This is a genomic window from Vibrio tubiashii (genome assembly GCF_028551255.1).
In the GTDB taxonomy this organism is placed as follows: Bacteria; Pseudomonadota; Gammaproteobacteria; order Enterobacterales; family Vibrionaceae; genus Vibrio; species Vibrio tubiashii_B.
On sequence record NZ_CP117030.1, the window covers coordinates 916888 to 1378260 of the forward strand.

The window sequence follows — 461373 nt, forward strand, 5'->3', positions numbered from 1 at the left end:
AGAACTCAGTGAAAAAACTAATTGCAGTTTGTGCTGCAGCAGCGTCATTAGTATGTAATATCGCTTTCGCAGAAACCAAAAAAGTTGTTAATGTAACTTACGTACCTACCCCGTTTAACTTGCAGCTTATGGTTATGCGCGACCAAGGGATCTTAGATCAAGAGTTAGCAAAACATGGTGCAACTGTTGAGTGGCACAAGATCAGTTCAGGGGTTCATCAAGCGAAAGCCATGGCTTCGGGCTCTGTTGACATCGCTTCTGTGATGAATACAAACTCTTTCCTGATGGCAAACCGAGAAGGAAACAGCCTGAAGGTGATTGGTACTGTCGCAAGACCAAGCAAAATCTTTTCTCTGGTAGCCTCGCCTAAGTTTGAAGGGGATATCAAAGATCTAGCCGGTAAAAAAGTGGCAGGTGTTAAAGGAACAGTAGTACAACAGATGCTAGTCGCACAACTTGCTGCCAATGACATGACTCAGTCGGACGTAAAATTCATCAATATGGCAACGCCGAAAGCATTTAATGCTTTAATGGCAGGTAGCATCGACGCTGGTCTTCTTACTTCAAGCTATATTCTTAAAGCTCAAGATGGTGGTGCTCGTGTGCTCGCCACAGCGGATGGTTACATCAACCCAATTTTAATCAGTGCTACAACGGATAAGTTCGCCTCTGAAAACCCTCAGTTAGTTGAAGCCTTCCTTGAAGCTCAACGCAAAGCGATGAATTACATTAAAACTAATTATCAGCAAGCAATCGCAATTGGTGCGACAGAACACGGCGTATCCAATGAACAGGCAGAAAAACTGACGGATTGGTCTGCTCTTGCCGGTCACTTTGGTCAAGACGACATGCAAGCTCTGAAAAATGATACCCAGTTTTTAATAGAGAACGGCTTAATGCGTGATGGGCTCGATGTGGAAAGCTTAGTAGCGCCAACATCGGCAACCTACCTATAAATTGTTTCCTAAACTAAAAAAGGTCGTGTTAATCACGACCTTTTCTATACATTCTCTACCTAGTGACGCAATATATGCCAAGCCTCACACAAAACTCTAAATCTATCACTATCACCATTGTCTCGATCAGGGTGCCATTTTAATGCGAGTTTACGCCATGTTTTGCGTATCTCAGTTTGGCTCGCATCTTGCGGCAACTCAAACAAGCTAAGCGCCTTGGCGCGGTCCATCTCTTTGCCATTGGTACTTCCGACAAACTCACGGTAACGAGTCCAGAACTCATTGAGAAGACGTTTTACTTCACCCTCTTCTGCTTCATAGTTCTTCCAATGGATGTAGTAGTCCCTAAGAGGATCGTGGTGATCAACTTCATGTCCAGGCACTTGATGAGATGGCATTAAAATAATGTTCATCGCCTCTACCTGTAACCACTTATCGGGATAGAGTGTTTCTTGTAGCTGGTACAAAGCGTTCATGATAAGAAAGTTGCGCTTGAATAGATCTTTTTCTGGCGAATCGTCAAGCAGTGGGATAAAACCGAGTTCTCCGAGATGAGAAGCTAGTGTATGTACTTTCCATCCGCTCGGCTTTTTCCGAAGTACTTCAAGAATTGGCCAAAGCAAAGGGTTTTCCATGTATTGCTGAAATTGCGCAGTGAGCTCTTGTCGTTCTTGCATAAACACTCTTATCTCCTTCCCCTTCAATAAAAGACATAAAGCCTTCTTTGTCGAGTTTCTAGCTTGATAAATGTCGCCTGCGCCATAAAAAAAGAGCCGCATTCGCGACCCTTTCTTTACTGAGTGTTTTATTAAATAACACCAAGCTCACGCAGGCGTTCCATCAGGTAACTGTCTGCAGTGTGACGCTCCGAAAGCACCACTTCAGGTTTTGGGTGCAAGAATAATGGCAACGAGATACGAGACTGTTCTTGACGCTCACCAGTCGGGTTAATCACTCGGTGCGTCGTCGACGGGAAGTAACCGCCTGATGCTTCTTGCAACATATCACCGATATTGATGATCAGGTTACCAAAGTCACATGGTACGTCTAACCAGTCGCCTTCTTTACTTAGAACTTGCAGGCCAGGTTCGTTTGCAGCTGGTAGAACAGTAAGTAAGTTAATATCTTCGTGCGCTGCGGCGCGGATAGCACCTGGCTCTTCATCACCTGTCATTGGTGGGTAGTGAAGAATACGTAGTAAGGTTTTGTCGCTACCATTGATCATTTCTGACAATGCAACAGAGAACTTCTCTTGTACTTCTACAGGCGCATGCGCCTCTACCCAACCTAATAGCTCTTCAGCAAATGCGTTAGCACGGTTGTAGTAATCCATGATTTGCTCTTTAAGCTCTTCAGGCATTTGTCCCCAAGGGTAAACGTGGAAGTACTCTTTGATATCTTTTACTGTGTGGCCCTTCGCCACTTCAGAAACACTCGGTGGGAAGTAGCCGTCTTGCGTTTCAACATTAAAATGAAATTCATTTTTACGCTCAGACATAAAGAACTGGTACCAATTCTCGTAAATTGACTCAACGAGCTCTTTTGGAATTGGGTGGTTCTTTAAAACACCGAAGCCTGTTTCACGTAGTGACGTAACAAACAGTTCGGCAGCATTTTCCGCTTGATAATCGACAGTTTCCAGTTTCATGACTTTTACTTTCTAATAGTTATGTATGTGAGCAAACGATTGTAGTTGTGACAATTTAGTAAAGCAAACGATAAGCTATGAGTGACATTCATTTGAGTAGAGAGTGTGCAAAAAGGCTAAGTTTCAACATATTTTGTGACTACGAGCAGATTTTAGTCGCCAAATAAAAATAATTGAACGGTGTTTTATTAAATGTCATTATAGGTCTATTCTAGCCAAAGGAGAGATTCTATGAATCGAGGTTATTCAAAGACACTGATTGGACTTTCTATTGCCTATAGCTGCGTCTTTATATTTTCAGCTATAGAGCCAATGTCACGCGCGGTTTGGTTAGCGGAGATCATTCCAGCAGCATTAATTTTCGTCACCATATGGGTAGCATCGCGCCGCTATACATTTTCAAACACCGCTTATGTATTGATGTTTGTTTGGCTATGCCTACACACTGTTGGCGCGAAGTATACTTTTGCCGAGGTCCCTTTCGACTGGTTTAATCAACTTATTGGTTCTGAGCGCAACAACTTCGATCGCGTAGCGCACTTCTCGATAGGGCTTTATGCCTACCCGGTTGCAGAGTACCTTGTTAGAAAGAAAAAGCTTGGACTTGGCATAGCAACAAGCTACGCGCTGTTTGCCATAATGGCCTTAGCAGCAGGATATGAGATCATCGAATGGTGGTATGCGGCGCTTGCCGGTGGTGACGAGGGCATAGCATTCTTAGGCTCACAAGGTGATATTTGGGATGCTCAAAAAGATATGTTGATGGATACGCTTGGCGCAATCTGTTCTCTGATATTACTGACTGTTCAGCATCGAGTATTTTCTTCTATCCATGCTAAATAAGGATTAAACCCTTCAACGAACGGAACTTGAACAATCTGAGGCACTTCGTAATCATGCTCTGATACGATAACTTGCTCAAGTTCCGCATAACACGCTTTTTTCGTTTTCATGATCAGCAAGGTTTCTTTGTCACTACATAGAGAGCCATTCCAAACATAATGACTTTCAATTGGCATAGTTTGGATACACGCTGCAAGTTGTTTGCCAAGCACCGCACTAATAATACTCTGACTGTTTTCCTGACTGTTTGTTGTCGTCAGAACGATACAAAACTGGCCGCTCATTGCTTTCCCTTACTTTTGGTTGATGATTGGGTAGTCGTCGTTGATTAGCTCTTTTATAAAGCTTGACCCACTTCCTGTATAAGTGATCCATACCTTTCGCTTGGCTCGTGTCATAGCAACATAGAAAAGACGTCTTTCTTCAGCATATGGGAACTGATCGTCAGCTTGAGTTAATGCCCCATCAATATGCAGAGCTTTCACTCTGGCCGGAAACTGACCTTCATCTACATTGAGTACAATTACGAAGTCTGCTTCTTTGCCTTTACTGGCATGACAAGTCATAAATTGAATGTTAAGCAAGCCGAAACGTTTTTGCCAATCGGCTAATAGTTCAGGCTTGTGGTAGTGATTTCGACCTAGCAAAAGTACACTCTGGGTCGCTTTGGCGTTTCGATTGAGCTGATCAAGCACCTTTTCAACGTTGGCGATAGGCATCAGTGTCACTGCTTTCGATTTTTGCTCTTTATGACTGTTCAACTGCTTTTCTAATTGAGCAGGGTTTTGTTGCACAAATCGATTAGCTACTTCACCAATCTGGTTATTGAATCGGTAAGTCGTATCTAAGTGATGAACGGTCGAGTGAGGGAATCGCTCTGCAAACCCTGTCGTAAGATCCACGTCTGAGCCTGCAAACTGGTAGATTGATTGCCAATCATCACCTACCGCAAATAAAACGCAGCCTTGTTCTTGTTGACAAAGCGCTTCAATCAAGGCAAGACGTTGTGGTGAGATGTCCTGATATTCGTCAACCATAATGTAACGCCAAGGTGCCTTAAACTTGCCTTTTGTAACGTATTGCGTCGCTCGGGTAATCATCAGATTAAAGTCGATATGACCTTGCTCTTTAAGCTGTTGCTGCCAAGCTTGGAAACAAGGCCAAACTAAGGCAAGCTCACTGTTCAAGCGCGTATATTCAGGATGCTCAACCAGCATCTGCTGAATTTCTTTTTTGCTTGCACCTGTGGCTGAAAGCTGCATTAGCTGCTTTTCCAACCATGCAATCAGTTTTGGGTTTTCAACATGACTGCCTAACTCATCGTCCCCTGCCAAATAAGCAATAGGCCATTTAGATAGATGTTTTTGCCAACGCTTAAAGTTAGTTGGGGTCATCCAATGCTTTTTCAGCCAGTCAATACACCAGTTTTGTCGCTGATTATCATCCAGTGCTAAAGGCGAAATAGTCACGCCCTGCGACTCAACTTGGTTAAGTATCTGTAAGCCCAATTGATGGAATGTATTAACTTTTATGCCTTCTGCACTCAAACCGATTTTGTCATTCAAACGCTGATTCATTTCTTCAGCGGCATCTCGACCAAAGGCCAGCATTAGAATCTCTTCCGAACGGGCTAAATGACTTTGAAGTAGGTAGGCAACACGGGCAGTCAGCACGCTTGTCTTGCCAGAACCCGCCCCAGCTAAGACAAGGTTGTTATCATCATTAAGTAAGACGGCTCTCTTCTGCGAGTAATTTAGGGGGGAAGATTCTATCTGAGAGAAAAGTACCTGCCAGTTCTCAAGCTCTGTCTCCATCCACTGCTCGTTTCGCGTGCTTAACTCAGCATCAGAGCGAGTAATCCAAGGTTCAATACATGCCATTCGACTTGGCATGCGCAGCATCGCGTCGTCTAGCGTAATCTCCATTTGTTCGAGATCATTTGTTAATTGGTCTTGCCACTTTTCAACCATCGAGTGGGTCAAAAACGAAGGTTGGATCTGAAAGCGTTGTACGCTCTCCTCCCACTGAGGCAAGTATTTGATCAGCTGCTGACATTGATTCTTATGCCAGTGTTGATAGGCAGCAACCGCGTATCTGGCAAACTCACGACATTTACTTAAAGGAAGCCCTTGCACTAACCAAGCTCTCTGCTGCCCGTCATGCTGATGAGCAAAAAACATCAAACCACCCCAAATGAGGCCATTCTTAACTTGTACTCGCCCACTCCAAACATTGAACGGGATATGCTCTTCGCTTGATTCCGAACTGAGTATGAGTGAATCTGACGTAATTTCGATGTGGTGGTATTCGTGTTGAACAAAAAACTGTGCAGTCTTGTTAGCGGTTAGCTGCATTCTTTTTAGCCTATAATCTGTCTTATCAGCATCATAACTTAATTACCTATCCTTTTTTATAAGTTTCCGGCAAATTTTCTCGTTAAGGTCTTTGTTTTAAACAGTAATTTGATCAATTTAATAGGGTCAACCCGTTTGTTGTTCAAAAGATCTGCAAACTCTCTGGTATCTTTATTTAGATCAGGTCGTTACCATATAAGCCATGCTAATTTAGCTCCACTTGCGAATACAAAGTTATCTGATAGTGAATTTATATAGTCAGCTCCGCCACTACTGGGCAAACAAAACGTTTAACTATAGCCTTCTTATTCTCGTTACCCTTTTAGGCGTGGTGATACCGACATGGTACTTACAACTCAATACGCTTATCGTTCCTTTAATTCTAGGGATTATCGCTGCTGCACTTGCAGAGAGTGACGACAGTTTCACAGGAAGACTAAAGTCCCAGTCGTTAACTTTGATCTGTTTTGCTATTGCTGCACTTTCTATCGAGATGTTGTTTGCCACACCTTGGCTATTCGCAATCGGATTGTTTATTTCGACGTTCGGTTTCATCATGCTTGGCGCTATCGGCCCGAGATACGCCAGTATCGCTTTTGGATCTTTGCTCATTGCGATCTATACCATGTTGGGCGCACATGAAAGTACCAATGTCTGGTTTCAACCTCTTATGCTTCTTACCGGTGCAGCTTGGTACTATTTCGTTTCGATGGTATGGCATGCACTGTGGCCTATGCAGCCTGTTCAGCAGAGTTTGGCAAACGTGTTTTTGCAGCTAGCCAACTATCTCGATTCAAAGAGTCAGCTGTTCTATCCCGTCTCAAACCTTAAGCCGCAACCTCATCGAATTGAAGAAGCAAGACTCAATGCCGCGACGGTGAATGCTCTTAACTCTTGCAAAGCAACGTTTTTAACTCGCTCTAAGCGAGGACATGTAGATGGAGCTAGCGACCGATTTTTGAATACTTATTTTCTTGCTCAAGATATTCATGAGCGAATCAGTTCGACTCACTATCGCTATCAAGAGCTTGCAGAACATTTTGAGCGTTTTGATGTTCTGTTTCGGTTTAAACACTTACTACAAAACCAAGCAACATCGTGCCGCGAGATTGCTGAGGCGATAAGACTCGGTAAAGAGTACCAGCATAACGATGACTCAGTTTATGCGCTTGATGAGCTGCAAAACTCACTGACTTATCTTCAAGACCAACAAAATCCGAAATGGCGTTCACTACTAGCGCAGCTCGGTTACCTGTTTAACAACTTAGCAACCGTTGAAAAGCAGCTAAGTAATGTCAATAACCCAGATACCAACAAACTTGAAGAAGACGTTTTAGACGATACAGAGGCGCACACCTTAAAGGTGATGTGGCAGCGAGTAAAATCTAACTTCACTAAAGACTCTATGCTGTTTAGGCATGCAGTGAGAATGTCAATTGCACTGACCCTTGGTTATGGCATTATCCAATTGTTTGGTATTGAGCGCGGTTACTGGATTCTACTGACAACATTGTTTGTTTGTCAGCCCAACTACAGTGCCACAAGGCAAAAACTGATTGCGCGCGTGCTGGGGACGTTCGCAGGTATTGTTATCGGTGTACCGCTCTTAACCCTCTTCCCCTCGCAAGAGAGCCAATTACTGCTTGTCGTCGTATCAGGGGTCGCCTTCTTCGCATTTAGACTGGCAAACTATGGCTATGCGACTGGCTTTATCACCGTATTAGTACTGTTCTGTTTTAACCAGTTGGGGCAAGGCTTTGATGTTATTCTTCCGCGTATTGCTGATACCTTAGTCGGTTGTATTCTCGCGGTTGCGGCAGTGACCTTTATTCTCCCTGATTGGCAGTCAAAACGGCTGCACAAAGTGATGGCCGACGCTATAGGGGCTAATCAACACTACCTTGGTCAGATTATTGGCCAATATCGAGTGGGTAAAAAAGACAGTTTGAGTTACCGAGTGTCAAGACGGAACGCTCATAACCAAGATGCGAACTTAACAACAGCAATTAGTAATATGCTTGCCGAGCCCGGTCGTTATGTTTCCGCCATTGATGAAAGCTACCGTTTCTTGACATTAAACCACGCCCTTCTGAGTTATATCTCTGCCTTGGGCGCACACAGAACACGTATCGCTGACGAGGAGACTCATAAGTTGATCCTTGATGCTCATAGAGTGATCCACCAGCACTTAAATGTGTTGTTTACTCAATTAAACGAGCACTGCGATAGCTGTGATACCGCAGACATTGACGATCCAGTGCTAGAGCAGCGCCTTGCCGAGTGGCGTGAAGAGGATGACAGTTCTGTACGTATGGTTTTGCAACAATTGCATTTGGTTTATCGGATGCTGCCAGAATTGCACTCCCTAGCCAGCAAGTTTGCAGTGCGTGTTGCGCATAAGTCGACTGAATAATAGCCAAACGTGATATTTTAATTACACAAGTTTCCGTCGCTGCTTACTTACTCTTAACATGCCCTGACATTGTTCGGACAAAAAACCGACAGTGTCAAAATAAACTTATCTGTAAGGTTATTCGTACGAGAGTAAGGCGATGAAAGGAGACATCTCTTACCTGTATAAATCTGATACATCAACGATTAGCAGGTGCAACAACATGACTCCACAACAGTTTGAAGCAATGAGAGCTCAGCTCAAATCACTCACTCCTCAGCAACTAAGAATGCTAAGAGGTGAAATCAACAATAAACTCGATTCTGACGATAGAGTCGTCGTGAATGATGAAGAGTTAAAAATGATATCGAGCCTATTTTCATAGCACAACTTGCTCAAAATGCAATCACGCCTTAAGCTTAAGTTAAGGAGGTGTTTATGCCTGTTTCTTCTGTTCAATCTGGTTATCAAATCATTGACATGTCATCTAAGATGGCCGAAGACGCTGCGCATGAAATACAACGTAATCAGCAACTCCAACCTATGCCTAAAGACAATACCTACGACTTCAACCAGGTAGAGTTTAAAGTTACCCCTCCACCATCAAATATTGATTCTCTGACCAAACTGAACAGCGCTGAGCAGTACAGCAAAATTGGTACGAATGTCATTCAAAGAGATCAGGAAATGATTGGGACACTGTTAGATATTCATGTTTAGCGACGAAATTGTAGCAATCCGTTAAGCAACCATTGTGTTCCCTACTCCATACGCTAGAATGCACGCAAATTTATCGCTTTAAGTCGAAATGCCGAAACTAAATCTTTCTCGCCAAGATAAAACTCTTTTCACTCAACCCGAATCTGACGGACCTACATTAGAACAAAAACTCAGTCCGCACTTTGAACGCTCTTCGTTAAGGCTAACACCAAGCCCCTATATATCTGAGAAGGCTATTGCTAAACGCTGGTCTAAACTAGCCCATTTAACGCAACAAGAGCTGCTACTCGACGGGCAGACCCTAGCCCATGCTGAGTTATACAATAAGAACATTGAACACTTTATTGGCACTGTGAAGCTGCCAGTCGGTGTCGCTGGGCCTTTGCGAGTTAATGGCCTTCACGCTAATGATGATTATCTTGTTCCACTTGCGACAACCGAAGCTGCGCTAGTGGCTTCATACAATCGCGGTGCCCAATTGATTACTCAAGCGGGTGGTGCAAGTGCGATGTTAATCAATGAAGGGGTAACGCGCACTCCCGTGTTTGTGTTTGACTCGTTAGTCGATGCAGGTCAATTTGTGGCTTGGGTTGTAACTCAGTACGAGCATTTTAAGCATCTTGCTGAGTCGACGACATCACACGGGAAGTTGCACGATATTAACGTCAATATCGAAGGTAACCATGTCTACCTAGTGTTTGAGTACCATACCGGTGATGCTTCGGGTCAAAATATGGTGACGATCGCAACCAATGAAGTTTACCACTACATATTGGACCACTCGCCGATTGAGCCAAGAGAAGCGTTCCTCGATGGCAACTTGTCTGGTGATAAAAAGCCAAACTCTCATACCTTGCGCCATGTTCGCGGAAAGAAGGTGACGGCAGAGATTCACCTCGACAAAGCTCTGGTTGAGAAATACCTCCATACCACCCCAGAAAAAATGACACGTTTTGGCCAAGTCACCACAACGGGCTCAGCCCTTAGCGGCGGTATTGGTGTCAACGCACACTACGCAAATGCCTTGGCGGCGTTCTATATTGCCTGCGGTCAAGACGCGGCTTGTGTCGCAGAGTCCGCAGTGGGTATCACTCGTATGGAAGTCAATCAAGAGGGTGGTCTGTACGCTTCCGTCACTTTGCCTAACTTGATGGTTGGCACGGTTGGTGGGGGAACAGGATTGCCCACACAGAAAGCTTGTTTAGATATTATGGGGTTACACGGTAACGGAAAAGCTAAAGCGTTAGCGGAAGTGGCTGCAGTTTTATGCTTGGCTGGTGAACTCTCAATCGTCGGTGCATTTTGCGCGGGTCATTTCTCACGCGCTCATCAGAAGCTAGCTCGTTAGCCAACAGTGATTGAGGGCGTTCCTTGTATAAGTAGCGCCCTATTTTGTTATTCCACCAATGAATAATGATGTTCTTTAAAGTAGATGAAGGCTTTGTTTAATGCCGCCTCTTTGATTGGTTTAACAATCACATAATTGGCTCCTGCACGTAAGAACTCATTTTTAGTCTCTTGCATACCATCTGCGGTACAAGCATAAATTGGGACATTTAAACCTAAGTCATTACGAATAATTTCGGTCGCTTCAATACCACCTAAATTAGGCAGTTGGTTATCCATTAATACTAGAGCGATTGATGTATCTGTCTTAAGCAGATCAATGGCATTGATGCCATCTTCTACCCAAGTCACTTTCATCCCATACTTTTCACAGAAAGCTTTAGCAATGAAGGCATTGGTGTGATTGTCTTCCACCAAAAGTACGTGAAGAGTTTCACTAAATAAAGTCGCTGGATCAGCCTCAAGCCCTGCTCCACTCACCACTTTTTCAGTACCTATTTGCAGGGGCACACTGACAGTGAAACGGGTCCCTTTACGTACTTCGCTATTGACGCTTATCTCGCCTTCCATCAGATTAACTAGACTGTGGACAATCGCCAGCCCTAAACCACTACCGCCATATTCACGCGTAGTAGTAGCTTCAGCCTGTACAAAAGGTTCAAAAATATCATTAAGGCGTTTCTGCTCAATACCAATACCGGTATCTTCGATATCAATCGAGAATAGACAGCCACCATTTCGGCGCTCCCGATTTAGAACGACTCGAACGCTGCCCTCATGGGTAAACTTAACAGCGTTGCTAACAAGATTGAAAATTATCTGATTTAAGCGCACTTGGTCACTATACACCCATAAATCATCTTCAATATTACTCTCTACAACAAACTCAACTTCTTTGCTATCACAGAGTGGTTTGAATATTTTATCAACCGTACTGGTTAGCTCTATAAGCCTAAAAGCGCTCTTTTCAATATGAAACTTGCCTTGCTCTATTTTTGAGAAATCAAGAATGTCATTCAGCACTGCTAATAAATGTTCACCGCTGTTGCACAAAATATCCATATGTTCGATATCTTGTTCGTTTTCCATTTTGCCTTTTAGCAACTGAGATACGCCGAGTATCCCATTTAGCGGCGTTCTTAACTCATGACTCATTCGTGCTAGAAAGTCAGCGCGAGCTCGTGCCGACTCTTCAGCCTGCTCACGTGCTGCTTCACTTTGACGTTCCGCTTCAATAAAGCTGGTAATGTCTTGCCCCTGCGCCATGATATGAGTGATGCGATTGTCGCTAGAGATAGGCGATAAGTTCCAACGAAATGTCTTATTCGCGATGGTGGTGTTAATGCCTGTTAGTGTCGCCCCTTGAGCGCACATTCGGATATGGGGTTTTAAGCTGTCAATAAGCTGTTGCTGAGCTTGTCCTCGACGAAATGACCTTTCAGCTGCGGGATTAAATCGATTGAGATCTCCATTCGCATCCCACAAGGTAATCGGTGACAAGGAAAAATTAAACAGCTCGGTAAATTGTTTTTCTTGTTCATGCAATCGCTTGAAAGAGCGCTCAAACGAGTTTCCAATTTGGTCAAATTCTTCAATGCTAGATCCGACAAACTGGCTGACTTTCTGCTCTTGAATAGTTGCATCGGTATAGTTCATCAAACTTTGTAATTCATTTGAAACCCTTTTCCCCAACCAAACGCGTGTATAAACTGCAATGCAAATCACTAGCATTGCAGTAATCGTGATCCAAATGTAATGACTGCGCACAAAAGTCATCACATGCTCGTTGCTTTGCACTGTGTAAACGGAAAGAAACGTAGGAACATTGTTCACAGTTAGATCCGTTCTAGATACCATATAACGACTTGCATTAAGTGATTTTGAAGCCTGTTCCAGCCATTCAATGTGTTTTATGCTTTGGTTCTTTGTACTTGTCGCAATGACCTCTGAACCGACAGCCAACAAAATCTCGTCGGCATTGCCGCTTTTCGCAATCGCGTTCACCAATGAAAAGTTGTTATTCAGTACAATCCCGATGTAAAGATGACCGACAACCTCACCTGAATTGATATCGACAATTGCGGTGCGGCGCATACCTAGATAACGTACACCGAGAGATGATGGCGTCTGTGAAATATGCCAATCTGGCCCCGTCATCATCTCTGCGCTTAGATGTGCAATTTGGGTTGGAGAAATACCATAAAACTGATAATTGCCATCATCCCAAATCATCTTGTTTCCGCTTCTTATGTAACGAAAATCTGGAGCAACATCTGGTGAGAGCTGATCAATGCTATTGAAAAAGCGATCTAGAGAGCGAGTATCTTCTTCCTGAGTTCCCTCTACCAGTAGTTTGTTGCGACTATAGCTATCTTGTGTAATCTCTAAAGATTTGATTCTAAGATTAAAGATCTCTTGAACAAGGCTTTTGGTCTGTTGTTTAGTTCGAGCCACTTCTTGCTCAACAACATCGCGATTTACCTGATAGTTCTGAAGCACTATCACCACGATCAACACACCAATACAAAGAAAAATTGAATTGGTCAGTATAGTCGCTAGCTGGCGCTTTCTGCCTTGTTCTTTAGTGAGTCGCATTATTGATCAGAATACCTAAAAGCACGTTGCTTAAGCTTCTCGATACGAGCCGAACTGTCTTTATTTGTTACTAGTTCAAAATCGCCTGAGTACACGTGAGGTACACTACGTCCTTCAAGATCCCATTTGATCGCTTCTGCCATCGCAATACCCGTATCATCATTCATGCGCATAGCGGTGACATTTAAAGCCCCCTCACCTATCGCTTTTAGTTCGGCTGTGCCTCCACCCCAACCATTAAGCAAAACATCTTGTCGACCTAACTCCGCTAGTGCATCTGCAGCGCCGAGCGCGACATCCGTTGAACAAGCGTAAATAAACTGAATATCTGGATCTCGGTTAAGTGCAATCTTGGCCGTTTCATAGCCTGAATCTCGTGTTGCCTTTGTGTAAAACGAGGAAGATAGTTTATACGTGTCGTGGTGACTCATCTCTTCGATAAAAGTATCGCCTCGCGCATCACTAACATAACCCTCAGAGAAATAGAGAACAGAATAGCGGCTATCTTTAGGGACAATATTCTTGTAATACCCCTCTATAACGCGTGTGCCTTTGATATGGTCAAATCCCACGTACATAAAAGGTTGTTGTTCATCCCATGCCCTTACCGGCGTCGTGATGTTTTGCAGAATCAATTTGGTGTCCGTCGAACTCAATACATGCTCGATGAACTTACGATGCCGCGTGGTATCAAGAGTGAAAATAAGGTAATCAGCCTTATTTTGAACGGCCTCTAATAGAGACAAGCTTTGCTGCCTAACATCGACACTAGGACGCGTAAACACCTGATTAATTTCGTAGTCCACCCCAAGCTTTTCTAGACGCATCTCGAACGCCTTTATATTACGACTCCAATAGTCTGAGACCTGCTGGCCTGGATAGACCACAGATATAGAGACAGGAGAAGTTTGTTGCGCCACAAGAGGGGTTGGGTACTTTCTAACCGTTTGACTGAGCTGTTCAGTCAGTTCTTTCTGTGTTGGGTGTGCTTCTAGATACTCGTCATACTGCCAGTAACCGTTCAGGACCTGCGTGGTATGAGCCGAAGCTGAAAATGAGCACAATACCAGTATTGGCAATATTGCTTTTTTAGACATTTAGTTCTCTCTTTATCTAGCCAATCAGAACATATATTTATTATATTAGCTTTTTATATAACTTCGTTTAATTAGTAAGCCGAGATTGCTTTTATAATATGCAACTTATTAATTTTTCTCGGCTTTTCTAATTATGCCTAATCCTAATTAGAACGTAAAAGACAAATTCCCAGATAAGCCAAATTGGTTATCTCCCGCATAGCTACCTGCTAGATCGACACTCACCAAATCTCCTGGGCTTATCCCTACCCCTAAGGTAAACGAGTTGTCTAAAGTATCCTCGATATCCATTTCGTAGCCGGCTCTTAACTGCGCCCAGCCAAATGCATTACCTTCAATACCTAAACGAAGAAATTGCGTGTCGTCAGCAAGTTCAGTGAAACGTTTTTGCTTGGTTAAGTCCCAGTCGATGGTCGTCGTAAAATACTCCATGGCGTAAGCACCAGATACGGTGACTTGCGGGTTTAACTTATAAGTACTGACTCCTGCTATATCCAAGGTATCGATTTCTTTGGAAAACAGGTCTTTAACAGCAAAGCCTAAGCGGTAGTTATCAACGAACCAAATTGCTCCCAGATCGAGGTTAAAGGTATTTTTATTGGTTTCACTTTTATCATAGTCACTGACATCAAAATCCTCGACCGATATGTTTTGCTTGTAAGTTCGCAACTGCTGATACTTAGGACTAATGCCGACCGAAACATCTTGCCCTTGAAAAGAGAAGCGTTTTGCTAATGCAATACCAAACTCGGTGTAACCAAAGGCAATCATATCCACATTCGAGGCTTCATAGCGTGTTTTTACGTTAGCGGGGGCATCACCGTTATTCGGAGCGATTTTCGGTGCTGCAATGACTTCAGCATAGCCTCGTGAGAATATGTTGGCAGATACCACGTTAATTGGAAAGGCAATAGCGAGTGCAGCACCACCCGTCACGGCTAAAGGCTTGTTGTCTGAGAGTTGTGTCAGGTAACTATTAAGCTGCGCAGCTTGCGCTGGGTCCGTGCTACCACCGCTTTCAAACGACTTGATGGTATCTTGCAGGCTGTCGATGGTATCGATATTTTCGTCCGTGTCCCTTAAGTTTGCTCCTATTGCGGGAACAAGAAGCCCAAAGTCATCTTCATCTCGGTGAACAGAAACTAGCGCGGGATTATAAAAAGGGGCAAGAACGTAGTCCGCACTTGTTACGCCAGTATTACCCATCCCGTTACCGCGACCATCTGGAACGACGGTTGCCGCATAGGTTCCACTGACTACAACTAACGAACTAACCACTACTGATAATTTGATTAATTGATTCATATCCGTATCAACCTTTTTTATTACTCATAATCAAGGTTAATACAAAATCAGAACTTTGTAGGCTTAGTAATCAATTAGTCTCATATTAATCGACAACAAAATCTTGCTGATGAGCAATAAGTTGCTCTTTTTTGTGTTTCGGTAGGCGTTTGATCTGATATTCAAGCTTAGAAGCGCTACTGCGATCATCACCTGCAGGCTTAAACCACTCTAGCTTTAGCGGGCCTTTACCTTTGAGTGCTTTGGCACCTGTCCCCTGCTGGTGCTGCTTAAAGCGGCGTTGAACATCAGTAGTAATGCCGCAGTAGAGTGCATTGTTGCGCATTCGAATCAGGTAAACGTACCAATTCGAACACGCATTGAGGTCATTTGACTCTTGTACTGACATTACTCAGTGAGTTGCTCAACAAGTGAACGTAACTCAGACAGTTCCGCCTTAAGGCTTGCCACTTCTTGTTCCAGTTCATCAAGTCGACTACTGCTATTGCCTGCAGGCGCCGGTGCTGCGCTCGCTAATGCTTCGATGTCAACTTCACCGCTGAATAGATGCATATAACGCGATTCACGTTTACCTGCTTCACGAGGTAACTTAACCACTAGCGCCCCTTCTTCTCGCGACGCCATTTCTTCTAGCACTGACTCTAGCTCTTTAACATCAGAGAACTCAGCTAATCGATTAGTGCGCGTACGAAGCTCGCCTGGAGTTTGTGCTCCACGTAGAAGTAAACAACAAACGATGCCTTTTTCTTGTTTGCTTAGCTTAAGATCACCAAACTCAGTGTTGCAGAAACGATGCTGGAACTTATTCGCACGACTGTTAAAGCCGCTTTCATCACTAACAAGTCTACGAGCAATTAACGCATCGACCGCATCTTGCACTTCCGCGTCACTGAGAGACATCACAGGCTCACGGTTACTTTTTTGATTACATGCCGTCGTTAAGCTGTTAAGTGTCAGGGGGTAGTAGTCAGGCGTAGTGACTTCTTTCTCGATAAGACAGCCAATGACACGTGCCTCTATTGGGGATAGCTCGATATTCATGTTATTTCCTTATTCTTTCTTTTCAAACACTGCACTAGTGTTCGGCGAGGATGGGAACCTTTTTAATATTTCCGCTCTCATCGATCATCACTATTTTGCTTCGATTCAGCTCTACTTCGGTCACTTCTTGTCGAGTGCGCTCTTTTTTATAAGCACTCACTAGCTTGCTTGCTCGCGGAGTTTGCTCTTCAGACTCACACTTCGGGATAATGATCTGCGACATTCGCATTTTTGGATTTCACATAAGCTTCTCATGCTTGAATCATATCTCGAAGTTTCATTACTCTCAATTAGATGCAAACAGATTGGCGATAAAACCGTCAACGTACTGTAATGATTGATCTTAGGACTGTTCTCCTGCGGTTTGTTGTGATTTAATCCTTGTTAGTTATTCGAAAATTAGGAAAGGGACCTATGAGTGGTGTATTTGAAATCGTGTCTCAAGCACGTCGTAAGAATAAGCTAAAGCGTGAGCTTATTGATAATGAAAAGAAAGTACGTGACAACCGTAAGCGTGTTGACCTACTAGAAAACCTGCTTGATTACATTAAAGCGGACATGAGCAACGAAGAAATCGTTGGCATTATTAAAAACATGAAAGCTGACTATGAAGATCGTGTCGATGACCACATCATCAAGAGCGCAGAAATTTCTAAAGAGCGCCGCGACATTAGCCGCCGTATTCGCGAGCTAACTGAAGAAGACAAAGTGATTCAAGGTAAGAAGAAGTAAATTCTATTACTCCTCAATATCAAAGCCTACACCTCTGTGTAGGCTTTATTTTTTCCGAATAATAGTTCGGCTGTTAACCAACATAATTGGTTATTATATTTCTGTAGGCAACGTAAAACGTTTGCGTAATCGCTAACCTTCTCCGTTCCTATTTTTGGGGCTTTCATCACACATTTAGCCCTGTTATATTTCACACCAGTTAATCATTTAGACCATTCGAGGCACGGAGCTTCCTCACTTATCTCAAGAAGAGAAGAATTGGTACCGACGAGCGTCGGCAAATTTATAGAGGGTCAAATTATGGATATGGTTGAAATTTTAGGTTACGCAGCGTCAATCATGGTTGCGATTTCACTAACAATGAAAGACATCGTTCGACTACGAGTATTAAACTTCATTGGTTGTGCACTATTCACTGCGTATGGTCTGATGATTGATGCATGGCCTGTTGTTGTGACTAACGGTTTCATTGCGTGCGTTAACGTCTACTTCCTGGCAAAAATGCAAAGTGAAAAAAAAAGCGAGCAAGTTAAAAGCGCCGCTTAAGTAATAACCGAAATTTTGAAACGCCCCAAATTAGCGAGCTAGTTTGGGGCGTTTTTATTACATCGATTTAAGAAAGTAGAGACTGAGTCGCTTCTGCTTCATCCAAGTACCTCAATCTTATCCGTGTAAAATCTTCAATGTTGTCTGTCAGTGCATCGACAAGGACAGGATCAAACAACCTACCTTTATTAGCCTGTATGTAGATCAGCACATCATCCAGTTCCCAAGCAGGTTTGTATGCTCGACGACTGAGCAGCGCATCGAAGACATCCGCAAGAGTGACAATTCGCGCTTCCAAAGGGATAGCCTCACTTTCTAGTGCATCTGGTAAACCTTCCCCATTGTAGTGCTCATGGTGGTGTCTAACGATATTCTTGATAAAACGAATCTCAGCATTAGAAATAGTTTCTTGCTCACAATGAGCCACAACGTCATCGATTATCTCTTCACCAAATAGAGTGTGATTATTCATAATCGCTCTTTCTTCGGCAGTATAGATCTTGTCACTGTATAAGATCTCATCTGGAATCATATACTTACCAATATCGTGAAACGGTGCGTATAGCCGAATGCGATGGATAAATTGATGCGTTATCTCCTCCATGGTCTTGGAGAGAATTCTTGCCAGCAATTCGCTATACATGCCCATCCGAATTAGATGCTCTTTCGTTTCAGGATCCCGCGCATGGCCAATTTTTAACGCAAGTTTTAAGCTCGACTGAAAGTGCCGTTGACTCTCGAAAAGCTGAACAAAGAGGCTCGAAGTCACTTGAGATAGGAATGTAAAATCACGTGCAATATCTTGGCGTGAGAAAAAAGCGTCTTCACTTGCATTAATGAAGATGAACCCGATCGTTTTGCCCTTGAACGATATTGGAAATGTATAACTGCTGCGATGGCCCAATCGAATCAGCTCTTGAATGCGCTCTGTTTGAAGCATCGAAGATAGTTGGTCGATGACCCGAACGGTTGCCTTTAATGCCACGCTAGTTAACGAAGAACCTTCGGTCAGTCTATGTTCGGTAAAATCGTAGCTCCCACTATCTGAAAAACGATCTTTGACGTAGTAATTAGAGACTTTGCTCTCTCCTATTAGAGCAATAGAGAACCGAGATAGCGAAGAATAAGCCTCTGAAGCGTGTACATAGATCGAGTCGAGCTTTGATGTAATCGTTGTGTTTTCACTGGCAATTTGGCTGATTAAAGAGAAATTAACCATGTAATTTCACATCCTTAGTATTCTAATTTTTTTGGAAACAATATCTCATAGTTGAGATAAACGTTATCAAATAGTTAACATTACGATAACCAGTAAAATCAGAAACTTAGAATTTCATCATAAAATTTGTGGTTTTTATAGACTCACTTTCATTTTACATTCGCCGCTTTGACTAACATTGCTTTATCAACATCGTATTGACCCTTAAAGACAAAAACGCCACGATGATTAAGTCGTGGCGTTTAAGGCATTGAAATGGGTTCAGTTTAGTTATTCGCGACAATAAACAGCACTTCTACTCGGCGATTACACGCTTTACCTGTTTTGGTTTTATTCGTACAAGCCGGGACGTATTCACCATATCCGCGTGTAAAGATTGAGTCCATCGCGACATTGTTACTCACCAATTGCTGTTTAACGGCTGTTGCTCGCTTGATCGAGAGTTTGTCGTTGAACGTTGGCGCTCCGGTGCTGTCTGCGTGGCCATCAATAACGATATCTATTCCTGGCTGAGTAGATAGGTAACTCCCCATCATATTCAACCAGTATTTGGAGTCCGGAGAGACATGGGAAGAACCGGTGTTGAACTTGATGGTATCTTTCAACTTGACCATAACATGGTTGCCCGGAATCAACTCATAATCAACGCCATTACTGACAAGGAAGTTCTGAAGATCGCTATAGCTTTGTGTACGTTGTTGCCCCATCGGCCCTTTGACACCTGAAGAGGCCAAGACTGGCGCAGCTCCCCACTCTGGATAACGCACTTCAAAGTCTGACGTAGGCGCGGTATCCAGAAGGTCTCCTCCTAGCATAGTCATATCGTCTGGCAAGCTGCCACACCCTGAGAGAGCTAGAATTAAAGGAAAGATTAAGTACTTCATTGATTCACCGTGAGTTCCATGCCGTTACATAATCTATATCGGCAATCTCGCTGTTACTTTAGCCACTGCGGTAACTTTTTTTCTTTTTATGGTCATTATAGTGAAATTCGTACACGCAATAATCAAAGTTCACGATTAGAAATAGTTTTACCCCTCAAAGCACTGTCACTTTTGTTTCTCTTCTGGATAGGAACAAGTAGAATCAACGAACAAATCATTCACGAGTCAACGCAACAAAATCACCAATCACGTTGTCTCGCGACTAATAGAGAAAACAATATGAAAAAAATTGCGTCGCTTTTAATGATCGCCGCTTCAGCTTTAATGGTTGGTTGCTCTGAAAACTCTCAACCTGTTGAAGGAAAACAGTACGAGCAACTGCCTGCCAATCTTTCAACTTTCCGACTTCCTCAAGTCACTGAAGTGTTCTCTTTGAACTGCGGCCACTGCCGTCATATGGAAAACGAAATACCTGAAATTGAAAAGCTCACCGGGCAAAGCATTGGTAAAGTTCATGTGACGTTCAATGAGAGCGCTCAAATTGGTGCGATGATCTATTACGCTGCCGAAATGCAACTAGGTAAAAAACCAGACCACGACATGATGACCGAGATGTTTGCTGCCACTCAGATGGGAGATGGTGCAACACTTCCAGAAAAGAAAGCGGCTCTAGACCTCGTTTTCCACAGTCGCGACCTCGTTAGCCCTTACGACTTTAACGAAGAACAACAAAAACAACTGTTCGCAGCAATGCAAATCGCGGATGATATTACAACCAAAGGTCAAATCAATGCGGTACCGACCTTTATCGTCAACGGTAAATATCAGATTATTACCAGTGGTCATCAAGATGCAGCGGGTATTGCTGAAACCATCAATTTCTTACTTACTCAACCTTAATTCAACGGATAGGATTTATGTCTAAATTTGTCTTCCCGATTATCATTTTCGTACTAGCGGGATTCTTCATTTATCGTACATACACAAACCACAAAGCTAGCGAGACAAACTTCGCAGCAGGCCAAGCTTTCTTGCTTGAAAATGAGAAGAAAGAAGGCGTGGTCATGACTGAAAGTGGCCTTCAGTATGAAGTGCTACATAAAGGCGAAGGCAGCGAGCGCCCTACCGCATCGAGCACAGTGAAAGTTCACTACCATGGCACATTATTGGACGGAACCGTATTTGATAGCTCAGTAGAGCGTGGAGAGCCGATTAGCTTTAAGCTAAGCCAAGTAATCAAAGGCTGGCAAGAAGGTCTTACTTACATGTCTGTAGGTGATAAGTTCCGACTTTACATCCCTAGCCCACTGGCTTATGGCAAGAACGGTACTGGGCCGATTCCACCAGCGGCTACGCTTATCTTTGATGTCGAGCTATTGGAAATCAAATAACCCAAATCTTAAAGTCTTATACCTCTAAAACAAAAAAGCCAATCAAGGTTCGACTTGATTGGCTTTGTTCTTTTTAGTCAAAGACTAAACCCGTTGTTCTTCCAGCAAGTGGCGCTTAATAAAATCAACATCTGCCTTATAAAAATCATCCAGAGGAATCTCATCTGGTGACATCCAATGGAATTTTTGTTGTCGCTCTGTATCTAACGCTAGAGGCTCTTGTTGTTCATTGGCATTGAATATCGCGTAATAGATACGACCACCAAAGTCGTTAATAGCACTAAACGTCGCTGAGTGCTTCACGCTTTTCATTTGGGTCTCTTCGTATAGCTCTCGTACGGCGGCATCGGTACCTGATTCATTGTCATTAACCGCTCCACCAGGAAACTCGAATACCATACCTTTTGTTGCTCGATAGCGCTCTTGAACCAGTACTTTGCCATTTTTGCGTACGATAGCCATCGACAGGTGTTTCATATCTGACTCCTTTCTAATTATATTTACGTCACATCCTCAACTTGTAGTATGTAGGGGGAATGGTTGGGGATGTTCAATGTCCGACTACTTTCGCAAAAATAGTAACTCAATAGCATAGAATTCACAGACGCAAACGATAAAAACATGATCTAGCAATAAAAAAACCAGCACATTATTCGTGTGCTGGCTTCAGAAGTGGTGATTTACCTAGGCTATTTATATTTGTCTTGAATGTATTTCTGGCTAACATCGACAACCGCAACATCTTTGAAAAAGCTACGCCCAAGTAGCAATGGGAAGGTAAGATGCGTTCTATCCGCCAAAGTAAAATCGGTCTTGTCTTTTAAGTCACCTAATTGAACCCAAGCTTCTACCACAGCACGTTTATGTGCGTCTTCCGAACTAGACTGTCGAATCTTAACCCAACGTTTAACAGGCAGGGCAACTTCCTTACTCTTAACGCCATCGTGTTCAATTTTAAACTTAACCCAGTCTTTACCGTCGCGTTCAAATGGAACGATATCTACAGCACTGATAGAAGATGTGGTTGCGCCTGTATCGACACGCGCTTTGAAGCTTTCTTCTAAGCCAGGTATATAAACCCACTCTTCAGCGCCTAAGAATAGCTTCCCGTCTTGGGCTTTCTTAGGTTGTTCTTTAACGACAGGAGGTTGTGGTTTTTCTTCAGGCTTAGCCGGTTTTTCAACCTCTTCTTTTGGCTCTTCAACCTTAGGCTTTTCGACCTCTTCCTTAGGTTGCTCGACAGGAGGCTTCTGCTCTGGCTCGACGGGCTGTTGTCCTGTGGTTGAACACGCCATCAAACCGCCACTTAAAATAAATGGAATCAGTGTTTTCCACGTTTTATTCATTTGTTCACCTAACTCGACAAAACAGAAGTGCTTAAAATGGGGCTTAACGAGCCCCATTACACTTAAGATACTTTAATTATCGCTTCGGCTACGTAAGGAATGTCCTTTTCAGTCAGGCCAGCGATATTGATTCGACCATCGCCTACCCCATAAATGCCATATTCTTCACGGAGTTGCGTCATCTGGTCTTGGCTAAAGCCTAGCACAGTAAACATACCTTTGTGACTTTCTATAAAGTCGAATTGTGAAGTATTGTGGCTATTTCTCAATTCATTACACAACGTCTGACGAAGATTAAGTAGACGCAGCTGCATTTCACTTAACTCTTGCTTCCAAACTTGGGTCAGTTGCTGATTTTGCAAAATGGTCTTAACCAATGCTGCACCGTGATCAGGTGGCATAGTGTAAGTTGCGCGTGCAAGCGTCAGTAACTTACCTTTTGCGTTGTTCACGTCGCCTTGTGATTTACCAACCACAATTGCAGCGCCAGTCCGTTCGCGGTAGAGACCAAAGTTTTTAGAACAAGACGTCGTGATCAGCATTTCTTCGACGTTGTCCGCCATAAAGCGTAGACCTTTGGCGTCTTCTTCGAGTCCATCGCCAAAGCCTTGATACGCGATATCAACAAACGGGATGAAACCATTTTTCTGAGATAGCTCTGTGATCGCTTGCCAAGCAGCAAAATCGATATCAGCACCTGTCGGGTTGTGACAACAACCGTGGAGCAAGACAACATCTTCTGGCCCTGCTTGAGCAAGATCTGACATCATTTTGTCGACATCAACTTGCTTAGTTTCAGGGCTAAAGTAGCTGTAATGTTTTACTTTTAAGCCAGCGGCTTCCATAACCGGACGGTGATTGACATAACTTGGATTAGAGATCCAGACTGTGGTATTAGGCTGAGCCACTTTCATTAAGTCACCCAGCATGCGTAGCGCACCACTTGCACCCGGTGTTTGAATTGCAGCCACGCGATCCATGGCAGAAGTGCCATCAAGCAGCAGATTAACCATCGATTGGTTAAACTCTTCGCAGCCTGCTAGGCCAACATAAGATTTGGTTTTTTGCTCAGCGACAACGATATCTTGAGCTTGAGAAATTGCTCTCATCACTGGTGTTTCGCCAGCGCTGTTTTTGTATACCCCAATGCCAAGATCCACTTTTTCAGCACGTGGATCATTGCGGTATGCAACAGATAAAGAAAGAATAGGATCCAATGTAGGAGTCGGTAAATGAGAGAACATGAAAGTCACAACCCTTTGAAATTCAAGTAACGAACTTCAACTTACCATCTAATCGATAGATCTAGAAATAAAATTTCTTCCTGTCAGAGCAAAACAGGATAAAAAACCAATTAGATTAACAATTATTTAACTTTTACATTTCCAACAGAGAGATCGACTGGCTGATTTTCAATATTACAGCTTAAAACTATGAATAACTTGGTTAGAGCTCCCGCGCCACTCTAAGTTTAAGTCTCGTTTGTCTTGTTCATATTTGCCATCAATTAACGTATCAATGTAGTGAGTAATTTCCCTTTGCTCGTCACTTAACTCTGCCAACGTATAACCTGTCCAGACCCAAATATCTTTATCCGGGCATTCTTGTCTTACGCGTTTAACCAATTTTAAGATGTGCGGTACGTTTGCAGGATGAAGCGGATCGCCACCAGATAGGGACAAACCTCTGCGCTTGATTCGCGTATCGTTGAGATCCGCTATGATTTGGTCTTCTGCCTCTTGGGTAAACAAAACACCAGAATCTAATCGTTGCGTCGATTGGTTATAACACCCTCGGCACTGGTGAACGCAACCTGATACAAACAGTGTACATCGGGTACCCGGTCCGTTAACGACGTCGATTGGATAATACTGGTGGTAGTTCATGATATCGCTCTTTAAATAAAATGAGCCCTAACATCTAGGGCTCTACTACAGGTAATTTCTTGTGAAAAATTACAGGTGCTTAACGCGTCGTTTCACTTCTTCTTGCTTGCCGAAGTTGAACGGTCTTGCATCTGGACTGCCTAGGTAGCCACAAACGCGTCGAGTAACTGAAACTTTGGTCGAATCGTGATTACCACAGCTTGGGCAGGTGAACCCTTTGCTCGTACAATCAAACTCGCCGTTATAACCACACTCATAACACTCGTCGATCGGTGTATTGGTGCCGTAGTACGGAACGCGGCTGTAGCTGTAATCCCAAACGTTTTCTAGCGCTTCAATGTTACGCTGCATATTTGGAAACTCACCGTAACAGATAAAACCACCGCTTGAGATGTACGGATACGGCATTTCAAAATCGATCTTATCGTATGGGTTAACCTTCTTCTCAACGTCAAGGTGGAAGCTGTTTGTGTAATAACCCTTGTCTGTGACCCCTTTGATAACACCAAACTCTTTAGTATCAATTCGGCAGAATCGGCTACACAAGTTTTCACTTGGCGTTCCGTATAGGCTATAGCCGTAACCTGATTCCTCCGCCCATTGATTCACTTTGTCTTTAAGATACTTAACCACATCGATCGCTTTCTGACGCAATGCGGAATCATCGTAAACGTGCGTCTCATCGCCAAACAGAGCATTAATGGTTTCATGGATACCAATGTAACCGAGTGAGATTGAAGCACGACCATTCTTAAAGATATTCGCAATTGGCTCATCCGCTTTTAGGCGAACGCCACAAGCGCCTTCCATATAAAGAATTGGAGCAACACGCGCTTTAACGTTTTCAAGGCGAGAAATGCGCGTCTCTAGTGCGCGGCGAGCGAGGTCTAAACGCTCATCGAGTAACTTATAGAACTGCTTTTCGTCGCGGTTTGCTGCAATTGCAATCCTTGGTAGATTTAAACTCACGACACCTAGGTTGTTACGACCTTCGTGGACAAGCTCGCCATTTTCTTCGTATGTGCCCAAGAAACTACGACAACCCATCGGCGTTTTAAATGACCCGGTGATTTCAACCACTTTGTCGTAGTTAAGAATATCTGGGTACATACGCTTAGAAGCACATTCAAGCGCCAGTTGCTTAATGTCGTAGTTCGGATCTTCTGACTTGTGGTTCAAACCGTCCTTGATGCCAAATACCAGTTTTGGGAACACCGCTGTTTTGCGGTTTTTACCTAGACCGGCAATGCGGTTCTTCAGGATCGATTGTTGAATAAGTCGTGAAGCCCAGCTTGTACCAAGGCCAAAACCAAATGTGACAAATGGGGTTTGACCGTTTGCTGTGTGAAGTGTGTTTACTTCGTATTCTAGAGACTGGAATGCATCATAACACTCTTTCTCAGTGCGAGCCGTTGCAAAGGCTTCAGGGTTAGGAATATCCCACTCTTTAGCAATCTCTAGATGCTTGTGATAGCTCGTCATCACGTATGGCTCAAGAACTTCATCAATACGGTTGATCGTCGTACCACCGTAAATATGACTCGCAACTTGGGCAATAATCTGCGCAGTTACTGCTGTCGCTGTCGAGATTGATTTTGGCGTATCAATCTCGGCATTACCCATTTTAAAACCGTGAGTAAGCATGCCTTTAAGATCAATCAGCATACAGTTAAACATTGGGAAGAACGGCGCGTAGTCTAAATCGTGGTAGTGAATATCACCCATTTCATGAGCTTGAACGATATCACGCGGTAAAATGTGGGTCTTCGCGTAGTGCTTCGCAACAATGCCTGCCAATAAATCGCGCTGAGTAGGAATAACCTTTCCGTCTTTGTTGGCGTTTTCGTTAATTAAGTCAACATTGCTTTCTTCAATTAAGCCTTCAATCTCGCGAGTCAACGCACTTTGCTTCTCGCGCGCAATATCACGATCATGTCGGTATTCAATATAAGCGCGAGCAAGAGACTTGTAAGGCCCTTGCATTAACTCATTTTCTACTCGGGTTTGGATGTCATTGATGTGTACTTCATCGTGATCTTTTAGCTGAAGCTCCACCGCAAGTGCTACATTCAATGCATAAATTGCGATTTCTTTATCAACGTGCTCTGCTGCTGATTCCACTGCAGCTTGAATACGATCCCTGCTAAACGGAGCTCTTGAGCCATCACGCTTGATTACGATAGGTTTCACCTTTTCTCCTTACCCCAGCATACTCACAGACTTATCCACAAACACACTATATAGGGCGATTTATTTTTTGACTGACACTATATGTTGTGGCGTATTTAACGAGATGACACAGGAGAAAGTATTGATTTTGATCAATAAAATTAGACCCTCGCTCAAGATCAAATCGATCTTAGTGGCACTGATCTCAGTTGCAAAGAAAATGATGAAAATTAGAAAAATGCAACAAATCCTACTTGCATTTTTGGGATGTCTTGTAGCATAAAGGCTGCAATATATTTCATTGAGTTAAGCCTATGCTACCCCCTAAAAAGTGGTCACTTTTTGTTTTTCTGTTATGTTTGCTCTCTTTTTACTCTAGTGCCAACGACTCCATTTATACGACTTGGAATATTGAGTGGTTGAGCGACACACCTTCTGAGCAGTTTTCTTCATCACAGCGAAACGAAGATGACTACCTCGCTTTGAGCCGTCATTTTGATTCTATTGCCCCTAAAGTCCTCGCCTTTCAAGAGGTCAACGACCCTGTCGCGTTAAAGCGCGTTATTGGCTCTGACTATCAAATGTTTTTTTCGCAAAGAAGCTTACCGAGTAATAGAAAGCATCAGTTTGACGAGATTAATCAATACACAGGATTTGCGGTACAGAAAGGAATAAACGTTTCTAATCGCGAAGATTTCCGTCTCGATAGCAATAGCAACAGTAAACTAAGATTTGCGACTTATATTGTGCTAAACCCAAACAGTGCTAATTCAGTCCATGCTTTGTCTGTCCATTTGAAAGCACGTTGCTCTGGTGCCTACCGCAATAGTCGCGATTGTAAAACGCTAAAAGAACAAGGCAAAAACCTAAATCTTTGGATTAAAGAGCGAGAATCGAATGGTGAGTCTTACGTTATATTGGGCGATTTTAACCATAACCTCAGTTACCAAGGCGACTGGCTATGGAAAGAAATGACCCAAGGCACCTCTGCTCGCCTCGCATCAAAACAGACCAAGGCTGAGTGCAAAGTTAAATCGCGTAACAACCCAAAAAGGACGCACCAATTCCGGTCATTGATTGATCATATCGTTGTTAGCGAAGCACTCACGACAGCAAAGCCTGAGCAAAACGTTTTTCCAGTGTCAGACGTCCTCGATTATACACTGAGCGATCACTGCCCATTGAGCATGCAAGTACATTAGGGCTGTTTATCTTTCGTGGTTAAATATCGCTCGGATTGAGTACCACGATATCGCCCGCCTCAAGACCTTTGCGTACACGGAAATCTTCACCTAGTTGAACTAACCGTGTATGCACCTCACCACCTTGAACGACTTTGACATAATCCAGTTGCCCTACCTGATAGATGGCCTCTAACGGCACACGTACGACTTGCTGTGTGCCTAGCTCGACTGACACTCGCGCAAAGTTACCTGGGTATACTTTTTTCTCGGTTTCAAACGCTAATTTAATGAGATAGCTACGAGAGCCAGCGTCTGCTGACGGTGTAATTTCACTCACAGTAGAATCTATGATGATGCCATTAGTGGGTAAATCTAATGCCAGTGTTTTACCCAGTTCAATATGAGGCATGACAGATTCTGCAATATCTGCCTCTACGACAAGTGATTGCGGGTTATACATAGATAACAAGGCGGATCCCGGTGTCGCAGTATCCCCTTGATGCGCCGTTTTCTGAGTAATGATGCCATCAAAAGGAGCAGTAATAACACTATAGCCAAAAGTGGTTTCTGCCTCAGTAACGGCCGCTTTAGCTTGCATTAACGCTGCTTGAGAGGTTTGCAGATGATTCTCCGCTTGGTCATATTGGGACTGAGGCACAAGCTTTCTGCTTAGGAGTTCCTTAACGCGTTGATACTCTTTTCTCGCATTGTTTAACGTTGATTGGGCAGAGACAAGCGCTTGCTCTGTCTGTTCTACCTTAGCATCGAGATCTCCGCTCTCTAGGCGTATCAGAATATCCCCCTGCTTTACCTGATCACCAACACTCACAATAACTTCGGCGACGGTGGCGGTTAACCTTGAGGCAACCGTCGCTTTTTGTTCAGCAACTACACGCCCTGAAAACTCTCTTTTTATCGTTTCTTCACTTGCGACAAGCTTAGCGGTATCAAAGCTTGGAGCGCTCATCATACGAACTTGGCGTTCTACAGGAAGTTTTGGTGTAAACACTCCCGCCATATATAAAAACAAAACAGCTAAACCGCTAAACAGTAATCCACCAAGCAGCCATGTTTTCTTATTCATTGTCGTCTCTCCTGCTTTCTCGGTGTTTTAATTCTTTGTTATGTATCAGCATTCCATTCCCTTCAACTCGCTCATACGCGAGGTTATAAACGACTGGAATCACAATTAAAGTGAAGATGGTTGAGGCTGCGATCCCGAATATGATCGCCCACGCTAAGCCGTTAAAAATTGGGTCTAGCGTGATAATGACGTTCCCTAACAGGGTTGTTCCGGCAGTGAGCAGTATCGGCCTCATTCTTACGGCACCCGACTGTATTAATGCCTTGTGTAGTGACTCCCCACTGGCAAGAGATTGCTGAATAAACTCAATCAAAACCAGTGAGTTGCGCACTACAATACCCGCGAGAGCAATCATACCAATCATGGCGGTCGCAGTGAACAGCGCAGGGTTTGGATAACCGTTAATCTCTTGACTCATACTGTTAAGCAGCCAAAATCCGGGCATGATGCCAATAACGGTTAAGGGAATTGCCAACATGATGATCCCAGCAACCGCAGGTAGGCTTGTTTGAATCAGCATAACAATAAACACACCAAATAGCGCCGCGCCATAGGCAATACCTAAGTCTCGAAACACATCGACGGTAATTTTCCATTCACCTTCGCCGCTCCAGACTACGTCGATATCTTCGTTAACCTGCCAAGGCTTACCTGAACCGTTGTTTAGGTAACTACGTTCGTTCCATTCAACCCAGTTGTTTTCAATCGGTCTATTTTGGTCGGCTATGACATCTGCAATGATTTCACCGGGCACTCGACCCGCTGTTTCTGCATAAACATAAACAACAGGTTTAAGGTTCTTATGATAGATCGGCGTATGTACAACGCGTTTTTCAAACCGCCCTATCTCTCCTAACTGTACTAATGGTTGTGGCGCGTCAACCAGCGAGCCATTGTTGAGGGTCTTCACTACCCCTGCCTGCCCTCTAACATAAAGGCGCAACAGACTATCAAGATCATCCCTTTGGTCCCGAGGCAAACGAATTTCTACAGCTAGTGGGTTAACCTCTCTATTGGAACCCAACTGACCGATGACATAGCCGTTATTTGCCGCCGCAATGGTCTCGTTAACTTCTTGTATCGACACACCAGACAAGGCGGCTTTTTCTTGATCGACGATAAATTGCCAAGCTTCTAGATGCTCATCAATGCTGGTATCAACTTCTGTGACAAAAGGCTCTATAGAAAGGCGCTCAGCAACACGCTGTGCCTCCACCATTAGCTCTTGGTAAGAGGTATGATCCTTGCCATAGACTTCCGCGGTAATTGTTGCGATAACCGGGGGCCCGGGGGGAACTTCGACAAGCTGAATTGATGCATCAAAACGATGAGCAATCTGTTCTAAATCACTGCGAAGTCGAGTCACTATTTCATGTGACTGCATAGAACGTTGGTCTTTTTCTGCCAAAACAATCCGTAGCTCGCCCTGATACGGTTGGTTACGCATAAAGTAATGCCTCACCATACCGTTAAAGTCCATTGGTGAAGCAATACCTGCAAAGCCAGATACCGACTCTACTTCAGGTACAGTCACCAAATAGTCAGAAAAAACGCGCAGCGTATTAGAGGTATCAACAAAGCTTGAGGATTCAGGCATGTTTAACACCAACTGAAATTCATTTTTGTTGTCGTAGGGTAAAAGCTTCAGTGGTACAAGTCGCATTGCAGGTAAAAGTGCCGCAGCAATAAACAAGCCCGCGACAATAGTCAGAAAAAGCCAAGCTTTTTTACGGCTTTTAAGCAGCGGTGTCAGTAAACGTGCATAACCCTGATAGAGCGTTGATGACTCGAAATCATACTGACCTGACGAAGCTGATCCTTTGAGGATCTTTTTAGCAAGCCAAGGCGTGACGAAAAACGCCACTAACGTACTCACTACAACGCTCACAGGCACATTAAAAGCCAATGGTGCCATATAAGGCCCCATCATCCCTGTAATGAAAAACATTGGCGTAAATACAATGACGATAGCAACCGTCGACATTATCAACGCGCTACGTATTTCTCCCATCGCAAGTACAATTGCCTTTGATCGAGGTAGATTTTTGCGTTTCAAATATCGTTCGATATTGTCGATGCTGGCTATTGGGTCATCCACAATCAAACCCAAAGCCAGAATCAGCGCAAACAAGGTGACTCGATTGATCGTGTAACCAAACAGTAAGTCGAGCCCTAATGCCGCCCCGTAACTCAATGGAATCGCAATCCCAACAACCAGTGCACTGCGCCAGTTTAAAAACAAGCCGACAAACACAACAACCGTCAGTACTGAAATGGCTAAACTTGAGACTAGATTGGAAACCTTGTCATCCGCTGTTTTACCGTAATTTCGGATGATGTCGACTTTGACAGAAGGCGGAAACTGATTTTGTTGCAACGCATAGAGCTTCTCAACCGTTTGATTCGCCACATCTACCGCATTCGCGCCTTTTTGCTTAGCGACTGAAATGAACACCGCTGGATGTTCCACTTGGTGTTTTGCATCGATATACCAAGTGTCGTTAGAAGGCTCCGCTGCACGCTCAATTACCTTTGCGACATCACGAAAAAACACCGGTTTGTTATTGACGACGGCGACAACCAGATCACCAACCTCCTGAGCACTGGTAAGCAGTCGACCCGACTCTATCAGATACCGATTGCCGTCAACCTGAATCGATCCCGCTTGCTGCTTATTGTGGCTAACGTCAAAAGCAAAGTTTAAATCCCTTAAGGTGATTCCAAAGCTTTCCATCGCAACAGAATCTAACTCGACACTGATGAGCTTAGATTCCCCACCAATCACTTGAACGCCATTTGTTGATGGTATTGATTTGATGCCCAAAGTTGCTTGGTCAGCGATACGCTTGAGATCGTGCCTATCTACCTGTTTAGGATCGGTGGAATAAAGCGCCGCGACTACGATAGGCACATCATCTATTTCGACAGGCTTTACCAACCAGCGAGTGACGGAAGGAGGAATATGATCTTGATTGGAGTAAAGTTTGTTATATAGCTTAACCAACGCATCTTCACGAGGTTCGCCGACATAGAATCGAACAATAACCTGTGCGGCGCCATCTGATGAAGAAGAGTAAACGTACTCAACGCCATCAATTTGGCTGAGCAATTTTTCGAGTGGTTCAGTCACCTGTCTTTCAACTTGTTGTGCACTTAAACCTGGCGCTTCAATCAACACATCCGCCATTGGCACGACAATTTGAGGATCTTCTTCTTTAGGCGTCAGCCACAGGGACACCGCACCAACTGCTAACAGAAAAACAATGATAATAGGCGGAAAGAAGCTGTTCATTATCGAATGAACGACACCATCCTTGGTCGAACTTCTATTCATTCTGTTCTCCTAACGCACTAATTCACTTTAATCGGTGAGACGGACTTTTCAGTTGATGAATCTAACGCCTTAATGAATAGCGAACCTAGAAGCATCGAGCTGAAAAATAACAATATATCACTATTACCAAGCGCCAAACTTGTCACCGCAGGTCCAGGGCAAATACCGGCTATCCCCCAACCTAATCCGAACAGGGCTGCGCCAATAACCAGTCTGACGTCAAGGTTAGTTTGAGTTGGGATTGAAAGAAGCGAACCATCCATCGCCTTTGAGGTTTTCTTGATGTGTAGCCAATAAAAAGGCATAAACACTAACAAAGCCCCACCCATGACAAAAGCAAGACTCGCGTCCCATTCACCCATTACATCAAGGAAACCGACCACTTTCTGTGGTTGGATCATACCTGACATCGTCATTCCTACACCAAACAATAGTCCGCTAAATAACGGAGCTAAACGTAATACAGTCGATTTCATCTGTCACTTACCCAAGTATATGAAGTCGCACGTAAACCGTGATAGCGGCTACACACATAAAAATAGAAGTGGCGATGATTGAGCGTTTCGACAATCGGCCGATGCCACATATCCCGTGTCCACTTGTACAACCATTGGCAAGACGAGTTCCTGCTCCAACAAGCAGACCAGCTAATACAATCCCCATCATTGGGGTATTGCTTGTATCTGGCGCATCAATCCCAGTGAACAAAACAGTGAGCACTCCACCAGCAATCAAGCCTATAGCGAAGAGCAATCTCCACCAATAATCGCCCTCTTTGGGGCTAACTAAGCCATTGATTACGCCACTAATCCCAGCGATCTTGCCGTTTATCAACAGCAGCATTGCCGAAGAAGTACCGAGTAACATTCCCCCAACTAGAGAATCCCAAGGAATATTCATGTCTTCAATCACCTTAAAACTACTTACCACAAAATACGTAATGCAACGTTTGAATTAGGGTCTCAACTCGTGGATCAGACAATGAGTAGAAAACCTGCTGAGACTCTTTACGCGCTTTGATTAAATTGTGTTTTCTCAACACAGTTAGATGCTGGGAAAAAGCAGACTGGCTAAGAGAAGAACTCGATTGTAGCTCCCCAACTCCTACCTCTCCCTGAGTCAATTGACACAACACCATCAGTCTTTCCGGATGAGCCATCACTTTGAGTAATTCGGAGGCTTCTACTGCATTGCTCTGCATCTCTTTTAAATCAGAAATTTCAACGTTCATACAATCACCCAAGTATCTAAACTATATTAGATGATACTTATAAACTTAATTTAGTCAATGCTAATTTAGTTTTTTAATATTTAGACAAATTAACATTAGACATTGCTAATTTATAACTCTATAGTAAATCCCAACAACGCATGTATGAAACGGATACTTTGTTATGACATTAGAAAATGCAATTCGAGTCCTTGCTGGTGGAATGGTCATTTTATCAGTCGGCCTGACAATGACAGTCAGTTCAAACTTTGTTTGGTTGACACTTTTCGTCGGAGCAAATTTGATTCAGAGTGCGTTCACAGGATTCTGCCCTGCGGTTGTTGTACTAAAGAAGCTCGGGTTTAAGTAACAGAGGTTGATATGACTAAGATTTTAATTGTTGGTGGTGTAGCTGGTGGCGCGTCCGCTGCTGCTCGTGCACGCCGTTTGAGTGAAGATGCCGAAATTATCATGTTTGAACGTGGTCCATTCGTTTCGTTCGCAAATTGTGGCCTTCCTTACCATATTGGGGGAGACATCCAAGAGCGAAGCAAGTTACTTCTACAAACTCCCGAAAGCTTCTTAGCGCGCTTTAATGTCGACGTGCGTGTAATGAATGAAGTGGTCTCTATTGAGCGCAGCAGTAAAACAGTTACTGTACGAAATCTAATCGATAACAGCGAATATACAGAAAGCTACGACTTTTTATTGCTTAGCCCGGGCGCAGGCCCTGTCGTTCCACCAATTCCGGGGATCGATAACCCACTCACTTATTCGCTGCGTAACATTCCTGATATGGATCGCATCATTCATACCATCCAAATGAACAAGCCTGAACATGCAACCGTGGTTGGCGGAGGCTTTATTGGTCTTGAAATGATGGAAGCTTTTCATCAGTTAGGAATCAAAACCACCTTAATCGAAATGGCCGACCAAGTGATGACGCCTGTCGATCGCGAAATGGCAGGCTTTGCCCATGCTGAAATTAGGCAAAAAGGCATCGACTTGAAACTAGGGGTTGCCCTTGAAGCGGTTGAGTACGTTGCGAACGAACATATCGCCTCACTTGAGTCAGGGGAAGATTCGGCACATCAGCACATCGAAGGCGAGCTAAACCTAACACTAAACAATGGTGAAACCTTAACCACAGATATTTTGATCATGGCAATTGGTGTACGCCCGGAAACCAAGCTAGCTCAGGAAGCAGGACTTCAAATTGGTGAGCTTGGTGGTATCTACACCAATGAGATGATGCAAACTAGCGATCCGAGTATTTACGCGGTTGGTGACGCAGTCGAAGAGAAAGACTTTGTCACTGGTTCACAAACTTTAGTACCGCTTGCAGGCCCAGCCAACCGCCAAGGTCGTATGGCCGCAGACAACATGCTAGGACGCCAAGAAACCTATCAAGGTACCCAAGGCACTGCTATCTGTAAGATCTTTGATCTCGCAGTGGCATCTACGGGTAAAAACGAAAAGCAACTTAAGCGTGAAGGCATTGACTACGAAAAAGTCTACGTTCACACAGCAAGCCATGCGAGCTACTACCCTGGCGCTGAAATTGTAACGTTCAAGATGTTGTTCGATCCTAAAACGGGCAAGATCTTTGGTGCGCAAGCCATCGGTAAAGATGGCGTTGATAAACGTATTGATGTTATGGCGGTTGCACAGCGAGCAGGCATGACAGTAGAACAGCTTCAACACCTTGAACTGACTTATGCGCCACCTTACGGCAGTGCCAAAGATGTGATTAACCAAGCTGCATTTGTTGCCACAAACATCATCCAAGGTGACTCGACCCCAATACATTTTGATCAAATAGATTCGCTTTGCGATAACCAAGTGCTACTTGATGTTCGCAATCCTGCAGAATTAGAGAATGTCGGGTTTATCGAAGGCGCAATTAACATTCCTGTCGATCAACTACGTCAACGTATGACTGAGCTACCGAAAGACAAAGAAATCGTCATTTATTGCCAAGTTGGGTTACGTGGCAACGTTGCTTACCGCCAATTGGTGAATAATGGATACAAAGCGCGAAATCTCATTGGTGGTTACCGCACTTACAAATTTGCTCAAGCCTAGCCATAACTTGCAGACATCTAATTAATTCAAATTTGGGGAGCTTCGCTCCCCTTTTGTTTTTGCTGCAGGCGAGATCACTACTACCTTGGTCTAGTCGTAGACTAAAATTGATCCAGATCATTTTACCATAATTTTAGTAAGGTTATGTTGTTATTGTGTTAACGGAGAATTAACAAGGAAGTATCAAATGGAATTAAAAAAAGACCCTCGCTGCTATACTGACGTTTGCATTAACGGCAAATGGTTTCATCACGACCACTGCACAACAAGTGCTTACATGCTCAAAGGTGGCGCTTCATGTGCGGTTGAATTAGAAAGAATGCCAGAAACCGAGTCTGAACTGATAGAGCTGATCTCTTCACAGTTTTAAATTCGCAACCGAAACGTTATCGCTCCCACTTTTTTAACAACCCAACTTTAAGCCGATAACTGTTATCAGACTGTCATCAAATCAACATCCTAACTAAATATATCCTTCATAGAATTCTCTAACTTTTTCATGGAGGATATATTTTGTTAACTCGCTCTCTACCAACAACTTCACTCGCTATCAGCGCAATTATTGTCAGCGGTTGTGCAACTCAACAACCCAACGATGTTTCTGTTCAATGCTCGCCTACGCAATCTATCGAACGTTCTGAAGGTTCTTTGTCTGGCTTAACCCTTGTTGGGTCTTATGTATCTAACAGCCCGTTTGATTCGTCGGCCGCTGAGATCGTCACCTTTGATACTTGTACAGATCAACTGTTTGTCGTTAATGCTCAGTCTAAACGTGTGGACGTGCTTTCACTCAATGGAAACAACCAGCCTTCTCTAAAGACTGAACTTGATTTGAATGTCGCCGCTTCTCACGCCAACATTCGCATTGGCGCTGCGAATAGCGTGGCGGCCTATGAAGGGTTACTTGCGGTCGCGATAGAAAACGCAGTTAAACAAGAAAATGGTCTTGTGGCTTTGTATCGAGCAGACAGTCTAGAGCTCATCACCACATTTGAAACGGGCGCACTACCCGATATGGTTGCTTTTTCAAAAGACGGCCAATACATCGCGACCGCTAATGAAGGTGAGCCAAACTCCGATTATACGATTGACCCAGAAGGCAGCATCACGCTTATAGATTTAAGCCAAGGGATTGGTGAAGCTAAATCGTTCCAGATAGGCTTTAGAGACTTCAATCAAGGTCAATCTCGTCATCATGAACTTGATAGTGACGTCAGAGTATCCGCCCCTAATGCTAGCGTCGCGCAAGATCTTGAACCAGAATACCTAAGCTTTTCTGATGATGGTTATCTGTACGTGGCTCTACAAGAAAACAACGCACTTGCCAAAATTGATCTCAGCACCAAACGAATCGAGCGAATCAAAGGTCTAGGTGAAAAACATTGGGCAGACAATAAGCTCGATGCGTCTAACAAAGATAAAGTCATAGGAAATTTTCAATCCTATCCAATGCTTACCGGGTTGTATATGCCTGACTCGATAGACAGCTATCAGGTTGATGGTAATACTTACGTGATCAGCGCCAACGAGGGAGATGGACGGGAATACGGTTTTAAAACGACTCAGAAAACTTGTGAGAACCAGGGTTATAAATGGGACGGAGATGACTACTCCGGCAGCGACAAATATGGCTCCGAGGTGGACTTTTGTATCGCCTACTCTGATGAAGTCAGAGGTGCTAAGCTGAAAGTGCCGTCATCGCACCCATTATCATCTGCACTGAAAGACAAAAAACAGCTCGGCAGATTAAAAGTGATTAAACCAGAGGGTCAGCTGAGTGATGATTCGCACATACAATCTTTTGGTACTCGCTCTTTTTCTATCTGGGATGAAAATGGTCAGCTTGTGTTTGACAGTGGCGATCAGTTTGCCGATATCGTCTATGCCACTCAGCCTGAGCATTTAAATAGTAGTAACGACAGCAATAGCAGTGCCGATAGCCGAAGTGATGATAAAGGTGTCGAGCCTGAAGCCATTGAAGTAGCAGAGATCAATGGACGTCAAATTGCGTTTATCGGTTTGGAACGCCAAGGCGGAATCATGGTTTATGACGTGACCAACCCACATTCACCGATGTTTCTTCATTACAAGAACAACCGTGATTTTTCAAAACCTGTCTGTACTGAGGTTGATGACGGTGATTGTGTTAATGGAAGCTACAACCCTGAGGCTGGTGATTTAGGACCAGAGTCAATTCATTACTTCACTCGTAATGGTCAGCATTTACTCGCTGTGGGCAATGAGGTTAGTGGCACGACTACCGTTTATCGCCTTGAATTTTAATTAGGGTGATATTCTCCTACACGTAAAGATGGAACTCAATTAGCGCGGCTGTTACCAGCCGCGCTTTTTTATTAGAGCTTAGGAACAGGGACAACTTCTACACTGAAGTTTTTAATACCATATTGCTCCAACTCTTCATCTGTTAACGAATACTCTGCAGAACGCTTCGTTCTACTTCCTAGAGGAATCGTCTTACCAAATCTCACATCAGAACCAAAAGACGCATCAGCAAAAAACTCGCCGGTAATTTGCGTCTGTACTGGTCTGAGAACCTGACCAAGTAAACTTTTCACATTGTCTGCGCCATACTCTCTTAGCAACCAAGGCCAATCCCATTCATTGGAAGTTGCCGGAATATTGCGATGCTCATATTGGTACTTGAGGCTTTTATCGTTGCCTCCGTTACGGCCAATGACCCAGTTAGCAGTATAGGTTGGACGATCATCAGGATGGTGACTCAGAGCATTTCCAGACCAACGCATAAAACCCGTTAATGCCAGTTCATAGCTTAACTCAGCGTTAAACGTGTACGGGTAACTGATTGAAGAGCGGAAAACCTCCATAAAAACTTCTTGCTTAGTATTTGGCGCAACGTTAACAACAATCGTATTGGAGATCCCTTTAGACTCCGAGTCGCCGTTGGTCGTCGCCCAGCTTTGATTGGCGCCAATTTCAATCGACAACTCAGTTTCACCCACAAGAGGCCACTTAAACTTGTTCTTGGTTGAGACTTTTTGACTTAAGCCATAAGTGTCTGTTTTGGACCAATTTGTCGATTTCTCGTATTTAAACGTCACTCGATATTGTTGTTCTAGGTCAGACTCATTGGTCACAACCTCTGAACGACGACCGATCAGTTCTTTATCTGATTGAGTAATTTGACCAGCATTGAACGTTTCCGGATCAATGTCATACTCAAAACCAGATATATCCATTTTTAAACGTTCGTTGCATCGGTAGCCTTCACAAGAGCCTGAATTATCCGCATCAATATCGTAATTTCCTAATCCATCAGTGGACGTGATCATATCATCGCCGACGTATTTACTGCCTGTACCACCTGCCCAACCAAAGCCAAGATAATGGGCCAGCAGAGCGAGCGGTTGGTAAAATTCTTTCTTATTGACTAGATACCATTCTGTATGAGCTTCATCATTTTCAGGCAATACAAGCGCGGCGTAATCCGGGATACTGTGGTCTGGTGGTGTATTATAAGTACACCATGTTGTACCTGCTAACCTGTCTTGCTTGATAGTTCCATTGTACCCTGACCCCATCAAGACATAGCCATTAGCAATATTTGTAATTTGCCAAGGGCCCATTTGCCCAACCAAATCCGATTTAATTGGCATGACTTCTTCAGAGGTAATAGGTCTAAAGCCAACCTCACAACTCTGCCCTTGTAGTTTTATATCCAAAATATCTACTGCTGCATATACATTAGATTGCATCATAGAAACAATAATTGAGCTAGCAACCAACGATGTTGTAAAAATCTTATTATTCACGTTATTTTCCTGTTATTTAATGGAATGAAATGCGAAAAAACCATTGATTTCGCAACTATTTTTACTCCCTTTAACAGTTCGCAATAAAGCCATAATTATTATTAACGGGCAAAACGTCACATTGACATATTTAAATACTCTTGAGCTATTGTTGTTTATTTTTCAATCTGATACTTTCAAAATATCAATTAAATAGATTAGCTTTTGTTAATTTAAACATCACTTAAATTGCACTTTCTAAATTAGAACTAATAAAAGTAACACATATAATTTAGTGAATTCTTAATAATAAATAATTTGATCTTAGTTCACCTTTATAAACATTCATAAAACCAATTCTTTGACTCAACACATTCTCATATGAGATACAGGTCAGAGGAGTTAATACTCTATTAATCCACAATTATGAGAACGTTTTATGAAGAATGCACTTTTATTGGCTAGTTCATTGCTTGCTGTTCCCGCGTTTTCCGCGGAGCAACCTACAACACCAGAAGCCGTCACAGCGGCATACGCTGCGTCCGTTCAAAGCAATCAAACATACACTTACGTTAGATGCTGGTACCGCCCTGCTCAAACTCATGACGACCCAGCAACAACATGGGAGTGGGCTTTAAATGAAAATGGCGACTACCTAAAAGTACACGGGTATTGGTGGTCGTCAGTGTCATTTAAAAACATGTTCTACACCAATACTCCTCAATCTGAAATTAAACAACGCTGCCAAGAAACACTCAATGTAAACCATGATACTGCAGACATGCTTTACTACGCGTCGGACAACCGCTTTTCTTACAACCATTCTATATGGACAAATGACACAACATCGAACAGTAAGATAAATCGCTTAGTCGCGTTTGGTGATAGCCTTTCTGACACTGGTAATCTATTTAATGGATCGCAGTGGGTATTCCCCAACGCAAACTCTTGGTACTTAGGACACTTCTCAAATGGTTTTGTATGGACAGAGTATTTAGCTGAAGCTAAAGATGTTCCTCTGTATAACTGGGCTGTCGGTGGCGCTGCGGGTACAAATCAATACGTGGCATTAACCGGCATTTATGATCAGGTCACTTCATACCTAACTTACATGAAGATGGCCAAGAATTATGACCCTAAAAACACCTTATTTACGCTTGAGTTTGGTTTAAATGACTTCATGAATTACGACCGCGAAGTCTCTGATGTCAAAGCCGATCTAAGCAGCGCTCTTATTAGGCTTCGCGATGCGGGAGCGCAACACCTAATCCTGCTGACATTGCCAGACGCCACCAAAGCGCCACAATTCAAGTACTCGACGCAGCAAGAAATTGACAAAGTTCGTGCAAAAATCGTGGCATTTAATGCTTTTATCAAAGAACAGGCAGATTTATACAAAAATAAAGGCATGAATGTGGTGCTCTACGATGCAAACACCTTATTCAACGCAATGACTAATAAACCTGAAGAACATGGTTTCGCTAATGCCAAGGATGCTTGTTTAAATATCAATCGCAGCTCGGCTCTCGATTATTTATACAGCCATAGCTTCACTAACGATTGTGCTTATCACGGTTCGGATAAATATGTTTTTTGGGGCGTGACTCACCCGACGACGGCTGCGCATAAATACATCGCAGACAACATCATTACACAAGAACTAAACAAGTTTCCATTCTAATAAAAAAGGTAGAGATTAGTTTCTCTGCCTTTGTTTTTAAGCCTATTTATTTACGCGATTGCCTTATTAGCTCGATAGGTGTTGAGGCCAAAGATAGCAATGACCGCGAGGACAAAAGGTAATACGTATACATTCATCGTTTGCCACCCAACCGTTGACTCTAACCAGCCAGACATTAAAGCGGTTACGGTTACACAGCTGAACACAAAGAACTCGTTGAAGGCTTGCGCTTTCGATTTGTTCTGGGGCTTGTATGATTGACTGAATAACCCGGTTGCTGCAATGAACATAAAGTTCCAACCCACACCTAAAAGAATCAAGGCCAAGCTAAAGTGCCATATTGATTGCCCGTGAATATTGATGGCAATACACAAAACAAACAGTAAACCACCTGCAAGAATCATTGCTCTTGCGCCAAATCGCTCTATCAGGTTACCGGTGAAAAAGGCAGGGACAAACATCCCCAGCACATGCCACTCAATCACCCCCGCCGCTTTGTTAAAATCAAAACCACAACCTATCATGGCAAGAGGTGTCGCCGTCATCAAAATGTTCATCACCGCATACGCAACCATCGCTGCCAACACTGAGATCATAAAGTTCGGCGCTTTCATAATCTCGCTAAGCGGTTCAGACACAACCTGCTGATGCCGCTCAATCGGCGCAGGAAAACGAATAGTTTGCAGTAAACAAAGCGCAATAATATTAAGGACGATTAGGGACATGAACGCACCAACGTAGAGTCCATCAGTAGACCACTGCTGCGAATAGACTGCTAGGTTTGGCCCTAGCATAGCAGCCAACACGCCACCTGCCATCGAAATAGAAATCGCCCTGTGTCTTGCACTCTCGTCACAGACTTCGATTGCCGCAAAACGATACAAGGTCCCGAACCCGATACCAATCCCCAATAAAAATGTTCCAACACAAAACATTGAAAAGTTTTGCTGCGACAATGCGTAAGTCGCTATCGAAGCACCTGTAATGCCGACCAGATTACCTATACTGAATCCTTTCTTCCTCCCCAGTTTCCCCATGATGAGAGAGGCGGGAATGGTCGCACTCATTAGACCTAGAAACTGTAATGCAACGGGTAAGGTAATTAAGCTAGAACTAGGCGCTAACGTTTTGCCAACTAGCCCAATCACTGAGATCAGCAGAATGTTTCCGGTCATCAGCAGAGCTTGGCATAATGACAACAGCCAAACGTTCCGGTTCATTTCAGCGCCTCTTCGACTGCTGCATTAACGTGAATTGCGACAGTGTCAAACAAAGCAACCTCAGTATCGCTTTGCTCTACAAGTAATCCAATCTCAGTGCAGCCTAAGATCACCCCTTGTGCTCCCGATGCGGCTAGGTCATCAATAATAGTGAGATAATCATCTTTCGATCGCCTATTGATCTCTCCTAAGCAAAGCTCGTTATAAATGATGTCGTGAACAAGCTTCCTCTGTACGCCATTAGGAACAACGACCTCGATGCCAAACTTATCTGTCAGTCTTTGCTTGTAAAATGCTTGCTCCATCGTAAATGCAGTGCCAAGTAGACCTACTTTAGTGATGCCGCGCTTCTGTAGCTCAACGCCTGTCGCATCGGCGATATGAAGCAAAGGGATTGATACAGACTCTTCAACTTGCTCGGCCACTTTATGCATGGTGTTAGTCGCGATGAGAATGAAATCAGCCCCTGCCTTTTCAATAGATTGCGCGGCTTGGCAAAGAATGCTTGCGTTGGCTTGCCAGTCTCCGCTTCGTTGTAACGCCTCTACCTCGGCAAAATCGACACTGTTTAAAATGATCTTCGCTGAATGCAGCCCACCTTTAGCACGTTTAACACCTTCGTTTAATTGCTGGTAGTAAGTCGCGGTTGACTCCCAACTCATACCGCCAATTATGCCAATTGTTTTCATTCCTTTCCCCTCGACTGACTTAATACCAATCACACTAATTATCTGCTCATTCTTGCCGAACATCTAAGTAATGCGATTGGTATGATTGATTTAATTAAACAGATAACGAAAAGTATTACAAACAAAAAAGCCCCTAGCTTTGGATAGCTAAGGGCTTTCGCTTATTAGAGACTGTCTAGTTTGTTTCTTTGATTGGCAAGACCTGCTTGACGTAATTGCCAGGCGCAGGACCCAAGACAGGGAACTGTTCACTACCTACTTTGAACGGTTCAACTTGCTCATCAGGATTAAAGCCAAGCAACCATTGATCCCAATGTGTCCACCACGAGCCTTCAGTATGCTCTGCGTTTGCTAACCATTCATCGGCATTGTCATCCAAAGAATCATTGGTCCAGAAACCATACTTGCCTTTTGCAGGATGATTGACGATCCCTGCGATATGACCAGATTCACCAAGCACGAATGTCTTGTTGCCACCGACGTTAAGTGCGCCACGATAGGTTCCTTGCCACAGTGCGATATGATCTTCCTTGGTTGAGATAAAGTAACTCGGTACTTTGATCTTATTCAGGTCGATCCAAACTCCACCTATTTTCACGCCCTTGTCTTCTACCAACTTATTGTTTAAGTAGAGTTCACGTAACATGAAGTTGTGAGTGTCTGCAGCTACGTTGGTACTATCACTGTTCCAATACAGCAGATCGAAATCGACTGGACTGTTACCTTTTAGATAGTTATCAACGTAGTAGTTCCAATAGAGGCTATTTTCACGCAGAAGACTGAAGGTCACACTTAGAGAGCGGCCATCCATATATCCTTTGGCACTATTCTGAGCTTCAATTGCATTAATGATTGTGTCGTTGATATACGCGCCAACTTCTCCAGGCTGAGAAAAATCTAATAGCGTAGTGAAGAAGGAGGCACTCTTAATGCGCTTTTTCATTCTCTTCGCCGCGTAGTAGGCAATCGTAGACGCCAGCACTGTACCACCAATGCAGTAACCCGCTGCGTTGATTTGATCTTGCCCTGTGATGTCTTCAATCGCCGATACAGCTTTTGCGACGCCATCAGTGACATAGTCACCAAATTCAACGTTACGCTGCTCTTTGCCAGGGTTACGCCATGACATCATAAATACGGCGTGTCCCTGCTCAAGTAGCCAGCGAACCATTGAGTTTTTCTCACGTAAATCAAGAATATAGTATTTGTTGATAAACGGAGGCACGATCAATAGAGGTGTTGCGTTAACTTTTTCCGTCATTGGACGGTATTGAATCAACTCAAACAGCTCATTTTGGAAGACAACGTCACCTTGCGTGTTGGCAATATCCTCTCCGATTCTAAATGCGTTGTTGTTGGTCATTCGAATCTTAAGGATATCGGCACTCGACTCTACGTCTTCTTTCAGCTGCTCTAAACCAGCGAGTAGGTTTTCGCCATTTTGCTCTAACGTTAGCTTAAGCAGCTCTGGGTTAGTGGCGATATAGTTACTTGGAGACATAGCATTGATCGCCTGACGGGAGAAGAAGCTGATACGTTCTTTGCTTTTCTCATCCAGACCCTCGATGCTTTCTATCGTCTCTAGGTAGGTTTTACTAAATAGAAGATAAGACTGCTTGATGAAGTTGAAGAAGATGTCGTTTTGCCACTCTTCGTGTGCAAAGCGTTTATCACCTTTTTCTGCTTTAACAATTTCTTCTGTATTGGCAGTTAGTGCAACGTTTTGCCAAATTTGTAACTGCTGCTGCCACCAGTCTGCTTGAATTTTTAGCAATGCAGCGGGTTGATTTGCGGCACTTTCGAAGAGCTTGGTTGTATCTTCTAAGTTAACCTCTTGCATTGCTTTATTGAGGGGAGAGTTCGCGGCTGCCCTGCTGAGTTCTAGATCTTCCCACCATTTTTGATTGGTTTCTTGGAGCTTAACAAGGTAGTCCGAAAAGAAGTGTTGTAACATATTGCTACTCCTAAGATCGGAAAAATGCCGCCTTTCGGCGGCAGAGAAGTCAGTGTTATGCTGGAGTCACTGTCTTAAGATTTTCCGATGTCATTTGCTCAACATCATCTTTGAACTCTTTCGCGATAGATTGCAGCTTGTTGCTGTCGTCCATCATCTGTTGAGATAGCTTAGTCAGCACATTTAGCTGCTGGCTATTGAACGCAGTTAATGACGTGACGTCTTTCACTTCACTTGCCGCTTTCATTTGCGTTAGACCCATTTCGCTGTAAGTGCGGATAGCATTTAGTTGAAGCTCAGTAAGCACTTCGACGTTCTTCGTCACAAGCTTGTTGAACTTTACGTATGGTTCTAGGCCTTTTTCAGTTTGATCTGTAAATGTTTTGAAGAAATCTGTGTACATGAGTATCACTCCTAAGTTAAGTCCGTTTAATTGGGTTAGTTAATTGATTTGATTACAACTGCAGTGCCCATACCGCCACCTACACACAGTGAAGCGACACCATATTGACCTTGCCCACGATTTAATTCATGGATTAATGAAACAAGAATGCGGTTACCCGATGCGCCAAGTGGATGGCCTAACGCTATTGCCCCACCATTTGGGTTTGCTTTATCGAGAATGGATGAAACAGACACCTGATGTTTGTCTGCTAACTGATGAATTACGCCAAGAGCCTGCGCAGCAAATGCCTCATTCAACTCATAGACATCAATATCGTCGGTTTTAAGCTCAGCTTTTGCTAACGCTTTAGTGACCGCCTCAACAGGACCAAGCCCCATGATTTCCGGCGCTAAGCCCGACTGAGCGTAGCTGACGATTTCAGCAATTGGAGTTAATCCATGCTGTTTAACCGCCGACTCACTCGCAACGATAATTGCACTCGCACCGTCGTTAATGCCTGACGCATTACCCGCTGTCACAGTACCTTCACGGTCAAAAGCTGGGCGAAGTTTCGCTAATCCGCTTAATGTTGCTTCTGGCTTTGGATGTTCATCCGTATCAAAGACAACCGTTTCACGACGTTTTTTCACATCGACGGCAACAATCTCATCTCTGAACTTTCCAGCTTCAATTGCCGAAACCGCTTTTAACTGACTCGCTAAAGCATATTCATCTTGCTGCTCGCGAGAGAGACCAACTTGTTTTGCGACATTTTCCGCCGTTACACCCATATGGTATTGGTTGTAAACGTCGGTTAAGCCGTCATTAATCAGCAAGTCTGTCAGGTTCATATTGCCCATTTTATGGCCGTCACGAATACCTGAAGGTACAGTGAATGGAATCTGAGACATCACTTCGACGCCCGCGGCAACAACCACTTGAGCGTCACCAGAGCGGATATGGCTGACTGCATCCATAACGGTTTTCATTCCGCTACCACACACCATATTCAGCGAATACGCCGGAACTTCGTTTGGTATACCAGCGTAAATTGCCGCTTGGCGGCCAACGCCCATACCTTGACCAGCCCCAACTACATTGCCCACTATCACTTCATCGATAGAATCAACATTCACGCCACTTTCAGTGACGGCAGCTTTGATAGCAATTGAAGCCAAATTACCTGCTGAAATATCTTTCAGCGAACCGCCAAAAGCGCCGATCGGGGTACGTTTAGCACCAACAATAAATACTTTTTCCATGACCCGTTCTCCTTAATGCATGTGTAAGCCGCCATTTACAGAGAGTGTTTCCCCTGTAATGTAGGCGCCAGCTTCACTTGCTAAGAAAGAAACGGATTTAGCCACTTCCTCTGGAGTCGCTAAGCGACGCATTGGAATCTGAGCTTTGATGGACTCAAGTACTTCTGGTTTCATCTCTTCTACCATTGGTGTACCTGTGTAGCCAGGAGCAACAACATTGACTGTCACACCAGAGCGTGCACCTTCCGCTGCAAGCGCTTTGGAGAAACCAATCATGCCCGCTTTAGCAGCCGAGTAATTTGTTTGTCCGAATTGACCTTTGATACCGTTAACTGAAGAGATATTGATAACTCGACCATTGCCCTTCTCACACATGGCAGAGAACAGCGGCTGAGTAACATTGAACACACTATTTAGGTTCGTTTCGATAACGTCTTTCCATGCGGTAGCTGTCATCTTTTTAAACGTGCCATCTCGCGTGATTCCAGCATTGTTGATAACGACATCAACCGTACCTTCTTCCACCAGCAGGCTCGCTAAACGCTCTGCACATTGCTCAGTATCAGTTACATCAAGTTCGAACAAGCGTACTTGATCTTCAGTGAAACCTTTTTCGTTAAACCATTCTTGAGCACATTGCTTTTTACCCGTGAAATGAGTGGCGATGACACGGTAACCATCGTTCACCAGTTGAGTAGTAATAGCAGAACCAATTCCGCCTTTAGATCCAGTGATCAAAGCGATTTTCTTCATTAAGAGACTCCATTCTTAACAGCAATAAATAACCAAACGATCTTCTTTTATTGGTGCTTGCCATTAAGCACCAACCAACGTCATTAATAAAATTTATAAGACTTTTCTTGTGTCTTTTAATTATCAAAACTAATCGGTATTTATTACAGTTCAAATACTTTTCGAATTTAAGTGCATAAAGTTGAACGATGTCTCATATAGAATGTAATGTTATATATATGTTAATCAAAGCTAAGCGGTTGTTTTAAAAAGTATTATCACTATGGATAGGTAAATCAATAAACTATAAGCCCTTCTTTTTACTCACATTAACCTAATTTTCACCCGTTTCATCAATCTTCATCACTCATTGAATGATTACTATTGGCGGTCATTATCTGTTCGATAATATGACAATATTGTTACTAACCGACATTGACTTTTGGTTAATTAAAACGGCATTTAAAATAATAATAATATCAATCAAATCATTTAAATCACTGAATGGAATGATATTTCATATAGATAATTTAATTATACTTTAGTATCAATCAAACAACTTCCTTTAGCATGAAATTAAATGACAATTACAATAATAACAGCTTTAAAAAACGCACAAAAAAGCCCGGATAATAATCCGGGCTGGCTTAATAGCGAATCGTTATTCAGTCCATGAATTATCCGGCAGTGGATTGTTTGATTCGATAGAAGATGGCGAACAAAACAGGTACAACGATCAACGTTAATACAGTAGCAAAGCCTAAACCGGCCATGATAGTTATCGCCATAGAGCCAAAAAATGCATCAAATACTAGAGGTATCATACCCAAAATAGTGGTCAATGCTGCCATACTTACAGGACGTACACGTGAAATCGCACTATCAAACACGGCTTGATATGGTTCTTTACCAGAGCTGAGTTCAATGTTGATTTGGTCGAGTAATACAATGCCATTTTTAAGGATCATGCCACTTAAGCTCAGTAGACCTAAGAAGGCAGTGAAGCTAAACGGCATATCTGTCGCAAGTAAACCAATAGACACACCTATGATTGATAGCGGAACGGTGAACCAAATAACCAACGGCTTTCTAAACGAATTAAATAGCAGCATGGTAATAATGAACATCAATAGGTAGCCCATCGGCAATGAACCGAACAGCGCCTCTTGAGCGTCTTTAGACGACTCATATTCACCACCCCAGCTAATTGAGTAGCCTTCTGGAAGCGCCAATGCTTCTACTTGAGGTCGCACTCGACTAAACAAACTTGCTGGTGTTTCATGACCCAAGACATCGTGGTCAGCCAATACTGTCAACGTACGTTTTCTGTCTCGACGTTGAATAAGTGGCTCTTGCCAATCAAGCGCAACCCCATCAATAACTTGCTCTACTGGGATATAGCTTTGTAGAGTCGGGCTCCATATCTTGACGTTTGCTAATGACTCAAAGTCCACACGCTCTTGCTCAGGTAAGCGAGCGATGATTGGTAGCATGTGTGTACCGTCACGAAGCAAACCAATCGGTGTGCCGCCAAAGGCCATTTGTAGCGTATTGGATAAGTCCTCTTTAGAGATACCTAAACGACGTGCTTTTGATTCATTAAACTGAGGTACCAATTCTTTCGTACGTTCACGCCAGTCGTGTCGAACATTTCGAGCGCCGGGATCTTGCAAAAGCACATCTTCGACTTGTAGCGCGATGTCTCGTAGCACTTGAGGATCTGGACCTGTAATCCTAGCTTCAATCTTAGAAGCCGGTGAAGGACCGAATTCCATTAACTTAAACTGGAAAGTCGGTTGATTGAATGTCACTGAAAGGTTTTTATCTAACTCTTCCAATAGCTCAAACATGGTTTCACGATCATGCGTACGAACTTGTAGCTGAGTATACGCCTCGTAACTCTTCTCCGGTTGGTAAGTTAACGCAAAACGTTGTAAACCTTGACCTGTTGTTGTAGATACAAACTCAACATTTTCTTGCTCGCGAATGTACTTCTCAACTTTCTTGGTTTCTTCAATCGTCTCGCGAATATCCGTCCCTTCTGGCATCCACATGTCGACATAGAACATCGGCGTGTTTGATGGTGGGAAGAACTGTTGCTTGACCATACCGAAGCCTGCCACCGCGACCACTAGCAAACCCACCATACTTACTACGGTTAACCAACGGAAACGAAGTGCGAATTTTAAGCTAGCGCCAAAAACGGTAAACAGGATGCCTTTGTAAGGATCGACCTCTTCTGTTGCGTCACCCTTCTCCTCTTCTTTGAGCAGTAGATCGGCTAAGAATGGCGTCAAAGTCAGTGCTGTAATCCAGCTTAAAAACAGTGAATAGCATAGCACCCAGAATAGTGAGCCCATGAATTCGCCCGTCGCATCTTCTGAAAGGCCAATAGGTGCGAACGCGGTTATAGCAATGACGGTTGCACCAAGCAAAGGCCACTGCGTTTGTTTAACAATATCTACCGCAGCCTGAACCTTCGTTTTACCGCGTTTCAGACCAACTAAGATGCCCTCTACAACAACAATCGCATTATCAACTAGCATACCTAATGCGATGATGAGTGCGCCCAATGAAATACGATGAAGCTCGACATCATTTTGTTTCATTAGGATAAAGGTGCCCATTACAGTGAGCAGTAGAACCGCACCAATGATGATGCCGCTACGTAACCCCATCGCAAATAACAAGACAATGATAACGATCGCAACCGCTTGGCCTAAGCTAACAATGAAGTCATCAACTGACTTTTCCACTTCAGCAGACTGATTGTAAAAGTAGTTAATCTCAACACCCGCAGGACGGATATTTTCTAATGCATCTAGCTCGGTTTCTAAGGCTTTACCTACCTCGACGACGTTGACGCCCGCACCAAAGGAGATCGCAAGGTTAATGGCAGGCTTACCGTTAAATGTCACAACGTTTGAAGGCTTTTCTTGGATGCCACGACTAATCGTTGCAACGTCTTTAAGGCGAATCAAATTGCCGGTATCACGACCGTGAATGATGAGCTCTTCTAACTCCTGCTCTGAACTCATGGTTCCGTTTGGTCGGATCGTTAATGTCTGACCATTAACCATCACTTCACCCGCTGATTGAACACTGTTCTGCTGGCTCAAGAGGCCGACAACGGTATTCATGTCCAGATTAAGCGCTGCCAAACGTTCAAGTGAGACTTCAACAAATAGCTGCTCTTGTTGATCTCCGGCTATGGCTACTTTACCAACCCCATCGACAAGTTCTAACTCTCGGCTTAGATAGTCAGCGTAACGCTTAAGCTCAATGTAATCATAGCCATCCCCCGTCAGCATGATCATGATGCCGTATACATCACCAAAATCATCAATGATTTGTACCGAATTTACGCCACTAGGAAGATTCGGCCTTAGATCGTTGATTTTACGACGCATTTCATCCCATATCTGCGGTAACTCGTCCGGGCCGTATTCCATCTCCATACTTACCATGATTTGAGACATGCCGTTAGAAGATGTAGATGTGATCTTATCGATGTAAGGAAGCTTGCGGATCTCTTTCTCCAATGGATAGGTTAGCTCTTCCTCCACTTCCTGTGACGTTGCCCCAGGGTAAGTCGAAATAATCATCGCATCTTTGATCGTGAATGCAGGGTCTTCTAGTCTCCCTAAATCCATGAAAGATGTATAACCGCCAATTGCCAGTATGATTAGGAACAACCAGCTAATAACTTTATTTTTTATCGAGTACTCAGCAATGCTCACAGCTCAGCTCCCTTGATTTTCATACCGTCGCGTAATTTTCTTAAGTTCGATTTAATCAGTACGTCGCCTTTTTCGATGCCAGTCCCTACCAAGGCGCCACTGCCCGTGATCTGGTCAACCGTCACTGGATAACGATGTGCTTCGCCTTGTTCAAGCTTCCAAACATAAAAGTCTTGGCTTTGTCTGCCAGCATCAATAGCCGTCATTGGTACTTGATATGCTTTATAGGTGTTCAAACCCGCTTTGACTAAATCAACCGACACCTTGGCACTGGTACCAGGCAAAATCGGTGGCTCCGTTTGTGCCATTCGCAACCACAGTTCATAGGTTTGGCTTTGAGGGTGAAGTTCACTGGTGTGCTCATAATACGCAATTGGGTAACTGCCATTGTGACCAGCAAAAGACGCCATTGGCTTATAGTCCTGTGCGTTAGTTGCCGGGTTAAGCATTGCCAACACCGAGTCAGACACTTCTATCTTTACGTATACTTTATTGTCTTGATAGATGGCGATGACTTGCTCACCAGGAGAAACGTTCTCAAATTTCTTCTTATCAACAGAAGAGACCACGCCGTCAAAAGGCGCACGCAAACGCATGTATTTCATTGCCGCTTTTGCGGAACCTAGATTCGCTTCTGCGAGTTGGAAGTTTGCTGTTAACTCATCGAGTTCTGCCCGTGAGATCATCTTGTTTGTACGCAGTTCTTGACCACGTTTTACCTGCTTCAGAGCAAGTTCATACTTTGCTTGAGCGTCGTTTAGTTTTTGCTTCGTTTTCGCATCATCAAGCATTGCTATCGTCTGGCCTTTAGTGACATTGTCACCTTCTTTAACCAAAATAGAGGCAATTTCCCCATCTAAGCGAAACGCGAGCGGCGTTAACTCAGCAGGCATTACCTGTCCGTTGAAATTGCGATATTGGCTTTCTGATGCGGCGGCAACGCTAAATGTGTCTACCATTAACGGATTTGCTTCACGGTGTGTCGAGTCGGGTGTACAAGCCGATAGCAAGCCGACTGAGATTGCCGCTAGCGCAAAAGTTTTGATACGCATGTTAAATACCACCTTCTTTCGTCCATGCTTTCACTTGCTGACCCGGTGAAAGGTTTTCGACGCCTGCTTGAACGATCAGATCGCCACTGTTAATTCCACTAATAATGTTTCCATAGCTATCTAGCTCTACGTCAACCAAAGATAGCGTTTGAGTGCTCGCATCAAAACGATATAGCTGCCCTTGTTCTTGCTGCTTTGACACCCAAGCTGCTTGTGCAATTTTGAAGGAGTCCGACGCTCGGTTGTTAAGAAGTTTGACCTGCCCTGTCATTCCCGGCAAAAGATTGAGCTGCTCAGGGCGCTTAAACGTCAAGCTCGCTTTGTAGCTATTCGTATCAGGGTCTGGTTGGGTCGAGATCTCTTTGAATTGCGCTGGCATCGAAATTTGCTTGTGACTATCCATCACAACTTGAAATTTCGAATCGGCGATATGGTCCAAGCCATATGTCTCTGCATAGCTTACTGGCACCGTCAGCACAACATCTAGAACGCTATTGTCGATAAGGTTAAGAACAGGCTGATTTGCACCGACAACTTGGTGCTCTTTACTAAAGGTAATGGAAACAACGCCATCAAAAGGCGCAACAATTTGTGTGTAATCGAGATCCGTTTTTGCTTGCTCTAATGCTGCCTGCGCTGCCTTAAATTGAGTTTCATTTTGGTCAAACGTATCGACACTAATTAGCTTTTTGTCATGCAGTTGAGCTGCGCGCTCAAAGGCAGTTTTGGCTAAGTTGTATTCGGCAAGACGCGCGTCAAACGCCAGTTGGTAGTCCGTAGGGTCTAGTTTTGCTAACACTTGTCCCTTTTTCACTACCGTTCCCATACGTACTTCTACGCTTTCTATCTCACCAGCTACTTGGAAAGACAAGGCTGCACGGTCTGTCGCGTCTATGGTCGCGATAAACGTGTCGTAGTGGTTAAGTGATAAGTCTGGCACTTCCACCAGCTTTACGGGTTTCACCACTGGTTCGTTGATTTCAGAGTTCGCTTTGTTACAGCCAGCAACCGCTATTGCGATGGCTCCGACAACTAAGAGCTTTGTTACTTGTTTTATTTTTTCTGATGATGTGTTCATGATTGAGCATCTTTGTTTATTACACACCTGTGCAGTATATAAAGAATATGCCCAAGATCAATATTTATTTTCCACTCGTGCAATATAATAATTAAACGATCTATACTGTTTATGTGTTCTTTGATGAAATGAAGCGAAATTTCTGGTAGAAAGAAAGCGTTCCACGAGATTGACGAGAATTATGACTGAAAGAAAGCAAGGCCGAAGAAGTGCTCAAGATGCGGAAAAAACTAAATGCGAGATAATGCGTGTCGCAACTGAGCTGTTCTGTGAGTTAGGTTATGAGCGTGTATCACTAAGAAACATCAGCGAGAAAGCAGGCGTCTCCCATAGTTTGATCCGCCACCACTTCGGCAGCAAAGAGCAAATTTGGTACGCGATCAGTGATGGCTTACACCTATACATGGAAAAGTACATTAGAACGATCATTCAACATATGCCCGCGGATGTCAGTTCAAACGTCAAGCTATACAACTTTTCTGTTCGACTATTGGCACATATGCTCGAATTCAAACAGCCAATGCAGCTTATCGCCGATGCAGTCAGACAAGAAGACGCGCTCTTTGACTACTTCATTGATAATTCTGGCGAAATTGAACAACTTGTTTTTCAGTTAGCTGAACAGTACAACGAGCAGCATCCAGAAGCTCAAATCAAGATATGGGAAATTAAGTGGCAAATGATCATGTATGCACATGGTGCCGCCAGCTTAACGCCATTTATGAAAGAAACTTGGGCCGATGAAACTGATTCTTTAGAGGTTTGCTTATTGAAGCATTGGGAGATGTACAACACCATGATGGCTTGTCGCTTCCAAGTACCTGATGAATATATCTTGCGCCCGACCAAAGTATCTGAACTGGTGTATGAAATCGAATGTGACTTGAAAGGCATGTCTGAAGAACTTTCGTAGCTTTTTGTTATACAAACTAGCGCACATCAGCACCAAACCAATGGCTCAGCAACTAACAATATCTGTGTTTAATCAATCTGTTTTATATTGAATTGTTTGATTGGAAATTGATACTAATCAATTCCAATCGAACTCGCTTGTCGTATGTTCTGTACAAAAATTCACTTAAGTGAAACTAATAATGATGAGCATGCAAACAATACTTCAATCACATTGGACATGATCCACACGGCGATAAATAAAGTTGAAATCGCTAGCAAAATCGATCTAAACACTTTAAAAGATTTTATCAGCGAAAATACCACGAGTGCGGTGACTTCTTTCACCGAAATGAGCCAATGCGATAGCTTGGATGATAAGTTCAAACTGGTGACGACTAGCTTCCCTCAGTTTATCGATCATTCCCAGCATCTTATCGAAACTTCAATTCTTCTCAGTTCATAAGCTAATAGGAACTCGATAGCCTGGCGTCAAACCTCGACAACCTATCCTCTCTACTTAAGCTCTTGAAGCATCATTTCCGGAGTGAGGATTTTGGTGAGTAGATGAGATACATCGGGATCAGATATCGGCTCTAGTGCATACACAGGCTTTCCTAGCCCTAAGGCATAGCCAATATCTAGAGCCACACTTTTTCCTACATAGCCTTCAAAATTAAGGATGTAGATCATATCTGACTGCTTGATTCGTTCTAAGCATCCATCAATGCCGCCCGACTGTTGCGGCTCTGATATTAGTACTTCAACACCCTCTCGCATTAGCTGAGAGCGAATGGCCTGCATTCGGGCTAAATTTTTGAAGCTTCCCGCGACGTAAACTGTTTTACTCATTCTAATTCCTGAATGTTAGTGGTTAAGCTCTAAATAGACTCTTCTCTAAGAATCGTTACATACTGGCTTGGTTATAGCAGTTTCTCCATACCGAGAAGTGTCCAGGACTCACCTTCAAACATTCTCACATCAGACTGTTCCGAAGTAACATGAAACCCTAACGATACATAACTATTTCTAGCGGCATGGTTTTGCTCAAACACAACTAAACTTAACTTAGATGCATTATATTTTTCTTGAGCTAACTCAATAAGTTGAGTCAACATAGTCTTAGATATACCTTGCCCTCTAAAGCCGAAGCAAATATAGACTCGACATATTCTAAAATGAGATTTTGAAACTCGAAATAGCTCCACATAACCCGCATTTACCCCATTGACCTCGAAGACAAAAGGGAGCACTTCAGAAGACAGGCAATGATCGGAGATTTGTTCAAGAGTTAAAGGGAACTCAAACTTGGGTCCACCCCACAAGTAATTCAGCTCACTTGAGTCTATCCACTCAATCAATAACGGATAATCTTGCTGTGTAAAAGACCTTAACTTCCCCATATTGCAACGTGCTCCCAAGATTCAATAGAAAATACCAAATATAACGCGTCAATCATTAAGTATTTATATCGATATCATGGACTCAGCGCAAAGGTTTTGGCTCTTGGCTAAATCAAGGGCTTTACTAGTTGGCGCTTCCGTTTCATAGGTTGTTTGTCAGCCAATTTGCCAAAAGATAACTGAGACAAAAACTCCAACAATAAAGCTTGGTGTGTGAAAGCGTTGATCTCTTGTTTGGTAATACGCTTTGGCTAAGTCTTCTTGATAAGATTTAATGGCGAGTTGTTTAATGTAATTGTTCTGCATGTTCGCTCTCCTTGTTGATACAGTATTAGAGAGCTTAAAACCTCAAGCTTAGTTGAGGTCAAGGCGAGAGTTCAAAAATTGGTGAAAAGACAAGCGCATATCAATACGCTTGTCTTGTTGCTATTTACAAAATGTTTCGATGTATAGCGCTTCAACTTTATCTCTCGCCCATTGCGTTCTGCGTAAAAACTTCAAAGAAGATTTAATCGACGGATTACTGTAGAAACAGTTAATTTGAATTCGCTCATCCAAACCTTCCCATCCGTAGTGTTCTTGCAATCGTACAAGGATCTTTTCTAGGGTTAATCCATGCAACGGGTTGTTTGGTTGTTCTTGGCTCATCTTGGGTTTTCCTAAGATATTAAGTCAGCGCGCAAGTTTAGCAGATCAAGACCTGAAAGTTTTTGTTTTGTTGGATGAGCCTTTTTATCCCTCTCGAATAGAGAGAGTTTCGCAAATGCGCTAAATCGATACAAGATGATTTAATGGAGCCCAAGCAACTTGCTCACTAGCATCTAACTTTCGACACCATATCCAACCATTGAGCTCATAAATCTTCACCACTCGCTCGCCAAGTTTTAGGCTGTGCTCAACGGCAGTATAGTCCTCTAAGACTGTTACTGCTCCCGCATCAATGTCCAATATCTGCTTCGGGACCCAACCTTGTTTGTTATTACCTCGGCAAAGTACCCAATTTGCCCAATCTCCTTTAGGGTCAGACTCTTCAACGAAGTCTAATACTTCCCCCACGACTACCTGAATAGGAGAATCCGGCGCATCTTGATAATCTTTTACAACCTTATATTCCATGACGTTTCCTTTTTCCATTTAGGGAGTCTCTCCCCACAACCTATGCATTGCTCTTTAGTTACATGGCTTAAATTTTTTCGTCATTCCTTGGCAAGAGGGTGCCACGAGCCTATATCCAAGTTTTTCATAAAACGCAGGCTCATCTGCTATCATTGAGACGTATGAGCCCTCAAGCGCTACTGAAGAGAGATACTTATCAATATATTCCATCACTTGTTTTCCTAAGCCCATCCCTTGATAGTTAGGATTAACTGCGACATCGACTACCTCGAAATTACATGCGCCATCACCGACGACTCGGCCCATCGCAATTAAAGAACCCTCTTTTCGAATTGATATCGCATATAGACTGTTTGGCAATGCTATTTGCGCGGCTTTTAGCGATTTAGCAGACAAGCCTGCGGCGACGCGCAGTTCGCAAAATTCTGCTGCACTAGGTGTTACTTCTTCGTACTTGAATGTCATTAGGAACCTCTCTTTCACTACTGCTCTATACTATACAAGTTAACTGTATATATAAACAGTAAAGATTATTAAGAGAGACTAAAATGACTAAAGAGCCCAGCGGAAGAATGGACGTTTACCTTCCATTCGTTCTATTTCTGCACCAAGCCTTGCGTAGAATTTATGTGCTTTGGTGTTGTATGGGCTCGCAGTCCATGAGATGTGAGACGCCAAGGACTTTTCACCCTCGATTTTAAGAGAATGCATCAGAGCTGCGCCATATCCCTTTGAGCGAGAACTTCCGACGATGAGCAAGTCATCAAGCCAAACTGATGGCTCACCGCTAAAAGACGAATAACGATAGTGATACAGTGCAAAACCCAACACTTCTTCATCAACCTCTAATAGCAGGGCATAAGCAAAAGGGGACTCGCCAAATAACGTACGCTGGATTTTCTCTATGGTCGTTGAAATTTGCCCGTCAAATCCTTTCATGCTGCGGTCGAACTCAGATTTAAGCACAATGAGCTCAAGCAGTTTACCTGCATCTTGTTTTAATGCTTTCCTTACTTTCACATTACTCTCCCACTACAACACAATGCACATCAACAAACTGAATGCACCAGATAGAAAAAGCAACATGCTAATGCCAACATCAAAATTTGACTGACTGTCATTAGCTTTAGGTTCATCGGCTATTGACGCTGCCATTCTTGTTGCTGGGTTAGGGCTATGTCTTAAATAAGGCTCTTTGCCCGGCCTCGCAATCAGAAAGAGGCCACTCAGGCTCCATTGGATCAGCAGAGCATAGAAAAAGTAATCGCTGACAAAGTTCAGTTCGGGAACCGAAAATAGCAGCTCACTGACATGCAGTGCAAAAGAGGCTAGCCCATTAACCACGAGCACAAAAATTAAGATTCTTAGCACGCTTCCTCCTCCTATCAGTACGATTCAAATGGCGTAAGGTCTATACCTTCAATTGTGCAAACCTCCCTAATGGTGGGGTTTGCGCACAAACGCTTTAAGTAGGCGGCTAGATTGGCAAAACTAAGTGGAGACTTTTCAATTGGCAATGACCACTCAGCTAGCATGAATAAGAAGTAGTCACACGCTGTTAGCGTATCGCCCAACAAGTACTCATTCTTTGCGAGCTGATCATTGATAATTGAAAGCGCGTCGGCAATTCTTTCATCCTGAGCGATAACAAGGTTTGGAATAGTCGTTTCATCATTAGTGTGACGATGCGGGTAATAACGAACCATGAGTTCAGCTTGCAGGGTATTGTTTAGAAATGCGAGCCACTGGAAAAACAGCGGTCGACTAGGATCGCCAATTGCTTGCATGAGGCTTGATTCCGGGTGAAGCTCACAGATATGAATACAGATAGCAGGACTTTCGAATATCGCTTGCTCATTCACAACCAATGTCGGGATTCGCCCTGCAGGATTGAGTCGTAGATAATCCGCTGATTTTTGAGAGTTTGATTTTTTGTCGACTAACAATAGCTCATAGTCTGCATTTAAGTGATGAAGCAAAAAATGAGGCGCTAAACTCGCATTATTTGGATAATAGTAAAGCGTGAACAACATAAACTCCTTGTTTCAGAATTAGCGCATTAACTCGCATTAATCTTTTGGTTACACAGTTTGTTATACAATATTTCTTCGCCTGATTGCTGTCTCATACTAACTTTCTCGATACAACCAAACGCCCCAGTTGACAAAATACATGCACATGCTTTGTGACGAAACCAATCGTCAATTCGCTCTATGTATTTCTAAAGATACTCTTCAATTACAGACATACAGTGCTGTACGGTACTTTCTTTTTCACCTACTGGTGCAACGTAATGGATCGCTGATTCAACGTTTGCCCTACCCGATAGCTTGCCAATAACCCACGCAGCTAAATATTTAGAAGACAAACATCCACCAGCTGTCGCAATATTGCCATGTGCATAAAAAGGTTGCTCTAAAACCGTCACGCCTGATTCAATCACCCAAGGCTTTGTCGTGAGGTCCGTACAAGCGGGGATTTGATGCAACAAGCCAAGAACAGACATCAGTAAAGTTCCTGAACATTGGCCACCAATTATCTGCGTTCGTGGGTCAAGCTTTAGCCTTGATAAAATGTCCTGATCCTGCGCAATGTTACGAGTTTGAGCGCCACTCCCAAACAACACGACATCAGCACTATTTGCAAATTCTAGAGATTGCTGTGACTGAACTGTCACCCCATTCATCGAGGTGACCGATTTTGAGGGGCTAGTGATCTGAACATTCCAACCAGCGTCCTTCATTCGATTCAAAATGCTCGAAGCGATGAAGGAATCTAACTCATTAAATCCTTCAAATGTTAATACCGCAATGTTCATATACCCTCTACTAGCTTCCTGCTAATTAACAACCTGCAAACTCTCACTCCAAAAGCTCGCCATAGACACCAAGTTAAAGTGACAAGGTTTATCCGTCAGTCACAAGGCAGTGTTATAACTCTAGCGTTCACTAATGGCGACTTTACCTGCTAGCCCGATAAGCAGGCACCCCGAGACTCCTTCGAGTACACGAGAATATCGCTGAGAATTGGGGCGACTGAACACCCAACTACCCACTGATGCGTATAAAAGGTTACACAGTGTCGCTAATACGCTAAACAATAAACCGAGCACTAACAATTGTAGCGACACTGAGCTGCTAGATGTTTCGATAAACTGAGGTAAAAATGAGAGGAAAAACAGCGCTACCTTCGGATTGAGAACACTAACAATTACCCCTTGTGAGAAAACACTTTTATCTTTTTCAATATCTGTATTAGTAATGATTTTGCTTTCACCACGCCACATAGAGCGTAGTGACTGAATACCTAAATATACTAAGTAAGCCGCACCCAGCCATTTTATCGCGCTAAAGGCAACCGCAGAGCTAAGGATAATTGCAGACAAGCCTAAACACGCTGCCAGTGTGTGAATAAAGTAACCGACACCAAGTCCCAGTGCCGCCTTCAACCCACTTATCAACTTGCCCTTCATTGTATTCGATACAATGTAAATAACGTCGGGCCCGGGGATCATATTGATCGCTAAACAAGCGACGACAAATAATAGTAACGAATTTAAATCCATTTGCTGTACTCCATTCGTTTGTGGTGCCTACTTAGGGAAACCTAACATTTGTTCTGCTTGTAAACCGGCTTTATGCCAATTTGTCTGCTCAGAACAGAATATCTGTGCATCTAACTCTTTTGATGGTTCTTCATTTAATGAGCCAGCAGGAACAATTAAAAACTTCCCACTTTGACTCAGATACGGCAAACCGGAACCACACTCGATGCAAAACGCTTTCGAAAACGATCGAGTAGGATGGTCAAAACGTTTTATTTTGTCTTCCCCTTTCGTCCACTGAATATTCGAAGGAGAGGTAAACAAGTTCGAAGCATGAGCCGAACCGGTAAGCTTTCTACACTGTTCACAATGACAGAAATAAAACTTACCAAAGTCGTCCTTCACTTTAAAAGCAACACTTTCACAGCAGCAACCACCGGTAATTTTTTTGTGCATACCACACCTCCATGTTTGGCTTTCACTCAATCACTTATGTCGTCAGACTATTTTAAGTACCATGTTATTCACTAAGTTGATTTGAAACAACCACTACTGACGCGAAGCCAAATTTCAATAGGTAGATCATCGGATACGGTAATTACAGCGCGATGGTTATCGAGCAAAATCGACTAACTCGTCACCAGCCAAACGGTAAATGCTCCACCCGTCTAAAGGTCTAGCTCCAATCGACTTATAAAAATCTATTGCAGGTTCATTCCAATCCAAAACGCACCACTCAAAGCGACCACAGTTTGCCTCCAGAGCTAGATTGGCTAAGTATTTGAGAATTTCCTTTCCTCCACCTATCCCTCGATATTCTGGAGAGACATACAAGTCTTCCAAATAAAGACCGTTCTTACCTAGCCAAGTAGAATAATTGAAAAAGTAAACCGCGAAGCCAATTGGCTCGCCCTTGAACTCACAAATAATGGCATGAGCCGTAGATTGTGGAGAAAACAAGCTAGCTTCGATATCCGAGACAGTGGCCTTGACCTCACTCTCCATTTTTTCATACGTCGCCAAGTCTGTTATGAATCGATGTATGGTTTCTACATCGCCTTTGTTTGCTGGCCTAATCTCGATATTGTCCACATTCCCTCCTTGGAAGTATTCGTTATTTAAAAGTCCTGACAACGACAGAGCCTGCTATGTAATCATGTATAGCTCGTCTTTTCTCGTTAAATAGCATGGAAATGGTTTCTAAAAGAACCCAACCCAACATCATGAGGCCGATAAACATAAACAATAGGCCTTGTTCCAAACTCTCATAAGTCTGCCCGTAAAAAACGATTTGAGCGTATGCGTATATCGTGACTGGAAACAAGATAATAGGGACAATATCACGTAGGCACGATTGCTTAATGGTTAAATTACGGCTTTCAGATACATCTAGCACTTTCACCTTGGCCACCATCTTACCAATAGTTTGACCATATTTTGCATGCATAAAGACATAGTATGTAATGCCTAATATTGAACTACCTACTCCCCATACGAAAATACCTGCTGAGCCAACCACTCCAGAAAGCACATAGTCATCAATCCATTGCAATGGTAAGAAAACTAACCCATCTATAAAAATGGCGAATAAGCGCCTCCAAAAGTTAGAATATTTACTGGTATACATAATTACTCCTTAAAGATCAGCCCGTTGTTTGAGGCTAAAATGTACACCAGTTAAAAAAGGCCTAAGTATGGTAAAGAGTGATTTGCGAAGCAGAATATAAATACAAATGCATACTGCTGTAAACTCATTGAGAGCGAGACAATCAAACTCCGCGTTTAGGCGCGCCGAAGTATCAGCCTGAATTAAATGCTTCACCGCTGAATCTATAGTGAAGTAGAAGTGCTACAGGTTAGAAGCACGTCTCGAAGACATACTATGTACGAATTAGCGACATAGGGACAAAGCGAATTCCATTCACCTCGCCTTCATCTCCACTAACTGTAAAACCATTATGACAGTAAAAGCCCATCGCATTAATCGAAGAGCGCAGCGATACCTCTTTAGATTCAGTTGAAGCCAGCAAATGATTGAGCATATCTCGGCCCAAACCTGAGCCTTGTGCTTGCTTGGAGACAAACAGGTGAGTCAGATAGTTTCCATCACGTAAAGCGGCGAAACCGAGCAACTGGTCATCGTATACAGCTTTAATCGCTAAGAAGTTTTCACCACCAAACACGGTATGTAAATCGGGAATGACTCGTTCGATAAACTGTTTTTTACCTTGTTCGCTAAACAAAGGAAGAATGTCTATAGTCGACACTTCTGAAACAAGGCTTAACACCTTATCTAAGTCATCAATTGATGCTTTCTGAATATCCATATTCTTTCCAAGTAAATTAAGCCAACCAACATACACACTAAACCTGCTTCATCGAAAAATTACAGCGCAGTCTAATTCTGCTCTAAACGCTTTGTGATACTGGTGCGCTAAAGGTACAATCGCACGCTAGCCAATATGGACACGCAATGATGCTATTTAACAACGATATCGACGAAATGATCAGCTATTTAGAACGTTTCTGCAAAGAACCGCATATAAAAGCACTTGATGACGTTTCTGATGAGCAGATCAACTTGCTGCTCGACTTCTTAGCATTGGCCCACAAGTTGAAATGTGATGTTTACGCGACGAGAAACCTAAGCTGTTCACACTTTATCGGTCTTGGCACATTCGCTTTAACACAAGATCGAACACCTCAAGGAAACCTGTTTCTGAAAGTTGAGCAAAACCAGATCTACCTGACATTCGAACTCGATAACTGCAATGAAGATAACCTGTTAACACCGATTCGAGTGATTGACGCCCTAACCTATCTTGCTGAAAACACGGGCCACGCACTGCTACCAGAAGATTATTGCGAATGAAGAAACCGAACGCCCTGCTAAACAGCTAGCAACACTTAGCTAATACCGTAAACTCTATACCACCGAACAACCACAAGTGCCGAGTATTAGAAGTCCGATTTACTGAAAATCGTTATAATCCTATTTTCGAATATACGGCTGTGCTACTTAACTGGCCTGACGGCAGCTTTCGATCATTGCGCAATATGCCCTCAAAAATATACCCACATCGCTCTGCAACTGCTCGACTCCTAACATTTTCCTCTGCCGCCTTAATTTCAATTCTATTGGCTTTGAGTTCTAAAAATGCGTAATTCTCTAGTGCTTTAACCGCTTCCACCATAAAACCATGCCCCACACACGAGCTACGTAACCAATACCCAATTTCAAAATAAGGGACGTCTTTATCTCGAATGATTAGACCAATTGCACCTACAAAGTTGTTGGTATTTTTATCTAAGAGTGAATAACGCAGTTCACCTTCAAAATTTTCAAAGTTACTAATTGCTTGCTTTGTATTCTCTATTGATTCCGATTCAGTCAATGCATATTTAACCCAAGGTAAATACTCTCCGAGTTCATTTTGACTTTCTACTATTGCTTCTAGCATTAAAGGCTGAAGCTCCATTGAAGGAGGAACTAACCTTAATCTCTCCGTTTCCATATATACCTACATCCGATATAAGCTTAAACACCGTATTAAGGTGCACAACACTAACACGTAATATAACCATACTAACAACGTCTTAAACACAAAACTCAACGATGGAACGAGAAACGCCGCGCGTTACCAATTACTCTTAAACAGTTTGTTGTGTGAATTTTTCTACGCGCCTAAAAGAGGTAAATGTTTTCTCTGCTGATAGGTTAAAGCTAACTCTAAACATGACTTAATTGCTGCTTCTGGTATCGGCTTCGCTAAAGATAGAACTATCGCTCTGTTTCCCTGAAACACCAGCTCTTCACCGTACAATTCCCTGAATGTATAGATGAGCTTAGTCTGGCAATTAAAGAACACGTAATAATTGTTGGGAGATTTGAGCTTCCAGTCCATTCTTAGCGGACTGCCTGTTTTTACACTGTAGCTTGGTTCACCCCACTTAAGAGTTTCATCGACTTCACCAAGTTCCAACTCAGAAGCAATTTTAAAGACTAGATTTCGTAGCTCCGTTAACCTAACACGAGCATTCTCAGGGTATTCATAAAAGCGCTCTTTGACTGCATTATTCATTGGAACCTCCTAATCACATATCGCCCAATTAAGTTGTGAGCAACGCTGCCACATGACCTAAAGACTTCACCGTAATCACTTAAGCTCAACTTAAACCAAAACCATCACGCGTTGATAGCCCCTCTTGAGCAGTTTGTTATAAGCATTTTTCACCCAACATAACATCGGTAATATACTGCTCATGGCTGCTGAGATATTTGATGTCTGACAGGTAAGCCAAATGATGCCCATTTTTAATGTTTTCGATGAAAGCCTTATTACCGTTATTTGCTTCGTTGTGCATATGGTCTACCAAAGCTTGAACTCGGTCTGTCATTGCTTTCACTAAATCCTGACGATCGTTTTCTAGCAAACCATAAGCATCGCAAAACTGCTTGGCGCGCATAGACTGAGATTTTAAGTCACCCATTGCATCATATTCATGTGTTTTGAATGGAGCCCAGGTGTACACCGCATAAGCAATATCCCAAACTCTCGGTGCTGGATGTGCGGTATCAAAGTCAATAATGCCCACAGTTTCTGAGCCAATAAGCGAAACATTATAGGGCGCATAATCTCCGTGACAGATAACCTCTATAGGCTCTCGACTGGGAAGCATCCACTTTAGAGATTCGTTCGAATGTTTTGATAAAAACGAACTAGATGCATCATGGTAAAACCGAAGAAGTCTAGCAGCAGATGACAGCGCTTCATTCGTAGCAATATTACCTTTCAGCGGATAATTGAAAACATCTCCTTCGACATAAGACAAAATTTCATTACCATTATCATCGAAGCCATAAGGCTTAGGTGCTGCATTAAAGCCACTTTCGGCAATATGTGACAACAAACGATGTACAGTTGAAGTCCACTTACCACGTGGTCGATAAATTTTATTTTCAGAACGGAAAATCTGACCTTCGCGCCCACCTTGAAGTTCTTGCATTAATATCCTTATGTGTAATTTTGGTTGTGCTTATAACGCCTGCTTAAGCGGCTGCCAATGCACTAAACCCAAACAGGCCACCGTAATCACCAAACTCAAACCGAACTAAAAATGCCATAGGTTGACAGTCTGACCTCAAGCACTTGTTAGCATTCGGTATCGAGCTACGTCAAAGCCGTACATCACTTGCCTATCAACAAACTCAAAACCAAACTGTTCATAAAAATTCCGCAGACGCTCCCTACCACCATGACAGTCACACCGTAGCCATTCACAGTTCAGTTTTTCTGCGAGCGACCGGATTTCAGATAGAGCTAATGAACCCAGTCCCTTAGAGCTAGAAGAATTGGTAATTGCTAGCTTGTGAAAGAACATGCTATTTGAATCTGTTGGCAAATCTTTCCAAAAGTCATCGAGCCCAAAGGATATAAACACACACCCTACAAACACACCATTATGTTGAAAAAAATACAAACCATCTAAAGAGTATGACTTTTTGAGTGAAGATACCTGTACTTGCTCGTTAGTCCACAATGGTACATTACGAGCGTTACAACGTTCGACAACTTCAAGTAAAATGTTCGAGGCTAACTCCCAGTGAGCTTCTTCTGAAGCTTTGCACAATTCCATTTGTCCTCCATGTAGAATGCTAGCAGCTCTTAGCCAGAACAATTCTGCAATTGCTGATATCAAACTGCAACCATATCTCAAATATCTGAAAACTAACAGTTGCTTAGCTTGAGCGTTGTGAATTCTTATCCGCAAAATCAAGAATATCTCTATACATCCTGCCTTACTTTGCCAAACTAAAAATTATGTATAAATAAACAGGTGTTCATTATGAACAAATCGCCGTTCTTGGCGTACATTCGTGACTTTATGCTGGGTAGAAATTACGCCCTTCGCACCGTTAAAGCATATGTTTACCAATATATAATCTTTCATGGTAAACAACACCCAAAAGAACTGGGCACTAGAACGCATCTCGCATGCACTCTATAAATATTTTCATCGCGGGTGTGACACATTTACCGGCATGGTAGCCGCATAAAGGCTTAATCATTTGAGCAGATTGAGTAAATTCAAGCTCTTGTAAACTCCCCTCTTTCAGCTCCTTTTCAACGGTAAAGCGTGGAAGGTAAGATATACCAATATTACTCTCAACGCAGTTCTTAATGGTGTTGATGCTGCTTAGCTCGATCATGTTGTCGATTGTTATGCTTCGCTCTTGAATAACACTTTCGAACGTATGACGAAACAGACACATAGAACCATTACTGATAAATCCGAGATCAATATGTTGTTCCCGTTGCTGGAAATCGATTTCTTGAAGAAGCGTGGAGCCGACCAAAACCAAGGGCTCATCGTCAAACTCATGTAATTCAAGGGCGTCGTCATTACCTACGCTATAGAAAATACCTAAATCTGCTTTGTCAGCAATCAGTGCATCTCGAATGTTATAACAGTTCTGTGACTTCAAAGAGAGCCGAACTTTAGGTGCTTTGATTCTAAACGCTTTCAGTATATCAGCCATTTTATAGGCTAGAAGAGTTTCAGCGACCAGTACTCTTAACTCTCCACTTGGTTCTGAGTTCTCATGCCGTGCCGTTTTCTCAATGTTTTCCATTACCCTTATCAGTTCATTCACGTAAGGAAGAACATTCTTTCCCGCTTGAGTGAGTACCATTCTGCGGCCAATTTTCTCAAACAACTGCAAGGAGAGATCTTGTTCTAGTTGTTTAATTTGGAAAGTGACCGTCGACTGAGTGCAGTAAAGCTTCTGCGAAGCTTTAAGAAACGAGCCTTCTTCTACAATCGTTTTGAGCGTAATAAATCGTTTTAAGTTCATGCCGACACTTCCAAAATTACATCGAGTTTTTTGAAGTCTTGATTCAAATATATTTAATTTTTCAATCAATAAAGGGGAAGTATAGTTTAAAAAAACAGGAGAGATACAGATGACACCCATTTTAGGCGCTTTTTTAACTTATGCTCTGGTTACTTCAATAACGCCAGGCCCAAACAATATTCTATCGATGAGTGTCGCAACTAGCCGCGGGTTCAAACAATCGACCAAGACGATTTTGGGAATGTTCTGTGGCTATATAATCTTGATGTTACTTTGCGGGCTCTTTACCTATCATATGGTTGGTTTACTACCCGTTATTACCCCTTTGCTAACTTGGGTCGGTGCTGTTTACATCGTTTGGTTAGCTTGGGGGATTGCAACAAGTGATACGGCGACTAAATCTCAGCATGCTGATGGGATTAGTTTCTTAAAAGGCTTCGGTTTGCAGTTTGTTAACGTCAAAATTTTTCTTTATGGCATTACTTCCATCTCGACCTTTGTGCTGCCATACACTCAAGACATTAAATGGATAGTAGGTACAAGCTTGGTGCTCGCAATCATCGCACTAGCAAGCAATCTATGCTGGGCTGTTGCTGGAAAGCTATTGCAATCTCAACTCCAAACATATGGCAAAGCGATTAACTATTCGCTTTCAGCCATGCTTTTATACTGTGCTGCCCAACTATTCGCATAGTCAGTTAACACTCTAAAGCGGAACATTTAATTGAAAGTAAAAAAAAAAGCGAGCCACTTGGGCTCGCTCTTGTCTAATGGTTTGGATGTATTACAGAAGTTCTACTGACTGCTGCGCAATAACAAACTCTTCATTAGTTGGGATAACCATTGCCACTGCGCCAAGCAGTTCCGAAGTCGCGATAACGCCTGCGTTACCAAAGCGAGCCTCTTCGTTGCCTTTAACATCTTCAACAAAACCTAGCAGTTTTAGATTGTTTAGAATTTCACGGCGAATGTCTAATGAGTTCTCACCAATGCCACCTGTGAAGATAACTGCATCTAGGCTGTTTAGTGGAATCATGTAAGAACCGATGTATTTCGCAACACGGTAGGTAAACACTTCGAAGGCTAACTTAGCGCCTTCGTGACCTTCTGCCATCGCTTCAAGAATACCGCGAGCATCAGAGGTTAGGCCAGAAACACCCAAGAAACCTGATTTCTTGTTTAGAGTTTCAAAGACTTTCTCAGTCGTCCAACCTTTCTTGATTAGAAACTCGATAACACCTGGGTCTAAGTCGCCAGAGCGAGTGCCCATCATTAGACCAGCAAGAGGAGTAAAGCCCATTGACGTGTCAACCGATTCACCGTTTGCAATCGCACAAACAGAAGCACCATTACCAAGGTGAACAGAGATGAAGTTAGACTCTTCAACCTTCTTGTCTAGCATCTTCGCTGCTTCACGGCTAACAAAGTAGTGGCTAGTGCCGTGGAAACCGTATCGGCGGATACCATATTCTTTATACAGCTCGTTAGAGATTGCACCAGTAAACGCCTTTTGCGGCATAGTTTGGTGGAACGCAGTATCGAATACAGCGAACTGAGGAAGGCTTGGGAAAGCTTGCATAGAAGCCTTAATACCTTTTGCGCCTGCTGGGTTGTGGAGCGGTGCCAGATCAGACAGATTCTCAATTTCTGTAAGTACTTCGTCATTAATACGAACTGTAGAAGTAAACTTCTCCCCGCCATGAACGATACGGTGACCCACGGCAACTAAATCTTTAGTGAAACCAAGAGTATCCATTAACGCAACGATTCGGTTAATAGCGTGCTGGTGGTGGTTATCAGGCGCATCAATCACCTCTTCAGTTTTTTCGCCGTTGTATTTCCAGCTAATGACTGCTTCTGGCAGACCAAAGCATTCGCCTAAGCCACTGACGATTGCGTCACCAGACTTAGAGTCAATTACAGCAAATTTTAATGAAGAGCTACCAGAGTTAATGACCAGCACAAACGAGTTCGACATGGATTTGTTCCTGTTTCAGACTGTGAACTGAAGCGTTACGCTTCTATATTGTTGTTGTGCTCATTATTCAATATTTTTTGAATCTTTCAACTTTTATTGGTCTTTTTAAACAAATCAAACAAACTTTTGTTGATCTATCGCAATAGTGGATTTATTTCACACTAAAAAATTAATGTTAATTTTATTACTAACCAGAACGCACTACACTTTAGTTACGCCTGAGCTTATGCAATCAGTGCGTCAATGGCATAAACATCACTTAGCAACCACTCGGTGAGAGGTAGTTTTGTTTACATTAGCAATCAGTTTGGTACTTATTGGCCTGTGCCTGCTTCTAGCGGGCTTAAAAACTGCGACTCAGATATGTAAGCAGACCAAACATGCTGGCTGGCGCTGGCTATACTGCTTGATTGTGAGCTTTGTCGTTGGCTATTCATTTGTGCTGATGTCTCTACTAGCAGAAAAATCAATCAGCCCAATTTTGCTCGGATTAAGCGCGATTCTCTTCTGTGGCAGCATTTTCGTTTATACCGTCGTTTCCTACAGTTTCACCACCATAGTTCAACTTAAAACATTAGTCAGACAAGAAAAGTACAATGCATTGCATGATCCTTTAACCAATTTGCCGAACCGTAAACACTGTATAGAAACAATCGAGCTATTAATTGAGCACGATAAGCCCTTTGACCTAATGCTGCTTGATGTCGTCAACTTTAAACAGGTCAATGACGGCATGGGACATTTTTGTGGCGATCAACTGCTAGTACAAATCGGACAACGTATTAGCTCACTATTAGAGAAAGGTGATTTTATTGCCCGAATCGGCGGTGATGAATTCATCGTTATTGCTCCACTTCGCCCTGAGTTAGACATAAAACATGCAGCTAAAAGAATTAATCAAGAGCTTCACTTGCCTTTCTCTGTTGACGGTTTTGAACTCACCACCAGCGCGAGCATAGGCATTAGTCAGTTTCCGTTGCATGGCTCTGATGCAGAGCAAATGATCAACGCGTCAGACATCGCAATGTATTGGGCGAAAAAAGCGGGAAGACCTTTTGCGATTTACGACGACACTATGAGCCAAGGTGCCAGACGAAAACTCGAAATTTCCCGCAACATAGATAAAGCCCTCGAAGAGAATGAGTTTCAAATCTACTACCAACCTATCTTGTGCAGCGTCCATGGCATTGTCAGCGGCTATGAAGCCTTGATTCGCTGGATCACTAAAGATGGAACGACCATTAGCCCGATCGATTTCATCCCCATCGCCGAGCACAGTAACAAAATCACGTCGATTACTGCTTGGGTACTTGATCAAGTTACACAAGATATCAAAACGTTTGAAACCCAAGGTATCCACTATCCTATACACGTCAATCTATCAGCCAAGGATTTAATGGGCTCCAAGTTAGAAGCGAAACTGCTAGAGCTAATCGAAAAAAATAGCAAGATTACTGATTGTATCGTTCTAGAAATCACCGAGAGCACCGCGATTAATCGCCTGCGAAGCCCTGAAAAGCTTCTAGAGAATATACGAAAGCTCGGTTTTAAGATCAGCCTAGATGATTTTGGGACGGGATATTCATCGCTTTCTTTACTCAGAGACTTACCTGTTGACCAAATTAAGATCGACCGTTCGTTTTTGTACAAACTAGAGAAAAACGAGCGAAACGGCTCTATCGTCGCCAATGCCATATCGCTTGCGCATGGTCTTGGCTACACCGTAGTAGCGGAGGGTGTTGAAGATAAAACTGTGCTCGATATTCTTAAGAGCCAAGGATGTGACTACATACAAGGCTTTTACTACAGCCCACCATTGGAAATTCATAGCGCCATTAATTGGACTTTATTACATAACCCGCCAATCATTTCAGAGCTTGCCAAAGTAAACTAAAAAAGCTGCCCCGAAGGACAGCAAAATGTTCAAAGTTCAAATGGATCAAATAAAATAAAGCGTTAAATTAGAACTGGTATGCGGCTGACAGCTTGAAGTTACGGCCGGGCTCATAGTCATCCGCGATAATGCCTCGTGCATCACCTGTTTTAGAGGCATGTGATACATAAGCTTCGTCAAAGATGTTGTCGATTCCGAACGTAACCGATAGATCTTCGACATTTGAAGGAATCCACTGAGCATAAAGGTTATGTACGTTGTAACCCTCCTTCACCGCTTTTCCTTCGAGGACATTGTTTTCTTCGAGCACCACAATTGATGTCCAACCGAACAAGACGTCAATAGAGTCTGCTTGGTAATCTAGAGTTAGCGCAATGCTATCACCGATATCCATGCTTCTATCATTGGCATCGAGTACCGGCCCGCCATTAGTCACATCTTTGTTGTCAGAGCGTGAGTAAGACAATTTAGAATTAAACGCTTCGTATCCGTACGTGGCACTGAGTTCGAACCCAGTAAACTCAACATCCCCTTTGTTGTAAATCAGGTAGCCTTGAGTAGATCGTTGATAATCTTCTGCAATGTAATCGTCTATTTGAGTTTTAAAGGCAGTTAAACTCGCTCCAAAGAAATGGCTGTTTACTTGCTTATTAAAGCGAACGCCGCCCTGCGTATTTTGACCTGTTTCGGCTTTAATATCGCTTGCTAGCTGCGTTGTTGGTTGATACTTAATAAAGGTTTCAAGCAGTTCTGGGCCTTTAAACAAGCTTCTTGTGCTCGCGAACAGAGTCCAATCATTGGTTACGTCCCATTCGGTCGCAAGTGACCAAGTCACATCATCAAAATTCGAAGTGCCCGTTGCGGCTTTGCGCTTGTAATCATCGTAGCGAACACCCGCAGTCACTGACCAAAAATCGGTAATGTACATTTGGTTTTCAGCGAAGAAGGCATTATTGATTGCAGATTCGTCGGCAAATACGACGCCGCCGTATATACTCTTACTGGTTTTGTCTATGTAGTCTAAACCATAAGTCACGGTACTATCTAAAAGGCCAATTTGGTAATCGCTTTGGAACTTCGCATTGACACCAACATTTTTATTTTCGGCACGGTTTACCGATAAACGGTCTACTGGCCAGCGACTCGTCACACCCGACTCATCACGAACGATCTCAGTTTGGCTGGAATAAAGTGTCACCTTACCTTTATGAACATCACCTTTTAGCTCATAAGATAAAGTCACCGTATCACGATCATAATCGGTTGGGATCGTTTCCTTGCCAGAACGCTCATTGTTTGCCGAGCCTGACCAATCAGGGCGTGGGCTGTAATCACCGCTATCACGGTAGAGGTCGTAGGCAAGCTCAAATCGGTGAAGATCTGAAGGCTCATAGCCTAACTTACCTAGAATATTGTATGTATCACCTTTGACACCAAATGTCTTATTCCCGTTACCGTCTTTGAAGTTGTCACGTGACACCCAGTTGCCATACAGCATGGAATCAAACTTCTCACCCAGCAGACCATAGAATGTCGCAGAGCCTTGTTGGCTGGCGTTGCTTGCGTAACCGCCATACACGCGCGTACCAAACTTCTCGTCTCCGCGTAATAGGTCTTTGGCGTCTTTAGTTTCGAAGTAAACCGAACCACCAAGACCATTTTGCGTCACCGAGTTGTTACCGACTTGAATTTCTGCCGTCTTGAGAATATCTGGGTTTAACGTCAGGTTGCCAATGTGGTGGAACATATTGGCGTGTTGAGAAGCCCCATCTAAGCGAATATCTAAGTCTGTTTCGCCAAGACCACGAATGTTGATTCGTTGGTTAACTGAGTGAGTACCGCCCACATCGACACCAGGTACATCACGCAGAAGATCCGACATATGATCCGCTTGCTTAAGTGACATATCACCGGCACCAAGTGATTCTGAGCTACTCGAAACCTTAGTACCCCATACGACAACATCTTCAAGGTGAGTGACCTCTTGCGCGAGCGCGCCGCTACTAAGCGCTGTACACACAGCAAGCGTGATTAAAGAGAGGTTTTGGGGGCGATTAGTTACCCTATTCATGCGACTATCCCTAAATGTAAATGATAATAATTCGCACGTATGATATGGTTGTTATCGATTAACTAAAAGATTAATAGCTTATGCAAAACTGCATACCGCTTATGAGGAACTGCCATATGCCAACCGCTGAACTCAATACACATAGATTACGTAAAGTAGCCATTACTCAAAAAGTAGAAGAGTCAGAAAAGCAGCTCATCGTCGGTGAGACTAAACATGGTCAAGCCCCTCTTGTTGAAGGGCAGTTTCTTTCCTACAACGTTGCCCAACGCGTCAATATGCATGGATGTAGAAGTCTTGAGTTACAAGACTCGAACGTTGTTTCTATGGCGCCTTCCTCGGTGATCATAACCGTCCTGCTTGAAGGCAAGCTGAGATTTAGCTACGACGACTTAGAGTTTAAGCTGGACTCTAGTCAATGCGGAAAAGTCACCTTGGTTAATCTCAATCAACCTACAAACTTCCGTCGGCAGATCACTAAAAATAATTGCGTGACCAAACTCAATATCATGATGAACCATGATTGGATCCAAGCGCGCACTAATGGCAACTGTCAGGTAAGCCAGTTCATCGCCAACCATAAAAACTTCCTTCAATTTGATGTTACCCCCGAGATAGAAAGTTTAGTGACACGTGCAATGAGTCTTTATCAAGCCAACTCATTCGAGGAAAAGATCGCACTAGAATCGATTGCATTTCAACTTATCGAATCAGTGTTTGGCAAGTTGGCAACGGAGAATTTCAACTCTAAGGAGACAGACAAAAGTGTCGGAATACCTTCGCCAGTTGAAGATATTGTCTGTTATATCGAATCGCACTTGGGCGATCCATTATCGGTTGACCTCGTCGCTGAGCATTTCTCCATGAGTAGCTCTAATCTGCAACGCAAATTTAAACAGCAACTTGGCGTGACTGTCAGTGGCTTTATTCGCAGACGTCGACTTGATGTGGCAAAACAACATTTGGAGCGTGGCTTAGTGACAATTACCGAAGCAGCCTATGAAGCAGGCTATAATCACCCCGCGAATTTTACCAATGCGTTTAAGAAAGAGTACGGCATTCCACCTATTTCGATTGCGACTCAAAAAGAGAATTCCGCTCAGATTCAATCAACCCAACAAAGACATCAGATATCAAATATTTACACTAGTTATAAGTAATAAACCGTACTTATAAAAAAACCTAATGTAACAAATTATTACAGCCATAAGTCATTGTAATCACAATGCATTATTTCTCTTTTAACATTTTATTTTGTTTTGTGACCGTTTTGTGAACTTTCGTTTTAAAGTCTGCTCATCGTATAAACACGAGCAATGAAAGCCGAATTAAGGCTTAATAATATGGACTTTATCATGAAAAAAACGATTCTAGCGGTTGCTATCGCATCTGTTTCTGCTTCTTCTTTTGCTGTTGAACTTTACAACAACGACGGCACAACTTTTTCTATCGGCGGCCACGTTTCTGTAAACGTAAACGACTCTGAAAAAGGTGATGCTGACGTAGGTACTAACTCGCCACGTATCAACTTTAACGCGACTCAAGAGCTAGGTAATGGCTTCACTGCTGACGCTAAAGGTGAATGGGCACTGAACTACCTAAACGGTGGTGAGAATTCATTTACTACTCGTCTAGGTTACGTTGGTCTTTCACACGACTCATACGGCCGCGCTGTAGTAGGTACTCAGTGGGCACCTTACTACGATGTAGCAGGCGTTGCTGATATGCCTATCGCTTTCGCTAACGACTTTATCTATGACAACCACGGTGCGCTAGGTACAGGTCGTGCAGATAAAATGGTGAGCTACCGCAACGGTTTTGATTTTGACCAAGCTGGTGAACTATCTTTCGCTCTAGGTTGGCAAGGTACTAACGATGACTTAACTCGTGATGATAGCAACACTGTAACTGGTGGCTTCAAGTATGATGATCGCGTACAAGCAGCTCTAACTTATGCTATCGCGGGTGCTCAATTGGGCTACACATACAACACGGGCGATTTTGTTGAAGGAACTTCAACGAAGAAAGAGAAAGCAAAATCTCACCTAGTATCTGCTAAGTACGGTACCTACGGTAAAGGCGTTTATGTTGCTGGTGTATACGCATCTAACGAAAACATGAACAACAGCGGTACTACTCTACTTGAAGAGAGCACAGCATACGAAGGTCTAGTATCTTACGCGTTCGAAAACAGCCTAAACCTAATCATGAACTACGAGAAGGTTGAAGGTAAAGAAACTAAGTCTTCAGAAAAAGACACTGCACGTGAAGAGCTTGCTCTACAAGCTGAGTACAACTTTACGCCTAAGTTTATCACTTACACGGCTTACCAGTTCGATCTAAACGACAAGAACAACCGTGAAACAGATAACAAGTGGCTAATCGGTGCTCGTTACTACCTATAAGCCCTAACAAGCTGTCCAAACTGCTGACCAATTTCAGCGCAGCCCACCTCTTGTAGGTGGGCTTTTTTACGTCTAGCGCTTTCAACTTGGGAATAAAAGTAGTAAAAAGATCGCACCTATTTGAAGTATTGCATTCGATTTTGTTTTAAGGTTTGGCTATGAATATTGGTGTTGTCTCTAAACTGACGGGATTATCAAGCAAATCAATCCGCCTCTATGAAGATAAAGGGTTGATCACTGCCCCACTGCGCAGTGAATCTGGTTACCGGGAGTATTCCCAACAACACGTCAATCAACTGAACCTGATCTCTCGCGCCAAGAATGCCGGGTTTTCTCTGGTCGAGTGCAAAGAGTTTGTCCATTTAGCCTCTAATCCAAACCGTAAGAGCAGTGAAGTCAAAGCGAAAGCAAAAGAGAAGCTCAAAGAGGTTGAGCTAAAAATTCGAGAATTAAAAGAGATTGAAAAACAGCTCAAGAGTTGGGTTTCTGCCTGCCCTGGTGACTCTGGCAGTGACTGCCCAATTATCGAAGACTTAACGAAAAATGAGTAATCTCTCTCGCATCCTAATAGCAAAAGACCTCCGATTTGGAGGTCTTTCAGTTGTGGACTAAGCCTTAATAATAAGTGCACATACGTTTACCATCCACTTCAATAATATTGAATGGCGTTTCGTAAATGCTTTCTAAAATGTCAGACTGAATCACCTCTTCAACACTGCCCTGCGCCACTACCTTACCCTTCTTGAGCGCGATGATTTTGTCTGAATAACAGGCTGCAAAGTTAATGTCATGAATCACAACCACAACCGTTTTCTTCATCTCATGAGCAAGTCTTCCAACATTGCGCATGATCTGCAAAGAATGTTTAATGTCGAGATTGTTCAGTGGCTCATCCAAAAACACGTAATCGGTGTCCTGCGCCATAACCATGGCAATAAAAGAGAGCTGCCTTTGACCGCCACTTAACTCATCGAGATATTTGTGTTGAATCTCGACCAAATCAAGATACTCAATCGCCTTATCGATGACCGTCTGGTCTTCATCGGTCAGCTTACCTTGTGAATAGGGAAATCGACCAAAGGCGATCATCTCTCTAACGGTAAAGCGCATGGTGATGTTATTGGCTTGGCGCAGTACCGCCAATCTTTTCGCCAGCTCTTTCGTATCCCACTGGCTCAGCTCTTTGCAATCAATCAGTACTTCGCCTTGATCCTTACTAACTAAGCGGCTCGCCATAGATAGTAAGGTACTTTTTCCTGCCCCATTAGGGCCAATAATAGAGGTGACTTTACCTTTTTCGAACTCTGCGCTCGCGCTATCCACCACTTTGGTTTGACCAAACACTTTGGTCAGGCTTTTCATTGAAATCATAATAGACCTACACGATTTTGTTGCGCAGCAACATGGTTAAGAAGTAAATACCGCCAATGAAGTTGATCACCACACTGATCGTGGTTGAGAAACCAAATAGGTTTTCAACTATCCACTGACCACTCAGTAATGAGGCAACTGAAAGTAACGAGACGCCCACCAGCAGAACTTGGTGCTGGAAGGACTTAAACAATTCGCGCGCTAGGTTGGTGACCAGTAAGCCAAAGAACATGATTGGGCCAATCAAGGCAGTCGAAATCGCGATCAGTGCAGCACTTAATACAAGGACTTGCAGCGTCACTTTTTTCACGTCGACACCCAGGCTTGTTGCGTTGTCTTTGTCTAGCCAAAACACATCCAAAACACGGTGTAATCGGTATAAAGCAGCACTGATCGCCAGTAACAATGGAGCGCAGTAGTAAACGAGCTCTACCTTAACGTTGTTAAAGCTGGCAAACATATTCGCTTGAACAGACGCGAAGTCATTTGGATCCATCAGCATTACAAAAAAGGACGAAATGCTACCAAACAGCTGCCCTAGGATGACCCCAAGCAGGAGCAATACCATCAGGTTTTGTCGCTCACCTCTAAAATAGAAACTAAATAGCAAGAGCGAAAAGCCAAGCATCACCACAACAGACAAACTGAAGTTGAAGTATGCGTTCAAGGCAAAGCTGCTCATGCCTCCAAAAATTACCACTACCAAAACTTGAGTAAACATGTATAGGGAGTCAAAGCCCATAATACTTGGTGTAAGGATGCGGTTGTGAGTAATCGTCTGGAACACTAATGCTGATTGACCAATCGCGATACCCGCAATGACCATAGCCAGCACTTTAGGTACTCGACGCGACAGGAAATACTGATAATTGTCGGCATTCAGGCCAATACCAATAAACAGAAAGCAAAATACGAGTGCAATGATCGCCAGCCCGATAAGTTTGGTTCTATCAAGCATGCTTTTGCCCCTTAAGAATAAAGAAGATAAACACCGCTCCGCCAAGAATACTGATAATGGTAGAAATAGGGATCTCGTAAGGGAAAATAATCAGGCGTCCTGCCAAGTCGCAACAAAGAACAATTAGCGCCCCGAGAATGGCAGTTAGAGGGATGTTTTTACGTAAGTTGTCACCAAAGAATCGGCTCACAAGGTTAGGTACTATCAAGCCTAAAAATGGCAGCATACCGACAATCATCACTACAGTCGCAGACATCACTGACACCAGTAATACACCAATCACTAACACCTGCTGATAGTTCAAACCGAGGTTGGTCGCAAAGTCTTTACCTAGCCCTACCGCAGAGATCCTTGCAGCATACAGATAACTGAAAATGGCGACTGGAATCGCGATGTAGAGTAACTCGTAGTCACCCTGTAACAAGTTAGCGAAGTTCGCCACTGTCCAGCTAGAGAGGTTTTGTAGCGCATCGTATTTATAGGCGATGAATGTTGCTAAAGAATCTACGACGTTACCAAAGATGATCCCCACTAAAGGAACAAAAATGGCGTTTTTAAATTGGATGCGATTAATAAACTGAACAAACAACAATGTACCTGCCATAGATACACCGAAAATCAGCCACAACTGGGCGCCATTACCGAATAGTACTAGGCTCAATACATAACCTAACATGGCACATTCGATGGTGCCTGAGGTCGACGGTGACGCAAATCGGTTTTGGCTAATTTGCTGCATAATCAGACCAGCGATACTTAAACCTGCACCCGCCAGCAACACGGCAACAAGACGAGGGATTCGACTTGTCCAGAATAGATGCCAGCTATTTAGATCACCGGCAATTAAAGAAGCGAGATTTAGCTGCCCCACTCCAACAAACAGTGACGCGATACTCAATACTATCAACGCCAACAACAACTTTTTCACTTGCTTTTCTCTTTAGCACAAAAGCCTCAAGCACAAAAATGCTTGAGGCCAGTTTTTATAATTCTTATGTTCTGTTAGTTGACTGCTGATGCTGATTTAACATCTTCAATCATCTGCTCTGTCGCACGCATACCTGCGATAGATAGGTACCAAGCGTTGATGTCTAAGTAAGCTAACTTCTTGTTTTGGTAAGCGTCAGTTGCTTTAACCAAATCGTTTTCGAAATCACGCTTCACTGTGCTGCCTTTACCTTTGTTGATCAGAATATCTTTGTCGATAACCAGCAAGGTTGATGGGTTCTTTTCACGAATGAACTCATAAGAGACAAGGTCACCGTGACGGCTCTCTTTGATCCCTTTTACCGTTTCTTTGAAGCCAAAGTCTTTGTAGATAGCGGAGAAACGAGATTGCGCGCCAAACGCCGTAATGTTACCACCCGCACTCATTACCGTTAGAGCGTCAACATCGTTCTTGTCATTAGAAGCACTGATTGATTTGAATTCTTTGTCTAGCTGCTCGATCTTAGACTCAACAAAATCTTGTTTCTCGAAGACTTCACCAAGATTACGCCATTGCTCTTGAGTGCTCTCCCAGTAACCTTTTTTTGAATCCGCAGCAAACACGATCGTTGGGGCGATCTCTGCAAGTTCTTTGTACTTCGCTGCGCCGCGAGAACCGACAATGATTAGGTCAGGTTTTTGAGTATAGATGGTTTCAAAGTCTGGCTCGTGCAGGCTGCCCGCTGAAATGAATTTGTAATCGCGATATTCAGCCAAGTAATCAGGAAACATGCTGACCGTTGACACTGCGACAGGCTCAATTCCAAATGCTTTAACGGTGTCTAGCGCGCCCAAACCAATAACCACAACCCTTTCAGGGTTCGACTCTAATTTTGTGGTACCTTGTGCATGCTCAATTTCGACCATTTTCGCGTTAGCACCAAATGCTAACAATCCTGTGGCTAATGCCAGTGCAGACAACTTCATTGTTTGACTCCATAATTACTAATGCAATCCATTATCATTTAGATTTGTATCAATGTCATCTGCAATTTACGTTATTTACACTTTTGAGAATTATGTAATAAATGAGAGAGTTAGAGAACAGATGTAAAATAAAGGAGCTCTGTTAGCTCCTTTAAAATGAATAGATTTTAGAAAAAATCGATAGTCGAACGACCATTGCCCTTCTTCTTGGCAGGATTAGATTCTTTGCTTTTCGGTTGCGATGACTTATCTTTTGCTGGCTTTCGATTTTTAGAATTCGCCGGCTTGCTCGGTTTATCTACCTTCTCAGCTTTTACTTCAGGCTCTGTCACTGGCGCATCGCACACCACAACGTAGTATTCTTGGTTAAATTCAAAAAAATCACCATCGTAAAGCTTACGACGTTTACGCGTTTCCAATTCGCCATTCACGGCGACATAACCTTCAGCAATAAGGTGCTTCGCCTCACCTCCACCACCAACGAGGTTGGCTATTTTGAATACCTTATACAACTCTATTGGCTGTGACGAGACTTCGATTCCAATCGCTTCGATTTCGATCTCTTCACCCTGTTCGTAATCTTGGTCCATACGATGCCTTATGGTCTTTCTTAAACAAAAAAGAGAGTCTAATCTCAATATCTCTATAAATAAACTAAAGTTATTAATAAGTATAAGATACAAATAAGGTTCAACGTCGTGAAATGGTCTTTGCTGCCGTTATTGATACCGCTAAGTAGTGCCGCTATGGCTTATCATCCTCCCACAAACGTTGTTATCTACGGTGACGATGCTTATCCCCCTTACAGCTACATAGAAAATGGTCAAGCAAAAGGCATTTACACAGAGATACTCCAAGCAGTATTTGAAGAGATGCCCAAATATCGCGTTAAAATCACCTTAGTCCCATGGAAACGCGGGCTTAAGCTACTAGAGGTAGGAGAAGGGTTTGCACTTTACCCTCCTTATTACTACATCGATAAGCGCCCTTATATCTCCCCCTACTCAATTCCGATCTTGAATGAAGAGGTCGTGGTTTACTGCCAGCCAGATAGTGTAAAGAATCGACGGCTAGAACACTGGCCTGCTGATTATTTTGGGCTAACAGTCGGTATCAATGAAGCCTTTGCTCTTGGAGGAACAGAATTCTGGGAAGCTGTTAAGAAAGGAAAGATCTTCTTAAAAGAAGCCAAAGGTAATCGAGCCAACCTCCTTAACTTGTATAAAAACCGTATTGACTGCTACATCAATGATCGGCTCTCCATTCTTTGGGAAATCAAACTATTGACTAAAGAAGGCGCGGTTAAACCAAACTGGCAGTTAACATTAGGTAATTCAATAAGCGGCGAACAGGGCTACTTAGGCTTTACCAACAAATCACCTGATAAATACCCTTACAAAGGAGATTTTGTTAAGCAATTTAATCGAACTTTAGACCAACTTCAGATAGATGGAACCGTTGAGAAGATCATGTCCAAGTACATACAAAATAACAACTAGCTGACGTGGCTTACACTCCCCTGACACACTTTCCACACTGGAAAATTTGCCTTTCCCCCTTTTCCTTTGAGAATCCCTTACATTGCACATCTCAATACAACGCATAGGACGCATTAGTCCCAAATAAACCAATAAGAGAAAGTAGTGATGACCAGAGATACCAATGTTCTAGTACTAGATAGCCAGCCGATAATGCGCGAAGCCATTTCTCAATTTGTCTATGATGGATTAATGCACTCTTGCGTGTACCAAGCTTCAACAGTGGTATGCGGGATTAACATATTAAAGAAGTACGGCATTGATTTAGTATTATTGGATGTAGAGCTAGAAGGCTCAGATGGATTTGAGTTTTTAAGACGTGCTCGCGCCTATGGCTATAAAGGCCAAGTGCTATTTATTTCAAACAACGATCACCCAATGTACTCAGAAACGGCACGTAAACTCGGCGCAAACGGATACATCACCAAGCGTGAAGACACTCCCGTCATCCGTGAAGCCATTGCTCGTGTTGCAAGTGGTTACTCGGTATATAAACGTAAAACCTTTGAAAAGTGCCAGCGTTACACCACGCTTTCAAATCGCGAGACGGTTGTGTTCAACTACTTGGTAAAAGGCTACAGCAACAAGAAGATCTCAGAAATATTGTCGTTAAGCTCAAAGACCATTAGTACTTATAAATCGCGAATCCTCGAAAAATACAAAGTGGATTCCATTGTTGAACTGATGAACCTCCAACAACATGTCTATGTAGATGTTTCTGAGGCTAGAACAAATGCTGCTTAAGTTTCTGTACCAATAGCTTATGCAATGGGTTGTCATGATTGACCAATTTATAGTTAGCAACTGTTGATAAAGGTTGTTTTAATTGCAAGTGTTCAGGCAACACGGTGACATTGTAGTCAGTGCGTTGTTTAAGGTGGCTCGCTGCTGGCAACAGTGTCGCACAGTCAAGCTCATTTAAGGTTTCGAACAGACAAGTCATATTATCTACGGTCGCCACTTTGTTGATCTTGATACCATTCGACTCTAGTGTCCGCTTGATAACTGCTTTCTTATCTTGCCAACCTTTCATTTCCATTAATACATAAGGCATCGATAGCTTTTCTTCTAGTGTGCGATCTTGGTACTTATCCGAGCACACTATTGCCCCTTTGTATCTTCCCAAGTGATGCTGGTAGATGGTTTTAACCTGTTCATCGTTAAAGTACTGAACACCAATATCAATACCATCTTCGTGAATCTTTTCAACTGAAGAGTCAGACCAAGTGGTGATTTGGATTTCTGCTTTGGGAAACGTCTCTAGCAAGTCCAAAAGCAAGGGTTTACCAATTAAATATTGCGCCAAACTTGGTAGTGCGATGACGATCGGCTTATCGTAAGTGATTGGATTAAAGTCGGCAGGCTGCACCGCCTCATCAATCAAATTGAGGCCTTTGGAGATTTTAGGTAATAGATTCAGAGTATATTCCGTCGGCTCAAACTCGAAAGCACCACGGACAAAAAGCTGGTCATCGAGTTGTTCTCTCAGCTTGGCTAAATACTTACTCACAGCGCTTTCTGTTTTACCTAACTCTTTAGCAACTGGCTTTAATTGGCGATGCTTCTCTAACAAAGGGAGTACCTTGAGTAGATTGAGATCCAACTGTGACTTCATAACAATTCCGTGAGTTGACTTTTCTGGCAGTAAATACGCTCTATCTTGGCAACGTATTCGTCATACAAAGTGAATAAAATATTATAATCATATGTTTACTAGAAAAACATCACACAAAGTTGTCAGAAAATGCGCCAAATTTCACCTTTGCTCATAGGGATACCCTGTTATCGTGGTCTGTTTATCAAGTGATATATCAACAACTTTGGTCACTCTGTGAGCTACAGTTAATATTTTTTATGCAACTGACAAATAATGCAATTGATATGCTAGAGATCAAAACTCAATTCCTGTATTACTAACAGAATAAGTGATTAATAAAATTAGAAATATCACACAACAACGATAAACCACAGAGTTATCAGGTATATAGATTTTCAATGGATCATTCAATTGGCAACGTCGTGTCTCCACCAAAACTGTCTCTAGTATCCGGGACGGATGATGAACTGGTAGATAAAATTGAATCCGCAGTGCTAGGGCTTACCGGCGCTGAACTTGACGATCTTATGGATAATCATTTCCGTCATATGATTGATGTGCTTAACGATGGCATCTTCTATATGTCGGGAAATGAGTATGTTTGCTTCTACAATCCCTCTTTTTACTCACGTTTTGGCATCGACTCCGGACATACCGATCTAAAGAGCTGGACTGACCTTGTGCACCCACAAGACCAAATCGCATTCGGAGCAAAAGTAGATGAGCATATTCAGCAAGATGGTGCTCGCGTTGTCACTCAATATCGCATTCGTTGTACCAACGGCCGATACATTTGGCTTGAGGGCACAGCCGTAACAAAGACGGTCAATGGCCAAAGATTTATGATTGGCTGCCATCGTGATATCTCCGATAGAAAGCTGATGGAGTCTTATGTTCAGCAAACATCGTTAACTGATGGCTCTTCTGGATTAGCTAACGAGCAGAAGTTAGCGATGGATCTCGATAACCTTAAGGTGCTGAACGAAGAAGCGCACCATCTCATGTACATCCAACCCGGTGTTACGCGTTCGTATCAGTCATTATATGGCGCTCAAATGATGCGTAATTTACTCTCGCGCCTCACAAAAGTACTCGGAGACTTTCCCGAGCACTTCGTTGACATGTACCGTATTCAGTCTCACGACTTCGCCATCATTGTTCGCGGTGAGTTCGATGAACTCGCTCTAAACAAGCTCGCTCGTCGCATAACCAAGGTCTATAAAGACGCGATTCGGACGCTCGACTTCCTGTTTGCCAACGATATCAGTATCGGTATTTACCCAAACATCTCTGAACATTGTCGCACCGACGAAATTGTACGTGTCGCTGCTCAAACCTGTCAGTTTGCTGCAGCGCATTCCGAACACTCTGTGCGAATTTATGCAGGAAAAACCAAAACTCAAATCGATCGACACTTCTATATTGACCAAGAGCTTGGCAATGCCATACGTAACGGCCACCTGTCGGTTAAGTTTCAACCTATTGTCTGTTGCAAATCAGATAAGGTCGCGAGTTTTGAGAGCCTAGTTCGATGGCGTAGTGATACATTAGGAGAGATTTACCCAGATGAATTCATCTCAGTGGCAGAGAAGAAAGGCCTGATAAGCGAATTAGGCTACTTTGTGTTTGAAAAAGCGTGTTGCTTTATCAACAAGTACCAACAAACGCACACTGAAGAGATTAAAGTGAATGTTAACGTTTCGGTACTGCAATTACTCAGTCAACAGTTTCCTGACAACGTTAAGCAGATTACCGAAGAGTTTGGGGTCAATGCGAACTCAATTGTGCTCGAACTCACTGAGACCATCATACTAGATGACAACAAAGACGCGATTTCGCAGCTAATGCGACTTAAGCAGTTCGGCTTTCAGCTCTCTTTGGATGACTTTGGCGCCGGTTACAGCTCCTTAAACAGTTTTTTTGATTTGCCGCTGTCACAAATTAAGATTGATAAGTCGATTGCTTGGCGTTCGTTAGAAAACCCGGTCACGTTCGAATATCTCTCATTTATCACCAATTTGTGTAACGCCTACAATATCGATATTGTCATTGAAGGGATCGAAGACGCCGCAATGCAACGTGTCTTCACTGATATGGGAGCCGCCTACCTCCAAGGCTATTGGTTCTCTAAGCCACTTTCCCTTGCTAGCGCTAGCCACTATACCAAGATATAACCCCGTCTCACATCCGAGACTTATTCATCGAATTCCTCATTCCATTTGACTAATTAACTTTAGTTGTAGAGAATTCACACAAATTTATAAACCAGTTCATATACCTCGCCAAAATTACGGCTACAGGTAACGGTGTTTGGTGAAGCCTAGCTTCTCAATCAAGGATAGATAAAGCACTGATAACGTAACTAAAATCGTTATTACTGGACACGGAACTAACTGTTGTTTCTGCCTCTGGAGTAAAAAAGTGTCTTATTCAGTACGTAGCTTGATTGGTGCAGCTCTCTCTGCAACGCTAATTTTTTCGCCTGTCGTTTCAGCTTCAACTAACTCAGCCTTATGGTTCGAGCATACTGATATTCAGATGCCAACCAATACCATGGTTGCTGAGCTAAACAATGGTTTACGCTTTGTTATCCTACCGACCACTCGTCGCTCTGATGAAGTCTCGCTACGTATCCTGATTGGCTCAGGCACCGCTCAGCAAACTAATGATCAGGATTCAACAGCCAAGCTAGCCGCACGTTCTACCGTAGAAAGCAGTGACTGGAAGGCCACGACTGAACTCGAACAAACCGTATTTAGCCTAGATCTTTTGCACGCGGATGCGAGTGCGATAGAGGCAAACTTAGCCGCTATGCAGAAAAGCCTAGCGACCAATGCAAACGGCAACGAGTTCAAGCAAAAATTCTATGTCCCACAAAACGTGACAGTTATTGTTACTGGTGGGGTTAACACCAGACAGACAACCAAGCTAATCCAACGCCAGTTTTCTGGATGGGCAAAGGGCACATCTAAGCAAACCGATGAAGCAAGCAAGATTACTCTGAATGCTTATCTCAAGCCAAGCGTAACAAACGACACTGGCTTGTCAGTAAGCACGCTTAAAATACTCCAAGACGAGCAAGACAGTAAGCTGCAGCGCAAAGAGATCTTGTTAACTACCTTGGCCAACAAAATGCTAGAACATCGCATTCAAAACGCTCTAGAACAGCAGAATTCTCAAGCAAAAGTCTCTGTCGAAAACGAGGTTCTTTTTGATCACCGCCTGCTTTCACAAATTCGTATTACGGAGATGTCAGCCGATGAAAAGTCGACAACAGAAAGCGTAGTGAAATCTGAAATTGAGCGTGCGATTGCAGCTGGATTCACTCAAGTTGAATACGAAATGGTCGTTAGTGAGCTGCGCGAGCAACTAAAAAGCAAAACTCGCTTGGGTAACGACCACTATGCCGCAGACCAAGCCGACCGCCTAGTTGAAGCGATCAGCTTAGGTAATGTCTACACAGAGCCATCATACGATCTTGATTTGCTCAACTTCCACGTCGCTCACCTAAATGAGTACGATGTAAGTAAAGAATTTGAGAAGACTTGGTCAGCGGACAGCAGCGTTACTTTATAAGCCAGTTGTACCAAGCCAAATAAATATCATATTGAAACCAGTAGTGTACCCCACTACTGGTTTTTATGTGATTACAAAGAGGAAAGATTAACTAGATGCCGCGTATAAGGCTGTTGCGGGCGACTAAACAACTCCTGAGTCTCACCTTGTTCGATGATTTCCCCTTGCTTCATTACGATTGTGTAATGGCACAACGAGCGCACTACATTCAAATCATGACTGATAAACAAATAGGTAAGTTGATACTTTTCTTGGAGTGATTTCAGCAGATCGAGCACTTGCGCTTGCACCGTCCTGTCCAAAGAAGAGGTTGGCTCATCTAACAGAATAAACTCTGGTTTAAGGATTAACGCCCGCGCGATTGCAATACGCTGCCTTTGTCCGCCAGAAAACTCATTTGGGTAGCGATGTCTTGTCTCTGGGTCTAGGTCGACCTCTGCCATAACATCGCAGATTCGTTGGTCTATTTCATCTTCGCTCAGCGTCTGATGTACCCGCAACCCTTCACCAATCACTTGCGCTACCGACATGCGAGGATTCAACGCAGAGAAGGGATCTTGAAACACTACCTGCATCTTGCTTCGATAAGGCAACATACCCTTTCTATCTAAACCTTGAAGCTCGTTGTCTTGATAAGCGATAGAGCCTTCCGATTTGACCAAACGCAGTATTGCCATTCCCGTGGTTGATTTACCCGAACCACTCTCGCCCACCAGACCTATCGAGTGCCCTTTCTTTAACTCAAAGTTCATATTAGTGACGGCTTTAATATGCGATACCACTCGTTTGAAGATACCACCAGTAATTGGGAACCAAACACGTAAGTTACTCACATCAAGTAAAGAGGAAGCTTGCTCACTGATTTTGACAGGCAAGCCCCTTGGGTCTGAGTTAATCAGCTTTTGTGTGTACTCATGGACGGGGGAATTGAATATCTGTTCACAGCTGCCAGTTTCAACCAAACTACCGTTTTGCATCACGGATACACGATCAGCAATTCGTTTTACAATACTCAAGTCATGAGTAATAAACAGCATTGCCATGCCCATTTCTTGTTGTAGCTGCTTTAATAGATCGAGTATCTGAGCCTGTACTGAGACATCCAATGCTGTCGTCGGTTCGTCTGCGATTAACAACTCGGGTTCGTTAATCAGTGCCATGGCAATCATTACCCTTTGCCTCTCTCCCCCAGACAGTTCATGCGGATATGCCATAACTTTGTGTTCAGGGTTACGAATGCCCACCTTACCCAACCACTCAACAGCAAGTGCTTCTGCAGCTCGTTGGCGCATCCCTCTATGGATAGCTAATGTTTCAACCAGTTGTTTGCCTATCTTGTGCAGCGGATTAAGCGAAACCATTGGCTCTTGAAAAATCATGCCGATTCTTCCGCCGCGGATCCCTCTCAACTGGCGCTCTGAACATTCTAGAATATTGATGCCATCAAACTCAATGTTGCCTGAAAGGTAGTGAGAAGAGCCTTGTGGGAGCAGCTTAAGAATCGAGTTGGCTGTTACCGATTTACCAGAGCCACTTTCACCCACTAAGGCAAGCGTCTCACCTTTTTTAATCGAAAGTGATACCTCGTTAGTCACCTGTTCGACTTGCCTCTTACGACCAAACCCGACAGATAAGCCATTAATTGTAAGTACAGTTTCAGACATCGCTATCTTCCTTGGTGGTGAGGGTCAAAGGCATCACGGACTGCTTCACCGATAAACACCAACAAAGTTAACATCACAGAGAGAACAAGGAATGCCGAAAAACCAAGCCATGGCGCTTGCAAGTTGGCTTTACCTTGCGCGAGTAACTCACCCAATGAAGGCGAGCCTGCGGGTAAACCAAAACCTAAGAAGTCTAGGGAAGTTAGTGTTGTTACCGAACCTGAAAGGATAAAAGGCATCATGGTCAGAGACGCAACCATAGCATTGGGCAACATGTGACGCAGCATAATGCGCTTATCTGCCACACCCATCGCCTGCGCGGCACGCACATAATCAAAGTTACGACAGCGTAAGAACTCGGCGCGCACTATCCCAACCAAGCTCATCCAGCTAAATGCCACCATAATCCCGAGCAACCACCAGAAATTGGGCTCGACAAAACTGGATAATATGATGAGCAAGAAAAGTGTCGGCATACCCGACCACACTTCGATAAAGCGTTGACCAAACAAATCTAACCAGCCACCGTAATAACCTTGAGTAGCGCCGACTGCCACACCTATGACACTCGAAACTATGGTTAAAACAAAGCCAAACAGGACCGAAATACGAAAGCCGTAGATGACCCGCGCCAATACGTCTCGGCCTTTGTCATCAGTCCCTAGCCAATTGACATTGTCCGGAGGTGAAGGCACAGCACCGCCGATATTGAAGTTAATGGTATCGTAGCTAAATCGAATTAACGGCCAGACGATGTAACCCTTTTCTTCGATTAACTCGATCACATAAGGATCGGTATAGTCTGCCTCGGTTTCAAACTCACCGCCAAACTCAGTTTCCGCATACTGAGTAGCAATCGGGAAATACCACTGGCTATCAAACTCCACCAGCAACGGTTTGTCATTAGCGATAAGCTCAGCAAACAAGCTAACGATGAACAACAGCCCGAAAATCCACATAGACCAAAAGCCACGCTTGTTGGCTTTAAACCTGAGCCAACGCGCTTCATTAAGAGGATTAGTTCGCTTTTTTTTCAACAACATTAACGCGCCTCAAAATCAATTCGTGGATCTACCCAGGTATAGGTAAGGTCTGAAATTATGCTCAAAATCAGGCCAAGAAGCGTCATGATATAGAGTGAGCTGAACACGACTGGATAGTCGCGTTGTATGGTTGACTCAAAGCCGAGCAGGCCGATCCCTTCTAAAGAGAACATCACCTCAATCAACATTGAGCCAGTGAAGAAGATGCTGATAAACGCAGCTGGAAAGCCTGCGATAATAATCAACATCGCATTGCGGAAAACGTGCTTGTAAAGAATGTCTCGCTCATCAAGTCCTTTTGCTCGCGCGGTAACCACGTATTGCTTGTTGATCTCATCAAGGAAGGAGTTTTTCGTCAGCATACTTAATGTCGCAAAACCGCCTATAACCATGGCGAGGATCGGCAAGGCTAAATGCCAAAAGTAATCGATGATTTGCTGATACCAGTTGAGCTGTTCGAAATTACTTGAGACCAAACCACGCAGCGGGAACCAACTAAAATAGTTACCGCTGGCAAACACAATAATCAGGATGATGGCAAACAAAAAGCCTGGAATCGCATATCCGACGATGACGACTGCGCTAGACCAAATATCAAATCGACTGCCATGATGAATCGCTTTCAAAATCCCCAGTGGAATTGAAATCAGATAGATGATCAACGTACTCCATAAACCAAGGGAGATAGAGACTGGCAATCGCTCAACAATTAGATCAATCACGCTACCGCCCTTGAACAAGCTATCGCCGAAGTTGAAAGTCACATAGTTTTTCAACATATCGAAATAGCGTTCATGGATAGGTTTATCAAAGCCGAACTGCTTTTTAATTTCTTCGACAACTTCTGGGTCTAAGCCTCGCGAGCCTTTATAGCCCGTAGAAGAGGCCTCCTCCACGACAGCCGTGTCAGCTGAGTTACCTCCCCCAGTGAAGCGGCTCATCAAACCAGACTCTAACCCCTCCATTTGCGCAATGGCTTGTTCAACTGGCCCACCCGGAGCCACCTGAATAATGAAGAAGTTAATGGTGATAATCGCCCACAAAGTGGGTATGACTAACAGCAGTCGTCGAAAAATATATGCAGCCATCAATGCCTCAATTAACGTCGTTTTTCTGGAAGCTTGGCAGCTTTCTCTTTAGATACCCACCAAGTATCGACACCTAAGTCATACTCTGGTCGAATATCTGGTCGCTCAAACTTGTCCCATGTCGCGACGCGGTAGTTGCTGTAATGCCACTGAGGAACCATGTAGAAGTTCCACTGAAGCACCCTGTCGAACGCACGCCCTAACGCGAGTAACTTATCAGGGTTCTGCTGATTATCGGCAATCTCTTGAGTCAGGTAATCGACTGCTGGGTCAATGACGCCCGCAGTGTTGTAGGTCGAGTCAATGAACTTTGAGTTCCAAACAATCATTAAGCTAGAGCTAGGATAAGCGTTGGCAAAGAAACGTGAAGAGACCATATCAAAATCGCGATCACGCAGGCGCTTGATGTACTGAGTACGATCCACCGTGCGAAGCTTCATATCAATCCCCATTAACTTAAGATTCTTCTGAAATGGGATCGCGTAAGTTTCTACATTCGGATTAAAGATAAGTAGCTCAAAGCTCATCGCTTCACCGGTTTTGGTGTTGGTCATTACTTTGTTTTTCAGCTCCCATCCAGCCTCTTTAAACAGCTTAAACGCTGTGCGCATTTGGCTACGAATGCGACCCGAGCCATCTGTTTTAGGTGGTTGGTACTCTTCGGTAAATACACGGGGAGGGATCTTATCCTTTATCGGCTCCAATACCGCTTTTTCAGCGTCTGAAGGCAATCCTACTGACTCATAATTTGTGTTCTGAAAGTAACTGCGTGTACGGCTGTTTTCGTTGTAGAAAAGGTTCTTATTCATCCATTCAAAATCGAGTGCGTAGGTAATAGCTTCTCGAACTTTAGGATCTTTAAATACCTCGGTTTGAATATTGAACACAAAACCATTAGCTTGCTGAGGCTGTGAATGGGGGATGACTTCTTTTTTGATGTACCCCTTATCAAAGTTCGAGCCTGTGTATGAGTTCTCCCAGAATTTCGGTTCGCTCTCAATACGGATATCAAACTCACCCGCTTTAAAAGCCTCAAGCATAACCGTGTCATCGCGGTAGTAGTCATATTGAACCTGTTCAAAGTTATTACGACCCACATTCACCGGAAGGTCTTTGGCCCAATAGTCTTTGTCTAATGTATAGGTCACGCTCTGCCCTGGCTTGTAGTCGGTGACCTTATAAGCGCTGCTGCCTACTGGTGGCTCATTGAGGGGTTCAGAGAATTTTTTGTCTTGCCAGAAATGCTTAGGAAGCACACGAGTGGACTGAGCGAAACTAAACAGTTTCTCTCTATCTGGCTCAGACATCTCTATACGTACAACATGATCAGACTTGGCGGTGACAGATTTAATGGCTTTGTAGTAAGAGCGGTACTGAGGTACACCCTCGGTCATGAATTTTTCGAAGGTAAAGGCGACATCATGAGCCGTAATAGGCTCACCATCTTGAAATCGTGCTTTAGGATTAATGTCGAGCTCTAACCACATGAAATCATCTGAATAGCGCGCCTTACTCGCAATCAGCGGATAGTAGGCATCAATCTCATCGCTAGGAGAATACATCAGTGTATCGTAAAGCTGACCGCTTCCTGCTGCTGCCACTCCGCGCGACGCATATCGATTGAAGTTATCGTAAGTCCCCATTTGACCATATGTCACTTTGCCGTATTTGGGCGCATCAGGGTTGACGTAATCGAAGTGAGCAAAATTTTCTGGGTATTTTGCGTTTCCAAACCCAACCAGAGTCGTCGTTTCTATAACGTCGGCGTAAGCCCCAAAGCTTGTACTCGCGGCAATCAATCCACTAAGTACAAAGCGAGACAGCATCTTCATATGCTCTTCCTTCCATGGTCATCCAAGTTAATCTAATAACTATAGTATTAATTAGTATTAATAATTCAACTACTTGGATAAGTATAGGTAGGGAAAGTTCTTTCTGTGAAGCAAAAAAATTCGCCCTCACTAAGTTAGAGGGCGATTTCAATCAGAGCGAATTATGATTTATCTTCAAAGCGTTTAGCTAGTTGATGGAACTCGTCCACCTGCTCTTTAAGCTCATTAGAGTGTTCTTTTACAGCACGAGTTGCCGCGAGATTTTGCTCTGAGGTTGAGGCAATAGATTGAATATGCAAATTCACTTCACTCGACAGTTCACGCTGCTTATTTGCTGAGCTTTCAACCGACTGCATTAAATGATTCATCGACGTCATGAGTTCTTCCACCTCAGACAATTTCTCAGCACTCACACTCGCTACATCGCTACACGCGTTGGTTTGCTCTTGGTTAGCTAAGATATCTTTTTGCCAACTTTCAATAGTGCCCAACATGGCATCAATGCTGTCCTTAATTTGAACGGTCGCATTGGATGTGCGCCCAGAAAGTGCGCGAACTTCATCCGCAACCACAGCAAAGCCTCGGCCTTGTTCACCCGCTCGCGCCGCTTCAATTGCTGCATTAAGGGCCAACAGGTTGGTTTGCTCGGCGATGCCACCGATTTCTTCCATCATCTTACTGACGTTTTGAGCTTGCTCACTCAACTGGTAGGTTGTCTGTGTCGCCTTTTCTGCCTGTACACTTAAGTTAGTTAGGTTGTGATGCGTTTGATTGATGCTCTGTTTTGCACCGGCACAGGTTTTCAACGTCACATCGACTATCTGATGAGCATCTTGCGTGCTCGATGAAACTTCATTGGCGGTCAGCTCAACTTCCTCTGTCGCTTCACGCACTTGCAGAATATCCTTGGTCTGTTGGTCGAGAGCTTCTGTTACTTGATAAGAAGTCGCACTTAAATTGTCGGCAAGATCTTGAAGTGGTTTAGCCGAATCACTCATCCGCCCGAGTACTGTACGGATTCGCGCAGACGACAGCTTGAGGTGGAAGTCGGCGACAGAAAACTTCTTACTTCCCGAAAAGACTAAACGGCTAACGCTGTCATATTCAGTTTGGAGCTTACTAAGTTGTTTTGGCGTATCGATCAGCTCCTGTCTAAACAACGCTAAGATCACCGCGACTGGCGCCAGACTCAGCAGAAAACTCGGTACCCCTTGCAAGCCCATCACGCTAGAGGCTAATGGCGCGCCTAGAGCACCAAGAAGCACCGCATAACGAACCGTGTCACTGATCTTAAGTGACCACGCTCTGCCCGACTTTTCAGCTTTCAGAAGCCCCTTGTAAGCTTTATCTGCGATATCGACCCATTCGCGCTTAGGTTTGACACGTACCGACTGATAACCAACGATTTCGTTATCTTGATAGATGGGAGTGACATACGCATCAACCCAATAGTAACCATTTGACTTAGTACGATTCTTTACGATGCCACGCCACGCCTTTCCTTGCTTTAGGTTTCGCCACATATCAGCGAAAGCAGCCTTCGGCATGTCGCCGTGTCTAACGATATTGTGGTGCTGACCTAACAATTCTTGTTGAGAGTATTCAGCAACACGAGCAAAGGCTTCGTTACTGTAGGTGATCACACCTTTTAGATCGGTGGTAGAAACAAGTTGATCTTGGCTTTCTAATAGCGTTTCACGTGCGGAAGATGGTTGGGCTGACATCAATCTAGTACTTTTGTATTAATTATGTAGCACGGAAATATAAGCAATAAGATAAATTATGACAAAATATAAATTTAACCAAACTGCAAAATTTTGAACTATTTCACTAGTCGATGTACCGACAAGTAGATTTTTGTCCGAACACATATTTAAGTGGTAGCCGTTAGTCAGTTACCACTCAAATCGTTGATCTAGGCTTCTTCAGCTTTTAGAGGCAAATCGGCTGGTAAGTAGGTACCTAGATAAGACTTGGCAACTCGTCTCGCTTCATCTGCGTATTCAGCGGTAATGTCACCGTGTTTCATCTGCGAAACAATAAACACCGTATCGACAAGCTCAACCCAAATAAAGAACACTTCATCTCGCATCGCAAAGTCTGGAACGTCGAAGTAGTGATTGAACATTTCCAAAAGGGCTTTTGCGATTAAACTGTCATTGGAGCGGTCTTTTTGTTTGATAATTGGCGATGTTTTGCCTGAAATAAACAGTTGGCGAGCTGCAGCTTCGCTACGATAGAACTGCATCGCGCGCTCGATTAATATATCGACTATATCGTGCCATTTAGTGACAAGGTCACGTTCAGGTTTTGCACTGAGCAGGCCCAATAGCTCGACGCCATAGTAGCTTGCTAGTTCAGCGTAGAGATCATCGCAGTTTGCATAAAAGTGATACGACGAACTTTTAGGTACACCTGCCGTAGCAGCAATATCAGCGAAAGTCACTTCACTAATGTCGCGCTCGTTAAGAAGTTGCCTTGCGGCTGCGCGCAATTTTTCTCTGCGGATTATGCCTCGATTTTGCATGCGGTACCTTTTCCGTAAATGCCCTCTAACTTGCTATTCTAATTCATTTTTTCTTACATTTAATTTAGAAAGCAGCAAGTCAAATGAAGACACTTACGTTAAGACAAATTCACTCTATTTGCAAAAAGGGCTCAGCCAATTGAGAAGGTTGCCGCGCAATGCCCTATCTCACGTTTAGGATCAAAATGAACAACTTCCTGCGCAGCGCCCACCTCGGCGATAACATCGTGTCAGACTTTCTTAGCGGATAAAAGTCGGTACGGGAACTTTCTGAGCAACAAAAAGAGTTACTGCCGTGGTTCCTCTTAATTCGCGGTATCGTCTATCTTGGTTGGGCTCAAACGCGCAGCGAAACTGATGTCGCTAAAGAGCTGTTCCCACCGGTAGTTGAAGCCGTTACTGAACTTGCAACTATGCTGTTGCCAACAAGTGAAGAAGTCGCGCAAGCGTAAATTGAAAAGTGTTAATAGAAAAAGCGAGCTAATATTAGCTCGCTTAGTCTTCTAGATAGTCTCTAATTTGACTTTACCCTTTACTCTCCCTCAATTCCCCTTACAATTGTGCCAAGTTTGAATTTCAAGGTTAGTTCTATGTCTATCCAATGGTTTCCGGGCCATATGCACAAGGCTCAAAAAGAGATTGCTGAAGCGATCCCTCAAATTGATGTGATTATTGAGGTGCTTGACGCTCGTATCCCTTTTAGTAGCGAAAACCCTATGATTGCTGAGTTAAAGGGTGATAAGCCAGTTGTAAAAGTGCTTAATAAACGCGATCTTGCCGATCCTGAATTGACTCAACTTTGGATTGACCATTTTGAGAAAGAACACAACGTAAAAGCAATTGCTATTACCACCTCTCAGCCACAAGAAGTGCAGAAGATCATGGAGTTGGTTCGCAAACTTGCACCGCACCGTGAAGAAATTGGTAAAAACATTCGCACCATGATCATGGGTATCCCAAATGTGGGTAAATCGACCATTATCAACTCTTTGGCTGGTCGTACTATCGCTGTCACTGGTAACCAACCAGCGGTAACGCGTCGTCAGCAACGCATTAACTTGCAAAATGGTATCGTGCTTTCTGACACACCGGGAATACTGTGGCCGAAAGTTGAAAATCCACACAGTGGGTTCCGCCTTGCTGCCACTGGCGCAGTAAAAGATACCGCGATGGAATATGATGAAGTCGCTTTCTATACGGTTGAGTACCTAGCGAAAGCTTACCCACAACGCTTGCAAGCACGTTATGAGATTGAAGAGCTGCCAGAAAGTGATATCGAGCTAATGGAAGAGATTGGTCGCAGACGCGGTGCATTGCGTTCAGGTGGCCGAGTAGACTTGCATAAGTGTTCGGAAATTCTTCTCCACGAGTTACGTAACGGAATACTTGGACAAATCACGCTTGAGCTACCTGAGATGATTACTCAAGAGCTTATCGAAGTTGAACTAGAAGCAGCGCGAAAAGCAGAAGAGAAAGCGAAGAAGAAAGAAGAACGTCGCAAGCGGTACCTTAAAAACAAACGCTAATTTGACTAAGGGCAGTGATTACACTGCCCTTTTTTGTGGCCTATTGTTATAGTGTAACAAAAAGAGCAAGAGAGTATTTTTGATGAGCATACCAACTAATATCATCACTGGTTTCCTAGGCACGGGTAAAACAACCGCTATCCTTAATCTTCTTAAAGAAAAACCTGAAGGCGAACGCTGGGCAGTGCTCGTCAACGAGTTTGGTGAAATTGGCATCGATGGTGCTATGTTGACCGATCAAGGTGCTCTAATTAAAGAAGTACCTGGCGGCTGCATGTGCTGCGCGGCGGGTGTCCCTATGTCGGTCGCGATTACTGCGCTTTTAAGAACAAACCCAGACAGATTGATTGTTGAGCCAACGGGTTTGGGGCACGCACATAAAGTATTAGCGACACTAACCTCTAGTCAGTTTTCAGACTATATCGATTTAAGAGCGACGATCGGTCTAGTCGACCCTAGAAATCTAACCAAAGAGAAGTACCTGCAAAATCAAAACTTCACTGACCAGCTGGCGATCTCAGATATTGTCATTGGTAACAAAGTCGATCAGTGTCATGTCAGCGATGTTGATGCATTCAATGATTGGGTAACCGATCAAACGCCACCAAAAGTGTTCAGCCAGTTAGTAAAACAGGGCAATTTTCCGATCGAACTATTAGATTCTCCACGCCGTGAGCATTCTGTCGCAACCGAAGTCGCCACGCATCACCATGAGCACGCAGAGTTAGAAACTCAGTTCGCTCTAGCGCCCGATCAAACTTATGTGCGCAAAGAAAACAAAGGCCAAGGTTACTTTAGCTGTGGATGGATTTTTGGTGCGGAAGTGGTTTTCAACTTTGACGAGCTGTTTTCTGTGCTTTCTGATCTCACCGCTGAACGGGTTAAAGGGGTGTTAAATACCACAAATGGTTGTTTTGCTTTCAATGTTAGCAATGGCGTTGTATCGGTCAACGAGATGTCTCTAGAAGGGTTTGAGAGCCGTTTAGAAGTGATCGACAACCAACTACTGCCTTGGGACCAACTGGAAGGTGTTTTAAAACAAATCTCCAATCTCGAACAATAACTCACCCTCCAAACGACAAGAGGCGCACCATTAAGTGCGCCCTATCCCTCGTTACTCAATCGTGAGTTTGCGAATCAGGAGGTCATTATGTTGCGACCTGATAAAAAACGAGGCTTTCAATTTTACGGTTGAATCCATCCAAATTGTAGGTAAGGCGACATTTCCTCCATGCGGGTCGATTCAATTTGCCTTACCTTTTAACTATGGTTCAAATCAGTGATTATGCAAGGTCGTAGCCCCCATGCTTATGCTGATATTGTGATTTTCATCCAGTAATTATCCTCGCAGAATATCAACCTGTCCTTTCATCTCATATTTGAAAATCAATATTCCATTCTTATTGCTATAGTTAGCATTTCTCAGCGGTATAATTCTTACTACACCTATCGATATGCCGATTCAACGGGAGTCCCACTTTCATGACCAAGAGAGAAAAATTTAAGCAATCCTTACTCGCCAAAGTACCCAAGGATGCGGTAAATCAATTTCTCTCAAAGGATAAAACGCCTATATCTGTCTTGGCGCTTTCTTTGGTGGTTGGCATTCTTGCCGGACTGGTCGGCACCTATTTTGAAATCGCGGTTCACTTTGTTTCTGAAACTCGTACGGATTGGTTAAAAAACGAAATCGGTGGCGTGTTACCTCTTTGGTTAGCGGCATTTCTCATTAGTGCCGCTCTTGCTTTCATTGGCTATTACCTCGTTCATCGCTTTGCGCCCGAAGCCGCAGGCTCTGGTATACCAGAGATAGAAGGTGCGATGGATGGAATCCGCCCAGTTCGTTGGTGGCGCGTCATTCCGGTTAAATTCTTTGGTGGTATGGGCGCACTTGGCTCGGGTATGGTTTTAGGTCGCGAAGGACCGACAGTACAAATGGGCGGCGCTATTGGGCGCATGGTGACTGATATCTTCAAAGTTAAAGATGATGATACTCGCCACTCGCTGCTTGCATCAGGTGCTGCAGGCGGTTTAGCAGCAGCATTCAATGCTCCGCTGGCAGGCATCATGTTTGTTGTCGAAGAGATGCGCCCTCAGTTTCGCTACTCCTTGATCTCTATTCGAGCAGTAATCATTTCGGCTATCTCCGCCAACATTGTCTTTCGCTACATTAACGGTCAACACGCGGTGATCACCATGCCGCAGTATGAAGCGCCCGAGCTTCCTACTCTGTGGCTGTTTCTTCTTTTAGGTGCCCTATTTGGGATATTTGGTGTCGTCTTCAACCAGCTCGTCACTCTATCTCAAGATCTGTTTGTGAAACTTCATCGCAACGACAGAAAACGTTACTTGATCACTGGATCTTTAATCGGTGGCTGCTTTGGAATCATGTTGCTCTATTTCCCTTCCGTTACCGGTGGCGGGATCGGTCTCATCCCAACGATTACCAACGGGGGCTATAGCGCGCAAATACTTCTCCTGCTATTTGTTGCTCGTATTGCTACCACACTTATCTGTTTTGGTTCTGGTGCTCCGGGCGGTATCTTTGCTCCGATGTTGGCTTTAGGCACTTTATTCGGTTATGCGTTTGGCTTGATTGCACAGGGTCTTTTACCGGATCTCAATATTACTCCCGGCATGTTTGCCATTGCTGGAATGGGGGCTTTGTTTGCGGCTACTGTTCGCGCTCCGATAACCGGAATCTTGTTAGTTATAGAGATGACCAATAACTATTACCTTATACTTCCTCTCATCATTACCAGTTTAGGCGCGGTGATTTTTGCACAACTGCTTGGTGGACAGCCAATCTATAGTCAACTGCTTCATCGAACCCTAAAAAATGAGAAGTTGAGACAGAAAGATCTCCCATCAGATACCGAATGAGATTTGCGTCGCAACCGTTTGGCTTGCTATGATCGCGGCAATTAACCCCGCATCAGTAAAAGATATCGGCAATTTCCTAAATCTAGGATTGCCGAAAGCCGTATAAGGAAAACGTCGTTGAACTGGAGACGCTTTACTCAATTTCAGAGTGTCCCGCCTTCACAGGCCTCATTAGCATTAGGTGTTATCGGACTCGGCCATGCATGGGCACTCTATGTCCCAGAAGTTGGCGAGGTCATTAGACCTTATCTCGCTGGCTTAGGCGCAATTCTGCTGTTTCCCGTGCTAGTTAAATATCTAACTAGTTACAGCACCTTTATGAACGACATCCGCCACCCACTGAGCGGTAGCCTAATGGCACCAATGAGCATGGCACTGCTGATCCTATGCGACTATTTAGCCGTAATTTCACCGATTATTGCCTACCCATTATGGTTTGCCGCATTGCTCTTGCACCTAACCATGATGCTCTTATTCTTCACATTTCAGTTGAAGAACTTCAAGATGAGCAACATTGTACCAAGTTGGTTTCTTTATCCAGTTGGCGTCATTAGCAGCTCTCTCGCAGGTACTCAATTTGGTCACACGGTATTCTCTGAGACCTTGGTGAGTATTTGCATCACCATCTATTTCTTTATGCTGCCATTGGTACTTTATAGACTGGTATTTGAGGGAATGTTACCTAAAAGAGCTAAGCCCACACTGGCAATCATGGCTGCACCAATAAACCTCACGTTAGCCACCTATTTGGTCAACTTTGAGCAGCCAGATCCTATCTTAACTGGCGCTCTAGCAGGTATTGCCATCACCATGACATTGCTTATTTACCTTTGCTATATAAGATTGATGAGGCTGCAATTTCAACCATCAATCGCTGCAGTGACCTTCCCGTCAGTTATCAGCGCTATTGCCATGCATCGCCTCACGTCATTTTTTGCCGAAAATCACCCGCATTGGCATTGGTTACATAACTTTGGACTGATTGAGTTATCGGTAGCAACAGGTTTAGTCGCTTGGGTTGCTGCAGGGTATTTAAAAATGTATTGGCCGGAAGTTTTTACTTCGGAGATAAAACAAACTCGTAATAATTAAAGTGTGAGAGACAAGTAATTAACGAATTATTTATTAAGATAAATCCCCGTCAGGGTAATTATTCTTAGTCAATATACCATTGATTATAATTTTATCTGTTAGTATACGCAAGAAAATCACATTTTATATTAGATTTATTATTCAACCATATTTATACATAGTTAGTCAGCTGGCGCTTACGACTAATAACTTAAGGCTATGTATTATGAATATGTTAACAACGCGATCTCGCCTGCCCGAGTTTATCGACAGACGAATCAACTACTATGTTTCTGACCTAATAAATAAAAAAGATAATGGTAGAAACCTAGTTTTAGGTAAGAAGCCGCACCCAGGTGATATCATTTTGCAAAGCAATGACTACCTTGCCCTAACCCATCACCCTAAAATCATAGACGCTCAAGTTAATTCATTGCTCTCCAAGAAAGACACGGCATTTATGTCTAATGTGTTTTTGCACAGTGATGGACTAGATAAAACGGTTGAGCACAATCTTGCAGAATACACTGGGTTTCAAACTTGTACCATTGCCCCATCGGGTTGGATTGCCAACATCGGCCTACTTCAAACCATCTGTGATTCACAAACCAATGTGTACATCGACTTCTTTGCCCATATGTCACTTTGGGAAGGGGCTCGCATTGCAGGTGCCAATATCCACCCCTTTATGCATAACAATGCCAAGCACCTTAGACGTTTAATCAAACGTAATGGTCCAGGTGTGGTTTTAATCGACTCCATATACAGTACGATTGGCACCATTGCACCGCTTCAGGAAATGGTCGCTTTAGCCAAAGAGCTAGATTGTGCGATAGTGGTCGATGAGTCCCACTCGGTCGGTGTTTACGGCCCTAAAGGTGCCGGATTGCTTCAAGAGCTCGGCCTCACTGATCAAGTCGACTTCATGACAGCCAGCCTAGCAAAAACATTTGCTTATCGCGCTGGTGCAGTATGGTGTAATAACTTAACTGGTCAAGTAGTCCCATACGTTTCATTTCCTTCCATCTTCAGCTCAGCCATGATGTCGTTCGAGCTAGATAGAATCGATGCCACATTAAGTGTCATTAAGGAAAGTGATCAATCCCGCAGGCGTCTTATGGAGTGTTCAGAGCAAGTCCGTGAAGGTCTAGCGAATATTGGCTATAACATTCGTAGTGAATCTCAGATAATTAGCTTAGAAACCGCTGAAAAAACCAATACACGTAAGGTAAGAGATTTTTTTGAAGACCACGGCGTATTCGGTTCTGTTTTCTGTACACCAGCCACGCCAGATAATAAAAACATCTTACGTTTATCTTTAAATAGCGCTTTATCTAATAGTGATATTGATAAGATTTTATCGGTAGCAAAGAAAGCCTACCAAAATAACGAACTTTATTTCGTATAAATATAAAAACGCCCCTTCTACATAGGGGCGCTATTATTTAAACACACCGTTTTGATTAGATATAATCCGCGACTTTATCAAGTAATTTAACTTTATCGACAGGCTTAATTAAGTATCCATTCATGCCTACTTGTTCAATTTTGGATAAAGTTTCTTTTCGATTATCACCAGTGTGGCCTAATATCGGTACGTTGGCATAGACTTCCTCTGACTCGCGAATCACCGTGGTTGTCTCTAAACCATTAAGCATTGGCATTTCTAGGTCCATCAATATCAAATCAACCTGTTCACTGCTCAGAACACTCAACACTTCATTGCCATCTCCGGCCTGAGAAACTTGGTAACCCTGCTTGTTGAGCAAGATAGTGGTTAACTGCCTCATCGATTCATTGTCATCGGCAATCAAGATACGCTTACCAACCACGGCAGGTGCTTTTTTCGGAATGAGGTTTCGATTAGGCTCAACGTTGCCAAACATAAGCGCATCGACCGACTGAGTGACATCAAGCAGAAATTGCGCTTTCTCTTTTGGATAGAATGTAAGGAAACGGCTGAATCGATTGTGATACTGGCCATCTTGAGCGAAAAGCATCACGATTTTTGCTTCAGTAAAGTGGAGCTTAGACTCCAACATTAGATACTCTTGCTCATTACATGTCTCTAGATCGAGTAGTATCAAATCGTACTCAAATTCGAACTCTTCCTTCCCCCGAGCCTGCTCAAAATCGACCACATCACACAGCGCACCTGTGTAGAAGGTAAACTCATTCAATTTACGCTTTACCGCTACATCACCACCAACATAAAGCATTGATTTGGTTCTTAGAATTTCTTGTTTTATTGAGGACACTTTTGGGGACTCATATCGAGGAAATTTAAGGGTAAAGCGTGTCCACTCTCCAAGTACCGACTCACATTTTATTCTGCCGCCAAATGCTTGCATGACACGTTTACAAAAAGGTAACCCAAGCCCGTAGCTTGAGGATTTTCCTGAGGTATAGAAATCTTGAAAGACAAACTCTAACTTATCTTTCTCTATCCCTACTCCGTTATCTTCAAAGTAGAGATAGTTGAACTCATCATCGCTCCTAATCGAAATCGCAATCTTAAACTCTTCACCATTCTGGTAATAGAGTGAGTTCTTTAGCAAGTTGTACAGCGCATACTTCAATAACGTATCGCTACCAAAGTAGTCAAAATCACTTTCGACATGTAAATTCACCACTTCTTTAGCGTGATCGCTCGGATAAGAGAAACTTGCCAGTGATTCTCTTGTAATCTGCTCTACAGAATAAGATCGAAACGTTGAGTGTGATACTCGACTCTGGTCAATGGAGGTAAGCAATAAATCTATCGCTTCGTTACCATTGCGTATGACTTCATCCGCTCCTGAAAGCACCTCTTTCATGCGCTCAATATCATGCTTGTCGATCTCTGCCTTGTCTCCTTTAATCGTCTTGATTGAAGGTAAAGACGAGTCGAGTACGTCTACCGATGCTTTAAGCGCGCTTAACGGATTACGCATTTCATGAGCGATACCTGCGCCAAATGATTTGGCAATTGAGACTTTCGATTCATGCTCCACTTGGTTGCGGAAATAGAACAAATTACCGAACACATAGGTAAACAAGAAAATCGGAATGTAAGGCCAAATGACGACCACTTCAGTCTCAACTTTGGCAGGCGCGTGCTCTAGCCCATAGCTAAACAAGTAGGCCGCTACAATGGCAACCATTGCCTGCAGCAACATAATACGAGTCTCATGGACTAATAACACATGAAGAAAGATCGAAGACATGAAGGACATTGCCCATACTGTCGACCATTCATTCATAAACATCATAAACGAGAAAAAGAACGGTAGGCAGATGGTGATTGTCACCAAGTAGTAATAAGGCAAATACCGTTTCAGTAGAGGAGGCGTATATTTTCTTAACGCCAGCCCTAACAGCAGCATGGCGCAAAAAAACCTCAAGGGCCCATTTTCATAGGGCTGCGGGTACATGTAAGACCAAATGTAGAAGTATGCAGGAAAGCCGAAGAAGCCCATCCACCCGACTAACTCAAGGTTGGGATCTGCGTACTGATAAATCTTCTTTACTACATTCATGCATTACAACCGCTACGCGCAACTTCCTTATCGCCTAGAGCACCAATAAAGCACCTTAAGCCCCCATTAAAAGAATATATCTGCTAGGCAAAAAAGAGTTGCCTGCCAACTGTCATCAATTCGATGCTCTTAACATAATTCATTGTTATAGATTGAGCATACGCAACATAGTGAACTATGTAAATTTTAGCCTGCTCTACGCATGCATACCAACTAATTGAATACGGCTACCCAATCTGGACGCTTCGACATCAATTCTTAAAGGCATTTGCTCTTTAAGTTCAGTAACATGAGATATTAAGCCAATCATACGCCCTGCTTGTTGCAAATCGATCAGTGTTTGAATCGCTAAATCCAACGACTCTGGGTCCAAGCTACCAAACCCTTCATCGATAAACAGAGTATCAAGCTTAATGCCGCCACTGTATGACTGAACCACATCAGATAAGCCCAGCGCTAGAGCAAGTGCCGCCATGAACGACTCTCCACCAGATAAGGTGGCAACATCACGCGTTTTTCCGGTGTAGCCATCTTCGACACTCAAATCGAGCCCGCGACCTGCCGCACCTTTGAAGCCTTCTGTCTTACGGACCAGTTGATAACGCCCTTTGCTCATCATATTTAAACGTTGAGAGGCTTGAATCAGTACATCATCAAGCAGCACGCCGAGAACAAATCTGTGTAGACTGACTCTACTGCCCGTTTTGCCACTTGCTACGTCATAAAGCGTGCCGTAGACCTTGTACTCTGCTTCTAAGCGCTGATTTTTATCATGCAGGCTATTGATATCTTTTTGCACCTTTTCAAGGCGCTCTGTCACTGAATGTACTCTATCTAACAAACCTCGACATTCGCGGTATTTTATCTCTGCGCCATCCAATTCAGTTTGTTTTTTATCAATATCTGGCTTTTCAATGTCATTTAACTGCTCATTGAGGTCTTTAACAGACTGTTCTAACTGAGTAGCAGTCTGAACATATTCATTTATTTGCGCTTGCCATTGATCATATTGTTGCGGCTCTATGCGAGCTTCAAGAAACTGCTGTTGCGAATCTAATACAGAGAGTTCTAGCTGACACTGCCACTCTTTGTCCGCTTGTTGACTGTGTACTTTTCCATCTTCGAGCAACTGAGTCGTTGAGCTTCTTTCCGTTTCAATAGCAACAAGCGCTAATTTCGCCTGTTTCGCCGATTGTTGAGCCTTTTCTAACGCCTGACTGAGCTGTGTAATGTTCGCTTTTTGACCGAGGTATTGGCGCTCGACCACATCAACTGAGATGTATTGTGGATCAATAACTGAGGATACTTTTTCAAGTTGCTGGTTTTGAACACTTATCGCTGAGTCATTTGCAGAAATTAACGATTTCAGTTCATTGATTTTTGCTTCACCATTGGTGCAGCGTTGAGTCAGCTCTTGAACGGTCTTTTCCATCTTATCAAGATCAATCGCCGCTAATACGTCTAACCTCGCCTTCTGCTGGGCTATCTCTTGCTGTAGTTGCTCAACGCTCATAGCAGCGCCTTCACCTAACTCGCACTGTAACTCTTTAATGTGCTTGTCTTGAGCCACTATTGTCGCTTGCTGTTGTTCCAGTGCCGTCGTTTGTCGGTTTAATTCTTCAATCGCACTGCGTTCTTGCTGTCGTGCGGCTTGCACCGACTCTTTAGAAACAGGCTCACCTTGAAACATGGCAGGTGAAGGGTGCTCTTGGCTACCACACACAGGGCACGGCGAGCCTTTTTCCAGCTTTTGAGCCAAGAATGCAGCTTGCGAGTTGTGCCAACTCAATTCTTGTTCAATGGCGTATTTTTGCTTCTCAGCAACATCTTTTTTCGCCTTCTCGACTTGTTCTGTAAGTGGTACAAGCATTTTCTGTAGTCGAGCAAGTTCGGCGGTTTGGGCGGCAAGCTTATTAAGATCATCAAGCAGACGCTGATTGCTTAATAGACCGGCTTCTAAGCTTGATTTCTCAGTCAGATCTTTGCGCGCTTGTTCAAGTCCGCTGGCACCTGATTCGGCCTCTTTCTGCAGTTGCTGCCTAAGCTCATTGTATTGGATAAGCTTTTTATCATAATCAATTCGAATGGTATTTAACGCGCCAATGCTTTTCTCTAGTTCCGCTTTCTCAATCAGTTTTGCTTTAACCTGATCCAGTTTAAACAAGGCTTCAGTGAGCATAGGGACTTGTTGTGCGTTCTCATCGGCACTTTTAAGTAGCTGTTCTTCGTGATGGGAAGCCTTTTCTGCTGCTAGATGTTGCGCTTGTAGAGCCTCTAGCTTGGTTTGTAGATCTACTACCTGTTTCACGCTTGACTGCATGTTAGCGTAGGCCACTTCTAGATGGCTCGCGCTCTTAGCCAGCTTTAGCTTAGACTCCAGCTCGCTAATCTGCGCCTTGTTCTCTAGATGAGATTGCTGAGTCGCCACTGTCGAAGCGCGTTTGTTAAATAACTCATTGAGCGATTTAGCTTTGTTTAGCTCACTCTTTACGAGATTGAGAGCCTCTAACTCCTTCGCCTCAACGCTTTTCGCTTGTTCGAGTTCACTATGAGAATAAATTAATCGCTCTTGCAATTCCTGCTCGGTAGACACTTCAGCCACTTGCAAGGCACCGCGGATTTGATTGTCGAATTCATCTTTAGCCTTGCTAATCGCACTGGCTTTATCTTTCAACGCAAATTCAATTTTCTTATACACGTCAGTCTGGAATAACTGACCAAAAATCGCTTCACGTTCTTTTGATGAAGCGAGCAGCAGCTCCCTGAACTTGCCCTGAGGCAACACCATAACCTGTCGGAACTGGGTTTCATTTAATCCAAGTAAGTTAGCAACCTCATTTTTAACCTGAGCCGTTTTACTTGTAATTAGGACTTCATCATCGGTAATTTCATACAAGGAGGCAGTATGTTTGCGCGTTGTCAGACCTTCACCACGTGCTTTCGGTGCTTCTTGCTCAGGCGCGCGAGTAACTCGATACTGTTTGCCGTTTAAGGAAAATTCCAGAGTCACTTCTGTCAATAAATTTGTTGCAGCTTGGTCGCAGCGCATTTGATTGCCCTGACGCTCATTGCCCGTTGTTTCGCCATACAAGGCGAAGCAAATCGCATCGAGTATTGACGTTTTTCCGGAGCCCGTTGGCCCATTGATAAGAAAAAGTGGATTAGAGCCTAACTGGGTAAAATCGATTTGTTCTGTTTTAGCAAAAGGGCCAAAAGCCTGCATTGTTAATTTAATTGGTTTCATGATCTGGCCTATTGCTCACTAAGTTGCTTGATGATGTCTGTGATGGCTTTGTCTTGCTCTTCACTGAGCTGGCTATCTTGTGCTTCAGCAAAGAAATCGCGAAACATATCAACTTCACTGCGCGCTAACTTGGCCGCTGCCATTTGCTGTTCAACGCCCACCAGCATGCCTGGCTTTTCAAGATGCAACACATTTGGGTAGACAGCTCTTAGCTTCTCCATAGGGTTTAAGATTGCGTGCCTATCCATTAATCGAACCAGTAAATAGTCGTGGCTGTTAGGGTCGGTTTTACCTTGGGCAATGATTTCATCCAACTCCCCTTCGATTATGCGCATTTCGTGGGGGGCACTGAGGTCAATATGGGTTGCTGACTTAAAACCCGATTCATCAAGCTCAACTAGTGTCATGCCTTTCTTTTGGTGCTGCTCTGAAAAACTGTATTTCATTAACGAGCCTGAGTAACGGATGTACTCTTCACCTTTCTTCTGCGGCTGATGAAGATGCCCAAGGGCAACATAATCAAACGGAGTAAAGTGTTCGTGGCTCACGCGGTCCGAGCCACCAATAGACAGTGGCCTTTCTGACTCTGACTCAATCGCGCCATCAACAAAGCAGTGAGAAATCAGCACATTGGTCGCATTAGGGTCAAGCGTGGCAATAATCTCATCACACAGCAGCTTATGCGCATCATCGTGGGTAGATACAGGCTGCTTAAAGTGGTGGCGCACAAGCTCCGGGTCATTGTAAGGCATGCCATAAAAGCGCACTGTACCCATATCTGTTTTCAGCTCAACCGGTGTCAGCATATCTTGAAAGTTAGCGATGATATGAAGCCCTGACTCTGCCATTTGCTGAGAGCCAAAGCCTAAGCGCTCTGCTCCGTCATGATTGCCTGGGATTAAAATTATCGGCAGCTTTAATTCGCCGCACACTCGACTTACAAACTGATTCATCAATTCAATGGCTGCGGTGGGAGGAACCGAGCGATCGTAGACATCTCCCGCGATAACCAGAGCATCAACTGGGTTGGATTGAATGTATTCAATGATCTGTTCGAGAACGACTTTTTGATCATCTAAAAGAGAAACATTGTGAAATTGACGACCGAGGTGCCAGTCAGAAGTGTGGAGGAATTTCATGTAAGCCCAGTGTATTTCTAGGGTCTGTTGACCTTTTGCGGTTAAATTTTGTTCGAGATAAAAAGTCGCACCGAGTGTGCGACTTTTGTACTTAAATTATCGAGTTATGGACGATTCTTACAATGTTCAACGGCATCTTTTACAAGCTCCAACGCCGATAGTTCACATTCTGGAAGCTGGGCATCGCTCTTACCTAGCGGCGTGACTCGCTCGCCCCATTTTAGGTGGCAAGCCCCCCAAGTTAATCCAGCACCGAATGCAGCAAGTAGCAAGTTATCACCCGGCTTAACGAAGCCCTGCTCTAACGATTCACATAGCGCAATTGGCACAGTAGCAGCCGAAGTATTGCCATACTTTTGAATGTTCACAAAAGCCTTATCTTGGCTGATGCCTGAGAGATCGCACAAGGTTTGAATAATACGGATGTTCGCTTGATGTGGAATCACGACATCAACATCATCAGTAGAAAGCTCACTACGCGCCAATACATTTTGAGCCGCAGCTCCCATACCTTTTACTGCGCGCTTGAAGATCTCTTTACCAACAAAGTTGAAATCCCAATGACCATTATCAGCGGCAAACCTGTCCATGCAGGTACCAAACTTGGGTACTGCCAAAATATCTCGCCCTGCAGAATCACAGCCAAGTTGCGCGTTTTGTAGGCCAACCTGCTCTTCTGTTCTGGTTAAGACAACCGCACCAGCGCCGTCACCAAACAAGACTGCGGTATCACGCATTGTCCAGTCGATGAAGAAAGACAGGCGTTCAGCACCAATCACAATTGCGTTTCTGTAATTGCCAGCTTGTATTAGGCGAGTTGCAGTTTCTAAGCCATAGACAAAGCCTGTACAGGCTGCATTTAAATCAAACGCAGCCGCCGCTGCAATCCCTAAATTTTGCGCGACTTTTGAAGCGGCATTTGGAATCAGTGAGTCGGGTGAACAAGTGGCAAGAATAATTAAGTCAATCTCATCTGCACTTTTACCAGCACAAGCAAGTGCATGTTGCGCTGCGACCGTCGCCATATCAGATGTGTTTACATGGCTAATGCGTCGATTTTCAATTCCGGTACGAGTGCGGATCCACTCATCAGAAGTATCTAGAAAAGTACTTAGGTCTTCATTGGAAAGCGTTGCGGGAGGTAGGCATTTTCCCCAACCAGTAATTTCTGCATAGAAATTTTTCATTTAGAGCCTTTAATTTAGTTATTTGTATCTCTTGGTATAAACAGAGTATAACTAGCAGCGACAGTCACTGTCATCTCCAACTACCCAAATGACTTCAAGATAGAGGTTATTGGCAAATATAAAACAATAGAAAATGAGAGAGATATCATGTCTACCTTCAACACGCGTTGCCCATCTTGCTCAGGCGTTAATCGTGTGCCATCAGAACGCATTTCTGAAGCACCAACTTGTGGAAGATGTAAAAGCCTTCTTTTAGACGGAGCTCCTGTAGAAGGAACTGAGAGCAATTTTGAGTCAATACTAAACAGTGATACACCTGTTGTGGTCGATTTCTGGGCCCCGTGGTGTAATCCATGCGTTGGGTTTGCGCCAGTATTTTCTGACGTTGCAGCAGAGAGGACAAAAGATGTTCGATTTGTAAAAATTGATACCGAAAGCCAGCAAAACCTCGCGGCTAAATATCAAATTAGAAGCATTCCTACCGTTATGGTCTTCAAAAATGGCAAAAGAGTCGATGTAATAAATGGCGCACTTCCCAAAGGCCAGTTTGATCAATGGCTTAATCAAGCTCTAGCCAAATAAAGGCCTTCATACTTATCTAGTTTAAAGTGGGAAAATGTGTACATTTACTCGCTTTTTACTTTGATTTATTCATCCAATATGACGATAAATATTCTTTATCGTCATGGTCAAAAGTTTTCGTTTTACCTTTCATCTGTTTCACTCCATAGTCGCGCCGAAATTTGTTCAGTTTTACGACAACTAAAGAGGCCACGACATTGGAAAATACCCTTCAACCTGCTCCAAAAGCTCGCATTTCTGTACCGGTTATTGCGCTTGCTCTTTATGCGGTCGCGTCGGGATATTTGATGAGCTTAATTCCTTTGATGCTTTCTGAGTATAACTTAGATTCATCGTTGGCTAGTTGGCTCGCCAGTGTTTTCTACGCGGGGCTATTGATTGGCGCAGCTGGCATCGAACCTTTGGTTAAAAAAGTGGGCCACCGTAATGCCTTTGTATGGTGTTTAGTGGCGTTTATTACCACCATTATGGTTTTACCAATGGTCGCTCATGCCACAGTTTGGCTTGTTGCTCGTTTTATCGCGGGTGTTGCTGTCGCAGGCGTGTTTGTTATTGTTGAGTCTTGGCTACTACACGGCGACGAAAGCGCACGAGCGAAAAGACTGGGCCTTTATATGGGTTCTCTTTACGGTGGTAGCGCAATTGGTCAGCTAGGTATTGGCACTATCGGCGTCTCTGGTGGTGTACCATTTATCGCTATCGTTACCTTATTGCTACTCGCGGTTGTGGTACTTGTATTTGGTGACAGCGACCAACCGGAAAGTGAGCATAGCACACCACTGTCACTAAAGCAGATCAGCAAGTTGAATCATGCCGCGATCATTGGTTGTGTGGTTTCTGGTCTCACTCTCGGTGCAATTTACGGATTGATGCCAGTTGAGCTGCAAAATCGTGGCATTGAACATAGCGATATTGGTGGCCTAATGGCGGTCGTCATTCTAGGTGGTATGGCTGTACAACCAATTGTACCTTGGTTGTCTAAATTCCTTGGGCGCACCCTACTTATGGCTCTGTTCTGTCTACTAGGCGTAGCAGCAATTACGTTCACCTCAATGGTCACTGGGCTACAAGCATTGGGAATGGGACTATTTTTATTAGGTACGGCGACTTTCGCTCTATACCCAGTCGCGATTAACCTTGGTTGCGACAAACTTGATGCTAACTACATAGTGTCTGCCACTCAGGTGATGTTGTTTAGCTACAGTATTGGCTCTGTCGCTGGACCAGTGGCAGCGGACTGGTTTATGGCAGGCTCTCAAGGTTTAATGGGCTATCTATTTGCGGCACTTCTTGCGACTTGTATCTACATGCTAATCGCGAGCATCAAGACCAAGCATCAAGCGGTTGCTGGGGAATAACAGCCAACTCGTGTTAAGGGACGCTTATTGCGTCCCTTTTTCTTCGAGCTTTCTCTGATGTCTGTTTGACGCGCCAGCTTCGGGCTTTTCAGGAACGGGTTTGCGTTCATGAAGTAGATGGCGAATAGCCAAAATCGGATGCGGCAGCAACATTCTTGGTCCGGAATATCTCATGACTTGGCGCATCTGCTCTTTCTGTTCGGCTTTGTAACAATGAATCGGGCATTGATTACAGGTGGGCTTACTCTGCCCGTAGGGACAACGATCTAATTTAGTTTCAGCATATTCAAGCAAGCTTTGGCAATCATTGCACAGCCCATTCTTGGTGTCATGGTGCGCGCGGCAATAAATAAACATCATTGCACGAACCGTTTTGAATTCGGTCAGCAGTTCACCACGAAGAATATTTGAAACAGCCATAGTTACTCTCGGCACAGACTCAGTTGGTACAACAGTAAGTCTACTGTATCACTCAACGTATCTTGAACTTTGACGTAGGTAAAACCAAGTTTAGATAGTAGAGCTCGACTTCCCTTATTGTCAGAAGTGGTAATCGCGACCAAATCTTCAATTTTATTGTTTTCACACGCGTAGTTGATGACCGCCTTTCCTGCTTCATACCCGAAGCCTTTGCCGTATGAGCTTGGCATAAACCCATAACCGATGTCGTAAGCGTCAAGTTCGGGCCTTTTGATTAAGCCACATACCCCAATCTTTTCACCACTCTCTGTGACTTCCACTAGCAATAGACAAACACCAAACTCTCTATGCATGCCCAGTATTTTTTCTTCAATGTACACTCTGGCGTCGCTTTCACTGCGGATGTTCTTGTCACCAATAAACTGCAAGAAGTCTTCGCTGTTGTAGAGTTCATGAATAAATGGGGCATCGTTAAGCTCAACCATTCTCAGCGTCAAACGCTCAGATTGCAGTGCACGCATGGCAAAATTTCCGTCTATTTTTGTCCGAGGCTTGAGCTTACCACCTACAATTAACGTAGAACATGTGTAACAAGCACATTTTTATAGGCCATCATCGGAGGATTGTCGTTATGCGTGCTGCACTGCTATTCACCATTGCGCTACTCAACTCAACCATGAGCTGGGCCTACCCTTCTTATTCCGCTGAATGGTCACACCGCAGCGTGATCTACTTTGCCCCTACCAATGACGAGCACGTAAAACAGTTTCTGTTGGAAACACTGATTAACGAATGTGAGCTTCAAGACAGAGACCTTATCACTCTAGTGGTCACTGAAGACGGCTTTAGTATGCCTAAATGGGTTAAGCATGAGTTTAACCTCAAGGCATTGTTCAATATGTATGATGTTAAGCCTGGCTCTCACACCGCAGTGTTAATCGGTAAAGATGGTGGAGAAAAGCTACGTTGGGGAAAACAAACAGACTGGGAGCATGTGAAACAAACCATCGACGTAATGCCGATGCGACGCTATGAAATGGCGCAGAAAGTCAGCCCTTGTTCTGCATGAAAAAGACTCTCTCCGCAACCTCTTATTCTAAAACCTTACGGTTTAATTATGAAAATTAATTAACAGAATATAAAATTTGACACAATTTGTTACGCCACATAAGATTCACGCCCTCAATAGGTGCTTATATAAAATTACAATCGCACTGATCACACATTCATAACTAAGATGTAAATAATGAATTTTAAACTCTCTATTGCTGCTCTTGCACTTCTAAGCGGCTCTTTCGCCGTGTCTGCACAAAACAACTGGTATGTTGGTTTTGATGCTCATTCAAGTAAACTAGACCTAGACTCTGAAGTTTCAGCATTCTCGACAATTAGCTCGGGCGCGAAGAACGCCGATGATAGCGGCGCAGGTCTTTCAATCATGCTTGGACGTAAGGTGAACGAATGGCTGGCTATCGAAGCAAACTTAAGCCACGATTACATCGACCTTCTAGACTATTCAAATTATTACGATATTGGCGGCGGTGCTCAAGGTTACGAATACCAGCTCCATGACGCTAGAATCTATTCGTTCGATCTTGGAGCTAAGATGAGCTATGCCACAGGCTTCGATCTGAACTTATACGCGAAACCCGGGATTGGATACACGCGTACGGAACTAGAACTGAATGGTGGCTCATCACATCCAGACATCAAAGGCGACAAAGATGTGACCAACAATAAAGTTCATTTCAACCTAGAACTCGGTGCTGAATACTTTTTCACAGACTCTTTTTCAGCCAACCTTGCTTACGAGCGTAAGTTTAATGCCGTCGATTTTTCAATCGAAGGATACAAATTTGGAGATATGGACCAAGACCGTATTAAAGGTGGCGTTCGCTACTACTTCTAACGCCTAAAATTGTTGATTGCACGGATAGACCTCGAAATTAGTGAGGTCTATCTAGGCGCGCTCAAATTTCAGATACAAAAAAACCAGCCTAAGCTGGTTACTTTCTCTTAAGAGAATGGAGGCGCGTCCCGGAGTCGAACCGAGGTCCACGGATTTGCAATCCGCTGCATAGCCACTCTGCCAACGCGCCTCAAATTGTGCTTTTTACCTAACTGGCTTTAGCCAGAAAAGTAGATGGTGCCCCGGGCCGGACTTGAACCGGCACAGCGCGAACGCCGAGGGATTTTAAATCCCTTGTGTCTACCAATTCCACCACCAGGGCAACGCTAAAAGCGATGGTACACCATCATTCCCACAAACAATGTCGCGAGAACGAGGTGTACTTTAACGGAATAAATTTTCCGGTCAATCAATTAATTTCTATTTTTGTTCAAATGGTTAAAAAGAACACCGCATCGACCAACATACCGTCAATACGGCGGTTTTATCAGCGCGATGGTTCTATTAAAGTGATAATGTTACAACGCCCTGCTCTACTTCTACCGGGTAAACCGTTAATTTTATTGTTGGCTCTTCCACACACACGCCAGTAATGAGATTGAAGTGCTGCTTGTAAAGTGGAGAAGCAACACATAATTCACCATTAATATCCCCGACTATCCCTCGGCAAAGCACATAGGCTTTACCAATTGGATCCCAGTTCTGGATAGCGAAAACACCTTGATTGGGAATGTAGAACACTGCAACTTGTTCACCGTCTATCAGAGCGCCTCGACCTTGGTAAGGTGAAAGATCCGATAGTCTGCATATTTCTAGTTTCTCAGTGACTTCCATTAGACTTCCTCCTTCACTGGAATGCGTTGCCCGCGTACTCTTTGATAAGGAAGAACTTGGCTAGCTTCTTCTGCATTAATAAACGGTTTGAACTTAACCAGTTTGTCACTGTTTTCGAGCGTGCTCTTCCATTCACATTGGTAGGTATCAACAACATGTTGCATCTGAGCTTCAAGCGAATCAGCAATACTCAGTGAGTCTTCAATCACCACTTGTTTTAAGTAGTCTAAGCCACCTTCTAGATTTTCCATCCATACCGAGGTTCTTTGTAAACGATCCGCCGTTCGAACGTAGAACATCAAGACACGATCAATTAACGCGACCAGTTCTGCTTTAGACAGGTCAGAGGCAATTAGGTCAGCATGTCTTGGCCTCATGCCTCCGTTACCACACACATAAAGATTCCAGCCGTTCTCAGTGGCGATGACGCCAATATCTTTACTTTGTGCTTCAGCACATTCACGGGTACACCCGGATACTGCGAACTTGATTTTGTGCGGTGCGCGCAGCCCCTTGTAACGATTTTCCAATTCGATTGCTAAGCCAACCGAGTCATCGACGCCATAGCGACACCAAGTCGAACCAACGCAGGATTTAACCGTTCTGAGTGACTTACCATACGCGTGGCCGGTTTCAAATCCCGCATCAATTAGCGCTTGCCAGATATCCGGTAGCTGTTCGACTTGCGCACCAAACAAATCAACACGCTGACCACCCGTTATCTTGGTGTATAGGTCATACTTCTTCGCCACTTCACCTAATGCGATCAACTTGTCGGGCGTGATTTCTCCCCCCGCCACTCTAGGAACAACCGAGTAAGAACCATCTTTTTGCAGGTTTGCCATAAAGGCATCGTTAGAATCTTGCAGCGAGCTGTGCTGGGGCTCCATGATGTGCTCATTCCATAACGAAGCAAACACTGATGCAGCGGTGGGTTTACAAAGATCGCAGCCGTGACCTTTACCGTGCTTCTCTATCAATGTATCAAAGTCTTTAATCTCTTCGACTTGGCAAATATGGAATAGCTCTTGGCGCGACAACTCAAAATGCTCACAGATATGATTGTTCACTTCGACACCCATCGCAGTCAGCTGAGCATCTAAGACACTTTTCACCATGTTGCTACAACCGCCACAACCTGTGCCTGCCTTGGTTTCAGCCTTGAGGGTGTCAAGATCATGAGCGCCAGCTTGTATTGCATTAACCAGATCACCTTTACTCACGTTGTGACACGAACAAATAATAGCGGTATCTGCCATTTCGCCATTAAGCATTCCCGTATCAAAAAGTAGGTTTGCCGCATGGTCAGGAAGGGTCGTTTCATTTAAATAGCATTGCAGTAAAGCGTCATAGTCTGAGTTATCCCCAACAAGAATGGCGCCTAGTAGCTTGGTTCCGCTCTCATCAACCACGAGTTTTTTATACACACCAGCAACCGCATCTTGCAGTACCATCTCCTGCGCGCCATCCGTCGCTTTATGCGCATCACCAATCGAAGCGACATCGACACCGAGTAGCTTCAACTTGGTGCTCATATCTGCACCGGTGAAGCCTGCGTTTTCACGACCAACGAGCTTATCGGCTACAACGCGAGCCATGGTATAACCCGGAGCCACCAATCCAAATATCTTCTCTTGCCAAAGCGCACATTCTCCAATAGCAAAAATGCTCTCATCACTGGTTCGGCATTGATCATCAATGACAATGCCGCCGCGCTCACCAATATTGATACCCGCCTGCCTAGCCAGTGCGTCTTGCGGTCTAATACCAGCTGAGAAGACAATGACGTCTACTTCGAGAGGGTCTGCGTCTTTAAACACCATCCGATGTTTTGCGCCTTCACCATCACAGATTTTTTCAGTTGCTGTGGAGGTATGAACCGTTAGACCTAGCTCTTCGATCTTCTCTTTCAGAACTAAGCCCGCACCATCATCAAGTTGAACAGGCATCAAACGCGGCGCGAATTCCACGACGTGAGTTTCCACCCCCAGCAGTTTCAAGGCGTTTGCAGCTTCTAAGCCGAGTAATCCACCACCAATGACAGCACCGGTTTTCGCGCCCTGACACGCTGTTTTTATTTCAGAAAGATCATCTAACGTTCGGTAAACGAAAATACTGTCTCTATCGTGACCTTCAATAAGCGGCACGAATGGATAAGAACCTGTTGCGAGCACGAGCTGATCGTATCCAATGACACTGTCCTCATCTAAAACTAAGCGCTTATTGTCCCGTTCGATTTTGGTTACTTGGCTACCTAGCATTAGCTCGATGCCATGTTTGCTGTACCACTCTTCACTGCTTAACATCAGATCTTGATGGCTGTTACCAGAGAAAAGCGATGAGAGTTGAACTCGGTCATAGGCGATAAAACGCTCTTCACCAATCACCGTAATACGCATTTCAAGGTGAGCACCTCGTTCAACAAGCTGAGCAACAAGGTGATGCCCAACCATACCGTTACCGACGATTACTACATGTTCCATTGTCTGACTCCTTTATGCCGTCTTAGCGGGTACTTCGAGCTCTTTCTGCTCGGTACTTTTAGGTTGAGTACTGGGTTTAGACTGCTTTTCATACAAGAAACGCAGCACTGACTGACGGTATTTCTGATACTGCGGGTCATCGGCAAGCGCAACACGGTTACGTGGGCGGGGCAAATCAATCTCCAACACCTCGCCAATGGTTGCAGCAGGGCCATTAGTCATCATCACAATCTTGTCTGAAAGCAGTACCGCTTCATCCACATCATGGGTAATCATAATGACGGTATTGTTCAGCTCGGCTTGGATTTTCATCAGAGAGTCTTGCAGATGAGCGCGTGTTAGTGCATCAAGCGCGCCAAAGGGTTCATCCATCAAAAGGACTTTTGGTTGAAGGGCAAGCGCGCGGGCAATACCGACTCGCTGCTTCATACCACCAGAGATTTCATCAGGCTTTTTATCCGCAGCGTGAGACATTTGAATCAAGTCGAGATAATGTTCGACCTGCTCTTTGATCCACTGTTTAGAGCTTTGTTCAGAAGTGGTGGTTTGAGACAACTGGCTTTGTGCAATCTGCTTTACTGCCAGCTCTACATTTTGATAAACCGTTAACCAAGGCAACAACGAATGATTCTGAAACACGACAGCGCGCTCTGGCCCTGGCCCACTGACCTCACGGCCATCAACAATCACTCCGCCATCCGTAGGCAGGTGAAGACCCGCCACTAGATTAAGTACTGTCGATTTTCCGCAACCTGAGTGTCCAATCAGCGAAATAAACTCGCCTTTATTAATCTGAAGATTGACGTTTTTTAGGGCGATAAATTCGCCATTCGGAGTTGGGAATCTCATCCCCAACTGAGTTAAATCGAGTAGTGCTTTAGACATAGGAAACTCCTTTTATCGCAATGCCTGTTGCTTATTCCAAGACAACCACTTCTGTAGTTGCAACATGCCTCGGTCTAGCAGTAAACCAATGAAACCAATCGTGATGACTGCCACCATAATGCGCCCCAATGAAGCCGAGCTGCCATTCTGGAATTCATCCCAAACAAACTTTCCTAGTCCCGGGTTTTGCGCCAACATCTCTGCGGCAATGAGTACCATCCATGCGATACCGAGCGATAAGCGCAATCCGGTAAAGATCATCGGAATCGCGGACGGAAGCACGATGACTCTGATATGTTGCCACCAAGATAACTGCAGCACTTTGCTGACGTTGATAAGATCTTTATCCACGCTAGTGACGCCAACGGCCGTGTTAATCAGCGTTGGCCACAAACTACACAGGGCAACTGTCAGCAACGAGTTAACAAAAGATTTAGCGAACATTGGGTCATCACTGACATAAGTTGCGCTCACCACCATGGTGACTATCGGTAGCCACGCCAGTGGAGAGACTGGCTTAAGCAACTGAATAATGGGGTTAAATGCCTGATAAACACCTTGGTTTAAGCCAAGGACAATACCTAGTGGTATAGCAATCAACGTGGCCAATAAAAATCCACTGGCGACCGTTATTAGGCTAGTCACTATTTGATCAAAGAATGTGGGCTTCCCCGTGTAAGGTCTAATCTTGACCTTAGCATCAGGATTTTTTGCTAGCTTTGCAGCATTACGTTTTTCTTGTCGCTCGATAAAGGCGACTTCTTTTTTTCTTTCATCCCAGTGCTCTACCACTAAGTTGCTGAATTGCTGGTAGGTTTGAGCCGGGCCCGGAAGTGTTCCTAGTGAAGTTTCTACCTGACGTGCACTGAAATGCCACATCATCAAGAACATCAAGATTCCAATCACAGGTAACAAAAAAGCTTTGCTCTTGTTCGCCACCAACTGCTTACTCGGAATAAGTGAGATTACATTGCTCGACATAACAACTCCTATACATCCTTGTTATTGTTTTGTTGGAGGGGACTCGCCCCTCCTCCATTTGTTTTAAACTTTGTCTTTGCCTTTAAGACCGATTGAGAACTTCTCTAGATACGCGTTAGGCGAACGGCCGTCGTAGACGATGTTGTCGATAAAATGTGTTTGTGGAGCGCGGAAACCATCTTCGGTGGCAAAATCTGGGAAGTCTTTGCTTGTGAGTACCCCGTCTTCAATCAGCGCTTGTGCAGCTTGCTGGTAGATATCTGGGCGATAAACCTCTTTCGCGACATCCATATACCAATCATCAGATTTTTCTTCAGGAATTTGTCCCCAGCGACGCATTTGGGTCAGATACCAAATCGCATCACTGTAATAAGGGTAAGTGGCGTTGTGACGGAAGAATACGTTGAAGTCTGGCACCTCTCGGACATTGCCTTTTTCGTACTCAAAAGTCCCTGTCATCGAGTTCGCTATCACTTCGAAATCTGCGCCAACATATTCGCTTTTTGCTAACAGTTTGACTGCTTCAACTCGGTTGGCGTTGTTGTTCTCGTCCAACCAATGAGCAGCTCGGATAAGCGCTTTCACCACACGAATGTGCGTATTGGGGTATTTTTCTGCCCACGATTTGGAGACACCAAACACTTTTTCTGGGTTGTTTTTCCAGATCTCATAGTCAGTCACAACCGGCGCGCCAATACCTTTAAATACTGCCTGTTGATTCCAAGGTTCACCAACGCAGTAACCTTCTATCGTTCCCGCTTCCATCGTCGCAGGCATTTGTGGTGGTGGAGTTACACTAAGCAGCACGTCTGCGTTGAGTTGCCCACTGTTATCACCTGACTTGGGCGCGTAGTAACCTGGGTGTATACCACCCGCAGCAAGCCAATAACGCAGTTCATAATTGTGAGTAGAGACAGGAAACACCATTCCCATGTTGAACGGTTTACCTTCATCAAGATAACTCTCGACAACAGGTTTAAGTGCGTCTGCCTTAATTGGGTGAACTAACTTTCCATCTGCCTCGGTCGGAATATTGGGTTTCATCTGCTGCCATGTTTTGTTTGAAACCGTAATCGCATTACCGTTGAGATCCATACTGAATGCGGTAATCACTTCCGCTTGGGTGCCAATGCCAATTGTCGCGCCTAACGGTTGACCTGACAGCATGTGGGCACCATCAAGCTCACCGTCAATCACTCTATCGAGCAAGACTTTCCAGTTCGCTTGCGCTTCTAACGTGACGTACAAGCCTTCGTCTTCAAAATAGCCTTTCTCATAGGCAACAGCGAGTGGCGCCATATCGGTAAGTTTGATAAAGCCAAATTTAAGGTCTTCGAGTTCTGGCTCACCCAGCTCGGCTAAGGTGCTAGGTACATAAAAGGTGGTGGTTAACGCTGCACCCACCAACGTACGTTTGATTGCTGACTTCCATTTCATAACTTTTCTCCAATAAAAAAGGCGCTACGCCTCCGAAGAGTCGTAGCGCCATTGCATCCTTGTCGATTACCGCCGTTGATAATGTAAGGTTACGATTGAACAGATTGTTTCTAATCTAAGTATTCCAAGTTGCGTGCCAACTTATTTAACACTTTATATTCAAATACTTATCCTTTTCCCTTTTCAATATTGCCTTTACCTTGCTTAGTAATAGTGCACTTCGCACCAATGCGGAATTTTTCTTATAACCCCAAAGTGGTAGTTGGGCTATTTTAGCGCCTCTAAAGTTTGCAGTAGATTTTTCGCCACTTGCGCCAAGGTTTGACTCGATTGCATCGCTGATTTTCTCATCGCTTTGTAAGCCGCATCTTCATCGACTTGGTGCATTTTCATCAGTAGCCCTTTTGCTCGCTCAATGATCTTTCTTTCTTCTAATCGCAGCTCAAGCTGTTCGATTTCATCTTCAAGAGCAACCACTGAACGGCGAATCTGGCACGCATTGGCTATCCACGGAATCAAACAAAACTCGGTATCTGCCGGAACAAGGACATAATCCATTCTTTCCGGTAAACGACTGATATCATTAGAGTCGAGTTGCTTCAGCACCACCAAGAGTGGATGCTTTCTAACACGGCATTCTTCAATAACCACGCGCAGTTCAGCACTCGGTTGCAACCAGCCCACAACGACATAAGCGTTGGGTTCTCGGTCCAACATTTGTTCAAACTGATTAAGCTGACAACTGATGATGTTGTCAAATTCTTGAGCGAGCAGCGTCGATAATCGTGCCAATTCTTCAACACGATCACTGCAAATGATGAGCGGATTTTTGGAGAGATTTTTGTGCATGAACATTCCTTGTTTTGCTCTCTATCTAATACAGACATAACAAGGAATGTGCCAATTGTTCTATTTACTGATTATCACAGTAACCAGACCAGAGTAGATAGGCCTTTTCAAATGACTTTTCTAGATCGTTTGACTCAGCAAACAGTGTCGCCGCCATTGTCGAAACCACTGTATTAGCCATCATATTAAGATCATTTTCTGTCGTACCAAACAGGCACTTTTTAGGTAAAGGAATGTCAGTCAGCATACGTTCAGTCCAATAATGCGATTCAACGCCTGTCGGTGTGCTCACCCAAACGGTTTGGCTGACTTTAGGGTTATATTCTGATTCGCCAGATTGTCCTTTAAAAGAGACCACGGCGTGTCGGGTTAATCCTATCTCGCTTTCGACTTCAGCATGCAGCTGTTGGAAGCCTGGATGGAAGCTACCGCGTAACCCCAGTTTTGCGCCTCCCGGGTTTAAAGCTCTGACGACCGTGTTGATCGGTGTACGCAATCCATAGCGATTCTTCCAGCCAATCATAGTTTCAGCTTGTGGAGCAAAATGCTTAAGAGGTAGATAAGCGATACGTTTAGTCTCTAGTAGTTGTTTCGCCTCTTGCGGTGACTGGGCAACCTCAATACCAAAGGCTTCAAGGTAATCTTCAGCATGTAATCGTCCAGCGGGCCTATCGTGATAACCATGTAACAGCACTTTGTAGCCACTGTCTGCAAGTATCTTAGCTGCTAACAGGTGCCAAGGTTGCCCTGCACTTTTGCGTTTACCCGCATAACACGGCCAGTCAATATCAGCGCCCAAGCTAGGGACACGAGACTGAAACGCTTTTACGAAACCTGCAATTTCCTGTTTGGTTTCATTTTGTACTCGAATCAACATCAGTAGCATCGCCATCTGGTCGTCACCGCATTGACCATCAAGATACTCGTCCATGATTTGGTATGCTTGATCAAAGGTAAGCGGCTTGCGTCCTCGCTCTCCTCGTCCAACCGTTCGGATACATTCTAAAATTGAGCTCATACTTCCTCTTGTGAGATCACTGACTCTATGGTCATGTTTAGTTCTTCTCGCAGTTTGACGACTTCGCCTAAGATAATCAATGCTGGGCTGACCCCTTTTAACTCTTTCGCTTTAGCAGTTAACGAGTCTAGAGACGACACATGTACCTTTTGCTGACGGCTACAACCGTGAGTAATGATGGCAAGCGGAAAGTCTGCATTGAGACCTTGCGCGATCAGTCCTTGCTGAATCTCTTGCGCTTTCTCCAGCCCCATATAAAAAACCAAAGTCTGTCCTGCCCTAACAAGCTCAGACCAAGCAGGTAACGCTCCTGTCACCACCTGCCCTGTCACAAAGGTAACGCTTCTGGCGATTTCTCTATGAGTTAAAGGGATATAAGACGACGCCGCGCAACCTATCGCGGCTGTGATACCTGGAATTACCTCAAACTCAATTTTGTGCTTTGCGAGTAGCAATCCTTCTTCACCACCGCGACCAAATATGAAGGGGTCACCGCCCTTTAGCCTAACGACACGTTTACCTAATTTCGCCAGTTCGACTAGAATTTGGCTGATTTCTTCTTGCTTTAAGCTCGGTTGACCGCAGCGCTTACCCACGTAAATTTGTTGGCATTTAGCCGCAGCAAAATCCAAAATTTCCCTATTCACCAGACGATCAAATACAATCACATCTGCCTGTTGAATCGCTTTCAGCGCTTTTACTGTCAACAGCTCTGGGTCATTGGGGCCTGCACCAACCAGTTGCACCTGTCCGCGTTTGACACCTTCTGAATCACAGCCACTACCAGTGAGATTGGGCTGTTTTACATATTGATGAGCAATGAAACCTGCACCGCGTAGCCCTAATTGCGAACCCTCTTTGACTCTCTTGTCTAATTTCATAGCACGCTCCTATTTCGCAATCAGTATTGTTTGTTCGTGGCTTGCGACAAGACGCTCAACTTGAGGTAAGCATGAGCCGCAGTTTGTTCCACACTTGAGTTTAGTTTTCAGTTGATTAACGCTTGTGCAATCTCCACTCTCCAACTCGCGGAGAATCTGCTTATCGCTCACTCTAAAACAACTACAGATCAACTCACTGGCTTCTTGCTGGCTAGAGACAGACAGCAATGCTGAAAAAGTTAGAGGCTTACCGATTAAACCTGCAAGATTTGGCACATCTACCTCAATAGGGAGCTGAGAGATCATGAGTAGAGATCGAATGATTTTGTCTTCACCCACTTCGTCATAACAAACTGTTAGCCAGCCACCAGCAAGCTCTAAAACGACTTTGCGTTTGTGCGGAGTTTCACCTAGCTCTGTCGCAAATGACTTGTCATAACGTTGGCTATCTGCAAAACGCCAGACGCCAACTCGCTCTTCAGATTGAAATGATTGGTAAACGAAATCGTGCTCAACAAATCGCTCACCGAGGTAAAGGCCATAAGTTTGTGCTTTTACCGGGAACAACTCCACTGGTTGGGATTTAAATGCTGGTTGTCCAGAAGAAGGATCAGCAATGCGGCTTACCACAGCATTAACCTGACTTTCGCCTCCATAATCTCCTGCCCAGTGCATCGACATAAACAGTTGTCTTTTTCCTAACCCGTCATCAATTGCTACTCTCGCAATAATCTTTCTCTCTGTCTCTGAGCTAGCTAAGGCGACCAACTGGCCTGATTTAACGTCCATGTAAGCTGCAGAACGACTGCTCATATACACCCTTGGTTCAGGTTCAGTCGCCGCAAGATGGGAAATGTAGCCAGTACGAGTCATGGTATGCCACTGATCTCTTTGTCTGCCAGTATTTAACCACCATGATTGGTCCTGCTGTTTTGGTGGCAGTGCAGGGATGACAAACCTCGCTTTACGATCAGCAAAGCTAAATTGGCCGTTGTGTAAAGGTCTTTCTCCTCCCCACTGAATAGGTTGCCAGTTTAAGTACTCTTCATCAGTGATATTCGCGAACTCGGACAGATCAAGTAGCAATGAGCTCTGTGTATTCAATCCAGTCATGGCTGCGTATTCTCTAAACACGTCAGCCTCACGAGCAAAATCGAAGGCATTCTCTCGACCTTGTAACTCACACAGCCTTGCGCCCACATCACTGATCGCTTGCCAATCTGGCTTAGCTGCACCTTTAGCGAACATAAACTGCCTTTGGCGAGTGAGCATACGTTCTGAGTTGGTCACCATACCTTGCTTTTCCCCCCAACCTGAGGCTGGGAGCAACAAATCCGCATACTTGGCGATATCAGAATCAGCGGTCACATCCGATACGATAACGAGGGGACATTTTTCGAGTGCACGTTTTACAAATGCGTTGTCAGGCATTGAAACAACTGGGTTAGTCGCCATGATCCAAATCACTTGAATATCGCCACGCTCAACGGCTTCAAACATCTCAATCGCTTTTAGACCCGGTTGCTGAGCAAGGGTATCTGTGTTCCAAAACTCACTGACAAGCTTTATGGACTCAGGGTCAAACCCTCTATGGATTGCTAGCTGATTCGCTAGCCCACCGACTTCTCTCCCTCCCATGGCGTTCGGCTGACCAGTAATAGAAAACGGCCCCGCCCCCTGAATGCCAATCTTACCCGTCGCGAGGTGAGCATTAATAATGGTGTTGGCCTTGTCTGCACCGTATTGGGATTGGTTTACTCCTTGGCAAAACAGAGTGATGGTTTTTCTGGTCGTGGCGAACCAGCGATAGAAGGTTTTTAGTTGCTCTTGGCTCAGCTCTAGTTGCTCACACAGCGCTTCTATACCGAATTCTTTGCTCATGACGAGATCAACTAACGCGCCGAATCCAGAAGTATGGGACTCAATATAGGACTCGTCTAGAGAGCCACTTTCAACACAGTAACGCAGCAGTCCATTAAACAGCGCAATATCACCGTCATTAGGGATAGATAGATGTAAGTCGGATTGCTGGGCCGTCACTGTTTCGCGCGGATCAATCACCACTAGCCTCAATTCAGGGTTACGTTCTCGAGCCTGTTGAATGCGTCTGAACAAAACGGGGTGTGTCCATGCGGTATTCGCTCCGCATATCACAATTAGCTCCGCATCATCTATGTCGTCATAGTTAACAGGGACGACATCTTCTCCAAACGCACGGTTGTGAGCCACAACGGCAGAAGACATACATAGCCGTGAATTGGTGTCGATGTTCGCGCTGCCTACCACGCCCTTCATAAACTTATTGGCTACGTAATAGTCTTCAGTAAGTAACTGACCTGAAACATACATTGCCGTGGAATCTGCGCCATGGTTTTGAATCGCTTCACTATAAGCAGTCGCGATCACCTCCGTTGCTCGCTCCCAACTTATCTCTTTGCCATCCAACTTTGGATACAGCAATCGCGAAGGCATGTCTAAGCTCTGAGCTAACGCGGAACCTTTAACACATAAAGCCCCTTGATTTGCGGGGTGCGCCTTATCCCCTTCTATGCCCAGTTGATTCACTTCCACACCGCATCCCACTCCACAATATGGGCAGGCCGTTTTTGTACATTCCCTTGTCATCACTTACTCCTTGAAACAAAAAACCTCCTCCACCTTAAAAGTGGAGGAGGCTTCTTCGCCTGTGACGTTGTTATATGTATTTGTTGCCCTTGTATATCAGGCTAAATAGCTGCAGCAAATAAAGTGCCAGATCGTTTTCTTCATATATTCAATGAGTTACTAACATAGCAAAGCACAAGTTGCACCAAGCCTGTGCATTAGAGGCTAATTTTGCATCTTGTTGCTCTTCCCTAGCGTGAGCAAAACACCAAGCAATACCGTTTTCTAGTTAGAAATCTCTCCACGAATTTCGTATAGTCACATTCACCTGGTTGATATCTGAAAGACAGGTGATATTCATGGAAGAATACCAAAAGCAGATCGCAGAGCTGAAAGCTCAAGTTGAATCACTACAAAAGGATAAAGATCGACTACAAGAAAAACTCAACTTGGCATTGGATGGTACGGGGCTTTGTTTATGGGAGCAGCATGTACCTTCTGGAACCCTGACAATCTTTAATATGGAATGGGGGAAGATGCTTGGGTACCAGTCTAACGAGCTGACGGCCACCGTCGAGACTTGGAAAAGTAAACTACACCCTGAAGATTACGATTTGGCTGTGGGCGCATTTGAGGACCATTTAGCAGGCAAAACCGATCTCTATGAAGTCGTTCATAGAATGATTCACAAGGATGGTAGTGACAGTTGGGTCTCAGACAGAGGAAGAGTCGTCGAGTTTGACTCGAATGGCAAACCACTGCGAATGATGGGGACACACGTCGATATCACCCAAGAGAAACGTTATGAACAACAGCTCGCTAAGCTCGCCAATAGTGACCCTCTGACTGGGCTACTAAACAGAAGCGCCTTTGAACAATCTTACTTAACTCATACCCAACTCAGCAGCTCTAACTACTCTGCGCTTATCTTTATTGATATCGACAACTTTAAATCCGTCAATGATCAACTGGGTCACCAAGCTGGGGATCGGTTGTTAATACAAATCGCAGGGAGTTTAGAACGTAACGCTATTCCGGGTTCGATCGTAGCAAGGCTGGGTGGAGACGAGTTTGTTATGTTAAGTCACATCCACAATCAAAATCAGATTCAGGAGTTTTGCGATACCCTACTTGCTCATGTCACACCAGAAATTCAGCCGGACTCCCCATATGCCAAAATCGGTTTTAGTATTGGTGTCTGTCTGTTCTCGGGAACTCAATATCGTTTTGATGAAATTTACGAGAAAGCGGACTCTGCGATGTATAGAGTCAAGAAAGGCGGAAAAAATGGCGTTGCGTATGTGGATTTGTGTGAAAGCTAAGTAACAGGCATAAAAAAACCAGCCTAAGCTGGTTACTTTCTCTTAAGAGAATGGAGGCGCGTCCCGGAGTCGAACCGAGGTCCACGGATTTGCAATCCGCTGCATAGCCACTCTGCCAACGCGCCTCAAATTTTGCTTTTTTACCTAACCGGCTCTAGCCAGAAAAGTAGATGGTGCCCCGGGCCGGACTTGAACCGGCACAGCGCGAACGCCGAGGGATTTTAAATCCCTTGTGTCTACCAATTCCACCACCAGGGCAACGCAATGATGCGATGGTAACACCACCTGTTCTAACGACCTATGCCGTGAGAACGAGGTGTACTTTAACGGATTGAGATTCAAGGTCAACAAGAAATTTATTCATTTTGATTCAACTGGTTAAAAAGACAACTTAACGTTTGCCAGTTAAGCAATTCGATCAAAACTTCAACGCCACTTCAAATAGAAAGAGCCACTTAGAATGTGGCTCTTACGATATTCATCGCTTAAGCACAGCAATTACAGTTACGTTTATAACGGTCCATTTTACCGATACCTGGGTTAAAGGTATTGGTAGGATCTAACTGGTGATAAAACTTTTGCAACGAATTTTCTGCCTCATACAAGTGCCCAACGTTATGCTCTGCGGGGTATTTTGCTCCTCGGCTGTTTAGATGCTCCAACATCAGCTTTTTCATTCGCTTGGTGTCAGTGCCTTTCTTGAAAATATAGTCTTGGTGGAACACGTAACACATAAAGTGTCCATAATAGAGCGACTTAACCAAGTTTTGGCTCACTTCCTCCGGCAAGGTTTCTAACCACTCTTCGTCATTTCGTCTTAATGCAATATCGAGCGCAACGATATCTTCAACCTCGTTTCGGTGGATCGTTTCATAACGAATAGCCGCCCCTGCTGCTGCAAAGCGATGCAAATAGGCTTTCTTCCCTTCATCCGGAGTACATTCAAAGAAGTCACTGTCAGGCTCTACCGCCCACACTTCTTGCAGATACTTTTGCGCTTCTGCGATACCACCATCACTCATTTTAAGCACAAGGTGATGCTCGTACTTGTCACGGTACTCCAACATGCGTTGTGGCAAGTGTTGAGGGAACAACTTGCTCGCGTAATACAAAATCGTATCTGGGAGATATTTACTGACTAAAGGCACGCGCTCTAAGAAGTTTTCCACTTTCGCTTTCAATGAAAACATCTTAGGTAAATTATCTGTACCCAACTTATCAATCGATAAGAACACATCTTTGCCGTACTTCTCTGCCATGTTAAAGATATCACGGTGAAGATACTCCCCCATTTCTGGCAGGTTTTCGAACTGAGTCAGGAAGTCTTTTCTTAGTTTGGTCAGTTTATTCGGATCATTGGTACCCAAATAGAAGATTTGTTCTTTTTGCGGGATTGGGTAGCTGTCCACGCGCACTGCAAATACACCTAATTTGCCAGCACAGCCGCTTGCCTCAAACAAACGACGTTCATCTGCATTGAAACGCGAAGGAATATCTGAAGTTACATCACGAACGCGCTCATCATATTCTTTGTCTGATGCCATACGCTCGTCATGAATGACATTAGCAGGGTCAAAGTTTCCATCTTGGAGGTTTTGCAAAATTTCTTCTGGTGTCGGCCCAAGGCCATCGATCCCAAGGTGATTGACAAGGTGAAGTTGTCCCTTTTTATCGACCTGAGCAAAAATGGCTAGCTCAGTGTAAGCAGGGCCGCGTTTTACTAATGCGCCACCGGAGTTGTTTGCAATGCCGCCAACGACTGTCGCCCCCAGAGAAGAAGAACCAATCACTGAATGTGGCGCTCGATTGACTGCTCTTAACTCTTTTTCTAGAGAATGAAGACTAGCGCCTGGAAGACAGATTGCTTGTTTGCCACCGTCAATGAGGTAGATTTGCTTCATTTTGGTAATGTTGATGACGACGACATCGCGGTCATAATCATTACCGCTTGGTGCAGAACCTTCGGTCAGTCCCGTTTTCGCAGCCTGCATAATAATAATGCAATTGTTCTCAACGCATTGTTCAATAATCTTCCATTGTTCAACAAGTGTATTGGGAAAAACAACGGCTAGAGCAGTACCGCTTCCGGAGCGAAAACCGCTGCGGTAGTACTTGTTTTTAACTTGATCGGTAAGGACGTTCTCTTCTCCTACGATCGCGGTAAATGCGTCAATCAGCTGCTTCTGTTTCATATCCGTATCTCTAATTATTGTGCCCGATCAATATAAGCAGTCCAATTCTTTACGTCCATGACCGTAAGTGAACCCTGTGACAGCCACAATAACTCTAATGTTTATTTTTTAAATAATTTCAAATAGTTAATATTTTTAAAAGACAAATATCAACAAAGAAAAATATCGTTTCCATAAAGAAACAATACAAAATTAAAATGTTAACAAACAGATTCAGATTGAGAATCGAGTAAATCAGACTCTGCGTATAAACCCTCTGTTTTAAAAGAATTTATGCACAGAAAAATGCCTACAATACCTAGACACAGCCAGCAACAAATCGAACTAAAAACATCACAAGAGTGTTGGATTATTGTGACAAGCCAAGACTCTCAACAAAGAAGCACCTAATAGAAACTCAAGTCGTAAGTTTGAAAAAGTGTTCTAGGCTAGATTTCGTTAAGCAAAAGGGCTCTTTCGACTAAAATTGATAGCTGCGCTCTTGAAAGCACTGATACAAATGCTCAATGAAAAGCTTAATTTTTTCAGGCTGTTGGCGAGTATATGGGTAGACCGCATAGATACCGAGGCACTTTGCCGTCTCCTCTTTGAACAGTTGAATCAACCGACCTTGCTGTAAATCTTCATAAACCAACACACGAGGTACGTAAATGATTCCCTGCCCCAACAAAGCAACGTTACGTAGGGCTGAAGAGTTATTAGTACACAGATTGCCATCCACTTTGACTTGATAGACATCGTCACCGTTTTTAAACGCCCACTCTCTCGCTCCCGTCTCCTGATAGGCATAAGCTAAACAATTGTGTTTTGTGAGTTCTTTTGGCGTTTTAGGCTTACCATTTTTCGCTATGTACTTGGGTGAGGCGCAAACAATCCAATTGGCATCGACCAACTTGCGCGCGATGAGGCTTGAATCAGGAAGAACCCCTGTGCGAATGGCTAAATCAAAACGCTCATTGACGATATCCACAAAACGATTATCCAGCTCCATATCAATGTTGATATCTGGGTATTCTTGGTTAAATTCAGCGATAACAGTAGGTAAGATCAACTCACCGGATATGATAGGAACGGTAATCTTAATGTTGCCGGATAAGCTCTTACCTAAGCCAACAATCGATTCCTCAGCCATTGCTACAGCTTGATAAACACTTCTCGCATGTTCAAAAAAGGCTTGCCCAGACTCTGTCAGTTTGAGGGTTCGAGTCGTTCGGTAAAGGAGTTGAACGCCGATATCTTGCTCAAGTTTAGCGATACGCTTACTGACAACCGACTTGGTCAATTCCATGTGTCTTGCAGCTGCACTAAATGAGCCCAGCTCAACCAAATGGTAGAAAATAATATAGTCGTCGGTATTTCTCATGCGTCTTCACTACTAACCTGGAGAGAAGAATATTGTAAGGAGAATGGAGACAGAATGCAGTTCCTAGAGTCACACTTGTGCGCTGTGTCAGCCTCATCTAGAAAGGTTTACTTGCTCCAGAGACAAAAAAACCAGCTTTCGCTGGTCTAGTATTGATGCTTTAACATCTGAGCTTTCACATTCGGATATTGCTGTTGCCGTACCCGAGAAAAGAATGGAGGCGCGTCCCGGAGTCGAACCGAGGTCCACGGATTTGCAATCCGCTGCATAGCCACTCTGCCAACGCGCCCTTCTTTCCAACGCTTTAGTTACCCACCGCTGCGTTCGATGCATACTCTACGGATTGAGCTTAGAGAGTCAAACAAAAATCGAATTAATCCGTTTGTTTGCTGAGTTTTAAAGCAACATGATGCGAGTTCGAGCAATCAAGGTGAATTTTCCTGCACCCTCGTTCCACCAGCAGTTCATTAACTAATGCCCAACTCAACTCTATCGGCCTTTGGAAGCTTCTTTGCCACCAGTTCGTATGAGCGCTCGCAAAGATCTTGTACAAGCCCATCTTCGACATCACCAGGGTAGTAAACCGTTACCCAATGGCGCTTGTTGGTGTGATAGCCGGGAGTAATATCGTTAAACTGAGAGGTGAGGACTTCTCCATCTTCAGGAACGACTTTCACCGTCACGTACTCACGCCCTTCACGCTCGGCAAGTATCGCAAACATCTTGCCTTTCACTTTATATACTAAAGCATCGGGACCAAACGGATAACCTGACTCTGCACATTTAAAACTGTCTAAATACTTAGCCAAATCTGAATTGTTCATATCAAACGCTCCAATTAAAAAGGAGCACTAGGCTCCTTTATCTGCTATTTAGAAATAAGTGCATCACCTTCAAATCTGATGCCTTGCCAGCCAAACTGAATAAAATTACGGATGTTGGCGTGATCTTGACCATCAGGATTGCCTAAGACATCTTCTCGATAAAACTTGCCAAAACATGCCAGTGTTGATGAAGGGTCTAATTGGTTTAGAAGGCCAAACGCAAAGATTTTGCATGAGCCATTATTCTGGTTTGCATCGTTTAAGGTCTCTCCGTTAACAAACGCGGTTGGCGTGAACTCATAGTTTGCTTCAATGACCGCCATAGTATCTTCAAATTGCACCGATTCAGGCGATTGAGAAAGGTTGTCGAGAAATTGCTTCAGATCCATGTGATATATACTCCATAAAATTTGGATCGAGTCTAAGACATAGATTGAAATAAAAAAAGCTCTTTCGCGATGAAAGAGCTTTTGCTGCGAGGACACTATTAATATTTAAATTGCGACACTTCCGCATTCAATCGATCAGCTTCGCTAGACAAACCTTGAAGCACATCATCGACATCTTGCACTTGAACCGATACCGCTGAAGAGGCATCTGCAATAGAAGTAATACTGCCACTTATCTCGTCAGTTACAGCCTTTTGTTCCTCAGTAGCAGCTGCGATTTGTACGTTCATCTCATTTAGGTCATTAAGCATAGTCACAATTTGCTCGAGCATCTCAGTGTTTTTATCACAGGTGGTGACACCCTCAGACACCGTGTTATTTGCGCTCTCTATACTCTGAGACACACTTTGAGTTTCGCGCTGAAGTGATTCAATTTTTTCACGAATTTCTTCAGTAGAAGACTGCGTTCGACCCGCAAGAGAGCGAACTTCATCCGCAACGACCGCAAAGCCACGACCTTGCTCACCGGCCCTTGCCGCCTCTATCGCAGCATTCAGCGCTAGTAGATTGGTTTGCTCTGCGATACCTTGAATAACATCGAGCACTTCGGCAATCGAGTTAGTTTCAGTATGCAGCCTTTGGATCGCATCGACTGCGGTTTTCATCTCTGCGTCTAAACGAGAGATTTCACTGCCTAAGTTCTGACCAACCTGAACACCTTCACTGCCGGTATCATTGGCATTTTTAACAAACTCTGCTGCTCGCGTCGCGAATTGTGCTACCTCGGCAATCGAAGCGCTCATCTCATTCACCGCAGTCGCTACCGACTCAGTTCTATGATTTTGGTCAGCAACCGATTCACGGGTACTGTTCATGTTGCCCGCCATGCTCTGGGTATTGCTGTTAAGGTTATTGGTGGTTTGTGCAAACTGACCAATGATATCTTGTAGATGAGCAAACAACGAATTGAGTGAGATAGCTAAATCGGTCATTTCATCTTTACCAGACTCCTCTAGACGTTGGGTCAGATCATTGTTTTTGCCAATCCACTGTACTTTCTCACTAGCAAGCTTGATCGGTTTAGCAATGCTGTTACCGAGTAGATAAGAAATAAACATCGCTACCGCAACCACTACGACAATACTACTGATTACAGTCATGAACAGAGAGCTAATTAAAGTCTCTAGATCTTCCAAAGCCTCCTCTTTGTCAATGTCAGTCACAATACCCCAAGTTAACCCTGCGACATTGACCGGAGAGTAAGCAGAAAGCACTTCTACGCCACGATAATCGGTGACAATGTCAGATCCACTTTGGCCTCTGAGGGCCGCCTTTGAGGTTGCAGTTGCGACAGGTTGACGGCCAATCGCTGAAGACTTGCCTTCAATTTGGGCCAACACTGACTGAGAAACACCCGCTTCCTTCAATGCCGCGAAATAGCTGTCAGGGTTTTCCATTAAGAATCGGGATTCGCTACGGAGTAATCCATCTTGTCCAACTAAGTAAGTCTCGCCACTTTCCCCTAAGCCTGCAAAACTCCAATTGCTGTTGAAAGTCATGATTCGATTGATTTCATCAACAGGCATTTGGAAGATCAACACACCCAATGTTTGGTTCGCATTTTTTACTGGAGTGGCAATAAAAGAAGCGGCTGCTTCGTAAGAGGGGTAATAAGGATAAAAATCTTCTAAGTGATATTGATTAGCTGACAAATTCATTGCGTTTTTAAATGCTTTGGCAATACCACTATTCGCATAAGGGCCAGAATTTAAATTAGTTGCATAGTCTAGCTCTTTAAATACTGAATAAACGATATTACCTTCAACATCGACTAAGAAAATATCGTAATAACCAAACTCTTCTAAGAATCCTTTGATACTTGGATGATACGTAGCATGGACAGAATCATATTCGGTACCCAAAGAGTCACTCATTAAATTGTGTTTTTCACCAAGAGGGTTAGGGTTTGTACCGATATAACGAGCTTGAAGCGCTTTACTAAGGGGGGATAATGCATTGAGCTTTTGCATTTCATTGGCCGATGCTCCGCCATTTGCCCCTTTATAGGTCGCGCCAAAATTTGCTTGGTAATAAGATTGTAACCGCCCGATGTCGCTTTGAGAGACTTGCTCTATTGGGTATGACTTGAACGCCTCACTAAAAGCTCCCATCGCATCTTTGACCCCAACAGAATTGGCGGTCGTTACGACTTGACCACTTATGTGTTTGAAATAACTTTCAATTTCATTTTTCTTAATTTCACGAACGGAAATCAATTGACTGGTTGCCCGTTCAAATAACGCTTGTTCAGAAAGTCCTGAAGAACGCCATCCGACAATGACACCGGTTGCGACAACCGCCAAGGTGCACAATAGCGTTGAAGCCAACACTATCTTCGTTGCAATTTTCATAACGACAACCCCTCACAGATATTCCGTATCTGCCTGTTTATTTAGAGGAAACTCGCCAACCAACGCTTTAGTAATACATTTCTTCCAGATGAAGTATCTCTAATAAGCCGAGTTATTATTTGTATATGCATGCTGTTCTATAAGTGTAAGCACAAAATTTAAACTTTTCGATTAGTTGTCGAAAATATTCTAAATCTAACTATTTAGAGGCATATTTTTACACTTGTTGCATATACATAAATAACCCTACATTCTTATCCCACCATCAACCTCAATTATACGACCGTTTATATAGTCGTTTTCGAAGATAAATTTAACCGTATTTGCTATCTCTGCAGTTTCTCCCATTCGCCCAACAGGAATCATAGACTCTAATCGGGCGATCGCTTCCGGTTTCATTTGCGCCGCCATCGGGGTCTCTATCACGCCCGGCGCTATCGCCGCAGCCCGAATGCCAAACCTTGCAAGCTCTTTCGCCCATGTTGTCGCTAGAGTCGCCACTGCTGCTTTTGAAGCGGCATAATTAGTTTGGCCTATGTTTCCCGCGCGAGCGACACTGGATATATTGATAATCACGCCCTTGCGCTCAGTTTTAATCATATTTAACGCTGCTTCTCGCCCGCAGAGAAACGTCCCGTTAAGGTTTACGTTTATCACGGAGTTAAACTGTTCGAGTGACATCTTTGAGATTTCGCCATCTTTGACTTTCACTAGCAGACCATCTCGTAAAATACCCGCATTGTTGACTAAGCCATCTATATGACCAAAGTCAGTGACAATGTCACTAAACACCTGCTCTACTTCATCTTCATTGGTCACATCGGCTCGATAAGTCAACGCCTTAACACCAAGCATATGACATTGTTCTTGAGTGTGCCTCAAAGCTTGTTCATTTACATCGATAAGGGCCATTTCAGCGCCAGCGTGCGCTAACGTCACAGCCATCATTTGCCCCAAACCTTGCCCTGCGCCAGTGATTGCAATCACGCTTTCTTTTAACTCCATAGCAAGCTCCTTTTACTTATCGTTGTTCGATTGATAGAACTCAAACAAGCTAGAGAAATCGAGCTCAGCATTACCATTCATGTTATGAAATGCATACAAGTTTCGCGCTAATGAGCCCATAGGAACGGAGGATTGACTCTTAGAGGCGGCTTCTAATCCTAGGCCAAGATCTTTTAGCATCAGCTTGCTCATAAAACCCGGTTGGTACTGATTTGATGCCGGTGCATTTTCCATTACTCCTGGGCACGGATTGTAAAGTTCCAATGCCCAGTTTCGACCAGAGCTCTGTAGCATGATGTTTGATAGCACTTTAGGGTCTAGCCCATTATCAATACCTAAGTTGAGCGCTTCACAAGTCCCTGACATTAAAATACCGAGCATCAAGTTATTGCATATTTTGCCCATTTGACCGCTACCAGTTTGACCGGCATGGAAGGTATTTTTTCCCATATGTTGCAGCACTTTCTCTGCTTTGTGGAACGCCTCATCACTTCCGCCAACAATAAAGGTCAGCGTACCTGCTTTTGCTCCCGCAACCCCACCGGATACCGGCGCATCAGTAAAAAACACACCCTTTTCATCCGCCGCTTGCCCGACTAAACGCGCCGACTCTGGGTCAATGGTTGATGAGTCAATGATTAACGTTCCTGGCTTTATATGACTGAGTAGACCTTCTTTACCCTGACCATCCAAGTACACAGATTTAACGTGCTCTCCTGCTGGCAGCATGCTGATGACCACATCAGCTTGATCAACCGCACTCTCAAGTGAACCACATACTTTCGCGCCAACCTCTGCAAGCGGCCTCGTTAGACTGTCGACTAAGTCATACACCTGAACATTAAAACCTGCGTTGACTAGATTGGTTGCCATAGGTGCACCCATGTTGCCTAGCCCAATAAATGCGATAGTTTCCATGACGTTTCTCCGATTTTTCTTTTATCAACCTAGTAATGCCCTAACTGCGACAGTGGGTGTTTTTCCTCTGACCAAAGAGAAGTAAACAAACTGTCGATCACCTTGTCTTCAACTTCAGCCACATTTTTATAGCGCCATTTAGGATTACCATCTTTATCGATTAATCGCGCACGAACGCCTTCTCTAAACTCTCCGAGTAGAGCACTGCGAACAGACAGGTTAAGTTCAAGACGGAAACAGTCGGCAAGTGATAACTGGCTGTACTGGGTCATTTGGCGATAGCAAATATGCGCAGTGACCGAACTACCATTTGCTAGATTCGCCTTAGCGGTCTCTAACCACTTTTCGCCAATCGACAATGCTTGAATGTTGTCGACCACCTGCAAAGCACTATCTGCATGGCAAGCGGATTGAATATGATTGAGATAAGGCAAGATCTGCGCTTCAGGTTTATGCTCATTGACCTCAGCTTCGAACGATTCGAGCATTTCAGTCACCACCTCATAGGCATCATCGACGCAATCCCAATCGGCGATTTGTAGCTGCTGAAGAAGTACAGACTTGTGGTCAGGTAACGCCATATGGTCAGCTAAGTGAAGCGAGACTGCATCCGTAGCGGTCACCATCATTCCGGTCAGTCCGAGAAACAAGCCAACACCGCTATCGAGGCGATTTAAAAACCAGGTTGCGCCCACATCAGGATATAGGCCAATACTAATTTCGGGCATGGCAAGGCGAGAATCTGGAGTCACTACCTTATGGCTAGAACCCATGTAAAGCCCCATACCACCGCCCATTACGATTCCCTGCCCCCATGCAATAATAGGTTTACAGTAAGTATGAATAAGATAATCGCACTGATACTCGACAGTAAAAAAGTGCGAACAAAAGTCTTGAATCTGCTCTTCGGTCGAGCCGCTCATCACATTGTACATGGTGCGAACATCACCACCTGCACAAAACGCTTTCTCTCCAGCGCCTTCAAGCAACACACATACAATGGCATCATCCTCGTGCCAAATGTCCAATTGGTGCTTTAAGCTTGCCAACATATCGATTGATAGCGCATTTAAAGAGGGGGCGTTGTCTAAGGTGGCAACGGCGATTTTATGCTCACTGTCACTACAGGGCAGCTCCGCAAAATGGACTAAATCACTCATATAGCTTCCTCCTGAACCTATTTGTTTTTCCATTCTGGGCGACGTTTTTCTAGGAAGGCATTTACGCCCTCAGTCTGATCTTCGGTATCAAATAGGTGAATAAATAGCTCTCGCTCTTTGACTAATCCGTAAGAAATAGGATTCGAGCGCGTAGTCTGAATCAGTGTCTTGCAAGCAGAGACGGCAGGTGGAGATTGGTTGGCCACCATTTCTGCTAGTTGAATTGCAGCTTCAAGTGCTTGCCCCTGCTCCACGACCTCTTCAACCAAACGGATATCAAACGCTTTATCGGCACTCACTTGTTCACCGCACAAAATGATTCGCTTCGCCCAGCCTTCTCCAACCAATCCAGTTAAGTTTTGTGTTCCGCCAGCACAAGGCAACAAGCCCACTTTCGCTTCAGGCAAAGCTAACTTAGCTTGTTTCTCTGCGATGCGAATATCGCAGGCGAGCGCAACTTCTAGCCCACCTCCCATCGCATAACCATTTATGGCGGCAATGGAAACGCCACGAAAAGCACTCAAGGTCTCAAAGGCTTCCCCAAAGGCGCGCGCCATATCCGCGGCTACACTTGTGTCTCCGGAGGCAAAAAGATTCAGATCAGCTCCCGCAGAGAAAAACTTCTCTCCTTGGCCGGTAATAACCAGAGCATAGACATCCATATTGTTGTTAAGCTCAATCACCAAGTGTTTAAGCTGATTCAAGCTCTGTTTTGTCCAAGTGTTGGCAGGCGGGTTATTCATCGTCAATACAACGACATGGTTATGTATCTTGTGTTCGATAGGATTAACTGATTGCTGTGACATAATCTCTTTCCTTAGAGTATTTCTGAGCCTTCGCTAAGAAGACGTCTTGCAACAATAACGCGCATGATCTCGTTAGTGCCTTCCAAAATCTGATGAACTCTTACATCCCTGAAATGGCGCTCTAATGGGTACTCTTTGATATAACCATAGCCTCCATAGAGCTGAAGTGCCTGATCACAAACCTTAAAGCCCACATCAGTGGCAAAACGTTTCGCCATGGCGCAGTATGTCGTTGCTTCGGGATCACCACTATCGAGTTTGCTTGCCGCTAATCGCACCAATTGACGAGCAGCGACTAACTCAGTCGCCATGTCCGCGAGCTTAAATTGCAGTGCCTGAAAACTGCCGATCGTTTTGCCGAACTGCTTACGCTCATTGACATATTGGATTGCCTGATTGAGCGCTTGTTGGGCAGTGCCAACAGAACAAGTTGCGATGTTTATTCGCCCGCCATCAAGCCCTTTCATAGCAAAGACAAAGCCTTGTCCTTCCTCACCCAGTAAGTAGTCCCTCGGAATAACAACGTTCTCAAACGTAATGCTACGCGTTGGTTGAGAGTTCCAGCCCATTTTGGGTTCTTTTCGCCCATAGCCAATACCTTCGATATTGGCAGGCACCACAAAGGCAGATACACCTTTTGCGCCTTCACTCCCTGTTCTCGCCATCACCACCAACACGTCGGTTTCACCCGCGCCAGATATGAATACTTTGGCTCCGTTGATGACATAGCCATCTTCAGTGAGTTTGGCGGTTGTGGTCAGAGAGGCGGCATCTGATCCAGCGTTTGGCTCCGTTAAGCAGTAGGAGCCTAGCCATTCACCTGTTATTAGCTTGGGACATATATCTTGTTTTACTTTGTCGCTGGCAAAGCTTCCCACCATCCAAGTCACCATGTTATGGATAGTCATAAACGCCGTGGTCGATGTACAGCCCATAGCAAGCTGCTCAAAAATGATCGAAGCATCTAATCGGCTCAGACCTAAGCCGCCTTGCTCTTCAGGGGTGTAAAGACTAAGAAAACCAAGCTCCCCGGCTTCTCTCAGCACCTCTTTAGGGAAGATTTGCTGCTCGTCCCACTCTGCTGCATTGGGCGCTAACTTTTCTCTTGCAAACTGCATTGCGGTGTCGGTAAACGCTCTTTGATCTTCATTGAGTTCGAAGTCCATACCTCCCCCTTTATCGAAGCTGAATCGTCATATTCGGCCCAGATGGAATATCATCATCAAACCAACGCGCTGTAACTGTTTTGGTTTCCGTGTAGAAGCGCACTGCTTGCTTACCATAGGCGTGAAGATCGCCATAGAAGCTGCCTCGCCAGCCGGTAAATGAGAAAAAAGGCAACGGCACTGGAATCGGCACGTTGATCCCGACTTGGCCCACCAGAATCTCATGTTGGTATTTTCTCGCAGCGGCGCCGTTGGCAGTAAATATTGATGTGCCATTACCATATGGGTTGTTGTTTATCAGCTCGATTGCCTCTTCCAACGTCTCAACTTCTAAACACACCAACACAGGGCCGAATATCTCTTGTTGATAGATGGACATATCAGTCGTCACGCCGCTAAACAGCGTTGGAGCGAGCCAGTTTCCATCAGGTAAACCTTCAACCGTACAATTCGTCCCATCCAGTTCGCATTTAGCACCTTGTGCCTTACCTTCCTCAATGAGGCTCATAACACGTTGCTTCGCTTGCTGACTAATAAGGGGGCCATATCCTGCTTGTTCGTCATTCCAAGCGCCAGGTTTAACCTTCGCCATTTCAGAGGCAAGGTCACCGATCCACTCTTTAGAACTGCCCACGAAAACCGCGACAGAAATCGCCATACAGCGCTGCCCTGCCGCCCCCACCGAGGAGCCGACTAAGTTGTTGATGACTTGAGCTTTGTTTGCATCTGGCATCACAACCATATGATTTTTAGCCCCCGCAAACGCTTGAACACGTTTATTGTTAGCCGTGCCCGTATGATAAATGTACTGAGCGACGTTTACCGAGCCAACAAACGAGACGGCCTTGATGACTGGGTGTTCAAGCAGATAGTCCACCTGCTCTTTACCACCATGAATAATCTGTAGAACGCCTTTTGGTGCGCCCGCTTGTTCAAATAATTGAGCCAAACGCATCGCCGTCAAAGGAACTTGTTCGGATGGCTTAAGAACAAAGGTGTTTCCCGCTGCAATGGCGAGCGGAAACATCCACAATGGAATCATTGCAGGAAAGTTAAAAGGCGTGATACCACAACACACACCTAGAGGCTGAATCAGTGAATAGGAGTCAATGTCAGTCGCGACGTTCTCAACCGTTTCTCCCATCATATTGCTGGCGATATTTCCGGCCTGTTCAACAACCTCAATCCCTCGCCAGACATCCCCTTTGGCATCAACCGTGGTTTTACCTGTCTCTTTCGATAAAATTTCAGCAATTTCATCATGGTGCTCTTTCAACAAATGCTGATATCTCAGCATGACCCTAGCACGCTCCGACACCGCCACATTCTTCCATTGATGAAAGACGGTTTCAGCGTTAACAATCGCGCGCTCCATTTCATCTTCGGTAGCGCATGGAAGCTTTGCAATTACTTCGTTGGTTGCTGGGTTAGTCACGTCGATCCACCGACTAGATTGAGATTGGCAAAACTCACCCCCGACGAACAAAGAGACTGTCTGTGTCATTGTGTTTTCCTTTCCGTATTTTTGCTCTTAAACTGGAATCTCGATGGCAATTGCTGTTGCTTCACCACCACCAATACAAATTGCCGCGACCCCTTTCATAGGCTTACGCCTAGTAGCATCCCCATCAATGCCATACGCCTGAAGCTGTCTGAGGCTATAAATCAGAGTCGTCAAAATTCTCGCCCCGCTCGCCCCAATCGGATGCCCCAATGCACACGCTCCGCCTTTAATGTTGACTTTGCTACTATCAAGTTGAAGCTCCTTAACCGCGATCTGAGTAACGACAGCAAAGGCTTCATTGATTTCCCACAAATCGACGTCTTCAGTCTCCCAATCTAAGGCCGAGAGTAATTGTTCGATCGCGTAGACAGGCGCAACCGTAAACTCCGAAGGTTTACGTGCGTGTGTGGAATGCGCTTTGATGATCGCGAGAGGTTTCATTTCAAGACGACTTGCCTTTTCAGACTCCATCAAGATCAAAGCAGCAGCGCCGTCAGATATCGCACTAGAGTTGGCTGCGGTGATTGAACCCTCTTTAGCAAAGACGGGCTTCAGCTTGGGAATTTTATTAGAGTCGATAGAACGTGGCTGCTCGTCATAGCTTAGTGTCTCACCGCTTTTGAGCGTAAGCGGAACTAGCTCATCACCAAACATGTTCTGTTTATCCGCTGCAAGAGCTCGATGAACAGATTGCGTTGCCCATTCATCCATTTGCTCACGTGTGAACGCCAGTTGATCGGCAATTTGTTGGCCGTAAACACCCATAAGTTCGCCCTCATAGGCATCTTGCAGTCCATCTAAGAACATGTGGTCATAAGTGGTTTTATGCCCCATTCGCATGCCGCTACGAGATTCTTTCATTAGGTAAGGGGCGTTTGTCATGCTCTCCATACCACCAGCAACCGCGCATTGAATCGAGCCCAATTTGATTAGATCATGTGCCAGCATCACCGACTTCATTCCAGAGCCACATACTTTGTTTACTGTGGTACAGGGGGTACTTTGCTCAAGACCACCGCCCAAAGCCGCTTGTCTGGTAGGCGCTTGACCACACCCGGCAGGCAGCACGCAACCCATATAGACTTCATCCACTTCGTAAGGTGATAATTCAACCTGTTCAAGCGCACCTTTTATCGCCAGTGCGCCTAGCTGTGGCGAAGAGTAATCAGCCAATAAACCTTGAAACTTTCCCATGGGAGTCCGTTTCGCTGACACTATCCAAATTTCTTTTTGCTCCATTGCGCCGCCCTCTCTGACGTAGCTCTGTTACTCATTGGTGAGTGTTTGTCTTGATGACCAATCTAATTACCGCTCTATCTCTCTATTAAATCGGCCTAACTTAATTTCTTGACGTTTACGTAAGCATAGCACTAACATTTACGTAAACGTAAAGAAACAAAACAAACTAATTTGCAAACTATTTGATTCAACCTTTTTAGAATCAGCCATCAAGCCAAGAATTTAGATAACTAGGAATAGAGTCTCAGTGGAAAAATATAAGATTAGCGATCTCGCCAAAGAATTCGACATCACGACACGTAGCATCCGTTTTTACGAAGATGAGGGACTCATCCAGCCCGAGCGTAAAGGCAGTATGCGCATCTACAACAGGCGAGATAGAACCCGACTGAAGTTAATTCTGCGCGGTAAGCGGCTAGGGTTTTCTCTGGCAGAAATACGTGAACTATTTGAACTTTACGATACTCATCAAGGTGATACTCAGTTAACTGAAATGCTGAAAATCATTGATGAAAAAGAAGCGGTGCTGATGCGCCAACTCGATGACATTAACAATATGCTGAGTGATCTCAACCTTGCTCGCGAACGATGTGAACAGGCATTAGAGGCGAGTCAAACCAGCTAGATAAGCACAAACGTCTTCGAGCTTTTTGAAACAGTAGTTTTGGAAATGATAATTATGGAAACGGTGATTTTGGAATCGATAAGCTAAAAACCGTTCGCTTGGAGGCGTTATGCTATCACAATACATCCCTCTTAATTTTGGGTTAGATGAATCCATCAATCTTCTACGTGAACATGTGTGTGGATTCGCCCAACAACACATAGCGCCTCTCGCAGCAGAGATAGATCGCTCCAATAGTTTCCCTAATCAGCTGTGGCCCGAGCTAGGTAGTATGGGTTTACTGGGTGTGACCGTCAGCGAACAGTACGGTGGCGCAGAAATGGGCTACCTTGCTCATGTCATTGCGATGGAAGAGATCAGTCGCGCCTCTGCTTCTGTCGCTCTGAGTTATGGGGCTCACTCAAACTTATGCGTTAACCAGATATTTCGTAATGGCAACGAGGCTCAACGTACTCAATACCTGCCTAAGCTTATCGAAGGGACTCATATCGGTGCTCTGGCAATGAGTGAACCCAATGCTGGCTCAGACGTGGTGAGCATGCAGCTTAAAGCCGAGTTAAAAGGCGACCACTATCTACTTAATGGCTCAAAAATGTGGATTACAAACGGCCCTGATGCAGATGTTTTGGTGGTTTACGCTAAGACCGAACCTAACAAAGGCTCACATGGCATCACAGCGTTCATTGTCGAGAAAACCTTTCACGGATTCAGCCACGCACAAAAGCTCGATAAGCTAGGCATGCGTGGCTCAAATACCTGCGAGCTAGTATTTGAAAACTGCCAAGTGCCCTTAGAAAACGTTTTGGGCGAAGTTAATCATGGCGTGAAAGTGTTAATGAGCGGGCTTGACTACGAAAGGGTTGTGCTTGCCGCAGGACCCCTTGGGATCATGCAAGCCTGTTTAGATCTTGTCATACCTTATATCCACGACCGTAAACAGTTCGGTCAATCGATCGGTGAGTTCCAACTGGTTCAAGCTAAAGTCGCAGACATGTACACGCGAACCAATGCAGCGCGCGCCTACTTATATGCCGTCGCTGGAGCCTGCGATAGAGGCCATGCAAGCCGAAAAGATGCCGCCGGTGTAATCCTCTATTGTGCTGAACTCGCTACCCAAATCGCCCTCGATGCCATTCAACTTCTAGGCGGAAATGGCTATATCAATGAGTTCCCAGCAGGGCGCCTACTGAGAGACGCAAAACTGTATGAGATTGGAGCTGGCACGTCTGAGATCCGCCGTATGCTCATTGGTCGCGAACTATTCGAAGAAACTCGTTAATGAGGTCACCATGCCAGCGATAAAAACCAAAATTAAAAAAGATGCCCAGCTCTATGCGGACAACTTCGCCGCAATGGAATCGCTTGTAACAAAGCTGCAAACTGATATCGACACAATCAAGCTTGGCGGCGGGGAAAAAGCGCTCGAACATCAACGCCGAAAAGGTAAACTTCCCGTTCGTGAACGTATCACAATGTTACTTGATGAAAACAGTCAGTTTCTGGAAGTTGGTCAGTTCGCTGCCTGGCAAGTCTATGACGACAACGTACCATGCGCCGGGGTTGTGGCGGGTGTAGGACAAATCAATGGTCACCAATGCATGGTGATCGCCAACGATCCTTCGGTAAAAGGAGGAACCTACTACCCCCTAACGGTTAAAAAGCACCTCAGAGCACAAGAAATTGCCAAGCGCTGCAAACTGCCTTGTGTCTATCTCGTCGACTCTGGAGGAGCCAACTTACCTCATCAGGCAGAAGTCTTCGCCGATAAAGAACATTTTGGACGAATTTTCTTTAATCAAGCGCGCATGTCAGCACAAGGTATCCCGCAGATTGCTGTGGTACTAGGTCTTTGTACCGCTGGCGGCGCTTATATTCCCGCGATGTCCGATGTTGCAATCATGGTGAAACAACAAGGCACTATCTTTTTAGCAGGCCCACCACTTGTCAAAGCCGCCACAGGTGAAGTGGTCACCGAAGAAGAGTTAGGGGGAGCAGATGTACACTGCCGGAAATCTGGGGTTGCCGACTACTATGCCGAAAATGAGCATCACGCAATGCTGCTAGCGCGAGAGGCTGTTTCAAACGCCAACCTACCCTGTGAATTGAGCCAATCGCTTAATGATTTTGCTCCGCCTCGTTATGCTGCAGAAGAGATTTACGGTGTAGTTAACGACAATTTGCGATTGTCTTTTGATGTCAGAGAGATCATCGCCCGAGTCGTTGATGGCTCTGAGTTTGACGAGTTTAAAGCGCTATTTGGCACCACTTTGGTATGTGGCTTCGCCAAGATAGAAGGTCAGTTAATCGGCATTGTGGCTAACAATGGCATCCTGTTTTCTGAGTCAGCGCAAAAAGGGGCGCACTTTATCGAGCTGTGCGCCAAACGAAAGATACCGCTACTATTTTTACAAAACATCACTGGTTTTATGGTCGGTAAAAGAGTGGAAGAAGGGGGCATCGCCAAAAATGGTGCCAAACTCGTTATGGCAGTCGCATGTGCGGATGTTCCAAAGTTCACCATCATAATTGGCGGTTCCTATGGTGCAGGTAACTACGGAATGTGTGGCCGAGCTTATGAACCCACAATGATGTGGATGTGGCCTAATGCTCGTATCTCTGTCATGGGAGGCGAGCAAGCCGCTGGGGTACTCACCCAAGTAAAAGGCCAGGTTATGCAAAGACAAGGGAAAGAGTGGCAAGCGCAAGAAGAACAAGCCTTCCGCGAAGAGATCCTTGATTTGTATGAAACCCAAGGACACCCCTACTACGCCAGCGCTAGGCTGTGGGACGATGGCATTATCGACCCGAAAGAGACCCGCAATGTTTTAGCCCATGCACTGCGTATTGCTCTCAATGCGCCCGTTGAAGATAGCCAATTTGGAATATTTAGGATGTGACGACATGAGCCGCAACAGCCGTATAACCAAAAAAAGTGATGTTCTAGTACATCTAGTGGAAAACGGTATTGCTCACTTGGCACTTAATCGCCCAAGTAGCGCAAATGCCTTCAACGCTGAGCTTATTTCGCAGTTAATCGCTCACTTAGATGCCTTATCGTCAGACACTCGTGTCCGAGCGCTGATCCTTTCAGGCAATGGCAAACATTTCTCTGCAGGTGCTGACATAGAATGGATGCGTTCAATGGCGGCAAAGAGTCAGCAAGAAAATCAACTTGATGCTTTTCAGCTGGCCACTTTGCTCGATAAGTTAGATCGTTTCCCTCACCCAAGTGTGGCAGTGGTTCAGGGGAGCGCATTTGGTGGGGCACTTGGCCTAGTCTGCTGCTGTGACATGGTTATTGCGCATGAGAGCGCACTGTTTTGTTTAAGCGAAGTGAAGTTGGGGCTTGTCCCAGCAACCATAGGCCCCTACGTGATTCGCACCATTGGCGTTAGAAATGCTCGCCGCTATATGCTTTCCGCGGAAAAAATCGATGCTTACACCGCTCAGTCACTCAATATCGTTCATCAGCTATCAAATTCTGACCAACTAAAAGAGCAAGCATGCGAATGGATTGCACCGCTACTAAAACACAGCCCTCAAGCTTTGGTCGAAGCCAAAAAACTCTGCCATCATTGCTATCAGGCGCCAATTGATGAGTCGATGAAAAGCTGCACCAGCGAGCTGATTGCCAATATTCGCGTCTCACCCCAAGGGCAAGAAGGTTTGTCAGCCTTTCTCGAAAAACGCGCTCCTAAATGGAATTCGGAGTAAAGCAATGAGCCAACACATTAAGCTTCCCAAATCCGTGAATATCGTTGAGGTCGGCCCCCGAGACGGATTGCAGAATGAAGCTACACTCCCGCTTAATGTTAAGGTCGCGTTGATTGATCAACTCTCTCAAACTGGCCTTACTCATATTGAATCCGGCGCTTTTGTTTCCGAATCTAAAATACCGCAAATGGCCAACTCCCGTGAGGTGTTCGCGACTATCAATCGCCAACACCCTATTATTTATTCGGCCTTAACGCCCAATGTTCGTGGTTTAGAATCAGCCCTTGAGTGTGGTGTGGATCAGGTTGCGGTATTCACTGCGGCATCAGAAGGTTTTTGCCAACGTAATATTAACTGCTCGATTTCGCAGAGTTTAGAGCGATTTGAAGACGTTATAGAGTTGGCATCAAAGCATAATCTGCCCGTTCGAGGTTACCTATCTTGTATCATTGATTGCCCTTACGACGGGGCAACCGTTCCCAAACAAGTCGCGGATATTGCTCAGGAAATGTTGGATATGGGCTGCTATGAAGTTTCCCTTGGCGATACGGTAGGCACAGGCACTCCTTTAAAAGTCGCCCATGTCCTAGAGGCGGTGTTCTCGACCACCTCTCCTTCGCATGTCGCTGCTCATTTTCATGATACTTATGGACAGGCGCTGGCCAACTTATACCAAGCACTGCTCATGGGCGTATCAACCATTGATTCAAGCGTCGCAGGATTAGGTGGATGTCCCTATGCGAAAGGGGCAGCGGGCAATGTCGCCACAGAAGATGTACTTTATCTTTGCCAAGGGTTAGGTATCTCCACTGGGGTAAATTTAGCTAAAGTGACCCAAACGGCATGGATGATTTGTCAGCAGCTAAATAAACAACCGACATCAAAAGTCTCGCTAGCGGCTCACCCCGTTTCATTTCAATAATTCTGTGCCGAACCTCCAATTTTCCGGTCTGCTTTCTAAAAAGCACGTGAATTCATTGAGATAACTGTGTTAATTATCGTTAAATTACTTGAACCAAAGTCACAGTATTAATTTAGTTTCGCTTTTGCAATCTAAGTGGCGCTTTGTAACAGGCTATCGAATTACAACAATGAACATATTAGTGTGTGACGACTCGGTTATTGCCCGAAAATCAATCATCGGCAGAATTGCTCCCTCAACCAATATCACCATTCATCAGGCTGAGCACGGCAAAGAAGCGCTCGAAGTTATGTTAGCTCACAATATTGATCTGCTTTTCTTAGACCTCACCATGCCCGTGATGGATGGTTTTGAGGTACTAGCTTCAATGCCTGTGAGCCCGTACCCTACTCAAGTGGTAGTGGTTTCAGGTGACATTCAGTCAGAGGCCAAATCTCGATGTATGGATTTAGGTGCCCAGCACTTTATCGAGAAGCCTTTTGTCACCTCCGATTTAATCGCACTATTTGACCACTATCGATTACCTTTAAGAAATACCGACGTCAGACCAAACCAGCAAAGTAGCAAACCCATCGATTTAATGGCGGCGATTCGTGAAATGAGTAACGTTGCGCTAGGGGCGAGTGCTTCATTAATTGCTCAGCAAATGGGTCGTTTTATCGAGATGCCCCTACCTAACGTGGCTTCATTACATCAGTCCGAACTGACTATGACGGTTCAAGATATCGTTAACAATTCTGAATCTCGTGCTGTCTCACAACGATTCGTTGGCAACGGTATTAATGGTGAAGCTTTAGTCTGCCTGCATGGCTCTGGATTTGAGCTGCTCGCTCGCTCAGACGATGACGCCCTTAGCAGCTCAGTCAATGAGGTGATTCTCGATCTATCCAATTTGTTGGTCTCATCATTTCTCAACTCTTTCAGTAAACAACTAGACATTGCAATTTCGCTGCGCCAACCGATCGTTTTAGAAAAAGAGCTGTTGCAAGTTTCACTGGGTTGCGACCAATTTCTGAAAGACTATGAGCAGGATATTTTTACCATAGAGTTCGTTTACAAAGCGGAGAATCTAGATATCGCCTGCGACATCATTTTCTTGATGGATTATGAATCTTTGAATGCAATTGAAGACATTTTGGAGAGTGTATTGTGAACTCCACAGATATCGGCGACTTACATTGGGTAATGCAAATCCTTGGCGATTTAGATGCAGGGCTGATCGTCATTGATCGAGAATACAAGGTCTGTGTCTGGAACACCTTTATGCAATCTTATAGCGGAATCAGTGCCGAAAAGATTCTCGGTAAAACCCTTTTTGACGCGGTCGATGACTTGCCTGAACTCTGGCTTCGCAGCAAAGTCAGTACGGCATTTACGTTGAATAGCCGCGGCTTCTCTTGCTGGGAAGATCGCCCATTTCTGTTCAAATTCAAAAACTTCAGTCCAATATCTAACGGCCTGAAGGAGATGCGCCAGAACATCACCTTCTCTCCTCTCACCTCTGTTAACGGTGAGGTGTCACATGTAAGTATCATCATCAATGATGTCAGTGACATAGCAAAAAACAAAATTCACCTTACTGATTCCAATCAAAAGCTGTCTGACCTGAGCAGAACTGATGGTCTCACTAAGCTATTTAACCGAGCGCATTGGGAAAGTTGCTTACAAAAAGAGTTCGAACATTGCCAAGTGACGGGAGCGAGTTCATCTCTGGTTATATTTGATATCGACCACTTCAAGCGAGTAAATGACACCTACGGGCACACAGTCGGTGATGAAGTCATTCGCCACACTGCGAGTGAACTGAGAAAAGCCTCTCGCGGCTCTGATGTCTGTGGTAGATATGGCGGTGAAGAGTTCACTGTACTGCTACCGGGAACCTGCGCCGCTCAAGCTCTCTATTTTACTGAACGACTACGTAAACGTATTGAGCAAGCGAGCGTTGACTGTGAGCATCATTCAGTGAAATACACCATCAGCCTCGGCATATGCGAATTATCGCCTTACCAAACTAGCCATTTGACTTGGTTAGAGCATGCCGATAAATCACTCTATTTCTCGAAACAATCGGGAAGAAACCGCTCAACCGTGTTTGACCCAGCATTAATAAGGTAAATCGAAGAGATTTTGGAGCGTACTGCGGGAATCGAACCCGCATCATCAGCTTGGAAGGCTGAGGTAATAGCCATTATACGAAGTACGCATCGAGATGAGATAGCCTAAAAAGGCTTGGAGCGTGCAGCGGGAATCGAACCCGCATCATCAGCTTGGAAGGCTGAGGTAATAGCCATTATACGATGCACGCATCATCGTGAAGACAAATTCAATATGCCACAGATAACTGAAAAGAAAAGTGTTTTCTTTCAATATTCAGGTTAAGTGGTGAAGTTAGCATCACTTTAGTGTTTGGTTGATGTTTTTACGCTCACTCAAGCCTAACTGAACACTTTGGCGGTCACGCGATCTTTGCCATTGGTTTTAGATTGGTACATCAGGTGGTCGGCATCAGATAGTGATGGGTTTAAGTCTGTGCTCGGGTAGTAAGCACAGCCTAAGCTGACCGAGACTTTGCGTTCGCTATCTTCCAGCAGTTTAACCTTACGCACAGCGGCACATACTTGCTCAGCAACGACAACTGACGCTTCGTAAGTCTCGCCACAAAGAAAAATAGCAAACTCCTCTCCTCCGATCCGGCCAATCAAATGGTGTTCAGGTAGAATGTTACTCGCCGCATGTGCGACGCTTTTGATAATAATGTCTCCGCTTTGATGACCATAGCTATCGTTAATCTGTTTAAAGTCGTCGATATCAAAAATCATCACGCTCATCGATCCCCCTTCTTTCAGCCTTTGTTGAAACTCATTAACAAAATGACGCCGATTACTGAGCTCTGTGAGTTGGTCCGTTTCTGAGAGCGTTTTAAGCTCTAAGTTGGCCTGCTCTAGGGCATTGGTTCTGACTTTCACCGTAAGTTTGAGAGCGATGATATAGCTCAAGGTAACAATGCCAATAACCAAGGCTGCGACTGGGACAAGATAGTCGGGATAGACGGTACTGACATACATCCAGCGGTTAAAGATCTGCTGCTTCTCATCATTGCCGAATTCATTGATGCCACGTGTTATTTGCTGTTGTAGCGCGGTGTTCCCTTCACTCACCGCTGCGCGTAAGTTCCCGGAATAAAGGTGCCTTACACCAATAAAACGCTGAGGTTCATCACTGCTAAACAGATAAAAATTAGCCACTTGCAAATCGGCAACAAAGGCATCGAGCTCTCCACTAAATGCCGCTTCTATCATCAATTGGTTATTAGAATAGCTAATTAGATTCAAATTGGGGAAATGGCGCCTTGTGAATTCCTCTTCATAACCACCAGCCACAACGCCAACCAAATGTTGATGTTCACCGAGCATAAAAGCATCAAGGTTAGTGCCTATCAACGCCTGACCAATGTACATCTGGGTGTCAATCGAGAGAATTTCGGGGGCATAGTCCAAATAACTGTCACGTTGCTCAGACCATAATAAACCGGCATGAATATCCGCTTGCCCATCTCGAACCGCATCGAGAGATGCTTGCCAATCAAGTAACAGAAATTCTATTTCGACGTTATTCTTGCGTCCATACTCTCGCCAGTAGTCAACGAGAATACCGTCAGGATCGCCCTTATGGTTGATAAATGAGAAAGGTTTCCATGCCTTAGAATTAGCAATAACGAGCTTGTCGAGTGGCTCAGCATTTGCCGAAATACAAGCTAGAACAGCCAATAGGCTAAGTAAGATTCGAAGCACTGTTGTCCCTAAAAAAGTAAGCTCAATAAATCGATTATTGAGCTTTATGTTATTGATATATTAGGTATAGATGATCCTTCGATTTGATGGTCTCTCTCTGGTTGAAGAATGAGAGATCACTCGATAAGTTTTCAACACTGATTAAGAAATCTGAAAACGGCTCATTTCCCCGTTCAATTCATCAACTTGCCCTCGAACTTGATTCGAGATTTCAGAAGAGAATTGCGATATATCAGCGACCCCTTCAACGGATTCAATCACCTTATTCATCAGCAATTGGATTTCATCAGTTGCTTGAGACTGCTGCTGCGCCGAGCTCAATAGATCTTGCATCTGTTGGTTCAGTTCTTCGATCTGTTGTGTCGTCGAGCTTAACGTGCCGTATGCTTGCTCCGTATGGTTAGCCCCCTCTTCTGCGAGAGACTTACTCTTATCAATTTCACCAACAACAGCCGCCGTTGACGATTGGATTGCATTCACTATGTTATTGATTTCAGTTGTGGATTCGGTTGTTCGAGTAGCAAGTAGGCGCACTTCATCTGCCACCACAGCAAAACCTCGTCCATATTCGCCTGCTCGCGCTGCCTCTATCGCGGCATTAAGAGCAAGCAAGTTTGTCTGTTCAGCAAGTCCTTCAATCACTTCGGTCACTCGGCCTATAGCTTCGCTCTCTTTGCTCAACGCGTCGACCTGTTCACTGGCTTTTTCAATCGTGGCATGCAGTAAGCCCACCGTGGTCTTGTTGAGGTCGAGTGCTTGAGAGCCCAGTTCTATCTGTGCCCGAGACTCAGATAGTTTGCTCGCTGATTGCTCGGCCTGTGTGGCAGTATCAGTTGCAGAATGGCTGACATCCGTCACTTGATGCCCTACTAGCTCCATCGTAGATTTCTGGCTTTCGACCTGATGTACCGTTTTCGCGTTAGCATCAAGTAAGGCGTTCATACTGTCGCTTACCGTTGAAGCCTTATTGCTCACACCCTTAACAATGGCGGCCAGTTCATCATTCATCTTGTTAATTGAGCGAGTTAAACTTGCCAACTCATCACTACCTTCAATTGGCAAAGCAGATTGTGAAACGTCACCATTGGCGATCGATTGTGCGCGTTTAGAAATCGTCTTAACTCGGCGACCAATGCTCTTACCCATAAAGTGCGCCGTTGTTGCAGCGACAATCACCACAATAGCAATTGAAGCCACCAATAGTGAGATTACGCTCGTCACTGAATTAAAGATTCCCTGACCGCTTTGATCTGCAACGGACTGCTGCTGATTAATGATTGAGTCAAGATTAGAGTCTAATGCAGTCACCGCTGGCACTAATTCATTGGCCATTTTTTGGTTAGCGATATTCCAATCACTTGAGCGGCGTAATTCAACCACCTGATCAGCTAAAGGGAAATAGAGCTGTTGCATCTCTTTGAACAGATCCCATAACCCTTGGTCACTACTCGATAACAAGGCAACTTTAGAATCAATCTCTTTGACTGACTTAGCATGCGCCTTGAGAAAATCTTGGTATTTATCTAAATGTTCCTGCTTTCCATAAAGGAGAAAGTCACGCATAGAAGATAATGCATTAGCTAAAGAGGTATAACTGTCGGCGTAGAGCCTAAACAATCGCTTACGCTCCCCCCCTTCTTTGTTACCCGCTTCATCATTAATTAGACCCTGAAGCTGATCGAGTGCGACTTCAGCAATCGGTGCGGCTTCGTTAATAAATAGTGAGTGAGCCGGAAGGTTTTCATCGGTATGGCTAAGTTCAGCAATATCATTGAGTGACTGAGCAACCAAGGTCCACTGGGAAAGGATTTGTTGATAATTTTCTTCAGTGAGTAGAGGCTCTAGCTTAGGCAATGATTCATCCACTACCAGAAGCGACTGATCGAGTTTCGCTTTTTCAGCTTCCCCTGTTGCTTCATCACCTCCTAACAACATGTAGGCTCTCAGGGACGAGACGGTAGCGTGGATGGATTGTTGAATAGAACGTCCTGCATCAACAGTTGGCAGATCTCGGTTTAATAGCGATGCGGTATGGGTTTCAACGGTGATTAAGCTGCGATAAATAAAGAACGCGGAAACGATAAAAAGTACTGCAAGCGACAGAAAACTCAGCTGTAACTTCCCTGATATCGTGAGTTTCATCCTTTAACTCCTATAGTTTGTTCAATCCTTACTATAGCGTTTTGGATATTATTGTTAAATATATGTATCAGTAAAATTATAAACTTTCGTATTATTCCCCTGACGAAAAATGTAAAAATCCCCGGCTGGCGGGGATTTAATCTGTTGTAACTACGAAGTTTATAGCGACGTTTTAGATATGCGCAGAAGCAACGTAGTCTGTTAGCTCAATGTTTGAAACCGTTGTGACATACTGATTGTCTAAATAGAACGCGACACCTTTAGCTAATCTTTCACCACGAAGCGTTTGTTTTGAGCCATTAGCGTACGTGACATCCATTTGCAGAGTGTCGGCATCGATCTGGTTCATTGTCGCATGATCAATTTCTGAGTTGCTCGCTAAAGGCACTTCTTTTAGAGAGTTGTCCAACTTGTCGTTTACTTTGATGTAATTCTTGGTTGGAGTGTCAACAACTGCTGGTGATTTACCCGATACTGGATTTTTCCCAGTCCAGAATTCAATTGAGTTGATAACAAATAAGTCAGCCGCACCTGCAATACCATAAACAGGAGAAAGTAGGATGAACATCCCAGCACGACCGTAGCGATTATCTACCACTTCTAAGTTGAATTTTGAAACGATACCAGTTGTCGCCATTTGACCCATACAGCCTGTTAAAGAAGAAAGACCAAGAGCCGTTACGATTGCAATTTTTAATGCGTTAGATTTCATGATTACCACCACTTATATTTGGATGGCGCGCATCGTACTCCTGATTTCATTAAATGCAATCTAGATAGGTGGAGATTTTACACAAAGCTAACCGTGTTAAGTTTCTGTTTTATATAGGGTATCACCTACACCCCTACCATTTGTTGTGGCTTCAATTTATTACAACACTAAGGGTTGTTTGCCTTATAAGATTTGTCCTACTTGCATAACAAGCATCAGTTGCAAGTTTGAGTGAGTTTGCCTTTCACTCACGCGCAAACCAAAAGACAATGTTTCTAAACACATTACACACAAGAGGCCTGTTCCGTAAGTTTTAGCAAGATACTTTCTCGTCGCAGTTCGAGTATGTCTTCAATCAGCTTTTCTTTCGCGCTCAATCCAAAGTGTTCTGCGTAATTTTTGATGGTAGCCACTTCACTTTTATTTAAGTTGTAAACGTGTCGCTTTAAGTAGGCTTCCGCTTCACTTTTTATATAGCCATGACTTTGTAGTTCACTGATGATCACTTCATCTAATTCGTGCGTTCTCTTTGCCATTTTCTTCTGAGTTCTTTTACCTACGTAACCCATCTAATCGTCTGAATAACATCGATTAGAATTTCTGCTGGCGTAAGTTACCTCTCTAATATGACAGCGAAGTGACGGAATACGCGCGACGTCTTTGCCTTTACAAACTGAAATTAACCTTACTTATTTATCAAATAACAACAAACCATTCACCTCATGAATTTTAATGCACAAACCGCGCATATTCACCATTTTCATCTAAAATCACCACATAATCCGTCATGTTTTACTGGTCAATTAGTAATCATACAGTTTTATATATTTATAGATAACGCCAAATATCCGACTAATTCGCTAAGATATTAATTGTCTATTTCACCTATATTTCATCAAAAACCAGTGAATAAGTTCAAAATGGTCGCATAAAGTTAGTAAAAATCAGAATTGTTTGCTGGATCATATTTTCCGCCAAAGATGTTGCTTAGGTATTTATAAAGTGAATAATAGCAAACGTTACATAAATGTAACAAAACACAACATCATATAAATATTATTCATATAAACACCTATTTACAGGCAGGAAAAGCATGACAAAGCGTATTTCGCTAGCCGTATTGGCGAGTCTATTTGCAGGTAGCGCTGCAGCATCCAGTTTGGATGACAAAATCAACGAAGTCGTTGCACCTATCGTTAACCCTTTTGTAGGAATGATCTTTTCGACTATTCCGTTCCCTTTTACTGACGTACAGGTGCCGTGGATTGTTCTTTGGTTAGTTGTTGCAGCTAGCTTTTTTACTTTCTACTTAGGCTTCATTAACGTTCGCGGCTTTAAGCACGCGGTTCAACTTGTATCAGGCAAGTTCTCTGATCCTAAAGCAAAAGAAGAGGGTGAGGTTTCTCACTTCCAAGCTCTAACCACTGCACTTTCAGGTACCGTTGGTTTGGGTAACATCGCTGGTGTGGCCGTTGCGGTTTCAATCGGTGGTGCTGGTGCGACATTCTGGATGATTCTTGCTGGCCTACTCGGTATGTCCAGTAAGTTTGTAGAGTGTGCACTGGGTGTGAAGTATCGTAACACCAACCCAGACGGCTCTGTTTCTGGTGGTCCTATGTACTACCTAAGCAAAGGTCTGGCTAAACGCGGTAACGCAGCATTTGGCCGTACCCTAGCGGTTCTGTTCTCGGTATTTGCAATCGGTGGTTCTCTTGGTGGCGGTAACATGTTCCAAGCTAACCAAGCGTTCAAGCAGGTTGTCGGCGTAACTGGTGGCGATGCGTCATTCTTCGCAGACAAAGGTTGGCTATTCGGTCTAATCCTAGCGGTGATCGTGGGTATCGTTATCATCGGTGGTATTAAATCTATCGCTAAGGTAACGGAGAAAGTGGTTCCGTTCATGGCGACGATTTATGTCGGTGCTGCTCTTATCATTATCCTAATGAACTTCGACCGCATTGATGATGCATTTAGCGCTATCTTTAACGGTGCGTTCACCGGTGAAGGTATTGCGGGTGGTGTGATCGGTGTGCTTATCCAAGGCTTCAAACGTGCAGCGTTCTCGAACGAGGCGGGTGTTGGTTCGGCAGCAATTGCTCACTCAGCAGTAAAAACCAAAGAGCCAATGTCTGAAGGTTTCGTATCTCTACTAGAACCGTTCATTGATACCGTGGTTATCTGTACGATGACTGCCCTAGTTATCATCATTACTGGTTACCTAGACACGGATACCGGCCTTGCTGGTGTAGAGCTAACGTCTGCTGCATTCGGTAGCGCAATTAGCTGGTTCCCATATATCCTTGCAATTGCTGTGGTACTGTTCGCTTTCTCTACCATGATCTCTTGGTCATACTACGGCCTGAAAGCTTGGACTTACCTATTCGGTGAGAGCAAAACAGCCGAGCTTATCTTTAAAGTGAAATTCTGTATCTTTGTTGTCATTGGTGCAGCAATGAACTTAGGCCCAGTTATCGACTTCTCTGACGCGATGATCTTTGCAATGGCTCTTGTGAACATTGTAGGTCTATACATCCTAGTTCCGGAAGTGAAGCGCGACCTAGCAGACTACCTAGAACGCTTTAACGCAGGCAAGGTCTACAAGGTACAGCAAAAACAAAACTTGGCTGAACAACCAGACTAGTTCGAAATGTAAATAACGATGAATAACAGCAGGCTTCGGTCTGCTGTTTTTTCATTTTAGAGACACTCATTTACACATTTTTCTATTTCTGAATTTGCAAACCAATATTCCACCAAGTATTTCAACCTAAGTATAATTGTCTAGTTTTTCACCACGCCGCTGTTTAAAACTGGCATTTTTCTCCACCTAGCTCCCGACTGTAAGCTCAGCTTTACTCTTCAAACAAACACCCAACAAGCAAAATTTAACATTTTGGTTACACTTATCTTTAAGTGCAATTCTCGAAATTGATCTCTGGTTTAACTCAAGTTTGCAGCTTAATAAAGCGCAACGAATCGAAAACTCAGTAGGTTGTTTTAGTTATTGCCAACAAGTTGTATGAAATTTAAGTATCTATCTTGGCTCTTCATGACCGAAACATGGTCGCTGAGTCATACATCGTTTCTCTTTGGTGCGATCCATCTCTGCGAAACAAAAAGGAGATAGTAATGAATGTTCAGACACTACCCATGCTGCGCTTTATTGACCACGAAGGTGTATCAATAAACCAGTTGCCAGCTTGGGCAGACTTAACGACGTTAACCGCCTTTTATAAGGATATGGTTCTCACCCGTACCTATGACAACAAAGCGGTTGCCCTACAACGAACGGGCAAACTCGGTACCTACCCTTCTCACTTAGGTTCGGAAGCTTATGGCGTTGCCATTGGCCATGCCATGCATCCAAGCGATGTGTTTATTCCCTATTACCGTGATATGCCCGCAATGTGGGTCCGTGGTATCCCGATGGAGAAAAACCTCCAATATTGGGGAGGTGATGAGAGAGGAAGCGACTTTCACGTAACGCCAGCCAATGGTGAGGCTCCAGAACATTGTCGAGACTTACCCTTCTGTGTGCCCATTGCTACTCAGTGTACACACGCGGTCGGTGTCGCTGCTGCGCTAAAAATCGAGAACCAACACCACGCTGCTTTAGTCACCTGTGGTGATGGCGCGACATCAAAAGGGGATTTCCTAGAAAGTATCAACTGTGCCGGTACTTGGAATTTACCACTGGTATTTGTGGTGAATAACAACCAGTGGGCAATTTCTGTCCCAAGAACTCTTCAATCCGCTGCTGAGTTTTTATCTGACAAAGCAAAAGGCGCTGGCATTCATGGCGTGACCGTCGATGGCAACGATGTGGTTGCGGTCTATGACACCGTACTTGCCGCATTAGATAGAGCAAGAAAAGGTAAAGGGCCTACCCTAATTGAGGCGGTGAGCTATCGACTCAGTGACCATACAACCGCTGATGACGCAAGCCGCTATCGTAGTGATGATGAGCTTAATCAAGCTTGGCAGTTCGAACCAATTAAACGGTTGAAAGCCTTCTTAATCAATCAAGGTGCTTGGAGTGACGCCCAAGAAGAGACCTGGTTGTTAGCGTGTAAAGAGCAAGTCGAGATTGCCGTCGACCACTACATGAACCTTCCACCACAGGCTCCGGAAAGTGCATTTGATTATCTTTATGAACACGCACCTGCTGAGTTAAACCAGCAGCGAGATTTATTGATCAACAAAGCAATGCGCATGCAAGGAGGCAAACATGGCTGAGTTGACGTTAGTAGAAGCAGTCAACCTTGCACTGCATCATGAGATGAACAAAGACCAAAGCGTGATTGTTCTTGGTGAGGATGTTGGCGATAACGGTGGAGTATTCCGTGCTACCGTTGGGCTAAAAGAGAAGTTTGGCTTAAGACGAGTTATCGACTCCCCGCTCGCAGAAGCGCTCATTGGCGGTGTCGCTGTCGGGATGGCGAGCCAAGGTTTACGGCCCGTCGCTGAGTTTCAGTTTCAAGGATTCGTATTCCCTGCCTTGGAGCACTTGATGTGCCATGCCGCGAGAATGCGCAACCGCACACGCGGACGATTAACTTGCCCTGCAGTTTTCAGAGCTCCTTTCGGTGGGGGCATTCACGCACCAGAGCATCACTCTGAAAGCGTCGAAGCTTTATTTGCCCATACAGCTGGCTTTAAAGTGGTGATCCCATCTTCGCCGCAACGAGCTTATGGATTGCTTCTCGCTTCTATTCGTAGCAACGATCCTGTCATGTTTTTCGAACCCAAACGTATCTACCGCACCGTTAAGTCTGAGGTTGTTGATAGCGGAGAAGCTCTTCCACTCGATACTTGCTTTACCTTACGCAAAGGGCGAGACATTACCTTAGTGACTTGGGGCGCGTGCGTCGTTGAATCATTGCAAGCAGCGCAAACGCTCTCGACTCAAGGAATTGAAGCTGAAGTCATTGATCTAGCGTCAATAAAACCCATCGACATGGACACCATCCTAAGATCATTAGAGAAAACGGGTAGGTTGTTGGTCGTTCACGAAGCAAGTCGCACGTGTGGCGTAGGCGCTGAAATTCTCGCTCGAACTGCCGAACACGCCATGTGTTTACTCAAAGCGCCACCACGGAGAGTCACAGGAATGGATACCATCATGCCTTATTACCGCAATGAAGATTACTTCATGATTCAAGAGCAAGATATCGTGCTAGCTGCGCGAGAATTGGTGGAGGGTTGGAAATGAAAAGCTTCTTATTACCTGACCTAGGCGAAGGATTAGCCGAGTCTGAAATCGTTGAATGGCACATTAAAGTCGGTGACTCTGTCGAGCTCGATCAAGTTGTGTTAACCGTAGAAACCGCCAAAGCTGTGGTCGAAGTCCCTGCTCCCTACTCTGGTGTTGTCGTCAGTCGCCATGGCGAGGCAGGCGATGTGATCAATATTGGCGCTCTACTCCTAGAAATAGAAGAGCAACCTGAATTGGTCGGCTCGACGGTGAGTCAGGCAAAACAACAAGATGCCGCAACTGTGGTTGGTAACGTCTCGCAAGCGGCTCATCATGTCGATGTGGATGATTTTTGGATTGGTAGCACACATAACCCTTCCGCCGATGAACTCATCACAGCACTTCCCTCAGCTCGTCTGCTAGCCAAAAAGCTGGGTGTAGAACTCAAGACAGTCAAAGGGACTGGCCCTAACGGCATGATCAACGATAGCGATATTTATAACGAGGCTCGTAAACAAAGCCCAGGGACTGAAGTGCTCAAAGGTGCGCGCAGAACCATGGTGTCAACTATGTCGGAGTCTCATCATCATGTTGCTGCGGTGACCATATCCGAGGAAGCAAACTTAGGCGACTGGCTAGCAAATGAAGATATCTCTGGCCGACTGATTAAAGCGGTCGTCTATGCCTGCCAAGAAGAACCAGCACTCAATGCATGGTTTGATGCAGAAACCATGACGCGCTGCGTACACAGTAGAGTCAATATTGGTATTGCCGTTGACAGTAGTCATGGGCTTTATGTGCCAGTTCTTAAACACGCAGATGAATTTGAAGGCAATCAAGTTCGTCAGTGGCTCGATGAAACCGTCAAGGGGATCAGAGAGCGTAAGATTGGTCGAGAAAGCCTCCAAAATGCGACGATAACCTTGTCTAACTTTGGCGCAATTGCGGGCATATTTGCCACTCCGGTCGTATCTCCGCCACAAGTAGCCATCGTGGGTGCGGGGCGCATTATCGACCGTGTTGTGATGAAAGATGACAAGCCGGTTTCGGTTAAAGTCATGCCTCTATCGATCACGTTTGACCACCGAGCTTGTACAGGTGGCGAAGCGGCGAGGTTTACTAAGAAGCTGGTCGAACATTTGCAGAAGCCCAAAGGTTAACTTGGGTCTGTTAGCTATAAAATTAAAGGGAGCACGCCTTGTGCTCCCTTTTCGCTTTCATATTAGAGTTTAAAGTTACCCACCAGCGTGTCAAGCTGCCCAGAGAGCTGTTTTAAATGACTACTGCTAGAGTTGAGTTGCTGAGCCACATTCGCTGTCTCTTCAGTGAGCAAGTTAATGTCTTCAACATTGCGGTTAATCTCTCCAACCACGCTAGACTGCTCTTCTGTCGCTGTCGCCACTTGGATATTCTGATCGCTAATATGCGAGATATGCGCACTGATCTGTTTTAGCGACGAGTTAGCTTCGGCTGCTTTATCCACCACAATTGCGCTTTGGTCTCGCCCATTACTCATCGCACTAACCGCTTTGGTCGACTCTTCTTGGAGGCGATTTATCACACCTTGAATTTCTTCGGTTGAATCAGCAGATAGGCTGGCTAGCTTACGCACTTCATCAGCAACAACGGCAAACCCTCTTCCTTGCTCGCCTGCTCGCGCTGCTTCAATGGCCGCATTGAGTGCCAGTAAGTTGGTTTGCTCAGATATACCTCGAATGGTATCCAAAATTGAACTGATGTCTTCAACTTGCACGGCTAACGACTCAACAACGTCTGTTGCTTGCTCTAGATCTTGTCTTAAGCTATCAATTTGCGTTGAGGCACCATCAACCACTTCACCACCACTTTGGGCCTGTTCGGTCGCTTGTTTCGCGACTTGCGCGGCTTGCGATGCATTTGAGGCGACTTCTTCTACGGTCGCACCTAGCTGATGAATCGCCGTCGCAACCTGAGTCGTTCTGTCACGCTGTGAGGTACAATGCCCTTGTGTCAGTGCTGCGTGGTCTGACACTTGTTGAGCCGTTGTGGCGAGCTCTTGGGAATTCATCGCCACATTTTGAATAGACTCATGCACACGGCTTATGAAGTCATTAAAGCTCCCAGCGATACCAGCTAGTTCATCTTTGCCCTTCAAATCAATACGTGTATCCAATGACATCTCTTGCGCTGCCGTAGACATAGATGACTGAAGGTAAGCAACACGTTTTTTTAGACTGGATATGATAATGACCGAGAAAGCACCCGAAATTAGAACGCCCAATCCGATAATCAAGAACAATCGATTCTGACCAGACTCGTAACTTGCGTTGCTAACTTTGAACTGAGTTTCGGCCTGAACCAAAAGAGCATCTAGGATCCTATTAGCATGCTTACGTAATACACCATAAGTTTTCGCGTACTTCGATTTGTAGATTTGACGCGCGGTCTCCATATCGCCATTCTCAAACGCAGCCAACATAGGGTTTAACTCTTGACTCACCATGCGTTCAAACTCTTTGAGTAGCGCTTCCACTTCAGCTTTCTGTTCAGGAATCACCTGCGCTTCAACCGCATACTGAATGGCTTGACGCATTTCAGGGATATCTTCTAAGCGCGTTTCTTTAACGCGAGTCAACACACCCTTCTCATCACGCAGCGAGCTATCTTGAAGTAGCATCATGTCGATTCCGACGCGCATACGCGGAATTCGAGAAGCAACCTCTGCCATGGCGCGCATCGGGGAAGAGGTATTGGAATAGAGCTTTTCAGACTGATTTTGAATCCCTTGCATACTGTTAAGGCTAGCAATTCCCACTAACCCTAATGCCAAACATGGCAAAATGACCGCCAAAATTAGGCGGGTTTGTAGAGTGAATCTCTCGGCAAACATCGTACTTCCTTTTTAACTTGCTTATTGTTATTTTTGCAACTTATTAAGAAGATGTTATCGATAGATTAAAAGCGGTAACAGTAATCTTTATGTTTTAAAGTACCGCTTATATTCTTTATGCACTTTATGAACTAAACAATTAAGTTATCAGTGTTTTACCTGTATTATCCGCACGCCGGAACACTAAACTGATTCAATTAGCTCTGGAAGAATCTCAAACAGATCTCCCACTAGCCCGTAATCTGCTATCTCGAAAATAGCGGCATCGGGGTCACTGTTAATCGCGACAATGACTTTCGAATCCTTCATACCTGCTAAGTGCTGAATTGCCCCAGATATTCCCACCGCGATATACAAGTTTGGTGCAACAATCTTACCCGTTTGCCCTACCTGTAGATCGTTAGTAACGAATCCTGCATCAACCGCCGCTCGTGAAGCGCCAATTGCACCACCGAGTTTATCGGCCAACTTTTCAACTAAGGCGAAATTCTCTTTACTGCCCAACCCTCGGCCACCAGAGATCACCACGTTTGCGCTAGACAATTCAGGTCGGTCACACTGCGCGCTTTCTCGGCTTACCAATTGAGTACCTTGGCTAGCGATATGAGTATCAAGGGTTACTAGTTGAGCTGAACCACCATCATCCAATGGCATTTTATCGAAAGCCGTTGAGCGTATCGTCATCACTTTTATCACGTCTTCTGAGCGTACTCTGGCTAATGCGTTACCCGCATAGATAGGACGTACTACCGTATCAACGCTTTCTATTGCCATCACGTCTGACAGCATTTCAACATCGAGCAGCGCGGCCACTCTTGGTAAGACGTCTTTACCGAAAGTATTGGCTGGCGCTAATACGTGGCTGTATTCAACGCCTACTTGCTTGACGACTTCAGCAAGGTTCTCTGCAAGCATATCTTCGTAGCATGCGTTATCAGCGACAAGGACGCGTTCTAGCAAGGACGACTGCTTAATCAACTGGGCAACATTGTCACAGTGACAGCCCACAACCAGAGCATCGACCGAACCGCTCCCTGCTGAATCAATGATCGATTTTGCCGCCGATAACGTGGATAAAAAATCTGCGCTCGGGGTCTGGTTATCGTGCTGTGCTAACACTAAGACTTTGATTTCACTCATTGCTATCCCCTATTCAATCACTTTCGCTTCATTTTTAAGTTTGTCGACAAGCTCAGTAACACTAGCGACCATAACGCCTGCTTTTCGCTTCGGTGGTGCAAAGACTTGCAGCGTCTGCTGCGAAGATTTAATCTCGATTCCAAGAGACTCCGCCTCGACGACATCTAATGGTTTTTTCTTCGCTTTCATAATATTAGGCAGTGACGCATATCTCGGCTCATTTAATCTCAGGTCGGTACTTACAACAGCAGGTAACGATATTTGTAGTGTCTCTAAGCCACCATCAATCTCTCGCGTCACAATCGCTTTATCACTTTCAATCTGTATGTTCGACGCGAATGTTGCCTGAGGACAGGTCATAAGCGCGGCCAACATTTGCGCGACCTGATTGTTGTCATTATCGATCGATTGCTTACCCAACAGTATCAGTTGTGCCTCCTCTTGCAGCGCAATAGCTTTAAGTAGTTTGGCGACGACAAGTGGTTGGCACGTTTTTTCGGTATCAAGGTGAATCGCTCTATCTGCCCCAAGAGCCAGCGCGCTTCTGAGCTGCTCCTGACACACAGCCGAACCAATTGAAACCACGACGACTTCACTCGCAGCACCACTTTCTTTAAGTCGAATCGCTTCTTCAACGGCTATTTCGCAAAATGGATTAATGGTCATTTTTACGTTGTCTGTCTCAACACCAGACTCGTCGGCCTTTATCCTAACTTTTGTATACGGGTCAATTACACGCTTAATCGCTACCAATACTTTCATTACTCTCTCCAAGAACAATGTATGTAGTTTGAGCTTAGTAAAGTTTACGTTTACGTCAACTGTAACTATATTTAATGCAATCAACATTTTTAAAATGGAAGGTTGAACACAATGGAAAGAGAAAGCATGGATTTTGATGTAGTGATTGTCGGCGCGGGCCCTGCCGGGCTTTCAGCTGCATGTCGGCTTGCACAACTATCTCAGCAACAAGAGAAACCTCTTTCTATTTGCGTGGTAGAAAAAGGCCCCGAAGTTGGAGCGCACATACTCTCTGGGGCGGCGTTTGAAACATCGGCTCTCGATGAACTCTTCCCAGACTGGCGTGAACTAGGTGCACCAGTGACTACCCCCGTCTCGCAAGATGAGTTTCTGTATCTCACCACCGCGCAAAATCATGTCCAGATACCCGAGTTATTCACTCCACTCGCGATGAGAAACAGTAACCAGAATTACGTGATTAGCTTAAGTAAGCTGTGCCGCTGGTTAGCAGAGCAAGCTGAAAGCCTAGGCGTTGAGGTCTTTCCCGGCTTTCCCGCAAAAGAAGTCTGCTTTGACGACAATGGCGCCGTGACAGGCATTATCACTGTCGACATGGGCTTAGATAAAAATGGAGAGCAGAAAAACACCTTCCAAGCGGGCATACAACTCAACGCCAAACAAACCATCTTTGCTGAAGGCGCGCGAGGTAGTCTAGGGAAAAGCCTAATCAAACATTTCAACCTTGACCGTGATTGTCAGCCACAACACTACGCCTTGGGTATTAAAGAAGTTTGGACACTGCCTGAAGGTGATGAAAGATACAGTCCCGGTTTAGTGGTTCATTCTACTGGCTGGCCTTTGAGTGAGTCTGACTCGACGGGCGGAGGCTTTTTGTATCATCTTGAGGATAACCTGATTGCGGTAGGCTTGATCACTGACCTCAACTACCACAATCCTTACCTGAGCCCTTTTGATGAGTTCCAAAGGCTTAAACACCACCCACGTTTTGTCCACTTTCTGCAAGGAGCCGAAAGAATCGCTTATGGTGCTCGCGCCATTGCCAAAGGCGGCTTGCTCTCGCTTCCTAAGCAGCAATTTGCTGGTGGACTTTTAATTGGTTGCGACGCTGGCACGCTCAACTCGGCCAAAATCAAAGGTTGTCACACCGCAATGAAATCTGGGCTTCTGGCAGCACAAGCCGCATTTGACGCCATTGAAAAAGACCAAATGGAAGCGGATTACCAAGCGTTGTTCCTAGATTCTTGGCTATACCAAGAGCTCAACCAAACCCGTAATTTCCCCGGCACGATTCATAAATATGGCTCCCTATTAGGAGGGGCGCTGTCACTGTTGGAACAAAATGTCTGGCATAAACTAACCAACGGACAATCCAGTTGGGATATTAGCGACCAACAAGCTGACTATGTAGCGATGCATGAGTTATCTCGCTGTAAGCCTATCCACTACGCTAAACCTGATGGCGTTTTGAGTTTCGACAAAACCTCTTCCGTTTTCCTTTCGTCTACCTTTCATGAAGAGAACCAACCTTGCCACTTACTGCTCGCCGATCAGCAGCTGCCTGTGACTCATCATACAACCTTATTTGACGAACCCAGTCAGCGCTATTGCCCTGCTGGGGTGTATGAAATCATTGAAGTAGAAGGTCAGCGTAAGCTACAGATAAACGCAGCGAACTGTTTACACTGCAAAACCTGCGACATAAAAGATCCTTCGCAGAACATCACCTGGGTTCCCCCAGAAGGTGGCGGGCCTAACTACACCACTATGTAGCCAATCCAAAGTCATGCTTCACCTTTTGGTGAAACATTGAAATACGGCTGACGACATTTTTAAGGTTCTGTTGCTCTAACAGCGTTAAGTCATCGACCGTTAACATGTCATTGATTTGCCTTAAATCGCTGTATTCTATGATTTGATTCATAAAGCGGAGATGCCAGATATGATCGAAGATATACACCATTTCTCTATAGGTTTTGGCATCAATTTCTTGCGCAGCATGGAGCCCTTTTAACCTTTCAACCGTGTTACTTTCTCGGATGTCATGTTTGAGGGCGTAGAGACGACAAAAGATCTCCATTGGCCGTAGGCAATCTTTAAGGTTGATGGCTTCACGCCCTTCATGTTGCTCTGTAACCAGCATATTTTCATCGTTGAGAGGAATAGAATGCGCAAGGCAGTTTTGTGCGTATATGCTAAGAAACTCTGGTTGATTCGATAGTAGCTTCTGAATATGAGACTGAATCCCATCCGCTAATCGGGTATCACCATAGGTTGAGCGGATATCAAAGAATACGTTCAGTTCCAATATGCCGTCAGGAGTCGCTTGCTGAACCCACTGGTCAAAATTGCTTTGCCACTCCTTCTCGCTCAAACACCATTGATGGTTAGAGGCCATTATCAAGCCGTCGCAATAGCTGTAACCAGCCTGATTGAGCATGGCACAAACCTTTTCTGCTAAGTGAAGAAAATAGCGACGAGTGGCCTTTAGATCTTGCTCATCGGGGGTCTCGAATACAATCGCATTGTCCTGATCGGAAAATAGAGTCATGTCATGGCGAGCGTTGCTGCCAAACGATAAAAAAGAGAAAGGTACAGGCGGCTCCCCTATTTCTTGAATGGTCAGTTCGATAAAGCGACCAATCGCCGCATCGTAGGTACTGCCAATCAGCCTTCTTAAGTGATCGGGACGCGCACCTGCGGCAATCATCTCGCGAATCAAATCGGTCAATCGGTTGAGAGATTCAATAACATGGCTATGACTTTCTCCATGCTCAATGTCTAAAACGATACTTGCACTGGTTTTTTGATAGTCCGTACTTGGATTTACTGAACCAAAGCTCGCGCCATACACTTTGCGAACGATAGGACGAAAAGAGATAACATGGCCTAACTTCTCTGATAGGAAGATTCGAGAGGTACTTAAAATAATGTCTATCTCGCGACCGCTCTTTGTGACGATCTGAGCTTCAAACTCCGCAGGCTCTGTTTGGTGGCTAAATAACTCTAGTAAATGTTCTATGACGTTTTTGTTATGTGCCGCACTAGAGAATAGTTCCTGCCAAATCGTTTGAGACTTGAGTTCAGTATCTGTGTAGCCAAGTAGTTGATGAAGGCGAGAGTTAGAGAAAATAATCTTGCCATCTGCTTCTAAAATATATCCTTCATTGGAAGACTCAACCAATGCCTTATAGCGGTTCTTAGCCTCATTTAGAGCATGTTCAGCGCGTTTCTTTCTTCTCTCAATCACTTTTGATTGGGCGATAACGTAGAACAAAATCAGCGCCAAACCTAGAGTAATCAATACAAACACTCGATAAAGGGTGCTTTCTAGCTTATCAATCTCTTGCTGCACGTCCTGTAAATACACACCAGTCCCAACAACCCACTGCCACTCTTCTACCCCTTCAACATAAGTCATCTTTGGAGCAGTAATTGTCGCGTCGTCTTTCCATTGCCAAAGGTATTCTAAATACCCTTCATGAGAGCTCTTAACTAGATTGACTAACTCTACAAAAATTGGAAAGCGTGAATCATCATTCTCATAATAGTGAGTTAAATCTTTGTTGGTTAGATCATGGCGATAAGGATGCATGATCATTCTTGGATGCATATCAGTGATAAAGAAATAATCTTTATTTTCAGCGCCATACCTCATCGACTTAATGTCCATCGCCGCTTTAGACTGGGCTTCTTCCCGACTTAGCTTGCCGCTTCGCTCTAGTTTGATGTATCGGTCGACCACACTGACTGCCGTGGAAGTGAGCTCCTTGAGCATCAGCTGTTTCTGGTTGACCATGGAGTTTTCCACCAAGGGCAAGATCACATAGATAATCGCAGTCACAAACAAAATGATGGCAGTGATTGTCGGTAAAACAATACGTAAGCTAAATCGGCTTAATGTCGATTGATGATCAGTTTGCTGGGCACTTACCCCCGTGAAGTAATCTTCAAGCTCTCGCTCATCGAGTACATCACCAAGCTCATCTTGATGATTGACATCATGGTACTTGGCAGTGAATGAGCCATTCTCAAAGTCAGCTTTAGAAGGCAAATAACCGTGGTAATCGTCACGCACATGAGTTTCAAAAACATCTTTAATCTGCTGGCTTGTATATTTATCGCCAAACTCCTGAATGGCTTCAGAGAGCGCTTCTTTGCAATGGCGAAATCGTCGATGAGAATAAGGGTCGAACTCCAGCTCTCTGGCCATGGTTTCATGGTGACCTTCGCCATTGAAATCAAAAAAGCCGTCTATCCAACGATGAATATCTTCAGCACGTAGTCCATATAAGCGCTCTGTTCGATTCGCGTGTTCAGAAATTTTCATCGGATTTTAGTCATTTCCTTGCATATTGATAAATAAATCAAAAATGTGCGATACGTAGCATTTTTATTAAAACTCAATCAGCGTAACTATATCTTCGAAAATTTACTTAATCGAAATCAATAATTATCAAATACCCCTTTCTTAGTATGAGGCCAATGTTTTGACTCGATTTTTGACAAGGTGCCCAAGAGTTATCTTGTCGTCATCAACGAAGTGAGTTCATGTTTTTCCCACCTTTTCAAATAGATAAGGTTCTTGGTAGCGTCTGGGATGTCGTCTCGTACTGATCGAAGGTCAGTATACCAAGTGTAAGTGGAGAGCTAATTGACATGGTTCAACTTCGTCTCATAACAAAGGAAGACGAAATGTCTAACACTAGTAAAACCTTTTACAGGGATATGCGTAAAAAGGCGCATGAATTTGAGAGCCGAGAAGAGTTTCTCAACCATGATCTAAAGATCATGAGTTTTCGCCGCTGGGGTATTCACTTACCCTCACGTGATTACAGTATTGAAATAGAAGACTGGGTTCCAGCCCTAGCTGCGACCATAGGTAAAGTGGTAATGGTGACGGCAATGGTCGCTGCTTTTGCCGCTCAGTTTGGTTTATCACCTGAATTTGTTGCAGAAAACGTTCGTTACGAACTGCTCATTGCAGGTGCTCTGTTTGTTATCCTTTTTTCAGCCATTTTAAATCCAAACGCTAACCTAGCCGGGACTCATGGGCCAATGATCCCGTTGATACCGCTTATCGCTGCTGCGGGCGGGCATCCATTAGCGCTTGGCTTAATGGTCTGTGCCTTTGGTTTGATCCTTGCCTTTACTAAAGGGGGTTCCAAGCTCATGACCTTAACAGGGGTCGGTGTGCGAGGAGGCTTATTGATTTACCTAGGCGCGGTCGGTTTGATTGGTCAAATCAACAAAACTGAAGCTTGGGCTGCAAGTAGCGATCAGGGCTACATATCTTTTGCCGTTATCGGTGTGACTGTGATGGTTTATGCTTATCTCGCCAAAATCAATAAACGTTGGTTAGCCATCCCTCTATGTTCAGCGCTTGCAGGTATCGTAGCGTACGTTATGGGTGCTGATTTCTCGTTTACAACAGAACCTGGCCTCCCACACTTTAGTCCATTCTACTGGTGGGGCGAAGACACAGGTTGGCAATTAGGTTGGCCTAATCTAGAACACTTTATCGCGGTAACACCTTTTGCGCTGCTTGCCGTCGCTATGTGGTCACCTGACTACCTAGGCCACCGCGTATTCCAAGAGCTAAACTACCCGAAAGAGGCCAAAGGCGTCTTAATGGACGTTGACGATACTATGGTTGGCGCGTCAGTTCGCCAAGGTGTCGGCGCACTTTTAGGTGGTGGTAACTTAGCCTCATCGTGGGGGACTTACATGATTCCTGCGGCGATTGCTAAGCGCCCTATCCCGGGTGGTGCTTTGTTGACTGGCTTAATGTGTATCGCTGCGTCGGTTATCGGCTACCCGATGGACTTAGCGATGTGGGAGCCTGTTCTGCGCGTTGCACTTATTGTTGGTGTTTTCCTACCGCTACTTGAAGCGGGCATGCAGATGATTCACAAACATAAAGATTCACTCAGCGCTGGTATCTGTATCTTTGCTTGCGCGTTTGTGAACCCGGTCTTTGGCTGGGCGACAACCATGCTACTCGATAACATGGGGCTAATTGGCGACCACGAGCGTGCGAAGTCTTTATCACCAAAAGATAAGTACCTTATTCCGGGTCTAGCATTTATCATTTGCGTTGGCTCGCTCGCTTTTGTCGGTCAACTACCGGGTATCCCAGCTCTAATCGGTAATTAAGCTTAATTTTAGGTTTTGGGCAAAGTGCAATTATTCCGTACTTTGTCCTTTCCTTCCCGCTTAGGTGCCCCCTCTACTCTCTCCTCTCCTGAATGAACATCGAAAATGTGATAGAATCCGCATCTTGGGGATTACGCTAACTGCCGAAGTTGTTCTTTTTAAATGCAATTTTTGTCATCGTTTTGGTGATTAGAGCAAGCTAATCAAGTAGTAAAAAGATATGGAGTTGGTCTTTCTGCTCACGGACATGAGTAGATAAAATCATAATTTATGGATTATAAATCGAAAAAGTACAGTATTGATTCAACCGACTATCAAGTCGGCCAAGATAACATTAACAAATGGGGTATGGACGTTCACAACACAGTATTTACTGTCTCTGTTGGTCTATCTATCCTTTTCATCGTCACCTTGCTCGCACTTTCGCCAGCAGACGCTAAAGCCGCCATTGATTCCGTAAAAGGGGCGGTACTTTCAAACTTTGACTTCCTTTTCATGTGGGGAGCCAACCTGCTACTTCTATTCTCAGTTGTCATTGCGTTCTCACCTTTAGGTAAGATTCGTTTGGGCGGTGATAAAGCAACCGCCGATTATTCGACCTTGTCTTGGATTGCGATGCTGTTTGCAGCCGGCATGGGAATCGGACTTATTTTCTGGGGTGTGGCTGAACCTACCGCTTTCTATACCAACTGGTTTGGTACACCACTGAATGTTGACGCCTACACACCTGAAGGCCGCGAACTTGCGCTCGGTGCAACCGTATTCCACTGGGGTCTTCATGCTTGGGCAATATACGGTATGGCGGCACTGTGCCTAGCATACTTCGTTTATAACAAGGGCCTACCACTTTCGATGCGTTCAGTCTTTTACCCACTTTTAGGTGATAAAGTTTGGGGCAAGATTGGAGATGTAATCGACGTGATGACTGTTCTAGTCACCTTGTTTGGCCTTGCAACGTCACTAGGCTTAGGTGGCTCGCAAGCAGCGAGCGGGATCAGCCATGTGTTTGGTTTTGAAAACAGCTTATACCTTCAGCAATCAATCATTGTGTTGATCATGGGATTAGCGATCATTTCAGTATTACGCGGAATGGATGGCGGCGTGAAACTGCTAAGTAATCTGAACATGATCATTGCCTTTGTTTTCCTTGGGTTTATCGCGGTACTTAACTTCACTACGGTTCTGGATTCAACCTACACAGCGGTTGTTGGTTACGTGAAGAACATTATCCCACTCAGCCAGACTAGTGGTCGTGAAGACACAACATGGTTACATGGCTGGACTGTATTCTACTGGGCTTGGTGGGTTGCTTACGCGCCATTCTTCGGCATGTTCGTTGCGCGTATTTCTAAAGGACGCACAGTACGCGAGTTTCTTGTCTGCGTGATGATTATTCCTACCCTAGTAACAACAGCTTGGATGTCTGTATTTGGCGGCGTGGCGATTGATCAGATTATCAACCACGTTGGTCTACTTGGTATTGAACAAGGTATTTCAGATGTATCGTTAAGCTTGTTCTACATGCTTGATGCGTACTCATTGGGCAACGTGCTGTCGGTTCTCGCCGTCGCGCTGATTGTCGTCTTCTTTGTTACCACGCTAGACTCAGGCTCAATCGTAATCGATAGCATGACTGCGGGTGGTAAACTAGAAGTTCCACTAAAACAGAAAGTGGTGTGGGCACTTATTGCAGGTTCAATCGCTATGGTAATGCTGTGGATTGGCGGTACTCAATCCATTCAAGCACTGCAATCTATCACCATTATTGCTGCACTTCCGTTTACCATTATTTTAATTCTGGGTTGTATAAGCTTAATCAAAGGGCTTTTAACTGAAGTTGAGCAACCAAATTCCGCTATCAAAGCGAAAAGCTAAGTCTCAAGCTCTCCCGTAAATCGGGAGAGCCTTTTCATATCTCTAACCCGCTTCCTTTCACTCTCTTTCCAAATGGTTTCACACCAAAACATATTATTAAATTGTGAACATCAGTATCGATTGATTACACATATTTAACTTCTCAAAATTAATTACTTAATCTGTTAAAAAAGAGATTCCAATCACACTAAATTTGGTTATAATTCGCGCCCATTGCGCTTTATGTTGATAAACGCAAACTTAATTTGAGTAATTGAACTGTTAACCGATCCTCTTTCGAGGAAAAACGAGAAGAAAAATGAGCAAGATTGATAAAGCTATGCGCATCCTGCTAGCGGGATTCTGTATCAACCTTTGTCTTGGCATCCTGTATGCTTGGAGTGTATTCAACAAGGCATTAGTGACCGAGTCAGGTTGGAGCGCAGCTGAAGCTTCAGCGCCTTACGCAACAGCAACGATCACTTTCTCTATCTGTCTTCTGGTTGCTGGTATCCTGCAAGACCGTATGGGCCCTCGCTTGATCCTTATCCTAGGTACTGTGCTAACAGGTCTAGGTATGATCGCATCTGGCTTCGTTGATTCACCACTTATGCTGAACATCACTTTTGGTGTTATTACTGGTGCAGGTATCGGTTTTGGCTATGCATGTCTTTCTCCTTCTGCAATGAAGTGGTTCCACGCGTCTAAGAAAGGTATGGTTAACGGCATTATCGCGGCAGGCTTTGGTCTAGCGGCTATCTACTTAGCGCCGGTGACTTCTGCACTAATTACAAGCATGGGTATCCAAACCAGCTTTATGATTCTTGGTGTTGGTGTCCTTGCTATCGCTGTACCTTTAGCTGCAACCATCAGCAACCCACCAGCAGATTACACGCCTGCTGAACCAAAAGTAAAAGAAGGCCAAGCTCCAAAAGTGGTTAAGAAGTCTGACGACCTAACTTGGAAAGCTATGCTTAAAACGCCTCAGTTTTACTCGCTATGGATCATGTACGCGTTCGCAGCTTCTGTTGGTCTTATGATCATCGGTAACATCACGACTATAGCAAGTGTTCAGGCAAACCTACCAAACGCGGTTTACCTAGCGTCTATCCTAGCGGTATTTAACTCAGGCGGTCGTGTTGCTGCTGGTATGCTAGCTGATAAAATCGGTGGCGTTCGTACTCTACTTCTAGCGTTCGTTCTTCAGGGCATCAACATGGTTCTGTTTGCAACCTTCAACTCTGAGTTCACGCTAATCATTGGTACAGCTATTGCTGCAGTAGGTTACGGTACTCTTCTAGCAGTATTCCCTACCCTAACCGCTGAGTTCTACGGCCTGAAGAACTACGGTACTAACTACGGTGTACTTTACACAGCATGGGGTATTGGTGGTGCAATCGGTGCAGCAGTTGTTGGCTTCTCAATGACTAACGGTGAAGGCTATGGTCTTGCGTACACTATTTCAGCAGTGATGATGGCAGTTTGTATCGTACTTGCTTTCATTACTCGCCCGCTATCTGAAGCGAAAGTAGCTGAGCTTAAAAACGCTTAATAGATTGAATTACTAGCGAAAAGGCTTAACCTTAGGGTTAAGCCTTTTTTGTATCTAGCCGTTATGCCTGATCCTATCGAACTTGCCCCTGACTATTATCTTCATAATTTCACCAAGCTAATTACTCATGCTTTAGACTGGTATCCTGATCTGCTAACTGAAAGTGAACTCAACTGGCTACGCAGTTTCAAGCAGCTAGACAAAAACTCTCAATGTTTGCTTGTTCGACTACTATCTCGCAAAGGTGAGTGGTTTCGCTCTGATAGATTAAACTACCCTGAAATCGGCGATATCACACCTTGTCTAGAGTCTCTGCAACTCGGCGACTTCATTACCATTAACCATGATATTTGTGCTTTAACGCTTGCCTCTGAGTTACTAACAAAGCCCGAGCTGTGCTCATTGTTTACCTTCTCGAATAAGACAGCTCGCAAGGAGGTGTTGTTAAACCAGATCGTTCAGGGACCATTTACCCGTTTTGATGACATTAACTTTGTAGTAATCAGACTTAAGCAATCTGAGGTTATTGATGTCTTACTCGCCCTGTTTTTCGCTAACACACACCAAGATCTGAGTCAGTTTGTTCTTGATGATTTAGGTCTGCATCAATTTGAAAACTATCAGCTTAGCGATGAGCGCCGATTCTTTTCCTCACGGACTGAGCTTAACCAGTTACTACACCTTTCCGATTTACATGACCGTTATATAGACTCCGATAGGAAAGACGCATCTAGCTTATTGGCTCTGCTGGGCGAAATAGAGCACCCATTCAGTCATAACTATATAGAACGTAAGCGTCAGCACTTGATCAACGATATGTCGAGAGATCTAGAGCGGCTAGGAAAACTAGAAGAGTGCCTAGAATGGTTTGCGAAAACTTCCCTTCCACCATCGCGCGAGCGTCAAGCGCGAGTCCACGATAAACTCGATAATATTGATGAAATGAGTGACGTTGTCACTGAAATATTACTCCAGCCTGTGGATGTGGCAGAGTTAGAAACTGCGCACAAGCTTGAACAAAGGCTTAAACGCAAACAAGGGCTTCGAGTCCCAAGAGAGAAAAAGCCAGATATTCACGAATACCACTTAGATTTAGATCTTTCTCAGCAGCGAGTAGAACTCGCAGTAAAATCGCATTTTGAGCAGCTTGGTTATCAGGTGTTCTATGCCGAGAACCTCTTGCTCAATGGCTTGTTTGGCTTGGCATTCTGGGATGTGGTATTCGCTCCGATAGAAGGTGCTTTTATTAACCGCTATCAACATCGCCCGTTGGATTTGTATCACGCCGATTTTGCCATCAAGCGTCAAGCTTTGATTGACCATGTGATCCACACTCTAGAGCGTGATGGACTAAACGCTCTTGTCACCACTTACCACCAGAAATATGGCTTGGCGAACCCATTTATCCACTGGGCTGGCTTTGATCTAGAACTGCTAGAGGCTTGCATCAAGCACATTCCAAACCATATGGCGCTGTGCCTGTTTAAAGTGATGCTAAAAGATCCCAAACTCTACCGTAGTGGCATGCCTGATCTCATTCTCTTCAAACAAGGTCAGTTTGAATGGGTTGAAGTCAAAGGTCCCGGAGATAAGCTGCAAGATAATCAATGGCGTTGGTTTAAGCACTTTATTGAACTTAAGGTTCCATTTGCTGCATGCTACGTGTCGCAAGAATAACGAACACTTATACAATCTCAGCTTCTTGTTAATGATTAGTATGCAATAGGATTGCATCTACCCCTTCTTTTATTGATAATAATTAGCATTATCAATAAAAGGAGTTTGTTATGTTTGATGGCAGCGTTAACTCGTCTTCATTTGACAGTAGCGAGATAACTCATACAACGAGTGCCAGCGCCCCCTCGATTCTGCTAGTGGAAGACGATGAACTTCTTAACAAGCAACTCACTGCCCTTCTGAAAAGTCGCTCTTATAGTGTGACTAATCTTATGTGTGGCGCTAAAGCACTGTCAGCATTGAGTCAAAGTCAGTTCGACCTTATCATTCTTGACGTTAACCTTCCTGAGGTTGATGGGTTTGGTCTGCTTAATTATATTCGAGCGCATTCCAATACCCCCGTTATCATGCTCACGGCTTTTGGTGCCGAGGAACATCGTATTCGTGGCCTGCAATTTGGCGCAGATGACTATATCAGCAAGCCGTGTAATTTCACTGAAGTGAGCTTACGCATCGATGCTATTTTGCGTCGCTCAGGTTACAACTCTTCTCCTAGCTCTAACCGCTACCTTGAACATCATGAGCTCAAACTCGATCGCCACGAATATGAAGTAAGCGTACAAGATGCAAACAAAGTGACGCTGACACCAATCCAATTCAAACTACTGTGGACTCTCGTACAAAATCACGGAGTGGTTCAAAGTAAACCCTACCTATATCAAATGGTTCTAGAGCGTGAGTTCAGCCCTTATGATCGCAGCCTAGATATGCATTTAAGCCGAGTTCGCAAAACCTTAACGGCAATGGGTATGCCGCACGATCGCATTCAAACTGTCCACGGAAAAGGCTACTTAGTAAGATGAAAAAACTACTATTTTGGCGATTGTTTATTGTTCTCGCTCTTGGCGGTGTCATGTTCTTTTCATTGCTGCATAGCGCTGCCATTCTTTCGAATGAAAAGATGAGCTACATTGATAAATCTCACCAGCAAGAGATCCTCGATTGGGGTGCGCATGTCCAAGACTTGTTGTCACAAGGGAAACACGACGAGCTCAACTCATGGCTAGAACAACTATCCATTAAAGAAAATACATGGGCGACGGTGCTTCGCTCTCAAGTTGACGTGGTAGCAGGTAATCCACTTAACCAACGTTTTTGGTCAGGCTATGGTATCGGACGCAATGTTGAATGGAAGATCCACCTTTACTTCCCTGAAAACCCAATCATGGAAGTCGGACTAGACCCATTTAACTATCATTTTCTGGTCATCCTTCCAGATAGAATGAGACCGGGGACTTATATGTCACACGCATTTTGGTTCTTCCGTTTCATACTTCCATTCACGGCCTTGCTCGCGCTGACTATCTATATTTATCGCTACATCATGAGGCCCTTACGTCACTTCCACAAAGCGACGTCTGAATTTAGCCAAGGCAACTACGATGCCCGTATCGCTGACCGCTTTAAGCTTGGTAATGATGAGCTCAGCCAGATAGCAAAAACCTTCGATATGATGGCAGAGCGCACCTCTAATGTTATTGAGCACAATCGTAATTTGATCGCGGAAATGTCCCATGAAATCCGTACGCCGTTGGCACGTGTCGAAATGGCAACGGATTGTGTTGAGAATCAAATTGACACAAGTGAGATGGTGAAAAGGATCCGCTCAGAAACCAAAGCAATGCGGCAACTGGCTGAAGATACTCTCACTTTAGCTTGGCTAGAAAACGAACGACCGGAGTTAACCAATGAAACCTTCGATGTGATCGAACTCATCGAGGCAATTGTTGAAGATGCTCAGTTTGAATACCCAAACAAGCAGATCTGCTTACAGTTGCCAGAGCAAGTTGAGCTGCAGCATTCAAATCAACGTGCATTAGCTCAAGCTATTGAAAACATCATCCGCAATGGCCTGAGATACACTCCAGAAGGCGAAAGCCTTAACATCATTGGCAGTGCGACAAGCGAGCACTTCAAGCTGATTATCTCTGATAGTGGCCCGGGACTAGACCCTATGTTAACTAGCAAAATCTTCCGGCCTTTCTTTAAAGCAGACAATGACATGGGTTCGCGTAAAGGCTTCGGTGTTGGTTTAGCTCTCGCTAAGCGACATATAGAAGCAGTCAAAGGCTCGATCGAAGCAAGGAACAAACCTTCTCCGGGACTTGATATGGTGATTGTACTACCCAGCTAATCTCGTTTACTTGGGTAGAGTTAATTCCTCTACCCGCCTCATCAACTAGTAAGCCGAGCTCATTTGTAACAGTTGTAAAACTCATTTACTCACTCAATCAATAACCGCAAAATCCTTCTCGATAATAATTCTCATTACCAGTGGAGGTTACGGTCAGATGGATACCGTATTCAAGTTAAGCCCTATCGCACTATTACTCGCTACAAACTTTGCTGTAGCCGATGACACAATAGAGACCATAGAAGTCTTAGGTCAGAAAACCCTAGGCGTTGATGCAACAATCACAGCAGATGATTTAGCAAAGCAACAAGCCCAAGACCTCAACGATATCTTCCGTAAAGACGCAGAAGTTAAAGTCGGCGGATCTTCCGGAATCTCACAAAAGATCTATGTTCGTGGTCTAGAAGATACCATGCTCAATATCTCTATTGATGGTGCCGAGCAGTCAGGCAATCTTTTCCACCACCAAGGTCGCCTTTCTGTCGAACCCGAGTTACTTAAGCAAGTTGATGTGAGTGCGGGTGCTGGGCGTGCGACAAATGGCCCGGGTGCGTTAGGTGGTGCGATTCAGTTTAAAACCAAGGACGCCCATGACCTACTCTCTTCTGGCGACACATTTGGCGCTCAAGTAAAAGGGGGCTACTACACGAACAACAAAGGTTATAAAGGGTCAGCAAGCCTGTATGGTGAGGTTTCAGAAAACCTAGGGCTTCTGGCTTCGTTTGGCTACCAAGATACAGATAATATCGTTGATGGTCACGGTGAAGAGCAGCCTTATACCAAGTCAGAACAAAAAGTCGCTTTACTGAAGTTATCTGGCAACATCAACAGTCATCACTATATCTCACTCGCCTATGACTATCGTGATGACGACAGTACGCGCTTAAACCGTCCCCACTTCCAGCCAAGTATTAAAAACGAACCTCTTAAACAGGAAGCGGACAGACAGACTATCACCGCCAATCACGTCTATACAGAGGGTGATCTCATCAAGATCGACACAACGGTGTACACCACGGAAAACCGTATTGCTCACATAGACCACCCAAGATGGGGAACCAGTGAGGGAACAATTAACACCTTCGGCGGCAAAGTCTTCAACACCGCAACATGGGCAAACAACTCCCTAATTGTCGGTGCTGATTACAAGCAAGATAAGAACAAGTTAAAAGGCTCAACCAATACCTACACGGAAAAAGGCACTGTGTACGGCTTATTCCTTCAAGATGATTGGAATGTAACCGAATCACTGTTGCTATCTGCTGGTGCAAGATACGACTGGTATGAACTCGATGACAACCTAGATCAGAACTTCGAATCGAGCGATTTCAGCCCGAACGTTTCTGCGAATTACCGCTTCGACAATGGCCTAAGCGTCTTTGCTGGCTATGCTGAAGCCTTCCGAGGACAGCAAGTTAAAGAAAACTTCATATTGGGCTCTAACGAAAACTCTCCGGCACGTGGCCCAGAGCGAGCGAAAAACATTGAATATGGTGTCAAGTTTGCCAACGATATGTTCAGAGCGGGTGTGACTGTCTTCGACACCACTATCGATGATGTTGTCGCGTTCGATTACAGCGTGCGTAAGTATGTTAATGCAGGCAAACTCGAAACCTCAGGGGTAACCGCAAACGTCGGGCTAACACTAGAGAGCTTTTTTGCCACGTTAAGCTACAACCAATCAAAGCCAGAGCTTAATGGAAAACCTTTGAGTGACGATAACATGACCTTGGGTACGTCTGTTGGCGATACTTGGCTGTTAGATCTTAACTACCTTTGGAATGAAAACCTTGAGTTTGGCTGGCATGTCACCTTGGTAGAAAAGCTCACCGATGTCGCCGATCCTAAGGTAAACCCAGAGAAGCCGGGTTACGATGTCCACGACCTATACGCTCAATGGCGTCCACTCAGCGACGAGGAACTCATTCTCACCGTATCGGTTAAAAACGTGTTTGATAAGTACTACCTCGATCATGGTTCTTACCACGAATACATCGGAAGCCCTGTGGCAAAAGGTTACGCCAATGCAGGTCGTGACTTCCGCTTTAATGTTAGCTACGCATTTTAGGAGCTTGGAATGGATTCGATAAAACAATTACTCGCGATCATCGGCTTCGCTATCTTTAGCCCTTTGGTGGGTGCTGAAACGATCACGGTTGAACACCCAATGGGTCAAACAACGCTTGAGTCTAACCCTCAAAGGGTTATCGTTTTAGGCATGGATACCTTAGATGTACTTGATAGTTTAAACATCGAGCCCGTTGGCGTGGTAAAAGCGCCAATGCCGCAGTATCTACATAAGTATCAAAGCAGTAAATACCCTGCTGTCGGTTCTTTGTTTGAACCGGACTTTGAGACGATTTACACCCTGAAACCAGACTTAATCATTGCCAGTAACCGCAGCTCAGAGTCTTACTCAGAACTGACAAAAATTGCACCAACCGTGGTGTTTATGGCTGACCCTGGTAACTACTGGGCAACCACACAAGAAGCATGGCGCATGCTGGGTAAGATCTTTGAAAAGAGTGACCAAGTAGAAAAAGTTATCGCGGAAAAGCAACAGCAGATTGATGCTATTAAAGCGAAGACAACCCCGGCACATCAAATCATGTTAGTCATGACCAATGGGGGCAAGTTGACCGTGTTCGGCGCGCAATCTCGCTACAGTGCTTTGTATAAGCTTTTCGGTTTTTCAGAAGTTACCGTTAATGAGGAAAATAAAACTCACGGTGATTTGATTAGCTACGAGTTTATTGCAAACGCCAATCCACCCTACTTGCTAATCCTCGATAGAGATCAAGCCATTGGACGTGATTCTGGTGAAGCCTTTAAAAAGCTCAATAACCCTTTGGTAGCGCAAACGGGAGCCGCTAAGAATGGCCACATCCACTATCTTAACCCGCATGCTTGGTACATCTCAGCCAGCGGTATTCAGGCGACACAATTTATGATTGATGACGTAAACGCCGTGTTGAATTAATCCATCACTAAAGAGCCAGCCAGTATCCACTGCTGGCTCTTTACTCAGCAAACTCAGAGAAGAACATCACTTGATTTCGCCCTTTTGACTTAGCTTTAAATAGCGCTCGATCCGCTTCGTCAAACAAAGCGGTGTGAGGCAAGTTGATTCGTCCGTCCCACAAAGCGCCACCAATACTCACAGTAACAAAGTCACAATCGGCATGAGCATGAGGTATTTCTAGTTTCTCAACCTCATTGCGCAATGCTTCGGCAACTTTTTTAGCCTCTTCAATCGTGGTGTTACGCAGAATAAAAGCAAACTCTTCTCCCCCTATTCGTGCGAATACATCTCTTTTGCGACTGGTAATTCGGCTCAATGCCTGACAAATATTTTGTAAGCAGTAGTCACCAAGTTGATGCCCATAGTGGTCGTTATACTGCTTGAAATAATCAATATCCAAAATCAGCAAAGCAAAATCTTCGTCACTCTCATGACTCTGGCTCATGGTATTTTCCATCGCCTGTTCATAAACTCTGCGGTTCGCTATCCCTGTTAGTGGGTCTAGGCTCGCCATGCGCAACAACTCTTGCTCTTTTTTACGAAAATGCTTGTTGGTGCTATCCAGCAAATAGTTATAGGTCATAGAAAGATTGGAATAACTTGAGCCGTGGTCAACTTCAAGGTGCTTCTCTTCATCATGGTTTTTGACGACACGATCAAACTGTTCCATCAAATCGATCAGCTCATCCTTCATACCATGTTCGCCAAAGTTAAGCCCTATGGTTTCGGTTTGAGCCGACACGCGGAGAGGATGAAAATGGTTGATGAGCTTAAGTAGTGGATAGCTCACCCCAACCACCCAGACAGCAGTAGATGCGATACCCGTCAGTTGGATTAATAGCTGATCAATTCGACTACCAGCATTGAGCTGCTCTATTGGCGCAAACAGCGCGACTGCAAGAGTGCCCCACACTCCGCCACCCAAGTGAACCGGGACGGCTGACACCACGTCATCAAGTCTTAGCTTCTCTAATAAGCTTACCAGTATCACACTAATACATCCGCCAACTGCGCCAATAGCAACGGCACCTGCTAAGTTAGCAATATTGGCACTGGCAGAGATAGAGACAAGGCCAGCTAAAAGCCCATTTAATATGTAACGCGTACCTCGCATGGAATGTATATTCCACGACAACAGCAAAGCACTAAAGCCACCGGTACAGGCTGATATCGCCGTATTGGAAAATATCTTGGCTAGATTTTGATCGGGGTGAATTACGCTGCCGCCATTGAACCCGAACCAACCAATGAAAAGTAGAAAGGTGCCAAGTGCAGAAAGGGGTAAGTTTTGGCTGTACATTTCTCTTGGCTTGCCATCTTCGGCAAAGCGACCTAAGCGCGCACCGACAACAACAATAGCGACCAGAGCAATCCATCCACCAACAGAATGAACCACTGTAGAGCCCGCAAAATCAATGAAACCGCGCTCGGCGAGCCAACCCATTCCTGTCGACTTAATGTGGGTGCCATTCCAAATCCAATGACCGACGACAGGAAACAACAAGGTCGCGGTAATTAATGAGCTGATTAGGTAACCTGAGAACCGCATCCGTTCGGCCACCGCGCCGGAGAGAATGGTTGCAGCGGTACCACAAAACATCATTTGAAATAGAAAGAAGGCAAGAAGCAGTGGCACGGTTTGCTCTGACAAGACAAACAAGTCCGTTCCGATCCATCCGTTCCAGCTTTCCCCATACATAAAGCCAAAGCCGATTAACCAATAAAACAGGCCGCTGACACAGAAGTCGGCAACATTTTTCAGCGAGACATTGATGTTGTTTTTGTTACGAACCAGACCACTTTCAAAGCAAGTAAAACCCGGCTGCATCAGAAGAACTAATGCAGTACACAACAGAATCCAGGTAATGCTTATCGTCTCGCTTTCGATCATAACTATGCCCAAAAAGCTGGTCGGTTATACCTTTAGTATTATCCGAGCATAGTTAAGTGACCGAGTATTCTCCACTTTTCAGTCGTGGATTCATCAGTAACCGATGAGAAAGGAGCAAAAGAAACGGATTTCTCCATAAGGTAGAGATTAAGTACCCTAGTCGATTGTTTAAGACTTGGGACAACTCACCTACATGTCACTAATCAGCGATCTCGTACACAGTTTCACCGGTTTGCTTTAAGTGGGCAATCACCCCTTTACGAGTGAGTTTGTTTTCCGCCAGAAAGGCCGCCAACTCTTCTGTGATTCGACCGATTGTTCGAACCTCAAAGCACTGATCACCTTTGCGAATTTTATAAGCTCCCAGTTTTTTCTCACTCTGTTCAATTTTATCAAACAGATACTCTTTACTGATTCCAGCATCTTTGAGTAACTGATAAGCTACTTCCAGTACAGCTTCACTATTAACCTCAATCAACTCATCACAGGCGGTATTAAACTCTTTTCTCACCTGTTCAATCGTTTCATTGTCAGAGTTTTCAAGTAACATTTTAAAGTGCTTACTTTTATATGAAACTATACTTGGCATTTCAGGTATACGACCATCTTCCTTGGCGATTATATCAATAGAATTAGGGGAAAGATTATCAACACTCACAATTACTCAACTCACAAAACTAAATTGTATTACATTAAACATTTTTAAATACTTTCAGTCAATACTATTGAAATTTGAATTCATTTATCGGTATTGCGGTGCGAGTCGTTGTTGATTTAATCAGGAGCGAAATACGACAGCCCGTAACCTAAAACTAATCATTTTCTTTGTCATTTTTGTCAATTGGGCAAAAGTATTATTTGCCATTATTGAAGCCATCTGCTGCAATTAGTCCATTGAATAATCAGTACAAGTATCCAGATGAATTTACGTACATTTTTGATGATGGCAGTGGTATTAACGTTCGCTGGCTGTGCCACTTATGCTGGGCTAAATTACGACCAGTTATTTGGCGAGCCTAACGTGCAGGAGCGCCGCACTGATGTGAATAGCGCAGAAAGTGATTTCTTCCTTACCGAAGTTAAGCCCATTATCGATAAACGCTGTGTTGTCTGCCACGCTTGTTACGACGCCCCATGTCAACTCAAGATGTCCTCTGTTGAAGGAATCGATCGCGGTTCAAGTAAAGAACTCATCTATCAAGGGACTCGCCTAACAGCAGCCACACCTCATCGACTATTTGAAGATGCTCAAACTACTCAAGAATGGCGCGATCTTGGTTTTAGCCCAGTCCTCAATGAACGCGTACAAAATCCAACCGCCAACTTAGAAGCCGGACTGATTGCTCGCATGCTGATACAAAAAGAGGCTCACCCGCTACCAGATCAAACTCAACTCGAAGGGTTCGATTTTTCAATTGACCGCTCTCAAGTTTGTCCGACGATTGAAGAGTATGACCAGTACTTACAGGACTACCCGACTTGGGGTATGCCTTATGGGATGCCAAACCTCGCTTCCAACGAATACTCCACGCTGATCAGTTGGCTACAAGATGGTGCGATAATGAATCAGCCGCTGCCTTTAACGCCAGAGCAAGCACAGCTAGTGATCGAATACGAAACATTGCTCAACAAAAGTTCTCGTAAGGTTCAGCTTGCTGCTCGTTACATCTACGAACATCTGTTTTTGTCGCACTTATACTTTTCCGACTTAAACGAACAGCAGCCACGCTTTTTTACCTTAGTGCGCTCAGCGACTCCACCAGGCCAACCAGTGAAGCGCATTGCGACTCGTCGACCGTATGATGAGCCGGGCGTTTCTCGCGTTTATTACCGCTTGATTCCAGAGCAAGGCACCATTGTTGATAAAACTCACATGCCATTTGCCTTGAATGAAGAGCGAATCAATGATTGGAAAGAGTGGTTTATCGACGCGGATTATGATGTTGCGAAGCTACCTGGCTATACCCCAGATATCGCCGCAAACCCTATGACAGCATTTATTGATATTCCAGTTAAAGCGCGCTTCAAGTTTATGCTCGACAATTCCCAGAACACGATTAATGCCTTCATCAAAGGACCAGTGTGTCGTGGGCAATTGGCGCTAAATGTTATCAATGACCGCTTCTGGGTGTTCTTCCTCGACCCAGACAAAGCAGATATTCCTGAAGTGAACGAGTTTTATCGCACGCAAGCAGACAACTTAAAACTGCCTGGTGAACTTGAAAGCAATACCTTACCCGTGACGAACTGGGTATCTTATTCAAGGCAGCAAGCGCGTTATTTACAAGCAAAGTCTGACTTTATCAATCAGTGGTTTGAAGGCGGTAAACATCTAACCACCGATGTCATTTGGACGGGAGAAGGAACCAATCAGAATGCAGCCCTTACGGTATTCAGGCACTTTGATAGTGCTTCTGTTGTTCAGGGCTTAGTCGGCACTCCCCCAAAAACAGCTTGGGTACTAGATTATGCTCTCATCGAACGTATCCACTATTTACTAGTGGCTGGGTTCGATGTTTACGGTAACTTCGGCCATCAGTTAATGACGCGAATGTTTATGGATTTCTTACGCCTAGAAGGCGAAAGTAACTTCGTTGCCCTCCTTCCTAGAGAGATGCGCCATAAAGAACACTCAAGCTGGTACAAAGACCAAAGTACTCAGCTTAGTGACTTCTTACAACGTAACGTTAAGCCGTTTGATCAACCGACACAAGTGCCGTATCAGACAGACGATCCAAAAGCTGAGCTCTATGATATTTTGCAGACTCAACTTGCTCCAGTACTGACTAACCGCTTCAAAATCGAGCAAACGGGAATGAAACTGGAAAATGAGCAATTGCTACGCAGTATCGATAATATCAAAGGCAAAGGGCTTATCTATCTGCCTCAGATAATGATGTTAATGATTGAGTCTGATAGCGGTAAAGATCAGCTCTACACCTTGCTGCACAATAATGCTCATACCAACATTTCCAGTCTATTTGATGAAGAAAGTAACCGCGATCCGGCCAATGATGATCTTACTTTGGTTCGTGGAGTGATCGGCAGCTACCCTGCTGCGTATCTATCACTTAAAGAACAGCAAGTGCCAAAACTGGTCGAAATGTTGAAAAATATTTCGAGCGAAGAAGATTACGTTAAGCTGTTGGATACCTTTGCAATTCGTCGTAGTTCTGACCAATTCTGGCCGTTTAGCGACAGAATTCACGCATGGTACCAAGAGGATCAACCTATCGAATTTGGCCTGCTTGACTACAATAGATTTGAGAATAGGTAGAACCGTTCAACTGCGCATGACACGCTCAGGGAGGTGACTATGGGTATCAATGACAGCATTAGAGCTTTAGAACAACAAATTTATGTTGCCTGCTCAGAAGGTGACTACGACACCGTACAGATGCTTGAACATCAGCTTGATAGCCTTAGAAACAAGGCTGAACATCCGTTTGATGATGATCCTTATGCTCCTGAAGGGAAAATAATCCCTGAAGATGACTGGTACTAACGAAAACGCCCCATCGTAATTTACATGGGGCTTTCTTTTGCCCATCGCCCATGGCACACGTATAATCCACTCTCCTACAATCAGAGCTTTACAAAGCAAATTTAATCGCTATTATTTGCACGCAAACGATTGCCTCACTTTTTATGTGTCTATTTTGAGGGTTTTATGCTGTCTGATATTGAGATCTGTCGCGAGACAAAACTACACCCAATTTCTCAAGTTGCTGAGCGTGCCGGTTTGCATGCCAACGAATTCCATAGCCAAGGAAAGCACAAGGCTAAAGTAAGTTTGCACAGTCTCAAACGTCTGCAGGAAAACTCAACTGGCAAGCTTATTCTGGTTACCGCGATTACGCCAACGCCACTTGGCGAAGGTAAAACAGTGACGACGATTGGCCTGTCTCAGGGCGTTGCCAAACTCAAACGTTCAGTCATGGCATGTATACGCCAACCTTCAATGGGCCCTGTATTTGGTGTCAAAGGTGGCGCGGCGGGCGGCGGTTACTCTCAGGTGGCTCCAATGGAAGAGCTAAACCTGCACCTTACAGGTGATATTCATGCGGTTACCGCAGCGCACAACTTAGCCGCAGCGGCCATAGATGCGCGTATCTATCACGAGCAACGTCAAGGCTATAAAGACTTTGAACAGCGCAGTGGTTTGACTGCCCTCAAAATCGACCCTCAGCGCGTTGTCTGGAAGCGTGTCATGGACCACAACGACCGAGCACTTCGTATGGTTACTGTCGGTCAGAATGAAGCCAACAAAACGATTAATGGCTTCGAACGCCAAGATGGATTTGATATTTCAGCCGCTTCCGAGCTGATGGCGATTCTTGCTCTAGCTTCTGATTTAAAAGACCTTCGCGCTCGCATTAGCCGTATAGTTGTTGCTTACGACATCGAAGGCAAACCTATCACCACGGAAGATTTGCAGGTCGCGGGTGCCATGGCAGTCAGCATGAAAGAAGCGATTGAGCCAACCTTGATGCAAACCTTAGAAGGCGTTCCAACGCTTATTCACGCAGGTCCGTTTGCCAATATTGCTCACGGTAACTCATCGATAATCGCTGACAACATCGCGACAAAACTGTGTGATTACACTGTGACTGAGGGCGGGTTTGGTTCAGATATGGGGTTTGAGAAAGCGTGTAATATCAAAGCTCAAATGTCTGGTAAATCACCTGATTGTGCGGTGATAGTGGCTACAATGCGTGGCCTCAAAGCGAACTCCGGGCACTACGACCTAAAACCAGGTCAAGCGATACCTGATTCGCTATTTGAAAATGACGAGAGCGCCCTCATTGCAGGCTTCGAAAACCTAAAATGGCATATTAACAACGTCAACAAGTACGGTGTGCCTGCGGTCGTTGCGATCAACCGCTTCCCGCAAGATAGTGACCAAGAACTTCAAGCGCTAAAAGCTATGATTGAAGCGTTACCAAATGATGTCGAAGTCGCTATCAGTGAAGGCTTTGCCAAAGGAGGTGACGGCACAGTAGAGTTAGCAGAGAAAGTCATCGCACAATGTGACAAAACTGCCCACTTCAAACCTCTGTACCAATTTAGCCAGACAACCGAAGAAAAACTGATGGCTGTTGCTGAAGCCGGTTATGGCGCTTGTGGGGTTACATTGAGCTACCAAGCAAGAAAACAACTTGATGAGTTAAAACAACACGGCTTTGATGACTTAGCGGTTTGCCTTGCGAAAACGCCGCTATCTATTTCTACCAATGGCAGCATCAAAGGCGCGCCTTCTGGCTTTGATGTTCCAATCCGCGAACTGAGACTGTGTGCGGGTGCGGGCTTTGTTTATGCGCTTTGTGGCAATGTAATGACAATGCCGGGCTTACCAGAGAAGCCTGCGTTTATGAATCTCGATCTCGATGACGAAGGCAATATTATTGGCTTAAGCTAACCGCGATTGACCAACGAATTCTCGAAGAGGCTAAGTGATTAAAACTTAGCCTCTTTTCTTTAGCGCAATCTCGACAAGTCATGCAGTCCACCACAAGATCATGTACCATTGAAACATTACTCGAACAGACCGGATGTTTTCATGGAAGCAGAGTTATTGGAAATTAAAAATTTCCTATCCCAACACCCACCTTTTGACGAACTCGAAGACGATGTACTCAACTATGTCACCAAACACGTTGAGATTTCTTACTACCGTGAAGATACGCCTATCATCCACTTCGGCGATGAAATCCACGATCTCTATATGGTACGAAGTGGTGTGGTTGAAGTTTATCGACGCAAAGGCGAGCTCTACAATCGTCTTGATGAAGGGTCCTTGTTTGGTCAGATGGGTCTACTGACAAACAACAAAGTGCGTTTCCCTGCCAAAGCGATAAAAGATACTCTGCTCTACTGTATTCCTGAGGCAGTCTTCCAAGAACTCTATGACGAGCATGAAACCTTCGCTGATTTCGTTGAGGTAGAAGATACCGCGCGTTTGCGTCAAACCGTCTCTAATAGCAGTGAACAAAACGACCTGACGACATCCAAAGTAAGAACCCTGCTTACCAGTGAAGCGCCAACCATTCCAATGTCTGAAACGATTCAGAACGCGGCAATCAAAATGGCGGAAGAAAACGTATCTTCACTACTCATCATCGACCCAGATATTGCACAAGATGACGAAGGTGATAACAACCCGCTGGTTGGCATCATTACCGACCGAGACTTATGTACTCGCGTACTCGCTCAGGGGCTAGATCCAAGTGATGACGTGTCAACGGTGATGACCACAGAGGTGATTTCACTCGACCACAACGCTTATGTGTATGAAGCCATGCTGACGATGCTGCGTTATAACGTTCATCACCTTCCTGTGCTAAAGGATAAGCAGCCGATTGGTATCATCGAGGCCACAGATATTGTCCGCTACGAATCTCAAAACTCTCTGTTACTGGTGAGTACCATCTTCCAGCAACAATCAATTGAAGAACTTTCTACCCTCTCTGAGCAGGTAAAAGACAGCTTCGTGCGTTTGGTGAATGAAGACGCCAACTCACATATGGTGGGAAGCGCGATGTCAGTAATTGGGCGAAGCTTTAAGCAGCGAATCATTGAACTCGCTGAAGAAGAGCTTGGTGAACCACCGGTACCATACTGCTTTGTTGCACTCGGCTCGATGGGTCGAGACGAACAACTGCTGGTCACTGACCAAGACAATGCCATCATTCTTGATAACACCTTTGTCAAAGAGCAACACGACAGTTACTTTGCTCAGCTAGCAAAAATTGTCTGTGACGGCTTAGACAAATGCGGTTACACCTACTGTACTGGCGACATTATGGCAACCAATCCCGATTGGCGCATGACTCGTTCCGAGTGGGAGGAGTGTTTTGCCGATTGGATTGATGATCCAAACCCTAAAGCCCTACTTAACGCCTCGATATTCTTTGACCTTGATGGCGTCTATGGCCGCCTAAAATGGGCTGAACACCTCAACGGGTTTATTGTGCGCCGTTCACGTAAGAATAATCGCTTCCTTGCCTGTTTAGCCCGCAATGCAATGAACCGCACTCCTCCGCTCGGCTTCTTTAAAGACTTCGTGATGGAGAAAGATGGCCAGCATAAGAACTCCATCAACCTCAAACGTCGTGGTACAGCGCCATTGGCGGATTTGATTCGTGTACATGCGCTTGCCGTCGGCTCTCGCTCTAAGAACTCTTTTGAGCGACTAGATGATATTCACGAGGCGGGTATTCTGCCTAAAGGCAAAGCTCGTGACTTGAGTGATGCACTTGAGTTTATCTCTATGGTGCGGATTCGCCACCAAGCCCTAGACGTTGAAAACAAGATTGATCCTGATAACAACATCGAGCCGGAAAATTTGTCAGATTTTGAGCGCCGTAATTTGAAAGACGCATTCCAAATCCTGAGTAACGCGCAAAACTTCTTAAAGTTCCGTTACCAAGCGAGCAACAACTTTAAGTGAGGTGGCTATGCTGAAAAAAATGATGACTCCACCCTCTATTGATTGGCAAACCAAGTTCAGCCGTAAGTTGGAGGTCGCCCAGAACGATGCTTTAAAGCAATATTATCAAGCGGGAGTCCCTGCCCCTTCGACTCCGCTTGAAGAGGTCACCTTTCTTGCTATGGACTTTGAAACCACCGGGCTTGATTCCGACGAGGATGACATCATTACCATAGGTACTGTGCCATTTAATCTCAATCGCATTTTTATCAATCAAGCGCAGCACTGGACCGTAAAACCTCGCAAGCAGTTAGCAGAAGAGTCAGTCGTCATACACGGGATTACCCACACCGATGTGTTAGACGCACCAGATCTGATTGGCGTTTATGAAGAGATACTTGCCCAGATGGCAGGTAAGATCATGGTGGTTCATTACCAGCGAATTGAGCGTGAGTTTTTTGATAAAGCGCTTAATGCACGCATCAAAGAAGGCATTGAGTTTCCAGTTGTCGATACCATGCACATCGAAACTCAGTTGCAGCAAAAAGCCAGTGGCGGGATTTTAAATAAGATACGAGGGAGAAAGCCTGAATCGGTAAGACTTGGAGCTAGTCGCTCTCGGTATGGTCTACCCCTCTACACGCCACACCATGCATTGACCGATGCGGTGGCGACAGCTGAACTTCTGCAAGCGCAAATTGCCCATAACTACGATAGAAGCCTGCCTATCAGCCAACTATGGATTTAGTCTATTCCTAGCTCGGATTAAAAAAGGGACGATGTTCGTCCCTTTTTTCATTTGATTGCTGTGCTTATCGCTTCTCGGTACGCATACCCATTAGCAAGCTGACACACATCAATAGCAATACGAAGGTAAATGGCAAGGCTGTTGAAATAGCCCCCGCTTGAAGCGCTTGAACCGCCTCAGAACCACCAATCCATAGTAGAGCTACCGCAATCGCACCTTCCATGAAGGCCCAGAATACACGCTGAATCACAGGTGCATCCACCTTACCACCAGCGGTAATACTATCGATCACCAACGAACCTGAATCCGATGAAGTAATAAAGAATACCAGAACAAGGATTACAGCAATGATAGATAGGATCGAACCAAAAGGAAGTACATCGAACATTTGGAACATAGCCAGTGATACATCTGTTAGGCCTTCAGAGCCTAACTCACCCACACCGTTAATCACTTGGTCAATTGCCATACCACCAAACGTCGACATCCAAAGTAGTGTCACTGCAGTTGGAACTAGCAATACTGCCGTGATAAATTCACGTACTGTACGACCTTTAGATACACGTGCGATAAACATGCCCACGAATGGTGACCAAGAAATCCACCAAGCCCAGTAGAATACTGTCCAGCCTTGGAACCAAGCTTCATCTTCACGGCCGTGAGGGTTACTTAATGGTACTAAGTTTTCCAAGTAAGCCATTAGTGTCGTACCAATGTTACCGACAACTATTGCGTAGCCAATCAGCGCAACCAAAATCAGCAGTAGGAAGGCAACAATCATGTTGATGTTACTGATGACCTTTACACCACCATCAATACCGCGAAGTACTGAAACAACCGCAAGCAAAGTCACCACTGTGATAACGACGATTTGTAGCCCTAGACCAGACTCAATTCCAAACACATGGTGAATACCACTTGCCGCTTGTTGAGCACCTAAACCTAGCGATGTTGCCAAGCCAAACAAGGTAGCCAATACAGCTAGAATATCAACAATATGGCCTGCCCAGCCCCAAGCGCGATCGCCCAGAATTGGATAGAAAATTGAACGAATAGAAAGTGGTAAACCTTTATTGTAAGCGAAGAAAGCTAGCGATAATGCCACAACACCATAAATAGCCCATGGGTGTAGACCCCAGTGGTACATTGTCGCACCTAGTGCGAGTTTCGCCGCTTCCGGTGTATTCGCTTCAACGCCAAGCGGGGTTTCATACCAGCCAGTAAAGTAAGCTACAGGTTCTGCAACACTCCAGAACATCAAGCCGATCCCCATACCAGCAGCAAACAGCATTGAAAGCCAAGAAAGGTAAGAGTAGTCAGCCGTTGCGTCAGTTCCACCTAGGCGAATCTTACCTAGTGGCGAAACAATCAAGGCTAAGCAGAAAATAACGAAGATGTTACCTGACCAGATAAACAGCCAGTCAAAGCCGCCGATTATCTGCCACTTAATTCCATCCAGAGTCGCTTTAGCAGACTCAGCATCCATAACCAGAACAGCAATTAAAAATACTGCAATCAGACCTGCACTCCATCCAAACACTGGATTGTGCACGTCGAATCCCCATTTCTGTACATTATCTTGTCCGATCGTATAGTCGGTACTGTCGATACTGTACTTATCTATGCCTTTAGTCATCATTCCTCTCTAGCATCTGATCCTTAATGTGTATCAGTATTCACACTCAAATCATTAGAGTTAAAATTGATTTTTATAACAATACAACCTGATACAGCTCTCAATATTGTACGCTTCTTGTCGTATTGTGCCAGTAATAAGCTGTTTTTTAGCCACAATTCAAGAAAATGGCGACTTGAACGATGGGATAATAACCAATTTAGGTTACACTCAAAATTCAATACTGTTTGAACACTAAATAAGTACACTAAACCTTAAACGACAGAGGGCAAAAACAGTGTGAAAAATTGTGATAATTGAGACTTTTTTTCGTCGATTTTTTCAGGTATTTTTCGCCTACTTTTTTCTACCAACTCTCGACCAACCAAGGAAACGCATTGGAAAAGCACGAAGAAGTTCTGGTCTCGATTCGCCAAATCATCCGAGCGATCGATCTACACTCAAAAAAACTCAGTAAAGAGTCTGGTCTTACTGGCCCTCAACTTATCCTGATGCGTTCGATTAAAGAGCTTGGTGAAGTGACCATTCGCCAACTTTCGGACCACACCAACATGAGCCAAGCGACGGCAACCACCATACTCGATCGCTTAGAGCGCAATGGGCTTGTGCAACGTGTGCGCAGTGTGAAAGACAAACGTAAAGTGCACGCTCATCTGACTGAGAAAGGTCAAGCGCTGTTGCTTGAAGCGCCAACCCCGCTACAGCAAAGCTTTATTACCAAGTTCCAGCGTTTAGAAGAGTGGGAACAGTCGCTTATGCTCTCTTCGGTTCAACGTATCTCTTCAATGATGAATGCAGAAGATATTGATGTAGCCCCAGTCCTTGAGTTAGGTAGCATTACTAAGCCTGAATAACCACCCAGAAATTTGCTTTCATCCTGCTTTGAGCATACGTTTATTGAAACAACAATAATAAACTCTAACTAGCAGTCAGAGAGGATGTAATGGGTAAGAGTGATACATTACATAAGCAACATGACGAGGCGATACTCGACTTAACGCAACAAAAACAGTTGCTAAAAGTTATCGCCACAATAACGCTACTCGTGTTCGTACCACTCGGCATTAAGAACATAATCATCGGTGAGTTGATGCTAGGTATTGTGCTGCTCGCCTTTGAAATATCGCTACTACTCGAAGTCACTGCCATTGTTTACAATAAGCAGACTTTTTTTAGTTATTACCTACCGCTTTCACTACTCATCATCTCGGCAATCCTAACCGTTGCCATTTTCGGTACATTGGGGACCTATTGGCTTTACCCAGTCGTTATCGGCATCATTTTTCTTCTGCCGAAGCGCGAAGCCATCATTTCTAACGCGATTATCATCATTGCTTCCGGTTACGCGGCAACACTCCATGTTGATTATGGGATTACCGCTCGGTACGTCATTTCTTTGATCGTAACTGCCATCTTGGTTCATGTCGTCGTTGGAGCAGTACGAAAACTGCAAGCTGACATGCACAACTTGCTCGTTCGTGACCCTATGACTGGTGCATTTAACCGACACGAACTCAGTAGTTCCCTTGAAGACGCGATTGAACACTACTCCACCTCCACCATAGCCATCGTGGATGTTGATCGATTCAAGTACATCAATGACCGTTATGGTCATGATGTGGGAGACAGGGTGCTAATGCTGATTGTCAAAACTTTCAATCGCTATATGGGGCCGTCAGATAAGCTTTTCCGCTTAGGTGGAGACGAGTTTCTTCTTATCTTGCATGGTAAGGATCGGCTGCTTACTGAAGAGATCATGAACTATATCGCCAAAGAAATCAGGCATACTGTCCATGCTAACTCTACGGGGATAACCATCAGCGTTGGCGTCGCTGAATCCGAACCTTTTACTGAAACACGCGAATGGATGAAACGCGCTGACCTAGCTTTATACGAAGCTAAACGTTTAGGGCGTGACAAGGTCTCATACTATACGCCCTCTATGTCAGCGCAATTTGAACAACGGGAAATTGAAATATCTGGGCGTGCTAACCTCCGCTAAAGATTGGCAGCTCACTCCCCCCTTTGACTTGGCGAATCGCCAGATGAGTATGAATGTCTTTAACGTTTTCTAAACGCTGCAACTTACGAGTGAAAGATTCATACCCTGCTAAATCATGACTGACTACTTCTAAAAGATAGTCATACGCTCCTGAGACTACATGGCAACTTATCACTTCATCCATCTCTTGTACCGCTTGCTCAAAATCATCAATACTCGACGCTTGGTGGTTGTTTAAGCTCACCTCAACAAACACCGTCATACCTACACCGATAAGATCTTTGTTTAGGCTTGCACGATAATTAGCAATGATTCCAGACTCTTCAAGTCGCTTAATTCTTCTCGCGCAAGGTGATGCAGACAAACCAACCTTATCTGCAATATCTGCCGTAGACTGACGAGCGTCTTGCTGAAGCAAACGTAAGATCTGCTTATCAATTCGATCCATAACCTTTGCGCCTCTTTCTAGCCAATTTTCCAAGATATTTGACTGATTCAGCCAATATTACTCAATATTGTAATGAATATTGCCAGATTTAACCTCCCGTTACGTCTCATAATATTCACAAGTTTAATTTTGGTCACATATGGATATGCTTTCTGGATATTTGGCAATGATTGCCACGCTATTACTTTGGTCTGGTTTCTTCCTATCACTGAGAAGTGGAGCGCACTCAGAACTGCTCACAGCAGATATCGCGCTCACGCGCTTTATCATTCCCTGTGTTGTGTTGCTCCCCCTCGTTTACAAAGCCAGAGAAGCAATCGTTGCGGTTCCTAAACGCTATCTGCTCGGTATGTTCATTGGTAGCGGCTTACCGTATCTGCTTGTCGCCGGAACAGGGATGCAATTCGCTCCGGTCTCAGATGGCAGCGCTCTTATCCCTGGTACACTCCCTCTTTTTGTTTCCGGTATAGCAGTGTTGCTTTTTAAGCAGCCACTCAGTTCTCACCGACTTTTTGGATTAGCCCTTGTGGTTGGTGGCATCGTCACCTTTCTGATGCAAAGTGTCGGCAATGCTCATTCTGATTTACTGCAAGGTCAGATGCTGTTTCTTATCGGCAGCGCTATGTGGGCAATTTTCACTATTTGTGCCCGCGTATCCAACCTAAACCCTTTAGCGGCTTCTGGACTTATCTCTCTAATGTCCATGATCGTTCTGTGCGGCCTTATTTTTACTGGTGTGCTCGACAGTTACCTTTACCAACACAACCCTACTGAGTGGCCATGGAGAGAGCTAGGTGGACACATCATGCTGCAAGGCGTTGGAGCAGGCCTAATCGCTGCCTTTACTTACCTTCACGCTATATCAGTGTTAGGGGCTGAACGCACCGCCGCGTTTGGCGCAGCAACCCCAGCAGTAGCCACTCTACTTGCGATACCTGTTTTCAATGAACACCCTTCACCATTAAGTTGGCTAGCACTGAGTCTTATTTGTGTCGGGAGTTTAATTGCAAGCAACATCCTGATGAAAAAAGACACCTCGCTTCAGTATCAGCCTCCATCATTTAAATCGGGTGCTAAGTGATCTAATCAAGTGGTTATTTTTGATGTTGCGCTGTTAACTCGGTATAGTCCTGCACTTACCTAGCTTTAGTGGAATCAGATATTGAAAACACCTTGTATCGCTGCCTGTAAAAATAACGAAGGGATCTGTAGTGGATGCCATCGCACCATGGATGAAATTGTTAATTGGCGTCATCTTTCTGATCAAGAGCGCGATCAAGTAATGGCAAATCTTAGCGGTAAAACCTCCACGCATAATTGCCCTTCATGCCATCAGCCTGCTCAATGTGATATCAGCCAAGGTAAGTCAACTTGCTGGTGTTTTGAGATTGAAAAACGCGATACTTCAGATCTGCCAAAAACCGATACTTGCTTATGCCGCAAGTGTTTATCGAAGCTGCCATCTGCATAAAAGGCAGCTTTGACAGCATATAAATATGGATAAGTTTTTCTAATCCATAATTAAAATTTTTATCTTGCTTAAGATCACACTTTTCAATTGCCAGACTCTCCAAGTCACTCTAATATCTCGCGCCTGAAAGTTCCCTTTGTTTATTTTAATGATTAGCTTTGTTTGCTCAAAGTTAGTGTTTTTTGCGCTTTGAATTTAGGTGTTGTAGAAATGTCTGCGTCTTCACAAGTGATTAAGTTAACCTTCCTGATCGCAATTTTGACTGCTGTTGGTCAAATGACTCAAACCATGTATGTGCCTTCCATAGGCCATATGGCGAGTGAGTTTTTGGTGACGCCTGCTGCGCTGCAAGCTGTGATGGCGTGCTACTTGATCCCTTATGGATTCTCGCAGTTTATCTATGGGCCTCTCTCAGACAGACTTGGACGTAAGCCGATCATCGTTGTTGGCTTGCTGATTTATATTGTCGGCACCATCGTTGCTTTGTTCGCTCATAGCTATGACTGGTTTCTAGCGGGTAGCTTTATCCAAGGTCTTGGTATTGGGTGTGGTGGTGCAATGTCACGTACATTGACTCGCGATCTATTTGAAGGCGCAGAGCTGCATAAAGTAAACAGCCTAATCAGCATGTGTGTGATTTTCTCACCATTGATTGCACCCGTACTTGGCGGCTACCTGACCGAAGCATTTGGCTGGCGCTCTAGCTACTTGTTCTTGGCTCTGTTTGGTATTGCCGTTGTCATTACTATGATGACCAGCTTTATGGAGACATTACCGCGTGAAAAACGTCGCTATGAAAAAGTTACTAGCAGTTATCGTTATGTTTTGTCAGATCGTCGCTTTCAAGGCTATTTGATCTGCTTGGTAGCAACCTTCTCTGGTATTGCGATTTTTGAAGCAGCTGCGGGTGTTCTACTCGGCGGGGTTTTACAACTTCCGGCAACAACAGTAAGTCTGCTATTTGTACTGCCAATTCCTGGGTATTTGGTAGGTGCTGCGCTATCAAGCTATATTGCCAGTAAACGTAACGAGAAAGGCGCTCTAACGGTAGGACTAGTGGCGATCATGTTAGGGTCATTGGTGATCTTACTGCCTGGTCTGCTTGGAGATACTAACGCGCTAAGCTTAATTGGTGGCGCGACCATTTACTTCTTAGGTGCGGGTATTTTGTTTCCTGCTGCAACCACGGGAGCACTGTCTCCATTACCTTACCACGCGGGCACAGGTGGCGCGGTACTAGGAGGAATGCAAAACCTAGGCGCAGGTTTAGCCACTCTTGGTGCTTCATTAATCCCAGCCCCTGATCAAATGCCACTGGGCGCGCTGATGCTCATTATGTCGGTATTGGCGTTAGTTGGTTTGATTCGCGTGTACCGAAAAAAAGACCCATCCAACGAAATGCCTCTGGCATACTAATCTAATTCAGCCTTTAAGAGCACCCACGCAGGGTGCTCTCAATCCCTTGCCATAACTGGCTTTGCTTTTTTTGCATAACTCTTTGCACTTAATTAATAACCATTCTCATTTGCATTAAAAATTAGCGCCATGCTATATCTCCCTCTCGAAAAATATAAGTGAATCAGCCAATGCGTATTCTTACCTTGGACTGCTTCACGCTTTCCCCAAGAAAAGATACGGAGATTTACTCATGGCCTTTAAGCGTTACCATGCCGCAGCCGTTAATCAACCAAGGAAGACGATTCTAGCTTCAGCAGTCTCTACTCTTCTATTTAGCCCTTTAGCTATCGCAGACGAACAAACATCCCCCGAGACAACCACACTCGATGTTGTGACGGTTATCGGTGAAAAAATTGAACGTTCCCTTTATGACACCGCTTCTAGCGTTCAAGTTTTCGACCAAGACAAAATTGATTCGACGCCAGGGGCAACACATGTCAGTGATTTGATAAAGCTTACACCAAATATGGTCGATCCCGGCTTGGGCAACAGCTTACCTTCGGTACGTGGTATTGATGGTTCAGGGCCATCGGTTGGGGGTATAGCCAGTTTTGCTGGCACATCAACGCGACTTAATTTATCTATGGATGGACGTTCGCTGACTTATTCGGAGATCGCTTTTGGCCCCCGCTCACTGTGGGACGTTCAGCAAGTTGAGGCTCATTTAGGCCCTCAAAGCTATATCCAAGGGCGAAACGCATCCGCAGGGGCAATCGTCATCAAAACAAACGATCCCACCCACGAATTTGAAACGCGCGTTAAAGGTGGCGTTGCTGAGCAGAATTACACACAAACCGCCGCAATGATCAACGCTCCAATAGTTCAAGACCAACTTGCGTTTCGTCTAAGCGTCGACCAACAAAAACAGAAAAGTCATATTGATCTCGAAAACTACTCCCCTGCAGGCGATACACGAAAGATAGAGTCAACTTCAGCAAGAGCCAAACTCCTATTTGAACCTTCCTCTCTTGCTGGATTCAAAAGTGTTCTAGCCATTGACTATATGGATACGCGTGCACCGCAAAATGAAAACGTCATCGGCGATACGTTTGCAGCCAAACGAGCGGTTTATGAGACTAGCGCCACTAGCGGTATCTGGGATATTGAATGGCAGTTCGCAGACCAGTGGACGTTTGAAAATAAACTCATCGTAAGCAAATTCGACTACGATCGTATTACCGACCCAACAGGCCATCAAGCTGATTTCGTAACCGATGGTGATGAATTCCACATCGAGCCACTACTACGATACCAGTCCGATGATGACAAGTTGACAGCTCTTATCGGCGCTCGCTATTTTAAAGCCTCTCAAGACGAAGCATTCACAAACAGCAGGGGCACAAGCCCAATGACTGACGAGAAGGAGACACAATCTGCATTTGCTGAAGTCACTTATTCTGTGACTCCACAACTCTTTGTTACGCTTGCTGGTCGATTTGAAAAAGAGCATAAGAAGAGAAAGGTGGAACTTCACAAACTCGACTATGATGAAAGCACTTCGGTCTTCTTGCCAAAATTTGATATTGCTTACAAACCGACGTCTAACCATACGATCGGCTTTAATGTTGCCAAAGGCTACAACAACGGTGGAGCGGGACTCAGCTTCAACGCCAAAATCCCTCAAGCAGGTTTCCTCACCTACGATTACAAAGAGGAGTTCGTCTGGAACTACGAACTTTATACGCGACATGGACTGCTCAACAATACTGTAGAGCTGACTTCTAATATCTTCTTCAATCAGTACGACGATATGCAGGTACAGCAGCTACGTGACGACGGTTACGTGATTGTCCAAAACCTTAACTCAGCTCATACCTATGGTGCTGAACTGGGTGCGCGCTGGTTGCCAACCTATCAGTTAGAATTGTTTACCAATCTTGGTCTACTCAAAACCGAGTACACGCAAACGGCTAGCGCGGGTGGTCAAGACAAGGAACTCCCTAGAGCGCCGAGGCTTAGTGCTAACTTTGGTGCCCTTTATAACGTAACGGACAATATCGAGGCCTCTGCCAATGCGATCTACACTGGCGAGTACTTCTCAGATCTAGACAATGATCCTGAGATTAAGATCGACCCATATTGGACCGCTAACGCTCAAGTTTCCTACCTATTTGAACATGGCAAAGCAAGCTTGTTTGCAACCAATCTGTTTGATTCAGACAAGGAGACGCTCGTTAGTTATGCCCCTTCACCGGATCAGCCACTTAAGCAGAAGCCGCGCATGATCGGCGCCTCAGTCGAGCTTTTCTTCTAAAACGATAACGGAGCGAGTAGTCGCTCCATTATTTCAATCGGGATAAGTAAATTTTCAGAGACTTATTCCGATTGGTATTACACAAGGACGAATATGTACATGATTAACAGATACTTAGGTTTACTGATCTTGGCTGTAGTCTCTGCTTCGGTTCACGCCAAACAGGTAACTATCAATCACGATTTAGGACAGACGACCGTACAAGACAACCCCGAACGCGTTGTTGCTATTGGCGTTGGCATCATCGATATGCTCGACCATTTTGGTATCGAGCCTGTTGCCACTTCACAAGACTATTTACCCGACTACCTCAGTAAATATACCAATCCGCCTTATCATTCTGCGGGCACTTTGTTTGAACCCGATTTTGAAAACATCTACACAGTAAAGCCCGATGTCATTCTCATTGGCCCTCGAATCGCTGCCAAATACAAAGAGCTGTCAGAAATCGCGCCGACGATTGTTATCTCTCCGGCAGAAAGCGGGAGCTATTGGCAAAGCACCAAGCAGCAGTGGCGTAACCTAGCGCAGCTTTTTGATATTGAGGAGAAAGTTGAATCAGAGATTGCGCTTCTCAACGATGAATTTAAATCCATCAAACAGCACAACACCGCAAACCCTGCAAAAGCATTAACCGTGATGAGTATCGGAGGCAACATTACTGCGTTTTCTGAAAAATCACGCTTTGCTTCTATCTACGTTGATTTTGGTTTTTTACCCTCTGCAGAAGGCTTAAAACCGAAACGACACGGCGATGCTATTTCGTTCGAGTTTATTAGTCAGAACAACCCAGAATACTTATTTGTCTTCGATTCCGACAAACTACGCAACAAGCTTTCAAGCCGTACGAAAGATGAGTTTAACAACGCGTTAGTCAATGGCACCAAAGCTTACCAAAATGGTCATATCAAGTTTGTCGATATGGATGCTTGGTATCTCTCATTGGGTGGTGTGACCGCGACAAGGCGTATGATTAGCGACGTTAAAGACGTTTTGCATGAGAGTCATTAGGAGCTAGCAATGAAAGACTCTCACGAAATCTGTATCGGCATGGCTCTGGCGATGAGTTGGCTAACTCGTTCAGCATGGAGACGCCAAGACAGCGGCGTCGAACACATTTTCGACATTGATCAATATATCGCTCTCGCCCAACGAGCTGAGCGAGCCAAACTCGATTTTATGTTCTCTCCAGATACCTTGTTTCTCGCCAAAGAAGCCGTTCAGTATGAAGCGGGGTTTTCTGGCTTCGACCCTACCCCTTTGATTGCTTCTGTGGCAAGTCATACCAAAAAAATTGGTCTTGTCTCTACTATCTCAACCACATTTACCCCGCCCTATATCGCCGCTCGGCAACTGCAATCACTGAGTTGGTTAAGCCAAGGTCGCGCAGGCTGGAACATAGTCACGGCGCTGGGAGGAAATGAAAACTTTGGATTGGGTGAGATGCCGACATCGCAGGAGCGCTATCATAAAGCGTCTGAATTTGTCGACGTTGTGACTAAACTATGGCAAAGCTATCCTTACGAATCCGTCAAAGCTGACAAAAAGACAGGCCAGTTCGCAGACTTAACCTATATCGACAACATCGATCACCACGGTGAACATTTTTATGTGCAAGGCCCGCTGAATATTCCAAGTCATCCAACAGGTCGTATGCCTTTTTTCCAAGCGGGTGCCTCTGATTCAGGGCGCGATTTCGCCGCCAGAGTTGCCGATGTGATGTTTGCCGCCACCCCAGATATCGAAGCGGGGTTAGAGCTCAAACAAGACTTGGCTAAACGCTGTATTGCTCATGGTCGCCAACCACACCAACTCAAGGTATTACCCGGCGTTGCCCTCTACTTAGCAGATAGCAAAGAAGAGGCTTACCAGCTGTTTGAGTCTGCTCATAAAGATATTGATAAAGCGAGGTACTTTAGCTATCTGGAGAAAAATCTAGGTATCGACTTTTCCACTACCGACCTCGATGAAGTGATCCACTATGAGATGCTTCCCAAGGGGTTTACTGCAGCCAGTCAAACGCATGCTAATCTACTGACCCGTTATATAAAGCGCGAATCTCCTACCCTCAAGACGCTACTTTCTCGCCCTGAAGTCATTGGAGCTTCCCATTGGCTTATTGTCGGGACGGTAGAAGAGGCGTTTAACGAGATCGTCGAGAGAATTAAACTAGGCGCTGCGGACGGGATAATTGCGGTGCCCGCTGGCTCTATTCACAGTGTAGAGTTGTTCTTTGACCACTTGATTCCCAAACTGCAGTCTAAGGGATGGTTCAAGTCAGAGTACAAGGGCAATACTTTGGCGGAGCATATACAGAGCTAAGAAAACAAGAAATGGTAGCACGCTACCATTTCTTCATTAGGCGTCCGACTAGGTTAGGATGATACGCCCAACTATGGTCAAACATCGCCATCAACTCTGGGTTACCATACTTCGACAAGCTAATGGCATGAAAACGGTTTTTACGCGCTTTTAACTCGTCCACTTTTGCGATCATTTCATCTGACTGCTTAGGTGCAATAAAGTCAGAAATCACCACTAGATCCGCATTCTTGTATTTATCACCACACATCAAGTCAATTGACTTCATGATCACGGGGCCTATATCTGTACCACCGTGGAAGTTGTAGCTTAAGAAATCACTCGCTTCGCGCAATCCGTCTTGCTTAGTCAGTTCATAAGTAATCTGTTCCGTTGAGAACAGCATAACGTAACAGTCACGGTCTTCGGCCAGAGCAATCTGCATTAGCGCATAAGCCATCGCCTTGGCACACTGCTCTGGAAAGCCGGTCATAGAACCAGATGCGTCGACACAAATAATGAAAGGTCCCTTTTCAACCTCTGCATCTTGGTTATCTGGCTGCTGAGCACGAACCTTACGTAAGGTTCTCGATTTACCCTGCATGCGATAGTTCATTAACCGCTTATCGACGAGGTGTTTATAGAACACCACCTCAAGTTCAGGGTATGCCAAAAACATGGTTTCGTTCGGTAGTAGCTTATTCAGGTCGTCGCTTTCATGAATACCGACAATATCGTCGGTCGCTTCATCGGCCTTTTCTTCGACCATTTGCGGCTCTTCAACAGGTGCACGATTAAGATCAGGATCGTTCACTTGGCTCGCCATTCGACCGAGCTTTTCACTGATCTCTTGCAGCCCTTTGTTTTTCTTTAAAAACTCTGCATGGCGCTTCATAACCGTTAGATCAGATTGACTCAATTTCGCTGAAGCCATATCCCACAGACGGCCAACACTGCCTTCGTCACCTTCTTCTGTCACTCTATCCATGCTCTTCATGGTTTCCATGCGCTGATAGAGATCTTTAAGAAGCTTTTCTTTGTTGGCTTCAAGTTCAGAAACCTGCGCTTGTCGAATCGCATCAGACAGGCTTTGATACCATTGGTCACAGAAGTAATGCGGGAACATTGGGTTGCTCAACCCTTTGTTCTTTTCTAGCAGTCGACGCGCTTGTAGGTAAAAAGCAGAGTGCCACTCTAGTTTTTTCAGAACTTCCGGAATTTCTTTGAAGAATCGCGCTTCATCCCAGTGGATCACCTCTTGATACAGAGCGAGCTCTTGCTGAAAACGCTCTGTTTCACATACTTTGGTGATACGCTTTTTCACACTGCCGCGCCATTTAAGCAGATGGTTTTTCACCGAGGTTTTTACCCCTCGGTTTTCTGCCATCGCCATTACTTGCGAGCGAGCCATTAGGTCATTCACTGCTGTATCAATGATTCCTGATTCAGCAATGGCTAGCGCTAAGTTTAAACCGTCTGCTCCTAACATATTGGCCCCTTAAGAGAAGAACTCGTCTAAGTGCTTAAAGCGGAAAACCGTACGTTCGCATTCGGTTTTGGTCGATTCCAACACATGCTGAAGGTTCTGCAAGCTCGCTTCCATCGCTCTCGGCAGTTCTTGCTCAATGAAGCCGTGCGGTAAGGCGCCGTGGAAATCAGAGCGAACTTTACGCAAGTGATGCTCAGCAAGTTCTAGCTGCGCCATTGCTTGCTCTGATTTGGTAAACCACTCTTGGAATAGCGACGCGTCTAAACCTTTTTCAGTCACGATAGACACCAGCACACCACGATTAGCAATATCTTTGATCACGAGATTGTTAGCAGCATCGACATCGAACCTAAAGCGGCACATGTTGGTGTTTTGGTTAACGTAACCATAAACGTCACCATGCCCCTCTTTGATGACACGCTCCAACTCATTCTTAGGAACGTATACCCAACGGCTATCGCCCTTCTCTGATTCAGTGACAGACATATTGCTTTGCAGCAGGACAAGTTTCACAAGATCAAACGTACTGCCGACCTTGTAGCTTTTCGCATCAGAGATGTCGTAACTATTGATTTGCTGCTTTTTCAAAAGCCCCGTCGTAGACTCCATCGACAGCATCACACTCAGTTCAGATTCGAGTTCATCCTGAATGTCACTTAACTCTTCACGGCAGAGAGTGATTTGCTGTTCTACATCTTGCTGATCAAACGCATGGTTGAGAGCAAACTGCTTAATCACGCTACGAACCACGTCGCGTGACTCTGGGCTGTTCCACAAGCAATCTTGCAGTAACAAAAGATCAAGCGGATTGATGGAATCACGACCATTAAAATAGGCGCTCGCTTTAAGCAACTTCACTGCCTTCTTCCATCGGCGGTCAGAGACATACATATCGCTGTCTTCTGCTTCAACACCACTGGCTGCCGTGGCAGCGCTCTCTAGCAGACTCTTCAGCTCGTACAACTTTTCAAAGACTTCATCAGACAGTTCAAGCTGTTCGATTTCAGATTGCCACTGATGGTACTCTTCATCTGTGATCGCCAAGCCTTCTGGAATCTTGGCTTCTTGCGCAGTACCCACCGTCAGCATAGATTTGAAGTTCTGCTTATTTTGAATTCGGTTGACGAACACACGCACCAACATACGGTCATATAAGGCTTCTAGGCCACTATCTTCATCTGGCAGTTCGTTAGATGCAGAGACCAGCAGCCTCATTGGTACACGTTCAATATCGCTACCGTTTTTAAACGTCTTTTCGTTAACAACCGTTAACAGCGTATTAAGAATTGCTGGACCTGCTTTCCAGATCTCATCAAGAAAAACTACTTGCGCCGTTGGCAAGTAGCCCTCTGTTAAACGTACATAGCGACCATTATCTTTGAGTTCTTGAATGCTAAGCGGACCAAACACTTCTTCTGGAGTAGAGAAGCGGGTCATTAAATATTCAAAGTAAGAGGAGTTATCAAAAGCTTGGATAAGGCGCTTTGCAATAAGGCTTTTTGCGATCCCCGGAGGGCCTAATAAGAAAACACTTTCACCCGCCAAAGCTGCGAGTAAACAAAGTTTGATGGTTTCTTCACGCTCATAGACACCGTCAGATAAGGCTTGCGCCAATTTATTGATTCGTTCTGAGAGCAACGCTTTTTGTGAGTGAGACACTCGATTTGGGCTAATCATTTCGCGCTCTCCTAAGGTTAACCTGATGGCATGTATGTATAATTTTATACATTTGTTATCACTCTGTTACAAGTGTAATTTGAAGTTTGGACAAATCTTTATATCAGATGCAGTTTTTGCGTAACTCGTTGAAAACAATGTTTGCACTTTTGAGAGTTCTATCACCTATAGCGTATGGGATTTTGTGAGATATCGACGAGAATGCGCTTTATCTACGGGGAATGAGGCTGTAAGGTAACTCCTGTCTTAAGCTAGGACTAACAATAAGAATCAAATGGAAAACACAACTAAGACGATCCATTCATGGAAACGCATCTCTCTCATCGAAGAATCAATCCTCCTGCCCAACGGTAAAAAAATCGCGCATACGACGATATCTCACCCTGGTGCAGCGGTGATTTTGCCTATTGATGAAAATGGTCACATCATTGTTATCAATCAATACCGCCCATCTCTTAAGAAGTGGTTATTGGAGCTACCAGCCGGAACATTGGAATCAGACGAGCCGATTGAGCTCTGCGCGCACCGAGAGCTTGAAGAAGAGACTGGTTACAGCGCTAAAAGCATGGTATCTCTAGGACAAGTAACGCCTCTTGCGGGTTTTTGTGACGAAATCCAATATCTGTTCGTTGCAAAACAGTTAACCCAAACCAAACGTTACCAATGCGATGAAGATGAAGTCATCGACGTACTCTCATTATCAGTAGAACAACTCGAACAAAAAATCATTGATGGTGAGATCACCGATGCGAAAACTATCGCGTGTTTAAGCAAAGCAAAGCTGTGTGGATATATATAGGAGACAAGATTATGGATTTTCGTTCAGATACGGTAACTAAGCCTACCGAGGCAATGCGCAAAGCAATGGCCGAAGCACTTGTAGGCGATGATGTGTATGGTGACGACCCAACCGTAAACGAACTAGAGCAATGGGCAGCCGAGCGACACGGATTTGAAGCGGCGCTCTTTACGACTTCTGGCACTCAAGCTAACTTGCTCGGTCTTATGGCTCACTGTGAACGCGGCGATGAATATCTATGTGGTCAACAAGCCCACAACTATAAGTACGAAGCTGGAGGCGCTGCGGTGTTAGGCTCAATCCAGCCTCAACCGATCGAGAATAACCCAGATGGCACGTTAGATTTTGCGAAACTCAAAGCAGCCATTAAGCCTGACGATTCACACTTTGCCCGCACTAAGTTATTAAGCTTAGAAAACACCATTAATGGCAAGGTGCTACCACTCTCGTACTTGGCAGAAGCAAGAGAATTCGTCAATCAACATAACTTGTCACTTCACCTAGATGGCGCTCGCGTTTATAACGCCGCCGTCGCGCTTGATGTAGACGTCAAAGAGATTGCTCAGCACTTCGATTCGATGACGATTTGTTTATCAAAAGGTTTGTGTGCGCCTATCGGCTCTCTCCTTCTTGGTAGCAAAGCCTTTATCGCCAAAGCTCGCAGGCTACGTAAAATGGTAGGTGGCGGTATGCGCCAAGCTGGCATTTTGGCAGCAGCAGGTAAACTGGCATTGACTGAACAAGTCACGCAACTGAATGTTGATCATCAAAATGCGAAGAAGTTAGCACTAGGACTAAGCGAATTAGACGGATTCCATGTCAACCCTGATTTCGTTCAAACTAATATCGTCTTTGCTAAATTGGATGACAGTATCCAAATCAACAAGATTGCGGAACAGTTAGCTGAGGATGGAATCACTGTATCACCGGGTAACCCGATTCGTTTCGTGACGCACAAAGACGTTTCAAGCGCTGATATCGACCTATTACTGAGTAAACTTGCGCAATACATCAAATAATCTCACTTGAGCTTCCCCCTAGGGGAAGCTTTATTCTTTTGCGTAGTCATATTGTTCGAGATGTATCTATGAAACGCACCCTTCTGCTGCTATTAGCTCTCCCTTATGTCGCATTAGCAAACAACGATTTCGGCAATCCTGAACTTGGAAAAGTCAAAGCACCAAGTTGCGTGTTTTGCCATGGTTCTGATGGCATTGCACCCAACCCTGCTTATCCGCATCTAAAAGGCCAAAATGCCCAATATCTGTATCAATCCATGAAAGATTATCAAGATGGTAATCGCAAAGGCGCGTTAGCAGATATGATGAAAGCGCAGCTTTCTCGCCTCAATGACCAAGATCTCAAAGATATTGCCGCCTATTTTGCTAGTCAGTAGTACAAGCTATAAAGTCGAATAATGATGAACATCACGATTATTGATACGTTATAACATTACCAAACGATATCATTCGCATTATTGCATGTAAGATAAGATGAATTTCATATAAATCCTATAATTGTAAGCTTAGGGCGTGTTGACCTTTCGCGGTTAAATTTTGTTCGAGATAAAAGCGTTTTAATCGCGGCGAGAGGTTTGTCGCCTAGTCATTCTAAGCAAAACACCTCTCAACAAAGAGTAAAACGCTTTTAGCCGAACCCTTCGGGCAGCGTTTGTGGCTCATTTCTGCTGCGTTATCGGCTTATCAGGTAGAGCAACTACGATTCAAAGCCTCTGCCTTGCATAAACAACCCACAAACTGCTGCAAAAATCAGCTCGAAAGGTCAACACGCCCTTGCTTCTCATGCACTCATTTATAGGGACGAACAATGAAATATAGCCCATTGGCACTAGCCTTCCTGTCAGCAGTGGTTGCTTCAGGGTGTACAACACAAACTTCGAATGAAACACCATTCGACCTAACAATTTTACATATCAACGATCATCACTCTCATCTAGAGCCTTCCACACAGAAACTCAAACTTGCGGGTCAATCGACTTATACTGAAGTCGGTGGATTTCCGGCACTGATCACCGCGCTAAATCAGCGTACAGAAGCAAACGAGAATGTATTAAAGCTTCATGCTGGTGATGCTATCTCTGGCACGCTTTACTACGCGCTATTTAAAGGTGAAGCGGATGCGGCGATGATGAATCACGCTTGCTTTGACGCTTTTGCACTCGGCAACCATGAATTTGATGATGGTGATGCAGGGTTAGCACAGTTCTTAGATTGGATGAATGAAGGTGAGTGCTCAAAAGAGACAGAAGTGCTCGCAGCTAACGTGATTCCAAAGCAAGGCGTCTCTCCTCTCGCAATGAACTCTGCCAACGACTACTTTAAGCCATACACGGTAAAACAATATGGTGAGCATCAGATTGGTATCGTCGGTATTGATATTGCTGACAAGACCATGAACTCATCGAACCCAGACGAAACCACGCAGTTCTTGAACGAAGTTGAAACGGCGCAAAAATACATCGATGAACTGGTTGCTAAAGGGGTGTCGAATATCGTTTTATTGACCCACTACCAATACTCGAACGATCTTCAACTTGCACAAGCACTCATCGATGTGGATGTGATCATCGGCGGTGACTCACACACTCTATTGGGCGATTTCGCTGCTGTCGGCTTAAAGAGTGAAGGGGCTTACCCAACACTAATGAAGAACAAAGATGGCGATCAAGTGTGTGTCGCTCAAGCTTGGCAATATTCACAAATTCTTGGCGAGCTATCGGTTTCATTTGATGGCAACGGCAAGGTCGCAGCTTGTAATGGTACACCGCATCTATTGATCGGTTCCGAGTTCAAACGCAAAGACGAAAACGGTAAAAAGCAGACACTTAAAGGTGCCGAGTTGGCCGCAGTGTTGGCTGATGTAGAAGCCCAGCCTAATCTTATTCAAGTTAAACCCGACGCGGCAACACAACAAACCTTATCCGCTTTTACGCAAAAGCTTGATGTTATGAAGGATCAAGAGATTGCACAATCTTCTGAGCTACTGTGTTACGAGCGTGTCCCTGGTCAGCAAAAACACAATGGTGCAGACGGCTGCGATACACACACTAACCTTCACGGCTCTCAAGTGGCCGACCTTGTCGCGCAAGCGTTCTTAGCCCAAACCAAACGCGCCGATGTTGCGATTCAAAACGGCGGTGGCGCACGTGCAAACATTCCTCAAGGTAAGTTCACCGTAGCGGGAGCCACAAAAGTGCTGCCATTTAGCAACACCATGGTGAACCTACAAATGACCGGAGCAGAAGTTAAGAAGGTACTTAACCAAGCCGTGGACAAAGCTTACGCAGAGTATGTTGATAACAGCGCTAAAGGCTCAGATGGTGCTTACCCTTACGCAGCGGGTATTCGATATGACGTCGACTTTAACCGACCAGAAGGGCAGCGCGTTCACAATGTAGAGGTCAAAGCTAAAGGTGATGGCAGTTGGTCTAAATTGAGCGACAACAGAGAGCTGATTGTCGTGACCAATGATTACATCGCGGGTGGTAAAGATGGCTACATTGCCTTTGGTGAAGTCTCGGCTGATAAGTCGAAATACGAAAACACGTTAAAGCTCTACACAGAGACCTTTATTGACTACGTTCGTGACCTAGCAGCAAACGGTAAGAAGATTGAAGCTGTTGCGGAGCAAGACCGCAGCACCCAAACGTTCACTCCAAAAGCAAACTAAGCGCGAACAAAATGGCCAAGGTAGTTACCTTGGCCATTTTTCAATCTCTAAATCAGCACAAACTGATTAGGTACGATAAAGCACTTTAACCACATGCCAACCGAATTTAGTTTTCACTAGGTGAGGTACTAGTGTTTCACCAGAGAAGCAAACTTTGTCGAACTGTGGAACCATCTGGCCTTTGCGAAACTCACCTAAGTCACCACCCTTTTTGCCCGATGGGCACGTTGAGTACTTCTTGGCGAGAGTTTGAAATTTAGCGCCTTTCTTAAGCTGCTTAATAATATCTTCCGCTTGCTCTTTATGCTTTACCAGAATGTGCAGAGCTGCTGCTGTGTTAGCCATGATGGTGCCTCTAAAAATGACTGAGTTTGCGCGAATTGTACCCGAATAAAATGGGATCTTCACCCAAGCATTTAAGTTATCAAAGGATGAGTGGCTATCTTATCGGCGTTTAAAGGCAAAATTGATTTGCATCCATTGATCATCGGGGTAAATCCGTTACCATTTATAAAAATGGTCGCACATACGAGAACCCCATGGCAAAACGAGTGAGTAAGGCAAATCAATCACAAGGCATGTTGATGTTTACTTTAACCAACAGTAAGCAGTTGTTTGCTATTGGTACTCTGAAAGTCAGAGAAATTGTGCCGTTTCAACCGACAACTCAAATCCCGTACTCTCATCATCACGTAATTGGAACCGTCACAATTCGTGATAAGACCATTCCAGTGATTAACATGCCCGCTGCGATTGGTTTTCGCCCAATTCAGCCTGAAGAGTACGACTCGTGCTACTTAATCGTTACGGACTGCTTACGTACTGTGGTCGCCTTTATGGTGCGCTCAATTGAAAAGATCATCGAGTGTGATTGGAAATCGATCGAATCTGCGCCTGAAAGTGCGGGGTCAAACGTGTTCGTTACCGGTATTACTCGCTTTGAAGAGCAAATTGTTCAGATGTTGGATGTCGAGTTGCTGCTATCAAAAATTTATCCGCAGTATGAGTCGACTAACATCCCAATGCTTACCGACATTGAGCGTGAAAGACTTAAAGCGCTGAATATCTTATTGGTTGATGACTCCTCTATTGCACGTAAACAGCTGTCCGATGCACTAGATAGCATCAATATCTCGTATCAGATATGTAATAACGGTTTAGATGCGCTTGATCTGATGCGCAGCGAAGCGTCAGCCAACCGTCCTGTTGATTTGTTAGTCAGTGATATAGAGATGCCCGGCCTAGATGGCTATGAGCTCGCGTTTGAAACTCAAAACGATCCCGAACTTAAAAACAGCTACGTTATTTTGCATACTTCACTTTCAAGTGAAATCTGTGTTGACCGCGCTCAACAGGTTGGCGCACATGAGGCACTCGAAAAGTTTAATGCTGGTGATTTGATTCAGGCGATGTTACGCGGTGCTAGTAAGCTTGAATCAGGCAATGTGCGTGAAGATACACCACTGGGTGTTTAGTGCCATAGAAATTTTAAAAATCCTGATGGCTCATTGGTCGAGCCTGTTTTTTATCAGTATGAACATAGACTTGTGCTAAAGTTCATATATATGATTAATGAATCATTCTAAAGTGATACAAAACATACATCTAGATTAGAAATCCGCTACTCTTAATGTATAAAGGTGTCGAGATAAGAATACTCCTAACAAATGACAGACGACTTCAAAAAATCGACGGACAACCTTAAAAGAGCCGTCCCACTAATGATGAAAAACCACGTAGCGGCGACCCCTGCCAACTACGCTCTTTGGTATACCTACGTGGATAATGCGATTCCTCAATTAAATCGCGAGCTAGATAGTATCGTTGAAAATTACGGCATCTGTCCCCCAGCCGCAGGTGAACAACTTTATATAAACTATGTTGCCAGTCGCTCCGAAACAGATATGCGCGACCTTCGCAACAATATCGAAATTCTTGTCAATGAAGTCGCAAGCTCGATGAGCGACACTCTCTCGGACACGTCTGAATTTTCACAGATGATAGACAAAAGCTTTGACAACCTTGAGCGCGTCGAAGATCAAGCGATGTCTATGGACGAAGTCATGACAGTGATTCGTCAACTGGTTGCTGAGTCACGTGAAATCAGGCATTCAACCCGCTTTCTCAATAATCAGCTAGAAACCGCGAGTAAAGAGATTAGCTTGCTCAAGGCTCAGTTGGCAGAAGTTCAACAAGATGCGCTATTTGATGCGTTAACGAGCTTATACAACCGTCGTGCGTTTGATAATGACATTAGCACGTTAGCTCGCTCTGAACAGAAGATGTGTTTGATTCTTGCTGACATTGACCACTTCAAGTCGTTCAACGATACCTACGGGCATTTGTTTGGCGATACGGTAATCAAAGGCATTGCGCGCAGACTTCAGCTAAGTTGCCGTGAAGGGATTCAAGCCTACCGTTTTGGTGGCGAAGAGTTCGCGCTTATTGTGCCAAATAAAACGCTACGTATTGCCCGCCAGTTTGGTGAGAGCTTGCGACGAGCGGTCGAGAAGCTTTCGATTAAAGATCGCCGCACTGCTCAACAAGTTGGAAACATTACTATTTCGATGGGGGTTGCTGAGCTGCAACCGGGAGAATCTGCCGAATCTCTCATTGAACGAGCTGATAAACTTCTTTATGAAGCGAAAGAGTTAGGTCGAAATCGCGTGATGCCGATATAGGCTAAAGAGAATACTAAAAAGGCCCATATCGGGCCTTTTCGTTTTAACCGTCGCTAGTGATTGCTCTGATTAGCTCTTGTTGAACCATCTCCGCTTTGTCGTTATCAATCTGACACGTACCCGCCGCCTTATGCCCACCGCCACCATACTTGAGCATTAACTCGCCCACATTAGTTTTAGAGCTACGATCAAAAATAGACTTCCCGGTAGCAAACACCGTGTTTTGTTTTTGGAAACCCCACATTTTATGGATAGATATATTACATTGGGGGTATAGCGCATAGATGATAAATCGATTGCCAGCGTATATGACCTCTTCTTCGGTTAGATCGAGAAAGATGAGGTTGTCATACACCGTCGCACAACGCTGGATCTGCTCCTTGAACAAATTTTCATGCTCTCGATACAAATCAATTCGTTCTTTGACATCAGGAAGATCAAGCAACTCATCAATTGAATGATTTTTGCAATACTCAATCAAATCCATCATCAACGCATAATTGGAAATGCGAAACTCTCGAAAGCGGCCAAGGCCAGTTCGCGCATCCATCAGGAAATTCAATAGATTCCAACCCGTCGAGTCCAGAACTTCATCTCGATTAAACTGAGCCGAGTCACCCTTATCGACCGCCTCCATCATATCTTCCCATTCGGCTGGAAAAACCTCTCTCCCCCCATAGTGCTCCCAAACCACCCGAGCCGCAGAAGGAGCATCTGGGTCGATAATATGATTTTCATACCTTTCTGGATTGCGCAATAATTCCGATAGGTGGTGATCAAATACAAGATGCGCCTGCTTCACATAAGGCAAGTTAGTTACAATATCATTGGAGGTTATCTCAATGACCCCATCTTGCATGTCTTTTGGGTGAACGAACTTAATGTCGTCGATAAGATCCAATTGCTTTAACAGTACTGCACACACTAGACCATCAAAGTCGCTTCGCGTAACAAGTCGATATTTTTGCTCCGACATCTGGCACTTCCTATGCTTCGTCTTTTTATTAAAGGATACGTAATACGAACGTACTAGGCTGCTACCTATAGCTTTGTTGTATAACTCCTTTTAATTTTAGACATCACTAACCTTTTAACAAACTCTAGACAGAGTTTTTCGTTCCTTGCTCTATACTCGATATGCTACTAATTGATTCAATATAGGTTTTATTATGAAGAAAACGTGTTTTGCTATAGTTGCTGCCAGTGTTGCCGTTCTAGCAGGTTGTGCCAATGAGCCTGATGAATATGAAGTAAAAGAATACACTTCAATGGCTAATCCAGCCGCAGTGTATTGTGTGCAGCAAGGTGGTGAACTTGAGACAGTGACCGAGAATGAAGAACGTGTCACATACTGCCAACTACCAAATGGCGAACGCGTTGAAGAGTGGGATTACTACCGCCAAAACCATAAAGAGCAATAGACTGGCTCAGCGGGGAAAGAGAGACATTCTGTCGCCCTCTTTCCTCGTAATCCATAGCGCCTCAGAGCTTTGACATACCTTGCCGCTCTGGATCGTATTGTCGATTGAGGCTAGTTAAGCACTGGTCCAATATTCGTAGCTGTTCTACCACTTCCATTGGTGTTGCTGAAGGACTTGTCTTCTCCACTGCATTTTCGATCAGTGCTAAGGTTTTCACCTCATTGTACTCAGACAAAAGTTGTTTAAGCTCTTGAATTGCCGCAATCGCGATTTGATAAGGCTGTCGCCTGACTTGCTCGACAGACCTGGAAAATGTCTCGCTCTTCACTCCCTCTAAATAGACCCTATAAGTCGTGAGCTCATCCAGACGCAAGAATATTTGCCCCAATAAGTTAATGTGTGGATACGGCACAGAAACATGTGCAGCAAGAGACATAGGGATATTGAGCTTTAAGCCACTCTCTGCACAGCGACTTTTCAACGTACGAAGTAAACCCTGCTCATCCATCAAGGTTTGTATTTCGAATATCCTTTTTAGATGGTAATCATTCGAGACAAACTGGACGTTAACTTCCTGACGACTGTTACACAACTGACTCGATATCAATTTGTCTGCGGCATTTTGGATGTTCTCGATAGTGTTAGTGGACGTGTCTTCAAGAATAATGTGCGGAGGCAGTTCGCCCTCATAACAAAGCTTAAAGTAATCAAACATAGCCTGAGCTTCTGTTTGCGTTTGCCCATCCGTCGCCCCACCACAGAATATAATCGCGCTCAGCTCAAGCTGAAGGCTTTGTATGGCTGTCGTTAATGCTTCGACCCTTGTTCTGCCCTCAAGCGTAAGCGCATTGTTGAATAAGCGCTTACCTAGGACGAGCACCACATTAATTATGTTCATTATTTATCCATGTCTCAATTATTCCTACTGAGTTACACATAAACTGTACAAGCATTCACTTTGTCGTTAGCTTATCAGAGGTTAATATTTTGTTAACATCCCGCATGCAAGACGTTATCTCCACTTGCGTGCCATACTTGTAAATAAAAGAGCCTGAAACACAGGCCACTACAACAGGAAGTAAAGTATATGCTGTCGATATTTGATATTTTCAAAGTGGGGGTTGGACCTTCAAGCTCTCATACCAACGGGCCGATGCTCGCAGGTTATCATTTTACGCGCCTTCTCGCTTCATCCATAACCAAAGTCAGCCGTGTCCAAGTCGATCTTTATGGTTCTCTGTCACTGACAGGCAAAGGACACCACACGGACAGAGCAGTGATCTTAGGATTACTAGGCAACAAGCCCGACACAATTAAAATGGCCAGTGCCAAACAAGCGCTTGCCACCACTATACAGGAAGGTCATCTGATCCTTGCGGGTGCTCACACCATCGATTTTAGCTATGAGAGCGACATCTTATTCCATAGTGATAACCTTCCTCTGCATGAAAATGGCATGACGATTACTGCCTATGACTCGCTCGGCAATCAGTTAGCTTTAGAAACCTACTACTCTATTGGCGGTGGATTTATTGCTACAGCCAAAGAGCTCGAAGAAGGTGGTAGCGCCAACAGCGTTGATGTTCCATTCCCATTTACAAGCGCAGACGAGATGCTAGAAATGGCCGAGACAAACGGCCTTAGCCTCGGCGGTATGATTCTAAAAAATGAAGTAAACTTTTTTAATGAAGATGAAATCACACGCAAGGCAGAACAAATCTGGAAAGTGATGTCTTTGTGTATGCAGCGTGGCTTCGAGACCGAGGGCATCTTAGAAGGTGGTCTTAACGTCACAAGGCGAGCGCCTAACTTACTTAAGAAATTGGAAGCGAATGCTGCGGTAGAAAACGATCCAATGGAAATCATGGATTGGATCAACTTATTCGCTTTCGCTGTCAGTGAAGAGAACGCTGCCGGTGGACAAGTGGTGACCTCTCCGACCAACGGCGCGGCGGGCGTAATTCCTGCGGTACTCATGTATTACCACCGCTTTATCAAAGAGCTTGATACAAAACAGCTTAAAGACTTCCTTGCTGTCGCAGGTGCCATTGGCATTTTGTACAAGACCAATGCTTCAATCTCTGGCGCAGAAGTCGGCTGTCAGGGGGAAGTGGGCGTCTCGTCATCTATGGCGGCAGCAGGCTTAACCGCGCTTCGTGGTGGTAGTAACGAGCAAATCTGTATTGCGGCAGAAATTGCGATGGAGCATTCACTAGGTATGACCTGTGATCCAATCGGTGGGCTAGTTCAAGTTCCCTGTATCGAGCGTAATGCAATGGGTGCGATGAAAGCGATCAATGCTTCACGTATGGCGCTTAAGCGTACCAGTAAGTGTCTTATCTCGCTCGATAAAGTCATCGCGACCATGTATCAAACCGGTAAAGACATGAATAAAAAATATCGCGAAACGTCTTTAGGCGGCCTAGCGGTTATCCATATGGCTCCACCTTGCGAGTAAACGGCTTAAGCTACTTTACCTGAGCTAATTAAAACTGTGCCTTAACCAATCGAAAAACTCGATAGCCATTGAGTTAGATGGGTTATGGCACAGAATATAATGGTTCGTTTCACAAGGGACCTTCCACTCTGCAACTTTTATCAGCTCGCCCTGCTTTAATTGATCTTCGACCAACACATCTTTGACCAACAAAATACCCAAACCGCATACCGCCGCTTCCACCGCAAGAAGTGAGTGGTCAAAATGGAGCTTTGGTTTCACCCAGTCATGGCAATAGCCGACTTGATTAAACCAGTAGTTCCAATTTTCTCTATACCCCGAGGTTGAGATTTTTTCAGCCTCAGCAATATGATCTAACTCCATTTTGCCGTGTTGCTTTAAGTAACTCGGTGATGCGACTAGAACCCAATGTTCTTCAGTAAGCATTTCTGTAAGTTGGCTCTGTTTCGGTAACATGCCGTTGATGATTTCAACATCAGCGGTTTGGCTGGTATTTGGGTAAGGATTGGATGTGGTGGCAATCTTAAGTTCTAAATCTGGGTTAAGACGCTTAAACTCAGAAAGTCTCGGAATAAGCCACTGATGACAGAAGCTTTGCGCAACATTAAGTGTGAGTAAGTTCCGTCTCTTGCGCTCAAAGAGCTGCTCTGTTCCAACTGAGAGTGAGTCAAACATCTGTGTTAAAAGAGGCAGGTAATATTGCGCATCATCCGTGAGTGTCAGCTTAGACCCACTGCGTTCGAATAAGGTTGCCTCTAAGTAGTGTTCAAGCTGCTTGACCTGTTGGCTCACCGCAGCGCGAGTGACATTCAATTCTTCAGCGGCCTTGGTCAGACTTTGTAGCCTAGCGGCAGACTCAAACGCCTTCAACGCATTGAGTGGCGGTAAAAATCGGTGCGAGTGTTGTGTGGGGGCGTTATGAGGCATAGAGCAAGAGGCAATGATGAGCGCTTTAATTAGACAAGCGCCCATCTTGCCAACAAAATATGACAGTGGCGTTAAGTCACCTTGTCTGCTTTACCTGCTGCACCTGCAAACTTAGCTAACCATTTATCTAGCAGGTTTGGTTTCTCTTCCCTGTCTTCAGCATCTTCTTTCCTGCGCACAGCATTTCTCACCATCATCGCACCTAGCCAACGAATCGGCTCTGGCGGAAAGTGACCTAATGGGCCTTGTGCTAAACCACATTGTGACCAAACATCTTTTCGTTCTAACACCAGAGAGGTAAGAATCTTGGCACCCACTCGGGTTTGAGCAACCCCATTACCGGAGTAGCCGAAGCCATAGAATATGTTTTGCTGCCCGCCTAAGTTGCCAAAGAAAGGTAAGCCTGTCACAGAGCGATCAGAGCCTCCTGTCCAACTGTAAGCAAACTTAGACTGGTTAAGCTCTGGAAACAGATGAGCAAAAGAGCGCGAGAGCAAATCGACATATCGGCTTTGTTTGTTAAACATAGGGTCAACGCGATTAGCAAACGAGAACTGATTGCCCCCTTTCCCTAGCATTAAACGCCCGTCTCGGGTATCTCGGTAATAGTGAACAAAAATCCGAGAATCGACGACAGCAGCCCCCTTTTTCAATCCACTTTGTTCTAGCTGCTTTTCAATCGGATCGGTGATCACCATGTCTGATGAGACGACAACAATACTGCGTTTGAATTGCTTAAAATGCTCCACCATCCAAGCATTTAAACCCAACACAACCTTATCTGCGTAGATCTTTCCTTGCAGAGTATGCACCACCGCAGGCTCACCAAAATCAATCTTCTCCATCGCGCTGTTTTCGTAGACCTTGATTCCAAGCTCAATCGCCACCCGACGCAAACCTCGTACTAGCAGCGCAGGTTGCACACTGCCAGCAGCAGGAGAATAATAACCTTCAAGGTGTTGCTTCGAGCCAGATGAGGAACGGAGTTCTTGTTCTGAACAGACATTCCAACTGTTGCAAGCGAGTTGCTCCAGTCGCTCAACGACAGGCTTCATTTGCCCCTGTTGGGCAGAGTTAGTCGCGGTATAGTAAGTGCCACTGCGATAAAGATGCGCATCGATATTGTGCTCAAGACAGAATTGCTCAATGTCATACACAGCCTGCTCAGACTCTTCCACCAGCCATTTAGCCTGCTCTTCACCAAACAGGCGCTTGAGCGTTGGATACTTGGTTGACCATGTCAGCATACAGCCACCGTTAGCACCAGAAGCTCCACTGCCACACAACCCTTTATCTATGACTACGATATCAAGCTGAGGTTGTTGCTCTTTGAGCATAATAGCAGTCCAAAGCCCTGTATAACCTCCTCCAACGATCGCCACATCGGCTGAAATGTCCGTAGTGAGAGTTTGAGTATCGAGTGGCTGCTCCATTTCTAGCGCTTGTTTGAACCAATAAGATAGATGAGATGACATGTTCATTTCCTTCATTTTGTCTCTGAAGAAAATGTATCGCGCCTTGATCCAGACGCACAGCGAGGATTTGTTACGCTGAGCGTAAGCTTTACTAACGCAAAAGGCGCGGAATTCACCGCGCCTTTATCCTAAGGTCTTTTGAGCTAATTTGAGTGAATTAAATCTTATCGACCATAGCAAAGGTTGCCGTTAGCATATCGTGACCAAACTTAACGCTACGCTCTGGTGACCAACCGTAAAGCGGGTCTGGGTAATCGTTATTATCTTTAAATGGCATCTCAACGGTGTAAGACAAACACTTGAACTGCTCACCCACCCAGTTAGATCCAACGGTCAAGTTCGCTTTACCCGGTTCATCTTTATCGTAACCATGCTCGTCTTGAAATTCTGGCGTCACCGTATGAAGCACTTGTTTGAATGCCGTTTCTAGCTTTGCCAAACGCTCATCATAAGATGGAATGCCTTCAGAACCTGCAACAAAGTTGAAAGGAATCGCTTCGTCACCGTGGATATCTAAGAACATATCAACACCCGTTTCTAGCATGCGCTCTCGCACCAAATAGACTTCCGGGCTGCGTTCCATTGTTGGAGACTGCCATTCACGGTTTAGATTCACCCCAATCGCATTGCAGCGCAGATGACCGCGAATTGCGCCATCTGGGTTCATATTTGGCACAACATAAAGCACTGCATTTTCGAGCACTGCACGAGCCGTAGTATCGTCTTCATCCAACAGACGTTGAATAAAGCCTTCCATAAACCACTCTGCCATGGTTTCACCTGGGTGCTGGCGCGCAATTAACCAGATCTTCTTCTTACCTTCTTCTGGCTCACCAAACGTTAGTAGGCTCATATCGTTGCCATCTAACGTGCTACCCAGAGTTTCAAGTTGACAGTGATGAGCACTCTGCGCCATGTGAAGCAAATCAAGGTGACGATCATACGTATAAGGAGCAAAGTAAGCGAAATAGATAGAACCACGCTCAGGGATAACGTTGAATGTTAGCGTATCACCATCAAACTCTGCTGGAATACGGAACCACTCTTCACGGTCATAAGATGCGACAACATCATAACCGCTCCAACCTTCTGGGTAGGCCGAGTTCTTTAGATCTAGCAATTGAATAGTATGAGACTGCTCTGCTTGAGTCTCTAGGCGAAAGTGAAACCATTGATAAAACTCTGACTGATTGTCATTGGGAATCTTGAGTTGAATCTGATCTTTGTTCTCGATGCTTACGACTTCGATGCTGCCACTATCGAAATTACTAAAAATCTTCATGCTTACATTCCTTATACATTTACGTAGCAATGCAGGAGGCTAGCACAGTTCTTAGTAGTTAAAAATCTCTTTAGAACACTTTATCGCATGGAATATTTATCAAAAATATCCCACGCAAACGTTTTGGATCAAACTCATTACAAAAATTTATGCGAAGTTGAGAAAAAATCGTGCATAGAAAAGTAATTCTGCGATAATTGTTTCAATTTATAACATAGCACAAATGATAAAATAATCAGATGTTAACTCTGTGTTATATCAACAAAAAGAGAATATTATGTGGAATAAACTCAATAAATCAATGATGTTCTGCCAAGCGATGTTTGGCTTATCATTCTATGGTGTGATGGTTATCCTGACCCGTTTTTTCTTAGAAGATCTAGGGTATAGCGAAGCCGACACCATGATGGTTGTCGGAGCGTTTTCATCCATCGGCCCACTTTTCGCTATTGCTGGCGGCTTTATTGTCGACAAATTTCTTGGCGCATACCGCTCACTCACCATTGCTTATGGTGCATTCGCTACTGGATACACCTTGCTAGTATTGGGCGCGTCAACAACTAACATCCCAATGAGCTTAGCAGGTATCGCACTCGCAAGTTACGCACGTGGCTTAATGTCTCCTTCTTACCCAAGTCTTTACAAACGCACCTTTGCTTCAGAAGAGGACTTCGAGAATGGCTACCCGGTAAACTACTCAGTCAACAACGTTGGCGCCTTGTTAGGCCAATACCTGTTCCCAATGTTCGTGCTAGTAATCGGTTTCCACGGAAGCTTCACACTATCAGCGGTCATGGCAGCCTTCGCATTTGCAGTACTTGTTATCTTCAATAAACAACTTGTGGGTGCAGCCGCTGAGATCGATCAAGAGCCAGTCAGCGCTAAAAACTGGGCAGCATTCCTAACGGTTTCAGTTGCAATGGTTGGCTTAGTATTCTTCATGTTCTCTAACATGGATATTGGTCAGAACATTGTTTACGCCATCGGTGCCGCTGCGATCTTGTACTTCATCTCGTTGATGTTTAAGTCAGGCAAGTCAGACGCGCTGAAGATGGGTACCATCCTAATCATGACAGTGCTAACGACATGTTTCTTCGTTTACTACGGTCAGATGATGACATCAATGACCATGGTAACGATCAATACAATGCGTGGTGATCTATTCAACCTGATCCCAATTGCCCCAGAAGCATCCATGGCAATGAACCCACTATGGTGTATTGTTGCTGGCCCTGTTATTGCTATGACCTTCTCCTCTCTTGAGAAGAAAGGCATCAATTTCTCTACGGCAACTAAGATCGGTTTTGCCTTTATCTTTACAGCGATTGCGTTTGGTATCCTGACCATGGCAGTCATGAACATCGGTGAAGATGTAGTTATTCGCCCTGAAGTCTTCCTAGCGATCCACTTCTTCCAAGCATTCGCAGAAGTTATTGTCGGTAGCCTTGTGGTTGCGTTTATCCTTTCGGTTGCCCCTAAGCACATCGAAGGTTTCTCTGTATCACTATTCTCTGTTGCAATGGCACTAAGTGGTATCGTAGGTGCAGTATTCTCTACCTCTATCGCTTTAGAGAAAGGCCAAGAGATCACGCAAGAAATTGTTCAAACAGTTTATGGCGACTACTTCCAACTACTAACTGTTCTTGCTGTTGTGATGGTAGCGATTGCTCTTGTTGCCTCTGTGATTATTCGTAAGATGCTAGAAGCAGCTCGCGCTGATGAACAACCTGAAATGGTTGAAGCGGAAAGCTAATCGTCTCCGCATTCAAATAAAGTAAAAACCCAAGCGTTGAGCTTGGGTTTTTTATTATTTGCTAGCAAAAACTGAAATAAAAGAATTAGTCTCTATCGCGAGCTCTAAATTCGTAGCTGACATTAATTACAGGTTGGAAAGCAATTTCACCTTCACTGGTAACAATTTCATTCACTGTTACGTGTGAATTTCTCAACTCAAATGAATTAACGTCAACAAGGTCATTAGTTGAGTAAGATACAGCTTTACTTAACTCATATGGAGATTTATCGTTAATTTCCATAATCATGGTTTTACCTGCTGCTAATGCTGCTTCTTTTGAACCAACTGCATCGCCATTCATAGTTTCACTTTGGATTACGGTGTTGTATGCACCACCTACACCAGCCAAAGCTACTGAACTAAACAACATAACACTTGCTAAACTCACTACTTTAATCATAACTGACTCCTTAGCTACCTATACTTACTTACCTAATAAATGGTTCTAAAAATCGAGCTTTATTCCGCTGCCCGAGTAACCAAATAGTACGTAACAGAAGACCAGAATGAATTAGAAATAATTGCACTTGTTATTCGAATAATTTGAAATAAGTGTAATTCGCTTTCTTACATTAAAAGTGGGGTTAAATTGGTTCACAATATGCAGCTTAGAAAAAAGATATTTAACTCAACACTTTATTAGTTCGATTCGAAAACAAAGAAAGAAAGCCGAGATAACACTTTAGAGTGATTCGTTATAATACAAGTGGAAAATATCATATAAATTTGGTGAACTTTTTGACATTAATTGGTCTTTTTCTATCAGATAACTGTCAATACCAGTCCAACGAAAATCAAGAAGGTGCCTAAACTTCGGGTTAGAGCGAAGCGCTCACCTAATAAAATCACACCGAAAATCATACCAAACACAATACTTAGCTGCCTTAGCGCCACAACATAACTGACATTCTCGGTCATTGTCATCGCGTATAGCACCAAACCATAAGTGGTGGCCATCATAATCCCAGCCATTGCGGAAGGCTTCTTGATGCTCCACGCCTCAGAAAACTCCTTCCATTGACGTGTTGCCAAGACATAGATGGTAATGACTAAGAATATTGTCCAGAACTGGATACCCAGATAGAAAATCGCTGAATGCAGATTAGAGATAATAGATGAGAGTTCAAGGTCAACAATCCCTAAAGCCTCTTTATCCAAAATGGAGTAGCCTGTGGTGCCTACGGCAGCAATCACCGCCCATAACACACCAATATTGAGGTAGTCACTAAAACGTAACTCTCGTAAAGAACTCAAAGGCACTAACAGACAACCAAAGGTGATTAACACGAAGCCTACCCACACAAGCGTGGTTAACTGGTATCCCAGTAAAGCGGTGCCCACGCCAACCATAAGCACTGGAAGCGCACGCGCAATAGGATAAATCACGCCAATATCACCATGCTTATAGGCGTTACCTAAACCAATCAGATAGATAAACTGAGCGACGCCACTCACAAGTAGCATCCACCAAAACGTTGTTGGAATATTCGTGATACCGACATAATTGAGATACCAAATTACGTATGGCGCAAGTACGATCGAAGCGGCAGCACTACTGGATAAGAAAAATGCCGTTCCTGAAGATTTGTTACTTTTGCTTAGAAGATTCCAGCCTGCATGCAGAAATGCCGATACGACAACCAAACATATCGCCCATACTGACATAGTCATTCCTTAAACTTGAAGAAATAAAAGGCTTCTGGTTACAACGCAGAAGCCTAAATAAAGAAGTGAGATTAACGTTGAAGCTGAGCGACGGACTCAATGCTGATTGCATCATGTCGCCAGTATTCGATATCGCAGTCAATCAACTCGCCATTTTGATTGTAGTTAACTCGTTCAACGACCATCGCTGGTGTCCCAGACGTCGCTCGCAATGCTTGTGCTGTCTCACCGAGCAATGTGCTGGTACTAATTCGGTAGCGAATCTTTTCGTAAACAACACCATAATGTTCGCGATAAATGTCAGTTAAAGACTTCGACAAATCAAAATCGAGAAGATTTGGAAACAACTCAGGACGAATATAGTTAGTGACATACACCACTGGGCGCTCTTCTAGGTATCGTACTCTATCTACTCGATACACATCAGAAAATGGCTGTAACCCAAGTAAACTAGCCGCTTGCTTATTGGCAAGAATACCTTTTGCTGCAATCAACTCCGTCTTTGGTGTGCGCTGCTGCGCGGTCGCCATATTGGTAAAGTTGAGAGTCTGCGTCGGATCGTACTTAAGTGGCAGTGGCGATATAAACCAACCACGTCTGTCTTCTCGGTAGATTCGCCCTTCTGCTTCAAGCAAGGATAACGCCTCTCTGAGTGTGACTCTTGTGGTATCAAACGACTCTGCAAGCTTCCTTTCTGCTGGCAATTTCTGCCTTGGCGATAACATGCCTGATTCAATTTGCTCAACAATCGAATCTTTAATTTTTACGTACTGCACCCTTGTCCTTACCTTTTACGCCATGCTTGCGTTTTGTTTTCTAGCCATTTGCCTAACGTCATGTGTGCCAACTTAGCGACAGCAGCAGAGATCATGATCATCACTGCCATCGCTGCGGCTGCACCTGTCTGTCCTGCATCATCCATATTTAATACTGACACAGAAGCAGGGATAGTTTCCGTAGAGTAGATAAATACTACCGCAGAAGTGGTGGTTAATGCATTAATAAACAAATAGGTAGCGATATCAAGAGTCGCTGGAACGCAAACTGGCAGTGTCACCTTAAAAAACAACTTATACTGAGGTAGCTTTACCGAAGCTGCTGTCGCTTCAATTTCGCTCGGAATTTGCTTAAGTGCGGTTACCGCTGTCATATGGCCTACGGTGTAATAGTGAACCACGGTGTTGATAACAAGAAACGCCATGCCGCCATATAAAACGCTGAGTGGGTTGTTGGCATCATTAAAATAAAAGATATACCCTAGCCCCAACACCATTCCCGGTACTGCCATAGGAACAACGCTGAGCATTTGCATGGCTTGTCTAACCGGCGCAAACGCCCGCCCTTTCTCAATACAGTACGCTCCAACAAAAATAATTGCTGTACCAATTATGGCTGTCCATGTTGCGAGTGTTAGCGAGTTAAAGTATGGAGACCAACCATAGGTACTCATTTCAGCAAAGTTGTAATTGTTCAGCGTTAGCGCCTTGTTCCAAGGCCAGAAGGTCACCAATGAGCCATATACTGCCATCCCAAGTACCACAATCACTGCGGAAGAAATCACCAAACAATAGGCAAAACAGATCCCGTCTCTGACTTTATTAGGCTCAGGTTGGTAAGGGACAGAGCGAGTATCAAATAGGCTTTTTTGTTTCTTTTGTACCCAGCGGTCTGCAACAAACGCGAGCAAGGCAGGCATTAACAGCAAAATACTGGTCACCGCACCCATGGAGAAGTTTTGCTGCCCGACGACTTGCTTGAAAATATCTGTCGCCAGAACGTTGTAATTCCCGCCGATCACTTTAGGTACACCAAAATCACACACAACCAGAGTGAACACGACAATCAAGGTACTGATCAGTCCGTACTTAGCAGCCGGAAGAGTGACGACAAAGAAAGTCTTGAACGGTGACGTTTTTAAAGCTCGCGCCGCTTCATACAATCTCGCATCCGAGGTTCTCAGTGAGGTGGTAAGTATCATCAGGGCATGAGGGAAGGTCCAAAAGATGAGACCTAGCGAGATGCCTACCAAGCCGTAGACTGATTGACCGCCCAACATCTCTTTAGCGATACCTTGATTACCAAACAAAAAGATAAGACTGATTGCAGGAAGCAGCGACGGTGCCAAAATAGGAGCTGTACCCAGCATGTGAAACATTCCTTTCATTGGCATGCACGATCTCGTCAGTGCGTAGGCATAACCAAAAGCGAGTACGCCTACAACGGCAGTCACAAGAAGCCCTAATGTAAATGTGTTGCCAACAGAGTACCAAAGGCTGCCATTGGCAAAATAGGTAGCGAAGTTCTCCAGCCCAACAAATTCGCCACTGTTGTTCTGAACACTTTTTGTCAGCATCGCCCATAGAGGCATCACAATAAAAATTGTTAGCGCTGAAAATAGGAATGCCAATAAGCCAAATAGCACTAGGTTATCTTTACTGACCCTGTGCAAAAGGGATGAAGGACGCAATGAGCGAGAGTTAACTCCAGAGTTGTACATAGTTCTGCTTTCCATTAGTGATACCTTAAGCCGCAATTGCTTTAGTGCCATTCGGGCTTAAGGTTGGGTATGCACGTACCCCCTGTTTTGAGAACTGAATGTATCGAATATCGCCAATACGCAGCTTCTGCTCGGTGACCACTTCGCCAGCAACATCGATAAAGATCGGCGCGGCTTGTTTGTCATGCTGAAGTTCACATTCAAAGCGATAAAACGCACCAAGGAACTCTCTGTCTCGGATCTTCACAGGTAGAGCATTATTAAATTGCTCGGCAAAACGGATGCTTTCTGGACGTATTGCCAGATCAAAGCAATCCCCTCTTACTACTTGCTTGTTTTCAATAACAGGAGCGGGAATCAGCGACTCAGCGATACGTAGTTGAGTATCAGTCGCTGCTGAGGCAGAAATAAAATTCATGCTGCCAACAAACTCAGCAACAAAACGAGTAGCAGGGTGTTGATAGATCTCTTGTGGCGTGCCCACTTGCTCAATGACGCCATGATTCATCACAACGATTCTGTCAGCCATAGACAGCGCTTCATCTTGGTCATGAGTCACCATGATTGTGGTAATACCCAGTTTGCGCTGAAGTTTGCAAATCTCATCTCTTAGGTGAACACGAACTTTGGCATCAAGTGCAGAGAGAGGTTCATCAAGAAGCAATAACCCTGGGGACAAGGCTAACGCTCTCGCAAGGGCAACACGCTGCTGCTGACCACCAGACAATTGGTTAGGGTATTTCTCACCAGAAGTCGGTAAACCAATCATATCAAGCCAATAATCAACCTTTTCTAAGGCTTGTTGATTGGTCATCCCTTGGTTCTTCAATCCCATGGCAATGTTCTCTTGCACAGTAAGGTTTGGAAATAGCGCATACGATTGAAAAACAATACCAAAATCGCGTTTTTCCGGAGGGAGGAAGGTTGTCTCTTGTCCGTTTTGATAGATGCCACCTGAAGTCGGTAGATCAAGTCCAGCGATAGCTCGTAGTAGGGTCGTTTTGCCGCAGCCAGAAGGGCCAAGAAAGCAGACAAACTCGCCCTTCTCTATTGCCAGTGAAATTTGCTTTAACGCAGTGAACTGGCCAAATTGCTTCACTACATTTTCAATTTGTAAGTAAGGTTGGTTAGTTGACATAACACACTCTCCAAATGGTATATACCAACCTTAAATCTGGTTTGTTTCAACGGCATGACAAATTTATAGAGCAAAGATGACAATAAAATGAATTCACTCGGTTAGCCTATTGTCTGTAACCGAACAATTAGCGAGGTCAATCTACACCCTAAAGCTCACAACTCAAGAGACATTTTAAAGTACGGAATTTCCCCTTTGTAAAAGCGCTCACCTTGTTTACTCATACCGAATTTGAGATAAATACCCATTGCTGATTCACGTGCATCACACCAAAAAAGTGTCGCCCGACAATCTCGTACTTCGCTCAACATGGTTTCCAACATCATTGAGCCTATACCCTGCCCTTGATACTCAGGCAAAACAGCAAATTTGCGTAGTCGAGCTTCATCTTGCTCAACAAAGACCGATGCGACACCAACTAACTGATCTCCGATAAAGCCTCCATAATGAAAGCCAAATTCATCTTCTGCCACGCGACAAAACTCCAAGCTCTTTGTCGGCCATAACACCGCATGCCTCAACGCGAGTGTTTGCTCTGCTGTAACTCTTTCTACTCTCATGATGCTTTCCTTGCCCTCCAGTTATCCAGTTATCCAGTTATCCAGTTATCCAGTTATCCAGTTATCCAGTTATCCAGTTATCTTAATCTGCCCTTAACTTCCCTGAAAAGCAAAAAGGAGAGCAACCTTGCTCTCCTTTGTTATCTGAATCCGCAATCAGCTTATGATTTAGGCTCTGATTTAGCGTCAAATTTCGCCGACCAAGCCGCTAGGATATCCGCTCGCTTGCTGCCCATCTGAGCAAAGTCCATCTTAGCCATATTCGCTTCTACATTCGGGAAGTTAGACACAGTTGCTTTCACATCTTTATGACCAACCACTGGGTACATCTCTATATAAAGCTCATTGGCTGCTTTCGAAATAGACCAATCAACTACGCGCTTAGCTGCGTCAGACTCTTTCACTAAGCCGACCGCTTCTGATTCCCAACCGATGCCTTTAGGTGTAATCACCGCTAAAGGAGCACCTTGTGTTTTTAGCTTAGCGCCACGGCTTGCCATTGAAATACCAATCGCAACTTCACCCATGCCCGCTTGTACACATGGCTTAGAACCGGAATGCGTGTAGTGTGCGATGTTCTTATCAAGATCGCGCATGTAGTTCCACGCTTTATCTTCACCCATATTCTGCAGCCAAGCTGAAACTTGCATATAGCCAGTCCCTGAAGAAGCTGGGTTAGGCATTGCGATATGACCTTTGTATACAGGTTTAGTCAGATCTTGCCAAGACGTCGGCTTTGGCAGATTCAGCTGCTTAGCAACCGCTTCATTAAAACATACCGCGTTAAAGAACGCGTCGTTACCAAACCAAGCTTGGTTTGATTGCGGGTCATTCAAACTCGCATTTAGCTGATCCAGACCTTTAGGCGTGTATGGCTGTAGAAGACCTTCTTCTTTTAGTAACGCCATCGAAGAACCTGCCAGACCCCAAACAACTTCAGCACGTGGGTTGTTTTTTTCTGCAAGTAGCTTAGCAGTCATGATGCCTGTTGAATCACGAACCCATTTGATTTTGATATCAGGGTTTTCTTTTTCGAAAGCATTTTTGTACTTTGCCAGAATGTCAGTTTCGAAAGCCGTGTAAACCGTCACTTCCTGTGCTGCCATTGCGTTTGTTGCCAGCAGAGAAACAAGTGCAGCTAGCGATCCTTTCATCAAACGGTTTTTCATCATCTTCTCCAATTAAGACTATTACGTTTGTTAAACCTTGCCGAATTAGCATTGGTCTGTACCAGTTGACGTAATACACCCTAAAAGCGCTTTATTACGATTCTATGAACAAAAAATGGCACTTTTTTAAAGAATTGACGAAAAACTGCGCGCAATTTTTCCGACGAATTTTTCATATGAAAGTTTTGTTAAATTCGACTTTCTGACCTTTACTGTTGTTTTTTCCTCTTGCTAAAGTAAATCCAAATTCTGGTGTAGACCAAATATAGTTAAAATGGAAATCGAGATGAAAAACGAATACCTACTGCTGACTCCGGGTCCTTTATCGACATCTGAAACCGTTCGTGAAGCCATGCTTAAAGATTGGTGTACTTGGGATGATGACTACAACAAAGAGATCGTTGAAGTGATCCGCACTAAGCTGGTGAAACTCGCAACAAAGCAAGATGGCTACACTAGCGTACTGATGCAAGGCAGTGGTACCGCATCTGTAGAAGCGACGATTGGCAGCGCGATTGGCAAAAATGGCAAATTGATGGTTGTTGACAACGGCGCATACGGCGCACGTATCGCTCAAATTGCTGAGTATCTAAATATTCCATGCCATGTAGTTTCCCCTGGCGAAACATCACAGCCACACTTGAACGAGGTGGAAACTGCATTGGCATCGGATCCTACCATTACCCATGTAGCGATTGTTCACTGCGAAACCACAACAGGCATGCTTAACCCAATTGAAGATTTTGCGTCGATGGCAAAAGCGCACGGTAAAGTGGTGATTCTCGATGCAATGTCGAGCTTTGGTGGGATTCCTATCGATATCGCAAAGCTCAATGTCGACTTTATGATCAGCTCTGCAAACAAATGTATTCAAGGCGTACCGGGTTTTGGCTTTGTAATCGCAAAACAAACTGAGCTGGAAAAATGCCAAGGTCAAGCACGCTCTTTAAGCCTTGATCTATACGACCAATGGCATTGTATGGAAGCGAACCACGGTAAATGGCGTTTCACGTCTCCAACGCACACGGTTCGCGCGTTCTACCAAGCTTTGTTAGAGCTTGAGCAAGAAGGCGGTGTCGAAGCGCGTCACAACCGTTACCAGACTAACCAGAAAACACTGGTTGCGGGTATGCGCTCTCTTGGTTTTGAGCCGCTACTGAATGATGAGCTTCATTCACCAATCATCACCTCCTTCTACTCTCCAACGCACAGTGACTACCAGTTCAAAGAGTTCTACACCCGTTTGAAGGAACAAGGTTTTGTGATTTATCCGGGTAAGGTATCGAACGCAGATTGCTTCCGTATCGGCAACATTGGCGAAGTTTACCCAGCAGATATTGAGCGCTTAATCGGTGCAATTGAAAAAGCAATGTACTGGCAAGTTGCGTAAAGCAACCTTCTGATTGAGAGAGCGTTATGACTCAGAATATCAAACCGACCCATTTCCGCAGCGAAGGTGATGTCAACACGACACCAGCGCGCCAAGCTTGGAATGCATCGATGGACGACGAACGCACGCAAGCATTGTTGAAGCGTGATTCGGATGTGTTTCTTCATCAAGCCATGTCAACGCCTTGCTTAGATACCTTGGAAGCAGTAGAAGGCATCTACATCCAAGATGCTACCGGCAAAAAGTACATGGATTTCCATGGCAATAATGTTCATCAGTTGGGTTACGGACATCCACACGTGATTAAACGTGTGCAAGAGCAAATTGCCAAGTTGCCGTTTTCACCACGCCGCTTTACTAACCAAACTGCAATTGAATGTGCTGAAAAGCTAACGCAAATCTGTGGTGGTGAGTTGAATCGTGTGTTGTTTGCACCGGGTGGCACATCCGCCGTTGGTATGGCGCTAAAACTGGCGCGTCATATCACAGGCAATTACAAAGTCGTCTCCTTATGGGACTCTTTCCATGGTGCGTCACTGGATGCTATCTCTGTTGGTGGTGAAGCCTGCTTTCGTCAAGGTATGGGCCCACTTATGGCGGGTGTGGAGCGCATCCCACCAGCCGTATCTTACCGAGGCGCCCTTCCATCACCAGACGGCAGTGACGTGCATTACGCTGACTACCTTGAGTACGTAATAGAGAAAGAAGGCGGTTTCGGGGCGTTTATAGCCGAAGCAGTTCGCAACACCGATGTACAAGTGCCAAGTAAAGCCTACTGGAAACGCATCCGTGAAATCTGTGATAAGCACAATGTCATGCTGATCATCGACGACATTCCCAACGGAATGGGTCGCAGTGGCGAATGGTTTACCTATCAAGCTTACGATATTGAGCCAGACATTCTGTGCATTGGGAAAGGTTTAGGCGGAGGCTTAGTGCCTATCGCAGCTATGGTCACCAAAGATAAATACAATACCGCTGAGCAAATCTCCATGGGACATTACACCCATGAGAAAAGCCCAATCGGCTGCGCGGCGGCGCTGGCAACCATGGAAGCGATAGAGCAAGACGACTTGCTAGACAAAGCCAAAGCCGACAGTCAGTTCATGCGTGACAAGCTGCTAGAGATGAAAGCCAAATACCCAATAATTGGTGATGTGCGCGGCATCGGCATGCTTTGGGGAATTGAACTGGTCACCGACCATGAGAGCAAGCAGCGCGCCTATGACGAAGCCGAAGCCGTGCTCTACCAATGCCTCAACCATGGTATGAGCTTTAAGGTGTCACAAGGCAATGTGATCCAACTTAGCCCACCGCTAATCATCACTCGCGAACAATTGACGGAAGCCTTGGCCATCTTCGAAGAAGCGATCGCCAAAGTGTGCAAAGACTTTAACTACTATTAAACACTTAATTTATCTAAAGTGCTTTAAAAGCAATGACTTGGCACTTTAGCAAACAAAAAGGATTCAACATGAAAAACTCACCAATTCAGGCTGTTATCTTTGACTGGGCAGGCACTATCGTCGATTTTGGCTCATTTGCACCAACCAGCATCTTTGTTGAAGCATTCAAACAAGGATTTGATTTCGATATCGATCTTGAAGAAGCTCGTGAACCAATGGGGCTGGGTAAATGGGACCACATCCAAGCCGTTGGTCGCATCCCTGCGGTAGATAAGCGTTGGAATGACAAATTTGGTCGCTCGATGACTAGCGAAGACATTGACGCTATCTACGCGGCGTTTATGCCTTTGCAAAAAGCAAAAGTCGCAGACCACGCTGAGCCCATCCTGAATGCAATTGAAGTGGTAAACGATCTCAAAGACAAAGGCATTAAGATTGGTTCTTGTTCTGGGTACCCTCGTCAGGTGATGGACGTACTGATTCCTGTTGCGGCGGACTACGGCTACAAGCCCGATTATGTAGTCGCAACAGATGATCTTCCTCAGGGTGGTCGTCCTGCACCTTTTATGGCACTCAAGAACGTCATTGAGCTTAACGTGACCGATGTTAATGCCTGTATCAAGGTTGATGATGCCGCACCGGGTATCGACGAAGGTCATAACGCGGGGATGTGGACCGTTGGCCTGCTGCTTTCTGGTAACGAGGCGGGTCTAACATTTGAAGAGTACCAAGCGGCAGATAAATCAACCCTTGATGCCGCACGAGAAAAAGCACGTGCGAAGCTCATCAAGAGCTCACCACACTACCTAATAGATACCATTGCTGACTTTCCACAAGTGGTTGCCGATATCGAGCGCAGATTGGCAGCGGGTGAACGACCGTAGCACTGTTAACCTCAAGACAGCAAAAAGGGCTCAACAGAGCCCTTTTTCAATATTGGAAGTTAAGCGCTATAACACTCGATATTGATACACAAACTCATGAAGCATTAACGCACCTTGATCCGTATTCAACCAACAATAGAACAGAATATTGAGTACCAACGTCGTCCAGAATAAAAACTTAAAGCCAATATCATGATACTTGTGATGCATAAATGACTGAGCGAACAAGGCACCAACCCAACCACCCAGTAAGTTGAGCAGATGGAAGGTTATTTCAGGGACACGCCACGTGCCTGTTAGCTTGGCATGTTTATCAAATGCGTACACAGTGTAAGTGACGGTGCTGGCTGCAAGGTAAAATAGGCAAGCAACTAAGGGAAAGTCGAGAAGAACGACGCTGCCAACAAGAGCACTACAAAACCAAATCGCTATCGCCAAAGAGAAGTTAAATACCACAGGCCTTTCAATTTCTATCGCTCGCATCATGCCATTACTGTCGGCCCCTAACCTGAATACCACAGGCTCACTGACACTCGGAATTTGCGAAGCGTTCGCCAAGTCACTGATATGAAATCGTATTTGAGTGTCTTGATTCTCAACAGCAATATACCCAAACCCTTTGTTCTGATCCCAATGAGCGATCGTTCCTTGAATGGACATAGTTTTCCTCTTCCTAGCAACAACATTAAATGTAGTAATAATCGTTATAGACTTTATTTAATTACCTATAGCACACATATTCTACCGTGCGCATATTTTCGCTATTTTCTCGCATTTTTTTGAAGTGAAACACTCCTGACAGGTTCTGACACACCGCTCCCATATTCTTAACTCGAACCTAAACAACACAAAACAAGGAATTTCATTATGAAAAGTGTCATCGAAATCGTTCGCTTCAAATTACTAGAGAATGCAACTTCAGAGCAGCTCGTTTCAGCAAGTGAGCAGAGCCAGAAATTTGTGTCGTCGTTAAACGGATTTGAATATCGCTCGTTAAGCTTTGACCAAGATTCAGGCACTTGGACAGACGTGGTGTATTGGGACTCAATGGATAATGCAAAAGCAGCTGGTGAGCAATTTATGGCGAGTGAAGACTGTAAACCGCTTATGGCTTTAATTGACCCAGAGTCTGTCATCATGCAACATCAGACAATCATGATGAGTGACCTAGCGGCAAAATACCAATAGCAACGAGTCAATAGTTGGGGGGAGCGAGTAAGGCTCCCTACTTTCCTTTGTTTGACCACTTCTAATGTTAGGAAGACAAGTGAGTAAATCAGAACGGCTGTTTGAACTTTTAACCCTAATGCGCTCAAAGCGTTATGCTGTCACGGCTTCTCATCTTGCCGAGCAGATGGAAGTAAGCGAAAGAACCATCTACCGAGATATCCAATCATTACTCAATTCAGGTGTTCCGATACAAGGGGAAGCTGGGGTTGGCTATTTGCTACAGGCTGATTCTCATCTGCCGCCTTTGATGTTTACCGATCAAGAAATGATCGCGCTAGAACTCGGTATGCGAATGGTGCGCGCTTGGTCCGATGATGAACTCGCCAACGCATCGAAATCGGCCTCGACCAAGATACTCTCTGTCCTTCCCGATAGGCTGAAGAAACAGATTGAGAGCTTTCCGATATTCGTGCCAGAAATTCACACTTCTACAAAAGATGCAACGCGCAGCAAAATGCTCCGTCATGCCACTGATGCCAAGTTAAAAATCGAAATTGATTACAGCGACCAGAATGGTAATAAAACCGTTCGTAGATTACAGCCACTTGGGCAAATATTTTGGGGTAAAATTTGGACCCTAGTTGCTTGGTGTGAGTTAAGAGGTGACTATCGTCATTTTCGAATTGATCGTATCGAAAAGCTCAATATTCTTGATGAAGTATTCGAGACTTCAGCAGAGAAATGCCTCGAATACTACATTAGACAACACGCTCCAGATGCTTAAATGCGGTTACTTCATTAGAGTTGGAGAGATATTCAGCGCTAACCTACATCCATTGAGGTCCGATTCCACATCAAACTCTACCAACTCATTAATATGTGGTTCAATAGAGGAGACAGCGATATCTCTCACGTGAAAGAACACTTTGTCGTCTTCGTTTTCCTGCTTGATAAAGCCGTAACCATGACCTTCATCGAGATCAACAATTTTTCCCAGTACCGACATCTTCACATCCCTTAATACAAACTTTAGTACTAAGTACTGGCGTCAAGCGTTTTAGGATCACTCACTAAGCAATCAATATCTCTTTTAATTGATGCAATGAGCTTACCGTGTAATGCGGCGAAATCGAATGATCTTGTTCCATACCGCCGCTATTCAGCCAACATGTTTCAATACCAAAGTTAAGGCCACCCAAGATATCGGAGTGCTGGTTATCCCCCACCATCAACACCTTACTTTTGCAAGGCATGCCCATTTTCTCTAGTGCGTGACTGAAAATCGCTGTATCGGGTTTCGCCACTCCGACTTCCTCGGAAATGATGACATGTTCGAAATACTGGCTCATCCCGGTTTTTTCGAGTCTAATCGCCTGAAGATCAGTAAAGCCGTTGGTGATGATGCCCATTTTTGCTTTGCCATGAATCGCTTCCATCAACTCTTTCGCGCCGGGTAAAACCGTGCAAATATCCGCCATGGCTTCAAGGAATGAAGAGTTTAGTTCTGACGTTGTCGTTTCTAGCTTATCTGCCCACTCTTTGAATCGAGTATGCTTTAACTCGTGCGCGGTAATTGCGCCATTTTGATAATCGACCCACAGCGGCTTGTTGACCTTCTGATAGTGTTCAAAGTCGCCTTGCGTGAAGTCAATTCCTTTACGAGAGAACATCAGCTGCATCCCTTTAAAGGCATCAAAATGAAACAGGGTTTCGTCAGCATCAAATAAGATCCAATCGTACTTCATTATTATCTCCTCAAATTCTCGCTGCTAGTGTAAATTGTTTTCTTTTAGATGATAATACCCTCACAAAGAAACTTATTGTTTACTGGAGCTCAACCAATGCAAGCTTTTTCTGCGATTCCTATCTTTGTTTCAGTGATTGAAAGTGGCAGTTTTTCTACCGCAGCCAGCAAGCTTAATATCACCAAATCGGCGGTAAGCAAGCGAATTACTCAATTAGAAGATGAGCTAGGCATTCGACTCATTAACCGTACTACGCGCAAACTTAGCCTAACCGAAGCGGGTCAGCGCTATTACGATTATGTTGTCCAATCGCTCTCACTAGCACAACAAGGGATTGATGCGGTCACTGAGCTCCAAGGTAACCCAAGAGGCACACTCAAAGTAACAGCGCCGATGTCATTTGGTGTATTACACATTGCCCCACTCATTTCTGACTTTTTAGCCCTCTATCCAGATGTCGAAATTGACCTTAACTTAGAAGATCGCATGGTGGATCTTGTCGCGGAGAGATTTGATGTTGGGATTCGAATCGGTGATTTACCCCTTTCTAACTTGGTTGCAAAACGTCTAGCGCCCTGTAGAAGCGTCCTTTGCGCGGCACCCGGTTATTTATCTCTGCATGGCTTGCCGAGTAAACCTAGCGATCTCTCCAAGCACAGTTGTTTGCAATACAGCTATTATCGCGGTGGTTCTGAATGGTCACTTCACTCTGCGGGAAACGAATTCAAAGTCATTCCTAAAGGTCGCTTGGTAGTCAACAATAGTGAAGCGATACGTCGGGCGGTTCTGGGAGGAAGTGGCATTGCAAACCTTCCTACCTTTATTGCAGGGAAAGATATCGCGGCAGGTAACTTACAAGTCGTTTTGTCAGACTACGCTTTACCAAGCCATGCCGTCTATGCTGTATTCCCCGAAAAGAAACACATGCCTCACAAGGTTAGAGCCTTTATTGATTTCATCAACCAACGATTGGGAACAGAAACACCCTATTGGGATGAAGGGTTACTACCTTAAATAGCCAAATGTGACACTAAGCTCATAAATTTACTTTGGTAAAGTTTCTCAGCCAGTTAATGATGTAAGACAATTTTTAACGGCTGTCATCCGTTCAGAATAGCCATATACCTGCTGTTCTAGGAGACATTCGAAATGAAACGATTTTTCCCATCTAGTGTCATGCTTATCCCGTTCGTCGTAAAAAACTATTCTGAAGAAGATCATGAGGATAGCCCAGAACTAGAACGTGAATCTGAACCAACTCCTGAACTTGAACTGGAAGAATGAGAGGCTCATCAGGTCACTAACAAGCAATTTTTACTACCCTATTAGCGCACGTTTATAAGGGAACATAAAATGAAAAAGATTGCAGTTATTCTCAGTGGCTCGGGAGTATTCGATGGCGCAGAAATTCACGAATCCGTACTCGCTCTACACGCAGTAGAAAAGCAAGGTGCTTCATGGCATTGCTTTGCTCCTAATATTGATCAACTCCATGTCATTAATCACAAGACAGGAGAAGAAATGGATGAGCAACGCAATGTTCTTGTCGAAGCGGCGCGTATTGCACGCGGCAATATTGAAGATGTCGCGAAGCTAAATGTCGAGGAATATGATGCTTTACTGGTACCTGGCGGGTTCGGTGCAGCAAAAAACCTGACTGATTTTGCCGTGAGTGGCGCTGAGTGCAGTATCAACACTCATGTTGCTTCTGCATGTCGCGCCTTCGCTCAAGCCAACAAGCCCGCTGGATACTTATGTATTGCGCCTACTATTATTCCAATGATTTACGGTCAAGGAGTGAAAGGCACGATAGGTAACGACGAAGCAACCGCTGCCGCGTTTAACGCTTTGGGTGGTGAACACGTCAATTGCGATGTCAGCGATATTGTCGTAGACGAACAAAATCTAGTGCTATCAACGCCTGCCTATATGCTGGCCGAGAATATTTCACAAGCGGCAAGTGGTATCGACAAGCTCGTTGAGCGCTTAGTAAAACTCGCATAGTTATCTTATGTTATGGCCCCTATCCATGTTCTGTGGATAGGGGCTTTTTAGTTTTCATGAAGCAATATGAATCTTATTTAACCCCAATTACTGTTGAGAAAACGATTGCGCTAACCCACTAATATTTAACAAGTTTATATACGATAAATATGCAACTAGATTAACTTCACATTTCGCAGCCAAATCTACCCCTTTTGGGTGGGTTAATTGTCTAAGATCAAGATTTTTGATCGGATAGTTATGCGAATCTAAATGCAGTTTTTAAATCTATAAGAATATGGAGCAATCCAATGACAAGTGCATTTTTCATCCCTACAGTAAACCTAATGGGCGCAGGCTGCCTAAAAGATGCTGCTGATAGCATCCAATCTCAAGGCTTCAAAAAAGGTCTTATCGTTACAGACAAAATTCTTAGCCAAATTGGTATGGTTAAGCAAGTACAAGACATGTTGTCTGAACGTGATGTTGAGACTGTAGTATTTGATGGCACTCAACCAAACCCAACAATCAGCAACGTAAATGATGGTTTGACACTGCTTGCCGACAACGAGTGTGACTTTGTCATTTCTCTAGGCGGCGGCTCTCCACACGACTGCGCTAAAGGTATCGCTTTGGTTGCTGCAAACGGAGGCAAAATCGGTGACTACGAAGGCGTTGACCAATCAGCGAAACCAATGCTGCCACTTATCGCAATCAACACTACTGCAGGTACTGCATCTGAAATGACGCGCTTCTGTATCATCACAGACGAAGAGCGCCACATTAAGATGGCTATTGTTGATAAGCACACAACGCCACTGATTTCGGTTAATGATCCTGAACTGATGCTGGCTAAACCTGCTTCACTTACAGCCGCAACCGGTATGGACGCATTGACTCACGCTGTAGAAGCCTATGTGTCAATCGCAGCGACACCTATCACTGACGCGGTAGCGATTAAAGCAATCGAGCTTATTCAAGCACACCTACGTAAAGCCGTAGAAAATGGTGACGACATCGAAGCTCGCGAACAGATGGCTTATGCCCAGTTCATGGCAGGTATGGCATTTAACAATGCTTCTCTAGGTTATGTTCACGCAATGGCGCACCAGTTAGGCGGATTCTACGACCTACCGCACGGTGTATGTAACGCAATTCTTCTTCCACACGTTCAACGCTACAACGCACAGGTTTGCCCTGAACGTCTACGCGACGTAGCGAAAGCAATGGGCGTTGAAGTAGAAGGATTGAACGCTGAGCAAGGTGCTGAAGCGGCTATCGATGCCATTGTGGCACTTGCGAAAGATGTGGGTATTCCAGCAGGTATCCAAGAGTTAGGTGCAAAATCTGAAGACATTCCAGTACTAGCCGACAATGCTCTCAAAGACGCATGTGGCTTTACTAACCCTAAACAAGCAACACATGAAGAGATCTCAGCGATTTTTGAAGCTGCGATGTAATTCAACTCTTTTCCTTACAGATCAAGCCTCCTTCGGGAGGCTTTTTTGTACCCTTTAGTTTCTAATTGCGTACTACACTTCTACGACAACGGAGGTGTTCTATGAAATCAACAATTGGGCTTATTCTTCTTTTATTAACCTCGCTCGTTCAGGCAGGTGAAAGCAAAATTTACAATGTAAAAGGTAGTGACTACGAGGGCTACTGGGCTAAAGTGAGTGATAACGCTCCTCTCGTTCTGCTTATCCACGATTGGGATGGGCTTACCGATTACGAAATGAAAAGAGCGCAGATGCTCAATGAGATGGGCTATAACGTTTTTGCTGCTGATCTATTTGGCAAAGGTGTCCGTCCAACAGAAGTGAAAGATAAGAAACAACACACCGGAGAACTCTATAAAGATCGAGAGAAGCTTCGTGCATTAATGCAAGGTAGCCTCGATTTTGCGGCCTCTTTGGGAGGAAACGCCGAGAATGTCGTCGTGATGGGATACTGCTTTGGTGGCGCTGCTGTCCTGGAATCTGCACGAGCAGGAATGAATGCCAAAGGGTTTGTTACCTTCCACGGTGGCCTCAGCACGCCAGATGGACAATCTTACTCACAAACGACTGCTCCTATTCTAGTGCTCCACGGCACGGCAGATAGCGCGATTCCAATGTCCCAATTCGCCTCATTAGCCGAACAGCTAGAAACGGCTAACGTAAAACACGAAATGATTACCTACAGCGGAGCCCCACACGCCTTTACGGTTTTTGGCAGCCCTAGGTATCGCGAAGATGCCGATCGTAAGTCTTGGGCAAGCTTTTCCAACTTCTTAACCGCCACCACCCAGTAGATTTGTACAAACAAAAGCCGACGTTTTAACGTCGGCATTCTACGAGGTGTCACATTGTTTTCTGAGGCTATCAGCCTAAGACTATAAGTTTTTTTTAAGCATAGATAGAGGATATCCTCGCCCTTAAAATCTAACCTTCTATTGGGTTCTCCCCTGATAGTGATACAATCTGCGCATCAGAATTACCGAGAAACCCTATGTTTATCCATCATGTTAACGGCATCGACTGGCTAGTGATTACCGCTTTTGAAGAGCTGAAACCTATATTTATCGAAGACGCTGGCGCAATCCCCTCTTGCTTCTCTATCACCAGTGAATTGAGTCTGATTGATCAAGCCAAGCGTACATATGGATACTTGCCTTCACTCAATGGCGTCATCACTGATACGGGCACATTTCAAAGCAAGAACATCGAAGAAGATCTAAACCCTCAGCTTGCCTGCATCGTTGAGGGTCGCGGCCGGGTGTTTATCTATCACGGTGGCTATGTGGCGTTTGTGGATGACGAGCAAACCTTTATTACCCGAATAGGCTAACAGTTATTCTGTAAGTTGAAATCGGCGAATAGCCCTAGCAAGGAATAAAGTAAAAAGAGTCAGCCTTTCGGTCTGACTCTTTTTATAAGACAGGAGCTATCTTGAAGGAGTTTAAGGATGCAACATTAGCTTCGTTCGCTGATTAGATGGCCTGATGACCACTCTTTTTCGCAAACTTTTGCATCGCCTCGGCAAACGTTGTTGTTCTGCCTTTAGCCTCAACCTGTACTACCTTATATCCCATCTTTTCTAGCGCTTGGCGTTCTGCCAAAACGGCTTTGTCATCTTGCTGACTACCTTGAGCAGGTTGATGAATGTAACAACCCTCTAGTTGACCGTCTTCGACCAGTTGGTGATGTCTCAGTGCATCGATATCAAAATTCATAGTACGTCTTTAAATTAAATATAGGGAGCGATTGTGGAAGGTTACATGCGCTTTAAGGGCTTAACCACGCTATCTAATCCTTCGATCTTTAGCGCTAAGCATAGCTTGAGAAGATCGCCTAGCTCCCCATTCGGAAAGCCCTTTTTATCAAACCAAAGTAAGTACTCTTCTGGTAAGTCGATAAGCACGCGACCAGCGTACTTACCAAACGGCATTTGCATTCGTGCAAGTTTAATTAGATTTTCTTTTTCAAGCATTGCTAAGGTTTTCTATGGCTGTTCCCAGCCTTGTAGAGTAACACCTAATCGCTCTACCCAATAGTTAATCGCGTCTTTCGCATCATCAAGCGAGTCAATCATCGTAGAAAAGTCTTTGTTTCCTGCCTCTCTGTCAATGGCGGCAAACAGTGGTGTACCGTCCTGCGCATCACTAACAAGCAACTCAACACTGGCACTACCCACATTGGTATGCTCGCCAGTGGTGACTTTGGAGATGGTTGAGATGGCTAACCCAAATGGCAATACGCTGCTCGTAACCGCCAGTACTGGATTCGGAGTTTCAACATTACTCAATGCGATACTCAAGCGCAGAGTATTTCCTGTCGGCTCTGAGACAACTTGTTTATGGAGAGAGATTTTCTCGGTCAGACGAGCGACCATGTAATCTGTCAGTTCTTGGATTTCTTCTTTATCTAGGGTGCTTTCTTCTGTAACGACAAACACTTGGTCAATCACTACCGAATCATACTCGTCAAGCTTTTCGCTTAATCGTTTTGCGTCTCTTAGACCAATTCGAGCCCATACTAAATCGACACCGCCTTCAGGCCCTGCTCGAAAGTCCTCATAACTGGTAAATTTAGTGGCGCGTTGAACAGGCCCACCAGCACATCCAACCACGAATACGCTCACCACGATTAAAAGCAAGACCTTGAAAGATTTCATGTAAAGCACTCTAATTTATATTTGAAACCAGAATGCTATACCATATGATATTTAGATGTCCAATTGTATTCTATTCAAATTGGTTATATTGGGATCAAGAAGGATGTACCGTGTGCGCGTACTCAACGATCACTTGATTGCCTTCAATGTAGGCATTTTGAATTTCACCATCGACACTCATGCGACTTTGCAGGTACACCACCTTTGGACCATGTTCATTGGTTTCTTTCAGGCTTGGAACCACATTTTTAGGTTCTAAATGAAGAAGTCGACAAAAATGGCTCACGAAAGACATAGTAAGCGGTGTTTCACCTCTTAAAACGCGAGAAAAGCTGAGCTGATTCATGCCAAGCTTTTTGGCAAATTCCATCTGAGTGAGTCGCATTTTCGATTTTTTCGACATCCAGATTTGGTAGAGCGCCTCTCTATCTTTGTCGGTAAATTCCATCGTGATTCCTTGTATAACATTTTGGGGTGGATTGTCGTTGTTTTGGTACTTGAGGTTGTCAGAGCTTGGTAAGTGAAAGTCAAAGCTTTGTCTGCTAAACGTCAGCTACAGACAGGACGAGACAAAAATAAACCACACCCTAACCATTCATAAAATACATCATTAACACCGCTTAGTTATTTAATTTCAATAGGTTAACAAATTAGTCAATATGTAATTAGCAAGTTAATTTGCGACAAGAAATTCAGATCGAGATTATCATTCCACATTTAAGTTTTGGGCTTAGCTTTTCTGATTGGCGTTAGCTACATTTCGCCTGCTTATACAAAACTCATTACTTTGTAATCTAACAATATATTGCGCAAGTATAGGCTGCACTTCAGGCAAACTATCCGAAAGGTTAGGACGCAAAGCCACCGGTCTGTCGACATCTCATGTCTATGATAGCGGGGTTGCCATTTAGCGAGTCTCGCTAGATGTTTCGCGTGCCGGAGTGTCATCTTTTTTGTTATCCATAGATAAGGACAAATGATGAACAAACTCCCAAACAAATCACTCATTGCGTTAGCTTTACTTAGTGTAAGCGGTGCCAGCTTCGGCCATGGGTACGTTTCAGCGTACGAAAATGGTGTTGCTGAAAGCCGTGCGGCACTTTGTAAGTTCCCAACCAGTGACACAAACGAAAAGAACACCAACTGTGGCGCTATTCAATATGAACCGCAGAGTGTAGAAGGGCCAGATGGTTTCCCTGAAACAGGCCCACAAGACGGTAAAATTGCCAGTGCTCAAACCTCACTAGCAGCGGCACTGGATGAGCAAACCGCAGACCGATGGGTTAAACGACCTATCAAGTCGGGCTCTCAGTACTTTGAGTGGACTTTCACTGCCAATCACGTCACTAAAGACTGGAAATACTACATCACCAAAGCAGATTGGAACCCTAATCAGCCCCTCGCGCGCAGTTCATTTGACCTCACGCCTTTCTGTGTTGTCGATGGGGGAATGGTTCAGCCACCAAAACGTGTTAGCCACCTTTGTAACGTTCCTGAGCGAGAAGGTTATCAAGTGATCCTTGCTGTTTGGGATGTAGGCGATACGGCAGCTTCGTTCTACAATGTTATCGACGTGAAATTCGATGGTGACGGTCCAGTGATTCCTGATTGGAGTCAAGGCGGTCAAATCAACCCTACGCTCGATCTGAGTGTTGGCGATACGGTTTATACCCGAGTGTTTGACAGCAGCGGTGAGAACTCGTCTTACAGCACAGAACTCGTAATTCAAAACAGCGAACAAGGTAAAGCAACCAACTGGTCTTATGCTCTCGCGAGTAAGATTAACCAAGAGCAAAGCCAAATTCGTGCCGGTCAGCTTAATGACCAAGGCGAATTTACCCCTGTTTATGGAACCAACCCAGTCTACCTAAAGGCAGGGTCAGGACTAAACAGCGTTGAAATCGGCTATAAATTTGAAACACCAGAGCCGGATTACGACCTTGATGTTGTAGGGCTACAGTCAGAATACGTGATTGGCGAGTCACCGACAGAGCTTGATCTGACACTAACCGCCACAGGCGACTTAACGACTGAGTTGACTGTCTACAACCACCATCGCGAACCATTAGCTTCTTACTCGAAGGCGCTGAAAGACGGTGAGGTTGAAAACACGACGATGACTCTATCTAAGTCTGAGCCAGGGCATCATATGTTAGTGGCTGTCACTAAAGATGACCAAGGTAAAGTGATTGACCAAAACACGCTAGATTTCCACCTAGTAGAAGATCAAACGCCGCCACCTGGCGACTACGACTTTGTTTTCCCACAAGGATTAGAAAGCTACACAGCGGGAACTAAAGTATTAGCCAGTGATGGTGCGGTTTATCAGTGTAAAGAGTTCCCATACTCAGGTTACTGTGTACAGTGGTCACCATCGGCGACGCAGTACGAACCAGGAGTTGGTTCTCACTGGCAATCAGCTTGGAACAAGCTGTAAGTCGTTTATATACAAAAAGAGGATGCCCAGTGCATCCTCTTGTTTATTTTAGGTATAGTTAAAACCAACCTGAGATTAGGCGTTTAAACCAATCAAACAACTTCTTGAACAGACCGCCCTCTTCAACATCTTGCTGAGCAACCAATGTTGCGCTTGCGACCTCTTCGCCATCAATACTGTAGATCACCTGCCCGACAGCATCTCCCTGACTGATGGGTGCCACCAACTCGCCATTGTATTCAATCTCGGCTTTAAGCTTGCTCGCATCACCTTTTGGTAAGGTAATCAACACTTGTTTATCAACGCCAACAGGAACGAGGTCTTCACTACCCATCCACACTTTTGCTTCAGCTAACGTATCTGTCACTTTGGATGGAGAAACGGTATCAAAGAACCTGAAACCGTAGCTCAGTAATTGTTTGCTTTCTGACTCACGGCTTTTGGTACTGCTAGAGCCCATCACCACCGAAATTAAACGCATGTCACCACTGGTTGCCGATGTCGCCAAGCTATAGCCTGCCCCACTTGTATAACCGGTTTTCATACCATCAACGTTTAGGCTTCTATCTCTAAGCAGGCCATTGCGGTTGTATTGGGTAATGCCGTTGTAGGTGTAAGAAGTTTCACTATACAGCGAATAGATGTCAGGTAAATCACGAATGATAGCTTGGCTAAGCAGAGCGATATCATGCGGTGTTGAATACAAGCCGTCGCTGTCTAAACCATGTGGATTGGAGTATCCGGTGTTATCAAGACCAAGCTTTTGCGACCAGCTATTCATTAGGCTAACGAATGCGCCTTCACTACCCGCTACGTGCTCAGCAATAGCCACACTGGCATCATTGCCGGATTGAACAATCAAACCACGGTACAAATCGATAAGTGGAACATCTGTCCCTACTTCGATAAACATTTTTGAAGAGTCAGGGAAGTTCTTTGCCCAAGCTTTACGGCTAATACGAACTTGATCGTCGAGAGAAATATTACCGCTTTTCACTTCTTGGCCGGCTACGTAAGCCGTCATCAGCTTGGTTAAGCTCGCTGGGTTAAGCTTCTTGTCCGCATTTTTCTCCACCAACACAGCACCAGTATGGTAATCAATCAAGATATACCCTTTGGCGCCTAATGTTGGAGGATCAGGAATAATGGTAGGTGCGGCAAATGCACCAAACGAAAGAGAAAATGTCGAAAGAAGCGCTGTGAATTTTAGAAAACGCGTGGTCATGATATGCGACGTCTCACTTTAAATGATTGAGTAACGACCTCAGTATAGACAACCTTGCAATAGAATCAGTAGCTTTGACATCAATCGTTACTATTCAGTAGGAATTTTGGTAAATATTTACCCAGATGACGGAATTAGATACAGAAAAACCAGCGCCGAAACGCTGGTTTTGTAATCTTTTGGCTTAGTTTTCTATTAAGCGGCTTTTAGCTCTTCGCGTGCTTTCTTTCTTGCCATTAGCTTCTCGCGGTAAACAAACCAAACGTAGCTTGCGACGATAGAGAAGAACAAGTACGAGAGTGAGAACACTAGTGGTGAACTAATGAGGTCTTGCGAGATTCCCCAAGATACGCCCGCAACTGTCACTGCGATTTTAGAGAATAGACCACAAAGCAATAGCAGAAGTGCTAGTTGCGGGAAACGACTACTGCGGAATGCAAACCAGTAGCAGCTACCTACCGCAAGAGTAGAAATGTAAAGACCAAGCAAGAATGAATGAAGGTGGTCTGCTGACGCGACACCTGCGGAAATCGACACCATGAAGATAATAAATAGTTTCATATTTTGCCTCGCTCTTAAAACTAGAAAAAGCTTCCTTTCATTTCTGCAAACTCATTTTGCGTATATTTTCGCCCATCTGGTATTAAATTCAAGCTGTATTTTTGTCTATTTATTACACAAAATTCATAGCAATCCCATATGTAAATAACTTGTTAAATGACTATTTCTTAAGGTTTCTTTATTTACTTAGTGTTAAGCAGAAACCCTATAAGATTCACTTTTAAATGTTACAGTCAAATAACATTTGTTACAGTTTAAATTATTTTGATATATGTGAATGAAAACACTAAATGTGCAACTGAATTGACAAACCTATGGGTTCAAAAACTTAGTTTTCGAAAATCGACGCAGTACAACATTCAGGGTGAACTTATTTGTGTGAGCTTAACCACTGTTCACTGCATTGTGTCTCGTCTCAGCACTAGGGCTTTGGTACCTTTGCGTCACAAATTTATACGTATCACATACCATGCCTTCCCAGTACCGAATTAAGAAGATAGTCGAGATCGGCGATACTCTTCACCGTAGCGGCTGTGCGCCATACAAACTAGAAAAATACACTCAGTTTTATGCTCGTAAACATGGGGTGGATGTTATGATCCAAGCTACCCCAACGACGGTTAATTATCAGTTTCCTGATGACAATAATGCGGTTGTGATGAAGCGCCACCAGCCAGCATCTATTAACTTAAGTTTGCTTGCCAATACCATCATCAGAATCAACCAGCCAAGCAGCGAACCGGTACCCGAGCCAGTGGGTTACCCTAAGTGGGTCATTGCGCTAGCTAATATGGGAATTCCACCAGCCTACCTCATGCTCGTGGGCAGTACGCTAGATGCGGTTTTGTTTTCAGTCTTGCTTGGGTTTATGGTTTGGGGGGCTCAACAAATATGCAAGGCTCGCCGTTCAATAGCGGTTGAGTTTATTGCTGCGCTTATCACTGGGATGCTGGTTGCTTGGTTCGCAAGTACAGGGGCTGCTGTCCCCGTTTGGGCTTTGTGTATCGCGGCAATCGTTCTCTTTGTTCCCGGACTTTCCATTGCTAACTCACTAGAGTGTCTTGCGTTTAATGATCTTGTTTCAGGCACAAGTCTATTGGGCCAAAGTGCGCTGACGCTTATCAAGCTATTTGTCGGTATTGTTATGGGGCTCAATATTGGTGAGGCCATCTGGGGACAAGCTGCGTCTATTGAGTACATTAATGAAGTGCCTGTATGGCTGCATATTTCCGGTTTGTTCCTAATCTCAATCTCACTTGGCATCATCTTCAATGCACGCCCTACCGATATATTGCTTGGTTTGCCTGTTGCCGCTCTGGGCATGTGGGGGCCATTTTATCTAGGCTTTGAGAGTGGTTGGGTCGTTGGCACTTGGGTTACAACAGTACTGATTACTTTGTATGGCACTTGGGTGGCTAAAAAAATGGATCTCACTGGTTCGATATACATCGTGCAAGGGATCATCATTCTAGTACCAGGAAGCCGAGTGTTAGTTAGTGCGAGTCAATCAGTGTTTGAGCAGTCAGTGTTGCCGATTCCGAGTATTGGCCTTTCCGCACTGTTTATGTTCTCAGCCATCGTCGCAGGCCAAATCACCGCGTACTCTATCTATTCACCTAAGATAGAAAGGTAGTTTGTCGTCAGGTAATAAAAAAGCCCTATTCAAACTTCGCTTGTTAAGCGGCTTTTGAATAGGGCTCTTTACCCTTGTGTTTCATGTTGCGCTGATAACTCCCTTTGCCTTTTTTCGCTTTCTCTACCTTGGCTCTGTAGAGCTTACTGGTTACCATCGCCCTTAGAGCATTGTCTTTTACTTGACCTCTACCCATCTCGACATCATGGATGAGGCTAACCTCTTCGATGCCACCTTTAGGTTTGTTCTTAGCCATACGGCCTCCACAATAAATGATTAAATATTAGCCAGAGAATAGTAAAACGATACAATCTACTAGCCAAACGAATGTTACACTATTTATACGCTAATCAGTAATATTTTCGAAACTATACCTAGCGCAAATTTCTAGTGAAAACACGATATTAAACTGTACAAAGCTCCTTATTTTTATTGACTTAGTTGCACTTCGCTTTAGACTGGATCGCAGCTAGAAAACGGTTCTTGTTTAATTTCGCCGTTTCGTTGGATTACTTGAATATCTACCGCAACGTCGTACGCAATAGCAATCTCCTTTTCCACGCTATCGGTGCCGTATGGCTTTTACAAGGTTTATCAAGGATATACATTATGTCTAACACTGTTACTGGTACAGTTAAATGGTTCAACGAAACTAAAGGCTTTGGTTTCATCCAGCAAGAAAACGGCCCAGACGTTTTCGCACACTTCTCAGCAATCACTGGCGACGGTTTCCGTACTCTAGTTGAAGGCCAAAAAGTTGAGTTCGTAGTATCTCAAGGTCAAAAAGGCCCACAAGCTGAGCAAATTAAAGTACTTTAATTGTCTAGTACTAAAGATTTACAATAGCCAGCATTACGCTGGCTATTTTTTTGACTATAAGTAAGGCTCATGGCTCTTAAACCCACTATTTATAAATTCCGAATTTCTCTTTCCGACACCAACCGCGACTTGTACGACTCTTCACAGCTTACTGTCGCACAGCACCCATCAGAAACAGTGCCACGAATGATGGCGCGCATTTTGGCCTTCTGTGTTAAATGGCAGCCGGAGCTTGCGCTAACAAAAGGCTTATCAACCACTGAAGAGCCGGATCTTTGGGTCAAGTCTCTCGACGACCAAATTCAACTTTGGGTTGATATCGGAGAGCCATCCCTTGATCGCATTAAGAAGTCTTGTCGCTTGGCTAAGAAAGTGGATGTCTTCTCTTTTAACAGTAAGTCCGATGTTTGGTGGGAGCAAACCAAAAATAAAGTCCACCAATATGATGCGAGCATCTACCGCTTTGACTGGAACGGTATCGAAGCACTGTCAGAGGTTGTCGAACGCAGTATGGATCTATCAGTGATGATCACTGGCGATAGCTTGTTTGTTGACTCTGACAAAGGGTCATTTGAGATTTCTCTAGAGAGCTTACAGTCGAATGACTGATTTGGAGCTGCAACTCAAAGCGATAAAAGCAGACTCTCTGCCGTCATTGGTTGCTCTATCTAAAGCTTGGGATTTGTTTTGTCAGGCACACTCACGTTTGTTTGAAAAAGCGCGACAAAACAAACCGGAAAGCCCTGTTTCTAGTCACCTACTTGGCATTCTGACTAAGGCCCACGTTGAAGCGAGCAGTTACGTGCAATCTAACGCTGCGTCTATGCAGGCAATGCATCAAGCATTCCATGACAATTTAGGTCAAGACCACGCGGGAAAGTTTGAAGAGCAAGGAATGGATCAACTGATCCTTTGCACTCATCTATGGTTGTATGTCCAGGGTTATTTAAGGCTCGATTTTAGTCTCGCTAATGATCATGCACAAAACAGTGCTGAGCTAATATCTTCGGTTAATAAACTAGATGTTCAGTCGCTGAGAACAGAGTTTTTGTCGAGCTACTATCACGGCTCAGAGCGCTCCCCTATTCAAGCTTCGGGATCATTTACCCCTATCACTTGGCTTAAGAAGTTATTCAGCTAGTCTAACGGTGACAGCACCGCGTAGTGATGAACCAAAATCGAAAGGCCCTCGAAATGAGGGCCTTTTTAATATTGCTCAGATTATAGGTAAGTATGAGGGCCAAACACTTCGTAATGAATTCGGTCGCGGTCAACACCTAGCGCTTCCAATTGACGTACCACTGATTCCATAAAGCCCACTGGACCACATAGATAGAAATCTGCGCTGCCAAGGGGTAGCTCCTTCGCGACTAGGTTCAAATCTAGCTCACCAGAAAAGTCAGCACTTGCTTCATTTAAGTACCAAGTGAAACGCTTCCAGTTGTTCTGCTCTACAAGCTGCGCGGTTTCATCTTTGAATGTGTGTTGCTTTTGGTCGTTGCATGCGTAAAGAACACTCACATCTTTCTTACCTTGTGAAGCGAGGGTCTGCATCATAGATTGAATCGGAGTTGCACCAACACCCGCCGAAATAAGCACCACTGGTTGCTGCTTTTCTTGGTAATAGAAGTCACCCGCCGGAGCATAAAGACTCACTCTATCGCCTTCATTGACTTCGTCATGGAGGAAGTTAGACACCAAGCCTTTATGTTTTCCGACTTCGCGTTTCACTGAGATTCGGTAATCGTTGCCATTCGGCTTTTGAGACAAAGAGTACTGACGAATTTCGTTGTAATCTCCTTGGCTCGGCTTTAGCTCAATACCAATGTATTGACCTGGTTGGTAATCCAACACTGCACCACCATCTTCTGGCTCTAGCACAAAGCTTGTCACTAACTCTGATTCTGCCTTTTTCGACTTAACGACAAATCCACGTGCGTTTTGCCAACCACCCACGGCTTGCTTACGTTGTAGATATAATTCGCCCTCGCGATCGATGAATACCTGAGCAAGGAAAAGGTACGCAGCGGTCCACGCTTCTTCCACTTCTGGAGTGAAAGCTTCTGTCGCCAGTTCACGTAGTGTTTCAATTAGATGATGACCAACAATTTGGTAGTGCTCCGCTTGGATGTTAAAGCTAGTATGTTTGTGAGCAATACGTTCAACCGCAGAAGTCAGCGCTTCTAGGTTCTCAATGTTTTTCGCATAAGCCGCAACCGCTTCGAAAAGAGCCACACTTTGACGCCCTGTTTTTTGGTGGGTCATGTTAAAGATGTCTTTTAGCTCTGGGTTGTGGCTAAACATTCTTTGGTAAAAATGCTGAGTCAACGCCGGGCCTGCAGACTCTAGAAGTGGAATAGTGCTCTTTACGACTTCGATATGTTGGTTGTTAAGCATTAGGACTTACTCCTCAGTAGTTATAGTTAGTTATATTTAAGTTTTTTATACCCCTTAACAGCACGAAGTGTGCCAACTTCAGAATCCCTTTAAACTGCTAGTTTTATTGCTATTTTTGCTTAGAAAAAGTCATTACGACACTTTTGAAATAGGTCAAATTGACATTAATGGGTTGCAATACCGCATTCAGTGTGATTAATTTAGCAACATCCGATTCAAACTGGGTTTCTCCTACCCTCGCTGTTGGTAATTTTATGCAAGATATCTCTGTTTCAACCCTCATTGATATGACGATCGGTCTCGCTCGCGGAGACAACGATCAAGATAGATTCAACAACCTGCTTGATGCCATTCGTAAATCGATTCAGTGTGACAGTGTCGCGCTACTGTCACGCCAAGGAGACACATTAGTCCCTTTGGCTCTGCAGGGTTTAACCCGTGACACATTAGGTCGTCGTTTTAAGATAGACGAACATCCACGATTTGCCCGAATCTGTGAGTCGAAAACCGCGGTAAGATTTGACGCCGATAGCGATCTTCCTGATCCGTTTGATAATTTGCTCCTCGATTACGAAGGCGATTTACCGATGCACTCGTGTATGGGCTTACCTTTACTCTATGCCGACAAACTGCTTGGCGTCTTAACTCTTGATAGTTTAACGCCAGGCGTGTTTGAGCAGTTTCCAACTCGCAGCCTAGACGCACTCTCGGCTATTGCGGCTTCTACACTAAAAGTCGCGCTCACGGTAAGCCAACTAGAACAACAAGCAAAGCAAACCCAACAACGCTTTGAAGAGCTTAATGAGGACGCTTGGGATCGTGATGGAGGGGATATCATTGGTGATAGCGTCGCGATGCAAGCTTTGAAGGCCGACATTGAGGTCGTCGCTCCATCCAGTTTCAATATTTTGATTCATGGTGAAACCGGTGTCGGCAAAGAGCTTGTCGCCCGTAGCCTGCATCATCTATCACCACGTAAAAAACAGCCCTTGGTCTATGTAAACTGTGCCGCTATTCCCGAAAATTTGGTCGAAAGTGAACTGTTCGGGCACGTTAAAGGCGCCTTTACGGGTGCCGATAAATCTCGTTTAGGTAAGTTTGCCTTAGCCGATGGCGGAACACTTTTCTTAGATGAGATTGGTGAGCTTCCTCTCGCGGCACAAAGCAAGATTCTGCGTGCACTGCAAAACAATGAAATCCAACCGGTCGGGCAAGACAAGGTAGAAACCATCGACGTCCGCGTTTTAGCCGCCACTAACCGAGATCTCAAAGAAGAAGTCTCTGAAGGGCATTTCCGCTCAGATCTCTACCACCGCTTAAGCGTCTACCCAATTACCGTCCCAGCACTTCGTGAAAGAAATGGCGATATTGTTTTGCTCGCCGGCTATTTTCTGGAGCAAGCAAGACGTAAGCTCGGTATTGTCCAGATCAAGCTAGGTAAAGACGCTCAGCTTGTTCTTTCTCGCTACAACTGGCCGGGCAATGTCCGTGAACTTGAACACGTCATCAATCGAGCAGCACTCAAAGCACGAGCTCGCGGTAAAAATGGTAAACTGATTACGGTATCAATCGAAGATATCGGTGAACTGCAGTCTATTGTTTCGGGCAACGATACGGCGCTGGACTCCCCCAATGCCAGCGTGGAGTTAGACATCTCATTGGGTCTACGCGAAGCCACTGAAGAGTATCAACGCAAAATGATCGTTTCGGCCTTAACCGAGGCGGAGTTTAATTGGGCCAAAGCGGCACGTACACTAAAAACCGATCGCGCCAACCTGACTCGTTTGGCTAAACGCCTTGGTATCGAGGTTACCAAGAAACATCAGGTAAAACTTGGCTGAGCTTTTAGGATTCAAGAATGATCACATCTCGGTTACAATGCGTAACGTAAATGTCATCTGAAGTTAGAATTATATAAATAGGATTGTTATGAAGTTTATCCGCTGGTTTTTAGGACGCGTTATCCTACTGCTCAACTTTGTCTTCTCACCAAAAGGGGTTAAGCGCTCAAGCGAAGCCCAGCAAGAGGTAGACACCAAAGCACAGTCACTTGCACTGTATCAGTTTGAAGCGTGTCCGTTCTGTGTAAAAGTGCGCCGAGCAATGAAGCGTCAATCGGTTAAATTTGACCTTCGTGATGCTAAGAACGATCAGACGCACCGCTCAGAACTTGAAGTAGGTGGTGGAAAAGTAAAAGTCCCTTGTCTAAGAATTGAAAAGGACGGAGACGTACAATGGATGTATGAGTCTTCGGATATTGTCGCGTACTTGGAGAAAGAGTTCGCATAAACAGAAGGATTGTCTATGTCACATGTACCATTGAATATTCGCGATATCAAAGCCATTGTTTTTGATTTGGATAATACTCTGGTGAGTTCTGACATGGACTTCCGTTGGCTAAGAGAGCAAATCGGCTGCCCGCTCGATAAAGACTTGCTCTCTTTTGTCGACCAGTTGGACTGTGAGCAAACCTCTCAACAAGCCAACGAGCTAATTCTCCAGCATGAGTTAGATGACGCCAATTCATCACACCCTATGCCCGGATGCCAGTCTCTGATTGAGTTTATCCACTCTAATCAGCTCTTAACTGCCATTATTACGCGCAACTGTGCCCAAGCCGCAGAGCAAAAAGTCTCTCACAACGAACTCAAAATCCCGCGTATCATCACCCGAGAGCATTTTCCCCCCAAACCTGCTCCCGATTCATTGGTATCTCTCGCAGATGAGTGGAACTTAGAACGTCATCAAATCCTGTATGTCGGTGATTATCTGTATGACTTGCAAGCTGCCTTTAATGCAGAAATGCCCTCTTGTTTACTAACACATGGCAAGCCTACAGAATTTTCGGCGCACGCCTCTTTGATCGTTGAGCACCTGCATGATTTAGAACAAGCGTTTGCTCCATTTCACCAATAGATCGCATTAGTGGCGTAAATACAATCACTGTGTAACAATTAGTTTCTGTGCCCAATTTCGAGAAATGGCCTTCCAATCAGCGAGATAGTCTATGTCTGAAAACAAAGTTCTTGTCCTTTACGCTCACCCTTCACCTCAACGCTCTGAAGTGAATCAACACCTCTTTAAAGCAGCAAAAAAGGTTGAAGGCGTTACGGTTGTCGATCTTTACCATGAGTACCCGACCTATCACATCAACATAGATAAAGAGCAGCAAAGGTTAACTGACCATGATGTGATCATTTTCCAGTTTCCCCTCTACTGGTACTCAACGCCTGCCATTTTAAAAGAGTGGCAAGATCTGGTTCTAGAATATGGGTTCGCCTACGGACATGACGGCACTGCGCTACATGGCAAAAAGTTCCTCTGCTCTCTCTCTGCAGGAGGTAAAGCGGATGCCTACCAAACCGATGGCTACAACCACTTTACGATTCGCGAGTTGCTCCATCCGTTGGAGCAAATGGCAACGCTAACAGGCATGCAATACCTCGCACCCTTTGCACTGTTTGGTGCGCGTACTGCTCAAGAAGATGGACGAGTGAAATCGCACGTTGAAAACTGGTCAAGCTTGCTAACCAAACTCGTCGCCAACGAGATAGATTTCGAACAAGCGAGTAAACCAGAAAAACTCAATCATTATCTCGCCACATTAGTGAAAGAGGACTAAGCATGACAGGTTACTTTCTCCAAGCCTTTATTTACCTCGTAGCGGCTGTGATTGCTGTGCCTATCGCCAAACGATTAGGGTTAGGTTCGGTTCTTGGTTATCTCATCGCGGGCGTCATTATCGGCCCGATTATTGGGCTAGTAGGCGAAGAAACCACAACCATTCAACACTTCGCTGAGTTTGGTGTTGTGATGATGCTGTTCTTAGTCGGTCTTGAGCTAGAACCTAAGATGCTATGGTCGATGCGTAACCGTCTATTGGGCCTTGGAGGCCTGCAAGTTGGCGGTACAACCGCAGTTGTTATGGCCATTGCTCTATACTTCGAGCAGCCGTGGACGATAGCGTTAGCAATAGGCTTAATCTTTGCGCTTTCATCAACTGCGATCGTTCTACAAACTTTTAATGAAAAAGGCTTAACGAAAACTGAAGGCGGACAGAACGCATTTTCTGTTCTGCTATTCCAAGATATCGCCGTTATTCCGATGCTGGCGTTTATTCCGCTACTTGCTTTGCCCGAGTTAGTCGAACAGGCGCAAAATGCCGTGGGCAACGCCGCAGACCACCATGAAGAGTTAAGTTTAGTCGCAGGCCTACCAGGCTGGGCCTATGGTTTGGTCATCATCGCTTCTATAGTGGGATTAGTCATTGGCGGCCACTTCTTAAGTCGCCCTCTGTTTCGTTTCGTCGCCAGCTCAGGCCTACGAGAAATATTTACCGCTACAGCGCTGATGTTAGTAGTAGGGATAGCGGCATTAATGAGCTTAGTCGGGCTTTCTCCGGCACTAGGCACATTCTTGGCGGGTGTCGTGCTTGCCAACAGTGAGTTCCGCCATGAGCTTGAGTCTAATATCGATCCATTTAAAGGGCTTCTGCTTGGGCTATTCTTTATCACTGTTGGCGCAGGCATCAATTTCGGCATTTTATTCAATGACTTTGCGCTTATCATTGGCTTGACGATTGGAGTCATGCTGCTCAAAGCACTCGTCCTCTATGCTCTAGCATTTATTTTCCGCATCAAGAATAGTGACCGTTGGCTGTTTACTCTCAGTCTTGCTCAAGCGGGTGAATTTGGATTTGTGCTGCTTAGCTTTACCGTGCAAAACCATGTTATTCCGCAAGATATCGCTCAAACGCTTTCGCTCGTTGTAGCGCTGTCTATGTTCCTTACACCGGGACTGTTCATTCTATTCGATAAGGTGATCTTACCGCGCTTTGAACAGCAATCGAATGATCAAGAAGCCGATACCATTGAAGAGCAAGGCACTGTGATTATTGCGGGGATTGGGCGCTTTGGTCAGATTGTTAACCGCCTATTGGTTGCCAACGGGATTAAAACGGTCGTCCTTGATCAACAAGCGGCGCAAGTTGATGTTATGCGACAAATCAATACTAAAGCCTACTTTGGTGATGCTAGCAGACCTGACTTACTCCATACCGCAGGGATTGAAGACGCGGCGATGATCGTTATCGCTATCGACAATCCAGACACAAGCGTTGAGCTGACCAAGTACGTGAAACATACCTATCCGAAAGTGAAGGTGTTAGCGCGCGCCTTTGACCGCGGCCATGGCTATCTACTGAGACAATCTGGGGCTGATATTGTCGAACTTGAGACTTATCACTCAGCTTTAGAACTCGGTGCACACGCGATGCGTTCTTTGAACTACCATCCATTTACTGTAGAGCAGCAAAAATCAGCGTATAAACGCGTTGAAGACAAAAAGTCTGACATCCTGTACCAAGCTTGGGAAGATGACTCTGAAGGTGAACGCTTTGATAATAACTATCGTAAACTGTTTATGCACCTTGAAGAGCAAATCAAACTGGCGATACAAGCTGACCGCAGCGACCGCCATGAAGGTGGAGAACGAGGCTGGACTCCTCCTCCCAAAGGGTATGCGGATGAGTTTAAAGAAGAGTAATTTTCCTGTTTTTCTAGATTTAGACTTGAATTCTTACACCGCAGTAACGATGTAACAGTAACTTGAATGAAAACCGAGGCATCAAGCCTCGGTTTGTCTTTATACCAATCAGGATAAATAGATGACCAGATAATTGCGCAGGGAAAATCGCTCAGAGCAAGGCATAGATTGCAGCTAGCTAGTTGACCTACCTACAAAATCTATAACGATGCTATCAGCGATTTTAACTAGCAAGAATGACCAGATATTTATTCTGGTTGGTATTACAACTGGTGAAATAAACTAAGCTCAATTATGACTGTAACGACACAAGAAACATCCCCTTCGCTGGGGCAACAGCTATTCAAAATGACCTGGCCAATGCTCTTTGGCGTGTTGTCTATTATGAGTTTCCAATTGGTAGATAGTGCGTTCATCGGTCAGTTGGGTATTCTGCCTCTTGCGGCACAAGGTTTTACCCTGCCAATTCAGATGGTGATCATCGGTATTCAGGTTGGTCTGGGTATCGCGACAACCGCTGTGATTGCCAAAGCCATTGGAGCAAATCAAGAGCGCTATGCTAAACAACTCGGTGGCCTCGTGATTGCGATGGGAAGTATTGGTGTCGCGCTATTTTCAGTCATTATTTATCTGCTGCGTGAACCGATTCTGTCTCTTCTTAGTGCTCCGGATAGTGTTCTTCCTATCATTGATAGCTATTGGATTTACTGGCTAGTCAGTGCTTGGGTGGGTGCAGTGCTCTATTTCCTTTACAGCGTATGTCGTGCCAACGGTAATACCATGTTGCCTGGCACCATGATGATGGTCACCAGCCTTCTCAACTTAATCCTCGATCCTATCTTTATTTTCACTCTAGATATGGGGATCAACGGAGCGGCTATTGCCACCATTTTGGCCTTTGGTATCGGTATTTTGATTGTCGCACCTAAGGTGACGCGTAAGCATTGGATGAGTTTCGATTGGAGCGATTTGAATGCGGTTAAAAGCGTGCGCTCGATTGGTAACATCATGGGCCCAGCAATGATCAGTCAATTGCTGCCGCCACTCTCATCGATGTTAGCCACAAAGCTCCTCGCTAGCTACGGCACAGCAGCCGTTGCAGCATGGGCACTCGGGTCTCGCTATGAATTCTTTGCGATTGTCTCGGTGCTTGCCCTGACCATGTCAATGCCGCCTATGGTTGGTAAGCTACTCGGTGGGAACAATTTGGCCGACATTCGTAAACTTGTGGTGATTGCGTGTAAATTCGTTATCGGTTTTCAAATCGTTATCGCGGCGATCACCTTACTTACCTCTGATTGGCTCGCATTACTAATGACCAGCGAAGCAGAAGTAGAAACCATCCTAAACTACCACCTGATGATCGTACCATTTAGCTTGGGGCCTTTGGGCATCTGCATGCTGATGGTTTCAATTTCAAACGCACTTGGCAAATCCTATACCGCCCTGACTATCTCAGCTCTACGTCTGTTTGCCTTTTTCCTACCTTGCTTGTGGTTAGGTGCGCAGCTAGGAGGGATTCAAGGTCTGTTTTGGGGCGCATTCGGCGGCAATATCCTAGCGGGCATATGCGCTTGGTCTATGTACCAAAGAGCATTAGGCCAAATTGAAACTAAGCTACAATCTGCATAATTTGTTGATTGCAATCTAAAGCATATGTCGATAGTCTAAAAACTCATCACATAGGAATAATTATGACATTCACGTTTACCTACCTTTGGCTCCTTCTCCTCAATGCCTGTAGCCGGTAGATAACCTCCTGTCTGGCTGCGAGAAACGTAGCCAGAACACCACTTTTCTCGTAGCCCTCCACTCTTTAAAGTAAGGATACGAGAAACATGACTGAAGAAGCACACGTCGCCCCCTCCTCAAGCTCACCCATCTCTCAAGTTGGAATCTTGCTTGCGCTAGCAGGTTGCATTCTTTTTTCGATAAAACCCGTTTTGGTCAAAGTTGCCTACCAATATGGTGGCGACGCAACCTCTATTATGACTCTGCGGGCGTTTAGCTCTCTTCCACTCTACCTACTTATGCTCGTTTACCTTTGCACAAAATCTGAAAACCGAAGTAAAGTTAAACAACATGCCTTTAAAGCTGCTGCTATTGGTGTGATGGGCTACTACGTTGCAAGCTTCCTTGATATTGCCGCGCTGGAGTTTATTACCGCCCAGCTAGAACGATTATTGATCTTCTTGTTTCCTACTTTTGTCGTGCTGATCAGTTGGGCCTTGTATCAGCAAAAACCAAGCCGCACCGTCATCGTCTCTGCGTTGATTGGTTACCTAGGGATCAGTTTTATTGTTGTTCATGACTTTAACACTCTAGGTCAATCCGTGCTTCTTGGCAGCTTACTCGCTATAGGTTCAGCACTGGTGTTCGCGTTTTATCTCGTATGGAGCAAGCCACTTATCGGCCACCTTGGTAGCTCACTGTTTACAAGTATTGGTATGGGGAGCGCCGGGGTGGCTATTTTGGTTCACTTAGCGTTGAGCGGCGCCGATATTGCGACTTGGAGCCAAGAGCTAATCGTAACTGGTGTACTACTTGGCATATTCTGTACTGTGTTGCCTTCGTATTTGGTCGCTGCCGCGATGGCAAGGCTGACACCAACGACCTTGAGCCTAACAAGTAATATAGGCCCAGGAATTACCGCTGGAATGGCGGTCGTGGTACTCGATGAAGTGTTTACGATCTGGCATGCACTGGGGCTTGTTCTTGTCGTCGTGTCGGTTTACACCTTAAATAAAAAGTAAACCTGCACCAAATTTTGCTGAATCATTCGAATCGTTTGTCCAACACGCTCAAATTCGTCAGGTGACCTGAGCTAAATAACATCGTATGATTCAGCTTATCTATTTTTCAGACACTTATATCATGAGCACCCAAAACCACCACCCTCTTCAAGGCGCTAGTTGGATGTTAAGCGCAGGACTGGCTTTTGCCATCGTAAATAGCTTGGCTCAAGTGGCGAGTATCAATTACGGTCTTTCTTCGACGACGGTTGCCCTGATTCAATATGCAATCGCACTTGTGGTTATTCTGCCCTATTTAAAAACACTAGGTATTAGGCAGTCACTGCGCACGCAGAATCTAGGATTGCATATTTTACGCGTCTTCTTAGCGGTGATAGGTATCCAGCTGTGGTTATGGGCCCTTGCCTACCCTGTACCGATTTGGCAAGGCATCGCCCTACTTATGACTTCGCCATTATTTGCGACGATCGGCTCTGGATTATTCCTTAAAGAGAAAGTAGGCGTGGCTCGTTGGGGTGCTACCGTCACTGGCTTTATTGGTGCCATGATCATTTTAGAACCTTGGGCGGACGATTTTAGTTGGGCGACGCTTCTTCCTGTCGGTGCAGCGTTCTTTTGGGCCTGTTACGCGCTGATGGTGAAAAAGCTTTCTTCACAAGACTCTCCATCAACTATGGTTGTCTACCTACTCATACTAATTACACCGTTTAACATTTTGCTCGCTCTACCAGACTGGCAGCTGCCAACAGGTGGAACATTATGGCTAATATTGATTGGGGCAGGCGCGATGACAGCGCTGGCGCAGTGGGCTATTGTTAAAGCATATTCCGTCGCCGATGCTTCGTTTGTTCAACCCTTTGATCACGCGAAACTGCCATTAAATGTATTAGCGGGTTGGATGGTCTTCGGCTGGGTACCACCGGGGAGGCTTTGGCTTGGCGCGGCGATCATTATCGCTTCTGTGGCTTTCATTACCCAATGGGAAGCAAAAAAGCCGAAAAAGTTGAAAGAAATTTCAAGCTAGACCGTTCTAATTAGTCATAGCTTTTAACGGAGAAACCTCTATGACACAACCAATCAAATTAACACTTTACCGCTGGGCTGGCAGTTGGGGACCATTCAAAGTCAACATTCCTTGCGGGGAGTGTACTCTGACCAAAGATATCCTTACCGACACATTCGAAAATGAACTTGCCGGTATCCCAGTCGAGCTTGAAGTGAAAGATTGGTTATCTCACTGGTGGGAACCCTTGAAAGTAGGTGCATGGCACGCGCCCATTCTGATGGTCGAAGGCAAAGTGGTAAGCCAAGGGGAAGCGCTAAACCGTGGTGTGCTCGTGCAATCTATTATTCAAGAATGGACTAAGCGCGATACTCTAAAAGGCAACATTGTTTATGGTAAGGCAACTTGCCCTTACTGTGTCAAAGCGAAAAAGATCCTAGACGAAGCGGGCATTGAATACCAATACTACGATGTCGTTAAAGATAGTGCTGCCCTTTATCGAATGATCCCTGAAGTAAAAGCTATCATTGGTGAGAAGACGCCGGTTACCGTTCCTCAAATCTGGCTGGATGGTCATTACATTGGTGGTGCCGACAACCTCTCCGCTTGGATTGAAGAGAAAGGGCTAAGCACAGTGCCAGACAACGTGGTTTCTCTGTAACCTTTCTACCAAGCAAAAACGACAAAGCCCCGCTGATTGCAGCGGGGCTTTGTTTTGATGAGCCAGACAGCTTCGATCGCCTCACTCATAAAATCCTTTTCAACTACGCGCTGATTACTTTTTTCATCATACGTTTGATAAAAGAAGTCTTCTTCGCTTTAGGCTTGCCATAAAGAGCATCTTGCATGGCTTGCTTTGCGATCATCTGACCTAGATATGCGTTGCCTAATTCGTGATTCATGATTATCTCCTCAAAGTAAGGAGCGTGATTTTAATCACAATTAGATTAAAAACAAGATCTAAATCACATTAAATTTAACCACTAAGCGCGTTTTGGTTGTTGATAGGTTTTTCCGGCTACCTGATAGGTATCTTTGCGCTTCACATCAAACATGACATCAAAGAACCAAGCAACAAAACGAATCACGTCATCGCCTTCATCCATCACATGCTCAACAAACTCTTGCTCTTCACCTTGTTCATTGACCTGAACAGTTACGTGATAGATACGCTTAGCGCCATCGACTTCTGCCAAGGCAAATTGCCCAGTTAGTGATTGAGCAGCTTCAGCTACTTCTTGATCTTCGCTTTCTTTCAGTACTTCTAGAGCTTGCGGTAGATTCTCTTTGTCACATAGCGACTTAACTAGCGTTTCAAAATCTTTAAGTTCCATTGATTCAGTCTCAACATAGAAATTTGCGGGCATTGTATACCCAACGCGCAATCAAGCAAACTTTTGCTGAGTGACGAGAAGCTTTTTCGAAGATATTAGAACCAAACCCATCGTAGTTGCTGAGATGAGATAGAAAACTCCCATGCTCATTTGGCTTTGTACCCAGTGCTCGACCAAGTAGCCACCAAATGCCCCCGACAAACACATTTGTACCGCCCCTGACAATGCAGACACTGAGCCCGCCTGTCGTTTATGTGGTTCAAGCAGCATGCTAATCGAAAGCGGTGTCGCAAGACCTTGGGCAATCGTCAGTAAGGTAAATGCCCACACGAGATTAAACAGAGTGACTTCGCTAACCAATAACCACAGCCCAGCAACCATCATCGTCGAAATAGCCAAAGACAAGATCTGCTTGGTATCTAAATAGCGGTTCACCACATTAAGCAGTAAGCTCCCCATCATTAAGCCGGCTGACGGTATGATCATAACCGAGCCATATTCTGCCGCCGTGAGACCAAGCTGATGCTGCAATATAAACGGCATGACAGATAACGACACAACACTCGTTAGGTAGGTCACCCAGTTATAACTTGCACTAGAGATCACCTGCTTATTGGTCATTAAGCTGCCATAGTTTTTAATCACACTCACCAAGCTAAATTGTGTCTTTCCATAGGTCATAGTTTCTGGGAGAACGAAATACCCCAAAGTAAAGATGGCGATTAGATAGAACAGTACGAACATAAACACCGCTTCCCAGCCCAAATAGAAAGCTATCCAGCCCCCCATGACTGGCGCGATGATCGGCATAATAGAAGCCGTAATAGAAATATAAGATAACGCTTTAGTTAACTGTGAACCTTCGTAGCTATCTCGCAGCACGCTTCGACCAAGAACCGAAGCACTACCCGCCCCTAAACCTTGCAAAAAGCGACCAATAATCAGCACGGTTAGGTTATCGGTGAAAGTAACGCACATGACAGTGGCAGCTAAATAGATCCCCTGCCCGAGGATAAATACCGGACGGCGACCAATGGCATCAGACAAAGGGCCGTAGAAGAGTTGAGATAGACCAAAAGCGACGAGAAAAACGGTGACTAAAAGTTGTACGTCAGCTTGCCCTACATTCAGACTGTTACTGATCATCGGCAATGAGGGAAGATAGATACTGACACCAACTTGTCCCGTCGCGATGATCATCATTGCTAACAAAATAGGTGTTTTTTTCATAGTAGCTCCTCATTAAATCCGACAATAAAGCGAGTTTAAATTAGCCACTATTCAATGATAATATATCGATATGGAAAGTGATTAATTCCCAAAAAGAAACAATAAGGTGGCATTATGGATTGGATTCAAAGTGTGCAGAGTTATATTCGTGTCGTTGATGAAGGCAGTTTTAACGGCGCGGCAAGAACGCTCAACACCACCAGCTCAGCGATCAGTAAACGCATCCATTGGCTAGAAGAGCGCATCGGTGTGCAGTTGCTAAAACGCACGACTCGCTCCGTCACGCAAACTGAAGCCGGCGCCTTATTTTATGAACGTGCTAAGGTGCAACTTGATGGTTGGCAATCGATAGTTGACGAAACACGCTCGGTATCTCAAACGCCTGCCGGATTGCTGAAAATAGGCGCAACTCTGGCCGTGGGCTCAAAATTTCTTGTTCAGTACTTAAACGACTTTTTGCAGATGTACCCTGACATTCGCATTCAACTGATCACAACTACTCCCGGTCAATTACCAACATTGAGTTTGGATCTGTTTATCAGCCGTGAAATAGAACAGCTCAACTCGCTGAGCTTTAAAGCCACTCCCCTTTTTGAACACCGAGCCGGTTTCTATGCGTCACCGAGTTATATTGAGCAATTTGGCGAGCCGCAAAGCTTTAGAGAGCTTACTCAACACAACATGTTGGTATGGGGAGAAAGAACCCAACGAGAGATTTCTTTGACCAATGGGCATAAGATTTTGCTCAATGGCAACTTCGCTACGTCTAACCCTGAAGCGCTTTTTTATGCCGCAAAAAGTGGGATGGGGCTTCTGCTCACCAACGATGTGATGATCAAAGAAGATCTTAAGCTCGGAGCATTGCAACGCATTCTGCCAGATATAACTGCCGATGAAGCAACGGTTTATGCCTACTACCCAAAACTCGACTATCAGCATACACGTACTAAACTGTTTTTAGACTATCTTAAAGAGCGCCTTTCTAACCAACAATAAGCTATATTTACCGAACATATATCCTATATTTGGCATTTGCATTAATATGCTACACATACCATATTTAATGAGTAACTAGATTGAGAATTAAGTGATATAAATCACAATAACAGTGAGTTACCAATATGGTTAGGACAACGTCAGTGAATAACTCGTTAAGCGTCGAGACGATTAACGATACACTTAGCCTCGATGGGCAAGATCTACTTAATAAAGCTACGTTGGAGCTTCAGCAATACTCGAACTCATTTTGTACATGTATTATAGAGCTTGATCAGTTCACCAACCGATCAACGCTCCTCGCCTCTTCTAGCGGAGTAAAGCTGCAGCGCGACGATTATCTCGCGCCGCTGACTCACAGCACTTGCACCTTTGTGATTAAGTCTAATCAGGACTACATCGTCTGCGATTCGGATGCTAAAACGTTACACCCTAACGAACAATATATTTCTGAACATGATATCGAGTCGTATCTGGCAATTCCCCTTAAAACCAGTAATGGTGAGGTTCTAGGAATCTTGCTCTCTGCTTATACTCGCGCTTTAGACCCCAATACCAGAGAGGAGCTTATATACAACCACAAGCTGTTTGCCAATATTGTCACTCACAACCTTAAGTCGAAATGGCTAACGGCACGTTCGGAGACACTGGTTGATCAACTCAGTTATGAAGTATCCCACGACAATCTCACTGGGCTACTTAACAGAAGTTATCTCTCAGATAAGCTTGAGAGACTGAGCCAAACGCAAAACATTCCCTTTACGCTCGCCTATTTGGACATTGATAACTTCAAATCGATTAATGATTTATATGGTAACTATATTGGCGATCAACTGATAAAGTTTGTTGCCAATACCATCAAGGAAGCAATAAAAGACGAGCAATTCGCCTTTCGAATTGCTGGGGATGAGTTTGCCTTTATTACCCAAGCTAGCGATCCTTTTAAAGTTTGCTATACCATCATCAAAAGTCTAGAAAAGGGTTACCAAGATCCTTCGCACAAAATTAAGTTCACAGCGAGCATTGGCTTGGCAAAAAACAACAACCAAAGCCTATCCGCCGACCAAATTATTCTTAATGCCAGTTTAGCTTTGAAGGATTGTAAGCAGTCTCGTCATGTGCACGTGCAATGTTACGATACCCATCTAAGCGCCCAATACTATCGCAAAGCCCTAATCATCGATGCACTCAGAACAGAGCTCGCTAAAGAGTCGATTAGTGATAGCGAACTTTATGTTGCGGTGCAGCCGATTGTTGAACGTGACAATAATCAATGGGAGTATTTTGAAGTGCTCGCCCGTTGGCAAAGCCATGCTCTTGGGACAATTTCGCCGCTAGAGTTCATTGATGCCGCAGAACAATCTGGCCTTATTGTCGAGCTGGGTGAGCACATCGTAGAGTTAGCCTGTAAAGCCAAGTTAGCACTGGAAAAAGGATTGGGGCATGGCGTTCGTCTGAGCCTCAATTGCTCGGCGCACGAACTGCACAATTCGAGTCGCTACTTACAGCACCTACTCGACACCATAAAGCACTATGGTTTTAAACCCGATGAGTTCACCATCGAGCTGACAGAGACGGTGCTGCTATCGCAAACTGAGGAAGTGAAAAAGATACTCAACAAGCTGAGGTTTCTTGGCTTTAAAGTGGCGCTCGATGACTTTGGTACTGGATATTCAAGTCTGAATTATATCCATAGCTACCCAATCGACTGCATCAAGATAGACGCGACCTTTATTCGCAATATGCATACCAATGAAACCGCCGAGCGAGTGGTGTGGCTTATCGTCCAACTTGCCAAGCAATTGAACCTCTCTTTGGTTGCGGAAGGTGTTGAGGATCAAGAAGCACTAGATAAGCTTTATGATATGGGGTGTAGTCAGATTCAGGGTTACTACTTCTCAAAGCCTGATAAACCGCAAAACATCATCAATCAAAACTTTGAACGCATAGCCCAGCAGCAGCAAGTGTCTAACGGATAGGTTCTAGATAGGACAGGTAAGCTGATGCTTAGTTAGAAAGGTACTTCGACCTGCATCATGAAGTCGCCGTCATACTGTTCGTGCCAACGGTAGTCGAGCCGCATGCGTGGTGTACCTGCATCCATATCGCCAAAACCAAGACTCAGCTGCACACCATGGCTCCTGATCCAGTTTTCGGTGTTCATTTCTTTGAGTTTATCTTCCAACTCATTGGGTACCCAAACTCCAACCCCAAAGTAGTTAGACGAAGCATTGTTTGAAATCAGTGGATTGGTCTCGTTACCCAGTAGCCAATCTGACCAATAGGAAGAGTGATCGGTTTTCTCTGCGAGAGTTAGATCCATAAAAGCTTGATGGGATACAGTGTCGTCAATCTCCAAATCGAAGATTGTTGTACACGACGGACTTACGCCTTCAAGCATTAACGAATGCGCAGACACATCCTCTTGGTACAGCTCGCAAGCCGCAGCAAGTGGCGAGAACGATAACATCACACATATCATTCCACATCTAAACATTCACACCTCAAATATATAGAACGAAGTCCTATTTAATAATACTCCTTTTCGCGCAATTTGCGTAATACTTTTGGTGTAACCAACGTTGAGACATCACTGCCTTGTTTAAGTCCGTTGCGAATATCCGTACTTCTCACTTGTACTTTCTCAGGGCAGCATAATAGAGACCAACGATTGACGATCTCTTCCGCTTTATAAAATTTAGCAAAGCTAAGCAGGTTATCTGGCCCCATAACAAAGGTGAGTTCGCTGTCTGGGTACTTAGCCTCTAATGCTTCAAGTACGGCATAAGTCGTTACACTGCTTTTCGGTGAATAGAGAGACTCTTCAATCGTAGATCGCTCTACGTTCTTCACTTGTAAGTCTTCAATAAAAGCGTCAACCAGCTCGCATCGTGCATTGTAGTCCAACATCTGTTTACCCCATGCGTGAGCAATGCTTGGCAGCAAAAGAACTCGATCAAAATGGGTTAAAGACTCAATCACGCTTTTATGGCCCAGGCTTGGTGGGTTAAAAGCGCTTCCAAATACAGCAATTTTGCTCATTTTATTCATTTACTCTTTGTTGAAAACCGTGATCACAGTTTTCTAATTCCTTGATTGCGGTATGATATAGGCACGTGACTTTAACACGTTCACTTCAGCATAAATATGCCTTGCTGAGGTAGACCTGTTAAGGCTACCAACTTTATTGCCCAATTTTAAACTACATTGCTTGCAGGAAGGAAACATAATGGAACAGTTGATTCGCGATGAAATGCGCGTTCTGCCGTCGATCGATCCTCATTTTGAGATAACACGTCGTGTCGACTTTATTAAGCGAAAACTTCAAGAATCAGGATGCAAATCTCTGGTTCTCGGTATCAGTGGTGGTGTTGACTCAACAACGTGTGGTCGATTAGCGCAGCTAGCTGTTGACCAATTAAATGAAGAGTCTAAAGGTGGCTACCAATTTATCGCAGTTCGACTGCCTTATGGCGAACAGAAAGACGAAGATGAAGCACAGCTTGCTCTTCAGTTTATTCAGCCGTCTCATTCGGTTTCCGTTAATATTAAAGCAGGTGTCGATGGCCTTCACGCGGCAAGCCACACAGCGCTAGAAGGGACTGGGCTACTTCCTGAAGATAAAGCCAAAGTCGATTTTGTAAAAGGGAATGTTAAAGCCCGTGCGCGAATGGTCGCTCAATACGAAATCGCGGGTTATGTCGGTGGTTTAGTGATTGGTACTGACCATTCTGCCGAAAACATTACTGGCTTCTACACCAAATTTGGCGACGGTGCCTGTGACCTTGCTCCTCTGTTTGGTCTAAGCAAACGCCAAGTGCGTGAAGTCGCTGCGACTCTAGGTGCGCCAGAGTTGTTGGTCAAGAAGGTGCCTACCGCGGATTTAGAAGAGCTAGACCCACAAAAAGCGGACGAAGATGCGCTTAACCTTACCTATGAACAGATTGATGATTTCTTAGAGGGTAAACCCGTATCTGCTGAAGTGACCGAACGCTTAGTTCACATCTACAAAGTGACTCAGCATAAGCGTCAACCAATACCAACCATTTACGATTAACGTAAAAACAAAATAGCCTCTCGATTGAGAGGCTATTTTCTATTCTTTTGTCTAAGGGCGATTCTTGACCGGATTCGCGTAACTGGCCACTAAAAATGGCTGCGCGTCTTGCGGTAATAAATTGAGTTTGTCAGCCAATGTCGCTTTCACATCTTCACCGACATCTTCGTTACCTGCTGCAAGCTGATTAATTGGGAACAACTTGTAGTTTGCATGTACTTGACGATCAATCTCTTCGGCTAATGCTTCTGGCGTTTCGAAGTCTTGGTCAATCACATCACCAAACGCGACATGCACATGACCTTTTTCACCCACGATGCCTTGGATAATACTTTCGATATCTTCGAACTCGCCTTTCTCGTAGCTTCCTACCGAATCTTTAGCGTGCAGTTCAATCGCTTTGGCAATATCACAAGGGTCATTCTCATAAGAGATGGCAACTGGCACAATTTTCAAAGATTTAATGTACTCAGGGAATGAAAGCTTTTGTTTGCGCCCTTCCACATGAAACATTTTTAGGATCGCCGGATCAGTAAAGTCGTTGCCATCTTTCGCGCGACCTTCTTTTTGTGCAATCCAAATTGAATGGCCAGTTTCTAGCGAATGCTTGATGTAGCCAGACAGCGTTCCTAATGCCTTCATCATTTCACGCGGGCCTTTTGCCGAGCGCTTAACAATAAAGCTTTTGTTGAGCTTCATTAGCTCTGTCGCGCAAGGCTTTTTCAGTAGGTTATCACCAATCGCAATGCGCACGGTTTTATGACCGCTTTGGAACAGACCATAGTTAACAAGTGCCGGATCCATCGCGATATCACGGTGATTAGAAACAAAAAGATACGCTTGCTCAGGATCTAGATTTTCTAGCCCGCTGTAAGTGACACCTTTAGTCGTGGTTTTAAGCGTTTGATCAAGATACTTCTTTACTTCTAATTGAATCGTCTCAACTGAGTTCAGTTTTGACCATTTCATCTTAAGGTAGATCTTAACCATTGGAGACATTAAGGTCTTAAACCAACCTGCATGGTTAGAAAAGCGGTGCTGTAAAATCGCACTGATGAATTCTTCATCGTTAACTAAGCGGTCAATTGCCGCCGGAATTTCGTCATCGTTGTAAGGACGAATTTCAATAAATGGGTCTGTGTTTGTCGTCATTATTTTATACATTAGGTAAAAAGCGGGACTATTCTACGCATAGAAACCGTTCTTGGCAGCTATAGTTCTCTCAGATTCGCTAAGGTCAGACCAGACTAATTATTCGAATTTGCGCTATAACTTGCACAAAGTTGGCTTTTTTTCCAAGAAACGTTAATCTTAGCGCCCCGAAATTAGAGATTGCCCCCATGCACCACGCTATATCTTTTCATTCAGAACTCAATGAATTTCTTATATGTACACCGCGTAAGAAGTCGTTAAAGCATCAACTTATCAGCGTTAAGCAAGGCTTGGTGTTAGTCAAACTTGGAAAATTGGAATATGCCGTGGAAGCAGGTCAGTCGTTCTGGCTACCGTTTGACACACTTACCTCGCTCACTTACACGCCCAATACCATCGTTAATTCTGTCAGTGTTTCTTCTCGCGTTGTAGCCGCATTTCCTAAACAGGGTGGTTATATCCAAGCAGGGGAGCTCCTGTCAGCGCTGTTGAACCGTCTAGAAAGTCTCAATGGCTACTACGAGCGTCAAATAGACCTGCTTAAAGTCGTACAAAGCGAACTCACGACGCTAAAGCCTGAGCTAAAAGAGACTCGATACACAAAGCAGATTAATCAGTGGCAAGCCGATAAAGAGTCCTCGCTTTCCAATGAACTCAAGTTAGTACTGCGAGTCCGAGAAGCCAACAAGCAGATGCAATCCGGTAAGAAACGCCCGATGGTTGTTGAATCTTTGTTTGATGGCAATGATGCTTTACTGGCAAGTCTTGAACAAACAATCCTAGGTCGTGAAATAACATAAAAGTTCTAGAATTTACTGGCTGAATGCCCATTTCATAACTATAAATCTATAAGTAACTGCTTTATTTATAGAAGAGGATTGTGAAATGAAATTCAGCCATAAGATTGTGGCCGCTTCGTCTGTCTTGCTTTTAGCGACTGTCACCCTTCTAACCTTGCAACAATATCACACCGTTAAAAACGAAATTAAGACGCAAGTAACCTCAAGCGTTACGGAAATCGTAGACGGCGTTCGAAACACTACCGCCGCAGAAATCAATGGACGTAAAGCCATCGCTGAGTACGCCACCAGCATGCTCGAAGTTGACCTATCTCCTGACGCTGTCACTTCTGTCATTACCCGCCCTATCGTTAAAGACACCTTTTTATTGGCAGGCCTTGGCTTTGAGAGTGATGGTTCAAATATAAACAATGATCCTTCTTGGAATCCCGGACCTACTTGGGACCCAAGGGTAAGACCTTGGTACATTGACGCTAAAAACTCAGGAAAGCTCGTTATTACCGCCCCTTACGCCGACTCAGCCACAGGTGAAATATTGGTTTCAATTGCCACTCCAGTCCGAGAGAACGGCCAGTTTATAGGTGCGATATTTTATGACGTGAGTCTTGCAGCACTGGCTGAAGTCGTGAACAAAGTGCAACTGTTCAACGCAGGCTATGTGTTTATTGTCGCCGGTGATGGTACCACCATTGCCCATCCAACCACTGAGTTGAACGGTAAACCTATGTCAGACTTCTTGGGCAATGCACCCATCCAAGATGATCCACAACAAGCTATGATTGACGGCAAAGCCTACACACTCGACTTTTCTAAAGTGCCAGGTGAAGACTGGTACATTGGTGTGGTACTAGACGAAGAAGTGGCGTATCAATCATTAGCCGATCTTCGCAATAGCTCAATTATCTACACCATTATCGCCTTAGTGATTAGTATTGTGATTCTACTTATTCTGATTAAGACCTTGATGCGCCCACTAGATACTTTAGGTGATGCCATTCAGGATGTCGCGACAGGTCAAGGTGATTTAACCAAACGACTCGATACCAACACCGATCAAGAATTCTCGACTCTGGCTTCAGGGTTTAATGAGTTCACAGGAACCTTACAGCAACTGATCACGCAATCGAAAGCGATTGGGGAAGAGATATTACGTGGATCAGAAATGACCTCTATGGGGCTGCAAGAGTCCGCTTCCGCAATGCAAGACCAATTGCACGAATTAGAGCAGCTCGCTACCGCCATGCATGAAATGGCTACCACCTCTGGGGATGTCGCCAATAATGCTCAAGGTGCCGCTGCAGCCGCTCGTGAAGCCGATGAAGCTACTAGCACAGGTACAGCGGTTGTCAGTGAAACCACTCACGCGATCGACAACTTATCACAAAAAATCGACGAAGCCGTTGAAGAGGTGAAAGTCTTAGAATCCGCGACTGATAATATTGAAACCATCTTGAAGGTGATTAACGACATCGCCGATCAAACCAACCTACTCGCCCTTAACGCTGCTATTGAGGCAGCGCGTGCAGGTGAATCTGGTCGAGGGTTCGCAGTGGTTGCGGATGAGGTTCGAACCTTGGCACAACGTACTCAGGAGTCTACCACCGAGATTCGTAATATGATTGAACAGCTTCAAGCGGGTGCAAGCTCTGTTTCAAATGCGATGAACATGAGTAAGAGCACCGCCACCAGTGCCGTTGAGCGAGCTCAAGAGGCCAATGTCGCTCTGGAGCGCATCCGTGATGCGATTCAGCAGATCAGCGATATGAATATCCAAATCGCTTCTGCGGCAGAGGAACAAAGCTTGGTTGCTGAGGAAATTAATGGTAACACTGTGAAGATCAAAGATCTTTCAACTCAAGTCGCCGATGCCGCTGAGAATGCCAACATTGCTATGCAAGCACAAACAGAAAACATTCGAGAGCAGGACTCTATCTTGAATAAATTTACCGTTTAGAACAACGTTAGAATCAAGAGGCGCACTCGATTTAAGTGCGCCTCTTTTGCTTTAAATTGCTACTAACATCATTGCCGTATTAGGCTCTACCACCGCGCTACACTGCCCGTTTTGTGGCGCAAAACTATCAAGCGATAGCAAATCCATCCAATCTGAGTTCGCTTTAAACTCTATGGTTTGTGAGCGTTTAGATTTGTTAATAATCACCAAACCTTCTTTGCCGCGGCTAAAGACCAATAGATCGTCTGAAGCCTCAACAATCTTCATTTGAGAACCATGCATACGATTATGAAAATCGATAGCGGCGATCATTTTTTCATCTTTCCAGGCATCGACCCAGCGTGGCTGCTTGTCTGTATTAACGATCCCACTAGTATCAAGATCCGTGTATATCAGTGGTACTCCGCCATCTCTCCCGAGTAAGTAACAATACCCTAGCCACTCTTGGTCTTCGCTCATGACTAAGTTTGCGAAAACATCGTTGTTAGGAATATCGTGGGTAATGGCAAACGTAATTGCCCGCGATTCCGACAGCGCTTGCCCGAAGCAATATGGGTCGACCAAGCTTTTTAAGCTACCGTCGACTTGCAGCGCATCATGCATTGTCTGAAACAACGGGAAGTCATAGGCACCCAATCGCGTTTCAGCAAGATAGGGCTGCAAGAACAACTCGTACTCAGGCTGCGTTGCACCACCGCTGGTAATAATTTCACCGAAGATATGAATATCTTGGCAGATCTCTTCCGTCCAAACCTGTTTTAGATGCTCTAAGGTCATGTGTTTAGCGGCGTCAATGCGAAACCCTTTGACTCCCATACCTTTAAGCGCTTTAAGATAAGCTTGCTGCTGCTCGATAACGTGTGAGCAAACCCTTAACGTTGGTAAGCCTGGATCAGTCGGACCGCCAGTGATACGACCATTTTGCACTTGCCAGCGATCTTCCCAGTCTTCAATTCCAAACGCTTCGACAAAATCGTCATGATCGAAAATGGGCTCATTTAAATCTCCAAACAAACGCTGGTTCTGATAGTAATCAGCAGATTGTTGGTAATCGAGCATGTCAGAGGCATTTGGATACTTTAGATCTGTCCTTATCGACGATTCATTCGCCATATGGTTGAACACCACATCGGCGTATACACCCACACCATAAGACGATAGAGTCTCCAGCATGCTTTTAAATGTTTCAGTATTACCAAGTTGATTATCGATCACTCGATAATCTTGAGGTTGATAGCGTTGCCACCACTTGGTACCTGTTTCCCTTTTTAATGATTTCATTGGTGGTGAAACGAGTACGTACTTGTAGCCCGCTTGATGGATCTGGCGCGCTCTTTGTTCAACCATGTCATATGGCCAGTCAAACGCGTGTAAGATCACATCAGTTGCGTGAGAACAGTTCATCACGATTTCCTTTACAAGATTCATAACACTATAACGATACCCAAATACCCTTCATTTCTACTTTTCAGTTCTTATCGCAAAGCCACTTGAGTATCTATAGTGAACACTGATTACCATCCTAACAAAGCATTCACACTAAGCTCTTCCCCCTTAAACTCTTTTTTTACGTAGTAGCTTTTAGGCGTAGATTGTCTAAATAGTGAGGTATTTAGTAAAATCTCATTGAGGACAGCGCTATACTTTCATCTGAGTTGTACAAGGATTGAAGTATGAACAAAATTCGAATTGATATTGTTTCTGATGTCGTTTGCCCATGGTGCATTATTGGCTACAAACGTTTAGAGCACGCACTTGCCGCTCTGAGCGATGAAGTTGAAGCCGATATACAGTGGCACCCTTTTGAGCTAAACCCAGCGATGGGAGACGAAGGACAAAATCTGCGAGAACACCTAGCTGAAAAGTATGGCACAACGACAGAAGCCAGTATCTCAGCGAGAGAAACTCTGACCAATCTAGGTAACGAGGTAGGGTTTGAGTTCAACTTCAATGACGACTCACGAATCTATAACACGCGCAAAGCCCACCAGCTTTTAATGTGGGCACAAAGTGAAGGCAAACAGTTCGCCTTAGAGCTTGCTCTGTTTCACGCCTACTTCACCAATGGTAAAGATATTAGCGACTCTCAAGTACTGATTGAATGCGCCACTGAGCTAGGGCTAGAACAAGACCTCGTCACTAGCGTTATAGAAGATGAAAGCTGGGCGGAAGCCGTGGCGTCTACCGAGCAGCAATGGCTTGAAGCGGGCATCAACGCTGTTCCTGCAATCATCATTAATCGAAAGCATCTCATTTCCGGCGCGCAAACCACCGAGTTGCTAATATCGGCCATCAATCAGATTACTCAATCTCAAGAGTAGCGCTCATTTCTCCGCATTATCGCCACAACAAAGGATGTCAAAACCAAGTCAATCTTTCACGTTCTGCAAGATAATATTTGCCTGCCCCAAATGGGCACACTATGCTGTTTGACGTTTTCTACAACCATAATGATAAAGGCAAGGTAATGCGCAGTTCTTACACTTATCCAATCGGTACCCCGGGGCAAAAATGGGGTGACGCTGAGCGAATCGCTTGGCGTGAACAAACCACGATTAAACGTTTATATCAAAAAGAAGTCGTTCCCAAGATTCAGGCACTTTCAGAGCAGTTTGATGTTGAGCAATATGGCGCTCTCTCTTATGACCAAGAGCGTTACCCGCTTTTCTGTATTAAGTCGAAAAACTGGCATGATGAGAAGCCAATTGTGTTGGTCACAGGTGGCGTACACGGCTACGAAACCAGTGGTGTTCACGGCGCTTTAAAATTTGCCGCCAATGAAATGGAAAAGTACAGCGAACATTTCAACATTGTAATTGCTCCTTGTGTCAGTCCATGGGGCTATGAAGTGATCAACCGTTGGAACCCATTAGCGCTTGATCCAAACCGTTCTTTCTACCAAGACTCACCTGCCGAAGAATCTGCAAACCTAATGAAACTCATCACCTCATTGGGCCGCGATGTGCTGGTTCACATTGACCTACATGAAACCACAGACAGTGACGAAACCGAGTTTCGCCCCGCCCTAGCCGCTCGTGATGGTATCGAATACATTGAAGGTATGATTCCGGATGGTTTTTACACTGTAGGTGACACTGAGAACCCTCAGCCTGAATTCCAAGCTGCTGTGATTGAGTCAGTAAGCAAAGTGACTCACATCGCTCCAGCAGATGATAAAGGGGAAATCATTGGCTCACCTGTGGTTCAGCACGGCGTGATTAACTACCCAATGGTTAAGCTCGGCCTATGTGGCGGTGTTACGACCTGCACCTATGGCACGACCACAGAAGTTTACCCAGATAGCCCGAAAGTGACTGATGAAGAGTGTAATGACGCTCAAGTCGCAGCCATCGTCGGTGGCTTGGATTACGTTATCGCGAATCGATAACCGCGGGTCAAACTATTCAAGCATCAATAAACGACACTTGTCGTTTCTATAGCCTTCGAGCCTATTCAAATAGGTTCGAAGGCTAAATTTTAACTAACTAACCAACATCATTCCGCGCTAGGCAGGATTCCACCTTGCTGCATGAAGAAGCGCTTTATCACTCATGGCTCAATACTCCGTGTGTAGTTGAAGCAGAACATGCCACAGCTTCAGGTGCGAAGTGATGAAGGTTTATCACCTTGTCGCAAAGCTTTTCTAACGCGATTTCATCATGACCAATGATCAGCAAACTGCATTGCTGCTCGGTCGCGAGTGACGTTAGCAGTTGGAGTGTTTCCGCGGCGGTGATCGGATCAAGGCGCGACGTTGGCTCATCGGCTATCAACAGCTTAGGTTTTAGCAATAAGGCTCGTAAAATCGCGAAGCGTTGCAACTCACCTCCCGAAACCTCCCTCGGCGTGCGTTCTAACAAACTTGCGTCTAACTTAAGCCGAGCCATTAAAGGTGTAACATCAGCAAAATCAAAAGGATGAATTCGCTGTAAGTCTCGCAATAACTGGTTCAAGCTAATGTTAGCTGGAAACGCACTCGGTGGATCTTGATAGAGTTTGAGCTTTTGCCCGACAGCGATCGGTTGATGGAAGACAATCTCACCACAGGCAGGAGTTAACAGCCCCAAGATTGCATCAGCCAAACTGGTTTTACCGCAGCCACTTTGACCACAGATTCCCAATACCTCCCCCTGATTGAGCGTAAACGAGACATCATTAAAAAGGGTGTACTGGTTTCGCTGCAATGAGAGTTTATCTACGTTGAGCAATGTTTGTTGAGTTTGGGCAGAAACTCGTTGCGTCCAATATCTCGGGTTCGATTCGATAAGTTGCTTAGTATAAGCCGAGGTCGGGTTAGCTAACACATCATGAGCATCACCGGATTCCACTACAACCCCCTGCTTCATTACGATAATGTCACCACCTAGCTTCTGTGCTAACTCAATATCGTGCGTAATGGTAATTAACCCTTCATGCTTTGCGTGCTCTGCCAGCATATCCCCTACAATATGGCAATGAGCGCGATCTAGCCCCTTAGTCGGTTCATCTGCCAAAAGTAGTTCGCCACCAGCTTGTTTCGCACACAAATAGGCGATGCGCTGTGCCATACCCCCCGACAGCTGGAAAGGATACTGACTCTTTGCTTTGCTAAGGTTCATACTTTGCAGCGCTTGTTCTGTGAAAGACCTTGCCTGCTTTTCTGTTCGCCCATTGACTAAAGTATGCACCTCTTCAATTTGCTTGTGCACTGGCATAATTGGATCTAGCGCGAGCCATGGCTCCTGTGGCAATAGCGCGATTTGCTTACCCCATGTGAGTTGCAACTCTGAGTCACTGACTAAACGCTCCGACAGATAGATTTGTCCAGTTGCTTTCAGCTCTTTAGGTAAGGTGCTGGTAAGAGCCGCAGCAATCAGGCTCTTCCCTGCACCAGTTTCGCCCAAAATCGTCAGCGGACGACCTTTATGTAATTCAAAGTTAACAGGTTCAACTAACACGCACTGCTCTGTTGAGACAGATAACGACTCAACTCGAATCAATTGACTCATGACTTTTCTCCACTCGCGAGTAAATGGAATCCGAGAACCAGCACAAACAAGGTCAACAATGGTTGTGCCAATACCCAAGGAGCAACTTGATAGTATCGAAATAGCTCGACCATCATTAAGCCAAGCTCTGCTTCTGGCGGCTTGAGACCAACGTGTAAAAAGCCCAGTGACGCCAAGGCGAGGATCGTATTTCCAGCGCCAAAGCAACACAAGGTAAAGACATCTTGGCGGCAATGCGGCCAAATGTGACGTTTAAACACGTACCAAGAGCCAAAGCCATACAAGAGTGAAGCTTCCACTTCTGGTGACGCAATCAGTGACATGGTTCGGTTACGCACCACGCGGAAAAACTCAACCCAAAGAATCAGTGCGATCGCAACGTACAATATGGTGAACGAACCCGGTACAAGCGCAGCAAATAGCAGAACTAAGATTAAGCCAGGCATCGCAAGGATCATGTTCATCCCAAAGGTGAACACTCTGTCCCACCACCCTCTGCGCCATCCTGCCAATACGCCTGCTGCAATACCTAATGCGGCGGATGTGAGTACGCTCAGCCACGCGAGTGTCAGCGAAGTCACCACAGCGTCACTCAAACGGGCAAAATTACTGCGGCCAAAATGATCTCGACCAAAGGGCTCAGCTAAATCTGGCGTAGCAAAGGCGAGCGACAACTGCTGGGTTGCAGGATCTGAGTTGAACAGCAGTTTTTCAACCAACACGAGCATTAACACGACAGCAATGATCGCCATACCAACCATTTGTTTCTGAGCAAGCTTCATTGCACTACCTCCTGTTGTTGGCGCGGATCAAGCTGATAAGTCACAAGATCAATCACGGTGTTAATTGCAACAAACAGTAGCCCCATCACCAAAGCGGTAGCTTGGATCATCGGGATATCTCGGGCAAAAATGGCATGGGCTAAGGCATGACCAATTCCTGGCCAAGAAAACAGCGATTCAATCATTATGATCCCTTCCATCAGACCAATTGTTTGTAAAGCAAGGAAGGTCACAATGGGGATCGCGATATGGCGCTGAGCATGGTGTTGAAATGCTTGCTCAAAGCTCAAGCCTTTCAATCGTGCGAACTTAAAGTACGGTGCGTTGATGGCACTCTGAGTTGCGTTCCGAATCAAGCGATTAGACATCGCAGCTAGCGAAAGCGCCAAGGTTAATCCAGGCAATAATAGATGCAAAGGGGTTCCAAAACCGGCGACTGGAAGCAAACCAAGATGGAGAGAAAAAATAATAGTAAGGACTAAGCCAATCACAAACACGGGTTGAGCGCGAATAAACACGGAAACTATCAGCGTCCACTTATCCAACATAGAATCCGCGTGCTTACCACAATAAACTCCGATTGGTATGGCGATTAATGCCGAGATAAGCAGCGCGACTACAGCTAACAAGAGTGAGTGGCCTAATTGGTGCTGAACCTCTTCTATAACTGGTGCTCCGCTGATAAGGGAGTTGCCTAAGTCAAACTGAATTAGGTCCCAAAGCCATTGCAAATAAAGCTCGTAACCGGAGCGATCGAGTCCTAGCTCCGCTCTAACCGCTGTTGCCGCTTCTGCATCGACATAATCATAGCCGTAGCGCCCAGCGGCAATGCGAAAGGCAAAATCGCCCGGAAGTAGCCGCATGAGGATGAAAGTTAGCGTACCAATACTCCAAGCCACTAAGGTGGCTTGGAATAAACGCCTGAAGAGGATATTAATCATTCAACGTCATCTCTGAAATGCGGTAGTTAATCTCAAACGGGTCGAAACTGAAGTTACCCACTTTCTTGTTAACGGCGACAAGTTGGGTATAGAAGGTAATTGGGATAAGCGGCATATCATTCGCCAATATGTGTGCTGCTTGCTGGGCATGTTGCTGATAACTTGCAGGATCTTTAGTCGCGCTTAAGCGGTTGAGTAGTTGGCTAAACTCCGGTGAAGACCAGTTAGTAGGCCCCCAGTCACTGCCTTTATGCTGAGCAAAATCCTTCAACAACAAGGCAAGCGGGTCGACCGTAGCACCGAAGTTTCGCGCCACTAAACCTAACTCAATAGTACCGTCTTGGTGTTTAGCTGGGATCGCACTCGAATTATCAATGCTGATCTCGACTTGAATGCCGATCTCTTTGAGCTGAGCTTGAATAGCAGTAGCGACAAGTGGTAATTCAGGGCGATCAGAGTAAGTCGTCAGGTTAACCACGAAACCTTGTCCATCACGTTGTAACATTCCCTGCTCATCCGCTTGCCAACCTTGAGAAACCAGTAGCTGCTGCGCTTTGTTCAAGTCACGCGAAGTTTGGGAGAAGTGTTCAATGTGCCACGCTCCCAACGAAGGGGCAAACAACTGGTACGCTTCAGAGCCTGGCATACGGATGATTTGCTGAGAAATTCCAGATCGGTCCAAAGCTAAGCTTAACGCTTGACGTGTTTGAGGCGAGTTTAGATACGGGTGCTCATTGTTAATTTTTAACAAGATAGTACGAGGAATCGATTCGCGTACTACCTCGACAGAGTCTGTTTGCTGTAAGGGGGCAACACTAGCAGGATCAAGTGTATAGACAATATCGGCTTGGCCTGTCTGCGCCAACAAGGCTCGACTTTCGGCGCGGTGACCCGCAAGGTACTGCACTTTTTCAATGTTGGCTTTCTGCCCCCAATAGTTGTCGTAGCGTGTGACATGAATCTTGTGCGGCGGAATCAGCTCTTCAATCTGATAAGGGCCGGTGCCTGACAACGAAGTAGCTACGCCCTCTTCGTTGTAGCTACTTGGTGAAGCAATGGCAACCGTGTAGTGAGCCAACACCGTCAGCATTGGATTGTACGGTTTCGATAACTCAAGAGTGAGTTGGTTACCTTGCGCCGTAATTTGGGAAATAGGCACGCGCTTAATTACGCCGGGCTTAGCCATGGCATTTTCTAGTGCGATTTTTGCCGCAGCAGCGTCAAACTTTGCACCATCATGAAAGATGACATCATCGCGCAGTGTAAAGGTCCAGATAAGATCATCTGCGCTGACTGACCAAGCCGCTGCCAATTGAGGCTCTACCTGACCTTTGTTATTAATCGCGACCAAAGACTCGACCACTTGCATACGAGTAAACATATAGCCATCTTTTGATAAATCTTGGCTAGAGAACTCAAATGGCCCAGAAATCTTGAGTGCGGGTTGGCTTTCAGGTTGATTGAATTGACTCATCCCCAGAGCAGCCACAACCGCGATAGCTGCCAAAGCGAAAATCCTACTTTTCATTAACTGTATATCCTTGATGTATGAATTGATAGATATGTTATAACGTAACAATGCATACAATCAAGATGAGAATAGGTCTCAATTGGAAATTTGGTTAAAATAATCGAAAAAGTGCGATTCGTCAGCTAGAAGCGAAAGAGAACTCCCTTTGCCTACAACAAGCGCCCTTTATACTGTTCCGGAGTTTGCCCAGAGTACTTTTTAAACATAGCAATAAACGGGCTGGCTTGGTTGTAACCTAGCGTGAGCGCAACCTCTTTCACTGAGTGGCCTTTGCGCAGGAGCTCCATCGAGTGTAAATAGCGCACTCTTAGTCGCCACTCAGTGAAACTCATCCCGAGTTCAGCCTGACAGTGCCTTGCCAACGTCCTCTCTGTGGTATGCACACGTTCTGCCCAAACAGACAAGCTGGTGTTATCAATTGGGTTCTCTTCCACCGCTGCAAGGATCTTAGCCAGGTATTTATTGTCTGTAGATGGGAGAAAATGGTGCTGGGTATCCCGTGTGGCGAGTTGATCTAGCAGTACCTGAACTAAGCGCTTGTCTTGCTCAGATTCAGCGACGTTAATATCTCGCTGACGGAAATCATCAATAATAGCCGATACGATCGGGGTAACTTTGATCAGACTAGTGCAGTCCGGGAAGTTCTCTGTATGGGCTTGTGCAATATTGAGCGAGCAATAAGAAAGTGGCTTACGATTGAAGCTAGTATGCATGATCCCTGCGGGTACCCATATTGCCAGATGAGGCGGCGCTAAAAATCGAGTGTCTTCTGCTTCCATCTCTAAAATACCACCGCTGATCAGTTGTACCTGACCCCATGGATGGCTATGCATCCGAGTTTCGGTATTGGACAGAAACGCTTCGAAATTCATAAATACATCTGATGGTGCTTTATCAATTGATAACGAAGGGTGAAGGTGTTTTGCTGACTTTCTCAAACTTGTCTTCCTATGACGTACAATGTCTTTTTAAAGATATATATAATTATATCGACCTGTCAGACTATCTTCTACCGATAATAATGCGATGGTGTTCACATGGTCTACCTACTTCCTTTCTTTACCGTATGCATATGGGGCGGCAACGCTATCGTAAATAAAATGGCAGCTAGCACCATAGAACCCAGTGCAATGAGCTTTTATCGTTGGTTTCTCGCCATTGTCGTACTAACACCATTTTGCTTACCAAAAGTCATTCAGCGTTGGAGCGTAATACGCCCCTACTTGGCTAAACTTGCCTTTCTGGCGATGCTAGGGATGGTTCTCAATCAGTCATTGTCCTATTACGCAGGCCTTACAACAACAGCCTCCAACATGGCGTTGATTACCTCACTGGTTCCATTGATTGCGATTTTTATGAGCGTGCCAATTTTATCTAAGCCCATTTCCCCACTCAGTATCGTTGGTGGTGTGATTGCGTTAGCCGGATTGGCTTTTATGCTAGGACAAGGGGACGTCGCCTTCTTTTTACATCAGGACATTACGCCGGGAGACGGCATTATGGTCATCGCTTCTATTTGCTACGCAGCTTACTGCGTGTTGCTAAAGCGGTGGAAGATGCCGTTATCAAACTGGACCATGGTGTACATGCAAGGCTTGCTTGCTCTTATCATGCTCACACCACTCTGGCTCACCAGCGAGCAGTTAGTCCCAAGTCAACAGGCTCTACCATTGATCGCTTATGCCGGTCTAGCGGCCTCTATCGCTGCACCTTGGATGTGGGTTAAAGCAATCGATTTAATTGGTGCCGACTCAAGTGCGATGTTTATGAATTTGATGCCTGTCATCGCGATTAGCTTAGCCGCCACTTTGTTAGGAGAAGCCGTTCACAGCTACCACCTTATGGGCGGCTTACTTGTGGTGTCAGGTGTTATTCTTTCACAGCTGAAATTGAAGCAACAAAGCAGAAAATCATTAGAAAATGTTAATCAGGTATAGGTACTTTTGGTTAAATAGGTATATGTTTGTAGTATCTAATTTGCATATTGAATTCCAAATGTGTAAATCAAATTTATAAATAATAACTATATACAACGTCCTAGATTGGCTAGACCTCATTTCAGTTGGAGGTCAAATGATCGAATTGGAGCATATCGAACAGATATACAACCATAACCATTTTACGCTACATGAAGTTGTTCTAAATGAAATTGGCTCTTACGTTTTCGTCAAGAATCGCCAAGGTGAATACTTGTATGCCAATCAGCTGACTTTAGATTTATTCAGCACTACGCTAGAGAATTTAAAAGGCAAAACTGACCGTGAGTTTTTTCAACCGGATATGTTGAATGATATTAAAGAAAGTGACGAAATGGTCTTTAACTCCGGTCAGAAAGTGGTTAATGAAGAGCGTGCTCTAGCGCTCAACGATGGCCGTGTTCGTGTTTATCGAGCAATCAAACAACCCATCATCCATTCCAAATCCAAACAAGTCATTGGCCTAATTGGCGTTTCAACCGATATCACCGACATAGTAGAGCTTCGAGAGCAGCTCGCAGAGCAAGCCTACACTGACGAATTAACTAAGCTCTATAATCGCCGAAAGATCTGGCAGTGCTTTGGTTCTTCCTACCAACAAGCCAGAGATAAAGAGCTACCTTTATCTTGTATCATCATAGATATCGATCACTTTAAACAAGTAAATGACTCATTCGGCCATGATTTTGGTGACAACGTCATTGTCGAGCTTGCGAAAATCATTCGCAGTAATTTACGTAAAACCGATCACTGTGGCCGAATTGGTGGAGAAGAGTTTTTAATCGTGCTCAATAATACGGAAGAGAAAGAAGCGTTAGAAGTTGCGGAGCGTTTACGAAGCCAGTTTTTAAGCTCACCGCTAAATATTGTTGAATCACCCTTTTCGCTGAGTTGCGGGGTAACACAACTTTCACCGTATGACAGCGAATTCCTTGATTTATACCGCAGAGCCGATGATGCGCTATACAAAGCTAAGCACTTAGGAAGAAATCAAAGTGTTATAGAATAAACATCAGCCCCATCACTAGGGGCTGATTTTTCTTATGCGGTAAATTAACTGACTACTTCGATATCGGTTTCTGGCACACAACAACAAGCGAGTGCAACACCCATATGGCGCTCATGATCTTGCAGGGCTGGCACATCCGGTTGATGCACTTTCCCAGATTCCACTGTTACCTTACATGCGCCGCACAGACCCGCTCGACAACTGTTTGCTATCGGTGCACCTGCGTCTTCTGCTTGTTCAAGCAATGTCTTTTGGTTGTTACCAACAAACACATGACCATTTACGCTCAAAGTCAGCTCTTTCAATGGCTGTTGAGAAGTCTGGCTGACACCAAATGCTTCTTGATGGTAACTGTTTTCAGGAAGACCTTTCTTGAGCAATAAGTTCTTAGCCTTCTGCATAAAGCCATCAGGGCCACAGACAAACACTTGTCTCTGTTCCACCTCACGAATCTGCTTTAGATGAGCAAGAGTTAATCGACCTTTTAGGCCAAACCAATCGTCCGGAGCTTGAGAAAGGGAAAACAGTACGGTCAAGCCATCATGTTTACGTCGCAACTCATCCAACTCATCTTTGCATGGGATATCTTCTACGCTGCTGCATTGATGATAGAAAACCACATCTTCGACTTGATTGTGATCTGAAAGATAACGAAGCATAGAAAGCATCGGCGTAACACCGCTACCAGCCGATAGTAGTAACAATGGCTGTCCATGTTTTTCTCCCAAATGGAAACTCCCATCTGGCTGCTCACACGTTAGAGTATCGCCAATATTAAGATTGTCGATGACCCAGTTTGACACACGCCCGCCGTCAATTCGTTTAACGGATATCGCTAAGCGCCCAGGGCGAGATGGGCTTGAAGACAATGTGTATCGGCGGGCAACACTTTCACCATCTATCTCAATCGAAATAGGTAGATGCTGACCAGGTTGATAAATAGGCAGTTCGCCATGCTGAGGTTCAAGCCAGAAAGTGACGAAATCACGGGCAATTTCCTCTCTTTCAACACACGTCATCAACAACTGTTTAGGGGCATTGTCTGGGTAGAACTCTTTTTCTTTGTATTCCAAGACTTCAATTTTATCGCCTTGATGAATCATGCCTTCATTTTTAGCGACTAAGTTTTGTCCAAAGAAAACACCACCACGCTCGTTAGCACGGAACTGGGAAAGCGTATTCAGCGGCTCTTTGCTTGTCCTCAACTCTCCTTTTTCAACGTCTACCGTGGTGAGTATGCAGCGCTCACAAGGTTTTACTGCTTCGAACTCCACCTCTCCAACACGAATGCGCTTCCAACCATCTTCACCAAAAGGTTCCGTGCCAGACACTACAAGGTTAGTACGAAACTGATCCATAGTGTGAGCTTCTGGGCTGCGACGGTTTAGCTCTGATAATGATGCTTCGCTGATCACGAGCACTGGATAACCATCGGCAAAACTGACGTTGTGGCCGAGCTTTTCTCGTACGCGGTTAGATTGCTCGCCGCTAAACAATAACTCAACACGTTGACCCAGTGCCTGACTAAACCAATCATCAGCTTCATCCGTTGTGGTATAAGCGACAAAGTGATCTTTCCACACTTGGGCTGGCGCTTCTTGCATCTTAAAATCAGCATATCTAACCCTTAGCGGCGACTGGCCTTGTGCGGTAAATATCACCCCATCAGGTAACAAGCTTGAACGCACTTTGACCATCTGTGGATATTTTCGAGCGGTTACCATTGAGCCGTCGGAAAGAGCTAGCATAAATCGACGGTCAAACATTAAACCTTGCTTTTCCACCCAAGCCGTAGAGAGAGATAGACCACCCACAGACTTGACCGGATAGACATTGATTTGAGAAAGAGTTGGAGCTGACATTGCTTATCCTAAGCTGGAATTATTGTGCAGGCATTATACTCTTTTCGCTTGCGGTAGCTAACGCTTTGCAAAGACATTTGACGTGCAAATCTTGGACAAATAAGGCTTTCATCAAAAAAAGAGGATGAAATACATATCGGTTTGCTCTATCATCCTGTCGCCTAAGCGTAAGCGTTTGCCTTCACAGTTTTCGCACCGTTTAGGCTCCAATCAGACAAACTTCTTATTATGGTGGGAGCAATAATGACAACACTTACGATCACACGTCCTGACGACTGGCATGTTCATCTACGCGATGGTGAAGTTCTAAAGGATACTGTGCGAGACATTAGCCGCTACAATGGTCGCGCGCTAATCATGCCGAATACCATCCCACCTGTTACCAATACCGAAATGGCACTGGCTTACCGCGAACGCATTATGGCTGAGAAGCCAAGCGAGCAGTTTGAACCTCTAATGGCGCTTTACCTAACGGATAACACGACTCCAGATGAGATCCGTAAAGCAAAAGAGTCTGGTGCTGTAGTAGCCGCTAAGCTTTATCCTGCAGGCGCAACTACCAACTCTGACTCCGGTGTCACCAACGCGAAGAATATCTATCACGTTCTTGAAGCAATGCAAGAAGTAGGAATGTTACTGCTGGTTCACGGTGAGGTGACTCATCACGATGTCGATATTTTTGACCGTGAAAAAGAGTTTTTAGATACCGTTCTTGCGCCAATCGTTAACGACTTCCCAAATCTAAAGATTGTTCTAGAGCATATTACTACTGCTGATGCAGCGAGCTTTGTTAAAAACGCCAACGACAATGTTGCTGCGACGATTACTGCTCACCACTTACTTTACAACCGCAATCACATGTTGGTTGGCGGCATCAAGCCTCATTTCTACTGTCTGCCAATTCTTAAGCGCAACACCCACCAGCAAGCTCTGATTGAAGCGGCGACGAGCGGCAGTAAGAAATTTTTCCTAGGTACAGACTCAGCGCCACACGCTAAAGGTATGAAAGAAGCCGCTTGTGGCTGTGCAGGTTCTTACACAGCGCACGCTGCATTAGAGCTTTACACTGAAGTGTTTGAGCTAGAGGGCAAATTAGAAAATCTTGAAGCATTTGCAAGCCACAACGGTCCGGATTTTTACGGTGTACCTCGTAACCAAGATACCGTAACACTGACCAAAGAAGCTTGGCCTGTTGCAGAAACGATGCCGTTTGGCGGTGATGTCGTTGTGCCTATTCGCGCAGGTGAAGAGATTAAGTGGACAGTTAAGTAAACACTTCCTCTAATCCTATCGACTAACCCCAGTGGCTAGATAGTAGTTACTGGGGTTTTTATTTAGCATTTTATCAATATAACCTAAACTCAATGTAGCATTCATTTTGAGGTCACTATGCTGATTGAGTTAGATATTCCCACGCTGTCCGTCGTCTGCGTCATATTGTCGTTGACCTACTGTGTTGGCCTCGCCTTGATTCAAACTCTTCAGCCTCGAATTCGCGGAATCAACTTAATTTCATTAGCACTGATGCTGCTTGGCATTGGTTTTATGCTGATGAGCTTTGGTAACACGGTCTCGTTATGGGTTTCCAAGATTTTGGCTAACTCCATACTATCAATAAGCTTTATTCTTATTTTGCACGGTGTCTGCCTTCTAAGAGGTTACGCTGCCTCACTAGCCAACTACGGCTACTACTCTCTCCCCGTGGTGATTACTCTACTCACCTATTGCACCTACTTTTCATCTTCTACGGACGCCCGCATCGCCATAATGGCCGGATATACTTCCGCGCTTAGCTTTCTGACAATATATGCAAACCAACATGGTACCAAAGAGGATATAGCCCCTTCTAAACGTTTGCTCTCTTTGGGGATGCTTGTTTACGCCGCCTATGGCTTGTTCCGCCTTGGTATGCTTCCTTTTGAAGACAAAATCGATGACTTCATGGTTGCGAATTGGGTTCAGCAACTCGCATTTCTCTCTATCATAGCGATGATCATTTTTATTGGTTTTGCGATTACTTGGATGCTGACAGGGAGATTGGTAGCCACTATTTACGACTCATCACTCAAGGATGAGCTAACACGACTCTATAACCGCAGGGCGCTTGAAGAGTTTGCACCCAAGGAAGTGGCACGGGCACAACGCTTTGAACACTCGCTTTCTGTCTTACTGATTGATATAGATAAATTCAAACAAATCAATGATGTGTATGGTCACCAAGCGGGAGACCATGTTCTAAGAACAATAGGCAGAATACTTAGAATAGAAACACGAAAGAATGACTTTTCATTTCGCTATGGTGGAGAGGAGTTTTTGGTATTACTTCCAGAAACCAACAAAAACCAAGCCAAAGTTGTCGCTGAAAAGCTTCGAAACGTTATTGAACGTACGACGATGTTACCCAGTAACCGCGAGTTCTGTACAGCTAGCTTTGGTGTCAGTGAGTTATTAGCCAACGAGCATTGGGAACGGTTAATAGAACGCGCCGATAGAGCGCTGTACGATGCCAAAAATCAAGGAAGGAATAGAGTTGTTATTGGCACTTAGTACAGTTGTTAAGTGCCAAGAAATCTGAAATAGTCAATAATTGCAAACGTGTCTACTATTTCCAGTGAGTTAGGTCTCCCACATACTCTCGATATTCAACAATTTTTCCGTCTGTGAATCTAAAACCGATCATATGGCTACCTACATATTCTTTACCGTAGAAATACCCTGTAGCTTCATCGGCAAAATAGTACCAATCATCGAGACCAAACCTTAAATTGCGTTCGCTTTGATGGATTCGATTTTCTGTTTCAATATGATGGTCTATCCAGAGGTTGATGTTCTTGTAACCCTCTTCACCGGAAGAACGACCTTTAAATGGACCATCTGGAAATTGAAAAACGAGATCATTTTGGTTCAGCATACTCCTAAAATCGCTCCAATCCCCTGTAGCCCAACCTGCAAAAAAGGCTGCTTCAGCGGCGGTTCCAAGTTCGCATATCTGCTGATTATTACAAACAGGTTCACTACTCGCATAAGTGCTAACTGAAAATAGTGACAAAATGGTAGCCAAAACATATCCGCGCTTGTAAGTCATTACTCTCCCCTTTTATCTATAGGTATTACGCTTCAATAAACAATATTGATTAAGCGTAAAAAGCTATCAAGACAATAAAAGACAACTTACTTTTATCTGAATTAACAACAATAAAGTTATCTACTCATTCGAGCTAAACAGGCAAGAAAGTACCAAAGATAGAGCAGTATTTTTCAATTAAGCCTAGCGATTAACCCTTAATCTATACCTCAAACACCTACCTCATCCATCTAGCCAAAGAGGGAACTACAAATGAGATACAACATACTGACACTACTCTTGGTAGCTGGCTCTGCAACGGCACAACCATTGCCTACGGCAATTGACTGATATCAGAACAGCACTCAATCAAAAGACATTGATGCTTATATGACGTGTTTTGCAGAGGGCGCAGTGATGATAGACGTATCGCGTAATTTCTTAGGCAAAGATGTAATTCGACGCTGGGCCCTCAATGAGGTAATTCCTTATGGGCAAAGCTTTGCACACAGAACGATACTCGAACAAAAACCTAGCTACGCTAAAACGGAAGTGAAGTGGAGTTCTTGGGTCGCTCATTACCACTACTGGTGGAACGATGAAGGAAAAATCACCCAAATGTCTCTTCAATACGCTGATTAATTCGAGGCCAACATGACCACTAGAGAACTTCAAGATTTCGCTGTAATGTTCTTTGCTGCTGTAGATGCTCAAAATGCAACAGCACTTAAGCAGTATTTCAGCGAAGAGATTACACTCCAGATGGCAAACTTGCCTATAACAGAGGGGGGCGAATCAGTAATCGCTGCATTCAAAGCAGCGGATGAGCGATTCTCGTCGATCAAACACAGTATTGAAGGGATTTGGATAGGCGATTGGGAACAGGGACCGGTCGTTAGCGTAGAAGCCATTGCGCAATATGAGTTTCCCGATGGGCGAACCTTGGAGCTTCCCGTCACAAGTACATTACGCTTAACCCAAAACAAAAAAGTCGCTAATTACAAAATTTTCATGGATCCATTGCCTGCTTTTAGCTAGCAAATTTGCCAACGTGTCGAAGCTGAGTTCGACTTTAGCACCAGCTGCCTGTGTATTTTAGGCAGCTTTTTTTACTTCAGAGAATTGGACAACCACTTGGAATGAATACATAAAGAAACCAATAGCTACAACGAGTAGCGCAATGTTTTGTCTTGAGGCTGATAGAGGCAATCGAAGAACAAAGGGTCACTGAGTGAGGTTTCTTTTCTTACACCTCTGCCAAATGACCCATTGTTAGCATGTTTATGTAGACAGCTCTTTCCTTACTAGTTCCGCTCCAGCACTTAAGGCGTTCAATTTTCCGCGAGCAACTTCACGAGACAATGGCGCCATACCGCAGTTAGTACACGGATAAAGCTTATCGGCATCAACATACTTTAGAGCTTCACGTAATGTCTCTGCGACTTCTTCAGCCGTTTCAATGCTATCTGTCGCAACATCAATCGCCCCAACCATCACTTTTTTGCCGCGAATAAGCTCTAGCAGCTCAATCGGCACACGAGAGTTATGACACTCTAACGAAATGATATCAATGTTAGACTTCTGCAGCTTTGGAAACACTTCTTCATATTGTCGCCATTCGGTGCCCAGCGTCTTCTTCCAATCTGTATTTGCTTTGATGCCGTAGCCGTAACAGATGTGAACCGCCGTTTCACATTTTAGTCCTTCAACGGCTCTTTCTAGACACGCGATGCCCCAATCATTCACATCATCAAAGAAGACATTAAATGCTGGCTCATCAAATTGGATAATATCGACACCAGCAGCCTCTAACTCTTTCGCTTCTTGATTGAGTATTTTGGCAAATTCCCACGCGAGCTTTTCACGGCTCTTGTAATGGTCATCATAAAGCGTATCGATCATCGTCATTGGACCTGGTAACGCCCACTTGATCGGCTTATCTGTTTGCTGACGTAAAAACTTAGCATCTTCAACAAACACAGGCTTTTGACGACTCACAGGCCCTACGACTGTTGGAACGCTTGCATCGTAGCGATCACGAATCTTTACCGTTTGGCGATTTTCAAAGTCAACGCCACTTAGATGCTCGATAAATGTCGTAACGAAGTGTTGGCGAGTTTGTTCACCATCGCTGACAATATCAACGCCCGCATGTTGCTGTTCTTGCAAAGACAAACGAAGCGCATCTTGTTTGCCATCTGTTAATTCTGCACCTTGCAGTTTCCAAGGTGACCAAAGCGTTTCTGGCTGAGCTAACCAAGAAGGTTTTGGCAGGCTTCCTGCCGTAGAAGTCGGTAATAGTGTTTTCATGCTTTTATTTCTTCTCATTATTAAGCGTAGTTAGCAGACCATTGCTCTAGCACAGTTTGATACGGCTTGATGAAGTGCTCTTGAGCAAACTTCCCTTGCTCTATTGCCAGTCGACTACGTTCTTCTCGGTCATACACAATTTGCGTTAGAGAGTGATCGCTGTTCTTCAAGCTTGGTTGGTAAGATTTACCCGCAACCGCGTTCGCGTTGTAGATCTCTGGACGATAGATCTTTTGGAACGTTTCCATTGTGCTGATCGTGCTGATCAATTCTAAATTGGTGTAATCGTTGAGCAGATCACCAAAGAAGTAGAACGCAAAAGGAGCAACACTGTTTGGTGGCATGAAGTAACGGACTTGTAGACCCATTTTCTGGAAATACTGTTCTGTCAGTGAAGACTCATTTGGCTCATATTCATAACCTAGCACTGGGTGCTGATTTTCCGTGCGATGATAAGTCTTGTTATCCGACACGCTTAAACAGATAACTGGGCGCTTTTTGAAGTTCTGCTTGTAGGTTGATGAATTAACAAAATGCTTGAATAGTTTGCCATGCAGATCACCAAAACCTTCTGGGATGGTGAATTGAGGCTTATCTTTGTTGTGATCAAGGAGCAAAACGCTAAAGTCGTAATCACGAACATAAGAAGAAAAGTTGTTACCGACAATGCCTTCAATACGCTCATTCGTTTTATGATCGACAATGTAGGTCTTTAAAACTTCAATCGAAGGAAAGCTTTCAGCGCCAGCTTCTATATCCATATCTACCGAAACGATTTCAAGCTCAACAGAGTAGCGGTCGCCATTAGGGTTATCCCAATGCGCGAGGGCATTGAAATTATTATCAATCATATTAAGCGCATTACGCAGGTTCTGTTGACGACTCTCACCTCTCGCTAAATTAGCGAAGTTAGTCGTAATACGTGTGCTGTCTGACGGGCTGTAGTTCTCATCAAGACTGAGGCTCTTAATGCTAAATGTGAATTCTTTGCTCATAACGTTCTGTATCCTATTTCCTTAGATGAAAGCTGATTTAGTTCCTACTCTTTCCATTTTATTTTTTGATTTTTCTAGACAGCGGCTAATAAGCTCTACAACAGCCCTGAGATCAAAAGGCTTAATTCTGTCTAGATATAAGAGTAGGTTTCTTTATAACGTTGATTCACATTCTAAGAACAATGGTATTACTTCAAATACATCATGAGAAAAATTCATACAAGGAGAAATAGAGCCAGTTTTTATAACTTACACACTTGAAGTTCTTGCTTTAGTTCCTCTATAACCATTTTGCCAATTCTTGATAACTCACGATTGGGATAGACGGCATAAATCGACTCATCAACCGGAAACTGTAGCTCTGGTAATAGCTGAATCAACTCACCTTTTCTCAATTTCTCCGCAACCATAAAGTTTGTTGGAACAAAGAAACGCTTGCCGCTTTCAACACAGATGTTCAGCTGCTCTGCATCGTTGATACAAATATTTGCGTTTATGTCAAAGGTGTGCATTTTTCCTTCTTCATCAAGGTAATTAAAGGCTTTGTTGGTGTGCCCTTTACGACCATAAACGATAGCAGGCAGATCCTTCAGCTCATCTAGGGACTTGGGCTGCCCATATTGGGCAACAAACTCAGGACTTGCAGCGAGCAACATATGCACATCGAGTAACTTTTGGCCAATCAGGTCAATGTTTTTCGGTTTCCAAACACGAATCGCCATATCAAAACGATCTTTAATAATGTCGACGTGATGGTCATCCAGCTCCAGCTCAATATTGATGCCCGGGTATTGATCACATAGACGCTCTACTATAGGAAAAACAAACTTTCTCCCTATATAAACTGCACTGGTAATTCGTAAAGTGCCACTGAGTTCATTGGATTGCTCTTGAGCTATGTTCGACACGTTCTTAACCATTTCGTTAATTTGCCTTGCACTCTCGTAGGCTTGCCTGCCAGCGTCTGTTAACCCGAGCGCCCGTGTTGACCGATTGAGTAATGTCACCCCTAGATCCGACTCTAACTTTTTTATCTGCCTCGTGATGTAGGACACATTGGTCTCTCTCACATCGGCGGCCCCCGTAAAGCTACCCTGATCAACAACATCAGCAAATACTTGAAGCAATTTAGGATCAAGCCTCTTCATAGAATCTTCCTATTATTTCCAAAAGTGACAAATTCATTTTGCTATTTATTGTATTTTTATGAAACAAAAAGTTACTTAAAATCTTCTACATCGACAAGAATGATGCAGGAGAGACCTATGATTATTGTAACCGTAGCAGGAAAAGTGAAACCTGAATTTAAACAAACCTTTTTAGACCACATGACTGAGCTTGCAGACACTGTTCGCGCCGAAAAAGGTTGTATTAAATATCAGCAGAACATAACCGCCGAAGATGACTCGATACTGTTTCTATATGAAGAATGGGAAACGCTTGAAGCGCTTCAAACGCATTTACAAACACCCCATATGGCAGAACACTTCGAACAAGCGCGCCCATGGTTTGACTGGGTTGATATGAAAACCTTCGAAGCTTCTGAGTTCGCGTTAGAAGGTTAATCCCCAACATTGAGCCATGGCATATTTAACAGCCACCGCTTACTTGCTGTTTACAAAGCCTTTTCAACCTATATCCACTTAGATGAGCTAGCTATCCTAGCTCTTTTAGTGTTTTTCCCCGCCCAAAGGGTCCATCAATATTTGCCTTTCTGCCGATAATCGACAAAAGCAGCCTTAGGAACTTTACAATGAATACTGCGTCCGTCCAAAACACCTCTAAACAACCAAGCGTAGGAATTACGCTTTTGGCTGGTTTGCCTCTTTTTACTCTACTTCCATTGGGATTGGATTTTTTCCTTCCAGCCATGTATCAAATTGGAGAGTATTTCAACAACGCATCTATCCCCCCCTTAGCCATAAGTGTCTACATGCTTTTCTGGGGAATTGGGCAACTCGTCTGGGGCGGGATTGCTGACGTAATAGGCAAAAAGAAGATTGCCATCATTGGATTAGTTGTCTATACCATGGCTTCATTGATGATCGCTATTGTTGATTCAGAGAGTGCCTTTGCATTTTTGTTCTACCGAGCTTTACAAAGTTTTGGCGGCAGCGCTTGTTTCACCGCAATCTTCGCTTTAATTAGAACGCGGTTTGATGGTGAGGAGCTCAATAAATCATACAGTTACCTCAATGGTATTCTTGCATTTATACCGGTTAGCGCCCCACTACTTGGTGCCTACATCCTTGAGAACAATCCATGGCTTTACCTATTTACTCTAATGGCCATACTAGGTTTGGTCAGTCTCATTTGGATTGCATTTAGCCTACCTGCCGATGGTAAGAAACTGGGCAGCCAACAAAACAAGGAAAGCAGTAATTCGGCTATCAAAGGGTACTGGGAAGTGCTCAAAAATGTTCGTTTTCGATCTTACCTATTTTTCGCTGCAACAGGCCAGATGTTGTTTATTTATTACTTAACAGTGGCGCCAACTTATCTGATAGGCAAGCTCGGCACCTCACAAGTTGAGTTTGGTCAGATGTTTATGATCATCGCAGTTGTTTTCATGGTAATCAGTTTTGCCGCTCCGAAGCTTAGTAGCTATCTCACCATTCGAACTATAATCGGGTTGGCACTTTCACTGATTATTGTAGGAGGGTGCACAATGTACGCGATGAGCGGTACCAACACATGGTACGCCTTTATTGGTCCAATGACTCCTATTGCAGTAGGTTGTACCATTTTACTTAGTTGTTGCCCAGCCAATGCTCTGGCAGATTTTAAACACATCTCTGGTATCGCTAGTGGGCTTTATACCTCGATTACCTTTGGTGTGGGGTCTTTGATATCATCAGTCTTTGTTAATGTCATTGATAGCGCAGACCTTGCACGTGTCTCACTGGTTTACGTCGTTTGTGCGATGCTAGCTCTGCTTTTACTTTTGACCAACACAACAGTGAATAGTGATTCGCAATAGGTTCAATCAGTAAACCCTTTGACTTTCTGCGGAGGGTTTACTCAAGAAACACGTTATTCTTTAATCACAATCAATGATTAGCAATTCAACATCATACTGCTCTTTCAAGAGAAAGAGCTTCAGTTTAACACCTTCAACAACAAGGTGGCATGGGATATAGGTTGCGCGATCAAACACGCCGCAGAGCAACAATCTGTCACAGTTGCAATAGAGATCTTTTGCTTTGGTCAGGTGCTATTTAGTTATGCCATGCAAGTTACAAGCACATATCGACGCCACTGAATACTGTGCCCATGGAGGTTCATTCCCTGTTCGCATCAAACACTGTGGCGTAGTCGGAGCAATTACCGTTGCTGGTCTTCCCCAACTCGATGACCATAACCTAGTGGTTAGTGTATTGAGAAAATACCTAATTGAGCACTAACCCATACTTCCCTTGACGTGTTGTAAGGTATCCACATCAACTAACTGCCTAAGCTGTGTAGTTAAATCATCATAGCCTGTGTGTTTTTGGCCGTAGGTTAGGTTAAACGCGTAATCGAAGTCACTAGGGTTTTGTCCTTGGTTATGCTGAAGCATGGTTTCAATCTTATCTAACGCTTTAACTAGTCTAGCCTCATCTGTGCTCATTTGGTCATACTCGGTCCATAAAGTGAGTAGTTCCTCTCGTTGGGCAGCTTTAAGAGGGGCGATCAAGATCAGTAGATCTTGTTTCTCTAACTCACTTTTGTTGCTGACACGATGTTGCAACGGCGCTGGAATATCACCACTGACGGCTTCGGCAAGATCATGAATGATGCACAGCTTGAGTATTTTTAAGCTATCCAATTGCGGGTATTCGTCAGTCAGCAACATCGCCAGTAAGGAAAGGCGCCAAGTATGTTCAGCGGTACTCTCTTGGCGACCGCTTTCTGTCCAAGCGGTTCTCAGCGTCGATTTTAACTTCTCCGCTTGTTGGAGAAAATGAATAATACTCTGTAACTTATTGATCATAAATGTGATTCTGTAGATTTTAATTTCTTAGAACGCGCTTCATTCAAACTCGGTCGGGCTGACATCGGCAAGCTTCTCAATATTATGTACTTGCACCGATTTGTTCTTGTAATCGATCAGTTTCTGCTCTGCAAGTGACTTAAGCGAACGATTGAGTTGGCGAACTGAAACGCCAAGCATAGCGGCGATAGACTCTCTTTTTTCGAGTCGAATAGTGAGCCCCTCGGACTCTGCTCGATACGCCAAATATTTCCTGACTTTAAACACCGCCTTAAACGCGGCATTGGAGTGTAGCTGCGATGAATTGTACAACTTATTGCTTAATTGTCGGCAGATGAATCTCAGGAAAGCGGGATCGCAAAGACCAAACTGCTCGACTTTGCTGATCGGGATCTCAAGTATATAAGTATCGGACAAAGCCTTCACCGTACTAACGGTCTGCGCTACTTGATGATGAAACAACTCGAGGTCTCCAATCACGCTGAACGCCTTCTCGATGGAGAAAACCGCTCGGTTACCATCCCTCTCATAATGTTCGACTTGAAGTTTACCCTCGACTACCAGATGCAGTTTGGTCAATCGACTGCCTTGAGCAATAAGGTACTCACCTGGCGTGAGTTTGGTTAACCTCATAGAGTCGATAAGTTGAGGTGAAAAATGACGATCTAATGAATAAGAGCTGACAAAGGCAGCAATCAGTTTTTTATTAGCTAGCTTCTCCATCGCGATCGTCTTCCTTCCTGTCTGTGTTGAGGTTTAGTTTATTTAGAAGCCCCAAGCATACGCTCGGCAACCAAATGACCTTCTGGCATGTTTGCCGCCCTTTTCGTTCAACTGCCAATGATGCGTATGCCGTGGCGTAATGAACTGCGTCAGCCAGAGACACACCTTTAGCAACCTGACTGGCGAGAGCGCCATTAAAGGCATCGCCTGCTCCCGTCGTGTCTATGGGAGTAGCTTTGAAGCTCTCAACAAAATGATACTCTTGCCCATCATAAGCCAGTGCGCCTTGCGAGCCCAAGGTAATGACTACATTCGCGATTTTATCTAAGCTATTTAAAATTCTAGCGGCCATTTTAGCATCGTCTAAACACTTTATCGTAATCCCGGTGAGCTTTTTCGCTTCGGTTTCATTCGGCGTGATGATGTCGGTGAAAGGTAGTAGCGCTGTCACCTCTTTGGAGTATGGCGCAGGGTTCAAAATCGTGGTTACATTGTGTTTTTTAGCAGTCTTCATAGCCGTCAAAATGGCATCAGAATTGTTTTCTAATTGAACCAGAAGAACTTTGTTTTCGCGAATCTCCGGTTGGAAACACCTAATTTCTTGATTGGAGACATTCCCGTTTGCTCCAAGGTTGATAGCAAGAAAGTTCTCCCTATCTGACTCGCGTACAAAAATGTTCGCCATACCAGTCGGATGATCGTCTGATTTCAACAAATGCAAACGGTAGAAATTGCACCTTTCTAAGGCATTTTCAGCGTAGGTAGAAAACTGATCTTTCCCTATTTTGCTAAGAAAACTAACATCAGCACCATTTTGTTGCGCTGCATAGGCTTGGTTAGCCCCTTTGCCACCACTGCCTAAGTTAAACCCTTTCGACGTTACACTTTGTCCTGGCAGAGGAAACTCTTCAACGACAGACACCATATCGATATTGTAAGAGCCGAATACAAACACTCGCTCATTCATCACTACATCCCCTTGTTCACTTATTGATTGGTACGGTTAGCGTTAACCGTCTTGCTCTGTTTTATTGACTCAAATAGTGCGTTTCCACTTAGATTGAAAAAAGGACAAATGACCTTTTTCGTATCGCTACGCCAACTTAGTCTTTCGCTATACCAAAAACAAAAGGATGAGAGACGATGAGACACTTACTGATAGACACAGATACCGCTTCTGATGATGCCGTTGCTTTATTAATGGCATTGCGAGAGCCTTCGGTACGCGTAGAAGCGATAACCACGGTGGCAGGAAACTGTGCGATACCGCAATGCAAACGCAATGCGCTAATCTGCGTAGAGAAAGCGGCGACGTACGTTCCTCCGGTTTATGCCGGAATGACTAAGCCATTATTTCGTGAGCATTTTACTTCTCACCATATTCATGGCGAAGACGGTATGGGCGATATGAATCTCCCTGAGCCTGAGCTAACGATTGAAAATCAGCACGCCGTCGATGCCATGATTGACTATTCCTACCGATTTAAAGGTGAACTGGAAATAATAACCTTAGGCCCACTGACTAACTTGGCTATGGCAGTGCTCAAAGATCCTAATTTTGCTCGTAACATTAAGCAGGTCACAGTGATGGGAGGCGCTGGCCTAACGCCGGGGAACATTACTCCGCTGGCTGAGTTTAACTTCTATGTTGATGCGGAAGCCGTCCACCTTGTGTTGCAGTCCGGTTTACCGCTCAACATTGTTGGCTGGGAAATCGGCATGGGTGAAGCCTTTATCGGCGAGCAAGACATAAAACAACTCAATGAGCTCGGTGAACTCGGTCAGTTTGCAGTTCGTTGTAACAAGACACTTATGCAGTTCAATGCCGGGAGAACGGAGCGTGTTGGGTTCGATCTGCCTGATCCTACAACCATGGCGGTTGCCCTCTATCCAGAAATTGTTGAATCATCCATAACGGCTTATTCATGGATCGAGTACCAAAGCGAGAAGAGTTACGGCCACTTTGTGATTGACTCCACCAATCTGACGCACAAACCTGAAAACGCAAATGTCATCACCAAAATTAAAGATGGATACTTTAAGCGTAAGCTGTTTGAACTGTTGGCAACAGAGCCTACTTTTGGAGAATGAACATGACTAAATTTGACCCGCGTAAGTTGGCGAAAGTTGAACTGCACGTGCATCTGGATACCTGTCTTAGCTATTACTTTGTTCGCAAAGTGTTTCCAGAAATGCGTTTGAAAACGTTCCAAGAAACCTTTATAGCGCCACACCAATGTGCCGATTTGGGGGACTTTTTAAGTAAAATCGCACCCATGTTGGATATTTTGCAAACTCAATCTGCGATTGAACAAGCGGTAGATGATCTCTTCGACCAATTCCAAGCTGATAATGTTATCTATGCAGAACTTCGTTTTGCCCCTCTTTTACATACTCGGTTGGGTATGAGGGCTGAGAGAGTCGTCGAAATTACCTTGTCAGCGATGGAAAAGGCTGCTCAGCGGTATCAAATTGAGGCTGGTTTGCTGTTATGTACATTACGACATTTCAGTGCGGAAGAGAGCATGCAAACCGCTAAATTGGTGACTCAATTTATGGATAGAGGTGTGGTGGGGTTGGATTTAGCTGCTGATGAAGCGCGCTTCCCATTAGACAATCATATTGCGCCATTTGCCCATGTGCGCAAAGCGGGTGGGAATGTCATTGCCCATGCTGGAGAGGCCAAAGGCGCAGACAGTGTGGCCGAGGTTTTGGACAAGTTGGATGTGACTCGCATAGGACATGGGGTAAGAAGTATTGAGCAGCCAGAGGTTATTGAGCGTCTGAAGCAGCAAAATACGTTACTCGAAGTTTGCCCAAGCTGTAATTTGGTGTGTAACGTGTTTGGTAGTATCCAAGAGCACTCGGTGGATAAACTTAAGCAAGCTGGGGTTAAGCTAAATATCAACACCGATGCCCGCACGATAGCCAACACCACGTTAAACAAAGAGTATCAGTTATTGCACGATGTGTTTGATTGGCAAGAGGCTGACTTTATCCAAACTAATTTGGATGCGCTCGATGCAAGCTTTATATCTCCAGAGTTGAAGGAGAGTTTGAAGCGTCGGATATCTTCTAGTCATTAACCCCTAAAGCTTCCGGAAACTGTCTCCGGAAGCTTTTTCTTAGGTGCCATATACGTGCAACAACTTATGCGAATAACGTTCGTACGTACGCCATCAATTATCTATCTAGACTTATAAAATCATTATAAGTCAGCTAATAACCTATAAGACAGCAGTTAATGGTTATGACCAGTCTTAACTTGTGGTTGATTCTGATTCAACCGCTAGCCCATTGTTCATCTATCCAGTAAACGCCACTATTTCTCTGTCATGACAAACCACCTTTTAAAACATCTAAAAACGCTTAGTCGTTTTGGTTTTGCAGATTAAATCAGAGAGATAAAGAGATGACAGACGCGCTCAGCAAAGACTTACCGTTTGATACGGTCAAATCCAACCCAAATACCATTGAATCCTTAACGACTTATCGGTTACTTGGCAACACTGGGCTGCGGGTATCACCGCTCGCGTTCGGGGCCGGGACATTCGGGGGAGAGTGGGGTGATGCTTGGTCTAGCAGTAAAGAGCAAGCGAAGCGTATTTTCAGTCGCTACATTGAAGCGGGGGGCAACTTTTTTGATACCTCAGATATTTATCAAAATGGCCAGAGCGAAGTCTGGCTTGGTGAACTGTTGAAGCAAGCGGGCAATCGTGATCGTATGGTTATTTCAACGAAGGGGACGCAAAACCAGTTTGCCGGAGATCCAAATGGTGGAGGTAACGGTAGCAAGCATATCGTTAAAGCGGTTGATGCTTCATTGAAGAGACTGGGGACAGACTATATTGACCTTTATTTCTTACACCAATGGGACATGAGAACGCCACTGGAAGAGGTATTGTATACCTTCGAGCGTTTGGTACAGCAAGGAAAGATTCTTCACTATGGTTTATCAAACTTCCCTGCTTGGTATGTCGCCAAAATGCAAACCATCGCCGAGAAGAATCACTTTAGCCCGGTGAGTGCAATTCAAAACCAATACAGTCTAGCGGCGCGCCATAGTGACTATGAACATCTGCCGATGTGTAAAGCACTTAATATTGGTTTCACGGCTTGGAGCCCGTTAGCCAATGGCCTTTTGACGGGCAAGTACCAAGTTGATGCACAAGGTAAGCTAACAGGATCAGGTAGGCTTACGGAAACTTGGACGACGGATCCCAGTGTTGCCAACCTTGCATCCGAAAAGAACGTTAAGTTGATTGCAGAATTACTTAAGATAGCGCAAGTCACTTGCCGTAGCCCATCGCAAATCGCTCTTAACTGGATGCTGAAACATCAAGGAGTGACCAGTGCGATCATTGGTGCTCGTAAGCTGGAGCAACTGGAAGATAACTTGCTCGCTTTGGAGTTTCATCTAGACTCGGAGCATGTGGAATCCCTTAACCGTTTAAGCGCGATGGAGCCGCTCTCTCCTTATAGCTACCACACAGATGCAATGCAGGAGTTGATTCACTCGGGCACAAAAGTGGAAGCTATGTTCTGACACCGACATAGCTGTTAACTGAGATGACTGAAGCAGGAGACAGATGCCAAGCTACACGGCATAAACCGCGCAGTTCTACAACAAAGTCTATTTCCCGAAAGTGGCACAATCACTTGGACAACAAGGCTTTGTGTTTGCAGATGAACTTGCGTCACTTGCTTTAGTTACAATTGTCTATTCCGTGCACTGGCGAAATCGTCAGTGCTTTTTACATCAAATTCCTAGCAAAACTCCAACTACTAGCAAACAAAACGGTACCAAAGTCGTTCGAACACTATCATTAGGAACTGCAATACTTGTGGAACACTTTCGTTATGTTATAACATAAACAATATAATATCCTTTTGTCCCACATACAGATGTAAGTTTTTCTTATGAATTAATCTGTCCTGATAAATATAGTTTGACGTGATTGGAGCTATTTAATGAATGCTGTTGTAACTGGTCCAAACATCGCTAACACAACGGAAATTGAGATTGAAACTCCATGCGTTAGCTTGGGCGAGCAAGCCACTGTACTGAGTGATATCTACCAAGACGGGGTCAATATTGCCGTCTGGCAACGTCGTTTCGATCAAGACTTTACCAACGCCGTCAGCCAATATTTGGCCGCGAACCCAACCATTAGTAAATCTTTGACTGTTTCCCCTGCAAATGCATTTGAGGTTCTTGACTACGCGACTGATGGTGAAGCGCCAAAAGCCCTTCTGGAAGATATGGCTCAGCTTGTGGATATGTTCTGCTACCTGTTTGAGTTGGATGAAGTAGGATTGCGATTTGCCACATTAAGCGGAGCCATGTGTCCGCGATTCCATGTTGATCAAGTGCCATGCCGCCTTGTGACTACCTATCATGGTGCAGCAACTGAGTGGCTGGCTAACCCAACTTTAGATCGTTCAAAGCTGGGTCGTGGTAGTAATGGCCTATCAGATTCTCTTTCCGGCCTGTATCAACACGAATCCGATGTTCAGCAATTGCATTGCGGTGATGTCGCATTGCTTAAAGGTGGTCGCTGGGAAGGCAATGAAGAGACAGGGTTAGTTCACCGTTCTCCTACCATTGATGCAGACAAGCCTCGATTTATAATGACACTCGACTTTGGCTAAAAGACGATTTGAGAGACGTAAACAATAGGGGCCAACCATGCCCCTATTGGTTTACTTTGATAACTCAATTAAAAAACACCATTTGAGTTTTGGATATCCCCACCACTAATCAATGAGTACACTCTCATTGAAAAATCCAGAGCTTGAATGGAGTCCCAGTGCTCTACAATTCGACCATCTTCAATACGCCATTTATCAATGATGTTCATCCCTTTCTGGTCGTTACCTCGATCTTCTTTGTCAAGTGTGGCATGCGAATGGAAGATGACATAATCGCCATCGACATAGATGTGCTTAACGTCATACGTATAGTCTGGGTACTCTTCTACAAACTCTTGTAAGAAACCCACCAGACCCGTCACTTTGTCTGGTAGGTTGCGATTGTGCTGTACGTAAGCGCTATCGTTGTAATGTTCAAGAACATAATCAAAATTGTGGTTGTTCATTAAATTTTGCACAAAATCAGTAATCAGCTCAGCATTTGCGCGCTCTTGTGCTGTCCAGTTTGGCTTTTGCAGTTTTTGTAAATCGATCGTTAGCTTATCTGTTGATTGTGCATAAGCAGCTGTACTTAATAGCAAAAGAATCGTTGTTGTCATTGCCTTTAACATAGTTCACTCCTGTTGAAATCATCTCAAATAGGTATACATTGATAACCATAGTAATTAATAGTAACCTACATAACAAGAAGGTACCAAAAGCTACCCTAGGCACATTTTGGTAACCTAAGACAAGTTCTGGGAAGAGAAAGGAGCAGCAAGATGTCACTTAAAGCTAAGCCAGAAAGAAGAATTTTCTACAACAATGAGGAGTGTGCTGTTCGTAATGTAGTGTCGCAAATTGGTGACAAATGGTCACTACTCATCCTATTTGCCCTAGTAGATGGAGAAGATAGGTTCAACTCATTGAAATCAAGGATTGAGGGCATATCCCAAAGGATGCTAACTCAAACGCTAAGAGATTTAGAGCGTGAGGGTTACGTGAATAGAACGGTCTATCCTGAAGTTCCGGTGAAAGTAGAATATAGCTTAACAATTATGGGGCGAGAGCTAGTTAAGCCTCTGTATCAGTTAGTTTCTTGGGCCGATGACCACAGGCAAGAGATCGAAAGCGCTCGCAAAGCTTATGATGATAGAAGTTGACCTGCCTTAAAAAAGAAAATCCCTCGATAGATATCGAGGGATTTTAGTATTCATCTTAAGCAATTTAGCCGATTAGATGTTTTTATCAAAAAACTGAACGACTGCGTCAGTTGATGTTTGTACGTCTTCTTCAACATCGTAGAAATCAAATTGAGATACGTCTTCCAACCAAACTGCTTGTACATTGTCACCTGCTTTTTCTAGGTAACCGTGTGTACCGGCTGGAATTGCCATTGCCTCAGAAGCAACAAGTAGAACTGGTTTATCTTGTTGAGCAGCAGTTGCATGTGCATCATAAGTCAGCCAACCTGCCCATGAACCTACGTTGAAAGCGTTATCCCACTCAGGGATCAGGCCGCGATCTTTCTCTGTGTAGTAAGGTACGTTGTACATTAGAGCATTTTGGTTAGTCAGGCTCGCACCCTCAATGATCTGAGGCTCATCACTTGTCAAAGCTGAAATACCTGATTGAATTAGGTTTGCTACTGACTCTGCACCACCATATACCGCGTTAACAATTGAGCGATCGTGAAGCCAAGGCGCTACCGCAGCCGCTGCGACGACATCATCATTACCCAAAGCGGCATCTAACATGTAACCCGATGAAGCACAAATACCTAGGCCGTATGCACGAGTAGTATCAATGCCTTTCACTTGATCTAGCGACGCAAAAACAGCTTTGATATCAGCGATTTTACGTTGAGGATCTTCAAGTTCTTTTAGCTCGTCTTTTGACTCACCCCAACCACGGAAGTCAAATGTCACCGCCGCATAACCTTGCTCTGCTAGATGCTCTGCGTAGTTTGCAGGCATTTGCTCTTTTACTGTGGTCCAAGCGCCAGTCACAACAACAACTGGTGGATTTTCAACATCGTCAGGAAGGTAAATATTCGCTGCCAGTTCACCTACCTCAGTTTGAAGCGTAGTGTGTTTTACAATCGTGTCTGCGTAAGCACTAGATGTGAATGCTGCAGTTGCTACTGCCATAACTAAAGCTTTTTTCATCATGGTATATCTCACTATGTTTTTTGGTCCGTTAAAACAGTGCTTCCCGCTACAACAAGCACCTCTCTAAGATGTCTATTAATTTAGTTGAGAAGATTGCGCAGATATTGAAGAAAATTGAGTTTTGTTTGGTAGAAAATTGCACTTTAGAAAAGACCCCCTTAGCCACGAAAGCCAAGGGGGAGAAGCTAGAGTTTGATGATCTACAAATTGGTTAGATAATCGACTATCTCTTGCTTTCCTTCTGCTCGGGCTTTAGATAATGGTGTGTTGCCATCTAAACCTTTGATAGATAGATCGCCACCATGTTCAACCAACAACTTTAAAGCCGGCAGATTGTTGGACCATACAGCATCGTGCAGTGGCGTGTAACCATTGCGTGGCCCAATAGCGTTGACGTCGTAACCTGCATCAATGAGTAACTGAACGATCTGTAAATTGTCTTGAAACATAGCAGCATGAAGTGCAGTTCCGCCATAAGTGTCTCTTTCATCGGGATCTAGATTTTGCTTTAACAGCTCTACAACTTGCTCTTGATTACCATGGTAAGCAGCTAAATGAAGAGTATCACTACAGAATGCGTAGTAAGAGACGGTAAGTGCTGATAATAAGATAGCCGTCATTGATAGGATCTTTTTCATCCTCAGTCCCTATTTGATGATTTTTGCGTCGAGTTTGGTCAGCTTCAGCATGTCACCAACTCGGATGATCTTCAGCTCTTGGTGAACCATAACATCGTATTGCTGGTTATCTTTTGATTTTGCTTTCCAGTTTACGTCGTATGAGATATCCCAACCTGATATCTGATCACCCGTGACAATAATCTCTTTAATGGTATGACCGTTCCAGATGATATTGTCAGTGACCCCTTGATACCAGCGGAGAAAATCTTGCTTAGAGTGGATCGGAAAATCAGGATACTGCATCTCTACTTGCTCACTGATTCGGTTAAGAAAGTACCCTGGTTCGAGTTGATGATCGAACGCAGCGAACCATTGATAAACAAAGCTCTTTACGTCGTTTTCACTCATTTGAGAGCGAGCGTGAACGTCGTAGGTTAAGCTTAAGCTGTTAAGTGAATCATTGGCTTGTACTTGCGGCATGAGTGCTAACCCAGTTAGTAGTAGAACTGTTGTTACTTTATTCATTGGTTGTGTTCTCAAGTAGATTAATAATCGATTGATAGTGATACTGTTTCGCTAAGTCGAGTGGTGTCTTCCCGTCATAACCTTTTAAGTTTGTTTTTGCTCCTGTTGCTATCAACTTTTTCGCCGCATCAACATGACCATGCCACACCGCATCATGAAGCGGTGTATAGCCATTATTCGGTCCTTGCGCATTGAGTGTTTCGGTGAAGCCAGGGTAACGAGAGAGAACATCGATAGCTTGTGCATGTCCGTTGTAAGCGGCTTTGTGCAGTGGTATCGCCTTCATGTAATGATCTGGGATGGTTTGATCCCCGCCCACCCTCATAAGCACATTTAAGGTTTCCGTAAGGCCATCTCGGGCTGCGATCATCACAGCAGTATGTTCATCATTTCCAGAGCTACTAACAGAGGTCGCGATGTTGAGTGCTGTAAGATCAGATTGCTGAGCGATGGCGCGCGCTTTTTCTTGATCAGACATAGAGAGATCAGTCGTTATATTCACTGCGTTCAGTAAGCTTTGCTGCTTGTTGATACTACAGCGATGTTTTGCAAACAACTCACGTAATTCCTGTGCTTGAGCTTGACCAAACAGGTCATCTTGCGAAGCACCAAAATCGATAAACTGTTCTGCTTTAAGGCCAAAAGTTGAAACGATTTCAATGTTAATATCCGGATTAGTCAGCAATGCTTTTACCACTATAGGCTTACGGTGCCACACCGCTAGCATCAGTGGAGTCACGCCATGCTTGGGGGTCTGCAGATTGACGAACGCGCCGTTACTCATTAATGCTAACGCCCAATCGGGTGAAGTTTGCTGCGCTGCTATATGCAGTGGGGAATTGCCCATCACAGAGTCCAACTGATTAACGTCGGCATCACCTTCTAGTAATTGTTGAAAAGCATCCATATCTTGTCGAGTGATGGCATAGTGTAATTTCGGCAGCGCCATAATTATCTTTCTCCGAATGGGTAATCATTATGTGCAATTAGTATTGACCAAAGTTTTGTTAACTTGTAGCGTGCAAATACTTACCTTTAAGATAACTTTAAGTTAATGAAATCATTTCCCTCTCAGTTACCCATTTTTATCCAAGTTGCCAAGCTGGGAAGTTTTGCTAGAGCAGCGCGTGAGCTCGGTATATCAGCTCCTGCTGTTAGTAAGGCAATCGGAAAATTGGAGCAAGAATGGCAAACCAAGCTGTTCTTACGCTCGTCCCATTCTCTTAGTCTGACACCGATAGGCGAAACACTGTTTGTGCGTTTAGCGCCATCGATTGATAAGATTCAAAGCCAAATTGAACAACTGACAGATGACAGTAAGAACGTTTCGGGAAAAATCAAAGTCAACCTGCCTGCTAGCTCTATCGGCCAAGATATTGTGCTACCACTCATTGTGGAGTTTATGGCTGAGTATCCAGAAGTTCACTGTGACTTGAGCTTCGATGACCGAAATATTAGCTTGATTGAAAACGGGTTTGATCTTGGTGTCGGAGCATCCATCAATGAAGATTCGCGTCTTATCGGGCGACCGTTGTTTTCTACCTCGATAGGCATCTACGCCTCGCCCGCTTACATTAAGCGTAATGGCAAACCGCAGTCTTTGTCGGAGCTCAATCAACATCAATGCTTGCCCGTACGTTCACTAACCACCGGGCGAAAGCACAAATGGCGGCTTAGCGTTGATGGTAATTCCGTGATGTACGAGCCAACCGGTTCACTAGTAGTGAATAGCTTCAGCGCCGCCAAAGAAGCAACACTGTTAGGCGCTGGTATTTCTTGCTTGGGCAATTGGATGTTCGATAAAGAGTTAGCGAAAGGTCAGATTGTTCCTGTACTAGAACAGCATTGGGGTGAGCAAATACCCATCTGGATCTATTACTCCTCCAAAGAGTATTTGCCTACCCGAGTAAGGCTGTTAATCGATTTTCTCGTCGAACGTATCGCCGCTAAGAAAATCTAATCCCCTACTAAATGCATCACCTTAGACTCGTCAATTGGGTAATCGATAAAACTTTTTGCCTTACCAACATATTAGCTTGAGCGACGGCGTTAATGGTTTCAACAAGGAAGAGCACACTCCATTCTCAGTCCCAATCATAAGGAAATTTCTTGAAATCCATTATAGACATTTTGGCAACAGTGAAATGTCAAACGTGATATTTATCACGTTTATAAATTTAAGCATAATCTCTCCCGTACCAAGAACAGCGGTTCTTAAGAAAAGCATAACAAAAGCATTCAGAGGAATAAGATTATGAAAACAGCTATCACAACTCTAATTATTGCGGCATTAACATCTACAATGGCTTCAGCAATGCCAGCAAAAGATCAGTCTATCCGAATCAAAACATTCGAAAACCAAGCAGTCGTAACTGTTCTGGAAAATGGCTCTCCAGTTAGCGATGTAAAAGTGAAAGTGAAAGGCAACGGTACCCAATATTTCACCACAGGTGAGAAAGGTACATTTATGGCGGCAAACTTACTTGACCACGGCCGTTCATTCACATTTGAGATTGAAGACGAGAATGGTGTCGCAGTACGTGAACAACGCTACTTAACATCGTTCTAAGTAAAAAAACATGGATGTCAAAAAGCCCGACTCTCAATCGGGCTTTTGCTTCGTTCAAATCAAGATTTAAAATTACGCTCCCATACAGGTGGTGTCCCAATCACCTCTCGCGTAATTTCAATAAATGATGTCGCCAATATTGACTGTTTCCTATGCGTATAAATTGCGTGAATATCACCGAATGACGCCAAGGTATAATCGGGTAGCAGTTGAACGATACCTTGTTCTTCCATGTCTTCAGCCAGCATAAATTGAGCGATTTGAGCATATCCTATTGATGCTTTCACACTGGCAAGTATCAAATCCGCCTCATTGACCCGATAACTATACTTGATCGGATAAACAGACGTTTGTCCCGACTCACGATCGACAAACTGCAGTTTATCGACAACAAAGTGTTTGTTCGCATAAATCACACCAGGCAACTCAGCCAGCTCTTCAGGCGTTTCAGGCATCCCATATTTTTCAACAAACTCTTTAGATGCAATGATTGCGGACTTGTTCTCGGTGAGATGACGCGCAATCATCGAAGAGTCTCTCATTGGGCCAATTCGAAAAACAAGATCGAACCCTTCACTGACCACATCCACCAACTCATCACTAAGCAGTAACTCAACGGTTGCTTTCGGGAATCGTTGTAAAAAACACTCGACGACTTTTTGCAAATAAGCTCGGCCAAATAAAACAGAGCTTGAAACCCGCAAATGCCCAGATGGTTCACTATGGTATGAATGTGCTATGTCTACGGTTTCTTCCAAAACTTGGCTGACTTTTTCCGCTTGCTCGACCACCCTTTTACCCACGCTTGTCAGCGACATAGAGCGTGTAGTACGGTTTATCAGTTTTACGCCTAAGTGATTTTCAAGCTGTTTGATTTGCTTTGATAACACCGAGCGATCAACATTGAGTCTTTCGGCTGCTTTAGCGAATGAGCCTGTTCTTGATATTTCCAACAGAAGATTTAATCTACTCGCTAAATCCATTTGCTTACCTTTATTACCACAATCAATGCTTTAGTCTAAACCATAGCGAGGACTAAAGTTAGCTTTTAGACGCTCTAACCCGAGTACATTAAATGAAAATTTCGATTTCTTGTGTTATTCGGTACAAGTGAAAACCATCGCCAATATACATAAAAACTTAGCCTGAAGCCCAAAATCGACTCCATTCCATTCTATCCACTTAACAATCTAGTTACATTATTGGTATGACCAGTAAGGAGCGAGTTCAATGTCAGACCAACCAAGAGTTACCTGTGACATAGATAACAATAAGATTGCCACTGTATCACTTAACCGTAGCGATAAAATGAATGCGATTGATATGGAAATGTTCAACGCTGTAAAACGTACCATTAAGCAGCTCAAAAACAATAGAGACATTAGGGCGGTCATTGTAAAAGCCAATGGCAACGATTTTTGCTCGGGACTTGATGTTAAGTCATTGATGCACAATAAAAAAGGCGCCGTCAAACTTTTGTTTAAGTGGTGGCCAACCAAAGCAAATGATGCTCAGTATTTCTCTGTCGGCTGGCGAGACATTCCATTCCCCGTCATCTTTGCTCTCCACGGGCGCTGTTGGGGTGGTGGCTTACAATTAGCAAGCGGTGGAGATTTTAGAATTGCCCACCCAAAGACAAAGTTTTCGATTCTCGAAGGAAAATGGGGACTGATTCCCGATATGGGTGGCGCACTAGCATTTCGTGAGTTGATGCGCCAAGACCACACTTTAGAATTGGCGATGACAGCAAAAGAAATTGATGCGGACACGGCACAACAGTATGGTCTGGTCACGAAAATCTCAGATCAGCCTTATGATGAGGCTTATAAGCTTGCATTAGAATGTGCTAATCGCTCTCCGGATGCAATCGCAGCGACTAAGAAACTCTATCACAAGACGTGGTGGTCAAGCCCTGGTTGGGCGCTTTGTCTTGAAACCTGGTATCAAATTAAAGTGATGATTGGTAAAAACCGCGTTATTGCCGCTAAAAGAGAGATGCAATCCCAGCAAGAATCTCAAACTAAAACCGATTTTGCACCGCGCCAATTTTAGCGACAACTTTCGCTCGTATTAGGGTCATACTGGCCCTAATCTCGCACAGCGAGTCAATCTAGTGCTGCCTAACGAGCGTGTTAAGTGTAAGGTAAAACCTAATTCTGATTTCATTTGTTGCTAGGTAAGAGTCAAACTCACTTCAGATATACTATCGATGGCTATCTAAATGTAGGAGTCGATATGGATAAGAAAACTCAGTCCGCTTGTGAAAAGAAGCGCTCTCTTGATTGTGAAAAGGGTATCGCAATTAAGTTGGAGAGAGCAATGAAAAGGAAATAGCTATGTTACCCAGTCAACTTCCACTTTTTATCGCAGCCGCTCAAGAGGGCAGTTTTTCGGCTGCTGGAAGAAAACTCGGCATTTCTGCTGCTGCCGTCAGCAAAGGTGTCGCGGCGTTGGAGAAACAAACTGGGGTTCGCCTGTTTCATCGCAACACTCGTCAATTCTCCCTCACTGAAGATGGAGCTAACCTGTACCAAAAGGTGTCGCCATTGTTGGTCGAACTTGAGCAGAGTATTGATGGGCTAACGGAGCAAAATCGCAGTGCTGCTGGCAAGCTGAGGGTGAACATTCCGGATAGCTTTGGTCGTAGATTTGTGATGCCCCACATCGCGAAGTTTCTTCGCCTTCACCCTAATATTGAGTTGGATCTTGTACTTAGCGATCGTGTTTTGGATGTCGTTGATGAGGGGTTTGACGTGAGTGTCGGCAACCGAATCAACGAAGACAGCCGACTAGTTGCTCGCCCTATTTATGATATGCAAAGTGGTATATTCGCTAACCGAGAATATGTTGAGAAATTTGGTCAGCCCAAAACCATAGAAGAGCTAGCCCAGCACAACTGCATCATCTATCGCCCGCTCTCTTCCGGCCGCACTTACAATTGGGCTCTCACGGATGAACATGGTGAACACATTCAATTTCGACCGAAAGGCAATCTAAGTGTTTCGAACATCAGCGCTGCGATTATTGCACTACAACAAAACTTGGGCATCGCTTATATGGGCGCTTGGCATGTTGAAGAGCAAGTAAAGCGTGGAGAGGTTATCCCGATTTTAAAGGACAATTGGGGTGAGTCAAAACCCGTTTGGGTCTATTACTCGTCACGAGATAACTTACCCAAACGAACTCGATTGTTTATAGACTTCCTCATCGAGCATGTCGGACTCTGAACACAAAACACTCATCTGAACACTGTTACTTCAACTCTAATTTTATTTTCAACTTTTAGTTACAGGTAAAATAACCTTTACCCCTCTACACGATTAAATCTCATTGCCGAATAATAGCTTCACTCAACGAACACGGAGCTATTGATATGAAAAAAGTCCTTGTATTAGGTGTAACTGGTCTAATCGGCCGCCAATTTGAAGCACTATTAGCAGGTAAAGCGCAAGTGATTGGCGCATCCCTTAACCATCGTGAAAACCCTGTAGACTTATCGGATCCACAGTCACTCAAAGCTTTGTTTGAAAAAGTGGGTAAAGTAGATGCGATATTCTGTACCGCTGGTGTCGCCAATTTGGCTCCATGGGGAGAGGCTCCTGATTCTGAGTGGGAATTTGGTATTCAAAATAAAATGATGGGGCAAATAAACACAGTTCGCTTTGGTGAGCAGTATGTTAACGACGGCGGTGTGATTGTGTTAACCTCAGGCATACTGGCTCAGTACCCATTTGCAGGCAGCGGTATTGTAACAACGGTTAATGCGGCAGTTGAGGCTGCGATTAAAGCATCAGTTACTGAGATTGAGCGCATCCGCATCAATGCAGTATCACCAGGCTGGGTTGCAGAAACCATGGTTGCAATGGGTATGGATCCTGAACCAGGTATGCCTGCACAAGACGTTGCCCAGCACTATGTCGATATGTTAGATAACAGCAATAGTGGCGAAATTGTGGTTGCAGCCAAATAAAACGGCTTAGCAATGCATTAAAGCCAGCGTATTCGCTGGCTTTTTGGTTGTCTTATGGAGATCAATTCAACTATTCAGTGCCAGGAGTAAGTAGCATTTTACCCATGATTTTGCCACTTTCTAGTAAGTCATGAGCTTTGGCGGCATCGGCCAATGGCATAGTTGAATAAACAGGCTTAATTTTTCCTTCTCCTAGCAACTGGTAAATCGCATCCATTGACTGCTTAACCAATGGGAAGTTACTGAAGAAAGTTGCGTAAATCTCTGAGTAAGTAATGGTTGGCGCTTTACCGAAATGTTTTACTGCCTCAGCTTGAAGATTAGTTTCACCAACACCTGCTAAGAAACCGAAAACAACGATATGGCCAAGTGTCGCAAGAACCTCTAAATCTTGCGCTATAGTATCCCCAGCCACGGGATTAAAGATGTAATCAACCCCTTTTCCTCCTGTGACTTTTTTAACTTCTTCAATCCAATCTTCTGTAGAGTTAAAAGCGAAATCGGCACCAATTTCTAGCGCTCGTTTAACTTTGTCATCTTTACGGTCAAGAGCGATAACTTTCAAACCCGCAACTTTCGCAAGTTGAATCAGTGCAGTACCAACGCCTCCTGTAGAGGCGTATACAAGTGCGAATTTATCTTCTTGAGCGCGAACTACGTTATGTAGCATGTGATACGCAGTAAAATAGGTAACTGGCATAGCACCAGCTTCAAGGACATTAGCGTCATCAGAGAGTAAGACAAGTTTATCCGCATCAACTGCAGTATACTCCGCATAGGTAGAAGCTCCTATGGGGCCTAAAAACGCAACTTTCTGACCTTGTTCCAAAGAAGTATCATTTGCATCCGCTACAATACCACTACCCTCAACACCGGAAATGAATGGCAGATCTGGCATCATTCCTGGTGGCATATTCCCTTCTCGAATCACAGTATCGATAAAGTTAATTGGTGCCGCCTTAATTTGAACTAACACTTGGCCTGATTCTAGCTCTGGCTTGGCAATGTCTTTGTATTCTAGCTTTTCGCTACCACCCGTGCTTTCTAATACGACTGCTTTCATCTTTCTCTCCTTCGCGACCATTTGTCGCTCTGTTTCATCTGGGGACAGAGAGATGATAGACATCAGCCATGAAGTAAAAAATAAGCAATATGGGACATGACAATTGCATTATTGCAATTATCCTATTTTTCGCTGTGCCTCTGTTTGATGTATTCGACTACCTGTTTAATTTGGCTATGGGCGTAACGACGACCCAAGTAATAGGCATACATGGTGCGAGTTCTAGGTGTAAGTCCATTCACTTTCAGCTCTACTAGCGACTGCCCTTCTAGCATCACACTTGGCAACATGGCGATGTATTTACCACTCAGCGCTGCATGGTGAGCGAGACCCAAATCATCAACAAACATCTGTTGATTGGGCTTTATCAAAACTTCTTCTTTAGCACCATTGATAAATGCCCATGAAACGGCTGGTCTGGATACAACACTAGGGAGAGTACTAAGTAGATCGGAGTCTATAATCGTGCTTTCAATCTTATACGCGTTAAGTAAGGCTGGGTGAGCACATACTGAATACGGAATATCCCAAAGTTTCAAGGCAATAGCTGAAGAGTCCACTAACGGCCCGACGCGGAAAGCCAAATCAATCTCTTCTTGAATCAGATTTTTGTTGCTATTTGATAATGAAACATCAAGTTTAAGATCAGGGTGTTCACTGGCAAAATCAATCAGCCATGCTCCTAAAAAATCTAGCCCGGCTCGAACCGGCATGGAAACCTTTAGCTTGCCTTTAAACTGGATCTCAGAGTCTACCGCAATATCAATTGAGCGTTTTAATGAACCAAACAGAGGTGAGCAGTTTTGATAAAGTTCCAGACCTCGCTCAGATACTTTTACTTCACGTGTAGTCCGGTGCAGCAAAGTGAGACCAAGGCTTTCTTCCAGTGCATCCATACGGCGACTGACCGTACTATGTGGCATGCTTAGTTGCTCAGCAGCCTTCTTCAAACTGCCATTTTCTACAACACTGCAAAATATGTTTAGGTCATCAAGAACGCGTTTCATGCTCACCACTCGCCGTTTAAGCTTTAACATTATCCCAGTTTTAGGATAATTTTCATGGCTAAATATTAAACGTTCCCAGTAAACGTTCAACCCATGTAATCTCGCCAAACGCGATAAAATCATAGATGGTAAAAAACACCGCGCAGATAAGAGCGAGCTTTAGTAAACGAACGAAGATGAACATGATTAACCCTTTTTATAATAGGCAACAAAAAAGCCGCCTGAGGCGACTTAGGAGATTGGAATAAATACACTTAAGACATTTCGTCTTAATGAACTGGCGTATCTGTTTTTGCGTAGAACTTACCAAAGTACTCTTCAAGCACTTCTGGTGTTAGCTTGCCTTCGGCTTCGAGCTTTTTCAGCTCCGCAGCAATGGCTTTTTGCTCGTCTAACGATGGTAGTGCCACTTCAGGCTCACTGCCCATCTCTTGTGACATCTGCTCTAGCTCTTTTTCGAAATCACTCATGACTTCACTTACCCTATAAATAAAAACTGGGTCTAAGTTTACCGACTTAGACCCAGTAATGCCAGTTTCTGAAGAGGCTATAGCTTGAAGCTACCTACCATAGTATCTAGACGAGCAGACAGTTCTTTAAGCTCTGCACTTGCTGCTGCTAGCTCTTCTGCTGTACCCGTGGTGACTTCATTGATCGCATTGATCTCTTCAATATTCTGATTGATGGTGTGAACTACGGTTGACTGCTCTTCCGTAGCAGTAGCAACTTGAGTATTACGATCTGAGATGTCATGAATACGCTCTGAGATATTAACTAGAACCTCTACCGCCTCGTCTGAAGCTGAAACACCTTCGCTCGTGACACTCTTACCTGCTTCCATAGCGGTTACTGCATCTTTCGCATCGCTTTGCAATTGATTGATCATCTTCTGAATTTCTTCAGTCGAGTCTGCGGTACGGCTTGCTAGGTTACGAACTTCATCCGCCACCACGGCAAATCCACGGCCTTGTTCACCCGCTCGCGCAGCCTCAATGGCAGCATTCAGTGCCAGTAAGTTGGTTTGCTCTGAGATATCGCGGATAACATCCAAAATCGATCCAATCTCTTGCGTCGTTGAAGCTAACTGCTCGACAACTTGGCCTGTATTCTCAATATCAAGCGCAAGACGGCTGATCGCATCTTTAGCTTGGTTCACGACATTTTGACCCACTTCAGTATTATCTGACGCTTGGTTTGCAGTTTCGGCAGCTGTCGCAGCGTTACTCGCGATCTCACTGATCGTCGCACCCATTTCGTTGATTGCCGTCACCACTTGGATAGTTTGGTCACGCTGAATCTGACTGTTGTCATGGGTAGTATTCGCTTTGCTCGATACACCATCCGCAGCAGATTGAAGGGCATTACTTGTCGAGGCGACTTCTTTCATCGAGTCATGAATTTTCTCAATAAAGCCATTAAAGCCTTCAGAAAGCTGACCAATCTCGTCTGTGCCTTTTATCTCAATGCGTTGTGACAAATCACCATCACCTTTACCTAGGTCTGCAAATCGTGATGCGATTTCACGAATTGGACGAGCAATGCTATTGGCTAAGAAGATACCCATAAAGATGAAAAGGCCTGCAACGATAATGGTGGTAAACATCATTTGTTTAGCAACGGCATTCAGATCGGCAAAAACTTCATCAACCGGAACAACGCCCACAACAAACCAATCCATAGACGGTACGTAGGTACTAGCAACAAATACGTTTTGCCCCTCATATTCTGTATTGATTAGATTGAAACTCGATTTACCCAGTAGCATAGAGGATTCGCCACCAAAAAGTTTTGCTAACGTGGATTTCGATTTGCTGTTATCACGGTGGATTTGTACTGTTCCTGCAGAATCAGCCAGAAATACAAATCCAGTATCTTCAATCTTAAAGCCATTCAAGAGTGCAACCATATCGTCCATAGACTTAGACAAACCAGACATCGACATACCATTTAGCACTTGGTAGTTAGTGAACATTTTTACGTCGCCATTGGCTTCTTGGAAAATACTCACTGATGTGGCGTTGCCTGATTGCTTAAAGCCAAAGAACCAACCATCTTGTTGCTGATTCAATTGACGCAAAAAGCCATTTTGGTTCCAGTAATAAGCCGTATCCCGGTTTGCCACAGAGGCATCATTAAGATTGTATTGAGAACGCACATTGTTCAGCTGTTTTACCAATCTAGCTTCAACATCTGGAGAGATACTCGTAGTATTGATGGCTTGTTTAACAAACTCATTGTTGGCAATTTGCTCGGCCGCAAGCAACAATTGACTAACTTCATTATCAATCTGACTGCTGATTTGTTCGAGCATTGAAGGCAGCTCAATATCAATCAGTCTGTGCTCAAGTACTTCGCGAGCTTGGCGCTGGGCCATTACTCCAACAATAATAGTCGATGCTAAAACAGCGAAGGTGATCCCTGCGACCACTTTCTGTTTTATGCTAATTGAGTTTAATTTCATTTTACCTGCCTTAAAAAGCAATTATTTGTCGATAAATTGGTTTAAGCGATTGCGATAAGAGCTCTGACTCCAATTAGCTTAGTATATCGACTGATTGACAACTTTCTTTACAAATTAATCACTAGGTGAATGGTTTTTAGCCACTCATTAAAAAGAAGATCATGCGTAGTAAGATTTCAAATTTGAAAAGTTGGATTTGAGATTTTCATCCCCATATTTTAACTTACTGAAATTAAGGAGTTTGTTTAAGTTCAATGAAAGAATCTAGATGATGTTTTAGTCAACTAATTTAATTACCTTTATCTCTAGTGGAACTTTTTAATCTCGTGAGCTACTAAGTGAAAAATGAGGAGAAACAAGATCATGAATTCACACGCTCTACAACAACTACGCGAATACTTAAATAGCCAAATCATTGGTCAGAGCGAACTGGTGAATCAACTGCTTGTTGCGTTGCTCGCTGACGGTCATATTTTGGTCGAAGGCCCCCCTGGATTAGCAAAAACGCGCGCTGTTAAATCTTTGGCAGATTGCATCGAAGGTGACTTCCACCGAATCCAGTTTACGCCCGACCTACTCCCAGCGGATCTGACGGGAACAGATATCTTTCGTCCGGAAACTGGCGAATTTACCTTTCAATCCGGGCCTATTTTTAACTCGTTGATCTTAGCTGATGAGATCAACCGTGCACCAGCAAAAGTTCAAGCGGCCATGCTTGAAGCCATGGCTGAGAAACAAATTACGGCCGGTCGCAATACCTACCAGCTTCCTGAGCTGTTTTTGGTGATGGCGACGCAGAACCCAATAGAGCAAGAAGGGACTTATCCGCTGCCAGAGGCTCAATTGGACCGATTCTTAATCCATCTAGATGTCAGCTACCCTGACGCCGAGAGTGAACTAGAGATTCTGCGCCTTAATAGAGGTGAAGCGAAGGGCGATGTAGGCATTACACCTCCAACACTTTCTCAAGCCGACATCTTTGCAGCCCGCCAATCGGTGCTAGACATTCATATGGCAGAATCAATCGAGCAATATATCATTCGTTTGGTTATGGCGACCCGAAACCCGAGCCAGTACGATGATTCATTGAATCAATGGCTTGAGATGGGTGTCAGCCCACGAGCAACGATTGCTCTCGACCGATGCGCTCGTGCTCACGCTTGGTTAAACGGTCGAGACTTTGTCTCACCTGAAGATGTACAAGCCATGGCGTTCCCTGTTTTACGTCATAGACTGTTACTCAGCTATCAAGCGCAAGCGGAAGGTATTCACCCGAATCAAGTCATCAATAAGTTACTCTCGCTCGTTGGCAGTGCTTAGGTCAGTGGATATGCAAAATGCTTTGCCTCCCTATAGTGATGGCGTGAACCTGACACTGGATGAGTTGCTTTACTACAAGCAGCAATGTGTTAAATGGCTGCCACCTGCCAAGAGTTTATGGTCACAGATGCTTGGGCAACACCAGAGTCGACAACTAGGTCGCGGTATGGACTTTAGCGAGGTGCGTCAATATCAAGCAGGCGACGACATTCGTGCTATCGATTGGCGCGTTACTGCGCGTACGGGAAAACCGCACACTAAGCTGTTTTCTGAAGAGCGTGAAAAGCCAATCATGCTCTATCTCGACTTATCCGCCTCTATGCTATTTGGTTCTACCTTAATGCTGAAGTCAGTGCAGATGGCACATATGGCAAGTTTGATCGCTTGGCTTAGTGTCTCTCAGCAAGACAGGGTTGGCGCGGTTATCGATACTGGGCACCAACTCATTGAACTCAAACCAACGTCGCGAAATAAAGGGGCGCTAGCTTTAACTCAGTCTCTGGTGAGTTTGCACCAACAACTGTTATCTGCAAAAAAAGAGTCAGATTATGATGTAAGCCATGCCTTGCAATCGCTTGCGCGTGTTTGTCCTAAAGGCAGTGAAATCATACTCTTGAGCGATTTTTCCCGATTCACCCAAACTCATGAGTCCAAACTTAGCCGCCTAAGCCAGCACAATCGCGTTCGAATGATTCAGATTTATGACCCGCTAGAACGAGGGCAAACCGCTTATCGTGGCACAGAGCAAGTCTCCAATAAGCAACAAACTCGCTGGCTTGATTTTTCTTCTAACAAGACACGCCTCGGCATAGAACAGGCTTTCGAACAGCAGCAGACTCAACTACAACACATGGCCCTAAGGATGGGCATCAGTTTCTCTTCGCTCTCTAGCGATGCTGCTTTGACTCAACAATTACATGGATTTTAACTATGAGCTCTGAGACTCAAACATCACTTTTACCCTTAAACCCTATGCATTTACCGGAGCCACCAGCGTGGTTACCACTCGCTTGGGGGTGGTGGGCTCTGATTGGTGGCATGTTAACGCTAACCTTAGCAACTTGGTTGATCATTAGATGGAATAAAAAACGCCTAGCGCCTAAGAAGACTGCCTTACGTCTGCTCGCACAAGATCAAAAACCGTCTGAAGCGATTGAGTTGGTTAGACAAGCCGCATTGTGTTATTTCCCCCGGGAGGAGATTGCCCAGCTAACTGGGAAAGATTGGTATCTGTTTCTCGACAGCCAATTACCAACTCCACGCTTTAGCAATAATTACGAAGCCTGGCAGCAAGCATTGTATAGCAAGCAACCAACGCCTCACTCTGAAAGTCTAATACTGGATTGCAGTGAATGGGTAAGCCAAGCATTACCACCGAAGAAAAGAAGGGGTCACTCACGTGGCTAATATTAGCTTCGTCTGGTGGTGGGCATTTTTGCTCTTGCCATTACCACTATTGATTTACTTTTTGGTGCCAGCGACGAAATCAACGGCACCAATCCAACTGCCCTACCTACCAACGTCGGCAAACAATACTGTCCCAAACAATCGCTTGCCTAAGCTGCTTACTGGTTTGGTATGGCTTACTCTTGTCACGGCATTCGCTCGACCTGTATGGTACGGAGAGCCCGTTACGACATCGCCAAAGCACAGAGACCTTATGTTGGTACTCGATCTTTCATACTCTATGAGTCAGAAGGATATGAAAGATGCACAAGGCGACTATATTGACCGCCTAAGCGCTGTTAAACATGTAGTGAGTGAGTTTGCCAAGCAGCGCAAGGGAGACCGACTTGGCGTGGTGCTCTTTGCTGACCATGCCTACCTACAAACCCCTTTAACGCTTGACCGTAATACCATTTCTGAGCAGGTAAACTCGTTGGTATTAAGACTGATCGGCGACAAAACTGCGATTGGCGAAGGTATCGGGTTAGCAACAAAAACGTTTATCGACAGCGATGCGCCGCAAAGAGTGATGGTTTTGCTCAGCGATGGTAGCAACACATCGGGCGTACTTGATCCTATTGAAGCCGCCCAAATTGCTAAAAAATACAACGCGACTATCTACACCATAGGCGTTGGTGCTGGAGAGATGATGGTCAAAGAGTTCTTTATGACTCGTAAAGTAAACACGGCCCAAGACCTTGATGAGAAAACCCTCAAGGAAATTGCCAATATCACCGGAGGTCAATACTTCCGAGCTCGCAATGCAGAAGAGTTGGCAACCATCTACGAGACGATAAACCGCCTAGAACCAGTCACTGCTGCAACTCAAACTTGGCGACCACAAACAGAATGGTTTGGCTTGCCACTGACCATAGCCTTGTTGGCCTTTTCTCTTCTACTCATCATCAGGAGGAATCATGTCTAGCTTTCTTTTCCTCTACCCGATGTGGTTGCTTGCCCTAGTGCCTTGGATCGGCGTTATTGTTTGGCTGTACAAACGAAATCGTTCGCAAACTCTTATTGCTCCGCATTTAGCCAAGGCGATAGGCGTCCAAGCGAAGCATGTGAGCAGACTGACGCTAAACACTATTGCCACCTGTGGACTTATTACCATTGTTGCACTCGCAGGACCAAGTTTTAGTAAGCAAGAACGACCGAGTTTTGCTAACACGACGGCTCGCGTTGTCGTAATGGATATGTCGATGTCGATGTATGCGACAGACATTAAGCCAAATCGACTAACCCAAGCGAGATACAAAGTATCTGACCTACTTGCCAACTGGCACGAAGGCAGTACAGGATTGGTCGCCTATGCGGGTGATGCTTATCGCATTAGTCCTATGACTAGCGACTCACAAACCATCGCAAACCTGATCCCGAACCTTGCACCTGAAATTATGCCCTACCCCGGTGCGAATGCAGCTTCGGGAGTTAAGCTAGCGATTGAGATGATGACTAACATTGGCCTAGCCAAAGGCGATATTGTTCTCGTTGCGGATGACATCGATGACAATGAACTCAGTGAGGTGGAAAACCTGCTACAAGACTCTTCTTGGCGCTTGGTTGTTCTAGGTATTGGTTCGCGCGCGGGCGCTCCAATCAAGCTTGACGACGGTACATTGATGACAAAGGACAATGGTCAGCCGATAGTGGCAAAGTCTAACTTTGACCATATGAGAGCGCTCGCCAACTCGACCAATGGTTATTTCGTTCCAGTTCAGATAACCAATCAAGATGTTGAGAAAGTCTCGCAAATCACATCGCACATCGACTCAGCAGGCAACGCAAACAAAGAACAAACGATTACTGACCAAGTCAACCAAGGATATTGGCTCTTACCTCTGCTGATTGTTCCCGCTCTATTGATGTTCCGCAAAGGGCTATTTTTTAGTGCAGCTTTGGTGTTGATACCACTTCTGTCTCCTAAGCCTGTGATGGCAAACCCTTGGCTTAATGATGACCAGCAAGCCATGCAATATTTTAAAGGCGAAGAGTACGACAAAGCTGCGGAGCTATTTAATCAACCAGAGTGGAAAGGAGTAGCAAAGTACCAAGCACAAGATTTTGCAGGTGCTATTGAATCTTTAAAAGGAACGACAAGTGCGGAAGGACGCTATAACTTGGCAAATGCCTATGCACAAAGCCGCCAGTTTGAGAAAGCTGTTGAGCTCTACCAATCGATTCTTGAACAAGACCCGAACAACCAAGACGCTAAGCACAATCTTGATGTCGTGCGCCAAGCGCAGCAACAGCAACAGCAACAGCAACAGCAACAGCAACAGCAACAGCAACAGCAACAGCAACAGCAACAGCAACAGCAACAGCAACAAGGTGATTCGAGCGACAATCAGAGTCAACAAAAAAATGACTCTCAGCAGTCACAATCTTCCAATCAAGAAAACGCTCAATCAAGTGATGACAGTTCGGATAATGCGCAATCCGAAGCGAGCCAGCAATCTAATGAGGGAAAGGAGTCCGAACAAAACAAACCCTCTAAGAAAGGTTCAGATGAGCAGCCTAAAACTTCTTCTGACTCTGCTCAAAAACCAGAACAAAGCAGCGACTCATCGAGTCTGAATGAGCAGGTTAGTGATGAATCGCAATCGCAGCAGCCTGACTCACCCGCTTTAACATCAACCGATGACAATCAGCAACCTATTGAACCTGAGCTTAGAAAACTACAGCAAGTAGAAAGCGCACGCGATCCAAGCCGCCTATTGCGAGCGCAAATGATTCTTCAAGCTCAACAAAAACAGCCTCCACAAGATACAGGTAAGAAATGGTAATGAATAAGCAAAATAGACTGACTGTTGCCCTATTTGCTCTGCTAGTCACTTTTGTCAGCCCACTGGCTTTGGCAACTAACGTGTTGGCAACAGTGAGTAAAAACAAAGTGGTCAAGAATGAAGTGTTTCAACTTCGCATTGTGGTGGACAAAAAGGTGTCATCGGACGCGCTAGATTTTAGCTCGCTTGAGCAAGATTTTTATCTAGGTCGTCCGAGTTTTGGTAGTTCAGTCAATATCATTAACGGCGACCGCTCTACTCGAAGTGAATGGAACATTACTCTCGCGGCTCAGCGTTTGGGGGTTGCAACTATTCCCGCTTTCACTCTAGATGGCGCATCTTCAAAACCAATTGACATCCAAGTATCTGTAGATAGTAACGAGCCGAAAATTAGCGACTTGATTGAAGTGCAAAGTCAGTTGAGCAAGTCTCAGCTCTACCCAAATGAAAGCGCGACACTGACAACGAGATTGATCGTTAAAGCGGATCCACGTCGTCTACAGAATCCAAATGTTATTCCGCCAAAAACGCAAGGGATTTCGCTAGTAGCGCTAGGCGAGCCAAAACAGTACCAAAGTGTGCTAGACGGCGTTGAAGTGACGGTATTGGATCAAAGTTATCGCGTCACTGCTGATGCTGCCGGAGAGTTCACCTTGAGTGGAATCGGATTTAAAGGCAGCGTTGTGTATGGCGACAACCGCACTGGGACCACTAAACTGGTATCAGCCAATACCCCGGCCAAACAGTTCACAATTAAGGTAAAGCCAATCCCCGCTGATTACAAAGGCAAATGGCTCCCTGCTGCATCGCTTTCACTGTCGCAGCAATGGCAAGATTCAAATGGCGAGCAAATTGATGCTTCTATCGAATACTCAACTCGCGTCGGTGAGTCCATCACTCGTGAAATAAACCTTGATATTCAAGGTCTAGCCAATGAGCGTTTTCCTGAAATCAAAGTTAGTTACCCTAACTCTGTTAGAGTGTATCAAGAGAAACCAAAGTTCAGCGAAATGGCCAATGGCGTTACACGCATGACCATTAAGCAAGTCATCATCGCCGAGCAAGAAGGTGAGGTTAAGCTTAACGACATCAAGCTAAACTGGTGGAACAGCAGCGATAGTTCAGCCCAAGAGTCCGTTTTGAGCGGGTTAAGTCTTAATGTTGCCCCAGCTTCTGCACTGAACAATGAGCCAATTAGTTCACCTGCCACGCCCCAACCAACAACCAAAACCATTACGGTTACTGAGCCAGGTTACTGGCCTTATCTCACTGCGCTGTTCGCTGTGTTGTGGTTAGCGACTTTAGTACTTTTACTTAGAACGCGTCAAAAGTCACCTCACATTAATACTCAAGTGCAGCAAACAAGCACTACAGCAGATAAGCTTGTTAACGCTCTAAAACAAGATGACAAAGTCAAAGTTAGCTTTTTAGTGAGAACTTGGTTAGATGAGCACTCTTATATCAGCCCTGAGCTTAAACAAAAGATCGATAAACAAGTCGCTGAGATGAACCAAAGCCAATACTCAAACTCCAGTCAAAACTGGCAAGCGAGCGAACTGATCGCACTTATCAAACAAGCAGAAAAACGAACTGGTTCAAGTCGACACAAAGACCAGCTCCCACCTCTATAATTGATTCAAACGTAAAAAAGCCGCTTAACTAAGCGGCTTTCTATTAAAGACAAACATTTTCAGCAGGCTAGATTAGAACTTGTACTTAACGCCGATATTGAAACCAGTTGTATCGTATTTAGCTTCTTTACCACCAATGTCTTGCTTACCGTAACCGTGCATACCATACTCAGCAGTCATAGCAATTTGTTGAGTAAAGTTTACTTCAACGCCTGCAGCATATTGTAAGCTAACTTTGTCGAACTTCGCAGAGACTGATTCGCTACCTAGTTTAGCTTCAACCTTATATGGGGAAGAGCCGACACCTGCCATTGCATAGACGCTAAACATCTCAGTAATCGGTAATGTACCTTTACCAAACACAGCGTAAGAAGTCTGAGGCTTACCTTCTAAGGTAACACCGTATGCCATTGACGATTCTGACGAAGAAGGAAGACCAACACGACCTTCAACGGCTAGGTATTGGTTAAAATCGTAACCCGCTACTAAATTAACTGTCGCTGCTGTGTACTTACCGTCAATTGCATTTTTAATTACTGGGTTAATTTCACTTGGAGCTTCCAAGTTAAAGTTACCCATTTGGAAGTTACCGCCAACGTACAGACCTTCGTGAGCTTGTGCTGCTGTTGCTGAAAGAGCTAGTGCTACTGCTGCTACAGAAAGAACCTTTTTCATTTTCATTACCTTCTAAGTATTAAATAAAAGTTATCAATAGTTAGCGTTCCCTCGCCCTGGTTCGACGTCGCACTATAGAGGCTTTTAAATCTTTGTCAAACTAAAAAACAGTGTTTCATTAAAATAATCATCGAAAAAAGCAAACGATAAATCCGATAAATCCGATAAATTATTAGTGCTAACACTCTAAAAGTCACACTAAACAATGTCCATTAACAGAATTTGGCCGCACTTTCTACGGAAGTTGGGGGGGTTATATCGAAAAATTATAAGAAATGAAGGATAGAAATGGAAAGATGTAGTTATTTATCAGTGAGCACAATACTATAAGCCTTAAAAATGAATTACGCCAAACCAATTTGAAAAATCAAAACAAATAGTATTACAAGGTACCTAACTCGAACGCTCATGATTGGAAGAATGAATAACCTTCAAACAAGCCAGTAACCACATACTGTGAATGTGTGGTTTAATTTATTACGAGCATTGAGAGGTTAGCTGATGCTTTCAAGTGTGGAGACTGATCCAGCAACCTGATTACGTCCTTTATTTTTCGCTTCATAGAGTGACTTGTCGGCAGAGTGGTAAAGTTTATCGAAGCTAAACTCACTTTGATTAAGCTCCATGACCGAGTAACCGATAGAGACTGTGAGTGACCTGTGTACCGTACTTTGTTCATGGGCGATGTTTTCTTGCTCAATTCTATCGCGAATACTTTCTGACAGGCAGTGAACTTTTTCCGGCTCATGGCTGGAAACTAAAAGCGCAAACTCCTCCCCACCAATACGGCAGAACACTTCTCGCTCCGATTGAGCGTAACTTTGCAAGATACTACCTATACGCATCAAAGCAATATCGCCCTGCATATGACCATACTGATTATTGTACAGGCCAAAGTGGTCAATATCGACAAGGATCAAGCCGTAGTAATTGGGTTTATCACAGCATTCAAAACAGATCTCTTCTAGCAACGATTCCAACATTCGACGGTTGCCCAGTCGCGTCAGCGGGTCAAGCTTAGCCATCCTTTCTAGCTGCTCATTGGCTTTCTGTAACTCTCTAGTTCGCGCTTTTACCTCTCGCTCAAGGTTGTCATTAAGCTCGTGGATTGCCTCTTGCGCTCGCGTTCGCAGCAGTACTTCAGTTAAGTTGGAAGAGAACATGCGAATCACTTCCCGCAACTGATGGGTCAAAGGAGAACGTTTGATCAGGTTGTCAGCCGCGATAAAAGCGATAGGCTCACCGCTGTTATTGACTAGCATTGTCATCGCAGTCCAGCCGAAACCAACAATATGAAAATCGTGATAAATCGGCACTGATTCTTCAAATACCACTTCATTTGGATTGGTCTGAGCCGCTTTGACAATTGAGCGATCTACCGTTTCAGAGCGGTAGTAAGATTCATCCACCACATTACCGCGAATGTCTGTCCCCCAAGTGCCTTGCATGTGAGTGCAATCTTTGTCTGTGAGAAACACAGCAAAGCGATCGATCCCTAGACGATTAATGGCGAACGTCACCGCAGATTTACAGACTTCACTCACCGTCATGCAACGGGAGAGCTCAACCATGCTGGCATGCAGCATACGTACGTTTTGCTCTTGACGTTTGCGAATGTAAATCTGTGATAGTAACGAACCAAACGACTCTAGCATTTGGCGTTGATAGGAAGTGATAGGAGTACGGTTGATGTAGTTGTCCATCGCAATCCAGCCAATAGTTTCATCACCATCACGCAAGATCAGCATTCCATTCCAACCTTGCCCCACGACACTTCCCGCCGTATATAAAGGCGCTTCCTCAACGATGACTAGATTCTCTTTACCCTCAAGCAAGGCATCGATGTAAGTCTCCTCTAGCTGATGGAGATCATACTGGGTATGATGCTCACTGACGGTTTTGCCTTCTTCATCAGTCCCATAAGTGCCGCTAAAGCAACGCTTTTTGATGTCGAGCAACATGAAAACAGCTCGGTCAAATCCTAGTTTGTCACGAATCACTTCTACCGCTAATCGATACAACTCATCTAAATTGGCTGGATTAGAAATCTCTACCGCCACTTCTTGTACTAGCTTCATATTGTCGATAAACAACTCTCGCTGCTTAATCACATCTAGATACTTAGCTTCTTTGATATCCCTTTGCTTAAACTCTTTGGCGGCTTCAGTCTCTGCACGCACACATTGCCAACGGGATGCGATGACTTGCAAAGCATCTAGATGAAGGGTTTGGTTGAGTTCATTAAGCCGCTCAACTTTTAAACCTTCAATGATGAGATAAGTGCGCATTTCTGGATGGTTATCGAGCATAAATACATAGCTGTCTTTACCCATTATCTCGGTGTATTCCCACTGGCAAGTGTTCATGGCTAAAGGAATTAAGCCATCGGAAGTATCAAACTGAGACACCCATGCCCAGAATGTTTCTGGATAGGAGGTGGTGGAATTAGGCACACCACGCTTAAACAGGAACTTCTGCTCAGAATCCTTGATTAGCTCGGCAAAAATACCAATGTTGTCGGGCTCAACCAACTCATCCAAATATTGAAATAAGGAGTTGGCCAGAAACCGTTGATTTCTAGCCGACAAAATATCTTTGAGAAGCACTCGTGGAAGCATAACCCTAGCCCGAATATATTATTATTGCTATACGGTTAAAACGTATCAGTTAGGGTTACGCAATCAATTATATTTGCAGGCGGTTGTTAAGTGACTCGCAATTAGCACCAACCAAGTTATCCAACTATGATACCTACTGCATTTTGTATGATCTTGTTTCCATAAATTTCATTTCTGTTACAGCCCAACTTTCAGCTAATAGTTTGAAATGATGAGGTGCCAAGCCTCTACGATGTGATTTACACTAGTAAAAGATGAAAGGAAAAGGACGATTCGTTTGGCAAAATGGCTTTACATACTGGGCGTTAGCCTGTGCTTCCCATCATTTGCTGAGGTTGACTTAGTTAAGGTCGATAAGTCGAAAAGACGCATGTACTTGATCGATAATAACCAAGTCGTTAAGGAGTTTCGCATTGCTCTTGGTAAGCGTCCTAAGGGACACAAAATCCATGAAGGTGATCAACGCACACCTGAAGGCCGCTACTACCTAGATTTCATCATTGAAGACTCCGAATTTCACCGCTCAATTCATATCAGCTATCCAAATGCGAAAGACATCGCCTATGCGAGCTCTTTGAGCTTAGATCCGGGTGGAAACATTAAGATTCATGGATTAAAGAACGGAGAAACTCGTCCAGCCAAGTATGTGCAAAGCTTTGACTGGACAGATGGGTGCATTGCGATTAGCAATCAAGAAATGGACGAGCTGCTGAAACTGGTCACCCCTGGCACACCCATAGAGATTTCTTGGTAAAGCTAAGCCTACTCGGCTCGCTGAGCTTTTTCTCTGGTCACCCACCAGCACATCAGAGATCCGACAGTAACCATCACCACACCTTGTAGGAAACTCTGGGTCAGTACTAGTCCAAGAATAAAAGACGAAATCACCGTTGAAAGAACTGGTGTGAAATAGGAGAGCGTCGCAAGCAACACCATATTTCCACCAATAATGGCGTAATTCCAAAGAGCATAACCACTCCCCATGGCAATTCCCGAAATCAGCAGCAACCCACCTGATTCAAGATTAAGCGTCATTCCCGTTTCACTACTTAGCGCATACTTAATCCAGAGTGTTATCGCCGTCATAATGAAGAACAGCGTAATGGCATTCTGCCCATTCGAAATGCGCTTGGTTAAATTACAGTAGATTGCCCATAAAAACGCGCCAACAAAGGCCATGGTATAGGTTGCTGGGTTAGTCGCCACATTCGCTGCAATTTGGGCCATTGAAAGACCTTGCTCTCCAGTTATGCTCCAAGCAACCCCAAAAAAAGCCAGAGCAATACTTGGGTACACCCAAACACTGGTTTTCTTACCACTTGTTATCACCGCCAGTAGAACGGTCAACGCAGGCCATAAATAGTTAATCACCAACATTTCAATGGCTTGTTGGCGCGAGTTAGCCATTGCCAGTGCTAACGCAAGACAAATCTCATAGGCAACAAACAATCCGCCACCAACCAGCACATAACGCAACGAGTAGTTACGTACTTTTGGTACGCCCATCACCATAATGAGAAATAGCGACGCGACCGTATAGATCGATGCAGCCCCACCAATTGGGCCTAGCATTTCAGTCACCGCTCTAGCAAAGCCCATCACACTACTCCAAAGAAGAATAGCGACAACGCCTGCGATGGTGAATTTATGAGAACTGTTGATCATTTTGAATTTCTCAAACAAAAAAGCCGAGCTTAGCGCTCGGCTTAAGCAACAAAACGGGAATTAGATAATTTCCCAACTGTGCGTCATTTCAATGCCTTTACCTAGCATTAGACACACAGAACAATATTTCTCTAAAGAGTCAGCAGCAACCTTTGCCACCACTTCTGGAGAAAGGTTGTCACCCGACACTTCAAAATGAATATTTACTTGTGTGAAAATGCGTGGGGCTGTTTCACGACGCTCTGTGGTCAGTTTTGCGTTACAGGCAGTCACTGCTTGACCCGCTTCTTTTAGGCCATCGACAACATCTACTGAACTACAGCCACCCGCTGCCATCAAAACCATTTCCATCGGGCTAGGAGCAGTAGCACCGCCATTGCCATCCATCACGATAGAATGCCCTGACTGCGATTGTCCTAGAAACTTGAATTCTTCAATCCACTTTACTTCCGCTTGCATCTGACTCTCTCTATTTCTTTTTCGCAAAGTTCTTTTTGTCTGTCGGAAATACCACGCCCGTTTGACGTCGGATTTCCTCTAGCAGTTTGGCTACAATTAACGAACGTTGAGTGCAGCTTGAATTCATTGATTGTTGCTTGAATTGGGAAGCAAATTCAAGTGCTTCGTAATACATTGGGTTGAGCTCTTGTTTAACGCTAAGATCAATACCGATATCACTACCACGAGTAAACTTAGTCAGCTTCTTCGCGGTTGATATCATTTCTATCAACAGTGCCCCTTCTTCCCCTTGAATCTCACTTGGCAAATAAGAATCACTCGTTTTCGAGTGCTGAAGCACCACTTCAAAACCGTCGTATTCGAGAACAACGCTACCACTACCATCAACACCAGAGTCCAGAAGCTGAGCGGTAGCTTTAACGAATTTCGGCTCGCCAAACAGCTCAACCGCAGAACTTAAACAGTAAAAACCAATATCCATAATTGAGCCATTAGCAAATTCTGGATTAAACGTATTAGGGTTTTCTCCCGCCAAGTACTTTGGATAGCGCGAAGAGTATTGGCAGTAAGTGATTAAGCCTTTGCGGATCTGACCAATCGAAGACAGCTCATCCTTCAAACGTTTGAAGTTAGGAATATGCGCAGACATAAAGGCTTCGAATAACAACACATTGTTCTCTTCAGCCACTTTAAACATCTGCTTAGCCAAAGCGAGATTCGATGCCATTGGCTTTTCGACAATCACATGTTTTCCCGCTTCCATCATTTGTATGGCTTGCGGCCCATGTAAGATATTAGGGCTCGCAATATAAACCGCATCAAATAGCGGCGATGCGGCCAGTAGATCTAAGTCATCAAACAAAGCAGGCGAAGCGTACTTTTCTGCAAATCGCTCTGCACTCTCTAACGAACGCGAGTAAACCGCACTTAGTTGGTATTGACCTGTTTTTAAAGCAGCCTCAACAAATTGGTCGGTAATCCAGTTGGTACCAATGATAGCCAGTCTTATCATTCTTAATTCTCCTTTTACGACACTTTGCCAACATAAATACCCAATCTAGACCCATCACATCGAATGTAAATTTCGAAGCTTTGGACACAGTTAAGCTGGGGAATTAAACCGTCAGGATGACGCGCACAGCAAGCAAAATTAAAACAGCGCCTGACAGTCGGTCTATTAGCAAAGCTTTTGAGCGGATTTTATCAATTAATCGCGGACTGGAAAGCAAAAATGTAATCAGGGTGTACCATAAACCATCTACGACTAGCGGGGTCAAGACAATCAAGCCTTTAGCAGCAACACTATCACCCACAGCAACAAACTGACTAAACAAAGCGATAAAGAAAAGTGCGATCTTTGGGCTAAGTAAAGAGATCAAAAAGCCTTCTTTGGCAGACTGCCATATACTCGTCTGCTCACCAGACTCAAGCCTTGCAGCCACACCGCCTTTAGAGCGCAACGCATTGTAACCAAGATAGGCCAAATAAGCGGCACCAGCATAACTAATGGTTTTAAACAGCAAAGGAGATTGCTGCAGCACTACCGCTAAGCCAATTAAGGTGATAAACGCATAAATACCAATACCGATTGCATGTGCCCAAGCCGTGGCTAAACCATTCAGTCGCCCTCCGGCAAGGCTATGTTTTGCAACCATCGCAAGGCTCGGCCCAGGAGACATCGCACCGAGAATACAAATCGTGAATAGAGACAACCATACCGTGAACGTCATACCAGAATCCTTTAAATCATATGTTTCATTACTAGGGAATAACAGCCACGTTAAAGCATGCAACTAATGAATTGAAATCAAAGTTAATCATGACAATCATGATCTCAAATCATACCAATAGAGTATGGTGAAGTTTGCATCGCATGAAGCACTTTTTCTCGCATCCATTGGTGCGCCTTATCCTGATCGTATTTCGGGTGCCACATTAACCAATAGAGATGAGCTTCAGTGTCAAAAGGCAAAGGTTTGTATACAAGCCGGGCTTCTTTGGCTAAATTTCGCGCAATGTGTTCTGGCACAACCATAAGATAATCACTACTGCGTAATGCATTAACCGCTGCTGAGAAGAACGGCACCTTGAGCGCAATCCGGCGACGAAATCCGAGCTTATTCAGAGCAATATCTGCATTGGAGTCTTTGTCTCCTCCCCCCGTTACTTTCAAATGAGGATAAGAGACTAACTCTTCACAAGACATACTCGTTGCTGCACTAAGAGGATGCGTAGCACTCATCAAACAGACAGACTTGTCTTGCCCTATTTTTACACTACTTAGGCTTTCTGGTTTTTCTGCCAACATGGTTGAAGCCAAGTGAATGCCCGTTGATTCAAACTGGGTTAGAAAGTCGGGCTGCCATAATCGATAGGCAATATTGACTTTAGGCGCTTGCTCGACAACAACGGAAACCACATCAGGTACTATGTATTGAGCGACATAATCACTGGAAGATAGCACAAACTCTTGCTGCCAAATTTGAGGGTCAAATGGCTTATCGGCAAGCAAGGCATCAAACTCGCCAAGTAGCTCGCACAGTTTGTCTTTCATCTCAAGCGCGCGGGGCGTAGGTATTAGTTGGTTCCCATCTCTAACCAATAATGGGTCACTACATATTTCTCGTAGCTGTGATAGCTGCCTGCTCATGGCAGACTGAGTGACATGCAGACGTTCTGCCGCTCGACTAACATGGCACTCTTCGAGCAATACGTGCAAAGAGCGCAACAAATTAAGGTTTAGATTGTTCAGCATCATTTTGAGCGCTATGTGTTTAGCGTATTAAAGAATTCATTTAGCACAGTGTGAGTCATCAAATGACGCAACTCTGGAATCTTTTGCAGTTCGTCCCGAATGGCATTCAGCCGAGTCATTGAATCAACTTCGACGTACAGCATCATGTCAGTTTCTCCGCTAATCGCATGGCACCATTTTACGCCATCAATCTGATAAATCAGATCGGCATAGGTTTCGCAGTACTGAGTCGAGCTCGACATATCAAACTTAAGGGCAAGATACGCTTTGATCAGTTCTTTGTTCTCAGTTTTCGCCACATCAGCATGATAGCCAAGGATCACTTTTTCATGTTCGAGCTTTTGAATTCTCGCCGTTACTGCCGTGCGTGACAGATTCACCTTTCTAGCAATATCACTCACACTCTCCCGAGCGTTACGTTTTAGAATGTCTATGATTTGCCGATCAAATTTGTCCATATTCTACTTCCCAATTACGCCAACTTATCCTGTTGGTTGATTGCAATGTGACACAAAATTACCAGAGATGAAAGCAGTCAAATTGACAGTTCTAAAACCACAAACAGACAATGTGACCGCTATCGGTGACGAATTGACTAATGCATACCTAAGCCGCTTGAGATAACCTTGTTCTAAAACTGAACACGATGCAGGGAGAGCATAATGAGTGAGCTGAAAAAAGAGATAACATTGCTATCTGGCATCGGCCAATTATCGACAACACTGTTAGGGACTGGGCTGTTTATGGTGCCCGCAATTGCCGCAGGTATTGCAGGGCAAGCGTCCCTGTGGGCATGGTTAATCTTATTTATTGCCATTTGCCCTATTGCGCTTACTTTCGCCCAGCTTGGTAAACGTTACCCAAGTGCTGGAGGTACCGCTTACTTTGTCCGTAAGGCATTTAACACTAAGCTTGAGAAAAGCGTCGCATGGCTGTTTCTTAGTGTCGTTCCGGTCGGTGTACCTGCTGCCATTGCGTTAGCGGCTGGATTTTTGCAGCAGCTGATGCCTGAAAGCATCAACTCTCCTCTGTTTGCCCAGTTGCTCACCGTGGCTTTGCTTATTGGCGTGAATCTCGCTGGAGCCAAATCTTCAGGCAGATTACAAACCATCATTGCCTTGTCTATTTTTGCTCTTATCACGGCTTTCTGGTGGAAGGGCGGCTTTAGCTCTCAGGATTTAATCTTACCGCCTATTAGTGGTGATAGCCTCTGGTCTGTCGGGTTAGCATTAGGTGTCATGTTTTGGTGTTTTGTCGGGATAGAAGCGTTCGCCCATATGGGAGAAGAGTTTAAGAACCCTCAAAGAGACTTTCCCATTGCGATTGTCATTGGCTGTTTTATCGCAGGCGCGACTTACTGGATATGTTCAATCATCGTATTAAAGATGGGGGCTTACGGTTCGCCTGTTTTCGATAGCACATCGATTCCTTGGATCTCTGAGAATCTGTTTGGCCCAGAGTTCAAAGCCTTGATCAGTATCGTGGGTTTTGGGGCATGCTTTGCTAGTGTCAATCTCTACACTCAAAGCTTATCTCGCATGGTCTGGGCACAGGCTAAGGAATACAGCCCAAACAGCGCGCTCGCTAGACTATCGATAAAAGGCGTGCCAGCGAATGCGACCTTTGCTGTTGGCGGTGTGGCTCTGGTTTCTTGTGTCGCGGGTGAGTTGTCTGGATTGGACTTGGAGTTCTTCCTCAAGCTCGCTAATGGCATATTTGTTCTGGTCTACCTTCTAGCGATGCTTGCAGCCTACAAGCTACTCACAGGATTGAGTCGATACCTTGCTGCGATTTCCTTGATTCTCTGCTCGGCTGTATTTGTCTGCCTTGGTTGGTCGATGCTCTACGCAGTCACCGTCTTTGCGCTACTTAGCTTGCCATGGAAGAAATCACGCACGGCAAAAGGATCAAATAGCATATGACCCTACTTGTACTTGGCCAGTATTTCTCGTTCTCCACCTTGCTGGCGAAATGCCAACACTTGCTCGGAGAACTCCTTTAGTATCGCCGTGTACTGAGATGTTTTTGAAATACACAGAGCAAAAGGTGCAACTGTTAAAGTCACGGGAAGCTCAGTGATCAAGTTGCGTCGATCATGCTTAGATAAGAGAAATTCAGCCACGATTTTATCAACGGCGACGACGTCTCCTTTTTTCTTAGCGAGCATTTGTAGTGCGATAGAGAGATCAGACTCAATCACTCTAGTGTAAGAGTCTTGGGGGAAATTTTCGTTTCCCCAGCCATTTCCGACATAATCTAGAATCACGAATTCCTTCAAGTCTTCTATGCTAGACACTTGCTCTAGCTTATTCAGATGCGCATGATTTTTGTAGGTAAATAGGTTGATTGGCGCGCTAAATACAGGCTCTTTTGCAACATTGACGTAATTCAGCCGCTCTGGTGTCGGTACTGTGATAAACGCATCAGCCTGACCGTTGAACACCATCCTTTGTGCACGACTCCATGGATAGCCTTCGTGTGACACTTCAAGATTCATCTGTTTTTCCAGCACCTCTCTTGCTATGTCTACCAGTATCCCTTCCATCTCGCCGGCTGCATTGATGTATGAATATGGCGGGAAGGAGTCATAATAGACAATTCTCAGCGTCTCTTTCCCGTAGGAAAAAAAGCTTAGCAAACACAAAGACAAAACCCATAACCTTCGAACCATAAACTGTCTCCCGCCAGACCAAATACCTAACCAACTGTTCTCACTGATTAGCTACCTACTCTTTCAATAGTAGAGCATGAAAATTTGGTCTGCTAACTATTCGCTCAAGGCCGATATGACGAGAGTTCGAGAGACTATTCCATGCTTCTCTCGACTGTAGAATTATTAGGGTAGAAACTGGAAACCGAGAGCAGCTTAAATAGCGTATGATTCCACTTTATCTGAATAGATGTTAAGAATGCTCTGAGGGCTCACTTTTATCCATTCGGGGCTTTTTTCCAACGGCTCTGAAGCCAAGACAATATTCGCACCATCTTGTTTGATAAAAACCGTTGGCGCTTCTTGATCTGAGCTGTAACGCACTGCCCAAAACTGGCTGCCATCCGAAATACAAATCGAGGCTTTTAACGGCTCCTCAATATGCTTGTCAGCCATCAAGTTACAGATCATTGATAAGGTGTTTCTGATCGCTTCGACAGGATTCTGCTTTAAGCCATTTTGTAACATAAGCAGAAAAATAAGTTCGCTGTCTGTCGTACCCATGCGTTTCAGAAACAGCGACTCACATAACTGGCGTTCCAACTCAAACTTAACCTGCTCAAAACCGCCAATCTGACCATTGTGGAGAAACATCCAGTTTTCACTGATAAAGGGATGGCAATTGGACCGTGAGACTTGTGTCCCCGTTGATGATCGAACATGCGCCATAAATCGATGAGAACAAATATGATGAGTGAGTGAGCGAAGGTTTTCATCTCCCCATGCAGGAAGCACTTCGTGAAATTGTCCAGGCGTATCTCGCTCTGTGTACCACCCTAAGCCAAAACCGTCAGCATTCACTCTTGTGACCGCCTTGCGTGCCTCTAAACTCTGATGAACCAATGAGTGTTCCGGTTCATAAACCAACTCATCGAGATAAATTGACTCTCCTTGATAGGCTAACCATCGACACATAAGAATCCTTTCTCCCTCTCATTACACCTTAATCAATAACATCATGAATTGAAGATTTCGGCAAGGATGCGAATATTTGGTTCGATTTCATCTAGAGCAACATTACCAAAGCCCAAGACAGCGCCAGACCAATCACGTTTCACTCCACCATCATGCTGTTCGTAATAAGAAAAGGGGCGAATCACTATGCCACGATCGTTCGCATGTGCTGACCAATCTTGTTCCGCAATATACCCGCGCCACCTCACCGTAACATGCAGCCCTGCCGCTTGGCTGATCACCTCCAAATTCCCTTTGAAGTATCGTTCTATCATCGTCAGCATCATTTGATGTTTCTGTTTGTACAAACGACGCATCTTTCGAATATGACGAACTAGGTCACCTTCGGCAATAAAATCCGCCAGAGCAGCTTGAGTATGGCTCGGTGAGTCTCCACTTAACGCATCTTTTATGCTTAGGGCTTGTTCAACCATAGACTTGGGCAACACCAGATAACCTAAGCGTAGGCCATTGAACATCACTTTACTGAGAGAGCCTACGTAGATGACGTGTTGATCATGCCCGGTTTTAGCTGCTAAGCCTTGCAGACTTGGATAAGGGCGGTGAGCAAACTGAAATTCACTGTCGTAATCATCCTCAATGACCCAGCCGTTACGATTTTTCGCCCATTCAATTAGCCTTAAACGCTGATTGATATCTAAGGTCGTGCCTAGCGGATATTGGTTGCTTGGGGTGACGTAAATCGCCTTGCTGCAACTACTCTCAACTAGGTTCAATTCCAAACCCGATTTAGGGACAACGATCGCGGGACTCCAATCACAACTAAGCAAGTTGAGAACTTTAGCCATCTGCGTATAGCCCGGCTGCTCCATCAAGATGCCCTGTTTATCTTTCGTAGTCAGTAAAGCAGCGATGGTTAGGGCTTGCTGTGCTCCTGACGTAATAACTACCCTATCTGGATCGCAGACCACAGAACGGCTCGTCGCTAAGTAGCTTGCAAGCGCTTCTCGCAAGCTGCCATCACCTTGAATATCTTGCCCGCCGAGTAGGCTCATACGACTAATATGACGAGATAACAATCTTTGCCATTTCTGGGTTGGAAACTCACCAAGATCCGGAACGCCGGGCGAAAAAGCACGACTGTAATCAGCAGGTTTAACTGGGGGGCTTGGCTTAATGGACTGATAAGCCGTTGTCACAAATTGGTCTGGCAGCTCTAGCGCAACAAAGTAGCCAGAGCCAGCTCGGCTCTCCAAATAACCTTCAGCATGCAACTGTTCATACGCATGGATCACCGTATTCCGGCTCAGGTTAAGCTCCTCGGCCAGTTTACGTGTCGAAGGAAGCTTGAGCCCCTTTCCCCATAACTGTCCAACGATTTTATCCCTGACTGCGTTAAACAACGCATCTTGCTTAGTACGACTCTCGTTACTTAATTGAAGATCGCCAATATCGATTAACGCCATAAGTGGATCCATCCATCAAATAGAAGTGGCTCTAAATTTAGTACCAATTTAAAGATACATTTTCTGTAAATCAAATATTTGCAGGAGGCAAAGCAATGTTATCAGCAACCAAAAGAACTGAACTTAAGAAAGGGGCTCATAAAGCCGTTACCGAGCAACAAGCGTTATACGACATTATTGACGAGTCATTAGTGGCACACATCGCCATCTCAGACAGTGAGCAACCCTATGTCATCCCGATGTTGGCATGGCGCGTAGAAGATACCGTCTATATTCACGGAGCAAACAACAGTCGGCTGATGCGCAATTTAAAAGGTGGGGTCAATACTTGTTTAACATTCACCTTGTTCGATGGCTGGGTTTTAGCAAGAAGCGCATTCCATCATAGCGCCCACTATCGAAGTGCGGTTGTACTTGGTCATTTCGCCGCGATAGAAGATAAGCACGAAAAAGACCGAATACTGAATCATTTTGTTGAGCAAATCGCACCCGGAAGAACCAATGACGTCAGGCTCAGCAGCGGACGAGAGCTAAACAGCACCATGTTGCTCGCCATCCCTCTAACCGAAGCGTCGGTAAAAGTCAGCAAAGGAGACGTCAATGATGATCTAGGCGATATGGACCTAACCGCATTTGCTGGCTTCCTACCATATCGAACCGTTGTGGGTCCTTTGAAGGCAATGCCAGATTCCAAGCACAGCCAAACGCCAGACTACAGCCAAGCCTATGGTTCACGCTGGCACGATCAACAAGGCAAGTAACATCATACTTAACGCTCATCTAAGCAGTAATGCTGAACATATTGGATGGGCGTTAGCCCTCTATTTTTCTTAAACATTCGATTGAAGCTTGCAGTGTTCTGATAGCCAAGCCGACGCGCGATCTCATCAATAGCGACGCCATTGGTCAACATTGAGACGGCAATGTTACTCAGCACATATCCGCACACGGTCGAGAAGTTCATTCCAAGCTTGCGCAGTGCTCGCTGAAACTGCTGTGTCGACATACCCAATAAGCCGCTGACGTGCTCAAGTGTCGGTAAACCATGAAAACGACTGTAGTTAAGTACTTCATAAATCACTTTAACTTCATCTTCTGGATCCGGCATATTGAGCAGTTCATCCAAGTCAGTGAAATTCATCGCGAGTCGCCCCTTACGGATACTGGACTGTTGCTTGGTGGCTAAACGAACCTCGGAGTGAAACCAAATCTCAGTACTTGAATGGCTCCAGTCAATGTCACACCCAAAGAACGCTCGATACTTCTCTATGTTCTTGCGAGTCCCTGATAAACGTACTCTTAAAGGGGAATAATTCGAACCAAGATAGAGCCTCATCACTTTAACTAGCGCGACTGCCATGCGAACGCTATCGTGGACTTTGACTTGAGGACTGACATGTGGGTTTCGGTATGACCACTTAATGATGGATCCACTTAAAGCAGCCGATAAAAACGCACCATTTTGTAAACTATTGAGACCATAGTTCATACGCCGTATCGTCGAAGCAAAGTCAAAGCCTGACAATAACCAGTGACTGATTGCCCCTATTCGCGCAATGTCATTGTCTTTCATCAATTCAAGCACAATGTCCGGATTACCCGTCTTGTGTTCAAGTTTGGCAAACCACTGATTAACTTCCGAAAGGGGGATAAGCGTCATCGGATTATGAAAAACCTCGTCCGGTATCCCAAGGGAGCCTTCCTCCAAATTATAACGCTTGTGAGCTTCTAGGTGCATGTTGTAAATACCTATCGCTCGCATAAATCTCACTTTATCCATTTACAGATCAACTCAATACCTTGCGTCATGTGATTTAATCTGTCACAACCCATCGACTTTTTCAATTCTAGATCACAATCAAGCTCTGTTATTACTTTGGAGCCTTGAATGAGTTTACTAAGTGTCCCGTTCGTCGGAACAAATGCCGATACAATTTTGCACGTTGTCGCAACGGTTGTTCTTGTTGCCACCGTTGGCGCTGCATTATTTGGATTTTGGAAATTCCACGAACTACCAATCAATAAAGCCCATAGCAAAGATCATCATCAAATAGGATTGATAACGGCACTCACATGGATTGGTTTCATCTGGCACTGGGTTTGGGTTGTCGCCGTTATTCTCGCCTTCGTTGATATGGAGAAAGCCATCATCAACCTGCGTGATACCTGGCGTCATGCCCCGAAAAGTAACAACACTGAAGGAGAAGCGTAATGTTAGAAGGTTTAGCCGTCTGGGCATTGTTTATCTATTTGCTTCGCCTTGTTGGAATGCCTTGGAACAAAGCGACTAAGTCATTCGCTTACCTAGGTGGCGCCTCTTGGCTAATGTTTGTGTGGGTTGGCCTGATCAACTTTACGCCAATGGATCTCTCTGGTGGTTCCGTGGTTCAGTCTCCGCACATACAGCTGCGTCCTGACTCGCCAAATGTGACAGGTAAAGTGGACAAAATCTATATTGAGCCAAACCAACAAGTTTCAAAAGGTCAGCTCATTTATGAAATCGATCCTACCCAATACCAAATTTCGCTCAATCAAGCGCAAGTTTCAGAAGAATCAGCAGACGTGGCTTACCAAGTAGCAAAAGAAGATATCGCGATTGCTCAAGCAACATATCAATCTATGCAGCAAGAGGTGAAGACCACGGAAAGCCGATTAGCAGCAGCAAAAGTCGATCATAAGCTGCAAGTTAAAATGCTTAAGCGCTATCAAGAGCAAAACCGTGTCGTAGAAAATACCATCACCGCGAGTGATATCGACAAACAAGAAACAACCGTCGAGAAGGCGCAGCACAATATTTCAACCATTGAGTCTGAGCTAAGCACTAAAATAGTGGATGCCAATAAAGCCAAACTAGCGATCACTAAAGCCAAGTTGACCGTAAAAAGTAAACAAGCCGATTGGAAGACTGCTCGCGAGAAGCTCGCTAAAGCACAATGGGACTTAGACAGCACCAAGGTATACGCTCCGGCTGACGGTTTCGTTACTAACTTTATACTTCGTGAAGGGCAGCGTGTCTCTATGATGCCTAGACTGCAAATGTATACCGATGAGAAATATGTGCTTATGCGTGTGAATCATCAGGCAATTAGAAACGTTCAACCGGGCCATGCTGCTGAGTTTGCTTCTTCTGTTTATCCGGGCAAGATCTTCTCAGCTCAGGTTGAAGGCATTGTGGAGGCAACCGGAGAATCTCAAGGTAACTTACTTGGATTTGATCAACCAGTGCGAACAACGACGGGTCAGAATCTTCAAAACAAGCATCACTTTGTTAGGTTGAAAATCGAAGAAACTGATGGCTATGACATTCCCGTCGGTTCTGTTGGGTTAGCTTGGGTTAGCGGTGATAAACCGATTGGTTTTATGGCATTCCTAGATGCGATTCGCGGCATCATCATTCGTATGAAGTCCCAACTCTACTTCTTCTATTCCATTTAAGACCTTAAGACCGCTAGCAATAGCGGTCTTTTTGTTTGATACACCTGAACAAGGTATTGTTTTTCCGCCACTTTAGAGTACTTTGATAACCAGTTAAGCAAATTATCAAGTTTATGAGGTGCTCAGTGAGCCAGTTTCAAGACCTCTCCGTATTAATTGAACAAATCGCACAAGCAGAAGAGAGTGAGCAAGTCGCCATTCTTAATGATCTGATCGAAGGTGGATTAGAATCTGGCTCTGTGGCGCTTATTCTCGAAGCTTTCCCTATTGAAGAGAGGGTAACGCTATGGCGAGGGCTTCCGCTTGAGCTGCATATTGAGGTACTCACAGAAGCGCGTGCCGAAGTACGTCACTCAATCATTGACGAGCTGTCTGAAACAGAACTTAAACTCACCTTAGCTAAGCTAGATAACCTCTCTTTAATCGAGTGGGCTGATTCACTGCCTGACGAGATCATTAACGAAGCGCTGCAACTGATCGAAAAAGATGAGCTAGAACTTTACGATCAGGCTAATGAATATGAAGATGATGAACTTGGGCGCTGGGCAGAAAGAAAAGTCGTGACCTTACCTTTCAATATTTCGGTGGAGAAAGCGAAGATCCTTATGGAGCGATACAGCTACGACGCTCCGCAGCACATTTACCTGATCAATAAGCGTAAGCAGTTTCGTGGTTTAGTTAGTTACATTGACCTTCTTAGAGCCGAGCCGAACGAAAGACTCAAAAACATCTCAATCGAAAATGTACTGACGCTCAATGCAAAACTGACGCTAGCTGAGAGCATTGAAGCTCTGGAGCACTCCTCTTTATCGGCGATGCCAGTGACCGACGACAAGCAGATTTTGGTCGGAGAAGTTGATTGGCACTTTGCTCTTACGACTCAAAGGGAAATCTACGAAACCCGCCTAATGGCCGGTACCGGTATGGATGAAGGGGACGACTTATTCGCCCCAGTGCTTAAGAGTTCGCAAAAACGTGGTGTCTGGCTTGGTATTAATTTAATGACAGCAATTCTGGCATCTGTAACTATCGGCCTGTTTGAAGATGTGATTGCACAAGTCGTCGCTTTGGCGGTACTGATGCCAATAGTTGCGTCAATGGGAGGAATCGCAGGTAGTCAAACACTGACCTTGATGATTCGTGCCATGGCGCTCAATCAGATCACTTCAGGAAACCGTTGGGCACTGCTAAAAAACGAAATAGGTATTGGCTCTATTAATGGCTTGCTTTGGGCGCTAATCATTGGCGGTCTCGCAGGATTATGGTTCCAATCAACTATTCTTGGCGCAACCATAGCACTTGCTATTGTGGTCAACATTATCACCGCGGCTCTATTTGGTGTCCTTATACCTATTATTCTCGACAAATTGAAACTCGACCCTGCCCTTGCGGGTTCGGTCATTCTCACGACGGTAACGGACGTTGTAGGCTTCTTTGCTTTCCTCGGAACAGCGAGCTTAGTGATGTTATAACCTTGGTTAAGTTATTATCATATCATTAGCATTATTGTGGTTAATTGCATTTTGCAATTTCAATATGCAATTGGAATGACAGAAATGTCCTAAAATCGATTAATTTCAGAGCAATTTGGTGCTATTAAAGTTGGCACATATAGTGCAACAGTAATAGCGACCCTTAATTAAGCCGAGGGTCACCTAGCCAACTGACGTTGTTAGTGAACCCATTTTGTTCACACTTATAGCGGCCAATCTCACTTCTTGAGGTTGGCCTTTTTGTTTTTGGAGAACTGGAGAACTGGAGAACTGGAGAACTGATAAAATAGCCACCTGGTTACAATATCAAGGTTAAAGCTTAAAAATTCACACTTTACCTAGTCTTAACATTCAAAAAGGCTCGTTTAATTATAAGAAGTGAACAAAAAGCAAGCAGCCCGTCTCCTAAGCAAGCCCAACCCTCAAACAGTACGTCGTTTATATTAACTACAATCCATTAGTGTCATCTATTGAAGAAAATTAAACAACTTTAACCCTATCTATCCATTCATGCTGATATTTTTTGAAAGTCATAGAAATCATAACCTATTGGTTATTATGATTATTATCAAAACAGACTTGTACGCAATCGATTCAGCTATCAATAAAGCATTGACTCTGTGATTTATATCACCATAATACGCGCCGTTTAACTGATTTTCACCTACAATTTGTATTGATAATCTATTTGCGGAGGTTATAAATGGCTGCGGACAATAACTACAGTCTTGGACCCGTGCCGGAAACGGCAAGGAAAGGAGTCGCTTCACTTACCATGGTAATGCTTGGGCTCACTTTCTTCTCCGCTAGTATGTGGACAGGTGGTTCTCTTGGTACTGGCCTCTCCTTTAAAGATTTCTTCCTCGCTGTTCTCATCGGTAACCTTATTCTCGGTATCTACACCTCTTTTCTTGGTTACATTGGCGCTTCTACTGGTCTCTCTACTCACCTTCTTGCTCGCTTCTCTTTTGGTACTAAAGGCTCATGGCTTCCTTCTGCTCTATTAGGTGGCACTCAAGTCGGTTGGTTTGGCGTCGGTGTTGCGATGTTTGCCATTCCAGTACAAAAAGCGACGGGCATTGATACCAACACATTGATTGTTGTGTCCGGTTTACTGATGACAGCCACGGTTTACTTTGGCATTAAGGCTCTAATGGTCTTATCAGCAATTGCCGTACCTGCGATTGCCATTCTTGGTAGCTACTCGGTTTCTATGGCAGTAGATAGCGTAGGTGGTTTCGAACAGCTACAACTCATTCAACCTGAAACGCCAATGGACTTTTCTGTTGCGCTTGCCATGGTAGTGGGTTCATTTGTTAGTGCAGGTACGCTGACCGCTGACTTCGTTCGATTTGGTAAAAAACCGGCTAGCGCGGTATTAGTCACTATGGTGGCATTCTTTATTGGTAACTCGCTGATGTTCATGTTTGGCGCAGCAGGTGCCGCAGCGACAGGTCAAGCGGACATCTCTGACGTCATGATCGCTCAGGGTCTGTTACTACCAGCTATCATTGTTCTTGGCTTGAATATCTGGACAACTAACGAAAACGCTCTGTATGCCTCTGGCCTTGGATTCTCTAACATTACTGGTCGCTCTAGTACCACTATGTCAATCATGAATGGCATCATTGGCACCATCTTCGCGCTATGGCTTTACAATAACTTTGTCGGTTGGCTGACGTTTCTTTCGACGGCCATTCCACCGATTGGTGGCGTTATCATCGCAGACTTCCTAATCAACCGTAAACGTTACAAAGATTTTGCAAACGCGCAGTTCCAAACCATTAACTGGGCTGGCATTATCGCTGTCGCAATCGGCGTAGCCGCAGGTAAATTCATTCCTGGAGTAGTACCCTTAAATGCTGTACTTGGTGGAGCACTTTGCTACGCTATCCTAAACCCAATTCTCAACAAACACGCGCTGAAAACACAAGCAGCGTAAGGAAGCATCATGACAACGCTATTGATCAAAAACGCGACACTACGCAATCAACAAGGTCTAAAACAGATCCTTATTGAGGACGGTCAATTTAAGCAAATTCTCGACAACGATGCAGACCTTGCTTTTGACGGTAATATTCTAGATGCCGAGGGCGGCTTAGCTGTCGCGCCTTTCTGTGAACCGCACATTCACTTAGATACCACTCAAACGGCAGGTGAGCCTAGCTGGAATATCTCAGGTACCTTATTTGAAGGTATCGAACGTTGGGCTGAGCGAAAAGAGCTCCTCTCAATTGAAGATGTAAAAAGCCGCGCGAAACAAACCCTAAAGTGGCAAATCGCTAACGGTATCCAACATGTTCGTACTCATGTAGACGTTTCTGATCCAACGTTAATCGCCTTAAAAGCAATGCTTGAGGTTAAAGAAGAGATGAAAGAGTGGGTCGACATTCAAATTGTCGCTTTCCCGCAAGAAGGTATTCTCTCTTACCCAAATGGCAAAGAACTGCTAGAAGAAGCGGTGCAATTAGGCGCTGATGTTATCGGTGCGATTCCCCATTTTGAGTTCACTCGCGAGTACGGCGTCGAGTCACTTCACTATGTGTTCGAACTGGCACGTAAGTACGATCGCCTGATCGATGTTCACTGTGACGAAATTGACGATGAGCAGTCACGCTTCGTTGAGACACTGGCTGCCCTAGCACACAAATATCAAATGGGCGATCGAGTGACAGCGAGCCACACTACTGCGATGGGGTCATACAACGGCGCGTATGCGTCTCGCTTGTTCCGACTGCTAAAGATGTCAGGCATCAGCTTTGTCGCTAACCCGTTAGTGAACATTCACCTACAAGGCCGTTTTGACGATTATCCGAAACGCCGTGGCGTGACTCGTGTGAAAGAGATGCTAAACGCTGGTATTAATGTTTGCTTTGGTCATGACGACGTGTTTGACCCTTGGTATCCATTAGGTACAGCAAACATGTTACAAGTACTGCATATGGGCCTGCATGTTACTCAGGTGATGGGTTACGATCAGATCAACAATGGTTTGGACTTAATCAGCACCAATTCAGCGCGTACGTTAAACATCCAAGACAAACACGGCATTGAGCAAGGCAAGCCAGGTAGCCTACTTATCCTACCGGCTGAGAGCGGCTTTGATGCAGTACGTCGCCAAGTACCTGTGCGTTACTCTGTTCGTAACGGTAAGGTGATTGCTGAAACACAGCCGGCAAAGACTCATATCCATCTTGCTAGCCAAGAAGAAGTAACGTTTAAACGCTAAACTAGATTAGTGTGAAATGCATAAAGGGAAGCGGCTGCTTCCCTTTTTTATTCTAGAACGAGTCATGTTTTATCTAGATAAAAGAAAACCCCACTAAGCTCTCGCCTAGTGGGGTTCTATTCTTACTCGCAGCAATCCGGCTACTAATAGGTGCTCCCTGCATCTATTCCTTGATAGTACGCTGATTCCTTCAGCACTTTCCTTATCATCGCCATCCTAGCGGTGTCCTTGGCAATCCAGCCCGTTAGCTATCCTCGCTAACTCTCATCGCTTTATCCTTAAGCGGTGTCCCTGACTCTATCATCCTGATAGAAATTGCCTTAGTCCGTTAAGCGTCCATTGTCTATCCTTGTGTAACCATCCTAGTTACTAGCGTCCAGCCAATGTCCTTCGCTTTCCATGCCAATTATTCATCCTGAATAATCGAATCTTCGTCCTGAAGATGACCGTTCCTTGGGTCTTTCCTGTTCCGTGTCTGCTCCCTGCTGACAACTTAAGATTATGGCTTCACCATTATTTTCACAACGCTATTTTTCGCTTTTCGGCAGTTTCCCGACCGTTCAAGAAACATACATAATCAGCAATTTCATGCACTTAAAGACAAAACATCCAAATTTCTCAGCGTTCGCTTCTCATAATGCTCACGGCTTTGTAAGAGATCTCGCACACAGATATGGGGCGATTTCCGATTTCAACTCATCGAGCACTATCAATAAAAGGTGACCAAAATCCCACTAATCTGCCACTGTTTTACTCTTCACTTCTCCTACCAGCGGTTTTTTCTGGACTATACGACGTTAAACTAGGATATTATGTGGAGATCCATATCACATAATGTATTTTTCTAGCACTACACCAGTCTTGGTCTATTTGCTAACCATCTCCTAGAGGAAGATTGAATGATTTCAAAATGGGCGCAACGCTTTTACCAAATGGCAGAACTAGTTGGCTCTTGGAGTAAAGATCCCTCCACTCAAGTCGGCGCTGTCATCACAAAACAAAACCGCATCGTTTCGGTTGGTTTTAATGGCTACCCTCACGGCATTTCAGACAGTGCAATGACCGATGATAGAGAAATGAAGTATCTGAAAACGCTTCATGCCGAGGAAAACGCAATCTTGTTTGCAAAGCGCGATCTGGATGGATGTGAGATTTGGGTGACTCATTTTCCTTGCCCTAACTGTGCGGCAAAGATCATTCAAACCGGTATTTCTGCTGTTCATTGTCCTGAGCAAACGCCTGATTTCTTATCTCGCTGGGGAGATAAAATCAAAGTCAGTCAAGAGATGTTCTTACAGGCGGGCGTAAAGGTTAACTGGCTTCCGTTAGATGACTTGAAAGCGATCGAACAGGCGAATTAAAGCGTCACTTTTAAACGTTCAAAGGTATCGAAAAGCTGTTGCGATTTATAAGGTTTAGGGAGATAAGCATCCATACCTGCATCGAAACAGCTTTGAATTTCTTCAGGCAACACACTCGCCGTTAGCGCGATTATTGGCACTTTTTCTTTTCCTTTATCCCGTTCCCATTGGCGTATTTCTCGTGTTGCCGTCAAACCATCCATGATCGGCATCATGCAATCCATTAAAATAGCACAGAACTTTTCTTCCGTTTTCACCGCATTGACCGCATCTAATCCATTACTCGCAATCACATATTCAATACCGATTTTGTTGAGAAAAAATGAGGCGATTTTTTGATTCATTAAATTGTCTTCTACGATTAAAACTTTCTTGACATCGAGGGGAAGGAAATCTTTCTCTGGGCTAGCCTCAAGATTATCCTGAAGCTGATGCTTACTGGCTACCTCTTCTAAGATGGTTCTAAATTTATGGCCCAATAAGGGTAGAGTGATCGAAGCTCCCAACAACACATCTAACTCAGGCTTCACATACAAATGATGGTTCATGCCAATGATCTGACCTGTAGGACAAAGGCTTCTGATTTTCGACACATCTTTCCGAGCACTTCGGTTAAGATTGGTGCAGTACAAGATGAATGGAACTTCGTTTTCAATTGCAGAGATATCTTCAACGGTATTGAAAACCATAAGATCGATACCTAATCGTAGGCTCTCTCCGATAATAAGATGTTGATACCTTGAATCATTGGCGATGAGAATTCCACGAGTGGATAGATCAAGCCCCATCTCCTGCTGCTCGCTGATACTCAGCGGAATAGTCAGTGAAAAACGGCTTCCAACTCCGAGTGTCGAGCTAACTTCTATTTTCCCTCCCATCAGTTCTACGAGTTGACGGCAAATCGCTAAACCAAGTCCTGTTCCACCAAATCTACGTGTGATGCTGCCATCTTCCTGGGTGAAAGGTTTGAATATATCGTTGAGCTTGTCTTGTGAAATACCGATTCCATTATCGATCACATGACACTGTAGCTCGCCTAATTGGGTGCCCAGTTCAATAGTGACCACCCCATTACGAGTAAACTTAATTGCATTGCTAAGTAGGTTCATCACCACTTGTTTGAAGCGGAAATCATCGATATCAATTGAAGTTGGCAGCGCTGGCGAATAGACAACCTGTATCTCTACCTGTTGCTTAAGCGCATTAGCACAGACCAAGTTCACCGTTTCATACACCATGTCCCTGAGGTCAACACTACGAACGGACAGCACTAGGTTGCCCGATTCGATCTTAGAAAGATCCAATATGTCATTAATGAGTAACAGTAGCGCATGCGAAGAGGTATCCACATCGGCAAGGATTTCTCGCTGAGCTGCCGTCAAGTGGCTGTCTGAAAGAATCTCTGTCATGCCGATGATACCATTGAGCGGCGTACGGATTTCATGGGACATGTTGGCAAGAAAAATACTCTTGGCTTTGTTTGCCGCTTCAGCACTCTCTTTCGCTGTGACTAAGTTCCTTTCATACTCTGTTTGTTGCTCGATAATATGGTTAAGCTGATTAGCAAACGAAGAAAACTCATCTTTGCCATCGATTGGGATCTGCTCGGCGCCATCTTTTTCTTTTAGCTGCCCCATAACATTGATGATCTTGGCCAGTTTGGAGTTGATCCGGTAAATCGTGCTTGTTCCCCACGCAAACATCACAATAAACACAGAGCAGCCTGCAATCGCAATTAACCACAGCCCTTGCTTGGCGCTGCGGATACTTTGATTCAGTTCTGTTCTTAACGTGCTTGAAAAAGCCATCAACTGACTCTCAACCGTTTTGTTGCGTGCGTTGATAATCTCAACAAACTCAGATGGTGGTAGACCTGCGCCAGACTGATTGAGAAAAGCCTCTTTCACCACAGAGCCCCGTTGAAACTCTCGACTGGCGAAAATGTCGAGTAAAGCCTCCACTTGATGCGAGTTCGCGCCTAAGTTGACAAACTTATCGAGGTACAATTGCTGCCTCTCTCGAATCCGAAAGTACTCTTCAGCATAATCAGAGTACTGCCAGTCCAACCATTTAATTTCTTGTGTTAGCCACGCCTCCCTTTCCATCCAAAAATAGAGCCAGCTGAGATCAGATAACACGATATCTAGGCTGTGAATAGAGGGGGACGCATCATGGCTTTCAAGGCTATGTATTTCGACCAGCAGATCATGGTAAATGGTGTAGATCAATTGACCTAATTCGATGGTAGAAGACGAATCTGAAGTAAGGAGTTCAGGTAATAAATACTGCAGCTCTTCAATATAGCTATTGGCTTGGTTCGACGTTTGAATCCCATGGTGAACATGATCAGAGGTATGAGCGGTCTGCGCGATCATCGACATGGTTTGTTGCGCTCTCGTCACCGCAGCATTGGCACTTTGGCCATTCAATCGACGATTAAACGCAACATATAAATGGTGAGAAAACTCCGTCAGTAAACTTATGCTGTCATTCTTCTCACCCACCAGGTGATAGCTGTGGAGCCTGCTCTGAAAGTCCCTAGCTAAATTGGCACTGAAGGCAAGAATAGCGAGCGTAGGTATCAGACACAGAATAAATAGTCTACTTTTAATAGACATATTAGTCAGTAACATCCGGACTCATTCCTTGAATCGACTTTGGATCGTATAAGGTTTAAGTCTAGATGATCAATTAACCACAAGAGTAAGTAATTGCACAGTTGGTTACCGCCTGACTACTATTTATATAACAAAAACAGAAATCTACATTAGTAACAACGTCGACAAGAAAGGATATTTTGATCAGGCTAGTTCTTACTACACTTCTACTTGGGATAGCTATTCAAGCAAACGCCACTGGTTTTGCTGTGATTACTCTTAACCCAGATATGAAGGCATTGCGCTCAAATCAGGTAAAACTGCTTTATCGAGGTCGCATGTCCCACGTAAATGGCGCGCCTGTTCGTCTCCTTGATCTTCCCCGTGATTCCGAGAGTCGTGAAGACTTCTACCGTAAACTACTGAATAAGTCTCCGACTCAAATGTCTGCTATATGGGCACGACTCTCCTTCTCTGGTAAAGCCGTCGCACCTGTGGAAGTACCGGAAGAGTCTCTCGAAATCATTCTCCATTGGCTAGAGAACAACGCAAATGGCATTGCGTATGTTCCCGAAGAACTGCTTCCTGAGGACGCCTATGTCATTTATCAGCTCTCGGATTAAACCAACTCATTTGCTTTTAGCGATGGTCGCTGTGTCATGGCTTCCCTCTATGAGCAGTGCACAAATCGCGCTAACTGATGATTTTCGATTAAGTGGATTTGGGACTTTTGCTGCCGCCAAGAGTAATCACCCGCTGCCAATACTCGCTGGAAGAAATATTAGCGATGACTGGTGCTATGACTGTGATACCACCTTAGGTATTCAGGCTGATTGGCAAATCACATCTAAGTTGCGCTCGACGGTTCAAGTTGTCAAAAGACCCGAAGACCATTTTTCTTCGCCGGAACTAGAACGAGCATTGGTGGAATACAATACGGGGATGTTTCGCGCCAAAATAGGCCGCTTAAGAACCCCTATGTTTATTATGTCCGAATACTACTATGTCTCTAGCGCCTACCCTTCTTTACGCTTACCTCCTGAGGTATACGACAATAATCTTGGACTCACTTACTATGAAGGTATCGCCGCAGATTTCTTTCACGAGTTTGATAATGGCAATCAAATCGTCTTTTCTCCCTATGTCGCCATTCCAAGAGAAGAACATTTTGAACAGTACGGTTCTTCCTTTTCATTGGATATTTCAAGGGTGCTGGGTTTGAGCTCGGAACTCTTCTATGACGACAATTTACTCCGTATTGCTTACGCCAACTTAGACGCCACAATGACTGGACAAATAGCGCCACCAAGATTCTACAATCTTGATATTTATGCCTTGGGTATCAGTCATTACTTTGGTCAACTGCATGTACAGGCAGAGACCATGCTTGCTCACGAGCTAAGCGCTGATTGGTACATAAGCTTTGACTACCAATTAGGTAAGATCACCCCCTATATTCAATACGGACAAGCTCGACTGACCAAAGACACAGAAAGCTACTTGTTCGGTTTTCGCTACGATTGGACCCCCCAATTAAACACATCAATCGAATGGCAACGCTTCTACGGTAGAGAAAACGTGATCAGTGGGCACTTCACCGTACCGCAAGATTCAGCTAAACCCTTTAGTACCAAAGTCGACCTCTTCTCCATTGGTTTATCGTTTACCTTTTAAGTAGATAGAGTGACAAAGATCTAATTGAAAAGATTTCATTGATACCGTATTACATAAATTATGTGCTTCTAGTATTTTTTAGGGCAAATTAAGATTGCTAGTTTAAAAATGTCAATAGGCACTACTACCTACAATCTATAGTGAAATTCGCCATAATTGAGCACCACCTCAGCCCAAATAACCTGAATTAATTTTACTAGCAGAATAAGATGTTAGGCCTTACAATCCTGCCGCATAAAAATTACAAAATTAATACATTTCCTCTATTCACTCCCCCTACAGGTGAAATAGAGTCAGTCCCCAAAAAACGTGAAAGGTCCATACAAACAATGAGTCCAGAGAAACACCTCTTAGATTGGCAAACGAGCCAAACGATTGCGGAAACTATTTCTCCACTTCTAGGTCAACTTTACCGTCACAAAGGCGTCGAAGTTCTACTCTTTGGTAAAACACTGGTTAATGCAGCGACCATCGACATCATTAAAACTCACCGTTTAGCACGTCGCTATACAGGTACTGCTCTTACTCCAGAGCAAACTCTTCCTCTCATCAAAGCACTTGCTGAAATGGAACTTTCTCCATGCCGTATCGATATCGGTCAACTTGCCCATGAGTTCTGGCAAGGTCGCGATGACTCTCATGGTGTTAAAGACTTCCTTCACACCTCTCTTCTAGGTGCAATGAATGGCGAAACCGTCTCTGAGCCGCGTGACGTTGTATTGTATGGTTTTGGTCGCATCGGCCGCCTATTAACTCGTCTACTTGTAGAAAAATCTGGTCCTGGTTACCCACTTCGTCTGCGCGCAGTTGTTGTACGTGGCGGCAAAAAAGGTGACTTGGAAAAACGCGCTAGCCTGCTACGTCGTGACTCAGTTCATGGTCAATTCAACGGTAGTATTGTCGTTGATGAAGAGCGCAAGGCGATTATTGCTAATGGTAACTACATTCAGTTTATCTACGCGAACAAACCAGAAGAAGTCGACTACACTAGCTACGGCATCAACAATGCACTGGTTGTTGACAACACAGGCGTATGGCGTGATGCAGAAGGTCTTGGTCAACATCTAGAGTGTAACGGCGCTGAAAAGGTACTGCTAACAGCACCAGGTAAAGGTGACATCAAGAACGTGGTATTCGGTGTTAACGACAACGTTATCAAAGCCGAAGACAACATTATTTCTGCGGCAAGCTGTACGACAAATGCTATTACCCCAGTTCTTAAAGCGATTAACGATAAGTTCGGCGTGACATCTGGCCACATTGAAACCGTTCACTCATTTACTAATGACCAAAACTTGATCGATAACTTCCACTCAGGTGAGCGTCGTGGTCGTAGTGCCTCTTTGAACATGGTTCTAACCGAGACGGGCGCGGCGAAAGCGGTAGCGAAAGCCCTACCAGAGCTAGCAGGCAAGTTAACAGGTAACGCGATCCGTGTACCAACGCCAAACGTATCAATGGCGATTGCTAATCTAAACCTTAAACAAGGCACAGATAAGGAAGAGCTAAATAACTACCTACGTGAAATGGCACTGACGTCTGAGCTGTCTGCGCAAATTGACTACACAGAATCGACTGAAATTGTATCAACTGACCTAGTGGGTTCTCGTTTTGCAGGTGTTGTTGATGGTGCTGCGACTATCGCTCAAGACAGCCGCTGCGTGCTATACATCTGGTATGACAACGAGTTTGGTTACAGCTGTCAGGTTGTTCACTGTATGGAACAAATGATGGGCGTTCGTTACAAAACTTACCCAACAAAATAAGCTCAGGGATTCATTAATCTGGGTAAGCTCAGATTAATTAGCAGAATATCGCCCCGGAGTTTCCGGGGCAAAACTCCACAACACTATACCTATAATAATCCCCCGTAGTTGCCACTTTCTTGTTAGAAAGTGGCTTTTTTGCGTTCAGCGTAAACTGTACACCCGTTCATGTTTGATTCATTTACCCTAGGTTAATCTAGCCATGCAATTGAGAGGTAGTAATTATGAATAGAGTTATTTCTGGTATTCTGGCGTTGTTTATTGGTGTATTCACCCTTCTGTTTAGCTTGATCATGGTGATTCCATTGACCATTGCTGCGGTCATCACAGGCAAAAAGATTGAGAAATCCCTTAAGATGAATCGCTCTGCTTCTTCGCAGCAAAATGATCGCTCGGTACTAGAGGGAGAATATGAAGACGTATCAAAATAAAAAGGAAAAACTAGAATATATGATGCGTAAAAAGACGGCTTTAGCATTTTACTTGGCAGCTGCTGCAACGGCTGTCATGGTTGGCTGTACAACCCAGACTCAAGACCCAGCGTTTGATAAAGCTCAGCGCCTACCTAGCTATTCTCAAAATAGTTTTGAACAGTATGTGACAGAGACGAAACGGTGGCTTGAACACAACCGCCTGTTCATGACAGAGGATAAATCCACCGAACTTAACATGGTGCTGCCAAAAGAGTACCGACCAGAAAACCCAAACGGTCAGGGTGTATTGCTGGTACACGGTTTAGGTGACTCTCCCTACTCTTTCACTGACGTCGCCACTCATCTCGCTAAGCAAGGCTACTTGGTGAGAACTATATTACTTCCTGGACATGCGAGTAAAGTTGGCGACCTTCAACTCCCTACACTAGAAGACTGGCAAGGTGTCGTCAGCCATCACATTGCACTGCTAAAGAAAGACACCAGCTCAATATGGCTGGGAGGTTATTCTACGGGCGCTAATCTAGTGACTGCCGAAGCGTTAAACGATGAGACTGTCAACGGTTTGCTACTTTTCTCCCCTGCGCTGCAACCTTACTCTGATTCCGTTAAGTATGCCGAACTGGCGAGCTATTTCATTACATGGGCAGACCAAGATCCTGAGGACAACCCGCTCAGATACAACTCTCTGCCAATGAGCGCGGCTGCAGTTTATTACCAAACCTCCGCTGAGGTGCGCGAGCAACTGTCTACTAAAGAGTACCTGAAGCCAGTATTTATGATGATGAGTGAGGGCGATAAAGTCGTTAGTACTCAGTTTGCCATCGAAACTTTCAGCCAAAAGATGCCGAATCCTAAAGGGCACATCGTCTGGCAAGGTGAGGATGACCTAACAGAGCCTCGCTCGACCAGATTCAGCATGAACTTACCCGAGCAACGCATTTCAAACGGCTCTCACATGGGGCTCCTTTTCTCCCCTAACAACCCTAACTACGGAGTAAACGGCAGCAACTTAATCTGTAGCAATGGACAAGGCGAAGACAACGAAGCACGTTGCTTATCTGGCGATACAATGTGGTACTCAGCGTGGGGATACACCGAGCCTAACAAAATCCATGCAAGACTGACTTACAATCCTTATTTTGAACAAAGCATGCAAATAATGGATAAAGTGATGGCTTCCCCATCTTCATAGCCTCTTTAAGCCCGATTTTGTCGGGCTTTTTGCTCTCTGACCGTGCTCAAAATAAACAATAAGAACTAAACTCTAATAGTTGTTGCAGATAATTAACCAGTTTGTTATTTAATATTAAACCACATACAACAATAACAACTAAGGATTGACAGATGAGCAATGGTCAACGCGATATTACGTTACGTTTTCTAGCAGAACCGGGAGACGTTAACTTTGGGGGGAAAGTCCACGGCGGCGCTGTGATGAAGTGGATCGACTTAGCAGCCTACGCCAACGCTGCGGCGTGGAGTGGCAAATACTGTATTACCGCCTATGCGGGTGGGATTCGTTTCGTAGCACCGATTCATGTCGGTAACCTTGTCGAAGTAAGCGCTAAGGTCATCTATACCGGAAGGAGCTCAATGCATATCGCCATTGATGTTCAAGCAAGTGACCCAAAAGAGATGAACAATCGCTTAACGACTCACTGCATTGTCATTATGGTTGCGGTCGATGAGAACGGCACCCCGACTTCTGTTCCAGAGTGGATTCCAGAAACGCCAGAAGATATTGAATTGCGCGATTCAGCAATCCGTCTAATGAACATGCGTAAAGAGATTGGAGAAGAAATGGAAGCACACGTTAAGTATCTAAAATAGTGAGCTTTCTGCCAAATTGGAGGCCAAGTGCCTCCATTTAAGAACTAGTCACCGTAACGCCACATTTCTGTCATTTTTCCTTCATCTTGATTTGATTAAATCCGCTGACTAAATCAAACATTGCGTATGAAGGAACGTCTCTTGGAACTCAACGAAACCACTTTGAGTGAAACTACATTGTCAAACTTGAAAGCTGTTGAGTACCAGTGGGTTCGTACCATGTATGTTGAAGGTTATGGTGAAGATGAGATCAATCACTATATCCGCACCTGCTTTGGCGGAGACGATACCTTTGCAGATCTATTTCGAAAAGTCGCCCTCTCTCAAGAAAGCATCTATGTGCTTTTGCAATATCTTGGCTGTGCGCCCTCAAGTCGGGAACTTTAACCAGAACAGCGTGCTGCTGACCGCAAGTTAATGCAACAGACACCACTGTTGCAGATTAGAACTTATACCTAGTCGCACCAACTCATCCCGTTGATTTCAATCCAACCTAAGCACTTTATACTACTCTGACTTAGCGTTATTCAGGCATAAAAAAACCCGGGACAAAGCCGGGTTATGGTTACAAAAACTGTTAGTAGTGAAATAGTAAGGAATCTAGCTAACAGCCAGCTATGCGTAACGCCAGTTCTGCTCTCTACTTAACTGATCGGCGGCCAAACCAAAAGTGTTAAGCTGAGAAACAAAATGGGCGACCTCGCGGTCGCCCTTATCGTTCTTATTAACCTTTCACACCACCAGCGGTCAATCCTCCGACCAACCAGCGCTGTGCAAGCAAGAATACGATGGTTATTGGTAATGCAGACAATACTGCTGCTGCTGCAAAATCGCCCCACAGATAGTTCTGAGGGTATAGATACTGCTGCATACCAACCGCTAATGTATATGAGTTTACATCAGAAAGTAGTAAAGATGCTACTGGAACTTCACCCACTACACCGATGAACGACAGAATGAACACTACTGCAAGGATAGGCACAGACAATGGTAGTAGTACCAATCTGAATGCTTGCCAAGGCGTCGCGCCATCTAGTGCTGCTGCTTCTTCTAGCGAATTATCAATCGTTTCGAAGTAGCCTTTAATCGTCCATACGTGAAGTGCGATACCACCCAAGTAAGAGAAAATCAGACCACCATGCGTGTTCAAACCAAGGAACGGAATGTACTGACCTAGCTTATCGAATAGGGCATAAAGTGCTACGAGCGCAAGTACCGCAGGGAACATTTGGAAAATCATCATCGCTTTAAGGATGGTGTCTTTACCTTTGAAGCGCATGCGAGCAAATGCGTATGCAGAAGTCGTAGACAGCGCAACGATAAGAATCGAGCTAATGCCTGCCACTTTCACTGAGTTCCATAACCAAGTTAATACAGGGAATGGCGGCGGCGTTACACTGCCATCTGCGTTAGTCACCGAAAATCCAAGCGCCAGTTTCCAGTGCTCTAACGACGGATTATCAGGAATAATGCTACCCGTTGCGAAATTACCCTCACGGAACGAAATTGCAATTACCATCAACAGTGGGAAGATGATTGATGCTAGGAACACCCACATAGCAATATGCGTTGCCCATACACGGTATTTAAGTGATTTACCTTGTACCATTGCCATTGGAATCTCTCCTTAATCCTGAGACAGCTTAGTGAAACGTAGGTTGATTAGGGCAAGCGCACCAACCAATAGGAAGATAAGCGTTGCAATCGCACTTGCTAGACCGAAGTCTTGGCCACCAGCACCTTCAAACGCAATGCGGTAGGTGTAGCTTACAAGTAGGTCTGTGTAACCTGCTGGCTCAGAAGTACCAATCATGTTTGGACCACCTTGAGTCAGAAGCTGAATCAATACGAAGTTGTTAAAGTTGAATGCGAAACTTGCGATAAGCAGCGGAGTAAGCGGCTTAATCATCAACGGCATGGTGATCTTACGGAAGTTGTCGATGAAGTTCGCACCATCGATAGCTGACGCTTCATACAAATCTTCTGGAATCGCTTTTAGCAGGCCCATACACAGAATCATCATGTAAGGGAAACCTAGCCATACGTTGACAATCAGCACCATGCTCTTAGCCATGATTGGGTCAGAGAACCAAGCTGGGCTAATGCCAAATAGTGCCTCTAGCATCATGTTGATCTCACCAAAGCTTTGGTTAAACAAACCTTTGAAGATCAGAATCGAAATAAACGCAGGCACCGCATAAGGAAGAATCAGCAGCACACGGTAAATTGCACGACCTTTAAGCTCTTCCCACTGCACCACACTCGCAAGTACCAGGCCGATTACCACGGTTAGACCAACAGTTAGTGCAGAGAATAGTACCGTCCAGATAAAGATGCTGATGAATGGTTCTTTAATGCCATCATCTTTCCAAACACGCTCGAAGTTGTGAGTACCAATATCAACGATAAAGCCCGGTGAAACGGTTGAGCCAACGAACTGCCCTTGTTCATCGACTGGTTGATAGAAGCCCACTTCCATATTTGGACGCAAGTATTCTTGAGTACGATTGTTAAAGATCGTCTCACCATCATCTTGAAGAGTGTATAGAGGCACAACCGCAGCGAACTTACGTAGGCCGCTCATGCGAATGTCTTCACCCGACGGTAGGTGCAGATCTAAGCCACCTAGCGCGTTTTTGTTTTTGATGATGGTTTTGATTTTTTCTTTCTCGCCAGCTACTGAGTCGACTGGAGCTAAGTCCATATCTGACGCAGATAGAGTGGCAAGGTTGAAAGTATCGGTTGCTAGCAGTTGATCGCCCTTCTTAACAGCAAGGCGGTGGCCGTTATCTGTTTTGTACAGAGTAAACGGGTAGCTATCGCCGCTTTGGAAAGTACGGTCCATTAAAACCGACTGAGCACGTTCAAAGGAAAGTTGGTTTTTCGCACTGTAGTTTGTGAAGGCAAGACCGACGGTATACGCAAGTGGGAACAGGATGAACAAAATCATGCCCGCAATACCAGGGTAGATGTAACGGTGTGCGTAGGTCTTTTTACTACCGAAAATAAATAACGCGAGTGCGGTTAAGATTAGGGTCAGAATGGCAAAGGCCATCTCACCGCGAGAATACATAAGAATTGTGGCATATCCATTAATGATACCCACAGAGCCCAGTAAGCCCCATTTAATGAATACACTTTTACTTGATGGCAAGCTCGTTGTTGTAGACGCCATCGCATCTGTACCTTGAACTGACTGCATAAAAGAACCTGCTAGCGATAATAAAACTTGAAAATGAAGGAGGGGTTACCCCCTCCTTAAAAGGGTAGAACTTAATTATTTAGTCATTTGTTTTTCTGCATCTGCAAGTGCTGCATCTACAGTTTGACGACCATCAACGATGTTGATGATTGCGTTTTTCGCGCTGCCCCAGAATGCGTTCATCTGAGGGATGTTTGGCATGATTTCGCCGTTCATCGCGTTATCCATTGTCGCTGCAATGCGCTTGTCTGCATCTAGCTCACGTTGGAAAGAGTTAAGCGCTACCGCACCCAGAGGCTTATCATTGTTAACTTTACGTAGACCGTCGTTAGTCAGTAGGTAGTTCTCGATGAACTCAACCGCTAGATCTTTGTTTGGAGAAGCTGTGCTAATACCCGCCGTTAATACACCAACGAATGGCTTAGAAGACTGACCGTTAAACTTAGGTAGCGTCGTTACGCCGTAGTTGATACCAGATTTCTCGATGTTACCCCATGCCCAAGGACCGTTGATTGTCATCGCAGTCTTACCTTGGTTGAACGCAGACTCAGAAACTGAGTAGTCCATGTCTGAAGAGATAACGCCTTTGTCAACAAGGCCTTTAACAAAGTTCATTGCATCTTTAACGCCGTCGTTTGCGATACCCGCATCTTTCACGTCGTAGCCTGCTGCACCATATTTAAACGCGTAACCACCGTCAGCTGCCATTAGCGGCCAAGTGAAGTACGGTTCTTTTAGGTTCCACATGATTGCAGATTTACCGTCTTTCTTAAGTTGCGCGTCTAGCTCAGCAACTTCTTCCCAGCTCTTAGGTGGGTTAGGCACTAGATCTTTGTTGTAGATTAGCGATAGAGATTCTACAGCTACTGGGTAACCGATGATCTTGCCATCGTATTTAACTGCGTCCCATGCGAAATCTACAATGCCTTCTTTGATTTCTGCAGATGGTTTAATCTCAGCAAGTAGACCAGCTTCAGCGTAACCACCAAAACGGTCGTGAGCCCAGAACACAATATCAGGACCATCACCAGTCGCTGCCGTTTGAGGGAACTTATCTTGAAGCGCATCAGGGTGAGCAACAGTCACTTTAATACCTGTGTCTTCTTCAAATTGTTTACCTACTTCAGCAAGTCCGTTGTAGCCTTTATCGCCGTTGATCCAGATAGTTAATTGACCTTCTTCGATAGCAGCATTTGCACCAAAAGAGCCAAGAGCAACAAGTGTTCCTAGTGCTACTGTGCTTAGGGCATTTTTCATGTTCATATCCTTTTTATATTTGTGTTGTAGGGCTCCACCAGAGGTTTCGCCGTATTTCAGCACTTATTTTCAGCCAAACTGACAAAAGGCTCATCCTCCTACTCCCTACGCCCTCGCTATTATGGACTATTTTCGTGATCGTCATCGTTACAGGTTGGTGACCAAAGTCTCAAAACAATCTCTTTGTGTGATCGATTTCAATGTAATCGAACAGAAATATTTGAACTCGGTCTCGCTACGCCTTCTGCGCCCTGTCGTACCTCCTCCCCTCCTACTACCCCTACAAAAAATCAGAATAGGAGGATGTAGTAGAGGGGTGAAATCCGCAAACTACAGTCATCCAAGAGTGGATGGTAAGAACCCTTTCCAGTAACACGTGTTTCATGGTGACTGGTTACAATGCCGCTAGGGTTTGCGAATGAGTGCACAAGTCACGTAGGTATTCAGGAAACTGATTCGTTCGGGGGAGAAGCTTGTGTCACACGGGGGAAAGCAAACCTGAATTTGGCTTGGTGGGTGATGTGAGGACTCCATCACCCATATTTTCTTACATTCTGTTATATAGAATCCATTCCTTACCAAATTCCTACTATTATTGCCTGCTCCATAATTCATATAATGATAGGCAGTAAAATATAAAAAATTGATCGAGGGCGAGCTAGATGGCGAGTGTCACGTTAAAAAATGTATGTAAAGCTTACGGTGACGTACTAATTTCCAAAAATGTTGATTTAGATATCAAAGAAGGTGAGTTTGTTGTCTTCGTTGGTCCATCAGGTTGTGGTAAATCAACGCTACTACGCTGTATTGCAGGCCTAGAAGACATCACATCCGGTGATCTCTACATTGGTGATGAGCGCATGAATGACGTCGAGCCATCCAAACGTGGTGTTGGTATGGTATTCCAGTCTTACGCTCTTTACCCTCACTTAAACCTATACGACAACATGTCTTTTGGTCTTAAGCTAGCAAAAGCTGACAAAGGTGAAATCAGCAAGCGTGTTGAACATGCCGCTGAAATTCTACAGCTTAGCCATCTTCTTGAGCGCCAACCTAAAGCGCTATCAGGTGGTCAGCGTCAACGTGTTGCGATTGGTCGTACGCTAGTTTCACAACCAAACGTGTTCCTACTTGATGAGCCGCTATCTAACCTTGATGCCGCACTTCGTGTACAAATGCGCTCTGAAATCACTAAGCTTCAGCGCAAGCTTGGCTGTACCATGATTTATGTAACGCACGACCAAGTAGAAGCCATGACCATGGCAGATAAGATCGTTGTACTAGACGCAGGATTTGTCTCTCAAGTTGGTCGCCCACTAGAGCTTTACCACTACCCAGAGAACCGTTTTGTCGCTGGTTTCATTGGCTCACCAAAAATGAACTTTATGAGTGTCTTCATTGAAGCGGCTGAGAAAGATCGTGTCATGGTTCAGCTTGCTAATGGCACTGCGTTCTGGATTCCAGTTGATGGAACAACGGTTACTCGCGGTGAACGTATGTCGCTAGGTATTCGTCCAGAGCACTTGCTACCAGCAAACGAAGGTGATGCGACTATTGAAGGTGAAGTTAACATCGTTGAAAAACTAGGCAATGAAACTCAAGCCTATTTACACATCGATGCAGCCGATGCCGATATGATTTACCGCCAACCTGACACGCTAGATGTCGAACCAGGCGATAAACTGTCAGTAGGTATCCCTGCGCACCGTTGTCACCTATTCCACAGCGATGGCAAAGCGTGCCGCCGTCTGTACAAAGAAGCGGGTGTTGAATTCGAATAACCGCTAATCTGAGACAAAAAGCTCCTTTGATAGGAGCTTTTTTGTTTGTGCGTTAATCAAATCTCAATTGCCAGCCCAATTAAGATGAGTTCGAAGAGTCGTTATCCTTAGGTTTTTGATAAGGTTCTCCCATTCGTTTAAACAGTCCTTCCATCAGTTCCATAGGCAGTGGAAAGGCAATGGTCGAACTCTTTTCTCCGGCAATCTCCGTCAGCGTTTGCAAGTAACGCAATAGCATCGCATTGGGTTGAGTCGCCATTTTACTTGCTGCTTCAACGAGCTTTTCAGATGCCTCCATTTCACCAGAAGCATGTATCACTTTCGCCCTTCGTGAGCGCTCTGCCTCCGCTTGTTTAGCAATCGCGCGAATCATACTCTCATTAAGATCCACGTGCTTGATTTCGACATCCGACACCTTAATGCCCCAACCATCCGAACGAGCATCAAGAATCGTCTGAATATCTGTATTGAGCATCTCTCGATTAGCAAGCATCTCATCAAGTTCATGCTGCCCTAATACAGAACGTAAGGTCGTTTGCGCCAATTGAGACGTTGCCGCTAAATAATCCTCTACATTGATGATGGCTTTTTGGGCATCGACCACTCGAAAATAAATAACTGCATTGACTCTAACAGATACGTTGTCACGACTAATGACATCTTGACTCGGCACATCCATCACCACTGTTCGCATATCGACTTTGACGATTTGTTGAATCATGGGAATAACAATGATCAATCCTGGCCCCTTGACCATTTGAAAACGCCCGAGGAAAAAGATGACGCCGCGCTCATATTCGCGTAACACGTGGAACATGCTGAAGGCAATCAAAAGTACCAACACGACAATCAGCACTGGGGTCAGCATGCCACTAGTGATTATTTGTTCCATCATAGCCACTTCCTTGCTGTTTACTAATTTTTAAACTCAGACCGTCAATGGCCTCAACTATGACAATATCTCCACGAGAGAAACTGTCATCACCATGCGCAGCCCAGCGCTCACCCGCTATATGCACATAACCTTCCGCTGTAAAGCTGTTTTCGACAACCGCTTGCTGACCAATCAGGTATTCGACGCCACTCACCACCTGACTTTGTCTAAGCTGCAATACTCTGCGTAAAACAAACACAACAAACGCTGCTGATAGCACCGCAATGGAATAGATAAGATTTAACGAGACTTGTAGCTCAGGTAGATCACTTTCAATGAGGAATATCGAACCTAAGACGAAAGCAATGACACCACCAAAGCCTAAAATGCCGAAACTTGGCATAAGCGATTCAGCCACCAATAGACCTATGCCTAGCAGAATTAAACCCATTCCGACGTAGTTCACTGGCAACATCTGAAAAGCGTAAGTTGCAATAAGTAGACAAATCGCACCGACGACACCAGCCACGCCAAACCCAGGGCTGTAAAATTCTAGCAACAAGCCATAGATACCGATCATCATTAAGATATACGCGATGTTCGGATCGGTGATAGTAGAGAGAAACTGATGGCGCCAATCCGGTGTTTTATACTCGACTTGTGCCCCAGCAGTTGCTAACGGAGTGTTTGTATCATTTAGGCTAACAGTTAGCCCATGAGATTGGATAAGGAGTTGTTCAGGGGTGTCTGCAATAAGATTAATCACATTTTGCTCTAACGCTTCACTTGATGAAAGTGTGGCAGCCTCTCTAACCGCTTTTTCCGCCCACTCTGCATTCCTACCTCGCAGCTGCGCCAGCGATCGGATATAAGCAATAGAGTCATTAAGCATTTTCTTTTCCATTGCCGAAGGCTCATTTGGCGCCTCATCGGATTTTTCTGGGCTCGCTCCACCTATGCTTACTGGAGTCGCCGCTCCCAATGTGGTCGCAGGTGCCATTGCTGCAATATGGCAAGCATACAGAATAAATGTACCGGCACTGGCAGCGCGCGCGCCTTGAGGGTAGACCAAACACAAGATAGGAATTTTTGAGGCGAGGATCGATTGGTTGATCTCTCTAAGGCTGCTGACTAGGCCACCGGGAGTATCGATTGTCAGCACGAGAGCGGAGATATTGGGGGTTTGGTTTGCTAAAGTAATTTCTTCAATCACGTAGTCCCCCACAGCAGGGCCGATTGCTCCGCTGATATTAATAACAGGAACCACCTTGGTCGCATGAGGCGCCGGCTCACTTGAGCTAAAAACAGATGGTCCTGACAAGAGTACAAAGCAAAACATAAGTGCTTTGACAATCCGCAAGGGCATCTGACTTCCCCATTTTTCAGTCTATTATCAGTTTAGACTATTTAACTCGAATTAATATTGGCGCTTGATGTTCAGCCAAACAAAAATGGAGAGCCGAAGCTCTCCATTCAAACATTGTAGCGAGACTACTTCTTAATTGGCGTGTAGCCGTACTCTTCAATCAAAGATTTTGCTTGGCTGCTGTTTAAGTAATCAATAAATGACTTAGAGTCTTCATCAACTTTGTCAGGGTTGTATAGAACAAGGAAAGGGCGAGATAATTCATACTGACCCGTAGCGATTGTTTTGTTGCTCGCTTCTACCCCTTCAAACTGGATCGCTTTGATTGAGCTATCCACTGAGCCTGTAGAAACAAAACCAATCGCTTGCTTATTGTGGTTAACAATCGTCTTCACCATGCTGTTGCTGTTTACCACTAGGTTATCTGGGTTAATATCTGACACAAGACGACTATTAATGATTTTCGTCAATCCCATCAAGCTTTCAAAGCTGTAACGCGATCCAGAAGAAGCTTCACGCGTGACAACCGCGATTTTTTGATCGTTTCCACCTAGCTGTTTCCAGTTAGTAATCTTTCCTTTGTAAATATCAAACAGCTGCTCACGAGTGACATTTTCAATCGGGTTAGATTTATTCACCACCACTGCCAATCCATCAAAAGCAATTGGCTTAACCGTGAGAGATTCATCTTGCTCACTTTCTGTTAGGTAACGAGAGCTCATACCTACATCAGCGACACCTTTCTTAACCAACGTAATGCCTGCCGACGAACCGATGCCCTGAACCGCTACGTAGCTGTCTGGGTGAGTGCTGTTGTAATCTTCTGCGAGCACATCCATGACACGAGCTACCGAAGTCGAGCCTGAAACATTCACCTCTTTAGCCAACGTTGGCACTGAAAACAGTGATGTAGATAAAAGTGCAGCCAACGCAACACGAACCATAATAAACTCCCCACTAATAGATGTGACTGGTTATAACTAAACAGCGCTATGTTATTGCGGTTAGATGACATTTTTGTGAAAGCCTATGCAGACAATGAAATATCTAGTACATACTATGCTTAGGTTAGAGAAGTGTAACCTATTGCACAGATACTCATATTGTTGAAGCGAGAGCGTCATGGGGCTAGTGAGTTTACTACAACGTCAAGTCGAGAGCAGAGCGGAGCTTATCTGTAAGCAACGCAATCAAAGTACGCCTGCTGAATTGGGCAAAGCAAGCTTTGAAACCATGAACAATGGCGTCATTTTTATCAAGCAGCACTTTTTGCTTGATTCGAGCCATTGCAATTACATGAATCCAATCGCGAAAGTGGCGTGGAACGGCGATCTAAATCAATGGCAGCTGTTTATGCCACAAGAAACGGATAGTGAGCAGTGGGTGCCCTACCCATATTTAGCTCAAAGTAGCGACCTAACCGCTATTATGCGCGAAATCGATAAAGACCCGAAAGAGATGTTTTGGCAGAATTAGGAGAGCAAGTGCTCTCCTATCACTATTGTTCTAAAACTTGTAAGTCGAACCAATGTAGAAAGAACCCATCCCCAGGGTATGTTCCGTGGTTTTCTTGGTTAACGAATCTTCAACCTCAGCAGCAAACGCATCGACTTCATAGCCTGCTCTAACCGCCCAACCATCAAACATTGCAGGTGCATACTCAAGGCCGAGTCCTGCGCGTACAGCAAACGTACTTGAAGATTTGTTGTTCAAATAGGCTGTCGCCCCCGCATTTCCCACATCCCAGCTAACAATACCTGCGCCAATTACCCCGTAAGGTCTAAGGCCGTTGTCAAAGGTATAACCTAAATTGGCTGCCACCATAAGAGACTCACTGTCCATCGTCAGCGCCTTAGTGTTAGACAATTTGGTGTTTGCCGTGCCGTACTTTGTGTACTGAGCTTCAATCGCAGCGATCTTGTTAAACTGATAGCCACCAATCAGCTTGAATGATGCTCCATCTGTTTCAGTCGAAGTCGCGCCATCAGTAACACTTTTGCCAAATCCATCATCGTCGTAGCTCGTATCACCGATACCCGCACCAATATAAAAACCATCAACTTTCTGAGCTGCAAATGTCGGTAGCGCGACAAGCGCTGCAAGTAAAACAACCTTTTTCATCATTCTTACCTAATATTCCCTAATGAATAAAATCGGTTACAAGCTATAGGAATATCCAATAAGCGTCTTTATGCGAAATGTATAGAATTGTCGGCACTTTGTAATCACAGCACAAATGCTAATCAAGAAAGTATTTTCAAAACAGATAACGCACCTCTAGTTGGCGCAACAAAAAAGGCGCTGTAATAGCGCCTTTTGGGGTAACTCTAATGAGTTGATTCGTTACTCTGCTGAGGTTTCAGCTTCTGTCGCTGTCTTCACTTCTTCAAAGATTTGTGTCGGCTTGGCGACTAGGCTGCGGTTCTCCTGATTTACGTCAGTCAGAACCACCTCTAGCACATCGCCTAAGCGGTAAGTCACTTCTTTGTCGATTGAAACCGTACCATTTTCACCATTGCACTCAAGGCGCTCTTTGTTGGCTAAGATGAGTGAGCCTGGGATAAATGCCGCAGCGCCATTTTCAATCAAACGGATACGCATACCAGCACGGTTGATATCAAAAATCTCACCGTTGAACTTGGTCTCTTTAGCAGGTTCATCTGCAAGGGTGCGAGCATACAACCAATCACCAACATTGCGCTCAGCAATCTTGTGGTGCTTGCGATGAATCGCTAATTCTTCACCGACACTATCATCGGCAGTCTGCACTGGTTCTTTGCCTAAGATGTGCGCTTTAAGCATACGGTGGTTGATCATATCGCCATATTTACGAATTGGTGATGTCCACGTCGCGTATAGGTCAAGACCCATTGCATAATGCGGTAGAGGCTGGTTACCAATTTCGCTGTAAGCTTGAGCCTTGCGGATGCGGTTATCTAGGTAAGACGTTTCTTGGCTTCCCAACCAACGACGCAGCGCCGCAAACCCTTCTAGAGTCGCGATGGATTCAGCGGTAAACGGCAGTTCACCTTCTGGGTTTACCAGATTGACGACATCTTCGATCTTTTCCGGTTTGAAACCTGCGTGAGTGTTAAACACACCCGAATTAAAGCTTGATTGCAGCGTTTTGCCTGCACAAATGTTTGCTGTAATCATCGCCTCTTCTACTAGGCGGTTAGCGCTACGACGCATGTCTGCATGAATAGCGACAACATCGTTATCTTCACTCAGTTCAAATCGGTAGTCTGGACGGTCAGGGAAAACGACCGCATGAGTTTCACGCCACTCAGCACGAGCACGTGAAAAATCATACAGGTCACGAACGATCTCTGCGATTTCTTCACTTGGTTGCCAAGCATCTGAACTGCCATTTTCAATCCAATCGGAAACATGGTCGTAAGCCAAGCGAGCATGAGATTTAATGTTGGCAGCGAAGAACTTAATGTCATCACCGATAACACCCTCTTTCGTCACCGTCACACTACAACATAAAGCTGGGCGTGCTTCACCCTCAATCAATGAACATAAGTCATCGGCGAGGTCACGTGGAAGCATTGGAATATTTCTACCCGGTAGATAGATGGTAAAACCACGCTCGCGCGCCACTTTGTCCATATCACAATCAGGTGTGATGTAGGCAGTCGGATCGGCAATCGCAATCGTCAGTTCAAAATCACCAGATTCTGTCTTTTTAGCATGCAGCGCGTCATCCATATCTTTGGTTGACTCGCCATCAATGGTCACAAACGGAACGTGTGTCATATCGATGCGTTCAAGATCAGCGTCGTCTTTTAGCTCCCAGCTATCTAATCCTGCTGGTTCGCTATTTGGCAGATCATTTTGCGCCAAGGTTACCCACCAAGGTGCTATCTTGTCGTCTGCATCAGTAATTTTGTCGCTGATTTCGACAAAGAAGCCATTATCACCCTTAAGTGGATGACGAATAAGGTGTGCAACCACCCAATCACCCTCTTTAAGATCATCACTCTTGATGCCTTTACGTGTCTTAGCTTTTAAAGATAACTTTTTAAGTTGAGGATGGTCTGGTGTAACGTTCAGCTTGCCTTTGAATAGTTTAACTCTGCCAATAAAACGGTTAAGCCCTTGTTCAAGTAGCTCTTCTGGTTCAGCTTGCTCGCGATCTTTCTCTGTACGAATGATCGCTTTTACCTTGTCGCCGTGCATACATTTTTTCATGTACGGAGGTGGGATAAAGAAACTTGTCTTACTATCCACTTCAAGGAAACCAAAGCCTTTCTCTGTCGCTTTGATTGTGCCTTCTTTTTTAGGCAGGGTTTCTTGGATTTGCTGCTTAAGTTGAGCCAGTAAAGGGTTATCTTGAAACATCTATCTTGTTTTACCGAGTAAGTAACCGAAAAATTGCGCCCACTATATCACCGAGCCCTTGCCCCTGCTAGCGTAGAAGCATGACAATCTGGTGTTTAACGAACAATTCAATCAGTTAGCAATCCCCTAGATTTGTGCATAAATTTCGCACCCAATGCATCTAGATGAACAAGAACTACACAAAAATTCTCATATCAGGAAAAAATTGTGATGAAATTCAATTTTTTCTAGCTTTTTTTGTGCTTTTAGGGAATAATCCGCCCCCTCATATTGGTGGCCCCCTTCTGTTCATAGAATTTTTAGATGAACAGACAGTAAATAACACCAATATCTCTTACGTCCCTAGTGGCTTGATGCGATTTACGACTTTTCCGCATCTGAACGGAATCAGCTCTCAACTGGATTGGTATTGGAATTGGTAGAGCTCGTGGGACCTTTTGTTGACATTATATAGTAGGATCCCAATGACAGATTCTGTAATTCAGTTTAGCGATCTAGCGCTTAACGACTCTATCCTTTCAGCTCTTGATGGTATGGGTTTTGTTTCACCAACTCCAATTCAGGCTGCTGCTATCCCGCACCTATTGGCTGGTAAAGACGCACTAGGTAAAGCTCAAACTGGTACTGGTAAAACTGCAGCTTTCTCTCTACCTCTTCTAAACAAGCTAGACCTTGCACAGCGTAAGCCTCAAGCAATCGTACTTGCTCCAACTCGTGAACTAGCGATCCAAGTAGCGGCTGAAGTTAAGAACTTAGGTCAAAACATCGCTGGTCTTAAAGTTCTTGAGATCTACGGTGGTGCATCGATTGTTGATCAAATGCGCGCTCTGAAAAACGGTGCTCACATCGTTGTTGGTACTCCGGGCCGTGTTCAAGACCTTATCAACCGTGATCGTCTACACCTAGACGAAGTACACACATTCGTTCTTGATGAAGCGGATGAGATGCTAAACATGGGCTTCGTTGATGACGTAACTGAAATCATGGAGCACGCGCCTGAATCAGCACAACGTGTTCTATTCTCTGCGACTATGCCTCCAATGCTTAAGAGCATTGTTGAGCGTTTCCTACGTGATCCAGAGACAGTAGACGTTGCAGGTAAAAACCACACTGTAGACAAAGTAGAGCAGCAGTTCTGGGTTGTTAAAGGTGTAGAAAAAGACGAAGCAATGTCTCGTCTTCTAGAAACTGAAGAGACTGACGCGTCAATCGTATTCGTACGTACTCGTCAAGACACTGAGCGCCTAGCGGATTGGCTATGTGCACGTGGCTTCAAAGCTTCTGCACTGCACGGTGACATTCCTCAGTCTCTACGTGAGCGTACTGTTGATCACATCAAACAAGGTGTTATCGACATTCTAGTTGCTACTGACGTTGTAGCACGTGGTCTTGACGTTCCACGTATCACGCACGTATTCAACTACGACATCCCATTCGATGTTGAGTCTTACATCCACCGTATCGGCCGTACAGGTCGTGCTGGACGTAAAGGTAAAGCGATCCTTCTAGTTCGCACTAACCAACTACGTATGCTTCGCACTATTGAGCGTGTAACTAAGTCATCAATGGAAGAGATTCAACTTCCACACCGCGACAAAGTTGCAGAAGCTCGCGTAGCAAAACTTGGTGCAGAGCTTGAAGCAGATAAAGAACACAAAGCACTAGAGAAGTTCTCTGAGCTAGTTGAAAAACTACAAGAATCTCTAGAGCTAGACGCGGCAACACTGGCTGCTATTCTTCTTAAGCGTCAGCAAGGTAAGCGCCCACTATTCTACATTGGCGAAGACCCAATGATTGAAGCGATTGAGCGTGACAAGCAGCGTCGTAAAGAGCGTCGTGAAGGCGGCCGTGATGGTCGTGGTCGTGACCGCAACTTCAACAACCAAGACTGGGATACATACCAGCTGCAAGTTGGTCGTGAGCAAGGCGTTCAGGTTAAAGACATCGTTGGCGCATTGGCAAACGAACTTGGCCTAGTTAAAGGTTCAATCGGTGCGATTAAACTAGCTCAAGGCGAAACTTACGTTCAGCTACCAAAAGCAATGTCTTCTGAGACAGCTAACAAGCTACGTAAACTACGCATTCGTCAGAAAGAAGTTGGCGCAGTAGTGTGTGACTTTGATGATTTCCGCGAGCCTCGTGGTCGTCGTGATGGCGGTCGCCGTGACGGTGGACGTCGCGATGGTGGCGGTTACCGTGGTAATCGTGATGGCAACCGCGAAGGCGGCTACCGTGGTAACCGTGACGGAAACCGCGAAGGTGGCTACCGTGGCAACCGTGAAGGCGGTCGTGGTAATCGCGAAGGTGGTCGTCGTGATGGCGAGCGTCGCTTTGACCGTAACCGTGGTGGAGATCACCGTGGTAACTACCGTGGCGAACGTGGCCATGGTCGTGGTAACCGCGAAGATTAATCACCTCTGCTAGCAAGCATTAAAAAAGGAGCCAAATTTGGCTCCTTTTTTTGTCCGTTGATTTTGCGCTGCTTCAACCAAACTCTTGATACAAAAAAGCCATTTGGCAGAAGCAAATGGCTTTGTTAGATTAACTCTGATTATTCGCTATCAGGTTTAGGCGGCGTTTTCTTCTTAGGAATAAACACGCTATCACCCACTGCCACATTCTGGTGGAAGCTCTTGTCACGCTTGACTGGTTTCTTAGTTGATTTTTTCGCTTGCGGCTTGGCATTCTTAGTCGCTTTGCCCTTGTTACGGAAATCAGGTTTACGTGGCTTCAAGCCTTTAAACTTGCCTTTTAACCCTTCAAGCTCAGAGAAGTTTAAGTCTTGTTGTAAATAAGCCTCTACACGCTTAAAACTATCCCAGTCTTTAGGGCCTACCAGAGAAACGGCGTCACCTTTATTACCAGCACGGCCTGTACGACCTACACGGTGAACATATTCTTCAGTGTGCTTTGGCATGTCGAAGTTAACGACATGGGTAACGTTAGCGATATCTAGCCCACGAGAAGCAACATCTGTTGTGACCAGTATTTTGAACACAGCACGCTCAAACTGACTCATGATGGTATTGCGTTGAGTCTGGTTTAAGCTACCGCTAAGCGCGATTGCTTTAAGTTTCTTCTCGTTAAGCTTTTCTGTTAAACGTTCTGTATCGACACGCGTCGCAGTAAAGATAATCAGCTGTTTGTATTCTGCTTCTTCTAGAATGCGCTCTAAGATTGCTTCTTTATGATCAAGATGATCACACAGGTAGAACTTCTGAGTAATGTCAGTGTGCTTTTCTGTAGCCGCGCCAATTGCAATACGTTTTGGAGCATCTAGCATCTCCATTGCAATATCGTTAACTTCAGCATGGTCTAACGTTGCAGAGAACATCAACGTTTGACGGCGGCGGTGTTTAGCAGCGTTGTGAATACGGCGCAGTTCAGGTGCAAAACCTAGATCGAGCATACGGTCAGCTTCATCAAGCACAAGAGTTTCGAGGCCATCTAGAAATAGAGAGCGATGCTCAAGGTGATCAGCTAAACGTCCAGGTGTAGCGACAATAAACTTAGGGTAACGACGTAGCGCTTTAACCTGATCGTTAAAGTTTTCACCACCAACAATTAGGGTCGCGTCATAAGACAATCCACCTAACATCGAACGCAACTCACCATACACTTGCTTTGCAAGTTCACGGGTAGGAGCAAGAATCACTGCGCGCGGGTCTTTTGCAGAGAATGCTTTGTTTTTTAGCGACTTGTGCAGCATAGGCAATACAAAAGCTAGTGTCTTACCAGAACCTGTCTTTGAAGACGCCAACAGATCTTTACCAGCAATCGCGACAGGTATCGCGCGCTGTTGAATTTCTGTCGCCTTCTTAAAGTCAAAGTGCTTCAAGTTCTTTAGTAAGCGATTGTCTAAACCTAAATCTTTAAAGTGCAAAGTATTCTCCAATTGGTTACACAGCGTTGTCACCACAGCTCAAATGGCTTCGTACAACACGAATTATTCTAAAAACAGGCTATGATAACTGGATTCACTCTAAGAGGATAGAGATCACAGAAAATATTCTTTTGCCCTTACTTTTACTCTAAATGTCAGCTCTATGTCTCTTACATCTATTGCTCTCACCAATGAGACGTAGCTCAACTAATTTGATAATTACTTAAATTCTTGGGTTTTTTTGACTTTTGCTGGCTTTAGCAAGCGTAGAATTAGGGCTACACTGATTGACGTCACTATACGATAAAAAGGTATAGGGCACATTATTGATACTTATTTATGCAAGGAGTTCTCTCATGAACAAAATGTTGATCGCAGCTGCAGCATCTTCTGTTCTTCTACTAGCGGGTTGTGCGTCTGGTCCAGACGAAGCGACAACGGCGAAAATGGATGAGCTAAGCAATCAAGTAAGCCAACTGAGCCAAGATGTTCAAGCGCTACAATCTGAAGTACGTAAGTCTGGTGACTCTGCGATGGCAGCACAAGAAGAAGCGGCACGTGCAAACGAACGTATCGACAACATTGCTCAGTCTTACACTAAGTAAGTCAAAGTTTTGATGCTAGTCGTTAATTATCAATAACTTAACTGACCACAACAAGTCAAATGGCGATGAAAGTGGCGACACATTTTTGTGTCGCCACTTTTGTTTTTGCCTATGTAAGCATATAAGATGGAATGAAATTTAATCCAATCGAAACAAGCTTTGTTTCGCCAACGAACTTTGATCTAAATGGTTGATAACGTGGTGTGACTTAAGCACTAGAAATCAACACATGGTGGCAGATTAAAATAGCTCTCCAACTTTAGTTGAGCGCATTTGGGCTTGTTCTCTTTGCGCTATGCTATAAAATTGTCAGTACAAGGTCATATTGGCTTATATCTCGGAGACTCCGGACATCATTATCGCTAAATACTGTTGTGTTATGTGATCTATTCAACATTCAACGTAACACGTATTAGGTTAAATGAACCAAAAGGATAAAGTATACTTTAGCAAATCATCAACATAGAGCTATACATCATGCTTGACTGTAAAAAACAAATTGTTAACAACAACCATTCCCAATATTTGACCGATTTTAAAAATAATGGATTCTGCATTATTCCAAAAGCGATAGACCAATCCTTAGTTGACATGTGCAACTACTCCATTGACTCATTTCTAAATAAAAATAAACCACTATTGAAACAACATAATCTTTTGCCTAACGGGATGCTTCAAAGAGCTATAAATCTACACCGTTCTATAAAACCACTTCAGAAAGTATTTTGTGAAGCCATGGACTCCGGAAGTTTAGTGTGTGACATGCACGGTCAGGCAACTCTTCACACTTCTTTATTTTTTGAGCTTGGTTCACAACAGCCTTTACATCGTGATACTCCATATTTTTACTCGGGAACGGACAACGGGTACATGGGTGTTTGGGTTGCTCTAGATGATGTTGATGAAGAAAATGGCGCATTGGTTGCTATTGAAGGCAGTCACAAACTACCAGAAGCAGACTTAGAGAAGTTAAAGAATAAATTTTACCCAAATGAAGATGTTCCTCCATCTTGTACAGAGTTATTCAACGCCTACAATGACGAGATATTAGCTCTTGCTACTCAAGCCGGCCTTAGAAAAGTGGTGTGTAACGTGAATAAAGGCGATATGATTATATGGAATCCAGCAACTCTGCATGGTGGCCTTCCTCACCATGATACGAATCGCACTCGGCGCTCTTTCGTAATGCATATCACGCCTAAAAATATGCCTATGATGCATATGGACTATTTTTTCCATCCTGACAGAGAAGTACCGAAAATTAATAAAGACTACATAGAAGTTGGGGAAAGATTGGTATCTAATGGAGACCATGTTGATTTTATGCACAAAAAAACTTTTTCTGTTGAAGAGTTAAGTACTTTTTAACTAAGTGCTTTGAGAAACAAAACTGGACTACTAGACCGACCCATCAGAAAGATTTATGTTTAACTTTCGATTTAAATACTACCGTTACGTCCCTCCATGAATACAGGACGAACTAATTTCACAGCTTCCGAAGTGTAGACATCTGATAACTCAAAGTTAGTTTTTAAATATAGAGGAAGGTTGCTGAATATGTAGCTTTCCTTAAACTTATCTTCTCAATCTCAGCAACGTGATAGCCTATGTTAATCGACCAAAATTCCCATAGTTAATTTAATCCGCGCTTCCTATTAGTTATCCTGGTTACTCAAGGCTAAGCAATGGTAATACTTCTTCAGCCTTCCTAGTCACCCAAGTCATAACGGAATCATCTAGAATCAACCATAGCATAATACGTTGATGACATTCATTGAACTATTCCTTAAGGTTAGCTGTGAGGGTGACAAGCTTAGTTTCACCTTCCAGAACAAATCCGCCATATAAAATGGTTCATTGTTTTCTTTCCTAAAAAGGTACTTCATCTTTTTACACCGCGCTTCGCGCCATTCGTCCTAACCAGAACACTGAACCGCCACTCGGCTTAATTCGAAAGCCTGCGCGAATAAGGGTTTAACAGCGACCATTTCTGTTTGTCCATAGATAATGACACGTTTTGCTCACGACAGTTTAATTCCCCAGACTAAATCAAGCTGAGTTAACTCGTTATTAATGACACCAACTGAAGAGACATTTTACATAAATCTTAGATCAGTATTGGTGATTGCTTTAAAGTTGATTCCGAGTTGTTCGCAAACCATACGACAAAGCAGATTATCAATTACATTTAGCAAAGATGGCGATAGAATTTACTGACACTGGTAGTTATTGAACAATATTGGAAAAAGCGCACCTTTCTAAGCCACTGATATGGTTTGAGAAGCATTGATATTACGGAATTCACGAAAGGGCTACGCATTACACTAAGTAATTTCTTTTTCCTTCAATTTATCGATGTCGGAGCGACGATTTCGACTGGTACACCATTTTGAGCCAATATTACAGCTCTCGCTTTCACATCCGATTGGTCGAATTCGTCTAACCACCAGCTAAGCTCTTGTGGTACCTCTAGCGCTTTTTTTACGCCATCACTACGAGTTAACGGCTCGTGTGCTTCTAGGAACACACTACGATCTGGTTCAAGCGCTACCTTAATAGGCTCGTTAATCACGGTCACTTTTTCACCCAGCTTAACTTGAGGGAAAAGCCACTCGATATCCTTTGGCTCCATGCGAATACAACCCGAGCTTACTCGAAGGCCAATGCCGAAATCTTTGTTAGTCCCGTGAATAAGATAATCACCTGCACCATGAGCTAATCGAAGTGCGTACTCACCCAGAGGGTTTTCTGGTCCAGCAGGCACGACAGCGGGCAACTCAATCCCTTTTGCTAAATAGTCTTTACGAATCGAAGCAGGAGGAGTCCAAGTCGGATTTGGACGTTTTTGGCTGATAGAGGTTTCCATTTCAGGTGTGTCACGCCCTACTCGCCCGATCCCAACTGGGAATATATGCACTTGGTTAGACTCAGGCTCGAAATAGTAAAGTCGAAGTTCCGCTAGGTTAATCACGATCCCTTCGCGATCAACATTCGGTAAGATGATTTGAGTCGGAATCGTTAACACATAGTCCGCTTTAGGTAAAAATGGATCGACACCTTTATTGGCAGCCATCAAAGACAAAAAGCCGACATCATATTGCTTAGCAATATTGGCGAGTGTCTCCCCTTCTTGTACCTGGTGGTACTGAGTTCGCCCAACAATACTACTGCCTTCAACTGGTAACTCATACGTCGCAGCAAAAAGAGGTGAGCTGACACAATACAAGAATGCGAGAAACTTACGCACCATTTAAACTTCCTTGGCTTCTTTATAGAGGCTTAAGGTTATCTCTCTTTCGGTCTTATGATCAACTATCGGTTCTGGATATGGCAAATCTTTAGCATTGCCCCACTTATGGGGTTGATGGATGTACTTGTCTGGCACGCTCAACAGCTCTGGAATCCAACGCCGAATAAAAGCGCCATCTGGGTCAAAGCGCTCTCCCTGCGTCGTAGGATTAAAAATACGAAAATAGGGTTGCCCATCACAACCTGTCGATGCACACCACTGCCAACCACCATTATTGGCAGCGTAATCGCCATCAATGAGTTTGGACATAAAATAGTGTTCACCAACACGCCAATCTACGTGAAGATCCTTAACTAGAAAGCTCGCCACTATCATTCTCAAGCGGTTATGCATCCAACCTGTTTGGTTAAGCTGGCGCATTGCAGCGTCTACAATCGGATAACCTGTTAAACCCTTCTTCCACGCATCGATAGCAGCAGTGGGATTGAGCCAGACTAAATTGTCTCCCCATGAAGTAAAGCTCTTACCTTGCGACAATTTTGGTTCAAAGTAAGCTAAATGCTGATAAAACTCACGCCAAATCAATTCACTTTGCCAAACCTCACGCCCTCCACTTAAAGGAAGGGATTGCTGGTACATGACACGTGCCATGCATTGTCTGACCGAGAGTGCTCCAATAGCTAAATAAGGTGAAAGAGTGCTTGTGCCATCAATCGCAGGAAAATCACGATGGGAGTGATAACTAGTAACCTTGTCACTATCGAATTTTCTTAACGCTTGGATTATCTGTTCAGTCTCTACAGCGTATCTTTCACTCGATTCTCTTGGGTAGTCAAAATCACACTGACTCGAAAACTCTGCCACACCATTTGATGTCAGCTTACCTTTTCTCTGTAGGGGAGTTATCTTTGTGACAGCGACTGGTTGACGATACATCGCTGCCAAGTAGGCGCGTTTAAACGGTGTAAATACCTTAAAGTAATCACCTTGCTTGTTAACCACGCTACCGGGCTTGAGAATGCATTTATCATCAAAGCTTTTGCACTCTATACCCTCAGTTGCGAGAAGCTCGGACAGTAACTCGTCTCTGCAGCGTTCATTGAGTTCATACTCTTTGTTGAGATAAACGCCGCTCGCACCTTCTTTCACGGCAACTTCAGCTACCAATCTCGCGGCATCTTTAAAAGATTCAGTTTGAGCATAATAGAGGGAGATGTTTTTCTTACTCAGATCGCTTTGCAGTGCCAACAGTCGGCGATAGATTAAGTCGGCTTGAATGGGAGCAAGGGCGTGCTCCTGCCAGGTTTGTGGTGTTGCAATATAGAGAGCAACCACAGGCTCTCCGCTCGAACACGCGCAGTTCAAAGCGGTATTGTCTTCGACTCGTAAATCTCGGCGCAACCAGACTAGCTTCATTTTAAGGCCTTAGGTTTCAATTAAGTCTGAAAGTAAAACCTCTCCAGGGAAGGATGATTTTATCTTTTCAACAGTGGCAGTTTGCCCTGCGGTAAGAGGTCGCGCGCTGTAAATGGAAATGGCAGCGTACGCACTCAGTCCTTCATGCTCAACCAGACCCGACAAGTCTTCAACCCCATCTATAATCACTAAGCTCTTACCCGACTCAGATAAATGTAGCGCCCAAAGGCGCGCATGGATGTTAACGCTATCGTAATTAATAAACAGGCATTTGCCAGATTTGGCAGCTTTGTTCTCTGACTCAATAATCGCATTAAGCCGAGCGACGAAGATAGACTCCATTAAGCCTTTTTGTAGCGCTCGCAGACCAATTTTGACCACAGATAATGCTTTCTCTGCTGGCTTAACAAACTGCTTTTGCACAACATCCAGTGGGTATTCTTTAAACACCGTAGCGACTATTGAATCCGCTTTCCCTTTGTTCAGCTCAGATAACGCTTGTAAGAAAGCGCTCACTTCGTCCAATTGTTCACTCGCAAGGTACTCTTCACCTTTATTGGGCTCATTGGACTCAAGTACATCTTTCACTTTACCAATCGGAACCCCTTTGCTGAGCCACCCTTGGATCTCTCCGATTAAGGCGATGTGTTCGTCGGTATACAAGCGATGGCCTTTTTCAGTCCTTTGAGGTTGCACTAAACTATAACGTCTCTGCCATGCGCGTAAGGTTACCGGTTTTACCCCGGTAATCTCAGAAATCTCACGAATCGCGTACAATTTTTTCTCATAACCCATATCTTAAACGTAACTCCTGTGGGTGAGGTTGCAGAAAAGCTTGGTCTTCCAGATAACTGTCTGGATGGGCGGCTAAATAGTGCTTAATTAATGTTAATGGCGCAAGCAAAGGTAACAGCCCAACTCGATAATCCTCTATTACTTGCACCAGCTCTTTCTTCTGAGAGCGACTTAGATCTCGTTTAAAGTAACCTTGTAAATGCATCAGCACGTTAGTATTGTTTTTTCTACTCGCTCTATGAGTCATCGCCGCCATCAAACCTTGTCGATACAGTTTATAGAACTCTTCGATGTCGTAATCTTTGACATTCGCAACCAGTTTACCCAGTTCTTTGTAAGAGGTTGGATGATGTGCCATTAAGGTCAATTTATAGCGTGAGTGAAACGCAACGATTTTCCCACGCGTCGGCTCATCACCGATAGAATCGTAAAAATCTTTAAGTGTATAAATGCGAGTAATGAAGTTCTCTTTCAAAACCGGATCGTTAAGCCGACCATCTTCTTCAACGGGCAACCAAGGCATGGCTTTCATCAATTCATTGGTGTACAAACCGACCCCAACATTCTCCGCGCTGTTCTTTTTGTAGACTTTGACTCGCTCCATCCCACACGTTGGCGATTTAGCACAGACGATATAACCACATAGCTGTTCGCGCTCAAGCTCTACTACTTTGCTCTTTGAGTAATCAACGACAGCCTGCGTATGCTCTTTGGTTGGATCTTTAGTTTCCACCAAGGCAATTCTATCTTCATTAGACATCAATCGTATGGTTGGCCTTGGTACAGGCATTCCAGAGCCCACCTCAGGGCACACAGGAACAAACTCAAAGTAAGGCGTCAGCTCCTTAGTGACAAATTTGCTAATCTTATGCCCCGAGTCAAATCGAACACGCTCACCTAAAACACAAGAACTGATACCAATTTTTATCTGCTGCTGATTCATGATGAACTCCTTTGCCTAGCCATGCTGTACAAAAACATTTCCTGTATAAGTTTTAGCACAATATTTATATCCTGTACAAAAAAATGTTTTGTACAATTCATAAATAAGCTACGTGAGTAACGGCTTTTTAGTTCACTGAATGAAGCAAACGTTTTTACAAATCGATTGCCCATCCACTTTCAACAGATTTAGTTATCAATAGACAATAAAAGCATCAAACACCCCCCTTTTGTGACATACTTCTCATGGAGCAATCTCAGATATAGCTAGTATTGCCTCAACAGATTTTTCAAAATCAACATAATTAGTAATCAGCAGTTCGAATTACTAATAATTTTTGGAGTAATAACTATGGCAACCCCACACATTAATGCACAACCAGGTGATTTCGCTGAAACAGTACTGATGCCAGGCGACCCACTACGCGCTAAATACATCGCGGAAACTTTCCTCGATGACGTGAAGCAAGTATGTGACGTTCGCAACATGTTCGGCTACACAGGTACTTACAAAGGTAAGAAAGTGTCTGTAATGGGCCACGGTATGGGTATTCCTTCATGCTGCATCTATGTTCACGAACTAATCGCTGAATATGGTGTAAAAAATGTGATTCGTGTAGGTAGCTGTGGTGCAGTACGCGACGACGTTAAACTGATGGACGTTGTTATCGGTATGGGTGCGTCAACTGACTCTAAAGTAAACCGCATTCGCTTTAACGATCACGACTTCGCAGCGATTGCTGACTTCGGTCTTCTAGAAGAAGCTGTTAACCAAGCTCGCGCTCAAGAAGTACCAGTAAAAGTGGGCAATGTATTCTCTGCAGACCTTTTCTACACGCCTGAAGCAGACATCTTTGAGAAGATGGAAAAACTAGGCATCCTAGGTGTAGACATGGAAGCAGCAGGTATCTACGGCGTAGCAGCTGACCTTGGTGCAAAAGCGCTAACTATCCTAACAGTATCTGACCACATCATCCGTGGTGAGAAACTAAGCTCTGAAGAGCGTCAAAAGTCATTCAATGACATGATGAAAGTGGCACTAGAAACTGCAATTAACATCTAATTCCAATCTTTTCGCCACCAAACTCAGTTTGGTGGCCCGAATAATCCCGAGGGGGAGATAGTGACAGCCGGCCAACTGCCAAAGGAAGCGAACGGGTTACAGCTCAACTTTTGTAAAACATTGGCGTGTGACAACTTTGGATTGAGTGAGGCACATCGTTACGTTGTGCAGCATGCTAACCCTAAGCGACCTGCGATGGTATGTCGGGAATGTGGCGCTTTCCCCCCCTTACTTAATAACCAAGAAGTTCTCAATGAGCTTCATCGACTTCGTCAACTCCACAGTGACGGGCTTCCTGCTTGTCGCAACGACGATTGCGATAATTTTGGTTTATCTGTTCATACCCACAAACACCTCTACCATGCTTTTGGTTATAGCGGCGATCGCCAACGCTATCGTTGTAAATGTTGCCAATCGACCTTTGTCGACAAATGGTCTGGGGCTAACAAAAAACTTCAATTCCAAGAAAACCTCCTTGGTTTGCTTTTTATGGGCTACTCGGTACGCGAGATCTGCCGTAAATTAGAAATTAATCCAAAGACGTTTTATGATCACCTCGATCATATCGCGAGCCGCTGCCGACGTAAGCTCGCAATGTTTGATGCCCGCTGGGTGAATCACGCCGCAAGTTATGAGCTCGCTTCTTTCTATGTTCCTTTGCAGCCTAAAAGTAATAATGGCGTGCTGTGGATGGCAACGGGCGAAGCTCATAGTGGCTACATACTTTGCCAACACGTTAACTATTCAGCGGGAGAAGAGCCAAACGGGGATGTGGATCATGATCCGTATCAATACCCTGCGCGTTTTGTCTCAAAAGAGCACTCTTCTGAAGCGAACATGCCTGCGCCTACCCCATCACCGGTGTTGCGAGAGCGAATTGATCAGCAGTATCAAACCATCTTGGCGAGGGGAAATGTTGAAGACCCTATGGGGAACCTCACGGTATTCAACTACCCATCTAAAGGAGCTTTAATTCGCCCGCCTTACACCTCGTATGCGCACTTTTTGCATGTACTCGATTTATGCCAAGATGATCGCCAAGTGTCGATCTATTTGCCGCAAGATCCTGTTTTGCGTTCTGCAGCGCTAAGTGTCTGTCTGCCACGCATTTTGCGTCAAAATATCGACCTTATGTATGTCGAAGAAGATAAAGGCTGGAGTGAAAACAACGCTATCGACAAAGTGGATATCGTCCATATGGGATGGTGGCGAGACCGTTGGGCAATTGCGTCAAATCAAGATTCATCGAAAGGTATTTGTTACCTTGCTGGTCAAAATAATCAACCAAAACAATGGTTACGCAGCGCATCCATCAGGCGCACTCAGTTTTATCAGCAGCGCTTTCAAACCCTGTTCGAGAGTTTTGTCAACGAACCTAGACGCAAATTACGCCCGGGCGGCCTAATGCCTATGTTGGATATTTTCCGAGCTTGGCATAATTTGTGCTACCAAGATAAGACGGGGAAGACAGCCGCTCAGAATCTGGAATTGACTCAATCACCTTTGACACTGCGCGAGCTCCTTTCATAATTATCAGTATTGTGACGAGTACCGTTAATCGATCGGTGTTTTGGCACTTTTAGTAGAGTTTAGCGCATGGCTATTCCTATAATATGTTGTGTGCCTACGGTAATAGCCTTAAAGGATTGATTCATTGGATAAAAGCCAGCGACTTCTAGAGGTCGAAATAGATCAGCTAAAAAGCAAGGTCGAATCGGAGCCCGAAAAAGTTTGGGCAATCGCTGAGCAGTGTGCCGCGCGTTCTGCGCAAATCCTCTACCCTGAGGGGGAGATTCAGTGTCTTATTATCATGTCTCGCTGTGCATGGTGTACTATGGAGTACCGCAAAGGGCTCAAGTACATCAAAGAGGCGCACGGTAAACTTAACGCCCTAGACACCGACGATCTACTCCCTGAAATTCTTCATATCCATGCCCTACATTATTGGGGGCAAGCGCGATACTACTCTGCCCAGCAATACTGGATCAACGCCTTAGAGCAATCAGCTTTGGTTGACGAAGTTGAAATTCAACTCGAATCCTTGATTGGTCTCGGGAATGTCTGGCGAATTACTCACGAATATAATCTCGCCAAAACCACTCACGAGTTAGCCGTCATCGTAGCAAATAATGCTCGAATTAACTGGCTGGAAGGTAAAGCACGTATCCTACTAGCTTGGGATCACTACCTACTCAACAATTACGTAGAAATGCTGTCAGTCCTAGATGGTGCTGCCGAAGCGCTTAAAGAGCATCACGACAATACTTGGCAGGCAGAAGTTTGGGACTTTAGAGGCCTCGCTCTACTCGGTTTAGAGCGCGTCGAAGATGCAGAAGAAGCCACTCGTAAAGCCCATGAACTGGCGATGCGACATGACCTTGTGTGGATGAAAGCACATTCATTTATCAGCCGTGCCCGAGTCGAGTTACTGCGTAAGAACCCGCAAAAAGCAGCAGAACTGCTCATTCAAGCGGAGCAGTCAGCTGTCACATTTGACAATGGTGAGTTACTTTCACAAATCTGTTTTCAGCAATCTCGCGTCGCAGAAGAGTCTGGCGATTTCAAAACTGCGTTAGAAGCCTTCCAAAAATACCGTAAGCACTCAACCAATATGCTTAGGGAGCAAACCGCAAGAGTCAGTAACGACAAAGCGAGAGCCTCTAAACGCCAGCTTGAACAAAGAGCACGTAAACTTATCAATCGTATTCGTGGTCAGCATGAGTTTGACCCTGAGAAGCAGCTTAGCCAGATGGTGTCAGAAACCTACTGGTGGGAACAACTGGTATTGTTTAAGACCGAGCTAAAGCGCTCGAATCATGCTGTGATTGTGATTCAACATAAAGATTCCAATTACCTAGATGTGTGTACAGAGCTAGCTCACTCGCTCTGTAACAAGCAAGATATGCTGTCTCGCCTCAGCAGCGAGCGGTTAGGAATCTTACTCGCTGATAAAGGCGATGAAGCCGTCAACGTTTTCCATGTATTAGCCAAAATGATTGAGATCTACCCTTGGCACAGAAAAGGATTGAGTGATGCACTGCCCAAAGTGATTTTCCAAGATATCCTGACATTCCCATTTACCTTAGAGCAATTAGAAGACAGCCAGCAACAGGAAGAGCAGCATGGAAGCCTTACTCAATAAAATTTCCGATTCTGGCTTAGATCCCTCTTCGGTATCTGGTGAAGAGGCGATCATTTTTTGGAATCATGTACGTCAACACGTGGCAACTTCACCTCAAGAAATCGCTCAGTGCTTAATAATCAGTGCAGAGTACCGTGTTGAGTTAAAGCAACTGCAAACCAGTATTGATGAACTAAAAGAAGCACTCGATTACTTATCACTGCCTGAAGACGCGGAACTAATACTGGAAGTGAGGAATGGCCTCGCAGATAGGTTAGTCGAAAACGGCGACTTTCACGGCGCCTTAAATGAGTATATTAGCTCGTCAACCATTGCGGTAGATAGCGGTTATATTGATGCTTATGTCCTTGCAGTTCTTGGTATGGGGAATCTTTGCGATGCCTATGGGGATCACAACCGCGCACTCAGGTACTATCAGAAAATAGACAGTATTGACCACGCGATTAGCAGTCGCTCATTACGCCTACGCTATAAGCTCTATATGCTCTCTTGTTACATAGAGCTCAAACGAACGACAGCAGCGAATGACCTGATTAAAGAGTGTGAAGAGCTAAGTATTTTGGTCAGTGACAAAGTTCTTTCTGGGCAGATATTGCTCTACCAAGCAAAGCTCTTCAGGCAAAACAAACAACTCGACTTAGCCATGCAGTCACTAGGCAATGTCCAATACTCGGCTGGTAACATACACTCTACTTGGCTCTCTAATATGATTCGCCTAGAGCTAGCCGCCTGTCTTAGTGAGCAGGATAAACCTCATATCGCCAACTGGGTGCTAGAATCAGCAAGGCGTCGAATCAAACTCTATGCCTCTCCTATTCTAAACCTTAAGTTGTGCAACTCATTAGCTGAGATATGTGAACAAAAAGACGATTTTAAGGGCGCATTAGAATATCAAAAAAGCGCTTATCGCATCGAAAGCGATCTGATGAAAAAGATTCCAATTGGAGAGCTAGGAGCTAGCCAATTACGCCGCTTATCGCGCTTTGAGCTGCAATTAAAACTGATTCTTTCAGAACAAGAAAATAGAGAGCTGAAAGAGACCACTGAGAGCCAAAAACATACCGTGGCTCAGCTTCAGCAAGACGTGTTTACCGATCCTCTTACCTCACTGCATAACCGTCGTTGGTTAGATGTTAAGCTCAAAGACCTGCTGCTCCATGACGTGCCTTTTGCTTTGATGGTAGTAGACATTGACCACTTCAAATCGATTAACGATGAACTCAGCCATTTAGTCGGCGATAAAGCGATTGTGAATGTCTCTCATGAGCTGTCCGCTTACTTCAAGTTTCGTGGTGCTTCATGTGTACGTTTTGGTGGTGAGGAATTCTTGGTCATTTTAGAGCGCGCGACCTTAGAACAAGCTGAAATGCACGCCGAAAACTATCGTGAACGCATTTTCAATTTCGGTTGGCAAAGTATCCTGGGTGAACGTGGGCTAACTGTTAGTATCGGTATTACGCTTCACCGTGAAGGCGAGAATACCCAAAGAACCTTCTATCGAGCAGATAAAGCACTTTATCGCGCCAAAGCCAATGGACGTAACCAAGTCTGTACTGAATAGCCTATCCTCTCTGTCTACGCCTATGATGTTCAATTATAGGCGTTTTAACTTTATCCCCCCTGCGTAACTACCAATCTCATCTCTGATGCTCTAACCATGTCATTATTGCTAACCAGATCAAGCAACAAACGCCTAATTGTTTGATTTTATTTCTATACTGATTAGAGCAGCTCACTATTTTTAAATACTATGACCAAGGATTGTTAGTATGTTTCTAGACTATTTCGCATTAGGTCTTTTGATCTTCGTTGCGCTGGTTATTTTCTACGGCATTATCGTGATTCACGATATTCCTTATGAGATCGCCCGAGATCGCGAGCATCCACATCAAGATGCCATTCATTATGCAGGTTGGGTCAGTCTTTTCACCTTACATGCCATTTGGCCATTTCTTTGGATATGGGCCACTTTATGGCGCAAAGAAAGAGGTTGGGGATTCAAGCGACTTGAAGAGGAGCAGCACGATATTCATCATCGTGTGGATGAGCTCATTGACCAAGTCAGTCAGTTGCAACAAGAAGTCACCGAGCTCAAACAGCAAAGCTTTTCGTCTTCAACGATACAACCTCAGTTTAACCGCAATGAGGAGGAGCAATAATGGATTTATTACTCATTCTAACCTATGCGGCGCTGTGCATTACCATCTTCAAAGTTTTCAATATTCCGCTCAATAAATGGACCGTACCCACAGCGGTACTTGGGGGAGTAGTACTTATCGGTACGCTCATTTTATTGATGAACTACAATCACCCTTTTACCCAAATTGGTAATCAAGTTTATTCCACGACTCCTATTGTCTCTGGTGTACGAGGACGAGTCATCGATGTTCCTGTCGAGGCGAATAAACCGCTCAAGCAAGGCGAAGTGTTATTCACAATAGACCCCCTCCCTTATGAAGCCGAGGTAGCGAAGAAGAAGGCGCAGATAAAAGAGGCTAGCCAAGGGGCTCTGGGGCTCGACTCTTCCCTTCAAGAAGCCATTGCGGCCAAGAACAAGGCCATTGCAGAGCGAGACAAAGCGAAGCGCGAGTTTGACCGCTATCAGCGTGGGTTCGATAAAGGGGCGTTTACTGAGCAGCAACTCGACACTCGACGTCAAGCCTACAAGGCCGCGGAATCTTCGGTTAATGTCGCGAACGCGAAAGTCGAACAAGCCCAATTGGCACTCGATTCAGAAATAGGCGGCGAAAACACAACCGTTGCCCGTCTTATCGAAGAGCTGCGCCAAGCGGAATTCAATTTAGAGCAAACCATAGTGAGAGCGCCAACAGACGGCTTTGCTACCCAACTGGCTCTGAGACCCGGTGTGATGGCAGTTCCGCTTCCACTCGCTCCCGTTATGACCTTTGTTCATACCGAAGAGATTTTCTATACCGCTGCATTTAGGCAAAACTCTCTACAACGTTTACAGCCGGGCTTTGAAGCGGAATTTTTGTTTAGAGCACTACCGGGTAAGGTGTTTAAAGGCGAAGTAGTAGAGATTCTGCCTGCAATTGGTGAAAGCCAGTTTCAAGCTAGAGGCACTCTGTTAGGCACCGAGGCGCTAAGAACCAGTGGCAGAGTGTTCGCGAAGCTAAGAATCACTGATGACCTTTCTCCGTATCACCTCCCTTTAGGTACCGCAGTAGAAGTGGCCGTTTATTCTGATCAGTTCACTCATGTTTCGATTATGCGCAAAGTACTGATTCGTATGAAAAGCTGGCAGAACTATCTCTATCTCGACCACTAGAGCCTCTTGACCTAAGCAAAATGACATCACCCAACGTGGGATTTGCTCTCCATTTGGGTGATGTCTGTCCACCTCTTAAATTGTACCTTTCCATTTGCACACAAGGTATCCAGACGTCTAGCCCGTTATCTTTCCAAGCCATCGCTTAGGGGGTATAATCGGCGCCTCACCGTTACAAGCGTATAAAACTTAATCAAAATAACCGCTTGTGAACTAAGTTCTTTAAAGATTTCGACGAAGGGTTATCTATGAATCTTACGGCTAAAACCGTTGTTGTTATTGCAATTGGTGCTGCGTTATATGGCATTGGTGGTTTACCAATGTTCGGCATCCCTGTTTTTGCTAACACTACACTTAAACCAGCCATGGCAGTCCTAGCACTTTTTTCTGTCCTTTTTGGGCCTGTTGTTGGCTTTTTAGTTGGGTTTATTGGTCACTGGGTCACCGACCTTTTCGCAGGATGGGGCGTTTGGCTAACATGGGTACTAGGCTCAGGTATCGTCGGTCTTGTGCTAGGTTTCTTCCCAACGTTAACCCAAAATCGCCTAGCTGAAGGTCACTTTAATTTAAAAGACTTTTCACTTTTTGTCGTGCTCGCATTGTTTGGCAATATCATCGGTTATGGATGCTCAGCCTTCCTCGATACGATTCTTTACGCTGAGCCCTTCACCAAAGTGTTCACTCAGCTTTCAATCATCGCCGCAGGAAACACCGTACTCATTGCCGTAGTGGGTTACTTTATTCTTAAATCGGTTGCGAAACGCAATAAGCAAAGCCGCAATCTGACTGAGGCTTAATCATCAATGACAATTGAATTTTCTGATTTCTCTTTTAGATATGAGTCACTGGATAAACCGACACTAAAACATATCAATCTAAGGATAGAGAAAGGAGAGAAAATCGTCATTATCGGGCCAAGTGGTAGTGGTAAATCTACCCTTGGTCAATGCTTAAACGGGCTGATTCCTCACGCTATCAAAGGCGAAATTTCAGGGCAATTAACTCTAAACAGTCAAAGTATCTCAGAGCTAGACCTACACCATTACACCGAGCAGATTGGCACCGTATTACAAGATACTGACAGCCAGTTTGTTGGGCTCAGTGTGGGCGAAGACATAGCCTTTGCACTGGAAAACCAGCTTGCTTCAAACCTTGACATGTACCCGCTGGTCCAGTCCACTGCAAAAATGGTTGAGCTAGAACATATGCTTGACCGCTCACCGCATGATTTGTCTGGTGGTCAAAAACAAAGAGTATCTTTAGCGGGCATTTTAGTTGACGACGTAGATACCTTACTGTTTGATGAGCCTCTCGCCGCTCTTGACCCTAAAACGGGGCGCAAGACAATCGAGATCATTGATCAACTGCATCAAGAGACAGGCAAAACCATCATCATCATCGAGCATCGCCTTGAAGATGTGTTGCATCGTCACGTTGACCGAGTGATCTTGATGGAGCAAGGTGAAATCGTCGCCGATATGTCACCAAACGAAATCCTCTCATCTTCTCTATTGAACAATCATGGCATTCGTGAGCCTCTGTATTTATCTGCGCTTAAAGCGGCTCAATGCCCAGTGGATGCAAACCATTGTGCCTCCCTCAGCGCGATGCCCGTTGAATCGTACAAACCCTTATTTGCTCAGTGGCAAGCTCACCCTATCAACACAAATTTGAACAGCGACACTCTGCTGTCCATTAAGGGGTTAACCTATTCTTACGACGGCGAAAAAAATGCGCTTGAAGATGTCTCATTTGATATCAAGCAAGGTGAGTTCGTTTCTATTTTAGGTAAGAATGGCTCAGGTAAGTCAACCATTACTAAACTCATCATGGGCGTACTGAGTCCAGACTCAGGCTCTATCTCTTTTCAAGGCCAAGACATTGCCACGTTATCCATTTTCGAACGCAGTCAGAAGATGGGTGTCGTGATGCAAAACCCGAATCATATGATCTCTCATCATATGATTTTTGACGAAGTGGCATTTGGTCTGCGTAACCAAGGCTTAACAGAGCAAGAAATAGAAAAGAAAGTTCTTGATACTCTAGAGTTATGTGGTCTAAGCAAGTACAGAAACTGGCCAATCGAAGCTCTCAGCTACGGGCAGAAAAAGCGAGTTACGATTGCTTCAATTCTCGCGTTAGAACCGCAATTATTGATACTGGATGAGCCTACGGCGGGTCAAGATTACCGAAACTACACCTCGATGTTGGATTTCATCGGCAAGCTCAACCAAAGATTGGGTATTACCGTCATCATCATTTCTCATGATATGCATTTAGTACTGGAGTATACCCACCGTTCGATTGTCATTTCAGACAGCAAGCTCGTGGCGGATGCTCCAATGACCGATGTGTTTACCCAACCAGAGCTATTGGATAAGGCTAACCTGACTACCACCAGCCTTTACGATTTGGCCGAAAGTTTAGAGGTGGAAAACAAAAACGCCTTTATGCAGTACTTTATCCAACAAGAGAAGAATGTCGCATGAATGCCTCTAAAATGAAGTTTGGCATTAGCTATGTCGATACCAAGTCTCCGCTGCACGCATTAAACGGAATCACCAAGTTTGCTCTATTCATGGCTTGGGTCACGGTTGTGCTTACTACCTTTGATCTGCGCATGATCAGTGTGTTGATTTTAGCTGGTCTTTATCTGCTTAAACTCACTCAAGTGCCTTTTAAGGTGTATAAACCTTTATTGATCGGAACGGCGAGTGTTCTACTCCTTAACGCCCTGTTTATGTTTTTGCTTGCTCCACAGCAAGGCTCAGAGTTCATCGGCAGCCATAACGTTTTGTTCGCCCTACCCGGTGGTTACTCGCTTACCCAAGAGACATTGTTTTATTTAGTCACAGTAACACTCAAGTACTTCAGTATGTTCCCGATTGCTTTGGTGTTTGTTTTTACTACCCATCCAACCGAGTTTGCTGCCAGCTTAAACAGAATTGGTGTGCCATATAAGATTGCCTATGCGGTGAGTTTGACCCTGCGATACTTACCAGAAGTGAAAAATGATTTCGTCAACATCATGCATGCTCAGCAGGCTCGCGGACTCGATATATCTAAAAGCACACCTCTTTTCCAGCGTATGCAGAATGTCGCAAAAATCCTCGGACCGTTGATTTTTTCAAGCCTTGACCGCGCCGATCAGATTTCGAATGCAATGACGTTACGAGGGTTTGGTCGACATAAAGCGCGTAGCTGGTATAGCGCTAGACCCCTGCAAAGCTCAGACAAGCTATGTCTAGTCGCAGTGGTGTTGATCGTCTTACTCGCAATCGTGAAACGTTATTTGGAAACAGAGCTTTTTTGGTATCCATTCTAAGACAGTAACAAAGCCTAGGGGCCGCTCTAGGCTTTTGTTTAACTCAGAGCTAATGCTTTGGTCCAAATAAGCAGCAATACCATCGAAGAGGTAAGCCACACCGCTGTCGCCATCGATAAGGTATGCACGAGCGAAAAGGTATAGCTGAAATAATAAACCGCGAGCAAATAACTTGCGTACGGTAGCAGCGAATAGAGCCCAAACAGAGCAGTAACACGCAAGTCCTCCATGCTTCGCTCACTTCCCACCACATAGTGTGCAATCAATGCAAAGGTAGGAAATAGCGGTACTAATCCCGCAATATAGAAACTCTTCGACTTAGACAGCAATGCGATCATCATGACCGCAGCGGCGCCGAGCAAACACTTTAAAAATAACGTTATCATGTCCACCCCTAGGCCAGATTCAGAAACAATTCATCGTCCGTCATGTATTTATGTTTAGTGCCTAAGTTTCTTAGGTGCATAAACATAAAGTCAGGAAAGCCAGGGGCAAGCAGGTCATTGGGTTGCCAAACGACGCCACCAACAAAGACATATCGACCTTGCTTCTCATCACTGTGTAGCGCGTTGTTAATCTCGGTCGAAAGCTCAGGGCGAACACCTTCAATCACGCAGACAATCTGCCCGCGAGCAACACCAATAACACGCTTCACTAAATTGGCTTTCATCCCACACTTCCATGCTTGTCGCGTGGCCATTTCAAACCCGTGCTTTCGAATACCTTTGTGTACATTAACGATCAAGTTCATAACGTGATGTGCTTCAGTTAGGGTCAACAGACTCTAGATAGATATGTTCTAGATTAGTAGTACTGCATAGTGATGACGATGCCTTAGATTGAGCGCTTTCTCATCAGATGAAAAAACGCGCAATATAGCCACTTCCGGAAATCTAATCCTTTCTACTATTGCCTATTACGTCAATTTGCTTCACATTGGCGTAACAAATAAGAAGGGAATAATAATGAGTACAGCAAGCTTTCTTCGCTTAATCTGCCTAGCCGCTATATGGGGTGGCTCGTTTCTATTTATGCGTATCGCCGCGAATACCTTCGGCCCTGCTTTTTTGATTGAGTTTAGGGTTGGGTTCGCTGCGATCAGTTTGCTTCTTGTTTCACTGTATTTAAAACGTAAGCTCGCATTTCGCAGTAATTTCAAACACTTTATGATCATCGGGCTGTTCAACACCGCATTACCCTTTATGCTGTTTGCCTATGCAGCGCAAACACTAAACGCCTCGACCTTATCGGTATTAAATTCAACTGCAGCTATATGGGGTGCGCTGATTGGTATCTTTTGGCACAAAGCGATTCTTACTGCGAAGGCCAGTCTAGGCATGTTGATCGGGGTTGCTGGGGTGATCACCTTAGTCGGTGTCGATGCAATCAACATCGGCCTTGATGCTGCCCTACCAATATTTGCAGGTGTAATGGCAGCGTTCAGTTATGGCATCGCAACAAACTATACGAAGACGGCACCGAAAATTGCGGCGTTCGATAACGCCCACGGTAATATGTGGGCAGCCGTGTTAATTATATTGCCCCTACTGCCTTTCATGCCTATGAGAGGTGAACCTAGCCAACAAGAGATGCTGTCGGTTATTGCGCTTGGAGTCTTGTGTACTGGCGCAGCCTATTTACTTTACTTCAAGTTGGTTGCTGATGAAGGTGCCGCTTCGGCTCTATCTGTCACTTTCTTGATTCCTGTATTTGGTATTTTGTGGGGAACACTGATCTTAGATGAGCCGATAGGCTGGAACACTATCGTTGGCACCACTTTGGTGCTAAGTGGCACCATGATGGTGACCGGGTTTTCACCTCGACAGATGTTCCAACGCCCAAAAACGGTTGAACAGAGTTAGTGGGCTTGCGCTAACTATGAAGTTCTAACGTCATAAATTGACTGTTTGGATCTAACGTGTAGTCACCAAATGGCTCACAGTAGTGAAAGCCGTACTTCTCATAAAGGGCTCTTGCGGGAGCAAAAAATCCCATTGAGCCCGTTTCCAGACTGACTCTAGTAAAGCCCTCATGCCGCGCAAAGTCCAATGCGTGCTGAAGCAAAAACGAAGCAACACCCTGATTTCTCGCAGCACTTGAAGTGCGCATTGACTTGATTTCAACATGATTAGCGTCTAAACGTTTAATCGCGGCACAACCCATAAGCTTATCTGCTTTCCATCCACTCCAAAATGTTACGCTCTCATCTTGCAGCGAGCTCACATCCAACGCATGCACACTTTCAGGAGGAGATGTCGCATTCATATCGGCAAGGTGCTCTTCTAACAACTTAAGAATTGCTGGGTGGTCTAACTGACCGGTTTTTATTTCCATGATTACTCCACTCATCATCGTTGCTAGTCGCTACAGCAAGAATCAAGCCCACATAAAAACACTCTCGAAACTCGACTCACTCATCAGTGAGTCTATTGTTTGATTGGGATAATTACCCAGCAAAAATCGATCATCATCACATAACTGGAATAAACACAAATTATGATTACAAATTAGTGCGACAAGAGACTCATAATTCTTCACCTCAGACCGATAAATTTATAAACATACTTTTACAAAATGACAGATAAGCCATTTGGTATTGACGGTGTAGGAATCCTGATATGAAAGAAGTTGAATTTCGAACGATAGACCGCTTGTTTATCAAGATGTCCATCAATGACAAGATGTGGGTATTATTTGCCTTGTTCCTAATTGCAGTAGCAGCGATTGCGGGTGGCAGATATTACCAAGAGACAAATGCATTAGAGCAGCAAACAATTCAGGCGGCAGAGCACCAACTTAAAGGGATATTAAGCGTTGGCTCTGCAGAGAGTATTTTGCAACTGCCAAACGTCTCAGCGACGAGTTCGATAAACAAACCTCAATACAATGATGGTATCGCAACAGTGACCGCGCAGGCTCCAAGCGGTCAAGCCTATCAACTTGTGCTCAACAACAAGAGCCTAGTACAAGCAGCGAAGTCACAAGCACTAACCAGTTTTGCATTAAGCTTCCTTTGGGTGATTCCGTTTGCCATTTTCTGTTATTGGGTGGCCACTTTCCTCGGTGGTGCGCTTTGGGTGCTATACACGACAACGCAACGTATTGGTGAAGGGGATTTAACCTCACGCTTAGGTTTCCATCCTGGGCGAGACGAATTCGGTACGATAGGCTGCGCGCTTGATAAAGCGATGGATACTCTAACCGAACTGGTTGTTACTGTGAAAGAGAATGCGACGACCTTAAGTGAGACTTCATCCTCTTTTGAACAAGAGATGAAACTAAGTGAAACCCAAATTAGCCAGCAATACGCGTCATTAGATTCCGTTGCCACAGCGATGGAAGAGATGACGGCGTCCGCTAAAGAGGTGTCTAACATTTCTCAGCAAGCCACTTCGCAAACAGAGAACGATGCCCAGCATATCGAACAGAGTCACACTCGTGTTCAGTCAGCGATCAGCGAAATCTCTCGACTCTCCGATTACATTGGTAAAGCTTCTGAGTCAGTGGCAAGCCTGACGGAAAATACCACTCAGATTAATGAGGTGATTACCACCATTAACGCGATTTCTGAGCAGACCAACCTTCTAGCACTTAATGCAGCAATTGAAGCGGCACGTGCGGGTGAGCAAGGTCGCGGGTTTGCGGTTGTGGCCGACGAAGTTCGCACCCTGGCTAGCCGTACCCAATCTGCAACAGTTGAAATTCAATCCATGATTGAAAAGCTGCAATCTGAGACTCGCAGTATTGCGTCTATTACGGAACAAACTGTTAGCCAAGCGCAAACCAGCAGTGACTTAGTCGCGGATATCGGCAATGACGTACAGTCTATTTCTGAATCGGCGCGCTCTCTGATGGATATGAGCATTCAAATCTCAACCTCGGCGGAAGAACAAAGCGCTGTAGCAAACGATATAGCGACAGAGCTGAGTGATATACGCACACAATCCAACACCATCCGAAATGTAGCTGAGCAATCCTCTGCAGGTGTCGCTAACCTAACGCAGGCTTCGGTTTCGCTCGCCGACATATTGAAAAGCTATCGAACCCAATAATCGGTGTTCAATAATAAATAAAGGGCTTCAATGCCCTTTATTTTTGCCTCAATAAAACTCTCAGCTAACTTCGACTCCCTTACCTATACTTAACTTAACTTTTTGGTGGGATAAGGACGGCGAAATGAGCACTTTATTACTGTATGTGCTGCTGTTGACCAACCCAAGCTCAGCGCAACACTCTTCATCACTTCCTCTAAAATGTAAGCTACTACATACCGAAGACTCTTTTTGGTTCTATAAGGAGCAACTCGTTTACGAAAGCGAACAATTTATCTTGTTGCAAAACTTCAAAGGTAGAACCGTCACTCAAGTGGACATGAAAACAGGCGAACTCATACGGACAACCTACATCGGAGAGCCGTACGACCCTAAATACCAGATTTTGCTCGGAAAGTGCCTAGATGTCAGTCATACCCTAAAAATGTGGCGACTTGATGATGTGCCATATGATAACTAGAGAGCTGGAGAACTGGAGAACTGGAGAACTGGAGAACTGGAGAACTGGAGAACTGGAGAACTGGAGAACTGGAGATTTGCATCATTTGACTTAAATGAGTCAAGTATATTTGGTGTAAAATCTTTTCCGATCACAATTTGATAACATCAGTAACACTTTATTCTCTGTTCGATTTAGACTATTTGCTCGACATCAATGGAGAATGAAGATGGAAGATCTACTGGCCGACTACCCTATCGTCACTGAAGTACCAGTTGCTTGGGGTGAAATGGATGCCCTTCAACACGTTAATAACGCGGTTTATTTTCGCTACTTCGAAACAGCACGTCTGGACTATTTCAAAAAAATCGAACTACTGGTCGATCTCAAGACACATCATATTGGACCTGTACTAGGGCACACCGACTGTCGCTATAAAATACCTGTGACCTACCCTGATACCTTGCTGATTGGCTCAAGAGTATCAGAGCTAAAAGATGACCGTTTTACAATGGAATACCTTGTCGTAAGCAAAAAAGTCGGCAAAGTAACCACCGTTGGAACCGCCACTTGCGTTATGTTCGATTTTAAGAACCAGACCAAAGCGACAATTCCAGAGCACATCAAGCAAGCGATTGTTGCCACGGAAGAGAAATAACACTGAATTTAGCGGGTCGTTTATCTTGGCAAATCAGTGTCACTCAAGGATCGAGTTGTTATATACTGCGCTCCATTGTCAGTTAATCACCCAATTTTCTCCATGAACAAAAGTTTACTTACCAACATCATCGCGCTCGCACTCCTAGCCGGAGGCCATCAGGCGGGTAATCAAGTCGCTTTTTATGCCGGTTTATTCGCTTTCTCAGGCGCTATCACCAACTGGTTAGCCATTCACATGTTGTTCGAGAAAGTGCCCGGCTTGTATGGCTCCGGTGTGATTCCTGCTCGTTTCGAAGAGTTTAAAGCAGCGATTAAGAACCTGATGATGGAACAGTTTTTCACTCAGGAAAACATCGATAAATTTTTGAGCAAAGAATTAGCTGGAGGTAAGTCGCTTAACCTTGAGCCAGTGATCGAAAAGATCGACTTTAACCCGACATTCGACTCACTGGTTGACGTCATTGCGAACTCTCAGTTTGGCGGGATGCTGGCGATGTTTGGCGGTACAGAAGCCCTTCAGCCAATGAAGCAGCCGTTTGTCGATAAGATGAAAGAAGCCATTGTGGATATGAGCCAAAGTGACACCATCAAAGAGGCTTTGAAAGAGCAGTTTGAAGCGCCTGCAATGATGGATGAAATACGAACCAACGTGGAAAACATTATCGATCAGCGCCTAAGCGAGCTAACGCCTAAACTCGTCAAAGAGATGGTGCAAAAGATGATTAAAGAGCACTTAGGCTGGCTGGTTGTCTGGGGCGGTGTCTTTGGTGGACTGATTGGTGTGGCGTCATCATTTGTCGCGTAAGACACAGTTAGATTCAATAAGGGAAGCGTCGCTTCCCTTTTTTATAGCTTAGAAATCAGATCTGCATTGACGCCGAAACTTGTCTTATGCTCTTCAATCACCACTTCACTGCGGGTTTGGATCACACCAGGTAACGTGCCAAGTTTCGTCGACATAAAGTTTTGATAAGCCTTCATATCTTTAACTCTCACCTTAATCATGGTGTCAAAATCCCCAGATAGAGAGTAACACTCCTCAATCTCAGGCATATCGGCAACGGCTTGGGCGAATTTTTCAAATATAGAGAAGCTCGTTTGATCCAATCTGATATGAATAAAGACCTGAACGTCCAAACCCAGTTTTTCAGGGTTTAATTCGGCGTGATAGCCAGTGATATAACCTTCTTTTTCTAAACGTTTTACACGGTCGGAGCAGGGAGAAGTAGTGAGGTTTACTTGCTTAGCAAGTTCAACAATAGGTAGCCGACCTTTGAGGTTCAAGGCGCGAAGAATTTCTCGGTCGATTCGATCTAAATCCATTTATCGCTCATAGTAAGTGACAACAACGTACCGCTATTTTAAGCCAAAAGCGTTACGGCACTGATACCTAGGCGAAGTTGGGATAAAGTTTTTGTGAAGTTATGCGATTTTCACATCTGAAAAAGTTTCTTGCGAGGTAATCACTTCAGACTGGCTGTTACAAACTCGGCAAAAAGCCTGTTTTTCCATTTTGACATAGTGCGCACCTTGGAACAGAGTCGAAAAGAAACACGCCATACTTTTTACTACCGAATCATGTTGAACTTCGCAACGTTTCATCACGATCTTATGTGCTGTGCTTTTTCCGCAGCAGTGGCAGTGCATATGTGGCATTTTCTTCTCTCCTTAAAAATGTTCGCGCTATTGATAATCGACACATTGTGGAAGCGAGAGTTCATTTAATTCAAACATTAGTTTAGAAAACGTGAGGCAAGTTCAATAAATAGCCAAATAAACTGCTTCTATACGAAAAAAGCCCCGAACTTCGGGGCTTATTGTCAAAAGAAGCGCGAACTAGTCAAGTTCAGTCAGCTGCTTCTTAAATTTAGCGTGCTGTGCTTTCACCGACTCTTCTGGTTCACCTGTCATTAGGCTAATAGCGATAATCGCGATAGCAGAGAAGATAATTCCCGGTACGATTTCGTACACATCGAACCAACCGCCTGATAGCTGTTTCCATACTACGATGGTAATACCACCAACAAGAATACCTGCTAGCGCGCCATTGCGGTTCATGCGTTCCCAGTACAAGCTAAGTACAAGAGCAGGACCAAATGCAGCACCAAAACCAGCCCAAGCGTAAGAAACCAAACCAAGTACAGAGCTGTCAGGTGTCATAGCAAGAACAAGTGCTACAACCGAGATACCGATTACAGCAACACGGCCAACCATGACGATTTCTTCAGAGCTCGCATCTTTCTTAAATACTTGCTTGTAGAAGTCTTCCGCTAGAGCAGACGACGAAACCAGTAGTTGTGAATCCGCGGTACTCATTACAGCCGCGAGAATCGCAGCAAGTAAGATACCTGCAATCACAGGGTGGAATAGCGAGTTAACCAGCAACATGAAGATTTTCTCGCCGTCATCAACACTCACACCAGAGTTAGTGACATACACAAGACCAACTAGACCAACGAGCATTGCACCAACCATAGATAGCGCGGTCCAAATTACTGCAATTCGACGTGCAGTTGTTAGATCTTTATTTGAGCGAGATGCTTTGAAACGCGCAAGGATATGAGGCTGACCAAAGTAACCTAAACCCCAAGCAACAAGCGAGATAATCGCGATTGCTGAAAGTGGCTCACCTTTTGAATCACCCCACAGTGTCAGCAGTTCAGGGTTGATCGCAGCTAAGTCGCTACCTAACTGACCAAAACCACCGTCCATCGCTGCAATTGGTACAATTAATAGCGCCGCTGCCATCAGTAGACCTTGAACCAAGTCAGTCCAAGATACCGCAAGGAAACCACCAAATAGCGTGTAAGAAACAACACACACTGTGCCGATGATAACTGCCGTTGTGTAATCTAAACCAAATACTGTCTCAAACAATTTACCGCCAGCTACCAAGCCTGAGCTTGTGTAGAAAAGGAAGAATAAAAGAATGAAGAAAGCAGAAATTACCTGAATCAGTTTTGAATTATCGTTGAAACGACGAGATAGGAATTCTGGTAGTGTTAGCGCATCGGTCGTAATACTGTACGTACGTAGACGTTTTGCGTTAATTAGCCAGTTCAACCAAGTACCTACAAGTAGACCACCTGCTAGCCAGAACGCTTCGATACCCGCTGCATAAGCATAGCCTGGCAGACCAAGTAGAAGCCAACCACTCATATCAGAAGCACCTGCTGACAATGCCGCTGGCCAAGGGCCTAGTGAGCGGCCACCCAAGAAGTAATCGCTTGAGCTTTTCGTTCGCTGGTAAGCGATAACACCAATGGCCAGCATTAGTATCAGATACGCAATAAACGTGGTTGTAATAGCAAAGCTATTTTCCATGTGATTTGTCCTCTTTTAAAAGATCGCCTTCCCTGAATGCCCCCGCTAAACGAGGGCAAATCAATGAAGATTAGTGGGTTTCGCTTCCTAGTTCGAGCAAGGTCGCGTTACCACCCACTGCTGTTATATTTATTGTTCTAGTGCGCTCAGTAATAAAACGAAGCGCTAGATGGGGATCGTGTGCCACCGATAGGCTCACAAAATCCGTTTCAGACGTCAGGCTTACAATCGCACCTGAACGTTTGGCGAGTTGTCGGTTGATTGTCCTTTCAACCTCAGTGTTGCCAACATAACCAATACTGCGTACATCCGATTCCAGCAGTTGATGATAGGCATCAAGCGCAGCAAACTGTACTAGGTTAGTCGGCAACGAAGACTGCAGGTAAGCAGCTTCTAATGATTGGCATAGTTCAGCATCATCACTGCATAAGATGATGCTGTTACCGGCGATAAGTGCTGCGCTGATTTGCGCTACTACCGCTAGCTTTGCCTCCTCTCGTGTATCGTCCTGAATCACAAGAGCTACACCACGACCTGCGGTGTACAATTCGTTGGTTTCACCTGTTGGACCAACCAACTGATGCGTCTCAGCAAGCAGTGCTGAAGCCTGTTCAATATGGTAAGAAACAACAGAAGCCAACTCAGGCTGAACTTGTTGTAAAGCCTGTTTAAAAGCGAGCAAACACTCACTCTTAGAATCAAAATTAGTTAAGTTCCAGTTTTCCCATGCAGAGAAAGCGTCAGAAAAACGAGTTACTTGATGAACCATGATTATTCTCCTTGCTCACTCAATTAAGAAAATTGTGTTTGGGTAAAACGGTACAGGTAGTGTGGACCGCCAGCTTTCGGACCCGTACCAGATAAACCTTGACCGCCAAACGGCTGAACACCAACCACAGCACCAACTTGATCTCGGTTGATGTAACAGTTACCTACGCGAGCGTGCTTTTCGATCCAGCGATAGGTCGTTTCGTTACGGCTATGAATGCCCATCGTCAAGCCAAACCCAGTGGTATTGATCTGGTCAACAACCTGGTGCAACTCACTCGCTTTGAAGCGAACGATATGCAAGATAGGACCAAACTGCTCTTCTTCAAGACAAGAGATATCACCAATTTCAAAAGCAGTAGGAGCAACAAAGTCTCCGTGTTCATGCTCTTCAGACAACGCAAGTTGAGCGACTTTCTTTTCACTGCTGCTCATTCGCTCAATGTGCTGAAGCAGTTTCGTTTTAGCCGTCTTATCAATCACTGGGCCAACATCAGTCGAATGCAGATAAGGCTTACCTACGCTCAGTTCTTGCATCGCACCTTGAATAAGGGCGACGATTCGATCGGCGATATCTTCCTGAACATAGAGAACGCGCAATGCACTACAGCGCTGACCCGCAGAAGCGAAAGCAGAACGAATAACATCACGAACCACTTGCTCTGGTAGCGCTGTACTATCGACGATCATCGCATTTTGACCGCCAGTTTCAGCGATAAATGGTACTGGCGCTGCATCACGTTCTGCCAGGGTTTGGTTGATTCGCTGCGCGGTCGCGGTTGAGCCTGTAAACGCGACACCTGCGATTGCAGAGTGCGAGGTCAATGCTGAGCCAATTTCTGCGCCACGGCCAGGAAGGAGTTGGATTGTGCCTGCCGGGAAACCTGCATCTAACATGAGTTCTACAGCGCGAGCTGCGATTAGGCTAGTTTGCTCCGCAGGCTTAGCAACCACTGTGTTCCCAGAAACAAGCGCTGCGGTAATTTGTCCAAGGAAAATCGCCAACGGGAAGTTCCAAGGGCTAATACAAACAAAGACACCACGTCCTTGACGAGTAACAACGCGACTTTGACCATCAAAGCCTTTCACTGCGAGTTCGCCAAGTGCATCGACTTGTTTAGCGTAGTAACGACAGAAGTCTACCGCTTCACGAACTTCATCAATGCTGTCATGAATCGTCTTACCTGCCTCTTGATGACAGATAGCAACCAGTTCTGCTAAGTGCTCTTCAAGTAGGTCGGCTAAAGTATCCAGTTTTTCAGCACGTAGAGATTTTGGACTCGATTGCCATGCACTAAATGCTTGCTCTGCACCTTCAATGGCAGCGGAAACATGATCAAGGGTAGCAAAAGCCACCTGACCGACATGGATACGTCTGTCGTAAGGCGCTGTTACTGATTCAGTGTTGATGTTTTCCTTGATCATGCTTTCGGCAAGGAACTCGCCATTAATGATCGGCCCAGCCGTCCAGTTTTTGTTCAAGAAGCTTTCTACTTCATGCTCAAACGGCTTAGCTTCACTTTCAATATCAACGTTGACGCCAAGTGAGTTCTTGCGCTCAGGGAACACGTCAGTTGGCAGTGGAATACTGGTATTATTTAGCGTTTCAAACGCATTTAGCATATCAACTGGATGCTGGGTCAACGTCTCTACAGGACAGCGTGCATCGACCAATCTATGTACGAAAGAGCTATTAGCGCCGTTTTCTAGTAATCGACGTACCAAGTAAGGAAGCAGATCTTTATGGCTACCAACGGGCGCATAAATACGAACTGACTGTTGGTAGGCTTCCATCGCGTGGTTGTATAGAGAATCTCCCATACCGTGCAGACGTTGGAATTCAAAATCTTTATGCTCTGCCATGACGGCAATTGAAGTCACAGTCTGAGCATTGTGGCTAGCAAACTGTGGGAAAATATTGCCACGCACATTGTCGCTCAGTAGGAAGCGCGCGCAAGCTAGATAAGCTACGTCTGTCGCTTCTTTACGAGTATAAACTGGATAGTTAGTGTAACCCGCTTGTTGTGACCACTTGATTTCACTATCCCAGTAAGCACCTTTTACAAGGCGAAGTGGAATCAAGTCACCCTGTTCTTTTGCTAGACCATTGATCCAAACTAGCACAGGCAAAGCACGTTTCGAGTAGGCTTGAATCACCAGGCCAAACTTACCCCAACCTTTAACAAGTTCGCTGCGATACACTTTTTCAAACAGTTTTAGAGAGAGCTCAAGTCGGTCTGCTTCTTCCGCATCAATGGTAATTGCAACATCAAGCTCAACCGCACGGCGAAGTAACTGCTGCAGCGTGTCATAGAGTTCAGTCAGTACGCGCTCTTCATTGGCAACTTCGTATCTTGGATGAAGGGCAGATAACTTGATCGATACCGATGGCGCTGGGCTAGTATCCAATCCGTAATTGTCACGCCCTACGGCTTCAATCGCCATGAGGTAATCTTTAAAGTACTTGTTAGCGTCAGCGGTTGTTAGTGCCGCCTCACCTAACATGTCATAAGAATAGGTGAAGCCTTTGTCGCGCATTGGGCGACCATTTTTTTGCGCCTCTGCAATGCTGCGTCCAAGTACAAATTGGTGCCCCATCACTTTCATCGCCTGATGCATCGCTTTACGGATCACAGGCTCTGACATTTTGTTCACTAGACGGTTAACCGCACTCACTGGGCTCTGAGATTCGTTTTCAGAAAGACCAACTACTTTGCCTGTCAACATTAATCCCCATGTCGAGGCGTTAACAAACACAGAGTCTGAATTCTTAAGGTGAGATTTCCAATCCGCAACAGTCAATTTGTCTCGAATCAGTGCGTCAGCCGTTGCTGAATCTGGGATACGCATCAACGCTTCTGCCAAACACATCAGCAAGATACCTTCTTGCGTATCAAGGCTGTATTCAAGCAGTAGAGCATCGATCATCTGAATCGACTTTTTATCCGCTCGTATCGCTTCAATAAGTTGGGTCGTCTTAACCGCAGTTTGTTCTTTTTCGCCATCGCTTGGCATTGCTAATGGCAACAATTGATTAAGCCATTGTGATTCATCCACCATGTATAGTGGAGAGATCAACGACCAAAGCTTGTTAAGCGGTTGCTCAACAAACTCAGCATTTAACACGTCAGTCGCTGTAAACATGCGTTTTCCTCAATCTCACACCTGAAATCAGTTCAGGTTTCCTACAATGGCTTGCAGTGTATTTTGAGCCCGAGAAGATTACTTGTCAAAAACTCCGAGTTTTTTGCTAAAAACTCTGATTATTAACAAAACAAATACAGAGTCACATGCAAATAAGCAAAATAATATATGGTTAAAGTTATCTTATTTAACCAAATTGTTTCTTGTACAGAGACGGCGACATGCCTTGTAGGCGAGAAAAAGTGTGTGTGAAGGCACTTTGGCCGGAGAATCCGGTAAATTCGGCCACTTGACCTAGAGTGAGATGACCCTGCTCTATCAACTGCTTAGCCATATCGATGCGTTTGCCCAATACGTATTGATGGGGAGTGATGCCCATTTGCTCTTTAAACAACGAATGAAACTGGCTCTCGCCAAGGAACACACTGCCAGCAAGCTGCGTGACGGAGATTTTTTGACTTAGGTGTTGCTCGATATAACGGTCGATCGCCTCTAAATCAAAACGCGAATCTCGTCGAACACTGGCAAACGCAGACATGTGACGCTGCAACAGCGCAACAACCGTATCGTTACAGGCTCGGCTTAGCAGAAGGTCATCTGGGCTAGACTGCATTTCCGCCACCAGCATCTGAATCAACTTTTGAATCTGGCTATCGAGCTGAAAGTAGGTATCCTTTTGATTGAGGTCGTTCAGCCTTTGTAACAACAAAGGATCATCGTCTTTAGGCAACGGCATATTGAGCACTAAGATATCCGATTGCTCCAATACGCTACCAAAAGCATGACCCGTCCCGGAAGTCACCACACAGCCTTGGCCGGGCCCCACCAAATTACCGTAGCCACTGACTTCGAACTCCGCTTTTCCTTTCAATCCAATCACCACTTGCGTGTAATTATGGTCATGACATTCCATGTAAGATGGCAAAGTGACCAATTGCGCAGGCAAAGGCGACAAATCTTTGGCAGCTGATGGTTTGTTTTCTGACTTAAAGGGTGAAGACATAGCAGTACACTAGTGTATTTGGTGGCGGAATCTTCATGGTATACCAAAAGTGATTCAACTCGAAATTCCTATTGATAATTTATCAAATAGGTTGCATTTTGCTCAGTTAGACTCGTCTCTGACTCGGTTTCCAGTTGTTGAAAAAATCGTCATTCATCCTACTGGAAGAATGATCAAGTGCACATAAATTACGGCTTATGTCACTTCTATCCATTTTACCTCTAATCGATCAAGATTCTTTACTTGCATATTTCTTCAATGCGCCCAAAATGGATTAGGTAATGGATAAGTTTATCTCGATTTATGATAAGCTTAGGTCAGGCTCTCTAGAAATGGAGAGGAATAAATGGAAGAAATAGACCTTTGCAAGGCACCTTAGCAATGGACTGTCAAAAGTTTGTCTTTTTCCTATTTTAAGGTACATATCGATTCGAACATGTACTGGGTTTAAATATTTTACTTTGGTAATTTAAACGTTAATTGTTGCAGGGACTTATGATCATACGTCGCATCCCAGCGCTTTTGCTTGCGCTAAGCCCTCTTTGGGTTTCGACTTCGATTTTTGCAGATGAAAATGTACAGGCTGATCCTGTCGCTGAAATCGAGAGTAAATTAGAAAATAAAGAAGCGGAAATGGGTACTATGGCTACAGAGTTCGACTCTGAAGCTGAACGCCTCCAACAACTTCAGAATGATAAGAGTAAACTTAAGCGTAGCGAGCAAGAGCTCAACGCTAAGCGTAATCGAACCAAGTCGGCACTGGACAAACAGTATAACCGTCTTTTAGATGATCCAGACATCGACTTAGTTTCTTTCCAGAAGGCCTATCAGGACGCATGGTCTGAAGTGAAAGAAAACCAGTCTTCATTGCTTGAGAACCAGCAAGCTATCACAGAAAGTGAAATGCGCCTTTCGCAAATTAAGCAGAAACAGGCTCGACTCAACTCTGAGCTTTCTTATCTGCAAGAGCAGAAAGTGGAAGCACGTGTGAAGCGTATTGCCGCAGAACTACGTGAAAGTGATGTGCTAGAAACGAGCTTCAAAACGACCTGTTCTTCGACCATGACATTGGGTGAATGTACTAGCCAAGGCCAATACCTAACTAAGCAAAAAGCGGTAAAAGCGTTTAAAGCGAAGTTAATGGATCGCTTAACTGAATCGAACCTAGCCAAGCAAAATGCCAAAGGTGTTCAGCTAAACGTCCACGTTCAGGAAAGCCAAATCATCCGTTCTGGTTTCGAGGGTAACAACAGTTACTTCACGCAAATGCAGTCTCAACTTCAAGCTCGACCAGAAGCTTCAGCGGCATGTAAGCTGCTCAATGTTTCTTCTCGCTACTGCTTGAAAGGCGAGCAAGCAGCAAAAACCAAAAAGAACGATAAGAACTGGGTAAACGTAACCGTCCGTTCTGATCAGTACGATGATGCAGTTGTTATCAACGGTATCAATTACGGTAGCACTCCAGTAGAAGTGGTTCTTCCACGTGGTCAGCACCAAGTCACCGTATCGAAAAGTGGGTACGAAACCTACAACCGCGAAATCAGTGTGAATGCAAATGACACGGTTTGGGTTAAGCTACGTCCGAGTGGATAACGCTTGAAATTCATACTGAATTCACAAGATTGAGCTAAAAACGCCATTTTGATCCTAAGTTATTAAAGGATAACTTAAGACAAAGTGGCGTTTTCGTTTAAAATAAGCCAATTAATCAATAATTAGATGTAGAAGAAAGACAATGCGCCCAGGTTTACCAGCCCTTTTGTTAGCATTATCTCCGTGTTTGCTTCTCTCTCCTGTGGTAGCAGAAGAAGCGCCGAAGACATTGGTTCAGATTGATGACCAACTCTTCACTACACACGATGAGTTAAAAGCTGCGCTACAAGCGAAAGAACAGCAGCAAGCGCTGCTAGATAGCAAGAAATCAGAATTGGACTCTCTTGAACTAAAGGCTAAGTCTTTGGATAACGCGTTCTCTAACGCCAAAAGTAAACTAGAGAATGCTTACCAACGCATGATTGACGATCCAAACATTGATCTTGCTGCATCACAAACAGCTTACCAAGATGCGTGGTCGGCGGTTAAACAGAACCAAAAAGCACGTTTGTCGACAGAGCAAGAGCTGGTAGAAATACGTAATGTCTTTGCAACTCGCCAAACTGAGCTTGAAGCCATTGAACAAAAGATCGCTAGTTTAGACGAAGATAAAATCCGCGCGAGAGTCGAGCAGCTTAGGACTGAACTGAAACAACCACAGCAGATTTCCGTTAGCTTTACTAATCGATGCCAACCTTCGCTCACGCTTTCACAATGTGATCAGCAAACTAAAGAGCTTGCTCTGCAAAAAGCGGTAAAACAATTCAGATCTGAAATTGCCGAACAAACCAGCGAAAGCGCTCTGGTCAAGCGCAATATCAATGACACACCTCTTAACATCCATGTGATTAAGCACGTGACGAAACAAGCGGGTTTCTACGATGGTGTTCGTTATCGCACTATCATGGATGTAGAACTGGAATCACGCCCTAAAGCGAAAGCAGCATGTGATTTGCTACAAGTAGGCACTCAGTACTGTTTCGCACCTGGCACGTCACGAGAGCTACAAGCCGACCAAGAAATGGCATGGGTAACACTTGCAGTACGTTCTAATCAGTTCAACGACAGTGTGTATATCGATGGCGTTTCCTACGGTAGTACACCCGTTGAGATTATGCTGCCTATCGGTCTTCACGACATTACCGTACAAAAAGAAGGCTACAAAGCCTTTACCCAGCAAGTCTCAGTGAAGTCTGACACTGCCATTCGAGCGGTTCTGAAAGAAAAGTCGAACCCACTTCGAGCAGGCAGTAAGTTTGCTGACGGTATGGCAAATGATGGTCAAGCACCTGAGATGATTGCTGTTTTACAAGGAAAATACTTCACGGGAGAAAACGCCTCGAAACAAGTATTCCTTGATCATGCTTTCGGCATTGGCGCGACTCCTGTAACGGTCAGTCAGTTTGCTACCTTTGTTGAGCACACCAATTACCAAACAGATGCAGAGCTTAAAAACACCTGTACTGCACTTGTGAATGGGGAAGTCACTCCCGTATCTAAAGCTAGCTGGCGTGATCCTGGCTTTAAGCAGTATCCGAACTCCCCTGTGGTTTGTGTTAGCCAGAACGATGCTAAGTCGTATGCAAATTGGCTACGCAAGCAGACAGGCGCTGCTTATCGTCTACCGACAGAAGAAGAGTGGGAAGTCGCTGCTCGCGCTGGTAGCCAAGATAAATATTGGTGGGGCGACGCCTTCGTATCAGGTGAAGCCAATACCGGTTGGAGTGGTACTCCGTGGTCTAATACGAGCACATCGCCAGTCAGTGCCTTTAAACCAAACCAACTTGGTCTCTATGATGTAGTGGGCAACGTTTGGCAATGGACAAGCAGCCCTAAAGGTATCGCAAAAGGTGGCGCTTGGAACTTCTCCCCAGAAATGGCGGCTTCTGATAAGCAACTATTCTTATCTACCTTTGAAGCGGCAAACTACCTTGGGTTCCGTGTCGTCCGAGACATAAACTAACCAGTCGAAAAGGGGGGATTTCCCCCCTTTTTTATTACTATCAAAGAGATATGATAACTAACGAGTCAGGTTGTATTACCTAACTTAGTATCTATTGATACGTCTATACTCAGTGAACCACTGAGTTCATAGAACCTCTTCTACACGTCGACAAGATTATTTCTTGTGTTTGCCAGTCATCGTACGATGCCTGGCATTTTTTATCGTACAGAATATTCAAATCTGATATGATATTCGTTCTGTTTTATAAGATTTATATTGATAAGTGAACGAACAACAAGCCTCTCTATTCAATCAACTCCCCGGCTTTTGGGGCTGTAAAGACCTCAATTCTGTTTTTGTTTACGCCAACGATGCCTACGCTAAGCTTATCGGCTTTACACAGTCGAGTCAGTGTATTGGTTTGTCGGATAGCCAAATGCCAAGCCCAACCTCCCGCTGTGCTGCTGATTTCGTACGCCAAGACCGATATGTCATAGAGAACAAGGCACAGCTTAAGATCTTAGATATCCACCCCTACCCCGATGGTAGCTGGCGTGCGCACATATTCACTAAGACTCCTTGGCTAGATGACAGTGGGCAAGTACAAGGCACCATATTTTATGGGCAAGAGTTGTCGAACACAGCAATTTTAGAAGTTAGCCACTGGATATGTCGGGCGACTGGGCTAACATCGAATGAAACGTTAGCTGGTGATACCCCGCCAACCAGTACCTTAAGCAGTAAATTGACTTCAAGAGAATCTGAAGCACTGTTTCTTTTGTTGTATGGTAAAAAGCCAAGCTATATCGCTAAAATAATGAAGATCTCAATCAAGACATTAGAAAGCTATGTCGTTAGGCTTAGACACAAATTTGGCGCTCACTCTAAGGCTCACCTGATCGATCTAGCGCTTGAGCAAGGCTACGGGTCTTACATCCCAGAAACCTTGTTAAAAACTCAGATTTCCGTTGCTCTTAATGCAGAAAACGCCGCGTAATGCGGCGTTTTGACTATGGAGCAAGGCGATCAATATGCCACGCTTCGTGATCTTTAGAGAATAAGAAACGGTCATGAAGTCGATGCTCGCCTCCTTGCCAGAACTCGATGCTTTCTGGCCTAATGCGATAACCTCCCCAGAAACTTGGTACTGGGATTTCACCTGCTTCAAACTTCTTTTTAAGCTCTAGGAACTTACCTTCTAAAACCCCACGTGCTGAAATGCGGCTGCTTTGTTTGCTGGCAATCGCGGCAAGCTGGCTGGATTTAGGTCTTGAAGAGAAGTACTTCATATTTTCGACCGCACTGAGTTTTTCGGCAACGCCAGTAATATGGACTTGTCTTTCTAGCGGGTGCCAAGGGAAATGTAAGCTGACCTTAGCATTGTGCTCGATTTGTTGCGCCTTGCGACTACCTAGGTTGGTATAGAATATAAATCCTTGCTCATCGACGTTCTTTAGCAAGACGATTCGTTGGAACGGCTGACCTGTTTCATCCACCGTCGCCACTGTCATTGCTGTTGGATCTGTTAGCTTGGCATCAATCGCTTGTTTCAACCACAAATTGAATTGAGCAACAGGGTCTGACAACAAGTCTTTTCTTCGCAAACCACCTTTTGTGTATTCGCGACGAATATCATCAAGTTCCATCTTTTCTCCTCGGCGAAATTTTTTTGTCGATTGTGCGCTCTTAATGATAAGAACTCAAGCCCAAGGCAACGGATAACGCTACACTCTATAAAAACCATCGATTAAATCTAAGTTAACTATTTTACTAGGATAAATCTGACAGCAAATCCTTAACATTTCGGGTCATGAGTAATAAAATCAATAGAATAACTCTATATAATAAGGACTACCCATGAGTAAGAGCGGTTATGACAAGCTTACTCCAAACGAACTGGACTATGTCGACGACAAAACAGCGGCACTGCTACTAAACACACCGAATAGTGCGCGTGTGATGCTGTGGGTCATGGTGCTGTTTTTTGTGCTCGCCGCTTTATGGGCATCTTGGGCCGAAATCGACAAGGTCACGGTCGGTCAGGGCAAGGTCGTTCCTTCTTCTCAAATTCAAGTGGTACAAAACTTAGAAGGTGGTCTGGTCAAAGAGATCCTTGTCCGTGAAGGTCAAAAGGTTGAGAAAGGCCAGCAACTATTGCTAATTGACGATACGCGTTTCCGTTCCGATTACCGTGAGCGTGAACAACAGGTCGCTAACTTAACGGCGAGTGTTTTACAGCTCTCGGCTTCCATTACTAGTGTGGAGCTAAACGAAGATTTTGATGAAACCAACTGGCAAAAGAGTGTACTACTCAACTTTAATAAGTTGGCTTTCCCGCCAATTCTCGAAGAAACGCAACCTAATCTAGTCGCTCGTCAACGCGCTGAGTATCGTCAAGATTTAAATAATCTTCGTAACCAGATCTCGCTACTTGATCAACAGGTAAAGCAGAAACAACAAGATCTGGTTGAGATCCAAGCTCGTGTTAGAAACTTACGTGAGAGCTACCGCTTTGCAAATAAAGAGCTAGAGATTACTAAGCCGCTTGCTGAAGAAGGTGTCGTACCGAGAATCGAACTGCTCAAACTTCAGCGTCAGGTTAACGATACTCGCCGCGAAATGACTTCCAGCGAACTCAAGGTTCCTGTCCTTAAATCTGCCATTCGCGAAGCTATGCTCAGCCGCATTGATGCCGCGCAAAAGTTCCGCTCAGAGCAACAAGAGAAGCTAAACCAAGCACAGGACAAACTCTCTTCGCTTACAGAATCAACCGTGGGTTTAGAAGACCGAGTTAACAGAACCGTCGTTACCTCTCCTGTGACAGGAACGGTCAAAACTCTCAACGTCAATACGGTTGGTGGTGTTATCCAACCAGGTATGGATATTGTTGAGATTGTACCAAGCGAAGACACACTACTCGTTGAAGCCAAAATCGCGCCGCAAGATATCGCGTTTCTGCGCCCAGACCTTCACACTATCGTTAAATTTAGTGCTTATGACTTTACTAAATACGGTGGCTTAGAGGGTACGCTCGAACACATAAGTGCCGATACAACCACCGATGAAGAGGGTAATAGCTACTATCTTGTGCGAGTACGGACTAAAGAGACAAGTCTAGACAAAGACAACTCGCTACCGATTATTCCGGGGATGACCGCATCGGTCGATATCATTACCGGTAAGCGCACTATTTTAGAATATCTGCTTAAGCCAATTCTTAGCGCGCAGAACAATGCTCTAAAGGAATAGACTGCATGATCAATAAAGAGTCAGAGAAAACAATTTGAAAGTTCGCATGTTTGCCAACGGCCTGATTGCTTTTGCTGTACTGCTGTTAGCCACAACCACATCGTTTGCTCTTAACACCCAAGAGCAACGTTGGGTCGATGCTGTGCGAAAAACCTACGGCGATCGCGCCGGCCGCCGTGTCGAAACGTGGCGCAAGGAGATGGCGCAGTATAAATCGATCCCTGAACGGGATAAGCTGACCAAGGTAAATAACTTCTTCAATCAACTCAATTTCGTCAACGATATTCACCTATGGGGCAAAAACGATTACTGGGCGACGCCTTTGGAGTTCCTTGGCAGTAATGCAGGGGACTGTGAAGACTTCACCATCGCCAAGTATTTTTCCCTTCTTGAACTAGGTGTATCAGATAAAAAACTCCGCTTGGTGTATGTTAAAGCCATTGAATTAAATCAATTTCATATGGTTTTGGCCTATTACTCCAAGCCAAGTGCAGAACCGATTCTGCTCGACAACATCAACCCACAAATTAAACGTGCATCTAAACGCCGAGATTTACTACCTATCTACAGTTTTAACGGTAAGAATCTATGGCTGATGAAGTCGAAACAGGGACAACTTGCAGGGAAGTCTTCAAGGCTCAGCCTATGGAATGACCTCCGTGCGCGCGAGAAATCGCTCAAGCTAAATAAACCAGTAGTCAATTATGATGAGTAGGCAATATGACTTTATATAAACAACTTGTCGCAGGTATGATTGCGGTCATTTTGATGCTGTTAATCTCGGTGTTTATCATCGAATTTAACACCACTCGAAGTAACCTCATTCAACAGCAGCGCTCTGAGGTGAATAACACCATCAATACGGTCGGTCTCGCATTGGCCCCGTATCTAGAAAACAAGGACCAAGTTGCCGTGGAATCGGTCATCAATGCCTTGTTTGATGGCAGTAGCTATTCAGTGGTGCGTTTGATCTTCTTAGATACCGGAGACGAGATCCTACGCTCGTATCCAGTCAAGCCAAACAATGTGCCAAAATGGTTCACTCGCCTCAACCTGTTTGAAAAGATCCACGACCGACGCGTCGTGACGAGCGGATGGATGCAATTAGCCGAAGTCGAGATTGTCAGCCACCCTGGGGATGCCTACACCCAGCTATGGCTTGCATTTGAACGCTTAGTGATTGCTTTTTGTATTATCATGCTGCTTGGTTTGTTCTCTATCTCTTTCATCCTAAGACGCGCGCTTCGTCCTTTGCAGCTTATCGTAAACAAAATGGAGCAAGTCGCGAACAATCAGTTTGGCGAACCACTTCCACGACCGGCAACGCAAGACCTAATCTATGTTGTTGATGGCATTAACAGCATGTCCGCCCAACTTGAGAAATCCTTTAAAGCACAAGCAAAAGAAGCTCAGCAACTTCGTGAACGTGCCTACATTGATCCAGTGTCGCAACTTGGTAACCGTGCTTACTACATGAGTCAGCTTAACTCGTGGATTGGCGAAGGTGGTATTGGCGGCGTTGCAATACTCGAAGCAAGCTTCATTCGCGAACTCTATGAAGAAAAAGGTTATGAAGCGGGTGATGGTATGGTTCGAGAGCTCGCAGATCACTTGAAGGTGTCTATGTCATCGCCAGATGTCACTCTAGCGCGTATCTCTACAGAGGAATTTGGTTTTATCTTACCGAATGTCGATGATTCTGAGCTTAAGTTGATTGCCGAGAGCATTGTTACCTATGTGCAAGATATCAACGCCGATCCAACAGGAATGGCGACGGCAAACCTATCCCTAGGTGTGGTGTACAACAAGGCTTCGACAAGCTCGACAGAGCTGCTCACTATGCTTGATAACGCTTTGGCTAATGCCAAGTCGAACCCAGAACTTAACTACGGTTATGTGACTGGAGAAGACACTGACAACCTAATGGGTAAACAGCAGTGGAAAACCTTGGTGGAAGAAGCGATCAGTAATGATTGGTTTAGCTTCCGCTTTCAGGCTGCCAATAACAGTTGGGGGCAAGCTTATCATCGCGAAGTTTTCTCTGCGATTGAGAAAGATGGCGAACGCTACAGCGCAAATCAATACTTGTTTGCTCTAGAACAGCTTAATGCTAGCCACCTATTCGACGAATATGTGATTAAAGCGATTGTCGATCGACTAGAAGCAGGCGAATTTAGTGAGCCTGTTGCGATCAACATTGCGCAGAGCAGTATCTCTCAGCCAAGCTTTATCCGCTGGGTGACACAATTGCTAAACAAACATTCATCGGTTGCCTCACTGTTGCATTTTGAGATTCCTGAAAACTGCTTTATCAATTCACCACACCACACTGCCCTATTCTGTAATGCGGTACGCGGGGCAGGTGCAGATTTTGGTGTCGATAACTATGGGCGTAACTTCCAGTCTTTGGATTACATCAACGAGTTCCGTCCTGCTTATGTGAAGCTAGATTATCTCTACACTCACCACTTGGATGATGAGAAGCAGAAATTTACTCTGACCTCTATTTCGAGAACAGCGCATAACTTGGGTATCAAGACTATCGCTTCACGTGTCGAAACTCAAACTCAGTTAGATTTCTTATCTGAGCACTTTATTGAAGTCTTCCAAGGCTTCATCGTAGATAAATAATAAACAAAAGGTATAGCATGCAGGATCCGCTATTAAATTCACTTATCTACGTCAGTCGATACTACGGGTTAGCGAACTCTCCAGAGGCGCTAATTAATGGCTTGCCTCTGTCAGACGGTAAGCTGACACCCTTTCTCTTTCCACGTTCGGCAGAACGTGCGGGGTTGGTAGCAAAAGAGAACCGTTCTGCTCTCACTGAGATTTCACAGCTTGTATTACCCGTTGTGTTGATCTTAAAAAGCGGCGATGCCTGTGTTCTCAACAGCATTAATGACGACAAAACCGAAGCAGAAATCGTTACTGGCGAGTCAGGTTTAGTACCGATTTCACTCCCGATCGCCGAACTAGAGCAACTGTATATCGGTCGCTACTTCTTAGTAAAGAAACAGTTCCGCTACGATGAGCGCTCTCCGGAGGTACTTAAAACTCGTGAAGGGCACTGGTTCTGGGGTACGATTTGGCAATCGAAAAAGATCTACCGTGATGTTCTTATCGCTTCGATCTTAATCAACCTATTTGCCGTTGCTGCGCCGATGTTTACCCGCTTAGTGTATGACAAGGTTGTACCTAACTTGGCGTTTGAGACCTTGTGGGTATTAGCAAGCGGTATTTTCGTAATCTTCCTCTTCGACCTGACTCTCAAGCTGTTGCGTAGCTACTTTATTGATGTGGCGGGTAAGAAGTCAGACATACTGATTTCATCTAAGCTGTTTAGTAAAGTCATGGGGATTCGTATGGAAGCTCGCCCGGCTTCTGTCGGCGCATTTGCACGCCATCTTCAGGAATTTGAATCTATCCGCGAGTTCTTTACCTCTGCAACCATCGGCTCATTGATCGATTTGCCTTTTGCAATTCTGTTCTTAGTGCTGATTTGGTTAATGGCAGGTAACTTAGTCATCGTCCCTATCGTCGGTGTTTTGATTTTGGTGATTTACTCTGCCTTGATCCAAGGACCACTAAGACACACCATCGAAGAGGGTTCGCGTCTAGCGTCTCAGAAATACGCCAACCTTATTGAGAGTCTTTCAGGCCTTGAGACGGTCAAGCTTTTTGGCGCGCAAAGTCAGTTCCAATTCCGTTGGGAAGAAGCGGTTGCTCATATGGCGAACTGGAATATTAAGAGCCGCCGTATCACTGATGGTATCCAAAACACCGCGGGATTTGTTCAGCAAGCTTCTAACGTGGGTATGATTATTCTCGGTGTTTATCTGATTTCCGAAGGTGAACTGACCATGGGTGGACTTATCGCCGCAACAATGCTTAGTGGTCGTGCAATAGGCCCTATGGTTCAGCTCTCATTGCTTTCAACTCGCTACAACCAAGCAAAATCATCGATGACCATCATTGAACAAGTGATGTCGATGCCAGACGAACAAGAGGAAGGTAAACGCTATATTCACCGCCCAATTGTTCACGGTAAGATCGAGCTAGATAAGGTCACATTCCACTACCCTGACTCTCCGATTGCCTCTATTCGAGATTTAAGCCTGACGATTAACCCAGGTGAAAAAGTGGCTATTATTGGTCGTATTGGTTCAGGTAAAACAACCCTTGAGCGCTTGATCATGGGTTTATATAAGCCAACTGAGGGCCATGTCCGAATCGATGATACCGATATCGACCAATTGCATCATATTGATATCCGCAGAAATATCGGTTGTGTGCCGCAAGATAGTCAGCTCTTTTATGGCAGCATACGTGACAACATCACGCTAGGTCGTCCTCTTGCTGACGACAGAGACGTACTCGATGCAGCTAACCGAGCGGGTGTTACCGTGTTTACGCAGCAAGATCCTGCTGGATTGGAGCGCCAAGTGGGTGAAGGCGGTATGTTGCTCTCTGGTGGTCAACGTCAGGCGGTGGCTATTGCTCGCTCTTTACTGGGTCGTCCGCCCGTCTTACTTATGGATGAGCCAACCAGTGCGATGGATAACCGCTCTGAAATGCACATTAAGCAGCAGCTTTCGCAATTGAAGTCGAGTGAGACGCTTATTCTAATCACTCATAAAACATCAATGCTCGATGTGGTAGACCGCGTCATTGTGATGGAAAAAGGATGTGTGATTGCCGATGGTCCTAAGTCTGAAGTACTGACGAACCTCAAACAAGGCAAGGTTAGAGCAGTTAATTAGTTACTCAGTTCAAACCAATAAGAAAAGCCATTCGGAGAACCCGAATGGCTTTTTGTTAGAGTTTTACATTGTAGTGAATGGCATTAGTTAGTTGGGCAATTCGCCGCACCGACTTCTTTCCACACGCCCCATTGTCCAGACTGTGATGGATTATCACCTTGAGTCCACCATTTCGCTTCCCAAACTTTACCTGCCCAAGAAACTTGCTCACCGCCATTGTATACCGCTGTATCAACCCATAGATTGCTACATAGCTCTCCACCTGTTGACTTCTTAGCCACGACAACGGTCGCAGAAGCCGTTGACGTTGCTTTTCCATCACTCACGGTAACTGTGAAAGTTAGAGACGTATCGGCAGTGTACTCTGCTGCAGTAAAGCTCAAGTTAGAGCCATTGACTGTTGCCGTAAGACCTGCAGGCAGTGCCCAAGTGTATGTAAGTGGATCGTTGTCAGCATCCGTTGAAGCAGAGGCATCAACCACAACAACATCACCCGCATTAACATTTGCTGGCGCTGTTACCGCAGCTACCGGCGCTTGATTCACTGGCGGAACGTCTTTCGAGTTAACGGTAACCACAACCGTATCTGAAGCTGACGCACCTTCATTGTCTGTCACTGTAAGCTTGAAGCTAAGCGTTTCTGTCTGCGTGACTTCAGCCACAGCAAAGCTAGCGCTCGCCGTATTGGCTCCAGTAAGTGTCACAGGCGTTCCAGACACTTGTGTCCATTGATAGCTCGCAATCGTACCATCTGAGTCCGCTGAAGCACTGCCATCTAAAGTAACACTTGCAGGGCCAACAACAGTCACATCCGCACCAGCACTTGCTTGAGGCGCACGGTTTACTGGTGGACCACCAGCTAAACCTTCATGCATTGCATTAAGGATATCGCCGTTATCTGCATCAATCTCCCAAGAGAACAAGCCTGCAAGACCTAGATTACGAACATAAGCCCCTTTGGCTTTTACAGAACGGTCATCATCGAATGTGATCAGCTGACCTGTAGTACGGTTCCAAACCCAAGCGGCTTCAGCTTGTGCATCATAGCCATACTCAAAACCGTTAATGCCTGTGTTATTTGCCCCCAACATGTTCGCTTTCACACCTTTGTAGTCAATAACACCGTCTTCCCACACACCTTGAGCAGTTGAACCTTTAAGTTTGCCGTTACCGACACCTGTCATAGGATCGGTTGGATCCGATAGCGTATCAGGCGTTACACCTTCCCAGCCTCGACCATACATTGCTGCACCGAGTACTAGTTTGCTCGCAGGTACACCTTGTGCCAATAGAAGCTGAATACCATTGTCAGAGGTGTAAGCAGGGCCTTTATACGCTTCGCCGTTTTCGTCGACACCAGTGCCATCACATTGGCCCGGACGCATGAAGCTACCACAGTAAAGCGCAGTTTGGTGACCGACAACGTTATTCCAACCACCGTAGAAGTCGTAAGTCATTGCGAAAATGTAGTCCATGTACTGAACCGCATCTGCATAGTTCACATCTTCAATTTTGTCGTAACCAACACCAATGGCAGAGGTCAGTTCATAAGTTCTGCCTGTTGCGACTTCTAGCTCATCAAGCATTGCTCTGAGTTCTTGCATCAAGGCAACATAAGCTGGGCCATCATTTACTGGGTCGCCCAAGTTTGCCGCCGCACCGCCGCCACCTGGGAATTCCCAGTCAATATCAACACCATCATAGAACTTCCATGTGTTTAGGAATCGCTTAACAGAAGCGACAAAGGTGTCTCGGTTGGCTTTAGTGGTGAAGTCGAAAAATGGGTCAGATAATGTCCAGCCACCAATTGACGGAATAATTTTTAGGTTGGGATTATTTTTCTTAAGCGCCATCATCATCGCATAGTTCCCTTTTATCGGAGTGCTATGCTCATGGCCTGCTTGAAGAAAACTCTTCTGGTAGGCAGCCCACGGATCATGGATAACCACTTCATAATCAGGTACACCCTGACAAGCAGTCATCAATGCATTGTAGCTATTGCCGCCCACTGACTTAACCGACTCATTCGGTCCACAAATTGGGATAAAGCCGTATAGGATGTGAGTCAGATTATCGACCGGTAAGTTGTCGACCGTGTAATCGCGCCCATAAATACCCCACTCAACAAAGTAAGTACCCACAACCGTGTTTGGATCGGTGTTGTAGGATTTATTGTTCGGATCGATGTTCATCGCTAGCGGCCCTAGATGCGAGCCATCGGTATCTGCAACGGTCACCTCAACAGGGGCACTCGTGCTACAGCCGGTCGCATCACAAGCTTCAATGGTCATTTGATAAAGGCCGCCTTGACCATGTTTGAAGTTTGCTGTGGTTTGACTGCCAGTAATTGGGCCAGTTGCGACTTGCACACCATCAAAATAAACCTTGTAAGTGTCACCTGATGTGCCACTCCACTGGTTGAACTTAATGGTGATATCCGCCTCGTCGAAATACTTAACCATCTGGTTGTAACCAGACGTTGTCTCCATCGCCAACTGAATCTTAGAAAACTGAAGATTGTTGGAGCCATAAACATCAACACTTGGAGCCGTTGGTGCCGCTATTGTCGTGCCTGAGATCGCTAATACGATGCCCGCCGCGCACAATGTAATACGATTCATACCTATTTCTCTCATTCCTTGTATGTTCACTCTAAAATCAGAGCTAAATCTGCTCTTTAACGAATCAAAGAACATCACAACCAAGTATTTAAGAGACTTTTTTTTAGGAGAAAAAAATAAAAGCTATTTACGAGTGACGATAAGAAATCATTTTGTTGTTGCTAAGTTGTTACATTCCAAAGTGGATATCGAGCCAAAATTTATAAATTCAATTCGTGTTAGCATAAATAATATATCAATCAACAATTTACAGAAATCAGTGCTATAAAATTATTGATAATCAACATAGAAAACTGCCACAACTTGATGAAGCTGTGGCAGTTTGAATGACATTTGTTAAATCAGATAAAGCCGATTATTTGGACTTAAAACGCGCCGTGAAATGACGAAGTACCGGCGGCTCGTAATCAAATGTCAGCCCTTTTAGCTCGTGCGCACGCTCTTTCAAAGCGATGATCGCATCAGCAATATAGTCCATGTGATCATTGGTATAGACACGTCTTGGGATGGTCAGACGCATCAACTCTAGCTCAGATGCTTTCTGTTCGCCTGTTTCAGGGTCTCTACCAAGAAGCAGTGAACCTATCTCGACCGCGCGAATACCCGCTTCTAGATACAAGGCATTACACAGAACCTGCGCAGGGAACTCATCAGCTGGGATATGGGGAAGTATTTTAGCCGCATCAACAAACACTGCGTGTCCACCTGTTGGGTATTGGATTGGAATTCCACCTTCTCTTAGGCGCTCACCGAGATACTCCACCTGGCTGATTCGGTAATGTAAGTAGTCTTCATCCGCACCTTCATACAAACCACGAGCAAGCGCTTCCATATCACGCCCTGCCATACCACCATAGGTGACAAACCCCTCCATGGGTACGCAGCGAGTCTGAACGGCTTGAAACAGCTCTTCATGATCGCGAATACAACAAAGGCCACCGATATTAACCATAGGGTCTTTCTTCGCTGACATAGTCAGCATGTCACCGTATTGGTACATCTCACGAATAATTTCTAAGATGGACTTATCTTGATAGCCCTCTTCGCGCTGTTTGATGAAATAAGCATTTTCACAGTAACGCGCAGAATCAATCACAACCGGAATATCGTTTTTGGTTGCAATTTCATACACGGCACGCATGTTCTCCATCGAAACTGGCTGACCACCAGAACTATTACACGTCACGGTAGTGATAATTGCGCAGATGTTTTCTGAGCCGTGCGCCTCAATCGTCGATTGCAACTTGTCTAAATCAAAGTTGCCCTTCCAGTCGTAAGGTGTCGTCGTGTCAAAAGCGTGTTTATCCACCACATTAATAGCCTTACCACCGTTGAGCTCAATGTGACCAGCCGTCGTGTCAAAGTGATAGTTGGAAATGAACACTGGCTCCGTTCCCCCCCGGACGGCTTTCATCCGCTCAATCAATGCAGGAAATAGAATTTGTTCAGCGCCACGTCCTTGGTGCGCTGGCACGGTGAGTTTATAACCAAAGAAATGTTCTACCGCTGCGCATAAGTTGTAGTAGTTTCGGCTACCCGCATAAGACTCATCCCCCATCATTAAGCCAGCCCACTGGTTATCACTCATCGCGCCGGTGCCTGAATCGGTCAACAGATCAATGTAGACGTCGTCACTTCTGAGTAGAAACGGGTTTAATCCTGCTTCATTTAACGCGTCAACTCGATCGTCATACGTCGTCATTTTGATAGGCTCAACCATTTTGATACGGAAAGGTTCTGGGATACGTTTCATCATTAATTTCCTTTAAATAGATCTAGTCACCCGCTGCAATTAATCGCGGGTAATGTTGATTTTGAATAAGATTTTTTCGGTGCGGAAAGCACCTCAAGGTCATTAACGAAGAGTCGTTTCTTTGTTTAGTAGGGAAAGGGTGTAGTCAACGTTATACCATGGCGACAACACTAGTCTGCTGTCTAACATATCGGTATATGCCATAGCGTTATCCTCCTGATTCATTGTACACCTAGTTAATATAGTCTAGTTATTATCCAGATTACCGTGAAAGATAGCTCAAATTTATAAACTGACGTGCCACATTAACGTGAGCACTAATTAAGATTTGATGAATTTTTCAAACTTCTTACATTCGCATCTTGAAATCATGCGGCGAGCTAGGCACTCTCTTTGCAGTTTAAGTGCCTGTTTATTAGGAACCAAAAATGAAAATAAAAACAACATTACTTGCTGCAATCGCTTTAGGTACCAGTGGTCTCGCTGCTGCTGACGTAACTATCTCGATTCCAGACACTATCGACGTCTTAGTGGTGAACGATGCAAAACCTGAGCTATCAGGCAGCTTCTTTTCATCCAAAACGCTTACGCTACCTAACGGTGAAAACCAAATCTTATTTACTTACCAGCCATACTTCGACCAAGGTAAAGATCGCGTGATCCTTGAAAGTGATCCAATTATCGGAACCTTCAATGTCGCTGACCAAGAACTGGAATTTGAATTACCTAAGTACCGCAACGAAAGCGAAGGTTCGAAGAAAATTCGTGACTTAGAATGGTCTTTAAAAGATGAAAGCGGTCAAGCGATCGAAATGAAGCAAGACAAGCTGGTGAAGGAAGGGATGCAAATCGGCCGAAACCACAAAATTGAACTGGCTGAATACAACCGTCGTGGTGGCATTGCAGCAGTTTCAACAGCAGCTGTGGTTCCAGTAACCTTGCCAGCACAAATTGACGGCAAACCTGTGAAAGCTGGCGATAACACTGCAGAAGAAATGCTGCATTTCTGGTACAGCAAAGCAGATGCAGAAACCCAAGCTCGCTTTAAAGCATTTGTAAACCAGTAATGATCTTAAGGCCCGCTGACCTTTTGAGCTAATTTTTGCAGTAGAAAGGCGCGCAAACCCTAATAAGCCAGTACTAAACGAGTACTGGCTTTTTACTTTCTTGGCCTGTCGAGATCCGGTAACACTCCTGTGCATTCTCTACCAAGCAATCAAATACCTTGCGATCAAGCTGATTGTGATTAACCATCTGTTCAATGATGTCAATCGCTTCCTCTAAAGGAAGACCTTCTCGATAAGGACGAGATTGTGTGAGCGCTTGAAAGACATCCGTCACTGCAATCAATCGGCTTGGCTGGTCAAGCTGGCTAGCGGACAACCCTAATGGATAACCTGACCCATCAAGCCGCTCATGGTGATTAGATGCCCATTCTACAATTTGCTGATTGGTAAACATTCGTTGAATGGCATGACGAGAATCTGTTGCGTGACGGCGAATACACGCATACTCTTCATCCGACAGCTGATCAGGCTTATGCAATATCGCACTCGGCGTTTTAAGTTTGCCAATATCGTGAATTAATCCCGCTAGATAGAGCATTTTTCTTGCTCGTTCAGAGTAACCCAATTTATGGGCAAAAAATTCAGCGAGCTGGGCAACGTGTAATGAGTGTTGATAGGTGAACGAACTTTTCGCGTCGACGATTTGAGCAAAGAGCTCTGCCACTTCAATCGACTCGTCTAAGCCAATAGGATCTCGATAAAGTGGAGTGAAAGTATAAGACAGGCTCTCTATATATCTCGCTTCCATCGAAAACCAGAAATCATCGCACTGAACCAACTCACTCATCACTCGGACTTGAGTCGGTTCAAACATAGTACCTGAGTTTGCTTGTAGCTCACCGATAATACTCTTCTTACTTACTTCGGTGATATTGCCATACGAATCTAACGCATAATTGCCGTGTAGATAATCAAGACGATCAGCTAAAAACAGCAAGGTCGCATACTGCTTAACATCATCACTCACAGCATGAATGCCTTTTAACTCTTGCCACCAAGTATGATGGAGTAAAACAGGCATGGCAAGCTCTGACAAAGGTCGACAAGCTTTAAGCAGCTCATAACCTTTGACACAGTGTTTGCGAGTATTCCTTGGCGCGAGTGCAGCCAGCAGTTCACCCACTTCAGCACTCTCAGATACTCCACAATCATGAATCAAACCCAGTGAGAAGACGGTTTGACATCGGTCTTCATCCCAGCCCATCCGCTGAGCACAGCGATAGGCGATATACGCGACTCTGTGTCCATGATAGATATCATCAACACCTACCGCGTCCAGAGCATAGGCTATTTCAAATAATACGCGACGTAGATCGACACTAACTTCGTCTTGAGGCACTTCCATACTAACGCTTTTATCATTTATAAATAATTATTATGCGAGGCAGGGTATACGAAAGTGGTATCTATAAACCATAAATAGTGAATGGTTATTGTGAGAAATGTGACCCCTGCTACGCAGTGCATATTTTTCGTGCTAGAAATCAAATTACTATTACATGATATTGTCCTAGCCATCACCTTTGTAGTTTGTTAGGTTAGTTTAATTAACATATGCAAGGAATAGACTATGTTTACACAGAAAGTGGATGACGATATTTCCATCGCACTGGTTCAAGAATCCTTTGCCGTCAAATACAGTAAACTGGTCACTGACCAAATTGACTATTTATCCCAATGGCTTGCTTGGCCACCTCATTGCACGAGTGAACAAGATTTTCGTCTGTTTGTACAACGCGTGCTGCATGAATACGCAGAAGGAAAAACCATTACTTGTGCCATTGTGTATCGTGGAGAAATCGTTGGAAACTGTAGCTGTTTCAATATTGACTATGACACTAAATGCCTAGAAATAGGCTATTGGTTATCAAAGCACCACCAAGGCAATGGAATTGTCACTCGCGTTGTCAAACATCTAATCGATTTTGCCTTTAACGAGTTAAACATTGAAAAAGTCCAACTTTCAGCAGCGGTAGAAAACCGAGCAAGTCGGAGTGTTGCTGAACGGTCAGGGATGACTCTGGAAGGTGTGATCACCAATCAAGAAAAAATCGGTGAACGTATTCTCGACCACGCTATCTATGGCATTCACAGAAATCGTTAGTGTTGAGTTGACGCTGAGCACAATTTTACTCGTTATCTCATAGATATAGAGTGCTATATGCTAGGATTGCGCTCGTTTTTAAACTCTCGGGATAGATGTTATGCCCAGCTATGCAAAGTTTCTTCTTATTGCCGTTGCGTTAGGTGCCGGTTTCTTTGCCAGTGATATTGTTAAGTGGTATCAATCGACAAATCAACAGGTATCTCTAGACGACTACTGCCTGCTTACGACTAGCCAGTGTCAGCAAGACTCTATCTCTGTTCAAGCGAATAAAGACATCACTCACCCACTCGTCCCCACCCAAGTGACGGTCAACTGGGAAAGCGCCAACAGCGATAGTCTGATGATGACTTTAGAAGGGTATGAGATGGATATGGGCACTGTTGTGTTTAAGATCGACAAATCTGACTCGGGAACTTTTACTGGTGAAGTTGTGTTACCTGTGTGCACAGAAGACGCGATGACTTGGTATGGCACCATCACTGACGGCAAACAATCAATCAATACATCAATAAGGATGGAACGATGAGTAAGAACTGGTCATTAATCCTAGTCGCCGCCTTTGTTCTTGGCTTTGGACTGAAAAGCTATCTCGATCATCAAAATAGTGATGCACCTCTCGCTCAAGATACATCTAGCATTACGCTGTTTGGTGAAGACAACAAAGCGGTGTCACTTTTCGATCCTCAAGATACACGAATTAGAGTCGTTTACTTTGGCTTTACTCGTTGTCCAGATGTATGCCCAACGTCTTTGGCCATGCTGGCAGGCGCGCTGAACCAAATTGATCAAGAAACGAAAGAACACTTCCGCCCAGTGTTTATCTCGCTGGATCCGGAGCGTGATGCGGCTGCTGACTCATACAAATACGCTCAATACTTTCACCCAATGATTGAGGGGCTTTCAGCGCCTTTAGAGGTCACTACCCCACTTGCTCATCAGTATGGTGTGATTTTCCGTAAAACCGAATTAGAAAACTCTGAATTGAAATATACGCTGGATCACAGCTCCTATTTCTATTTCCTCAAACCAGATGGCACATTAATCACAAAAGTGCCACACACGCTCACGCCAGCACCGCTGGTTGAAGCCTTTAAAACGATTACATCAAAAGGATAGTCAGGATGAAACTTCAAGCCCTTCTCTTAGCCTCTTTGGCATTAAGCCCTTTTGCTTATGCAGATTCAGATATCATGGCTCATCACACCTACGCACGTGCTACGCCACCCAATGCAGCAACCAGTGCCGTGTTTGGTGAGTTTATGAATCATAGTGATAAAGACCGTTATATCGTCTCCGCTACCACAGATGCGGCAGGTAAAGTTGAATTGCACGATGTGATCAAAGAGGGCGATGTGATGAAAATGCGCCAAGTTGAGCAAATTACCATCCCAGCAAATGGGACTGCGGTTCTAAAACCTGGCAGCCTACATATTATGCTATTCAACCTAACGAAACCTTTTGCTGAAGGCGATAGCATTGATGTTCAGCTCACCTTTGCCAATGGCGACCAACAAACCATCAAAGCTCCGATTAAGAAAGTGATGAGTGGTATGAAACATCACCACCACTAAGCAATGATTTTAATATAAGAGGTGGGCAAATGTTCACCTCTTTTGCTATGATAGCTGGCGTAAACACAAGTAAGTCCATAGGAGGATACGATGATTGTACTTAAAACCCACCCGGCAAAATTGGTGAAGTCACTTTAATAACCCACTTCTACCCTTCCTTTGCCCGGTGTTATCTAAACCGGGGTCTTAAGACCCTAGCAAATTTATATAGATACAGATATCTGTATGCTTGGGGCAACTATGAATACCAAAGCAAATACACCAATGTCTTTAGCGACACTTGGTTGGAACAACCTATTTCAACAACAACTTACACTAGAAGATTTAGAGCAAGAGTTCACAGCCGCTCGTATCACTGAGCACCACCGCAGTGGCTATAAGCTATTGAGCGAATCTGGTGAGTTACCATTAGAGATCCATAAATCACTACCCTCTATGACAGTGGGTGACTGGATTTTGATTGACGGCAATCAGCACTTTGTGAAGCTTTTGGACAGACAATCCTTGTTCCATCGCAAAGCAGCAGGTAGCAAAGTCAACGAGCAGCTCATTGCAGCTAACGTCACAACCTTGTTTATTGTTTGCTCACTGAATGAAGATTTTAATCTCAGTCGAATTGAGCGTTACCTCGCGATTGCCCATGAAGCTGATGTTGAACCTGTTATTGTTCTCACTAAAGCTGACTTAGCCAGCGATGCTGAAGACAAGAAAAGGCAAGTACAACAGCTAGACCCATTGTTGATGATCGAAACTGTCAATGCGCTTGATAAAGCACACAGTGAAAAGCTATTGCCTTGGTGTCAAAGCGGGAAAACCGTCGCCTTCATGGGCTCATCAGGTGTGGGCAAATCGACATTGGTGAACACCTTGCTGCAGGACCAAGTCCAGCTCACAGGTGGTATCAGAGAAGACGACAGTAAAGGTCGCCACACAACAACAAGTCGCTCTATGCACTTTATGCCGACAGGGGCCGTTTTAATCGACACCCCAGGAATGCGTGAATTGCAATTGATTGACTGTGCAGATGGTGTGGCTGAAACCTTCTCTGACGTGGAGTCACTGGCTGCACAATGCCGATTTTCGGATTGCCAACATCAGGACGAACCTAACTGTCGTGTGAGAGAGGCCATCGAGTCAGGTGAATTGGAAGAGAGGCGATTAACGAACTATATGAAACTACTGCGAGAGCAGCGTCGAAACAGTGCAACCATTGCTGAAAAACGTGCCTCGTTTAAAAAGCAGACCAAGTTTTATAAAAAAGTTCAAAATGCGAGCCGCAATCAGAAGCACAGTAACGGCTATTAGAGTCATTCTCACAACATGGTAAAAGGGGCGCCTGCCCCTTTTTTGTTACTCGCAAAACACAAGATTAAAACATAAAATTCACAAAAACCGATTGTAGTTAATTTTTAATGCTAATTTTCAATTAATTCTAGACACAATGTTTCAAGTCGCTAGTATGTCTGTCTCAGTTTGCAATAACTGAAATTACTATAAATTTATAAAACTATTCATTGCAGGGATAACTATGCAACACAACTCTCTTATTGCACGCTTTGCACGTGGCAATCTGGTTTTGCAGATCCTAGCCGGCATCATTCTTGGTGTGGGTTTAGCGACCGTCTCTCCAGAGCACGCAAAAAGCGTCGGTTTACTTGGAAGTCTTTTTGTCGGAGCACTAAAAGCAGTAGCGCCTATTCTTGTTTTCATTTTGGTAGCAGCATCGATTGCTAACCAAAAGAAAAACCAGCATACCTACATGCGCCCAATTGTGGTTCTTTACCTTTTCGGTACCTTTACTGCCGCTTTAACCGCAGTGGTACTTAGCTTCTTATTCCCAACCACGTTGACGCTTGTTTCTGGTGCTGAAGGGGCAACGCCTCCGCAAGGTATTGCTGAAGTACTTAACACGCTACTGTTTAAACTTGTCGACAACCCAGTCAATGCATTAATGAGTGCGAATTACATTGGCATTCTAGCTTGGGCTATCGGTCTAGGTTTAGCGCTGCACCACGCCTCTGGTACAACAAAGGCAGTGTTTGAAGACTTAAGCCACGGCGTTTCTCAGATCGTACGCTTTATCATCCGTCTAGCACCATTTGGTATCTTTGGCCTTGTTGCTTCAACACTGGCAACGACAGGCTTCGAAGCACTAGCTGGTTACGCTCAATTGCTCGTAGTTCTTTTAAGCTCAATGGCGATCATCGCATTGGTTGTTAACCCAATCATTGTATTCGTTAAAACAGGTGAGAACCCTTATCCACTTGTTCTGCAGTGTATTCGTGAAAGTGGCGTAACAGCATTCTTTACACGTTCAAGTGCTGCAAACATCCCTGTAAATATGGCGCTGTGTGAGAAGCTAAAACTGGACGAAGATACTTACTCAGTATCCATTCCGTTAGGTGCAACCATTAACATGGCAGGTGCTGCAATTACCATCACGACGCTAACACTTGCTGCTGTTCATACCATGGGTATTGAGGTTGATCTACTCACCGCATTACTGCTCAGTATTGTTGCCGCGGTATCGGCATGTGGTGCATCAGGTGTTGCGGGCGGCTCTCTACTCTTGATCCCACTTGCTTGTGGACTATTTGGTATTCCAAATGAAATCGCGATGCAGGTAGTTGCTGTTGGCTTCATCATTGGTGTTGTGCAAGATTCTGCAGAAACCGCACTTAACAGTTCAACTGACGTAGTGTTTACTGCCGCAGTATGTAAAGCGAAGCAAAAGCAAACTAAGCAGTAATTGTTAGATTACATCCACTAAAATGGCCTCGTGAGTAACGAGGCCATTTTTTATTGCTTATCCATTGGCGACTGAGAATAGTCTACTGTGCCAGGTGACTCACTGACTTTAATTTCTTCATCAGGAGGTGGGCTTGCTTCCACTTGCGATGTGTTATCTGCTGTACCCACTCCCAAAGCATCAATATGTTCATCTGTTGGTATAGAGCGCTTGTACAGCTTATTCAGAGCTTTAATAATCGAATGTTTACTGACTTTATTGTCGCGGATCCTTTTAACCATAGGTTTCGCTAAGCTTTGCAAGCCAACAACCGTGTCTACCCCGATATTCAAAGCGACCTGATCTCTTAAGTTTCTCGCTGGTTCATGGCCCAACTGGCCGGCTAAGAATAGCCAAATATACGCCAAAGCATTGCCATTGGGTTTTTGATCCATCCATGCTTCACCCGCTTTATACATAGCGTCAAGATGGCCTTTTTCAGCGGCTCGCTCAAGCCAGTAGATACCGCGTTCAAAATTACTCGCTACACCACGTCCTTGGATATAGTTAAGCCCTAACTTCATGCGCCCTTCATTACTGCGTAGCTCTGCTGCTTTGCGGTAATAGTCTGTTGATTTACTAGGACTTTTGTCTGGGTTATTCGCCGCGATATACCAATCGCCGAGGAAAACTAAAGCATTGATATGATCTTGTGCCGCGGCAGACTCCATGACAGATAACCCTTTCGGCAAATTCACTTCGGTTCCTCGACCTGTAAACAGTGCCTGGGCCATTTCAAACTGATGAGGTAAGCTGCCCTCTGAAGCTGAGATGCACACCTGCCAAAACTTGGCTTGCTCCTTAAGCACAAGATCTTGCTTCATCTTGTTGCTGATCCGAACAACGCCGTACATGCCAGTGACATTGTCGAGTTTTGCCGCCTTTGTGTACCAATAAACCGCTTCTTGAGGCCTTGTACGCTCTGACTCTTTAGCCAGATAGAGAATCGTTGGTACATGACCACCTTCAGCCTTCATAATTCTTTCATCATGCTCTTGCTTACGGTTCTTTTCCATCGCTTTACGATAAGCAATCTCGCGTTCTTTACGCTCCTGTTCAAGACGCTTTTTACGCAAAGATAGGGCTAGCATCCACAAAAACATGCAGAGAAGCAGCAAACCTGTCGCCCCAATGGCGATCCCCATAATATTCATTTGTTGTTCTTTTACTTCCTTTAGGCGCTCTACTAATAATAGTATCGGCACAAAAACCAAATGGTTGAGCGCATCATCTTAACTCAGAACACTAATCACCGTTACGTAATCAACATAAGGGTGGTATCTGCTTCACAACGTCACTGCTAATCCCTGTGGAGATATCTCAAACATCTTATTTTAGTGATTAAAATTTAAGTTTATTTGTCAGCAACACTACTACTATTTTAGACAACGCAATCGAATACACCGTACTCAAGCAAGAGACTTTCTCAAGAAATAGAGAAAAATTGACCGAAAACAATAGCAGTTGAAGTTAACTTATTTTATAATGCGAATTAATGTTTCAGAGCATCATAATTTCCAATACTAGGGGCAAAAAATGAGACTTATCCCGTTAAATCAAGCAGCACAAGTAGGTAAGTGGGCAGCGGCGCACATTGTTAAACGCATCAACGATTTCAAACCTACTGCAGAGCGTCCTTTTGTTCTAGGTCTACCAACAGGTGGTACACCTCTAGCGACTTACAAAGCGCTTATCGAACTGCATAAAGCTGGCGAAGTTAGCTTTAAGCACGTAGTCACATTTAACATGGATGAGTACATTGGCATCCCTGCGGATCACCCTGAATCGTACCGTTCATTCATGTACAACAACTTCTTCAACCACATTGATATTCAAGAAGAGAACATCAACCTTCTTGACGGCAATGCACAAAACAACGAAGAAGAATGTCAGCGTTACGAAGACAAAATTAAGTCTTACGGCAAGATCAACCTATTTATGGGCGGCGTAGGTAACGACGGTCACATCGCGTTTAACGAGCCTGCGTCATCTCTATCTTCACGTACTCGTATTAAAACGCTAACGGAAGATACTCGTATCGCAAACTCTCGTTTCTTCGATGGCGATATCAACCAAGTACCAAAATACGCGCTAACCATCGGTGTAGGTACACTTCTTGATGCTGAAGAGATCATGATCCTAGTAACAGGTCACAACAAAGCACTAGCACTTGAAGCAGCAGTTGAAGGTAGCGTAAACCACCTATGGACGGTATCTGCACTACAGCTACACCCTAAATCAGTGATCGTATGTGACGAGCCTGCAACTCAAGAATTGAAAGTGAAGACGGTAAAATACTTTACTGAACTTGAAGCTGAGAACATCAAAGGTTTCTAATTCCTTTGCCCAAATTGAAAAATCCGAGCTAGGCTCGGATTTTTTTTGCTTAATGTTTAGCTTTCAGGTATTTCTCCACGCCGTTTTTGCTCTGCACTTGCAACCCAATGTTCATTCGGGTCAAACGCTTCATCACAAAGGTCTATGGAGTACCCCATCTCTAGCACTTCTCTGATGGTGAGATTGTCCGCGACTTGAGTCACTTCACCACGTTGATTACGTAATTCCATATTCGCATTCCTCTCAATACTCGCATGTTTGCCTATTAAGTATACTCAAGAATTACCAATTCATGTGACGAACAAAAAGCGACTACAGAGTAAACTTTTGCTGCATTGAGCAGAAGTTTAAGCTTTCGATCAGATCGCTGACATACTCTAAGCTTTCATCTTCAAACTTAACGCCATACTTTGTGTAGTGAGCGGTTTTGGTAATGTTTTTAACAACAGCCTTTAACACTTCCTCAATCGCTGGAGTGTTTTCTTCACTATTGTGAATTTTCAGCTCGACCATGCTGCCGACTCGATAATTCGTCTTGCCTCTATCAACAACAATTAAGCACCCCTGCTGGGAAACGTCTCTAATTTGGCATAAGTACTTACTGTCTTGCGGTGCGAGAATACCTTCAAGGCTAATCTCTAATCGCGCACTTTCACGCAGACCAAGCACCACTTGAGTCGCTTTAGGTAACGTCACCAGCAGCAATTCATTTTCGCCACCGCTGAGCACGTATTCAATCTTGCTTTTGAAATAAACTCGGGCACCCTCGCCTTTTGAGGAGATGACACATGCCTTCATCACATAGCCACGTTGCATAAACTGCGATTTCTCCTTGGGAGAAACCGACGGCATTTCTAGCAAAAGAATACTGTTGGAATGTAAACCAATATACTTAGTGCGACACTTGAGTATTTTTCCCGTTGGGGTAGTGACAATACACGCAACCTCACAAAGAGGCATTACATTACTAAAAGCGTCTTCTCCATAATGAATAGAGCCAGAGGGCTCCGACGCCTTCTCTACGCGTTCTTCGCTTTGCTCTTGAATCGCGTCAGTCTGGTTTTGAGAGGATTCGGACAGTTGTAATTCTTCACTGTTTTCGTTTTTCTTTTCAGCAACGTCCACAATCAGTGACTCCTATGCAATCTATCACTTATATATTTATAGTCGTTCAAGCGCAAATTGGACAGCCCGTTGAGTTGGCCTTATATGCAACATGAATGCAAGCCTAATCATCCTACTACAAAAATCAAATCTGAAACATTATCTTTAACCAAAAACTTAAGAATCAAATATGAAATCAAAGAAGTGGTAAACAAGGCAGTTTTTGTTGACTAAAGTCTAATATCGCATGCTAAATGAGGAGGGACAGACACGTCCTTTAGTCAAGACTTTAAAATTCACCACTCTCAATAAATCACAAACGACACCATAAAACACAAGAAGTCACTTAGTGATGAGAAACCTCCAAAATTCAAATCAAAAATAACACTAGCGTTATTTAGATAATTATAAGTTAATCAGAAAAAACTGACTTATCCGACGTTATCATCAGTTTACCTTCCAATAAAAAAGCTCTAGCGGAGGCTAGAGCTTTTTGGTGTTTGAACCAACAATGAAGAACTATGGTTGCTGCTTAGTCGGCGCTAAAGCAATTTCGCGAACACAGACGTTTTGCGGTTGGTTGTAGGCAAACTCGACAGCGCGCGCCACATCATCGGCTGCCAGTACACCACCCATGTCAACTTTCCAGTCGTCGTAACCATCTTTAATCTCTTGAGACGTTGTGTGCGAAAGCAGCTCAGTTTCCACAGCTCCTGGTGCAATAGTCGTCACGCGGACATTTGACGCGGCAACTTCTTCGCGAACGTTTTCAGAAATCGCGTGAACGGCAAATTTAGTACCACAATATGCAGCGTGATTAGGGAATGTCTTCTTACCTGCGATTGAGCTGATGTTGATAATTGTGCCGCTATTACGCGACATCATTGGCGCTAGCACTGCCTGCATACCGTTCAAAAGACCAATGACATTTACATCGAACATACGCTTCCATTCGCTAGCATCTTGAGTATCGATTTGACCAAGTAGCATCACGCCTGCATTGTTCACTAAGCCATCAACTGGGCCAAACTTAGCCTCTGCTTTAGCAATAGCCGCTTCGAAGGTTGCTTTATCGGTTACATCGACTTGCTCGCACATGGTGTTCGGAAGTTCCAATGCCTCTAGGCGCTCTACACGACGAGCCAACAGAAGTAGAGGATGACCTTCGTTGCTTAAACGACGAGCAATCGCTTCACCAATACCTGAACTAGCACCTGTGATTACAATAAGTTTTTTCATCTTAATATTTCCTCTGATTTGGATTGAGATACAGCCTGTTTCGCTGCGATGGAGGTATATTAAGAAAAATCACTTTGTTGATATATATCACTTGAGTTGAAACACTATTGTTATACTGCAACAATATAGATTACTCAATTAATGGACTCTAAGATGTTGAATCAGGTTAACCTCGCAGATGTACGCTCATTTGTTTTAATTGCTCAGCTGGGCAATTTTACCAAAGCCGCTGAGGCGCTAGATGTGTCTCGCTCGCACGTTTCGCGCCAAATAAGCAACCTAGAGAAGCAGATGAAGGTAACGTTGCTAATCCGCACTACCCGTAGCTTAAAACTCACCGATGCTGGAAAACAGTTCTATTTACAGTGTGAGAAAGCCCTAGCGGGGATTGACCAAGCTATCTTGTCTGCAGTCGATGACGTGGAGCAAGTTCAAGGTGAGATTCGCATTAACTGTGTAGGAGGCTATCTAGGGGAAGAACTGATTGCACAGATCACCTGCGACTTCATGGAACAGTATCCAAACACTCAGGTTAATCTTGATTTTAGTAGCCATAGGGTCGACTTGCTGGAAGAGGATTTTGATATCGCCTTCCGCATGGGACGTTTGGAAGACTCAGGCTTTGTTGCGCGCAAGTTGATGACAATTGAAATGAGCACACTGGCGACGCCTCAATATCTCAGTACTCATGGTCAACCTTCTCATCCTAAAGAACTCGCGCAGCATCAATGCCTAACTGGTTCAGTAAAGCGTTGGGGGTTCACCCATCAAACCAGTCAAGATAAGGCTGAAATCGCCATTCATGGACATTTACAGTGTAAAAATGGACGTGTATTGGTGAAAGGCGCGTTGAATCATCAAGGTATTATTCGAGTCCCTGCCATCTACTGTCGAGAGGAGCTAGAGCGAGAAGAACTAGTCGAGGTGTTCAATGATTGGGCTATCCCTAGTGTCGATTTCTCTGCAATCTACCATCGAGACAGATACCAACCCAAACGCTTAAGAGTGTTTATTGATTTCGTAAAACAGCGATTTGATGACCTTGCTATTTAGCGTAGAAACAAACGCCCAAGTACCTCCACGGCTAACTTACGGTATTTGAGCAGCAAATAATTCCGTGGTAACCAAGCAGGCGAGTAAAGCACTGTTTTCGCTTTAGTGAAGGTACGGAAGCCTTCCTCGCCGTGATACTGCCCTATCCCAGACTCACCGATTCCACCGAATGGCGCATCCTCTGCAGCGACATGGAGCAAGGTGTCATTGACCACCACGCCACCGCTGTGAGTTTGTTCAATGACTTGGTGCTGTAAAATTTTGTCGTTTGACATCAGGTACAAAGCCAATGGTCGTGGCCTAGCGTTAATAAAAGCAAAAACTTCATTCAAGTGACGATAGCCGATAACTGGCAATATTGGGCCAAAGATCTCTTCTTGCATAAGGAGCATTTTGTCAGAAACACCGGTCACTAAATGTGGCACCATCTGTCTAGGTTCAAGATCTAAATAGTCGATGGTGTGAATGGTTCCGCCTAGGCTTTTTGCATCATGTAAGTAGTGCTGCAACCTTTGATATTGTGCTTGATTAACGATGGTTGTTGATGACGTTAAGCTCCCTTCTTTTACATAGAGCTGGTAGAAGCGTTCCAAATAACGTTCAATGAACTTAAGCTCTTTCCCTTGAGGTACTAAGACGTAATCAGGTGCGACACAGATTTGCCCGGCATTAATAGACTTGCCTAGCAAGATAGCATCCACCGCCTTACTAATATCAGCATCGTTGGCAACAATAGCAGGAGACTTACCACCAAGCTCTAAAGTCACGGGGGTTAGGTTTTTCGCCGCTTCAGCAGCGACTAATCTTCCTACCTTGGTGGAGCCTGTAAACAGTAGGTGATCAAAGGGTAGCGCGCTAAAGTACCGAGATATTTCAGCCCCCCCTTCAACTGGGTAAACGTGCTCCCCTACTTCAGAAAATAGGTCACAGAGTACTTGATTGGTGTTTGGCGTATGTTCACTGAGTTTGACCATTACCCGATTTCCCGCGGCAATCGCCGTCACAATAGGGGCAATACTCAGTACGATAGGGAAGTTCCAAGGCACCATGACCCCGACAACACCTAAAGGTTGATAATTAACACGGACTTTGGAGGGGAATAGTAATAATCCTGCAGATCGCTTGCTCGGTTTGATCCAGCTTTTGAGATGTTTGATGGTGTAGTTGATATGGGTAATTGCAGGCAGTAAATCGCAGATCAAACTGTCGAACTCACTGCGGTATCCATAATCTTGGCGCAGCGCATCGACTAACATTTGTTTGCGTTCTAACAGTTCGTATTTGAGGATGCGAAGCCATTCTAAACGCTGCTCCAACTCCGGATAAGGCAGACTGCTATAGCTCGCTTTTACTTCAGAAAACAGGTGCTTTAGGTCTTGCTCTGTTTTGACGTGTTCCTTCTGCCAACGATTAAGATCGACCACTTTTTCCATACGATAGCCAACATGTTTTTCTTCAATTCTTGGTTAAGCTTAGCCATATTCGCAGACAAAGTCGCCTTATCCAGCTATGAAAATGAACCTGAAGAAAAAAGCAGCACCAGAAAACCGGTCGTGGGGGTCAGGAGCATGTTGTCAGGTGCTGCTTAGTTTTACCAATTCATCAGTTGCAAAAGGCTAACTAATGCCAGTCGCTCGATGAAAGAAGAGCCCTCTTCAAGTTTGGAGCGATAGTAAACACTGAGTTGTGATTCCAGTTTTTCTCTTTTCATCATTTCCTCCTCTGTTGCCACCTATTTTGCGACTTTATAAGGAAGGTAAAAACTGTCAATCTAGGTTAATTTCATTCCCCATAAAGACAGCGATCTGGCAAAAAATGGCAGAAAAGAGTAGCAAAGCGACAAAACTAGGAACAAAATCAATAAACAGATTTCTGGTTTGATGAGTATTTTTTGTGTCTGACTTAAATTTATTGCGTTACTACAGCCGTTTGGTCCCACTTGGTGTTGGCGTCGAGCATAAAACGACATTGCCAATCGTTGCCGATTCGCTATTTACCACCTCCCGTCACGCACGCAACTTGCTGAATCAAATGCTTGATTTGTCTTGGTTATCTTGGATTCCAAAAGCTGGGCGCAATCAACGCTCTACGTTGATCCTTCACCTTCATCTAGACGAACTTAAAGCACAGCTGGCTTCAAAACGAATCCTAGAAGGTAAATATGAAAAGGCGCTGTCGATACTGGATGACGACGAAGTAGCGTTTGGAAGATTGCTACAAAGCACCTCTGGCGCAACAATACGTGAAGGTCTGCTGCATATTCAGCTCACCTACAAACGCCCTTTTGAACGCTTGGTGCCACATCAACTCCAGCGTTCTAGCGAGCGCTATCTGCTAAGGCAAATCTATTGCTGTTTAGTATCGAGTGCTGCCAACGGAAACCTAGAGCCACAGCTTGCTCACCATTGGCGCTATGATGAATCGAATCTTGAGTGGAGCTTTTACCTGCGCCCAGGATTAACCTTTCACAATGGTGAAGCGATCAGTGGTGAGTCGATAGTAAATCTGTTTAAAAAGCTCACAACCTTGGCTGATTATCAGAGCGAGTTAAACCATCTCATCGACGTCTACACACCTTCGCCAAACAAGATTGTTTTTAAGCTTTCTAAACCTGACCTCGGCTTTGGTGGCTTGATTTCAGGCGTTAAGTATTCCATTCAGCCCATCTCGCAAATCAGTGAGGCACCAATCAAGCAAGTCATTGGTTGTGGGCCATTTGAAGTGACCGAACACTCTGAGAGCAAACTCTGTTTACAAGCCTTTGAGCGCTACTACGCTTGCCGCGCGTTAACTGACCAAGTTACGATTTGGCATCTTGACGAATCTGAACTGCAAAACAAGCAAATTCAGACCAATCAGCCAGGAGCTCAAGCAAGTTCAGACTGTAATTACTACGTTTCTCACGCCGTAAGTAAGCACTTAGACCGCAATGTTCAACAAAGCCGTACCGAAGATGGCTGTATGTTTGTGCTCTTTAACCAATGCGGAGAAACGGTATTAGATGACAATCAACGCCGCTTTCTGTCTACTTATTTAACACCGCACAAGGTGTTTAATTACCTAGAACAGCATAACCTACTTTTCGGCTGTGAAGTTGCACAAAACCTGCTGCCGATGTGGCACAAGATCACCCGCCCTGAGATGCCCGAGGCTGCCCTGCCTAAACGGCTGACTATCGCTATCTATGATTACAGCTCGTTGCGAAACTGCGCTTTAGCGGTGAAATACCTGCTGGAGCAATATGGTGTGGAAGTGGTGATTAACAGCTATAGCTATCGCCAGCTGACGACTCTGGCTGAATCTGGTCAGCTTCAAGAGTCTGTCATCATTACCAATATCAACCTTGATGACAATCGACACGCCTCTGCGTTTAACAGCCTTTACCATAATCCTATTATCCAACGCTGTATTGGAGAACAATCGAAGGCATGGCTACTAGATAGGCTAAATCATCTGCGTTCGGACACAGAACTACCGGATTACCTCGACGCTCTCGAACCTATAGCTTCTGCGTTGATCAATCAGTTTTGGCTCTCTCCCCTGTTCCACCACAGACAGACATTGCGCTTTCAGGGAGTGCTTAAAGACGTAGCACTCACCAACTGGGGATGGCCGGATATCAAGAATGTCTGGTCTGCCGATTAGTGTAGTTTTTATCGCACAGCGTTAATCCTTCGAACTCAAAACATAAGACCCTTCGTTAGCTCCTTCTAGCTATAAATTTCCGTGACAACAGTGCGGTTTTTTACTGACAAATGTTTTATTTTTGTCACAAAAAACATCAACACTGGTTCACAGAGTCAACATATTAATTTGAACTCTAAATATCATTTCGCTATTTTTATAACGTATTCATTAAAAAGGAAATTACAATGAAACTAAAAACGGCTGCATTACTAACCCTAAGCGCAACCGCTTTCCATGCCCAAGCTGAAGAGTGTGGCAAGGTAACAATCGCTGATATGAACTGGAATTCCGCCACAGTGATTGCCAACGTAGATAAGTTTATTCTTGAGCACGGCTACGGCTGTGATGCTGAATTAATCCCGGGCGATACTATGCCAACGGGTACATCAATGATTGAAAAAGGTCAGCCAGACGTAGCACCTGAACTTTGGAGTAATAGCCTGAAAGATGCTTTGGACAAGGGCGTTGCAGAAAAGCGTCTTCGTTACGCAGGTAAATCACTCGTCGATGGTGGCGAAGAAGGATTTTGGGTTCCTGCCTATCTCGTTAAGCAATATCCTGAAATAGCAACCATTGAAGGTGTTAAGAAGCACGCGAAGTTATTTGAGCACCCTGAAGATCCTGATCACTCAGCCTTCTATAGCTGTCCAGCAGGTTGGAACTGCCAAATCAGTGCAGGTAACCTGTTTAAAGCTCTAGGTTTAGAAGGCTCTGGCTTTACCATTGTTGACCCAGGCTCAAGTGCTGGTCTATCCGGTGCAATAGCAAAAGCGTATGAGCGTGAAGAAGCTTGGTTCGGTTACTACTGGGCTCCGACTGCTGTTCTCGGTAAATATGAAATGGTCAAAGTGGACTTCGGCAGTGGCGTAAACGAAAAAGAGTTCGTCGGCTGTACGACACAGGCTGAATGTGAAGCGCCTAAACCAACCATGTACCCACCTTCACCTGTACACACAATTACCACTGAAGAGTTTGCTAGCCGCGCACCACAAGCTTATGACTATTTCACTAAGCGTGGCTTTAGCAACGCAGATATGAACCAACTTCTTGCTTGGATGGAAGATAACCAAGCAGATGGCGAAGAGGCGATGTTCCATTTCCTAGAAGAGTACCCACAAATTTGGCAAGCATGGGTACCTCAAGATGTGGCAAACAAAGTGAAACAAGCACTTTAAGCCGATAAGAAACCTATAGCGCCGTTAGGCACTATGCTTTAGATGTACTCCTTCGCTACAAGGGTGGCGAAGGAGAATAAAAGGAACTTATTGATGTCTAATGACAGCTGGTTCAACAGCTTTCCCGAAATGGAACGCTCTGATCTAAGAGCAATCCGCAAAACCCTCGATGGTGCATATCGAGATTTCTCACGAGAATATGGCGACCTTATTGAATCCTTCTTCGACCCTCTACTCTCCTTTCTAATCTGGTTTGAAAAGTTATTAATTTCAACGCCTTGGATGATTGTCTTAGCAGTATGTACCGGCCTTGTCTACGCTGCTAGTCGTTCATGGAAATTGGCTGTAGGTTGTTTTGTTTCTTTGATTCTTATTGGCTACTTTGGCATGTGGGAAGACACAATGCGCACCTTGAGCATTATCACCGTCTGTACCATGCTCTCGATAGTGTTGGGTATTCCGATTGGTATTGCCATGGCGCGATCGAATCGTGTTCAGTCGGTCGTTACGCCAATGCTCGATGTGATGCAAACCATGCCAGCCTTCGTTTACTTGATTCCGGTCGTGATGCTGCTCGGTATTGGTAAAATCCCAGGCCTTATCGCGGTTGTCATTTACGCCATACCGCCTGTCATTCGCTTAACTAATCTAGGCATACGCTTGGTCGATAAAGAAGTGCTCGAAGCTGCCACCGCTTTTGGCGCTAGCGCTAAGCAACGACTGTTTGGTGTGCAACTTCCGCTCGCCATGCCCACCATTATGGCGGGAATCAACCAAACCATTATGATGGCGCTTTCTATGGTAGTTATCGCATCAATGATTGGTGTTAAAGGACTGGGTCAGCCTGTACTTAAATCGATCACTAACCAGTACTTCACGCTTGGTTTACTCAACGGCTTCGCAATAGTCGCACTAGCGATACTGTTTGATAGAGCTTCTCAAGCTTACGCGAAACGCACACAGGCTCATTTAGGAGATCTAAAACATGACTAAACCACTTATTGAGATCAGTGGCTTATATAAGGTTTTTGGTCAAAAGCCTAAGTCAGTGATGGAGCGCGTGAAACAAGGTGACAGTAAGGATAAAGTCTTAGCTGAAACCGGACATACGGTTGGTCTGAAGGAAATTAACCTGCAGATCAACCAAGGTGAGATTTTTGTCATCATGGGTCTATCTGGGTCAGGTAAATCAACCTTGATTCGCCACTTCAACCGCCTAATCGATCCCACTGAAGGTCAGATTCTGGTTGAAGGTACAGATGTCATGAAACTGAGCCAAAAAGAGCTTGAAGAGTTTCGTCGCCACAAGATGTCGATGGTTTTTCAGCGCTTTGGTTTATTGCCTCATCGCACTGTGGTCGACAATGTCGCTTATGGACTGGAAATTCAGAATATTGAAAAATCTCAACGGCTACAAAAAGCTAACCAATGGCTCGATACAGTCGGCTTGAAAGGCTATGAGAACCAGTACCCTTCACAACTTTCCGGTGGCCAACAACAACGTGTCGGATTGGCTCGTGCACTCTGTACTGATGCGGAAATTTTGTTAATGGATGAAGCTTTTTCTGCCCTCGACCCGCTGATCCGAAGCGAGATGCAAGATCAGTTAATCGAACTGCAAGAGAAGCTACACAAGACCATTATCTTCATTACCCACGACTTAGATGAAGCACTTCGTCTTGGTGACCGTATCGCCATTCTTAAAGATGGCGAACTTGTCCAGCAAGGCACACCAGATGAAATTTTGCTTCACCCTGCCGACGACTACGTTGAAGCCTTCGTTAAAGATGTCAACCGAGCGCGAGCCCTAACGGTTGAAACCGTTATGAACCCACCTGCGTACCGAATTACAGCAAACACGATTCAAGAAGCGATTGCTCAAATGAAGGGCTTTAAGCAGGACTATGCTTACCACGTTACCGAGGATGGCTATCAAGGCGTATTAACCAAAGAAGGCCTGCTCGATGCGGCTAAAGACACGACTAAGGAAGAGACCATTAAAGAGGAGTTCTATGAAGAAGTTCCTGCAGTTTCTCCAGATGCCGCGATTGAGGAAGTATTGGTCGATACCATGTCTTGTGATTACTCACTACCCGTTGTCGATGAAGACGGTAACTTGCAAGGTGAGTTAGAACGAAGCGCGGTGGCTGAAATATTCTCTGACAGCTCAGAGGAGGAAACATCACCAGCCCCAAAGTTGGATAAGGCCTCTTAGCTTCGGACAATACAAAAACGCCACTTGCAATCAATATAAGTGGCGTTTTTATTTCAACTTCTGAGTCTACGGCTCGTAATTCGGGTTCATCAAAGAGTAGCGGTATTCTTGGTCAGCCCTACCTTCAGCAAGCATTTGCAGCAGAACCAGTCCGGTAGTACTGACACCACATTTGATATCACAAGGCTCGTTGTAATCCAGTTCAACTGGCAATGAAGAGTGACTAGCAACCAAAGGGATATTACTCTCTTCAGGAACCGCTAACATATCCGTCTCTTCGGCAGCTGGTAGCGAAAACAGAAACAATTCCTTTTGTGCATCAGCGGCAAACGCCACCTTTGTTGCAGACAGTAGTACAACACCTAGCAGCGCAAATGTATTCAGTTTCATAATTCAGCCAAGTTTATAAATTCAACTGTATTATAGCTTTCGACTATCTATCAGCAACTAAAAAAGCTCCCGAAGGAGCTTTTGTGAATGTTTAAAAAGCCGGGCTAGTTACTTGTTGTTTCGACGCGCTTCCACAGCATCAGCAAGTTGGTGTAGGACTTTTTCAGTATCGTCCCAACCAATACACGCATCTGTGATTGACTGGCCGTAAGTTGGAGCTTGGCCATCAACCAGATCTTGACGACCTTCCACTAGATGAGATTCAATCATCACACCGAAGATAGCCTGTTCGCCACCAGCAAGCTGACCTGCAACATCTTCAGCAACAACCATCTGACGCTGATATTGCTTAGAGCTGTTTGCGTGACTGAAATCGATCATAACTTTTTGCGGTAGACCTGATGCTTCTAGCTCTTGCTTGATAGAACCAACATGGTCAGCGCTGTAGTTTGGCTCTTTACCACCACGAAGAATGATATGACAGTCTGGGTTACCCGCAGTCTCAATGATTGCAGAGTGACCATATTTAGTTACAGACAAGAAATGGTGCGAAGCACTTGCGCTGCGGATTGCATCAGACGCAATCTTAATGTTTCCGTCGGTACCATTCTTAAAACCAACTGGGCAAGAAATACCTGAAGCAAGCTCACGGTGAACCTGAGATTCGGTCGTACGCGCACCAATTGCCCCCCAGCTGATCAAATCTGCCACATACTGTGGGGTGATCATATCTAGGAACTCACTTGCCGTTGGCATACCCATGTCTGTCAGGTCTAGCAGCAGTTTACGACCCATGCGCAGACCGTCGTTGATCTTAAATGTATCGTTTAGGTATGGGTCATTAATTAGACCTTTCCAACCAACCGTTGTACGTGGTTTTTCAAAGTAAACACGCATAACAACTTCTAGGCGATCACCCAACTCATCACGCAGTACCTTAAGACGCTTGCCGTATTCGATTGCCGCTTCTGGGTCATGAATAGAACAAGGGCCGATGATCACAAGTAGACGATCATCTTCACCTTTTAAAATATTTGAAATGGCTTCACGAGAACGAAACGTAGTCGAAGAAGCAGATTCTGTTGCAGGAAACTTCTCTAAAACTGCAACTGGTGGTAATAACTCTTTAGATTTGTTAATTCGTACATCATCTGTTTGAAACATTGCTACTTCTTCCTATTACTCTTGGTTGAACGCATCACCGAAAGTGAGTGGTGAAAAAACGTTCACGCTTTCTTGTTCCTGTTCTGTGTAACTTATCTATCAAAAACCAAGGTTGCAACCACTAATTTCAATAAAAGGCAATATTTCTACTATTTTTACATTTTACATGATGTGTAAACAATTAATTACAGCCTTATAAATAGGGGGCTAGAGAAGATTTTTGTCCTCGTTTTTTATACCACCAGATGCATTATCAGTCTGATATTGCTAAGGTATTAATACAATAACAAAATCAGCAGATCGGGCATGAACGCCATAGAATTTACAAATGTCAGCAAGTGGTATGGTCAGTTCCAAGCACTCAAAGAAATAAATCTCAGTGTACGAAAAGGCGAAATTTTAGTCGTTTGTGGCCCTTCGGGATCCGGTAAATCCACCCTTATTCGAACCATAAACGGGTTAGAAACCCTAGACCAAGGGGAAATAACGGTTTTAGGCCAACTCAATTCAACCCTAGCCGCGGGCAAGGTGGGAATGGTGTTTCAACACTTCAACCTTTTTCCGCACCTCACTGTGCTAGAGAACTTAACACTCTCTCCAATACGCACACTCGGGCTGACTAAAAAAAAGGCAACTCAGCGCGCGCTGCAGTTTTTAAAACGAGTCAATATTGAAGAACAAGCCAATAAATACCCAGTGCAACTCTCTGGAGGACAACAGCAACGCGTCGCTATCGCCCGCTCACTGTGTATGCAGCCAGAAATATTGCTCTTTGATGAGCCGACTTCTGCCCTCGATCCCGAAACTATTCAAGAGGTGTTAGATGTCATGGTCGACTTAGCGCAGGATGGCATCACTATGATTTGCGTTACCCATGAAATGGGATTTGCCAAAAAAGTCGCAGACAGGGTGATCTTTATGGACCAAGGGCAAGTACTTGAAATGTCGACACCAGAGCAGCTTTTTTCCGCTCCGACACATCCAAGAACGCAGCAGTTCTTAGCACAAATATTGAGCCACTAAGAATGAAGAAAATAATCCAACCCGTTGCGTCTGCCCTGCTCCAAATCACCTTGCTCATCCTAGCCCTTGCTTGGTTGCTTGATTCTGGTGCTAAGAGTATGGGGTATCAGTGGCAGTGGGAGCGCGTACCCGATTACATAGCCTTCTATGAAGATGGCGAATGGTGGCCGGCTGAGCTCATTGAAGGTTTACTCATAACCATCAAGATATCTGCGATTAGCTTAGGATTTACGCTGCTCATTGGGCTGACAACGGCGCTACTTAAGCTGTCTAACTCGTGGGTAGGACGAGGTATCGCCACAGTGTACATTGAGGCGATTCGCAATACGCCTTTGCTTGTGCAGATATACTTGCTCTACTTTGTCTTTGGCCCAGCGATTGGATTAGACCGATTTTCGACGGCCGTTTTGGCACTGTCACTCTTTCAAGGTGCCTATACCGCAGAGATCTTCCGAGGTGGTTTAAACAGCATAGCCAAAGGGCAATTTGAGGCAGCGAAATCTCTCGGCCTTAGCCCATTTTACACCTACTACGACGTGATATTGCCTCAGTTGATTCAACGTACACTTCCTCCGTTAACCAACGAGGTGGTGTCTCTGATTAAGAACTCATCCATTGTCAGTGTGATGGCAATTTTCGATCTCACTACCGAGGGACGCAATATCGTCTCGGAAACCGCTATGCCATTTGAAATCTGGTTTACTGTGGCTGCTATCTACCTCGCCTTGACGCTGACACTGTCAGGGCTTTCTGCTTGGCTAGAACATAAACTCGGCGCTAGTTGGCGCACACAATAAAGGACGTCTCTATGAAAAACATAGGAAGAAAACTCATCTCAAGGAATGGATTCAAGGCTGCAATTACGGCTCTACTAGGTTTAGCGATTAGTTTGCCTGCATTGGCTTCAGAAACGCCCAACTTAGACAAAATTAATGAGCGCGGAACATTACGCGTTGGTATGTCGACCTTCGTTCCTTGGGCAATGCGGGATAAGCAAGGAGAGCTAATTGGTTTTGAAATCGATGTAGCAAAACGCTTGGCGAAAGATTCCGGTTGGCAAGTTGAGTTTGTTCCTACGGCTTGGGATGGCATTATTCCAGCTCTACTAGCAAAGAAATTTGATGTCATCATCGGCGGTATGAGTATAACTCCCGAACGTTCAAAGAGTGTGCTGTTCTCTGCTCCCTACTCTCATTCTGGTGTTCAAGTGGCGGCGAACAAAGAGCTCGCGGAAGGATTCTCTGAATTTAGTGACTTCAACTCTCGACGAGTAAAAATTGCAGCCCGTCGCGGAGCTTTTACCGTGCAAGTCGCTCGTGAAACCTTCCCTAAAGCTAAAATTCTTCAATTTGATGATGATGCGCAAGCTTTCCAAGAAGTACTGAATGGCAACGCTCATGCGGTCATCGCGTCGAGCCCAAAACCAGAGCATGAAGCGGTTAAAAATAGCGACAAACTCTTTATTCCATTCACGGAACGTTTGTCTAAAGGCAACGAAGCGTTTGCTGTTCGTTTAGGCGAGGCCGACAAAGAGGCTTTCTTTAACCAGTGGATTCAAGCTCGTACTCAAGACGGATGGCTGGAACAACGTTATGAGTATTGGTTCTCGACTTTAGACTGGCAAGATCAGATCGCATCTGGTCAATAACCTGATTGGCTCCAACTTATCAAAGTGAGTTGGGGCCACTTTTGTGGAATAAACAAGCACGTGACTAAAAGCAACACACTAACTTCAATCGCCCCACCAGTCGTTAAGCGCTCGACTAACAAGCTCGATGTCCTTCTTTTACTGATGTTGGCGGGGTTAAGTTACTGGATATACGACCGTTCTTCTGTCGGTATTAACTACACTTGGCGTTGGCAAGAAGCTTTCTCTTTGCTGTTTACGCCAAGAGCAGATGGCTCTCTGCCCTACTTTTTTCAGGGTTTGATCTCTACTTTGCGCCTGAGTGTTTGGGGAATGGTTCTAGCGTTGAGTTTAGGAACGGCACTGGGTGTCGCTCGCCACTCTAAAATCACTCTCTTTTCTGTACCGGCAAACATGTTCGTTCAACTTATACGAAATATCCCTCCTCTGGTGTTTGTCTTTATTTTTTACTTTTTCATCTCTAACCAACTGATTCCATTACTGGGTTTAGAAAGTTTGCTACGAGAGCATTCTGGGGAAGTAAACTGGCTACAGTCCACCTTATTTGGCCCTGCCAACCTTTGGGAAAACCTACTATCGGGTGTGTTATGTGTTGGTCTACTATCAGCGGCGTACGTTGCTGAGGTGGTGCGCTCCGGCTTATCGGGCATCCCTAAAGGGCAATGGGAAGCGGCAGATTCGTTAGGTATCAGCGGATGGACTAAATACCGCTATGTGATAGCACCGCAAGTTCTCGCAGCGATAACCCCCGCATTAGCAGGACAAGCAATTTCCTTGGTCAAAGACACATCCATCGTGTCGCTGATTTCAATCCAAGAGATGACATTTGTTGGCACTGAGATCGCCAACTCTTCAGGTTTGATTTTTGAAATCTGGTTGATAGTTGGACTTTGCTATCTTTTGATCTGTTTATCTTTATCTCTATTGTTCAAAAAACTAGAGAAACAAAGCTTGAAGCACCTTAATCGCTAAGGCATGTTCGGCGCGGTTAGGATGTATTTATTCTGATTGTTCGCAGTACTAGGTAGCCCCTCTGCCAAGAGGAAATTTAAGTTTTAGGAAGCTGACATAAAGTAAAGCGCCTACGGTCACGCATACAAGATTGATACTCAGATCGAGGAATGAAAACTCGCGTAGAGGATTAAACATTTGCAGAAACTCGTCTAAACTGACCAGAGCCAACAAGCCTAATACCCATGGCGACAGCACCAAACGATGATAATGATAGTAAGAGAATGGTGTTGACCACGCAGCGATAAACCCGAGTGTGGTGGCTACCGTTGCGTGAAGCACCCATGCACCACCCAATAGCACTTCAAGCGCTCTTATTGAGTCGCCATGAAAGTCAAACGACTTTGCCAACGACGCCCCACCGCCTACAGCCATTAGGCCAAAAAGAACAATCAATCTTTTACTAAAAAGCTGCGTAGCTAGGTACATAGAGCGCTCTATTCAAAATAAAAACGCTCAGTAGACTAGCCGAAGTTGATAGCAGAAAAAAGACCATCTCGGCTTCGTCTTATAATTTAGACAGTTATGTAATGATCCACCAGAAGAAGCAAGAATAGAAACATTAGGTGATAGATAGAAAACTTAAACGTTTCAATCGCAGATTTCTCATCTGGGTTAAATTTAAGTTTCCAAGCGTGACCAATAAAGCCTAAGCTCAGAATTGTCGAACCAACCCAATACAATGTTCCCGCCATACCGACTAAAGCAGGCAGCAAACAGACTAAAGCAAGTAACACGGTATAGAGCAAGATAGATGTTTTAGTGTATTCAACACCGTGGGTAACAGGCAGCATTGGAATATCCGCTTTTGCGTAGTCATCTTTACGGTGAATCGCTAGCGCCCAAAAATGTGGCGGTGTCCAGATGAAGATAATCATCACTAGCAGCCAACCGTTGGCGTGCATCTCTCCAGTCACAGCTGTCCAACCTAATAGTGGTGGCATGGCACCCGCTATCCCTGCAATAACAATATTCTGCGGTGTCGCACGCTTTAAATACATGGTGTACACCACAGCATAACCAAGCAAACTCGCAAAGGTTAACCATGCCGTTAAAGCGTTTACGCCGATATAAAGAACGGCAAATCCCAATGCTCCAATAGCAACCGCGAATGCGAATACATGGCTTGAGTTTATTTCTCCTGATGGCAGTGGCCTTTTGTAAGTTCGAGCCATAATGGCATCAATGCGCTGGTCTATAAGATGATTAAACGCTGCCGCCGAACCTGCCATCAAGCCAATACCTACTAGTCCAAGCACTGTGCCTTGCACGGGTAGCGCGCCAGGAACCGCAAGACACATCCCAACTACCGCGGTCAGTAGCATCAGAGCGACGACTTTAGGCTTAGTCAGAGCCAAATAGCTACGCCATAGCGCTCTCTCTTGAGCAGTAACAGATAGTGTTTTACTCATGCGCACTCTCCTTATTAATCAGAGCAGAATCCATTGCAGACTGATGACTGGTTTGCCAAATGAGATAGTTGGTTCGTAATACGATCAAGAGCAACAAAGCCGCCCCTAAATTGTGTGCCACTGCGACAACCAAAGGTAAGCTCAATAATACGTTACCGATGCCCAGTGCAATTTGAATAGCGAGCATCAGCAATAACCCTTTCGCCACTTTGATATACGCTTGTTTCTTCTCCGCGAGCAGCATAAACACGAGTGCCGAAACAAACAGAGTAACGACAACCGCCCCCACTCGATGCGTAACATGAATCGTCATCCGCGCGCCATAATCTAACGTGCCAAACTCATAGCTTTCTTGTTTGGGTTGAATCAATTCAAAAGCGCGCCCGAAGTCGAGATAAGAAGTCCAGTTTCCTTCACATATCGGCAGTGTCGTACACATCAGCGCAGCATAATTAGAAGATGTCCAACCGCCCAACGCAATTTGCATTACCACGACCACGAACGTCGAAGCGGCTAATAACTTCAATCTCTGCCTAGCTTTATTGCCTTCCTTAACCAACGGAGTTTGCCTCGCTTGAAGCCCCCAGTGAGTTAAGGCAAGCAAACTGAACAAGGTAAAACCTCCCAACAAGTGACCCATTACAATGATTGGCATTAGCATCATGGTCACTGTCCACATTCCCAGCAAGGCTTGAAAAATCACTACGACAGAAATTGCCCAAGCCATCGGAATCGGTATTTGCCCTGTTCTGATGCCAATAAAAGTAATGGCAAACACCACTAAGCCCAGTGTTCCCGCAAAGTAGCGGTGGATCATTTCTAGCCAAGCTTTGTCGGCTTCAACGGTAAGAGACGGGTACAGTGATTGAGCCAAAGCGATTTCATGCTGCTCAGTAGGGACGGTTAGTTGACCATAGCACCCCGGCCAATCAGGGCAACCAAGTCCTGCATCCGCAAGTCGAGTGTATGCGCCGAGCATGACGACAATGAATGTGAGGATAAGACTGAATCTGACAAGGTTTATCAACTTCATATCATGACTCCTAGCGATTTAGCCGACGCGAGATAACTTGAGCAACTTACGTAAATCGGCAAGTAGCCCTTTGCTTTGTGCAACTAACTCACCTTGTTTGCTCACTTTAGGATAACGCATCACCAACTGGCCCAGCGGATCGACAATTACGTATTCAAATTGATCAACAAGCTGAGAAAAACCATCATTTACTTTTATCTGAGCATATTCTGAGTTTGCTAATACCTCGCTACTAGGCGTAGATATCAGCACAGGTTGCACACGTTGTTGGTACTTACCCAGTGCGATGTGGCTCTGACCAAGTAAATAGATTTGTTGCTGACAGAACTCATCGCATTGCTCCGGAACCACATAACCAAGCTGCCACTGGCTCTGTTGGTAAGGGTTATCGATACCTAAAGATTCCAATGTCGCCATAGGTTCAATAAGTTCGCCCTTGTTGGTCACACCCGATTGATACCAGTGCTGGCTCAATACTGTTTTGGCAATAATGGCAGGTAAAGCAAACATCACCACTAAGCTGACAAAAATGATCCTTCCTCTTAAAACTGGGTTACTCATCTTTTACTCCCTGCTTCAAAGCTTTGACTAGTAAGCCGACACTTAACAGCGCAAGTACTGCCGCCATGGAAAACCACTGCACTGCATAACCTAAGTGCTTATCTGGATTCATCGAGACTGGTTGCCAAGGCTGAATATAAGGCCAAGGCTCAACCAATGGCTGCACAACAAAAGGTTCTATTTCGATCTGCCAATGTTGCTCTAACTGAGCAAAATTTAGGTTCTGAACTCTGCTCATCGTGCCTTGCTCCAAGTGCAAATCTTTGCTGAGTGGATTACTCGACTTGCGATAAAGTCTGCCTTCAAGCGCAAGCTCACTATTTAACCAATTAACCTGTGGCAGCTGTGAGCGTAAATCAGGCGCTTCAACAAAACCGCGTTCAAGCAGCAGGTGTTGTCCAGATTGTGTTTTCACTAACTGCAACGCCAAATAACCTACCTTGCCATCAACACTTTGGTTATCTAGTAACAAGTACTTATCCGTCACTGGGTTCGCGCTAAGCACGACTCTTACACCGGTTGGGTTACTGATTTGTTCCTCAGTCAACTCAGATAAACCAACAGGTGACATTTGCGCTCTCTGTATAACCTTTTGCTCTATTTGGCTTTTCTCTTCTGCTCTAGATAATTGCCATAAACCTAAGTTGATCAATATCGAAAAGACGACCACAGTTATTAGACAAACAACCACAAACCTTGTGGTTTTCAGCGGAGCAAAAAAGGAACCACTCATGGTATTCATATTCAAACTTGTCCTAGTACTGCTGCTACTCTTCATCCTTGTTAACCTCGGTAGAGCGATGTTTGAAATGGTTAAAGGTCCTGAATCGGAAGATGACTCTGACCAAGATTCCCTCCCAGATGACAAACCCATGAGCTTTTATTTAGGTCGCCGCGTGTTCCTTTCTGCACTCGCTGTTGTGTTAATGGTGGCCGCCTTATTAAGCGGCCTAATTGAACCGAATATACGCCCTTACTAGGGTCTGCGCTGTTTAGCTTAGCGCTAAAGCACGTAAACAAAGACGAACAAACACAACCACACCACATCAACAAAGTGCCAATACCAGCTGCCTGCCTGAAAGGCAAAATGGTCTTTAGGCGTAAAATGGTCTTTTGCCACTCTAGCCAGCAATATGATCAAAAATGTGGTTCCTAACAGGACATGCATGCCATGGAATCCGGTCAATAAGAAAAAGGTATTCCCATAAATTCCCGATTGAAGCGTCAAACCTAAATCTTGGTAGGCATGTGCGTACTCAACCCCTTGGTAATACAAGAAGAAACACGCCAAAACGATGGTAATTTCAAGCCAGACAATCAGAGCCATACGCTTGTTCTGCTCTAAACTGACATGCGCTAAGTGAAGCGTAATCGAAGAAGTGAGCAGGATAATGGTGTTGATTAATGGCAATCCTTGCCAAGGCATGGCATTGGTCGTGTCTCCACCTGGAGTGGTCGTTAAGGGCCATAAGGCTTCAAATGTCGGCCAGATAACCTCATGCGTCATGGCATTGTTTCCTGCCCCGCCAAGCCAAGGCACAGAAATCATACGTGCGTAGAAAAGAGCACCGAAGAAAGCGCCGAAGAACATGATTTCGGAAAAGATAAACCAGCTCATCCCCTGTCTATAAGAACGAGACAACTGTGCGGAATTCTTACCACTCATAGATTCTGTAATCACGTTACTAAACCAACCCGCGAACATATAGAGTAGAAAGAGAAAACCCGCGAGCAAAATCAGCTTACCAAAGACACTTCCATCCCCGCCTTCAGCCATGTTCTGTACCGTTAGGCCTGCACCAACAGCAATCAAAAACAATGCAACTGCGCCAACAATTGGCCAGCTACTTTGTGCGGGCACATAATAGGATTGATGTTTTGAACTCATTGTGTTGCTCCTTGCGAAGTCTCATCGGTTACCTTAGATGAAACGTTAGCTAACTCGGTTGAGATCGTTTTATCCGTGATGTCATAGAGGGTGTATGACAACGTCAGAGTATGAATAGAGTCTGGAATATCAGGCTCAATATAGAAAATCAGCGGCATTTCTGCTTTTCCATCGGCTTGCAAAGGCTGTTGATTAAAGCAGAAGCATTCAATTTTATTGAAATAGGTAGCCCCTAGCCCCGGTGAGACCGATGGCACGGCTTGGCCAACAATATCTTTGGAAGAGAGATTCTTGGCAAAGTAAGCGGTTTGAATCACTTCGCCGGGATGCACTTCCATTGAAGTTTGTGCAGGGACAAAAGACCAAGGAATCCCTTGATTATTGTGCGCCATAAACTCTACGCGAATAAGACGTGATGTGTCAGGAACCATACCTTGTGGTTGTAGCGCAGACTCTGTATTGGTTTTTCCGTTGATTCCTAAAGCTTCACACATCACGTCATATAAAGGGACAAGAGCAAAACCAAAACCAAACATGGCAACAACCGCAGCGCAAAGCTTCAGCGTAAGCTTTCTATTGGATTTAGCTTGCCCGTCCATAACAGTGCCCCTAATCCACTTTTGGCGGAGTTGAGAAAGTATGATGAGGAGCAGGGCTTGGCACCGTCCACTCCAGCCCTTCAGCACGATCCCAAGGTTTCGCCGAAGCCTTCTCACCACCTCTGATACATTTGATCACCAGCCACAAGAAAATTAACTGTGACAGACCAAAGGCAAAGCCCCCAATTGAGACTATTTGGTTAACGTCTGCAAATTGAATCGCGTAGTCTGGGATACGCCTTGGCATGCCTGCTAAGCCCAAAAAGTGCATTGGGAAGAAAAGCACATTGACCGAAATGACCGAGCACCAGAAGTGCCATAAACTCAACCTGTGGTCATACATGTTCCCCGTCCATTTAGGCAACCAGTAGTACGCCGCCGCCATAATCGAGAACACGGCGCCCGAGACCAACACATAGTGGAAATGTGCCACCACAAAATAGGTATCGTGGTACTGAAAATCAGCGGGAACAATCGCGAGCATCAGCCCTGAGAAGCCGCCAATAGTAAATAAGATGATAAACGCAATAGCGAATAGCATCGGCGTTTCAAAGGTCATCGCCCCTCGCCACATGGTTGCTACCCAGTTAAAGACCTTAACACCCGTCGGCACCGCTATTAACATTGTGCAATACATAAAGAAGAGTTCGGCGAAAACCGGCATACCCGTGGTAAACATGTGGTGCGCCCAAACAAGAAAGGACAACAGCGCGATACTACAAGTTGCGTAGACCATCGAGTGATAACCAAACAGCTTTTTGCCACTAAAGGCTGGAATAATCGCAGAGACAATGCCAAATGAGGGCAAGATCATTATGTACACTTCGGGGTGACCAAAGAACCAGAAGATATGCTGGAACATCACAGGGTCACCGCCGCCTGCGGCATCAAAGAACGAGGTGCCGAAATACTTATCGGTGAGCACCATGGTGACAGCCCCCGCGAGTACGGGCATTACGGCTATTAATAGGAAAGCCGTGATCAGCCAAGTCCAAACAAACATTGGCATTTTGAACCATGTCATCCCTGGAGCACGCATATTCACAATGGTCACAATCACGTTGATTGCTCCCATGATCGAGCTGATCCCCATAATATGAACCGAGAAGACAAACAACGCGGTACTGTCAGGTCCATAGGTCGTCGAGAGTGGCGCGTAGAAAGTCCAACCAAAGTCAGGACCGCCGCCTTCCGTAAATAGCGAAGCAATCAGAATGGCAAAAGCGAAAGGAAGAATCCAAAAGCTAAGGTTGTTCATTCTAGGCAGAGCCATATCTGGCGCGCCGATCATCATTGGGATCATCCAGTTCGCTAGCCCAGTGAAAGCTGGCATCACTGCACCAAACACCATGATCAAACCATGAACGGTTGTCATCTGGTTAAAGAACTGCGGTTCAACTAATTGCAATCCCGGTTGGAAAAGTTCGGCGCGAATGATCATTGCCATCGCACCACCAGTTAAGAACATGATGAAACTAAACCAAAGGTAAAGCGTCCCAATGTCTTTATGGTTCGTCGAGTAGAGCCAACGCGTTATTCCCTTGGCTGGCCCATGATGGTCATGATCATCAGCATCAACTGCAATCGTGCTATTGGCGCGGCTGATATCGGCATCAGTAGCTGGCGCTGATTTGGTTTTGTCTTCTACGATCGAATCAGGTTTGGACGTTTTCATTGTCCCTCCTTAGACGCCTTAAGCTGGTTAACATCTGATGCTTGAACTAGATCACCCACACTGTTGCCGAGACCATTTCGTTGGTAGGTCACCACTGCAGCAATCTCTTTATCTGTTAGCTGGTTAGAGAATGCTTGCATCGCTGTACCCGAACGACCATTGACTACAATATCAATGTGCGAAGAGACATCGCCCGTTGCGACTTTACTGGCAGTAATGGCTGGGAATGCTCCGGGGATACCAGCACCGTTCGCTTGGTGACAAACCGCGCATCGATCGAGATACACTTTTTCGCCAACACTCATTAACTCATCCAAAGATAAAGAGGCGGTGAGTGAGGCTGCGGCTTCCTGCTTCGCTTTCTCTAATTCTGCTTTCTTTGCAATCAGCCACGCGTCGTATTTATCTTCTTCCATCGCGTGAACCACAATTGGCATGAAGCCATGAGCGCGACCACATAACTCAGCACACTGACCACGATAAACACCCGGCTTGTCTATTCGAGTCCAAGCCTCGTTAATAAATCCTGGGATGGTATCTTTCTTCACCGCAAAGTCCGGCACCCACCAAGAGTGAATAACGTCATCTGCCGTCATCAAAAAGCGTACTTTACGGTTGATCGGTAACACCAACGGGTTATCCACTTCCAATAGATAATGCGCGCCCTTTTCCTCGATGCCATCAATCGCTTTTTGGCTAGTTGCGAGCAAACTGAAGAATTCGACGTCTTCACCGAAATAGCTGTAATGCCACTTCCATTGCGAACCCGTGATTTTGATTGTCAGATCAGATTGAGAAGTATCTTCCATCGCGACCAAGGTTTTGGTTGCGGGAATAGCCATTAAGACGAGGATAATGATCGGAATAACGGTCCAAATCACTTCCACTTTAGTACTTTCATGGAAGTGTGCCGCTACCGCTCCTTTAGATTTGCGGTGGTGATACATGGAGTAAAACATCGCCCCAAACACCACAACCGCAATGGCGCAGCAGATATAAAATATCAGCATATGCAGGTCATAAACCTGCTCACTGATATTGGTGACTCCCTGAGTCATGTTGTAGGCACTTTCTTCTGCTCGTGCAGAAGCAGTGATGCAAATTAACAAAACACTACTCAATCGCCACAGTAACAACTGTAAACTTTTCAAAAGACCTCTCCTCTACCAGAGTCATCAACCGTGATGCGGGTACTTAGTCTTTGCATTGAGCCTACATCTGCAAGAAAGTACCAATCAGCCTTTGGACTTGGAAAATTCCTTATAACCAGTAAATTTCATGTAATTTGTTATATTTATGTTAATAAACGTTAGTTGGCGTTTCTAAATTGTGCAAGAAAGTCCTATTAGAAATGGTGACTAGGCAGAGCATAGAAAGGTTTAGCGATTGCGCTCTAGTAAATGATAATCAATATCAATTAAAATCAAACTAAATTCAGGAAATAACATAGACTTAAGTTAGATATCAACTTGAGACATGAAGAAGGTAAAAACATCATGATGGAACAAGTGACGCGTTGGTTAGAGAAAGATCCTGACCCACATACAAGAGAAGAGCTTCAACACCTAATCGATGAACAAGCATTTGATGAACTCGACGATCGCTTTAGCCAACGTCTGGAATTTGGTACTGCTGGCCTACGAGGCAAAGTCGGTTGTGGCCCAAACCGAATGAACCGTTTAGTGATTCAAGAAACCGCAACGGGCCTTGGTCACTATCTTGTTGAACAAGTTAAAGATGCAAAAACACGCGGTGTTGTGATTGGTTATGATGGTCGTACAGACTCTAAGCAGTTTGCTCACGATACAGCTTCTGTTCTTACATCTCTTGGGATTAAGGTTTTCCTAACCCACGCAGTAGCGGCAACACCAATTGTTGCGTTTGGCGTTAAGCACTTTAATGCAGCGGCAGCTGTTGTGGTTACAGCGAGCCACAATCCACCAGAATACAATGGCTTTAAAGTGTACTGGGAAAATGGCGCGCAAATCATCCCGCCACATGATTCAGGTATTGCAGCTGAGATTGACGTTGCAGCGACTAAGCCAATACCACTAATGGCTTTAGATGATGCAGAGAAGCATGGTTTACTTGTCTGGCTAAAAGAGGATTACTACGAAACTTATCGCCAGACGATGAATAACAATCCACTCTTGGCTAACCATACTGCGCCTAACGATATCGCTATCGCATACACCGCTATGCATGGCGTTGGGGCAAACATGGCGCAAACCCTACTCAACGACGCGGGCTTTAATCACTTCTACAGTGTTGCAGAGCAAAGTGAACCAGACGGCACTTTCCCTACCGTCAACTTCCCGAACCCAGAAGAAGCTGGGGCGATGGATATGGTCATGGCATTGGCTAAACAACACAACGCAGACATTGCTTGTGCCAATGACCCAGACGCAGACCGATTTGCTGTCGCTGTACGCAAGTCAGATGGTGACTATCAGATGCTGACTGGTGACCAAGTGGGCACTTTGTTTGGTCATTATCTCTTGTCACAAACAGAGGCGAGTAAACAACTTGTCGGCAATACCATTGTTTCATCCACTTTGTTAAACAAGATAGCCGATGCGCACGGTGCCACTTACTTCCAAACACTGACTGGCTTTAAATGGCTAACTAATGTGGCAATGCAAAAGCAAAGCGATGATCAGCAGTTCCTATTTGCCTATGAAGAAGCATTAGGTTACACGGTAGGGAACAAAGTCTGGGATAAGGATGGTCTATCCGCTCTGGTTGCCTTTGCGCAATTGACCGCCGAGCTAAAAAGCCAAGGAAAAACCATTTGGGATCAACTAGAAGCCATCTATCGTCAGCACGGTATGTATCTGAATTCACAACGCAGTATTGCGCTTGATCCTAAAGCACCACCTGTAGGTGATAAGCTCAGGGCTAATCCTCCGACTATGATTGCGGGTAGTAAAGTGGAAGTGACAGAAGATCTTAAATCACTTACCAAGCACTTTGCTGATGGTTCAACTCAATCCATCGACCTGCCAGCAAGTGACGTACTTATCTATCACCTATCATGTGGTGCACGAGTGATCGTTCGTCCTTCAGGAACAGAACCGAAATTGAAGTGTTACTACGAAGTGATCGAGAAGTTTGAAGATTCTGATAGCTTTGAACACGTACTGGATAAGGCGTCAGAGTCTATGGGAATGCTGATTTCAGAACATCAGCATAGTTTGCTTTAATACATTAAAGAGCTCTATAAATAAAACCCCATACCTATTGGTATGGGGTAGAAAACCTAAAGTTGCTCTTTAACCACTTCTTCAAGTTGCTGATAAGGCACATAACCTGGAATTACTTGTTCACCCATGATAAGTGCTGGCGTACCTCTTAAACCTAAACCAGTAAACATGGCATAGTTGTTTTCTAACTGCGCCTTTACCTCATCACTGACATTCAGGTGCTCCGTCGTCCCAGTTTTTTGCGCAATCTTCATTAAAGATGCGGCATTATGTGTGCCCGGTTTTGACACCAATAAATCGTGTACTTGCTGGTAGTTGTCACGATCTTTTTGCCAAACGTTAAGCGCGTAAGCGGCCGAGTTCACCGAAGAGCTACCTTCTTTAAGCGGTACATAGAGATTCACCACTTTGATTTGCGGGTAATCTTTCACGAGCTTATCTAGCTCCACATCCAATTTCTTACAGAATGGGCAGCTGTAGTCGGTCACGTTGATGATCGTGAACTCCCCGTTTTCTGCACCCATAAATGAGTGGTTAGGATCGTTAAGGTAGTTTTGGCTACTCTCTAGTAGGTGAGTAAACTGCTGTTGCTGCTTGATATACATTCCTAGGCTTTCATGTAGTCCATCGACAACCTGCGGGTTTGCCTCAAGCATCTCTACAATCTCAGCAATCTTTTGATCTTGAGGTGCTGCCAATGCTGGAGCAGTAAAAAGAACGCTTGTAGCCAGCGCTAACGTAAGTTTATTGAACATAGTAAATTCCTAATTGTTTAACCAAAGACGTGCAAGTAAGCCTGGCGGAGTCGTAATGCCAGTCGTGATTGATTCGATTTTGCCGTCTCTGACAATGAAAATGGTTGGTGTCACTGAGATGCCCCACTGCTTAAACAGCTGAGAGTTCTCGTCGTTGACGTTGGTAAATTGATAATCATGTTTTTGCTTGAATGCCTCAACACGCAAGTCTGTTCCAGAGGCTCCTGAGACCGCGACCACAGGGTAGTATTGACTCACCCAATCAACGGTAGGACTGACAAACTTACATACCGGACACCAAGTTGCCCAAAAATAGATAACGACCGGGGTTTGGTAACTCATCTCGATCACATCAACTGGGTTTCCCTTTTCATCCACTGTGACTAAGTCCGGCGCCATTTCCGTCGGTACATCTTGGGCATGATAGAGATCAATTGCAGTGGTGATCACAATCGCGAATAGCAAAAACTTTGATATTTCTTTGAGCCAGTGAAGCGGTCTTATCTTCATTAACCCGCCTCCCCACTCGCTTGCTTAAGCGCTTGTGTGACCGATTCATCGGTTAATATCACAGGCAGTGGAATGCCTTGAGGCGCATTAGGTCCATAGACAATATTAAACGGCACACCAAATCTGCCATTGGCTCGAAGATAATCCGTTACTAGGCCATCAGGGTGAGTCCAGTCACCTTGGATAGGTGTGACATTCGGATGCTGAAGTGCTGAGTAAACGGGATCTTGTAAGATCACGCCAATCTTGTTCGCTTTACAGGTCACACACCAGTCTGCTGTCACGTTAACAAACACAGTATTGCCATTAGCTACTGACTCAGTAATGGCTTCATTCGATAGCCTTACCCACGGCAAATCTTCAGGTAAAGGCGTTGACCAATGATCCGCCGTCATACTTCCAATCACTAGCCCGCCAGCGAGCAGCAGTAAAGATGCGCCACCAGAGATGACAAACGCTTTATCGCCATAAACCTTTTTGATGCGCATAAGCACGACGACCAACGCGGTGACTGCTAGAACAATGACCCAGAACACTGGAAGGTGGTTGGCGAGCAAGTAAAGCAGCCAAACGCTAGTGAGAAGCATCATCATACCAAATAGCAGCTTAACCTTATTCATCCAAGCACCCGGCTTAGGCAGGTAAGAGGCAAGTCCAGGGAACAGTGCCACCACTATCCAAGGTAAAGCCATGCCTAGCGCAAGAGCAGTAAAGATAACTAACATATCTACTGTGCTAGCCGCTAATGCAAATGCTACCGCCGTCCCTAAGAAAGGTGCAGAACATGGCGTCGCTAGTAGCGTGGCAAACATACCTTGCAGATAGTGCCCTACATAAGAGTCATCTCCTTTTGAGGCAAGCCATGTATTGGTGTTCGACGATAGCCTAATTTCAAACAAACCAAGCATATTGGCACCAAACAGAGCCGTTACTGCCACCATAAAACCGATAAACCAAGGGCTCTGGAACTGAATACCCCAGCCAATGGCACTACCAGAGAACTTCAAAATCAGCAGAAATGCCGCCAACAGCCAGAACGAAGTCAAAATGCCTGCTGAAGAAGCAAGAAACTGCAAGCGCACTTTTCGGCGCTCTATACCTTGGGCGCTGATGACACCGCTCAACTTCATCCCCAATACAGGGAGTACACATGGCATCACGTTGAGAATCAGGCCGCCCAGTAAGGCAAAACCCATCATCTCAACCAAAGAGAAGCTTGGTATTGGTGCAGACACGAGGCCTTTTGTCACTTGCGCGGCTTGTTCCGCGATAAAATCCGTATCCTTAATGGTCACATCGACGGATTGTTCGCTTAGATTGATGTCACCAAGCCATGTCGATACATCAAACACTGCGACAAGTTTTTCTCCCTCAATTTTAAGATGATTGAGCGCATAACTGTAATCACTGATCGCCTCTACTCGACTATCTACAATAAGTTCGGGTGTATCCCAGCCTAGTGGTTTTATTAAAGTCACTTGAAGCTGATTAGTCGAACTATCCCAAACTGCACTTTGCTCTGAAATCAAAGGGGATGCTTTAGGCACCTGACTGATCGCTTGAGCATGCTGGTACATAGCCTGTTCTGAGACGACCAACTCACTCGGTATAAAGTCCAAGCTAAATGGATAATCGGTCAGTACACAGATGGTGGTACATGAAGATAACGTCAGCTTAGCATCGAGACTCACAGGCTTGTTAAAGTCTTCGACGTGCAGTGTCATTGGGATAAAGGTATCCCCTTTGTAACCAAGAGTGTTGATACCGAGTAGGTTGAACTGCTGCGGGTAAGGCCAATGCCAGTCAACGGATTCCAGATTAGAAGAGCCCTGCCATGAAATACTTGGCGCGATGCCTCCTTCACCTGGCGAGCGCCAATAGGTTTTCCAGTCACCTTCTAAAGCAACTTCGAGAAAACCTTCGACAGTTTTATCTGTAGGGTTTACTTGCCCTGTCACGACAAAGCGAGTTTTTGCAGGAGGATGATCCGGATTAACCATCCACCCCGTCTCAACCTGCGCAAATGCTAAGGTCGAGAAAAGCACACTGCTCAGCATAAGAAAAAAGCTCAGCAGACTAAAAGGTGCAAATCGAGTTTGTTTTATCATTGTTGTGTCCAATTGAAACCAATCTAATAAATAGATACTCAGATATCTATTCTGGTTGGTATATGCCCCTCAATGGGGGAATAACAAATACGAGCTATCGCTGGCTATAATTCAAGCCAGTAACGAATTTGTTTACTCTCGGAACACACAAAAAGTGAGATGAAGACGGGATTTGGGGACTATAGGTTCAGTAAACTGAGGAGAAGCCTGCCTAGTGGAAACAAGCCAAGCAACAATCACCAACAGCGCGACAAAGAATGAAACCACGACGTGATCAAGATTAACCTTGGCACTGCTTAATAGCTTCTCTGTTAAATCACACTGCTTGCTTATGTCTGGCAATTGATCGGTAACGTGAGTGCTATCTGCAAGAGAAGCATACTTGTACTCGCACACCGTTAGCATGCCTGAATTTTGCGTAAGACAAATAGCAAACACCCAGCCAATTAGGGCTAGAGTGATTTTTGCAGATTGTGTCGTAGCAAAGTTTTTAAACATACTGTGCGAGTTACTCACGATTTTAAGCCAGAGATTATGACAACCCCAAACGCCAACATTGTTAGTTTAATGTGAGAAGTCTCTTAGACAATTTTCTTTTGTAAGAAAATCTTATCAACGCCCGCGGTTGGAAACCCCGTATAACGTCCAACTTCTTCAAATCCTAATTTGGCATAAAAACCCGGAGCTTGAAAGCTGTAGGTATCAAGATATAAATCTGTCACGCCTAAAGCACTTGCTTCAGATTCGATGCGTTCCATGAGCAGTGAACCAATGCCAGACTTTCTTTCACGCTCATCCACCCAAAGAAACTCGACAAACAGCGTATTGGTAAATATTTCGCCCGTTAGACCACCAGCGAAATTACCCTCATCATCTTCTATGTAGCAAGCGAGACTCTGAATGTCCTCATCAGGGAAGTGCTGCATGTTGAATGCTTTCAAACCATTGTAGATAACATCTTTAATGTTCTTTGGCGGGTTAAGTACAAACTGAACATTCATAGGCGATCCTTCCTTGTTTCCATATAGATCAAAAAAGGCCAGCAAACGCTGGCCTTCTTAAGTCGGTTAGCTCGCAAATGAGCTTAACATCCAAATCGCTAACACGACAAATATCAGCCCCATAAACTTATGCTGATATGTTCTAAATTTAGCGTTTTCGAGTAGCGGCTTACCTAACGTTCCCACTAACGCCACCAGCAATAGGTTGAACAAGAGACCTAATACATTCAGTAGCAAACCCAGTGCTAACATTTGTTCGCCAGAACTTGCGGTAATATTACTGGAAACAAATTGAGGCAAGAACATCACAAAAAACACGAGGGCTTTAGGGTTGAGTAAGTTGCTTACCAAGGCTCTTTGGTAAAAAGTAGTCGCGACCTTGTTTGAGCCATCCATTTGAGGCGCATCAGCGGCACTTGCTCGAATACAGTCCCAGCCCATTTTTAGCAAGTAAGCCCCACCTAATAAGTGCAACGCTTTTAGCGCAATCGGGCTCATGGCTATCAGTGCAGAAACACCGAGTGCAGCAAGCAGAGTTAGGATAATCCCTGAAGTGGCGTTACCTAAGCTAGCAAAGATGCCCACTTTACGACCGTAGCTCATACTTGAACTGGCGATAAGCAACATATCCGGACCAGGCAACAATAAAAGTGCAACAACAGCGGTCAAGTAAACCGGCAGCACAGAAATATCAATCATGGTTATAATTTTAGAAAAGCAAAAAAGGCGGCATTTTAGTCCAACAAAAGCAATTTATCCACCACAAACAATAAATAGACAATCACAAAAATAGATTAAATGACTTTTGCAATTGTTAATAAAATGAACATCTATTTGAGCAATTTTGTACAAAAATAACTAAGGCCTATAAGCTAGACTGTGAGATCCGTAATATAGACATTAGAGCGCAAGGAAAGCTTATGGCGAAAGGCAGTAAAGAATCAGCCAGTTTTCATTTAGCCAATGAGCTAGGTGGGCTTGAATTGTTAGATGCGAAATATACGCATCAGAATTTCTCTCGTCATAGCCACGAGGGCTATACCATAGGTGTGATTGAGAAAGGGGCACAACGATTTTATCGCACTGGAGGTAATCACATTGCCCCACAAGACAGCATCATTTTAGTCAATGCAGATGAGGTCCATAACGGCCAAACGGCGACTGAAGGGGGCTGGGAGTACAAGGCCATGTATCCTTTACCTGAGCAGTTTGCGCAGCTTACAGAAGGACTCTCATCTGGCTCATCCATCCCTTACTTTCCTGAGCCAGTCGTTTATGATCCAGAACTCGCACAACAATTACGCTTAGTGTTTGACACTTTAGCCCAATCAGACAATAAGCTGCTTAGGGAAACATTGATCTATGGCACCTTAGTCAAACTCGTTTCGCGTCATAGCAAGTCGAAACTCGATTGGGAGCCGAAGACACGCAGCCAGCGCCAATTGTTGTTAGTTAAAGAATTTTTGGACGATTTCCCACAAGCAGATGTCAGCCTTGAGGATTTATCCAAGCTGGCGGGACTCAGCCCTTATTATCTCACGCGTAGTTTCCAAAAAGAGTTCGGCCTACCGCCACACGCCTATCAGATCCAAGCCAGACTCAGGGTAGCAAAACAACTACTTCGCCAAGGACTTAAGATTTCAGATGTTGCTCAGGAAACGGGTTTTCACGATCAAAGCCACTTCCATAGGCATTTCAAGCGTGCTTTAGGTGTCACGCCCAAACAGTTTATCGGCAAAGCATAGAGCGACAAAACCAGCAATTTTGTACAAGCCGATAGTACAGCCGTGTGAGTTAATACGACCATTATCCATCACACTAAAAACAATAATTATGAATACCATGACCTTCGAACAAGACAGACAACTCAGCCACTCTCAACTCTTTTGGCAAGGTACCCTTGCAATGGTACCACTCAGTATTGCCGTTATCCCTTGGGGACTCCTTGCAGGTTCATTTGCCATAGAATCTGGATTAACCGTAGTGGAGAGCCAAGCTTTATCAGCCATCCTCTTTGCAGGATCTGCTCAGCTCGTCGCAACCGGGATGTTTAAAGCTGGCGCAACACTCGCCACTATGCTGCTCGCAATATTTTTTATCACTTCTAGGCATTTACTCTATAGCGTCTCAATGCGAGATAAAGTAAGCCCGCTTCCACTCAGGTGGAGGCTCGGCCTCGGGTTTCTTTTAACGGATGAACTGTTTGCCATTTGTGGTCAACAATCTGAAAAACAGTTTAATCGCTGGTACGCATTGGGAGCAGGATTGAGCTTTTATTTGTGTTGGAATCTCGCCACGCTTGCAGGCATTGTTGCAGGAAGCTATATCCCAGCTTTAAATGAATTAGGATTAGAGTTTGCTGTCGCAGCGACGTTCATCGCTATTGTCGTTCCCAACGTGAAATCTTCTCCGGTACTTCTTGCGGTCGCCGTTTCATTGGTCACGTCAGTCATTTGCTATGCCCAAGGAATCGAGTCAGGGCTGATGATCGCCAGCGTTGCAGGCATGCTTGCTGGCTACTTTGCCGAATCGCTAAAGGGAGATAACCAATGATTATGCTGTCTATTCTAGCGATGACTGTGTTGGTTTTTGCGAGTCGATATCTTTTCTTAGAACCGCGCTTACCTTTAAGGCTCAACCCTCAGGCTCAGCGACTACTGAAATACTCTAGCCCTGCCGTGTTGACCGCAATTTGGGCACCAATTGTCTTTATGCCAGAAAAGCAGCTTTGGCTCTCGGCAGGTAACCCTTATTTGATTGGTGCACTCATTGCGGCGTTTTTAGCTTGGAAAACCAAGAATGTTCTCTTAACAACCTTGGTCAGCATGGTGGTGTTTCTGTGCCTAAAACTGCTCTAGCCAAACAAGGCTGCGAGTAGGAGCAAAACAACCGCCATTATCGCCACGCACTTAACAAGTAGACCGACATTGTTGCTTCCACCTTTAGGCGCTTGGTTACAACACCCCATAATAAAAACCTCCAATTGAACTCTCTATTGGAGGTTAATCCTTGACCTAGGGGCAGAGTAAAGCGTTAATTATTGAGCAACCCACTCAATCTCTATCAGCGTTTTGTCACCGGACTTTAATCGAGCTAGGAACACATCGTCGGCATGCACTTCACCTACACCTTGTGGGGTACCGGTCATAATGATGTCACCATCGCACAAGGTGGTGTAACTCTTGATCTCTTCAACAATCACTGCTGGCGAATAAATCATTTGTTTCACCGAGCCTTTTTGAACACGGACACAATTGATAAACAGTTCAATTTCTAACGAGTCTATCTCTAACCCCACTAACGGAACAAAACGACTAAACACCGCTGAGCCATCAAAAGCTTTTGCGCGCTCCCAAGGTAAGCCTTTTTCTTTTAAGCGAGATTGTAGATCGCGCTTGGTTAGATCGAGTCCAACACCCACCGCAGACAATTTGCCCTGCTTAACGATAAAGCAGATTTCGCCTTCATAGTGGAGCCGCTCTTGATGAAAGGAAATCAGGTTAGAGGAAATCGAGGATGGCGGTTTGGAGAACACCACCATTTGCTCAGGAACAGAATTGTTCAGCTCTTGGATATGTTCTAAATAGTTACGACCAACACATAGAATCTTGCTTGGCTCAACCACAGCCTCTCCAAGTTTTACTGAACTCATGCCACCATCCCTGACCTAATTTAAGAAGCTAGCATTCTAAGCTAAGTGGCTAATAAAAAAACGATTTGGTTTCAAAATTAAGAACTCATACCCAATATTACTGAGGGGTCATACCAATCAGGATAAATAGATGAACAGATAATTGCGCAGGAAAAATCGCTTAGAGCAAGGCATAGATTGCAGATAGCTAGTTGCTCTACCTACAAAATCTATAACACAGCTATCAGCGATTTTAACCAGCAAGAATGACCAGATATTTGTTCTGGTTGGTATAACTCACCAGAATAGAAAAACGCCTATCCAATCCCGAATAGGCGTCAACACGATACATGTGTTAAGGCAGTAGATTCTTAATTATAGGAAGTAACGTGCACCAAATGTCCACTTATCTTCATCTTTGGTTGATGGGTCATCATCACCAAGATCAAACTGGTAACCTGCGAATCCAACTAGGTTTGGAGTGAAGCTGTATTCAGCTTGCACCGCGCTCTGA

Annotated in this window: 425 protein-coding genes, 7 tRNA genes and 1 riboswitch (1 of these 433 only partly in view); of the genes, 201 read left to right on the plus strand and 231 right to left on the minus strand. The window is 44.6% G+C overall.

Annotated features, from left to right (window positions below):
• The first annotated feature begins 8 nt into the window (after positions 1–8).
• Positions 9–956 carry an ABC transporter substrate-binding protein gene (locus tag LYZ37_RS19550; RefSeq protein ID WP_272787239.1) on the plus strand — a complete coding sequence of 316 codons (948 nt, stop codon included), beginning with the start codon at positions 9–11 and terminating at the stop codon, positions 954–956.
• Positions 957–1015: 59 nt separating this feature from the next.
• Here LYZ37_RS19550 and LYZ37_RS19555 read toward each other — a convergent pair whose 3' ends face one another.
• Together LYZ37_RS19555 and LYZ37_RS19560 are read right to left on the minus strand one after the other, a co-directional pair.
• Positions 1016–1633, minus strand: a complete 618-nt coding sequence (locus tag LYZ37_RS19555; protein WP_272787240.1) for a DNA-J related domain-containing protein — start codon at positions 1631–1633, stop codon at positions 1016–1018.
• 131 nt (positions 1634–1764) lie between these two features.
• On the minus strand, positions 1765–2604 hold the full coding sequence (locus LYZ37_RS19560) for an isopenicillin N synthase family dioxygenase (RefSeq protein WP_272787241.1): 840 nt from the start codon (positions 2602–2604) through the stop codon (positions 1765–1767).
• A 231-nt stretch (positions 2605–2835) separates the two neighbouring features.
• Here LYZ37_RS19560 and LYZ37_RS19565 point away from each other — a divergent pair, with 231 nt between their 5' ends.
• Entirely contained in the window at positions 2836–3447 is a 612-nt protein-coding gene (locus tag LYZ37_RS19565; RefSeq protein WP_272787242.1) for a DUF2238 domain-containing protein, read from the plus strand.
• Here the strand turns inward: LYZ37_RS19565 and cutA are convergent.
• Together cutA and helD are read right to left on the minus strand one after the other, a co-directional pair.
• On the minus strand, positions 3411–3731 hold the full coding sequence (gene cutA / locus LYZ37_RS19570; protein ID WP_272787243.1) for a divalent-cation tolerance protein CutA: 321 nt from the start codon (positions 3729–3731) through the stop codon (positions 3411–3413). The two genes, LYZ37_RS19565 and cutA, sit on opposite strands and share 37 nt — an antisense overlap.
• A 9-nt stretch (positions 3732–3740) precedes the next feature.
• Entirely contained in the window at positions 3741–5801 is a 2061-nt protein-coding gene (helD, locus tag LYZ37_RS19575) for a DNA helicase IV (RefSeq protein WP_272787244.1), read from the minus strand.
• A 244-nt stretch (positions 5802–6045) separates the two neighbouring features.
• Here helD and yccS point away from each other — a divergent pair, with 244 nt between their 5' ends.
• From yccS to LYZ37_RS19595, 4 genes are all read left to right on the plus strand, one after another.
• Complete coding sequence (gene yccS / locus LYZ37_RS19580; RefSeq protein WP_272787245.1) at positions 6046–8214, plus strand: YccS family putative transporter; 2169 nt, start codon at positions 6046–6048, stop codon at positions 8212–8214.
• A gap of 202 nt (positions 8215–8416) precedes the next feature.
• On the plus strand, positions 8417–8578 hold the full coding sequence (locus LYZ37_RS19585; RefSeq protein WP_004743716.1) for a hypothetical protein: 162 nt from the start codon (positions 8417–8419) through the stop codon (positions 8576–8578).
• Between the two features lie 53 nt (positions 8579–8631).
• On the plus strand, positions 8632–8913 hold the full coding sequence (locus LYZ37_RS19590) for a hypothetical protein (RefSeq protein WP_004743717.1): 282 nt from the start codon (positions 8632–8634) through the stop codon (positions 8911–8913).
• Positions 8914–9001: 88 nt separating this feature from the next.
• Complete coding sequence (locus tag LYZ37_RS19595) at positions 9002–10261, plus strand: hydroxymethylglutaryl-CoA reductase (RefSeq protein ID WP_272787246.1); 1260 nt, start codon at positions 9002–9004, stop codon at positions 10259–10261.
• A 47-nt stretch (positions 10262–10308) separates the two neighbouring features.
• Here the strand turns inward: LYZ37_RS19595 and luxQ are convergent, their stop codons facing one another.
• From luxQ to LYZ37_RS19625, 6 genes are all read right to left on the minus strand, one after another.
• Positions 10309–12855, minus strand: a complete 2547-nt coding sequence (gene luxQ / locus LYZ37_RS19600) for a quorum-sensing autoinducer 2 sensor kinase/phosphatase LuxQ (RefSeq protein ID WP_272787247.1) — start codon at positions 12853–12855, stop codon at positions 10309–10311.
• Entirely contained in the window at positions 12855–13952 is a 1098-nt protein-coding gene (locus tag LYZ37_RS19605) for an autoinducer 2-binding periplasmic protein LuxP (protein WP_272787248.1), read from the minus strand. The genes luxQ and LYZ37_RS19605 overlap by 1 nt, the downstream gene beginning before the upstream one ends.
• Positions 13953–14099: 147 nt before the next feature.
• Positions 14100–15257, minus strand: a complete 1158-nt coding sequence (locus LYZ37_RS19610) for a conjugal transfer protein TraF (protein WP_272787249.1) — start codon at positions 15255–15257, stop codon at positions 14100–14102.
• An 85-nt stretch (positions 15258–15342) separates the two neighbouring features.
• Entirely contained in the window at positions 15343–15645 is a 303-nt protein-coding gene (locus tag LYZ37_RS19615; RefSeq protein WP_272787250.1) for a GIY-YIG nuclease family protein, read from the minus strand.
• Positions 15645–16298 (minus strand): YceH family protein, encoded by a 654-nt coding sequence (locus LYZ37_RS19620; RefSeq protein ID WP_272787251.1) that lies wholly within the window; start codon positions 16296–16298, stop codon positions 15645–15647. The genes LYZ37_RS19615 and LYZ37_RS19620 overlap by 1 nt, the downstream gene beginning before the upstream one ends.
• 34 nt (positions 16299–16332) lie before the next feature.
• Positions 16333–16527, minus strand: coding sequence for a hypothetical protein (locus LYZ37_RS19625; protein WP_272787252.1), 195 nt, complete (start codon positions 16525–16527; stop codon positions 16333–16335).
• A gap of 185 nt (positions 16528–16712) precedes the next feature.
• Here LYZ37_RS19625 and LYZ37_RS19630 point away from each other — a divergent pair, with 185 nt between their 5' ends.
• Both LYZ37_RS19630 and LYZ37_RS19635 read left to right on the plus strand, forming a co-directional pair.
• Positions 16713–17030 (plus strand): DUF496 family protein, encoded by a 318-nt coding sequence (locus LYZ37_RS19630; protein ID WP_004743727.1) that lies wholly within the window; start codon positions 16713–16715, stop codon positions 17028–17030.
• Between the two features lie 306 nt (positions 17031–17336).
• Positions 17337–17576: a YgjV family protein gene (locus tag LYZ37_RS19635; RefSeq protein WP_174263834.1), complete on the plus strand. Its 240-nt coding sequence runs from the start codon at positions 17337–17339 to the stop codon at positions 17574–17576.
• Positions 17577–17643: 67 nt separating this feature from the next.
• On the opposite strand, the gene LYZ37_RS19640 is transcribed toward LYZ37_RS19635, so the two are convergent.
• Positions 17644–18795, minus strand: a complete 1152-nt coding sequence (locus tag LYZ37_RS19640; protein ID WP_272787253.1) for an HD-GYP domain-containing protein — start codon at positions 18793–18795, stop codon at positions 17644–17646.
• Positions 18796–19061: 266 nt separating this feature from the next.
• Entirely contained in the window at positions 19062–19679 is a 618-nt protein-coding gene (locus LYZ37_RS19645) for an OmpA family protein (protein WP_272787254.1), read from the minus strand.
• A 279-nt stretch (positions 19680–19958) separates the two neighbouring features.
• Between LYZ37_RS19645 and LYZ37_RS19650 the strand changes: the two genes are divergently transcribed.
• Positions 19959–20579, plus strand: a complete 621-nt coding sequence (locus LYZ37_RS19650) for a thiol:disulfide interchange protein DsbA/DsbL (RefSeq protein ID WP_272787255.1) — start codon at positions 19959–19961, stop codon at positions 20577–20579.
• A 17-nt stretch (positions 20580–20596) separates the two neighbouring features.
• On the plus strand, positions 20597–21070 hold the full coding sequence (locus LYZ37_RS19655) for an FKBP-type peptidyl-prolyl cis-trans isomerase (RefSeq protein WP_272787256.1): 474 nt from the start codon (positions 20597–20599) through the stop codon (positions 21068–21070).
• Between the two features lie 84 nt (positions 21071–21154).
• Here the strand turns inward: LYZ37_RS19655 and LYZ37_RS19660 are convergent, their stop codons facing one another.
• The 5 genes from LYZ37_RS19660 to nrdD form a co-directional block, all read right to left on the minus strand.
• The gene (locus LYZ37_RS19660) at positions 21155–21547 is read right to left on the minus strand and encodes an NUDIX hydrolase (protein WP_171323403.1); all 393 of its coding nucleotides are present in this window, start codon (positions 21545–21547) and stop codon (positions 21155–21157) included.
• Between the two features lie 212 nt (positions 21548–21759).
• Entirely contained in the window at positions 21760–22416 is a 657-nt protein-coding gene (locus LYZ37_RS19665; RefSeq protein WP_272787257.1) for an ATP-dependent zinc protease family protein, read from the minus strand.
• 62 nt (positions 22417–22478) lie between these two features.
• Entirely contained in the window at positions 22479–23660 is a 1182-nt protein-coding gene (locus tag LYZ37_RS19670) for an amino acid aminotransferase (protein ID WP_272787258.1), read from the minus strand.
• A gap of 174 nt (positions 23661–23834) precedes the next feature.
• Positions 23835–24302 carry an anaerobic ribonucleoside-triphosphate reductase-activating protein gene (gene nrdG / locus LYZ37_RS19675; RefSeq protein WP_272787259.1) on the minus strand — a complete coding sequence of 156 codons (468 nt, stop codon included), beginning with the start codon at positions 24300–24302 and terminating at the stop codon, positions 23835–23837.
• Between the two features lie 69 nt (positions 24303–24371).
• On the minus strand, positions 24372–26492 hold the full coding sequence (gene nrdD, locus LYZ37_RS19680) for an anaerobic ribonucleoside-triphosphate reductase (RefSeq protein WP_004743744.1): 2121 nt from the start codon (positions 26490–26492) through the stop codon (positions 24372–24374).
• A 293-nt stretch (positions 26493–26785) separates the two neighbouring features.
• Here nrdD and LYZ37_RS19685 point away from each other — a divergent pair, with 293 nt between their 5' ends.
• A complete protein-coding gene (locus tag LYZ37_RS19685; RefSeq protein ID WP_336314493.1) occupies positions 26786–27673 on the plus strand; it encodes an endonuclease/exonuclease/phosphatase family protein in 888 nt (295 codons plus the stop codon).
• Positions 27674–27692: 19 nt separating this feature from the next.
• Here the strand turns inward: LYZ37_RS19685 and LYZ37_RS19690 are convergent, their stop codons facing one another.
• The 5 genes from LYZ37_RS19690 to LYZ37_RS19710 are packed head-to-tail and all read right to left on the minus strand — an operon-like array spanning position 27693 to position 33304.
• Positions 27693–28739 (minus strand): efflux RND transporter periplasmic adaptor subunit, encoded by a 1047-nt coding sequence (locus LYZ37_RS19690; RefSeq protein WP_272787261.1) that lies wholly within the window; start codon positions 28737–28739, stop codon positions 27693–27695.
• Positions 28732–32073, minus strand: a complete 3342-nt coding sequence (locus LYZ37_RS19695; RefSeq protein ID WP_272787262.1) for an efflux RND transporter permease subunit — start codon at positions 32071–32073, stop codon at positions 28732–28734. Before LYZ37_RS19695 ends, LYZ37_RS19690 begins: the two co-directional genes overlap by 8 nt.
• A gap of 17 nt (positions 32074–32090) precedes the next feature.
• Positions 32091–32549, minus strand: a complete 459-nt coding sequence (locus LYZ37_RS19700; RefSeq protein WP_272787263.1) for a DUF6691 family protein — start codon at positions 32547–32549, stop codon at positions 32091–32093.
• A gap of 7 nt (positions 32550–32556) precedes the next feature.
• Positions 32557–32973 (minus strand): YeeE/YedE family protein, encoded by a 417-nt coding sequence (locus LYZ37_RS19705; RefSeq protein WP_272787264.1) that lies wholly within the window; start codon positions 32971–32973, stop codon positions 32557–32559.
• A gap of 19 nt (positions 32974–32992) precedes the next feature.
• Positions 32993–33304: an ArsR/SmtB family transcription factor gene (locus LYZ37_RS19710; protein WP_272787265.1), complete on the minus strand. Its 312-nt coding sequence runs from the start codon at positions 33302–33304 to the stop codon at positions 32993–32995.
• A 163-nt stretch (positions 33305–33467) separates the two neighbouring features.
• On the opposite strand from LYZ37_RS19710, the gene LYZ37_RS19715 reads away from it, so the two are divergent.
• The 4 genes from LYZ37_RS19715 to LYZ37_RS19730 all read left to right on the plus strand — a co-directional run bounded on the left by LYZ37_RS19715 (position 33468) and on the right by LYZ37_RS19730 (position 37651).
• Entirely contained in the window at positions 33468–33653 is a 186-nt protein-coding gene (locus tag LYZ37_RS19715) for a YgaP family membrane protein (protein WP_004743759.1), read from the plus strand.
• Between the two features lie 11 nt (positions 33654–33664).
• Positions 33665–35368: an FAD-dependent oxidoreductase gene (locus tag LYZ37_RS19720; protein WP_272787266.1), complete on the plus strand. Its 1704-nt coding sequence runs from the start codon at positions 33665–33667 to the stop codon at positions 35366–35368.
• A gap of 187 nt (positions 35369–35555) precedes the next feature.
• Positions 35556–35738 (plus strand): hypothetical protein, encoded by a 183-nt coding sequence (locus LYZ37_RS19725; RefSeq protein WP_069669565.1) that lies wholly within the window; start codon positions 35556–35558, stop codon positions 35736–35738.
• Between the two features lie 143 nt (positions 35739–35881).
• The gene (locus LYZ37_RS19730) at positions 35882–37651 is read left to right on the plus strand and encodes a choice-of-anchor I family protein (RefSeq protein WP_272787267.1); all 1770 of its coding nucleotides are present in this window, start codon (positions 35882–35884) and stop codon (positions 37649–37651) included.
• Between the two features lie 71 nt (positions 37652–37722).
• On the opposite strand, the gene LYZ37_RS19735 is transcribed toward LYZ37_RS19730, so the two are convergent.
• Positions 37723–39159, minus strand: a complete 1437-nt coding sequence (locus LYZ37_RS19735; protein ID WP_272787268.1) for an aerolysin family beta-barrel pore-forming toxin — start codon at positions 39157–39159, stop codon at positions 37723–37725.
• A gap of 418 nt (positions 39160–39577) precedes the next feature.
• Between LYZ37_RS19735 and LYZ37_RS19740 the strand changes: the two genes are divergently transcribed.
• Positions 39578–40819 (plus strand): SGNH/GDSL hydrolase family protein, encoded by a 1242-nt coding sequence (locus LYZ37_RS19740; RefSeq protein ID WP_272787269.1) that lies wholly within the window; start codon positions 39578–39580, stop codon positions 40817–40819.
• Between the two features lie 50 nt (positions 40820–40869).
• Here the strand turns inward: LYZ37_RS19740 and LYZ37_RS19745 are convergent, their stop codons facing one another.
• The 9 genes from LYZ37_RS19745 to LYZ37_RS19785 form a co-directional block, all read right to left on the minus strand.
• Positions 40870–42039 (minus strand): MFS transporter, encoded by a 1170-nt coding sequence (locus tag LYZ37_RS19745; protein ID WP_272787270.1) that lies wholly within the window; start codon positions 42037–42039, stop codon positions 40870–40872.
• Positions 42036–42728 carry an aspartate/glutamate racemase family protein gene (locus LYZ37_RS19750; RefSeq protein WP_272787271.1) on the minus strand — a complete coding sequence of 231 codons (693 nt, stop codon included), beginning with the start codon at positions 42726–42728 and terminating at the stop codon, positions 42036–42038. Before LYZ37_RS19750 ends, LYZ37_RS19745 begins: the two co-directional genes overlap by 4 nt.
• A 175-nt stretch (positions 42729–42903) precedes the next feature.
• A complete protein-coding gene (gene phaC, locus LYZ37_RS19755; protein ID WP_272787272.1) occupies positions 42904–44682 on the minus strand; it encodes a class I poly(R)-hydroxyalkanoic acid synthase in 1779 nt (592 codons plus the stop codon).
• A gap of 55 nt (positions 44683–44737) precedes the next feature.
• Positions 44738–45085 (minus strand): phasin family protein, encoded by a 348-nt coding sequence (locus tag LYZ37_RS19760; RefSeq protein WP_004743779.1) that lies wholly within the window; start codon positions 45083–45085, stop codon positions 44738–44740.
• A 35-nt stretch (positions 45086–45120) separates the two neighbouring features.
• A complete protein-coding gene (locus tag LYZ37_RS19765; protein WP_272787273.1) occupies positions 45121–46329 on the minus strand; it encodes an acetyl-CoA C-acetyltransferase in 1209 nt (402 codons plus the stop codon).
• A gap of 12 nt (positions 46330–46341) precedes the next feature.
• On the minus strand, positions 46342–47082 hold the full coding sequence (locus LYZ37_RS19770) for an SDR family oxidoreductase (RefSeq protein ID WP_272787274.1): 741 nt from the start codon (positions 47080–47082) through the stop codon (positions 46342–46344).
• A 656-nt stretch (positions 47083–47738) separates the two neighbouring features.
• The gene (locus tag LYZ37_RS19775; protein WP_272787275.1) at positions 47739–50801 is read right to left on the minus strand and encodes an efflux RND transporter permease subunit; all 3063 of its coding nucleotides are present in this window, start codon (positions 50799–50801) and stop codon (positions 47739–47741) included.
• A complete protein-coding gene (locus tag LYZ37_RS19780) occupies positions 50798–51853 on the minus strand; it encodes an efflux RND transporter periplasmic adaptor subunit (protein WP_272787276.1) in 1056 nt (351 codons plus the stop codon). Before LYZ37_RS19780 ends, LYZ37_RS19775 begins: the two co-directional genes overlap by 4 nt.
• A 1-nt stretch (position 51854) precedes the next feature.
• Entirely contained in the window at positions 51855–52931 is a 1077-nt protein-coding gene (locus tag LYZ37_RS19785) for an efflux RND transporter periplasmic adaptor subunit (RefSeq protein ID WP_272787277.1), read from the minus strand.
• A 181-nt stretch (positions 52932–53112) separates the two neighbouring features.
• Between LYZ37_RS19785 and LYZ37_RS19790 the strand changes: the two genes are divergently transcribed.
• Positions 53113–53844: a TetR/AcrR family transcriptional regulator gene (locus LYZ37_RS19790; RefSeq protein WP_171382901.1), complete on the plus strand. Its 732-nt coding sequence runs from the start codon at positions 53113–53115 to the stop codon at positions 53842–53844.
• Positions 53845–53988: 144 nt separating this feature from the next.
• Positions 53989–54288: a hypothetical protein gene (locus tag LYZ37_RS19795; RefSeq protein WP_272787278.1), complete on the plus strand. Its 300-nt coding sequence runs from the start codon at positions 53989–53991 to the stop codon at positions 54286–54288.
• A gap of 50 nt (positions 54289–54338) precedes the next feature.
• On the opposite strand, the gene LYZ37_RS19800 is transcribed toward LYZ37_RS19795, so the two are convergent.
• The 15 genes from LYZ37_RS19800 to LYZ37_RS19870 form a co-directional block, all read right to left on the minus strand.
• Positions 54339–54674 carry a nucleotide pyrophosphohydrolase gene (locus LYZ37_RS19800; RefSeq protein WP_272787279.1) on the minus strand — a complete coding sequence of 112 codons (336 nt, stop codon included), beginning with the start codon at positions 54672–54674 and terminating at the stop codon, positions 54339–54341.
• Between the two features lie 71 nt (positions 54675–54745).
• Positions 54746–55225 carry a GNAT family N-acetyltransferase gene (locus tag LYZ37_RS19805; RefSeq protein ID WP_272787280.1) on the minus strand — a complete coding sequence of 160 codons (480 nt, stop codon included), beginning with the start codon at positions 55223–55225 and terminating at the stop codon, positions 54746–54748.
• A gap of 156 nt (positions 55226–55381) precedes the next feature.
• The gene (locus LYZ37_RS19810; protein WP_171323346.1) at positions 55382–55531 is read right to left on the minus strand and encodes a hypothetical protein; all 150 of its coding nucleotides are present in this window, start codon (positions 55529–55531) and stop codon (positions 55382–55384) included.
• Between the two features lie 120 nt (positions 55532–55651).
• Complete coding sequence (locus tag LYZ37_RS19815) at positions 55652–55873, minus strand: VF530 family DNA-binding protein (RefSeq protein WP_004743799.1); 222 nt, start codon at positions 55871–55873, stop codon at positions 55652–55654.
• A 120-nt stretch (positions 55874–55993) separates the two neighbouring features.
• Positions 55994–56341: an SH3 domain-containing protein gene (locus LYZ37_RS19820; RefSeq protein ID WP_272787281.1), complete on the minus strand. Its 348-nt coding sequence runs from the start codon at positions 56339–56341 to the stop codon at positions 55994–55996.
• Positions 56342–56395: 54 nt separating this feature from the next.
• Positions 56396–56806, minus strand: a complete 411-nt coding sequence (locus LYZ37_RS19825) for a GNAT family N-acetyltransferase (RefSeq protein WP_272787282.1) — start codon at positions 56804–56806, stop codon at positions 56396–56398.
• An 87-nt stretch (positions 56807–56893) separates the two neighbouring features.
• Complete coding sequence (locus LYZ37_RS19830) at positions 56894–57361, minus strand: GNAT family N-acetyltransferase (RefSeq protein ID WP_272787283.1); 468 nt, start codon at positions 57359–57361, stop codon at positions 56894–56896.
• Positions 57362–57373: 12 nt separating this feature from the next.
• A complete protein-coding gene (locus LYZ37_RS19835; protein ID WP_272787284.1) occupies positions 57374–57712 on the minus strand; it encodes a hypothetical protein in 339 nt (112 codons plus the stop codon).
• 14 nt (positions 57713–57726) lie between these two features.
• Positions 57727–58371: a glutathione S-transferase family protein gene (locus tag LYZ37_RS19840; protein WP_272788392.1), complete on the minus strand. Its 645-nt coding sequence runs from the start codon at positions 58369–58371 to the stop codon at positions 57727–57729.
• A 191-nt stretch (positions 58372–58562) separates the two neighbouring features.
• Positions 58563–59159 carry a DJ-1/PfpI family protein gene (locus LYZ37_RS19845; RefSeq protein ID WP_272787285.1) on the minus strand — a complete coding sequence of 199 codons (597 nt, stop codon included), beginning with the start codon at positions 59157–59159 and terminating at the stop codon, positions 58563–58565.
• 120 nt (positions 59160–59279) lie between these two features.
• A complete protein-coding gene (locus LYZ37_RS19850) occupies positions 59280–59906 on the minus strand; it encodes a LysE family translocator (protein WP_272787286.1) in 627 nt (208 codons plus the stop codon).
• 27 nt (positions 59907–59933) lie between these two features.
• Entirely contained in the window at positions 59934–60341 is a 408-nt protein-coding gene (locus tag LYZ37_RS19855) for a GFA family protein (RefSeq protein ID WP_272787287.1), read from the minus strand.
• A 156-nt stretch (positions 60342–60497) separates the two neighbouring features.
• Positions 60498–60977, minus strand: a complete 480-nt coding sequence (locus LYZ37_RS19860) for a GNAT family N-acetyltransferase (RefSeq protein ID WP_272787288.1) — start codon at positions 60975–60977, stop codon at positions 60498–60500.
• Between the two features lie 22 nt (positions 60978–60999).
• Positions 61000–61512 (minus strand): RDD family protein, encoded by a 513-nt coding sequence (locus tag LYZ37_RS19865; protein ID WP_272787289.1) that lies wholly within the window; start codon positions 61510–61512, stop codon positions 61000–61002.
• 253 nt (positions 61513–61765) lie between these two features.
• Positions 61766–62212: a GNAT family N-acetyltransferase gene (locus LYZ37_RS19870; RefSeq protein ID WP_272787290.1), complete on the minus strand. Its 447-nt coding sequence runs from the start codon at positions 62210–62212 to the stop codon at positions 61766–61768.
• 149 nt (positions 62213–62361) lie between these two features.
• Here LYZ37_RS19870 and LYZ37_RS19875 point away from each other — a divergent pair, with 149 nt between their 5' ends.
• Complete coding sequence (locus LYZ37_RS19875) at positions 62362–62757, plus strand: hypothetical protein (RefSeq protein WP_272788393.1); 396 nt, start codon at positions 62362–62364, stop codon at positions 62755–62757.
• A 112-nt stretch (positions 62758–62869) separates the two neighbouring features.
• On the opposite strand, the gene LYZ37_RS19880 is transcribed toward LYZ37_RS19875, so the two are convergent.
• The 5 genes from LYZ37_RS19880 to LYZ37_RS19900 form a co-directional block, all read right to left on the minus strand.
• Positions 62870–63400 (minus strand): GNAT family N-acetyltransferase, encoded by a 531-nt coding sequence (locus LYZ37_RS19880; protein ID WP_272787291.1) that lies wholly within the window; start codon positions 63398–63400, stop codon positions 62870–62872.
• 162 nt (positions 63401–63562) lie between these two features.
• Entirely contained in the window at positions 63563–63967 is a 405-nt protein-coding gene (locus LYZ37_RS19885) for a DUF1801 domain-containing protein (RefSeq protein WP_272787292.1), read from the minus strand.
• A gap of 136 nt (positions 63968–64103) precedes the next feature.
• A complete protein-coding gene (locus tag LYZ37_RS19890; RefSeq protein WP_272787293.1) occupies positions 64104–64892 on the minus strand; it encodes a phosphotransferase in 789 nt (262 codons plus the stop codon).
• Positions 64893–65027: 135 nt separating this feature from the next.
• Positions 65028–65522, minus strand: a complete 495-nt coding sequence (locus tag LYZ37_RS19895) for a GNAT family N-acetyltransferase (RefSeq protein ID WP_272787294.1) — start codon at positions 65520–65522, stop codon at positions 65028–65030.
• A 343-nt stretch (positions 65523–65865) separates the two neighbouring features.
• Positions 65866–66741 (minus strand): LysR family transcriptional regulator, encoded by an 876-nt coding sequence (locus LYZ37_RS19900; RefSeq protein WP_272787295.1) that lies wholly within the window; start codon positions 66739–66741, stop codon positions 65866–65868.
• A gap of 109 nt (positions 66742–66850) precedes the next feature.
• Here LYZ37_RS19900 and eamB point away from each other — a divergent pair, with 109 nt between their 5' ends.
• Positions 66851–67435, plus strand: coding sequence for a cysteine/O-acetylserine transporter (eamB, locus tag LYZ37_RS19905; protein ID WP_272787296.1), 585 nt, complete (start codon positions 66851–66853; stop codon positions 67433–67435).
• Between the two features lie 90 nt (positions 67436–67525).
• On the opposite strand, the gene LYZ37_RS19910 is transcribed toward eamB, so the two are convergent.
• Positions 67526–68719: an acetate/propionate family kinase gene (locus tag LYZ37_RS19910; protein ID WP_272787297.1), complete on the minus strand. Its 1194-nt coding sequence runs from the start codon at positions 68717–68719 to the stop codon at positions 67526–67528.
• A 286-nt stretch (positions 68720–69005) separates the two neighbouring features.
• Here LYZ37_RS19910 and LYZ37_RS19915 point away from each other — a divergent pair, with 286 nt between their 5' ends.
• On the plus strand, positions 69006–70613 hold the full coding sequence (locus tag LYZ37_RS19915) for a putative bifunctional diguanylate cyclase/phosphodiesterase (RefSeq protein ID WP_272787298.1): 1608 nt from the start codon (positions 69006–69008) through the stop codon (positions 70611–70613).
• 67 nt (positions 70614–70680) lie between these two features.
• On the opposite strand, the gene LYZ37_RS19920 is transcribed toward LYZ37_RS19915, so the two are convergent.
• A complete protein-coding gene (locus LYZ37_RS19920) occupies positions 70681–72684 on the minus strand; it encodes a TonB-dependent siderophore receptor (RefSeq protein ID WP_272787299.1) in 2004 nt (667 codons plus the stop codon).
• Positions 72685–72800: 116 nt separating this feature from the next.
• Between LYZ37_RS19920 and LYZ37_RS19925 the strand changes: the two genes are divergently transcribed.
• From LYZ37_RS19925 to cueR, 3 genes are all read left to right on the plus strand, one after another.
• On the plus strand, positions 72801–73844 hold the full coding sequence (locus tag LYZ37_RS19925) for a helix-turn-helix domain-containing protein (protein WP_272787300.1): 1044 nt from the start codon (positions 72801–72803) through the stop codon (positions 73842–73844).
• A gap of 195 nt (positions 73845–74039) precedes the next feature.
• Complete coding sequence (locus LYZ37_RS19930) at positions 74040–75089, plus strand: porin (protein ID WP_272787301.1); 1050 nt, start codon at positions 74040–74042, stop codon at positions 75087–75089.
• A 158-nt stretch (positions 75090–75247) separates the two neighbouring features.
• Positions 75248–75640, plus strand: coding sequence for a Cu(I)-responsive transcriptional regulator (gene cueR / locus LYZ37_RS19935; protein WP_272787302.1), 393 nt, complete (start codon positions 75248–75250; stop codon positions 75638–75640).
• A 64-nt stretch (positions 75641–75704) separates the two neighbouring features.
• Here cueR and vctC read toward each other — a convergent pair whose 3' ends face one another.
• The 5 genes from vctC to LYZ37_RS19960 all read right to left on the minus strand — a co-directional run bounded on the left by vctC (position 75705) and on the right by LYZ37_RS19960 (position 79922).
• Entirely contained in the window at positions 75705–76460 is a 756-nt protein-coding gene (gene vctC / locus LYZ37_RS19940; protein WP_272787303.1) for an iron chelate ABC transporter ATP-binding protein VctC, read from the minus strand.
• A 7-nt stretch (positions 76461–76467) separates the two neighbouring features.
• Complete coding sequence (gene vctG / locus LYZ37_RS19945) at positions 76468–77418, minus strand: iron chelate uptake ABC transporter permease subunit VctG (RefSeq protein WP_171323295.1); 951 nt, start codon at positions 77416–77418, stop codon at positions 76468–76470.
• Positions 77411–78346: an iron chelate uptake ABC transporter permease subunit VctD gene (gene vctD / locus LYZ37_RS19950; RefSeq protein WP_272787304.1), complete on the minus strand. Its 936-nt coding sequence runs from the start codon at positions 78344–78346 to the stop codon at positions 77411–77413. Before vctD ends, vctG begins: the two co-directional genes overlap by 8 nt.
• 74 nt (positions 78347–78420) lie before the next feature.
• The gene (locus LYZ37_RS19955; protein ID WP_272787305.1) at positions 78421–79332 is read right to left on the minus strand and encodes a siderophore ABC transporter substrate-binding protein; all 912 of its coding nucleotides are present in this window, start codon (positions 79330–79332) and stop codon (positions 78421–78423) included.
• A 167-nt stretch (positions 79333–79499) separates the two neighbouring features.
• Complete coding sequence (locus LYZ37_RS19960; RefSeq protein WP_272787306.1) at positions 79500–79922, minus strand: RNA-binding S4 domain-containing protein; 423 nt, start codon at positions 79920–79922, stop codon at positions 79500–79502.
• A gap of 156 nt (positions 79923–80078) precedes the next feature.
• Here LYZ37_RS19960 and LYZ37_RS19965 point away from each other — a divergent pair, with 156 nt between their 5' ends.
• Positions 80079–80831, plus strand: coding sequence for a substrate-binding periplasmic protein (locus LYZ37_RS19965; RefSeq protein ID WP_272788394.1), 753 nt, complete (start codon positions 80079–80081; stop codon positions 80829–80831).
• A gap of 147 nt (positions 80832–80978) precedes the next feature.
• Positions 80979–81614 (plus strand): response regulator transcription factor, encoded by a 636-nt coding sequence (locus tag LYZ37_RS19970; RefSeq protein ID WP_272788395.1) that lies wholly within the window; start codon positions 80979–80981, stop codon positions 81612–81614.
• Here the strand turns inward: LYZ37_RS19970 and LYZ37_RS19975 are convergent.
• Positions 81595–82485, minus strand: a complete 891-nt coding sequence (locus tag LYZ37_RS19975) for a LysR family transcriptional regulator (protein ID WP_272787307.1) — start codon at positions 82483–82485, stop codon at positions 81595–81597. The genes LYZ37_RS19970 and LYZ37_RS19975 overlap by 20 nt on opposite strands.
• A gap of 380 nt (positions 82486–82865) precedes the next feature.
• On the opposite strand from LYZ37_RS19975, the gene LYZ37_RS19980 reads away from it, so the two are divergent.
• Together LYZ37_RS19980 and LYZ37_RS19985 are read left to right on the plus strand one after the other, a co-directional pair.
• On the plus strand, positions 82866–84641 hold the full coding sequence (locus LYZ37_RS19980) for an EAL domain-containing protein (protein WP_272787308.1): 1776 nt from the start codon (positions 82866–82868) through the stop codon (positions 84639–84641).
• Positions 84642–84888: 247 nt separating this feature from the next.
• A complete protein-coding gene (locus LYZ37_RS19985) occupies positions 84889–86043 on the plus strand; it encodes an insulinase family protein (RefSeq protein WP_272787309.1) in 1155 nt (384 codons plus the stop codon).
• Positions 86044–86114: 71 nt separating this feature from the next.
• On the opposite strand, the gene yejF is transcribed toward LYZ37_RS19985, so the two are convergent.
• From yejF to LYZ37_RS20015, 6 genes are all read right to left on the minus strand, one after another.
• Entirely contained in the window at positions 86115–87707 is a 1593-nt protein-coding gene (gene yejF / locus LYZ37_RS19990) for a microcin C ABC transporter ATP-binding protein YejF (RefSeq protein WP_272787310.1), read from the minus strand.
• A 2-nt stretch (positions 87708–87709) separates the two neighbouring features.
• Positions 87710–88750 (minus strand): ABC transporter permease, encoded by a 1041-nt coding sequence (locus LYZ37_RS19995; protein ID WP_069668155.1) that lies wholly within the window; start codon positions 88748–88750, stop codon positions 87710–87712.
• A complete protein-coding gene (locus tag LYZ37_RS20000; protein ID WP_004743357.1) occupies positions 88750–89838 on the minus strand; it encodes a microcin C ABC transporter permease YejB in 1089 nt (362 codons plus the stop codon). The genes LYZ37_RS19995 and LYZ37_RS20000 overlap by 1 nt, the downstream gene beginning before the upstream one ends.
• 11 nt (positions 89839–89849) lie before the next feature.
• Positions 89850–91664, minus strand: a complete 1815-nt coding sequence (locus LYZ37_RS20005) for an extracellular solute-binding protein (RefSeq protein ID WP_420794641.1) — start codon at positions 91662–91664, stop codon at positions 89850–89852.
• A 167-nt stretch (positions 91665–91831) separates the two neighbouring features.
• Positions 91832–93394, minus strand: coding sequence for a methyl-accepting chemotaxis protein (locus LYZ37_RS20010; RefSeq protein WP_272787312.1), 1563 nt, complete (start codon positions 93392–93394; stop codon positions 91832–91834).
• A 191-nt stretch (positions 93395–93585) separates the two neighbouring features.
• Positions 93586–94197: a TetR/AcrR family transcriptional regulator gene (locus tag LYZ37_RS20015; protein ID WP_272787313.1), complete on the minus strand. Its 612-nt coding sequence runs from the start codon at positions 94195–94197 to the stop codon at positions 93586–93588.
• 590 nt (positions 94198–94787) lie between these two features.
• Between LYZ37_RS20015 and ylqF the strand changes: the two genes are divergently transcribed.
• The 5 genes from ylqF to cqsA all read left to right on the plus strand — a co-directional run bounded on the left by ylqF (position 94788) and on the right by cqsA (position 101085).
• Complete coding sequence (gene ylqF, locus LYZ37_RS20020) at positions 94788–95723, plus strand: ribosome biogenesis GTPase YlqF (protein ID WP_272787314.1); 936 nt, start codon at positions 94788–94790, stop codon at positions 95721–95723.
• 82 nt (positions 95724–95805) lie between these two features.
• Positions 95806–96786, plus strand: coding sequence for a CobW family GTP-binding protein (locus LYZ37_RS20025; protein ID WP_272787315.1), 981 nt, complete (start codon positions 95806–95808; stop codon positions 96784–96786).
• A gap of 419 nt (positions 96787–97205) precedes the next feature.
• Positions 97206–98606, plus strand: coding sequence for a H(+)/Cl(-) exchange transporter ClcA (clcA, locus tag LYZ37_RS20030; protein WP_171323259.1), 1401 nt, complete (start codon positions 97206–97208; stop codon positions 98604–98606).
• A gap of 117 nt (positions 98607–98723) precedes the next feature.
• Positions 98724–99698, plus strand: coding sequence for a TDT family transporter (locus tag LYZ37_RS20035; protein WP_272787316.1), 975 nt, complete (start codon positions 98724–98726; stop codon positions 99696–99698).
• A gap of 205 nt (positions 99699–99903) precedes the next feature.
• Positions 99904–101085, plus strand: coding sequence for an alpha-hydroxyketone-type quorum-sensing autoinducer synthase (cqsA, locus tag LYZ37_RS20040; protein ID WP_272787317.1), 1182 nt, complete (start codon positions 99904–99906; stop codon positions 101083–101085).
• 55 nt (positions 101086–101140) lie between these two features.
• Here the strand turns inward: cqsA and LYZ37_RS20045 are convergent, their stop codons facing one another.
• From LYZ37_RS20045 to LYZ37_RS20060, 4 genes are all read right to left on the minus strand, one after another.
• Complete coding sequence (locus tag LYZ37_RS20045; protein WP_272787318.1) at positions 101141–103195, minus strand: hybrid sensor histidine kinase/response regulator; 2055 nt, start codon at positions 103193–103195, stop codon at positions 101141–101143.
• A 196-nt stretch (positions 103196–103391) separates the two neighbouring features.
• Positions 103392–106439 (minus strand): AAA family ATPase, encoded by a 3048-nt coding sequence (locus LYZ37_RS20050; RefSeq protein WP_272787319.1) that lies wholly within the window; start codon positions 106437–106439, stop codon positions 103392–103394.
• An 8-nt stretch (positions 106440–106447) separates the two neighbouring features.
• On the minus strand, positions 106448–107578 hold the full coding sequence (locus tag LYZ37_RS20055) for an exonuclease SbcCD subunit D (protein ID WP_272787320.1): 1131 nt from the start codon (positions 107576–107578) through the stop codon (positions 106448–106450).
• A 104-nt stretch (positions 107579–107682) separates the two neighbouring features.
• Positions 107683–108765 (minus strand): ketoacyl-ACP synthase III, encoded by a 1083-nt coding sequence (locus LYZ37_RS20060; protein WP_272787321.1) that lies wholly within the window; start codon positions 108763–108765, stop codon positions 107683–107685.
• A gap of 147 nt (positions 108766–108912) precedes the next feature.
• On the opposite strand from LYZ37_RS20060, the gene trxC reads away from it, so the two are divergent.
• Together trxC and LYZ37_RS20070 are read left to right on the plus strand one after the other, a co-directional pair.
• Entirely contained in the window at positions 108913–109347 is a 435-nt protein-coding gene (gene trxC / locus LYZ37_RS20065) for a thioredoxin TrxC (RefSeq protein ID WP_272787322.1), read from the plus strand.
• Between the two features lie 197 nt (positions 109348–109544).
• Positions 109545–110705, plus strand: coding sequence for an MFS transporter (locus LYZ37_RS20070; protein WP_272787323.1), 1161 nt, complete (start codon positions 109545–109547; stop codon positions 110703–110705).
• Positions 110706–110729: 24 nt separating this feature from the next.
• Here the strand turns inward: LYZ37_RS20070 and LYZ37_RS20075 are convergent, their stop codons facing one another.
• Together LYZ37_RS20075 and LYZ37_RS20080 are read right to left on the minus strand one after the other, a co-directional pair.
• Entirely contained in the window at positions 110730–111125 is a 396-nt protein-coding gene (locus LYZ37_RS20075; RefSeq protein WP_272787324.1) for a nitrous oxide-stimulated promoter family protein, read from the minus strand.
• A 2-nt stretch (positions 111126–111127) separates the two neighbouring features.
• Positions 111128–111646, minus strand: coding sequence for a GNAT family N-acetyltransferase (locus LYZ37_RS20080; RefSeq protein WP_272787325.1), 519 nt, complete (start codon positions 111644–111646; stop codon positions 111128–111130).
• Positions 111647–111756: 110 nt separating this feature from the next.
• On the opposite strand from LYZ37_RS20080, the gene LYZ37_RS20085 reads away from it, so the two are divergent.
• Positions 111757–112194: a DUF4174 domain-containing protein gene (locus LYZ37_RS20085; RefSeq protein WP_171323239.1), complete on the plus strand. Its 438-nt coding sequence runs from the start codon at positions 111757–111759 to the stop codon at positions 112192–112194.
• A 177-nt stretch (positions 112195–112371) separates the two neighbouring features.
• A complete protein-coding gene (locus tag LYZ37_RS20090) occupies positions 112372–113034 on the plus strand; it encodes an outer membrane beta-barrel protein (protein WP_004743126.1) in 663 nt (220 codons plus the stop codon).
• Between the two features lie 116 nt (positions 113035–113150).
• Here LYZ37_RS20090 and LYZ37_RS20095 read toward each other — a convergent pair.
• From LYZ37_RS20095 to LYZ37_RS20145, 11 genes are all read right to left on the minus strand, one after another.
• A tRNA-Cys gene (locus LYZ37_RS20095) sits at positions 113151–113224 on the minus strand.
• A 45-nt stretch (positions 113225–113269) separates the two neighbouring features.
• Positions 113270–113356, minus strand: a tRNA-Leu gene (locus LYZ37_RS20100).
• A gap of 182 nt (positions 113357–113538) precedes the next feature.
• Complete coding sequence (nirD, locus tag LYZ37_RS20105; RefSeq protein WP_272787326.1) at positions 113539–113868, minus strand: nitrite reductase small subunit NirD; 330 nt, start codon at positions 113866–113868, stop codon at positions 113539–113541.
• Complete coding sequence (gene nirB / locus LYZ37_RS20110; protein ID WP_272787327.1) at positions 113868–116351, minus strand: nitrite reductase large subunit NirB; 2484 nt, start codon at positions 116349–116351, stop codon at positions 113868–113870. Before nirB ends, nirD begins: the two co-directional genes overlap by 1 nt.
• Positions 116352–116363: 12 nt before the next feature.
• Positions 116364–117236 carry an ABC transporter ATP-binding protein gene (locus LYZ37_RS20115; RefSeq protein WP_239824630.1) on the minus strand — a complete coding sequence of 291 codons (873 nt, stop codon included), beginning with the start codon at positions 117234–117236 and terminating at the stop codon, positions 116364–116366.
• 12 nt (positions 117237–117248) lie between these two features.
• Complete coding sequence (locus tag LYZ37_RS20120; protein WP_272787328.1) at positions 117249–118217, minus strand: ABC transporter permease; 969 nt, start codon at positions 118215–118217, stop codon at positions 117249–117251.
• 63 nt (positions 118218–118280) lie between these two features.
• Positions 118281–119654 (minus strand): CmpA/NrtA family ABC transporter substrate-binding protein, encoded by a 1374-nt coding sequence (locus LYZ37_RS20125; protein ID WP_239824632.1) that lies wholly within the window; start codon positions 119652–119654, stop codon positions 118281–118283.
• A 267-nt stretch (positions 119655–119921) separates the two neighbouring features.
• Positions 119922–120503: an ANTAR domain-containing response regulator gene (locus LYZ37_RS20130; protein ID WP_272787329.1), complete on the minus strand. Its 582-nt coding sequence runs from the start codon at positions 120501–120503 to the stop codon at positions 119922–119924.
• A gap of 64 nt (positions 120504–120567) precedes the next feature.
• Positions 120568–121521 carry a glycosyl transferase family protein gene (locus LYZ37_RS20135; RefSeq protein WP_272787330.1) on the minus strand — a complete coding sequence of 318 codons (954 nt, stop codon included), beginning with the start codon at positions 121519–121521 and terminating at the stop codon, positions 120568–120570.
• Positions 121518–122402, minus strand: a complete 885-nt coding sequence (gene cobA / locus LYZ37_RS20140; RefSeq protein ID WP_272787331.1) for a uroporphyrinogen-III C-methyltransferase — start codon at positions 122400–122402, stop codon at positions 121518–121520. The genes LYZ37_RS20135 and cobA overlap by 4 nt, the downstream gene beginning before the upstream one ends.
• A 9-nt stretch (positions 122403–122411) precedes the next feature.
• Positions 122412–125027 (minus strand): nitrate reductase, encoded by a 2616-nt coding sequence (locus LYZ37_RS20145; RefSeq protein WP_272787332.1) that lies wholly within the window; start codon positions 125025–125027, stop codon positions 122412–122414.
• Positions 125028–125365: 338 nt separating this feature from the next.
• On the opposite strand from LYZ37_RS20145, the gene LYZ37_RS20150 reads away from it, so the two are divergent.
• Entirely contained in the window at positions 125366–126328 is a 963-nt protein-coding gene (locus LYZ37_RS20150) for a diguanylate cyclase domain-containing protein (RefSeq protein WP_272787333.1), read from the plus strand.
• A 51-nt stretch (positions 126329–126379) separates the two neighbouring features.
• On the opposite strand, the gene LYZ37_RS20155 is transcribed toward LYZ37_RS20150, so the two are convergent.
• The 15 genes from LYZ37_RS20155 to LYZ37_RS20225 form a co-directional block, all read right to left on the minus strand.
• Positions 126380–126453 (minus strand) — tRNA-Cys (locus tag LYZ37_RS20155).
• 46 nt (positions 126454–126499) lie between these two features.
• Positions 126500–126586, minus strand: a tRNA-Leu gene (locus LYZ37_RS20160).
• 227 nt (positions 126587–126813) lie between these two features.
• Positions 126814–128520: a D-lactate dehydrogenase gene (gene dld / locus LYZ37_RS20165; RefSeq protein WP_272787334.1), complete on the minus strand. Its 1707-nt coding sequence runs from the start codon at positions 128518–128520 to the stop codon at positions 126814–126816.
• Between the two features lie 460 nt (positions 128521–128980).
• Entirely contained in the window at positions 128981–129883 is a 903-nt protein-coding gene (locus LYZ37_RS20170; protein ID WP_272787335.1) for a LysR family transcriptional regulator, read from the minus strand.
• Positions 129884–130098: 215 nt separating this feature from the next.
• A tRNA-Cys gene (locus tag LYZ37_RS20175) sits at positions 130099–130172 on the minus strand.
• 178 nt (positions 130173–130350) lie between these two features.
• The gene (locus LYZ37_RS20180) at positions 130351–130707 is read right to left on the minus strand and encodes an MmcQ/YjbR family DNA-binding protein (RefSeq protein WP_272787336.1); all 357 of its coding nucleotides are present in this window, start codon (positions 130705–130707) and stop codon (positions 130351–130353) included.
• 44 nt (positions 130708–130751) lie between these two features.
• Positions 130752–131096, minus strand: coding sequence for a HopJ type III effector protein (locus tag LYZ37_RS20185; protein ID WP_272787337.1), 345 nt, complete (start codon positions 131094–131096; stop codon positions 130752–130754).
• A gap of 98 nt (positions 131097–131194) precedes the next feature.
• A complete protein-coding gene (locus LYZ37_RS20190; protein WP_272787338.1) occupies positions 131195–133507 on the minus strand; it encodes a methyl-accepting chemotaxis protein in 2313 nt (770 codons plus the stop codon).
• Positions 133508–133753: 246 nt separating this feature from the next.
• Entirely contained in the window at positions 133754–134512 is a 759-nt protein-coding gene (locus LYZ37_RS20195) for an SDR family oxidoreductase (protein ID WP_272787339.1), read from the minus strand.
• 12 nt (positions 134513–134524) lie between these two features.
• On the minus strand, positions 134525–135430 hold the full coding sequence (gene mmsB, locus LYZ37_RS20200; RefSeq protein WP_171319689.1) for a 3-hydroxyisobutyrate dehydrogenase: 906 nt from the start codon (positions 135428–135430) through the stop codon (positions 134525–134527).
• Between the two features lie 29 nt (positions 135431–135459).
• Positions 135460–136590, minus strand: a complete 1131-nt coding sequence (locus LYZ37_RS20205; RefSeq protein WP_239824645.1) for an enoyl-CoA hydratase/isomerase family protein — start codon at positions 136588–136590, stop codon at positions 135460–135462.
• Positions 136591–136607: 17 nt separating this feature from the next.
• On the minus strand, positions 136608–137396 hold the full coding sequence (locus LYZ37_RS20210; RefSeq protein WP_272787340.1) for an enoyl-CoA hydratase: 789 nt from the start codon (positions 137394–137396) through the stop codon (positions 136608–136610).
• An 11-nt stretch (positions 137397–137407) separates the two neighbouring features.
• Positions 137408–138562 carry an acyl-CoA dehydrogenase family protein gene (locus LYZ37_RS20215; protein ID WP_272787341.1) on the minus strand — a complete coding sequence of 385 codons (1155 nt, stop codon included), beginning with the start codon at positions 138560–138562 and terminating at the stop codon, positions 137408–137410.
• A 10-nt stretch (positions 138563–138572) separates the two neighbouring features.
• Positions 138573–140066 (minus strand): CoA-acylating methylmalonate-semialdehyde dehydrogenase, encoded by a 1494-nt coding sequence (locus LYZ37_RS20220; RefSeq protein WP_272787342.1) that lies wholly within the window; start codon positions 140064–140066, stop codon positions 138573–138575.
• Between the two features lie 27 nt (positions 140067–140093).
• Positions 140094–141305 (minus strand): thiolase family protein, encoded by a 1212-nt coding sequence (locus tag LYZ37_RS20225; protein ID WP_272787343.1) that lies wholly within the window; start codon positions 141303–141305, stop codon positions 140094–140096.
• A 247-nt stretch (positions 141306–141552) separates the two neighbouring features.
• On the opposite strand from LYZ37_RS20225, the gene LYZ37_RS20230 reads away from it, so the two are divergent.
• From LYZ37_RS20230 to LYZ37_RS20260, 7 genes are all read left to right on the plus strand, one after another.
• Positions 141553–141930, plus strand: coding sequence for a MerR family transcriptional regulator (locus LYZ37_RS20230; protein WP_171319699.1), 378 nt, complete (start codon positions 141553–141555; stop codon positions 141928–141930).
• Between the two features lie 109 nt (positions 141931–142039).
• Complete coding sequence (locus LYZ37_RS20235; RefSeq protein ID WP_272787344.1) at positions 142040–143209, plus strand: isovaleryl-CoA dehydrogenase; 1170 nt, start codon at positions 142040–142042, stop codon at positions 143207–143209.
• A 10-nt stretch (positions 143210–143219) separates the two neighbouring features.
• Positions 143220–144827, plus strand: a complete 1608-nt coding sequence (locus LYZ37_RS20240; RefSeq protein ID WP_272787345.1) for a carboxyl transferase domain-containing protein — start codon at positions 143220–143222, stop codon at positions 144825–144827.
• 4 nt (positions 144828–144831) lie between these two features.
• Positions 144832–145644, plus strand: a complete 813-nt coding sequence (locus tag LYZ37_RS20245) for an enoyl-CoA hydratase-related protein (protein WP_272787346.1) — start codon at positions 144832–144834, stop codon at positions 145642–145644.
• 4 nt (positions 145645–145648) lie between these two features.
• Positions 145649–146566: a hydroxymethylglutaryl-CoA lyase gene (locus LYZ37_RS20250; protein ID WP_272787347.1), complete on the plus strand. Its 918-nt coding sequence runs from the start codon at positions 145649–145651 to the stop codon at positions 146564–146566.
• Between the two features lie 169 nt (positions 146567–146735).
• On the plus strand, positions 146736–147719 hold the full coding sequence (locus LYZ37_RS20255) for a response regulator (protein WP_272787348.1): 984 nt from the start codon (positions 146736–146738) through the stop codon (positions 147717–147719).
• A 32-nt stretch (positions 147720–147751) separates the two neighbouring features.
• Positions 147752–148681 carry a sensor domain-containing diguanylate cyclase gene (locus LYZ37_RS20260; protein ID WP_420794642.1) on the plus strand — a complete coding sequence of 310 codons (930 nt, stop codon included), beginning with the start codon at positions 147752–147754 and terminating at the stop codon, positions 148679–148681.
• A gap of 13 nt (positions 148682–148694) precedes the next feature.
• Here the strand turns inward: LYZ37_RS20260 and LYZ37_RS20265 are convergent.
• The 6 genes from LYZ37_RS20265 to LYZ37_RS20290 form a co-directional block, all read right to left on the minus strand.
• Positions 148695–148769: transfer RNA gene (locus tag LYZ37_RS20265), tRNA-Gly, on the minus strand.
• 27 nt (positions 148770–148796) lie between these two features.
• Positions 148797–148871, minus strand: a tRNA-Gly gene (locus LYZ37_RS20270).
• A gap of 130 nt (positions 148872–149001) precedes the next feature.
• Positions 149002–150357, minus strand: coding sequence for a transporter substrate-binding domain-containing diguanylate cyclase (locus LYZ37_RS20275; protein WP_272787350.1), 1356 nt, complete (start codon positions 150355–150357; stop codon positions 149002–149004).
• A gap of 141 nt (positions 150358–150498) precedes the next feature.
• Positions 150499–152499 carry a HAMP domain-containing methyl-accepting chemotaxis protein gene (locus tag LYZ37_RS20280; RefSeq protein WP_272787351.1) on the minus strand — a complete coding sequence of 667 codons (2001 nt, stop codon included), beginning with the start codon at positions 152497–152499 and terminating at the stop codon, positions 150499–150501.
• Positions 152500–152671: 172 nt separating this feature from the next.
• On the minus strand, positions 152672–153211 hold the full coding sequence (locus tag LYZ37_RS20285) for a DUF3332 domain-containing protein (protein WP_272787352.1): 540 nt from the start codon (positions 153209–153211) through the stop codon (positions 152672–152674).
• Between the two features lie 284 nt (positions 153212–153495).
• Positions 153496–153747 carry a hypothetical protein gene (locus LYZ37_RS20290; protein ID WP_272787353.1) on the minus strand — a complete coding sequence of 84 codons (252 nt, stop codon included), beginning with the start codon at positions 153745–153747 and terminating at the stop codon, positions 153496–153498.
• Positions 153748–154304: 557 nt separating this feature from the next.
• Between LYZ37_RS20290 and LYZ37_RS20295 the strand changes: the two genes are divergently transcribed.
• From LYZ37_RS20295 to LYZ37_RS20310, 4 genes are all read left to right on the plus strand, one after another.
• Entirely contained in the window at positions 154305–155852 is a 1548-nt protein-coding gene (locus LYZ37_RS20295) for an alanine/glycine:cation symporter family protein (RefSeq protein WP_171319717.1), read from the plus strand.
• A 488-nt stretch (positions 155853–156340) separates the two neighbouring features.
• The gene (pdhA, locus tag LYZ37_RS20300) at positions 156341–157447 is read left to right on the plus strand and encodes a pyruvate dehydrogenase (acetyl-transferring) E1 component subunit alpha (protein ID WP_272787354.1); all 1107 of its coding nucleotides are present in this window, start codon (positions 156341–156343) and stop codon (positions 157445–157447) included.
• On the plus strand, positions 157440–158423 hold the full coding sequence (locus tag LYZ37_RS20305; RefSeq protein WP_004743087.1) for an alpha-ketoacid dehydrogenase subunit beta: 984 nt from the start codon (positions 157440–157442) through the stop codon (positions 158421–158423). The genes pdhA and LYZ37_RS20305 overlap by 8 nt, the downstream gene beginning before the upstream one ends.
• Positions 158420–159565, plus strand: a complete 1146-nt coding sequence (locus LYZ37_RS20310; protein ID WP_272787355.1) for a dihydrolipoamide acetyltransferase family protein — start codon at positions 158420–158422, stop codon at positions 159563–159565. Before LYZ37_RS20305 ends, LYZ37_RS20310 begins: the two co-directional genes overlap by 4 nt.
• Positions 159566–159627: 62 nt before the next feature.
• On the opposite strand, the gene LYZ37_RS20315 is transcribed toward LYZ37_RS20310, so the two are convergent.
• The 3 genes from LYZ37_RS20315 to LYZ37_RS20325 all read right to left on the minus strand — a co-directional run bounded on the left by LYZ37_RS20315 (position 159628) and on the right by LYZ37_RS20325 (position 163176).
• Complete coding sequence (locus LYZ37_RS20315) at positions 159628–161274, minus strand: methyl-accepting chemotaxis protein (RefSeq protein ID WP_272787356.1); 1647 nt, start codon at positions 161272–161274, stop codon at positions 159628–159630.
• A gap of 183 nt (positions 161275–161457) precedes the next feature.
• Entirely contained in the window at positions 161458–162414 is a 957-nt protein-coding gene (locus LYZ37_RS20320; RefSeq protein WP_272787357.1) for an electron transfer flavoprotein subunit alpha/FixB family protein, read from the minus strand.
• 9 nt (positions 162415–162423) lie between these two features.
• The gene (locus LYZ37_RS20325; protein WP_272787358.1) at positions 162424–163176 is read right to left on the minus strand and encodes an electron transfer flavoprotein subunit beta/FixA family protein; all 753 of its coding nucleotides are present in this window, start codon (positions 163174–163176) and stop codon (positions 162424–162426) included.
• Between the two features lie 111 nt (positions 163177–163287).
• Here LYZ37_RS20325 and LYZ37_RS20330 point away from each other — a divergent pair, with 111 nt between their 5' ends.
• A complete protein-coding gene (locus LYZ37_RS20330) occupies positions 163288–164946 on the plus strand; it encodes an electron transfer flavoprotein-ubiquinone oxidoreductase (RefSeq protein WP_272787359.1) in 1659 nt (552 codons plus the stop codon).
• On the opposite strand, the gene LYZ37_RS20335 is transcribed toward LYZ37_RS20330, so the two are convergent.
• A complete protein-coding gene (locus LYZ37_RS20335; RefSeq protein ID WP_272787360.1) occupies positions 164939–167503 on the minus strand; it encodes a DUF294 nucleotidyltransferase-like domain-containing protein in 2565 nt (854 codons plus the stop codon). The genes LYZ37_RS20330 and LYZ37_RS20335 overlap by 8 nt on opposite strands.
• A 365-nt stretch (positions 167504–167868) precedes the next feature.
• Here LYZ37_RS20335 and LYZ37_RS20340 point away from each other — a divergent pair, with 365 nt between their 5' ends.
• The 8 genes from LYZ37_RS20340 to LYZ37_RS20375 all read left to right on the plus strand — a co-directional run bounded on the left by LYZ37_RS20340 (position 167869) and on the right by LYZ37_RS20375 (position 179586).
• A complete protein-coding gene (locus tag LYZ37_RS20340) occupies positions 167869–169329 on the plus strand; it encodes a DUF3360 family protein (RefSeq protein ID WP_004743081.1) in 1461 nt (486 codons plus the stop codon).
• 270 nt (positions 169330–169599) lie between these two features.
• On the plus strand, positions 169600–171204 hold the full coding sequence (locus LYZ37_RS20345; protein ID WP_272787361.1) for a BCCT family transporter: 1605 nt from the start codon (positions 169600–169602) through the stop codon (positions 171202–171204).
• A gap of 298 nt (positions 171205–171502) precedes the next feature.
• The gene (locus tag LYZ37_RS20350) at positions 171503–172735 is read left to right on the plus strand and encodes an L-lactate MFS transporter (RefSeq protein WP_004745674.1); all 1233 of its coding nucleotides are present in this window, start codon (positions 171503–171505) and stop codon (positions 172733–172735) included.
• Positions 172736–172798: 63 nt separating this feature from the next.
• Positions 172799–174412, plus strand: coding sequence for a VRR-NUC domain-containing protein (locus LYZ37_RS20355; protein ID WP_272787362.1), 1614 nt, complete (start codon positions 172799–172801; stop codon positions 174410–174412).
• Between the two features lie 110 nt (positions 174413–174522).
• Complete coding sequence (locus LYZ37_RS20360; RefSeq protein WP_272787363.1) at positions 174523–175275, plus strand: response regulator transcription factor; 753 nt, start codon at positions 174523–174525, stop codon at positions 175273–175275.
• Positions 175272–176606 carry a sensor histidine kinase gene (locus tag LYZ37_RS20365; RefSeq protein ID WP_272787364.1) on the plus strand — a complete coding sequence of 445 codons (1335 nt, stop codon included), beginning with the start codon at positions 175272–175274 and terminating at the stop codon, positions 176604–176606. The genes LYZ37_RS20360 and LYZ37_RS20365 overlap by 4 nt, the downstream gene beginning before the upstream one ends.
• A 157-nt stretch (positions 176607–176763) precedes the next feature.
• Entirely contained in the window at positions 176764–178674 is a 1911-nt protein-coding gene (locus LYZ37_RS20370; protein ID WP_272787365.1) for a TonB-dependent receptor domain-containing protein, read from the plus strand.
• A gap of 9 nt (positions 178675–178683) precedes the next feature.
• Positions 178684–179586: a siderophore ABC transporter substrate-binding protein gene (locus tag LYZ37_RS20375; RefSeq protein ID WP_171319736.1), complete on the plus strand. Its 903-nt coding sequence runs from the start codon at positions 178684–178686 to the stop codon at positions 179584–179586.
• Between the two features lie 40 nt (positions 179587–179626).
• On the opposite strand, the gene amt is transcribed toward LYZ37_RS20375, so the two are convergent.
• Together amt and LYZ37_RS20385 are read right to left on the minus strand one after the other, a co-directional pair.
• Positions 179627–181519: an ammonium transporter gene (gene amt, locus LYZ37_RS20380; protein WP_272787366.1), complete on the minus strand. Its 1893-nt coding sequence runs from the start codon at positions 181517–181519 to the stop codon at positions 179627–179629.
• A 199-nt stretch (positions 181520–181718) separates the two neighbouring features.
• Positions 181719–182177, minus strand: coding sequence for a hypothetical protein (locus tag LYZ37_RS20385; RefSeq protein ID WP_272787367.1), 459 nt, complete (start codon positions 182175–182177; stop codon positions 181719–181721).
• Positions 182178–182438: 261 nt separating this feature from the next.
• Here LYZ37_RS20385 and LYZ37_RS20390 point away from each other — a divergent pair, with 261 nt between their 5' ends.
• The 5 genes from LYZ37_RS20390 to LYZ37_RS20410 all read left to right on the plus strand — a co-directional run bounded on the left by LYZ37_RS20390 (position 182439) and on the right by LYZ37_RS20410 (position 189696).
• Positions 182439–184796: a fatty acid cis/trans isomerase gene (locus LYZ37_RS20390; protein ID WP_272787368.1), complete on the plus strand. Its 2358-nt coding sequence runs from the start codon at positions 182439–182441 to the stop codon at positions 184794–184796.
• Positions 184797–184835: 39 nt separating this feature from the next.
• Positions 184836–185024: a hypothetical protein gene (locus LYZ37_RS20395; RefSeq protein WP_004745669.1), complete on the plus strand. Its 189-nt coding sequence runs from the start codon at positions 184836–184838 to the stop codon at positions 185022–185024.
• Between the two features lie 165 nt (positions 185025–185189).
• Positions 185190–186938 (plus strand): formate--tetrahydrofolate ligase, encoded by a 1749-nt coding sequence (locus tag LYZ37_RS20400; RefSeq protein ID WP_272787369.1) that lies wholly within the window; start codon positions 185190–185192, stop codon positions 186936–186938.
• 141 nt (positions 186939–187079) lie between these two features.
• The gene (locus LYZ37_RS20405; RefSeq protein WP_272787370.1) at positions 187080–188969 is read left to right on the plus strand and encodes a DUF294 nucleotidyltransferase-like domain-containing protein; all 1890 of its coding nucleotides are present in this window, start codon (positions 187080–187082) and stop codon (positions 188967–188969) included.
• Between the two features lie 7 nt (positions 188970–188976).
• On the plus strand, positions 188977–189696 hold the full coding sequence (locus LYZ37_RS20410) for a 3'-5' exonuclease (protein WP_272787371.1): 720 nt from the start codon (positions 188977–188979) through the stop codon (positions 189694–189696).
• Between the two features lie 64 nt (positions 189697–189760).
• On the opposite strand, the gene LYZ37_RS20415 is transcribed toward LYZ37_RS20410, so the two are convergent.
• Positions 189761–191332, minus strand: a complete 1572-nt coding sequence (locus tag LYZ37_RS20415) for a BCCT family transporter (RefSeq protein ID WP_272787372.1) — start codon at positions 191330–191332, stop codon at positions 189761–189763.
• A gap of 377 nt (positions 191333–191709) precedes the next feature.
• Between LYZ37_RS20415 and LYZ37_RS20420 the strand changes: the two genes are divergently transcribed.
• Positions 191710–192186 (plus strand): MarR family winged helix-turn-helix transcriptional regulator, encoded by a 477-nt coding sequence (locus tag LYZ37_RS20420; protein WP_171319753.1) that lies wholly within the window; start codon positions 191710–191712, stop codon positions 192184–192186.
• A gap of 89 nt (positions 192187–192275) precedes the next feature.
• Entirely contained in the window at positions 192276–193334 is a 1059-nt protein-coding gene (locus LYZ37_RS20425; RefSeq protein WP_272787373.1) for a GGDEF domain-containing protein, read from the plus strand.
• Here LYZ37_RS20425 and LYZ37_RS20430 read toward each other — a convergent pair.
• The gene (locus tag LYZ37_RS20430; RefSeq protein WP_272787374.1) at positions 193321–193782 is read right to left on the minus strand and encodes an Lrp/AsnC family transcriptional regulator; all 462 of its coding nucleotides are present in this window, start codon (positions 193780–193782) and stop codon (positions 193321–193323) included. The genes LYZ37_RS20425 and LYZ37_RS20430 overlap by 14 nt on opposite strands.
• Positions 193783–193948: 166 nt before the next feature.
• Between LYZ37_RS20430 and LYZ37_RS20435 the strand changes: the two genes are divergently transcribed.
• From LYZ37_RS20435 to LYZ37_RS20460, 6 genes are all read left to right on the plus strand, one after another.
• Positions 193949–194863: a DMT family transporter gene (locus LYZ37_RS20435; protein ID WP_272787375.1), complete on the plus strand. Its 915-nt coding sequence runs from the start codon at positions 193949–193951 to the stop codon at positions 194861–194863.
• Positions 194864–194944: 81 nt separating this feature from the next.
• Positions 194945–195253 carry a cysteine-rich CWC family protein gene (locus LYZ37_RS20440; RefSeq protein ID WP_272787376.1) on the plus strand — a complete coding sequence of 103 codons (309 nt, stop codon included), beginning with the start codon at positions 194945–194947 and terminating at the stop codon, positions 195251–195253.
• A 210-nt stretch (positions 195254–195463) separates the two neighbouring features.
• Positions 195464–196669: a multidrug efflux MFS transporter EmrD gene (gene emrD, locus LYZ37_RS20445; RefSeq protein ID WP_272787377.1), complete on the plus strand. Its 1206-nt coding sequence runs from the start codon at positions 195464–195466 to the stop codon at positions 196667–196669.
• A gap of 232 nt (positions 196670–196901) precedes the next feature.
• The gene (locus LYZ37_RS20450; protein ID WP_272787378.1) at positions 196902–198965 is read left to right on the plus strand and encodes a TonB-dependent receptor domain-containing protein; all 2064 of its coding nucleotides are present in this window, start codon (positions 196902–196904) and stop codon (positions 198963–198965) included.
• A 99-nt stretch (positions 198966–199064) separates the two neighbouring features.
• Entirely contained in the window at positions 199065–199976 is a 912-nt protein-coding gene (locus LYZ37_RS20455; RefSeq protein ID WP_272787379.1) for a siderophore ABC transporter substrate-binding protein, read from the plus strand.
• A gap of 9 nt (positions 199977–199985) precedes the next feature.
• A complete protein-coding gene (locus LYZ37_RS20460) occupies positions 199986–201287 on the plus strand; it encodes an NtaA/DmoA family FMN-dependent monooxygenase (protein WP_272787380.1) in 1302 nt (433 codons plus the stop codon).
• Between the two features lie 22 nt (positions 201288–201309).
• Here the strand turns inward: LYZ37_RS20460 and viaA are convergent, their stop codons facing one another.
• Together viaA and LYZ37_RS20470 are read right to left on the minus strand one after the other, a co-directional pair.
• Positions 201310–202755, minus strand: a complete 1446-nt coding sequence (gene viaA / locus LYZ37_RS20465; RefSeq protein ID WP_272787381.1) for an ATPase RavA stimulator ViaA — start codon at positions 202753–202755, stop codon at positions 201310–201312.
• A gap of 9 nt (positions 202756–202764) precedes the next feature.
• Positions 202765–204432, minus strand: a complete 1668-nt coding sequence (locus tag LYZ37_RS20470; RefSeq protein ID WP_272787382.1) for an ATPase RavA domain-containing protein — start codon at positions 204430–204432, stop codon at positions 202765–202767.
• Between the two features lie 274 nt (positions 204433–204706).
• Between LYZ37_RS20470 and LYZ37_RS20475 the strand changes: the two genes are divergently transcribed.
• The 4 genes from LYZ37_RS20475 to LYZ37_RS20490 all read left to right on the plus strand — a co-directional run bounded on the left by LYZ37_RS20475 (position 204707) and on the right by LYZ37_RS20490 (position 208921).
• Positions 204707–205231, plus strand: coding sequence for an NUDIX hydrolase (locus tag LYZ37_RS20475; RefSeq protein WP_171319770.1), 525 nt, complete (start codon positions 204707–204709; stop codon positions 205229–205231).
• A gap of 11 nt (positions 205232–205242) precedes the next feature.
• The gene (gene ltaE / locus LYZ37_RS20480; protein ID WP_171319772.1) at positions 205243–206250 is read left to right on the plus strand and encodes a low-specificity L-threonine aldolase; all 1008 of its coding nucleotides are present in this window, start codon (positions 205243–205245) and stop codon (positions 206248–206250) included.
• A 68-nt stretch (positions 206251–206318) separates the two neighbouring features.
• Positions 206319–206627 (plus strand): c-type cytochrome, encoded by a 309-nt coding sequence (locus tag LYZ37_RS20485; protein ID WP_272787383.1) that lies wholly within the window; start codon positions 206319–206321, stop codon positions 206625–206627.
• 431 nt (positions 206628–207058) lie between these two features.
• Positions 207059–208921 carry a 5'-nucleotidase C-terminal domain-containing protein gene (locus tag LYZ37_RS20490; protein ID WP_272787384.1) on the plus strand — a complete coding sequence of 621 codons (1863 nt, stop codon included), beginning with the start codon at positions 207059–207061 and terminating at the stop codon, positions 208919–208921.
• 66 nt (positions 208922–208987) lie between these two features.
• Here LYZ37_RS20490 and ppiC read toward each other — a convergent pair whose 3' ends face one another.
• Positions 208988–209266: a peptidylprolyl isomerase PpiC gene (gene ppiC, locus LYZ37_RS20495; RefSeq protein WP_004745652.1), complete on the minus strand. Its 279-nt coding sequence runs from the start codon at positions 209264–209266 to the stop codon at positions 208988–208990.
• Positions 209267–209460: 194 nt separating this feature from the next.
• Here ppiC and LYZ37_RS20500 point away from each other — a divergent pair, with 194 nt between their 5' ends.
• Complete coding sequence (locus tag LYZ37_RS20500) at positions 209461–210396, plus strand: chemotaxis protein (RefSeq protein ID WP_272787385.1); 936 nt, start codon at positions 209461–209463, stop codon at positions 210394–210396.
• A 192-nt stretch (positions 210397–210588) separates the two neighbouring features.
• On the plus strand, positions 210589–211602 hold the full coding sequence (locus tag LYZ37_RS20505; protein ID WP_272787386.1) for a GGDEF domain-containing protein: 1014 nt from the start codon (positions 210589–210591) through the stop codon (positions 211600–211602).
• Positions 211603–211645: 43 nt separating this feature from the next.
• On the opposite strand, the gene LYZ37_RS20510 is transcribed toward LYZ37_RS20505, so the two are convergent.
• Positions 211646–212578: an exopolyphosphatase gene (locus tag LYZ37_RS20510; protein WP_272787387.1), complete on the minus strand. Its 933-nt coding sequence runs from the start codon at positions 212576–212578 to the stop codon at positions 211646–211648.
• Positions 212579–212771: 193 nt separating this feature from the next.
• On the opposite strand from LYZ37_RS20510, the gene LYZ37_RS20515 reads away from it, so the two are divergent.
• On the plus strand, positions 212772–213023 hold the full coding sequence (locus LYZ37_RS20515; protein WP_272787388.1) for a putative hemolysin: 252 nt from the start codon (positions 212772–212774) through the stop codon (positions 213021–213023).
• 61 nt (positions 213024–213084) lie between these two features.
• On the opposite strand, the gene LYZ37_RS20520 is transcribed toward LYZ37_RS20515, so the two are convergent.
• Positions 213085–213921 (minus strand): YdcF family protein, encoded by an 837-nt coding sequence (locus LYZ37_RS20520; protein ID WP_272787389.1) that lies wholly within the window; start codon positions 213919–213921, stop codon positions 213085–213087.
• A gap of 189 nt (positions 213922–214110) precedes the next feature.
• Between LYZ37_RS20520 and LYZ37_RS20525 the strand changes: the two genes are divergently transcribed.
• Entirely contained in the window at positions 214111–215481 is a 1371-nt protein-coding gene (locus LYZ37_RS20525) for an L-serine ammonia-lyase (RefSeq protein WP_272787390.1), read from the plus strand.
• Positions 215482–215505: 24 nt separating this feature from the next.
• Here LYZ37_RS20525 and LYZ37_RS20530 read toward each other — a convergent pair whose 3' ends face one another.
• The 3 genes from LYZ37_RS20530 to LYZ37_RS20540 all read right to left on the minus strand — a co-directional run bounded on the left by LYZ37_RS20530 (position 215506) and on the right by LYZ37_RS20540 (position 219165).
• On the minus strand, positions 215506–216408 hold the full coding sequence (locus tag LYZ37_RS20530; protein ID WP_420794643.1) for a LysR substrate-binding domain-containing protein: 903 nt from the start codon (positions 216406–216408) through the stop codon (positions 215506–215508).
• A gap of 71 nt (positions 216409–216479) precedes the next feature.
• Positions 216480–217883: an FAD-dependent oxidoreductase gene (locus LYZ37_RS20535; protein WP_272787392.1), complete on the minus strand. Its 1404-nt coding sequence runs from the start codon at positions 217881–217883 to the stop codon at positions 216480–216482.
• 157 nt (positions 217884–218040) lie between these two features.
• Positions 218041–219165: a M14 family metallopeptidase gene (locus LYZ37_RS20540; RefSeq protein WP_239852913.1), complete on the minus strand. Its 1125-nt coding sequence runs from the start codon at positions 219163–219165 to the stop codon at positions 218041–218043.
• 277 nt (positions 219166–219442) lie between these two features.
• Here LYZ37_RS20540 and LYZ37_RS20545 point away from each other — a divergent pair, with 277 nt between their 5' ends.
• The gene (locus LYZ37_RS20545) at positions 219443–220918 is read left to right on the plus strand and encodes a peptide MFS transporter (RefSeq protein WP_004745642.1); all 1476 of its coding nucleotides are present in this window, start codon (positions 219443–219445) and stop codon (positions 220916–220918) included.
• Between the two features lie 85 nt (positions 220919–221003).
• Here the strand turns inward: LYZ37_RS20545 and LYZ37_RS20550 are convergent, their stop codons facing one another.
• The 7 genes from LYZ37_RS20550 to LYZ37_RS20580 form a co-directional block, all read right to left on the minus strand.
• Entirely contained in the window at positions 221004–221360 is a 357-nt protein-coding gene (locus LYZ37_RS20550) for a DUF3316 domain-containing protein (protein ID WP_272787393.1), read from the minus strand.
• A gap of 362 nt (positions 221361–221722) precedes the next feature.
• On the minus strand, positions 221723–222625 hold the full coding sequence (locus LYZ37_RS20555) for an EamA family transporter (RefSeq protein WP_272787394.1): 903 nt from the start codon (positions 222623–222625) through the stop codon (positions 221723–221725).
• Positions 222626–222696: 71 nt separating this feature from the next.
• Positions 222697–223401 (minus strand): phosphonate utilization transcriptional regulator PhnR, encoded by a 705-nt coding sequence (gene phnR, locus LYZ37_RS20560; RefSeq protein ID WP_171319798.1) that lies wholly within the window; start codon positions 223399–223401, stop codon positions 222697–222699.
• Between the two features lie 8 nt (positions 223402–223409).
• On the minus strand, positions 223410–225122 hold the full coding sequence (locus tag LYZ37_RS20565) for a putative 2-aminoethylphosphonate ABC transporter permease subunit (RefSeq protein ID WP_420794644.1): 1713 nt from the start codon (positions 225120–225122) through the stop codon (positions 223410–223412).
• A 25-nt stretch (positions 225123–225147) separates the two neighbouring features.
• On the minus strand, positions 225148–226260 hold the full coding sequence (locus tag LYZ37_RS20570; RefSeq protein ID WP_272787396.1) for a putative 2-aminoethylphosphonate ABC transporter ATP-binding protein: 1113 nt from the start codon (positions 226258–226260) through the stop codon (positions 225148–225150).
• Positions 226261–226415: 155 nt separating this feature from the next.
• Positions 226416–226820, minus strand: a complete 405-nt coding sequence (locus LYZ37_RS20575; protein WP_272787397.1) for a GNAT family N-acetyltransferase — start codon at positions 226818–226820, stop codon at positions 226416–226418.
• A gap of 161 nt (positions 226821–226981) precedes the next feature.
• The gene (locus LYZ37_RS20580) at positions 226982–227992 is read right to left on the minus strand and encodes a putative 2-aminoethylphosphonate ABC transporter substrate-binding protein (protein WP_171319806.1); all 1011 of its coding nucleotides are present in this window, start codon (positions 227990–227992) and stop codon (positions 226982–226984) included.
• Between the two features lie 283 nt (positions 227993–228275).
• Here LYZ37_RS20580 and phnW point away from each other — a divergent pair, with 283 nt between their 5' ends.
• The 3 genes from phnW to phnX all read left to right on the plus strand — a co-directional run bounded on the left by phnW (position 228276) and on the right by phnX (position 231669).
• Positions 228276–229379, plus strand: coding sequence for a 2-aminoethylphosphonate--pyruvate transaminase (phnW, locus tag LYZ37_RS20585; protein WP_272787398.1), 1104 nt, complete (start codon positions 228276–228278; stop codon positions 229377–229379).
• 26 nt (positions 229380–229405) lie between these two features.
• Positions 229406–230785 (plus strand): aspartate aminotransferase family protein, encoded by a 1380-nt coding sequence (locus LYZ37_RS20590; protein ID WP_272787399.1) that lies wholly within the window; start codon positions 229406–229408, stop codon positions 230783–230785.
• A gap of 68 nt (positions 230786–230853) precedes the next feature.
• Complete coding sequence (phnX, locus tag LYZ37_RS20595) at positions 230854–231669, plus strand: phosphonoacetaldehyde hydrolase (RefSeq protein WP_272787401.1); 816 nt, start codon at positions 230854–230856, stop codon at positions 231667–231669.
• 66 nt (positions 231670–231735) lie between these two features.
• Here phnX and LYZ37_RS20600 read toward each other — a convergent pair whose 3' ends face one another.
• On the minus strand, positions 231736–232329 hold the full coding sequence (locus tag LYZ37_RS20600; protein ID WP_272787402.1) for a cold shock and DUF1294 domain-containing protein: 594 nt from the start codon (positions 232327–232329) through the stop codon (positions 231736–231738).
• Between the two features lie 207 nt (positions 232330–232536).
• Here LYZ37_RS20600 and LYZ37_RS20605 point away from each other — a divergent pair, with 207 nt between their 5' ends.
• The gene (locus LYZ37_RS20605) at positions 232537–232857 is read left to right on the plus strand and encodes a hypothetical protein (protein WP_004748736.1); all 321 of its coding nucleotides are present in this window, start codon (positions 232537–232539) and stop codon (positions 232855–232857) included.
• A gap of 79 nt (positions 232858–232936) precedes the next feature.
• Positions 232937–233623 carry a helix-turn-helix transcriptional regulator gene (locus tag LYZ37_RS20610; protein ID WP_272787403.1) on the plus strand — a complete coding sequence of 229 codons (687 nt, stop codon included), beginning with the start codon at positions 232937–232939 and terminating at the stop codon, positions 233621–233623.
• Between the two features lie 6 nt (positions 233624–233629).
• Here LYZ37_RS20610 and LYZ37_RS20615 read toward each other — a convergent pair whose 3' ends face one another.
• Positions 233630–233845 carry a cold shock domain-containing protein gene (locus LYZ37_RS20615; RefSeq protein ID WP_004748738.1) on the minus strand — a complete coding sequence of 72 codons (216 nt, stop codon included), beginning with the start codon at positions 233843–233845 and terminating at the stop codon, positions 233630–233632.
• Positions 233846–233909: 64 nt separating this feature from the next.
• The gene (gene yjjG, locus LYZ37_RS20620; protein WP_272787404.1) at positions 233910–234584 is read right to left on the minus strand and encodes a pyrimidine 5'-nucleotidase; all 675 of its coding nucleotides are present in this window, start codon (positions 234582–234584) and stop codon (positions 233910–233912) included.
• A gap of 96 nt (positions 234585–234680) precedes the next feature.
• Between yjjG and LYZ37_RS20625 the strand changes: the two genes are divergently transcribed.
• The 6 genes from LYZ37_RS20625 (at position 234681) to LYZ37_RS20650 (ending at position 239396) form a co-directional block, all read left to right on the plus strand.
• Complete coding sequence (locus LYZ37_RS20625; RefSeq protein ID WP_272787405.1) at positions 234681–235598, plus strand: LysR family transcriptional regulator; 918 nt, start codon at positions 234681–234683, stop codon at positions 235596–235598.
• A 135-nt stretch (positions 235599–235733) separates the two neighbouring features.
• Positions 235734–235868 carry a hypothetical protein gene (locus LYZ37_RS20630; RefSeq protein WP_272787406.1) on the plus strand — a complete coding sequence of 45 codons (135 nt, stop codon included), beginning with the start codon at positions 235734–235736 and terminating at the stop codon, positions 235866–235868.
• A 69-nt stretch (positions 235869–235937) separates the two neighbouring features.
• On the plus strand, positions 235938–236588 hold the full coding sequence (gene elbB, locus LYZ37_RS20635) for an isoprenoid biosynthesis glyoxalase ElbB (protein ID WP_272787407.1): 651 nt from the start codon (positions 235938–235940) through the stop codon (positions 236586–236588).
• Positions 236589–236878: 290 nt separating this feature from the next.
• A complete protein-coding gene (gene yiaY, locus LYZ37_RS20640) occupies positions 236879–238027 on the plus strand; it encodes an L-threonine dehydrogenase (protein WP_272787408.1) in 1149 nt (382 codons plus the stop codon).
• Positions 238028–238128: 101 nt separating this feature from the next.
• Positions 238129–238860 carry a dienelactone hydrolase family protein gene (locus LYZ37_RS20645; protein WP_272787409.1) on the plus strand — a complete coding sequence of 244 codons (732 nt, stop codon included), beginning with the start codon at positions 238129–238131 and terminating at the stop codon, positions 238858–238860.
• Positions 238861–239057: 197 nt separating this feature from the next.
• Positions 239058–239396, plus strand: a complete 339-nt coding sequence (locus LYZ37_RS20650) for a cytosolic protein (RefSeq protein WP_272787410.1) — start codon at positions 239058–239060, stop codon at positions 239394–239396.
• Between the two features lie 142 nt (positions 239397–239538).
• On the opposite strand, the gene LYZ37_RS20655 is transcribed toward LYZ37_RS20650, so the two are convergent.
• From LYZ37_RS20655 to LYZ37_RS20670, 4 genes are all read right to left on the minus strand, one after another.
• Positions 239539–239781: a hypothetical protein gene (locus LYZ37_RS20655; protein WP_272787411.1), complete on the minus strand. Its 243-nt coding sequence runs from the start codon at positions 239779–239781 to the stop codon at positions 239539–239541.
• Between the two features lie 41 nt (positions 239782–239822).
• Positions 239823–240038, minus strand: coding sequence for a DUF3820 family protein (locus tag LYZ37_RS20660; RefSeq protein WP_004748751.1), 216 nt, complete (start codon positions 240036–240038; stop codon positions 239823–239825).
• 12 nt (positions 240039–240050) lie between these two features.
• Positions 240051–240722, minus strand: coding sequence for a DUF3313 domain-containing protein (locus LYZ37_RS20665; RefSeq protein WP_239824731.1), 672 nt, complete (start codon positions 240720–240722; stop codon positions 240051–240053).
• Between the two features lie 94 nt (positions 240723–240816).
• Complete coding sequence (locus LYZ37_RS20670; RefSeq protein WP_069668320.1) at positions 240817–241170, minus strand: helix-turn-helix domain-containing protein; 354 nt, start codon at positions 241168–241170, stop codon at positions 240817–240819.
• Positions 241171–241542: 372 nt separating this feature from the next.
• A riboswitch (cyclic di-GMP riboswitch) is annotated at positions 241543–241630 on the plus strand.
• Between the two features lie 71 nt (positions 241631–241701).
• Here LYZ37_RS20670 and gbpA point away from each other — a divergent pair.
• The gene (gene gbpA / locus LYZ37_RS20675; RefSeq protein ID WP_272787412.1) at positions 241702–243159 is read left to right on the plus strand and encodes an N-acetylglucosamine-binding protein GbpA; all 1458 of its coding nucleotides are present in this window, start codon (positions 241702–241704) and stop codon (positions 243157–243159) included.
• A 58-nt stretch (positions 243160–243217) separates the two neighbouring features.
• On the opposite strand, the gene LYZ37_RS20680 is transcribed toward gbpA, so the two are convergent.
• Together LYZ37_RS20680 and LYZ37_RS20685 are read right to left on the minus strand one after the other, a co-directional pair.
• Positions 243218–244384 carry a D-alanyl-D-alanine carboxypeptidase family protein gene (locus LYZ37_RS20680; protein ID WP_272787413.1) on the minus strand — a complete coding sequence of 389 codons (1167 nt, stop codon included), beginning with the start codon at positions 244382–244384 and terminating at the stop codon, positions 243218–243220.
• A 195-nt stretch (positions 244385–244579) separates the two neighbouring features.
• Positions 244580–244945, minus strand: coding sequence for an NADH:ubiquinone oxidoreductase (locus tag LYZ37_RS20685; RefSeq protein WP_171319839.1), 366 nt, complete (start codon positions 244943–244945; stop codon positions 244580–244582).
• 469 nt (positions 244946–245414) lie between these two features.
• On the opposite strand from LYZ37_RS20685, the gene LYZ37_RS20690 reads away from it, so the two are divergent.
• Complete coding sequence (locus tag LYZ37_RS20690; RefSeq protein ID WP_272787414.1) at positions 245415–246578, plus strand: threonine/serine exporter family protein; 1164 nt, start codon at positions 245415–245417, stop codon at positions 246576–246578.
• Positions 246579–246621: 43 nt separating this feature from the next.
• On the opposite strand, the gene LYZ37_RS20695 is transcribed toward LYZ37_RS20690, so the two are convergent.
• Positions 246622–246834 carry an alternative ribosome-rescue factor A gene (locus LYZ37_RS20695; protein WP_272787415.1) on the minus strand — a complete coding sequence of 71 codons (213 nt, stop codon included), beginning with the start codon at positions 246832–246834 and terminating at the stop codon, positions 246622–246624.
• A gap of 353 nt (positions 246835–247187) precedes the next feature.
• On the opposite strand from LYZ37_RS20695, the gene LYZ37_RS20700 reads away from it, so the two are divergent.
• From LYZ37_RS20700 to LYZ37_RS20710, 3 genes are all read left to right on the plus strand, one after another.
• Positions 247188–247397 carry a cold-shock protein gene (locus LYZ37_RS20700; protein WP_004745419.1) on the plus strand — a complete coding sequence of 70 codons (210 nt, stop codon included), beginning with the start codon at positions 247188–247190 and terminating at the stop codon, positions 247395–247397.
• 69 nt (positions 247398–247466) lie between these two features.
• Positions 247467–248006 (plus strand): YaeQ family protein, encoded by a 540-nt coding sequence (locus LYZ37_RS20705; RefSeq protein WP_272787416.1) that lies wholly within the window; start codon positions 247467–247469, stop codon positions 248004–248006.
• The gene (locus LYZ37_RS20710) at positions 247999–248538 is read left to right on the plus strand and encodes a hypothetical protein (protein ID WP_272787417.1); all 540 of its coding nucleotides are present in this window, start codon (positions 247999–248001) and stop codon (positions 248536–248538) included. The genes LYZ37_RS20705 and LYZ37_RS20710 overlap by 8 nt, the downstream gene beginning before the upstream one ends.
• Before the next feature lie 80 nt (positions 248539–248618).
• Here the strand turns inward: LYZ37_RS20710 and hmpA are convergent, their stop codons facing one another.
• Complete coding sequence (gene hmpA / locus LYZ37_RS20715) at positions 248619–249794, minus strand: NO-inducible flavohemoprotein (RefSeq protein WP_272787418.1); 1176 nt, start codon at positions 249792–249794, stop codon at positions 248619–248621.
• Positions 249795–250048: 254 nt separating this feature from the next.
• On the opposite strand from hmpA, the gene norR reads away from it, so the two are divergent.
• From norR to LYZ37_RS20760, 9 genes are all read left to right on the plus strand, one after another.
• Complete coding sequence (norR, locus tag LYZ37_RS20720) at positions 250049–251635, plus strand: nitric oxide reductase transcriptional regulator NorR (protein ID WP_272787419.1); 1587 nt, start codon at positions 250049–250051, stop codon at positions 251633–251635.
• An 88-nt stretch (positions 251636–251723) separates the two neighbouring features.
• The gene (locus LYZ37_RS20725; protein WP_272787420.1) at positions 251724–252083 is read left to right on the plus strand and encodes a glutaredoxin family protein; all 360 of its coding nucleotides are present in this window, start codon (positions 251724–251726) and stop codon (positions 252081–252083) included.
• 15 nt (positions 252084–252098) lie between these two features.
• Positions 252099–252710 carry an HAD family hydrolase gene (locus LYZ37_RS20730; RefSeq protein WP_272787421.1) on the plus strand — a complete coding sequence of 204 codons (612 nt, stop codon included), beginning with the start codon at positions 252099–252101 and terminating at the stop codon, positions 252708–252710.
• Positions 252711–252801: 91 nt separating this feature from the next.
• The gene (locus LYZ37_RS20735) at positions 252802–253416 is read left to right on the plus strand and encodes an NAD(P)H-dependent oxidoreductase (protein ID WP_272787422.1); all 615 of its coding nucleotides are present in this window, start codon (positions 252802–252804) and stop codon (positions 253414–253416) included.
• 2 nt (positions 253417–253418) lie between these two features.
• Positions 253419–255338 (plus strand): monovalent cation:proton antiporter-2 (CPA2) family protein, encoded by a 1920-nt coding sequence (locus LYZ37_RS20740; protein ID WP_272787423.1) that lies wholly within the window; start codon positions 253419–253421, stop codon positions 255336–255338.
• Positions 255339–255632: 294 nt separating this feature from the next.
• Positions 255633–256970: an MATE family efflux transporter gene (locus LYZ37_RS20745; protein WP_272787424.1), complete on the plus strand. Its 1338-nt coding sequence runs from the start codon at positions 255633–255635 to the stop codon at positions 256968–256970.
• Between the two features lie 206 nt (positions 256971–257176).
• The gene (locus tag LYZ37_RS20750) at positions 257177–258091 is read left to right on the plus strand and encodes a DMT family transporter (protein WP_272787425.1); all 915 of its coding nucleotides are present in this window, start codon (positions 257177–257179) and stop codon (positions 258089–258091) included.
• A 121-nt stretch (positions 258092–258212) separates the two neighbouring features.
• Positions 258213–259115: a DMT family transporter gene (locus tag LYZ37_RS20755; RefSeq protein WP_272787426.1), complete on the plus strand. Its 903-nt coding sequence runs from the start codon at positions 258213–258215 to the stop codon at positions 259113–259115.
• Positions 259116–259155: 40 nt separating this feature from the next.
• A complete protein-coding gene (locus LYZ37_RS20760) occupies positions 259156–259755 on the plus strand; it encodes a glutaredoxin (protein ID WP_272787427.1) in 600 nt (199 codons plus the stop codon).
• A 103-nt stretch (positions 259756–259858) separates the two neighbouring features.
• On the opposite strand, the gene LYZ37_RS20765 is transcribed toward LYZ37_RS20760, so the two are convergent.
• The 3 genes from LYZ37_RS20765 to LYZ37_RS20775 form a co-directional block, all read right to left on the minus strand.
• Positions 259859–259996 (minus strand): hypothetical protein, encoded by a 138-nt coding sequence (locus tag LYZ37_RS20765; RefSeq protein WP_004745434.1) that lies wholly within the window; start codon positions 259994–259996, stop codon positions 259859–259861.
• A gap of 81 nt (positions 259997–260077) precedes the next feature.
• Positions 260078–260428 carry a hypothetical protein gene (locus LYZ37_RS20770; RefSeq protein WP_272787428.1) on the minus strand — a complete coding sequence of 117 codons (351 nt, stop codon included), beginning with the start codon at positions 260426–260428 and terminating at the stop codon, positions 260078–260080.
• A 51-nt stretch (positions 260429–260479) separates the two neighbouring features.
• On the minus strand, positions 260480–261658 hold the full coding sequence (locus tag LYZ37_RS20775; protein ID WP_272787429.1) for a multidrug effflux MFS transporter: 1179 nt from the start codon (positions 261656–261658) through the stop codon (positions 260480–260482).
• Between the two features lie 114 nt (positions 261659–261772).
• On the opposite strand from LYZ37_RS20775, the gene LYZ37_RS20780 reads away from it, so the two are divergent.
• Positions 261773–262654, plus strand: coding sequence for a LysR family transcriptional regulator (locus tag LYZ37_RS20780; RefSeq protein ID WP_272787430.1), 882 nt, complete (start codon positions 261773–261775; stop codon positions 262652–262654).
• 125 nt (positions 262655–262779) lie between these two features.
• Entirely contained in the window at positions 262780–264633 is a 1854-nt protein-coding gene (locus LYZ37_RS20785) for a sensor domain-containing phosphodiesterase (RefSeq protein WP_272787431.1), read from the plus strand.
• Positions 264634–264665: 32 nt separating this feature from the next.
• Here the strand turns inward: LYZ37_RS20785 and LYZ37_RS20790 are convergent, their stop codons facing one another.
• Both LYZ37_RS20790 and LYZ37_RS20795 read right to left on the minus strand, forming a co-directional pair.
• Positions 264666–265124 carry a hypothetical protein gene (locus LYZ37_RS20790; RefSeq protein WP_272788396.1) on the minus strand — a complete coding sequence of 153 codons (459 nt, stop codon included), beginning with the start codon at positions 265122–265124 and terminating at the stop codon, positions 264666–264668.
• Between the two features lie 59 nt (positions 265125–265183).
• Positions 265184–265696 (minus strand): nicotinate-nicotinamide nucleotide adenylyltransferase, encoded by a 513-nt coding sequence (locus LYZ37_RS20795; RefSeq protein WP_272787432.1) that lies wholly within the window; start codon positions 265694–265696, stop codon positions 265184–265186.
• Between the two features lie 187 nt (positions 265697–265883).
• Here LYZ37_RS20795 and nadE point away from each other — a divergent pair, with 187 nt between their 5' ends.
• Complete coding sequence (gene nadE / locus LYZ37_RS20800) at positions 265884–266711, plus strand: ammonia-dependent NAD(+) synthetase (RefSeq protein ID WP_272787433.1); 828 nt, start codon at positions 265884–265886, stop codon at positions 266709–266711.
• A 51-nt stretch (positions 266712–266762) separates the two neighbouring features.
• Here nadE and LYZ37_RS20805 read toward each other — a convergent pair whose 3' ends face one another.
• Positions 266763–267863, minus strand: a complete 1101-nt coding sequence (locus tag LYZ37_RS20805) for a 1-acyl-sn-glycerol-3-phosphate acyltransferase (RefSeq protein WP_272787434.1) — start codon at positions 267861–267863, stop codon at positions 266763–266765.
• Between the two features lie 188 nt (positions 267864–268051).
• Here LYZ37_RS20805 and LYZ37_RS20810 point away from each other — a divergent pair, with 188 nt between their 5' ends.
• Both LYZ37_RS20810 and LYZ37_RS20815 read left to right on the plus strand, forming a co-directional pair.
• Complete coding sequence (locus tag LYZ37_RS20810; RefSeq protein ID WP_272787435.1) at positions 268052–268663, plus strand: AraC family transcriptional regulator; 612 nt, start codon at positions 268052–268054, stop codon at positions 268661–268663.
• Positions 268664–268748: 85 nt separating this feature from the next.
• A complete protein-coding gene (locus LYZ37_RS20815; RefSeq protein WP_272787436.1) occupies positions 268749–270617 on the plus strand; it encodes a methyl-accepting chemotaxis protein in 1869 nt (622 codons plus the stop codon).
• Between the two features lie 51 nt (positions 270618–270668).
• Here LYZ37_RS20815 and LYZ37_RS20820 read toward each other — a convergent pair whose 3' ends face one another.
• On the minus strand, positions 270669–272021 hold the full coding sequence (locus LYZ37_RS20820) for an alpha-amylase family protein (protein WP_272787437.1): 1353 nt from the start codon (positions 272019–272021) through the stop codon (positions 270669–270671).
• 269 nt (positions 272022–272290) lie between these two features.
• Here LYZ37_RS20820 and LYZ37_RS20825 point away from each other — a divergent pair, with 269 nt between their 5' ends.
• On the plus strand, positions 272291–272938 hold the full coding sequence (locus LYZ37_RS20825; protein WP_272787438.1) for a DsbA family oxidoreductase: 648 nt from the start codon (positions 272291–272293) through the stop codon (positions 272936–272938).
• A gap of 146 nt (positions 272939–273084) precedes the next feature.
• Entirely contained in the window at positions 273085–274005 is a 921-nt protein-coding gene (locus LYZ37_RS20830) for a M14 family metallopeptidase (protein ID WP_272788397.1), read from the plus strand.
• A gap of 157 nt (positions 274006–274162) precedes the next feature.
• Here LYZ37_RS20830 and LYZ37_RS20835 read toward each other — a convergent pair whose 3' ends face one another.
• From LYZ37_RS20835 to LYZ37_RS20855, 5 genes are all read right to left on the minus strand, one after another.
• Positions 274163–275605 (minus strand): ABC transporter ATP-binding protein, encoded by a 1443-nt coding sequence (locus tag LYZ37_RS20835; RefSeq protein WP_272787439.1) that lies wholly within the window; start codon positions 275603–275605, stop codon positions 274163–274165.
• A complete protein-coding gene (locus tag LYZ37_RS20840) occupies positions 275602–276387 on the minus strand; it encodes an ABC transporter permease (protein WP_272787440.1) in 786 nt (261 codons plus the stop codon). The genes LYZ37_RS20835 and LYZ37_RS20840 overlap by 4 nt, the downstream gene beginning before the upstream one ends.
• Positions 276384–277328 carry an ABC transporter permease gene (locus LYZ37_RS20845; RefSeq protein ID WP_272787441.1) on the minus strand — a complete coding sequence of 315 codons (945 nt, stop codon included), beginning with the start codon at positions 277326–277328 and terminating at the stop codon, positions 276384–276386. Before LYZ37_RS20845 ends, LYZ37_RS20840 begins: the two co-directional genes overlap by 4 nt.
• Positions 277321–278856, minus strand: a complete 1536-nt coding sequence (locus LYZ37_RS20850; protein WP_272787442.1) for an ABC transporter substrate-binding protein — start codon at positions 278854–278856, stop codon at positions 277321–277323. Before LYZ37_RS20850 ends, LYZ37_RS20845 begins: the two co-directional genes overlap by 8 nt.
• 152 nt (positions 278857–279008) lie before the next feature.
• On the minus strand, positions 279009–279797 hold the full coding sequence (locus LYZ37_RS20855) for an AraC family transcriptional regulator (RefSeq protein ID WP_004745459.1): 789 nt from the start codon (positions 279795–279797) through the stop codon (positions 279009–279011).
• A gap of 99 nt (positions 279798–279896) precedes the next feature.
• On the opposite strand from LYZ37_RS20855, the gene LYZ37_RS20860 reads away from it, so the two are divergent.
• On the plus strand, positions 279897–280796 hold the full coding sequence (locus LYZ37_RS20860; protein WP_272787443.1) for a DMT family transporter: 900 nt from the start codon (positions 279897–279899) through the stop codon (positions 280794–280796).
• 136 nt (positions 280797–280932) lie between these two features.
• A complete protein-coding gene (locus LYZ37_RS20865) occupies positions 280933–281844 on the plus strand; it encodes a sensor domain-containing diguanylate cyclase (RefSeq protein WP_272787444.1) in 912 nt (303 codons plus the stop codon).
• Between the two features lie 44 nt (positions 281845–281888).
• Here LYZ37_RS20865 and LYZ37_RS20870 read toward each other — a convergent pair whose 3' ends face one another.
• Positions 281889–283706: a hybrid-cluster NAD(P)-dependent oxidoreductase gene (locus LYZ37_RS20870; protein ID WP_272787445.1), complete on the minus strand. Its 1818-nt coding sequence runs from the start codon at positions 283704–283706 to the stop codon at positions 281889–281891.
• A gap of 243 nt (positions 283707–283949) precedes the next feature.
• Here LYZ37_RS20870 and pyrC point away from each other — a divergent pair, with 243 nt between their 5' ends.
• Together pyrC and LYZ37_RS20880 are read left to right on the plus strand one after the other, a co-directional pair.
• Positions 283950–284978, plus strand: coding sequence for a dihydroorotase (gene pyrC / locus LYZ37_RS20875; RefSeq protein ID WP_272787446.1), 1029 nt, complete (start codon positions 283950–283952; stop codon positions 284976–284978).
• 117 nt (positions 284979–285095) lie between these two features.
• The gene (locus tag LYZ37_RS20880) at positions 285096–286253 is read left to right on the plus strand and encodes a GGDEF domain-containing protein (protein ID WP_272787447.1); all 1158 of its coding nucleotides are present in this window, start codon (positions 285096–285098) and stop codon (positions 286251–286253) included.
• A 55-nt stretch (positions 286254–286308) separates the two neighbouring features.
• Here LYZ37_RS20880 and LYZ37_RS20885 read toward each other — a convergent pair whose 3' ends face one another.
• Complete coding sequence (locus LYZ37_RS20885; RefSeq protein WP_272787448.1) at positions 286309–286791, minus strand: nuclear transport factor 2 family protein; 483 nt, start codon at positions 286789–286791, stop codon at positions 286309–286311.
• A 369-nt stretch (positions 286792–287160) separates the two neighbouring features.
• Here LYZ37_RS20885 and LYZ37_RS20890 point away from each other — a divergent pair, with 369 nt between their 5' ends.
• Both LYZ37_RS20890 and LYZ37_RS20895 read left to right on the plus strand, forming a co-directional pair.
• Positions 287161–287412, plus strand: a complete 252-nt coding sequence (locus tag LYZ37_RS20890; RefSeq protein WP_272787449.1) for a hypothetical protein — start codon at positions 287161–287163, stop codon at positions 287410–287412.
• A 12-nt stretch (positions 287413–287424) separates the two neighbouring features.
• On the plus strand, positions 287425–287808 hold the full coding sequence (locus tag LYZ37_RS20895) for a nuclear transport factor 2 family protein (RefSeq protein ID WP_272787450.1): 384 nt from the start codon (positions 287425–287427) through the stop codon (positions 287806–287808).
• A gap of 243 nt (positions 287809–288051) precedes the next feature.
• Here the strand turns inward: LYZ37_RS20895 and LYZ37_RS20900 are convergent, their stop codons facing one another.
• From LYZ37_RS20900 to LYZ37_RS20910, 3 genes are all read right to left on the minus strand, one after another.
• Positions 288052–289080: a methionine synthase gene (locus LYZ37_RS20900; protein ID WP_272787451.1), complete on the minus strand. Its 1029-nt coding sequence runs from the start codon at positions 289078–289080 to the stop codon at positions 288052–288054.
• A 20-nt stretch (positions 289081–289100) separates the two neighbouring features.
• Complete coding sequence (locus LYZ37_RS20905; protein ID WP_272787452.1) at positions 289101–290075, minus strand: DUF1852 domain-containing protein; 975 nt, start codon at positions 290073–290075, stop codon at positions 289101–289103.
• A gap of 242 nt (positions 290076–290317) precedes the next feature.
• Positions 290318–291223 carry a LysR family transcriptional regulator gene (locus tag LYZ37_RS20910; RefSeq protein WP_272787453.1) on the minus strand — a complete coding sequence of 302 codons (906 nt, stop codon included), beginning with the start codon at positions 291221–291223 and terminating at the stop codon, positions 290318–290320.
• Between the two features lie 117 nt (positions 291224–291340).
• Between LYZ37_RS20910 and LYZ37_RS20915 the strand changes: the two genes are divergently transcribed.
• The 3 genes from LYZ37_RS20915 (at position 291341) to LYZ37_RS24340 (ending at position 293479) form a co-directional block, all read left to right on the plus strand.
• Entirely contained in the window at positions 291341–291640 is a 300-nt protein-coding gene (locus tag LYZ37_RS20915; RefSeq protein WP_272787454.1) for a putative quinol monooxygenase, read from the plus strand.
• 188 nt (positions 291641–291828) lie between these two features.
• Positions 291829–293055 (plus strand): MFS transporter, encoded by a 1227-nt coding sequence (locus tag LYZ37_RS20920; protein ID WP_272787455.1) that lies wholly within the window; start codon positions 291829–291831, stop codon positions 293053–293055.
• Positions 293056–293299: 244 nt separating this feature from the next.
• Positions 293300–293479: a heme-binding protein gene (locus tag LYZ37_RS24340; protein ID WP_336314494.1), complete on the plus strand. Its 180-nt coding sequence runs from the start codon at positions 293300–293302 to the stop codon at positions 293477–293479.
• On the opposite strand, the gene LYZ37_RS20930 is transcribed toward LYZ37_RS24340, so the two are convergent.
• The 3 genes from LYZ37_RS20930 to LYZ37_RS20940 are packed head-to-tail and all read right to left on the minus strand — an operon-like array spanning position 293476 to position 295738.
• Entirely contained in the window at positions 293476–294048 is a 573-nt protein-coding gene (locus LYZ37_RS20930) for an HD domain-containing protein (RefSeq protein ID WP_272787456.1), read from the minus strand. The genes LYZ37_RS24340 and LYZ37_RS20930 overlap by 4 nt on opposite strands.
• A 39-nt stretch (positions 294049–294087) precedes the next feature.
• A complete protein-coding gene (locus LYZ37_RS20935; protein ID WP_272787457.1) occupies positions 294088–294771 on the minus strand; it encodes a Crp/Fnr family transcriptional regulator in 684 nt (227 codons plus the stop codon).
• Positions 294755–295738: a ribokinase gene (locus LYZ37_RS20940; protein ID WP_272788398.1), complete on the minus strand. Its 984-nt coding sequence runs from the start codon at positions 295736–295738 to the stop codon at positions 294755–294757. Before LYZ37_RS20940 ends, LYZ37_RS20935 begins: the two co-directional genes overlap by 17 nt.
• A gap of 176 nt (positions 295739–295914) precedes the next feature.
• Between LYZ37_RS20940 and LYZ37_RS20945 the strand changes: the two genes are divergently transcribed.
• From LYZ37_RS20945 to LYZ37_RS20960, 4 genes are all read left to right on the plus strand, one after another.
• Entirely contained in the window at positions 295915–296862 is a 948-nt protein-coding gene (locus LYZ37_RS20945) for a nucleoside hydrolase (RefSeq protein ID WP_272787458.1), read from the plus strand.
• Positions 296863–296864: 2 nt separating this feature from the next.
• Positions 296865–297857, plus strand: a complete 993-nt coding sequence (gene add / locus LYZ37_RS20950) for an adenosine deaminase (protein WP_272787459.1) — start codon at positions 296865–296867, stop codon at positions 297855–297857.
• A 326-nt stretch (positions 297858–298183) separates the two neighbouring features.
• Positions 298184–299317 (plus strand): aldo/keto reductase, encoded by a 1134-nt coding sequence (locus LYZ37_RS20955; protein ID WP_272787460.1) that lies wholly within the window; start codon positions 298184–298186, stop codon positions 299315–299317.
• 425 nt (positions 299318–299742) lie between these two features.
• Positions 299743–300423, plus strand: coding sequence for a DUF1826 domain-containing protein (locus tag LYZ37_RS20960; RefSeq protein WP_272787461.1), 681 nt, complete (start codon positions 299743–299745; stop codon positions 300421–300423).
• A 68-nt stretch (positions 300424–300491) separates the two neighbouring features.
• On the opposite strand, the gene LYZ37_RS20965 is transcribed toward LYZ37_RS20960, so the two are convergent.
• Entirely contained in the window at positions 300492–301034 is a 543-nt protein-coding gene (locus LYZ37_RS20965) for a nuclear transport factor 2 family protein (RefSeq protein ID WP_272787462.1), read from the minus strand.
• Positions 301035–301184: 150 nt separating this feature from the next.
• Between LYZ37_RS20965 and LYZ37_RS20970 the strand changes: the two genes are divergently transcribed.
• Positions 301185–301565: a winged helix-turn-helix transcriptional regulator gene (locus LYZ37_RS20970; RefSeq protein ID WP_272787463.1), complete on the plus strand. Its 381-nt coding sequence runs from the start codon at positions 301185–301187 to the stop codon at positions 301563–301565.
• 72 nt (positions 301566–301637) lie between these two features.
• On the opposite strand, the gene LYZ37_RS20975 is transcribed toward LYZ37_RS20970, so the two are convergent.
• From LYZ37_RS20975 to LYZ37_RS20990, 4 genes are all read right to left on the minus strand, one after another.
• Positions 301638–302573 (minus strand): alpha/beta hydrolase, encoded by a 936-nt coding sequence (locus LYZ37_RS20975; RefSeq protein ID WP_272787464.1) that lies wholly within the window; start codon positions 302571–302573, stop codon positions 301638–301640.
• 200 nt (positions 302574–302773) lie between these two features.
• Positions 302774–303211 (minus strand): ankyrin repeat domain-containing protein, encoded by a 438-nt coding sequence (locus tag LYZ37_RS20980; protein WP_272787465.1) that lies wholly within the window; start codon positions 303209–303211, stop codon positions 302774–302776.
• Positions 303212–303220: 9 nt separating this feature from the next.
• The gene (locus LYZ37_RS20985; RefSeq protein ID WP_272787466.1) at positions 303221–303718 is read right to left on the minus strand and encodes a hypothetical protein; all 498 of its coding nucleotides are present in this window, start codon (positions 303716–303718) and stop codon (positions 303221–303223) included.
• Entirely contained in the window at positions 303711–304667 is a 957-nt protein-coding gene (locus LYZ37_RS20990; RefSeq protein ID WP_272787467.1) for an ankyrin repeat domain-containing protein, read from the minus strand. The genes LYZ37_RS20985 and LYZ37_RS20990 overlap by 8 nt, the downstream gene beginning before the upstream one ends.
• Positions 304668–304772: 105 nt before the next feature.
• Here LYZ37_RS20990 and LYZ37_RS20995 point away from each other — a divergent pair, with 105 nt between their 5' ends.
• Positions 304773–305678: a LysR family transcriptional regulator gene (locus tag LYZ37_RS20995; protein WP_272787468.1), complete on the plus strand. Its 906-nt coding sequence runs from the start codon at positions 304773–304775 to the stop codon at positions 305676–305678.
• A gap of 294 nt (positions 305679–305972) precedes the next feature.
• Positions 305973–306287 carry a hypothetical protein gene (locus LYZ37_RS21000; protein ID WP_004745476.1) on the plus strand — a complete coding sequence of 105 codons (315 nt, stop codon included), beginning with the start codon at positions 305973–305975 and terminating at the stop codon, positions 306285–306287.
• 59 nt (positions 306288–306346) lie between these two features.
• On the opposite strand, the gene LYZ37_RS21005 is transcribed toward LYZ37_RS21000, so the two are convergent.
• The gene (locus LYZ37_RS21005) at positions 306347–307270 is read right to left on the minus strand and encodes a LysR family transcriptional regulator (protein WP_272787469.1); all 924 of its coding nucleotides are present in this window, start codon (positions 307268–307270) and stop codon (positions 306347–306349) included.
• 247 nt (positions 307271–307517) lie between these two features.
• On the opposite strand from LYZ37_RS21005, the gene LYZ37_RS21010 reads away from it, so the two are divergent.
• The 3 genes from LYZ37_RS21010 (at position 307518) to LYZ37_RS21020 (ending at position 310257) form a co-directional block, all read left to right on the plus strand.
• Positions 307518–308339, plus strand: a complete 822-nt coding sequence (locus LYZ37_RS21010; protein WP_272787470.1) for a crotonase/enoyl-CoA hydratase family protein — start codon at positions 307518–307520, stop codon at positions 308337–308339.
• A 284-nt stretch (positions 308340–308623) separates the two neighbouring features.
• On the plus strand, positions 308624–309514 hold the full coding sequence (locus LYZ37_RS21015) for a LysR family transcriptional regulator (RefSeq protein ID WP_272787471.1): 891 nt from the start codon (positions 308624–308626) through the stop codon (positions 309512–309514).
• A gap of 146 nt (positions 309515–309660) precedes the next feature.
• Entirely contained in the window at positions 309661–310257 is a 597-nt protein-coding gene (locus LYZ37_RS21020) for a short chain dehydrogenase (RefSeq protein ID WP_272787472.1), read from the plus strand.
• Between the two features lie 70 nt (positions 310258–310327).
• On the opposite strand, the gene LYZ37_RS21025 is transcribed toward LYZ37_RS21020, so the two are convergent.
• The 4 genes from LYZ37_RS21025 to LYZ37_RS21040 form a co-directional block, all read right to left on the minus strand.
• Positions 310328–311320: a quinone oxidoreductase family protein gene (locus LYZ37_RS21025; protein WP_272787473.1), complete on the minus strand. Its 993-nt coding sequence runs from the start codon at positions 311318–311320 to the stop codon at positions 310328–310330.
• Positions 311321–311442: 122 nt separating this feature from the next.
• Positions 311443–312327 (minus strand): LysR family transcriptional regulator, encoded by an 885-nt coding sequence (locus LYZ37_RS21030; RefSeq protein WP_272787474.1) that lies wholly within the window; start codon positions 312325–312327, stop codon positions 311443–311445.
• Positions 312328–312596: 269 nt separating this feature from the next.
• Entirely contained in the window at positions 312597–312797 is a 201-nt protein-coding gene (locus tag LYZ37_RS21035) for a restriction endonuclease subunit S (RefSeq protein WP_272787475.1), read from the minus strand.
• Positions 312798–312874: 77 nt separating this feature from the next.
• On the minus strand, positions 312875–314788 hold the full coding sequence (locus LYZ37_RS21040; RefSeq protein ID WP_272787476.1) for a methyl-accepting chemotaxis protein: 1914 nt from the start codon (positions 314786–314788) through the stop codon (positions 312875–312877).
• A gap of 363 nt (positions 314789–315151) precedes the next feature.
• Between LYZ37_RS21040 and LYZ37_RS21045 the strand changes: the two genes are divergently transcribed.
• From LYZ37_RS21045 to LYZ37_RS21070, 6 genes are read left to right on the plus strand one after another with little or no spacing between them, the layout of a single operon-like run.
• Positions 315152–316108 (plus strand): AAA family ATPase, encoded by a 957-nt coding sequence (locus LYZ37_RS21045; protein ID WP_272787477.1) that lies wholly within the window; start codon positions 315152–315154, stop codon positions 316106–316108.
• A gap of 10 nt (positions 316109–316118) precedes the next feature.
• Entirely contained in the window at positions 316119–317036 is a 918-nt protein-coding gene (locus tag LYZ37_RS21050; RefSeq protein WP_272787478.1) for a DUF58 domain-containing protein, read from the plus strand.
• Between the two features lie 2 nt (positions 317037–317038).
• Positions 317039–317515 carry a DUF4381 domain-containing protein gene (locus tag LYZ37_RS21055; RefSeq protein WP_171319932.1) on the plus strand — a complete coding sequence of 159 codons (477 nt, stop codon included), beginning with the start codon at positions 317039–317041 and terminating at the stop codon, positions 317513–317515.
• Positions 317508–318479: a vWA domain-containing protein gene (locus LYZ37_RS21060; protein WP_272787479.1), complete on the plus strand. Its 972-nt coding sequence runs from the start codon at positions 317508–317510 to the stop codon at positions 318477–318479. The genes LYZ37_RS21055 and LYZ37_RS21060 overlap by 8 nt, the downstream gene beginning before the upstream one ends.
• Positions 318472–320340, plus strand: a complete 1869-nt coding sequence (locus LYZ37_RS21065; protein WP_272787480.1) for a VWA domain-containing protein — start codon at positions 318472–318474, stop codon at positions 320338–320340. The genes LYZ37_RS21060 and LYZ37_RS21065 overlap by 8 nt, the downstream gene beginning before the upstream one ends.
• The gene (locus tag LYZ37_RS21070; RefSeq protein WP_272787481.1) at positions 320340–321971 is read left to right on the plus strand and encodes a BatD family protein; all 1632 of its coding nucleotides are present in this window, start codon (positions 320340–320342) and stop codon (positions 321969–321971) included. The genes LYZ37_RS21065 and LYZ37_RS21070 overlap by 1 nt, the downstream gene beginning before the upstream one ends.
• A gap of 72 nt (positions 321972–322043) precedes the next feature.
• Here LYZ37_RS21070 and LYZ37_RS21075 read toward each other — a convergent pair whose 3' ends face one another.
• Both LYZ37_RS21075 and LYZ37_RS21080 read right to left on the minus strand, forming a co-directional pair.
• A complete protein-coding gene (locus tag LYZ37_RS21075) occupies positions 322044–322646 on the minus strand; it encodes a porin family protein (protein ID WP_272787482.1) in 603 nt (200 codons plus the stop codon).
• Between the two features lie 494 nt (positions 322647–323140).
• Positions 323141–325264: a sensor domain-containing diguanylate cyclase gene (locus LYZ37_RS21080; protein ID WP_272787483.1), complete on the minus strand. Its 2124-nt coding sequence runs from the start codon at positions 325262–325264 to the stop codon at positions 323141–323143.
• A 277-nt stretch (positions 325265–325541) separates the two neighbouring features.
• Between LYZ37_RS21080 and LYZ37_RS21085 the strand changes: the two genes are divergently transcribed.
• Positions 325542–326018: a L,D-transpeptidase family protein gene (locus LYZ37_RS21085; protein WP_272787484.1), complete on the plus strand. Its 477-nt coding sequence runs from the start codon at positions 325542–325544 to the stop codon at positions 326016–326018.
• 8 nt (positions 326019–326026) lie between these two features.
• Here the strand turns inward: LYZ37_RS21085 and yddG are convergent, their stop codons facing one another.
• From yddG to LYZ37_RS21115, 6 genes are all read right to left on the minus strand, one after another.
• Positions 326027–326929, minus strand: a complete 903-nt coding sequence (gene yddG / locus LYZ37_RS21090; protein WP_272787485.1) for an aromatic amino acid DMT transporter YddG — start codon at positions 326927–326929, stop codon at positions 326027–326029.
• 60 nt (positions 326930–326989) lie between these two features.
• Positions 326990–327388, minus strand: a complete 399-nt coding sequence (locus tag LYZ37_RS21095; RefSeq protein ID WP_069668372.1) for an OsmC family protein — start codon at positions 327386–327388, stop codon at positions 326990–326992.
• 10 nt (positions 327389–327398) lie between these two features.
• Entirely contained in the window at positions 327399–328400 is a 1002-nt protein-coding gene (locus LYZ37_RS21100) for a Gfo/Idh/MocA family protein (RefSeq protein WP_272787486.1), read from the minus strand.
• Between the two features lie 103 nt (positions 328401–328503).
• Positions 328504–329118 carry a LysE family translocator gene (locus LYZ37_RS21105; RefSeq protein WP_272787487.1) on the minus strand — a complete coding sequence of 205 codons (615 nt, stop codon included), beginning with the start codon at positions 329116–329118 and terminating at the stop codon, positions 328504–328506.
• A 104-nt stretch (positions 329119–329222) separates the two neighbouring features.
• On the minus strand, positions 329223–330143 hold the full coding sequence (locus LYZ37_RS21110; protein WP_272788399.1) for a LysR family transcriptional regulator: 921 nt from the start codon (positions 330141–330143) through the stop codon (positions 329223–329225).
• Positions 330144–330154: 11 nt separating this feature from the next.
• A complete protein-coding gene (locus LYZ37_RS21115) occupies positions 330155–330601 on the minus strand; it encodes an Lrp/AsnC family transcriptional regulator (RefSeq protein WP_272787488.1) in 447 nt (148 codons plus the stop codon).
• A gap of 204 nt (positions 330602–330805) precedes the next feature.
• On the opposite strand from LYZ37_RS21115, the gene yjeH reads away from it, so the two are divergent.
• Positions 330806–332065: an L-methionine/branched-chain amino acid transporter gene (gene yjeH / locus LYZ37_RS21120; RefSeq protein WP_272787489.1), complete on the plus strand. Its 1260-nt coding sequence runs from the start codon at positions 330806–330808 to the stop codon at positions 332063–332065.
• Positions 332066–332067: 2 nt separating this feature from the next.
• Here the strand turns inward: yjeH and LYZ37_RS21125 are convergent, their stop codons facing one another.
• The 3 genes from LYZ37_RS21125 to pdxR form a co-directional block, all read right to left on the minus strand.
• A complete protein-coding gene (locus LYZ37_RS21125; RefSeq protein WP_272787490.1) occupies positions 332068–332814 on the minus strand; it encodes a substrate-binding periplasmic protein in 747 nt (248 codons plus the stop codon).
• 195 nt (positions 332815–333009) lie between these two features.
• Entirely contained in the window at positions 333010–333768 is a 759-nt protein-coding gene (locus LYZ37_RS21130) for a class II glutamine amidotransferase (protein WP_272787491.1), read from the minus strand.
• A 41-nt stretch (positions 333769–333809) separates the two neighbouring features.
• Positions 333810–335234 (minus strand): MocR-like pyridoxine biosynthesis transcription factor PdxR, encoded by a 1425-nt coding sequence (pdxR, locus tag LYZ37_RS21135; RefSeq protein ID WP_272787492.1) that lies wholly within the window; start codon positions 335232–335234, stop codon positions 333810–333812.
• A gap of 95 nt (positions 335235–335329) precedes the next feature.
• Between pdxR and LYZ37_RS21140 the strand changes: the two genes are divergently transcribed.
• Positions 335330–335995, plus strand: a complete 666-nt coding sequence (locus LYZ37_RS21140; protein WP_272787493.1) for a pyridoxamine 5'-phosphate oxidase family protein — start codon at positions 335330–335332, stop codon at positions 335993–335995.
• 8 nt (positions 335996–336003) lie between these two features.
• Here the strand turns inward: LYZ37_RS21140 and LYZ37_RS21145 are convergent, their stop codons facing one another.
• The gene (locus LYZ37_RS21145) at positions 336004–336996 is read right to left on the minus strand and encodes an AraC family transcriptional regulator (protein WP_272788400.1); all 993 of its coding nucleotides are present in this window, start codon (positions 336994–336996) and stop codon (positions 336004–336006) included.
• Positions 336997–337122: 126 nt separating this feature from the next.
• Here LYZ37_RS21145 and LYZ37_RS21150 point away from each other — a divergent pair, with 126 nt between their 5' ends.
• The 6 genes from LYZ37_RS21150 to LYZ37_RS21175 all read left to right on the plus strand — a co-directional run bounded on the left by LYZ37_RS21150 (position 337123) and on the right by LYZ37_RS21175 (position 344752).
• Positions 337123–337446 (plus strand): MFS transporter, encoded by a 324-nt coding sequence (locus LYZ37_RS21150; RefSeq protein WP_069668382.1) that lies wholly within the window; start codon positions 337123–337125, stop codon positions 337444–337446.
• Positions 337446–338669, plus strand: coding sequence for an HlyD family secretion protein (locus LYZ37_RS21155; RefSeq protein WP_272787494.1), 1224 nt, complete (start codon positions 337446–337448; stop codon positions 338667–338669). The genes LYZ37_RS21150 and LYZ37_RS21155 overlap by 1 nt, the downstream gene beginning before the upstream one ends.
• A gap of 125 nt (positions 338670–338794) precedes the next feature.
• Positions 338795–340141: a magnesium transporter gene (locus tag LYZ37_RS21160; RefSeq protein ID WP_272787495.1), complete on the plus strand. Its 1347-nt coding sequence runs from the start codon at positions 338795–338797 to the stop codon at positions 340139–340141.
• A 724-nt stretch (positions 340142–340865) separates the two neighbouring features.
• On the plus strand, positions 340866–342104 hold the full coding sequence (gene codB, locus LYZ37_RS21165) for a cytosine permease (RefSeq protein ID WP_272787496.1): 1239 nt from the start codon (positions 340866–340868) through the stop codon (positions 342102–342104).
• 9 nt (positions 342105–342113) lie between these two features.
• On the plus strand, positions 342114–343391 hold the full coding sequence (locus LYZ37_RS21170) for a cytosine deaminase (RefSeq protein WP_272787497.1): 1278 nt from the start codon (positions 342114–342116) through the stop codon (positions 343389–343391).
• Between the two features lie 899 nt (positions 343392–344290).
• Positions 344291–344752 carry a dCMP deaminase family protein gene (locus tag LYZ37_RS21175; RefSeq protein WP_272787498.1) on the plus strand — a complete coding sequence of 154 codons (462 nt, stop codon included), beginning with the start codon at positions 344291–344293 and terminating at the stop codon, positions 344750–344752.
• On the opposite strand, the gene LYZ37_RS21180 is transcribed toward LYZ37_RS21175, so the two are convergent.
• On the minus strand, positions 344749–347256 hold the full coding sequence (locus LYZ37_RS21180) for a hybrid sensor histidine kinase/response regulator (RefSeq protein WP_272787499.1): 2508 nt from the start codon (positions 347254–347256) through the stop codon (positions 344749–344751). The genes LYZ37_RS21175 and LYZ37_RS21180 overlap by 4 nt on opposite strands.
• A 293-nt stretch (positions 347257–347549) precedes the next feature.
• Between LYZ37_RS21180 and LYZ37_RS21185 the strand changes: the two genes are divergently transcribed.
• From LYZ37_RS21185 to LYZ37_RS21215, 7 genes are all read left to right on the plus strand, one after another.
• Positions 347550–347972, plus strand: coding sequence for a hypothetical protein (locus tag LYZ37_RS21185; protein ID WP_272787500.1), 423 nt, complete (start codon positions 347550–347552; stop codon positions 347970–347972).
• Positions 347973–348021: 49 nt separating this feature from the next.
• Positions 348022–349023 (plus strand): sulfate ABC transporter permease, encoded by a 1002-nt coding sequence (locus LYZ37_RS21190; RefSeq protein ID WP_272787501.1) that lies wholly within the window; start codon positions 348022–348024, stop codon positions 349021–349023.
• Positions 349024–349352: 329 nt separating this feature from the next.
• Complete coding sequence (locus LYZ37_RS21195; protein WP_272787502.1) at positions 349353–350789, plus strand: glyceraldehyde-3-phosphate dehydrogenase; 1437 nt, start codon at positions 349353–349355, stop codon at positions 350787–350789.
• A 224-nt stretch (positions 350790–351013) separates the two neighbouring features.
• Positions 351014–351220 carry a hypothetical protein gene (locus LYZ37_RS21200; protein ID WP_054960971.1) on the plus strand — a complete coding sequence of 69 codons (207 nt, stop codon included), beginning with the start codon at positions 351014–351016 and terminating at the stop codon, positions 351218–351220.
• A gap of 22 nt (positions 351221–351242) precedes the next feature.
• Positions 351243–352415, plus strand: coding sequence for an alpha/beta hydrolase (locus tag LYZ37_RS21205; protein WP_420794645.1), 1173 nt, complete (start codon positions 351243–351245; stop codon positions 352413–352415).
• Between the two features lie 152 nt (positions 352416–352567).
• On the plus strand, positions 352568–353053 hold the full coding sequence (locus LYZ37_RS21210) for an acyl-CoA thioesterase (protein ID WP_004744597.1): 486 nt from the start codon (positions 352568–352570) through the stop codon (positions 353051–353053).
• 141 nt (positions 353054–353194) lie between these two features.
• Positions 353195–353440, plus strand: coding sequence for a hypothetical protein (locus tag LYZ37_RS21215; RefSeq protein WP_004744596.1), 246 nt, complete (start codon positions 353195–353197; stop codon positions 353438–353440).
• Between the two features lie 337 nt (positions 353441–353777).
• On the opposite strand, the gene malG is transcribed toward LYZ37_RS21215, so the two are convergent.
• The 3 genes from malG to malE form a co-directional block, all read right to left on the minus strand.
• Positions 353778–354668 (minus strand): maltose ABC transporter permease MalG, encoded by an 891-nt coding sequence (gene malG, locus LYZ37_RS21220; protein WP_004744595.1) that lies wholly within the window; start codon positions 354666–354668, stop codon positions 353778–353780.
• A gap of 12 nt (positions 354669–354680) precedes the next feature.
• Positions 354681–356255 (minus strand): maltose ABC transporter permease MalF, encoded by a 1575-nt coding sequence (gene malF / locus LYZ37_RS21225; protein WP_239824804.1) that lies wholly within the window; start codon positions 356253–356255, stop codon positions 354681–354683.
• A 75-nt stretch (positions 356256–356330) separates the two neighbouring features.
• Positions 356331–357512, minus strand: a complete 1182-nt coding sequence (malE, locus tag LYZ37_RS21230; RefSeq protein WP_171319980.1) for a maltose/maltodextrin ABC transporter substrate-binding protein MalE — start codon at positions 357510–357512, stop codon at positions 356331–356333.
• Between the two features lie 662 nt (positions 357513–358174).
• Between malE and malK the strand changes: the two genes are divergently transcribed.
• Positions 358175–359293 (plus strand): maltose/maltodextrin ABC transporter ATP-binding protein MalK, encoded by a 1119-nt coding sequence (gene malK / locus LYZ37_RS21235; RefSeq protein WP_272787504.1) that lies wholly within the window; start codon positions 358175–358177, stop codon positions 359291–359293.
• Between the two features lie 79 nt (positions 359294–359372).
• On the opposite strand, the gene LYZ37_RS21240 is transcribed toward malK, so the two are convergent.
• The 3 genes from LYZ37_RS21240 to LYZ37_RS21250 all read right to left on the minus strand — a co-directional run bounded on the left by LYZ37_RS21240 (position 359373) and on the right by LYZ37_RS21250 (position 362477).
• The gene (locus LYZ37_RS21240) at positions 359373–360188 is read right to left on the minus strand and encodes a slipin family protein (RefSeq protein ID WP_171319984.1); all 816 of its coding nucleotides are present in this window, start codon (positions 360186–360188) and stop codon (positions 359373–359375) included.
• Positions 360166–361533 (minus strand): NfeD family protein, encoded by a 1368-nt coding sequence (locus tag LYZ37_RS21245; RefSeq protein ID WP_272787505.1) that lies wholly within the window; start codon positions 361531–361533, stop codon positions 360166–360168. Before LYZ37_RS21245 ends, LYZ37_RS21240 begins: the two co-directional genes overlap by 23 nt.
• A gap of 125 nt (positions 361534–361658) precedes the next feature.
• Positions 361659–362477 carry a phosphate ABC transporter substrate-binding protein gene (locus LYZ37_RS21250; RefSeq protein WP_272787506.1) on the minus strand — a complete coding sequence of 273 codons (819 nt, stop codon included), beginning with the start codon at positions 362475–362477 and terminating at the stop codon, positions 361659–361661.
• A 178-nt stretch (positions 362478–362655) separates the two neighbouring features.
• Here LYZ37_RS21250 and LYZ37_RS21255 point away from each other — a divergent pair, with 178 nt between their 5' ends.
• The gene (locus LYZ37_RS21255; RefSeq protein ID WP_272787507.1) at positions 362656–363009 is read left to right on the plus strand and encodes a DUF3024 domain-containing protein; all 354 of its coding nucleotides are present in this window, start codon (positions 362656–362658) and stop codon (positions 363007–363009) included.
• A gap of 30 nt (positions 363010–363039) precedes the next feature.
• On the opposite strand, the gene LYZ37_RS21260 is transcribed toward LYZ37_RS21255, so the two are convergent.
• Together LYZ37_RS21260 and rnb are read right to left on the minus strand one after the other, a co-directional pair.
• Positions 363040–363654 carry a porin family protein gene (locus LYZ37_RS21260; protein ID WP_272787508.1) on the minus strand — a complete coding sequence of 205 codons (615 nt, stop codon included), beginning with the start codon at positions 363652–363654 and terminating at the stop codon, positions 363040–363042.
• Between the two features lie 222 nt (positions 363655–363876).
• The gene (rnb, locus tag LYZ37_RS21265; protein WP_272787509.1) at positions 363877–365880 is read right to left on the minus strand and encodes an exoribonuclease II; all 2004 of its coding nucleotides are present in this window, start codon (positions 365878–365880) and stop codon (positions 363877–363879) included.
• A gap of 464 nt (positions 365881–366344) precedes the next feature.
• Between rnb and LYZ37_RS21270 the strand changes: the two genes are divergently transcribed.
• Positions 366345–368291 carry a DEAD/DEAH box helicase gene (locus LYZ37_RS21270; RefSeq protein ID WP_004744581.1) on the plus strand — a complete coding sequence of 649 codons (1947 nt, stop codon included), beginning with the start codon at positions 366345–366347 and terminating at the stop codon, positions 368289–368291.
• Between the two features lie 140 nt (positions 368292–368431).
• Here LYZ37_RS21270 and LYZ37_RS21275 read toward each other — a convergent pair whose 3' ends face one another.
• On the minus strand, positions 368432–369775 hold the full coding sequence (locus LYZ37_RS21275; RefSeq protein WP_272788401.1) for a DEAD/DEAH box helicase: 1344 nt from the start codon (positions 369773–369775) through the stop codon (positions 368432–368434).
• Between the two features lie 344 nt (positions 369776–370119).
• Here LYZ37_RS21275 and LYZ37_RS21280 point away from each other — a divergent pair, with 344 nt between their 5' ends.
• On the plus strand, positions 370120–370368 hold the full coding sequence (locus tag LYZ37_RS21280) for an Lpp/OprI family alanine-zipper lipoprotein (protein WP_004744579.1): 249 nt from the start codon (positions 370120–370122) through the stop codon (positions 370366–370368).
• 477 nt (positions 370369–370845) lie between these two features.
• The gene (locus tag LYZ37_RS21285) at positions 370846–371736 is read left to right on the plus strand and encodes a phytanoyl-CoA dioxygenase family protein (RefSeq protein WP_272787510.1); all 891 of its coding nucleotides are present in this window, start codon (positions 370846–370848) and stop codon (positions 371734–371736) included.
• A gap of 976 nt (positions 371737–372712) precedes the next feature.
• Here LYZ37_RS21285 and LYZ37_RS21290 read toward each other — a convergent pair.
• From LYZ37_RS21290 to LYZ37_RS21305, 4 genes are read right to left on the minus strand one after another with little or no spacing between them, the layout of a single operon-like run.
• Complete coding sequence (locus LYZ37_RS21290; RefSeq protein ID WP_272787511.1) at positions 372713–373618, minus strand: L,D-transpeptidase family protein; 906 nt, start codon at positions 373616–373618, stop codon at positions 372713–372715.
• Positions 373619–375034 (minus strand): deoxyribodipyrimidine photo-lyase, encoded by a 1416-nt coding sequence (gene phrB / locus LYZ37_RS21295; RefSeq protein WP_272787512.1) that lies wholly within the window; start codon positions 375032–375034, stop codon positions 373619–373621.
• A gap of 9 nt (positions 375035–375043) precedes the next feature.
• Positions 375044–375829 carry a MerR family transcriptional regulator gene (locus tag LYZ37_RS21300; RefSeq protein ID WP_272787513.1) on the minus strand — a complete coding sequence of 262 codons (786 nt, stop codon included), beginning with the start codon at positions 375827–375829 and terminating at the stop codon, positions 375044–375046.
• Entirely contained in the window at positions 375819–376772 is a 954-nt protein-coding gene (locus LYZ37_RS21305; protein WP_272787514.1) for a YbgA family protein, read from the minus strand. Before LYZ37_RS21305 ends, LYZ37_RS21300 begins: the two co-directional genes overlap by 11 nt.
• 351 nt (positions 376773–377123) lie before the next feature.
• Between LYZ37_RS21305 and deoD the strand changes: the two genes are divergently transcribed.
• The 9 genes from deoD (at position 377124) to LYZ37_RS21350 (ending at position 387590) form a co-directional block, all read left to right on the plus strand.
• Positions 377124–377834: a purine-nucleoside phosphorylase gene (deoD, locus tag LYZ37_RS21310; protein WP_004744574.1), complete on the plus strand. Its 711-nt coding sequence runs from the start codon at positions 377124–377126 to the stop codon at positions 377832–377834.
• A gap of 60 nt (positions 377835–377894) precedes the next feature.
• Entirely contained in the window at positions 377895–379364 is a 1470-nt protein-coding gene (locus LYZ37_RS21315; protein ID WP_272787515.1) for a lactate dehydrogenase, read from the plus strand.
• Positions 379365–379488: 124 nt separating this feature from the next.
• On the plus strand, positions 379489–380976 hold the full coding sequence (locus LYZ37_RS21320; RefSeq protein WP_272787516.1) for a hypothetical protein: 1488 nt from the start codon (positions 379489–379491) through the stop codon (positions 380974–380976).
• A complete protein-coding gene (locus LYZ37_RS21325; protein WP_272787517.1) occupies positions 380957–382537 on the plus strand; it encodes a GGDEF domain-containing protein in 1581 nt (526 codons plus the stop codon). Before LYZ37_RS21320 ends, LYZ37_RS21325 begins: the two co-directional genes overlap by 20 nt.
• A 208-nt stretch (positions 382538–382745) precedes the next feature.
• Positions 382746–383135: a DUF3302 domain-containing protein gene (locus LYZ37_RS21330; protein ID WP_272787518.1), complete on the plus strand. Its 390-nt coding sequence runs from the start codon at positions 382746–382748 to the stop codon at positions 383133–383135.
• A complete protein-coding gene (locus LYZ37_RS21335) occupies positions 383135–384265 on the plus strand; it encodes an HlyD family secretion protein (RefSeq protein ID WP_272787519.1) in 1131 nt (376 codons plus the stop codon). The genes LYZ37_RS21330 and LYZ37_RS21335 overlap by 1 nt, the downstream gene beginning before the upstream one ends.
• 248 nt (positions 384266–384513) lie before the next feature.
• Complete coding sequence (locus LYZ37_RS21340; RefSeq protein WP_004744568.1) at positions 384514–385062, plus strand: ECF-type riboflavin transporter substrate-binding protein; 549 nt, start codon at positions 384514–384516, stop codon at positions 385060–385062.
• Between the two features lie 6 nt (positions 385063–385068).
• Entirely contained in the window at positions 385069–386754 is a 1686-nt protein-coding gene (locus LYZ37_RS21345) for an ABC transporter ATP-binding protein (RefSeq protein ID WP_272787520.1), read from the plus strand.
• Positions 386751–387590: an energy-coupling factor transporter transmembrane component T family protein gene (locus tag LYZ37_RS21350; protein WP_272787521.1), complete on the plus strand. Its 840-nt coding sequence runs from the start codon at positions 386751–386753 to the stop codon at positions 387588–387590. Before LYZ37_RS21345 ends, LYZ37_RS21350 begins: the two co-directional genes overlap by 4 nt.
• A gap of 38 nt (positions 387591–387628) precedes the next feature.
• Here the strand turns inward: LYZ37_RS21350 and LYZ37_RS21355 are convergent, their stop codons facing one another.
• The gene (locus LYZ37_RS21355; protein ID WP_272787522.1) at positions 387629–387976 is read right to left on the minus strand and encodes a GlpM family protein; all 348 of its coding nucleotides are present in this window, start codon (positions 387974–387976) and stop codon (positions 387629–387631) included.
• Positions 387977–387984: 8 nt separating this feature from the next.
• Entirely contained in the window at positions 387985–388341 is a 357-nt protein-coding gene (locus LYZ37_RS21360) for a hypothetical protein (protein ID WP_004744564.1), read from the minus strand.
• A gap of 214 nt (positions 388342–388555) precedes the next feature.
• On the opposite strand from LYZ37_RS21360, the gene LYZ37_RS21365 reads away from it, so the two are divergent.
• Complete coding sequence (locus tag LYZ37_RS21365) at positions 388556–389452, plus strand: DMT family transporter (RefSeq protein WP_272787523.1); 897 nt, start codon at positions 388556–388558, stop codon at positions 389450–389452.
• A 10-nt stretch (positions 389453–389462) separates the two neighbouring features.
• Here LYZ37_RS21365 and LYZ37_RS21370 read toward each other — a convergent pair whose 3' ends face one another.
• Positions 389463–389924 (minus strand): GNAT family N-acetyltransferase, encoded by a 462-nt coding sequence (locus LYZ37_RS21370; RefSeq protein WP_272787524.1) that lies wholly within the window; start codon positions 389922–389924, stop codon positions 389463–389465.
• Between the two features lie 284 nt (positions 389925–390208).
• Here LYZ37_RS21370 and LYZ37_RS21375 point away from each other — a divergent pair, with 284 nt between their 5' ends.
• The 4 genes from LYZ37_RS21375 to LYZ37_RS21390 all read left to right on the plus strand — a co-directional run bounded on the left by LYZ37_RS21375 (position 390209) and on the right by LYZ37_RS21390 (position 393546).
• Positions 390209–391642 carry a methyl-accepting chemotaxis protein gene (locus LYZ37_RS21375; protein ID WP_272787525.1) on the plus strand — a complete coding sequence of 478 codons (1434 nt, stop codon included), beginning with the start codon at positions 390209–390211 and terminating at the stop codon, positions 391640–391642.
• 124 nt (positions 391643–391766) lie between these two features.
• Positions 391767–392102: a hypothetical protein gene (locus tag LYZ37_RS21380; RefSeq protein WP_171320070.1), complete on the plus strand. Its 336-nt coding sequence runs from the start codon at positions 391767–391769 to the stop codon at positions 392100–392102.
• A 208-nt stretch (positions 392103–392310) separates the two neighbouring features.
• Positions 392311–392739 carry an acyl-CoA thioesterase gene (locus LYZ37_RS21385; RefSeq protein ID WP_272787526.1) on the plus strand — a complete coding sequence of 143 codons (429 nt, stop codon included), beginning with the start codon at positions 392311–392313 and terminating at the stop codon, positions 392737–392739.
• Positions 392740–392841: 102 nt separating this feature from the next.
• Entirely contained in the window at positions 392842–393546 is a 705-nt protein-coding gene (locus LYZ37_RS21390) for a DUF445 domain-containing protein (RefSeq protein ID WP_171320072.1), read from the plus strand.
• Between the two features lie 41 nt (positions 393547–393587).
• Here LYZ37_RS21390 and LYZ37_RS21395 read toward each other — a convergent pair whose 3' ends face one another.
• From LYZ37_RS21395 to LYZ37_RS21420, 6 genes are all read right to left on the minus strand, one after another.
• The gene (locus LYZ37_RS21395) at positions 393588–394064 is read right to left on the minus strand and encodes an Lrp/AsnC family transcriptional regulator (protein WP_004744557.1); all 477 of its coding nucleotides are present in this window, start codon (positions 394062–394064) and stop codon (positions 393588–393590) included.
• Between the two features lie 99 nt (positions 394065–394163).
• Complete coding sequence (locus tag LYZ37_RS21400; RefSeq protein WP_004749665.1) at positions 394164–394397, minus strand: hypothetical protein; 234 nt, start codon at positions 394395–394397, stop codon at positions 394164–394166.
• Between the two features lie 180 nt (positions 394398–394577).
• On the minus strand, positions 394578–396065 hold the full coding sequence (gene putP, locus LYZ37_RS21405; RefSeq protein WP_272787527.1) for a sodium/proline symporter PutP: 1488 nt from the start codon (positions 396063–396065) through the stop codon (positions 394578–394580).
• A 70-nt stretch (positions 396066–396135) separates the two neighbouring features.
• A complete protein-coding gene (locus LYZ37_RS21410; RefSeq protein ID WP_272787528.1) occupies positions 396136–396834 on the minus strand; it encodes a 1-pyrroline-5-carboxylate dehydrogenase in 699 nt (232 codons plus the stop codon).
• A gap of 23 nt (positions 396835–396857) precedes the next feature.
• Positions 396858–399977 (minus strand): bifunctional proline dehydrogenase/L-glutamate gamma-semialdehyde dehydrogenase PutA, encoded by a 3120-nt coding sequence (gene putA, locus LYZ37_RS21415; protein WP_272787529.1) that lies wholly within the window; start codon positions 399975–399977, stop codon positions 396858–396860.
• Between the two features lie 187 nt (positions 399978–400164).
• Complete coding sequence (locus LYZ37_RS21420) at positions 400165–400980, minus strand: AraC family transcriptional regulator (protein ID WP_272787530.1); 816 nt, start codon at positions 400978–400980, stop codon at positions 400165–400167.
• A gap of 495 nt (positions 400981–401475) precedes the next feature.
• On the opposite strand from LYZ37_RS21420, the gene LYZ37_RS21425 reads away from it, so the two are divergent.
• The 3 genes from LYZ37_RS21425 (at position 401476) to LYZ37_RS21435 (ending at position 405515) form a co-directional block, all read left to right on the plus strand.
• On the plus strand, positions 401476–402573 hold the full coding sequence (locus tag LYZ37_RS21425) for a PEGA domain-containing protein (protein ID WP_069668435.1): 1098 nt from the start codon (positions 401476–401478) through the stop codon (positions 402571–402573).
• 142 nt (positions 402574–402715) lie between these two features.
• On the plus strand, positions 402716–404536 hold the full coding sequence (locus LYZ37_RS21430) for an SUMF1/EgtB/PvdO family nonheme iron enzyme (RefSeq protein WP_272787531.1): 1821 nt from the start codon (positions 402716–402718) through the stop codon (positions 404534–404536).
• A 265-nt stretch (positions 404537–404801) separates the two neighbouring features.
• Positions 404802–405515 (plus strand): helix-turn-helix transcriptional regulator, encoded by a 714-nt coding sequence (locus LYZ37_RS21435; protein WP_272787532.1) that lies wholly within the window; start codon positions 404802–404804, stop codon positions 405513–405515.
• A 13-nt stretch (positions 405516–405528) separates the two neighbouring features.
• Here the strand turns inward: LYZ37_RS21435 and pdxH are convergent, their stop codons facing one another.
• Positions 405529–406164 (minus strand): pyridoxamine 5'-phosphate oxidase, encoded by a 636-nt coding sequence (gene pdxH / locus LYZ37_RS21440; protein WP_004745800.1) that lies wholly within the window; start codon positions 406162–406164, stop codon positions 405529–405531.
• 211 nt (positions 406165–406375) lie between these two features.
• On the opposite strand from pdxH, the gene LYZ37_RS21445 reads away from it, so the two are divergent.
• From LYZ37_RS21445 to LYZ37_RS21460, 4 genes are read left to right on the plus strand one after another with little or no spacing between them, the layout of a single operon-like run.
• Positions 406376–407767, plus strand: coding sequence for an HlyD family type I secretion periplasmic adaptor subunit (locus tag LYZ37_RS21445; RefSeq protein WP_272787533.1), 1392 nt, complete (start codon positions 406376–406378; stop codon positions 407765–407767).
• Positions 407768–407813: 46 nt separating this feature from the next.
• The gene (locus LYZ37_RS21450; protein ID WP_239854825.1) at positions 407814–408482 is read left to right on the plus strand and encodes a transglutaminase-like cysteine peptidase; all 669 of its coding nucleotides are present in this window, start codon (positions 407814–407816) and stop codon (positions 408480–408482) included.
• Between the two features lie 5 nt (positions 408483–408487).
• On the plus strand, positions 408488–410398 hold the full coding sequence (locus LYZ37_RS21455; protein ID WP_272787534.1) for a bifunctional diguanylate cyclase/phosphodiesterase: 1911 nt from the start codon (positions 408488–408490) through the stop codon (positions 410396–410398).
• Positions 410399–410415: 17 nt separating this feature from the next.
• Positions 410416–412530 carry a type I secretion system permease/ATPase gene (locus LYZ37_RS21460; protein ID WP_272787535.1) on the plus strand — a complete coding sequence of 705 codons (2115 nt, stop codon included), beginning with the start codon at positions 410416–410418 and terminating at the stop codon, positions 412528–412530.
• A gap of 83 nt (positions 412531–412613) precedes the next feature.
• On the opposite strand, the gene LYZ37_RS21465 is transcribed toward LYZ37_RS21460, so the two are convergent.
• Positions 412614–415151 (minus strand): glycosyl hydrolase family 18 protein, encoded by a 2538-nt coding sequence (locus LYZ37_RS21465; RefSeq protein WP_272787536.1) that lies wholly within the window; start codon positions 415149–415151, stop codon positions 412614–412616.
• A 355-nt stretch (positions 415152–415506) separates the two neighbouring features.
• Positions 415507–416904 (minus strand): tryptophanase, encoded by a 1398-nt coding sequence (locus LYZ37_RS21470; RefSeq protein WP_171320081.1) that lies wholly within the window; start codon positions 416902–416904, stop codon positions 415507–415509.
• Between the two features lie 428 nt (positions 416905–417332).
• Between LYZ37_RS21470 and LYZ37_RS21475 the strand changes: the two genes are divergently transcribed.
• Entirely contained in the window at positions 417333–417971 is a 639-nt protein-coding gene (locus tag LYZ37_RS21475; protein ID WP_272787537.1) for a DUF2057 family protein, read from the plus strand.
• Between the two features lie 73 nt (positions 417972–418044).
• On the opposite strand, the gene LYZ37_RS21480 is transcribed toward LYZ37_RS21475, so the two are convergent.
• A complete protein-coding gene (locus tag LYZ37_RS21480; RefSeq protein WP_272787538.1) occupies positions 418045–419316 on the minus strand; it encodes an HD-GYP domain-containing protein in 1272 nt (423 codons plus the stop codon).
• 225 nt (positions 419317–419541) lie between these two features.
• Here LYZ37_RS21480 and LYZ37_RS21485 point away from each other — a divergent pair, with 225 nt between their 5' ends.
• The 6 genes from LYZ37_RS21485 (at position 419542) to sstT (ending at position 424398) form a co-directional block, all read left to right on the plus strand.
• Positions 419542–420075, plus strand: coding sequence for a GNAT family N-acetyltransferase (locus LYZ37_RS21485; protein ID WP_272787539.1), 534 nt, complete (start codon positions 419542–419544; stop codon positions 420073–420075).
• A 100-nt stretch (positions 420076–420175) separates the two neighbouring features.
• Complete coding sequence (locus LYZ37_RS21490; protein WP_272787540.1) at positions 420176–420604, plus strand: hypothetical protein; 429 nt, start codon at positions 420176–420178, stop codon at positions 420602–420604.
• Positions 420601–421194 carry an SCO family protein gene (locus LYZ37_RS21495; protein WP_272787541.1) on the plus strand — a complete coding sequence of 198 codons (594 nt, stop codon included), beginning with the start codon at positions 420601–420603 and terminating at the stop codon, positions 421192–421194. The genes LYZ37_RS21490 and LYZ37_RS21495 overlap by 4 nt, the downstream gene beginning before the upstream one ends.
• Positions 421195–421199: 5 nt before the next feature.
• Entirely contained in the window at positions 421200–421649 is a 450-nt protein-coding gene (locus tag LYZ37_RS21500; protein WP_272787542.1) for a copper chaperone PCu(A)C, read from the plus strand.
• A gap of 240 nt (positions 421650–421889) precedes the next feature.
• Positions 421890–422954, plus strand: a complete 1065-nt coding sequence (gene rsgA / locus LYZ37_RS21505; protein WP_272787543.1) for a ribosome small subunit-dependent GTPase A — start codon at positions 421890–421892, stop codon at positions 422952–422954.
• 223 nt (positions 422955–423177) lie between these two features.
• A complete protein-coding gene (gene sstT / locus LYZ37_RS21510; protein WP_272787544.1) occupies positions 423178–424398 on the plus strand; it encodes a serine/threonine transporter SstT in 1221 nt (406 codons plus the stop codon).
• A 50-nt stretch (positions 424399–424448) separates the two neighbouring features.
• On the opposite strand, the gene LYZ37_RS21515 is transcribed toward sstT, so the two are convergent.
• Complete coding sequence (locus tag LYZ37_RS21515) at positions 424449–425591, minus strand: tetratricopeptide repeat protein (RefSeq protein ID WP_272787545.1); 1143 nt, start codon at positions 425589–425591, stop codon at positions 424449–424451.
• A 382-nt stretch (positions 425592–425973) separates the two neighbouring features.
• Here LYZ37_RS21515 and nagB point away from each other — a divergent pair, with 382 nt between their 5' ends.
• The gene (gene nagB / locus LYZ37_RS21520) at positions 425974–426774 is read left to right on the plus strand and encodes a glucosamine-6-phosphate deaminase (RefSeq protein ID WP_004745784.1); all 801 of its coding nucleotides are present in this window, start codon (positions 425974–425976) and stop codon (positions 426772–426774) included.
• A gap of 56 nt (positions 426775–426830) precedes the next feature.
• Here the strand turns inward: nagB and LYZ37_RS21525 are convergent, their stop codons facing one another.
• From LYZ37_RS21525 to LYZ37_RS21535, 3 genes are all read right to left on the minus strand, one after another.
• Positions 426831–427004: a hypothetical protein gene (locus tag LYZ37_RS21525; RefSeq protein WP_272787546.1), complete on the minus strand. Its 174-nt coding sequence runs from the start codon at positions 427002–427004 to the stop codon at positions 426831–426833.
• 82 nt (positions 427005–427086) lie between these two features.
• Entirely contained in the window at positions 427087–427899 is an 813-nt protein-coding gene (locus LYZ37_RS21530) for a PilZ domain-containing protein (protein WP_272787547.1), read from the minus strand.
• Positions 427900–428397: 498 nt separating this feature from the next.
• Positions 428398–429117, minus strand: a complete 720-nt coding sequence (locus LYZ37_RS21535) for an SDR family oxidoreductase (protein ID WP_171381130.1) — start codon at positions 429115–429117, stop codon at positions 428398–428400.
• Positions 429118–429270: 153 nt separating this feature from the next.
• On the opposite strand from LYZ37_RS21535, the gene LYZ37_RS21540 reads away from it, so the two are divergent.
• The gene (locus LYZ37_RS21540) at positions 429271–430170 is read left to right on the plus strand and encodes a LysR family transcriptional regulator (protein ID WP_272787548.1); all 900 of its coding nucleotides are present in this window, start codon (positions 429271–429273) and stop codon (positions 430168–430170) included.
• Here LYZ37_RS21540 and LYZ37_RS21545 read toward each other — a convergent pair.
• Positions 430167–431603, minus strand: a complete 1437-nt coding sequence (locus tag LYZ37_RS21545; protein WP_272787549.1) for a coniferyl aldehyde dehydrogenase — start codon at positions 431601–431603, stop codon at positions 430167–430169. The genes LYZ37_RS21540 and LYZ37_RS21545 overlap by 4 nt on opposite strands.
• A 460-nt stretch (positions 431604–432063) precedes the next feature.
• On the opposite strand from LYZ37_RS21545, the gene LYZ37_RS21550 reads away from it, so the two are divergent.
• The 4 genes from LYZ37_RS21550 (at position 432064) to LYZ37_RS21565 (ending at position 437247) form a co-directional block, all read left to right on the plus strand.
• Entirely contained in the window at positions 432064–433815 is a 1752-nt protein-coding gene (locus tag LYZ37_RS21550; RefSeq protein ID WP_272787550.1) for an SgrR family transcriptional regulator, read from the plus strand.
• Between the two features lie 227 nt (positions 433816–434042).
• On the plus strand, positions 434043–435032 hold the full coding sequence (locus LYZ37_RS21555; protein ID WP_004745757.1) for an ABC transporter substrate-binding protein: 990 nt from the start codon (positions 434043–434045) through the stop codon (positions 435030–435032).
• A gap of 93 nt (positions 435033–435125) precedes the next feature.
• Positions 435126–436025 (plus strand): ABC transporter permease, encoded by a 900-nt coding sequence (locus LYZ37_RS21560; RefSeq protein WP_272787551.1) that lies wholly within the window; start codon positions 435126–435128, stop codon positions 436023–436025.
• On the plus strand, positions 436018–437247 hold the full coding sequence (locus tag LYZ37_RS21565) for a quaternary amine ABC transporter ATP-binding protein (RefSeq protein ID WP_272787552.1): 1230 nt from the start codon (positions 436018–436020) through the stop codon (positions 437245–437247). Before LYZ37_RS21560 ends, LYZ37_RS21565 begins: the two co-directional genes overlap by 8 nt.
• Before the next feature lie 66 nt (positions 437248–437313).
• On the opposite strand, the gene LYZ37_RS21570 is transcribed toward LYZ37_RS21565, so the two are convergent.
• Both LYZ37_RS21570 and aroG read right to left on the minus strand, forming a co-directional pair.
• Entirely contained in the window at positions 437314–437637 is a 324-nt protein-coding gene (locus LYZ37_RS21570) for a hypothetical protein (RefSeq protein ID WP_272787553.1), read from the minus strand.
• Positions 437638–437745: 108 nt separating this feature from the next.
• A complete protein-coding gene (gene aroG, locus LYZ37_RS21575) occupies positions 437746–438801 on the minus strand; it encodes a 3-deoxy-7-phosphoheptulonate synthase AroG (RefSeq protein ID WP_272787554.1) in 1056 nt (351 codons plus the stop codon).
• Between the two features lie 306 nt (positions 438802–439107).
• On the opposite strand from aroG, the gene LYZ37_RS21580 reads away from it, so the two are divergent.
• The 4 genes from LYZ37_RS21580 to LYZ37_RS21595 are packed head-to-tail and all read left to right on the plus strand — an operon-like array spanning position 439108 to position 442444.
• Positions 439108–439824 (plus strand): amino acid ABC transporter ATP-binding protein, encoded by a 717-nt coding sequence (locus LYZ37_RS21580; RefSeq protein WP_272787555.1) that lies wholly within the window; start codon positions 439108–439110, stop codon positions 439822–439824.
• Between the two features lie 2 nt (positions 439825–439826).
• Complete coding sequence (locus LYZ37_RS21585; RefSeq protein ID WP_272787556.1) at positions 439827–440621, plus strand: amino acid ABC transporter permease; 795 nt, start codon at positions 439827–439829, stop codon at positions 440619–440621.
• An 11-nt stretch (positions 440622–440632) separates the two neighbouring features.
• On the plus strand, positions 440633–441472 hold the full coding sequence (locus tag LYZ37_RS21590) for a transporter substrate-binding domain-containing protein (protein WP_171320119.1): 840 nt from the start codon (positions 440633–440635) through the stop codon (positions 441470–441472).
• A 60-nt stretch (positions 441473–441532) separates the two neighbouring features.
• Positions 441533–442444 (plus strand): amino acid ABC transporter permease, encoded by a 912-nt coding sequence (locus LYZ37_RS21595; protein ID WP_272787557.1) that lies wholly within the window; start codon positions 441533–441535, stop codon positions 442442–442444.
• A gap of 48 nt (positions 442445–442492) precedes the next feature.
• Here the strand turns inward: LYZ37_RS21595 and LYZ37_RS21600 are convergent, their stop codons facing one another.
• The 5 genes from LYZ37_RS21600 to LYZ37_RS21620 all read right to left on the minus strand — a co-directional run bounded on the left by LYZ37_RS21600 (position 442493) and on the right by LYZ37_RS21620 (position 446222).
• Complete coding sequence (locus tag LYZ37_RS21600) at positions 442493–442912, minus strand: hypothetical protein (RefSeq protein WP_272787558.1); 420 nt, start codon at positions 442910–442912, stop codon at positions 442493–442495.
• Positions 442913–442998: 86 nt separating this feature from the next.
• Positions 442999–443895: a heme o synthase gene (gene cyoE, locus LYZ37_RS21605; protein WP_272787559.1), complete on the minus strand. Its 897-nt coding sequence runs from the start codon at positions 443893–443895 to the stop codon at positions 442999–443001.
• The gene (locus tag LYZ37_RS21610) at positions 443888–444928 is read right to left on the minus strand and encodes a COX15/CtaA family protein (protein WP_272787560.1); all 1041 of its coding nucleotides are present in this window, start codon (positions 444926–444928) and stop codon (positions 443888–443890) included. The genes cyoE and LYZ37_RS21610 overlap by 8 nt, the downstream gene beginning before the upstream one ends.
• A gap of 18 nt (positions 444929–444946) precedes the next feature.
• On the minus strand, positions 444947–445489 hold the full coding sequence (locus LYZ37_RS21615) for a hypothetical protein (RefSeq protein WP_272787561.1): 543 nt from the start codon (positions 445487–445489) through the stop codon (positions 444947–444949).
• Complete coding sequence (locus tag LYZ37_RS21620) at positions 445482–446222, minus strand: SURF1 family protein (protein ID WP_272787562.1); 741 nt, start codon at positions 446220–446222, stop codon at positions 445482–445484. Before LYZ37_RS21620 ends, LYZ37_RS21615 begins: the two co-directional genes overlap by 8 nt.
• Here LYZ37_RS21620 and LYZ37_RS21625 point away from each other — a divergent pair.
• A complete protein-coding gene (locus tag LYZ37_RS21625) occupies positions 446221–446469 on the plus strand; it encodes a DUF2909 family protein (RefSeq protein ID WP_004745743.1) in 249 nt (82 codons plus the stop codon). The genes LYZ37_RS21620 and LYZ37_RS21625 overlap by 2 nt on opposite strands.
• Positions 446470–446492: 23 nt before the next feature.
• On the opposite strand, the gene LYZ37_RS21630 is transcribed toward LYZ37_RS21625, so the two are convergent.
• From LYZ37_RS21630 to coxB, 4 genes are read right to left on the minus strand one after another with little or no spacing between them, the layout of a single operon-like run.
• Positions 446493–447377 (minus strand): cytochrome c oxidase subunit 3, encoded by an 885-nt coding sequence (locus LYZ37_RS21630; RefSeq protein WP_239824876.1) that lies wholly within the window; start codon positions 447375–447377, stop codon positions 446493–446495.
• The gene (locus LYZ37_RS21635) at positions 447374–447976 is read right to left on the minus strand and encodes a cytochrome c oxidase assembly protein (RefSeq protein ID WP_272787563.1); all 603 of its coding nucleotides are present in this window, start codon (positions 447974–447976) and stop codon (positions 447374–447376) included. Before LYZ37_RS21635 ends, LYZ37_RS21630 begins: the two co-directional genes overlap by 4 nt.
• A 10-nt stretch (positions 447977–447986) precedes the next feature.
• Positions 447987–449651 carry a cytochrome c oxidase subunit I gene (ctaD, locus tag LYZ37_RS21640; RefSeq protein WP_272787564.1) on the minus strand — a complete coding sequence of 555 codons (1665 nt, stop codon included), beginning with the start codon at positions 449649–449651 and terminating at the stop codon, positions 447987–447989.
• The gene (gene coxB, locus LYZ37_RS21645) at positions 449648–450772 is read right to left on the minus strand and encodes a cytochrome c oxidase subunit II (protein WP_420794646.1); all 1125 of its coding nucleotides are present in this window, start codon (positions 450770–450772) and stop codon (positions 449648–449650) included. Before coxB ends, ctaD begins: the two co-directional genes overlap by 4 nt.
• A gap of 375 nt (positions 450773–451147) precedes the next feature.
• On the opposite strand from coxB, the gene LYZ37_RS21650 reads away from it, so the two are divergent.
• Positions 451148–452854: a phospho-sugar mutase gene (locus LYZ37_RS21650; protein WP_272788402.1), complete on the plus strand. Its 1707-nt coding sequence runs from the start codon at positions 451148–451150 to the stop codon at positions 452852–452854.
• A gap of 56 nt (positions 452855–452910) precedes the next feature.
• Here the strand turns inward: LYZ37_RS21650 and LYZ37_RS21655 are convergent, their stop codons facing one another.
• The 6 genes from LYZ37_RS21655 to LYZ37_RS21680 form a co-directional block, all read right to left on the minus strand.
• Entirely contained in the window at positions 452911–453609 is a 699-nt protein-coding gene (locus tag LYZ37_RS21655; protein ID WP_272787566.1) for a DsbA family protein, read from the minus strand.
• Between the two features lie 9 nt (positions 453610–453618).
• Complete coding sequence (locus LYZ37_RS21660) at positions 453619–454119, minus strand: protein disulfide oxidoreductase (protein ID WP_272787567.1); 501 nt, start codon at positions 454117–454119, stop codon at positions 453619–453621.
• Positions 454119–456227 carry a protein-disulfide reductase DsbD family protein gene (locus tag LYZ37_RS21665; protein ID WP_272787568.1) on the minus strand — a complete coding sequence of 703 codons (2109 nt, stop codon included), beginning with the start codon at positions 456225–456227 and terminating at the stop codon, positions 454119–454121. Before LYZ37_RS21665 ends, LYZ37_RS21660 begins: the two co-directional genes overlap by 1 nt.
• Before the next feature lie 132 nt (positions 456228–456359).
• The gene (locus tag LYZ37_RS21670) at positions 456360–456725 is read right to left on the minus strand and encodes a hypothetical protein (RefSeq protein ID WP_272787569.1); all 366 of its coding nucleotides are present in this window, start codon (positions 456723–456725) and stop codon (positions 456360–456362) included.
• Positions 456726–456808: 83 nt separating this feature from the next.
• Positions 456809–457228 (minus strand): GNAT family N-acetyltransferase, encoded by a 420-nt coding sequence (locus LYZ37_RS21675; protein WP_272239374.1) that lies wholly within the window; start codon positions 457226–457228, stop codon positions 456809–456811.
• Positions 457229–457294: 66 nt separating this feature from the next.
• On the minus strand, positions 457295–457927 hold the full coding sequence (locus tag LYZ37_RS21680; protein WP_004749145.1) for a LysE family translocator: 633 nt from the start codon (positions 457925–457927) through the stop codon (positions 457295–457297).
• A 221-nt stretch (positions 457928–458148) separates the two neighbouring features.
• Between LYZ37_RS21680 and LYZ37_RS21685 the strand changes: the two genes are divergently transcribed.
• The 3 genes from LYZ37_RS21685 to LYZ37_RS21695 all read left to right on the plus strand — a co-directional run bounded on the left by LYZ37_RS21685 (position 458149) and on the right by LYZ37_RS21695 (position 460086).
• Complete coding sequence (locus LYZ37_RS21685; protein ID WP_239824883.1) at positions 458149–458973, plus strand: AraC family transcriptional regulator; 825 nt, start codon at positions 458149–458151, stop codon at positions 458971–458973.
• A gap of 88 nt (positions 458974–459061) precedes the next feature.
• Positions 459062–459781, plus strand: coding sequence for an AzlC family ABC transporter permease (locus LYZ37_RS21690; RefSeq protein ID WP_239824884.1), 720 nt, complete (start codon positions 459062–459064; stop codon positions 459779–459781).
• Positions 459778–460086: an AzlD domain-containing protein gene (locus tag LYZ37_RS21695; protein WP_038204144.1), complete on the plus strand. Its 309-nt coding sequence runs from the start codon at positions 459778–459780 to the stop codon at positions 460084–460086. Before LYZ37_RS21690 ends, LYZ37_RS21695 begins: the two co-directional genes overlap by 4 nt.
• Before the next feature lie 179 nt (positions 460087–460265).
• On the opposite strand, the gene LYZ37_RS21700 is transcribed toward LYZ37_RS21695, so the two are convergent.
• Positions 460266–460880: a fumarylacetoacetate hydrolase family protein gene (locus LYZ37_RS21700; RefSeq protein ID WP_272787570.1), complete on the minus strand. Its 615-nt coding sequence runs from the start codon at positions 460878–460880 to the stop codon at positions 460266–460268.
• Positions 460881–461234: 354 nt separating this feature from the next.
• Positions 461235–461373, minus strand: partial view of a porin gene (locus LYZ37_RS21705; RefSeq protein ID WP_272787571.1) — the 3' end only. 911 nt of this gene lie beyond the right edge of the window; 139 of the gene's 1050 nt are visible here — the last part of the coding sequence; its start codon lies off the right edge, out of view; the stop codon is at positions 461235–461237.

Coding starts and splice junctions, on each gene's coding strand:
- LYZ37_RS19555 (WP_272787240.1), bottom strand. CDS start 1,633: ATGCAAGAACGACAAGAGCTCACTGCGCAATTTCAGCAATACATGGAA.
- LYZ37_RS19560 (WP_272787241.1), bottom strand. CDS start 2,604: ATGAAACTGGAAACTGTCGATTATCAAGCGGAAAATGCTGCCGAACTG.
- LYZ37_RS19565 (WP_272787242.1), top strand. CDS start 2,836: ATGAATCGAGGTTATTCAAAGACACTGATTGGACTTTCTATTGCCTAT.
- cutA (WP_272787243.1), bottom strand. CDS start 3,731: ATGAGCGGCCAGTTTTGTATCGTTCTGACGACAACAAACAGTCAGGAA.
- helD (WP_272787244.1), bottom strand. CDS start 5,801: ATGCAGCTAACCGCTAACAAGACTGCACAGTTTTTTGTTCAACACGAA.
- LYZ37_RS19585 (WP_004743716.1), top strand. CDS start 8,417: ATGACTCCACAACAGTTTGAAGCAATGAGAGCTCAGCTCAAATCACTC.
- LYZ37_RS19590 (WP_004743717.1), top strand. CDS start 8,632: ATGCCTGTTTCTTCTGTTCAATCTGGTTATCAAATCATTGACATGTCA.
- LYZ37_RS19595 (WP_272787246.1), top strand. CDS start 9,002: ATGCCGAAACTAAATCTTTCTCGCCAAGATAAAACTCTTTTCACTCAA.
- luxQ (WP_272787247.1), bottom strand. CDS start 12,855: ATGCGACTCACTAAAGAACAAGGCAGAAAGCGCCAGCTAGCGACTATA.
- LYZ37_RS19605 (WP_272787248.1), bottom strand. CDS start 13,952: ATGTCTAAAAAAGCAATATTGCCAATACTGGTATTGTGCTCATTTTCA.
- LYZ37_RS19610 (WP_272787249.1), bottom strand. CDS start 15,257: ATGAATCAATTAATCAAATTATCAGTAGTGGTTAGTTCGTTAGTTGTA.
- LYZ37_RS19615 (WP_272787250.1), bottom strand. CDS start 15,645: ATGTCAGTACAAGAGTCAAATGACCTCAATGCGTGTTCGAATTGGTAC.
- LYZ37_RS19620 (WP_272787251.1), bottom strand. CDS start 16,298: ATGAATATCGAGCTATCCCCAATAGAGGCACGTGTCATTGGCTGTCTT.
- LYZ37_RS19625 (WP_272787252.1), bottom strand. CDS start 16,527: ATGCGAATGTCGCAGATCATTATCCCGAAGTGTGAGTCTGAAGAGCAA.
- LYZ37_RS19630 (WP_004743727.1), top strand. CDS start 16,713: ATGAGTGGTGTATTTGAAATCGTGTCTCAAGCACGTCGTAAGAATAAG.
- LYZ37_RS19635 (WP_174263834.1), top strand. CDS start 17,337: ATGGTTGAAATTTTAGGTTACGCAGCGTCAATCATGGTTGCGATTTCA.
- LYZ37_RS19640 (WP_272787253.1), bottom strand. CDS start 18,795: ATGGTTAATTTCTCTTTAATCAGCCAAATTGCCAGTGAAAACACAACG.
- LYZ37_RS19645 (WP_272787254.1), bottom strand. CDS start 19,679: ATGAAGTACTTAATCTTTCCTTTAATTCTAGCTCTCTCAGGGTGTGGC.
- LYZ37_RS19650 (WP_272787255.1), top strand. CDS start 19,959: ATGAAAAAAATTGCGTCGCTTTTAATGATCGCCGCTTCAGCTTTAATG.
- LYZ37_RS19655 (WP_272787256.1), top strand. CDS start 20,597: ATGTCTAAATTTGTCTTCCCGATTATCATTTTCGTACTAGCGGGATTC.
- LYZ37_RS19660 (WP_171323403.1), bottom strand. CDS start 21,547: ATGAAACACCTGTCGATGGCTATCGTACGCAAAAATGGCAAAGTACTG.
- LYZ37_RS19665 (WP_272787257.1), bottom strand. CDS start 22,416: ATGAATAAAACGTGGAAAACACTGATTCCATTTATTTTAAGTGGCGGT.
- LYZ37_RS19670 (WP_272787258.1), bottom strand. CDS start 23,660: ATGTTCTCTCATTTACCGACTCCTACATTGGATCCTATTCTTTCTTTA.
- nrdG (WP_272787259.1), bottom strand. CDS start 24,302: ATGAACTACCACCAGTATTATCCAATCGACGTCGTTAACGGACCGGGT.
- LYZ37_RS19685 (WP_336314493.1), top strand. CDS start 26,786: ATGCTACCCCCTAAAAAGTGGTCACTTTTTGTTTTTCTGTTATGTTTG.
- LYZ37_RS19690 (WP_272787261.1), bottom strand. CDS start 28,739: ATGAATAAGAAAACATGGCTGCTTGGTGGATTACTGTTTAGCGGTTTA.
- LYZ37_RS19695 (WP_272787262.1), bottom strand. CDS start 32,073: ATGAATAGAAGTTCGACCAAGGATGGTGTCGTTCATTCGATAATGAAC.
- LYZ37_RS19700 (WP_272787263.1), bottom strand. CDS start 32,549: ATGAAATCGACTGTATTACGTTTAGCTCCGTTATTTAGCGGACTATTG.
- LYZ37_RS19705 (WP_272787264.1), bottom strand. CDS start 32,973: ATGAATATTCCTTGGGATTCTCTAGTTGGGGGAATGTTACTCGGTACT.
- LYZ37_RS19710 (WP_272787265.1), bottom strand. CDS start 33,304: ATGAACGTTGAAATTTCTGATTTAAAAGAGATGCAGAGCAATGCAGTA.
- LYZ37_RS19715 (WP_004743759.1), top strand. CDS start 33,468: ATGACATTAGAAAATGCAATTCGAGTCCTTGCTGGTGGAATGGTCATT.
- LYZ37_RS19720 (WP_272787266.1), top strand. CDS start 33,665: ATGACTAAGATTTTAATTGTTGGTGGTGTAGCTGGTGGCGCGTCCGCT.
- LYZ37_RS19725 (WP_069669565.1), top strand. CDS start 35,556: ATGGAATTAAAAAAAGACCCTCGCTGCTATACTGACGTTTGCATTAAC.
- LYZ37_RS19740 (WP_272787269.1), top strand. CDS start 39,578: ATGAAGAATGCACTTTTATTGGCTAGTTCATTGCTTGCTGTTCCCGCG.
- LYZ37_RS19745 (WP_272787270.1), bottom strand. CDS start 42,039: ATGAACCGGAACGTTTGGCTGTTGTCATTATGCCAAGCTCTGCTGATG.
- LYZ37_RS19750 (WP_272787271.1), bottom strand. CDS start 42,728: ATGAAAACAATTGGCATAATTGGCGGTATGAGTTGGGAGTCAACCGCG.
- phaC (WP_272787272.1), bottom strand. CDS start 44,682: ATGTTACAACACTTCTTTTCGGACTACCTTGTTAAGCTCCAAGAAACC.
- LYZ37_RS19760 (WP_004743779.1), bottom strand. CDS start 45,085: ATGTACACAGATTTCTTCAAAACATTTACAGATCAAACTGAAAAAGGC.
- LYZ37_RS19765 (WP_272787273.1), bottom strand. CDS start 46,329: ATGGAAAAAGTATTTATTGTTGGTGCTAAACGTACCCCGATCGGCGCT.
- LYZ37_RS19770 (WP_272787274.1), bottom strand. CDS start 47,082: ATGAAGAAAATCGCTTTGATCACTGGATCTAAAGGCGGAATTGGTTCT.
- LYZ37_RS19780 (WP_272787276.1), bottom strand. CDS start 51,853: ATGCGTATCAAAACTTTTGCGCTAGCGGCAATCTCAGTCGGCTTGCTA.
- LYZ37_RS19785 (WP_272787277.1), bottom strand. CDS start 52,931: ATGAACACATCATCAGAAAAAATAAAACAAGTAACAAAGCTCTTAGTT.
- LYZ37_RS19790 (WP_171382901.1), top strand. CDS start 53,113: ATGACTGAAAGAAAGCAAGGCCGAAGAAGTGCTCAAGATGCGGAAAAA.
- LYZ37_RS19795 (WP_272787278.1), top strand. CDS start 53,989: ATGTTCTGTACAAAAATTCACTTAAGTGAAACTAATAATGATGAGCAT.
- LYZ37_RS19800 (WP_272787279.1), bottom strand. CDS start 54,674: ATGAGTAAAACAGTTTACGTCGCGGGAAGCTTCAAAAATTTAGCCCGA.
- LYZ37_RS19805 (WP_272787280.1), bottom strand. CDS start 55,225: ATGGGGAAGTTAAGGTCTTTTACACAGCAAGATTATCCGTTATTGATT.
- LYZ37_RS19810 (WP_171323346.1), bottom strand. CDS start 55,531: ATGCAGAACAATTACATTAAACAACTCGCCATTAAATCTTATCAAGAA.
- LYZ37_RS19815 (WP_004743799.1), bottom strand. CDS start 55,873: ATGAGCCAAGAACAACCAAACAACCCGTTGCATGGATTAACCCTAGAA.
- LYZ37_RS19820 (WP_272787281.1), bottom strand. CDS start 56,341: ATGGAATATAAGGTTGTAAAAGATTATCAAGATGCGCCGGATTCTCCT.
- LYZ37_RS19825 (WP_272787282.1), bottom strand. CDS start 56,806: ATGACATTCAAGTACGAAGAAGTAACACCTAGTGCAGCAGAATTTTGC.
- LYZ37_RS19845 (WP_272787285.1), bottom strand. CDS start 59,159: ATGAACATTGCGGTATTAACATTTGAAGGATTTAATGAGTTAGATTCC.
- LYZ37_RS19850 (WP_272787286.1), bottom strand. CDS start 59,906: ATGGATTTAAATTCGTTACTATTATTTGTCGTCGCTTGTTTAGCGATC.
- LYZ37_RS19855 (WP_272787287.1), bottom strand. CDS start 60,341: ATGCACAAAAAAATTACCGGTGGTTGCTGCTGTGAAAGTGTTGCTTTT.
- LYZ37_RS19865 (WP_272787289.1), bottom strand. CDS start 61,512: ATGTATACCAGTAAATATTCTAACTTTTGGAGGCGCTTATTCGCCATT.
- LYZ37_RS19870 (WP_272787290.1), bottom strand. CDS start 62,212: ATGGATATTCAGAAAGCATCAATTGATGACTTAGATAAGGTGTTAAGC.
- LYZ37_RS19875 (WP_272788393.1), top strand. CDS start 62,362: ATGCTATTTAACAACGATATCGACGAAATGATCAGCTATTTAGAACGT.
- LYZ37_RS19880 (WP_272787291.1), bottom strand. CDS start 63,400: ATGGAAACGGAGAGATTAAGGTTAGTTCCTCCTTCAATGGAGCTTCAG.
- LYZ37_RS19885 (WP_272787292.1), bottom strand. CDS start 63,967: ATGAATAATGCAGTCAAAGAGCGCTTTTATGAATACCCTGAGAATGCT.
- LYZ37_RS19890 (WP_272787293.1), bottom strand. CDS start 64,892: ATGCAAGAACTTCAAGGTGGGCGCGAAGGTCAGATTTTCCGTTCTGAA.
- LYZ37_RS19895 (WP_272787294.1), bottom strand. CDS start 65,522: ATGGAATTGTGCAAAGCTTCAGAAGAAGCTCACTGGGAGTTAGCCTCG.
- LYZ37_RS19900 (WP_272787295.1), bottom strand. CDS start 66,741: ATGAACTTAAAACGATTTATTACGCTCAAAACGATTGTAGAAGAAGGC.
- eamB (WP_272787296.1), top strand. CDS start 66,851: ATGACACCCATTTTAGGCGCTTTTTTAACTTATGCTCTGGTTACTTCA.
- LYZ37_RS19910 (WP_272787297.1), bottom strand. CDS start 68,719: ATGTCGAACTCGTTTGTGCTGGTCATTAACTCTGGTAGCTCTTCATTA.
- LYZ37_RS19920 (WP_272787299.1), bottom strand. CDS start 72,684: ATGAATAGGGTAACTAATCGCCCCCAAAACCTCTCTTTAATCACGCTT.
- LYZ37_RS19925 (WP_272787300.1), top strand. CDS start 72,801: ATGCCAACCGCTGAACTCAATACACATAGATTACGTAAAGTAGCCATT.
- LYZ37_RS19930 (WP_272787301.1), top strand. CDS start 74,040: ATGAAAAAAACGATTCTAGCGGTTGCTATCGCATCTGTTTCTGCTTCT.
- cueR (WP_272787302.1), top strand. CDS start 75,248: ATGAATATTGGTGTTGTCTCTAAACTGACGGGATTATCAAGCAAATCA.
- vctC (WP_272787303.1), bottom strand. CDS start 76,460: ATGATTTCAATGAAAAGCCTGACCAAAGTGTTTGGTCAAACCAAAGTG.
- vctG (WP_171323295.1), bottom strand. CDS start 77,418: ATGCTTGATAGAACCAAACTTATCGGGCTGGCGATCATTGCACTCGTA.
- LYZ37_RS19955 (WP_272787305.1), bottom strand. CDS start 79,332: ATGAAGTTGTCTGCACTGGCATTAGCCACAGGATTGTTAGCATTTGGT.
- LYZ37_RS19960 (WP_272787306.1), bottom strand. CDS start 79,922: ATGGACCAAGATTACGAACAGGGTGAAGAGATCGAAATCGAAGCGATT.
- LYZ37_RS19965 (WP_272788394.1), top strand. CDS start 80,079: ATGGCTTATCATCCTCCCACAAACGTTGTTATCTACGGTGACGATGCT.
- LYZ37_RS19970 (WP_272788395.1), top strand. CDS start 80,979: ATGACCAGAGATACCAATGTTCTAGTACTAGATAGCCAGCCGATAATG.
- LYZ37_RS19975 (WP_272787307.1), bottom strand. CDS start 82,485: ATGAAGTCACAGTTGGATCTCAATCTACTCAAGGTACTCCCTTTGTTA.
- LYZ37_RS19980 (WP_272787308.1), top strand. CDS start 82,866: ATGGATCATTCAATTGGCAACGTCGTGTCTCCACCAAAACTGTCTCTA.
- yejF (WP_272787310.1), bottom strand. CDS start 87,707: ATGTCTGAAACTGTACTTACAATTAATGGCTTATCTGTCGGGTTTGGT.
- LYZ37_RS19995 (WP_069668155.1), bottom strand. CDS start 88,750: ATGTTGTTGAAAAAAAAGCGAACTAATCCTCTTAATGAAGCGCGTTGG.
- LYZ37_RS20000 (WP_004743357.1), bottom strand. CDS start 89,838: ATGGCTGCATATATTTTTCGACGACTGCTGTTAGTCATACCCACTTTG.
- LYZ37_RS20005 (WP_420794641.1), bottom strand. CDS start 91,664: ATGCTGTCTCGCTTTGTACTTAGTGGATTGATTGCCGCGAGTACAAGC.
- LYZ37_RS20010 (WP_272787312.1), bottom strand. CDS start 93,394: ATGTCAGCCCAACCATCTTCCGCACGTGAAACGCTATTAGAAAGCCAA.
- LYZ37_RS20015 (WP_272787313.1), bottom strand. CDS start 94,197: ATGCAAAATCGAGGCATAATCCGCAGAGAAAAATTGCGCGCAGCCGCA.
- ylqF (WP_272787314.1), top strand. CDS start 94,788: ATGTCTATCCAATGGTTTCCGGGCCATATGCACAAGGCTCAAAAAGAG.
- LYZ37_RS20025 (WP_272787315.1), top strand. CDS start 95,806: ATGAGCATACCAACTAATATCATCACTGGTTTCCTAGGCACGGGTAAA.
- clcA (WP_171323259.1), top strand. CDS start 97,206: ATGACCAAGAGAGAAAAATTTAAGCAATCCTTACTCGCCAAAGTACCC.
- cqsA (WP_272787317.1), top strand. CDS start 99,904: ATGAATATGTTAACAACGCGATCTCGCCTGCCCGAGTTTATCGACAGA.
- LYZ37_RS20045 (WP_272787318.1), bottom strand. CDS start 103,195: ATGAATGTAGTAAAGAAGATTTATCAGTACGCAGATCCCAACCTTGAG.
- LYZ37_RS20050 (WP_272787319.1), bottom strand. CDS start 106,439: ATGAAACCAATTAAATTAACAATGCAGGCTTTTGGCCCTTTTGCTAAA.
- LYZ37_RS20055 (WP_272787320.1), bottom strand. CDS start 107,578: ATGAAATTCCTCCACACTTCTGACTGGCACCTCGGTCGTCAATTTCAC.
- LYZ37_RS20060 (WP_272787321.1), bottom strand. CDS start 108,765: ATGAAAAATTTCTATGCAGAAATTACTGGTTGGGGAAAATGCCTACCT.
- trxC (WP_272787322.1), top strand. CDS start 108,913: ATGTCTACCTTCAACACGCGTTGCCCATCTTGCTCAGGCGTTAATCGT.
- LYZ37_RS20075 (WP_272787324.1), bottom strand. CDS start 111,125: ATGGCTGTTTCAAATATTCTTCGTGGTGAACTGCTGACCGAATTCAAA.
- LYZ37_RS20080 (WP_272787325.1), bottom strand. CDS start 111,646: ATGCGTGCACTGCAATCTGAGCGTTTGACGCTGAGAATGGTTGAGCTT.
- LYZ37_RS20085 (WP_171323239.1), top strand. CDS start 111,757: ATGCGTGCTGCACTGCTATTCACCATTGCGCTACTCAACTCAACCATG.
- LYZ37_RS20090 (WP_004743126.1), top strand. CDS start 112,372: ATGAATTTTAAACTCTCTATTGCTGCTCTTGCACTTCTAAGCGGCTCT.
- nirD (WP_272787326.1), bottom strand. CDS start 113,868: ATGGAAGTCACTGAGAAACTAGAAATATGCAGACTATCGGATCTTTCA.
- nirB (WP_272787327.1), bottom strand. CDS start 116,351: ATGGAACATGTAGTAATCGTCGGTAACGGTATGGTTGGGCATCACCTT.
- LYZ37_RS20115 (WP_239824630.1), bottom strand. CDS start 117,236: ATGTCTAAAGCACTACTCGATTTAACTCAGTTGGGGATGAGATTCCCA.
- LYZ37_RS20120 (WP_272787328.1), bottom strand. CDS start 118,217: ATGTCGAGCAATGTAATCTCACTTATTCCGAGTAAGCAGTTGGTGGCG.
- LYZ37_RS20125 (WP_239824632.1), bottom strand. CDS start 119,654: ATGAAATGGAAGTCAGCAATCAAACGTACGTTGGTGGGTGCAGCGTTA.
- LYZ37_RS20130 (WP_272787329.1), bottom strand. CDS start 120,503: ATGCACAAAAATCTCTCCAAAAATCCGCTCATCATTTGCAGTGATCGT.
- LYZ37_RS20135 (WP_272787330.1), bottom strand. CDS start 121,521: ATGAGCTCAATTTTAGAATGTATCCGAACGGTTGGACGAGGAGAGCGA.
- cobA (WP_272787331.1), bottom strand. CDS start 122,402: ATGAAATTAGACAAGAGAGTCAAAGAGGGTTCGCAATTAGGGCTACGC.
- LYZ37_RS20145 (WP_272787332.1), bottom strand. CDS start 125,027: ATGACAAGGGAATGTACAAAAACGGCCTGCCCATATTGTGGAGTGGGA.
- LYZ37_RS20150 (WP_272787333.1), top strand. CDS start 125,366: ATGGAAGAATACCAAAAGCAGATCGCAGAGCTGAAAGCTCAAGTTGAA.
- dld (WP_272787334.1), bottom strand. CDS start 128,520: ATGAAACAGAAGCAGCTGATTGACGCATTTACCGCGATCGTAGGAGAA.
- LYZ37_RS20170 (WP_272787335.1), bottom strand. CDS start 129,883: ATGAGAAATACCGACGACTATATTATTTTCTACCATTTGGTTGAGCTG.
- LYZ37_RS20180 (WP_272787336.1), bottom strand. CDS start 130,707: ATGAACAATTCAGATTTGGCTAAGTATTTAGACAGTTTTAAATGTGCA.
- LYZ37_RS20185 (WP_272787337.1), bottom strand. CDS start 131,096: ATGGATCTGAAGCAATTTCTCGACAACCTTTCTCAATCGCCTGAATCG.
- LYZ37_RS20190 (WP_272787338.1), bottom strand. CDS start 133,507: ATGAAAATTGCAACGAAGATAGTGTTGGCTTCAACGCTATTGTGCACC.
- LYZ37_RS20195 (WP_272787339.1), bottom strand. CDS start 134,512: ATGGAGTTAAAAGAAAGCGTGATTGCAATCACTGGCGCAGGGCAAGGT.
- mmsB (WP_171319689.1), bottom strand. CDS start 135,430: ATGGAAACTATCGCATTTATTGGGCTAGGCAACATGGGTGCACCTATG.
- LYZ37_RS20205 (WP_239824645.1), bottom strand. CDS start 136,590: ATGAGTGATTTAGTCCATTTTGCGGAGCTGCCCTGTAGTGACAGTGAG.
- LYZ37_RS20210 (WP_272787340.1), bottom strand. CDS start 137,396: ATGTCACAGCAATCAGTTAATCCTATCGAACACAAGATACATAACCAT.
- LYZ37_RS20215 (WP_272787341.1), bottom strand. CDS start 138,562: ATGGACTTCGAACTCAATGAAGATCAAAGAGCGTTTACCGACACCGCA.
- LYZ37_RS20220 (WP_272787342.1), bottom strand. CDS start 140,066: ATGACACAGACAGTCTCTTTGTTCGTCGGGGGTGAGTTTTGCCAATCT.
- LYZ37_RS20225 (WP_272787343.1), bottom strand. CDS start 141,305: ATGGAGCAAAAAGAAATTTGGATAGTGTCAGCGAAACGGACTCCCATG.
- LYZ37_RS20235 (WP_272787344.1), top strand. CDS start 142,040: ATGCTATCACAATACATCCCTCTTAATTTTGGGTTAGATGAATCCATC.
- LYZ37_RS20240 (WP_272787345.1), top strand. CDS start 143,220: ATGCCAGCGATAAAAACCAAAATTAAAAAAGATGCCCAGCTCTATGCG.
- LYZ37_RS20245 (WP_272787346.1), top strand. CDS start 144,832: ATGAGCCGCAACAGCCGTATAACCAAAAAAAGTGATGTTCTAGTACAT.
- LYZ37_RS20250 (WP_272787347.1), top strand. CDS start 145,649: ATGAGCCAACACATTAAGCTTCCCAAATCCGTGAATATCGTTGAGGTC.
- LYZ37_RS20255 (WP_272787348.1), top strand. CDS start 146,736: ATGAACATATTAGTGTGTGACGACTCGGTTATTGCCCGAAAATCAATC.
- LYZ37_RS20260 (WP_420794642.1), top strand. CDS start 147,752: ATGCAAATCCTTGGCGATTTAGATGCAGGGCTGATCGTCATTGATCGA.
- LYZ37_RS20280 (WP_272787351.1), bottom strand. CDS start 152,499: ATGAAACTCACGATATCAGGGAAGTTACAGCTGAGTTTTCTGTCGCTT.
- LYZ37_RS20285 (WP_272787352.1), bottom strand. CDS start 153,211: ATGAAATCTAACGCATTAAAAATTGCAATCGTAACGGCTCTTGGTCTT.
- LYZ37_RS20290 (WP_272787353.1), bottom strand. CDS start 153,747: ATGGCAAAGAGAACGCACGAATTAGATGAAGTGATCATCAGTGAACTA.
- LYZ37_RS20295 (WP_171319717.1), top strand. CDS start 154,305: ATGACAAAGCGTATTTCGCTAGCCGTATTGGCGAGTCTATTTGCAGGT.
- pdhA (WP_272787354.1), top strand. CDS start 156,341: ATGAATGTTCAGACACTACCCATGCTGCGCTTTATTGACCACGAAGGT.
- LYZ37_RS20305 (WP_004743087.1), top strand. CDS start 157,440: ATGGCTGAGTTGACGTTAGTAGAAGCAGTCAACCTTGCACTGCATCAT.
- LYZ37_RS20310 (WP_272787355.1), top strand. CDS start 158,420: ATGAAAAGCTTCTTATTACCTGACCTAGGCGAAGGATTAGCCGAGTCT.
- LYZ37_RS20315 (WP_272787356.1), bottom strand. CDS start 161,274: ATGTTTGCCGAGAGATTCACTCTACAAACCCGCCTAATTTTGGCGGTC.
- LYZ37_RS20320 (WP_272787357.1), bottom strand. CDS start 162,414: ATGAGTGAAATCAAAGTCTTAGTGTTAGCACAGCACGATAACCAGACC.
- LYZ37_RS20325 (WP_272787358.1), bottom strand. CDS start 163,176: ATGAAAGTATTGGTAGCGATTAAGCGTGTAATTGACCCGTATACAAAA.
- LYZ37_RS20330 (WP_272787359.1), top strand. CDS start 163,288: ATGGAAAGAGAAAGCATGGATTTTGATGTAGTGATTGTCGGCGCGGGC.
- LYZ37_RS20335 (WP_272787360.1), bottom strand. CDS start 167,503: ATGAAAATTTCTGAACACGCGAATCGAACAGAGCGCTTATATGGACTA.
- LYZ37_RS20340 (WP_004743081.1), top strand. CDS start 167,869: ATGTCTAACACTAGTAAAACCTTTTACAGGGATATGCGTAAAAAGGCG.
- LYZ37_RS20345 (WP_272787361.1), top strand. CDS start 169,600: ATGGATTATAAATCGAAAAAGTACAGTATTGATTCAACCGACTATCAA.
- LYZ37_RS20350 (WP_004745674.1), top strand. CDS start 171,503: ATGAGCAAGATTGATAAAGCTATGCGCATCCTGCTAGCGGGATTCTGT.
- LYZ37_RS20355 (WP_272787362.1), top strand. CDS start 172,799: ATGCCTGATCCTATCGAACTTGCCCCTGACTATTATCTTCATAATTTC.
- LYZ37_RS20360 (WP_272787363.1), top strand. CDS start 174,523: ATGTTTGATGGCAGCGTTAACTCGTCTTCATTTGACAGTAGCGAGATA.
- LYZ37_RS20365 (WP_272787364.1), top strand. CDS start 175,272: ATGAAAAAACTACTATTTTGGCGATTGTTTATTGTTCTCGCTCTTGGC.
- LYZ37_RS20370 (WP_272787365.1), top strand. CDS start 176,764: ATGGATACCGTATTCAAGTTAAGCCCTATCGCACTATTACTCGCTACA.
- LYZ37_RS20375 (WP_171319736.1), top strand. CDS start 178,684: ATGGATTCGATAAAACAATTACTCGCGATCATCGGCTTCGCTATCTTT.
- amt (WP_272787366.1), bottom strand. CDS start 181,519: ATGATCGAAAGCGAGACGATAAGCATTACCTGGATTCTGTTGTGTACT.
- LYZ37_RS20390 (WP_272787368.1), top strand. CDS start 182,439: ATGAATTTACGTACATTTTTGATGATGGCAGTGGTATTAACGTTCGCT.
- LYZ37_RS20395 (WP_004745669.1), top strand. CDS start 184,836: ATGGGTATCAATGACAGCATTAGAGCTTTAGAACAACAAATTTATGTT.
- LYZ37_RS20400 (WP_272787369.1), top strand. CDS start 185,190: ATGCTGTCTGATATTGAGATCTGTCGCGAGACAAAACTACACCCAATT.
- LYZ37_RS20405 (WP_272787370.1), top strand. CDS start 187,080: ATGGAAGCAGAGTTATTGGAAATTAAAAATTTCCTATCCCAACACCCA.
- LYZ37_RS20410 (WP_272787371.1), top strand. CDS start 188,977: ATGCTGAAAAAAATGATGACTCCACCCTCTATTGATTGGCAAACCAAG.
- LYZ37_RS20415 (WP_272787372.1), bottom strand. CDS start 191,332: ATGACTAAAGGCATAGATAAGTACAGTATCGACAGTACCGACTATACG.
- LYZ37_RS20425 (WP_272787373.1), top strand. CDS start 192,276: ATGGGTAAGAGTGATACATTACATAAGCAACATGACGAGGCGATACTC.
- LYZ37_RS20430 (WP_272787374.1), bottom strand. CDS start 193,782: ATGGATCGAATTGATAAGCAGATCTTACGTTTGCTTCAGCAAGACGCT.
- LYZ37_RS20435 (WP_272787375.1), top strand. CDS start 193,949: ATGATTGCCACGCTATTACTTTGGTCTGGTTTCTTCCTATCACTGAGA.
- emrD (WP_272787377.1), top strand. CDS start 195,464: ATGTCTGCGTCTTCACAAGTGATTAAGTTAACCTTCCTGATCGCAATT.
- LYZ37_RS20450 (WP_272787378.1), top strand. CDS start 196,902: ATGGCCTTTAAGCGTTACCATGCCGCAGCCGTTAATCAACCAAGGAAG.
- LYZ37_RS20455 (WP_272787379.1), top strand. CDS start 199,065: ATGATTAACAGATACTTAGGTTTACTGATCTTGGCTGTAGTCTCTGCT.
- LYZ37_RS20460 (WP_272787380.1), top strand. CDS start 199,986: ATGAAAGACTCTCACGAAATCTGTATCGGCATGGCTCTGGCGATGAGT.
- viaA (WP_272787381.1), bottom strand. CDS start 202,755: ATGTTAGGAGCAGACGGTTTAAACTTAGCGCTAGCCATTGCTGAATCA.
- LYZ37_RS20470 (WP_272787382.1), bottom strand. CDS start 204,432: ATGATTAGCCCAAATCGAGTGTCTCACTCACAAAAAGCGTTGCTCTCA.
- LYZ37_RS20475 (WP_171319770.1), top strand. CDS start 204,707: ATGGAAAACACAACTAAGACGATCCATTCATGGAAACGCATCTCTCTC.
- ltaE (WP_171319772.1), top strand. CDS start 205,243: ATGGATTTTCGTTCAGATACGGTAACTAAGCCTACCGAGGCAATGCGC.
- LYZ37_RS20485 (WP_272787383.1), top strand. CDS start 206,319: ATGAAACGCACCCTTCTGCTGCTATTAGCTCTCCCTTATGTCGCATTA.
- LYZ37_RS20490 (WP_272787384.1), top strand. CDS start 207,059: ATGAAATATAGCCCATTGGCACTAGCCTTCCTGTCAGCAGTGGTTGCT.
- ppiC (WP_004745652.1), bottom strand. CDS start 209,266: ATGGCTAACACAGCAGCAGCTCTGCACATTCTGGTAAAGCATAAAGAG.
- LYZ37_RS20500 (WP_272787385.1), top strand. CDS start 209,461: ATGGCAAAACGAGTGAGTAAGGCAAATCAATCACAAGGCATGTTGATG.
- LYZ37_RS20505 (WP_272787386.1), top strand. CDS start 210,589: ATGACAGACGACTTCAAAAAATCGACGGACAACCTTAAAAGAGCCGTC.
- LYZ37_RS20510 (WP_272787387.1), bottom strand. CDS start 212,578: ATGTCGGAGCAAAAATATCGACTTGTTACGCGAAGCGACTTTGATGGT.
- LYZ37_RS20515 (WP_272787388.1), top strand. CDS start 212,772: ATGAAGAAAACGTGTTTTGCTATAGTTGCTGCCAGTGTTGCCGTTCTA.
- LYZ37_RS20520 (WP_272787389.1), bottom strand. CDS start 213,921: ATGAACATAATTAATGTGGTGCTCGTCCTAGGTAAGCGCTTATTCAAC.
- LYZ37_RS20525 (WP_272787390.1), top strand. CDS start 214,111: ATGCTGTCGATATTTGATATTTTCAAAGTGGGGGTTGGACCTTCAAGC.
- LYZ37_RS20530 (WP_420794643.1), bottom strand. CDS start 216,408: ATGCCTCATAACGCCCCCACACAACACTCGCACCGATTTTTACCGCCA.
- LYZ37_RS20535 (WP_272787392.1), bottom strand. CDS start 217,883: ATGTCATCTCATCTATCTTATTGGTTCAAACAAGCGCTAGAAATGGAG.
- LYZ37_RS20540 (WP_239852913.1), bottom strand. CDS start 219,165: ATGAAGATTTTTAGTAATTTCGATAGTGGCAGCATCGAAGTCGTAAGC.
- LYZ37_RS20545 (WP_004745642.1), top strand. CDS start 219,443: ATGTGGAATAAACTCAATAAATCAATGATGTTCTGCCAAGCGATGTTT.
- LYZ37_RS20550 (WP_272787393.1), bottom strand. CDS start 221,360: ATGATTAAAGTAGTGAGTTTAGCAAGTGTTATGTTGTTTAGTTCAGTA.
- LYZ37_RS20555 (WP_272787394.1), bottom strand. CDS start 222,625: ATGTCAGTATGGGCGATATGTTTGGTTGTCGTATCGGCATTTCTGCAT.
- LYZ37_RS20565 (WP_420794644.1), bottom strand. CDS start 225,122: ATGTACAACTCTGGAGTTAACTCTCGCTCATTGCGTCCTTCATCCCTT.
- LYZ37_RS20570 (WP_272787396.1), bottom strand. CDS start 226,260: ATGTCAACTAACCAACCTTACTTACAAATTGAAAATGTAGTGAAGCAA.
- LYZ37_RS20575 (WP_272787397.1), bottom strand. CDS start 226,820: ATGAGAGTAGAAAGAGTTACAGCAGAGCAAACACTCGCGTTGAGGCAT.
- LYZ37_RS20580 (WP_171319806.1), bottom strand. CDS start 227,992: ATGATGAAAAACCGTTTGATGAAAGGATCGCTAGCTGCACTTGTTTCT.
- phnW (WP_272787398.1), top strand. CDS start 228,276: ATGAAAAACGAATACCTACTGCTGACTCCGGGTCCTTTATCGACATCT.
- LYZ37_RS20590 (WP_272787399.1), top strand. CDS start 229,406: ATGACTCAGAATATCAAACCGACCCATTTCCGCAGCGAAGGTGATGTC.
- phnX (WP_272787401.1), top strand. CDS start 230,854: ATGAAAAACTCACCAATTCAGGCTGTTATCTTTGACTGGGCAGGCACT.
- LYZ37_RS20600 (WP_272787402.1), bottom strand. CDS start 232,329: ATGTCCATTCAAGGAACGATCGCTCATTGGGATCAGAACAAAGGGTTT.
- LYZ37_RS20605 (WP_004748736.1), top strand. CDS start 232,537: ATGAAAAGTGTCATCGAAATCGTTCGCTTCAAATTACTAGAGAATGCA.
- LYZ37_RS20615 (WP_004748738.1), bottom strand. CDS start 233,845: ATGTCGGTACTGGGAAAAATTGTTGATCTCGATGAAGGTCATGGTTAC.
- yjjG (WP_272787404.1), bottom strand. CDS start 234,584: ATGAAGTACGATTGGATCTTATTTGATGCTGACGAAACCCTGTTTCAT.
- LYZ37_RS20625 (WP_272787405.1), top strand. CDS start 234,681: ATGCAAGCTTTTTCTGCGATTCCTATCTTTGTTTCAGTGATTGAAAGT.
- LYZ37_RS20630 (WP_272787406.1), top strand. CDS start 235,734: ATGAAACGATTTTTCCCATCTAGTGTCATGCTTATCCCGTTCGTCGTA.
- elbB (WP_272787407.1), top strand. CDS start 235,938: ATGAAAAAGATTGCAGTTATTCTCAGTGGCTCGGGAGTATTCGATGGC.
- yiaY (WP_272787408.1), top strand. CDS start 236,879: ATGACAAGTGCATTTTTCATCCCTACAGTAAACCTAATGGGCGCAGGC.
- LYZ37_RS20645 (WP_272787409.1), top strand. CDS start 238,129: ATGAAATCAACAATTGGGCTTATTCTTCTTTTATTAACCTCGCTCGTT.
- LYZ37_RS20650 (WP_272787410.1), top strand. CDS start 239,058: ATGTTTATCCATCATGTTAACGGCATCGACTGGCTAGTGATTACCGCT.
- LYZ37_RS20655 (WP_272787411.1), bottom strand. CDS start 239,781: ATGAATTTTGATATCGATGCACTGAGACATCACCAACTGGTCGAAGAC.
- LYZ37_RS20660 (WP_004748751.1), bottom strand. CDS start 240,038: ATGCTTGAAAAAGAAAATCTAATTAAACTTGCACGAATGCAAATGCCG.
- LYZ37_RS20665 (WP_239824731.1), bottom strand. CDS start 240,722: ATGAAATCTTTCAAGGTCTTGCTTTTAATCGTGGTGAGCGTATTCGTG.
- LYZ37_RS20670 (WP_069668320.1), bottom strand. CDS start 241,170: ATGGAATTTACCGACAAAGATAGAGAGGCGCTCTACCAAATCTGGATG.
- gbpA (WP_272787412.1), top strand. CDS start 241,702: ATGAACAAACTCCCAAACAAATCACTCATTGCGTTAGCTTTACTTAGT.
- LYZ37_RS20680 (WP_272787413.1), bottom strand. CDS start 244,384: ATGACCACGCGTTTTCTAAAATTCACAGCGCTTCTTTCGACATTTTCT.
- LYZ37_RS20685 (WP_171319839.1), bottom strand. CDS start 244,945: ATGAAACTATTTATTATCTTCATGGTGTCGATTTCCGCAGGTGTCGCG.
- LYZ37_RS20690 (WP_272787414.1), top strand. CDS start 245,415: ATGCCTTCCCAGTACCGAATTAAGAAGATAGTCGAGATCGGCGATACT.
- LYZ37_RS20695 (WP_272787415.1), bottom strand. CDS start 246,834: ATGGCTAAGAACAAACCTAAAGGTGGCATCGAAGAGGTTAGCCTCATC.
- LYZ37_RS20700 (WP_004745419.1), top strand. CDS start 247,188: ATGTCTAACACTGTTACTGGTACAGTTAAATGGTTCAACGAAACTAAA.
- LYZ37_RS20705 (WP_272787416.1), top strand. CDS start 247,467: ATGGCTCTTAAACCCACTATTTATAAATTCCGAATTTCTCTTTCCGAC.
- LYZ37_RS20710 (WP_272787417.1), top strand. CDS start 247,999: ATGACTGATTTGGAGCTGCAACTCAAAGCGATAAAAGCAGACTCTCTG.
- hmpA (WP_272787418.1), bottom strand. CDS start 249,794: ATGCTTAACAACCAACATATCGAAGTCGTAAAGAGCACTATTCCACTT.
- norR (WP_272787419.1), top strand. CDS start 250,049: ATGCAAGATATCTCTGTTTCAACCCTCATTGATATGACGATCGGTCTC.
- LYZ37_RS20725 (WP_272787420.1), top strand. CDS start 251,724: ATGAAGTTTATCCGCTGGTTTTTAGGACGCGTTATCCTACTGCTCAAC.
- LYZ37_RS20730 (WP_272787421.1), top strand. CDS start 252,099: ATGTCACATGTACCATTGAATATTCGCGATATCAAAGCCATTGTTTTT.
- LYZ37_RS20735 (WP_272787422.1), top strand. CDS start 252,802: ATGTCTGAAAACAAAGTTCTTGTCCTTTACGCTCACCCTTCACCTCAA.
- LYZ37_RS20740 (WP_272787423.1), top strand. CDS start 253,419: ATGACAGGTTACTTTCTCCAAGCCTTTATTTACCTCGTAGCGGCTGTG.
- LYZ37_RS20745 (WP_272787424.1), top strand. CDS start 255,633: ATGACTGTAACGACACAAGAAACATCCCCTTCGCTGGGGCAACAGCTA.
- LYZ37_RS20750 (WP_272787425.1), top strand. CDS start 257,177: ATGACTGAAGAAGCACACGTCGCCCCCTCCTCAAGCTCACCCATCTCT.
- LYZ37_RS20755 (WP_272787426.1), top strand. CDS start 258,213: ATGAGCACCCAAAACCACCACCCTCTTCAAGGCGCTAGTTGGATGTTA.
- LYZ37_RS20760 (WP_272787427.1), top strand. CDS start 259,156: ATGACACAACCAATCAAATTAACACTTTACCGCTGGGCTGGCAGTTGG.
- LYZ37_RS20765 (WP_004745434.1), bottom strand. CDS start 259,996: ATGAATCACGAATTAGGCAACGCATATCTAGGTCAGATGATCGCAAAG.
- LYZ37_RS20770 (WP_272787428.1), bottom strand. CDS start 260,428: ATGGAACTTAAAGATTTTGAAACGCTAGTTAAGTCGCTATGTGACAAA.
- LYZ37_RS20775 (WP_272787429.1), bottom strand. CDS start 261,658: ATGAAAAAAACACCTATTTTGTTAGCAATGATGATCATCGCGACGGGA.
- LYZ37_RS20780 (WP_272787430.1), top strand. CDS start 261,773: ATGGATTGGATTCAAAGTGTGCAGAGTTATATTCGTGTCGTTGATGAA.
- LYZ37_RS20785 (WP_272787431.1), top strand. CDS start 262,780: ATGGTTAGGACAACGTCAGTGAATAACTCGTTAAGCGTCGAGACGATT.
- LYZ37_RS20790 (WP_272788396.1), bottom strand. CDS start 265,124: ATGTTATCGTTCTCGCCACTTGCTGCGGCTTGCGAGCTGTACCAAGAG.
- LYZ37_RS20795 (WP_272787432.1), bottom strand. CDS start 265,696: ATGAGCAAAATTGCTGTATTTGGAAGCGCTTTTAACCCACCAAGCCTG.
- nadE (WP_272787433.1), top strand. CDS start 265,884: ATGGAACAGTTGATTCGCGATGAAATGCGCGTTCTGCCGTCGATCGAT.
- LYZ37_RS20805 (WP_272787434.1), bottom strand. CDS start 267,863: ATGACGACAAACACAGACCCATTTATTGAAATTCGTCCTTACAACGAT.
- LYZ37_RS20810 (WP_272787435.1), top strand. CDS start 268,052: ATGCACCACGCTATATCTTTTCATTCAGAACTCAATGAATTTCTTATA.
- LYZ37_RS20815 (WP_272787436.1), top strand. CDS start 268,749: ATGAAATTCAGCCATAAGATTGTGGCCGCTTCGTCTGTCTTGCTTTTA.
- LYZ37_RS20820 (WP_272787437.1), bottom strand. CDS start 272,021: ATGAACTGTTCTCACGCAACTGATGTGATCTTACACGCGTTTGACTGG.
- LYZ37_RS20825 (WP_272787438.1), top strand. CDS start 272,291: ATGAACAAAATTCGAATTGATATTGTTTCTGATGTCGTTTGCCCATGG.
- LYZ37_RS20830 (WP_272788397.1), top strand. CDS start 273,085: ATGCGCAGTTCTTACACTTATCCAATCGGTACCCCGGGGCAAAAATGG.
- LYZ37_RS20835 (WP_272787439.1), bottom strand. CDS start 275,605: ATGAGTCAATTGATTCGAGTTGAGTCGTTATCTGTCTCAACAGAGCAG.
- LYZ37_RS20840 (WP_272787440.1), bottom strand. CDS start 276,387: ATGAAGCTTGCTCAGAAACAAATGGTTGGTATGGCGATCATTGCTGTC.
- LYZ37_RS20845 (WP_272787441.1), bottom strand. CDS start 277,328: ATGATTAATATCCTCTTCAGGCGTTTATTCCAAGCCACCTTAGTGGCT.
- LYZ37_RS20850 (WP_272787442.1), bottom strand. CDS start 278,856: ATGAAAAGTAGGATTTTCGCTTTGGCAGCTATCGCGGTTGTGGCTGCT.
- LYZ37_RS20860 (WP_272787443.1), top strand. CDS start 279,897: ATGGTCTACCTACTTCCTTTCTTTACCGTATGCATATGGGGCGGCAAC.
- LYZ37_RS20865 (WP_272787444.1), top strand. CDS start 280,933: ATGATCGAATTGGAGCATATCGAACAGATATACAACCATAACCATTTT.
- LYZ37_RS20870 (WP_272787445.1), bottom strand. CDS start 283,706: ATGTCAGCTCCAACTCTTTCTCAAATCAATGTCTATCCGGTCAAGTCT.
- pyrC (WP_272787446.1), top strand. CDS start 283,950: ATGACAACACTTACGATCACACGTCCTGACGACTGGCATGTTCATCTA.
- LYZ37_RS20880 (WP_272787447.1), top strand. CDS start 285,096: ATGCTGATTGAGTTAGATATTCCCACGCTGTCCGTCGTCTGCGTCATA.
- LYZ37_RS20885 (WP_272787448.1), bottom strand. CDS start 286,791: ATGACTTACAAGCGCGGATATGTTTTGGCTACCATTTTGTCACTATTT.
- LYZ37_RS20890 (WP_272787449.1), top strand. CDS start 287,161: ATGACGTGTTTTGCAGAGGGCGCAGTGATGATAGACGTATCGCGTAAT.
- LYZ37_RS20895 (WP_272787450.1), top strand. CDS start 287,425: ATGACCACTAGAGAACTTCAAGATTTCGCTGTAATGTTCTTTGCTGCT.
- LYZ37_RS20900 (WP_272787451.1), bottom strand. CDS start 289,080: ATGAAAACACTATTACCGACTTCTACGGCAGGAAGCCTGCCAAAACCT.
- LYZ37_RS20905 (WP_272787452.1), bottom strand. CDS start 290,075: ATGAGCAAAGAATTCACATTTAGCATTAAGAGCCTCAGTCTTGATGAG.
- LYZ37_RS20910 (WP_272787453.1), bottom strand. CDS start 291,223: ATGAAGAGGCTTGATCCTAAATTGCTTCAAGTATTTGCTGATGTTGTT.
- LYZ37_RS20915 (WP_272787454.1), top strand. CDS start 291,341: ATGATTATTGTAACCGTAGCAGGAAAAGTGAAACCTGAATTTAAACAA.
- LYZ37_RS20920 (WP_272787455.1), top strand. CDS start 291,829: ATGAATACTGCGTCCGTCCAAAACACCTCTAAACAACCAAGCGTAGGA.
- LYZ37_RS24340 (WP_336314494.1), top strand. CDS start 293,300: ATGCCATGCAAGTTACAAGCACATATCGACGCCACTGAATACTGTGCC.
- LYZ37_RS20930 (WP_272787456.1), bottom strand. CDS start 294,048: ATGATCAATAAGTTACAGAGTATTATTCATTTTCTCCAACAAGCGGAG.
- LYZ37_RS20935 (WP_272787457.1), bottom strand. CDS start 294,771: ATGGAGAAGCTAGCTAATAAAAAACTGATTGCTGCCTTTGTCAGCTCT.
- LYZ37_RS20940 (WP_272788398.1), bottom strand. CDS start 295,738: ATGAATGAGCGAGTGTTTGTATTCGGCTCTTACAATATCGATATGGTG.
- LYZ37_RS20945 (WP_272787458.1), top strand. CDS start 295,915: ATGAGACACTTACTGATAGACACAGATACCGCTTCTGATGATGCCGTT.
- add (WP_272787459.1), top strand. CDS start 296,865: ATGACTAAATTTGACCCGCGTAAGTTGGCGAAAGTTGAACTGCACGTG.
- LYZ37_RS20955 (WP_272787460.1), top strand. CDS start 298,184: ATGACAGACGCGCTCAGCAAAGACTTACCGTTTGATACGGTCAAATCC.
- LYZ37_RS20960 (WP_272787461.1), top strand. CDS start 299,743: ATGAATGCTGTTGTAACTGGTCCAAACATCGCTAACACAACGGAAATT.
- LYZ37_RS20965 (WP_272787462.1), bottom strand. CDS start 301,034: ATGTTAAAGGCAATGACAACAACGATTCTTTTGCTATTAAGTACAGCT.
- LYZ37_RS20970 (WP_272787463.1), top strand. CDS start 301,185: ATGTCACTTAAAGCTAAGCCAGAAAGAAGAATTTTCTACAACAATGAG.
- LYZ37_RS20975 (WP_272787464.1), bottom strand. CDS start 302,573: ATGATGAAAAAAGCTTTAGTTATGGCAGTAGCAACTGCAGCATTCACA.
- LYZ37_RS20980 (WP_272787465.1), bottom strand. CDS start 303,211: ATGAAAAAGATCCTATCAATGACGGCTATCTTATTATCAGCACTTACC.
- LYZ37_RS20985 (WP_272787466.1), bottom strand. CDS start 303,718: ATGAATAAAGTAACAACAGTTCTACTACTAACTGGGTTAGCACTCATG.
- LYZ37_RS20990 (WP_272787467.1), bottom strand. CDS start 304,667: ATGGCGCTGCCGAAATTACACTATGCCATCACTCGACAAGATATGGAT.
- LYZ37_RS20995 (WP_272787468.1), top strand. CDS start 304,773: ATGAAATCATTTCCCTCTCAGTTACCCATTTTTATCCAAGTTGCCAAG.
- LYZ37_RS21000 (WP_004745476.1), top strand. CDS start 305,973: ATGAAAACAGCTATCACAACTCTAATTATTGCGGCATTAACATCTACA.
- LYZ37_RS21005 (WP_272787469.1), bottom strand. CDS start 307,270: ATGGATTTAGCGAGTAGATTAAATCTTCTGTTGGAAATATCAAGAACA.
- LYZ37_RS21010 (WP_272787470.1), top strand. CDS start 307,518: ATGTCAGACCAACCAAGAGTTACCTGTGACATAGATAACAATAAGATT.
- LYZ37_RS21015 (WP_272787471.1), top strand. CDS start 308,624: ATGTTACCCAGTCAACTTCCACTTTTTATCGCAGCCGCTCAAGAGGGC.
- LYZ37_RS21020 (WP_272787472.1), top strand. CDS start 309,661: ATGAAAAAAGTCCTTGTATTAGGTGTAACTGGTCTAATCGGCCGCCAA.
- LYZ37_RS21025 (WP_272787473.1), bottom strand. CDS start 311,320: ATGAAAGCAGTCGTATTAGAAAGCACGGGTGGTAGCGAAAAGCTAGAA.
- LYZ37_RS21030 (WP_272787474.1), bottom strand. CDS start 312,327: ATGAAACGCGTTCTTGATGACCTAAACATATTTTGCAGTGTTGTAGAA.
- LYZ37_RS21035 (WP_272787475.1), bottom strand. CDS start 312,797: ATGAGTGATTTCGAAAAAGAGCTAGAGCAGATGTCACAAGAGATGGGC.
- LYZ37_RS21040 (WP_272787476.1), bottom strand. CDS start 314,788: ATGAAATTAAACTCAATTAGCATAAAACAGAAAGTGGTCGCAGGGATC.
- LYZ37_RS21045 (WP_272787477.1), top strand. CDS start 315,152: ATGAATTCACACGCTCTACAACAACTACGCGAATACTTAAATAGCCAA.
- LYZ37_RS21050 (WP_272787478.1), top strand. CDS start 316,119: ATGCAAAATGCTTTGCCTCCCTATAGTGATGGCGTGAACCTGACACTG.
- LYZ37_RS21055 (WP_171319932.1), top strand. CDS start 317,039: ATGAGCTCTGAGACTCAAACATCACTTTTACCCTTAAACCCTATGCAT.
- LYZ37_RS21065 (WP_272787480.1), top strand. CDS start 318,472: ATGTCTAGCTTTCTTTTCCTCTACCCGATGTGGTTGCTTGCCCTAGTG.
- LYZ37_RS21070 (WP_272787481.1), top strand. CDS start 320,340: ATGAATAAGCAAAATAGACTGACTGTTGCCCTATTTGCTCTGCTAGTC.
- LYZ37_RS21075 (WP_272787482.1), bottom strand. CDS start 322,646: ATGAAAAAGGTTCTTTCTGTAGCAGCAGTAGCACTAGCTCTTTCAGCA.
- LYZ37_RS21080 (WP_272787483.1), bottom strand. CDS start 325,264: ATGCTTCCACGAGTGCTTCTCAAAGATATTTTGTCGGCTAGAAATCAA.
- yddG (WP_272787485.1), bottom strand. CDS start 326,929: ATGATCAACAGTTCTCATAAATTCACCATCGCAGGCGTTGTCGCTATT.
- LYZ37_RS21095 (WP_069668372.1), bottom strand. CDS start 327,388: ATGCAAGCGGAAGTAAAGTGGATTGAAGAATTCAAGTTTCTAGGACAA.
- LYZ37_RS21100 (WP_272787486.1), bottom strand. CDS start 328,400: ATGATAAGACTGGCTATCATTGGTACCAACTGGATTACCGACCAATTT.
- LYZ37_RS21105 (WP_272787487.1), bottom strand. CDS start 329,118: ATGACGTTCACGGTATGGTTGTCTCTATTCACGATTTGTATTCTCGGT.
- LYZ37_RS21110 (WP_272788399.1), bottom strand. CDS start 330,143: ATGCTGAACAATCTAAACCTTAATTTGTTGCGCTCTTTGCACGTATTG.
- LYZ37_RS21115 (WP_272787488.1), bottom strand. CDS start 330,601: ATGGACAAATTTGATCGGCAAATCATAGACATTCTAAAACGTAACGCT.
- yjeH (WP_272787489.1), top strand. CDS start 330,806: ATGAGTGAGCTGAAAAAAGAGATAACATTGCTATCTGGCATCGGCCAA.
- LYZ37_RS21125 (WP_272787490.1), bottom strand. CDS start 332,814: ATGGTTCGAAGGTTATGGGTTTTGTCTTTGTGTTTGCTAAGCTTTTTT.
- LYZ37_RS21130 (WP_272787491.1), bottom strand. CDS start 333,768: ATGTGTCGATGGTTAGCCTATCAAGGAGAGTCAATTTATCTCGATGAG.
- pdxR (WP_272787492.1), bottom strand. CDS start 335,234: ATGGCGTTAATCGATATTGGCGATCTTCAATTAAGTAACGAGAGTCGT.
- LYZ37_RS21140 (WP_272787493.1), top strand. CDS start 335,330: ATGTTATCAGCAACCAAAAGAACTGAACTTAAGAAAGGGGCTCATAAA.
- LYZ37_RS21145 (WP_272788400.1), bottom strand. CDS start 336,996: ATGCGAGCGATAGGTATTTACAACATGCACCTAGAAGCTCACAAGCGT.
- LYZ37_RS21150 (WP_069668382.1), top strand. CDS start 337,123: ATGAGTTTACTAAGTGTCCCGTTCGTCGGAACAAATGCCGATACAATT.
- LYZ37_RS21155 (WP_272787494.1), top strand. CDS start 337,446: ATGTTAGAAGGTTTAGCCGTCTGGGCATTGTTTATCTATTTGCTTCGC.
- codB (WP_272787496.1), top strand. CDS start 340,866: ATGGCTGCGGACAATAACTACAGTCTTGGACCCGTGCCGGAAACGGCA.
- LYZ37_RS21170 (WP_272787497.1), top strand. CDS start 342,114: ATGACAACGCTATTGATCAAAAACGCGACACTACGCAATCAACAAGGT.
- LYZ37_RS21175 (WP_272787498.1), top strand. CDS start 344,291: ATGATTTCAAAATGGGCGCAACGCTTTTACCAAATGGCAGAACTAGTT.
- LYZ37_RS21190 (WP_272787501.1), top strand. CDS start 348,022: ATGAGCAGTGCACAAATCGCGCTAACTGATGATTTTCGATTAAGTGGA.
- LYZ37_RS21195 (WP_272787502.1), top strand. CDS start 349,353: ATGAGTCCAGAGAAACACCTCTTAGATTGGCAAACGAGCCAAACGATT.
- LYZ37_RS21200 (WP_054960971.1), top strand. CDS start 351,014: ATGAATAGAGTTATTTCTGGTATTCTGGCGTTGTTTATTGGTGTATTC.
- LYZ37_RS21205 (WP_420794645.1), top strand. CDS start 351,243: ATGCGTAAAAAGACGGCTTTAGCATTTTACTTGGCAGCTGCTGCAACG.
- LYZ37_RS21210 (WP_004744597.1), top strand. CDS start 352,568: ATGAGCAATGGTCAACGCGATATTACGTTACGTTTTCTAGCAGAACCG.
- malG (WP_004744595.1), bottom strand. CDS start 354,668: ATGGCAATGGTACAAGGTAAATCACTTAAATACCGTGTATGGGCAACG.
- malF (WP_239824804.1), bottom strand. CDS start 356,255: ATGCAGTCAGTTCAAGGTACAGATGCGATGGCGTCTACAACAACGAGC.
- malE (WP_171319980.1), bottom strand. CDS start 357,512: ATGAAAAATGCCCTAAGCACAGTAGCACTAGGAACACTTGTTGCTCTT.
- malK (WP_272787504.1), top strand. CDS start 358,175: ATGGCGAGTGTCACGTTAAAAAATGTATGTAAAGCTTACGGTGACGTA.
- LYZ37_RS21240 (WP_171319984.1), bottom strand. CDS start 360,188: ATGATGGAACAAATAATCACTAGTGGCATGCTGACCCCAGTGCTGATT.
- LYZ37_RS21245 (WP_272787505.1), bottom strand. CDS start 361,533: ATGCCCTTGCGGATTGTCAAAGCACTTATGTTTTGCTTTGTACTCTTG.
- LYZ37_RS21250 (WP_272787506.1), bottom strand. CDS start 362,477: ATGGTTCGTGTTGCGTTGGCTGCACTTTTATCTACATCACTGTTTTCA.
- LYZ37_RS21255 (WP_272787507.1), top strand. CDS start 362,656: ATGGGGCTAGTGAGTTTACTACAACGTCAAGTCGAGAGCAGAGCGGAG.
- LYZ37_RS21260 (WP_272787508.1), bottom strand. CDS start 363,654: ATGAAAAAGGTTGTTTTACTTGCAGCGCTTGTCGCGCTACCGACATTT.
- rnb (WP_272787509.1), bottom strand. CDS start 365,880: ATGTTTCAAGATAACCCTTTACTGGCTCAACTTAAGCAGCAAATCCAA.
- LYZ37_RS21270 (WP_004744581.1), top strand. CDS start 366,345: ATGACAGATTCTGTAATTCAGTTTAGCGATCTAGCGCTTAACGACTCT.
- LYZ37_RS21280 (WP_004744579.1), top strand. CDS start 370,120: ATGAACAAAATGTTGATCGCAGCTGCAGCATCTTCTGTTCTTCTACTA.
- LYZ37_RS21285 (WP_272787510.1), top strand. CDS start 370,846: ATGCTTGACTGTAAAAAACAAATTGTTAACAACAACCATTCCCAATAT.
- LYZ37_RS21290 (WP_272787511.1), bottom strand. CDS start 373,618: ATGGTGCGTAAGTTTCTCGCATTCTTGTATTGTGTCAGCTCACCTCTT.
- phrB (WP_272787512.1), bottom strand. CDS start 375,034: ATGAAGCTAGTCTGGTTGCGCCGAGATTTACGAGTCGAAGACAATACC.
- LYZ37_RS21300 (WP_272787513.1), bottom strand. CDS start 375,829: ATGGGTTATGAGAAAAAATTGTACGCGATTCGTGAGATTTCTGAGATT.
- LYZ37_RS21305 (WP_272787514.1), bottom strand. CDS start 376,772: ATGAATCAGCAGCAGATAAAAATTGGTATCAGTTCTTGTGTTTTAGGT.
- deoD (WP_004744574.1), top strand. CDS start 377,124: ATGGCAACCCCACACATTAATGCACAACCAGGTGATTTCGCTGAAACA.
- LYZ37_RS21325 (WP_272787517.1), top strand. CDS start 380,957: ATGGAAGCCTTACTCAATAAAATTTCCGATTCTGGCTTAGATCCCTCT.
- LYZ37_RS21330 (WP_272787518.1), top strand. CDS start 382,746: ATGTTTCTAGACTATTTCGCATTAGGTCTTTTGATCTTCGTTGCGCTG.
- LYZ37_RS21335 (WP_272787519.1), top strand. CDS start 383,135: ATGGATTTATTACTCATTCTAACCTATGCGGCGCTGTGCATTACCATC.
- LYZ37_RS21340 (WP_004744568.1), top strand. CDS start 384,514: ATGAATCTTACGGCTAAAACCGTTGTTGTTATTGCAATTGGTGCTGCG.
- LYZ37_RS21345 (WP_272787520.1), top strand. CDS start 385,069: ATGACAATTGAATTTTCTGATTTCTCTTTTAGATATGAGTCACTGGAT.
- LYZ37_RS21350 (WP_272787521.1), top strand. CDS start 386,751: ATGAATGCCTCTAAAATGAAGTTTGGCATTAGCTATGTCGATACCAAG.
- LYZ37_RS21355 (WP_272787522.1), bottom strand. CDS start 387,976: ATGATAACGTTATTTTTAAAGTGTTTGCTCGGCGCCGCTGCGGTCATG.
- LYZ37_RS21360 (WP_004744564.1), bottom strand. CDS start 388,341: ATGAACTTGATCGTTAATGTACACAAAGGTATTCGAAAGCACGGGTTT.
- LYZ37_RS21365 (WP_272787523.1), top strand. CDS start 388,556: ATGAGTACAGCAAGCTTTCTTCGCTTAATCTGCCTAGCCGCTATATGG.
- LYZ37_RS21370 (WP_272787524.1), bottom strand. CDS start 389,924: ATGGAAATAAAAACCGGTCAGTTAGACCACCCAGCAATTCTTAAGTTG.
- LYZ37_RS21375 (WP_272787525.1), top strand. CDS start 390,209: ATGAAAGAAGTTGAATTTCGAACGATAGACCGCTTGTTTATCAAGATG.
- LYZ37_RS21380 (WP_171320070.1), top strand. CDS start 391,767: ATGAGCACTTTATTACTGTATGTGCTGCTGTTGACCAACCCAAGCTCA.
- LYZ37_RS21385 (WP_272787526.1), top strand. CDS start 392,311: ATGGAAGATCTACTGGCCGACTACCCTATCGTCACTGAAGTACCAGTT.
- LYZ37_RS21390 (WP_171320072.1), top strand. CDS start 392,842: ATGAACAAAAGTTTACTTACCAACATCATCGCGCTCGCACTCCTAGCC.
- LYZ37_RS21395 (WP_004744557.1), bottom strand. CDS start 394,064: ATGGATTTAGATCGAATCGACCGAGAAATTCTTCGCGCCTTGAACCTC.
- LYZ37_RS21400 (WP_004749665.1), bottom strand. CDS start 394,397: ATGCCACATATGCACTGCCACTGCTGCGGAAAAAGCACAGCACATAAG.
- putP (WP_272787527.1), bottom strand. CDS start 396,065: ATGGAAAATAGCTTTGCTATTACAACCACGTTTATTGCGTATCTGATA.
- LYZ37_RS21410 (WP_272787528.1), bottom strand. CDS start 396,834: ATGGTTCATCAAGTAACTCGTTTTTCTGACGCTTTCTCTGCATGGGAA.
- putA (WP_272787529.1), bottom strand. CDS start 399,977: ATGTTTACAGCGACTGACGTGTTAAATGCTGAGTTTGTTGAGCAACCG.
- LYZ37_RS21420 (WP_272787530.1), bottom strand. CDS start 400,980: ATGTCTTCACCCTTTAAGTCAGAAAACAAACCATCAGCTGCCAAAGAT.
- LYZ37_RS21425 (WP_069668435.1), top strand. CDS start 401,476: ATGATCATACGTCGCATCCCAGCGCTTTTGCTTGCGCTAAGCCCTCTT.
- LYZ37_RS21430 (WP_272787531.1), top strand. CDS start 402,716: ATGCGCCCAGGTTTACCAGCCCTTTTGTTAGCATTATCTCCGTGTTTG.
- pdxH (WP_004745800.1), bottom strand. CDS start 406,164: ATGGAACTTGATGATATTCGTCGCGAATACACAAAAGGTGGTTTGCGA.
- LYZ37_RS21445 (WP_272787533.1), top strand. CDS start 406,376: ATGAGTAAGAGCGGTTATGACAAGCTTACTCCAAACGAACTGGACTAT.
- LYZ37_RS21450 (WP_239854825.1), top strand. CDS start 407,814: ATGTTTGCCAACGGCCTGATTGCTTTTGCTGTACTGCTGTTAGCCACA.
- LYZ37_RS21455 (WP_272787534.1), top strand. CDS start 408,488: ATGACTTTATATAAACAACTTGTCGCAGGTATGATTGCGGTCATTTTG.
- LYZ37_RS21460 (WP_272787535.1), top strand. CDS start 410,416: ATGCAGGATCCGCTATTAAATTCACTTATCTACGTCAGTCGATACTAC.
- LYZ37_RS21465 (WP_272787536.1), bottom strand. CDS start 415,151: ATGAATCGTATTACATTGTGCGCGGCGGGCATCGTATTAGCGATCTCA.
- LYZ37_RS21470 (WP_171320081.1), bottom strand. CDS start 416,904: ATGAAACGTATCCCAGAACCTTTCCGTATCAAAATGGTTGAGCCTATC.
- LYZ37_RS21475 (WP_272787537.1), top strand. CDS start 417,333: ATGAAAATAAAAACAACATTACTTGCTGCAATCGCTTTAGGTACCAGT.
- LYZ37_RS21480 (WP_272787538.1), bottom strand. CDS start 419,316: ATGGAAGTGCCTCAAGACGAAGTTAGTGTCGATCTACGTCGCGTATTA.
- LYZ37_RS21485 (WP_272787539.1), top strand. CDS start 419,542: ATGTTTACACAGAAAGTGGATGACGATATTTCCATCGCACTGGTTCAA.
- LYZ37_RS21490 (WP_272787540.1), top strand. CDS start 420,176: ATGCCCAGCTATGCAAAGTTTCTTCTTATTGCCGTTGCGTTAGGTGCC.
- LYZ37_RS21495 (WP_272787541.1), top strand. CDS start 420,601: ATGAGTAAGAACTGGTCATTAATCCTAGTCGCCGCCTTTGTTCTTGGC.
- LYZ37_RS21500 (WP_272787542.1), top strand. CDS start 421,200: ATGAAACTTCAAGCCCTTCTCTTAGCCTCTTTGGCATTAAGCCCTTTT.
- rsgA (WP_272787543.1), top strand. CDS start 421,890: ATGAATACCAAAGCAAATACACCAATGTCTTTAGCGACACTTGGTTGG.
- sstT (WP_272787544.1), top strand. CDS start 423,178: ATGCAACACAACTCTCTTATTGCACGCTTTGCACGTGGCAATCTGGTT.
- LYZ37_RS21515 (WP_272787545.1), bottom strand. CDS start 425,591: ATGAATATTATGGGGATCGCCATTGGGGCGACAGGTTTGCTGCTTCTC.
- nagB (WP_004745784.1), top strand. CDS start 425,974: ATGAGACTTATCCCGTTAAATCAAGCAGCACAAGTAGGTAAGTGGGCA.
- LYZ37_RS21525 (WP_272787546.1), bottom strand. CDS start 427,004: ATGGAATTACGTAATCAACGTGGTGAAGTGACTCAAGTCGCGGACAAT.
- LYZ37_RS21535 (WP_171381130.1), bottom strand. CDS start 429,117: ATGAAAAAACTTATTGTAATCACAGGTGCTAGTTCAGGTATTGGTGAA.
- LYZ37_RS21540 (WP_272787548.1), top strand. CDS start 429,271: ATGTTGAATCAGGTTAACCTCGCAGATGTACGCTCATTTGTTTTAATT.
- LYZ37_RS21545 (WP_272787549.1), bottom strand. CDS start 431,603: ATGGAAAAAGTGGTCGATCTTAATCGTTGGCAGAAGGAACACGTCAAA.
- LYZ37_RS21555 (WP_004745757.1), top strand. CDS start 434,043: ATGAAACTAAAAACGGCTGCATTACTAACCCTAAGCGCAACCGCTTTC.
- LYZ37_RS21560 (WP_272787551.1), top strand. CDS start 435,126: ATGTCTAATGACAGCTGGTTCAACAGCTTTCCCGAAATGGAACGCTCT.
- LYZ37_RS21565 (WP_272787552.1), top strand. CDS start 436,018: ATGACTAAACCACTTATTGAGATCAGTGGCTTATATAAGGTTTTTGGT.
- LYZ37_RS21570 (WP_272787553.1), bottom strand. CDS start 437,637: ATGAAACTGAATACATTTGCGCTGCTAGGTGTTGTACTACTGTCTGCA.
- aroG (WP_272787554.1), bottom strand. CDS start 438,801: ATGTTTCAAACAGATGATGTACGAATTAACAAATCTAAAGAGTTATTA.
- LYZ37_RS21580 (WP_272787555.1), top strand. CDS start 439,108: ATGAACGCCATAGAATTTACAAATGTCAGCAAGTGGTATGGTCAGTTC.
- LYZ37_RS21585 (WP_272787556.1), top strand. CDS start 439,827: ATGAAGAAAATAATCCAACCCGTTGCGTCTGCCCTGCTCCAAATCACC.
- LYZ37_RS21590 (WP_171320119.1), top strand. CDS start 440,633: ATGAAAAACATAGGAAGAAAACTCATCTCAAGGAATGGATTCAAGGCT.
- LYZ37_RS21600 (WP_272787558.1), bottom strand. CDS start 442,912: ATGTACCTAGCTACGCAGCTTTTTAGTAAAAGATTGATTGTTCTTTTT.
- cyoE (WP_272787559.1), bottom strand. CDS start 443,895: ATGAGTAAAACACTATCTGTTACTGCTCAAGAGAGAGCGCTATGGCGT.
- LYZ37_RS21610 (WP_272787560.1), bottom strand. CDS start 444,928: ATGAAGTTGATAAACCTTGTCAGATTCAGTCTTATCCTCACATTCATT.
- LYZ37_RS21615 (WP_272787561.1), bottom strand. CDS start 445,489: ATGAGTAACCCAGTTTTAAGAGGAAGGATCATTTTTGTCAGCTTAGTG.
- LYZ37_RS21625 (WP_004745743.1), top strand. CDS start 446,221: ATGGTATTCATATTCAAACTTGTCCTAGTACTGCTGCTACTCTTCATC.
- LYZ37_RS21620 (WP_272787562.1), bottom strand. CDS start 446,222: ATGAGTGGTTCCTTTTTTGCTCCGCTGAAAACCACAAGGTTTGTGGTT.
- LYZ37_RS21630 (WP_239824876.1), bottom strand. CDS start 447,377: ATGAGTTCAAAACATCAATCCTATTATGTGCCCGCACAAAGTAGCTGG.
- LYZ37_RS21635 (WP_272787563.1), bottom strand. CDS start 447,976: ATGGACGGGCAAGCTAAATCCAATAGAAAGCTTACGCTGAAGCTTTGC.
- ctaD (WP_272787564.1), bottom strand. CDS start 449,651: ATGAAAACGTCCAAACCTGATTCGATCGTAGAAGACAAAACCAAATCA.
- LYZ37_RS21650 (WP_272788402.1), top strand. CDS start 451,148: ATGATGGAACAAGTGACGCGTTGGTTAGAGAAAGATCCTGACCCACAT.
- LYZ37_RS21655 (WP_272787566.1), bottom strand. CDS start 453,609: ATGTTCAATAAACTTACGTTAGCGCTGGCTACAAGCGTTCTTTTTACT.
- LYZ37_RS21660 (WP_272787567.1), bottom strand. CDS start 454,119: ATGAAGATAAGACCGCTTCACTGGCTCAAAGAAATATCAAAGTTTTTG.
- LYZ37_RS21665 (WP_272787568.1), bottom strand. CDS start 456,227: ATGATAAAACAAACTCGATTTGCACCTTTTAGTCTGCTGAGCTTTTTT.
- LYZ37_RS21670 (WP_272787569.1), bottom strand. CDS start 456,725: ATGTTTAAAAACTTTGCTACGACACAATCTGCAAAAATCACTCTAGCC.
- LYZ37_RS21675 (WP_272239374.1), bottom strand. CDS start 457,228: ATGAATGTTCAGTTTGTACTTAACCCGCCAAAGAACATTAAAGATGTT.
- LYZ37_RS21680 (WP_004749145.1), bottom strand. CDS start 457,927: ATGATTGATATTTCTGTGCTGCCGGTTTACTTGACCGCTGTTGTTGCA.
- LYZ37_RS21685 (WP_239824883.1), top strand. CDS start 458,149: ATGGCGAAAGGCAGTAAAGAATCAGCCAGTTTTCATTTAGCCAATGAG.
- LYZ37_RS21690 (WP_239824884.1), top strand. CDS start 459,062: ATGAATACCATGACCTTCGAACAAGACAGACAACTCAGCCACTCTCAA.
- LYZ37_RS21695 (WP_038204144.1), top strand. CDS start 459,778: ATGATTATGCTGTCTATTCTAGCGATGACTGTGTTGGTTTTTGCGAGT.
- LYZ37_RS21700 (WP_272787570.1), bottom strand. CDS start 460,880: ATGAGTTCAGTAAAACTTGGAGAGGCTGTGGTTGAGCCAAGCAAGATT.